Source organism: Peribacillus huizhouensis (assembly GCF_014138605.1).
Taxonomy (GTDB): Bacteria; Bacillota; Bacilli; order Bacillales; family DSM-1321; genus Peribacillus; species Peribacillus huizhouensis.
In genome coordinates this window covers 1-429,358 of record NZ_JACJHX010000004.1, presented here as the reverse complement: position 1 = coordinate 429,358, position 429,358 = coordinate 1, and the positions used below count along the sequence as shown (strand labels likewise).

The following is a 429,358-nucleotide window of genomic DNA, read 5'->3' as shown; positions in this document are numbered from 1 at the left end:
GCCCGCGGAAAGCGAGTACCTGCAACGGAAATCAACCCGGGTTATTAGTGTAAAAATGATTGAAAAGCAACAAAGTATGTGAAAACAGCCTTTACATAAATTCTATAGCGACAAGCTTACTATAGAATGTACGTAGATTGTTGATTCCTTGTTTATATAGTTTGAAATACTAATGAAATCCACCATAGCTAGAAGATAAATAAGTGACTGATTGTTAAATAGGCGATACAATACTAAGGCAATGAAATACTTTTTGAGGATGTGTGAATCATGAGAACAATTAATACATCAGAGATAATAGATGGCAAAGCGATTAAGTATATAGATGTGTTCGGGGTACAGGATAATATTGCGTTGAAAAGTAGTTACGAAGGGAAGACATATTGGATTTATGACTATTATTGCATGCATGCAGCTTGCCATTGTGACGATGTTTACTTGAAATTTGTTGAAGAAGATGAAAATTCGGAGACTACGGGACGACATTTTGGTGTGAGAAAATCATTTAAAAATGATGAAATAGTTATTGAAGATCGAAATCTTCCAGAACAGAAGGCAAATGAGGTTGCAGCTGATGCTCTAAACTATAGTCCAGAAGTTATCGAGCTATTTAAACAACGATATGCGCAAATGAAGTTGGAAGGGCATAATATTTTAGCAAAAGAGTCGAAAAAACCAATTGTAAATGAGAATGTAATTGGAAGAAACGATCCATGTACTTGTGGCAGTGGAAAGAAATATAAAAAATGCTGTGGAAAGTTGCATAGGTAGAAGATTCTTCAAATGATAGACATGCTAAGAATCTATCTCTCAGAAGAATTTATCATGCTTATTAATCCTTTTCAAGTTGATGGCGATTTAAGCTTTCTTAATAAATACAAATAAGAAGTTGTCACAAAAGGGTCTGACCTCGCACTCAAAATCCGTATGTAGTGTTTCATACACCTATCTTATACTGTATTAGTTGTGGGGGGCTGATCTTTGCTTTAGGCCCCCCTTTTTTGAAGTGTGCTATTCGTCGTGTTCTTGATTGTCAGCAGGTTTGTTTTTGAAATGAAGTGTTTGTCTTTTCTCTTTAATCTGCTGAACGAGTGGTTTTAAATATGGGTTAGCCTTTAAAAAGTCAACTAGTTGGTTATGGTCATCTTTGGACGAGGATGCATCTTTTTGGTCCACTACCTCTTCAACCTGTGTTTCTGTTTTGTCCAATCGTTTCCTTATCATTTCCTCTCACCTCACTTCATATAGCCTATGATGGTTTGTAAAATTATGTCCTTTCATTTGAAAAAATGGGTATTGTAGCCTTGAACATACAAGGAATATTAGCTAAAGCAAAAGTGGAATGGATATGCGGGGATTAAGTGAAATTGTGATGGGCTTTGGTGTTGAATTAAAAATGAGGCGTTACTACTCTATCGGTCCTTTACATGAATGAGTGTTTGGTTTACTTACTAAGTGAGAAGTATTCAAAGAACCAATCTTGTCTTTTTACCAAATCGAGTCGTCTATTACTTAACAGTACGAATTGACTTAAGAGCTGTACCTTCAGACCTTGTTTTAAACGACAAGTACTGACAAAATAGAATTAATTAATCGATTAATTAAATGCCTCTTAAATCACCGTCTGATTATGAAAAAGGCAGTATTATGACGTGAAAATATTGTAAGGGATTTCTCTACAAGTAATTAAGGATTTCGACATGAATGTGACGAGGAATTATGTAGAGGTGGAAGTTAGTTGTATCTGGAAAATGCATTTTGGTAAGCAAAGCACTGGCCCATTAGCCAGTGCTTTGTTGTGAATGACAATTAATTGGTAAACTTAGGAGCACTTCAGTACCTCTACCAAGCGTACTATCAAAGGAAATATTTCCACGATGGGTTTCGATGATCCTCGAACTAACTGTCAATCCGAGTCCCGTTCCTTTTTCCTTCGAAGAATAAAACGGCTCTCCAAGATGTTGGATTCTTGCTTTTCCTACCCCGTGTCCATTATCCTTGATTTTCACAGTAACTTGATCACGTTTCGTAGAAAATTCGATGGAAACTGACGTTGCAGACGCTTCAATTGAGTTCTTAATAATATTAATGAATACTTGCTTTAATTGGTTTGCTTCGCAACGTATTGCCGGAATGGGTTCATGTTCTTTTATCGAAATGGAAGCTCCGTTCAAGTTCGCTTCAGGCTTAAGTAACGTCACGACATCATTCATCAGCATCACGATATTGTGATCGCTAAAATTTATTTTCTGTGGCTTGGCAAGGACGAGTAATTCACTGACAATTAAGTTAATTCGATCCAACTCACTTAACATAATGGAGTAGTAATGCTGATATTCTATCTCATTGGATTTCAGGAGTTGTACGAATCCTGTTAAAGAAGTAAGTGGATTTCTGACTTCGTGAGCTACACTTGCAGCCAACTCCCCAACAACCGATAATTTTTCTGTTTTTCGCAGCATTTCTTCAGTTTCACGCATAAGTGTAACGTCTTGTGCATAGCCAATGACTCCGACTATCTGGTCATTTATTAGCATTGGAACGAGTGTGAAATAAAGAATTACGGTCTCTTCATGTTTGGTGAGAATGCTAATGTCTCCATGTGTAATACCTGTTCTAGTCTCAATGACATCAGTGAATGACTTTTGAAATGATTCTTTATCATTCGAATTTGCTAATATATCCATGATTGAAACACCGATAATATCGTCAAAGCCCCAACAAGTTATGCCCTTAAAGCGCGGATTAGTATTTGAAATGATCCCATGAATATCCATCATAAGCAAAGGATCTGGATTATAATCGAAGAGCGATTTATATTGTTGCTGGCTTTGTAATAAATGCTGCTCAGCTTTCACTCGTTCTGTTATATCTCTCCCAATTACAACAAATGCTCTTCTGGAACCATCTTCATGAAAAAGAGGAACTTTTATCGTATCAAATGTTTTGTGATCCCCATCAGGCATTGGAATAATTTCTTCACACCGAGTAACTTGCCGACTTACCCATGTTTCTTCATCTGAAGTCTCGCAATACTCTAGTGCTTCTTTATAAAAATCAGTATATTGAGCTAGTTCACTATCCTTTTTCCCTTTATAATTTACTTGCTCCAGCTGAAATAGTTCAAGGCCAAATTTATTAACTTCGGTCCAACGACCTTGGCCATCTTTGAAATTAACGAAGTCTGCCATGGAATGAATCAAGGTTTGCAGCCGTTCTTGCTCTTCTTTTAACAATGTATAGCTTTTTCTCTTTTTTAGAAAAAAATAGAGAATAACAGTTGTAATAATAATGAAAAGAATCCCTTCGATTCTTTGGATGATCATCAACTTATGAAAAGGTAAATTAGTAATCGTAAGATACCACTCTATCAAAAGCAGAATGGATAAACAGCAGATAACGTGTATGTATACAAATAATTTTGGCATGGGCGCACTCCTTTTTTTAGGTGCTCAGCTTAGGAAGGGTGTTCTTAACTATAAATTTTACCATATGAGAATTGAGATGGGGAAAAGAAAGAAATAAAAATGATAATATTACCAAAGAAGGGAGATAAAAGTAAAAAGGGCCACCCAGTTGATTGGAGGCCCTTTTAGAATTATAACAACTTATTAAAATGCACACGTTTGTGAATCGCATAAATCACAGGAATTCCAACGAGCATGACTGCGAATTCACCTACAGCTGTTGTGAACCATGTGAATAGGAATGGGAAGTCTAATGCAAGATTTAGCTCAAGAGCAATCATGAACATTGTGAACGTAAACACAAGTGAATTCACCATCATTAACGCCAGTTTGTTTTTGATATAACGTCCAGCAAATATGGTAATCAATAACGAAAGCACTGATTGTCCGACTCCGAAAACTAAATCATACGGCACCATCGGTGAAAACAGTAAATTCGTTAAAAAGACTCCTAGTACAATTCCGTAAAAATACTTCTTATTGAATACGATTAAATGATTAAACATTTCTGAAACCCGAAATTGAATATTGGTAAATCCAAATGGTTGAATCAAAAAAGACACTGCAATATACAAAGCAGCTAAAATCGCATTAACTACTAATGTTTTTGTTTTCATACATATCTCTCCCTAGTTTTTTATCGTGGGATGGTTGCGAACCACGTATAACGAAAGTCTAATAAGTGTACCATAGTGAAATACTTTCGTATATGTTAAAAAAATGAATTCAATTATGATGAATTTTCACAATTATATATCGATTATATTCTTTTAGTTTTGAAATGAACAATCGGGATGGATTGAAAGATTGCATTTTAATTATGCGGGGAGTAACACTTTTACTTTAAACAAAAAAGGTGGAAAAACGATAAGGTTCCTCCACCCAACATACTTGTTTTCGATGATTTAGTAAAAGTAAATTCCAAGACAAACAACAAATGAGACTAGAGCCAAACCTACATAAATCCATGTTAATGATTTAATGTTTACACGCAGTGAACTAGTTTCATATTCATGAGATCTCTTTAGTTCGTTTTTAATAGTATCCTCTTTTTCTTCATAATCTTTTAGTTGAGTACTAATACCTTTCCCGATTAATAACGTTCCAACAAGTGCTAAGATACTTACCAAAATAACAGTGATGATCATGAATGTAATCATTAATATTCACTCCTAAAGTAAAAGATAAGTAGATTTTGGGGCCAACTATTTTATGGCTTTATTCTTACTTTTGAAAAAAGTATATGAAAAATATACATCTGAATGGGAGGACCAGGACGCTTGATTCTCGATAAATTATTGAGGAAGTTGATCTACTCTTCCATCATAATATAATTTTGAACTTTTTGACCATCCACTCGATTGGTTTTTTCACTCATCCACTTCTATTTTTATTGGAAAAAGTGGATGATTAAAAGTATAGTTGCATATCTGAAAGTATCCGAGGGACAATTTTTGATGCGCATCTTTCCATGCTTAGATGCGAACTGAAAAACTTCGTGATGAAATTGAAGTTTAGACGAGTATTTCCATGGTGAAGTAGAATTTAATTCAACTGAAGGCTGGATACATAAATGGTGCAGGCTTATACAAGAGTTTAATAGAAAAATTAAAGTTGTTCAATCTTTCTCAATATTAATCGCGGGATGATTTCGAACCACGTAGCTCGGGTTTTGCACTCATTTATATAATAGTTGGATACGCTAATAGGAGTATTAGGAATAATACGATAGGTATAGAATGCCATTCATTCATGTTGCTATACTAGGGTAAGGAGTGTATCCTAATAATTGAATTCCCCCCAGACATTCTACTTTGTCTGGTTATCGCTATTTCGAAAGACGTGGGACGCTTAGAACGTTGAAGATTTTTATATGAGAGATGTTTTTTTGTCACAACCTTATATCTTCAGCTTTCAAAGAACAACTTACAGGAACGTTCTATCATAAGAGCAAGTGTTTCGCTACACAAAAAGGCGAACATCTCCCACTTATTTTTTTGTTATGGCCTGCACAAAATTGAAGTGAGGGTCTTCGCGCCTAAAATGATAAATTAGAAGCAGAAAGGATGATTTTGGTTGGCAATTGAAAAGGTAAGAGCTCATTTTAAAAAGTATGATCGTGAAGATGATGTGATGGAATTCGCAACTTCAAGCGCAACAGTAGATGAGGCAGCGGCAACGATTCAGGTTATTCCGGCTCGCATTGCTAAAACGATATCGTTTCGAGGAGAAGGGGAAAATGCGCTTTTAATTGTAGCGGCAGGTGATGCAAAGATTGATAATAAGAAATTCAAGAACCTATTTGGATTCAAAGCAAGAATGCTCCCTCCAGAAGAAGTATATTTGCAAACTGGTCACGAAATCGGTGGTGTCTGTCCTTTTGGACTAGTGCGTGACCTAGACGTTTTTCTTGATATCTCGATGCAACGATTTGACACGGTGTTCCCGGCTTGTGGAAGCACAAATTCAGCAATCGAACTTACATGTGATGAATTATTTCAATATTCAAATGCATTGGAGTGGGTTGATGTTTGTAAAGGGTGGGAGGAAGGATAAGTTGATAGGTTTATTCACATTGAATAAGCCATTGCAAAAATAGAAAAGACATAATTAATGAGCCATTGATCTTTTATTGTGATTATATGAAATTCGCCATCAGTTGTTAAAAGGAGGACCATAACAAAAGAGTCAGAGCCCGTACCACAATATACTCAAATTACTTGTTTAATGAACTGTGTATAAGTGTTCAGACTCTTTTGGATCGCTTTATTTATCCTGCTACTTTTCAGAAGCCTTAAAAATGAGAAGCGTAAAGAAAGAATCGTCCATGCACCAAGGATAATCATATAAATTATGGTTAAGTGAATTTTGTATAGATCTACTTGGAGACTAGAAATACACAATCGTTTAAATGTAAGGAACCATAAGTGGATAAATACTTAAAACGGATAGGACGGACAAAAAACTGATAAATGTAGTAACAACTTAAATAATAATTTTGTATGGTGAAATCATTTGGGATAGAATAAGGAGATTATTGTATATTATCAGTAGTTTCTATCGGATAGAAAAGAACTATGGATGTGTTAGGAATTTAATAGAGAGAAATTTTTGCTATATAATTATTTAATAATGAAAGCGTTTTATTATATGATCTATACGTATGATATAATCAAGCCAAAAAAGGAGGGAGTTTTTTGAAAAAGTTAATAGAACAATTGCGATCTTTAACGATGAAAGAAAAAGTCGAGTATTTAATTGAGTATTATTCATTTCATATAATTGGTATAATTGTTGTCCTTTCTGTCTTAGTGATGGGATTCAATAACTTTACTAATCAACCAAATGAATTGTTATCTATTCGTATTGTTAAAAATGATATTAGCGATAAACAAGCAAAGGAGTTACACAGAAGTCTAGAAAAAGTATTTATTGATAATAAAAAAGAGACTCTTTCTGTCCAGACTATAAATATGAAGGATATTAGAGAGAATTCAGAAGCACTTATAAAACTCCAAAAGCTAGGCGCTGAAATAACAGCAAAAGAGGTGGACGTTCTTTTGGTAGATAAAGATGTGTTTCATCAATTTAATAAAGAGGGTAATTTATATAATTTGAATAACTTTCATGCGTTCGATAATTGGGAAACAATAAAGTATGCTACAGATAACGATTCTACCACAATAACCGGTATTGATGTTTCAGAAGTCCCTATTCTATCCTCAATAGTTACAAAAGGCGAACCGCTTATATTTGTTGTTATGGCAAATACAGAACGAATGGATGGTGTAGAGAATTTCGTTCATCTTCTTACTGAGTGAAAAGAAGAAGCATTTAATAAAGAAGTGTAGATTATAATTACGGAATATTCCTTCAATTATAGGGTGAAAGAAAATGTTCTACATATAGATACTACAGATGTATCTACAGAGTCATCTTATTAAAGAGCCATTTCTAAATTGAACAAAGCTATGATAATTGAATGAGATCAATTAAAAATGGCCGTTACATATGCTCAATCCACCGTTCAATACTACAAAAAAACGATAAAGCAAACCTAGTTGTGAAGGTAAATGAAAATATATCACACCTTTATTAAACAGAATTCCGTCGCTATACGAATGGTCTGCTTTTGGAAGAAGGAGAAATTGCCAATGTTAACGTTCAATGAAAAATCATTTTTAATGGATGGAAAAGAAATTTTATTATTAAGTGGTGCGATGCATTATTTTAGAACAGTACCTGAATATTGGGAAGATCGGCTTATCAAATTGAGAGAGTGTGGATTTAATACAGTAGAAACGTATGTTGCATGGAATTTACATGAACCAGAGGAAGGGAAATTTGTTTTTGAAGGCATTGCAGACATTGAGCGTTTTATTAAAACGGCCGAGAAGGTTGGCCTCCATGTTATCGTAAGACCTGGTCCTTATATATGTGCAGAGTGGGAATTTGGTGGTTTTCCATACTGGCTCATGACTGTTCCGAACATAAAATTACGGTGCTACAATGAGCCATATTTAGAAAAAGTAGGGGCATACTTCGATGAGTTATTTAAGCGCTTGCAGCCACTCCTACGTTCAAATGGCGGACCAATTATTGCTATACAGGTTGAAAATGAGTATGGGAGCTTTGGTAATGATCAAAAATATTTACAGCATATGCAAGACGAGATCAAAAAAAGAATAGGTGATGAACTGATCTTCACATCTGATGGTCCTGACCACAGTATGTTAAATGGCGGAATGATTGAAGATGTGCTCGAAACAGTGAATTTTGGATCGAGAGCGGAATCGGCATTTGAACAATTAAAGCTTTATCAGCCGAAAGCTCCTTTAATGTGTATGGAATTCTGGCATGGCTGGTTTGATCATTGGGGGGAGGAGCACCATACAAGGTCCTCGGATAATGTTGTGGAGGCGTTAGAGGAAATATTGCAACTAAATGGCTCTGTTAATTTCTATATGGCACATGGTGGGACGAATTTTGGCTTTTATAATGGAGCAAACCATAATGAGGAAATCTATCAGCCTACGATAACTAGCTATGATTATGATGGTTTATTGACGGAATCAGGAGATGTTACCGACAAATTCTTTGCTGTACGGAAGGTTTTTGAAAAATATGTTGAACTGCCAGAGATGAAATTACCGATAATCATACCGAAGAAACAATACGGTGAAGTCCAATTTATGGAGCGTGTTGCATTGTTAGATTCATTGAATCACCTTTCTACTCCACAGCATAGCCAAGCTCCTTTAACGATGGAGTATTATGGTCAGGACTATGGATTTATTGTGTATGAAACAGTCATAAAAGGAGCTTACGGCAAACAAACGATGACCGTTCAAAATGTCCATGATCGTGGGCAAGTCTATTTGAATGGCAAGTATGTTGGCTTAGTCGACCGAATTAGTGGTGATTCCCGGATAGATGTTGATATCACTGAGGAAGAGACAACGTTGCAAATTATTGTGGAGAATATGGGACGCATCAATTATGGTCCATTCCTTGTCGATTTTAAAGGGATAACAGAAGGGGTAAGAATGGGGAACCAATTTTTATTTGATTGGACAGTTTACCCAATCCCATTAAATGAAATCAATCATTTACAGTTTTCCAATTGTGAAACGAAAGAAAACCATCCTTATTTTCACCGTGGAATCTTGACCATAAATGAGGTGGCAGATACTTTCATAGATGTGTCGAACTGGACAAAAGGAGTCGTGTTTGTAAATGGTCATAATCTTGGTCGATATTGGGAGATTGGACCGCAACAAACACTTTATGTACCAGCGCCTTTCTTACGTGAAGGAGAAAATGAGATAATTTTATTAGAATTACACAAACATAAACAAGGAGTTACATTTGTTGATACGCCTATTTTAGGGTAATCGTTCTGAGTGCACTGTAAGAGAAATGATATAATGCTTGTTTTATATTTAGCTTGTTATTCCAACAAGATTTCAGTTCAAGGATGAAGTATGCAGACAATATGAAGCGTTAGGTGGGGTTACTAAATGGTTGAAGAAAAGATTGCCGTACCGACAAAGCAGCAAATTGCATGGCAAAACCTTGAAATGGGGATGTTTGTTCATTTCGGAACTAATACTTTTTGCGATCAAGAATGGGGAGAAGGGACGGATTCACCAGACGTATTTAATCCGACAGAACTGGATGCAAAACAATGGGTAAGGATTGCCAAAAAGACAGGATTGAAATACTTTATTCTCACTGCTAAGCATCATGATGGATTTTGCCTTTGGCCAACTGAAACGACGGACTATTCAGTGAAGTATAGTCCATGGAAAAATGGTCAGGGTGACATTGTTCGAGAGTGTGCAGAAGCGTGTCAGGAAGAAGGCATCCTTTTTGGAATCTATTTGTCACCTTGGGATCGTCATGAACCATGTTATTCGGACAAGAAAGCGTACGATGATTTTTATTGTACTCAATTAACTGAACTTTTGACAGGGTATGGACCTATTGTTGAGGTCTGGTTCGATGGTGCTGGCTCTGAAGGGAGAGAGTACGATTGGGCGCGAATTACAGGAGTTGTGAAAAAATATCAACCAGATGCGATGATATTTAACATGGGGCAGCCGACTATTCGATGGGTAGGGAATGAAGATGGTGTGGCACCTTATCCATGTTGGAATTCAAAAGGAAAAGCGAGAACCAGTATGTTTACAAATGAAGAAGTAAATTGGCTACCTGGAACACCTGAATGGCTACCGGCTGAGTGTGATGTTCCTATCAGGAAAAATCATTGGTTTTGGCATCCTAACGACGAAGATAGTCTTCTCTCCATCGACGAAATACTTAATATCTACTATAATTCAGTTGGACATGGGACAAATTTATTATTAAATGCTGCGCCTGATACTAGAGGATTAATTCCTAAACTTGATGTAGATAGATTACTGGAATTCGGTAATGAAGTAAAAAATAGATTTTCAAATCCGCTTGCCATTTGTTCTGGAGAAGGAACTGAACTGATTTTGGAATTACCATCTGAAATGGATATAGATCATGTTATCTTAAAGGAAGATATCCAATTTGGTGAAAGAATAAGAAAGTATGAGGTCCAAGCTTGGCAAAGTGGCACTTGGCATAACGTGGCTAATGGAACAGCAATTGGGCATAAAAAAATTGATAAATTAGACTCGATTCGTACGAATGCTTTAAGGTTAATAGTAGTAGAATCAATAAAAACGCCTAAAATATTGGAGTTTGCCTGTTATAATACGGGGAGGTAGCCTTTAATAGGAGTAGAAGATAAATTACTTATGGTTCTTAATCTGAGCTGCCAGTTTCCATTACTTATACGACATCTAAGATCAAGCAATGCCCTTTGGCCCAAGTGAGCTGAAGGGCATTGCTTGTTTTTGATAATAATTAGAAGCTAGGTGAAGGGAAGGAAAAAATATTAATCTGGCACGCATCTCAAATCTCGCTCAAAAAGTGTAGATTCCCGCACGAAACCCCTTCTTCATACTGGCACGGAAATATCCAAATTTGGCGCGCAAATTCGATTTCTGGCTCGTAATGGTTTTAACAAATATAAAGCTAGATAAATATAAGGTTCTTTCATCACTTCACATGAATCTATAAAATCCGTGATAGATTGCGATATTTACTTGGCGATATGCCTTCATATTTTCGGAAGAGGCGACTAAAGTAATGAATGTCGGCATAACCGATTTCTCTCCCAACTTCTTCAATTGAAAGATTCGTTTCACGCAATAGTAATCTTGCTTTACGAAGCCGAATCATTTGAACATATTCACCAGGAGGCATGCCCGCAATTCTTTTAAAAATTTTACTCATATGGTCATCATTCATATTTAAGTGTTTAGCGAGTTTTTGATTGGTCCACATTTCGGCAGGTTTTTCTTCAATGAGTACCATTAATTCAAGGATTCGATCACCGTGCATTGGAAAATGAGCTGGATTATATTCGGTTTGTGTACGCAGCAAAAGACCAAGGATATTTAATAAAAGTGCTTTGCAAATTAAAGTATACCCGAGAGGGCGCATCGTAAATTCATGGACTAGCTGTTTCATCAATTGAACACAAGATAATGAGGGCGTGTATAACGGATTCATTGAAAGGGGAGCAAATGATTCAGCAATCGCTTCAACCCCGAACTTATCAAACTGTACAGCTGACTCATTCACCACTATATCCGCTTCTGTCTGAATATCTAAATCTCCAAAGAAGTCAAAATGAATTCCGATGAATTGAGCAAATGGAGATGAAACGACTTCATTTTGATGGTAGATGCCAGCAGGGATGAATATCATTTGTCCAGCAGATAAACTATAGTGTTTGCCATCCAGTATCGTTGCTGCTTCGCCTTGTTGGACATATAGTAATTCGAAATCGTAAATCCGCCTTTTAGGTAATTTGCAAGGAGGCAGTTTTTGAGATTGTGCATAATGAATGTTTGGCGACCACTCACTGAATGCCGCTTGCTTTTTTTTAGGTGGAAAAAACTCGGGATTATGCAAAAAGGACTCTCCTTCCTCTAAATTCTTTCTGTGAAAAATTGTTATAATTGTTGTAGTTATTTAATTAATAGCATAATTAAACCCTAATAACAATCAAGTAGGTATTGTACAAAAAATAGGTGGTACAGCTATATCTTAATCTTGGAAAGTGCAACTAGAAATGTAAGCGTAATCAAACGCGGACCGAATCGGGATATTTCGTTTATGTATGGTAAGTACGATAAAAAGGGAGGCATTTCAAATGAAAAAAGGGATAAATATTTGGTCTTTTCCCGAACAGATGGCAATCGCGGAATGTATGCGCATTGCGAAAGATGCAGGCTTTGATGGAATCGAACTGGCTTTAACAGAAACAGGGGAATTAGGTCTGGAAATTCAAGATGGAAAAATAAAAGAAATTCGATCTATGGCGGATGAGCATGGTATTGAAATTAGCGGACTTGCGACTGGGTTATATTGGTCTTATTCGATGACAAGTGGAGATGTGGCAATTCGTCAAAAGGCGATCGATATTTGTAAAAGGCAGTTAGAGCTTGCAGCGGCTTTTGAAGTCGATACGATTTTAGTGATCCCAGGCTGTGTCGGCGTAGATTTCCAACCGAATTTCCCAACTGTCAATTATGAAAGAGCTTATGAGTATGCACTTAATGCCATGCAGGAATTGTCACAATCTGCAAAAGCAGCTGGTGTCAATATTGGGATTGAGAATGTTTGGAATAAGTTTTTATTGTCACCATTAGAAATGAGAAGTTTTATCGACACGATTGATTCGCCATTTGTTGGTTCGTATTTCGATGTGGGCAATGTTGTGTACTCAGGCTATCCAGAACATTGGATTCAAATTTTAGGAGAGCGCATCAAAAAGGTACATTTTAAAGATTATCGCCGTGAAGTAGGTGGACTTGCTGGTTTCGTAGATTTACTTGCGGGGGATGTGAATTATCCAGCAGTCGTTAAAGCGCTTCATGAGATTGGCTATAACAATTATGTGATTGCTGAAATGATTCCGAGTTATACACATCATTCTACACAAATTATCTATAATACTTCTAAATCGATGGATGCTATTTTAAAAGGTTCTGTGGAGTAAGTAAAGGAAAGGGGTAGAACGTATGTTAAAAGTAGGGATTATCGGTTTCGGATTTATGGGGCATATGCATTTTGAAAACTATCTCCGTTTGGCAAAAGAAGGAGTTCCTGTACAGTTAACCGCAATCTGTGATATTCGGATTGAAGAGTTGAAAAATGAACAAGTGGCCGGCAATATTTCAACAGATCAATCATCATATGATTTATCGTCATTTAACTTATATTCGGATATAGAAGAAATGCTCAAAAATGAACAGTTGGATATTGTCGATATTGCCTTGCCAACTTATTTACATGCAGATGTTTCATGTGATTTATTGGAACGCGGCTATCATGTATTTTGTGAAAAACCAATGGCATTAAACTCGATTGAGGCAACTCGCATGGTTGAAACAGCAAAGGAAGCAGGGAAAAAACTAATGATTGGTCATTGTCTCCGTTTTTGGCCAGCATATGAATATTTGAAAAGCTGTGTAGACGATGAACGTTATGGAAAAGTAACAGGGGGATATTTTTTTAGAGGCGGTGCGACTCCAAATGGCTGGTTTAGAGAAAAAGAAAAGAGCGGCGGCTGTTTAGTTGATATGCATATTCATGATACGGATATGATTCATTGGCTATTTGGTAAACCAGAAAAAGTATCTTCACTAGGAAGCAACGTTATACAGGGGAGCGGTTATGATATCGTTTCGACGAATTATATATATGGAGATAAAGTATTAAACGCTCAGTCGGATTGGACATTACAAGGAGATTTTGGATTTTCGATGACATATCGTGTCAATTTTGAACGTGGAAATATCATTTTTGAAAACGATCAAGTGAAAGTTAATCCAAATGATGCACCAGGATTTATCGCTGAGCTATCAGCAGATCGAGGGTATTATCGAGAACTTTCTTATTTTATTGATGCGATTATTAATAATACACAAATTACAGTGGCGCCACCTGAAAGTACTTTAGGTTCTCTTGAAATCATTGAAGCTGAAATACGTTCGGCTGACCATCATGGTGAACTTGTTGAGGTATCTAAAAAGGCGACAACAGCGATCTAGCACTATCATTGACATAGCTTTCACGATTTGCGAGTAGCTTGGCATGTCGAGTTATCGGAAAAATGAATATTTTGTTAGTTTAAAAGTCATGTAGATTGCGATTGCTTGGATTACTGTATATATGACCTATATAACATATCGATTTAAGCAATGATTGTTTTTATTTTACTAGAAAGATTATAAAGACATAAACAATCTAGGGGAGATGTGAATATGGCAAATGTAAATGTGGCATTTATCGGAGTTGGTGGGATTGCTGCGGAACACTTAAAACATATTAATCAAAATGAACATGCAAAGATCGTAGCGGTGTGTGATATTTCAGCAGATAGAGTGAAACAAGTGGGCGAGCAGTATGGTGCCAAAAGTTATACGGATGTAGATGAAATGCTCGGAAACGAAATAATCGATGCATTATTCGTTTGTGTGCCACCTTTTGCGCATGGTGAAATAGAAGAAAAAGCGGCGCAGCGTGGTATTCATTTACTTGTGGAAAAACCATTGGGACTTGAAATGGGAAAAGTCCTAGCAAAACAGAAGGCAATCGAGGCTGCGGGCATTATCTGTGGCTCAGGCTATTGCTTGCGCTATTTAGATACGGTAAAAAAAGCAAAAGACTATTTACAAGATAAGCAAATCGCGATGATACGCGGCCATTATATTACATCGTTTGTTCAAACACCTTGGTATCGAGAAATGGATAAGTCTGGTGGGCAAATAGTGGAACAATCAACCCATACGCTTGATTTAATTCGTTATTTAGCAGGAGATGTGGATACTGTATATGCGAATATGGCATTACAGGTGATGGAGGATATTCCTAGTATTGATATACCAGATGTTACTTCTGTAAACCTCAAATTAGCATCAGGTGCGATTGGCCATCTTGCTTCATCTTTCACACAAGCAGACCATTATTCAGGTATTGAAATTTTAGGCCGGGATTTTAGATTACTACTTGAAAATACGACGTTACACATCATTGAAAAAGAGCGTACGACTACCTTTAAATCGAAAGTAGATTTTTATAAAGAGCAAGATGATGCGTTTATTGAAGCAGTACGTCTTAATAGAAGGGACCTTCTGCTAGCTCCTTATGAAGAAGCAGTGAAGACTTTAGCCGCAACATTAGCAGCGAATACTTCAAGTGAGACAGGTCAAGCGATTCAGATGTCCCAATTTACCCCGCATTAACAGGCAGTAAGCCCCCCACCTCAAGGCTTAGAGGAATCGAAGAAGAGGAGGTGGGGGACAACTGCCCGTAAAAGCCCGATTGGTTCAACTAACAATCAGTGGGGGATGAAGAAAAACCCCCACTGATTGAAGTTTCACTTTATCTCAGCTTCTGCCGTTAGGTAATGTCAAGAAAATGAAAAAATGAGGTGGGAAAGATGACGAGGATTGCTGTTGTCGGTACAGGTACAATGGCAGCTTTACATGTAGAAGAATGGCTGCATGTAAAAGGATGCGAAGTAGTCGCTTTAGTTGGTCGAACGGAACAACATTTGAGCAATCTAGCAGCAAAATATCATGTGAAGGGCTTCTTTGATTTAGAAGAAGCTCTTAGACAAGTAGAGATTGATGTTGTGGACATTTGTGTTCCGACGCATCTTCATGAAGAAGTAGTTGGGATCGCTTGTATGGCGAAAAAAGCAATCATCTGTGAAAAACCATTAGCAATTAGCTCAGCTTTGGCAAAAAAAATGGTTGAACAATGTGCCGAATATCAAGTTCCACTTTATGTTGGGCATGTATTGCGATTTTCTCCTGAATATGTTGAAGCAAGAGAGCAAGTATTAAGTGGTGCAATTGGTAAACCAGGTATTATGAGATTGTCGAGAAAGGGGCCATATCCTAAAGGGCGGGATGATTGGTATAAAGATGAGGCGAAAAGCGGTGGCGTCGTATTAGATTTAGCAATCCATGATATTGATTGGCTTCGTTGGACTTTTGGTGAAGTGGAGCGTGTAATGGCAAAACAAATCAAACGAGAGAATCTTGATTATGCGCTCATTACGTTACGTTTCCAATCAGGTGTTATTTGTCATCTAGACGTATCATGGGGGGCTAAAAGCTTCGTAAGTTCCTTCGAACTAGCAGGGAGCAACGGAATGATTACATACCAAAGCAATGATCATGTACCGATTGTGATAGAAATGTTCAACGAGGAAAAGGAAGACCAGGAAAGAGTTGCAGTCCCAAGCTATATCGTACGGGATACGCCGCTAAAAAAACAACTGCAACATTTTATGGACTGTATTGAAAATAATGAATCCCCTATTGTCACGGCTATGGATGCGGTTTCAGCTATTTATGTAGCAGAATGTATCATCGAATCGATGAAGTCGGGCAAGCCTGTGGAATTTTACAAAGGGGGTATCTTAAATTGAAGATTGGGATTATTAGTTTTGCCCATATGCATGCAGTGAGTTATGCCGAGCATTTATCTCATCATCCCGATGTAGAGCTAACGGCTATTTGGGATGAAGATATTGAGAGAGGGAGTAAAATGGCCGAGCGTTTTCACTGTAAGTATTATTCTAATCTGACTAGCTTTCTCGAAACAAATATTGATGCGGTTGTTATTTGTTCTGAAAATGTAAACCATAAGCAGCATGTTATCGAAGCGGCAAAGATGAAAAAACATATTTTATGTGAAAAACCGATTTCAACTGAAGTAAATGATGCTAAGGAAATGATTCGAGTTTGCGAAGAAGAAGGAGTCATATTGCAAGTAGCTTTTCCTGTCAGATTTGTCCCAGCGGTAGAAAAGGTAAGGGAAGTGGTTCAATCAGGTGCATTGGGAGAAATTGTTGCAATTCAGGCAACCAATCATGGTCAAATGCCTGGAGGTTGGTTTATAGAGAAAGAAAAATCTGGTGGAGGAGCTGCAGTTGATCATATTGTTCATGTGATGGATTTAATCCGTTGGATCAAAAAGGATGAAGTGAAACAAGTGTATGCAGAGCTGGATACAAGATTTTATGATATCGCTGTTGAAGATTGTGGGATTGTCACATTGGAACTAGAGTCAGGTACGATCGTAACGATTGATCCTAGTTGGTCCAGACCGAGTACATTTCCGACATGGGGGGATGTAAAAATGGAGATAGTGGGGACTAACGGTACGATCTCGCTAGATGCTTTTAAACAGCATCTCGTCTTATTTAATGATCGTGAGAAGCGAGTGCAGCATATTGGTTGGGGCGATGATATGGATCTGGGGCTCATTAATGACTTCGTTGATTGTGTCAAACATAAGCGTGAGCCATCAATTACAGGAGAAGATGGACTTCGTACATTGGAAGTAGTGCAGGCCGCTTATGAATCAAACAAATTAAAACAAGCTGTTACTCTTACTAGAATATAAGTGTCCGTTTGCAGGTTACAATCTCGCGTGTTTTTATTCATGTACCGAAACTAAGTACTGGGGTGAACAGGCATGAAACTCGGTTTAAGCTCTTATAGTTTATTAGCGGCCTTACAGTCGAAAGAGATGGATATTTTGCAAGTGATTCAATGGATCAAAGACCATGGTGGCGAACATATTGAAATTGTACCACTGGGGTTTAGTTTGGATGATAACCCGCAATTGATTCAGTCAATTCGTCAACGTGCAGAAGATGTAGGAATTGAGATATCGAATTATGCGATTAGCGCTAATTTCATTGCAGCGACTAATGAAGAATATGAGCAGGAAATTGAACGAGTCAAAAAACAAGTTGACATCACTAATCTTCTTGGTGTGAAACTCATGCGTCATGATGTCGCATTACGGCCGATTCATGAGGCTTCGATTGCTCAGTTTGAGGCAGATTTGCCTAAGATCGTTCATGCGTGTAGACAAGTTGCCGATTATGCTGCAATGTTTGGAATAACAACAAGTATAGAAAACCATGGCTATTTTATTCAAGCAAGTGATCGCGTGCAAACCGTGATCAACCATGTAAATAGGGCAAATTTTAAAACGACTCTAGACATTGGCAATTTTATGTGCGTTGACGAGGATCCTGTTTCAGCTGTGAAAAAGAATATTTCAATAGCATCCATGATTCATATTAAAGATTTCTATCATAGACCATCCTATAAAAATCCTGGGGAAGGTTGGTTTCCGACTGCTTCAGGTAATTATTTACGAGGTGCAATCGTTGGTCATGGAGATGTTGATATGCGAGAAATTGTGAAGACCATTAAACAATCAGGCTATGATGGGTATATTTCGGTCGAATTTGAAGGGCTGGAAGAATGTAAACAAGGATCAAGAATAGGAATGGACAATTTACGCCGTCTTTGGGAAGAATTATAAACAGTCCAGAATAGTTTTTTATGTGAACATTGTGGATTTTAAAAGAGATAGCATTGATTTTATCTGTATAATCAGCTTGCAAAGCCATAATAAGCTTTTGCGGGCTGTTTATGTTTCAGAGTTTCCATTATGTTATGGGGAGTGGGCTCAGTTTCATTTTCGGATAAAGATTGATAATTATATAGTTTGATCTTTTTCGCTTTAGCATGTGTTGTGATTGGAAAAAACTGTTATGTTACTCCGTTACAGGACGATTAAATGGAATAAGGTAAATTGAGCGAACTGGAGGTAGTAAAAATAAAAGTAATTACAAGTTAATTAAGGGAGATTAATAATGAATATTAGGAAACTGAATATAGGTGAAAAACTTCCAATGGAATTGTTGTTATTGGCTGATCCTTCAAAAGATATTGTTGAAGAATATGTCAATAGAGGCGATTGTTTTGTAGCTGAAAGTGAACAGCAAATTGTTGGAGTTTATGTATTACTTCCAACAAGACCTGAGACAGTAGAGTTGGTGAATGTTGCAGTTGTAAAAGAACAACATGGTAGAGGTATGGGGAAACAGTTAGTAATGGATGCAATACAGGTAGCCAAGATAAAAGGTTATAAAACGATGGAAATTGGTACTGGAAATTCAAGTATAGAACAATTAGCTCTTTATCAAAAATGTGGTTTTAGAATTATTGGTGTTGATATGGACTTTTTTATTAAGCATTATCCAGAAGAGATTTTTGAGAACGGTATACAGTGTAGAGATATGATTCGCTTATCTCAAGATTTATAAACTGAACAGAGTGACCTAATAATCCGAAATGGCGCTATCCTATAACAAAGGATTAGCGTTAATTTTATTTTAGGGCCAAATAATTGAACAAGAAAAATGTATATTCATGTATATAGATGAGATTGTGAAATAGAAACAAAAATAACAGCCAATTGGCCCCTCCTTTACCATAATTCGCTCTCTTTCAACAATTTTCCCCCTATACTTAACCGTTTTCTTATACAATAAGAATAAGGTACCAATTGTCAGAAAGGGTAGGGCAGAAAGTCGTTATAGATCTTCAATTATTAACATACTTCAGCAATAAACTAATTTAGTGATACAAATAGGGGTTCTTCTAAAAGGAGTTGAATGTTTTTGTATAAAGCAATAGTAGTCGATGATGAAAAAAGCATAAGAGAAAGATTAACTCATTTTTTTCCATGGTCTGATGTTGGATTTGAAGTAGTTGGCTCAGCAGAAAATGGGTGTGAAGCACTTGAACTTATTAAACAGGAACTTCCCAATGTTGTATTGACTGACGTCCTTATGCCTGAAATGACAGGGTTAGAGCTTGCTAAAGAAATAAAATTATTATATCCCGAAATAAAAGTGATCATTCTTAGTGCTTATGATGACTTTAAATATGCACAAGATGCCATTCAGCATGGTGTGAAAGGCTATATGTTGGAACCGTTAACAAAAGGGGATTTTTACACTGTTTTTAACCAACTTGCGGGTGAATTAGATGAAGATACAGAATTGAGAAAAGAAAATGAAACAAATGAGAAATGGGATGCGCAAGAATTAATGCTTTTGGATTTAATAAAAGGTGAAAATTTACAAAAGTATTCTGAAGAATGGCATGAACAGAACCAAAATTTTAGGGTAGCAATTTTTTCATTTGAAAAAGTATTTAAAGAGACATCTACTTTCTCAATTAGACAGAAAATTAAAGAATTGGCGGTTGATTTTTGGGAGCGTTATCGTGTTCCGGTATTATTTTACGGCAATAGTTTAATTTTAATAATTACCGACCAAAAGCTGATGACAAGAAATGTTCTAAAACCGAAAATTTTAATGTTTGCAGACTCATTGCAACATAATCTAGGTGAAATTTTTAAAGGGGAATCAAATATTGTTGTCGGTGTTGGCAATGAAGCTCAATCGCTTCAAGAGATTAGCCGCTCTTATCATGAAGCGGTTCATGCTAGTAGTTATAAATATTTTAGTGAATATGAGACGGTCATCTTTCTTGAAGATTTAGCTCTTAACGAAGGATTCAACAATGACAAGGTAATCCAGTCTAATATACTAGACTATGTGAACGATTTTGAGGGGAAATTGATGGATTCTGTCCTTAAGGGAGAGATGGCGGAAATTTCAATGGATGTCCAATATTTCTTTGGAGCATTAGAACGATCAAAGGGACAGAATATTTCAGAAGTCCGTGCTTCCTGTTCCGAGTTTGTCATAATGCTAATCTTCAAGTTTAAAGAGAAGGGATTCACACTCCCATCTATCGATAATCAGCAAGTACTTGGAAAAATCTATGAAATTGATTCTTTAAAGGAATTAAAGAGATGGCTTCAACAAATTTTAGGCAATATTTCTTTAGATTTAACGAAAAATGATGATCAGAATGTTAATCGCTATGTGCTAATTGCGAAAGAATATGTGAAATCAAATTATCAGGAGAAGATTACACTAATAGAAATGTCGAATATCCTCTTCCTTCATCAAGCATACTTTAGTGGGATTTTTAAAAAAGAGACAGGTCAAAATTTTATCGATTATGTAAATGAGGTAAGAATTGAGAGAGCGGTGCAGCTACTAAGAGAGACGGATCATAAAGTGAAACTAATCTCTGATATGGTTGGATTTCATAGTCATTCATATTTTATTAAAGTATTTAAAAATGAAAAGGGTGTCACGCCAGTTACGTTCAGAAGACAGCAAAAAAGGTAACTCTGTTGGAGGTCAAGCATGAGGAAAAAAATAGGGATAGTGGGAAAGTACCCTTTTCAAAACTTTTTACTAATGTTTTCATTGATTGCAGTGTCGATTTTCCTTTTGCTAATAAGTTCTATTTATTATGTGGAAATAAAGAAATTTATTGAAGAAAAAAAAGAAGAGACTACCCAATTAAGAATGGATCAGATATCTAACGAAGTACAAATCAAGTTTAATAATATGTACGAGACAATGAACAATTTGAAGGCAAATGAAATTGTGATTCGATATATTGACGAATTGACTAGTTCTGAACTTAGTCCTTCCGAAAAATATTATCAGTTGAAAAGCCTTGAAGAATACTTGTATTCCATTAGAAAGAGCAACGAACTTGTTGATAGTATTCTGATTATTACACCAGAATCTCAATTTAGCTCAGACAGCAAATATGTAGATTACAAGTTTAATGGAATGAAATTTATAAATGAAGTAGAAAGTAATTATCATTTTGTATCGATCGGTGAGACAGACAAAATGATTGTGCATCCTTCATCAAGTGATGTGAACTGGAAAGAGGGAACTTACTCGAATAACTTGAATAATCAAATGTATTTTGGATCGAATATTGTCTCGGCAGACGGTCAACATAAAGGGGTCATATTACTTTTTATTAATATGAGTAGTTTAGATGACCATATTTTTTATGCAGATCAAATTGCTTTATTTGACAGAAAAGGAGAGATGCTTTTCAAAGGAAGTCAAGTAGATGGAAATATACCTAACGAGATAGATCGATTGGAACATCGTAAAAAAGGATTGTCATTAAAGCGAGATGATGTGGAACTCCATTATTCCAGCATTCCTTTTTATAAATTCCAACTCATTTATGCGGAACAATTAGGCTATTATTCAAAACAAATTCAAACAACATTGATAGTGATTGCTCTTATTTTTATTTTTACTGTATTAATTGCTTTTATATTTTCAAGAATAGTCGGTAGAAAAGTACTTCAACCTTTATATCAATTGTTATCATCATTAAAAGAATATGAGGAAAGCAGAAATTATCGCAGTCTTTTTCAAAAGCATCATAATAGGCGTATTAAAATGAGTTTACGAGAACGTTTCTTTTTTTATTTTTTAATGACCATTTTGCTGCCTCTTGTTATATTTATGGTGATCTTTTATTGGCAAACATCTAAAATCGTTACGGAGGATTTACAGGAAAGTTATCACACGGTACATGAAAAGATGGCACGGATTATGAGTAACGAGATTAAACAGCGAGAACTCATTATGGCGCGGATCGCACTTAATAATACGCTCCAGTATAAAATACAGAATAAGAAAAAGGATGAAATAGGACAAGAATTATTAGATAAAAAGAAATATTCCGAATTAATGAAACAGAATATTTGGATTTATAATCAAAATGGTGAATTTTTGTATACGAACAACTATAGTCATCCGAAACGATTAAATGATGAATTTTATCAAACTTTATTAAATTCTGACCGAAAAATAAGCTATACATTGGAAAGAAACCATTTTAATAATGTGACAATAATTATAGGGATGCCAATATTTTCACCTGACAATTATTCAAAAGCGATAGGTTACATTACGGCTGATATTGATAGTAATCAACTAGCAAACTTTTATTCAAACTGGCGTAAATCAGGTCTGGAATTGCAGTTAGTAGATCAAAATAATAAAATTATCTCTCATCAAAATCCACTCAAAATTGGTGGGGGTTTAAAACAGAAGGAAGATTTATCGGAAAATGACCATATTTATAGTACAAGAATAACAGAACAAGGTTGGAAATTTATTTCGAAATATAATTATACTGATATTCAAAAGCAGGTCAATCAATTGTTTATTAGTAATCTTTATTTGTTATTCATGATATTTCTATTGTTACTTGTTTTTTCCTACTGGATTTCTAAACGAATATTGAGACCGTTTAGCCAGTTGAACAAGTTATTCAATACGTTCGATTTAAAAGGGTCGCATCATGTAATTGCTGAACAATTTTCTGGAATTGATGAGGTAGATACACTAACTAGAAACTTCAATACTATGATTCAGCGGATGGAAGAGTTATTGCATGAATCGCTAGAGGCGAATAAAGAACGAATTCAACTGAAATATGAGAAGCGAGAGATTCAAATTAATGCTCTACAGTCACAGATTAACCCTCATTTTCTCTACAATACTTTGGATAATTTGATTTATCTCGTTGAGGCGAATGAAACGGATAAATCGGTAGATATGATCATTTCATTAAGTAGATTGTTCCGCTATATTACGAATAAAGAACAGGTAATGATCGCTATTCGAGATGAGCTAGCCTATACAAAGTCGTATATTAAAATTATGTCATACCGTTTTGATAATTTTGAGTGTATTTGGGATATTGATGAAGAAATATTGGAGTATAAGACCGTTAAGTTAATTATACAACCGGTTATTGAAAACTCGATACACCATGGTGCTAGAAAAACCAAGAATATGGTAACGATTCATATTTCCTGCAAACGCATAGGTGATACTGTGTGTATTGTCGTAAAAGATAATGCTCTTGGTATCAAGGAAGAGGAACTTTCTATAGTAAAAAAACAACTCATCTCAGAGGTGTTGAATAAATCAGGTATTTACAATGTTAATGGAAGGATCAAGCTTCATTTCGGTAGTACATATGGCCTTGATATAGAAAGTAAGTTCGGAGAAGGTACACAAGTTTCAATCGTTATTCCAATTGTTAAATAAGTTTTACGTAAAAGGTGTCCCAAAAGTCATGGAGTCAGCTCTCCCCACAATACTATCTTAGTTTAATTTGTGTATTAAATTATCTGGATATAGTACTGTGAGTGCGAGCTAGAACTTCAAATGGGACACTTTTTTGAATAATAAATAATATTTTTTAAATAGAAGTAGGAGATTTCATCTGGCAGCTTATTTTTTTAGGTAAAACGAAATATTCTTTACACTATTTTTACTAATGCTTAAAATAGTGATATTTTTTCTAAATATAGTAGAACTATTTTAAGTGGTTTTATATTATTCTGAAAACAGTAAACGCTTTCAAAAAAGAGAGAGGAGGAAATATAATGCAAACAGCAATTGAGAGGGCGGTTGAAGCAAAGCCCAAGCGTAAAGAAAATATTAATTGGGTTAGAATGAAGAAAATGAAGATGCTTTATTTTATGATGGCTATTCCGATGGTCATGTTATTTATCTTTCATTACATTCCAATGTATGGCGTTTTGATCGCATTTAAAAACTTTTCTCCTGGCTTAGGTATTTGGGATAGTCCATGGAATAACTTTGAACATTTTAAAAGATTGTTTTCCGATTTCTTATTTATTAGGGCATTGCAAAATACAATCGTGATTAGTCTATTAAAGTTATTAATTGTTTTCCCAGCACCGATTATTTTTGCGATTTTATTAAATGAAATTAAAAGCGAAAAATTTAAAAAGGTGAGTCAATCAATCTCGTACTTACCGCACTTTATGTCATGGGTTATTTTATCAGCGATGGTAATCGAAGTATTTTCTCCACAACGAGGCATTATCAACTATATTATTACATTCTTCGGTGGCGATGCTATTAACTTTATGTCTGATAAAGCTTCTTTTATCCCGATTTTAATCCTTACTGATATGTGGAAAGAGCTTGGGTGGGGAGCGATTATTTACTTAGCGACGATTACATCAATTGATCCTCAGCTATATGAAGCAGCAGAAATCGATGGAGCAGGAAGATTCCGTAAAATGATTCATGTTACACTTCCATCGATTATGCCAATGGTTATCATTATGTTTATTCTTCGACTAGGGGCTGTTTTAAATGCTGGTTTTGATCAAATTCTTAACTTGTACAACCCGTTAGTATATGAAGTTGCCGATATTATCGATACGTATGTGTATCGAAGTGGATTAGAGCAATTCCAATTTGATTATGCAACAGCTGTAGGCTTATTTAAAAACGTTGTAGGTATAGCGTTAATCCTTACTGCGAATGCGATTATTCGAAGAAAGAGCGAACACGGAATTTGGTAGGAAGGAGGATATAAAGATGGCGGTAAAAAAACGTAAAATATCTTTATTTGATATTCTAAATGTAACTGGGTTTACCTTATTTTCACTTATTGTACTATACCCTTTTTGGCAGACAGTTGTTTTATCCTTCTCAGATGCCGAAGCAGCATCTAGTCTCGGAGTCAATTTATGGCCGGACAGGTGGATACCAGACGCCTATGCATTTGTATTTTCATACCAAAATATTATGATCGCGTATTTAAATACAATTATTAGGACCGTTGTAGGAACGGTATTAATTGTTTCATTTACAGTATTAGCTGCGTATCCGCTTTCAAAAAAAGATTTACCATACCGAAACTTTTTTACAATCTTTTTCTTGATTGCAATGTTCTTTTCAGGTGGGATGATTCCTGATTATTTGCTTATTAAAAATCTTGGTTTAATTGACAGCCGCTTCGCATTAATTTTGCCTTCAGCAGTTAATGTATTCTTTATCATCATCATGCGAAACTATTTTATGACGATTGATAAAGGGCTTGAAGAATCAGCGATTGTTGATGGTGCCAATTATTTTCAAATCTTAATAAAAATCATTATTCCAATATCGAAACCTGTTATCGCAACTGTAGCATTATGGGCAGCGGTATATCATTGGAATGAGTGGTTCCATGCTTTAATATATATCCAAGACGATGCATTAGATGTTTTACAAACCGTCGTAAGGGATATGCTCGTTGCGATGGATCTTACACAAGCGGGCAGCCAAATGGGTGGAGGCGGCATGTCTAATGCTGATCTGATGTTGAGTAATGTGAGAGCTGCTACTGTAATCATCTCTATCGGTCCAATCGTTTTAATCTATCCATTTGTACAGAAATACTTTGTTAAAGGCATTATGATTGGTTCATTAAAAGGATAATGGGGGAATATACAATGAAGAAATATGCAAAGGTTCTTTCAACTGCAGCTTTAGCAAGTGCTTTATTTTTAACAGCTTGCTCTAATAATGAAGCAACTTCAGGGAAAAAGGTTGATATTGCTAGTTTGCCGGATGCTGGGGATTATTCAGATATCATTGAATTAAACTTATCTGGATCAGTGACAAAAGGAAAAGCGGAAGATGGTAACTATGTGCAAAAGAGATTAGAAGAGCAATTTAACGTTAAAATTATCAACACAAAAGTAGATACTTGGAATAAAGACCAAGTGAACTTAATGGTTGCTTCTGGTGATTTACCTGATACATTTGCTTTTAATGGAGAACCAAAGACAGCGAAAGAGTTGTTTGATGCAGGTCTAATTCGAACAATCCCGAAAGAAATGCTTGAAAAGTATGCACCACGTTATATGAAAATGTTAGAGGAAAACCCACCTGGACTTGATATGAACAAATCAGCAGGCTCCGATAATGAATATTTGAGTTTAATAGGTTTATATTCACATGTTGATGGATTAACTTGGACACCAACATTCCGTCTAGACTGGTTAGAAAAACTAGGGATTGACCCACCAGGGGAAATTAAACAAGTTGGCCCAAGCGGTGCACGTGAGAAAATTTACTATACGGATAAAGCTTATACACTTGAAGAAGTAGAAGAAATTTTTAAAGCGTTTACATTTGATGATCCAGATGGAAACGGCAAAAATGATACGTATGCGATTTCTCCATATAATGATCAAATGCACTGGGCAGTTTCATTAATGGGGGCATTTGGATTAGCTCCGGATTATAACTTTATCGAAGATGATCAATTAGTCGTTACAGAGATTTCTAAGAAATATAAAGAGTATTTGAAGTTATTAGCTAAATGGTATGATATGGGCTTAATTGACCCTGAATTTACAACACTTGATATTAAAAAGAGCTGGGAAAAATACAAACAAGGTAAAATCGGTTACTATACTGCACAATCTTCATATCTTGCAAATGATGACTGGACTAAAGGACGAGCTCCACAAAACCTTGTGGAAAATCCAAATTCTACTGCAAAAATTTTAGCTACTGCTCCGGAAATTGGTAAAGATGGAAAGCAGGGTGTTGCCTCATTTATACCAGTTGGTAATTTAGCAGATGCATTCTATGTTTCTAAAGATGTAACAGATGAGGAATTAGCAAGAATTCTCCAAATCTTTGATTATATCAACTTAGATAATGATGCAAGATGGACGCTTTATGGCGAAGTTGGCGTACATTCAGATTGGGAAGGAGAGCCTGAAAAATCTGCCTTAATAGTTCGCCCTGAATATGCAGCTGAAGAAGGAAATTCTGGCTTCTGGGCTTATAACTTCCGTACGTATGATAAAGAAAGAGTACAGTGGTTTACATCAGAATATACGATGAATCTGAGAAAAGAATTCTTTGCTCGTGATGATGTAAAAGAAAATATGTTAATTCGTCCATATAAATGGGATGTTTTAAATAAAACAAAAATGAAAGAAATGCAGTTGCGCTACAAAGGAAACCTAAAAACAATCGTCGATGAATTTAGAATGAAAGCGATTGTAGGGGAGATTGACATCGATAAAGAATGGGATAAATATGTTGAAAACTGGTTGAATAATGGCGGAAAAGATGTTCTTGCTGAGATGGATAAAGCAGACAAAGTATCAGATTTAATGAAGTAATAAGGAAATAAGCAGTTTTCTATGGAAGGGTCTACCTGTACACGCTTTATAGTAGATGACTAGGTACGACCCTTTCATAATAAGCAGTCTTCTTGGGATTTGTCATTTTGTTAAAGATAACCTGATATGGTTGATAAAGATATGTCCATTATCAGGAAAATAGCGTAGAAAAGGGTATTAAGCATTCTTTTTTTATTACATATTCCAGCTTGAATGTAGAACATAATGAAATTAGAGTATCTATTATTAAAATAAAAGGAGCTATTCACATGTCTAATATCCATTCAGAAGCGATCTTTTATCCAGGTTTTGCAGATTCTAAATCATATCGAATACCATCTATGATTACAACATCGAAAGGAACTGTCATTGCAGGAATCGATGCAAGGCTTGTTGATCAAAGAGACAACCCTAATAAAATTGACGTGACGATTCGCCGTAGTGTGGATAACGGAGAAACATGGGGATCTGCGCAAAAATTAGTTGCCTATCCAGGGGAAGGGTTAGATGGAGCAGCGGCAATTGATACATCACTTTTAGAAGATGAAGAAACTGGCACGATATTTATGATTTTCTGCCATAGTCCAGGCGGAGTTGGTCTTTGGAATAGTGAATCAGGAATTGGCTTTGATTCAGATGGGCGTCGGAAATTGTATGATCAAAACGGTCATATTTATTTCCTTGCAAAAGATGGGCAAGTCTATGATTCAGACAACAATTTAACAGACTATACAGTAGACGATCAAGGAACTGTAAATAAAGAGAATCAGCTACATGGAAATATCTATTTGAAAAAAGGAATCGATGCAAATGAAAGTTTACTAGAAGCGAGAACTTGCTTTTTACAAATCATTCAGAGTGAAGATGATGGCTGTACTTGGTCAAAACCAAGAGAATTGAATGTCATGGTGAAAGAAGAATGGATGAAGTTTATTGGCTCAGGTCCAGGGCGTGGGATTCAATTAAAGCAAGGGAAACATGCAGGCAGATTAGTTTTCCCAATTTACTTCTCTAACGAAGCAGGTCACCTGTCCTGTGCTTGTATTTATAGTGATGATTATGGATTAACATGGCAGCGTGGGGAATCGCCAAATGATGGAAGAGAATTGGACGGTGAAATTCTATCCGCTGAAACAATCTCAGAAGGTAAACAATATTTGACAGAATCGCAAGTAATTGAATTGCCTACAGGTGAATTGAAATATTATTTACGTAATCATTATGAAATTAAAAGGACTGCTGTAACAACTAGTAAAGATGGTGGGGAAACATGGGAGGAAGTAACCTTTGACATGGCTTTGGTCGATCCAATTTGTCAGTCAAGTGTAGCGCTCTATCCTGATCTAGGAGATGGAAAAGTAAGGGTATTATTCTCAAATCCAAATGATGAGGAGACTAGGATCAAAGGAACCGTTCGCTTAAGTGAAGATGGTGGGAAAACATGGCCATACAGTAAAGTAATTGAAGAAGGTTTTTATGGATATTCTTGCTTAACTGTCCTTCAAAATGGGGAGATTGGAGTCCTATACGAACGAGTTCACGATTATAACGATTGGAATAAAATGGATATACAATTTAGTAAATTTTCTTTAGAATGGCTGAAGTCATAATTTTTTATCTATATGAACGAAGAATTAAGTTCACCATGTAAAGGTTTCTGGAGAAGTTTAGATATTTTCCGAAAAACAGAACTAATAATCAGTAGGGGATAAAGTATCTCCTACTGATTGAAGTACTACATAAAAAGTATGGAGTGATAACCGTGCAACAGCTTCCGTTAATTGAAAAGATGATTCATGGTGCTGTATCCATTGAAAAAACAGAAACATATATGAAACCGTGGCGGTTACCTTATAGTCAAGCTGAATTATTTTTACCGAATGGTATTGGTGGTCAGGCTGAATTGCCAGCCGGTGTAAGAATTGTATTGCGCAGTAATACAAGGCAGATAAGAATTGGACTACTAGCTGTATCTGAAATGATGCAAATGGATTGTTTAGTCAATGGTATCTTGAACAAAGCTTTGCTTATTCATTCAGGAGAAACCTATGCCAATTTTAATGATCTTTCAGATGGATCAAAGCTAATTGAAATTTATTTATCGCAAAAAACAGCTGTCTCGATTACAGACATTTGGATCGATGAAGGTGCAGAGTGGGAACTTGTAGAAGATTCACGATTGCATTGGATTACGTACGGCAGTTCTATAACGCATTGTTATTACTCTGAAAGTCCATCAAAAACTTGGCCAGCATTAGTTTCTAATAAACTAGATTTTAATTTAACTTGTCTTGGCTATAGCGGAAATTGCTTTTTAGAACCGATGGTAGCTCGAATGATTCGTGATATGCCGGCAGATTTCATTTCTATTTGTGCAGGAATTAATATAATAAGAGGTAATGCACTCTCAGATCGAACGTTTCAAGCTGCCTTACTAGGTTTTATTCAAATTATTCGAGATAAACAAAAAGATGTGCCGATTGCTATTATTTCTCCAATCTTTAATCGAGAATTTGAAAAAGTAGAAAATAAAGTCGGTTTATCGATAGAGAAGACAAGGAAGGAAATACTTCAAGTGATTGAAATCTTGAAGAATGCTGGCGATCAACATTTATATTATTTTGATGGGCTGGAATTGTTTGGTGAAGATTTTGAGATGTATATGCCTGACGGACTTCATCCTAATGCTGAAGGCGACAAAATAATGGCTGCTCGCTTTCAACAAATGGTCGAAGCAAATGTGCCGGTCCAGGGCAAAGAAAAAATGAAAAAGTAATCATTAAAATATTCATATAATGATAGGTACCAAGAAAAGAGGGTGGGATGATGTTCTTAACAGGTGGCTATATGGGTAAATTAAATACGGTCATGGAATGGATTGCTAGGTTCTTTATTGTTCAATTAATATGGATCCTTTTTTGTATTATAGGGTTATTTGTAGGAGGAGTTTTCCCTGCCACTTTTACGATGTTTGCGATTTGCAGGAAATGGATTAATAAGCAAACGGAATTTCCTCTATTTCGTACGTTTTGGAAATTGTACCGTGCTTCTTTTTTTAAGGCAAATATATTGGGATGGGTTATGGTTGCGACAGGCTTTAGTCTTTTTTATTATTTTCAATTATTTAGAGGAGCAAATGATACAATCCAACTGGTATTATTTTTTGTCGTTTCAGCAATGTCTATCGTATATTTGATGACAATCATGTTTGTTATTCCGGTATTTGTCCACTTTGATATTAAACTAGCTAATGTCATGAAGTATGCCGTCATTACGGCCATTTCCAATCCAATTCAAGTGATCAGTATGGCTGCTGTCATCGCTATCTTCAGTATGATCATGATCCAGTTTCCAGGACTCTTTCCATTCTTTAGTTTCAGCTTGTTGGCCTATTCCCTTATGTGGCTCGCTAACACTGCATTTGTCAGCATGGAAAGGAGGGTTTCTAAATTAAATGGGACAACTCGTGTAGCTGAAATTGCCTCAAATGAATCAAGATAATTGCAGTCTAGGATGCGAAAAATTAAAAATATAGTAAATGCCTGAACGATAAAAGCTGAACACATTACTAAATGGTTTAGCTTTTTACATTTTTGCAAGTTTTAAATAACACACTTTTGATTAGTTCTTCTATTCGAACTGTAAGTGAATGTTAGGGCAGAGTAATGGGGCGAAGAGTTCTAGATATCATCAAGGGAAACAAGTAAGTGAATTTTTCCGTGACCACCGATCCGAGGAACAGGATGCGCAGCTTATTGGCTTCAGTTCCTATTTCCTAGAATAATTTAGTATAGAACTAATTTCCCTTGATTTAAAAGAATGATTTCAAAGTGGTGGAAATAATGTTTGAAGTGGAGCTGTGTTGTGAAATGGATTATTCATTTAATATTTTGTGCAAAACAAAAGTTGGCAGCGGTGAATAATATGTTTAAACTTTGAATATATGGCACAACTTCTGGGTTTTGGCTAACTCTTAATGATGATATCGATTAGTAATTGGGGGATTGTGCAAAAATAAATCTTCCTCCTTCCAACTGGGGAAAGTGCAAAAAAACAAGCCACTTTGCTATTTTACGTCATTGATTGGAAAAAATATCTTTAAAACAAAAGTGAAAACGCTTTTATTTCCAGATAATAAAGTGTAGAATGGTGGAGAATAAAATGCAATGTGAATAGATAGATTGATAGGGGAGTCGTTTAAGAGAAACGAATCTACATATTTATTCATTTGTGCAAACGATTTCACAAAATGCTTCTTGTGAGAAATAATAAAAAAGGGGATGGGTTCATTGAAATTGAAAAAAGTATCAGGTATTGCCTCAGCAGTATTAGCATCATCGTTATTCTTAGCAGGATGCTCTTCATCCGATAAAGCCTCTGGGGATCAGATTACATTAGACGTTTTCCAATTTAAAGTAGAATTCAAGAATCAATTTGAAGAATTGGCGAAAGCTTACGAAGAAGAGAACCCTGATGTGAAGATAAAAATATCTACAGTTGGGGGCGGAAATGATTATAAGCAATCTTTAATTACGAAGTTTACATCTAAAGAAGAGCCGGCCATCTTCAATGTCGGTGGACCTACAGATGTTGAACAGTTTGGTGATCGTTTGACAGATTTAAGTGACACAAAGGCAGCAAAAGCAGCTTTGGATGGCACACTTGATGGCGTTACTATAGACGGTAAAGTACTTGGCTTACCATTTAACCAAGAGGGGTACGGATTTATTTATAACAAACGTATTTTTAAAGAAGCTGGCATTAACGCTGAAGAGCTTACCTCTTATGAAGCGTTGAAAGAAGCGGTTGAAAAATTGGATGCTAAAAAGAAAGATTTGAAAATCAAAGCAGTATTTGCATTCCCTGTTAAGGAAAAGTGGGTAACAGGTAACCATCTTTCCAATGTTTTCTTAGCTTCTGAATTTGATGGAAACGTAATGACTGCCTATGAATCTCCAACTGTTGCCTTTACAAAAGGAGATCAGTTGAAACAAATGATTGATCTACAAAATGAGTTTTCTGTACAACCGACAACAAGCCTTGATTATTCCCAACAAGTGGAGGAACTTTTCTCCCTTGAGCAAGTTGCCATCATACAGCAAGGTAACTGGGTGTATAACACCGTCAATGATATGGATCCAGAGCTAGCAGAAAAGAATATTGGGATCATTCCAATTCCAGTAGATGGTGAAGCAAAAATGCCGGTTGGCGTACCGAATTATTGGGCGGTTAACAATAAGGTAGATGATGAGGTAGCTAAAGAAGCCAAGAAATTCCTTGATTGGATGTACACTTCTGATACTGGTAAAGAAGCAGTGTTAAAAGACTTTAAATTTATTCCTGCTTATGAAGGATATGATTCTTCGAAAATCGCAGACCCGTTATCAAAAGAAATCTATGAGTATTCTGCAGATGGAAAGACAATTGGCTGGACATTTCAAGGTTCACCGGTTGGTTGGAATGAGGACCAATTCGGAGCAAGCGTACAAGCTTATGTATTGGGAGAAATGACGTGGGACGAATTGATTCAAAAGAATATCAAAGCTTGGGAAGATATTCGAAGTGGTAACTGATTAAGCAGTTTGCTAGTAAATCATTCAGTGGTGGAGTGGGTATCTGACCTGTTATATACGGATGAGCTGCTCCATCATAAAAAAATCTAATATTATATGTTTTTTATCAGCTTTTGTATCTAGCGTAAGCAGCCTAGCTTCCTTGAGGTCACAAGTAATCCGGGGCAAGAGAATTACAGGGAAATTTTTCTGTGTATCTCGGCTTGCGCTTTTCAAAAAGGAGGCGTCTCAAATGAAAAACCGAGATTTATCATTTTGGCTATTTTTAGCTCCTGTGCTCGTCGCCATCTTCATTGTCGTGATTTACCCATTACTTACCGGTCTATATTATTCATTTACGAATTGGGACGGTCTCCGGATCTCAAAGTTTGTTGGATTCGATAATTATATCAAATTATTTCACGATAAAGAGTTTGGGGATGCATTCTGGTTTACTATTAAATTTTCCATTGCGGCCATTATTGTTATCAACATTATTGGGTTAGGGCTTGCGTTAATTGTGACTCAGCATATTAAGTCAAGCAGCTTTCTGCGAACAGTTTTCTTTATGCCAAACTTAATAGGCGGCTTGATTTTAGGATTCATCTGGCAGTTCATTTTTACAAAGGCATTTGCTTCAATAGGCGAGTCAATGGGGATTGAAGGTTTGCAAGGCTGGCTTTCAACAACGGAAACTGGTTTTTGGGGATTGGTCATTTTGACATCCTGGCAAATGGCTGGATATGTCATGATTATTTACATTGCTTATCTGCAATCGGTACCAGAAGAATTGATTGAGGCAGCACAAATTGATGGAGCGAACAGGCTCCAGCGCTTTCGAAACATTACGGTTCCTATGATTGCGCCGGCATTCACGGTAAGCTTATTTCTTACATTGTCAAACTCGTTTAAAATGTATGACCAAAACTTGTCACTAACAAACGGTGGGCCATTTAATTCAACGCAAATGGTTGCGATGGACATTGTAAAAACGGCCTTTACAGAAAATTCAATGGCGTATGCACAGTCTAAAGCGATGATCTTCTTTGTCACAGTCGCTGCCATTTCCTTATTGCAAGTGTACTACAACAAGAAAAAGGAGGTTGAATTATAATGTTCAAAAACCAAAAATCCCTCCTTCTGGAAATCATCGGAATCCTTTTAGCAATTGTATGGCTTGTGCCATTTTATTTAATGGTAGTCAATGCATTTAAAACAAAGCGTGATATCTTCGCAGATACACTTGGTCTACCTGAAGAATGGACATGGGATAACTTTGTGCAAGCGTTTGTACAACTTGGATTTATTAAAGCTTTCGGTAATTCATTGTTCATTACGGCTATTAGCACATTAATCATCATCATTTGTTCAGCGATGGCAGCATATGCATTATCAAGAAATAAGAGCAAGCTTAGCACGGTAATTTTCTTTATGTTTGTAGCTGCAATGCTGATTCCATTCCAAGCGGTTATGATTCCGCTCGTATCACAGTTTGGTCAACTTGATATGCTGAACCGCAGTAGCTTGATTTTCATGTATTTAGGATTTGGGGCGAGTTTATCCATTTTTCTTTATCATGGGGCATTAAAAGGGATTCCGGAATCGTTAGATGATGCAGCCAAAATTGATGGTTGTAATAAATTTCAAACATTTTGGTACATTATTTTCCCACTATTAAAACCGATGTCGGTAACGGTCGGAGTATTGAATGTTATCTGGATTTGGAATGATTATCTATTACCATCCCTTGTCATTGGAGGAAATGGGACGGAAACGATTCCGCTTCAATTATTCTTCTTCTTTGGGCAATATACGAAACAATGGCATCTTGCGCTGGCAGGATTATCAATTTCGATACTACCTGTCATCATTGGGTATTTCTTTGCTCAAAAGCAAATCATTAAAGGAATTGCTGATGGAGCTGTGAAATAATTGCAGTTCTCTATTTATTCTTAATGGAAGGAGTAGATGAAAATGAAAGTAGTTGTTTGGAACGAATATCGTCACGAAAAAACCAACCCGAACGTTGCTGATGTGTATCCTGATGGGATCCATCAAGCTATTGCATCTTTTTTAGAGAGTGAGACTCGGCATGTTACGACCGCAACACTTGATGAAGAGGAACATGGATTACCCGAACACGTTCTTCAGGAAACGGATATATTAATTTGGTGGGGTCATATAGCGCATGATGAGGTATCCGATGATATCGTAGAAAAGGTGTACGAGCGCGTACTTAATGGAATGGGATTAATCGTATTACATTCTGGACATTTTTCGAAAGTATTTAAAAAACTTATGGGGACCTCGTGCGATTTAAAATGGCGTGTGGCGGATGAGAAGGAACGTTTATGGGTCCTTGATCCAAGCCACCCAATTACACAAGGTATCGGAGAGTATATTGAGCTTGAAAAAGAAGAGATGTATGGGGAGCATTTCGATATTCCCGCACCAGATGAACTGCTGTTTATGAGCTGGTTCGAAGGTGGAGAAGTATTCCGAAGTGGATGTACATACCGTCGTGGAAACGGGAAGATTTTTTACTTCCGACCTGGTCATGAAACATATCCTACCTATCATCACCCTGATATTCAACGAGTGATTTCGAATGCTGTTGAGTGGGTTAAGCCGGTAGAAAACGCTAGACCTGTTTATGGAAATGCACAAGCGTTGGAAGCCATATCAGGAAAAAAATAAGAGAAGACAGATTGAAAGGGAGATAGAATGATGAGTCTATTAAATATCGGTGTAATCGGTTGTGGGAGTATCGCAAAGAACCGCCATCTTCCGGAATATAAAATGAATAAATCTGCAGAAATCATAGCAGTTTGCGACATTGTAGAGGAACGGGCTCTGGAGTTAGCGGAATTGTATGGAGCAAAGGCATATACTGATTATATGGAACTACTGAATAATCCTACTATTGATGCTGTTAGTATTTGTACGCCAAATTATTTTCATGCTCCAATGACCATTGCTGCTTTAGAAGCTGGGAAGCATGTTCTTTGTGAAAAACCGATGGCGACATCACGTGAAGAAGCAGAGAAGATGATTGCTGCAGCGAACAAAGCCGGTAAGAAATTAATGATTGCCCATAATCAGCGTTTTGTAGATTCCCATCAAATAGCGAAGGAGCTCATCGCAAGTGGGGAGATAGGGAAAGTCTATAGCTTTCGTTCAGCATTTGGTCATGCTGGTCCAGAGTCATGGAGTGCTGACGGTAAAGACAGCTGGTTTTTTAAGAAAGAACAAGCATTTATCGGGGCAATGGGTGATTTAGGGGTTCATAAAACAGATTTGCTTCGCTATTTATTGGGTGAAGAATTCGTAGAAGTGGCAGCATTTGTTAAAAGTAGTTCGAAGGAAAATAGCGATGTAGACGATAATGCTACCTTTATTTTGCAAACAGAAAGCGGAATTATTGGAACGCTAGCGGCGAGTTGGGCTTATGTAAAAGAAGATAACTCGACAATTATTTATGGTGAAAAAGCAATATTGAGGCTAGAGGATGACCCAGAGTTTTCGTTGGTTATTCAACGGGCTAATGGGCAAGTTGAAAATCTCAGATTAGGGAAAATTCAATCGAATGAATCAGGTGGTCAGCATGATACACAGGTGATTAGCCAATTTATCATCAGTATTAATGAAGATAAGGAACCACTCATTAATGGATTGGAAGGGATGAAATCGTTAAACGTCATCCTTGGCGCTTTGGAATCGAATGAATCGAAGAAAATAGTCCGATTATAAGCGAGCAGTCTAGATGAATTCAAGGGAAATGAGGAGAGGTTTACTTGGCTCCTTATTATTGCAAGATTGACAGGTTTTTTCGATTGGACGTAATGGCATTTTTTTGTAAACAAATTTGAAGGAGCCAAAAACAATATGAATAGATTGAAGATGGGGATTATTGGAGTAGGTGGAATTACCCAGAGCAGACATATTCCTTCTTTTCAAAAGCTGCAAGATAAAGTTCAAATATATGCAGTTCAAGATCTAGATGAGTTGAAAGCTCATGATGTAGCACGTACTTATCATATTGAAAAAGTATTTCCGAACTATCAAGACATGTTTGCGGAGGTAGATGCGGTGACGATCGCTACTCCGAACAAATTTCATGCGGAAATCGCGATTGCAGCATTGGATGCAGGTGTTCATGTTTTATGTGAGAAACCCATGGCGATTTCTGTGGCTGATTGTAGAGCGATGGTAGAGGCAGCGAATCGTTCTGGGAAGATTTTAGCGACAGCCTATCATTATCGGTTCATGAAGGAAGCGCAGGCCGCAAAAAAAATAATCGAAGCCGGTGAAATTGGCGAGCCGTATGTTGCGCGTGTTCAAGCATTACGTCGGCGTAAGGTGCCTGGTTGGGGTGTTTTTACAAATCAGGATCTGCAGGGTGGAGGCAGTTTGATCGATTATGGGTGTCATTTGCTCGATTTAAGCTTATGGCTGATGAATGATCCCGAACCGACGGAGGTAATTGGTTCTACTTATAACTATGTAAGTAAAGGGATGGATCAGGTTAATCTCTGGGGGAACTTCGATGCATCAGCTTTCGAGGTGGATGATCATGCGACGGCATATATTAAGTTTGCCAATGGAGCGTCTTTAATTTTTGAAACATCATGGGCTGCGAATATTCGTGAAGAGGCAAATACATTAAGTTTATCAGGAACTAGAGGCGGTTTGGATGTGTTTCCATTGTTAGTAAATCAAGCGAAATTCGGAATGCTAATGAATAATGAAGCCGTCTGGATGCCAGGTCAGGATACTCCTGACGTAGAACAGGCAGAGAATTTTGTTGATAGCTGCTTAGGATTGGCAGAACCATTAGTGAAAATGGGAGAGGCATTGAAGGTTACAAAAATTATTGAAGCGATATATCAAAGTTCTGCCAGTGGTAAATTGATCAGTATTTAATAGTGTTGAGGCGACAATATGAATAGAGGGTGGATAAAATGAAACTAGGTGTGTTCGCTGTATTATTTTCACAAAAAACGTTCGAAGAGATGCTGGATTATGTGGCAGAGGCTGGACTGAAAGCGGTTGAAATTGGAACAGGGGGCTATCCAGGTAATGCTCATTGTCCGTTGGATGAGCTTTTAGAAAATGGAGAAAAGCGTCAGCAATATTTAGAAGCCGTACAATCACGAGGTTTAATGATCAGTGCTTTCAGCTGTCATGGAAACCCAATTTCACCAGATCAGAGTTTAGCAAAGGAAAGTCATGAAACGTTAGTGAAGACGATTAAATTAGCTTCTCTGCTGCAGGTACCTGTCGTGAATGCATTCTCGGGAACTGCCGGTGACCATGAAGGGGCTAAATATCCGAACTGGCCCGTTGCGCCTTGGCCGATGGAGTATAGTGACGTGCTTGCATGGCAGTGGGAGAAGAAACTAATTCCATATTGGAAAGAAATCGGCAGGCTTGCAGAAGAATCGAATGTAAAGATTGGTCTTGAGCTTCATGGGGGATTCCTTGTCCATACACCTTACACGTTATTAAAGCTTCGCGAGGAAACATGCAATGCAATCGGGGCAAACTTGGATCCGAGCCATTTATGGTGGCAGGGCATTGATCCAGTTGGCGCAATCAAGATTCTTGGTAAAGCCGGCGCGATTCACCATTTTCATGCAAAAGATACGTATCTGGATCAGGATAATATCAATATGTACGGGCTAACTGATATGCAGCCTTACGGAAACATCCAATCACGCGCGTGGAATTTTCGTTCAGTCGGCTGTGGACATAGCATTCAGGAATGGTCGGATATGATGAGTGCACTTCGTACTTTTGGTTATGACTATGTCGTTAGTATCGAACACGAAGACCCGCTTATGTCCATCGAAGAAGGTTTCGCCCGCGCAGTCAAAAACCTCGACTCCGTCCTAATTAAAGAAACTCAAACAGACATGTGGTGGGCATAAATTTTTAAAGATATTCCAATAGTAGGTAGTCAATCTAATGGCTACCTTTTTATGTTGCATTTGAGTCAGAAATTAATTCCGAAATGATAGAAGGATACCACGTTTTCGAGTGGTATCCTTTTATGGTTTTATTCATGCGTTATGCCATGGAGTATCTATGATCACTTAAAAATTTGCCCGATTTTCTCTATTTCATCTTTTGTAAGAACAACTTTTAAAGTGTTGAGATTTCGACTTACTTGCTCTGGTTTCTTCGCACCTGGAATCAACACATCAATCGCTGGTTGCTGTAAATACCATGCAAGGACAATATCGGCCACTTCTACTCCTTTATTGTTCGCGATTTCCCGGACTTGTTCGACCTTTTCTAGATTACTGATAAATGTGTCACCTTGGAAAAGGGGGTTTTGAGCCCGTCCGTCGTTAAAGGTGCTGTTACTATTATATTTACCACCGAGTAAACCGGATGCAAGTGGGAAATAAGGAATAAAGGAAATATTGTTCTTTTCTGCAAACGGGAGTAAGTCTCTTTCTGCTTCGCGTTTGAAAAGATTATACCATCCCTGATATACATCCACATAACCGTCTTTATTCGCCTCGATTAATTGCTCCGATGAAAAGTTAGAAACGCCGATGGCACGAATTTTCCCTTGATCTCTTAACTCTTTTAATGCGCCTACTGCTTCATCTTTCGGAGTAGCTTCATCGGGAAAATGAATATAGAACAAATCAATATAATCCGTTTGCAACCGTTCTAAGCTACTTTCCACTGAGTCCCTTAAGAAAGCGGGGGAATTATCGAAAACCACTTTCCCATCGACAAATTTATGTGCACCCTTTGTGGCAATCACGATATCTGAACGATTTCCTCTTTCTTTAATCACTTCACCAATCAATTCTTCAGAACGTTTTGGTCCATAAATATAAGCAGTATCTAGAAAATTAATCCCGCTTTCAAAAGCTGCTCTGACTACATCTTTTCCTGTTTCGTCATTTAAATTAGGGTAAATATTGTGACCGCCAACTGCATTCGTTCCAAGTCCAATTGGGTTGACATATAAATCTGTTTTTCCTATTCTCACTTGCTGTACCAATACGACTCATCTCCTTTTTTTACACATGTATATCATAGCAAAAATTGGATTCATACATAAAATGGAATGAATTAAAATCAGATTATTCTTAAAAAAGCTCGGACTTGGAGCATGGTAATCATTATACAAGAAGGCTGTTTTCACATACTTTGTTGCTTTTCAATTATATCTACACGAACAACCTGGGGTGATTTCCGTGGGCGGTTTTAGAAGCCTCCTCAGACGGAGTCTCGCTCAACACGCTTCTCTAAGCGGGAGTCCCTCATATCCGCTCTAATTAACATCTGCTCGAATTGGTTTCTTGCTAAAAACAACAATCTTTACGAAAAGAGCTTCTGGCATGCAATCCCTAATTCTAGATTGGAAATAAGTGCCGAATGGGAGACTTATCCATCGTTTTCATTGGCAAAAACCCTATAAAATGTTAAAATAACCAATTAAATGGATGTTTTATTAAAATTTTTACACGCGTGGATAATATTGTTCTACAATTGTAAGTAGAAAGAAATTTATAATACGTGGATTTTTGTTAAAATAGTATGTTAGTAGTTATAAAGTGAAACTTCCATCAGTGGGGATTTTTTTCATCCCCACTGATGGTTAGTTGAACCAATCGGGGATTTACAGGCTGTTTATCCCCCGCCTATTTTTTCCTTGATTCTCTAAACAAAAGTTGAGGTGGGGGTCATACAGCCTGTTAAACCGGGATAAAAAAATTCTCATTTGAGTTTGATAAAATATGAGGTAACGGGGGACTAAAATGGTTTCGGATACTCTTTTAATTCACAAAAAATTTTATGAGACATTCGTGAACGATGTTCAAGATGGAGAACCGATTCAACTGCTTGGAGAGGCGTATTTAGAAGAACAAAAGAAAGAGGTTCCTGAGTTGTCAACGATCCGCTATGCGCAAGGAGAATTATATTTTCATTATAAGGACTTTGAAGCAGCGATCTTTAAATGGGAGAACATCGGGTCAGAACTTGAACCTTGGGCAAAGAAGAATGTTGCTGATGCCTATTATGAGCTTGGGATGCTTTCTACAGCTGAAGAACTATATAAATCAATTGCTTCTGAGATTCTAGTACTAAGAGCTGAAGTAGCGTTGCAATTGTTTACACTATACATAGAAGAAGAGCGGTTTGATCTTGCGTCCGCAACAATTAAAAATTTAGTATCCTTTCATCCGGATTATCCGAATGTTACGGAACTTGCCCGATCATTTTTTGATAGTCAAAAAGATTGGGAGAGTGCAATTGAACTTGTTGTAAATGAAAGTCTCAGAACAGGTGTAATAAAATGGTTTGATGTTCTTCAAGGATATGTAGACCTTGGGTATACGAAAAACTTATTACCTGTGTATTTCACACAAGTGTTGGAATTGTTATCGCTAACCGATCAGAAACGGTTCGAGAAGTTAGTAACCTCACTTTGGCAGGAATATCGCAAGCAAGAGGTGTATTTCGAGTGGCTAACTACGATCAATACTTTCTTTTACACGTTTGAAGTTGACGGGGCCCATTCATGGCATGATTTAGCGAATACTTTTAAAGATACCTACTTAGAATTAATAGATGGACAATACTTAGTTCATGAACTACAACCTATTGTTCCAGAACTCCTCAGTAATTGGTTAAGACTAGCGGATTCCTCTCAAGTCATGTTTGCCGCAGCAGCTGTATTGTCATGGAATGAAATCTTTAATGAACAAATGAATCCACTAGTCGTTGGGGATGCAGAAAATCTTTTAGCACAAAGCCATGTAAGTGAATCATCATTCCAAGCAAGTTCTGAACTTTATGAAGATGTGATTCAATGGTCCAACAAGCATGATGTTGATTCAGGAGAAAAAACAAAATGGCTCGTTGAAGTGTTAATGGATTTGGAAACTCAACATCTATTAATTACAGGAACTGATAAGTCAGAGAAGTCTTCGTTTGTTAACAGCTTACTTGGCGCTGAACTTAGCGAAGAAGAAACACCTGCATATTTAATCATTCGGGATAGTGAAGAACCTAATATCCTTGAGGTTACTGGAACAGAGCGTATTTCATTGTTGGATTTAGGTGATATTTCACCGAATTCGTTCATAGAGATGAACTATCCATCGCCTTTTTTGCAAGATCATTCACTCACTCTTATTGATACACCTCCTATGGATCGACATACAGTGATGAGTCCCGAATTTCTAAGCATTAGTCATGCGGCCGACACCATGGTATTTGTATTGGATGCGGTGTCGCCATTCACGGATTATGAGCGTGATATGTTGCTACAGGTGAAGAAACGGGCATCACATCTGTCTATTCATTTTGTGATGAATAGAATGGATAAGATTTCTAGTGAAAGTGATGCCATGCGGATCCTTGATGAAACGGCTGAGCGTATTGCAACGGATTTCCCTTCAGCCAATGTTTTTGCTTATTCTTCTGAGTATAATAATCGTAAACAAATGGAGGAAGCTTCTGAATTCGTCGCGGCAAGTCAGACAGGATTATTTATTGAACAGCTAAGAACGGATACTCTTCTATATTTTATCCGCCAAACATTAACATCTCTTTTAAATAAAAGGGTTGAAATGGAAAGTGAACGAGTAGATTCCATTGCTTGGAATGAAGAGATGGTCGTGAAGGTAAACGGTGCTATCAACCAGCTGATGGATCTGGAAAAAGATAAAATAAATACCATTTCTAAGAGTTATCGCTTGATTAAAGAAGAAGTGAAAAATGATTTGAAAGTGACGATCCCTAAACTTCTCCGTGAATGCTCAGAGTTGGTGAAGGAAGATAGTGATTTCAGTCAAATTCATCTCACTTTGAATGACGAAATGAATGTCCGAATTCAAGATTATATAAATCGCCGAGTAATGCCAAGATTTTATAATTCACTTCAACATTGGATAATGGAATCTAAACTAGATTTTACTCAATGTCAGTATGAGTTGAACGAAATGGCTGACGGATTTAATGCCTTGTATCGGGATAATCGCATGGATTTACAATGTGACTTTAAAGTACTGGATGATTGGGGTCGCGATGCAGATCGGATGACAAGTGGAGTTCGTATCGAACATGTGAATATTCTACTCCGTCATACACCTTCTCAATTGTTGCTAAAGGGAGCAGGTAAACTATTCGGTTCAATTGGGCAAAACAAAGCAGGGATGTATGCGCGCTACAAAAAATTCCTGGAAACGATGGATTATGATGATGTAGCTGAAATGATTGCTCGAAAATTCCTATCCCAATTCGAATTGTTCGAGAAATCATTAGATCGCGACATTACGATGTTTTTCCGCGGCGCAAAAGGGAATCTTCATGCAGCGGTTGAACAATCAGAATATGAAATTAAAGAAAATCAAGCAACACTTGATAAAATGCGTGAACGTCCAGAGCAATACCGTGATCCAATTACGCTTTTTGAAATCCGACTACGTCAGTATGAATGGATGCAGAAAGCGAGTAGATAAGACAAGAAGCCTGCAGGAGAACCTGCAGGCTTTCTTAAATGATAAAGTAAAAGTATTTTCAATCGTTTTGTTGTCTTCGAACTCAAGTAGCAAAATGGATCTACGCGTCGAATCTAGGGTTTATGCGTCAAAGCAGAAAAGTATGCTTCGAATTAGAAATAATACATCTACACAAATACAGAGGCTAGCTAAGTAAAATCAACATACTTAGTCTGCCTCTGTTTATCATTCAATTTGAACATGAGAAAAAGGAACAGCGAAATACTTTCTCTATGTACACGTTTTAAATCTTTGCTGTAATCTTTCCACCCGAATGAGCATTAATAAAGTGAATATCACCATTAAGTTTTGGAAATGAAACACGATAGATGAGTTCGTGATATTCATGCTGATTTTCTTCGTAATTTTTATTCCATATTAATTCAAAATCGAGGTCCTCAAGATAAAGGGACTTTGCCTCTTTTTCAGACAACATGGGCTGTACGTCGATATCTTCTAAACGATCCACATCAATGTCAGGGGCTGAATAATGCGTGATGAACCCTGTCGTTTTATTGACAGTGATGTGACAGAGACCAAAATGTGTTGAAATCCCTCTATGAAAGATGGAAAAATGGAACCCGTACTGAGTCGTTTCTTCCTCCTCATCTTCATTGGAGCTAGCAATACGGAAGTACTGATCTGCGTTTGGATACAATGTGTATAGAAATTTTAGAGCGATTGTTTTGCATTCTTCGTCCGATAATGACATTGGCCCTTCAGTATCCATAAAATTAAACAATCCTGTTATCTTGCCAGTTTGTTTATCGGTTCTAATTTTCAATGTATTTTCTGTTTTTCTTTGAAAATAGCTGTCAAGGCTAAGGTCATTGTTTACAGAATGAGGGGGGGCTGGATGCCATACGGTCACAATTTCATCCCCTATCTCTACTTCTCGGAGCTTCGTTAATGCATGTTTATCGAATCCAATAGCCTTATTAATATCAGAATAACCCGGTAACCTTTCAGGAAGGGGAAGATAGCTAATTTCGTAATCTTCTTCGTTTTCATTCTCAATGTTTCTTTCTGCTATTTGATCTGCAGAATGGGTGTAGAAGGGACAATTTGGTTGATAGACAAGACGAGGTGAAGGACTGACATTTTCATATACGTCAGAACTTAGATTTGTAATAAGCAGGTTCATTTTTACCTCAGCCAAAAACGATTGCTTTACCCATTCCTTGTCCAAAATTTCTCCAGGGAGCCTAATATCCTTCGCTTCACCATAATAACGGAATGCAAGAATATCTCCGCTAAAAGCCACATCTACATAAAAACCAGTCATTTCAAGCGGCAATCCAAGCTCCATTTGAACAGATGAAAACCGCATTCCATTGGAAAGTGTTTTACTTTTTTTCGGGACAAACGTTTTTAGAGCATCCTGATAATACTGGGAGACAAACTGAAGGGACTTTTCTAAAAGTTCTTCTTCTTGTAGAAGTAAATGGTGTAACACTGCCTCGTATTGATTGTAATGGAGTAAATGACCCTCACTGTCTAATTCAATCCATATTCCTTGTTCCGCGTCGTGAATGGATTTCCAGACAAACAGTGCCACTTGATGTTCTTCGCTAAAATCCTCAATCTCAAGCTCGAAGTCATTTGAAACCTTCCCTATTTGTAGAGCACGTAACTTGAGTCTTTCTTTATTCACAATTAATCCCCCCGATCCTAAATGGTCTATCTGCTGTAGTCTTATATCCTATTATAAGGTAATAGAAAGACATGGTTAAACTAAATATATCCAGTTTAAATGTCAAATATATGGAATTGCCTCTTAATTCTATAAAGTGAAAGTAGAGTAAGATATAAAAGATGAACAGATTTTGGTGCCCCGAGCAGTTTTTTTTGTCCTTTTTTGTAAAGAGAATAACTATTGCGTAAAATTATGTAAATCCTTTTAAAGTAAAATCTATTCATAATGTACTACCACTTCTCAAAAACTAGATGTTGTTAAATAAATAAAGTGGCTTTTTGTAGGTATAATGTCTCGTTTTTATATTAGTTACAGTAAAAAATTCCCTTTGATTTGGATCTATTTACTTAATTAGTGGGATTTACAATATCATTACAAACCTATGATAAGGAATTAAGGTTATTAATTTACAATACGCTTATAACATAAAATCAGGAGGAATGATCCCTTGTTTAGTAAAAATTTTAAGAAGAAGCTACTCCCTTTAGCCGTTATGTCCACTGTTGCTTTTAGTAGTTTAGGAATACCCTTTTCTGACGCTGAAGCAAAAGAAACAGAGAAGAACAATGCTGAAATTAAAAATGTCATCTTCCTTATTGGCGATGGGATGGGTGTTTCGTATACATCAGCTTATCGTTATTTAAAGGACAGTTCTACATCAAAATTTGTAGATCGTACGGAGCTTGATAAATATCTTGTTGGCCAGCAAATGACGTATCCAGAAGATCCCGAACAAAATGTAACGGACTCTGCTTCTGCTGCAACAGCTATGTCTGCTGGTATTAAAACATATAACAATGCTATAGCAGTAGATAATGATAAAACTGAAGTGAAAACGGTTCTTGAGGCTGCAAAAGAAAGTGGGAAAGCGACTGGACTTGTTGCTACATCAGAAATTACTCATGCTACTCCAGCAGCATTTGGTTCACATGATCCTAGCCGTCAAAACATGAATGGGATTGCGGATGATTACTTTGATGAATTAGTAAATGGGAAACATAAGATAGACGTTCTTCTTGGTGGAGGAACAGATTTATTTATCCGCAAAGATCGTAATCTTGTCGATGAATTCAAAAAAGATGGATTTAGCTATGTAACAAATACAGACGAGCTTTCAAAAGACAAAAATCAACAGGTTCTTGGATTATTTGCAGAACGTGGACTACCAAAAATGCTTGATCGTACGAAAGACGTACCTTCTTTAGAAAAAATGACAACTTCTGCAATAGACCGTTTAAAACAAGATAAAGATGGTTTCTTCTTAATGATTGAAGGAAGCCAAATTGATTGGGCTGGTCATGATAATGATATCGTTGGTGCAATGAGTGAAATGGAAGACTTTGAAAAAGCATTTAAAGCAGCGATTGATTTTGCGAAAAAGGATAAGCATACATTAGTTGTTGCGACGGCCGATCACTCTACTGGCGGTTATTCAATTGGCGCAAATGGCATTTACAACTGGTTTGGTGAACCAATTAAAGCAGCAAAACGTACACCTGATTTCATGGCGAATCAAATCGCAAATGGTGCTGGTGTAGAAGAAACATTGAAAAAATATATAGATCTTGATTTAACAGCTAAAGAAATTCAGTCTGTAAAAGATGCAGCTACTAAAAAAGAAGTCGATATTGATAATGCAATCGAAAAAATCTTTGACACGCGTTCTAACACGGGATGGACTACTGGTGGACATACGGGTGAAGATGTACCTGTATATGCTTATGGACCTTCATCTGAACGATTTGCAGGACAAATTGATAACACAGATAATGCGAAAATCATCTTTGACATTCTAGAAAAAGGGAATAAGAAAACGGTTATTAACGATAAATAAATTTGGCTTTACAAAAGGGGGCTGACACGTATCTTTAAGTCAGCTCTTCTTTTTTGAATGATAAAGTGAAACCGGGATAAATTGGAGGTTTTTTTTTGAAAAAATATTTGGGTCTTCTAACCTTTATAACGCTCTTCTTATTTGGCTGTTCGAATGATGTAAGTAACAGCGAACCTCTTCTAAAAGAAAAGCAATCGGCAAGTGAGTATTTGAGTGATTACTCTTCAAACCCACAGGTAACAGATGACCGAACATTACTTGAAGTTGGTCAATCCGTTTCAGATGAAAAAGGTGAAGCGACTTTAAAAGCAATCAATCCCGTCAATGAAACTTACGAAGTTGGTCCAATCCGACTAAATGTAAAAGATATGAAACTCATTCATTTAAGACCAGATTATAGTCTAATTGATTATTTTCATGTGTTGACACATGATGAAGAATTTGATTTTGTAAAGGTCTTTGTAGAAATCGAAAACACTTCCAATGAAAAAATAAACTTTGCACCAATAGCCCTGATTGAAACGAGCACAGGTGAGAAGTTAGATTGGGGGAAAGATATATATCTAGAAGAATTAAATGGTGAAATAGAAGGGAACTCAACAAAAAAGGGGAATTTAGGTTTTATTATTGACTCATCAAAAGACCTTGAATGGATTGAACTAACAACAAGCGATGTATTCGATAAAGATGAAAATAAAATAAATGACTCTCAAATAATAAAAATTAAGTTTTAACCAATAAAAGGTATAGAGATTTCTCTCTATACTTTTTGGGGCTTAACGATAAAACCTTTGGCCGCTGTTTATCATTCAATTTGAATATAAGAATAAGTTTCTTTAAACACATCATTCAAATTTTTTCTGTAATCTTTCCACCTAAATGAGCATCAATTAAGCGAATATCATCATTAAGCTTCGAAAATGAAACACGATAGAGAAGTTCGAAATATTCATGCTGATTTTCTTAGTAATTTCTGTTCCATGTTAATTCAAAATTAAGGTCCTCGATAAAGGGATTTTGCCTTTCCTCAGACAACGTGGGCTGTACGTCCATATCATCTAAACGACTCACATTAATCTCAGGTGCTAAATAATGAGTGAGGGACTCCGTCATTTTACTTATGAAAAAAAACCACTGTTCATGGCAATGAAATTCCTGACTACTATAGAATGTTCACTTCGTCTAATCAACGATCTCCCAAAATTGGGTGGCCGCCTTTGAGTTTGGTTCATCCCTTAATCTTAAAAAAACGGGCTCCATACTAAAATCAAATTGTTTCAGTTCAAAAAGCGTTGTATGTTCTAAAAAAGGCGAGTCATAATCCATTTTCGGAATAATTGATAAACCTAATCCTCTGTTTACAAGTGCTACAACCATTGTGACATCTTTGCACTCGATTATGATATTAGGCTTCAGATTACGTTCATTAAATGTTTGCAATATCCTTTCATGTAAAAAATGGCCTTCCATCGCCCCCAACATAATGAAAGGGAATGAGGCTATTTTTTCCAAAGTCACATCCTGCGATGAAAACAATGGTAACCAATTAGTTGGAATAATCACGACGAATGGCTGTTTTTTTAATATTTTCATCTGATATTGTTCACTATTGCCCGGACGTAAAAGTAATGCAACATCAATTTCTCTTTGTTCTAGTCTTTTTAATAATTCTTCTGAGTTGCCTTTTATAATATTGATTTTAATATTTGGATATTGTGTTCTAAACATACTGACAAAGTCAATGAGCATATTCGAACATGCAGAGGATACACCAATGCTTACTGTTCCTGCTATACCCTGTTCAATCTCTCGAATTCGCTGCTTTACATCTTGCATTTGCATGAGCATTTGCTCGGCATATTGATATATTAGTTCACCAGTTTCTGTAAGCTCCCATTTTTTACGATATCGATGAATTAAAGTTGTACCAAGATCATTTTCAAGCTTTTTTAACAGCTGGCTAAGCGGTGGCTGGGCGATATGGAGCACTTCTGCTGCTTTAGAAATACTTCCTTGTCTTACTATTTCTCTAAAGTAATGTAATTGTCGAAAATCCATTTCATATCTCCATTATATGTTTTTTAGTATGATTATATTATAATATATATATTTTTTATATGTTAAATTTGATGTTATATTTAATCGTATACTATTTACAGAAAGCGAAGGATGTTATGAATCATATGAGTAAAATAATGAAGCGACTCGTCTTTTACGTGCTTGGCTTATTTCTCTTGTCGCTTGGCGTTAGCCTCTCGATTCAAGCAGGACTTGGGGTATCGCCTGTGTCATCACTGGCTTATGCATTTGCGCTAACGACTGGCTTATCGATTGGTTTTACAACGGTGATTGCAAATGTTTTGTTTATTGTTATTCAAGTATTAATAAATAAACGAATTGCGTTAAATGAATTTGTAGGTCAATTAATTATTTCGTTTTTATTCGGTTTCTTCATGGATGCTACGCTCCTCTTTGTACAACTACTCCCTACACCTGAAACCATCTTTACTCGAATTGTATTTTTAATCGTTAGTTTATTTGTTGTAGCTACTGGTTTAATTGGTTATTTTACAGCGAAACTTCCATTAATGCCATATGATGCGTTAACTCATGTATTTAGCGAAAAATTTAATTTGAAATTTAGTAAAACGAAAATTTCAAGCGATTTAATTAATGTGTGTGTTGCAGGTGCAATATGTTTAATTTTTATTCAATCTTTAGGCTCAATCGGAATCGGTACACTAGTCGCCGCCTATTTCATCGGCAAAATATTAGGTTGGATGATCAAGCATTACCAACAACCTCTTCAATATTGGGTATATAAAACTGAGGGGCTATCTAAAGAATCTTAATAAAGATGTCTTTGATTCTGTATATATAATAAAATAAATTATTTTATAAATCAGTTGATGATTTTTTAGTAGAAGTATAATACTTCTGCTATTTTTTATATTTCGCCAAAATTGCTTAATAATATTTGATAGTTAATTTTTGCATAGAATAAAGATTGTTAATGATGATACTGCGAAAGCTTGCTATATAATAAAGATCTAGAGATCGTTTGAAACACGCTGAAAATCATTTAGAGTGAGTGGCGATTTTACTCTATAAAAATAGGAGAATACGAACTTTTTCCCGGTTTAACAGGCTGTAAGACCCCCACCTCAATTTTTACGAAAGATTCAAGGAATAAATAGATGGGGGATAAACAGCCTGTAGATCCCCGATTGGTGAGATACAGTGAAACTTACCATCAGTGGAGATGCTCCCCCGCTGATTGAAGTTTCACTTTATTTCACTCAACTATTAAAATTGAATAAATATCAAGTATTACTATTTTCTTGACTGACCAATATAATCAGGAATGGGAGATGAGACAAATGAATAAAAAAGACATCGCTAATATTCGAAAGCAATTTAAATTAGATAATCAGTTTATGAAAATTCGCGAAATCTTTACTGTTTATGTAAAGAAAGAATCAGGTGAGATTTACCATCAAGTCAGTCAACCGTTTGAATTGTTAGAACAGGAAGCACAAGAATTGTTTTTAGCAAACTTTAAAAAGGTGTTGACAGGTTATCTTGATGCCAAACTGTTTGAGCTGAAATTTAAACATGATGTGGAAGACAGCACGCAAATGATCCTCTACGAAGGATTACGAGCAGGATCAACGGAAAATTGGAAAGAAAACATGCTCAAAATCGTCGGGAAAATGTTTGCTCATGCTGCTTATGATTTTGATACTGTGGTGACATTTATCCGAGGAGAATATCTAAAGGCGGCTGGGAAACGAGATCAGGAATCGGAAGAAGGAGGGAATGATAAGGCTTATTCCAGTGAGTTTATCCTTTGCAGTCTCAATAAAACCGATCAGCCGAAAAAAGCCTTGCTGTTTGATTATATTGAGAAAGAATTCAAATCGAATAACGCAGTTGATCCCATTATTAATTTGACTACTCCGTTAACAGGTTTTCTGTTTCCTGCCTTCAATGAAAATTCAGCAGATGTGAATCATATTCTCTATTGTGGAGGGAAAGTGAATCAACCAGATGATTCATTTATAGAAGAAGTTCTCAACTGTGAAGAGATTATTACCGCTATGGAAGATAAGGACAGCTTCGAGCAAATCTTAAAAATTGTGATGGGAGACGAAGTGGATTCCAACGTCATTTCTAATGTCTATGAGGAAATCGATAAAATGGTGCAGGAAAATGAAGAAGATGAAGAAAGTGAATCTCCTATGTTGGATTATCGGGACATCGAACGCATCTTAGAGGTAAGCGGCGTCGAAAATGTGGATACCGCCAAAGTGGAACATGCTTTCAAAAGTGTCGTAGATGACGAAAAACATGAAATTAAAGCAAGCAGTATCATCCCTAAAACTATTAAAATCAATACGAAGGTGGCAGATGTATCCGTCAGCCCGAAAGACCTAAAAAATGTAAAATATATTACTTACAATGGAAAACGGTGCCTATTAGTTGAGATTGATGAGGATGTAGTCGTCGAAGGATTTCGACTGGAAACGAAGACACTCTAGTGGTTTTTCAGGATCAGATTCCTTGATACATTGCAATCAATAAATGAATTTAGTTGGATTTCTAGAAATTGTAGGAACCAACTTTTTTTAGGATTGGATCCAGACAACATGATCATACAGCAAATCAGGTTAGAGAAGTGAATCGCTGGATTTAATGTTTGTGAATGATGATGTATTCGATTAGGCGCAATGCTGCCTATTGAGCTTATAAAATGTGAAGAATTATACGTAAACTAACGGATTGCGATCGAGCAATAATTAAAGATAAATTTTTGAAGCTCTTTTACATTTTTCGATCTTCCAATCAAGCTGAATTATGGAGCAACACTGATAGAAAATGATCAAACTTTATTCAAAGCAACCATAATTCATGAACGTAAATAAAGAGGTGATAAACGAAACCGCCTGTTATAATGACAGACGGTTTCGAGAGTTATCAAAATGTATTGTTTCAAAAGATTACCAGATTATAAAGATAGCAAAGAGTTATTGTTGCACAAGAATAAGATTCTTTAACTCATCCATTATTTTATTAGTGGCATAAATTGTGTGATTTCCTGCTAGGCTTTGTGTTCCACCAGCTTCAGTAATTAGTAACTGGCCAGCTGCAACGTCATACCAGTTAGGGTTTAAGTAAATGGCTGCGTCTAATCGACCAGCTGCGATATAGGCTAGCGTAACAGCAGCAGTACCGATTATCCGAATTCTGTATACATCATTTACGATATTATCTAACAATAGCAATCGTTCTCTATTGCTTTCTTTGTTTCCATCCTTTGCGAAGTCTCCTACTGATACAAAGGCTTCGGCAATAGAAGCATCTCTAACTTGAATCGGTTGTCCGTTTAAAAAAGTACCTTCTCCTTTTGCTGCCCAAAATAATTCACCTAAACCAGGAAGTGAAATAACAGCAACAACAGGATCCCCTTTGTGCGTAAGCGCAATAGAAACGCCGTACAACGGAATTCCGACACTGTAATTCACCGTACCGTCAATTGGGTCGATTACCCATTCAAAATCTTCAGTTCCTTCAATATTCCCCGCTTCTTCACTGAAAACTTGATGAGTAGGATATTGTTCTTTGATACGGCGAATGATAAGGTTTTCAACCTGAATATCCATTTCTGTTACAAAATCTTTTGCTGATTTCACAGTTTGTTGACCAGCTTTCCCTGCGTGTGGAACAATGAATTGTCCTGCTTCTTTACCAAGTTCAATAGCAAAATCTAAATATGATTTATACATGTCTTTTTCTCCTTTTTCAAATAATTCTTCTGACACTTTTTATCCCGCATTAACGGGCAGTAACCCCACTGATTTTATTTAGAATTTTACATATGTCGACTATCCCCATTACTAATTCGACAAATCTCTGTATTGAATCCTGCAAAATAAAGTGGAAAAATGAGAAATGGTTAAGATAACTTGTAATTCAATAGAAAGAAAAGGAAGACGAGTTTAGAAAAGTAATATAAACGAGCGTCCATATTAGATTGAAGCAATACATTTAAGATCCGATCTTATTTGATGTATGATTCATCCTAGTTCAAATTAAAGTGTCCGTATGATTGTCTATTTTCACTAATGTAACGAAGCAGTTGATAGTAGTTGAAAATATGAGGAATTAGACGTAACGTAAAAGGTAGATAGACTAAGGAGTGTGTATACGTGAATATTTTAGTCGTAGAAGATAATGAAGCGGTTTGTTCAATGCTAGAAATGTTTTTCGCGAAAGAAGGATTGCGCGGTGAGTTCGTGATGAATGGACTTGATGGCTACAATCGCTACAAAACGGGTGATTGGGATATAATAATCTTGGATTGGATGCTTCCAGGGATGGATGGGGTCAGTATTTGTCGGAAAATCAGGGAAGAAGATCGTACAATACCAATCATTATGTTAACGGCAAAGGATAGTGAGTCTGATCAAGTCCTTGGGCTTGAACTGGGAGCGGATGATTATGTGACTAAGCCTTTTAGTCCACTGGCATTGATGGCAAGAATTAAGGCAGTGATGCGAAGGTCGCAGAAGGATAATCAGTCAGAGCTATCAGAGGGGCATATTATTGAAACAACCCATTTTACAATAAATCGTGATACACGGGAAGTATTTCTAGATGGTGCATTGGTCCCGAACTTAACACCAAAAGAATTTGATTTACTTCTCTATTTTATCCAATCTCCACGCCAGGTCTTCACACGTGAGCAACTGCTTGAAAGGGTATGGGGCTATCAGTTTTACGGGGATGAGCGAACGGTTGATGTGCATATTAAACGTTTGCGGGGCAAAATCGGATTAAACGCTCAGCCGATGCTTCATACTGTTTGGGGAGTCGGCTATAAGTTTGATGAAACGGTGATGGTTGATGAGAATTAAGTATGTGTATCAATTGCTTGTGAGCCACATTAGCATTTTCCTGTTGGCGTTTGTGATCTTAAGTTTACTATTCGCTAATTATGTCGAAAATCTAGTTTATAAAAATAAAACCGATGAATTGATTGAATATGGACAAACCATTTTAGCGAAGTTTGAAGCCGATCCGAGAGGGCAGATTGCAACTTTAAATCAATATGCAAACGTGTTAGATGCACGACAAATTTACTTTAGTGTGTTTGATCAACGTTTGAACTTGCTAACGCCTAATATTGGTCCACTAGAAAGTTTCGAGCTGACTGCTAAAGAGTATTCACGACTATCAAACGGTGAAACGGTAATTATTCGTCATGAAGGCAAACGATTTGTACAAGAAATGTCGGTTGTGTTGTTACCATATATTCAACGTGGGAATTTGCTCGGAGTCATTGTACTTTATGCCCCCGTAAGTGGTACAAAAGAAATGATTAGAGAAGTGAACAATTATCTATTCATTACCGTAGTTATCGCTTTAACGATCTCCTTATTATTAAGCTGGTTTTTATCTAAACTTCATGTGAATCGAATTCAACGTATCCGCGAAGCAACTTCGATGATTTCTTCTGGGAACTATGATGTCCACGTCCCATCCTCCAGTTTTGATGAAATCGGTGATCTTGGCAATGATTTCAACGAGATGGCAAGGAAGTTAAAGAACTCCAATGAGGAAATTGAAAGTCTTGAAAACCGTAGGCGTCAATTCATGGCGGATGTATCTCATGAAATGCGAACGCCATTAACGACGATAAGCGGAATGATAGAAGGGCTACGTGATGACTTAATTCCTGAAGAAGAAAAAATGAAGGGCATTAATCTAATGAATCAGGAGACGAAGCGATTAATCCGGTTAGTAAATGAAAATCTAGATTATGAAAAAATTCGATCTAATCAGGTTGTGTTAACGAAAGAAACGATCCAGCTTCAAGAAGTGCTGGAAGTTATTCGAGACCAGCTCTCGATTCAGGCGGAAGGTAAGGATAACAGGATTCTGCTTGATGTTACTAGAGATTTGCTCGTTTTTGCAGATTACGACAGACTGATGCAAATTTTAATTAATATCACAAAGAACAGTATTCAATTTACCGAGAATGGAACGATATGGCTCCGTGGTAAAGCGGGAAAAGATAGGACAATCATTGAAATTGAAGACACAGGTTCTGGAATTAATCCAGCAGATATTGAGGCAATCTGGCATCGCTTTTATAAAGCTGATTTGTCTCGAACTAGTAATCCATATGGAGAATTCGGTCTCGGTTTATCTATCGTTAAAAAGCTTGTTCAGCTTCATGATGGTGAAATCGAAGTGGAAAGTGAGGAAGGCAAGGGAACGATCTTTACGATTCAATTGCCAGAAAAAAAATAGATGCATAGAAGAATTATTACTAGTTATCGATACTTTTTGTGAAGAAGGATCTAAAAGAAAGCAGCTAAAGTGCCTTTATAGTAGGAAGTACGATGCGCTGTGACCTATAATATGAATGGTGTTAGAATTGAGTCTGTGGAGACCTTCTCCAAAGAGCTAGTGTCAAATGAGAAAGAGGAGTGGAAAATAGTGTATAAAATAATTGCCATCGACATGGATGGGACCTTATTAAATGACCATCATGAAGTAACAGAAGAAGTACGAAACGCGCTACATAAAGCAAAAGAGCAAGGTGTGAAAATCGTACTCTGTTCCGGCCGTCCCATAGGTGGTATGCGTAGATATTTAAAAGATCTTAAGTTAGATGAGGAAGAAGATTACGTCATTGCCTATAACGGTGCACTCGTTCAAAATACTCATACGAATGAGATCGTATCTGAACTATCCCTTGGTTATGAGGATTTAAAATTGGTTCATGAACTTAGTGTTGAGCTAAGTACATCTATGCATTTTTTTGATGCAGATAATCTCTATACACCTAATCCTAATATAAGTAAATACACAGTGTATGAATCATATATTAATCAAATCCCACTACATTATCGTCAAGTTAAAGAAATCCCAGCAAATATATTGCTACCGAAAATAATGTTTATTGATGAACCAGATCGTTTAAGTAAAGTGATTGCACAAATTCCTGCATCACTAAAAGAACAATACATGATGGTTCAGAGTACACCTTTTTTCTTGGAAATTTTACATCCAGAAGTAAGTAAAGGAAATGCTGTGAAACAATTAGCTGAAAAGTTGGGAATTAGACAACAAGAGGTAATGTGTATAGGTGATAATGGTAATGACTTGTCAATGATCGAGTACGCAGGCTGTGGTGTGGCTATGGGGAATGCAATTCCGGAGGTTAAGAAATCTGCTAATTTTCAAACTCTCTCTAACAATGAGAACGGGGTTGCACACGCTATTCAAGAGCTTGTACTGACATGATAAGCACTAACTAGGAGATATTTTACGTTTGATTATGAGGCTTGACATTTTATGACAAGGGACTGACCTCGTACTCTAATTCAACACGTAGTGTTTCATACACTAATCTTATACTATGTTTAGTTATGAGGGGTTGACCCTTTGGTTTAGAAACTTCTGAAGAGATGGGGATTTTAGATGATGGTTGAAATTGAAAATAATTGGTTAAAGGTGAGTATTTCACAAAATGGGGCAGAAGTACGGGAAGTACAGCATAAGAAAAATGGGCTGAACTATATGTGGACAGGGGATAGTGCCTACTGGGGACGTGTTTCTCCAGTCTTGTTTCCGATTGTCGGAAGTTTAAAAGAAAACCAGTATCAACTTGATGGCAACATATACAAACTGTCACAGCATGGTTTCTTACGCGATAATGTTTTCGAAGTGGACAAACTGGAAGCAGACTATGTTTCTTTTGTAATTGAGTCTGCTGGACAGTTCACACATGTATATCCATATGAATTTAAGGCATATATTCATTATACTCTTAAAGAAGATTCGTTAATTGTTCGCTGGGAAATCTTGAATGAAAATAAAGAAGCAATGTATTTTTCCATTGGGGCACACCCAGCGTTTAAGCTTCCGCTTTTAGAAAATGAGAAGATTGAGGATTATATATTGAAGCTTACCCCTGGTTCGAAGGAAGTCATTGAATATGAGCTAAAAGATTCTTTAATTTATGAGAAAGGACCGGCTCATGATTTTCAAGAAATTCCGATCACTCCGTCATTATTTGCAAAGGACGCTCTCGTATATAGCCATATCGATCACGTGACATTGACATCTAAAACATCAAGTCATGGCGTAGAACTAACATTTAATGATTTTCCATTCGTTGGAATTTGGTCGAAATATAACGAAACAGATCGCACAATGGCACCGTTTGTTTGCGTTGAACCATGGTATGGTATTGCTGATACTCATGATGCATCAGGAGACTTGAAAGAGAAATTTGGAGTGAATAGGCTTGAAGCTGGAGAAACGTTCTCTGCAGAGTATGGAATGAAGTTTAATTAGAGGAATTAAGACTAGTTTCTTACTTACATCCTGTTAAACTGGGGGAACCATGTCTTTAATTATGGCTCTTTTCGTAAAGATTGTTGTTTTTAGCAAGAAACCAATTCGAACAGATGTTGATTGTAGTGGAAGGTGCGAGACTCCTGCGGGAAAAGCGTGTTGAGGGAGACCCCGCAAGTGCAAAGCACTGAGGAGGCTTCTGAGACCGCCCGCGGAAAGCGAGTACCTGCAACGGAAATCAACCCGGGTTATTAGTGTAAAAATGATTGAAAAGCAACAAAGTATGTGAAAACAGCCTTAATTATAGAGAATTGAAGAGCGTAATATTTCACCCTTGTTTCATTCTTTGTTAATAAATTTGTCATATTTGTTGGGTATGATGAATGTAACAAATAAATTGAAAGAAACAAGGAGGATGGTCCGTATGGAGGAACATCAAATTGAAACAAATACATCTTCACAAAGAGAACAGCATAAAAAAGGAAAAGCGGGCTGGGGGCAGACGATTGTTTCCGGATTAATCGGTTCCGTTTTAACAGCAACGATATTTATAACAACGGGAGATCAGTTTTTCACAGACACTACCACCCCCACTGAAAATCCAGCTTCTACAGCCGCAGAAAAAGATCTAACAAAGGATAATGGTGTAAACGTTCAACCAACTTCATATACAGGCACAACAAGCCTTGCAGATATGGTAGAATCGGCTTCGAAGGCAATTGTCGGAGTTGTCAATTATCAACAATCAGCTAACCGATTTGCACAAAATTCACAGGAAGTAGAAAGTGGAACCGGTTCAGGTGTCATGTATAAAATAGATGGAAAGAACGCCTATATTGTTACGAATAACCATGTCATTGAAGGAGCCTCAAAAGTAGAAATATCGTTATATAATGGCAAGACCACAACGGCAGAAATCGTTGGTTCCGATGCTTTAACCGATTTGGCTGTTTTGAAAATTGATGCTTCATTAGCCCCAGGAGAAATTAAATTTGGTGATTCAAGTGCGGTCCGTGCTGGTGAGCAGGTTGTAGCAATTGGGAATCCACTTGGTCTTGATTTTTCTAGAACCGTTACCCAAGGAATTATTAGTGCTGCTGAAAGAACCATTGATGTAGATACATCAAGCGGGACATGGGGATTGAACGTCATTCAAACAGACGCTGCCATCAATCCAGGTAATAGCGGAGGAGCACTGATTAATTCTAAAGGAGAAGTAATCGGAATTAATAGCTTAAAAATATCCGTAAATGGGGTTGAAGGCCTAGGATTTGCTATTCCAAGTAATGATGTGATTCCAATTGTCGACGAAATGATTAAAACAGGGAAAGTAACACGGCCATATTTAGGTGTAGGTCTTGCTGACATAGCGCAACTTCCACAAGCCTATGTACAAAACATTTCTCAAAATGTGAAGGCAGGAGTCATGGTCACAGATGTAGCAAATGGATCTGCTGCAGAAAAGGGCGGCATACAACAGGAAGATATCATTACAGCGATGAATGGAAAAGAGATAAAGAGCGCTTTGGAACTTAGAAAATATCTCTATACAGAAGCAAAAGTGAATGAAAAAGTAAGTGTGGAAGTGTATCGTGGGAATCAGAAATTAACATTACAGGTTACATTAGGACAATCACAAAAACAGGTTCCCGAATAAGTATTTTGGCATAGAGGTTCCTAGCTATAATTTCGTAGCTAGGAACCCTTTTTTTAGCAAATGAAAGAAGTTCTTTCGTCTATCGACTAATATTATTTAAACGTAATACTGGTGAACAGATATTTAGATGTTGAGTTTTATATCAGATATGCATATAAACGGATTATGTGTCAGATAAATGGCTGGTTTTAAGTGAAGGCTCTTTTCGTAAAGATTGTTGTTTTTAGCAAGAAACCAATTCGAACAGATGTTGATCTTCGTTACAGGTGCGAGACTCCTGCGGGAAAAGCGTGTTTAGGGAGACCCCGCAAGTGCAAAGCACTGAGGAGGCCTCTGAGACCGCCCGCGGAAAGCGAGGACCTGCAACGGAAATCAACCCGGGTTATTAGTGTAAAAATGATTGAAAAGCAACAAAGAATGTGAAAACAGCCTAAGTAAAAGCATGAAAGTTTACATGAGGATAATGGTTTGAACGAATAATAATAGGCAATGATAAACAATATTATTGTTAAAAAGATTTTTGGCTTAATCGTTTAAAACCAAGATTTTACACGACTCTTAACAAGGCTTGAAAGATAGCCCTAATACCATGAAACGAGAGAGAAAGCTCGTTTAATCTCATCGTTTCATGATATTAGGGCTAAAATGAGCTAAAAATCAACAGGTTATATAACACAGCCTAATAGTAAGAACTTGCTATTATACTGCAATAGGTCCATAGCCAATAAAAAATGCTATTCACATATAATTGTCAATAAAATTGTTTCAAAAATATAAAAATAGTTTGACAATTCTGTGAACGGGATGAATAATATATATAAGGAGGATGATTAAAATGGAATCTAGATTGAAATTGTTAAACGCTACGAAGTATGTAGGGGCAATCCTACTTACAATGGGAATTGCAATTTTTTTATACGGTTCTTTTGTAAGCGATTTCAGACCTGTGATGGGGATAGGGATTGGTACAGTGATGGGCGCTGTTTTTATCTTCTTGATGGGAATGTTTCTAGTAGCTTCTGAAGAAATGGTGACAAATTGTAAGCAGGGGAAAAAGATACTGCCTTGATAATGGATTGGTTTAATAAGAATAATAAGAACGTGAATAATAAATGGTCACCTAGATGTTGAATAGGCGTAGTTGACTATGATGAAACAAATGGCTGCGCCTTTTAAAAAAAAGAGAGCGTAATACGCCCTCTTTTAAGTGGATCTTTTTGGATTACATATCCCAGAGAAAGATTAACAATGTCCCAAAAATGGTAACTAAAGCAACCAATATACCGAAATAAACGTTTGAATAAATGGCGCCTTTATCTTCTGTTTCACCAGCATGCATGAATACAACGAGTTGAAGGCCTGCTTGTACGAATGCAGTTAGAAGAAGTATAGTTATGCCTGCTGTAAATGACATATCTAAAAAGTAAACCAATAGAGCCACTGCTGTAAGGATTAACGAGAATACAAAGCCCATTACTTGTTTTATTGGGAATAATTCCTTCATATTACATCATTCCTTTCAAGTAGATGAAGCTAAAGATAAAGATCCAAACTACATCTAGGAAATGCCAGTAAAGAGAGAAAATGAATGATTTATTGGCTGTTTCAGGTGTCAATCCACGTTTTTTCACTTGTAGGAGAATAGCTAATCCCCAGAAGAAACCAAATGTTACGTGCAGTCCATGTGTTCCTAACGTTGTTAATAACATGGATGTGAATCCACTAGTGGTTATTCCAGCACCTTCGTGTATATACGTTGTGAATTCGAAAATTTCAAATCCTAAGAACCCTAAACCTAGAACAAGGGTTACCGCAAAGAAGGCCATCATGGCTTTTTGTTTGCCTAAGCGCATGGCGTGAATACCAAGACCAATAGTAAAACTACTTGCTAAAAGCAAGATTGTTTCCATTAATACTGGTGATAGTTCAAAGATTTCTGCACCGGAAGGACCATTGCCCGAACGGTGCTCATACACGAAGTAAGACGTGAAAAGAGTTGCAAAAAGCATAATTTCGGCACCTAGGAAGATCCAAAAACCAAAGATTTTTAACCGGTTTTCTTCCGTGCTATATTCAAGTGGAAGCGAGTGATCAATTTTCATTATTTAGCACCTCGCAATTTTGTTTCTGTATCTTCAATTTCTTCTACAGGGATGTAATGTCCATGATCTTTTTCGAACGAACGGTATACAAGACAACCTAGGATACCGAGTAACGAAATAATGGCAAGTGGCCAGATACTGAAGATCATACTAAATCCAAAGACAAAGAAGATACAACTCATAATAAATGGTAAACCGCTAGAATTCGGCATATGAATTTTTTCGATTTTACCTTTAAATATTTCGTGGCCATGTTTCTTAGCATCCCAGAATGCTTCAGTTGATTTAACTTGCGGCATAACCGCAAAGTTGTATTCCGGTACTGGAGTATGAGTAGCCCACTCAAGAGTACGTGCATTCCATGGATCGTTACCGATATTCCGTGGTGAGTAACGAACGCTATAATAGATATTGTAGACAAGTAACGCAAAACTAATGGCCATAATACCTGCTCCGATAAATGCAACCATATTCAATGGAGCAAATCCAGTTGCTTCAGAGTACGTGTACATCCGGCGTGCTTGACCGTCTAAACCAGTAATATACATTGGGATGAAAGCTAAAATGAATCCAGTAGACATTAACCATACTGTCCATTTACCGATTCTCTCATTTAACATGAATCCGAACATTTTTGGCCAGTAGTACGTAAGACCAGCAAGCATTGCATATACAACACCAGGGATAATCACGTTATGGAAATGAGCAACTAAGAACATTGTATTATGATATTGATAATCCGCAGCTGACATCGCAAGCATAACCCCTGTTACCCCACCAAGTGTGAACAGCGGAAGGAAATGCATCGCGTAAAGCATTGGAGTAGTAAATTCAATTTTTCCTTTCCAAAGGGTGAACAACCAGTTGAAGATTTTAACCCCAGTTGGAACAGCAATCGCCATCGTTGTAATGGAGAAAAAGCTGTTTGCAAGTGCCCCTTGCCCCATCGTAAAGAAATGGTGAGCCCACACAAAGAATGAAAAGGCAGAGATAACAACCATTGAAGCAACCATGGATTTATACCCATAAAGATTGCGACGTGCAAAGGTCGAGATAATCTCACTAAATAAACCGAATGCCGGCAAGATCAAGATATATACTTCAGGATGTCCCCAAACCCAGAATAGGTTGGCCCAAAGCATATCTGAACCACCGTCACCAATTGTAAAGAATTTTGTATCGAATAAACGATCCATTGTACCCATTGCAAGTAATACGGTTAATACTGGGAAAGCAAAAACAATGATTAAGTTAGAGATTAGAGCAGACCATGTGAACATTGGCATTTGCATTAATTTCATGCCTGGTGCTCTCATCTTAAAAATAGTCGTGATGAAGTTGATACCCGTCATTAAAGTACCGATACCAGCTATCTGAATTGCAATCATGTAATAATTCGAACCTACGGAAGTACTAAAATCATTCCCTGCAAGTGGGAAATAAGAAGTCCAACCTGCATCAGGTGAACCACCAATTACGAATGAGATGTTGAATAGCATCGCACCCATAAAGAATAACCAGAAGCTTATGGCGTTTAGACGTGGGAAGGCTACGTCACGGGCACCAATTTGTAATGGTACGACGAAGTTGAAAAAGAACATAATAAATGGCATAGCCATAAAGAGAATCATAACAACACCGTGAGTTGTGAATACTTCGTTATAATGTTGAGATTCTAAGAATTTATTATCAGGAATGGCAAGTTGAGCACGTAACATAATAGCATCAACGCCACCGCGGAATAGCATAAGTAAAGCAGAAATTAGATACATTATACCGATCCGTTTATGGTCTACTGTTGTTAACCATTCACGCCATAGATAACCCCATTTTTTAAAATAGGTTATACCTAAGATTACCGCAATACCAGTAAGACCAATGGCAACCATTGATGCGTATATCAAAAAGCTTGGATGCGGTATGGCAAAGCGATTAAAGAAATCCATACTTTTTTGACTCCTTTCAAGATTATATTGCTTTTCATATAAAACGAGTGGTTAGTATATGTGTAACCTATTAATGATGATGACTGTGATCTGCTTCCTTCCCAGAATCACTTGATTCATGATGGTGTTCGCCTTCTGAAACCTTATCAGAATCGGCTGAATCATGATGATGTTCTGGAGCTGGTGAGAATTCTAAATGCGTTCCAGTATATGTGGATCGTCCAAGATGTCCAGGTTTTAATAACTCATTAAATTTCTCTTCAGTAAGAGGTTTAGCTGTATCTTGCACTTCTTTTACCCATTTATCAAAGTCAGTTTGGGACATTGCCTCAACATCAAACGTATTTTCAGCAAATCCTGCTCCACTGAAGTTTGCGTTTCGACCCATTAATTCACCAGGTTCGTCTGCGGCTAAATGTAATGTTGTAACCATGTCACCCATTGCGTATTTTTGTCCACCAAGTTGTGGAATCCAGAAACTAGTGATTGGCCCGTATGAATAAAGTTTGAATTCAAGTGGGCGGCCTGCTGGAATATTTACATAGTTAACAGTTTCAATACCTTCTTCAGGATAACTGAAATGCCATTTCCAGTCAGAAGATGAAGCGTATATGACTAATGGTTCTTGACCTTCGTATCCTTTCGGTGTGGCCTCTACTTCATAGTTACTCTTAACAGACATAACAGAAAGGAAAATAACAATAATAATTGGAACACCAATACAAATTGCTTCAACAAACATATTACCTTCAATGTGTGGAGGTTCATAATCTGCACTCTGCTTAGAAGCGCGGTATTTAACTAACACGAATACTAAAATTGCAAAAACAACAATAACAATACCAGACATGATCCAGATCGATAACATAATATCATCGGCTTGCACTTTAGCTTGCGGCCCTTTAGGGTCCAAGACCAATAGTGGCTCACAACCAGATAGCACAGCAGCAACCGTGAAAATCATGGCTAATAGAGTCCATTTTAACTTCATAGTAGTACCCCTTTCCCTTATATTTCTTAGTTATTTAGATAAAGTGTTAACTGTTTCACAAACTGACGATTCTATCTTATTATTAACCTTATAAAAATACAATCAAAACATAAATATGTCACAAAAAGTTCATGAAGATATTGAGAAAAAGTGGCAGTCGAGGAGATATATTGGATTAATTGAATATGATGACATATGATGATAGAGTTCAGGATTATTTTATCGAAATATATTAGATCTCATGAATAAATTCTATTAAATTATATTACTATAATTGTTTGGAAGCAGGAACCATAAGTGAACTGCACCCTAATTGTTAGCAACCACTAACAATTAGAGGTGCAGTTTTTTTTTGATTACATATTATTTAGTCCTGAGTTTACACCTGGGAAGAATCTACAATTTTTGAGGGGATTAAGAAAATAAAACGAATATGGCGTTAAAACGCAGTATTTACGATAAAGAAACTATCCTGTAGCACGCTACGCTCGCTTAATCACAATGGTGGCGGTGCGGAGCTGGTTTTTGAAGCATATTCATAATAAGTTCGTATATCTGCAAAGTAGATTATCTAAAGTAGTAACTCATGAAGCCCAACATGTCCTTCATTCAAAATAAGTATTTTTATCGGATATGAATAAATCTCAAAGAAAAGAAAAAAATAACATGTACAGTCTTGGAAGTGAAAAAATTGCAATGAGAAAGGACTAGAAAAATACTTCTACTCTAATTGCTTTTTTTATTATGAAGTAAAGGAGGATTCACAATGGTTGAGTATGATCCCGTTTTATATAGCCGAATACTAACCGGTACCACGTTAGGTTTTCATACGATTTTTGCCACTCTAGGGGCTGGTATTCCGCTTCTGATTGCGTTAGCAGAATGGATCGGAATTAAACGGAATGACCTGCATTATCATGTGCTTGCAAGGCGTTGGACTAAGGGGTATATCATCTCTGTTGCTGTTGGGGTGGTTACCGGCACTGCGATTTCCTTACAACTCAGCTTATTGTGGCCGAATTTTATGGAAGCAGCTGGACATACCATTGCCCTTCCTTTATTCTTGGAGACATTTGCCTTTTTTTTTGAAGCCATTTTCCTAGGGATCTATCTCTATACATGGAATCGATTTAAGAGCAAGTATGCTCATTTTCTCTTATTACTCCCTGTTTTTATAGGTGGTGGCGCATCAGCCTTTTTCATATCGACAGTGAATGCTTTCATGAATTCACCTATCGGTTTTAATTATGAAAATGGCATTTTAACGAATGTAAATCCCATAATGGCGATGTTTAATCCAGCCACCCCAACAAAGGTAACGCATGTTATGGCATCTTCTTATTTAACGGCTGCCTTCATTTTCGCGTCAATAGCGGCCTTTTCAATTTATAGAGGCAGAAACCATGTTTATCATAAAAAAGCGTTGAAATTATCAATGACAGTCGCACTAGCCTTTGCTATCAGTACCGCTTTGATTGGGGATTTATCAGGAAAATTCTTAGCTCAATACCAACCTGAAAAGCTAGCTGCAGCTGAATGGCACTTTGAAACGGAGAAAGGTGCGACGTTAATTTTTGCTGGTTCTTTAGATGAAAACAATAAAATTAGTCAGGCTATAGAAATTCCATATGCATTAAGTATACTGGCGCATGGGATTCCAGGGGCAGAAGTAATTGGCTTGGAGGAATTTCCAGAAGAGGATTGGCCTCCTTTGATTGTCCACTATTACTTTGATTGGATGGTTACTATCGGCATGTTTCTCGCTCTTGTTTCTTTTGTCTATTTTTGTATGCAGTACAGGGGAAAATGGAATGAATGTAATAAGCCGTTATTAAGCGCTATTATAGCGGGAGGGCCACTTGCCATGCTTGCGATTGAAGCTGGTTGGTTCATGGCAGAACAAGGTCGTCAACCATGGATTATTAGAGGGGTGATGCGCACCGCCGAGGCAGCGACAACATCAAACCATGTTGACACGATGTTAATACTGTTTATCTTGCTCTATGTCATATTGGCCATTTCTATTGTTATTGTACTCAAAAGGGTGTTTAAAGCGAGCCCGCTTGAAAAGGATTTAAAAAAACAAGGGATCGAATAAGGAGGAACCGTTGATATGAGCTATGAACTACTCGGCATTACGGTGCTATGGACATTTTTATACGGCTATGTCATTGTGGCTTCGATTGATTTTGGTGCTGGTTTTTTTAACTATTACACATCGATAACAGGAAAAGGGCCTATTGTTCATAAAGTTATTGATCGTTATCTTTCACCAGTTTGGGAAGTGACAAATGTATTCCTGATCTTCTTTTATGTAGGCTTAATTGGCTTTTTTCCATCGATTGCCTATTATTATGGGACAACCTTACTTATACCAGGTAGCATTGCGACGATCTTGATTGCTATTCGCGGCTCATACTATGCCTTTCATCATTATGGTCCAAAAAAGGCAAGATGGACGCAATTTTTGTACGGAGCAACTGGTCTACTAATACCGGCCTCCTTATCGACTGTCCTTACGGTTTCAGAGGGTAAATATATATTTGTGAACAATGGCAATGTGTCTTTGGATTACAGGGAGTTATTTACGAGCTTCTATTCATGGACGGTTATTATCTTGGCGATTGTAAGTGTGCTGTATATTTCAGCGTGTTTTTTAACCTATTATGCTCACAAAGCTGGGGATATGGAGGCTTTTCATATTTTGCGAAAGTATGCCCTTTCTTGGAGTCTACCGACCATTCTAGCAAGTTTTCTTGTATTTTTATCAATCAGTCATCACAATTGGGAGCATTTCAGCGGTATGCTTGATCTTTCCTGGATGTTCATTCTGTCGAGTCTTTTCTTCCTCGGTGCGGTCTTTCTCATTTTGAAAAAGCAGAGGTTGGGCCTTTCATTTATATTTGTCATGCTTCAATACGCATTTGCCTTTTATGGATATGGGGCTGCTCACTTACCTTATCTGCTTTACCCGTACCTCTCAATTTATGATGGATTTACGAATGAAGCCATGGCCATCGCTTTAATCATTACCTTTGTTGCCGGTCTATTATTGCTTATTCCATCGCTCTATCTTCTCATGCGTTTGTTTGTGTTTAGCAATCAGTATGTTCAAGGAAAGAAATAGGAGGTGTATTCTTGACTACATTCTTGATTATGGTAGCACCATGGATCATTATCGCAATCGCAATCATTCTTTTATTTGTATGGGGAGCGAAAGGGAAAGACCCATACCACTGATGGTTCGTTTAACCAGGATAAAGTTGGGAGATTGACAATGTTATGAATCAACTGAAAAAAATGGCGTTTGCAGAGAGAAGAACCATGTTGTTACTGGTTCTTTTCGCTTGTTTGTCAGGTGTAGTGATCGTTTTCCAAGCTTATTATTTTGTGAAAATTGTTGACTTGGTCTTTCTTAAGAACGCTTCCTTTGGCGTTATTGAGCATCCGTTGTGGATTTTACTAGCTTTACTTTTCGCCAGAGTACTATTCATGTATGCGGCAAGAAGAACAGGAATTAGGCTTGCTTCAAAGGTAAAAGGAGATATAAGACGATTATTGTTTGTGAAATATGCCAAAAATCCGATACAGGCTTCCTTGAGCGGCCAAACGGGGCGGAAGGTAAGTACGGCTATGGATGCGGTAGATGAAATCGACAGCTATTTCAGTAGTTACATTCCTCAAATTATCCAAACGGCAATTGTTCCCGTTCTTATTTTGCTTGCCGTTTTTACCCAACCTGCCTTTTCGGGTCTTCTTATGCTGATTACGGCACCTTTTATCCCAATTTTTATGGCCATAATCGGAATAAAAACGCAAAAAAAGGCAGAAAACCAGATGGAAAAGATGGCCGCCTTTTCGGGACATTTTCTAGATACTCTACAAGGTCTAACCACACTTAAGCTTTTTGGCCGAGCCAGACAACAAAGAGAAACAATTAGAAAAAGCAGCTTTGATTTTCGCGATGCTACCATGGAGGTCCTCAAAATCGCCTTTATATCGTCACTTACATTAGAATTCATTTCTACGCTTAGTATTGGTTTGATTGCATTTGAGTTATGTCTCCGCCTTGTTGTTTTCAAGAATATCAGCTTTTTCTCCGCCTTCTTCATATTAATACTAGCACCTGATTTTTATTTATCTTTAAAAGATTTGGGAAATGCCTTTCATTCTGGACGTGGGAGTAAAGGGGCTTTTCAGAAGGTAGCAGATGAATTAGCACAAGAAGAGCGGTCCATCCTATGGGGGACCGTACATTTACTTAAAGATAGTTCCCCGCCTGCTCTAGAAATCCAAGATCTAACGTTTACTTATGATGAAGGGGATTTTGCCATAAAGAATCTAAATGTCACAATCCCACCATATGAAAAGATAGCCATAGTCGGACCTAATGGGTCTGGGAAAACCACTCTTTTACATATCATAGCTGGATTGTTGGAACCGACTGCTGGGGTGATCCGAGTGAATAATAAGTCACGCACCGAGTATGAGGAGGAGAGTTGGTTTAATCAAATTAGTTACATCTCGCAAAATCCCTATCTTTTCTCCGGAACCATTGCAGAAAATATCTGCTTGGGCGGGGACCCGCAAGCCTCGATGAAGGATGTAGAGTTAGCTGCCCAAAAAGCGGGACTATCAAAGATGATTCAGTCGCTGGAACACGGGATTGATACTACAATTGGGGAAGCAGGAAGAGGTCTTTCTGGCGGTGAGAAGCAAAGAGTAGCACTCGCAAGAGCGTTTTTAAAGCAACCATCGCTTATACTTTTCGACGAGCCGACGACAGGTCTTGATCTTTATACAGAACAAATATTGCAAGCTTCGATGTGCGAACTTAGCAAAAAATCAACCGTGATCACTGTCGCTCACCGTCTTTATACGATTCAAGATGCCGATCAAATTTTATTTTTGAAAAACGGCAGATTGGTTGCGGCTGGAAGACATGATGACCTTATCGAAAGAGTCACAGAATATCGTAATATGGTGCACGTGCAACAAGGAGGGGGCGTAAAATGAGGGATTTATTTCAAGTGATTCGGTTAGTTACGATGGAGAAGAAAGACATTTTGTATACCATTTTGTTTGGATTTCTTAGTGGAATTGTTGCAATTAGTTTATTTGCTGCAAGCGGATATTTGATTTCGAAAGCTGCCCTTGTACCGCCTTTGTATACGTTGACAGTTTTGCTGGCATTGTTGAAACTGTGTTCAATTGCACGTGCCCTCAGTCGCTATGCAGAGCGGTTTTTTTCACATCGAGCAACTTTTTCCATTTTAGGAAATGTACGAGTTTCATTTTTTGAGAAATTGGAACCACTGGCATCAGGCATTTTCCAAAAATATCGAAGTGGTGACCTTCTTTCTCGCATTGTCGGAGATGTGGAGAGTTTGCAAAACTTTTTTCTGCGTGTATTCTACCCACCAATTGTTTTCGTACTTGTGTTTTTAAGTACGATTTTCTTTACTTCTTTTTATTCGGTTTATGTAGCGTTGTCATTACTAGCTGGCATGATTTTAACCGGTTTTATCATCCCCATATTATTTGCAATAAGGCAAAGGGATATTGAGCAGGGAATTCAAAGTGAACGCGGTGAATTGTCTACGGAGGTAACCGAGTTTTTTTATGGATTCCGTGATTTGAAAATCTATCAGAAGTTGGAAGAAAAAGAACGAAGGCTGCTACAGCTTTCCAATCTGTACATAAGAGAGCAAGAGCGAAAAGAGGGTTTAACTAATTTCAGTCAAACGCTAAATACGTTAGTCGCGAATTGTGTGTCCTGGGCTATAGTTACACTGGGGGCTTATCAAGTTGTAACCGGTAAATTGGATGGGTTATACCTCGCAATGCTTGTGATGATTTCCCTAAATGTGTTTGAATACTCAATTCCATTGGCTGCCTTTCCTGTTCATTTTGAAGATAGTCGAAGAGCTGCAACCCGCCTCTTTTCAGTGGTGGAAAAGAATCCTCCTCTGAAATTGGAGTTAGATAGTGGGATGTGTAACTTGGGGCAAGGTGCGATCGCCATTGATATAGACAAGGTATCATTCTCTTTTTCTGATCATACCCGGCTGGTACTGAATCAGGTGTCGCTAACCTTGTCGGCTGGGTCAAAGACTGCTATCGTTGGCCCATCCGGTTCAGGGAAATCGACATTGCTACAGCTGGTTATGAAAATGCAGAATACTGATGAGGGAAGGATATTACTTAATGGTACGTCTATTGATATGATTGAGGAAGAAAGTATTTGGAAAAGCATGAATGTGATTCTCCAAGAAAATCATTTTTTTTACGGAACCATTAAAGAAAATTTGCTTCTGGCAAAAGAAAATGCGACAGATGATGAATTAAAAGAAGTGTTAGTAAAAGTAGAGCTTGACGGATACTCGTTAGACCAGCCTGTTTTTGAAAAAGGAGAAAATCTATCCGGGGGAGAAAAACAAAAGTTGGCAATTGCCCGTACTCTATTAAAGAGAAGCCGTTTATGGTTATTGGATGAACCGACTTCGTCAATGGATGCGTTGACGGAACAAAACGTATATAGGCACCTATTTAAACAAGCAAAAGACGATACGATTGTACTCATAAGTCACCGCTTAACCGGTTTGGAACAGATGGATCAGATTATCGTAATGGACCAAGGCATGGTCGTTGAATCTGGCTCATTCACAGAACTTATGGAGAGAAGAGGTTACTTTTACGGTATGAAGCAAATAGAGAAGAGTGTTCTTTTTTAATGAGTGGGATCGGAGCTGTATAATCTTTCGCATATGCAGCTTCTTTGGGGAATCCTCTAATAATCCTATAGGGTAACAGAGAGGGATTGCTTTTCTGCTGAAAAGGAGAGAAGATGGTATATGTTACCTTTTTGTTTATATTTTGGAATTAAGTCTCGTGTTCCAAAGGGAATATGTAGTTGTTTAATTTCTTTGGCCAAGTGATGACAATTGTTTTTCAGTGGTTGGTATAAGGGAAACTGGAGTGGACTAAATAGAAGAAGTACTGGGAGGGAGATTCTCATGAAGGTTAGTATGATTCTAGTCATTATTATTAGCCTATTTGCTGCAATATCTACAATTAAGCTAGCTGGTAAAAGTGATCAAGATTATAGAGCAGCTACAAAAGGTAATTTACTGAATTTAACACTAATCTATGTAGGATTAGGTGTTATTTCAGTAATCGCTATTGCGTACATTCTTATTGAATTGGCTTGAAGTCTGCATTGTTAACAAATTACTAAAATAGAAGAAACTCGTTAAAAAAGTAGTCTTTGCTCAAGGTAGCTAAGGTTACTTTACCGGCGAATAATTTAAAACATTTCCCAAAACAAACTTATATATATTTTGTGGAATCACTTTCTGGTATCGTCAGGAAAGTGAGGGTGGAGAACGATGAGAATTTGGTACAGATCAAATTAGAACCTAAATCAAAAATTTAGATGTAGAGACTTACAAAAAGAGGAATAGTGTTGCGTAGCTAAATACATATGTGTAACAATATAAGTACAAATGTGCATATGAAAGGCTGAATATAATGAATTCCGAAAAAATTGAAAAAATGGTTGAAGCAGCAAAGCTCTATCATTTAATGGATTTTAGTCAAATGGAAGTTGCCAAGAAACTTGGTGTCTCCAGACCAACTGTATCAAAGATTCTGCAACAGGCGAGAGAAGAGGGAATTGTTGAGATTAAGATTATGGATCCATCAGAAAACTGTCGAATGTTGGAAGAGGAACTTGAAGAGAAATTTGGTCTGAAAAAGGCAATTGTCGTATCAGTTCCGCTATACGAAGAGAATGTTGTAAAACAGGCGATCGGCAAGGGTGCTGCCGACTATGTTAGCAGTATTGTCAATGATGGTGATACTATTGGTATCACTTGGGGAACAACTATGTACCAAGTAGCGTTGCATCTTAAGCATAAATCAGTACGGGATGTGAAAATTATTCAGTTGAAGGGTGGAGTCAGCCATTCTCAAAATAAAACCTATGCTTCAGAAGCATTGAATTTATTCGAGAAAGCGTTCGATGCCAAGCTCTATCAACTTCCTTTACCGGCAATTGTTGATCATATCGTTGTTAAACAAGCCATAGATGCGGACCGTCATATTCGTAAATTGCTTACACTTGGAAAAGAAGCGAATATTGCCATTTATACGGTTGGAGTACCACAAAACGATTCACTGCTCTTTCAATTAGGTTATTTTTCAGAAGAAGATGAAAAGGTCATTTCAGAGCATGCTGTCGGTGATATTGCTTCCCGTTTTTTCGATAAAGATGGTCATATTTGTAATCCAGATTTAAATGCTAGAACAATTGGCGTTGAATTGGATGATTTGAAGAACAAAGAACACTCCATTCTTGTAGCCGGCGGTTTAAAGAAGATCGACGGGATTAGAGGAGCAATTAAGTCGAAAATGAGCAATGTATTGATTACAGATGCCAACACGGCAAAAATACTTTTAAATAAAGAAACATAAGATTGGAAAAACGCGGTAGCCCTTTGGTTACCGTGTTTTTTTAGGAGTCATCTAATATGTTAAAAATGGAAGACTACTAAGGATTTTTGGCCTAATAGACAGAGAAGGAAATATGAGGACATAATGGTAATTTTACATAAGTTAATTTTATGTTTTACAAATGTTTGATGATTTGTTATAGTGAAATCAAATGAATTTGATAACGCTTTCTCTGTTGAGAGTAACGTTCTTACAATTGTTTAGCTAATCGAGAGAGAAAGGTGAAGGAAGTGAAACGAAAATTATAGATTAACTATATGTTTTCAATCATTTAATTCTGTGTGAAATGTAAAATGCATGGGTTACAGATGTTCGTACTGAATTTTAGTTGTCTGACCTCCGACCTTAAAAATCGCTATTTTTATGCGGATGTTGAAATATTACAACCTTTCCTATAAAACCTGAATGGCGTTAATACGCCACCAGTTACCTTGAAGTATGAATCTTTAAGCGCGCTTACACTCGCCTAATCACAATGGTTGCGATACCAGTCATTGTCTGAAGTGCAGAAAATTATAAAAGTAGAAATGGAGAAATTAAAATGGACAAATTTGCATTAGTGAATATGGCAATTAAAGCTAGAGAAAGTGCGTATACACCCTATTCTAAATTTAATGTAGGGGCAGCGGTTTTGTCAGGAAATGATCAGGTTTTTCTTGGATGCAATATTGAAAACGCTTCGTACGGACTTACGAATTGCGCTGAACGTACGGCTATTTTTAAAGCGGTTTCAGAGAAAGAATCAGAAATGAAAGCAATTGCGATTGTGGCTGATACGGAGGGGCCAGTATCTCCATGCGGAGCCTGTCGGCAAGTGATCGCAGAGTTTGCAAATAAAGATACAAAAATCTATCTTGCAAACCTAAATGGTGATATTCATGAAACGACAATTGAACAATTGTTGCCTGGTTATTTTACATCAAATGATATGCAAAAAAACTAATCACAATATCAAAAAAAGTGATTTACTAGAAGGCTTTTACCATTCATTGAAAGACTGCACTTATAAAGTGTATCGCTAGAAACCTGCGTTTTTCTAACAGTACACGATAACATTTGGAGGGACTTATGGGATACCTAATATCATTTTGTGGATTATTACTAGTTTTCGGTTTGGCTTTCTTAGTAAGCAAAAATAAAAAAGAAATTAAATATAAGAACATCATTCTTATGGTGATCATTCAGTTTTTAATGGCTGCTTTACTCTTGAATACACGCTTCGGTTATATCTTAATTAAAGGTGTATCGACTGTATTCGATCGTTTATTGGAATATGCCAGTGCCGGGGTTTCATTTGTATTCGGAGGATTGGCTAATAAAAGTGAATATTCATTCTTTCTTAATGTGCTTTTGCCGATTGTTTTTATTTCTGTACTAATTGGTATTCTGCAACACTTTAAAATCCTGCCTTTATTCATGAAAGGGATAGGCTGGCTGTTAAGTAAGGTCAATGGTATGGGAAAAATGGAATCTTATAACGCTGTTGCGTCAGTAATGGTAGGCCAATCTGAAGTGTTTATCACACTCAAGAAACAATTGGATAAAATTTCGCCTCAACGGATGTACACACTTTGTGCATCTGCCATGTCGACTGTTTCCATGTCCATTGTCGGTGCTTACATGACCATGATTGAACCGAAATATGTCGTAACAGCGATTGTGCTGAATCTATTCGGGGGCTTCATTATTTCGTCCATTATCAACCCGTATAAAGTAGATGAAAATGAAGATATTCTTACTATTGAGGATGAAGAGAAGCAGTCCTTCTTCCAAATGCTTGGGGAGTATATCTTGGATGGGTTCAAAGTGGCTGTTATTGTTGGCGCTATGCTCATTGGATTCGTTGCATTGATGGCTATGATTAATTCATTGTTCGATATGATCTTCGGTATTTCTTTCCAGGAAATCTTAGGATACCTGTTTGCGCCGATTGCATTCTTAATGGGTGTTCCTTGGGCAGAGGCTATTTCTGCTGGCGGTGTTATGGCGACGAAGCTTGTAACGAATGAGTTTGTTGCTATGATAAGTCTGGGAGATGTTGCTAACACCTTAAGTGCTCATACGATTGGAATCATTTCTGTATTTCTTGTATCGTTCGCTAACTTCTCTTCAATCGGTATTATCGCCGGTGCGGTAAAAAGCTTGAATGAAAAACAAGGGAATGTAGTTGCGCGGTTCGGATTGAAACTTCTCTACGGAGCTACACTTGTAAGTATCTTAACAGCTACAATCGTCGGAATAATCATCTAAATATACAATAGAAAAAAGTAACTCCCGAATAATGGGTATACGTTACTTTTTTCTTCATTCGTCTCTCTGCAAGAGAACGATGCACCAATAGGAGGTACTTGTTCATGATAAATGTAGGGATACTGCTTTCAGGCGCTGTATTATTCCTTAATGGATTGATGCTAAAAGGAAAGGCAGAAGCTAAGAGTGTAGCTATCTTAAATTTTTTTGTGGGGATTCTGCAAATTGTCATCCCTTTCTATCTAATTATGGTTTCGGATCAGAGTAATTGGACAATCTATGGACTTGCGGCTACCTTCTTATTTGGCCTAACATTTCTATATGTATCCTTCACATTCTATAAAGGAATAGACGGTAGTGGACTAGGATGGTTCTCTGCTTGGGTGTCAATGATCGCTATCTTCTATGCTCTTGTTTCTGTTGTTCATTTTCAAGATTATGTGACAGCGCTGACCTGGCTGATGTGGGCATTTTTATGGTATCTATTCTATGCTCTTAATATTTTAAAGAAACCGATTGAAGAGTTTGTTGGTAAAGTGGCTCTTGTTCAGTCTTTTGTGACTTTGACTTTCCCAGCACTTCTTTCTTTTATCGGAGTGTGGGAAGAATTGGTGATTCAGCGTATATGGCTGGTAGTTTTGTCAGCATCCATTCTGTATTTCATTAAGGGAGCTGTCAATCTTAGAGCACTTCAGCAAAAACAAGCAGTTTCTTTATAAGGAAAGGTTCTCAAAGAGGAATGCCTAAGAATCACGTGGTGATGATTCTCACATAAGTTCAAGTAAGATTTTACGTTTGCTCGAAACTGATTAAGCAAAGTTCAAAGGATTTTATCATCCCATATTAAAGCTAGTTTTACGAAATATACCTTCTTCCACTCCTGAAGGCGGAAACATTAATGTTCGGCATATGGACGAAAGACGTTTTCGGAACAGACAAAAGGGCAGGTTTTTTAATAAATCAAACAATCTATGAAGAGCGAAATAACATCTACAAGAGGAGTTGGAATATATGAGAATGGTAGATTTAATCGAGAAAAAACGTGATGGTAGCGAATTAACAAAAGAAGAAATCAATTTTATAATTGAAGGTTATACAAGTGGTTCTATTCCTGATTATCAAATGTCTTCTTTCTTAATGTCTGTATTCTTTAGGGGGATGACGGCTGAAGAAACAGCAAATATGACAATGGCAATGGTTCATTCAGGTGACCAAATTGATCTGTCAGCTATTGACGGCGTTAAAGTCGACAAGCATAGCACAGGTGGTGTCGGCGATACAACGACAATTGTCCTTGCTCCACTAGTTGCTGCAGTTGGTGTTCCAGTTGCGAAACTTTCTGGGCGTGGGCTTGGTCATACTGGCGGAACAGTGGATAAATTCGAATCCATTCCTGGCTTCCGCTCAGAAATAGAAGCCGACCAGTTCATCAATCAAGTAAATGAAGTGAAAGTCGCTGTTACAGGGCCAACAGGAAATTTGACTCCAGCTGATAAGAAGATATATGGTCTTCGTGATGTTACAGCTACTGTTAATTCCATCCCCTTAATGGCAAGCTCTATTATGAGTAAGAAAATTGCATCAGGTTCAGATGCTATTGTGCTTGATGTAAAAGTGGGTGCAGGTGCCTTCATGAAAGATGTAGATAGTGCTAAAAAGCTGGCTTATGCGATGGTTGAAATTGGTAAAAATGTCAGTCGTGATACAATGGCTGTTATTTCTGACATGGATCAACCTCTTGGATTAGCGATTGGTAATGTTCTTGAAGTGAAAGAAGCAATTGCTACACTTCGTGGTGAAGGTCCTAAAGATTTGGAAGAACTTTGCTTAACATTAGGTAGCAAGATGGTTGTATTGGCAAAGCATGCAAAAACGGTTGAAGAAGCACGTAAAATGCTTGAAGAAGTTATTGCGAATGGTAAAGCGCTTGAAAAATTCAAGGAGTTCGTTATTGCACAAGGTGGAGATGCTTCTGTTATTGACGATCCATTAAAATTGGCGGCAGCTAAATATGAAATTCCAGTATTGGCAAAAGGAGATGGATATGTAGCTAAAATCGAAGCAGACAGCATTGGTACAGCAGCTATGATTCTTGGAGCGGGTCGCGCTACAAAAGACTCAGTTGTGGATTTGGCTGTTGGATTAATGTTGCATAAGAAAATCGGCGATGAAGTGAAAAAAGGCGATACAATCGTTACCATCTACAGCAATCGCGAAAATGTTGATGATGTTATGGAACGCATTTATGAATCATACAGCTTCTCCCTTACAAAAGTAGCGGAACCTGTCCTTGTACATGCAGAAATCCATTGATATTAAGCATTGCGGGACATACTGTAACGGCTATTTCTAATCTTATATTAACGGAGGAACGAATATGAATAAAGAACAAATTGCTCGTTTAATTGACCATACATTATTAAAGGCAGATGCTAGCCATGAAGCTGTCATTCAATTGGCGAAAGAAGCGAAGGAGTATCGTTTTGCATCTGTGTGTGTGAATCCAGTACAGATTGAAACTGCCTTCGAAGTATTGAAGGATACACCGGATGTAAAAGTGTGCACAGTCATTGGTTTTCCATTAGGGGCATCTACTTCTGAAACAAAAGCGTTCGAAACGAAAGATGCTATTGAAAAAGGTGCAACAGAAGTGGATATGGTTATTAACATTGGTGCTCTGAAAGATAGAAACGATGAATTGGTTTTGAAAGATATCAAAGCGGTGGTTGATGCGGCACAAGGAAAAGCAGTAACAAAAGTCATTATCGAAACATGCTTATTGACAGACGAAGAAAAAGTACGTGCATGTGAGCTTTCTGTAAAAGCAGGCGCAGACTTTGTAAAAACATCTACTGGTTTCTCTACTGGAGGAGCAACAGTAGCTGATATTGCTTTAATGCGTAAAACAGTTGGACCAGATGTAGGTGTTAAAGCTTCAGGTGGAATCCGTAACCTCGCTGATGTGGAAGCCTTGGTTGAAGCGGGAGCAACTCGTATCGGTGCGAGCTCCGGTATTGCGATAGTAAATGGCCAACAAGCCAGCTCAGCTTATTGATCAGTAAAAAGAGACCGGTAAACGTAAAACTGAGTGCATTGGAAAACACATTTTATTGTTTGAATTTAACAAAAAGAGTTTAATAAACAAACTAAAAAAGCTAGCTATATTAAGCTAGCTTTTTTAGTTCATGCCGTTTTTCAATTCGTATCTCAATTTTTTCTAGTGCTTTTTTATCATTGAGCAATTCTTGTTTATTCTCATGTAATAACTCTTTGAATGATTTCTTAATGAATTTCATAATAACGATACTCCTTTCTATTCTATTTCGATTCTAAGGGAGAGTAAAGGAATAACTAATTAACGATTACTTATCTTAATAATATAACAATTCTGTCTTTTAATCTAATAACATTTCGACAATTCTGTGAATTGTTAGGGTCAGACCCCATTTCCCAAGTTTGATATAACAGGATCATCCCTTGGTATATAAGGGATTTTTCGTTATTTAAAGGGGTCAGACCCTATTTCCCGAGAGTAGCCAGTAGGAAACAATCGAAGAAGTCTTCTAAAAGAAATAGAACAAACGAAATGAGACTGTCTCAATTAATGGTCAGACCATGTATTCTTATAACAGTTTAGATACTGAATATGTATCACAATTTACTGTATATAATACGAGGTCTTAACTTATTGACACAGCCTCATTTCGTTATAATTTAGTTAATATAATACCGAGAAAAGCTACCATTACACCAGCCACTTGGTACAATTTCAACTTTTCTTTATACAAGTAACAGCCAGCCAATACGACTATTAAGCAATTGAGACTAACAATCGGAAAGATAATACTAGCGATTCCGGTATTCAACGCGTAAAAATACGACGCATAGCCAACAATACTTAAACAACCAACTAAGCTACCAATTTTCACTTCCAGTGGTTGAATCTTTTGCTTTAATACAAACATGGTAACGAAAAGGTAAACAGAACCGCCAAAATACATCGATGTCAACACATCAAGAGGTTGAATATGCAGTTTGGAAGTTGTTTGCATTAAAATCCCTATTATACCGAATGAAAGAATCGCAAGTATAATATGAAAAATCCAAGAACCATATTGAATATCTGTTTTTGCATGGGGGGCATATTGAATCACGACAGCAGCAACAAGCATACAACATACACCGATTCCTTGAAGAAAGGATAACTGCTCCCCGAAAATTAAAGCAGCAGCTATTACAGGAAAAATAGCATTAGCTGCAATTAAAGGTGACGTGAGACTTGCAGGCCCTTTTTCAAAAGCCCTGGACATTTGGATATTGCCATTTGCATTCAGGACTCCAATCGCTGAACCAAGAATGAGCGAAAGCCAATTCGGATGAAAACGATCATTTAGCAGTCCGAAACTAGCTGTCATAATAAATGCGATTAAATAAAAGAAAAACTGAATATGAACTTTCGAAATGCCTCTTCCGTTACTAACCTTAAAAATCGCGTTATTAATTCCAAAGCATAAACTCGTGAGAATGGCCAATAATACCCACATCAATAGCGCCTGCTTTCTAAATAAATGTATAAAAACTTTCATAATTATAAGATAATCAGATAGCTAAATCAATGATATAAATTAACGAATATCCTCTATAAAAACACAAATGTACACAGGGGAAAGAATTCCCTTGCTTATTTAGTCGATTAGCGTAATAATAAGATAATATTAACTGATAATTCTATCTATAGGGGTTGTATGATTTGAAAGTAGTAAAATTTGGTGGTTCTTCACTTGCGTCGGGTGAACAATTAAAAAAGGTATTTGATATCGTAATTTCAGACTCGGAACGAAAAATTGTGGTTGTATCGGCCCCAGGAAAACGAAATTTTGAAGATATAAAAGTGACCGATTTGTTGATTGCTTGTGCAGAGGCTCGGCTTTCTGGCGAGGATGCAATGGATTTATTAGAGATGGTCGTGAATCGATATGCTGAGATAGCTAAAGAATTAGAGTTAGAAGAAGAAGTAATGATGGAAATTCGTGGAAATTTCATCAGTCTGCTTCATGGTGACAAAAGCAAGCCAACAAGATATATCGACGCACTTAAAGCGAGTGGAGAAGATAATAACGCAAAGTTGGTTGCCGCTTATTTTCGTAAACAGGGTATCGATGCCCATTATATTAATCCACAATCAGCTGGACTCATTGTTACGGACGAAGAAGGTTATACGCAAGTCCTCCCAGAGTCGTATGATCAGCTCTCAAAGCTTCGTGACCAATCAGGGATTCTTGTCTTTCCAGGCTTCTTTGGGTTTAACGAAGCCGGTGAAGTTGTAACCTTTTCCAGAAGTGGTTCAGATATAACAGGTTCGATTCTCGCTAATGGAACGAAAGCGGATTTGTATGAGAATTTCACGGATGTGGATGCTGTGTATTCAGTTAATCCATCTGTTGTTGAAAATCCGAAGCCAATCAAAGAATTGACCTATCGTGAAATGCGAGAGCTTTCTTATGCAGGATTCTCCGTTTTCCATGATGAAGCGCTCTTCCCGGCTTTTCGTGCAGGAATCCCGGTGCAAATAAAAAATACGAATAATCCATCTGCACAAGGTACAAAAGTGGTCAATACTCGTGAAAATGAGAATGGTCCTGTTGTTGGAATTGCTAGTGACAAAGGGTTTTGTAGCATTTATGTAAGAAAATACTTAATGAACCGTGAAATCGGTTTTGGTCGTAAGTTATTACAGATTTTAGAAGACTTTCATGTTTCCTATGAACATATTCCATCCGGAATTGATGATACGACGATTATATTAAGAGAGTATCGATTGAATAAAGAAATCGAGACCAATATTGTGAAACGAATTATGGATGAGCTTCATGCCGATGAAGTGAAGGTAGAGCATGACCTTGCTTTACTTATGGTTGTCGGGGAAGGAATGAAGCATAATGTAGGTACGACAGCACGGGCTTCTAAGGCTCTTGCTGATGCAAAAGTAAATATTGAAATGATTAACCAAGGATCTTCGGAAGTAAGCATGATGTTTGGTATTAAAGCCCGAGATGAAGCGAAAGCCGTTCGTGCACTATATCAGGAGTTTTTCGCAAATGTAGCGGTGAACGTATAACAACAAGGCTGTTCCATAAGGGGAATAAAATTATATTAAAATAGAAAAAGATGACTCGAACGACAGATTTTAATCGTGAGTCATCTTTTTTTACTTAATTCATCACCCATTTATCTTTCATGAACATAATTCTTCCGATGATAAAGAAGAGGATCATGCAAATTAGGTTGCTGCAGATTGTAAGCATAATATGTTCATAGTTGATTATGCCAAAGATTAATTCCTTTAGCAGGCTGAATATGTTTAGGATTGGAATAGCAAAGTGCTGGTATGTGAGTTCATTGATCCCAATAGTTGAAGTAAATAAAGTTGGGAAGACTGCAACCATTAGGATCGGTGTGCTATAGCTTTGTGATTCCTTGACAGTTTTTCCGATAATGCTTGTCACCATAAGAAGGGACGCAATGAACATGGCATAGATGATCGAAACTAAAATAGCTAGACTAATGACTAGATAGGCGTTATCACCAAATGAAACGGCCTTTTTTAGGTTTTCTGTTAAAAAGGTAATTTCTAATGCTACAACGACTAACGTGATGATTCCAGTTAAGGCACCAATGGTTGAGATGGTTAACCATTTTGAGAAAAGCAAGGTGGAACGTTTTACTGGTGTCATTAATAAAGCTTCCATCGTTTTCTTTTCTTTTTCACCAGCGAATAAATCGGAAGCGGCCGGACCTGCACCTATGCCAATTGCAAGAGCTAACATCATTGGAATTAACATCGCAATTAAATTGATACTGGGGTTTTCTTTTGACATTTCTTTTTGATGAATCGTAAATGGCTCGATTAATGCTGAATCTATTTCTTGGGCATGCAAACGTTCTGAAATAATAGACATTTCGTAGTTGGATAAAGCATTCGTAACAATGTTCATTAAATTAGCTGAGTTTTGGCTGAAAGAATCACCGATAAGTGTTACCGAGGCTTCTTCAGAGTGTTCAATATTGTGAATAAAACCAGGTGTTAATAAAAGGGCGGCTTGTGCGTCGCCATCCTGCACGGTTTTTTCGGGATTTATAGACTTAACAAGTTCAATATTCTTATAGGCCTGAAAAATATCCGCTTCATCTGTCCCGAATGAGGTATCAACGGCAAGTTTGTACGTATCATCGCCACTATCGGAGACTAATTTTTCATAAAATAGTGTTAAAAGGGTCATCATGACAATTGGCAGAAGAACAGTCAGCAATAAAGTCCTTTGATCTCGGAAGCAGTCTTTTATTTCTTTTAAATAGATATTAAGAAGCATAGTTTTCATTCCCCCTAACAAGTTTACTCATGAAAATATAGTTTAAATCGCGGCTGCCTTCAGATTTGTAAAGTTCCTCTAAATCACCGTGATAGACAAGTTCTCCTTTATGCATCATTGCAACGGTGTCGCAAAGCATAGAAACTTCTTCCATAATGTGGCTTGAGAAGATTATTGTCTTTCCATCGCGCTTTAGCTGATGGACGAGTTGGCGAAAGACATTGGAAGATGTAATATCGAGACCAGTTGTCGGTTCGTCAAATAGGATAATATCAGGATTATGAATCAGTGTTCTTGCGATGGCTACCTTTTGACGCATCCCTTTGGAAAAACTACCGACTTTCCTGTTTAAGTAATCTTTCATCCCAAACATTTTTGCCAAGTCGTCAATACGTACCTTCGTTTCATGCTTGCTTAATCCATATAACATGGCAAAATACTCTAAGTTTTCACGGGCGGTAAGACGGTCGTATAGCCCAGTTTCGCCACCGAACAATACCCCAATCCTCTTTTTAATCTCATCTGCATGTTTTAATGTGTTAAATCCCGCTACCGATACTTGCCCATCTGTAGGCGTAAGCAGGGTTGCAATCGTTCGAAGCAAGGTCGTTTTTCCAGCCCCATTTTCACCGAGTAAACCTACGACCTGGCCTTTTTTTACTGAAAATGAAACATGCTTTAATGCGGTAATGTATATTTTTTTATCTTGGAACTTTTTGGTCACTTCATGAATTTCAATCATTTTCATTCCTCCTGACTCGTTTGTTTTCTTGTTCTTATCATACAAAGAATCGTGGAGGGAATCTGCAACTATGTCGCGAAAATACCATTTATTGTCGCGAAAAGGTCATTTTTCCATGTTGAGATGGTAAAATAGAAGAAGCAACAGGCAAATGAGGGTGATTGTATGAAGATTGGTCTTGTAGATGATCGTAGGATCGATTTAGATAAATTGCTTGCCATTGTGCAAGGAATTTCGGGTGTTGAGGTTGTTTTCTCAACTGTTTCGGCGGAAGAAGCGTATGAACAGATCAAGAAGGAATCGATTGATTTATTGATTGCGGATATTGAGATGCCAAATTTATCTGGCTATGAGCTGGCGGATATTATTCATTCTCATGCCTTAGACATCTCGGTCATTTTCGTTACAGGTACGAGCGGATATGCAGTGCACGCCTTTGAATTGAATGTACACGACTATATTATGAAGCCTTATTCGAAGGACAGGCTAATCAAATCGATTGAGCGGTTAATGGAAAAATCTAAATCGGCTGAAATTGCGGGTAGGCTGTACTTAAAGCAAAAAAATGATATACATATTATTCAAAAGAAAGATATTGTCTTTATCGAGAGATCAGGGCGTTCCACGACGATTCACACGAAGTCAGGTCCGATAAAAACGTATCAAACTCTTAATGAATTAGAAGGTGAATTAAGAGAGCGTGATTTCCTTCGCTCCCACCGGTCATTTATCATTAATATTCACTATGTGAAGAACTTCTCGCTCTATGCGAAAAATTCCTATATTGTCATCTTTGAAGGTATGGAAGAGCAGGCGATGATTACGAAGGAAAAGGTCGATTTTTTACAAAATCATTATTTTTAAAGGATGGAGAAGACTTGAAATCGTTTCTGGTGTATTGGGGACTCGTATCGATGCTTGGGATTGTTCATGTGCATGCGCTTTTGAAGTTATCTTCTTGGGAAATTCCGATTTATATATCTTGTTTACTCGTAATAGTCATCATGTATTTCTTCTATAAAAAGACGTTCATTCAAGTATCAAATTTAGGAATACGTATGAATGGGTTGTTGCTGGTTATGCAGCTGTTGTTGCTTCCTATTTATATAATTATAAAGCCTTCGTTCATTTATCTAATTCCGTTTCTATTATTTATCGTCATTGAAATAGTAAGACAAGAACACACGAAGAAAGTTGCTGAATTGTTAGAAGAGGCAAAGCGATTTGAAGAAGAACGTGCTCACTTTAATGAAACGTTTCGTGTGGTCCGCAGTGAACGGCATGATTTCCTTAAGCATGTTTCGGCGATTCACTTTATGCTGGAGAAAGAACAGAATCGAGAAGCTAAGGCTTATTTAGATGATTTAGTCGATGGATATAAAGAAACGAATCTGTCGATTAAAGGAGAGAAAGGAATGGTTGCGGGAATACTGCATCAAATGTATCGACGAGCACAGGAGGCTGGAATCTCGGTCGTCTATGATTTGGATTTGCCGTTGTCAACATTGCCATTGTCAGATAAAGAGATCGTCACACTAATTGGCAATCTTTTATCCAACAGTCTTGATGCTTGTGTAGAATGGCAAAATGAACATAACGAACAAGCTTTGCTTAGTCTACAATTTTATAAAAGAAGTGGGTTATATCTCTTAATTTGCAAGAATCATAGTAATCCGATTCCTACGTCCATTTTAGATTCGCTGTTTGAAACGTTTGGAAAAACGACAAAAACAGGTGAGCATGAAGGGCTAGGAACTAAATTGATTCATGATGTTATTAAGGAACATCATGGCTTCCTGGACTTTGTATATAAAGAAGAAGAGTTTACGGTGAAAATCAAAATCCCGGCAATCCGTTAAGGTGTTTTGTCGTTCAAAAAAGGGTAAGCGCGTGTTAGCGTTTACCCTTTTTAAACTATAAAATAGTAAAAATCTCTTCAATTGATTTGCGCTCACGAGGGTTTGGAATCACGTCCGGATAGCCAAGGTGAATGCTACCAACTATTTTCTCTCCAGGCTGTACACCACAAGCCTCCCGGAATTGCTTAGCAAAAATCGTGGCATAAGTTGCCCAAAATGTTCCGAGTCCTTGTTCCCATGCTAATAATGTGAAATTATGTATCACACAACTTATGGCAGCAAAATCTTCTTCACGGGTAACAGGGTTAGGATCTTCCTTCATAACTGCAAGCAGAATGGAAGGAGGGGTACTGATTTTATTATACTCACGCTGCCCTGCAGCTTCTTTTTTTGCAGGATCTTTTTCCTTAGCAATGGCTGCGTCACGAGCTGCTTCAGCTAAAGTGGCGAGGCTGTCTCCTTGCACTAAGATGAACCGCCAAGGCTGCGTCATCTTGTGGTTTGGCGCCCAAATGGCCGTATCTAGCAAATCTTGAATCAATTCCACAGAAACCGGTGTATCTTTATAGCGTTTCACTGTACGTCTCTCTTTAATAATGGTCGATAAGCTCATTTTTAATAGGCTCCTTCATCTAAATGGTGATTGAAAATTTGTGTTTGATTGCTCTAGAAAGCACTTCTATTTATATGTATATTACTTGTAGTATATATAGAATTTGATAAATATTCAAAAAAAACGCTGATCCCATATGTGCTTATAAGTAGGGGGTAAAAAAACATCTGGAATAAAGAGGGGGCAATATTCTAGTTATTTTTAGCATGAAAACACATATGGGAATCAGCAACTCATCTATAGTGGCTACTAATAAGTAGGCTCACCATATAAGCAATCTATTATGCTAAATGCATAATTTTTCGAGATTCAGAAGTTAATAATGATATTGAAAATCATTATCAATTAAATCTTCTCTTATTTTATTAAATAAGTCAAGGGTTTTATAGAAAATTTATTCGTTTTTTGAAGTTAAAAGAAGGATGATGAAGTATAGTTCAGACTATTTAAAAATATTCAATATAATTGTATGATAAAAGAATCTATCTTTCGTTTTACTAAATAGTTATTTACTACAAGCTTGTATAATGCAATTCAGATCAGTTTTTTCCATAGCTCTGGTTTACTTCTACATAGAAATTTTAAGAAAGGAAAGCATGGTGAAGTGTATGAAGATTTATTCGTATTTAAAGCCTTATCGAATGATGGCGACGCTCGCTCTTTTCCTTATGCTGGCTGAATTAGGTGTGGAGTTGCTGCAACCACTGTTAATGGCAAAAATTATTGATGATGGCATTATGAAAGAGAATCTATCCGTTGTCATCAAATGGGGAAGTGTAATGGTGGGGATTTCTATCTTCTCCTTTATTGGTGGAATCATTAACTCATTTGCTGCGTCACATGTGAGCCAAAGTTTTGGCTATGACATTCGAAGTCATTTGTTTAAGAAAGTACAAGCGTTTTCTTTCACCAACTTAACGAAATATCCAACGTCTTCATTGATTACTAGGATGACGAATGATGTTACAGTATTGCAGAATACTGTGTTTATGGCAATGAGAATCATGCTCCGTGCCCCGTTACTCATCATTCTCGGCACCGTAATGGCTCTGCTTATTAACTGGAAATTGGCACTAGTCCTCTTAATTACAATTCCCGTGCTCATCTTTTTCTTAGCCTTGGTAATGAAGCGGGCATCTGTCATGTTTCGATTCGTTCAAGAGAAGCTGGATGACGTAAATGGTGTCATGCAAGAGAATTTAACCGGAATCCGCCTTATTAAAGCTTTTTTACGTAGAGAACATGAAGCAAGTCGATTTAATGAGGCAAGTTTTGCATTAAAAAAGAAAACAGCATCTTCACTACGATTTATCGAAACATCGACACCGATTCTTTTACTTGTCATGAATCTGGGACTTATCATAATTCTGTGGTTCGGGCAAAAGATGATTGCCACTGGTAATGTTCAAGTTGGAGAAGTGGTTGCTATTGTTAACTATGCGACAAGAATCACAGCATCGTTATCTGTCTTATCTTGGCTGATTATGTCCATTTCCCGTGCTCAAGCATCCGCAAGTCGAATTAACGATGTATTGGACACAGAAGTAGATTTACTTGATTCAAAAGAAGAAAGCAGAGGAAATGAGATTCATAGCGGAGAGATCACATTTAAGGGTGTTTCATTCCGATATCCAACAGCGGAAACAGATGCTTTAAGGGATATTACCTTTACGGCCAGAGCAGGAGAAACGATTGCCATTATGGGGGCTACTGGTTCGGGAAAAACATCGCTATTTCAATTGATTCCACGGCTATTTGATGTTGACCAAGGACAAATTACAATCGATGGTGAGGATATTACAACCGTGAAGCTAGATATATTGCGGAAAAATATCGGCTTTGTCCCACAGGAGGCTCTGCTCTTTTCAGGATCGATTAAAGATAATATCGCATGGGGAAAAGATGATGCGAGTTTATCGGAAATCATTGCTGCTGCCAAAGATGCGCAAATTCATGAAACGGTTTCGAAACTTACGAATCAATATGACACGCCACTTGGTCAAAAAGGGGTCAATCTTTCCGGCGGGCAAAAGCAGCGCTTAGCCATTGCCCGTGCGTTAGTTAGAAAGCCCAAAATACTGCTTTTAGATGATAGTACAAGTGCGTTGGATTTAAAAACAGAAGCTAGGCTCTTGAATGCGCTGAAAACCTATACATGCACGACATTGATCATAACACAAAAGGTGAGTACCGCTAAGGAAGCAAATCAAATCTTACTGCTTGAAGAAGGAGAACTGATTGCAAAAGGCTCACACGAACAACTTGTCGCGAGTCATTCATTATATCAGCAGATAGTGCTGTCTCAAATGGGAAAGGAGGGGCTGAACGATGAAAAGAGTGCCTCCCGCTCATCATAATGATATGAAATCAAAAGTAAAGCTGAAAGATTGGCTAGGAACGATTAAACGAATTTGGGTCTTTCTGGCAAAGAATAAAACAATGCTGTTTCTCGTCCTATTTATGGTCGTAGTTAGCTCTGGGTTGGGACTGCTTGGTCCTTATTTAGTAGGCGTCTCGATTGACGAATTTATTGTAAAGAAAAAGTTTAGTGGACTAACGATGATGCTTGTAGGTTTACTATTGGTATACGTGTTTTACTCGTTATCCATCTGGCTGCAAAACTACTGGATGATCGGTATTGCCCAAGAAACCGTTTATCAAATGAGAAAACAGCTTTTCTGGCACTTGCATAAACTGTCGATTCCATTTTTCGATCGCCGTAAGCATGGCGAACTAATGAGTCGAGTGACCAATGATATCGAAAATGTCAGTTCGACATTGAACAGCTCGGTCGTTCAGATCTTTTCAAGTGTACTTACGTTGAGTGGGACAATAGCGGTCATGCTGTGGCTTAGTCCATTATTAACATTGTTAACGCTCATTATTGTTCCCATCATGTTTTATGGAATGAGATGGATTACAGGACGGACAGGGAAATTATTTAAAGAACAACAACAAAATCTAGGCTCCTTAAATGGATTTATTGAGGAAACGATTTCCGGACAGCGAATCGTGAAAACTTTTTCACAGGAAGATAAAGTGATTGAGAACTTTATTGAACGAAGTAAAAAACTGAAGCAATCAGGTTTTCTGGCTCAAGCCTATTCAGGGTTTATTCCGAAACTAATGAATATGCTTAATAACTTAAGCTTCGCAATTGTTGCTGGAATTGGCGGGTATTTGGCATTAAAAGGTCAAATTTCCATTGGGACTATCGTGATTTTTACCGAGTATTCTAGGCAATTTACCCGTCCATTAAATGATTTAGCTAACCAATTCAATACGTTGTTATCTGCTGTTGCAGGAGCTGAACGTGTATTTGAAATTTTAGATGAAGAGACAGAAGAACGGGACGAGATTGATGCAGAAGAGCTGAAAGATGTAGAAGGCCATATTTCCTTTCAGTCTGTTTCTTTTTCTTATGGAAAGTCAGAGAATACTGTACGTAATGTTAGTTTTCGCGTATCCACAGGCGAAACGATTGCACTTGTAGGTCCAACTGGTGCAGGGAAAACAACACTTATTCAATTATTATCGCGCTTCTATGATCCAGACAATGGCAGCATACTTGTTGATGGACATGATATTCAACATGTAACACGGTCGAGCCTACGCCGGCATATGGGTTTTGTTTTACAAGACTCTTTCTTGTTCCAAGGAACGATCATAGAAAATATCCGCTACGGTAGACTGGATGCAACAGACGAGGAAGTGATGAACGCAGCTAAACAGGCGAATGCCCATTCGTTCATCATGAAGCTCCCGAATCAATATAATACACAGCTTTTGCAAAACGGAAGCGGAATCAGCCAAGGACAACGGCAGCTCCTTTCTATTGCCCGAGCTATTTTGGCTGATCCCATCATTTTGATCTTAGACGAAGCTACTAGCAGTATTGATACGATTACGGAAGTGAAAATCCAAGAAGCCCTGCAACAATTGATGAAGGGAAGAACTAGTATCGTTATTGCGCATCGTTTGAATACGATTCAAAAAGCAAACCAAATCCTTGTATTAAAAGACGGTGCAATTATTGAAAAAGGCTCACATAGCTCACTGCTTCTGGAAAAAGGATTTTACTATGGACTCTACAACCGACAACTGGAAGACACGGCAAACTAATTTGTGAATAGGGTATCCGAGAAAGGTCAGACCTCGCAAACTAAATCAGTAAGAAGTGTTTAATACACTTTTTACTGATTTAGTTGTTGTAGGGTCTGACTTTTTGCTTTGGGACACTCCTTTTTTATACGTTTCATGCTTCTAACTCCAATAAAAAGCATGCATGTTAAGTAAATGAATCGTTTATTCATGGGGGATGTGGGTAATGAGGAATAGGAATGATTAGAGGGCTGAAAGGATGTCACGGTGACGTAGTACTTGTAGAAAGTTCGGGAGAAAACCTAATTTAGAATACCCAATTGAATTTTTGGTTCTGATTTTTCGGGGAATAGTAATAAGAGTGTGAGGAAAGGAGAGAGTTTCATTGAAACAATATGATGTAGTTATAATCGGATTCGGTAAAGGCGGGAAGACATTGGCTTCCTTTCTTGGTAAACGAGGGAAGAAAATTGCGGTAGTTGAAAAATCGAAAAAAATGTATGGAGGGACATGCATTAATGTAGCTTGTATCCCGACCAAATATTTGATTCATGAGGCGAAAAAATTACAATCTCGAAAAAATCAAGAGTGGGGCGAAAAAGCAAAGGCATACGCTTCGGTAATGGCAAGAAAGAAGGAGTTTATTGATAAATTGCGTCTTGGTAGCTTTAAAAAAGTGAATCAACCGGAAGTGGTAGAAGTTATCGATGGATTTGCTTCATTTGTTGATGAACATACTCTTTCTGTTGAACAAGAAAATGGAATGATTCAACTAAAAGCGGAAACGATTATTATTAATACAGGTGCAACGCCAGTTCTTCCTGATATTGCTGGTATAAAGAATAATCCGGTTGTATATACGAGCGACACACTTCTTAATGAAGAAAGATTGCCGAAAACTTTATCCATTATTGGCGGTGGATATATTAGCTTAGAATTTGCATCAATGTATGCTGACTTTGGCTCCAAAGTCTGTATTTTTGATCGCGGGGACACTTTTCTGCCAAAAGAAGATGAAAATGTAGCTAAAGTTGTTCGAGAGGCTTTAGAAAAGAAAGGGATCGAAATCTATCTACAAGCACAAAGTAAAAAAGTAGAAGGAGATCAATTGGTTATAGAGTTTACGAATGAAAACTCTGAAAAAATTTTTCAATCTGATGCTATATTACTGGCTACAGGTCGAAAACCATACACCGAGGGTTTACAGTTAGATAAAGCAGGCGTAAAAACGGGTGAACGACAAGAAATTGTTGTCAATCATCAGTTGCGAACATCTACACCTCATGTCTTTGCGATCGGTGATGTGAAGGGAGGACCGCAATTTACGTATGTTTCCTTAGATGATTACCGAATCGTAGCAGATCAATTAACTGGGGGAAAAGAATATGACAAAGAGAAAAGAGGACATCTACCTTATTCGGTATTTATTGACCCGCCTCTATCAAGAATTGGTTTGACTGAAAAAGAAGCAAAAGAGAAAAGTTTGAACTTCGATCTGTTTACTTTGGCAGCTGCTGATATTCCTAGAGCGAAATTAATAGGTGAAACTGAAGGAATGTTACAAGTAATTGTTGAGAAAGACTCAGATAAAATTTTGGGTGCAGCACTTTTTTGTGCAGAATCGTATGAAATCATTAATTTAATCAAATACAATATGGATACGAAAGATACTTATTATACATTGAAAAATCAAATCTATACGCATCCATCCATGTCCGAAAGCCTTAATTACTTGTTTGATGAACTTGTATAGTTAATTAAAAGAAGCGGTAAGCTCCGATTTGCCATCTTCTCTATATAGGCAAAGAATACAACTTTTATTAAACGGGTATTGCCTCATTTGTATATTTTTTAATAAGACCTCCCTCACCATGATATTGATACTGTAAAACCCATTTTTTTATTGTATTGAGTGGTTCCATAGATTTCACCAAGGATTCTATTACCACCGTCATTATTTAAATATTTTTGAACGACTTCTAATTTCTTTTCCACTGTAAATTTAGCCATAAAGAACACCCCGTAAATGTTAGTTGTAATGTCTAACATTTACGGGGCAGTTCAATTCGAACGTTGCTTTTTACAATTTATCTACTTCGGAATTTTGTACGTTAGGAGAACCTCAACTAAAAAAAAAGTCGAATTCCATACTAAGAGGGCTCTTAATATTTATAGGCTCTTTACGTAAAGATTGTTGTTTTAGCAAGAAACCAATTCGAACAGATGTTGATTGTAGTGGAAGGTGCGAGACTCCTGCGGGAAAAGCGTGTTGAGGGAGACCCCGCAAGTGCAAAGCACTGAGGAGGCTTCTGAGACCGCCCGCGGAAAGCGAGTACCTGCAACGGAAATCAACCCGGGTTATTAGTGAAAAATGATTGAAAAGCAACAAAGTATGTGAAAACAGCCTATTTATAAAAATTGACTAGTATCTATCCTAGTAGAATTTTTTCCCTTAACCTGCTTTAACGTCGCTACAATAAGAAAGCTAACAATCACTAATAAGAGCCATGAACTGACCTTTCCTAGATGAACGAGACTCCATGCATCGGTTTGGTTTGGATATTCCCAAGCCCCAAAGAACGTTGCGATATTTTCGGCTATCCAAATAAAAAATCCGATGAGTACAAAAGAAAGTGCAAGTGGCATACGGTAACGAGTTCCATCGACCTCGTATGTGACCCATGATTGCCAAAAGATGATAATTACAAGTCCTGATAACCAAAATCGGACGTCAATCCAATAATGGTGGGTGAAAAAATTCAAATAAATCGCAGCTGCAAGAGGTACAACTACCAAAAATGGAGGCCACTTAACCAGTTCAACCTTCAACCTCCTCCACGCCTGGCAAAGATAACTCGCTACACTTGCGTACATGAATCCGCTATATAAAGGCACTCCAAAAATTTTGAAATATCCTTCCTCTGGATAAGACCAGGAACCCATATGTACCTTGAAAAGTTCAAGAGCAAGTCCAATAAGGTGGAACAATGTGATAACCTTTAGTTCATCCCGTGTTTCAAGTCCAGAACGCACCATCCACCACTGCATCAGAAGGCAGATGATAAGCATCCAGTCATAACGTGGTAGGAAGGGAAGTGGCATGAATTTTGTAAAAGCCAAAGAGGCAAAAATAACGACAGGAAACAAACATGATAGGGCCTGCTCCCATCCGAAACGAACGAGTTGTTTTAGTGATCTCACGATTTGTTCCTCCATTTTTGAATGGTTATATACATGCGTAGCTCCCCTTTTTTGAATTTGATTTATATAAATAATGGAAAAAGAAACCTTTCCTTTGAATGTTGGCTATATTAATCTTGGGCGTCTTCATCACTTCGGTATTCTAAAATATCTCCGGGTTGACATTCTAATGCTTTGCAAATTGCCTCTAAAGTTGAAAGCCTAATCGCTTTTGCCTTCCCGTTTTTCAATATAGAAAGATTAGCCATCGTTATTCCAACCCTCTCAGAAAGTTCTGTAACACTCATTTTCCTTTTAGCCAGCATCACATCAATATTGATTATAATTGCCATTGTTTTCACCTCAGACTATTAAGTCATTTTCCGATTTTATATCAATTGCTTCTTGTAAAAGTCTTTGAAGAACAGCAGCAAAGACTGCGATCACCATTGAAGCAAAGATAGGAACCATTCCGATTATGATGAGACCTGGTGCATCGTCTAGCTCTGCTACGAGATAAACAAATGGCATAATTACGACATATAAACCACTGATTGTCAGTGCACAGAATTTGATATTCTTTAGAGATTTAACAGACAATTCAGAGAAAGATTGGTTCTTGTCAATATAGCTTAAAAGGTTAAAAGCCTGATACAATGCAACGAAAAACGGTATCACTGATACATAAATACCTATTAAAATGGGATATAGTATATGGGCATAATCTGGATTTACTGGATTCTTAGCTAACCAAGGCAACCCAAATATACACAAAGCAAGAACTGGAGTTCCAATAAGAAAAACAGCCACCTTTAAAAATAGTGTTGACCCTCGTTTCATAAAAAGCACCTCACTTATTTATTATCGATATGACTTTATCATATGTTTTATCGTTTTACAATAAAATATTGTTGTTTTATATTGTATTCTTATTGTTATATAAATATCCTTTTCATTTTAAAAAAGGCTCTGTTAAACTTACTTGTTGATTTCCGCTTCAGGCGTTCGCTTTCCGCGGGCGGTCCGGGTGCCTCCTCGGCGCAGTGCGCCTGCGGGGTCTCCCTTTGACTCGGTTTTCTAAGCAGGAGTCTCACACCTTCAGCTCCAATCTACAAAGTTCTTAAATCAACAATGAGCTTTAACATAGCCCTAAAAAAAGATAAAAAAGCATTTCTCATTACAAAGAAATGCTCGATAACTTTAACCATTCAATTTATAACTTGATTATTCATCTTATTCATCCTCACACTTATTATCATTCGTTGAAATAAGTCCAGTGTCGAGGAATTCAATAATAATACAGATAGGTTATGGAGCTTAATAAAAATGTATTGATGATGAAAAAAGGCTGATCACTAGAGGTTAGGGGAATTATTAGGAAATTATAGAATGAATTATTGTAAAATTGGCAAAACTAAAACATAATGATGCCTAATTAGTGTAAGAGAGGACATGTTTAAATGAAAAAAAGAATTTGGTTCAATCGCTGGTTTTCGACAGCGTATCATTTTATTGAAGCAATAAAAAATAATCCTGATGGGATGGAGTTCGAGATTTTTGGGACGCATTCTAATCCAAATACGGTGTATTTTCACGTGTGTGACCATTCAGAAACGGAGCCTGAAATAGATGGTGAAGCGTATGTTCAATATTGTGTTGATTTTTGTAAAAAGAATCAAATCAATGTATTCATACCGTATCAGCACGCATTGGAAATTTCGAAACAGCTCAATCGATTCGATGAAGTAGGGACGCGTGTCTTAGTAATTGATGATTATTTGTTGATGGAGACAATGTCGGATAAGGGCAAGCTCTATGAATCCTTTAAGAAAAACGGATTAGCAAAATTTATACCGGACTATCATATTGTAACAACCGCTGAGCAATTTGCAAAAGCGTATCAACAATTACATAGCATTGGGAAAACAGTCTGCGTAAAACCTGTTGACGGTAGGGGTGGCGAAGGGTTCAGAGTAATTAAAAATGAAGAGGATGGATTGAAAGAATTATTTGGTAATCTATCACATAAAATTTCATTTACTGAAGCATATAAAATTTTGGCATCAGAACCTTCTTTTCAATCATTAATGGTATTGGAGTATTTGGCTGATTTTGAATATAGTATTGATTGTCTGGCTCATGGAGGAGAACTTCTTGCAGCGGTGCCTCGCAAAAAAGCAGGGGGAAGAATACGCGAGTTAGAGGAAGTACCTGAGCTTCTTCAACTAGCCCAGTCAATTCATGATATATACAACATTCCGTACGTGTACAATGTACAAGTAAAATATAATCAAGGCGTTCCGAAGCTTTTAGAAATTAACCCACGTATGTCAGGCGGTTTACATATTTCAACGCTTTCAGGTGTAAACTTCCCTTATCTTGCCGTGAAATTGTTATTAACAGGTGAGGTACAAGTAGAGAAGCCGGTATTCGATATAAGAGCTACCCATATTGAGAATGCAGTTATTCTGGCAGAGGGGCAGATCAAAAAAGCTATCTAATATAATAAAGCTCTTTTCGTAAAGATTGTTGTTTTTAGCAAGAAACCAATTCGAACAGATGTTGATTGTAGTGGAAGGTGCGAGACTCCTGCGGGAAAAGCGTGTTGAGGGAGACCCCGCAAGTGCAAAGCACTGAGGAGGCTTCTGAGACCGCCCGCGGAAAGCGAGTACCTGCAACGGAAATCAACCCGGGTTATTAGTGTAAAAATGATTGAAAAGCAACAAAGTATGTGAAAACAGCCTTTCGTAAAGAGTGTTGTTTTTACCAGAAACCAATTCGAGCAGATGTTTATTGTAGTTGATACGCAAGGCCCCTGACACCGCCCGCGGAAAGCAAGTACCTATAACGAAAAGCAAACCAGGGTAGTGGTGTAAATATAAGTTAAAAGCAACAAAGTATACGAAACCAGTCTTTTATTAAGAAGAGGAGGGTATCCCAAAACGAAAGGTCAGAACCTTTAGGGACACCCTCTTCATGTTGCTTCAACAAGAGAGGACGATTCATCATTTACTGTAGGGAGTCAGTAAATACTATCCACTTTGTTTATTTGATATCCAAATAGCAAGCTGTAAAGTGATGGCATCCTTGAAGTGTTTAGGATTATAACCGGTTTCCTCTTCGATTTTCTTCAAGCGATAAATCAAGGTGTTTCTATGGATAAATAGTTCATCGGCAGTTTGTTGGATGTTAAAGTTATTTTTAAAAAAGCTTTCAAGTGTGTCGGTATATTTTATGAGTGTTTTCGTCATAACTCTTTGGTAAAACCGTTCAGAATCATAGCGATTAAGATGATGAATTAAAACTTTGAGCTCAACGTCAGCAAAAGCGATCATATCTTTAGAAGGATGACTGATCGCAAGTGCTAAATCACAATCTTGATAAGATTGATTAAACATATTTAGAGAATCAAACGGGATGCTGAAGGCTAGGCGAAATGTTAGCTGCAGTTTTTTTAGTGTGTGATAAATTTTCTTCAGCTTTTTATCGACCTGCGTTTGTTCTTGGTTGGAAAAAGCCAAAAGGATACGATTGGTGTTAATAAAACCAACAATTCCGTTTTTCTCACCTAGTATTTCTTCGATCTTTTCTACAACAATATGATTTGTAATCGTACCTTCAGCCATTTGAATGACAACGGTATTATATGGAGGATGAAATGTATTGCCGAGTAAATTAAGTCCACGACGAATATGATCAAAGGATGGATTGAGTTTCAATAATTCTTCAATTACCATTTCTTTCGTTCGTTTCTTCCATTCCATCTGGGAAGCCATGTATTCAGCTTTTATCATTAACTCCGTTGTCATCTTTACTAATTCCCCTAAATCAGCCATGTCATCGGGATTACCTGTAATACCGATGACGCCAACGATCTTGTCGTGAAAAACAATAGGGAGGTTGATACCAGGGTGAGAACCTTTCCAAGTGACACTTTGATTAGTAGGAATTATTAGTGTCTGGCCGCTTTTTAAAACCTGAAGTGCTCCTTCGTGAATATCATCAATTCTTTCAACATCTCGGGAAGCGATGATAATACCAGAATCATTCATAATATTAATATTCCGGTTAAGTCGTATTGAAGTTTCTTTAACAATTGTCTGAGCTATACTCCTTGTTAACATAATTCCTCCGTTTTTAGTTACTCCTTACAAAATATTCGGAAAATAAGCCTTGTATTTTATACGTTAAACATGAAGCTTTCAAGAGTCAAGTTCAGGTATAATTTATTTAGAAAAAAATGAAAACGTTTTCTATTTAAGGGAGGAGGGGTATTATGAAAATCGTTATAGCACCAGATTCATTTAAAGGTAGTTTAAGTGCAGTAGAAGCATCTATCTCTATCAAAAAAGGCATTAAAAGGGCTTTTCCTGCTGCAGAAACTGTTTTGCTACCTATAGGTGATGGTGGTGAAGGGACGATGGAGACATTGGTTGTAGCTACAGGCGGTAGCAAAAGGAGTGTATCTGTTACAGGACCACTTGGTGAAAGTGTGGAAGCTGAATACGGAATATTAGGGAATGGTGAAACATGTGTCATTGAAATGGCGTCCGCATCAGGGCTTGCACACATCACCTCTGACAAGCTTAATCCAAGACTTGCAACTACTTATGGAACTGGAGAATTAATTAAGCAAGCATTAGATGATGGGTTTCAATCTTTCATTTTGGCAATAGGCGGCTCTGCTACGAATGATGGAGGGGCTGGGATGCTACAGGCTCTAGGGCTGAAGCTTTTAGATGAAGAAGGGAAGGAGATTTCCTTTGGTGGAGCTGAATTAGCCCGGATAAACTCTATCGACATTAGTGGATTTGATAAAAGAATTAAAGGTATGAAATTCCTCATAGCTTCTGATGTACAAAATCCTTTAATCGGACCAGATGGAGCTTCTTCTGTTTTTGGCCCACAAAAGGGTGCGACGATAGAAGATGTGAAAATATTGGATCAATGTTTAACGCATTGGGCAAATGAAGTTGAAAAAGTGACAGGTATCCATCTGCATGATTTACAAGGAGCTGGTGCAGCTGGAGGTCTTGGAGGCGCATACCAAGCATTTTTCCCTGCTGAAATGAGACGTGGGATTGACATTGTCATTGAATATACAAAATTAGAGCAAGCTCTTGTTGGTGCAGATCTTGTCATTACAGGAGAGGGTCAAGTTGACTATCAAACTGCATCAGGAAAGACACCAATGGGAGTAGCTCAAGCTGCTAAAGGACTAGGGATTCCCACTATTATTCTAGCAGGTTCTATTGGGCAAGGTGTTGAAACTTTATATCAATTTGGAGTAGTGAGTGTGAACAGTATTATTAATAAACCGATGAAGCTAAATGAAGCAATGGAACGTGCAGATGAATTAGTAGAACATTGTTCAGAGCAAGTTGCTCGCACCTTTTTTAATCATCAATTACAGAATTAAAGGGAGGTTTGGCATATGAAAATCAAAAAAGCGATAGAAAAAGTTCCGGGTGGGTTAATGGTTGTTCCTCTATTATTTGGAGCGCTATTAAACACAGTTGATCAAATGCATATTCCTTTTGTCATGAATTTCTTGAAGAAGCTCGGGGTTGCTCAAACACCAGAGGGGTTTTATGAATTTCTAAGAATCGGTGGGTTTTCGGAGGCATTATTTAAAAATGGTTCTCTTGTATTAATTGCACTTTTCCTTTTCTGTGCTGGAAGCCAGATGAACTTGAAAGTAGGGGGACGAGCACTTAAGAAAGGCGTCTTGCTCACTTCTTCAAAATATTTAACTGGACTTGCAATAGGACTACTATTTGGAATCTTTTTCGATCCAATGGATGGAATTCTTGGGTTGTCTACATTGGCTATTATTGCCGCTATGACAAATGGAAACGGTGGAATGTATGTAGCCTTGACGGGTCAGTATGGAAATCGTTCGGATGTTGGCGCAGTGTCGGTTCTATCTTTAAACGATGGTCCATTCCTCACTCTTATGTCTTTAGGTTTATTAGGCTCTAGTTTCCCAATCATTGCATTTATCGCAGTTTTACTACCAATTGGTTTAGGAATGTTACTTGGTAATTTAGATCCTGAAATCCGAGCCTTTTTAAAGCCGGGAGAAATCCTGCCTGTTCCATTCTTCGCTTTTGCTTTAGGGGCGGGGATGAACCTTGCTAATTTCTTCAACCCATCCGTTGTAGCTGCGGGTCTTACAATCGGTATTTTAACAACTGTACTTACAGCTACGACTGGTATTCTTGTATTCAAGTTATTCAAAGAAAAAAGTTATATTGGTCCTGTTGCTGAAGCATCGACAGCAGGAAATGCAGCAGCTACACCGGCAGCGATAGCTGCTGCATCAGCAGTTGCAGCAAGTTCTGGCATGATGAGTGATGTGGAGGCTGCTGGCTATGCAAGTATAGTAAACGTTGCTACCGCGCAAATCTCAATCGCTACTTTAACGACAGCTATTTTATGTCCAATCGCTGTTATTTTAGTAGATAAATATCAAAAGAAACGTGGTATCGATGGTACGATTGAAGATATAAACCCAAATAATGACATCGACCCAGCAACACCTTCATCTATCAATTAAGAGGCTATTTAAAAGGGGCAGACCTCGCATTCTATACACGATATATATGGATATATAGTAGTTGTGAGGTCTGATTCTTTGGTTCGGGTACTTCGAATCCCTATTACATAGATCCATTCGTCATTCGAATCTGTTCTGCTACGCTCACATTACCTTATTCGATTCGGCTTAGGCGTTTCAACTATTAATGGTTGAGTGTTAACACCCTGTATCTATTAATCTTTATTGGAAAGGAAATGGATATGAAAACAAATATATTGTATGGAAAAGAAGGATTGTTACTTGATTTACCTGATGATGTATTCTTGGTTGAGCCAAACCATCTACCTGGAATTGAGGAAGAAAAAGAGGCGGTTACACATGCTCTTAGAAATCCAATAGGCGCTTGTTCCCTTAAGGAAACTGTTAAAGCGACGGATACTATTGCAATCGTTATCAGTGATATTACAAGACCTACACCTAATCATAAACTAGTTCCTTGGCTGATTGAGGAATTGAACCATGTTCCATTAGAGAATTTTGTTATCATAAACGGCACTGGTACTCATCGGGATCAAACGAGGGAAGAGTTTGTTTCGATGCTTGGCGAATGGGTCGTAGATAATATTCGCATCATCAATAATAATTGCCATGATAAAGCAACTTTAGTTAATTTGGGTCAGAGTAAGTTTGGGTGTGATGTTTATTTAAACAAAGAGTATGTCGAAGCTGATTTTCGGATTGTAACTGGTTTTATTGAACCCCATTTTTTTGCTGGGTTTTCTGGGGGGCCTAAAGGCATCATGCCGGGGATTGCTGGGATAGAGACAATCATGACATTTCATAATGCAAGGATGATCGGGGATCCCCTTTCTACATGGGGGAATATGGAGAACAATCCTGTCCAAGAAATGACGCGTGAAATAAATCAAATGTGCAAACCAGACTTCATGTTGAACGTCACATTAAATAAAGATAAAGAAATAACAGCTGTATTTGCTGGTGAATTGTATGAAGCGCATGACAAAGGGTGCGCGTTTGTTAAGGAACATGCGATGATACAGTGTGCTGAGCGATTTGATGTAGTTATTACATCAAATTCAGGCTACCCTCTTGATCAGAATCTTTATCAAGCGGTAAAGGGGATGAGCGCCGCGCAAAAAATCGTGAAAAAAGGGGGAGCTATTATTATTGCTTCCGAATGTTCCGATGGGCTTCCAAGCCATGGTAACTATGCGAAGATTTTTGACATGGCAAAAAGTCCTCAAGAGCTATTAGATTTAATAAGCAGTCCTGATTTTAAGATGTTTGATCAATGGCAAGTTCAAAAACAGGCGGTTATACAAGTGTGGGCAGATGTATATGTTTATTCAAAACTTACGGATGAGCAAGTGAAGGGTGCCATGCTAAAAAGCACGGATAATATTGAACAAACGCTAGAGGAATTAAAACAGCTTTATGGTGAGGATATGTCGATAGCTGTCTTGCCTTTGGGTCCATTAACGATACCTTATGTAGAAGAGTAAAGTGAGTCGGGGAGAGGAATAAAGGGGATGTCCTATAACATCCCCAGTAATTACTACATATAATATGTTTTTATCGTAAGGCTCTTTTCGTAAAGATTGTTGTTTTTAGCAAGAAACCAATTCGAACAGATGTTGATTGTAGTGGAAGGTGCGAGACTCCTGCGGGAAAAGCGTGTTGAGGGAGACCCCGCAAGTGCAAAGCACTGAGGAGGCTTCTGAGACCGCCCGCGGAAAGCGAGTACCTGCAACGGAAATCAACCCGGGTTATTAGTGTAAAAATGATTGAAAAGCAACAAAGTATGTGAAAACAGCCTATCGGAAAGACAACAAAAGTGGTTCATGCGCCCAAAACTTAAATCTCGCTTGAAAAGTGGTTGAAGCACATATCAAGACCAGTGTTTCTCTCTAAACTCCTCTATCTCTTTATTGCACTTAATGAATTACACGCTTGCTTTTTGCTTCTTTCATCCAAAACGGGAATTCATTGAGTAATTTATTATATAGCTCCTCATCACTTTCATTTTCGATGTCAACAATTTGAAAGAAGTTTGCGTTATCGATGAACCTTCCTTCTAATTCATCAAGTTTCTTAAGGACGTCAAAATTTCCGTTTCCAATTCCGACGAATTGCCAGAACAATGGCTGATGAGCGGATTCGATTAGTACTCTTGGAACATTGTCATGTTTACGACTTGCCTTTTTCACGCCACCGTCATTAATGAAAATTAAATAAACTGGTAGTTTACTTTTTTCCTCAACAAAGTATTTTTGTAATACATCTCTCATAACAGGCGGTTCATTGTTGGCACCGAATTTTTTTACAGATGGATTACCGAGGATTTCGCGCTCGATATAATCGGTGAAGTCGATTTCGGTAATCGAAGGCATTCGTGTAAATTCATTGTCGTATATCCACACGTCTAAAATGCCGTTATCATCAAAGCGTGTTGCCAGTGCAAGCAGCCTCTCTAAAACACTTTGAACGGTTCCGCTTTGATAAAGCCTGCGCATAGACCCTGATATATCAAGGACTACCCCTACACGTGCAATTCCTTTCTGCAGTGCCTTTTTCTCTAACACAATATCGACCTTTTTCTTAAGCAGGTCGAAACTTGTTAGCTTGATGGGTTCGATTATTTGAACCGGTTCGGGAGTGGCTTCCGGTGCTTCTACTGTTTCTTCATAATAAAGATCTAAGAATTCCTGAAGCCCGGCATTATATCCTCTACCTACTGGATTAAAACGCCATGCTCCATCCTTCTTGTAAATTTTTCCTAGTTCAAAGGCTGTTTCGCCATAAAACTGCTTTTCAGTAAAGGTAAAGAGTGTTTTATTTGTGTTAAAGTCTTCAATAGTCATATGGATGGAACGAAACTGCTGGAAACTCTGATTCTTTTCAACAGCATCATGTATGGTCACGACAAATAGAATTTCATGAATATCATCCTTTATGTAGGGAAGATGAATTGTAATTTGTTGTTCGGCATTGTTTGGCATCTGGCTGGCCATGATTAGGGACTTGTCCGGAGATTCTAGCTGGTTATAAAAGATAAAGTATTCTTCGAGCGGGATTTTCCGCTGTTCATTTAACATAAATACGGATACATCTACATCATATTGGTTACGATCATAAGGATCGGAAATATCCCAAGCGACGGTAATGCGCCATTTTTTCGTGAGAGGGTATTGTTTGCTCAAATTCAACCTCTGACCTTTAACTAAAGTAAGCAATCAAACACATCCTTCAATATCTATATTTTAATCCCGCATTAACAGGCAGTAAGATCCCAGGTGATTAAAGTTTCACGTTATTGTACCCGAAACAGGTATTTTGTTGATACAAATATGTCCAAAAGTCTGAAACTTCAATGAAACCTTTTGCTGGCAAATACGTTATAATAGATACAAGAGTTTTTATGGAATTTTTGACAGCCTAGACCCCTTAAGTCGTGCCATCCGATAGACAGGCATGCGTAGGTTGAACAAAGAGCTTAGCGCTTTTCTTTGAAAGGAGATTTGTCAGTGGGTGCATTTGGTCAATACGCAAAGATCAATCCGGTATTGATCGATTTTACAGAGGATGAATGGAAACAATTAATCGAAAAGAAACGCTCAGAAAGAGATAATCACCAAAGCGGTGAACACTTCATTAGCTTTGGGCAAGTAGCGGCTCGTTTCTTAGGTATTCCCCGAGATGAGGATGACTATTATCTTACATTATTTACATTATCCGAAAACCCTCATGTATACGTCTGGAATGGTCGTTTAAACAAAGAAAATGATCCCGATAAATTTCACGCACTACAAGATGTGCTACAAATAAACCAAAGTGAACAGCTTTCCGTTAATCGATTTATCGCTTTTCTTGAAGGGAGACAGCTTATTCCGTCTCATGAAGATACTTCGATCCATCGACATATACGTGAAAGTTTTAATAAAACATTAGCCCAATTTGTCGAACAACATGATTTTGGGTTGCGACATCCTGACTTTCGCAGGGTAATAAGTGATTTAATTAAATGGCTTTGGAACCATGTTGATGTAATCCTTAGTAAACTGGATGGAGGAGAGGTTCCGGTTGTTTTATGGTATGGCGACGCAACGAAAAGTGAACTTTATTTCTTATCATTTATTCAAAAGTTAGGCTTTGATTTATTAATATTCCATCCACTCGGATCTGATATTTTCAAACAATTAGATCCAGAGCGAAAGCACATGATTGTTCAGGAATTTTCCGTAAAAAAAGAGCCAAGACCTTTTCCGACACAGCGGCCGGTACGCAAGGCAACGGTTGCGTATCAGGCTTCTAAGGAAATTGAGAGGATTTTACACACTGAAGAGACACCTATATTCAAGCCTTGGCAGTATCGTTCCCATTTCCCTGTATCCATCACACTTAAAACAACGTATGATGAATTATTTTTAATGAGCAGGGAAAGAGCGTTCATTAGACCGAATTTTAAAATCGAAGGAAATGAAATGCATATACCTTCCCTATTTGCGAAGGTATCCGGGGTGACAGCGAATAGAAGTGAATATTGGGGGAAAGTCGAGGAGTTAAAGGGTGGCGACTTATCGCTATTTATCCGTTACTTTCCTTTTACAAACAGCATCAACGGCAATTTCCTCTATCATTATCAACATGCACTTTTAGATAATGGTGTATTGGATTCTAAAAAAATGATCAATAGTGTATGGTGGAAATTAAAGCAATTGCCACTTGGTGTTCAAGAGGCGCTTGCTGCTGGAATTTCAAGAGTTTGTGCGAATCCTAAGCTTCTTCGTGAGCCCCATGAGTCGACGGAGGATCTCAAATTATATTTATTTACACAGCTGACTGTCTTACCTGAGTCAATTGTTAATTTATTACTTAAATTTGATTATCCACAGTTCGTTCCGAGAATCGTTTTATATAATAGTAGTTCTGGGAATGGACTAGCACGGTCCGATGCTGCGTTATTGCTTTTGTTAAATGAGTTGGGGTTTGATATTATTCTCCTCAATCCATCAGGACTTAGAGATATAGAGCTATATATTGATGATCAACACTATGATGTCCATTTAATGGACCAGTTTGAGTTCAATTACGAATATAAAGAACCGAAAATACCGATATGGCGCCGTTTTTTTAAAAAAGATCCATAAGCGCCTGTTCTAAAACTAAAACGTTAATAAGGTTTAGGTTCTATAAACTGTATCACCTAATGAAGGTGGCGGTGCTGAGTTGATTTTGCGAACCCCGGCCCCTTTTCCATATAAAATACATAAGAAAGAGGGATAAAGCATGCAAGTTAATAGTACAGAAATACTTGATGAGAACACGAATCAGCTGTCACTTAATAAAACAGAAGAAATTAAGCTCAAGCTTCGTCAGGAACCCGAAGTGCAGAAGTTGGTTCAGCAGATTGATGTAAAAAATCAAATTTCAGTGTTGGAATTTGGGAAAGAGCCGGCTGTTGAGATTTCGAAGTTCTCAGACCGTATTTTAGGGACGATGAAGGCTAGTTCAATGGAAGATTCCAGTGAGCTATTAAAGCAGCTTGGTAAGGTTATGGATCAGTTTGATCGGAAGGATTTTGCCGAAGAGAAAAAAGGTCTGTTTAGCAAATTGTTCAATAAAGGCGAGAAAATGATTGAAAAGATTTTTGGAAAATATCAAACAATGGGCGGCGAAATTGATAAGATTTACGTTGAAATTTCCAAGTATCAAAATGAAATGGTGACATCAACAAACACGTTGGAACAAATGTATGAACAAAACTTCAATTATTATTTAGCGCTTGAAAAATACAGTGTTGCGGGTGCGATGAAGGCAGAGGAATTGAAAGCAACATTACTGCCACAATACGAGGAAAGGGCAGCACAAGGAGACCAGATTGCAGCGATGGAATTAGAAACACTGCGAAATGGTATTGAAACGCTTGAACAACGGGTATATGACTTAGAAATGGCAAAGATGGTTGCGTTGCAGACAGCACCACAAATCCGATTGCTTCAAAGAGGAAATACGAAGCTAATTGGGAAAATCAATTCTGCCTTCGTTACAACCATCCCAATCTTCAAAAACGGATTAATCCAGGCAGTATCTGCAAAACGTCAAAAGCTAGTTGCTGATTCAATGAGCGAGCTAGATCGCAGGACAAATGAAATGCTTGTGAGAAATGCACAAAATATTTCTTCACAAAGCGCAGAGATTGCACGACTTGCTGGAGCACCAAGCATTAAAATTGAGACGATTGAAGAATCGTGGAACATTATTATTAATGGATTAGAAGAAACAAAGAAAATTGAAGATGAAAACAAACGGACGCGTGAAGAAGGAACAAAACGTTTAATTGAACTTAGGGAAAACTTTCAAGCAAGACAATTAAAAAGTTAAGAGTATTATTATTTGTTCGATTGGAAGAATGATGATAGAATTATATTAAATAAAACACGCTGGCGTGAGTAAAGGGAAGGAAGTGTTTCGGTTGGCTATTTCGTTACAAAAAGGGCAAAAGGTAGACCTTACAAAAGGCAGAGCCGGTTTATCATCCATTACAGTAGGTTTAGGATGGGACCCAGTAAGCTCAGGCAAGCCAAAAGGCCTTTTAGGAGGATTGTTTGGTGGTGGAAGTGCTCCAAACATAGACTGTGATGCTTCTGTCATTCTTTTGGACAAGAACGACAAATTAACGAGTAAAAACAACTTGATCTACTTCGGTAATAAGACAAGTGGGGATGGAAGTGTAAAGCATACAGGTGATAACGTAACAGGTGATGGAGATGGTGATGATGAGCAAATCATCGTTGACTTAAACCGTATTTCTCCTAGTGTAGAAAAGATTGTATTCGTCGTGAATATTTATGCTTGTGTACAACGAAAACAAGATTTTGGCATGATTCAAAATGCCTTTATCCGTTTGGTCGATAATTCAAATGGACAAGAATTAATCCATTTTAACCTGACTGATAACTACTCAGGATTAACGTCATTATTTGTTGGTGAAATCTATCGCCACAATGGTGAGTGGAAATTTAATGCAATCGGCAATGGTACAAAAGACACATCTATTTCTGAGATTGCGAATAAGTATGCGTAATTTTCTTACAAAACGAATAAGGCATTAAAAAGCACCATTTACCATGAAGGATATATCATTAAGCACGTTACACTCGCTTAATCACAATGGTGGCGGTGCGGAGCCGAATTTTGGAGTACCTTCTTAATGAATGAAGTATATCTCCAAAGTAGATTGGCTATATTAGTAAGCTGCGAAGCCCCGTCCCCATGTCTTCATACAAAATAAATCTAATAAAGTGAGGGAAAATTATTATGGCTATTTCATTAAGCAAAGGACAAAAAGTTGATTTAACAAAAGGAAATCCAGGTCTTAAAAATTTAGTAATTGGTTTAGGATGGGATACAAACAAATATGATGGTGGACATGATTTTGACTTGGATTCATCGGTATTTTTACTAAACGCTTCAGGAAAAGTAGGTTCTGAAAAAGATTTTGTGTTCTTTAACAATCTTCAAGGTGGGAATGGTTCTGTTATACATACAGGAGATAACCTGACAGGTGAAGGTGATGGAGACGATGAGCAAATTAAAATCGACTTAAGCCTTGTACCAGCAGAGGTTGAAAAGATTGCTTTTACGATTACAATCCACGATGCAGAAGCTCGTAATCAGAACTTCGGTCAAGTATCGAATGCGTTTGTACGTGTTGTAAACGAACAAGGCAATACAGAACTCATTCGTTATGACCTTGGCGAAGATTTCTCCATTGAAACAGCTGTTGTTGTTGCGGAATTGTACCGTCACAATGGCGAGTGGAAGTTCAATGCAATTGGCAGTGGCTACCAAGGTGGATTGGCTGCACTTGTAACTGACTATGGTTTATCTGTATAACCTTTAAATATCTTTCAAAATAAGATCGGAGAAGATAGAGTTTCTTCTGATGACCCCTTCAACTGTATTCAATAATGCTGAAGGGGGATTATCTTTATCCTGGTTTAAGAAGCTGTAATCCTCCACCTTAATATTTACATAGAGAATCAGGAAAAATAGGTAGGGAGGAACTTCCAAATGATGAAGTTTCACTTTATGTGAAATAGAAAGGATGATGTAGATGTCCATTTCATTATCAAAAGGGCAACGAATTGATTTAACTAAAACAAATCCAGGTTTGACACTTGCTGTTATTGGTTTAGGCTGGGATACGAATAAATATACTGGCGGCTATGATTTTGATCTTGATGCTTCAGCATTTTTAGTTGATCAGAATGATAAGTGCACCAACGACCTTGATTTTATTTTTTATAATAATTTGCAAGATCCAAGTGGTTCTGTCATGCATACAGGTGATAACCGTACTGGTGAAGGTGATGGGGATGACGAGCAGATCAAAATAGATTTTAATAAAGTTCCTGCAAATATCCATAAAATTGCAATCACCGTTACAATCCATGATGCGAATCAGCGTAACCAAAACTTTGGTCAAGTGTCTAACGCATTTGTGCGTGTTGTAAATGAAGAAACAAATGCTGAAGTTTTACGTTATGACCTTGGCGAAGATTTTTCGATTGAAACAGCAGTCGTGATTTGTGAGTTATATCGTCATGGTTCTGATTGGAAATTTAATGCAATCGGCAGTGGCTTTTCGGGCGGATTGGCTGCGTTGTGTCAAAACTACGGGTTGTCTGTTTAATCGAGTTACAGATAACGTTGTAAGGTAATTGCAATCAAAAGTAATAATACATTTATAATCGTTCCAATTGCAAAAGGGTGAACACAGTTGTGTTTCCCTTTTCGTTATTTTCATAGTATTTTATCCTGGCTTAACGGATAATATGACCCAGCTCAAGGCTTAGAGGAATTAAAGAAGCGTAGGTGGGGACAACTTTGTCCGTCATAGCTCGATTGATTGGTTCAACTTCTATTCTCTCTGGTTGAAAGAGTGTGTCATGTTCATGAAGGCCAAAGGATGTGCAAATCTTAGTTTTGCTTGAGAAACTTCCGGTTTAAGATAAACAAGAAATATGGAGAAGTTATAATCCCACTCTCGATATTTCTTGTTTATCTTATGCAAGACCTAGATTGAGCAAGAGGTTTGTATTTCCTGAGTGAAAAAGAAAGTATTTGTTTGTATCTCACATTAACGGGCAGTATAGCCCCGATTGGTGAGACTCAGTGAAACTTGCTGAGAGTTGCAGAGGAAAAATTTGCGCCGCGCGGGAGATATTAGCGATTTTAGAACGGGAAGAGCCAGTAGAGGATGAAGAAATCACTACTGATTAAAGTTTCACTTTATGATTAGTTTACGCTATCGATGTGTCTATTTAGCAAATATACTCTTTGTTGATATCTAGTCTTTGATAGCTGGACGTTGTGTGGTTAGAGTCTTGTCGCATTCGGGTCTTATGCATTTTTTGGGAAATCGATAAAGGGTTACTAGACATATCCAAATTGGCTAGTAGCCAATTTGGACAGGTGATAGTTTTTCGTGATTGGAGGTAGCAGTTTGAAGCATTTTAATTATCTAACAAAGGACCGTGAGGAGAAAATCTTTTATCGGATGCCGATAGAATTTTCTAAAGACAGTGAAAAAGAATTGTTGGCACTATCGCTTGGAGCTTGCTTGTATATGCCAGGCACTCGTCCGAGTATTTGCGCTGATATAGTGAAACAGAAGCATGATGGTTTAGTATCCATGGTCCTTTGTCTTGAAGATGCTGTTAGTGATAATGAAGTATATCAGGCAGAATTGAATGTCATTGCTCAGCTACAGCAGCTTCATATGCAGCTTGAATCGGGAGCCATTATGATAGATGAACTTCCTATCATTTTTATTCGAGTGAGAAGTGAAAAACAAATGAGGTATGTAGCAGAGCATCTAGGTAGCTCCATACATGTACTAGCTGGCTTTGTTTTTCCGAAATTCACAGCTGAAAATGGGCAGGGTTATATTGCGGCTCTTCGTGATTTAAATGAACAATATGGCATTCGCTTATACGGCATGCCAATTCTTGAATCGGCTGAAGTGATATATAAGGAATCGAGAATAGCTTCATTGTTAAGCATAAAGCAACTGTTAGATGAACATTATGATTGCATTTTAAATGTACGGATGGGAGCAACTGACTTTTGTGGATTATATGGCATAAGAAGAAGTAGTGATTCTACGATTTATGATATTTCAGTCGTCAGAGATTGTATTGCAGATATCGTAAATGTATTTGGCCGAAGTGAAAAGGAGTATGTAGTGTCGGGTCCTGTATGGGAGTATTTTTATCGAGAAGAGCGAGTGCTTAAGCCGCAGCTTCGTCAAACTCCTTTTATGAACAGCCTAGGTAAAGAAGGCTTATCGATTCGTAAAGAATTCTTAAATGAATATTTGGACGGCTTAATTCAGGAAGTTTTGTTGGACAAAAACAATGGACTTACAGGGAAAACGGTCATTCATCCAACTCATATAAAGCCTGTTCATGCGTTTTCTGTTGTTTCCTACGAAGAATATATGGACGCCATTAGTATATTAGAGGGAATAGGTGGAGAATCAGGTGTACTGAAAAGTCAATTTTCTAATAAAATGAATGAAATGAAGCCTCATTATAATTGGGCAATAAAAATCGTTAGTAAAGCGAAAATATACGGGGTGTATCATGAACAATGCTCATACATTGACTTACTCACAGAGCAAGAACAGATCTGTATTTAATATATTAGATTCTTTAGTCGTATCAGTAGAAGTGACAGAAAATCCTTATAACCTGCCTTTAGACTTTTTATTCGAAATGGCAGCCCGCAAGAATAAGAAACGTGGGTTTCTGTTTGTTAGTAAAATTCTTGGCAAACATATTCCAGTAAACCCGATTACATCTTTGTTAAGTGGTGCATTATTAGCGATGCGTTATTTAGAAACGGTGCATAACCATTCAATAAAAGGTAAAAAATCCGTGATAGAAGCGTTGATCTCAGGAAGTAGAAAAGAAGAAGTCTACCATTCTCTTATGGAGAATCCTTTTGATTTACCTGAAGAAACACTTTTTATCGGTTTTGCTGAGACTGCGACAGCACTTGGACATAGTGTGTTTGATTTATTTAATAATGCCCATTATCTCCATACTACAAGAGAACGGATTGTTGGGTTACAGTCGAGCATAGAATTTGAAGAAGAACACTCTCATGCGACTGAGCAAGCGTGCTATGGAAATAAAGCATTATTGCAAAAAGACGGTCCGATCGTTCTTGTTGATGATGAAATTACGACGGGGAAAACAGCGTTAAATATTATTGAATCCATTCATGCCGTATATCCTCGAAGAGAGTATATCGTCCTATCTCTTTTAGATTGGCGTTCAGAAGCTAATAAAGAAGCGTATGCGAAACTAGAAGAAAAGCTTGGAATCCGTATTCAAACTGCAACATTATTGGCAGGTAGAATCAAGGTGGACGGCGAGCCTGTTGATACCGAAGGCTACTATGAATATGCCCAGTCTGGTGCTGCGGTTGAAACAGAAATCCATGCTATCAATCTATCAGAATATGAGAATTGTAAACGGATTGATGATGTTGCGTATGCATCTATTAGTAGTGAAGGATATGTGAATGAAGTTCCATATTCTGGAATGACAGGACGTTTTAACGGAATTTCGTCAAGTGATCGTCTGAGTATTGATGATTATGCTTATCGTGTAGGAACTGGGCTTAAGCAAACTCGCTCTGGAGGAAAGGCGCTCTGTCTAGGAACAACTGAATTTATGTATCTGCCAATGAAAATCGCTTCATATATGGGCGATGATGTCTACTATCAATCAACCACAAGAAGTCCGATTCATCGTATTGATAAAGCAGGGTATGCTGTGACCAGTGGGTTTGATTTTGCGAACCCGGATGATATGGCGATTACAAATTATTTTTATAATATCCCGTACAAAAGCTACCGGGATATCTATCTATTTCTTGAGCGCGAAGTAGAAGAGGTTCGCCTGGAATCGTTAGTAGAAAAAATCAAACAAGTTGGTGCCCAGAGGCTCTTTGTTGTCACAGTGAATTCTAATGCAGAAAGGAGATAGCTATGCCTATTAAACAAAACTTTACGATAGCGCCAATGGGCAGTTATCCACCTGAAGATGTGACATTTTTGTTAAAAGATCTAAGTGGAGTTATGCAAGAGCAGGGAACGGAGGACCGAGAAGAAGCGATTCAATCTGGTGTTCATTACTCTGAGATGTTGCCGATTGAATACAAGCCAACATCTGAATACATGGCAGTGTATCAAAAAGCATTGCAAGAATATGCAGAAAAAGTGGCGGTAGCAATAGGGGTTGTCGCACAAGAGATTCTTTTGAAGAAAGGAAAGAATTTGATTCTTGTTTCGTTAGCGAGAGCGGGTACTCCGATTGGCATCTTAATTAAACGTTATTTGTTATTGGCTCATAACTTGGATGTTCCTCATTATAGTGTTTCTATTATCCGTGGCAAAGGAATAGATGAGCAGGCGATTCACTATATCAAACAGAATCATCCAGATCGTCATATTCAATTTATTGATGGGTGGACGGGTAAAGGAGCGATTAGTCGTGAATTAACAAAAGCCTGTCAAAAAATGAATGATCAATATGGCTACGATCTTGACGATAGTCTTGCTGTTTTAGCGGATCCAGGTTATTGTTCTGAAATTTACGGGACAAGAGAGGATTACTTAATACCGAGTGCTTGCCTAAATTCAACTGTGTCAGGTCTTGTCAGCCGAACAGTTCATAATAAAGCATATATTTCTGAACAAGATTTTCATGGCGCAAAATATTATCGTCACCTTGAAGAAGAAGATGTATCAAATGAATTTATTGCAACAATCGTTAAAGAGTTTCCGGCAGTTGAGCGGAATATTCAAACGCATCTTGAACAAATTCGCTCGCAGCACACAGCACCGAATTGGTCAGGTTTAGCTTGTGTGAAAAAGATCCAAATTGACTTTTCAATCGACGATATGAATCATATAAAACCTGGTGTTGGGGAAACAACTCGTGTTTTATTGCGAAGAGTTCCATGGAAGATTCTTGTAAAAAATCGAAATGATAAGCGATTAAAACATATTATTCTGCTCGCTGAAGATCGTGGTGTTCCGATTGAAGAGTATCAAGAAATGTCATATACGTGTTGCGGACTAATTAAGTCGATGAAGGAGAAATTATGATTTTTGCAAGTGATTTAGATCAAACGTTAATTTACTCTATTCGATCAATGAGGCTTAGAGAAGATCGTCCTAAACCGGCGATGCGCGTTGTTGAGAAGCGCGGCGAACGAGAGATCTCTTATATGACCTTGCATGCTATTGAAATATTAAAAAAAGTTGCTGATAAGATGATGTTTCTTCCGGTTACCACAAGGACCGTAGAGCAGTTTCGATATATTAATCTGTTCCAAGACGAAATTGTGCCGCCTCTTGCTGTAACTAGTAATGGTGGAAATATTCTAGTGAACGGTAAAATCGATGAAGAGTGGCAAAGAAAAATAAAAGTAAAGTTAGAAAATGAGGCGTTGAGTGGAGAAGAGATACTTAAACATTTCAGTGAGTTAGCTAATAATAATTGGGTTAACTCTCAGCATACGGCAGATGAGTTGTTTCATTATTGTTTGATCGAGCGTGAAATGGCTCCGTTGGATGAATTAATGCATTTCAAAGAAATGATCGATCAGCAAGGCTGGAAAATGTCTCTGCAAGGCCGCAAACTTTATTTTGTACCCAAAGCGGTGAATAAATGGGATGCAGTCGCTTATATTAAAGAAAAAAGCAATCGAGAATTTGTGGCTGCGGCTGGAGATTCATTGCTTGATCTGTCGATGCTCGAAGTTGCGGACTATGCAATCTCCCCCATCCATGGAGAACTGAGTGAAATGGGAAATTCTGTAGTGAACAAAACGATTCACCGAACAGATCAAAAAGGAATCCTCGCAGCTGAGGATATATTAAATCAAGTCTTGCATATTTATGAAGAACGTTTATAGTTGCTTTTACTCCCCTTATTTTATTAAAGAGGGTTGCTGCTCGTTAAACCTGGATAAAATGCCAATCAAGAAGGTGTTTTCAAATGATCAACCTATTTAAAAAACAACCTAATCTAGATAGTCGAAACATATTAAGCTCAAGTGAAGCTTGCAAAGAATGGGGTATCGACTCATCAACATTAAGAAGGAGAATACATGATTTTCCAAATGGAACTATTCGTAAGTTCGGAACATCATGGGTGGTCACTCGTGAAGGAATGTATGCAGTATTTGGTGAAAAGAAAACTCAAGCAAGTTTCGAAGGTTGGAAATCTAAATATTAGAAGAAAATGAGTGGATGCCCTAAAAAGGTCAGACTAAAGCACTTCTACACAGTTTAAGGTGTGTGTAGTTGTTGGTTGGTCTGACCTTTTTTATGGGGCATCCACTTTTTGTTGTCTCACTTAATCAGCCTAGTTCCTTATCAGGGTCTGTTAAGAAAGGAATTCGGCTGGATCAAGACCTAGTTCTCGACAAATTTCACTGACAATTCGCTGCTCATTTGCGTCAAAGTTACCGTCAGCATAACCGATCGCTATGCTGTATCTTGCGATTAGACGAGCAATTTCCGGTTTTGTACGGACACGTCCTAGTGCTTTGAAGGCTTCGGCACGACCGACAATCATATCACGTTCGATTCTTTGAGTAAAGTTATTGAATTGTGCAATCACTTTGTTTGTATCGAAGACTCGTAATTCCTCGCTTTGGTTGACGAAATCAATCATTTGCTGGCGCTCGGCTGGATCTAGGTGTCCGTCTGCCATTGAAACAAGAGCACATCCGGCAACGATAGCGTCTAGTACATCCTGACTTTTATATCGAGCGAATAAATCCTGTGCTTTCCGCTTTTGTTGTACGGCCCATTCGGAATAGTCAGTTTGATTTGGAGACCATGAATTGCCGCAGCTGTTACAAGTAAGTTTCAATTGGTTTTTTCCGATAAATCCTCCCAATAAGCCAATTGGTCCGAGGATTAATCCACCAACTGCTGCTTTACCAAGTCCAAATCCCTTTTGACCAGTTCTGACATTGTTTGAATAGCAACGTGGACATTGCAGCTCCTCGCCGCCGTATTGCTGGTTGGCCCCACCTCTTTGGGCTTGATTTTGCATAGGAGGTTGGTAGGTTTGTTGTTGTTGGTATGGAGGTTGATTCCCATATGTATTCGTATTACCAAACCCTTGTTGTTGATATTGTGGTGATGGTGGGATCGGTTGTTGTTGATAAGGTTGTTGAACAATTGGAGTAGGTGTTGGAGCATCATCTACATTTACGCCGAAGTTTCTACATAAAGCTGATAACCCGCCTTGGAAGCCGCTTGCAATGGCATTGAATTTCCATTCCCCGTTATGACGATATAATTCTGCTGCAACGATGGCAGTTTCGACTGTAAAGTCTCTTCCAAGCTCAAACCTGATTAATTCCTCGAATGTCTGTGTGTTAAAAATCCTTACATAGGCATTGGAAACTTGTCCGAAATTTTGCTGCTTAATATGGGCATCGTGGATTGTGATTGTAAATGCGATCCGATGAATCGCCTGCGGTACAAGGTTTAAATCAATTTGAATTTGTTCATCATCTTGATGACCTGATCCTGTCCGGTTATCTCCGCTATACAGAATGGATCCATTTCCCCCAGAAGGGTTATTGTAGAATACAAAATCTGCATCACTTGCAACTTTTCCATTTGCACCAGTTAAAAAGGCTGATGCATCTAAATCATAGCTAGCTCCGAAATTGCCGACATCCCATCCTAGTCCTACAACAACGTGCTGCAGACCTGGATGGGTTTTTGTTAAGTCAACCTTTTGACCTTTACTTAGAGTTACACCCATCAATTACACGCTCCTTAAATGTTAATCAGTTTGAAAATATTACTATTATCGTACCACAAAAGGGAAAGGGTGTAATGTATTCGTAACCTGATACGTTAAAGTTCTTTAATGTTAGATTTTCTAACATTAATTTTAAATTTTTATAAAATTCAGTTGATTTTTAGAAGGGTATTTAATATGATATCAAATATAACATAATATGTTAGATAATCTAACATTATTTGAAAGGGGAGGAAAAAATGGAATTAGCAGACTCAGTCTTTATGTTTGTGGCAACTATGCTTGTTTGGATTATGACTCCAGGGATTGCACTTTTTTACGGAGGAATGGTAAAAAGCAAAAACGTCTTGAACACTGCGATGCATAGTTATATGCCGTTAGCTGTCATTTCAATCTTATGGGTTACGATCGGATACTCGATATCTTTTTCAGAGGGAAATGCTTTCTTCGGAGGCTTAGATTGGATTGGTTTGAATGGGGTAGGATTTGAGCCGGGACCTTACAGTGATACGATTCCACACAGTTTGTTCATGTTGTTCCAAATGACATTCGCTGTTTTAACGGTTTCAATCATTGCTGGAGGGGTCGCTGAGCGTATGAAATTTTCTGCATTCTTACTGTTCACAATTATATGGTCGTTATTCGTATACGCTCCACTAGCTCACTGGGTATGGGGCGGTGGCTGGTTAGCTCAACTTGGAACATTGGATTTTGCAGGTGGTAATGTGGTTCATGTTTCTTCTGGTGTGACAGGTCTAGTGTTAGCGATTATGCTCGGGAAACGTAAATTGTCAGGTGAAAATACACCGCATAATCTTCCGTTAACATTCTTAGGTGCGACATTAATATGGTTCGGTTGGTATGGGTTTAACGTTGGAAGCGCGTTGACGATTAATGAAGTAGCCATGGTCGTTTTTGTAAACACGGCAGTTGCAGCAGCAGCAGGCATACTTGGCTGGCTTGTCATTGAGTATATATGTAGTCGAAAGCCTACGATGCTAGGTGCATTATCTGGAGCTATCTCCGGATTAGTTGCGATTACACCTGCCTGTGGTTTCGTTACTGTGCCTGCCGCGATAATTATTGGATTGATTGGTGGAGCTGTCTGTTTCTGGGGTGTTTCTTATTTGAAAGGAAAGCTTGGCTACGATGATGCACTTGACGCGTTTGGTCTACATGGAGTAGGTGGAACATGGGGTGGTATTGCAACCGGATTATTCGCTACAACCTCTGTTAATCCAGGAGGGGCGAACGGATTACTGTATGGGGGCTTCGATTTATTTTGGAAACAGCTTGTTGCGATTGTCGCAACCTATATTTTCGTAGCGGTTCTTACATTTATCATTGCAAAAGTGATTAGTTACCTAGTACCGTTACGCGTGAATGAAGAGGATGAATCGCTCGGACTTGATATAACTTTACACGGAGAAAAGGCATATCACGAATCCATTTAAAGGGGGCTTTATTATGGAAGAGGTGTTAACGAAGATAGAAATCGTCACAAGACCAGAGAAATTCGACGTGTTCAAACAGGAGTTAGCCAAAATCGGAGTCAGTGGGATTACGGTCGCAGAAGTAAAAGGAACCGGGTTGCAAAAAGGCTATAAGGAAACCTATCGTGGTGTGACCCGTGAAATCAGCCTCCATGACCGAATCAAAATTGAAATCGTTGTCTGTGAGGTACCAGTACAGCAAGTAATCGATCTTGCAAGAAAATACTTCAATACAGGTAAACCGGGAGATGGAAAAATTTTTATCTATGAACTGGCTAATGTAATTAAAATCCGCACTGGTGAAGAAGGTCGTGCTGCACTGAAAAATGAGCAATAAAACCAGTAAAGGGAACTTCACTTAGGTTAACCCTTCGTTCAACCAGGATGAAACATACTATGAAACGTATTCAGCAGATCGGATGAGATGTAACGCATAGATAGGAAGGAATACCTTGAAGGCTTTTTAAAAGCATCAATGCAAGTAACAGGAAAATCATTAATACCCTTATTTTGGAAAGTGTTTATCAACCTGCTGACCGTTCTTAGTTAACTTTGAAAAAATTTTAGAAGACTTTTTGTTTCATTTAAAGTAAGTATGCCAAATATCCGAGAATAATTAAGTCAAACTAGTTTTTCATCCTTATCCATAGATAGGGATGTTTTTTTGATCGGTTTATTTGTGTTTTTTCAATTTTATTTTCGAAATCTGAAATTTATATCGATAGCAATTCAAAATTACTAATCAAATTCGAGTTTTCCTTTCAGAGCGTAGTCGTGGGTCGCATAAATGAGGGGAATTCTCAAATTCAACTCGTAAAATCCAAAAAAATGTGGATTGGGTCAAACGTCTAATTGTCGCATAGCCTTTTTTTAGAATATATTGACAATCAATTATGAGTTAGATAAACTTTTAATTAACCAGTGGTCAATTAAAGGAGAAAACTATGTCACCAAGAAAATCAGTGGATCATGAATTAACGAAAGAAATGATTATGGACACAGCGAGGGAATTATTTGCAGAGCAGGGGTTTCAGCATGTTTCGATGAGAAAAATTGCACAAAGCCTCGGATATTCACATGGGGCTCTTTATTATCATTTTAAAAATAAAGCGGAAATCTTCTACAGTCTTGTATTTTTAGACTTTTCCTCGCTGAATCACGAGATTGTGAAAGTGATGAATAGCGAAGCCGATAACGATCAAAAAATACGAGATTTACTTCTAAGGTTTATTAAATTTGGTCTCGATCATCCTAATCATTATGAAATTATGTTTTTAACGAGAGATGAAGAGGTGCAAAGCTTTTTGCAGCAGGAACCAAGTGAAAGCTATCGGCAATTTTCAGAAGCACTTCATCAATTGAGTAATAGGACCATACCGATTAAAGAGACATGGTCTGTTTTTCTATCACTTCATGGATTTGTTTCGGTCTATTTAAGGAATAGGCAATCTTATTCTGAGGTGGAAATCATGGCTGAAACACATGTAGATGTCATTTTACGGGCAATTGTGCAGCCCTAATTTTTTTAATATTTAATTGACCGATGGTTAATTAAAAGGGGGATGAGTATGAAGGCGTTAGTATTGGGAGCAACAGGGGGCATGGGTAGTGCAATTGTATATGAATTGTTAGTACGGGGAGTGGAAGTTACGGCTTTTGCCAGAAACATTGAGAAGTTAAATAAATTGTTCAAAGATCAAAAGGTAAAACTTGTTCAAGGTGATGTTTTTAACAAGGAACAAGTAAATCGAGCTGTGAAAAATGCAGACATTGTTTTTCATTCAATTAATATCCCATATGAGCAGTGGGAGGGACAGCAGCCTATTCTTATGGGAAATATTCTTGATGCGGTCCAAAAGTCTGGCGCTAAGCTCGCAATTGTCGATAACATATATGCGTACGGAAGAAACCCTGGTACTTTGGTGACGGAAACGACTAGAATGTCCCCTCATACGAAAAAAGGGAAAATTCGTCTAGAATTAAATTCGATGGTAAAGGAATCTGGTGTGCCAATGTTGATTGCACATTTTCCAGATTTTTATGGCCCTCATGCCGAAAACACGTTATTAGATTATACGTTTCAAGCAATAGCTAATGGGAAAAAGGCTCGATTTGTCGGCAATCAGATGTTGCCCCGAGAATTTATTTATACACCGGATGGCGCGAAAGCTATTTGTGAATTGGCAATGCAAGACCGCTTTGAAGGAGGGCATTGGAATATTCCGGGCACGAGTACGATTACTGGGAAAGAGATCATTGAACTTGTTAGAGAGTTGACGGGGTATGAGAAAAAGGTTTCCACCGTTTCTAAAAATATGATTCGACTACTCGGAGTGTTTGATCCTGGTATGAGGGAAATGGTTGAGATGTTTTATTTAAATGAAGATCCGGTCGTATTAGACGGCGGAAAATATGAGAGAGAAATAGGGCTGATTCCGATGACGCCATATGAGGAAGGGTTTCAAAAAACATTAGAAAGTATTGCTCAATAAAATAAATCGAGATACTTTGGGGTCTAGAGATAAATTTTAAAAATAGAAAATGTTAAGTGTTCTAGCTCAAACCCTAGAATAAAAGCACAAAGCTCAAGCTATGACCAATTTAGCTTGAGCCAATCTCTTATAACCCTAACGAAATATACTTCACTTCTAAATATTCTTCAATTCCATGATGTCCGCCTTCGCGACCTAATCCACTTTGTTTGAAACCGCCAAATGGAGCTTGAGGAGTTGACGGCAGCCCGTCATTCAAGCCGACGATGCCAAATTCAAGAGCTTCAGTAATTCGAATACCTCTGCTAATGTTTTCGGTGAAAACGTAAGCTGCCAGCCCATATATAGATTGGTTCGCCCGCTTAATAGCTTCTTCATCGGTTTTGAAGGAAGCAATCGGTGCAAGCGGTCCAAATGTTTCTTCTTGCATACAAAGCATAGAATCATCGATATTACTTAAAACGGTTGGCTCTAGGAAAAGTCCATTTTGTACCATTCCGCCTGATTCTAATTTGGCACCTTGACTGATGGCATTTTCAATATGGGCCAATACTTTATCAACCGCACTTTGATTAATAAGTGGTCCAATATCCGTGCCTTCTTCGAGCCCGTTACCAACTTTAAGAGTTCCAACTTTTGCGACTAATTTTTCAATAAAAGCTTCATAAATGGATTCATGTACATAGACTCTGTTTGCACAGACGCAAGTTTGCCCTGCGTTTCGGAATTTAGAGTTCAAGACACCTGCCACAGCCTTGTCCAAATCAGCATCCGCAACAACGATAACTGGAGCATGTCCACCGAGTTCAAGGGAGATTTTCTTGACTGTATCAGCTGCGCCTTTCATTAAGAGTTTGCCAACTTTTGTTGATCCAGTAAAGGTCAGCTTACGAACCCGATTATCCTCAATCCAGGCACTTCCAATTGCCTTAGCATCTCCTGTTACAACATTAATGACGCCTTTTGGAATTCCAGCTTGCTCAGCTAGTTCAACTAATTTAATAGCGGTGAGAGGTGTTAATTCTGATGGTTTAATGACAACTGTACAGCCAACTGCAAGTGCTGGTGCAACCTTTCTGGTAATCATAGCTGCAGGGAAGTTCCAAGGAGTGATGACTGCAACGACACCAACTGGCTGTTTGGAAACGAATAATCGCTTATTAGCTTGAGTTGCCGGGATGGTTTCCCCGTACACTCGTTTCCCTTCTTCTGCGTACCAAGATAAAAAACCATTTGCATAGGAGATTTCTCCAATCGCTTCTTTCAGTGGCTTGCCTTGTTCCACCGTCATGATGTTTCCAAGTTCTTCTTTTTTTTCTTCGATTAAACGATGCCATTTCCAGATCAATTCAGACCTATCATAAACCGATAGCCCAGCCCATCCTTTAAAGGCGTCGTATGCTGCATCTGTTGCTTTCTTTGCTTCATCAGCGCCTCCATTAGGAACAGTGGCAATTACTTCATTCGTCGCTGGATTCCTTACTTCAATTTTAGCTAATCCATAATCTGACCATTCTCCGTTCACAAATATTCCATAATGTTTCATACGTACAACCTCCATTCCGAAAGTAAATATCGTTCTTCTTAAGTATATATAACAATATATCTATGGTTAAGTTTCTTGCTTGATGGAACAAATACTTCAGTAATTTCAGATTTACTTGGGTGAAAGAGAAGGTGTACTTTCTATCATTTAATCTTTATTAAGAATTCATATCTAATGACCTTTGTAGATAGATAATTCGACATCAGTATGAGTTATCCTTTTGCATAAGATACTAATAAAAGGATAGGGTGATGTGATCATTCGAGTTATTGGTGCATCCTTTATTCGACATTTGCTATAATAATGTAAGATTTGTATAAAATGGAGTTGGGTAAATGGTAACGATTGCTGATATTGCAAAAATGGCGGGTGTGGCTAAGAGTACAGTTTCACGGTATTTAAACGGAGGATCTGTGAGTGAAGAAACGATAAGAAAAATTGAAAAAGTCGTTCAAGAAACGGGATATTCGCCCAATAAATTTGCCCAAAGCTTGAAAGCGAAGAAGACGAATATCATTGGGACGATAGTACCCCGTTTAGATTCGTATGCTACTTCACAAACTTTGATTGGCATTGATGAGCAGCTTAGAGATTTGGAATATCAGCTAATTATTTCTAACACGAGTCAGAGTTTAGAGCGTGAAATTGAAAATATTTATATATTGGCACAGCAGAAAGTGGCAGGCATTATTTTGTTGGCAACTATGGTAACGGAGAAACATATTAAAGCATTGCATGAAATAAAGGTGCCGATTTTATTAGTTGGCCAAGAAAATGAAGAATTTCATAGCTTGATTCATAATGATTATCAAGCTGCTCATTCATTAGGAGAGTACGTTCTTGCACAAAGGCATACTAGAATCGCATATTTAGGAGTTACAAAGGAAGATATAGCAGTAGGGGTCAAACGTAGAGAAGGTTTTATGTCTGCTGTAGCCGATAAGGTAGATACTGAAGTGAAGTATTTTGAGACAAGCTTTAAGAGTGAAGATGCGATCCATAAAACGCTTGAAATTATTGAGCAGTACAAGCCAAGTATTATTGTTTGTGCGACTGATAATATTGCCCTTGGCGCTTTAAAAGCTGCCTATTTGAGTGGGTTACAAGTTCCAAAAGATCTATCTATTACTGGCTTTGGGGGGTATGAAGTAACGGATTTGATCCATCCTAGCATTACAACAGTTAAGTTTTTCTATAAAGAAGCGGGTAACTTTGCTGCAAAAAGTATTGTAAAAATGGTGAACAAAGAAGAAATTGACCAAATGACATTCTCAAAATATGAAATACTCAAAAGAGAAAGCGTTGACAAAAAAAATAATTAAACTTATACTTTATTCGGAACCGGTTCCAAAAAAGATGTTTTTTGGAACCAGTTCTAAATACTTGTATTTTTTTTTAGATTTTAGGAACCGGTTCCACAATTCGCGCAAAAGTGATGATAAATATGGATTATAAAAGTACCGCAAAGGATATTTTAGAAGCACTTGGTGGAAAAGATAACGTAGCAGCGGCAGCCCATTGTGCGACAAGGTTAAGATTAGTCGTGAACGATGAAAGCCAAATTGATCAAAAGCAGCTAGATGAAATGGAGATTGTTAAAGGAACATTCTCAACTGGTGGTCAATATCAGATTATTTTAGGTCCTGGAATTGTCAATGAAGTTTACAAAGATTTCGCTAAAATAACAGAGCTTTCTGATATGTCAACTAGTGAAGTAAGCAGTGCGGGATCGAAGAAAATGAACCCTATACAACGATTTGTGAAAATGCTTTCAGATATTTTTGTACCTATTATTCCGGCAATCGTAGCTGGGGGCTTGTTAATGGGGTTGAATAATTTATTAACAGCTCCTGATTTCTTTATTGAAGGAAAATCATTAATCGAAGCATATCCAAACATGGCGGACCTTGCTGCACTTATTAATACATTTGCAAATGCTGCTTTCGTCTTTTTACCTATATTAATCGGCTTCTCTGCGACGAAACGGTTTGGGGGAAATCCGTATTTAGGTGCAACTTTAGGAATGTTAATGGTTCATCCAGATTTACTTAATGGTTATGGTTATGCGAACGCTGTAGCAAATGGTGAAGTGCCGATTTGGAAAATATTAGGATTTGAGATTGAGAAGGTTGGTTACCAAGGAACAGTATTGCCTGTACTCGTTTCATCTTTTATCTTGGCTAAAATTGAAACGTTTCTAAGAAGACGAGTTCCGTCGGTAGTTGATAATTTGGTCACACCATTGCTCTCGATTTTTATTACAGGAATTCTTACCTTTATCTTAGTTGGACCATTAACAAGAAGTGCTGGTAATGCAGTGACGGATGGACTTGTATGGTTATATGATTCTGCAGGCTTTATTGGTGGAGGGTTATTCGGTCTATTATACGCCCCAATTGTTATTACTGGTATGCATCACAGTTTTATCGCGGTTGAAACACAGTTACTCGCTGATATCGCTAAAACAGGCGGCTCGTTTATTTTCCCGATTGCTGCCATGTCTAATGTGGCACAAGGAGCTGCTACATTGGCGGTATTGCTACTAACGACGAATGCAAAGCTAAAAGGAGTTGCATCTGCGGCAGGTATTTCGGCTTTACTAGGAATTACAGAACCGGCAATGTTCGGGGTGAACTTGAAATTGAGATATCCCTTTTTTGGAGCAATCGTTGGTGCGGCAGTAGGATCTGCCTTTATAGCGTTGTTTAAAGTAAAGGCGATTGCGTTAGGAGCAGCTGGTCTTCCTGGGATTATTTCGATTAAGCCTGGAACGATTACCTTCTATATTATTGGAATGGCCATTACTTTTGCGGTTGCCTTTGCGATAACAATTATACTAGGCAAACGTGATACAAAGAAAAATGGGGGGACTACATCGTAATACAATACTGGGAATAAGGGGAGCTATCATGGTTTTCTCACTATTTCATAAAAAGGAGAGAACAATTATGTGGACGAGAGAACAACGCTATCGCCGACTAGAGGAGGCAGCACCAGAAGAGATAGCTAGTCTATTAGAAACAGTTCATGCTTGCCCATTTAGACAGACATTCCACATTCAACCTCCAATGGGGTTAATGAATGATCCAAATGGCTTGGCATATTTTGACGGATATTATCATGTCTTTTACCAATGGTTTCCTCTAGGTCCTGTTCATGGGGTGAAGTATTGGTATCATATGAAATCTATTGACCTTATTACTTGGATTGATGAAGGACCTGGGATACGTCCGGATCTGGATTTTGATTCTCATGGTGCATACTCTGGGAGTGCATTAGAGCAGGATGGTAAGCTTTATCTGATGTATACAGGTAACAAACGTGATGAAAACTGGCGACGGTATCCTTCGCAGTGCATCGCCGTGATGAACCAAAATGGGGAAATTTCAAAGTGGCAAGATCCAGTAATTCCAGAACCGCCTAATGGATATACGGAGCATTTTCGTGACCCAAGGGTATGGAAGGAAGATGGGGGTTTTTGGGCAATTATCGGCGCGCAACGGGAAGATTTGACTGGGACCGTCCTTCTGTATAGCAGCCCGGATATGAAAACTTGGAGGCTTGAAGGGGAACTGAAAACAAATCTGCCAAACTTCGGTTATATGTGGGAGTGTCCAGATTATTTTGAGCTAGATAATTCTGGTGTACTCATCTTCTCCCCGCAAGGAATTGAAGCAAAGGGTGACGAATTCCAAAATATTTATCAGTCAGGATATCTGATTGGTGAATCATTGAATTTGCTAAGTCGGGAGTTTCATCATGGAGCATTTAAAGAGCTTGATCGGGGATTTGATTTCTATGCCCCGCAAACGATGGTCGATCCAAATGGCCGAAGAATTCTCATTGGTTGGATGGGGTTACCGGAAATTGTTTATCCGACTGATAAAAATGGCTGGGCGCATTGTCTGACGATTCCTAGAGAATTGTCGATTCAAAATGGAAAACTGATTCAAACGCCGGTTAAAGAACTTGAAGCATTGAGAAAACAAAAGGTAGAGATTCAGGCGTGCATTGAGAATGAAAGCAAATCCTTTCTGGGGTTGACTGGAACTACTTTTGAAATGAAAATAAAGATAGAGAATCTTGATGCTGTAGAATGTGGCATTGAATTTCGCGCAAATAATACAAAGAAAACAGTGTTGAAGTACGAAGCGAAGCGTAAAAGGCTAATCTTAGATAGAAGCCTTTCTGGAGAGAGCGTTGGAATAGATTACGGAACAATACGAGCTTGTTCATTGGAATCTGAATTACTAACTGTGCATCTTTTCGTTGATGTTTCTTCCGTAGAAATATTTATCAATGACGGTGAGGAAGTCTTTACAGCTCGAATTTTCCCAGAAGAAGATGGTCAAGACATCCGATTCTTTGCCAATCATGGAAGTATGGATATGACTGTGGAAAAATGGGCGATATCCCGCTATAACGGGCAGTAAAACCCCCACCTCAAGGAATCGAGGAAGCGTAGGTAGGGGATGATTGCCCGTAAAAGCCCGATTGGTGAGATACAGTGAAACTTACCGATGCGAGAGCAGAGGTTTAGTTGAACTAATCGGGTTCGTACTGTCGCTTTATCGAAGATTTAGCGACAGTAGAACGGGACTAACAATCAGTGGGGATGAAAGACCCCCCACTGATTGAAGTTTCACTTTATAAGGAGAAAGAGAGGGCGTTAAAATGGGATCACTTTATTCAATAGGTGAAGTATTAATTGATTTCATTCCACTTCAAAAAGGGTTGGCGTTAAAGGATGTAGTTTCATTTGAACGTGCTCCTGGAGGGGCTCCTGCTAATGTTGCTGCAACTGTAGCGAAGCTTGGCGGTGTTGCCCATATGATTAGTAAAGTGGGTGAGGATGCCTTTGGTGATTTTTTGAGGAATCAGTTGGAAGAAGCAGGTGTTAAAACAGACAAATTACTAACAACAAAAGAAGCACATACTGCATTAGCATTTGTCTCGTTACGTGAAGATGGCGAGAGAGACTTTTCTTTTTATCGTAATCCTTCCGCTGATTTATTATTCTCAGAAAATGAAATTGAAGAAGATTGGTTCTCTGAAGGAGATATTTTACATTTTTGCTCTGTTGATTTAGTAGAAAGTCCAATGAAAAATGCTCATAAAAAAGCCATCAAACAGGCACAGATAAAAGGAAGTCTAATCAGCTTTGATCCGAATGTCAGGCTACCATTATGGGATCGTCCAGAAGCTTGCAGAGAAGCTATTCTAGAATTTATCCCCAAGGCTGATATTATCAAAATATCTGATGAAGAATTATTGTTCATTACCGGGTTTGAAGATGAAAAAGCAGCTATTTCCTCACTTTTTACCGGCCGTGTGAAAGTGGTCATCTATACGAAAGGTGCCATGGGTGCTACTCTTTATGGCAGGGACTTTTCTTATACATCAAAGGGGTATTCTGTAAAGGTTCAAGATACGACTGGAGCAGGTGATGCTTTTATAGGAGCATTCCTACATCTTTTGTTAGAAAATGGAATAGATCCATCTCAGCTTGAAGAATTCTCTAGAAAGCATCACGAAAAGCTTCTTACATATTCAAATGCCTGCGGTGCACTTACGACGATGGGAAAAGGAGCCATAGGTTCACTGCCTACAAAAGAACAAATCATTAAACTTGTGACTAAAGGAAGAATAAGAGATTAATAATTCGAGTAGATACCAAGAAGAACGGAGTGCATGTTTCGAACTAATGCACCTCGTTCTTCTTATATATAATGGTTGATTAATTCTCGAACGGTTTAATTTGCCGATACAGTTGCTCGATTACGGGTAATTGGATTCCCGCTTTTTCCGCAAGCCGGAGTGCCCCGCCTTGTAGGTGTTCAACTTCTAGAGTGTTCTCTTTTCGACGATCTTGATGCATGGATGAGGTGGAATCCTCTGGAAGTCTCTCGAATTGTTTCATGAATTGAGCGACGTGTTCCTCAGTAATAGCTACTCCGTTTAAATTAGCGAGCCCTTTCATTTCTAAAAGTACTTGGTGTAGCAGTTCGAATGTATCTGGATATTTCCGTATCGTTCCAATTGAAAAATTGGTTGCTGTCGTTACCCCTGAAAAGGCGGTAATAAATATATATTTTTTCCATAATTCTAGCATAATGTCTTTAGAGTAGCGTGCATTCATAATGGCATTGTCAGAAATTTTTTCAAGTTCTCTACAAATATTTTGCTGAGAGGGATGGAGAGGCCCAAATAAAAAATCATGGCTGCTGCTCGTATGGACAACATGCCCTTTTTCATCCAGTGTTGTAATAATATACGCACTACCGCCGATTACAGCTTCTTCACCCAATTCTTTCTGAAGAATGGCAATATGTTCAAGTCCGTTTAATAGAGGGATTACCTTAGCGCCCCTATCGACTAACGCTTTAAGGGCAGGAATGGTTCCTTGTAAATGATAGCCTTTAACAGCAAGGACAACGAGGTCGGGATCTGTCAAACCAGCTAGGTTATCTGTAAAATGAAGGTCATTAAACACATAATTTCCGTGTGAACTAGTAATATATAAACCGTTTTCATTTAAAAGCCTGGCTCGGTTTTCACGAACGAGAAACTGTACATGCTGACCTGCTTCTTGCCACCTTGCACCATAATAAGCTCCTATTGCGCCTGCACCAATAATTACGATATTCAAAGATAAGCACCCCGCTTTTAATATTTCAAGCTTGAAACGCTCCAAGCTTCTTCATCTTATCACTTATTAGATTATTAAAGTGTTAAATTGTTAAAAAAAGCTAATTTTCAAATATACAAAACGAATATGGTGTTGAAGCGCCGCCATTTACTGTGAAGGATCAATCCTATAGCAACAGACACCCTCATCAGCAAAGTAGAACGGCTGTCACGAAGCCTCATCCCTATGTTCATCATACAAAAAAGAGGATGCCTGTATAGTCATCCTCTTTCCATTAATTATAAATACGTACATTTACAGTTTTTACACCCCAATTGAGTGCATGTTTTTTGGATGGCATAAATACGTCGATTTTTTTCCCTTTAATGGCGCTGCCTTTATCTGCTGCGATGGCGTATCCGTATCCATCGACATATACCTTTGTACCAAGTGGAATGACTTTGGGGTCAACGGAAATCACTTTAAGTGATGGGTTTTTCTTCAAATTCAATCCAGTTGATGTAATTCCACTGCAGCCTTTGCAATCTGCACTATAGGCAGTCGCTTTAATGGTAATGGTTTTATAGGCTTTTTGTGTGGCTGCTTTTACTTGAGTATTTTTTGCTTGTGTTTGTGCCGCTGATACTTTTAAAACTTGTTTTGGTTTGATCGTAGTGCTTTTTAGTTTATTCCAAGTCTTTATTTGCTGAACTGTTACTTTATGTTTTTTAGCTATGCTATAGAGTGAATCGCCTTTTTTGACTTCATATGTATTCGCCGATGCAACGCCGGAAAACCCAAATACTAGAAAAAACGTAGCTGTTAGATAGACTAGATATTTTTTCAAAATGATAGTCTCCTTTGTCATAATTTAATAGATTTAGAATAACAGGAGAGTATGACAACTACATTTCATTCTAATAGTAATTATGTTACAAAATGGAGACAAATTTAGCGTCCGTGTAATATTACAAGTTATTTTGAAATGGATTTAGGTAGAAAAAGGGCGATAAAGCAGGTATCTTTCCGAATTAATAAGAGTTTAGAGGGAAATAATTAAAGTTTTTGTGAAAATAAACTAAAAATTCTGAAAAATAAACTCGCAAATTAGAATAATTATTATACTTTGATAGAAATATATAAGATATCCCAAGATTTGTTTAACCTTACCTCTATAATAGCAGTCTAAATAATGTACCTTCCAATATAGTAAAACTTGTTTTGATCTCTGGTTGTCAATTCCAGCTAAAATAATGTCCATTTTGGCTCACAAATCTTAAAACTGGCTCGAAACCCCCTTATTCTGGCACTCAAATTCCGATTCTGGCTCGAAAACCTCATATTCTGGCACGCAAATTTCGATTCTGGCTCGAAACCCCCTTATTCTGGCACGCAAATTCCGATTCTGGCTCGAAAACCTCTTATCTGGCACACAAATTTCGATTCTGGCTCGAAACCCCCTTATTCTGGCGCGCAAATTTCGATTTTGGCTCGAAACCCCCTTATTATGGCAGGCAAATTTCGATTCTGGCTCGAAAATCCCTTATTATGGCAGGCAAATTACGATTCTGGCTCGAAAATCCTTATTCTGGCGCGCAAATTTCAAATCTTGCTTGAAAACCCTTCATTCCCGCGTGATAATCTTAATCCCTAATGGCAAAGTGCTTTTTATCATATCTTACTTTTTTAATTTTGCTACGAATTTTTCAGTAAATGAAAACGGTTTTAAAAATGTTGACAAAGATGTATATACAAGTTAGAATGAAAGCGTAATCAAAATATGTATATACAAGTTAAAGAGAATAAGTGGGTTTATATTAGAATGTTAGGGGGAGAAAAAATTGAGCAAATATAAAGATCCAGCACAAGAACTTCTGGACCATATAGGAGGCAGTGATAACATTTCTGTTGTAACACATTGCTCGACAAGAATGAGATTTGTGTTAAATGATCCGGAAAAAGCAGATATTGATCAGATTGAGGAGATTAAGCTTGTAAAAGGAACATTTACTCAGGGAGGTCAATTTCAAGTCATTATCGGCAATGAGGTTTCATCATTTTATAATGAATTTATCAAAATGGCAGGTGTCAGTGATACATCGAAAGAAGAAGCAAAAGTCGCTGCCAAGCAAAATATGAATGTTTTGCAAAGATTGATTTCGCATCTTGCAGATATTTTTACTCCATTAATTCCAGCCCTTGTTGTGGGAGGGTTAATTCTTGGCTTTCGAAATGTGATTGGGGATATTGAGTTATTAGAAGGGGGGACCAAAACGTTAGTTGAGGTATCGCAGTTTTGGTCGGGGGTACATGCTTTTCTTTGGTTGATTGGTGAAGCGATATTTCATTTCCTACCGGTCGGTATTACGTGGGCTGTTGCAAGAAAAATGGGAGCTTCACAAATTCTTGGAATCGTTCTAGGGATTACGCTAGTCTCTCCACAGCTTTTGAATGCATATGGAGTTGCAGGAGGTTCAGAAATTCCATTTTGGGACTTTGGCTTTGCGCAAATCGAGATGATCGGATATCAAGCGCAAGTTATTCCAGCTATTTTAGCAGGTCTAGTTTTTTCATTCTTAGAATTGAAATTACGTAAAGTAGTTCCAAATGCAATTTCCATGATTGTCGTCCCATTCTTATCATTAGTACCAACTGTTTTATTAGCTCATATCGTTCTTGGTCCAATTGGCTGGAAAATCGGCTCTTTTGTATCTGAAATTGTTTATTCTGGTTTAACTTCAGCGTTTGGCTGGTTGTTTGCAGCTGTATTTGGATTTGTCTATGCACCACTCGTTATTACAGGCTTACACCATATGACGAATGCAATCGATCTGCAACTTATGAGTGAACTCGGCGGAACAAACCTTTGGCCGATGATTGCATTATCTAATATTGCGCAAGGATCAGCTGTACTTGCGATGATTTATATTAATCGAAAAGATGAAGAAGAAAAGCAAGTATCTATTCCAGCTGCTATTTCCTGTTATTTAGGCGTAACGGAACCAGCGATGTTTGGAATTAACTTGAAATATGGTTTTCCGTTTTTAGCGGCGATGATCGGTTCTTTAGTTGCTGGGGTTATTTCAGTAGGCAGCAATGTCATGGCTAACTCGATCGGGGTTGGCGGAATTCCTGGAATTCTTTCGATTCAAGCTAAATTTATGCCAGTATTTGCTATAGCAATGGTTGTTGCAATTGTCATTCCTTTTGTATTAACGATCATTTTTGCTAAAACAAATACCGGAAAAATATCTTTTAAAAAATCTCGTTCCATAAAAGCATAAAAACAAAATAAGAATGTCCTAGATAAGGGTCAGCCCCCAGCTCGAAAAACACAATAACTGTGTATAGAGTGTGAGGCCAGACCCTTTCTGAGACAATCTTTTTAGTGTTTAAAGAAATAATGACTAACCTAGAAATGGCGGTGTTCAAGATGAATGAATGGTGGAGAAAGTCTACTGTTTATCAAATATATCCGAAGAGTTTTAATGATACGACCGGTAGTGGAGTTGGCGATATTCAAGGAATTATTGAGAAGCTTGATTACCTTAAAAAGCTTGGTATTGATGTGATTTGGCTGACACCTATTTATCAATCTCCACAGCGTGATAATGGCTATGATATTAGCGATTATTACTCTATTCACGAAGAATACGGAACGATGGAGGATTTTCAGGAGCTTCTAGCTAAAGCGCATGATCTAGACATTAAAGTAATCATGGATCTTGTTGTCAACCATACGTCTACCGAGCATAAGTGGTTTAAGGAAGCCGCCGCATCGCTTGATAGTCCATATCGTGATTATTATATTTGGAAAGACCCGAAAGAGAACGGTGAGCCCAATAATTGGTTGTCCAAATTCGGTGGACCGGCTTGGAAGTATGATGAAAAAACGAACCAATACTTTCTCCATCTCTTCGATGAGACACAAGCAGATTTAAACTGGGAAAATCCAAAGCTTCGTCAAGATGTTTATCGAATGATGAATTTTTGGTTTGAAAAAGGAATTGACGGTTTCCGACTTGATGTCATTAATTTGATTTCAAAAGATCAAAGTTTTACAGATGATGACGGCTCCATTCTTCCGGGGGATGGTCGGAAATTTTATACAGATGGACCTCGGGTTCATGAGTTTTTACAGGAAATGAATCGCGAAGTATTGTCTCGTTATGATAGTATGACAGTCGGTGAAATGTCCTCGACTTCAATTGAAGACTGTATCCATTATTCCAAACCCGACCGTAAAGAGTTAAGTATGACCTTTAATTTCCATCATTTAAAAGTTGATTATCCGAATGGTGAGAAGTGGGCAATTGATGATTTTGACTTTTTTGCATTGAAAAAAATCCTCTCAACCTGGCAAACTGAAATGCAGCGCGGGGGAGGTTGGAATGCATTGTTTTGGTGCAATCATGATCAACCCCGAATCGTTTCCCGTTATGGCGATGATGGGAAGTATCACAACCAATCGGCGAAAATGCTTGCAACAACGATTCATATGATGCAAGGTACCCCATATATTTATCAAGGTGAAGAGTTTGGTATGACGAATCCGAAGTTTAATCATATTGAGCAATATCGTGATGTTGAAACCCTTAATCATTATCGAATCATGAAAGAGGCAGGACGGACAGAAGAAGAGATCCTTACGATCTTTCAAGAAAAATCACGTGATAATTCACGGACACCTGTACAATGGAACAATCAACTTCAAGCAGGTTTTACAACAGGAACACCTTGGATACCTGTCGCTGATAATTATTCTGATATTAATGCAGAAAAGGCGATGGAGGATCAGGATTCAATTTTCTACCATTATCAAAAACTAATTGCGCTGCGTAAACAATACCCGATTATTACGGATGGGGAATACCGTTTACTAGAGGGAAATCATCCTAAACTTTTTGTATACGAACGAGTGTTAGAAAATGAACGATTACTTGTGATCAATAATTTTTATGGAGAAGCGGCCGAGCTATCAATCTCTTCGGTACAATTGAGTGATTATCAAAATGAGATTTTGCTTTCGAATGTGGATGCTCCTGAACTGGCTGTGAATATGGAAATTGGACCTTACGAATCTTTTGTTTATCATTTGAAAAAGAAATGATAAGATTCAATGGTAGAGCTGTCTTTCTAGAACATATTTGAATTAGTTACTGATGTAAAGCCTATCTCTTTTTCTCGTAATTCAGGGGAACGGAGCATTACAGTTTGTTAAAGCGGCATCAAATGAGAATGGTGATAAGAGATGAAATATAATAAATTTATGAAAATTTATGAAGATATAGCTAGTCAAATTAGAGATGGTCGAATTGAAGGAGGGGCATTGCTACCTTCTGAAAATGAGTTAGCTGATTCATACTCCGCATCAAGAGAAACCATCCGAAAAGCATTAAAAATGCTTTCTGAAGACGGCTACATTCATAAAGTACAGGGAAAAGGTTCGATCGTTCTCGATGTGACCAAGTTTGATTTTCCGATTTCAGGACTCGTCAGCTTTAAAGAACTTTCGAAAAAAATGGGTCAACGTGCAAAAACCTATGTCGAAGAGCTTGAAAAAATCAAACCAAGTTATGACTATAACGACAAAATGAAGCTTGGGAAAGATGAGTTAGTCTGGAAAATCAGCCGTGTTAGAGAAATAGATGGTGAGCGAATTATCTTAGATAAGGACTTACTCATTGAAAGATATGTCCCATCACTTACGAAAGAAATTTGCCAAGACTCTATATACGAGTATCTTGAAGGAGAGTTAGGACTCACCATTTCTTTTGCAAAAAAGGAAATCACGATTGAAGAACCGTCCATGGAAGATCGCCGCTATTTAGACTTGGAAGGTTTTCATAATATTGTAGTCGTTAAAAACTATGTATACTTGGATGATGCTAGTATGTTTCAATATACTGAATCACGCCATCGACCAGATAAATTTCGATTTGTCGATTTTGCGAGAAGGAAATAAGGAAAAGATGTATGGTTAGCAACAACCTTACTTCAGAGATATAATCAGTAAATCTTATACTTAAACACGAGGGTGTCTCATAAGGGTCTGACTTCGCACTCTAAATCAGTATGTAGTGTTTTATACACGTAGCATAACACTGTATTTAGTTGTTGGGAGGTCAGACCTTTTGCATTGGGGCACCCATGTTTTTTTTGCTTTACCAATATTTACTTACAATAACTCCCTCCACATATCCAGTTTGAATGATGGAATACTACATTAGATTACATCTACTTGAAAGTTAACTATGGAAGATTTTCAAATGATGAAAATATGGTGGTGGGGATGATTGTGAAAAATATAGTCGTGTTTGTTCTGTTATTATACGTATTTACTTTGGTTCAATATGTTGAGAAGGCTGATGGTTCTATGTTGGCTACGAATGGTAGTTCATTTGATCAGCAACTTCTTCATCTGCTAGCAAATAAAAAATTATCTGGAGCCATTTCGGGCATTAGTATTCGAAAAGCAGTGACTGGTGAAGTTATTTATGAGCGTGGTGGAGATATTAGGTTGCGCCCTGCTTCGAATATGAAACTACTAACGGCTGCAGCAGCACTGGAAACGCTTGGTCAAAATTATGTATTTACAACAGAACTGTATATAGATGGAGTAATCAATGGAGATGTTTTGACTGGTAATTTGTACATAAAAGGTAAAGGGGATCCAACGTTACTGCAATCAGATCTAGATACACTTGCTACAATGATCAAAAATAAAGGAATTAAAACGATTGTCGGTGACGTGATTGGCGATGACTCTTGGTATGATCATGAACGATATTCAGCCGATATGATTTGGAGCGATGAAAGCGAATATTACGGTGCAGCCATTTCAGCATTAACGATTGCGCCGAATCAAGATTATGATTCTGCTACAGTCATTGTCGATGTAGCTCCAGGAATGAATGTTGGCGAGGGTACGACTGTGGAAGTCAAGCCGCACACAGATTATCTCAAAATCGTGAATTTAGCGAAAACGGTATCGGCAGATGGGAAGAAAGAGCTTAAAATCATACGCGAGCATCGTAGTAATACCATTACAATCACTGGCACGATCCCTGTTAAATCAAGCCGGATGAGACAATGGGTGGCATTATGGGAACCAACTGTTTATACGACTCATGTGTTCAAAAATGCTCTTTTAGCCCAAGGAATTCAACAAGTTGGTATCGTAAAAGCAGGAAAAGTACCAAATCAGGCAAAACGACTTGCAACGCATGATTCAATGCCATTAGCTCAGCTGCTCATCCCTTTTATGAAACTCAGCAACAATGCACATGCTGAACATTTGGTAAAAGAAATGGGCAAAGTCATTTATGATGAGGGGAGCTGGGGAACAGGGCTTAAAGTGATAGAAAGCACCGCTCAATCGCTCGGAATGAACACCGCATCTCTCAAACTTCGTGACGGCTCGGGTATATCACAAATAAATTTAATTTCGGCCAATGAACTGACGAAATTATTATATGCCGTTCAAGACAAAGGATGGTATCCTGCTTTTGTACATTCATTGCCTGTGGCAGGAGCTAGTGACCGGTTTGTTGGTGGTACACTGAGGAATCGGATGAAAAATACTTTTGCATCAGGAAATGTTCAGGCAAAAACGGGTACACTGACAGCAACAAGTGCTCTTTCCGGCTACGTGACAACAAAAAGCGGTGAACGTTTCATTTTCTCAATCCTATTCAATAATTTCGTCGATGGGGATTCCATTACAAAAATACAAGATGATATTGTAATCTTATTGGCAGATCAAGAATAAATTGGACCCGACACAAAAGGGCAGTGCCGGGTTATTTTGGTGTGAGGAACAGGGGGATAGAAAAATTCGATTCTTTCACACGATAAATTAGAAACCCTTTCTAGATTTAACCGTAAATAATAGATAGAAGGGGGAGCTAGAATGGATAATCAAACTTTGTACTTTAATGATAATTTTTTCTCTTCAGGAAAAACCATTATTTATAATGAAAATAAAATCCAAGTGGGAGAATTGGATTTAAAGAGCGCATTTTCTTCAAGTGTAGATGTGTTGAATCAGACAGGAGATGTCGCTGTTAGTGGAAAATTTCGAACACTTCGAAATAGATGGGTCGTGACAGATTATCATCAAAATGAGCTCGGAGAATTACGCCAAAGATTTGCTTTCCTCTCCAAAAAATATGAATATGACGCAGGTAAACGGGGAGTGTATGAGATTAAGTCTGAAGCTTTTTCCCGTCAATACGATATCTATGATAGTAAATCCAAGCTTATTGCAAAGTTTGAGAAAGTGAGCGGATTCTTCTCATCAGCGGCGTATCGCTTAAGCTCATTCGAGGAATCCATACCTGCTTTGGAATGGATTGCGGTCGTGATGGGAGTGAACGCGATAATTAAACGGAATAACAGCGCAGCGGCGAATAGTGGCGGTTCTTCGTAATCGTCCAATGTTTTTGAGAGGATTGAAAAGATCATGTAGATCCTTCAGACCTCTCTTTAAATTTGCTAAAAATATTCTATTCTGCAATATTAATAGCTAATAGTAGGAAAAAGATGTGAAAATAAATTAGATCTTTGTAGAAGGGATGATCAGTATGTTTCAAACATTAGAACAATTAATTGAAAATCCGGTCTTTTATTTTTTTAAGGAGATTTCCAACATTCCGAGAGGTTCTGGAAATGAAAAGCAAATTAGCGATTATTTAATTGGTTTTGCACGGGAGCGGGGTCTTGACGTTGTTCAAGATGAAGCACTTAATATCATTATAAAAAAACCAGCATCAAAAGGATATGAAAATGCACCGATAGTCATTATTCAAGGACATATGGATATGGTATGCGAGCTGAATAAAGGAACTGTCCATGATTTTGAAAAAGATCCAATCGAATTACGAATCGAGAACGATATGTTGTATGCGAGCGGGACAACATTAGGAGCAGACAATGGCATTGCGGTTGCCTATGCACTTGCTTTACTTGATGCCGATCATATTGCACATCCTGCTCTAGAAGTAGTTATTACTACTGAAGAAGAGACGACAATGAAAGGGGCACTTTCTGTTGACCCAACGCACTTCAAAGGGAAAGTATTCATGAACCTTGATTCTGAAGAAGAAGGCAAACTGCTTGTTAGTAGTGCCGGCGGGATTTGTGGGAAGCTAAGTCTTCCAATCAACTGGGAAGTCGCCCCTAAAGATGGCGATTCATACCATCTAACCATTGGGGGACTGCGCGGCGGACACTCTGGCATGGAAATTGATAAGGAAAGAGGAAATGCCAATAAATTGCTGGGTCGCATTTTATATGACATATCCAATGAAGTTGCGTATACATTAAGTGGAATTGATGGCGGTTTGAAGCCCAATGCTATTCCTCGGGAAGCAGAGGCCACTCTTGTAATTGAACGAGACGCTATTGAAAAGTTAACAAAGAAAATAGCTGAGTGGAATGAAGTGTTGAAAAATGAATTACAAGCTGCTGACCCAGGTGTATATGTAAAGCTTGAAAAATCCGCCTTGGCAGAAAACGTATTTTCGAAAGAAACGAGCGAACGAGTTGTACAAGCAATTATGTTAACACCATCTGGTATCCAAAGTATGAGCATGGATATTAAAGGGTTAGTTGTGGCTTCAACCAATTTAGGTGTTATCACGGCAACTGATTCGGAAATATATTTTCTTAATGAAATTCGCAGTTCGGTAAGAAGCTTAAAAGAACATATTTTAAATCAAGTAAAGGTCATTACACAGACTATAGGCGGCAAGGTTGAAACGAGTGGGGACTATCCTGAGTGGGCATATCAATCAGAATCGGCCATTCGTGAACTGTGTAAAAAAGTATATGAAAAGAAATATGGAAAAGAAGCAGAAATCATTGCTATCCATGCCGGTATTGAATGCGGCGTGTTTACTGAGAAGATTCCAGGCCTAGACGCCATTTCTTTCGGTCCTGATATGTTCGATGTCCATACGCCAAATGAGCATCTCAGCATTCCATCCACAATCCGTACGTGGGAATACTTGCTCACCGTACTCAAAGAAATGAACACACTGAGTTAAAGGTAGATAGGTGTCAATATATAATTGAGCGAGAATAGCACTTTATTTTTTGATAAATGAATCTTGCCATATCTAGTAATAGGGGCGGACCTCACACACTATACATCATGTTTCGTGTCAATTACACGTCAAATAAACGATATATAGTAGGTGTGAGGTCTGCCTTTTCGTTTGGGATAGTCTGTTAAAACAAGCCAATCGAATATTTATTTAAGATGGATTCAATGTATGTCGGGGTAAGTAACTTGAATTTTAGACATGTAATCCCCCTGTGCTATATACCTAATTTATGAACGAATGGTTTACGAACTGCCTAAAAAAGATACTTTGTTTAACGTCAAAACAAGGAAACAATTAGAATGATTTTTTTGTACACAAAGGGAGTGAGATAAAGTCAAAAAAAGTTTGAGCAAAAAACTATAAAATCGGAATATTCGATAAGTTAATGTTGACAATTCGGGTATGAATTAATATAATTGTGGCAATATGAATTGAATGCTGATGGAAAGCGAGTGAGAGAAATGGCGAATCAAATTGAGAATGCACAATTAAGCTTTGGACAGAAAGAAGCACCTGTAAAGGTTGAAGTGTTTTTAAATTTAACATGCCCTTACTGTGCTACATTTTTTGGGATTGCGGAAGAGGTTTTGAAAGACTACTTAGATAATGGGCAAGTTGAATTTATTGTCAAACATTATGACAAGCCTAGAGAGATGCTGTTAAATGGAACTTTAATTAACCTCTTCCTAGATTATGAAAAACCTTCACGCGTGAAAGAAATTTTAAAGGAATTATTTGCAACACAAGGACAGTGGGATCAATTGAACAATCAAGATATCAAAAATCTATTAGCAGAAAAATATCAATTAAAAGAAGAACCACAAAATACCGAAATTAGCTTGAATGTAACTGCAGAGGCTATTCGTAGAAACGTGAAAATGGTGCCTACTGTATTTATCAATGATAAAGAATATCAATATCCTACGGAATTATCGGCAGATGAATTGAAATCGACAATTGAGGCGGAATTAGAAACTAGCGTATTCACTAGCTAAATCCCGCGAATTTAACTCCTAACAAAATAAGAAAAGAGACAAGCAGACAAGAAATTTTGTCTGTTTTTTTATTTTACCTCTATACTCAATCCCATATTGAACATAGCATGGCACCTTCACTTGATTAGTTTTGGTTTGGAAAGTCTAAGGAAATGTCAACAACTGAGTGTGATGAAAATAAAAGAGACTAGTACACTCACTCCGAGGTTAATATGTCTAGCTATTAAGTGAATTTGTTAATCAATTGTTGATTATTGTTATGGATTAACAAATTGTACCGTTATTTACAATCACTAATAAATGAAATCAATTAATATGGGATTTAAACAGGTCGCATCTCAAAGACTACTTTGATAATGCTACTTTATTACACTCACGGATGTCTTAGATTAATTTAGGAAATAAATCGAATAAGTCTGGAGGTGTTTAATCATAACGAGAGAACAATAATAACAAATTTTAACACAGTTCAAACAAGAAGATTTGCGTATTTCAGAACACAGTAACAAGTAATATGCTTTTAAAATGGACCGTCTATCGTTACATAAAGTCATGAATTAGGCAGGTCAGGATGGTAAACAGGGAAGTAGAAAGAGCTCTTATAACTAATATACGAGGAGAAAAGCCATGGAAGCATTAAAACTTAATGAAGTACCTGAAAAGCATAAAGAAAAGGAAGGTAAAAGTGACAAGGCGTCTATTTATCGAATTGTTTGGAGATGGCACTTTTACGCAGGACTTATATTTTCTCCATTTTTAATTATTTTGGCTTTTAGTGGGGCTGTATACTTATTCAAGCCACAAATCGAATCATTTTTATATCAGGATCTCTACTATGTGAAAGAGAGTCATTCATCTGTGATTCCTCCCTCAGAGCAGATAAATCGGGTAAAAGAAGAGTACCCTGAAGGGATTGTGAATTCGTATAAGACATATGATGATCCATTACGAACATCAGAAATAAGTATTTCTAGTGAAGGGCAATCACTTTCGGTCTTTGTAGATCCATACACAGGTTCCATAAATGGTTCACTACAATCAGAAAAGAAATTTACAGAGATATTTAAAAAGCTGCATAGCGAATTAATAATAGGTGGTACATTCGCCAACCGCTTGGTGGAACTTGCGGCATGTTGGTGTGTGATCTTGCTTATAACTGGTTTATATATATGGTGGCCTCGTAATAAGGCATCTATTTGGGGGACTGTTCTACCTAGATTCAACAAGAAGGGCCGGATATTCTGGAGGGATATGCATGCTGTTCCTGCCTTTTGGTTATCTATCTTCGTTTTGATTTTAATAGCGACAGGGCTTCCCTGGTCTGGAGTAATGGGTGAACAAATAAACCGTTTCGCTACTGCAACTAATACTGGAACGCCTCCTTTTGCTTACAGCTGGGATGCAAAACCAGAGTCTATTATTAGAACGAGAGATGTCGCACAAGATGGACCATGGGCAACTGAAAATTTAGCCGTGCCTTCATCTAAAACAAATAGTAATTCGACTATTTCACTAGAAGACGTTACTTATATAGCTGGAAATAACAAGGTGGAAAAACCATATACCATATCTATGCCACAGTCTGAAAAAGGCGTATATACTATTACAACTTCCCATACAAAACCAGGTGATAATGCGACATTAAACATTGATCAATACAGTGGAGCTGTATTAACAGATGTTCGCTTTAATGATTATGGGATTACCGCAAAGGCCATAACAGTCGGCATTGCTTTGCATGAAGGAAGATTATTTGGATTAGCCAATCAAATCATCGGCCTCATTGTCTGTATGGGATTAATCGGGGTTGTCATTAGTTCATATATCATGTGGAAAAAACGAAAACCTTCTGGTAAATTAGGTGCCCCTTCTAAAGTTCATGATAAGAAACTAACTAGAACGGTATTTTTTATCATGCTAGCATTAGGAATTGTCATGCCCTTAGTTGGTATTTCTATCATTTTGGTGTTTTTATTAGATCGTTTCGTTATACCCAAATTTAAGCCGTTAAGAGGGTGGATGAATTAATACAAGAAGAGAGGGTATCAAGTGCCATGAGAAAATGTTTTTTCATACTATCAGCATTTATACTTATTTGTATCATTAGTGGATGTAATATTACTAGCAGTACCTCTCAAGAAAAAATGAAAGTGATTGAAGCTGACATCCTACTTCCTGATGTTGTTTCGCTGAATCAAGAATGTATATTCAAAGTTCATGTAACGCAGGGTTCGAGCAATGTAGATGATGCACAAGATGTTCAATTTGAAATTTGGAATTCTACCAGCACTCAAGATAGTGAAATGCTTCAAGCTAAGTTGATAGGTAATGGAACATATACTGTTTCTAAACAGTTTAGTCAAGATGGAATCTATTATGTTCAAACTCATGTTACTGCTCGGGGACTTCATGTCATGCCTAAAAAACAATTTATGGTTGGGGAAGTCTCAAAAGAGGAAATAAAAGCTTTAATAGAAGAGCCTGTTAAGAAAAGTAATCATCAAGGTCATCATCATTGAAAGATTGATTTTGATAGAGCGATGTATGACAACACCGGTATATTTTCCATATTATTATCGGTTATCCGGTAACATTGGTAGGAGAAATTATTGCCTTTTTATTCAATTGTGTAATAATATCACCAAATTCACCAATTTTTCACATATTTCATCCTGCATCTACTTGTTATATCTTCTAAACTTAAATAATCTTAAAGGGAATCTAGATGAGAGCGAGGACACTAAGCTATGAAAATAATGAATTACATAATGCTTCTCCTCGTTTTATCATTTTTCCTGCCAGCTGTATCTGAAGCAGAAGGCACTATACAATCCAAAATCAACGAGGCACAAAAGGGTGCAGTGATTGAAATAGAAGAGGGAGAGTATGAGGAGACATTGGTTATTACCAAGCCAATAACTCTAAAAGGAAAGGGTGAAATTCTTCTTCGATCTTGTCTATCGGAGCCGGTAGTTACCATTAGCGGTGAGTCAGTTACTCTAAAAAATATTAAAGTGGAACACTGTGGAGATGAAAAAGAAGCTACCGCCATTTATGTTACTGGTTCCAATCATAAACTGGAGGGAATTGCTATTGAGACGAAGCGTTTCGGTATTAGACTTGATAATGCGAATGGCGTAACGATCAAAGATAGCGAGATTGTTGGAAGGAAGCAAGGCAATGGGATTGATTTATGGAAATCCAATCAGAATAAGTTTGAAAACCTTAAAATTAACAATGTTCTGGATGGAATTTATTTAGAGAAAAGCGACGGGAATACTATACATAGAAATGATATCCAAAGATCTCGTTACGGTTTGCATCTTATGTTCTCAAATGAAAATGTACTTGAAGAAAATGCCTCTAGAGCAAATATAACAGGGACAATGTTAATGGAATCAAAGCGGACAGTCGTTCGTAATAATAAATTTTTGTCTAATAACAAAAGTGTGAATGCACAAGGACTGTTAATTTATTTGTCTACTGACACTGAAGTGACTGGAAATGAGTTTATTTCCAATCGTGTAGGCATTTTTATTGAAGAAGCTGAAAACAACCGAATAGATACCAATAAAATCATGGACAATTTTATCGGGGTACAATTTAAAAAATCGAATGAAAATAAGGTAATACGTAATACATTCGTTGGAAATGTCAATGATGCACAGGCAATAGAAAGTGCAAATAATCAAGTTAATGGGAACTATTGGGATGCAGCAAGCAAGATTGATGTAAATGGAGATGGAAAGAGTGAAATTGTCTATAGCGCTGATCCGTATTTTCTTACTTTGACAAACGCAGTTCCCGAATATCAGCTATTTTTTCAAACACCAGGACTTATTCTGTTACAAAATATATTGAAAAGCCCGGCTGACCAGTTGCTTACAGACTCAGCCCCTTTAATGAACATGACGCTTGAAGTCGAAAAAGAAAAATCAACGAGTTTTAGTTTATGGGTTATAAGTGTAGTAATGATTTTATCCAGTTTTAGTTTATTTATATTTGGGAGGAAAAGAAGATGAAGAAAAAACTGCTTAGTTTTATTGTATTGGCAGGATTAATAATGATTCTTGCAGCGTGTGGAAATGATAAAGCACAACCAGTTTCAATTAATGAAGCAACGGACACATGTGAAACATGTAATATGGCTGTTATTGACAACCAACATGCTACCCAGATCATTTTAGAAAACGGAAAATCTATGGTCTTTGATGATGTAGGTTGTATGTACGAATGGGTAACAAAACATGAAAATGAAAAAATTGATGCTCAATTTGTCCGTGATTATCATGATGAAGAGTGGATTCTAGTGGACGATGCAACTTATGTATACAATCAATCAGTTAAAACGCCAATGGCTTATAATGTAATATCATTTAAAGATAAAGCTACTGCAGAAGAGTTTGCTGCAGAAAATGAAGGTAGCACGATAATGACTGCCAACGATTTAGCTGAACATGATTGGAAGCAAAAGGATGACAAAGCGAACCATTCACATTCACACTCAGACGATGAAAAAGATGATCATAGCCATTCTCATTAAAAAATAGAGGGCCGGATCCGTTTTCGGAAGGTCCTTTTTGTATGAGGATATGGGGCGGGGCTGCGCGACTTATTAATATAGCCAATCTTTTTATTAAGTATACTAATTTCACCTTAGAAATTCCGGCTTCGCACCGCCACCATTATGATCAGGTGAGTGTAGCGTACTACTTGATTAATCCTTCATAGTAAATGGTGGTGTAATAACGCCATATTCGTTTTGTATGAGGGACATGGGCAAGATATTTATGGGTAGAATTTTCGAAAAGAGGAATTAAGATGTGGAATATTTGGCACTCTGAACTGCGCATGACGATACGACAGCGATCTTTTTATTCTTTTTTAGTCTTATGGGTTGCTGTACTTTCTCTCTTATTTTTAGTACAAAGTAGCGCTCCATCCTTATCTGGATATACAAATATGACTGGAACTGTGGTCAATGTTGCCTTATATATCATTCCGCTTTTCATGTTGATCATTGGTTCTTTTTCTATCGCCAATGAAATGGAAAATGGCCAATGGAGATTGTTGAATACCTATCCTTTATTTTCTATGTCGTACATATCAGGGAAAATAGGGGGGCAATTTACTGCTCAAGCAATCGTGTTCACGTTTAGTTATGGAGTTAGCTTAGCAATAGGACTAGTAAGTGGCAATGGTTTTTCGAGTGAATGGCTTTTGTCGATTTACTTTTTTTCTATGAGTCTAATTTTTTTCTTTCTCGTCCTTGGTATAACACTCGGATGTATTGTATCGACAAGGTGGCAGGCGTTATCAATATCAGTCATTATTTGGTTTTTCCTAATCATGATTTGGCCGACTGCGTTAATTGGTGTTTTAGGTTTGGTCCCTTATCCATGGATTGCTCCGTTAATGAAATTGGCTCTAGTTGCTAATCCAGCTGAATTTATTCGGGTGTCCTTAGTCATAAACCTTGATGGAGGAGCCGTTTTTGGGCAAGCATATGATTCTCTTGTGCCCTTCTTAGACCCACCATATGGCATCCTTAATTATATTTTATATTTTATTGGATTTATGGCTATTATGTTATTGTTTTCGATGCTCATGCTGGAATGGAGGAAAAGGCGATGACAGGTTTAAAAGTGGAAGATGTCTCGAAAGTTTATAAGAAAAAAACAGCGTTATATCCATGTTCCTTTGAAGCAACGGAGGGGATTTGTGTTGTTTTATGCGGTGGAAATGGCGCCGGTAAAAGTACATTACTACAAATCATTGCCGGCATCCATTCTCCATCAAGTGGCACAACCTCTATTAACGGGAAAGGAATTACCTTAAACCGTGAGAATTATTTAACCGAAATTGGCTTTATGCCTGATGATTTCCATGCCCAGGAAATGATGACGATTGAAGAGTTCCTTAATTTTTATGGATCATTCCGGAAAGTAAAAAAAGATCGAGTAAACGAAGTAATCGATTTGATCGGTCTAGTTGACAAAAAACGTGAGTTAGTAAAAAGCTTATCTAAGGGAATGAGGCAGCGGCTAATATTCGGACAATCTATATTAGCCAAACCAAATGTTTTGTTATTAGATGAGCCGACAAACGGATTGGATCCCTACTGGGTAAATCGGTTTGTTGAAATTCTTAATCAGATTAAAAAAGAGGGTACAATTATTGTTTTTTCTACTCATATGATGGATGTAGCAGCTGAGACGGGGGACATCATTCTATTTATGAAACAGGGAGAAGTCATTGAGACAATCCAGAATGAAAACAAAATAGAAGAGACGACGATGAAATTGATGAAGCTACATCGCCAATGAGATTCCCGAAGGATAATGCAATTTAAATAAAGTATGATAATTGAGAACAAATTTTCATCATTTGTAAAGGATCAATAAGATTCCTGTTAAACAAATCATGATTTTATATGTCACTAGTGGGAGGGTAGTTCTATAATTCATTCATATGTAGAGTTATATCCTACCGACCTTAATAACTTTCTAAGAAATAGGTTGTATCTACTGCCATTTACTTTCATAAGAGCAGATAACACTTTATGACTCTAGTAAAAAGCAGAAGTCGATTAGTTTTGTACTAGGAAATGCGTTTATCATTACCCTTACTTTTGGCTGCCACACACGAAGTTTGTTTATGAGGGGCAACATAAAGGAGTTAACTTTATAGGTAGAGCAATGTTGAAGTGGTACTAGAATTTATAAAAAAGGTTGAATAAGAAGCGTTAAAAATTTAGGATGAGGAGTAGTCAATGCCTTGCAATATACCCCTATTCTATTTATTAAATGGAAAAATACAAAGAGACAATCTTTATAAATAACTGAAGTCAACATACAATGGATTGTTGGCTTCTTTGCTATGCATCCAGTTATTCTACGAATCAAAGTTATCAGGGTAAGAAAATGGTAATATAGGTTAATGTAGTGAGATTTAGTTTAATGAATTCCGTATTAAGGGAGGGGGTGAATGGAAGTCGAAAGTCTGATTAAGAGAAAATTAACAGTCACATTTGTCACGACAATGATTCCTTCTATGATCTTAGCGTATTTTTATATATCAGATAGGATTAAATCGGCACATCCTCATGGTTTAGGAGTGGATTTTTTAGGCTGGTTATCTATGTATAGCATGTATATAGGTTTAATTGTCTTAATTTATGGAAATCTGGTTTCAGTTGGTTTAGAACATCTGCAAAAAAAGTGGTTTTTGAACCACATATGGCTTTACGTTTTGCTTCATGGCATTTTTGGTTTAGCGAATGGTTTGCTTTTTCAGGAATTTACATTGGCGTTATCTGGAATGATCGTTGCTTTGTTCTATGCTTTAATCGATAGATGGCTATTTGTTAGAGCTAGGGTTCAAAAGAGTTATAAGATGTTTTTTCTTTTTCCAGTCGTACTATGCGGTTTGCTTTGGGGGTATTTTCAGATCATGTCTGAACCTTTACCACCCTTTACAATGGAAGACGCTGTTGAATTTGCCACCGTTGATAATGGGACCGTTACAGATGTTTTCCCTAAGTATATTGGCAAATGGGAAGAGCAAATTGATGGTTACCAGGTTGAGAGAGAAACAGCTGTGCAAGAAATAGGAAATGAAAAATATCTGATTACATTTACTGAAAGATGGAATAAAGGAGAGGTAGAGGGTTTCTCGTCTTTTTCGTATGAGGTAGAACGTGGATCTTTAACCGCATCTGGTCGTGAATGGGAGGAACCGCCGTACAATAAATAAATGGATCTTTGTTTAGCAATTTGGTCGGTTAAGCAGAAGACAATGTGCTTCCGATATGTCTAGTACTTGCTACAGAAATTCACTTCGATAATTGGAATTATATTATTAATGCTCTTTCGAACAATACGGAAGCATTGTAAGAATATTATACTCAACTAGTTAAATCATAAAAAATCAGAAGGGTTACAAATTCGGTTGTTCCGATTTGTAACCCTTCTTCTATTAATAAGCTAGCAGAATTTCCGCATTAACAGGTAGCGAAACATGAAGCAAGTGTCACTAAAAATTATGAAAATAGTTATTTTTATGGGAGTAAACCTCCACTGATTGAAGCTTGAACTTTATTTGTACACAGGTTAAATAAATCAGTCTATACCATGTACTTAAACAAGTATTGAATGTTCGATTTTGAAATGAAGTAATTGGCATTGCAAATTTCGACAAAAAATCAATATTGTGAAGATTATTACAATACTATCATGCTATAATAAGAAGCTATTATTTATAGAATATTAAGAAAGAGGGAATTTTATGAATCAAGAACAATATTTGAAGAAGAGAATGGGGTTTTGGTCTCTAACTGCCCTGTCTCTTGGAGGAATTATTGGATCAAGTTGGCTTTTTGGTCCGTGGGCAGCGGCAAAATTGGCTGGTCCTGCAGCTATCATGTCGTGGGTACTCGGTGCAATTGCGATTACACTCATAGCTCTTATTTATGCTGAGTTAGGAAGAGTTAAGCCTGAAACTGGTGGTTTAGGTCGTTATCCTCTATATTCTAATGGGAAAATGCTTGCTACAGTGACTAGTTATTCCATCTGGTTTGGCTATTGTGCAACTGCACCTGTTGAATCAGCAGGAGTTATTCAATATGCTAATCAGTTCTGGCCAGGACTGTATGATATGACAAAAGAGCAACTGACTACTTCAGGTATTCTAGCTTCAACCTTTCTGATGGTATTCTTTGTTGTTTTTAACTATTTTGGCGTAAAATTATTTGCGATTACGAATACAGTTATTACGACTATTAAATTTTTAGTACCAGTTCTAACGATCATCGCTTTCTTTATGACAGGTTTTCACGCAGAGAACTTTACGAGTCAAGGCTTTGCCCCGAATGGGTATGGGGCTGGATTAAGTGCGATATTAACGAGTGGAATATTTTTTGCTTATACAGGATTTGGGAATGTGGTCATGATGAGTGGTGAAGTTGTAAATCCTAGACGTAATATTCCATTGGCTTTGATCACGTCTCTAGTAGCTGCAGCAATCTTATATACATTACTGCAAATTGTTTTTATCGGAGCAGTTCCGCCAGAAATGCTTGCGAACGGTTGGAGCGGAATTAAGTTCGATTCTCCATTTGCTAATCTAGCGCTTATGGCAAATATGGTTTGGTTATCATGGATTATTACAGCTGACGCAATGGTTTCGCCAACAGGTTCAGCGCTGACTTATACAGCTGGAACTTCAAGACATGTGTTTGGAATGGCGAAAAGTGGGTTCATCCCATCATTCTTTGGAACGATCAATAAACGATTTGGTGTTCCAACTCGTGCACTTGCGCTCAATTTCGTTATCGGACTACTGTTCTTATTCCCATTAAAAAGTTGGACTGCCATTGTTGCGATTGTTGGAGCAATTGGTATTTTTAAGTATGCATCAGCATGTGTGACTGTAATGGTTTTCCGTAAGGTTGGTTTGACACAAGACAAAGGTCTCCCAGGTATGCACATTATTGCCCCATCAGCTTTTGTCTTTGCTACATTGCTTATTTATTGGACAAACTGGAGCAGGGTCCAACTTGCAATTACCGGGTTAATTTTAGGAATTGGCGCTTATTTAGTCGTCCATTTTATAAATAAGCATAAATCTATTGAAATCTTAGGTGGCATATATCTTGTTATTTATATATTATTGCTAGTATTGTTGTCCTATTTAGGGAATTTTGGTGGTAATAGTATTGTTCCTGAGCCATTTATGTCTATTGTTGCGGCAATACTTGGATTTATTTTTTACAATTTTGCTGTTTATAACGGCGTTTGGTATATGCGTAAAAAAGGGAATATTGAAGAATTACAAGAAAGTATATCTAATTTAAAGTAATATTTTTTTAAAAGGAGAACTTGTTATGAAGCTTTGGGGTGGACGTTTTAGAAAAGAAGAAAATAAATTGATGGAAGACTTTAATAGCTCACTTAAGGTTGATAAAAGGCTTTATGCTGAAGATATTAAGGGAAGCATCGCCCACGTCAATATGTTAGTGCAATGTGATTTACTCACAAAGAAAGAAGGAGAAGATATTGTAAAAACTCTTCTTTCAATTTTAGAAGATATTGAAAGCGGAACTTTACTTATCGAAGGAAGTTTTGAAGATATCCACAGTTTTGTTGAAGCGCATTTGACTGATCGAATTGGTGAAACAGGAAAAAAACTTCACACGGCACGTAGTAGAAATGACCAAGTGGCTACAGATATGAGACTTTACGCTAAAAATAAGGCGTTAGAAGTGATTGAGTATATTAAGGATCTACAAAATAGCCTCGAACAAAAAGCAAAAGAAAATAATGTGATTATGCCAGGCTACACTCATCTTCAACGGGCTCAAGTGATCACGTTTCAACACCATTTAATGGCATACTATAACATGTTGGATCGCGATAGAAAAAGAGTTCTTAAAGCAATTGATATTATGAATGAAAGTCCATTAGGTTGCGGTGCTCTGGCTGGAACTACTCATACGATAAACCGCGAAATGACAGCAGAAGAATTAGGATTCTCTAAACCGGTAGATAATTTCTTGGACGGTGTAAGTGATCGAGATTATCTTTTAGAATTAATGTCTGATTTTTCGATTATCATGATGCATTTAAGTAGATTAAGTGAAGAATTGATTTTATGGAGTAGTCAAGAGTTTAAATTTATTACGATCGATGACGCTTACTCTACAGGTAGCAGTATCATGCCACAGAAGAAGAACCCTGATGCTGCTGAACTAATAAGAGGAAAAACAGGGCGAGTATATGGCTCACTCACTTCGTTATTAACGACTATGAAAGGTTTACCTTTGGCATACAATAAAGATATGCAGGAAGACAAAGAACCATTTTTTGATTCATTGGATACGGTATTGTCTTGTTTAAACATCATGTCTCATATGATTTCTACGATGAAAGTGAATAGTGAAAACATGAAAAAAGCCGTGAAAGATGGCTTCCTCAATGCAACAGAAGTTGCTGACTATTTAGTTAGCAAAGGAGTTGCTTTCAGAGATGCGCATAGTATTGTTGGTTCAATTGTTATTTATTGTGAAGACCATCATAAAGCCATTGAAGATTTAACGTTAGAAGAATTGAAAAGCTTATCTCCAATGATTGAAGATGATCTATATGAATACATTGATTATCAAAATATATTAAATAAAGGGATTAAAGTAGCTTTATTAAAATAAAGGGAAACTTCCACTATTTGTAGTTCTCTTTATACAAGTAATCAAAATCAGGACAAATTTCTCCATTTGGAGAGTTTGTCTTTTTTCTTGGCTGTTTTCGCATACTTTGTTGCTTTTCAATTTGATTTCCGTTGCAGTACTCGCTTTCCGCTTGCGGGGTCTCCCTCAACATGCTTTTTTCTAAGCAGGAGTCTCGCATATCCGCTCCAATCAACATCTGTTCGAATTTGTTTTTGCGAATAACAACAAACTTTACGAATAGAGCTAAACGGCCTATTCCCATTTGAGTTTAGGAACAGGCCGTTTAATTTGAGCTTTTTTGAAGAGTAGTAGGTCATCTTAAATTAAAAAAATTCTTTTGGCTATTCATTGTAGTGTTAAAATCACTTATGTGAGTGATCGTCTGTAATCATTAGTTAAGCAGCAGATTTCGTTTGCCTATTCGTTGTGAAAAACCACTTCATCATCGGTGGCGTAACGATGGTTGTGACAAGAATGACAACAACGATTACGGCGAATAAATCATTGCTAAGTAGTTTAGATTCTAAACCGATCGCTGCTAAGATTAAGGCCACCTCTCCACGAGACACCATTGCCGCCCCAATTCCTAACGAGCTATTCCAACCAAATCCGGCCAATTTAGCACCCGTTGCCGCCCCAACTAATTTTGTTAGAATAGCTACAATACTTAATAGAACAATCAGACCTAAATGATTCATAATCCCAGAAAATTGTGCAGTGATCCCAATTGAAGTGAAGAATACGGGAACAAATATTGAATAACCGATTGTTTCAACCTTTTCGAAAATTTCATGTTTATAGTCTGTTACACTAATAGCCACACCAGCTATATAAGCGCCGATTATCGCTGCAACACCTGTATATTCAGCTAAGTAGGCATAAACAAAACAAATAATTAAAGCAGCAGAAATAACAGTTTCAGTCACTTTTAAGGAAGCGAATTTTTCTAAGAACCAAGGAACTACTTTCCAAGCAACAAGAATGGCCCCTGCAAAAAATAATACTTTCTTCAAAATAACGATAGTTAGATCCACTTCTCCGCCAGCAAAACTCATTAAGAAAGCCAAAGCGATAATGACGACAACATCATCGATCACGGCTGCTCCTAAGATGGCAGTTCCTTCAGGCGATTTTAATTGATTCATTTCTTTTAATGCTTGAACGGAGATACTCACACTTGTGGCAGAAAGCAAGAGTCCTAAAAACAATGATTGAAAAGAAGTTAGATCCATCATAATTCCTGCAAAATACCCTACAACAAGCGGAACGATGATTCCACCAAAACCTACAAAAGTGGACGCCTTTCCAGTACGTTTAAATTCGTCAAGATCGGTTTCTAAACCAGCTATAAACATTAACAAGATAACACCGATTTGACTAAATGCTGCTAGTGCTTCAGTCTCAGTCACTAATCCTAACACAGATGGCCCTAGTACAATACCGATTAGGAGTTTACCTAAAACGGAAGGTTGCCCCAATCTTACACTGATACTCCCTGCAATCTTAGCTGCAACTAAAATAATCGCTAATTGAAGTATTAACATCTTTATCCCCCTTTTTTTCTGTGGAAAAGGGGCGGGACTACGTAAAATCAGCACCGCCACTTTCATAAAGTGATACAATTTTTAGGACCCGAACTTTTTTCATCACCTGAGTTGTGAAAAGGCTCTCATGAATGTTTTGCGTGAAAAATACAAAAAGAGCCTGTTACCAAAGGACATACTAATCCCTTGGTGACAGGCTCCTCCAAGTACTAATCTTGTATTTTATTAAAACTATCATATCATTTTAAGTAGTGGAATTACAATATTAATATTTTTCCGATTTTCAGGCACTCTTTGTCTTTACAACGATTCTTTTTTTATAATATCGATCGACAAATCGGCCATAACTGGAAGCAAGCACTTGCTGAAAAAGCATGCCTATGACGACAGGCACTGCAACTTGAGCGGGAAAATAGGAAATGGCGATAACAGCACCAGTACTAATATTGCGCATACCACCTAAGAATGTAAGTGACACAACATCTTCTCTGTCCATTTTAAAAAGCCTGCCAATAAGAAAGGAAAACAGGTAGCCAGAAAAAGAAATAAGAAATACGACAATTGTGATGAAGACCAATTTTGCGTCGACATGACGTAAATACGGAGCGATGACCGAACTATTTAACAACACAACGATTCCTAAAAAGATTTTTGAAATTGGTGAAAGGCGTGGACCTAATACAGTTTTTACCTTTCCTTTTGTAACTTGATTAAGCATCATCCCAGCCAATGAAGGCACAACAACCATCCACAATAAACCGCCCATCATGCCGAGAATATCCATTTCTACTTTTTCACCAACCATAACAGACATCGTATATGGAACAATGAATGGTGATAAAAATGTATCAATTAAAATCACGGCAAGTGTAAGTGGGATGTTCCCCCGATAGATGGATACCCAAAGAACACTCGTAATGCCGGTCGGAATAATCATACCAAGAATTAATCCGGTAATCGTATAAACATCCCCGTGAAACACAACATGACCTACACCAAAAGCCCAAATCGGCATAATCACATGTAGAATACACATTGTAATAATGATAGGTAAAGGATGGATCATTACTTCTTTAAAAGACTTAATATTCGATCCCAAACTACCTGAAAACGTCATAAATGCAAACAACCACGGAACTAAAAAAGAAAAGCTATCGACGTAGCTTGCAAACATCACACCAAGCAACACACTTATCGGTGTAATGAACGGCATTTTATTTTCTAAAAAAGCATTTAATTTTTGCAACATCTTCTCGCGCTCCTAAAAAATAAACTATGAAATTATGTAACTACTTAAGCCTATGCAGTATTGTGAAAAATAAGCAACTTCATTATTATGAAAGGCTGTTTTCCAACAGATTGTTGCTTTTAACAATTTTGCAAGCATAGAGTGGATTGTAGCGGAAGGCACTTGACTCCTGCGGGAAATAGAGGAAAGTTCGAGACCCCGGAGACGCGAAGCGTTGAGGAGGCTCGACTTCCTCCCCGCGGAAAGCAAGTGCCTGCAGCGGAAAGGAACGGTTCATTAATTAAAAAAACAACAAACTATGCGAAAACAGCCTTATGAAAAAATGATGATAAAAATCTTGAAAATAGTCAATAAACTTAAGTAGTTACAAAATGATTATACTTAATATAACATATCTCAGCATTCGTATTTGGGACACAATTCCTGATCGTAAAAGTGAAAGAGGGGTACACCCAAAAAAGAAAATTCCATAACAGCTTATAAAGGCATTACCATTAGCATGTCCCAAAAAGGATGATGCTAATGGTAATGCCTTTATTGAAGCTTTTCACTTTTTGCTAAGATCTGAAGGATTCCAATTTTTAAGCGTACCATATTGTATAAAGGTGATGGATGCAATTTTAGGTATCTAATTCCTCTTTTTTTACCCACACTTGAGACCAATTTTCTATTTCTTTCAAAATCGGTTCTAATGAGAAACCTTTTTCTGTTAATGAGTATTCAATTCTAACAGGTGTTTCTGGTATGACATCTCGCTTTACTATGCCCTGGTGTTCGAGTTCTTTTAAGCGTTCAGACAAAACCCTACCGCTAATTGCTATAGAAGATTGGATGGTGCCAAATCGTTGTGGACCATTCAATAATTGATAAATAAGCAAAGTTGTCCAGCGCTGACTTAATAGGGAGACGGCTTTTTCAAATCGCGGACAAATAATGGATTGATTCATGCTCTTTCACTCCTTTAGTTACAATATACCATATTACAATTTAATATCATATGATTTAAATATATAAAGTTACTTGACAAGACCTTATTATAAAAATATAATAACTTACATAAAGTAACTAAAAATAAAGGAGAATAAAAAACATGAATAAAAATGAAGCAGGTGCAGTTATATTACGTATTGTTTTAGGTCTTACTTTTTTCATTCACGGGTTTGTTAAATTTCAAGGAGGAATAAATAACACGGTTGGCTTTTTCGATAGTATTGGGATTCCTGGTTTTTTAGCTTATCTCGTTGCAGGTATAGAGTTAATTGGTGGGATTGCGTTGATACTAGGTATTGGAACACGAATTGTTTCCGTATTGTTTGCTGTAATAATGTTGGGGGCTATATTTACAGTAAAGTTTCCTCTCGGATTTCTTGGTAATGGTCAAATGGCGGGGTATGAAATGGAATTAGCGTTGCTTGCTATGGCTATTTTTCTCGCATTTGCAAATCAATCTCGTTTCTCATTAGACAATAAAGTTTTTAATAAAGAAGAAGGGAAGTAATAACATGGAAAAATTTCATCAGAAGCCAATTACGTTTGTTGGAGAAGTTAGTATTAATGTAATGGAATTGGAACGTGCCATTACGTTTTATCAAGAAATTATCGGTTTGCAAGTATTGGAACGAACTGACCGGAAAGCAGTTTTAACAACAGACGGTAAAACCCCTTTGCTTACGCTTGAACAGCCAACTGATGTGATTCCAAAAGAAGGACGTACATCTGGTTTGTATCATTTTGCCCTTTTGTTACCTACTCGTGCTGATTTGTCGGTCTTTTTACGTCATTTACTTCAAACGGGCTATCGTTTTGGAGCGTCTGATCATTATGTAAGTGAAGCATTGTACATTTCTGATCCAGATGGGAACGGCATTGAAATATACTGGGATCGTCCATCTTCTGAATGGACATGGGCAGATGGAGAAGTAGCAATGGCAACAGAACCGTTAGATGGGGAAAGCTTACTTGCCGAGAGTAATGCCGAGTGGAGTGGATTGCCGGCTGATACATTGATGGGACATATTCATTTACATGTAGCGGATCTTCAAAAAACGGATGAGTTTTATGTGAAAGGGCTTGGATTTACAGTTGTGAATCGATTTGGAGGGGCTCTCTTTACGTCAACTGGAGGATATCATCATCATATCGGATTAAATACATGGAATGGTGTTGGTGTTCCAGCTCCTAAGAAAAACAGTGTCGGACTTAACTGGTATACGCTAGTTTTCGCAGATGAAGAAGCACGAAATAAAGTGATTGAACAGTTACAACAAATTGGTGCTATAGTAACACAAGTAAATGGTGTATTTGTGACAGCTGATCCATCAGGGAATGAAATTCATTTAGTTATTTAAGCTGTTTTGGAGGAACGTGTGATGAAAGAAGATAATGCATTAAATCAGTCTAATTTTGAAATAGGGATCTATACGCTAGGTGATATCGTACCAGACCCCCATACTGGCAAAGTAATCAACGCCCAACAGCGTTTGACAGAAATAGTAGAAGCAGCAAAACTTGCTGATGAAGCTGGACTTGACATTTTTGGATTGGGTGAACATCATCGTTTAGACTATGCGGTCTCAGCTACGCCGATTGTTCTTGCTGCGATTGCCCAAGTTACGAAAAAGATTAAATTGACCAGTGCAACTACCGTATTAAGCACAGTCGATCCTGTTCGCTTATTTGAAGACTTTTCGACATTGGATCTGCTATCAAACGGACGCGCTGAGGTTATCGCGGGACGTGGAGCGTTTATAGAATCTTTTCCACTTTTTGGGTATGATGTCAACGAGTATGATGACCTATTCGAAGAGAATATTGATTTGTTTTTAAAGTTGAACGAACAAGAGAAAATCTCATGGACTGGCCGATTCCGTTCAGCACTTCGCGATGCTGAGATTGCACCACGACCTGTTCAAAAGCAGCTACCACTTTGGGTTGGTGTTGGTGGATCTCCTGAGAGTGCAGAGAGAGCAGGCAGGTTTGGTGTTGGAATGGCTTTAGCCGTTCTCGGTGGCGACCCAAATCGATTCAAACCGCTCGTTGATATTTACCGTAAAGTGGGCGTCGAAGCAGGTCATAATTTGGCTGACTTAAAGGTAGGTGTTACTGGGCACACATTTATGGCTGAAACAACTGAGCAAGCCAAGGATGAGTACTATCCTTATTATTCAAATTATTGGGAGTATGTTAATAGTCAACGAGGGATGAATACACGAATGTCCCGCGCTGATTTTGAACAATTGTCAAGTCCAGACACGGCATTATTTGTTGGTAGCTCGCAGCAAATTATTGAAAAAATTCTCTATCAGCATGAGTTATTCGGGCATCAACGATTTATCGCCCAAATGGATATCGGCGGGATCCCATATGCTAAAGTTGCCAAAAATATTGAACGATTAGCAACGGAAGTAGCCCCAGTCATCCGACGTGAATTAAGTAAATAATCATTAAATCCTTTAACGGCTAGTAACCCCCCACCTCAAGGATTAGAGGAATTAAAGAAGCGTAGCGGGAAACTTGTCGTTGGTGCACAAACAATCAGTAGGGGATGAGATACCCCTTACTGATTGAAGTTTTACTTTCTCTAATTAAAAGAGTATTCAGTTATGATGTTCATCCCACTCTTCTAATGACATCATTTTAGAGCCTTCCCCAACATCCAATCTTAAAGGGGCCATTAATTCAAGTAAGTTGCCATCCGGATCTTCAAAATAAATGGCGGCGTGAGCGTTCAGTTTATGTGACAAGACAAGTGGTTGTTTCTCTTTAGGAAATCCAAAAGTGGTGGTAATTGGTATTCCTTTTGATTCGAGCCACTCTTTCGCATTTCTGATATCGTTTAGATCAACATGCCATGCAATATGTCTTAAAGAGGGATGATAAGGTGTGTCAACTTTATCTGTTTCCCACAAACCTAACCAGCTATGCCCTTTATCAATCCAGAAGAAAGCTAATTTTTCATGTTGATAGGCAAGTTCTAAATCTAACTTTTTATAAAATTCTATTGAGTTCAAAAGATTACTTACAGGTAGATGTGCTTCATAAAGACCTTTGATCATCATATTCACTCCTTTTTGTTATTGACCCATTTCGTAAAGAGTGTTGTTTTTAGCAAGTAACAAATTCGAGCGAGGTGGATCGTAGTGGATGCTCTGGAGAAGCTCTTGAGCCGCCCGCAGTGTGCAATTTGAAATTATTTCTAAAAAAAGAAACCATTAAGGCTCCCTACGATCATCATTACTCATAAAACGCTCGTTTTTTGCAATGCTTCATCACTATATTCTGATGATAATGGTAGAGGTTTGCTGTGTTAAAGTGCCACTTTCAAATCGATATCAATTTTCTAATCTAAATGATTAAAATAGAAAGTTAAGTGTGCAATAAAAACATCTTGCGAAACATGAATAATTATTTTCTGAATAAACTGAATTATATAATTATATACTGTTTCTTTCCTTTTATAAATGAATTTACATTATTATTTTGATAGCAAGGTTAACTTTCTAGTCAGATAGAAGCGAGCGCATGCTATTTCATGGTGAGGGCGTAAATGGATTAGAACTATATATTTTTTAGCGATTTGTATAAGAACAACACGTTTTTGATCAGTTATTTTCTAGAAAAGTCTGATTACTTATGGTACACTAATACATCGTAAAGCCCTCGTGTTTAACAACTTGAGGGCCTTTTGTTTTGTTCTTAAAAGTAATGGGAACTCTAAATAGGGAAATCATACACGTATGACATGTATAAAGGGGTATAAAATGAATCAAGTTCAAAAATTTGCTTTGATGGTTTCGTTGATATATGTCCTAATTGGTATTCTGTGGATAATTAGTACTGATTCGATATCTTTAATAATAGCAGCTGAAAACTTTCACTCCTATGCAACCTTTCAACGAGCAAAGGGCTGGGGGTATATTTTCCTGACTGGTACTGTTTTATATGTATCGCTCATTTATTGGGGAAAGAAATTACTACATTCGGAAACTGAGTTGAAACGAAAAGATGTTCAATATCGTTCGCTTTTTAAACATAATCCGGATGCTGTTATCGAGTTGGATTTAGAAGGAAATATTAATTCTATCAATCCAGAGGGGGAAAAAATACTCGGTGTTACGGAAAGAGAAGTAAGGGGTAAGTCCCCGGCCTCTGCTATTTTTATTGAAGATGTTGAAAAGATTCAAGAGTATTTTCTGTTAACTTTAAAAGGAGTAAAATCCTACTTTGAAGCAATTATCCATACAGATGGAAAGAAGAAAATTCTAAGATGCTCCTTCTTTCCTATAATAATCACGGAAGAAATTGTAGGTGTATACGCTCTTGCTAGAGATGTTACGTCCCAGCGTCATGATGAGGAGATGCTTATTGCCTCAGAAAAAATGACGGTGATAGGTCATTTGGCAGCAGCAGTAGCTCATGAAATACGCAATCCTTTAACTTCATTAAAGGGATTTGTACAATTGATGCAAGCGGATAAGGAAGTTGCTCCTTACTATCTGAAGATTATGGAGGAAGAACTTGAACATATTAATATCATTTCAAGTGAGTTGTTAATACTTGGAAAAAAACAAGAGATTTCACTGCGGCTCCATAATGTTCGTGAATGTGTATCGAAAGTTGTGTGGTTAATGAAAGCCCAGGCGAATCTAGACAATCTCGAATTGGATTTAATTGAGGTTTCAGATGAGCCAATCTACATTATTGCAGATGATGTACAATTGAAACAGGTATTTATTAACCTGATAAAGAATAGCATCGAAGCTGTAGGTAAGGATGGAAAAATTAAAATTGAAATCAAAAAAACAGAAAGAGATGCAATCATCGTGGTATCGGATAATGGAAAGGGAATTGATGAAGATCGATTGAAATACCTTGCCCAGCCTTTTTATTCGACAAAAGAAAAAGGAACAGGACTCGGTCTTGCCATTTCGCACAAAATTATTCACCGCCACAACGGAGAAATGACCTTTGAAAGTAAAAAAGGACAAGGAACAATTGTAACTGTTAGGATTCCATTAGCAAACGAAGAAGAACAAATGATACTATAAAGAGAAACTTCAATCATTGGGCTTTCTTCACTCTACTGATTGTTAGTCCCGTTCTACTGTTGCTAAGATCGCAGCGACAGCTTCAACAGTACGAACTAAGGTTCAACTAAATCGCTGAAGATCCTAGCGGTAAGTTTCACTGTATCTCACCAATCGTACATTTACGGGCTTACGATTCCTCTAAGCCTTGAAGTGGGCGTACTGCCCGTTAATGCGGGATTAAGATAGCTTGAATATTAAAGGAGAGTATTATGACTGACACACCTGAATTTATTAAAACAATGAAACCATTCATCCAAACTGCTTGGGAGAAATCTGGATTTTCCCGGTCGACTCCCATTCAAAGTAAAGCGGTGCCTGTGATAATCGCAGGAAAGGATATCCTTGCTGAATCACCAACTGGTACAGGAAAGACCCTTGCTTATCTACTGCCTGTTCTTGAAAAAATAAATCCTGAGAATAAAACACCGCAAGCCCTCATCATGGCTTCTTCTCGAGAGCTTGTGATGCAAATAGCCGAAGAAGTTCGAATTTGGGCAGAAGGAAGCGGAATTACGGGAGCTTCATTCATCGGTGGTGCAAATGTAAAGCGCCAACTCGAAAAATTAAAAAAACGGCCGCAAGTCATCGTTGGAACTCCAGGACGCGTATATGAGTTAATTATGCAAAAAAAACTGAAAATGCATGAAGTTAAAACGATCGTCCTTGATGAAGGTGATCAGTTAATAGTTCCTGAGCATATGGCGACGATTCAAAATATTATCAAGACAACAATGAAAGATCGCCAAGTGCTGATGTTTTCTGCCACTCTTCCAGAACAGACTGAGAAGTTGGCCCGTGATCTAACGAACGAACCTGAAGTCGTTAGAGTCGATAAAAGCGAAAAAATGGAGTCTAAGGTAGATCATATTTATTTTGTTGTTGAACGACGCGAAAAAGCTAAAATACTTGAAAAAATCTATCGTCTAGAAGGATTAAAAGGGCTCGCTTTTTTAAATGATATCGCCGAGATTACCGTTTTAAAAGAGAAACTAGATTATAAAGGTATCAAGCTCGCTGTACTTCACGGCGAGTCAAATAAAGTCGATCGAGAAAAAGCGCTAAGGCATTTACGCTCAGGGAAAATGCCCTTGCTATTAGCAACAGATGTTGCAGCAAGAGGCTTAGATATTAAAGGTCTTACTACAGTTGTTCATGCAGACATGGCAGAAAGCGTGGAACAATACGTTCACCGTTCTGGTCGTACAGGAAGAGCTGGAGCAGATGGTACAGTCATTTCAATAGTCACAGAGCGAGAAGAGCGAGAGTTAAAGAAAATAGCTCGCGAGCTTGACATTACATTAAGCAAGAAAACATTTTACGGTGGAGAAATTGTGGACGCACAACGATAAAGTGAAACTTCAGTAGGAAGGCTTCATCCCTTACTGATTGTTAGATACACCCTCTTACAATCTTAATCCCGTGAAGGGGGAAAAAGCAGCGGAATCAAGAATTCTCGCTGCTTTTTTACTAAAAAAATCTCACGTTTTAAAAACCATCTTCGGAAGCTGCAAATGGAATGTTTAATCTAGTTTCTACTGCACGAAGTCTTTGGTTTAATCTGTTCAGGCGGCGTGTGTGCAGTTGGTCGTTTTGATTTAGTCGAATGATTTCTTGGTTAATGCGTAATATTTCTCTGTTCAAGCGAGTGATTTCTTGGCTTAGTCTGTTTATTTCTTGGACTTGCTGTTCATTTTGTCTTTCAAGTTGTCTAACTCTTCTTTCCAGTGGAGTCTGTCTATCAATGTCCTCTTGTTCATATTGTTGATATTCGGAATTAATCGGATCCTGTGAATAATAAGCATTTTGTTGTGGAACATAGTTATACTCCTCTGGAGCATATTCAAACTGTCGTTGTGGAATATACCCTGGATAGTAACCATATGGATTCATCTTTCGCAACTCTCCTTTTGAAATCTGGGTTAATCCCTAATACATTATGTGGAAGTTCAAGAAGGAACAGGGCTAATGCCTAAGAATAGATAATATATTTATTTTTTTGAGACAAGTGCGACGCAAATTCTATTGCATACGTTTAATCATTAGCCAAACATGAAATATAATAACGTTAGTTGTTGACAAAAAGTAAGTGATGGTATATATTTTTAATCAGAGATATTTTTAACCGAGATATTGTTGTGTGAGGTTTTTTAAGTCGACTAGAAGAAATTAGGTAATTTTCTGCAGATAAGTGGTACAAAAAAGACTTCAAAAATTGTTACGACAAAAGCAAGAAACTATAACACATACTTCTAATTTCGGATGGGCTTAATGAAAAGTCATATATGTTGACAATATATCGGGATATTATCTTGAATTAAATATGTTGCGGATCGAGATTTATAAGTCATAGAATAAGAAATCAGATCAAGGTGTAAATTAATTAAGATTAATTAAGATTGCCTAGATTGAAGTGTTTTTGAAAATATTTTCAGGCGGTGAAAGAAGTGGGTTTTTTCGATAAATTATTTGGGAAATCAAATAATAATACAAACGAAACAGGAGGAAATGACATGTTAAAAATAGGGATTGTTTTAGGTAGCACTCGTGAAGGACGCGTTAGTCCACAAGTAGGAGAATGGGTAAAAGGAATTGCTGATAAACGTGGCGATGCAGAATATGAAATCGTGGATATTGCTGATTTCCAATTGCCGTTTTTAGGAACAACTGATGGAACAGAACCAGGTATTGCAGCTTGGAATGAAAAACTTGCTAACCTAGATGGATTCGTATTCATTGTTCAAGAATACAATCACAGTATTACAGGAGCATTAAAAAATGCCCTTGATTTTGCTCGTGAAGCTTGGAACAACAAAGCTGCAGGAATTGTAAGTTATGGTTCAACTGGTGGAGCTCGTGCAGCCGAACATTTACGTGGAATCATGGGTGAATTAATGATTGCTGACGTTCGTGTACATCCGACATTATCGTTATTTACAGATTTTGAAAACGGCAGTGTTTTCAAACCAGCTGAACTACATCTTGATAATGTTAATGCTATGCTTGATCAAGTTAACGCATGGAGCGGTGCATTAAAAACTTTACGTAAATAAGAAGGGTTAACAACGAGGAGGGGATGACAAATCCCCTCCTTTTCTGCGTTTGCATAATTTAAGACTAGAGGAGTTGTAAGTTTCATTTTCAATTGATGACGCTTACAATTATGAAGAAAATAACATATGATAGAAGTAAGGAGGAGGAGAGTTATGGGGAGAGAGTATAAGCATATTGAGACAATGGTAATCCATGAGGGGTACGAGCCGAAGCAGCATATGGGAAGTCTCGCAGCTCCTATTTTTCAAACATCAACGTTCGTTTTTGAAAGTGCTGAACAAGGTGAGAGACGATTTGCAGGTGAAGAAGAAGGGTATATTTATTCTCGGCTTGGCAATCCGACTGTAAAAATTCTGGAAGAACGCATCGCCATGTTAGAAGGTGGAGAAGCGGGACTTGCATTCAGTTCAGGGATGGCAGCTGTTTCAGCCGTATTACTTGCGCTAACGAAAGCGGGTGACCATATTATCTGCTCGCAAGGCTTGTATGGCTGTACATTCGGCTTACTACATTTAATGAAAGAAAAATATCATATCACACACGACTTTTCAGAAATGCTGACAGAGGAACAAATAGAGACATTAATCAGACCAGAAACAACGTGCATATATGTTGAAACGCCGATAAATCCAACGATGAAAATGATTGATTTAGAGATGGTTGCAAAAGTCGCTAAAAAACACCATATTCAAGTCGTTGTAGATAATACCTTTTCGTCGCCTTATTTGCAGACGCCGCTAGCTTTAGGCTGTAATATCGTGCTTCATAGTGCAACGAAGTATATTTGCGGCCATGGAGATGTAGTGGCAGGTCTTGTCGTGGGGGCACAAGAATTTATTAGTAAGCTAGCAATGACAACGCAAAAGGATATCGGTGGTATCATCTCCCCTTTTGATGCATGGCTTTTACTGCGGGGGTTGAAGACCCTGCCTGTCAGAATGGATCGACACTCATTTAATGCTGAAAAGCTTTTCAAAAAACTGAAGCAACATCCAAGTGTTGCAGCGGTCTATTATCCTGGGGATACGGAGCATCCTGACTACAATATTTCCAAAAAGCAAATGAAAGCCGGTGGCGGCCTTATTTCGTTTGAAATCAAAGGTGACAAGCAGGCAGCACAAAAAGTGTTAAACTCATTGCAATTAATTAAGATTGCAGTTAGCCTAGGTGATGCAGAAACACTTATTCAACATCCAGCCACAATGACTCATTCGGCTGTTCCTGTTGAGTCCCGTTTGAAAATGGGGATTACAGATCAACTAATTCGCCTATCTGTAGGTTTAGAGAATTGGGAAGACTTATGGGAAGATTTGAATGAAGCGTTGAACAGGATATGAGCTTAATAGAAGAAAGAGGATGTCTCTCCTCTTTCTTCGGGTGATGACTAAGAATAACTCCTATAAAAAATATATTAATCTAACGTATTCCTGTAGGGCCTCGAACAATGCCCTGCATAACACTCAGTAAGTTTCACTGTATCTCACGAATCGGGCTTTTACTGCCTGTTAAGAGTGTGATAAATTTTTTTCACTCTTTTCAACTGTGGCGGAGTTAAAAATTCTTCTCTTTCAGATAATACCCCTATGAAATCTTTCTTATTTTCGGCTGTCACAGCTAATAATGTACTTTCTGCATGCTGGGGGATTTGCTTGGGCAAACATGTTTGCAAATGCTGCAGGAGAAAAGGAAAGATTTTTTCACTACAGATTGGATCCGTTGCAGCAAGCTTTGATAAAGTCAAAATGCCCTTGTCTATCGTAATGACTGATCCATTTTTTATCGTTTGGAAAATAGTTTCAATATGATCCATGATCATATCAGTAGAAATTTCTGCAATGGTAGATAATGCAGTCATGCCACCCCATACTAACCGATTGTTCCTGCTTTTTAATAATTGGACAAAGTTTAGTGCATATGGACTGATTAACTCAGGTTTACACACGCCTATTTCATATGCGACCTTTATACAATCATTTTGGATCTTTTTATCTTTGTTGGACAGGTTTTTAATCACCTCTTTAATTCCATCTAGGTTATTATTTTCAACTAATTCATGGGCTAATTCTATATTTGGAACTTCGTCATTTCTGTTCATTGTGGATGATAGTTTGTCAATAATACTCATATATTCCCCTCTCTCACTGTTTACTTACTATTTAAGATACCAAAAGGAGTCAGATACTACCATCTGTTCAAGCTATAAATTGCTAATACAGTGTAATATTCCACAAGTGTGGAATACATTATCCTATCAATTCATATGATTGGTGGATCTTTCTATGGATATAGCTAAACAAGGCGAAGATCTAATTATTACTGGAGCGGGTTTTTTTGTGACGGGGACAGTCATAACCGCTATTGGATCTGCAAAAGTGTTTATCACAAGTACTGATACTGGACTGGAACTCATAGCCAGTCTGTATGATTTGACCTCACTAAGAGAAGAAAACATAACTGAAACGGAAGAAAAGCGTTATTAATTTCCTAAAATGACAATATGATTGCAAAAAATAGGGAATCATAGATGGGATAGGAAAATGCAAAAAATCACAAATTATGAGCAAAAATTTACACAAATCTATGTTTAGCTAGTATAATGTAATGAAAGTGTGTTATCACACTTTTTAAATGAAGCGGAACTATTCCGCTAAATATGTTTGTCCTTCGGGGTCGGGTGTAAATCCCAACCGGCGGTGATGAAGAAATTCTAAGCCCGCGAGCCTGTAAAAAGGCAGGACTTGGTGAAATTCCAAGGCCGACAGTAAAGTCTGGATGGGAGAAGGACATATGGAACTCATTAAATGGCAATAGTGAACCCTTTATTTTGAAAAATTCAAAATGAAAGGCTTATTTGGCTATATAATAAATCCATAATCTCCCTTTAGCTCCTTAGGTCGTCCCTAGGGGGCTATTTGTACATTTTTTTGTCGAAACATCAAAATGAGAAAGAGGGTGAAAACATGTTTACTGGAATTATCGAAGATGTCGGAACGGTCCAATCTTTAAAAAGAGGGATCCAAAGTATGGCCATTACGATTGAATCTCCGAAAATTGTTGAAGATGTTCAATTAGGAGATAGCATTTCAGTCAATGGCGTTTGTCTGACTGTCACTGAGTTTACGAATCATCTGTTTACAGTGGATGTAATGCCAGAAACCGTGAAGGCGTCAACAATCAAGCTGTTGAAACCGGGGGCAAAGGTCAATCTAGAGCGGGCGATGAGTGCGCAGGGGAGATTTGGCGGTCATTTTGTCTCAGGCCATATTGACGGCACAGGTACGATTATGAAAAAAGAACAGAAAGAAAATGCGGTTTACTACACGATAAAATTGGCAGAAGGATTAGCGCAATATTGTATTCCTAAGGGCTCTATAGCTATTGACGGGACGAGCCTAACTATATTTAGGATTGAGAAGAATGAGATCACAATTTCGCTAATACCGTTAACATATAAAGACACGATTCTAGGACAAAAAAACGTTGGAGAAGCCGTGAATATTGAAAATGATATGATTGGGAAATATATTGTTCAACAAATTAAAAATACTGGACAAACTACTGGATTAACAGCAAGTTTTCTTTTAGAAAATGGATTCTGATAAAGGCGGTGTATAGGATGTTTCAAACAATTGAAGAAGCAATCGAGGATTTGAAAGCTGGGAAAATCATTATTGTTGTCGATGATGAAGACCGGGAGAACGAAGGTGATTTTGTCGTATTGGCAGAAAAGGCAACGCCTGACGCCATTAACTTTATGGCGAAATATGGTCGTGGTTTAATTTGCACGACGATTACGAATGAGCTCGCAAAGAAATTAGACCTGCACCCAATGGTTGAGAACAATACAGATTACCATGGAACAGCCTTTACAGTTAGTATTGATCACAAAAGTACTACTACGGGGATCAGCGCGTTTGAACGTTCAACAACGATGCTTGCCCTTTTGGATCATGATTCTACCGCTAATGACTTTAAACGCCCTGGACATGTTTTTCCAATTATCGCTAAAGACGGCGGGGTGCTCGAACGATCAGGACACACAGAAGCTTCCGTTGATCTTGCCCGTTTATGCGGTGCTGAGCCAGCTGGAGTTATATGTGAAATTATGAATGAAGATGGTTCAATGGCGCGTGTTCCAGAACTTCAAATCATTGCCGAAGAACATCAGCTTACATTTATTACGATTGCCGAATTAATTCGCTATCGCAACCAACTTGAATCAAAACATAAAGAAACACCAGAACATGCTTAATTAAATAACATTTTTAGGAGGAATTATAATGGGGAAAAATTTTGAAGCACAAGTAATCGGAACAGGGTTAAAAGTAGGGATTGTTGTCGGCAGGTTCAATGAATTCATCACAGGAAAATTACTTTCCGGTGCAGTGGATGGACTTAAACGCCATGGGGTTAGTGAGGATGATATTGACATCGCTTGGGTACCAGGGGCATTTGAAATTCCGTTGATTACAAAAAAATTAGTGCAAACCAAACAATATGACGCTGTAATTGGGCTAGGTACGGTCATTCGCGGTGCAACCTCACATTATGATTATGTATGTAATGAAGCAGCGAAAGGCATGGCGGCTGTCGGACTTGAATCTGGAACGCCTGTGATTTTCGGTCTACTTACTACAGAAAATATTGAGCAAGCGATTGAACGTGCTGGTACAAAAGCAGGAAACAAAGGTTATGAATCAGCTGTTTCAGCGATTGAAATGGCGAACTTATCTACTTTAATCGGCAAATAAGGAATACGTATAATTGATTGACGGATTGTTCTGTGTACATATCGGCTAATTTGCTGATTTAAATATGTATTTGAATCCGAGGGAAAAAGGAGCCTATGTGCTCCTTTTTTCGTGCTTTGAACTAAAGTGACATATAAATTCCGATTCCAACGCAATTATGAGTTTTGCAATTTACATGTCGGGATAATATTTTGTGGAAAAGTGATGCTGCTAGAAGCAGGATTACACTGAAAAAAATAGTTTACCAATGCACCAAGGTTGGTGCAAAAAACCTCCTTATCGAGCATTGCGATCCGAAAATCAAATTTGTGAGCCAGATTGTCCTGATTGCGTGCCAGTATCGATAGTTTTCGCGCGGGAATGATCCCTTTTCGTGCGAGATTTGCGATTTGCGAGCCGGAGCTGATTGATGACTGGGCATTACGCACATTTTGATAGTTAGTCAAGCGTCGATCTAATTTATGTGATTAGCTTAGACTTTTGGGATATGTACAATATTTACAAAATATTCATCTCATTTAATAAGATGAAATGGTATATTAAGGGTATGGAAATATCATTAGTGGGGGGAATCCATATTAAACATTATCTATTTGATCTTCCAGGGAAAAACGGATGGAAAAGATACTTGCTATCATCGCTTATTATTTTGGTTTCTCTTATTGCAGGTAGTCTTCTATATGGCATATTGAGTGTGGTCACAGGCCTTCTAAACGAAGATGGCATCGTTTTTGATAATACATCGGGCGAGTTTGTTGGTATGGACCCAACGCTGGATTTATTGTTTATGAATCTAACGTACGTCATTTGGATGCTAGGGATTTGGCTTTCAATCCGGTTTGTACATAAACGGAAACTGAAGACGCTGATTACTGCCAATGATCGAATCAATTGGAAGCAAATCTTCGGTAGCTTTACAATCTATTTTGGTTTAATGATGCTATTAGAGCTCGTTTATCTCTTAATTTTCCCTGAACATTTTGCATGGAATGAATTTGAATTAGGGAAATTTTTATTCCTATTTTTTGTTGTTTTATTGTTAACTCCTATTCAAACGACAGTTGAGGAGTTAATCTTTAGGGGATTTCTCTTGCAGTGGATTGGAAAGATTGTGATCAACCCTATTGTACTAGGAGTCATCATGGCAATCGTTTTCGGATCGTTGCATTTTTTTAATCCGGAAATGGAGCGTTCAGCTATTTGGGTAGGACTTGATTATCTATTAGTCGGGTTTATGCTGACGTTTCTTGCTGTGAAAATGGGAAGCTCCGAGCTGTCCATTGGTGCACATGCAGCCAATAATATGTTTCTTTTCTGGTTTATCGGTGATCCACAATCTGTAGGTGGGAGTGTTCCTTCACTTACCACTGTGGTGCACAATGAACCGGCCATTTCCTTAGTATTGGATGGCCTTCTGTTTCTTGTTTTTTATATAATAGTAGTGAAGAGATTCAAGCCAAACGCAATTTAAACGATGGGCGAGAAAAGTCTAGATAAATGGTCTTTTTTTGCCCCTATTGTTTACGTCAGTCAAAATACTTTCAAGGCATTATGTAATAACTGAAAGCGCGATTGGGATGAATAAATTGAATTATCATAAAATTTGGTATAGAATAACAATGTTAACGTTAACATTTATGGATCAAAAAAACTGAAAGCTGGTGAAGATATGAAACTTTTTATGGGTGAAGATTTTTTATTAAACAACAAGACAGCGCTTACATTGTATAATGACTATGCGAAGAATATGCCAATTATTGATTATCATTGCCATTTGAATCCTAAAGAAATCTTTGAAAATAAGAAATTTAAAAACATAACTGAAGCTTGGCTATACGGCGATCATTATAAATGGCGGGTTATGCGGGCGAATGGAATCGATGAAGAATTTGTGACTGGAAATGCAAGTGATTATGATAAATTCATAGCTTGGGCGAAAACTGTTCCGATGACGATTGGCAACCCTCTATACAATTGGACGCATCTTGAACTTCAACGATTCTTCGGGATATATGATATTTTAGATGAAAAAACGGCTCCAAAAATTTGGGAAGAAGTAAATGCTCAATTAAACAGTGAGAACTTTGGCGCTAGGGATCTAATTCTAAAATCAAATGTTCAAGTGATCTGTACGACAGATGACCCAACGGACTCATTGGAATATCATGTACAGTTAGCTGAGGAGAATGAATTTAACGTAAGCGTTTTACCTAGCTTTCGTCCTGATAAAGGGCTTGAAATCAATCGGGAAACTTTCTTGCCATGGGTGGAGAAATTGGCAGAGGTTGCAAACCTTTCAATTGAAACATACGAAGATTTTCTTCAAGCTTTGGAGTCTCGTGTCCGCTACTTTCACTCGATTGGTGGCCGAGTTTCCGACCATGCGATTGACGTCATGATGTATGAAGAAACGACGCAAGAAGAAGCAGCGGAAATTTTTGCATCCAAACGATCAGGAAAGGAAATCACATCTGAAGAAGAAGGCAAGTATAAAACGTATACATTAAGTTTCCTTGGGAATTTGTACGCAGAATTAGGCTGGGCAATGCAGCTGCACATCAATGCCTTGCGAAATAATAATACGAAAATGTTTGAGAGACTTGGACCAGATACAGGATACGATTCGATGAATGATGGGAAAATTGCTAAACCACTCGTACGCTTATTGGATGGTCTTGATAAAATGAATGCTTTGCCAAAAACAATCCTATATTCATTAAATCCTAATGATAATTACGTGATTGCCAGCATGATCAATAGTTTTCAAGACGGTGTAACTCCTGGAAAAATCCAATTTGGAACGGCTTGGTGGTTTAATGATCATAAGGATGGAATGATGGATCAAATGAAAACATTGGCAAATGTAGGACTGCTTAGCCGTTTTCTTGGGATGCTGACAGATTCCCGTAGTTTCCTCTCTTATCCAAGACATGAATATTTCAGAAGACTTGTTTGTAATTTGATTGGCGAATGGGTCGAAAATGGGGAAGTTCCCTATGACAAAGAGTTATTAGAAAAAATCATCAAAGGAATTGTCTATGAAAATGCTCAAGAATACTTTGGTTTTGATAATCCGTCAGAATAGCAGAGTGTTGAATGAATCTGCGTATCAGTTATTCTTATGCTAAATAAATTATACGGTCTTAAAGGATGAATGAAATGGTAACGATTAAAGATATTGCAAAACTAGCAAATGTATCTCATACAACGGTTTCGCGCGCCTTAAATAACAGTCCTTTAATTAAAGAGGATACAAAGAAGAAAATTATTGACCTTGCCAATCAATTAAACTATTCACCGAATTATAATGCGAAAAGTCTCGTCTTACAAAAGTCACATACGATTGGCCTTTTTTTCACAAGTATCGAAAAGGGAACTTCTCCTAGTTTTTTCTCAGATACAGTAAGAGGAGTAAACCGTGTGATTAGTGGAGAATATAACTTGTTTGTTCGAGGGATTGACGACTATAAAGACTTTTCTTCTATAACGAACCATCGTTTTGACGGCGTTATCCTCATGAGTCAATCTGATGAAGACCATATATTCATCTATCATATCTTGAATCAAAAAATTCCATTAGTCGTCTTAAACCGAGAAATGAATGAAACGTTGATTCATAACATCTTATCAGATGATCGGATCGGTGCTTATGAAGCCGTTACCTATTTAATTAATGAGGGCCATCGCGATATTGCAATCATTGAAGGAATAGAGGGCTTTAAATCGACTAAAGAAAGAAAAGAAGGATATATTCAGGCAATGATCGATGGCCAGATTTCTATCAAGAATGAGTATATCTGTAAAGGGAAGTACGATATGGCGAGTGGATATGAAGCGATGGAGTCCCTACTTTCTTTAGAAAAACCGCCTAGTGCCGTGTTTTGTTCCAATGACGATATGGCAATTGGAGCGATGAATGCGGCGTTTGCTCATAGATTATCTATTCCAGTGGATATTTCAGTAGTTGGCTTCGACGATATTGGATTTTCACAGTATACAAATCCAAGATTAACGACGGTCAAAAGGCCAATTGAAAAAATCAGTATGCAAGGTGCAGAGAAACTATTACTGCTAATGGAGAGGCCCGATTTGCCAGTCGAGCGCATACTAGTGGAAACGGAATTGAAAATCCGGGATTCCGCACAAAAGCTAATTTATTAAAGAACTCATCCCCGAACAAGATTATCGGGATGCGAGTTCTTTAAATAAAAATGTTAACGTGTGCAAATAAAGGGGGAAAATAGAATGAAGAGATTGAGTAGTGAGATATGCCCGCAATCTAAGAAGTATCCTGAAAAGGTGCTCCAATTCGGTGAAGGGAACTTCTTGCGTGCATTTGTAGATTGGCAAATTGCTGTTTTAAATAAGGAAACAGATTTTAATGGCAGCGTTGTTGTCGTTCAGCCGCGTGGGTCGGAAAAAATTAAACGGCTAAACGATCAAGACGGACTTTTTACCCTTTACTTACAAGGCATGAAAGATGGCAAAGAAGTAGAAGAGCATACGATCGTGAATAGTATTAGTAGAGGAATTGATCTTTTTAATCACTATGAGAAATATCTAGAATTAGCCGAAAGCGAAGAGCTCCGGTTTATCATTTCTAACACAACTGAAGCTGGAATTTATTATGAACCAACTGATAAGCTTTGTGATGCACCGCAAAAAAGCTTTCCTGGAAAATTAACGTCTTTTCTCTATCATCGTTACCGTGCATGGCAAGGTGATTCCACAAAAGGCTGCATTATCATTCCTTGTGAGCTCATTGAAGACAATGGCCAACGTCTTAAGGAGATCGTCTTGCAACTAGCTGATTTATGGAATCTAGAGAAAGGATTTCACACATGGATTCATGAATCCAATATATTCTGCAATAGCTTAGTTGATCGAATTGTTCCAGGTTTTCCTAAGGATACAGTGGCGAAAAAAACAGAGGAACTGGGATATACCGATGAATTAATGGTTGTTTCAGAGCATTATCATTTATGGGCAATTGAAGGACCAGAATCAATCAAAGAAGAATTGCCAATTGACCAATCGTCCATCCATGCATTTATCGTGGATGACTTGTCTTCTTACCGAACTAGAAAAGTCCGTCTTCTTAACGGTGTTCATTCAGCGATGACGCCAATTGCCTATTTATATGGCGTAGACACAGTAAAAGAAGCGGTAGATCATGAAATCATCGGGGCATTCATAAAAGGTTTGATGTCAGATGAAATCATTCCAGCTACGAATTTATCCAAAGAAGAATTGACGGCCTATTCCCATGAAATATTAGCGAGATTTGCTAATCCTTATATTCAGCATTATTTACTTAGTATTGCTATGAATTCCATCTCAAAATTCAAAGCAAGAAATGTTCCAATTCTACTTGATTATGTAAGGCGAACAAATTCATTACCAGAAAAACTTGTCTTTTCACTAAGTTCCTTATTGTATTTTTACAAAGGGAAGCGGGGAGAAGAGAGCATTCCATTAGATGATGATCCGTCTCTTTTGGAGTTTTTCAGAAATGAATGGGGGGCGGCATCTTCGATAGATCAATATGAGAAAGTGGTTTATGCTGCTCTTGGGTTACAGGACGTATGGGGTCTTGATCTAAATGACATTCCAGGATTGACGGAAAAAGTGACGAGAAATCTGATCGAAATAGAAAAGAACGGAATGAAGAAAGCGCTTAAATGTATTGTGGAAGGGGGATGAATGGAAAGGAGATCAGTAAGAGATTTACTTCAAGAAGGGGGGGGGAGTACAGGTAAGGGAATCCGAATTAAAGGATATTAACAGTAGTGATTTAGGATCTAAAAAAGTCAAAAATAAAGAGGGAAGCAGATATTAGTACCAAGTAATAAAACTTAGTGATAAAATGGATGTATCTATCCATATAGGAGTGAAAGTGAATGTATACACCTGTCGCTAAGTTAGTGAGATTCCTGTTAAAGTTACGTGGCAAATTGATTGTGAAAAATATCGAGAATCTGCCTGTAGAGTCTGGCTATGTCATTGCTTGTACACATCGAGGGTGGGTTGACATTCTGGCGCTCGGCGTCTCGATTTTACCTGCGGAAATTCATTTTATGGCTAAGAAAGAATTATTCCAGAATAAAGCAATCGGTTGGTTTCTAAGGAAAATCAATGCATTTCCTGTTGATCGTGATAACCCTGGTACGAGCACGGTGAAGATTCCGATTCAATTATTAAAGCAAGGTGAGAATGTGGGGATTTTTCCTTCTGGCACGAGAACATCTGATGAGGTTCCGTTAAAGCGGGGAGCGGTTACGATAGCGAAATTAGCTCGTGTGCCAATCGTGCCAGCTGCTTACTCTGGTCCAACCGGTTTTAAGGATTTATTTAAAAAGCAGCCGATTACGATTATTCTTGGTGAACCGATTTATCTAGATTCAGCTAAGAAAGGGAAGGATGAGCTGGACCTTGTAACAACGGAATTATCGGATGTCTTTAAAGCATTGGAACAGCGTATAAGCTCTTAATTGTTTGAAAGTTGTTGTTGTAATGGTAAAATATCCTAGACTGTTTTTGGTGTAAACGCCTTCGCTCATGCGCACTTATTAAAGTCGTTTTTTCTTTTTACTAAGGCCTTTAATTATGAAGGAAAATGCCAAATTAGGGTAAGCTATAAAATATCTGTTTTTAGGAGGGGTTATATGTACCATCTCTTTTCACATAATGATTTAGATGGAGTCGGCTGTGGAATTGTCGCTAAGCTTGCTTGGGGGAATGAAGTTAAGGTGAGCTATAATTCGATTGCTCGATTGAATCATCAAGTGGCTGAATTTCTTGAAAATGCTACGGGAATGGACACACTCATTATTACTGATTTATCTGTGAACGAAGAGAATGAAAAGAAAATTAATGAATATGTTGCTGCTGGCGGAAAGGCATTGTTAATTGATCATCATAAATCGGCGCTGCATCTGAATGAACATGCTTGGGCGTCTGTAACGGTTGAGCAGGAAGATGGCAAGTTAACATCAGCTACATCACTTTTATACGATTACTTAGCTACAAACGACTTGCTTACAAAAACAAAAAGTGCAGATGAGTTCGTTGAATTAGTGAGGCAGTATGATACATGGGAGTGGGATGTAAATCAAAATTTCACTGCAAAGAAATTAAACGATCTTTTCTTCATGATATCAATTGATGAGTTTGAAGGGAAAATTTTGACGAAACTCAATAGGAGCGAACCGTTTCAATTTGATGAGATTGAAAGTAAGTTACTTGATGTTGAAGAAAGCAGAGTAACACGTTACATAAATCGAAAAAAGCGTGAAGTGTATCAAGTGGTTATAGGAGAACATTTAGCAGGCATTGTTCATGGGGAAAACTATCATTCAGAGCTTGGGAATGAGCTTTCCAAAGAGTTTACCCACCTTGACTATATTGCGATAGTAATGGTCGGTAGTAAACGAATTAGTTTACGAACGATTCACGAAGCTGTGGATGTTTCTGAAATTGCGGCGCTTTATGACGGTGGTGGACATCGCAAAGCTTCAGGATGTAACTTAACTGAGAAGGCATTTAAACAATTCGTTGAACAAACATTCTATTTGGAGCCGCTAAAGCGTGATGCCTATAACAATCATTATAATTTGAAAGGTGCTCCAAGCGGTTCTCTTTATAAAGGGAAAACTGACGAATCAATTTTTGTGTATCAAAAAGGTAAGGGAGATTGGGTGATTGAGGTAAATCAGAAACCACTTACAACAACCTTCCCTTCATTTGAAGCAGCGGAAAAGCATGTGAAGAAGGAATTCTTTGCAGCGTTAGTTAGAGATGCGGATTGGATTGGCCATTTACTAAAATTCTCACCTTATTATAAAAAATAAGATGGTGTCCCAAAGGGTCAGACCTCACATTCTATGTACCGTTTATCGTGTCATTTACACGTCCTAAACGATATATTAGATGTGAGATCTGGCCTTTTTGTTATAGGGCATCCTCTTTTTTTTGACTACTTTTCAGCAAAATTGCGGATAATAAAGTAGGTCATTATAGGAATATATAATGGTACTAGAAGAACCTGCAACGTTAAATCTACCTTGCTTTGACAAGGCTTGTTAGGAGCTAGATCGTTATGTCATGGAAATTTATTTTTTCATATGAATTTATAAATCATGTAGCAATTTCAATAGGAATCTTTTTACTATTCCTTATTTTTCGGAAGATATTTGCAAAGTATGTTATTGCGCTTCTTTTAAAAGTAAGCCAAAAAGCACCACACACTTTTTTTTATCACATTTTTTTATCATTTGAAAAACCGATTCAGTGGTTGTTCATTCTATTAGGTATTTATGTTTCTGTTTGGTATTTCCCATATTTGGATCATGCGCATGTGTTATTTATTAAATTAGTAAAATCCACGATTATCTTTATTGTCGGTTGGGGATTGTATAACTTAACATCTTCATCTAGACTTGTTTTTGCAAGGCTTAACGAAAGATTCAATTTTGAAATCGATAAGATACTCATCCCGTTTTTGTCTAAAGTATTACGAGTTATCATCGTAGTCATCAGTTTTAGTGCGATAGCAGAGGAATTTGATTATAATGTTATTGGTTTTGTTGGAGGGTTAGGTTTAGGCGGACTTGCAATTGCCCTAGCAGCAAAGGATGCAATTGGTAATTTATTTGGAGGAATCGTTATTATTACCGAAAAACCTTTTACAATTGGGGATTGGGTTTTGACACCTAGCGTGGAAGGAACCGTTGAGACGATTACTTTCAGAAGTACGAAAATACGCACATTCGCTCAAGCACTCGTAACAGTACCTAATGCAAAATTAGCAAATGAAACAATCACGAACTGGAGTGAAATGGGGAAAAGGCGAATTGTGTTCAACATAAGTGTCACGTATGAAACGCCTAAAGATAAATTAGAAGATGTGATTAAACAGATTGAGTACATGTTAAAAAATCACGTTGACGTCCACCAAGACACAATCGTTGTTAAGTTTGATAAATACGGGATAGATGGGCTAGACATTTACTTATACTTTTTTACGAAAACAACCGTCTGGATAGAATTCTTAAAAATAAAAGAAGAAATTAATTTTGAAATAATGGATATTCTTGATAATGAAGGGGTTTCTCTTGCGATACCGAATAGAAGATTGTATGTAGATTCAAAATTAGAAGCAAATAGTAAAGTTGAGTATGAAGGATCTTGAAGTGAGGATACTGATAGTGCATTAAACTGCTGAACTTGGCGACATGATCTGAAAAATTTGCTATCGAAAAAACGATAATTGATAAAAACACACGTCTAAACCATTCAAATTATTTAAATGGTTTAGACGTGTGTTTTTTAGTATGGAAGTTAAATGGAGAAAGTTATGACTATACCTACGGGCACGACAAATATGAATCATTTGATGATTCAAAAACCTAGAGGCCTCAACTAGCTTATCTGTTTAAAAAGAGGTAACTACTATCATTCTCCACTTTAACGTTTTCAGAAATTATGTCCTATATTTTTCATTCAATCACCAACCTGATGTGCTGTTGAGATTGAATATTATACAAATATTGTAATGGTTCACCTAAAAATGAGCGAATATGTTTTAAATTACCTGGGGCAGAGACAGTATAATATCGTGAACTTCAGGTAATTTTTTCAATAAACTGCTAAATAAAGCACTTTCATTTCTGGGTTTTTATTTTAATTAACCTAAAAATCGAAATTATCTTTCAATTTACATAATCCTGTGTTAATATTTTAAAATATTAAAATATTAACACATTATATGAAAGTGAAGTGAATCTTATGCCACAGATGTTAGCTTTAGTTATTCTTGTATTAATTTTATATATAGGTGACGTAGTAGCTGTTCGTACAAAAGCCTGGGTACCGTCTGTATTCGTTTGTGCTGTACTATTTCTGATTGGATATTGGACATTTTTCCCTACAGACATCGTAGCGGTGGCTGGAGTACCACCAGTGGTTGCGACGATGATGATGTTCTTATTAATTACAAATATGGGGACTTTGCTTTCTCTTCAAGAATTGAAGAATCAATGGAGGACCATTGTCATTGCCCTTTCTGGTGTTTTAGGAATTATCGCGATACTATTTACGATTGGAACATTAATTTTCGACTTTAAAACAGTCGTTGTTGCCATTCCTCCATTAGTAGGTGGAATTGTATCAGCGTTAATTATGTCTGAAGGAGCCAAAGAAGCAGGACTTGCGTCTTTATCTGTATTTGCAATCGTCATCTACGTTATGCAAGGATTTGCAGGATATCCCATTACTTCAATTGTATTAAAAAAGGAAGGGAAAAGATTACTTGAGAAATACCGTAGTGGAGAGCTGACAATCAAAGATGCGAAAAATGGTGTGGAAGTAGAAAAAGAGCAGGAACTTAAACTTTTCAAATATTTGCCGGAAAAATATAATACGGAATATTTCAAATTTTTTAGACTAGCCTTAGTTGGTTACCTTGCCTATCTTGTCTCTACTTTACTTGCGCCGTTCGTAACGGTAAATGCACTTGTCCTATGTTTATTGTTTGGGATTATCGCAAAAAGTGTCGGATTTTTGGAAAAACAACCTTTACAAAAAGCGAATGGGTTCGGTTTCTCCATTATGGCTCTTATGCTTTTCATTTTCGACGGTTTGCAAAAGGCGACACCAAGTATGATGCTTGAGATCTTATATCCTCTTATTGTTTGTATTATTTTAGCAGTCATCGGAATGTATATATTCTCATTTATTATCGGTAAGGTTTTAAAAGTGAGTAAAGAAATGGCGTTTGCTGTATCGTTAACAGCCTTATATGGGTTTCCAGCAGACTATATCATCACGAATGAAGTCATCAAGTCTTTAACGAATGACGAGAAAGAAAAAGAAGTGCTAACGAGTCATATGCTGCCACCAATGCTCGTCGGCGGTTTCATCACTGTTACAATCGTGTCTGTAATATTAGCAGGTATTTTCGTAGGGTTTTTGTAAACAAGGAGGGATATTATGGAAGAGTCTCAACATCGAATTGAAAGCCATATAAACGCTTTGAGTGCATTTACATCAACACCTGAAAAAGGGGTTACTCGCCTTACGTACAGCAAAGAAGATTTGCAAGCAAGAAATTATATCAAGGAAAAAATGAAGGAATATGGCCTAACCGTTTCGGAAGATGGTCTCGGTAATATTTTCGGAAAGCTTGAAGGTAGTTTAAAAGGTGGACCGAGTGTTCTCATCGGTTCCCATTTTGATTCTGTCCCGAATGGTGGGGCGTATGACGGGACTGCCGGAGTTGTTGCAGGTTTGGAAGTTGCCGCTCTCTTTTCTGAAAATCATTTAAAACCGAAATATCCCTTGGAAGTCATCGCGATGGTCGAAGAAGAAGGATCAAGATTTGGTGGCGGACTGATGGGATCACGAGGAATTATCGGTTCACTGAGTGCGGATGATTTTAAAAATCTAAAAGACAAAGACGGCATCTCGACGGAAGAGGCAATGTCAAAAATCGGACTAGATTCTTCATTAGCCAAAGAGAGAAAGCCAAATACAATAAAGGCATTTTTGGAAATGCATATCGAACAAGGTCCGATTCTAGAAGAAAAGAATATTCCAATCGGTGTTGTTGAAGCTATTGTTGGGTTGGCTCAATTGGAAGTGACGATAGAAGGGCGAGCAGGACATGCCGGTACAACTCCCATGGATCGCCGCTCAGATGCATTAGTTGCCGCAGCGAAGATCATTGCCCAATTGCCGGATCTTGCAATCGATGAAGGAGAAGGGGCAGTCATCACAACAGGTCGTCTAGAAGTATTTCCAAATGGAGCCAATGTCATTCCAGACAAAGTTGTATTTTCTGTGGACATCAGATCTGGTAAGGAAGAAAACGTACGAAATATGATTCAAAAAACAATAGAATTGATACAGTCTCACAGTGAAAATGGAATCCGAACATCTGTTGAAGAGCTTTTGTTTATTCAACCAAAAGAGTTGAATACAGACATTCGCTCCTTATTGAAACAAGAGAGTAGTAGATTAGAAATCCCGTATTGCTCAATTAATAGTGGTGCCGGTCATGATGCGATGATTTTTTCTGATGTTACAAATGTAGGGATGATTTTCGTTCCAAGTAAAGAGGGTCTTAGCCATTGTCCAGAAGAATGGTCAGATGCACGTCATTTGGCCGAAGGCGTCCAAATTCTTTTTGAAGCTGCGAAGCACTTAACGGAGGTTGAATAAAAAGTGATTCATCAAAAAATTAAAGAAGCAATTCAGACATATAGCGAAGAACTAACAGAGTTACGCAGAAAATTCCATAGTGAACCTGAGTTATCATGGGAAGAAGAAAACACAACCGCATTCATCTGTGAATATCTAGAAAATCTAGGAATTCCTTATCGTAGAACAAATCCTACTGGTGTCATTGCAAATATTGTAGGGGCTCAGGCAGGAAAAACTGTGGCTTTAAGAGCTGATATGGATGCATTACCTGTTGAAGAATTGAACAAAGATCTTCCTTATGCTTCAAAAGAAGATGGCAAAATGCATGCTTGTGGTCATGATTCACATACAGCCATGTTGCTTATTGCAGCCAAAGCTCTAAATGAAAGAAAAGCAGAATTGCCTGGAACTGTCCGATTAATATTTCAGCCTGCTGAAGAAGCAGCAACAGGTGCACGAGAAATGGTGAAGCAAGGAGCAATGGAAGGCGTTGATAATGTATTCGGTATTCATATATGGTCACAAATGCCGACTCATAAAGTTTCATGTACACCGGGACCATCTTTTGCTTCAGCAGATATTGTCAGAGTGACATTTAAAGGAAAAGGCGGTCATGGCGCTATGCCACAAGATTGCATCGATGCAGCAATTGTCGCCTCTTCTTTCGTCATGAATGTTCAATCAGTTGTATCAAGAACGATTGACCCGCAAAAACCTGCCGTTCTAACGATAGGCAAAATGGATGTAGGCACACGGTTCAACGTCATTGCCGAAAATGCTGTCATCGAAGGGACTGTCCGTTGTTTTGACAATGAAACGCGAGCTCATATTGAACAACAAATCGAGCAATACGCTGAAAATGTCGCCAACATTTACGGTGCAAGCGCCAAAGTTGAATATATCCGCGGAACCCAACCGGTTATTAATGATGAACACAGTGCTAAGTTCGTACAAAAGGTCGCTTCAGAAGCATTTGGTGAGGATGTTTTATATTCTGAAAAACCGACAATGGGTGGCGAAGACTTCAGCTTCTATCTAGATGAAGCCCCTGGTAGCTTTGCATTAGTGGGGAGTGGAAATCCTGAAAAAGATACGGAATGGGCACATCACCATGGCAAATTCAATATTGACGAAGACGCTCTTGGTACTGGAGCAGAACTATACGCACAATATGCATGGGCATATTTGAACGAATAACAGAGTAAACAAAAGAAGGTGCAAAACCAATGGGTTTAGACATTATACACTTCACGCAGACTAAATTTCTTGTACAAAGTGTAATGTCAAGCTCTTTTGGACACCTTCTTTGTCTTGTTTCTCGGATGCGTTACATGGTTTTTGTTTCTGAAAGAGAATTGCGAGCGGGAACGGGCAAACTTTACGAGTCAGAAAAGAGAATTGCGAGCGGGAACGGGCCCTTTACGTGCCAGAAAAGAGAATTGCGAGCGGGAACGGGCCCTTTACGCGCCAGAAAAGAGATTTGCGAGCCGGAACAGGCCCTTTACGCGCTGGAATCGAAATTTACACACCAGACTAAAATGAACAGATTGTATGGAGCCCCATTTTGTCAGAGTACACTCTTTTAAAATTTAATATTTTCCCGATCAGTTCCATCTACTCGCTTTGTCGCCACTAATAAAACTGTGATTGCTTCTTAATTAAGCTGCATGCATATTATCTCACCTCTCGCACTTTGTAGACGCTTACAATAAAACTCACCATTCTTGTAGACAAAGAATGATGAGATAGATATAGGTATATGCAACATCGTTTGAACACCTTGTTTTTGCTGTATCACCTTAAGGCATAAAACAGTATGATCACACTTCTCACAACAACAGCGAATCAACTACTATAATGAATCTTACGGTGATGACAGGCTTTATCGATCGAAAACTTTTGTCCCAAATTTACAAAGTTACTTCATTGGCAGTAACAAGATGAATTCCGTTCTCTTTTGCAAATTCTTGATATGTTTCATCTGGTAGGGTGTCGGTAATCAGATAATCAATCTGATCTAATGTGCAATAAGTCATTACAGCAGATTTATCAAATTTAAAATGATCAACCAATAAATATACTTCTGAACTTCTTTCCACAACTGTTTGTTTTATTTCGTTTTCAAGAGGTGATGAATTAGTTACACCATTAGTTATGGAAATACCTGTTGACGCCATGAACGCTTTGTTAATATTATATGCCTTTAATAAATCCATTTTCTTTAAAATCGCAAACGATTTCGTTTTACGGTCCAACATTCCGCCCGTTGAAATGACATTTAAATTTTCATATGGGAGAGAATTAATAATAAAGTCAAGATTATTCGTAATAATTGTCAATTCTTTAGTCTTTAAAAACTCGAACATTTCTAAAGTCGTTGTCCCTGAATCAATAAATATAATATCCCCATCCTCCACATATTGTGCGGCTGATTGAGCAATTAATATTTTTAGTTGTTGATTACGTGAGATTCTTTCCGTAAAGGATACAAGTGTTGAATGATTCACAGCGACTCCACCATATACCTTTTTAATTTCTCCGCTTTCGACTAACAACTGAATATCACGTCTAATTGTATTTTTGGATACATTAAACACTTTCACAAGTTCATCAAAAGATACAGTTTGATGTTCAAAAATATAATCTCGAATTAGGTTAATTCGCTTTACTTTTATCATAGTTACCCATCCTTATTTACTTATATATTAGTGTTTCGTTACATTGTCATAGAGTCATTAGATGATAACATGTAAATATGTCTCCATAATATAATACATTTTAACAAAATCGACTATCAAGATAATTGGTTATAGTATGTCATATTAGATAGACTATATCAATACTTAACCAAAACTTAATCATTATATTTAATGACATTAAAAAATATAGATGAATAAGAATACTTTTAAATTAAGTAACCCCTTTGATTGGCTGATTTTTGAATATGAATTTGCTTAATTAACAAAAAATAACTGAATTAAGAGAAAATGTTTGACTGAAAACGCTTTTATTTATATACTCTAATCATAAAGTGATCAAAAGATATCCAAAAGATAATAAAATTCAACAACTTTGAATCTTTTGATGGAATACAGTTTTGATAATCAATTAGATAAGTTAGTAAGAAGGTATCAGTGTATCCAAAATTTAAAGTATTCTCAAAGGAGGAACTGACATGTCAACAGTAGCAGTAGAAAAACTAAAAAATTATATAAATGGGGAATGGGTTGAAAGCAAAACAGCTCAATATGAAGATGTTTATAATCCAGCAACTAAAGAAGTCATTGCTCAAGTACCACTTTCAACAAAAGAAGATATCGAATATGCGGCACAGATCGCTAAACAGGCATTTGAAAAATGGAGCAAAGTTGCCGTACCACGACGTGCGAGAATCTTGTTCAATTTTCATCAATTATTAATAAAACATCAAGAGGAACTAGCTCGCCTGATTACGATTGAAAATGGGAAAAATCTGACTGAAGCATTAGGTGAAGTGCAACGTGGAATTGAAAATGTCGAATTTGCAGCGGGTGCACCATCCTTAATGATGGGAGATTCACTATCTTCCATTGCTACAGATGTTGAGGCAACAACATATCGCTATCCAATCGGAGTTATTGGCGGGATTACACCATTTAACTTTCCGATGATGGTGCCATGTTGGATGTTCCCAATGGCCATTGCGTTAGGGAATACGTTTATTTTGAAACCATCGGAAAGAACTCCGCTTTTAACTCAAAGATTAGTAGAATTATTTACAGAAGCAGGTCTTCCAAAGGGCGTATTTAATGTGGTTCATGGTGCCCACGATGTCGTAAATGGTATTCTAGATCATCCTGATATTAAGGCTATTTCATTTGTAGGCTCTAAACCAGTTGGAGAATATGTATACAAACGAGGAAGCGAGAATTTAAAACGTGTTCAAGCGTTAACAGGCGCTAAAAACCACACAATTGTTCTAAATGATGCTGATTTAGAAGAAACGGTGACAAATATTATCGGGGCAGCATTTGGTTCGGCAGGTGAACGTTGTATGGCGTGTGCTGTCGTAACAGTCGAAGAAGGAATTGCCGATGCATTTATGGCGAAGCTAAAAGAGAAAACAGCATCTATTAAAATTGGCAACGGCCTTGATGATGGTGTATTTTTAGGTCCTGTTATTAGAGAAGAGAATCATAAACGTACGATCAACTATATTGAAAAAGGGATTGAAGAAGGCGCTAATCTTGTATGTGATGGTCGTACTAACTCACCTGAAGATGGCTATTTCGTTGGACCAACTATTTTCGATGGTGTTACAACGGAAATGACAATTTGGAAAGATGAAATTTTTGCTCCGGTTTTATCAATCATTCGTGTGAAAAATTTAAAAGAAGCGGTTGAAATAGCGAATCAATCGGAATTTGCTAATGGAGCTTGTCTATTTACAACCAATGCTCATTCAGTACGTTACTTCCGTGAAAATATTGACGCAGGGATGTTAGGAATTAATTTAGGTGTACCAGCTCCAATGGCACTTTTCCCATTCTCTGGATGGAAATCATCATTCTTTGGTACTTTACACGCAAATGGAAAAGACAGCGTTGATTTCTATACTCGAAAAAAAGTTGTCACAGCACGCTATGTAGAACCAACATTTGAATAAGAGGGTTATTTGATGAAGGTAGGCTTGTGAAATTTATGAATTCCTGAAAGATTAAGACAGAGAGAGTTTCCTAGTTTGCTAATAGAAGTAGGGTTGAATAAACAACTCTTCTCTGTCTTGATTGAATTTATATCATGTACATAATATTTTACCTGATTCAGATCCATCTGCTGGCCTCAGGATCTAAAAACTGTACCATATAATGAAGGTGGCGGTGCGGAGCTGTTTTTGCTAAGCCCGCCCCTTTTCTACAGAAAAGGAGCTGTTATCCGAGATGAAATATGAATTTAATACAGAGAGAAAATACGACATCATCGCGATTGGTCGTGCTTGCATTGATTTAAACGCAGTCGAGTATAACCGTCCGATGGAAGAAACGATGACATTTTCAAAATACGTAGGTGGTTCACCAGCAAATATTGCGATTGGCGGTTCTAAGCTAGGGTTAAAAGCGGGATTTATCGGTAAACTTTCTGATGATCAACATGGCCGTTTTATCGAACAATATATACGTGGTGTTGGGATTGATACATCTAATATGGTAATAGATCAAGAGGGACATAAAACTGGATTAACGTTTACAGAGATCAAAAGTCCAGAAGAATGTAGCATTTTAATGTACCGAGAAGATGTAGCCGACCTCTATATAAAACCATCTGAGGTTCATGAGGATTACATAAAACAATCAAAGATTTTACTCGTTTCAGGTACAGCGCTTTCGAAAAGTCCATCCCGTGAAGCGGTATTAAAAGCAGTAAACCTTGCTAAGAAAAATGATGTGAAAGTAATTTTTGAATTGGATTACCGACCTTATACTTGGGAATCTGCTGAGGCAACGTCTGTGTATTATTCATTAGTAGCAAAGCAAGCTGATGTTGTTATTGGTACGCGTGATGAATTTGATGTAATGGAAAATAGTGCAGAAGGAAAAAACGAGAATACCGTCAATCATTTGTTTAAACATTCTCCAGAGTTAATCGTGATTAAACACGGTGTAGATGGTTCCTATGCCTACACAAAATCAGGGCAAACATTCAGAGGTCAAGCTTATTTAACAAAAGTATTAAAAACGTTCGGTGCTGGTGATTCCTATGCTTCAGCTTTCTTATATGCTTTAATCTCAGGGATGGAAATTGAAACCGCTTTAAAATATGGCAGTGCATCAGCGGCTATTGTAGTAAGCAAACATAGTTCATCAGAAGCGATGCCGACAGTAGAAGAAATCGAACAATTAATTTCCGGAAAAACTGGGCAAGTAACAATATAGGTGGAGTTTACAGTATTAGAAAAAACAGCGGCTAATGGATCTAGTCAATAATTAATAATCTGTTTAGAATTGAGGTGATTATTAGTGACGTTAGTTTCTAGGAAGTTAGTATCTATGAAAGAGATGCTAATAGAAGCTAAAGAAGGCAAATATGCTGTTGGGCAATATAATATGAATAACTTCCAGTGGGTAGAAGCTATTTTACAAGCTGCACAAGAAGAGCAAGCGCCTGTCATTGTAGCTGCATCCGATCGACTCGTAGATTATTTAGGCGGCTTTAAAATTATTGCGACAATGGTTCATACTCTTGTAGAAGAAATGGCCATAACTGTGCCAGTGGCCTTGCATTTAGATCATGGTATGAGTGTTGATCGGTGTAAACAAGCGATTGATGCTGGCTTTAGTTCTGTTATGTTTGACGGCTCTCATTATCCTATTGCTGAAAATATCACGATGACAAAACAAGTTGTTGCTTATGCACGTCCCCATGAAGTTTCCGTAGAAGCGGAAGTTGGAACAGTTGGTGGTATGGAAGATGGGCTTGTAGGTGGAATCAAATATGCAGATCCCAAAGAATGTGTACGTCTTGTAAAAGAAGCAGGGGTAGATGCATTAGCAGCAGCGCTCGGCTCTGTTCATGGACCCTATCAAGGGGAACCTATACTAGGTTTTGCTGAGATGAAACTAATTTCAGATATGACGGACGTACCGCTTGTACTTCATGGTGGTTCGGGTATACCTGATTATCAAATACAAAAAGCGATAGAACTCGGTCATGCCAAAATTAATGTGAATACAGACTGTCTACAAGCATGGGCAAAAGCTGTTCGTGAAGTGTTAGCGTCTGACACGAAGGTGTATGATGCTCGTACAATACTCACACCAGGTAAAGAAGCAATCATTGCAACAATTAAGGCTAAAATGAAAGAGTACAAAACAAGTAATAAAGCATAAGCGTACGAATGCCCTTATTTTCACTACACGTGTTTACTTCAAAAAAATTGAAGTACTGAGAAAAAAAGAAACTTTACTTTTATTAATAAATAAATCTTCAAATCCTCACACAAAAAAACATGTCCCAAATAAACTGAACCATTAGAGTGGGACAAAGGAAAAAACACCTCTTATGTTGTATAGATATAACTATATTACATAAGGGTAACCAGGCCCCATTAAATATCGAGAACTGGTTACGGCATAAATGTGTTTTTTCTGAATCCCATTTATGGGGTTCAGACTAAAGACGGGCATGTTTTTTTGTTTTAATCATTGTCTTGGCTTAAACGTACTTTAGCTTGCTTTTGTATTACATCGTCGCTATTATCAACTTTCAGTTCTACTGTTGAGCTAGTACCGCCTTCTTCCTGGCGTTTTTGTTTTAATTCGAAATATGTATCCATGGCAAATACTGCTAAATCTTTATTTAAAGTGAGTTCAGGCTTCCCTTGATTAGCCCAAGGGACAACTACGGCAAAGGCCACTTCAGGATTCGCCGCTGGGGCATATCCGACTATACTTAAATTGGTCGTTTTCTGGAGGCCGTTATATTTATCCTTGGTTGGTCCATCATAGAATGCCTCTGCTGTACCGGTTTTTGCAGCAACGGTATATGGCAGTTTCTTTTTTGCGAAATATTTATAGGCAGTACCACCGGGCTCCATTGCAACTTTCTCAAAGCCTTCATGAATCCGATTGATCCATGAATCCTTCATATCAAGTTTATTTAATACAGTAGGCCTAATTTCCTCTAGAATGACCCCGAGTTCGTCATTACTATTTTCTGAATTTCGGATTTCTTTTACTAGATGTGGCTTCATCCTATATCCTCCATTTGCAATCGTTGACACATATTGAGCCAATTGCATGGGAGTATATGTATCATACTGTCCAATAGCCAAGTCCATTAATTTTCCCGGATTTGTTTCTACACCCTTAAATCCTACCATTTCATTTGGTAAATCAATACCAGTTCGTACACCAAGACCAAAATTAGCGAATGAATTTCGGATGGTCAAAAATGCATTAGGGTTTTTCAAATTTAACGGTTGATTCGGGACATAATTACCTTTTCCTATGGCGATAGCGGTCTTGAACATGTATACGTTTGATGAACGCTTCAAAGCAGTTAAGTCATTGATAGGGCCCATGTTGGTATAGGAACCTTTTGGCGGTGTATTTTTAATTCGCATCGTAGTATCGTTAATAATTTGGCCAGGCTGAATGGCTTTTGTTTGGTAGCCCGTTAAGACGGTAGCTCCTTTTACGCTTGAACCGACTGTATAGGATGTAGTAATATTCCCGAGTGCAAAATCGGTAATGGAGTGTTTCCTTGTTTCCTTGTTCCTCGTATATTGCTTTCCAGCCATTGTTAAAATTTCTCCAGTTCTAGGATCTATTAAAACAACAAATGCTCGGTCGAGAAATTTGGTATTTCCTAAGGCTTTAGATTGAATCAATTTTCTTTCAATCTCTTCTTCAATTGCAAGCTGTAGATCCATATCAAGCGTTAAAACTAAATCATTTCCTCGTTGGCCTTCTGAAACGACTTCTGACAACACAACATTTCCGGCCTTATCTGTAACATTTTTCATTTTTGCTTTCTTTCCTTGCAAAACATTTTCATATTGTGCTTCAATATAGCTTTTTCCTACTCTGTCATTTCTGCTGTAGCCAAGTGAAAGATAGTAATCAAGCTTTTCACTAGGAAGTCCTTCTTCCGATGATGATACTACTCCTAACACTGATTTAAGCGTATTACCATATGAATAAGTTCGGTCCCAATCCGTTGTAATTCCTACTCCCGGCAGTTCATCAAGATGTTCACTGACCGTTGCAAACTCATGTTCAGTCACATTTCTATTTTTTACTATTTGAGGGGTTAGTGCATACCCACTTGAAAATTCACGGTAAATCGCTAGTACTTCAAGCTCGTCCTTTGTAAAGGAATTTATTTCTTCGTCTGTAATTCTTTCAATCTGTAATTTGTATAGATCTTTTTCTTCAAGTTCACCTTCTGTAACCTTCTTTCGATCGGCATTCGTGATTTTTGCCTCTGCTTCTTCCGGATTTTTGAGAATCCAGAAATCCTTACGATCACGCTCTCTTATCTTATCGGGTTCTTTAGTGATAAACTGTGCCAGTTTTTCTGCTGTTTCCAGCATTTCTCTTGCCCTTGTAGTTTGGCTTCTTGTATAGGTGATTGCATTCAACGGTTCATTATCTACTATTACCTTTATATTACGATCATACATTTTTCCTCGCGGAACGGGATTGTTCACAATTACATCTTCGGTTCTTTCGATTTCTCTTTTATAATCTTCTCCAAAAACGATCTGCAAAAGGCCAAGCCGAAGAATCAATAGTGAAAATAAAAGAAAAACAATTAAGAAAAGCATATTTAATCTAAAAGGAATATGAGTCTTTTTCTTTTTTTCTCTTTTCATTACAAGTCATACACTTCCTTTTAAAATAGTCAACTACATAAGTATATATAATATGGTGTTATTTTACTAGTGTGTTAATAGATGGATATTGAATCGCTGTATTAAAATTAATCGGAACATTATTGAAGAATCTTGGTTGTCTTTATAATAGATTTTCTTCAATTGAGTCTTTGAAACGTTCTTCCGTAATAAGGTACAATGTTTGAATAATCGGAGGATCACTTACGTTGTTCGACTAACGGAGGTGCTTTCTATTATGGTTTGAGTATTATTAAAAATATTGTTCGGTAACATTTTTTCTTGATTATATTTGCGGTTGGTTTTTGGACATAGAGCTAATGGGGGCATAAACAATGAATTTTGACGCTGATTATAAAATAGAAAAGAAGAAAACTCACAAAAAAATACTTAAAGTATTTTTTATTTTGGGACTGTTATTTGCAGGAATTATAGCTTATGGAGTGAATTGGGTTTTCTTTGATTGGAGCCGATTTAAAGATGAATTAATCAACAAATCTACTTCTCCAAATGGCACATATACGGTAAATGCTTATCTATCTAATGGTGGTGCAACAGTTTCGTACGCAGTTTTGGGAGAAATAGTTTTTAATAAAGAAAATAAAAGGTCAAAGAAAATATATTGGCAATACAGAGAGGAAATTGCAGAAATAGAATGGATAGATGACAATACAGTAATTATAAATAACGTGCAATTGAAGCTACCAAATGAAACTTATGATTATAGAAGTGGGATAAAATAATTAATAAACTAATACACAATATTACTCTACTAAAGGGATCGATTGTGGAGTAATATTTGCAGAAAATGATTACACTTTTTTATTAAACCAAAACTCAAATTTGATAGATAAGGATAAGAATCCATTTTGAACAATCTTTTTAAAAAAATGGATTCTGTTTACTTATCATAAAATGCCGATTTATGGAGGTGTTTTAGATCAAACTCTATTTTAAAGCAACAATGGTGGGGTTTAGACTTCCTCTATAAATGGATTTGAAGGATATGTACCATATGAACAATTGTGCTTAAGTCAACAATGTAGATTTGCATCTACGCATCATGGCAACAAGCTAACTGAAGAACACAAATAATAAAAATTAGAATTTATCATTGATGTTCCAAATAAATGAAATAACCGATCAATGCATACAAAGATAAGCTTTGACCGGTTATTCGTTGTTAAGAAATTGTACCATCAAAATAAGATGGATTTTTATTAGGAGGAGTAGCTTTGTGTTTGCCGACAGTAGTCGTAGACGGAAGTAACAATACAAATCTGCTCTTTTTGATGAAATGAGTGGAAAGTCAACATTGTCAAACAACTTAGCGTTCGTATTAAGTCGTCAATTTCCGATCCCTTGAATTCACTGGTTTCACACGAGTTACTTCCTTTGATGAAGAAAATCTGTTATGGAAAATGGCATTGATTTCTCCACCAATCACAAGAATAAGGCCAGTTGCATATAGCCATAGCATCAACACGATGATCCCACCTAGACTTCCATATGTGGAAGAATAATTGCCAAAGTTACTTATATAAAAAGAGAAGGCAATAGAAATGATTAGCCAAGTGATTGTGGCAACGATAGCACCGGGAAGTACATGTTTAAATAAGTATTTCTTATTAGGAGCAAATTTGTATAAAAGAGTAAGTACAATCACGATGACAACGAAAGCAATGCCCCAGCGTAGTAGATTGAAGATGTTTTTGAATTCAATGGTAACTGGAACAACTTGATTAGTTATATTTAGAATAACATTACCGAATATCGGCAGTACGAGTACAATAATAAAGGCAACGATCAAACCTAAAGTTAAGGCAATGGAAATCAGTCGAGCCATAATGAAATTTCTTGTTTCTTTAACATCAAAAGCAACATTCATGGCATGCATAAAGGCGTTCATTCCTTTGGAAGCTGACCAAATCGTTCCTATGATTCCGATTGTAAAAAGTCCTCCATTTGACTTTGTTACAACTTCGATAATCGTATCGGCTAACACGCCCGTAGTTTCGGACGGTAAGAAATGATTCATAAAGTTGATTGCTTGTTGTGGCTCAATATTTAGATAGGGAAGAATTGAAAGCAATAAAATGAGTAAGGGAAAGAGAGAAAGCAAGTAATAATACGCCTGTTCAGCAGCTAACCCTGTTGCCCGATCCTCCTTAACCTTGTTCTTAAGCTCTTTTCCGAACGCTAGTAGATGTTTCATTAGACTTCACTCCCGAATTTTTACTGGATAGAAGTCTATTCCCTAGAAATACGAACATAATCCTTGGTTATTCTAAAACTTATCGTTTACCAATAGAAAGAAGTCCAGATTGGCTTGTAGAGTGATAGATGTTGGGTCCCATAAGAAAAGGGTCAGTCCCCGCAACAACTAAAAACAGTATACGATACGTGTATGAAACACGACATACTGATTTAGAGTGCGAGGTCTGACCCTTATGAGACTCCTCTTTTTTCTTTACTTGATAGCTTTTTGAAGTCTACTTATCAAATGTACTGAACGTCCAGTTCCAATTGCGACCGATTCAAGCGGGTTTTGCGCTAGATGAACAGGAACGACAATTTCTTGACTCAACCAATCTTGAATACCGTTAAGCATCGCGCCACCGCCGGTAAGAACTACACCTTGGTCGACGATATCACCACTCAACTCAGGTGGACAATCTTCAAGTGTAGCACGAATGGCTTCTAGAATATGAAGTAGAGATTCACGAATCGCTTCTTGGATTTCTTCTGAATGTATCGTTACGGTTTTCGGAAGACCTGAGACAAGATCACGACCTCTTATATCCATCGTTTTACGTTCATGCTTAATGAGAGCATGGCCGATTTCTATTTTTATTTGTTCGGCAGTACGCTCTCCAATAAGAAGATTATATTGTTTTCTAATATGTTGAACAATATCTTCATCTAACTGATCCCCACCAATTCGTATGGAGTGGCAGGAAACGACGCCACCAAAGGAGATAATCGCTACTTCTGTCGTGCCACCGCCAATATCAACGACGACATTTGCGGTCGGTTCATCAACGGGCAAATCTGCACCAATTGCGGCAGCAACTGGTTCTTCAATTAAATGCACCTGCTTTGCTCCGAAGCTCTTCACCGCATCTTCAATGGCTCTTCGCTCTACTGTCGTAGAACCAGATGGTGTACACACCACAACAACAGGCTTTCTGATTGAAAGTCCAAGTTTCTTCCCTGCTACCTTCATAATTTGCTTAAGCATTTGTGATGTAATATCGAAATCAGCGATAACCCCATCTTTCAATGGCCGAATCGCCACTATATTTCCTGGTGTTTTTCCGATCATCTCTTTTGCGTCACTACCAACAGCTACCACTTTGTTGGTGTTGGTATCGATAGCTACAACGGATGGTTCATTAAAAATAATTCCTTTGGTTTTACTATAAATTAATGTATTGGCTGTTCCTAAATCGATGCCAATTTCTGTATTTGATAACATTTAGTCACCCCTATTGATTAGAGTTTGACCCCTATATAGCATTTTACATAAAAGTTGCAGATTTTGGGGATAATAATTTGTGGTAATTGTTAACATTTTATAGATGCTCTGTCGAACGAGTGAATATTTCCTGGAAAATACTCGACTATTAACATATCATTCTCGAAAATAAAACACCATGCCAATTAAAGGCACTATTCATAAAAGGTACCATAAGAAAACTGGCTATCTTAAAATGTGCGATATCTAGAAAACAGTCAGATATATTATCGTGCTAAGAAATTAGTTGTTGTGATTAACGATATTAAGTATAAAACTGTTTTTGACAATTCAGAAACTTAGTCCTAATGTTAGTTTTTTTGAAAAAAATAAAAAGGTACTCATTTTTTCTAGTTTTCTACCGATATAAAAGAAAGAGAGTAGAAGAATAAATGAATGGGTGAAAATGATGGATAAAACGTCGACAATTGGTATTATTTTAGGAGTTATAGCAGTCGGAGTCGGGATGTATTTAAAAGGTGTAGCTATGTCTGCCCTGTTGAATCCTGCTGCAATCTTAGTTATTTTAGGTGGAACAGCTGCAGCCGTCATTACGGCTTTCCCTTCATCTGAATTAAAGAAACTACCAAAGCTATTTAAGATTTTATTTACCGAACAAGAGCTTACGAAGCCACAGGAATTAATCCAAACATTTTCTGAATGGGCAGTCATTGCAAGAAAAGAAGGATTACTTGCATTAGAAACTATTGCAGATCAAGTGGATAATCAATTTTTAAAAAATGGGCTGAATCTTGCTGTAGAAGGGCAAAGTGCTGATTATATTCGTGATGTACTATCTGAAGAAATCGATGCAATGGAAGAGCGTCACCTTGGAGGAGCGGCCATTTTCACACAGGCTGGTACATATGCACCTACACTAGGCGTATTAGGAGCGGTACTCGGGTTAATTGCGGCACTTGGAAGCATGGACAATACGGACGAACTTGGGCATGCCATTTCAGCAGCATTTGTTGCAACTATGCTCGGAATTTTTACTGGGTACTTACTGTGGCACCCATTTGCAAATAAACTGAAACGTAAATCATTGGCGGAAGTACGGATTAAAGAAATGATGATTGAAGGAATTCTATCGATTATTGAAGGTGAAGCTCCAAGAACGATCGAACAGAAGCTCACGTCTTATTTGACGGCTGATGAACGGAGAAAATGGCTGGAAGGCGTGAGGCAAGATGGCTAGGAAGAGAAGAAAAATACGTAAGGAAGAACATATGGATGAATCATGGCTTGTTCCTTATGCGGATATTATGACCTTGCTCTTGGCATTATTCATTGTGCTATTTTCCTCAAGTTCGGTCGATGCTAATAAATTCCAACAACTTTCCGGTGTATTTAACCAAATCTTCACGGGTGGAACAGGCGTGATGGATTATCCATCTCCTGTTCCAGGCTCACCAGACAATAAAACCCCTTCTGCCGATGGGGATGGAAAGAATGAGCAAGAAAATCTTGGCCAGGTTGAACAAAAGGAGCTCTCAGAAATACAAGAAAAAGTAAATGTATTTATTAGGAACAATCAATTAAACGATAAATTAGACACCTCGTTAACGAGCGGGGGGTTACTCCTCACAATTCGCGATAATGTATTATTTGATTCAGGAAGTGCCGAGATCAGAACAGAAAATCAGGGAATTGCAAGGGAAATTTCTAATTTGTTGATCATGGATCCACCTCGCAGTATCGTAATAAGTGGACATACCGACAATGTCCCAATCAAAACTGCTAGATATGATTCTAACTGGGACTTAAGTGTCATGCGTTCAGTGAACTTTATGAAAATTCTTCTTGAAAACGATGGCCTAAATCCTAAATGGTTTAGCGCCAAAGGATACGGCGAGTTTATGCCGATTGCTTCAAATGAAACAGCGGTTGGACGAGCCAAGAATCGGCGTGTGGAAATTCTAATTGTACCGCGCAATCCTATAAAGTGAAACTTCAATCAGTGGGGGTTACTGCCCGTTAATGCGGGATAAAGAAATGAAGAAAATGAACTTGGCTACTTGAATGGCATCGGAGATACTTGCTGTTTAATGGAAGTCAGGTTTTTCATATTTCCACATTAGATCCTGCTTATACAAGGGATGCTTACTTGAAACAGTGTTTTGGTTGTAAAATCCGACCCGAATGAGATATACTTTTTGTCTTTGAAGAAAAATGCATTGTTATTCATATCTTTGCTTTTTTGCAGTAGAATAGAGTTAACCGTTATTTTAAAAGGAAGTGTCCAGAGTGATTGTATTAAAATCAGAACGAGAAATTCAGGCGATGCATGAATCAGGAAAGATTCTGGCCGCATGCCATCGGGAAATCGCCAAGCTCATTAAACCGGGTGTAACAACTTGGGAGATAGAAGAATTTGTAGAAGGCTTTTTAAAAGAGCATGGAGCAAAACCAGAACAGAAGGGTTACAAAGGGTATCAATATGCCACTTGCGCAAGTATAAATGAAGAAATCTGTCATGGATATCCTAGAAAAACGCCATTGAAAAATGGGGATATTGTTACGATAGATATGGTAGTTAATTACAATGGAGCGCTATCTGATTCAGCGTGGACGTACAAAGTAGGAAATGTATCCAAGGAGACAGAACGCCTTCTTCAAGTAACTGAAGAATCCTTATATCGAGCAATTGAAGTATGTGTTCCTGGTAACCGTATCGGGGATATTGGTCACGCAATCCAATCTTATGTAGAGGGAGAAGGCTTTTCAGTTGTTCGTGATTTCATCGGACATGGTATTGGAAATGTCATTCACGAAAGTCCTGAAGTCCCTCATTACGGATTACCGAATAAAGGACCTCGCTTAAAGGAAGGCATGGTATTCACAATCGAACCGATGGTGAATGTTGGTACATACAAATCAGTGCGTGATCCAAATGGCTGGACAGCATCAACGGCTGATGGGAAATATTCCGCGCAATATGAACATACAATTGCCATTACGAAAGATGGCGCATTAATATTAACGAAACAGTAAAATGGATGGAAATAGAAAGTCTCATAAGGGTCAGACCACGCACTCTAAAACAGTATGTCGTGTTTCATACACGTATCATATACTGTATTTAGTTGCTGCGAGGTCAGACCCTTCTTCGTTCTAAAAAAAGTTGAGGGGTTTCGATGACCCTTATCTAATGGTGAATGATGATTCGGAAATTGAGAATGCATGCGTGCATTTACTGGTTCGTTAAATAGGATTACTCGTCAGTTTCGCTCATTTGCTGCCGATTGAAAGACAATCTCTCACTCCGCCAAATGATTTGTCTTGTTCTTGGCAAATATAAAAAGGGCCTGACCTCACATTCTATACACCGTTTATTATGTCATTTAAACGGTATATAGGAGATGTTTGGTCGATGACCCTTTAAGAGGATGTTCAAAAAGTCCGGGAAAAATAGCTGTCGAATTTCTTCGTCGCTCATTAATGACCCTCTGTTAAGATCGCGCACGTCCTGTGCAAGTCCGGTCCTCACGTATTACTGCATACGCGCAGGTCTAGAGACTATCGCTCCTCGAACTTCTCGGCTCTTTTTATCCTCCTTTTTGAACACGCACTTTAAAATTAGCTGCGTAATTTGCCTAGTTCTTCAACAATGGCTTGCATTTCACTTGGGCTGAAATTGGATTTGCGCATGACCATTTCGTAAATGTCTCGCAGTTCCTCATACATTTCCGCATTGAAATGTGTGGATTTTACAGCTCCAATATTCATCATTTTCAACTTTTCTTTTATCTTTTCGACCATGTAATCAACTGTTTCTGCTGTGTTGTGGGACACATCCATGATATCATTCCTTTCGTTCCGTTCATTTAGTTAATCTTGTCACTATTATGGGGAGAAGTCAATGAAAAGTACAGGTGTTTCAATGAGTGAAAAAGCTTGATAATGGTAAAAATAACAGATATTTTTTACAAAGATTTCCCGGTTGGTATATGATGGGAACATGGGATGGAAATAATGAATTACATACACACATATATAAATTATGAAGGGAGAGAAAAATTATGAATGAAAAGCATGGATTAAAAAAAAGCATTTTCTTGAAGTCGATTTTAGTAGGGGCTGCGGCTGGAGCAGTGATTAGTTTATTTGATAAAACAACGAGAACATCAGTGATTAGTTCTGGGAAAGGATGCATTCGAGAAATGAAGTCCTTTGTGAAGAATCCAAGCTCTGTATTCACTCAAGTTCGTGAAACAACAGAACAAATACGAACGACAATTGAACAAATTACTGAGGATGCTGTGTTCATTTCACAAAAGGTGGAGGAATTGAAAGAAATTCCGCCGCAATTGGCACAAACAGTCATTGAAACGAAAGAAGCGATCACTGCAGAAATGACGAATAATAAGAACGAATAATTTGTTGGGTAGAAGTTGTATACTGAAAAAACTCATGATAAAGGAAAGATATTTTATCTCATTAGTGGGCAGCCAAGCATGAAGCAAGCTTCACCAAAAATAATGAAAATGGCTATTTTCATGGGAGTGGGAAATCGGTATCCTCCACTGATTGAAGTTTCACTTTATCGGGCAAAGTAATCTTATTGGGGTGGCTGAATGAAGGCAATCGCTTATGTTAAAAAAATGATATTGAGAATGGACCAAGATGATGTAGGAGGATTGGCCGCACAGTTGGCTTATTTTTTCCTGCTTTCACTTTTTCCATTGCTACTTGTTCTCATTAGCTTATTACCGTATCTCCCTATTTCACAAGATGACTTATTAACGTTATTTGAAAGCTTTGCCCCTGCTAGTTCAATGGCATTAATTGAGGAAAATATCAACCAAGTGATGCAAGCAAATACGAAACTGTTATCGTTTGGAATCATTGCGACCATTTGGTCAGCGTCGAATGGTTTAAATGCCATCGTTCGTGCATTTAACCGTGCTTATAATGTCGAAGAAACGAGAAACTTTTTTGTTGCCAGAGGGATGTCAATCCTTCTTACTATTGCAATGATATTTGTCTTTATGATTGCACTCTTGCTTCCTGTGTTTGGAAAACAGCTTGGGATGTTTTTATTTTCCTCGTTTGGCTTATCAGATGAGTTTCTGCAAATTTGGAATGCATTCCGTTGGCTGGTCAGTGGAGTTGTGCTTGTCATTGTTTTTATTATGTTATATTGGCTTGCTCCGAATAAAAGGCAGAAATGCTTACATGTGATACCTGGCGCTTTTTTTGCAACAGGAGGCTGGATTGTTGTGTCGCTTGCGTTTTCCTATTATGTTGATCATTTCGGAGGGTTTACGACTACATATGGAAGCCTTGGAGGAATCATCGTGCTTATGATTTGGTTTTACTTGACCGGTATCATCATTATTATCGGTGGGGAAATCAACGCTCTTTTAAGTGAACTAAAACATCCAACTTGTTAAACTGAATGCCGAAAATTACCTTCATGAACGAGTAGAATGAGGCCATACTATAACAGAAGCAAGTAGTAGCTTCAAAACAGGTAGGGAGGCGTTTGTGTGCCAAAAGGTCAGCAAAAAAACGGTAGCACGAAGCAAAAAGGAAAAAATAAGCCGAAGCAAAAAACATCCGGTTCTGCTAATGGGCAGAATGGATATCATTAGTAAGTAACCGATAAGAGTCAACCTCGCATCTAAACCAGTTGTTGCGAGGTCTGACTCTTTTTGTCTTGTTATTACGTTATTGTGCGTTCAAAGGGTTCATCAAGCTTTTTGCTTTCATTAAAAAAGGTAATAGAAAAGAAAATGATTAGGAGCATGATGCTTAATGCGAAGAAAAATCCTCCATCGATATACTCAATCACAAGCCCACTAATAAATGGTCCAGTAATACTACCAAAGCTGAAGAATATGCCACATAATAAATTTCCGGTCGGCAGCAAGCTGTTCGGCAGTAAATCAGCCATATAACTAATGCCTAATGAAAAAGTAGAACCGACCATGAACCCTGCAAACAAGAAGCAAAGTAACATGCCAATTGCCGACTGCGATAAAAAGCCTGCAGTAGTAAAAATAACAAATCCAGAGAAAAGCACGATCATTAAAATGTTTCGTCTTCCAAATTTGTCACTCATGATCCCAAGCGGAATCTGAGTAACTAAGCTGCCCGCAGCGAACGCTGGAATGATAAAGGATAGGCTGTTTACATTAATTCCCTCGCGTAAAGCATACACTGGAAAACTCGCATTCAGTGTTGCTTCAAGAAAGCCAAAACCAAAGGGCGGTAAGAAGGCAACCCAAGCATAGCGGCTGACTTTTGAAAACCGTTTTAGTGTTCCAAGCAGTGAGGCCGTTTCAATATGATGATCCTGTTCTGGGTACTCATTTTTTAAAAGAAAAACAGTGAGCCAAACGAATAAACTCATTATAGAAGAAATGATAAACGGAAGGCTTTCGTTCACGGTTAGAAGCTTGACCATCAATGGACCGAACGTAAAGCCCAAGCTGAAAAATAAACCGTAAACGGCAATGTTTCGACCTCGGCTTTGAGTAGGTGAAATCGCAGTAATCCACGTCTGGGTCGCAAAATGAAGCGTATGATCGCCAATTCCGATTAGAAATCTTAAGAGAAACCAAAACCAAAATGATTTCCACATTGGAAATAAGGCCAACGAAAGCACGACTGTAAGCCCGCCGAACATGATTAAAGGTTTATAACCAAATTTACGCAATGGTTCTTCCACAATCGGTGAAATTAATAAAATGCCGATATACAAAGAAGCGGCATGAAAACCATTTAACGAAGAACTCACACCGTCACTTTCGAAAATGACCGCAATAACGGGTAGAAGCATCCCTTGAGAAAATCCTGAAATGCCGACTGTGCAAACTAAAATACTGAAAAGTAATTTCTTATCCCGGTTTAACATGCTGTAATATCCCCACCTCATTTTTTGTGGGAGAATAAAAAAATAAATAGGTAGGGGATAAGTAGCTTGTAAATCCCCGATCGGTTCAACTCCCCCCACTGATGAAAGTTTCACTTTATTCATTTTATTCTCCTAAAATAATAGATTGCCTCTATTGATCGTACATGCTCATTGATTCATTATGCAAGCTTTAAAATGTCCCGCATTAACGGGCAGTAAGACCCCCACCTCAAGCTTATGAGATACAAAGAAGATAGGTGGGGGACAAACTGCCCGTAAAAGCCCGATTGGTTCAACTAACCATCAGTAGGGGATGAAGAAAACCCCTACTGATGGAAGTTTCACTTTATCCCGCATCAATTGTTTATTGAATTAATAAAATGGGAAAAGCAGGAGATAGTAAAGAGGAATGGAGGGTGAAAGGAATGGGTAATAAAATATTTTTGGTGCTTCTAGCAGCCGGTGTCCCGTTGTCGATCATCGGTTCCATTCTGCATTGGTCAACCATCTTTATGTTCGTTGTTTACTGTCTGACGATTATTGCACTTGCAAGTTTTATGGGCCGAGCCACAGAGAGCCTTGCGATTGTGATGGGACCTAGAATCGGCGGACTATTGAATGCAACGTTTGGTAACGCCGTTGAATTAATTATATCGATATTTTCTTTGAAAGCTGGATTGCTTGGGGTTGTCCTCGCGTCATTGACGGGCTCTGTACTAGGAAATTTATTATTAGTCGGAGGGTTGTCCTTTTTTGTAGGTGGAACAAAATTTAAACGACAAAAATTTAATGTATTTGATGCAAGGCATAATGCTGGATTATTAATTTTTGCGATAGGCTTGGCATTTGTAATTCCAGAGGTGTTTACGGAAAATATGAATGAAAGTAAGACGATGTCATTAAGTGTCGGCATCTCAATCATTTTAATTATCTTGTATCTTGCTGCGTTGTTCTTTAAACTTGTCACACATCGAGGCGTGTACCAGCCTACTGAAAAAGCAAAACAGGTAGAACATGAAGAGGAAGTGCCAGAATGGAGTAAGAAAACAGCAATTGCTGTCCTATTTGGGGCAACGCTTGTGGTGGCCTATGTTTCTGAGAGATTGGTTCATACGTTCAGCGTTGTCGGTGAGACATTTGGCTGGTCAGAGCTGTTTATCGGGGTTATTATCGTCGCTATTGTTGGAAATGCAGCGGAACATGCATCAGCTATCCTTATGGCTTATAAAAATAAAATGGACGTGGCCGTTGAAATCGCTGTTGGATCAACATTGCAAGTCGCCATGTTCGTAGCGCCTGTCCTCGTCTTAATTTCTTTATTCTTTCCGGTTACCATGCCACTCATCTTCACTTTGCCAGAATTAATCGCCATGGTAACAGCGGTATTATTAATCATCATGATTTCAAATGATGGAGAATCCAACTGGTTTGAAGGTCTAACCCTTATAGCTGCGTATGTAATCATGGGAATAGGATTTTATTTATTATAAGTAAACAAAAAAATGGCTCACCCCGACTTGATTAGGAGAGCCATTTTTATTCAATTACAGTTTGTAAGTACATATAATCATCCAAAATTATTTTCACGCAACTTTATGTGTCATGGAACCAATAATTCTAGAAGTAGTCACCATCCTTTATGTTTCGTTTTAGTTAAATAATCGTGTAATAAAGTAAAGGTTATGGAATCGTCTTTATAGGCATACCTCCTTGACGTGATGTGGACTGAACGATTTCCCCTCCTTTATTTAAATGTAAATTTATTATATACTTTGTAAATAAATTTGTAAATATTCAGAATATTACAATTGTGTTACAAAACAACAAAATCTCAACTTTTTTACCGAAAGGCTGTTTTCACATACTTTGTTGCTCTTCAATCATTTTTACACTAATAACCCGGGTTGATTCCGTTGCAGGTACTCGCTTTCCGCGGGCGGTCTCAGAAGCCTTCTCAGTGCTTTGCACTTGCGGGGTCTCCCTCAACACGCTTTTCCCGCAGGAGTCTCGCACCTGTAACGAAGATCAACATCTGTTCGAATTGGTTTCTTGCTAAAAACAACAATCTTTACGAAAAGAGCCTACCGAAAAAACACAAATCTTTTTATTCAACGTCTGTATATAAACGCTAGGTCTTACAAACGATATTAACAAAACCTAAAGGAGTGCGTCATGATGAAGCGACTTAGAGTATGGGTGATTGTTAGCGTTTTACTAGTAGGACTTCCTTATTTAGCAGACGAAGCTTTGGCTACTCAGAAGGAGAATACGCCGGTAGAGAAGAAGGGTAACACTCCCGCAGTGAGTAAAACGGTCGTTCCTCCATCTGTTTTAAATATTGCAAAGGAAAACACGTATCCGAACTCGACTCAAGACTTACCCTTTTTACAACCTAGTGAATTCGCCCAATCCTTAATTGATACTTCCAAAATAAAAATTGAAAATCCTGAATTAATTCATTTGCTGAATGAATCAGCTGTTGGCAAAGCACCGTTTTCATTTGGGTACAGAGCGACAATTTATTTAGGACATTGGGCGCTGAATTATCAATCGACTGAAACAGCACCAAATTGGGAATATCAAAAAATCAATACGAATTTCTTTGATAACCGTGCTAATTTGACACCACATCCGATTCATTATGTTCAAGAGATGCAAAAAATTGTGCGCGGTGGCTTAACGGCTAAAATACCGGCTTCACCAGACGTGCAAAAAATGATGCTAATTAAAGCGGCTGAAAAAACCAAATTACCGTTGGCGTTTGAAACGATTATTGGTGGAGCAACTAAGAAAGATCAAGTGTATAATATACCGGCAAGACGATTAGGCTACTTGAATGCCTTTGCTTCAGCCATTAACGAAAAAGGAAAAGTCACGTATGGCGAGGTGTATGTCATTTTAAAAGGTAGCAAGCGTTCCTTGTTGATCAAAAATATTACCTCCCAAGGAATTGGTGCATGGATTCCGGTTCAAGACCATCTTTCGTTCAACTTTATTGCTAGTGAGCAGCCAAGATAAAGTGGTTGGTCTAATTTAAATCAAAAGGTCAAACCTCATATTGTATGAAGTTTGACCCTAATCCTTAAATTATAGACTTTCTTGTTTGGAAGTCCATTTTGGGATAATATGCGTTTTTGACGAGTACATTTGGACCTAAGCATTTAACTGCTGGGCAATGACAATTTAATTCTCTAGCAAGCTTGGAGTTCATCCATGTTTCATACGATTGTGATAGCGGCTGATCGATAATATTGCCGAGTGATGGGGCATCGCCAAAATCTGTGACAATCACATCCCCCGTAAAAATATTCACGTTTAAGCGAGAGCGGCCATCAGGATCATTTCGAACCGTTACCTTCTTCGTGTCATATAAGCGTTTCAATAACTTCACATCTTCCTCGTTATTGCTGCACGAATAGAATGGAAGGGTGCCGAACAGCATCCATACGTCCTTATTTCGGAAATCGAGCAGTTGATGAATCGCTTCCCGCATTTGATCAAGCGTCAATGTTTCTAGTGCAGAAGCGAAATCGCTAGGATACATCGGATGGATCTCATGTCGCTGGCAGCCCATATCCTCAACAATTTGCTTATGAATATGCTCTAGATGAGGGAGCGTCCGTTTATTCAACATCGTTTCTGCAGAAACTAAGACGCCAGCTTTTGTTAAGGCTTGTGAATTAAGAATAATATTATCAAATAGTTTCGCGCGCTGTTCGCGAGTTGGCTTTCTGTCCATCATTGCGAACCCTGTATCAATGAATTCATCAGTCGTTCCCCAGTTATGCGAAATATGTAACACATCTAGGTATGGAATGATCTCTTCGTACCGAGCAAGATCAAGGGTTAAATTCGAATTCATTTGCGTTCGTACTCCGCGTTCATATGCATATTTTAACAGCGGAAGGACGTAATTTTTCACTGATTTTCTGGAAAGCATCGGTTCGCCACCAGTAATGCTAAGCGAGCGTAATGTTGGTATTTCGTCAAGACGACGAAGAATGAGGTCCAGTGGAAGGGCGTTCGGATCTTTAGGCTGAAGGGTATAGCCGACAGCACAATGTTCACATCGCATATTGCACAGTGTCGTCGTTGTGAACTCAATATTGGTAAGCGTCATTTTTCCATATTGTTCAACGTCCATATATGCTTCCCATGGATCATAGTCAGGTGAAATCGGTTGTATTGCTGGAATATTGGTTAAACTGGTCATTATGATAACTCCTTCAGTATGATTACATTCCTAATAGTGCGTGTTCGAAAAGGAGGATAAAAAGAGCCGAGAAGTTCGAGGAGCGATAGTCTCTAGACCTGCGCGTATGCAGTAATACGTGAGGACCGGACTTACACAGGATGTGCTGACTTCTGTGTTGCGCACAGGACGTGCGCAATCTTAACAGAGTGTCATTAATGAGCGACGAAGAAATTCGCAAGCTTTTTACCGGACTTTTTGAACATCCTCTATTATGGGCAATCAAAAAATAATGTCAATGGCACAGATCATGTTAACATTGCACTTTCACATTATGTTCGATACGATTAGAAGGCGAAAGGAGCGTGCGTTATGGGAAAGCAAATTACCGATAAAGATGATCAATTAGTGTACTTGAAAGGGCGGCTAACGATGTTTATCGAGGTCTTGGAAAACATTGATCCAGAACACACTGAGCTTGAAGACATTGATCGCTTAATCAGCATGATTGATGAACTGGAAACGAAAATTGAACAATTCAAACGCTAATATATATGATACAAAAACCCTGAATATTTCAGAAGAACCACTCCGTCGCCCAAGAGGAAATGGTTCTTCTTCTAATTCTGAAATGATTAGGTTTGTGACCAACCATTCTTGCTAGAGCAGTTGCCCTCACGTTCGCATTGACTTGTAGCACAGCATCTTACAGAGAGAAATCCTTCAACGATTCGTCGATTTTCTCTTGCGTAATCCCGATATATCGTTTAGTGATCGATGGGGCGGAATGGTTAAAAATATTCTGCAGGAATGCCAGATCCTTCGTTCTCCGATAATACGCATAGCCAAATGTCTTCCGCATCGTATGCGTGCTGATGTCATCCCGTCCAAGTACGTCTCCGGCCTTCACAAGCGCTCTGTAGGCTTGTGTGGGAATAATCGGACTTTTTTACCCTTCCGACTTGTAAACAAGTACTCTCCGTCGCTCATATGAGCCGTATAAACTGCGATTTCTTTCGCCGTTCGCAACGGCTGCACGTTCTTTTCTTTCATGATGTCCCTCCGATATCGTACATTCAATGTGTGATGGCGTTATCTTAACAATGAGATCCAGTGATATCAACGAAATGAATGTACGAAAATATGTAATATCATACATTCATAAAAACACATTATTCAACTACGGGGCAGTTTAGTTGAATAAGAGTGTTTACATTCTAAAAATTTATTATAATCAAAAAGATTGCTTTGAAACGGGGGTTTTACCAATGATGATAATCGAACAAAAATAAATAGGAATAAAGTTAGACAGAATCTATTTGTTCAAGCGAATTCCTATTTCTTAAACAAAATCAATAAATGAATAATAGTTAATTATCGGGAGGAATAGCTATGAACAAAAATTTACAAGAGAAGATTACGGATATTCAGAATAAGGTTGATTTTTCAGGTTCAGTATTTGTTGAAGAAAAAGATAAGGTGTTAGCAGAACAAAACTTTGGTTATGCAAATCGTTCTGATCAAATAGAAAATAACTCTGCGACCCGTTTTGGAATAGCATCTGGATGTAAATTGTTTACTGCAATAGCGGTCTGTCAACTTGTTGAAAAGGGGAAAATCTCTTTTGACTCTAAATTGACCGATTGTCTTGATATTGAATTAAAACACTTTGATGAAAAAGTGACTGTCCATCATTTACTGACACACACTTCGGGAATACCAGATTATTTCGATGAAGATGTAATGGATGACTTTGAGGAACTTTGGGTTGCAAACCCTATGTATCACATAAGAAAGTTAAAAGATTTCTTACCATTGTTTCAAGATGAGCCTATGAAAGCAAAAGTAGGAGAATCGTTTCACTATAATAATGCTGGTTACATTTTATTAGGATTAATTGTTGAACAGACAAGTGGACTTGAATTCTCTGACTACATTCAAGCACACATCTTCAATAAGGCTAATATGACGAATTCTGGGTATTTTGCATTTGATTCTCTACCGCCAAATACAGCATTAGGCTATATCGATAAAACTGATGGAACTTGGAAAACTAACATCTATTCTTTACCTGTAAAAGGTGGTTCAGATGGTGGTGCATTTGTAACTGCTAATGATATGGCTAAGCTGTGGACAGCACTTATGAATTATCAACTTTTAAATGAAACGTACACAAATAAGCTTTTATCCACTCATACACAAGTCAATGAGAGTGGCTATTATGGTTATGGTATTTGGATTAAGAAAACCACAGAAAACAGTATTTTTAAATACCACATAATGGGTTATGATCCAGGGGTTAACTTTAATTCTGCTCATTATCCTGACATATCCATTAATGTAGTTGTTTGTTCTAATAAGTCGGATGGGGCGTTTGATATAATGAGTGGAATAGAAGAAGAATTGGTAAAAATAAAAGACTTAAAATAGAGATGCATTAAAAGAACCCTACTTTCTGGGTTCTTCTTTTTAAATACCTAAAAAATTGTGAAAAGATGTACTTAAAGTAACGGAGTGCTTTAGTGGAAGAATAATTTGCATAAAATACCCCTTTTTTATGCAGCTACCAGGCTTCTTCAGAAGCTGAAAATGTGGATTCATCAACACTGTATAAAATCATGTATAAACGATAAAAATGGACCATTCGGAACCCCTTGAGCACCAAGGGGTTTTATGTTTCGGAACTTCCGATAGTTGACTTTATATAAACTAGATTTGTATAGAGTATTCATGTGTTCTTTAGAAACCTTATTCAGCAAACGGGTAATTTAATTGAAGAAGAAAAGGAATTTTTATATAAATAATAGAATGCGTTAGGTGTACCAAATACCTAGATACATAATAAATTAATAATTAAATTTAGGGAGCGATATAGAATGGGTGCTTGGGGAGTAGCGATATTATCCGATGATATAGCCGAAGATGTTAGGTTTAGATATAAAGATTTATTGGGCAATGATTATTCAAATGAAGAAGCAAGTAGAATTGTTATTGAGGAATATCTGAATGAGTTAGATGATGAAGAAGTTACATCTTTTTGGTTATCATTTGCATTAATACAATGGAAATTAGGGAGACTTCAAGAGAAAGTTAAAAATAAAGCACTTCAAATTATAGATAGTGGTGCTGACCTTGAACGTTGGGAAGAAGACCCTAAATTAAAGAAAAAGCGTGAAGCTGTTCTTTATAAACTAAAAGAACAATTAAATTCTCCACAACCACAAGCTAAAAAAGTACCGAAGAGATTTGTATCTGATACTACTTTAAAAGCAGGGGATGCCATTAGTTATCAGTTAATGTCAGGCGAATATATTATCCTTAAGGTCATTGGCATTATTGAACAATGGACTGGAGATAGATACCCTCTATTTGAAATTTGTGATTGGCAAGGCAAAGTAATTCCTTCTAAAGAACAAATCAGTAAATTACCACTTAAAGAATTGACTTGGGAAAATGGAAATAAAGAAATGGGGAAATTGGCAATTTTCCCAGCAGGAAAAAGAGATGACCCAACAAAACGGGTTGAAGTAGTAGCTAAAGATGTAAAAACAATATTGGATATGGAAGCACCATATATTTTATTTACTTGGAAAGAGTTTGATGAAAAATTAAAGCAATTTTATCATTTAAAGTAGCACAATTTAGAGTAAGTAAGAAAAGATCGCATGTTCGTGAGCTTACAAACAGGTTAGCATAGTTTGACAGTCCAGAAAATTATATGTTAGGATCCTAATTCAACAAGCTTTGGATTTAATCGAAGTTTCTTTTTGAATTATTGGTGTTCATTTACTCATAATGATCTTCCGCAATCGGGAGCTTTAATTGAACAAGTAGCTAAAAGGATCTTCACTGGGAGATCCTTTTTCAATGCCTATAAGGGTGATTATGTAAACTCCTCTTGAAATAAAATAAGAGGAGCTTTTTTATCTAGCTTATTAGGCTAATGGGAGACATCGGTTCAAGAAAAAGCCCCTTATTCAATTAACGATGCAGGTTACATGAATAAAATGTGTTAAAATAATGGAAATGTTTAACTGGTGAGGTGTTATAAAATGAACGGTTGGCTATATGGCTTATATGCCTTAATAATAGCGATAGTCTCTATATTTACAGGGGAATTAGTAACATTTGTAATGCTTGGATTTATTTTAATAAGCCTTCAAAATATCCATTCTACCTTAAAAGAGATATTAAAGGTCAATAAGGAGAAAATTGATTAACGGGAGCTTTAATTCAGTAAAAAGACCACCAATTTGGTGGTCTTTTGAATGTACGAAAATAACTAAAATCATACATTTGTTTTAAAGAAAAAAGTGCCCTAAACGATCAAATTAATTTAAGACAACCTGAATTTTAGATTGGTAAGAAAAAAAACAAAAAATTCGTTTTCGATAGCGATTTAGATAATTAGACTATTCTAATTAATGATTAATGCTTGGGTTGATATCTATACATAATGAACCTACTCCTTTAACAGCTTATTCAGAAGAACAACGACAAGTAATGAAGAAACCCAGCTGATCTTCTAGTGTGAAGGTAGCTGGATTTTAAAGTTAAATGAGAAAACAGCACTTAATAAGAGGTGATAATTTCCTGAAATATCATATAGTGTAAATTCTATCAGGTCAACTTACAATCCCTTTATATGTCCATTTGTTGAATCCGTTTAATTAACTCTTCAAGCCAAGAAATTGTGTGCTCTGTTCTAGTTGAAATATAGCCACCAAGAAATTCTTTAAGATTTTCTTTATCTTTGTCTACCTGAATCTGCTTGTCAAAATCCATAATATGCTCCCAATGAGCAATAAATATTTTTAATTTTTTTTCTAGTATTTCTACTACTTTATCACGATCCACATACTTGATGTTTAATAACCCTACCACCATTTCACTAATAGTATCCGCATTTTCAAACACTTTGTAGATTTTTTTCGGTAGTTCTTCACGACCTTTAGTCATAATCCCAAATACTTGTTTATCAGGTCGATGTTCTTCTTTTATGATTTCGACTATCTCAATTAAACCCTGTTTTACTAATGAATCAAAATGGTAGTACAGTTTACTTTCTGTCACCCCACCTAGTTGATCTAATGGAACGGGATCTGAAAGCTGTTTTTTTATTTTATAAGGATAAGTGTTACCCTCCATCAGTTTGCTCAATATAAAAATTTGTGTGTCCATTCTCTATGCTCCCTCAAGAATAATTGTCCTTAATTTAGCAAAACTAAGCTGTGATTTCAGTAGTATTCTTAGCGTCTGTGGCCGGAACATATACTGACATTGGTTTGTGGAAAATAGCGACGATAATAATATTAATTAACATCGCAACCGCGCCAACAGCAACCATCGACCAAATATATGGACTTGGACTAATGCTTCCATATAAGTTTGCAAAGTACGCTTGTACCGAGTAATACATTGGTGAAATGTGGCTCATCCATTCATATGGTAAGTACATCATTTCACGTGTAATTGTGGCACCATTTGCTAATGTTTGTGTAAATAAAATTGGTAAGTTTAAAATCATTCCGCCTTCACCTAATAAGAAGATTGAAATCGCTGTGAAGTTGAAGCATACCATATAATTTAAAGTTTGTTGCCCTACTAAACTGAAGAACAGGTCACCACCACTTGGCTCATTGATTAAATATGCTACGCCTGTAGCAACTAGTGACGATACAACTGCAATCACTAACGCAATTAATTGTACATAAATGAATAAACGTGTTTTGCTCGCTTTTTTACGGCTTGCTTTAAATGCGCCTACTAATTGCATCGACCCGATCATCGCACCAACATAGCCGGCCATTGTTAAGAACATTGGTAGCATATTATTATGCATACCGTCTGGTATTTCGTTAATTGTAACTACATTTCCTACATAAGCTGTTTCTATATTTTCCGCTACTTCCGCAGCTTGCTTCTCTGGTACATTGAAGTTCATTAACACGTCTTGTGCTGTTTGTTGTGAGAATTGTGCGCTTAACTGGTTGTTAATTTCCGTAACGATTGAATTCATAGTGGAAGAAACAACTGTTGCCCCAGCTTCATTAATTGTAAAGTCGATACTGGATGAAGTCTCGCCATTTTTCATATCTGCAGAGAATGTTTCTGGAATGTGCACGACCAATCCTAAATCATTTTTCTCTAAATCTTTTAAGGCTTTTTTATTCGTTAAACCCGTCTCGATTTCTTTAAACGGTAAATTCACTTGTAACTGGCTGGCAATCTTTGCCCCGTATTCACCAGCATCCTCGTTGACAATAGCAATCGGTAATTTATCGATGTTTCCTGGAATTGCTGTATAACCAGGTAAGAAGATGCCTAGCATTGCGATTGCGTAGAAAATCCCCATGAAAATTGCAGCATTCGCACCTTTTGTTTTTAAGAACTGAGTAAATTTCATATGTTGCATCCTTCCTGAAGATAAAATAAATAATATTCAAAGCACTCTATTCTTTTTATAAAGTCAATTGTATGTATGGTTAATTCAATAAGAGATTCCTAACTAAAAACCCCGAATAAGTCTGATCTTATCCAGGGGATAGTTTGTTATATGAATGTCCACACGATTATTTCGACTGTTTAGTTACATAATCATTAAAGTCAGAAATGCTTGGGTTGGCCATGTAATGACCGCCTTCCACTTGGATCGTCTGACCTGTAATGAATTTGGACTCATCAGATGCAAGGAATAGAACGGTATATCCGATATCATCCGCTTCACCATGGTATGGTAATGCATTAAATTTCGCAAAAATATCGAGTACAGCAGGAGGCATATTATTTTTCGCTGCAGGAGTTAATATAAGACCTGGAGCCACTCCGTTACAACGAATATGATCTTTACCATACTGAGCAGCGATATAACGAGTCAAATTCACTACAGCAGCTTTGGACGCCCCATATGCAGATCGTACAGCGTCACCTGTAAATCCAGCCATAGAGGCTGTATTGATAATGGAACCGCCTCCAGCTTTAATCATGTGAGGAATTGCAAATCTGCTTCCCAATAGCACACTTTTTAAATTCACATCCATCAGTCTGTCCCATTCTTCCAAATCTAAATTCACGACATCCAGATCTTTTTGTAAGTTAGTCAAACCCACATTATTAACAAGTACCGTAATCGTTCCATATTGTTCAATTGTGAAGTCGACAGCTACCTGGATTGAGTCTGCTTTTCCAGCATCCAAGAAAATTCCAACTGCTTCCCCACCTTGTTTTTTTATGTTTTCAGCCGCTTCTTTTGCTCCTGCTTCGTTAAAATCGGCAATCACGACTTTTGCGCCTTCCTTCGCCATCAATGTGGATATCGATAACCCTATACCTGATGCCCCACCTGTCACTAATGCTACTTTCCCTTGCACTCTTCCCATAATAATCCACCTTCTTATTAAAATATGTTGCATCTTTCCTTAAGTTAAAATACATTTTAATCAAACCACTTTAATTAAGCTACTTTGAACAAAGTGGTTTGGTTAAAGTACATTTAGCAATGTACTCTATTCTTTTTATAAAGTCAATTGTATGTATGGTAATTTTAGCTACTTAACTAAAATTACCAAATAGGTTAATTTTATACGGATTATAGTTTAAGAAAATATGAGAAGAAAAAGCGATATTGTAAACGATATGAATAAAGCAATACATCGCGTATCGCCAAGCGATACCGCACTATCAATACGGGAAAAGAAACAGATATCGCATTTTTAGAAACGCAATATGATCAACTTTTGATAGCATTTAAAGATATGGCAGTAGAGTATGCAGCCATCAGAGAGAAAGTTGAATCTATGGAAGAATACACAAGAGAAATTGCTTCTTCAGTTGGGGAATTGATGAAGAAATATGAAGAAGAAAAACGGTTGTTTAAAGAAAAGTTAGATCTAGCAGTGGATTATATACAGAAGCAAGAGGAAATCCCGAAAAAGAAGAGAAAAAGGACATTTGGAAATAGATTAAACAGTAAGGTGCTTTGGTGAAAGAAGAATTAATTGATTATAAGATTGATTATAAGGACTCGCTTGTTGAACAAGAAGTAAAGGAGTGATACATATTAGTCATGTATCACTCCTTATTTTTTATGGCTTCTTTAATTTAAGTCACGATAAGGTTATAAATAATCAATCTTTTTTATAAAACTACATCTTACTAAAAACAGCTATAAGTCGATTATATGACATAAGTGAGGTCTGCCTCTTAACTAATTAGCTCATAGTGACTGTTCCACGTACTGCTTTTTTTCCATGTAAGAAATAATATAAGAAGATGCAAGCAAAAATTACGATAGCCATCGTCATATACAATCCGCGAAAGCCCATGACAGGAATTAAAGATCCTAGAATAAATGGTCCAATCCCTACTCCTAAATCAGTAAAGATAAAGTAAGTAGACGTTGCCAACCCCATTCGATGTTTTGGAGACACCTTAATCGAAATCGCTTGAGCACTAGACATAAATGTTCCATAGCCAAGTCCAACAAATACTCCAGCTACTAAAAGGGAATAGCCAAGATGTACTTGACTAAGAATGAGCAAACCGATAGCAAAAAATAAAAAGGCTGGATACATCACAAAATTTTCACCCTTGGTATCAAACCACCGGCCAGTAAACGGTCTAGATACTAAAATTGCCACAGCATACACAACAAAGAAGAAACTAGCGACATCAACTAAATGAATTTCCTGTGAATAAGATGTAATGAAGGTAAGAATACTTGAGTAACACAATCCAACAAAGACAGCAATGATTGAAATGGGAAAAGCTTTCGTTTCAAAGAAGTTGCTAAGCTTAAATTCTTTCATGTTTGCTAATTGTTCTTTTGTAAATTCCACTTTGGCCACTTTTAAGAAGAAAGCAGCAATAAAGCTAACAAGTAACAGAATTGTACATAAAATGAAATTCATATTAAAGCCGACATGTTGATTGATAAAGATGCCTAAAAATGGTCCGATTGCAGCAGCAAGAGTCACGCTCAATGCATAATAACCGGTACCTTCCCCGCGTCGTTCATTCGGGATAACACTTGCGACAATGGTTCCTGTCGCTGTTGAAGCCATCCCAAAAGCAGCACCGTGTAAGAAACGAACCACTAAAAGGGTGGTCATGCTGTTCACGACAAAATAGAGAAGTGTGACAATTAAAATCGAAATAAAGCCAATATACAACATCTTTTTTCTACCCACTTGTTCAATGGATTTCCCTGAGAAAAGACGTGCAACGAGTGCCCCTAATACGAAAATACCAGATGCAAGACCTGCCATACTTGGTGAAGCGTGAAATTTCTCAATCGCATACACGGATATCGTTGCGATTAATAAGTAAAAAGTGAAATATAGGAAAAAGTTTGCGGTAGAAACGATTAGAAAATCCTTCGTCCATAATTTCGGTTTATTCATTTTATTTCCCCTCTTTATTATTTAGATTTTCTCGTATCAATGGAAAAACCTGAAAAGCAGCCTCCAGCATATTTTCAGGAATGTCTTTCATAATCATGTGTTCCAACTCCGTAATCTTTGCACGGCATGTTTGATAAATTTCTTCACCAGAATCGGTAAGCTCAATAATTTTTTCACGGCGATCTTTTCCTGGAATTTGTTTAACAAGTAGCATTTCTTCCAAACGATGAACAGATCTCGTAATAGAAGGTTTTTCGATATTGTAATGGCTAGATATATCCACAAGAGTGGAAGGCCCGTTATTTTTTACGAAAAAAATAACCTGCCACAAAGAGTAGGAAAGGTCATATTCGCCGAGCAGCACATTCAACTTGGTAATGAGCGGTCTGTATACAGATAAATAATGCCGAAAAAAACCTTGCAAGTAGATCTCTCCTTTTAAAATAATGGTTACCTTTATTAACTGTTAACAAGGTTAACTATACTCTTTTTCTCGAAATTGTCAAGTTAGATAGGAATGAAAAGGCGGTTGGCTGATATATTTGCAAATCGGCTGATAAAGGATATTAAGCGGCTGATAAAATAGAAAAACGGGCTGATATTGTCTTTCGCAACTCTCTTTTTTCAATAAACACTTTACTCATACCAAGGCAGTTCTGCTTTCATCTTCTTGCCTTTTTTCTTTTTCTTATTGGTAATTTGCCAATCATCGTCTGTTTTCTGCAAGACATACACATAGTTTGTCCCATCCGCTCTTTTAAATAAAACATAGCCTTGGCTACCGTTTATAAAGGTAACGGGGTCAATGACATTTTTAAACGGCGGTTTAATCTCAGGATTTAGCAAAGTTGTTATAATTTTTTCTGCAATATGAGCAAGAGGTATAAAATCCTTCTGTATTTCAGATTCAAATAAAAGCTGATCATACGTATACATCTGATAATCTTTTAAATGGAGCTCAAATGTTTGTTGGATATCGGCTAGAGCTTCTTGATAAAATTGCCCTATTTTCTTTTCTTCCTCGTCCCCGAGATGAACGAAATCTACCACTTTTACTGCATCTGGTTTTACTTCGAAGGTAATTGTATCCGTGCCATAGGGAGGATTATGGGCATGTTCAAAAGTCATCACTTGCACCTTTACAATACAGTTAAATCCACCTTCTTCTACTCTTTGAATATGGACGATTTTTGCATCATATAATCCGTATTGTTTGCTTGTTTGATAAAATTTTTGAATCTCTTTTGAAATAGCAGGATTTAGTGTCGATAGTAACGTATCGTGTAACTCTTGATAATTTGGGCTTGCCGTAACGATATTCGGTTGCAAAATAAAATTTAAGATAACGAATGTAAAAATATAGGCCCAATTTTTCAACGTAATTTCCTCCCCAAGCATTTACGGTTACTATGTCCTAACACAAAATATATTATGAGCAATCATCTTGAGCGGATTCAAATCATAGAAGGAAATTGGCTTGGACATATGGAATGTAAGTGTATCTACCCTGAGATGTCTTGCGTATATGTGTCTGACTAAACCTAATAAGAGGTGGTTATGAAAATGGCGCAATTTGTGAAGGTTGAAAAGGAAGCCAATCTAGCTATTATTACGATTATGAATCCCCCTTTGAACGTCATCAATAGACAGGTCTTTCGAGATTTAAAAGAAGTCTATACAGATATTAAGCATGATCATGAGACGGTTGCGGTTATTATAACGGGATCCGGCTATACGGCATTTGCAGCAGGAGCAGATATTAAAGAATTTCCAGACATGTTCGGTGATGAGAATATAAGACAGCAAATTAGCGAATGCCATGAGGCGCTGGATCTTATCGCTACATGTCCAAAGCCGACGATCGCTGTCTTAAACGGCATCACACTCGGTGGTGGCTGTGAGCTAGCGCTTGCTTGTGATATTCGCATCGCCGAGGAACAGATTCAAATCGGCCTACCTGAAGTGAAGCTTGGCTTATTCCCAGGTGGGGGTGGTACACAGAGATTACCCCGCCTAATAGGAACAGCAAAGGCGAAGGAGATGATGCTGACGGGTGACCCGATATCCGCACTGCAAGCGGAAAAAATCGGTCTCGTCAATCGGGTCGTTAGAAGAGGACACGGCCTAATCGAAGGGAAAAATCTCGCAGCTAAAATCGCTAAAAACTCCTTGCAATCATTATCGAGGATCAAACAAGCCATTGATGAAGGATATGAAACCTCGATTGACAGAGGACTTCAATTAGAGGCTGAATTGTTTGTCGAGGTTTTTCGAACAGAAGATAGTAAAGAAGGCGTTTTGGCATTCATCGAAAAACGCAAACCGATGTTTCAGCATAAATAAGCGACTGCAAAGCAAAAAGAGCCAAGATTTGTCCCATTAAGGGTCAAACTTGGCTTATTTTATTCTGATTTAAAACCCTCTACTTATGGAAGTTTCACATCAACATCCTTTTCTCCTTCAGTCGTTTCTTCATCAGCATGAAATGTCGGTTCGACTATCTCTTCATTTTTTAGACCGCTTCTAAAGAAATAAATAAAAATCATTCCGATAATGCCTAAAATGATGATAAAGCCAATTGTTACGACCCACCACAAAGTCATATAAACTCCCCCTTTGTACAGGTATATGCCGAAACCTAGATTTTTTTCCAAATTCCACTTCGTATAATTTAAATCTTGGTTCAAACACTAAGTAAAAAAGAGCAGAGGAGCGGAATTATGAAAAGGCTTATAATCGTACCAATGGTGCTGATGTTGTTCTTTGTCACACAGCTGGAAGCTTTCGCAACAAATTCGAATGCACCGAATCATTGGGGCTTTAATAAAGGAAAAAATGAGCAGCCTGCACAAGCGGGTACCAAGCTTGATGAGATGATGAAGAAGCATGGTGCTTTATATAAAGGAAGCTCAGACAAGAAGAATATTTATCTAACCTTTGATAATGGCTATGAAAATGGCTATACAGCTAATATTCTAAATATCCTGCGCCGCCAAAAAGTGCCGGCAACGTTTTTCGTGACAGGGCATTATTTGAAGACAACGCCAGAATTGGTTGTAAGAATGGTAAAGGAAGGTCATATCGTCGGCAATCATTCCTGGAGTCATCCAGATATGACGTCAAAATCGGACGAAGCTATTCGAAATGAATTACAGAAAGTAAAAGAAGAAACGGAGCGAATTACAGGGCAGAAAACGATGAACTATTTACGCCCACCTCGAGGAATCTTTAGTGAGCGAACGATGGCCATCGCTAATCAAGAAGGATATACCCATATCTTCTGGTCGCTAGCCTTTAAAGATTGGGTTGTCGATCAACAAAAAGGAGCAAACTATTCGTATAGTGAAGTGATGAAGCAGATACATCCTGGTGCGATTCTTTTACTGCATACTGTATCAAAAGATAACGCCGAAGCACTTGATTCGATCATTACTGATTTGAAAAAGCGGGGGTATACGTTTAAGAGCTTGGATGATTTAATGATTGAACAGCAACTGGCGAATCCGATGTTGTACTAGGGGTCAGACCTCACACTCTTTATATGTGTCATTTACATGTCGTTTAAACCAGATAGATTAGATGTGGGTAGATTTTATTAGAAGAGCAATCATTTATATGCTATTCTTGTTGGAAAAAGGAAGCAATGAAGGTGATAGGATGGCGACTAAATTTAAAATCGAACAACCAAAGATTCCTTATGATGTAACTCCAACAGACTTTCAATATATGGATGAACCTTATTATGAATTGTGCATCATAAGTGATTGCTCGATCATCGGAGAAGATATCCAGCGAATCAGATTTGAACAAGTGATATTTAAAAATGTGACCTTTATTGATGTATCATTCCGCAATATTGAATTAACAGATGTGATTTTTGAAAAGTGTAACCTATCCAATACAGATTTTAGCGATGCCATTATTCATCGCGTTGAATTTAAGGAATCGAAACTCTTAGGATTGAATCTTTCTGATGCAACATTAGGAAATGTTCGATTCGAAAATTGTCATGCAAACTTAAGTAATTTTGGTTTTGCGAAATTAAAACAGGTTCTGTTTGATTCGTGTTCGCTTTGCAATGTCGATGTATTTGAAGCTAAGTTTAGTAAAGTCGCTTTCAAGCAATGTGATTTAAATGAAGCAAACTTTATCGGAACTTCGCTCAAAGGCGTGGATCTAAGCAGTTGTCAATTTCAAAGTATAAGCGTAGCACTGGAGGACCTTAAAGGCTGTGAGGTTTCATCAGAGCAAGCAATTGGTTTTGCTGCTTTGATGGGATTAAAGATTAAGGAGTAAGAAAAAGCCAATTCTTCTAAACGTTGAGGAATTGGCTTTTTATATTTACTATGACAGAAGGGTATAATGATCCCTTCAATTCTTCACAAAGTTAAATTCAAAGAACAACTAGTAGACATGGAATTGAACCAATTGTGACTCATTAGGAATACAGTGAAAAGGCTAGAAATATTCATGAATTCATAACGAAAAAAGGCTCGAAGAAATTTCTCCAAGCTTCTTTTTAGCTACAATTGTACCGGGATAAGATCATAAAAACTTATTAGGTCAATGAGTTAGAGGTCTTATTATTTTTTATAGTTGCGTAAATTATAAGGACTAAAAGAATGAGTCCCAGAACAAGCGATGATCCAGTAGTCCCTAGATTTAACCCTCCTTTTTCAGTTGGTTTAGTAAGAAGATCTCCAAATGTTGCTCCAAAAGGGCGAGTTAAGACAAAGGCAACCCAAAATAAGAAGACGCGAGAAATTTTTGTAAAATATTTGGCTAGGACGATGAGAGCTAATAGAATTCCGATTAGTACGGCTCCTCCAACATATCCAAGCCCAGAACTATCTGCCAAGAAATCGCCTAAAGCTGTGCCTAAAGTATTGGAGAATAGGATGGCAACCCAATAAAGAATTTCAACTTTACGTGTGTGAATATCATGAATATTCAACGAACGTTCACTAGCATACCAATAGGCAAATATAATTAATAAGATACAAACTAATATCGTGGAACCCATTGCATAGCCTAACCCTAGAGTACGATCCATAAAATCAGACATCGTGGTTCCAGCGACGGCGGTTGACGTAATGACGAGCCAATAGATGATTGGGTAATACCTTTTTGATAGTAGTTGCGCGATAAGAGTAATGATAAAAAGAGCAAATAAAATAATCGTACTGACCCCGTATCCAACCCCCATCGTCATGGACAACAAGTCACCTGCTGTTTCGCCTAATGTAGTGGCATCAATCTTCATGATCCAAAAGAGAAGCGTGACTTGTGGAATTTTATTCATTTGTGATTGATCTCTCCCTTCCATAGTATGTCTTTTCTATTATGTTGAATTGTCCTACTAGCTATTCATAGGTGTTGGTTTAGTAGGGGATATGTTTTTTTCAACTCAAGTGTAGAGGATAGAAGAAGACTATAGGTTTTGCCGCATCTCTATGCTTGATCCGCAGCCGACAATTTTTCCAGGTACCGCACCGTATCACAAATATGCTATAATACGTGGAAAACTGTTAAAGGAAGGTATTATGTGGACGGAAACGATACAGGTAGAAGCTCCTTATAATTTTGATTTAGTTCTTGACCGCTTACGCTTAGATCCTTTACATGTCATTGATTTTGAAGAGCGGACGATTAAGGTGCCGCTATATATAGAAGAAACACCGCTTGTCGTTCACATTCAAAGTATCGGCAATACGGACAATCCGATGTTTATTTTGCAAGGGGAGCGAAATGAATATAAGGAAGAAGCACTTGAGAGAGTAAAGAAAGTATTCCATTTTCATGAACCATTATCAAAAATCGCATCGCATTTTCAAGAGACCGATCTACAGGCATTATTTACCGAGCATCACGGTACACCTATTGTGTTAGACTTCGATTATTATAACTGTCTTGTGAGATGCATCATTCATCAACAACTGAACCTCTCCTTTGCCCATACGCTGACAGAACGCTATGTAAAAACATTCGGCTTTGAAATAGATGGTGTGCCATTTTTCCCGACACCAGAACGTGCATCCCAATTAACGGTGGAAGAATTGCGTGATATTCAATTCAGCACGCGAAAAGCAGAGTATGTGATTGGTTTATCGCAGAAGATAACCACTGGAGAGTTACACTTAAAACAACTAGCAGAACAAACAGACACGGAAATCATCGATACACTCGTAAAGATAAGAGGAATTGGCAATTGGACGGCAGAAAACTTCCTGCTATTTGGCGTAGGAAGACCGAACTTGTTTCCAATCGCTGACATTGGCATCCAAAGGGCTGTGCAGCAATTATACAATTTGCCACAAAAACCGACCAAAGAAGAAATGCTAAAATATAGCGAAAGCTGGTCGCCCTATTTGAGCTATGCCTCCCTCTATTTATGGAGAAGTACGGAAAAACGGAGTGAAAAGAAATGAGCCAAACTCAAGATCAACAACTAGAAGTCAACCAAACTTTCCCATTAACGATAAAACGAATCGGCATTAACGGCGAAGGAGTCGGTTATTTTAAGAAAAAAGTCGTCTTCGTCCCTGGTGCCTTGCCTGGCGAAGAAATCGTCGCGATTGCAACAAAAGTAGATACGAAATTTTCGCAAGCAAAAATTAAACAAATCCGCAAAGCGTCACCACACCGGGTTGCAGCACCTTGCCCGGTTTATGAACAATGCGGTGGCTGCCAGCTGCAGCATCTTAGCTATGACCAACAGCTTGTTGAAAAACGTGACATCGTCGTTCAAGCGATGGAACGCTATCTACGCGTTCCAATCGAATCATTAAATATTAAAGAAACGATTGGCATGGAAGATCCGTGGAATTACCGAAACAAAAGCCAGTTCCAAGTCGGCATGAAAGAAGGCAAAATCATCGCCGGACTATACGGTGTCAACTCACACCAGCTGATCGATATTCCAAACTGTCTGGTTCAGCATAAAGCAACGAATAAAGTCACACGAATTGTGAAGAAAATCTTAAAGAACTTAGATATTTCCATTTATAACGAGCGGAAGAAAAAAGGTGTAATCCGTACCGTCATTACACGCGTCGGTTTCGAAACAGGAGAAGTCCAAGTCGTCTTAGTCACAAGAACAACCGAAATCCCAAGAAAAGACGAGCTCATCAAGCAAATTCGCGATCAACTACCAGAAGTGAAATCACTCGTCCAAAACGTGAATGACCGCAATACATCCGTCATCTTTGGCGACAAAACGATTCACCTAGCAGGAGAACGCATCATCAATGAAACACTTGGAGACTTATCTTACGAACTATCAGCTCGTACCTTCTTCCAGCTGAATCCTGTCCAAACGGTCAAGCTTTACAACGAAGTAAAGCAAGCAGCAGCGCTAACAGGAAAAGAAAAAGTCGTCGACGCCTATTGCGGAGTCGGAACAATTGGCCTCTGGCTATCGGATCAAGCCAAAGAAGTTCGCGGTATGGACATCATCAAAGAATCGATCGATGACGCTAAGAAAAATGCAAAAAAACATAACCGAAGTAACGTTCATTACGAAGTTGGTAAAGCAGAAAATGTCATGCCACGTTGGGTAAAGGAAGGCTTTAGACCAGACGTTATTGTTGTGGATCCACCAAGAACTGGCTGTGACCAAGCATTATTACGCACAATGATGAAAGTAAAACCAAAGAAGATTGTGTATGTGTCTTGTAATCCATCGACATTGGCGAAGGATTTGCAGGAGCTGAGTAAGCTTTATAAGGTGGAGAGCATGCAGCCGGTGGATATGTTTCCGCAGACGAGTCATGTGGAGTGCGTAGCACAACTTATATTAAAGTAAACAATTATTTTAAACATACTAACATTAGTAGCACAAACCACGGCCATGGTTTGTGCTACTATTTTTTTATAGTAGAAGTGAAGGAAGGTCGAACAGCCCCTGGGACCGATGGAGAGTCCGTATCAAAAACCGACCAACTTCACAACCTTATGTGAATCAGTTTAGTATGTTGGATCCGTGAAATCGTGTAAAAGAAAATGGAATCGATAAGGTACTGTGAAGACTTGCTAAAAAGGAGAAGAAAGAAATGAAACATGTAGTTGCTCTTGATGTTAGTATGGGCAAAAGCATAATCGTTATTTATAACACAAATCGGCCATGCGAGTATGAGGGGGAACTTCACCATACACGTCCTTCAGAGGAGGTATTGAAAGAAAACATTACACCAATTATCCGTTTTAGACGGACAAACACCTGAAATAAAAAACTGGAACGTAAAAAAATGAAGAACTCTATTTCAATGGAAATAAGGTAGAAAAGATTCATTATCAGACATTATTCATGTTTTTCTATGTGGAACTGCGAACCCCGAGTGGCGGCGGTTGAGAAAAGTTTTCAGGGGGATAAAGTGGAATTTATAATATACCGAATTAGGGAGATACTTTGGTATCTCTTTTTTTATGATAAGCAGAATATTAAAATAAATGCTAAAATAGAATATATTTACAAAAATAAAATTCAAACTAGATGGGCTATAAATGAAAGATTTAATGCAAAAAGTTATTAAGTTTAGAGATGAGCGTGGATGGGCCCCTTATCACAATGAAAAAGATCTAGCGATATCTATATCTCTAGAAGCAAATGAACTCTTAGAAAATTTTCAGTGGAGAAATAGTGAAGAAGCGGTCGCTGAATCTATACAGAATATTAAAGAAGAGATGGCGGATGTATTTATATATCTTCTTCAGTTAGCAGAAAAAATGAATATAGATTTGGAGGAGGAAGCATTTAAGAAAATAGAGAAGAATGCTCTAAAATATCCAATAAATAAAGTAAAGTAAAGTGATAGGTTTATATTGAATCATTCTTCAATTTGTCAGCAATTATGAGGTAGGTAGAATACAATATGAGTAAAATAGATATAAAATCAATGTCTTTTGACAAGACATCAATAGATAGTATTAATGGTTATTATACCGATTATCCTGTAGTTTACTTTCTAAATAATGATACTACGGTCTATATTGGCGAAACGGTAGCAGTGAGAAATCGTATGAGGGATCATTTAAATAATCGTGAGAGAAAATCATTAAAGAAGATGTCGCTTATTATTCATGAAAAGTTTAATTGATCTGCAACATACAATATTGAAACCAAGTTGATCAATTATTTTTTAGCGGATGAACGGTACAAACTACAAAACAAGAGTCAAACAGTTAATAGTGTGATGCACAATTATTATGAAAAAAAATTCTTTAATGAGGAATTGTTTGAAGATATATGGGATGAGCTTTTAGATAGGGATATAGTAGATAATTCTAGATCTACTATTGAAAATAAGGATATTTTTAAGCTATCCCCATTCAAAGAATTATCGATAGAACAGTTGGAACTTCAACAGAAGATTATTGACGTTTGTAAAAAACACATTAATGATGATGAGCCATATGTTTTCTTAGTTAAAGGAGAAGCAGGTGTAGGAAAAAGTGTTGTACTAAGTTCAGTTATTAACAAAATCCAAGAGCTATCCAAGGAAAAATCATCAGCTTTATATAAAACTAATAATTATTTATTAGTAAATCATACAGAGATGCTAAAAACATATAAGAAAATAGCTGGTAATGTAAAAGCGCTCACTAAAAAGAATTTTGAAAAACCAACATCTTTTATTAATCAACGGAAAAAATTGATAGAAAAGGCTGATATTGTGTTAGTTGATGAAGCTCATTTATTGTTAACAAAGCCTGATCCCTATAATAATTTTGTTGAGGATAATCAGTTACAAGAGATTATTGGGCATAGCAAAATTGTTATTGCAGTGTATGATGATAAGCAAGTGTTAAAGATGAAAAGCTACTGGGATGAAGAAAGGCTTCACTCTATTATAGGGAATTATAATACTGAACCTACTTATAAGCTAACTAACCAATTCCGAATGCATGCAAATAATGAAATGGTGAATTGGATTGACCATTTTGTTGAAAAGAAGATTACAAAAATACCTAAAGACCCTGAATATGATATTAAAATCTTCGAGTCAGCGGCTACAATGTATAACGTAATACAAAAAATGAATAAGGAATATGGTTTAGCGAGAATCGTATCTACATTCGATTATATACATAAGAAAGACAATGAAGAGTATTACGTAGAAGAAGAGGATTTTAAACTCCCTTGGAATGGTGATTACGGAAATATTACATGGGCAGAAAAAGCAGGAACAGTAAGAGAAGTGGGGTCTATATATACAATACAAGGTTTTGATTTAAACTATGTTGGTGTAATTTTGGGCCCATCAATTACATATGATGAAAGCAAAGATGAATTGAAAATTATTACAGAGAATTATAAGGACACGGAAGCTTTTAGAGGAAAAGATGAATTCCAAAATAGTGAGGATATTAAGGAAAAGATCATATTAAATTCAATTAATGTTCTTATGAAGAGAGGAATACATGGGCTGTATATTTATGCTAGTGATCCGAAATTAAGATCTAGATTGTTGGAACTTCAAAGAAATCAATAAAATTGTAGCTGATATGAGAATTCAGCTTTGATGAAATTAGTAGAGTCTATCTTGCTTTCAATTTATAGTACACGGAAATAAAAGACACTCGACTATTCGAGTGTCTAATTTGAATGTGTAAATTAGTCGTAAAAGATAGAACACTTAATCCATCAAAGAGGTTAGTGTAATGTGAATTTGATCAATATTGGACTGCGTTGGATAAGTATGCTTTTAATAAAAAGGAGAAGGACATGGATAGTGTATTTAGAGGTCAATTAATAAAAATAATGAATGAGTATTTAGGTGCTAAAAAAGATGCTTTTGGAGGACATCATCTTGGTAGTTTTGTTAGGAATGAAGTACCAAAGGAAATAAGCGAGTTCTCCTTTATTCCGAATAATCAATTTGTGATAACTGGATCTGTGGGTCAAGGGAACTGGGCAGCTATTCCATGGATTGCAATTATGAATAAAAATGTAACAGTATCAACCCAGCGTGGATATTATATTGTTTACTTATTTAGTGAAGATATGGATTGGCTATATCTCACATTTGCCCAGGGGGTTACTGAAACATCAAAAGAAGAAATGGTGAAGGTCAAAGAAGAGATTCGTGAGTCAATCACCATGGACAATAAGGTTCGTAAAGATGAAAAGATCTTTTTGGGTAATAGTTCTAAAGCTAAACAATATGTATTTTCTACTGCTGCTTACATTGAATATGATATTAAGAATATACCAGCGGAAGAAGTACTAGTAACAGATCTTAAAAATATGGTTAGTTATTATGAGGAGTACATAACTTTCAAAAATAAACAATACGTATTAAATGAACTCGAAGAACCTGTAGTGATAAAAGAGGAAGATAACTCATATTTAACATCTTCAAATCTTGTCGATCAAATTCATTCCTATATAACTAGTAAAGGATTTTACTATTCAAAAGAAGAGGTAATTAATCTTTTTCTATCCTTAAAAACAAAACCATTTGTTATTTTATCAGGAATCTCAGGTACTGGTAAAACAAAGATGGTACAATGGTTTGCGGAAAGTTTGGGAGCGACAGAAGAAAATGGTCAATTTAACCTGATTCCTATTCGGCCAGATTGGAATGATGGTTCTGAATTGTTGGGATATGTCGACATAAAAGGTGATTTTAAAGAAGGCCCTCTAACAAGAATTATTAAAAATGCTAATGAGAGTCCGCGTTTGTTGTACTTTGTACTGCTTGATGAAATGAACTTAGCTCGTGTTGAGTATTATTTTAGTGATATTTTGAGTGTAATGGAAAGTCGACAATGGCAGAATGGCAAAATAGTAACCTCAAATCTTTTATCAAAAGAAATGACTGGGGATTCACTGAAGATACCTTCAAATTTATATATAATTGGTACAGTGAATATGGATGAAACAACACATCCATTTAGTAAAAAAGTTTTGGACCGTGCAAATACGATTGAGTTTAATAGAGTGGAATTAGGCAATCTGAGTTTTCTTGATGATATAGAGGAGGTAACACCTATTGCTGTTTTAAACGAAAGATTGTCTTCAAAGTTTTTGCACCTTAAGGATGTTTATCAAACACATCCAGAGATAGTCATTAAGACAACAGAAGGGCTCGAAAAAATAAATAAATCTCTTCAATTAATGAATGCTCATATTGGCTATAGAGTAAGAGATGAAATCTGTTTTTATCTTGCATATAACGAAGATGATCAGTTAATGAAATATGAGGATGCTCTTGATCATTGTATTCTGCAAAAAATATTACCGAGAATTACAGGCAGTGACTCGCGTGTTGAGCAAATGTTAACGGAGCTTTATAGGATCTTTACAAATAAAGAATTTGTAGAAGGTAGTGACAGCTTTGAGTCCGATCTAGAAACTGCCATATATCCTTATAGTGCTAAGAAAGTATTAGAGATGCTTAGGAGGTTAAAAGAAGATGGTTTCACTTCCTTCTGGATCTCGTGAGGATGTTGAGCTTGTTCGAATTGAAACACATGATCTATCTCTTATCATTAAAGGAAAGCCATACCATCAGCGATATGAGGGGCTTAAACAATACCGTTTGATGGACTTTCACGACACGATGGAATTCTCTATACATGGAAAGGGAATTCAAAAAATAGAAGTATATGATGTCAATCAACAGCAGCTAGTCGATTCTAGAGAACTAAGACCAATTTTTTTTGAGAATGGAATTTATCAAGTTATCATAATGCCGAAAAATGAAGTTGAATTAACTTTTTATCACGAGCATCCTTTACTACGACAAGCAATCTCAAAGGTAAATGTTGCATCTCAGTATATGCTAATGGGAAACTTGCAATTTCAAAATGAAGTTGGGTTATCAACTTTTGAGATTAGGTCTGAAAAAGAGAAATTATTAGAAGTAACGTTGGAGATTTATCCATCAAAGCTGGATTATAAAAATGATTATAAAAAGCTTTTAGAAGAGGTTAATGATGAGATCTATAATCTGGCATATCATTTTATCCGTAAAACCTATTTAGGTGCAACAATTAAATTAGATGGAACTCCTTCAATGGCCGAGTTTTATCGTTTAATTAGTAAACACTTTGATCAATTCTTGCAAGCTGTAAAGAGGATTGAACTGCAGCCTCATCACCTTCTTCAAAATTCATATGTAAAAGTAAGAGGAGATCAGCTAAGTAAGCTTGATTCAAGAGGAAGAGCGTACCTTCGTAAGAGACCCGCGTTGTTTGTAGAAGTTGAAAAAGGCATTAATGTGCAGAATAAAACATTAATGCCCACCGAAGGCTTACGAATAAAAAAAGAATTAACGAATGATACATTAGAAAATCGATTTATTAAATTAATGATGAGTAGACTAATCCATAAGTTATCTGATTTATTGGATAGATTATTAAATCAAAGAAGATGGATGAACGAAAAACCTGACTCAGATTTAATTGAAAAAATTAATAAAATGATTAAACAACTAGAAATCAAACAAAAAAGCCCTTTCTGGAAACAGATTGGCATGCTTGACCGATCGGTGTATAGTTTAGTTTTACAAATGGCACCTGGTTATAGGGATGCGTATCAAATTTTCCTAACCGTTTCAAAAGGGTTAACCCTTCAAGGAAAGTTATATCAAATGTCTTTAAAAGATGTTGCGACCCTATACGAGTATTGGACTTTCCTTAAATTAGGACAAATTCTTAATAAAAAATATGATCTTGTTAGCCAAGATATTATTAAAGTAAATCGAGAAGGATTATTTGTTAATTTAGAATCTAATCGAACTGCTAGACGAATTTTTCAGCACCCTATTACGAAAGAAAAGATTATATTAACATATCAAAAATACGAAGGGAACTTACCTACCATTCCTCAAAAACCTGACACGATGCTGAGTATTGAGAAAAAAGGTAGAGATTACTCCTTTAATTATATCTTTGATGCTAAGTATCGAATTGATTATGCACAAGAGGGTAGTTATTATCAATCACGTTATAAAACACCTGGTCCGATAGAAGATGATATAAATACTATGCATCGTTATAGGGATTCTATTGTTATTGCTAATAATGGCCCGTTTGAACGTACAGCGTTTGGTGCTTATGTCCTTTTTCCATGGTTTGAAGAAGATATATATCAAGAGCATCACTTTTATAAAAGTATAGATAAAGTGAATATAGGTGCATTACCTTTTTTACCTAATGCAACAAACTTGGTAGAACAAATTATTGAAAGGTTAATCGAAAGTAGTCCTGAGGAAATACAAAAAGAGGGTATTCTTCCTAAGGGTACAAAAGAACAGTGGTTTTCAGATCTTGATGAAAAGGTTCTTGTCGGGTTGGTGTCATCAAATGAAGACTATCTCTCCTTTGTGCAAAAGGGTTACTATCAAATACCAATAAATCTTCTTAAAAAAGGATGGCAAGATGCAAAGTATATTGGACTATATGTTAAAAATGGTATTGCAGATGTTAATGGCGTGAACATGTACGGAACAATCACCGACATTAACTTTGTCCAAGGGCACATAAATGGGAAGAATGAAGAGTATGTGAAATTTCAAGTCAATCATTGGAACAATTTAAAACAAATGATTCGTCCAGTTAATTATGGAATTGCTAGTTATATCATTACTTCAATAAACATCTTAAAAGATGCAAAGGAACTTCCTGAACTGTTTATGAAATCAAAAAATGAAATTGTTCTTTGGAGAATGATAAGAAGGATTTCAGACAAAGCTAAGGTAACTCTAAACCGGAAGAATATTGACGAGGCAACTAACATAGATTCCTATTTTATTAAAAATATTTCTATTCACATTGAAAAAGGAACAAGAAATATTGTTTTCAATAAATTAAATCAAAAGATCATTTTAAATTTAAATGATTTAGAACGACAACCCTCATTTGTTTTTAAAACATTATTGAAGTTATTGGAAGAATAGCAGAGTATAGAAATGAATTATATATGAAGTTAAAGCTTTTATTAAATATATCGGATTTGATAGAAGATGATTGGGAACGGTTTGTTTATTTCTGTCCCCCAAGTTGTCCCAAAGTTGTCCCAAAGTTGTTCCAAATACTATAAAAGGTGTTGACATGTTTAAAATGTAACCTGGAGGTAAGGGAAAGGGTTAATTAGAAAGGTATTTAGAATTAATCAAAGTAAACCATATCATAAGTAAATGATATACTGATAATTTAGCAGACCTTATATTTTCATTAAATAGCAATAGATCAATGTCAGCAGTTGCTTATAAAAACATAGACAACCGAGAACTTCAAAAAAATACTCGGTTGTCTGTTGGTTTATTTATTTTTATTTTTATTTTTTTTTCTAATATAGCGGTGAATATGACAGAAAGATTCCAAATATCCAGGGCAATCAAAGCAGCGATCCGTTGCTTACATATCCTCCTAAATCAAGTGCTACTGGTGATAAGAATGGAACAAGCATCGCCTCATTCCAAACAAAGAATGTTAGTGAACTTCCCTAAAACCATTAAAGAAAGTGTGAAGCACACAGGCTCCTTTAACTTCACCCCAATCATTCTAAAGATCGCCGCATAGGCTAATCCTCTAGAGATTTCGGTTAAAATCTGAAATCCATTTATTGAACCAGCTGAAAATTAAATAGGGTTCAATACGGTCCCCAAAAAGGATAAAGGAAGCGCTCCTAGTAAGGAGACCGATAATCCTAGAATAATTATGAAATAAAGTGTTTTTAACTGTGGTTCTGGTTTTGTTAATAATTGACATCTATCGATCCGCAGGCCGAGCAATACGGAAGGAAGAATCGGGAACATAAAGCGAAATAAAATAGGAATAAAAGGAAAGTAAAGCAATCTTATAATCGTGGACTAAGGTAGTGTCTTTGGCTGAAACCTCTGGAGTATATCCATAATCTCTGGTGGTTTGCATGATGAAGCCCCATAATATTGGACTAAATATGATATAGAATAAAGTGATAAAAGTAAAGGTTCGAATCAGTGTTTTGATTTCACGTGTTAATAGTCAGCCAACGAGAAACCCAGCTAACCCGCAGACCATCAGAATATCTTAACCTTCAATGAGAAAGCTAAACAATTCCAAATAGAATCAAATACCGGGAATGTCGACATATAGTCTGTAAGGAATCTTTTTCACTTTTTCCTTTTGAGATTTGACTTTCAAATGCCAGAACAAACCCATGCCCTACTAAAACGGCAAACATCGCTCTTGCTTGGTTATCTATAATAAACATGCCAAAAAGGTTCACGATTTGATCTAAGAAGTTAATACTTTCCACCCTATACATGATCCCAGGTTCAGTGGCGTACAATATAGTGGAGCATGTGCAAGTGCAATTAGTAGTACCATAGAAACTCTAGCTAGATCTAATGAAACGGCAAGTTTTTTTCTTTTTGTTGTTCTAATGTTTAATGGAAAGGTCATACTGATCTTCTCCTTGGTCTATTACAAATACCCCTAGCTTGCACAAATCTTTACGTAAATGCTTCGCTTTTTTCTTATCGCCATTCCTGAAGGGAATTTCGTCTCAATAAAATAAATTAGGAGGTGTTAGTTTCCAAAGGGAACTAGTTCAAGCTGAAAAAGAAGCGAAGTATAAAGGTTTTAGATATACTCGATTGACTGCCTGTAAATAATTATGATGACATTAATACTAGAAAGGGAATATATTGATGTTATTAAAAGTTGAGGATTTAAGGGGGATTTTTCATATTTTGGTTTGTAATATATAGATATGGTATTGGAATTTAACTCAAACACAATAGGTTAGCTTGGAGTAGAGCTAATCATTTTATTATTTTAATATAAAGGAAAATATTTCTCCTTATTAAAACTTTTTGTAGGTAGTAGCGAAAATTAACAAACTCGTATTTCCGAACTCTATCACATTAAGCATTGTCAGTAGAATAATACCATAATGAAAGCTGCCTATCTTAATCAATATGGCAGCTTTTTCAGGTTAAAATATCCGTTTGATAAACTTCTATCGAATGTGGAAAGTAAGTAATACAATCCAATATATGAGATTACATTAAATCACTCTACTAAATTAAAATTATCTTAAAAATTCCCTTTTTACAAATTGCAGAGATTCTTTAACATCGGCATCCAATTTAGCTTCATCTGCTTTTTCAGAAAGATCTCTCCAAATTTTAATATCAGTACCTACAATGCCTCCAGGGCGAACGAATGGTTCCATCACTATATAGCCATCATAATTGATGTCGCGAAGTGCCTGACCCATTTCTGACCATGGCATATGACCCTTGCCAGGAACTTTTCGATTACACTCACCAATGTGAAAATGTCCTAAATATTCACCAGTATAACGAATGGCATCACCAATAAAATCTTCTTCAATGTTCATATGAAAGCTGTCTAACATGACTTTAACATTGTCTTTTCCTATATCTTTTACCAATTCAACCGCTTCTTTCGCATCATTTACTAAAAATTGCTCAAATCTATTTAAAGTCTCTATTAACAAGGTAATATCATATTGAGCAGCATAATCGGCCAATTCCCTCATACTCTTTATACTTTGTTTCCGAGCTTCTGGTTTGTTTATTGGTTTTGTGTAATCTACAGGCCAATAAGAATAGATTGTACCGCCAATCTTATGTATACCTGCTTTATGCAGTGCATCTAAAATCTTTTTCATAAAATAAATTCCATTTTGCCTAATGTTTTCATCTCTGGAGGATACATCGTATTCTATTGGAAGTCCAATTCCTGCCGTTAAAGTAATATTGTATTTCTCGGCTTCAAACCTTAAAGAATATAAATCTTCGTCAGACATATTCACAATTCCTGCAGCTCCTACCTCTAACACATCAAATCCAAGGTCAGAAACTTTTTTTACATATTTAAGATAATTTGTATCCCAATCTTCTTCCCAATAAGCAAAATAGATTCCATACTTCATTCTTAACGCCTCCATTATAATAATTTATATATTGTATAAACTTCCTCTAATAAAGAGAAAGTGCTTACAAAAAATAAGAGGTCAGATGAATATTTCGATTTCTTGTTTATTGAATTCATAATTTAAGTATGTTACTATGTAGTAACAATACGATATAAATATGCTATGTATCAATAATAAGAATCCCTGAAGGAATATGTCAAGGAAAATATAAGATATTGAATTTGAAAATTCAAATAAAATCTAGGTTAATAGAAGAGAATATATAGAAAAAGGAATGAAGTGAGGAATGGTTTTATTGAAAAATGTGCGATTGGATAAATCAGTGCCAATACCATTGTATTTCCAACTAAAAGAACTAATTTTATCAGAAATCAAAGAAGGTAATTATAAGATTGGGAGTCTAATTCCTACAGAAAATGAATTGAGTGAGATGTTTGATATTAGCCGTACAACCGTAAGGCAAGCAATAACGGAACTTGCTCAAGAGGGCTGGTTATATCGTGTGAAAAGTAAAGGAACATTTGTATCCAAGCCAAAGATTGACCAAAGTTTCATTCAGGCTTTAGGTTCTTTTAATGATCAAATTGCAGATTTGGGAAGAACCCCCAGCACAGAGCTTCTTGATTTTGAAGTGATAATAGCTCCTGTTGAAGTGGCAAAAGAGCTTAAATTAAAACCAAATGAAAAGGTAGTTTACATTCATCGTAAACGCTTTGCAGATGAAGATCCTATTGTCATGGTAAAGACGTATCTTCCATTTAACAAGTGCAAGTTTGTTTTGAATCATGATTTAGAAAAAGAGTCATTATATCCTGTTTTAGCATTACATGATGATACGCAGATATATAAAATCCGCCGTCTCATAGAAGCTGTAGAGGCAGACGATTATGATATTGAAAATCTAAATATTAGTAGTGATAAGGCAATACAGCAATTTCTTTCGATTGGTTATAACGTATATGATGAACCGATTGAATACTCATTAGCGAGATATCGGGGAGATAGAAACAGGTTCGAGGTAATAATCTCGGCCAATTCACCAAAATAGTTCATTATCATCTATGGTTCCATCCTTGCGAATGGGAGCATAGATGATAAAAAATATATGATTTTAGAATAGATTTAAGGGGTGCTAAAAAGATGACAAAATATATTTTAGCTCATGACTTAGGAACATCGGGGAACAAGGCTACTGTATTTTCAGAAAATGGTAAATTAATTGGAAGTTCTGTCTATTCTTATTCTACTGATTATTTTAATGACACATGGGTAGAGCAGGATGCAGAGGATTGGTGGGAGGCCGTATGCATCACAAGTAAGAAATTAATTGGATCTTTAGGTATTAATCCGCTAGATATTGCCGTTGTTAGCTTTAGTGGCCAAATGATGGGATGTCTTTGTGTGGACAAATCAGGGAATCCTTTGCGAAGGGCAATTATTTGGGCTGATCAGCGTGCCCAAAAACAAGTAGCCCAAATTGAAGAATATATCACTCAAAAGGACTTTTATCATATTGTCGGTCATCGTAATACGGCCTCATATGGAATTCAAAAGCTTATGTGGGTTCGAGATAATGAACCGGAAATATATGAGCAAACGTATAAAACCTTAAATGCAAAGGATTTCATTGTATCCCGACTTACTGGGAATTTTTATACAGACTTTTCAGATGGGAACAGTAATGGATGTTTTGATTTGGTGAATTTAAAATGGTCCGATGAAATTATCGAGTATGCAGGAATAGACCCAGATAAACTTCCTGAATTAAAGCCCTCAACCTTTGTTGCTGGAGGAGTAACAAAGAAAGCGGCAGAAGCAACAGGTTTAGCTGAAGGAACATCTGTTGTTATTGGTGGCGGTGATGGTGTAACGGCAAGCGTAGGCGCAGGATCCATAAGTCCTGGGAAAACCTATTGCAGTATCGGGACATCCGCATGGATTACGACAGCATCTGAAAAACCAATTTTTGACGAAGAAATGAGAACGGTTACATGGGCGCATGTAGTTCCTGGATTGTATGCTCCAAATGGTACTATGCAAACTGCTGGTGGGTCCTATAATTGGGTGAAAAATACCATCTGCCAATATGAAATCCAAGAAGCAGAGGCCAATGGGAAGTCACCCTATGAATATATGAATACACAAATCGAACAGTCTCCTGTCGGCTCAAACGGTGTTATTTTTCTTCCGTATCTCCTAGGGGAAAGAGCCCCTAGATGGGATGCTCAGGCAAAAGGTGCATTTATTGGTTTGAAATCTGAAAATCAACGAGGAGATTTACTCCGAAGTGTTTTAGAGGGGGTAACGATGAATCTCTCTATCATTTTAGACATTCTCCGCAAACATATGGATATTGATGAAATGCTTGTCGTTGGCGGTGGAGCGAAAGGTGCTGTTTGGCGCCAAATCATCGCGGATGTATATAATGCGAAGATTATTGTCCCAAACCTGTTAGAAGAAGCAGGCAGTATGGGAGCTGCTGTAACAGGTGGTGTAGGGGTAGGAATGTATAAAGATTTTAATATAATTAATCAATTCATTGAAATTAATCATGTACATACACCTAATTCAGAGGCAGTTTTAGACTATCAGCCTATTAAGAAAGTCTTTGATAATTGTTATTTTGCCTTGAAAGATGTTTTTGCAATAGATAAATAGGTAAAGTTGGTATGGTTAATTATTTCATTATTTACTACAAAAAATGTTGATGGAAGCTCAAAAAGAAGGTTATGCAGTAGGTGCATTTATTGAAGTTTCACTTTATGCTCATGTCACTATTTCACACCTATAAATAATGTTAAAGGAGACTATATATATGGATATGTTGAAAAAATTATTCTCACTTGAAGGAAAAGTAGTGCTTATAACTGGGGGGGCACAGGGCATAGGGAAAGCCGTTGCTGAACATATTGCAGCAGTAGGTGCGGATATTGTAATTTTTGACCAACAGGCAGAAAAAGCACAGGCTACGGCGGATGCAATTGGAAGAGAATATCAATGCAGAGCAATGGCAATAGGGGTTGATGTAACAAAGCCAGAGGAGATTGCCGTTGCTATTGAAAAAGCAGATGCTGAAATGGGGAAATTAGATTTATTGTTTAATAATGCAGGAATTGTGATTCAAAAACCAGCTATTGATTTAACCTCGGATGAATGGTTTAAAGTGATTAATGTCAATCTAAATGGGGTTTTCTTTGTAGCTCAGGCTTTTGGACGATATTTAATTGCTCGTGATAAGCAAGGTGCTATCGTTAACACAGCTTCTATGTCAGGTACGATTGTTAATTACCCGCAGCAGCAAGCATCTTACAATACATCAAAGGCCGGTGTGGTTCAATTGACTAAATCCCTAGCAGTCGAATGGGCTGATAAAGGAATAAGAGTAAACTGCATAAGTCCTGGCTATATCTTTACAGAGTTAACATCATTTGTTAGACAGGATTGGCAAGATTTATGGAAGGAGCTAACCCCATATAAACGGATGGGTAAGCCAGAAGAATTAGCTGGTGCTGTAATTTATTTGCTATCTGATTCTTCATCCTTTGCAACTGGAACAGATTTAATTATTGATGGTGGGTTCACTATTGTTTAATATCTCTTATTCATGCCTAAAGAAGCTTCAGAGGGGGACTTTAATATGATTGATAGTATTATATTTGATTTAGATGGGACTCTATGGGATACCACCCATATAGGGGCGCAAATTTGGTCAGATGCTGCTTCAAACTATCGTATTCGTGTTCAAGTGACAGCAGATCAATTAAAGGGCCTGTACGGATTACCAGTTGATATTATTGCAAAGAGATTATTTCCAGATGCCTCAGATGAAGTACTCCAAGCTATTATGCAGGAAAGTTCTAGGAAACAATGTCAGTACCTTGAAGAAGATGGTGGCATACTTTTCCCAAGACTTATAGAGACATTAAATGAACTAAAGAAAAACTATCGGCTTTTTATTGTAAGCAATTGTGAGGAAGGCTATATTCAAAGTTTCATTAAAGGAAATCAACTGGAAGGTTACTTTGAAGATTTTGAATACCCGGGTAGGACGGGGCTGTCAAAGGCAGATAATATCCGTATGATTATTGATCGTAATCATTTAAAGAACCCTATCTATGTAGGCGATACAACGCTAGATGCTACGTCTTCAAAGGAAGCTGGTATACCTTTTGTTTATGCTAAATACGGATTTGGAAATGTTGAAAAGTTCGACGATGTCATTGATTCGTTAAACGAACTAAATCAATTATCACTTCTTAAAATTTAATAGAGTTTCAATTTTTAATAAACTTCTATTAATTATTTTTTAAATATTCATTTTATTGGTAGATATTTATAATTCACGTAAAATTTATCTGATATTGACGGGCGGTAAGATCTCCATCTCAAGGCTTAGAGGAATTGAAGAAGCGTCGGTGGGGGATGAAGGAAACCCCACTGATTGAAGTTTCAATATATCTAAAGCCAAACATAGAATCTTTTTATTTTTCTTAAAATTCTTTTAATAAGAATATTGATAACGCTATCATTTTATTGTATAGTATGGACATGCATATATTGTAATGTAGTAACAATACTATGTATTGAAAAATATGATCTAATCTAGGGGGATATGCACATGAAGAAAAAGTCTTTATTTTCATTACTATTAGGTGTGTTAATGGCAGTGTTACTAGTTGGATGTAATTCTTCAGAGGGATCATCTGGAGACGGAAAATCTGGTAATGAAAAGTTTAAAGTTGGTTTTGCGATCAAGACTCAAGATTCGCCTTACTTTGTGTCATTAGTTGATGCTGTTAAAGAATATGCAGGGGCAAAAGGTTGGGATTTAACGGTCCTAGATGCAAATGGAGATACTACAAAAGAAGCAGAAAACATGGAAACTTTTATTGCTCAAGGTATGGACTTAATTTTCTTAGATAGCATTGAACCAGATGCCGCAGTTCCTAGTATTAATAAAGCTGCAGAAGCTGGAATCGGTGTTATTAACCTCGACAGTGGAGTTGGCGAAGGAGCTAAAGATATTACAACGGTTTATTCAGATAATAAACAAAATGGTAGATTAGTAGGGTTAACTTATGCTGAAAAAATGGCGGATAAAGAAATTAAATCTATTATCCTAAGCGGTGCTAAAGGGAATGTAGCAGGTATGGAAAGAAGAACAGGTCTTTTTGCTGGTATTATTGAAGGAAAGACTGGAATTACAGAAGAAGAAGCTTGGAAGCAAGCAGAAGCGTTTGATAAAGAATTAACATCAAAGGGTAAAGCCACTCATGCTGAAGCGAAATTTACGGTTGCAGGACAAGGTTGGGGGAACTGGACTGAGGAAGAGGGTCTAAAAGCTTCTGAGGATCTGATTACAGCTAATCCAGGTTTAACAACTGTATTAGGTGAAAACGATCATATGTTATTTGGTGCAATGACAGCGCTTAAAAATTCTGGGGCTGAAGGTGTTGATATTGTTGCTGCTGCGGACGGAGCGAAGGCAGCTTATGACTTAATTAAAGAAGACAAATACTATGCTACAGGTGAAAACAGTCCTTATAAAGTTGCAGAGTTAGGCGTTAAGATTGCCGAAGAAATTTTAGTGGATGGCAAAGATATGTGGAGCTACGAAGACATTACATTAACAAAGCCAGCAGCTGTAACGAAGGAAAATGTAGACGAATATTATGAATTCGGTTTCTAGAAAGTAAAATCTACAAACTGTCTATTACTTAAAGGCAATGATAGTAATAGACAGTATCACTTATCTTTAGGGTTTTGGTTTTAATTGCTATCATTTAAAAATTATTATAAGTGAAGTCAGTTGAATTAAAGATCTGCCATTTTACGAAAGAGGAGGATTACTTCTTATCATTACTTCTATAGAAAGGGGAGACAAAAATTATGCAGAAAGAATATGCCGTACAAATGAAAAATATTACAAAACATTTTGGCGGTGTGAAAGCGTTAACGGACGTTTCTCTTAATGTTGAAAAAGGGGAAATCCATGCATTAATAGGTGAAAATGGTGCTGGAAAATCCACCTTGATGAAAATCTTAGCAGGTGCCTATCAAAATGATAAAGGCCAGATATTAATTAACGGTAAAGAAGCAAAAATTACATCACCTAAAGATGTTATTAATTTAGGAGTTTCAGTTATTTATCAAGAATTTATGCTGGCACCTGACCTTACTGTTGCAGAAAATATCTTTATTGATAAACTAGCTGATTCTGGAATGTTAATTAATTGGAAGATGTTGAAAAAGAGGGCAAAGGAAGAATTAAAAAAACTTGGGTTTGATGATATAGACCCAGAAGAAAAAGTAGGGAGTTTGAGTGTTGCATATCAACAAATCGTGGAAATCTGTAAATGTCTTGCAAGAGAATCAAATGTATTAGTTTTTGATGAGCCAACGGCTGTATTAACGTTTTCTGAGACTCAAAAGTTACTATCCATTATCAATAATTTAAAAAATAATGGTGTTAGTATTATCTATATTTCTCATCGTCTCGAAGAATTATTAGAAATCAGTGATCACATTACCGTATTAAAAGATGGAAAATACGTAGATACAGTAGTTACCTCCTCTATTAATAAGGAAGAGTTGGTTTCCATGATGGTTGGAAGAGAGATTACCCAATTGTTCCCTGAACGCAAAACGAAAATAGGAAAAGAAATATTAAAGGTTGATAACTTAAGTGCCGGAAACCTGGTTAAAGATGTCAGCTTCTCAATTAAAAGTGGTGAAGTAGTTGGATTTAGTGGTTTAGTAGGCTCAGGCAGAACTGAAGCAATGCGGGCTATATTTGGAGTAGATAAAAAGAAATCTGGAAAAGTAATTTATTTTGGAGAAGAAGTGAATTTTAAAGATCCAAAAGAGGCAATAAATAAAGGATTTGGACTTCTCCCTGAGGATCGAAAAAAACAAGGCTTATTGTTAGAGCAATCCATTCGGATGAATACGACAATAGCGTCAATGTTTAAAATAAAGAAATTCGGTGTTATTAATCATAATAAAGAAAAAGAGTATGTGGAAGATTTGTTAGCTAGTATAGCTACAAAGTACGGTTCTATGGAGGATAATGTAAATAGTCTAAGTGGAGGAAACCAGCAAAAAGTTGCCCTTGCAAAATGGCTCTCAGCGGATTGTAAATGTCTTGTATTTGATGAGCCTACCCGAGGGGTAGACGTTGGTGCGAAAACAGAAATCTACAAGATTATTAACCAGCTTGCCGAAGAAGGTGTAGGGGTTATCGTTATTTCCTCTGAAATGTCTGAGATTATCGGAATGTGTGACCGTGCCATTGTTATGCGTCAAGGATTAATAGCCGGAGAGGTAGATAAGTCTGAGTTAACTGAAAATAATCTAATAAAACTTGCAATGGGGGTATAAGAGATATGGCTAACATGGAATTGGGATATGACAAAAACCTGCCTAAAGAAAAAAAAAATAAAAAGCTTAATTTCAAACAATTCCTGATCGATAACAATACATATATCATCCTAGTATTATTAATCATTATCAGCAGTATGCTTACCGATACCTTTTTAACATCCATGAACCTGAGGAATATTGCTCTTCAACAGGCAGCGCCAATATTAGTCGCTATTGGAATGTTATTTGTTATCGTAGCAGGTGGTATTGACTTATCAGTCGGTTCAGTTATGGCCGTAGGAGCAACTGTATCTGCCATTTTGATTAGTGATATGGGAATGAATTATCTTCCGGCAATGTTTCTTGCTGTTGTGATCGGAATTATTTTTGGATTATTTACGGGTATTTTAGTAGCCTATGCAGGTATGCAGGGGTTTGTGGCATCCTTAGCTACTATGACTATTGCAAGAGGGGTTTCCTTTGTAATTACGGGAGGAAGACCAGTTAAACTCGAATCTGGAACTCTAGATACGATTGTAAGCAAAGAATTTTTTTACCCTATTATTCTCATAGCTATTGTTTTAATTGTTGTATTCGCGTTTGTACAAAAATATACCAGCTGGGGACGAATCGCTATTGCTATCGGTAGTAACCCAACAGCAGTACAGCTTGCGGGTATCCGGACAAAAAGATACATTATGTCAACATATGCTGTGTCAGCTGCGCTAGCCGCATTAGCAGGTGTTTTTATTGCAGCAAGATCTTCAACCGGAAGTGCTACAGTAGGAATGGGTCAAGAGTTGGATGCCATTGCTGCTTGTGTTATCGGTGGGGCAAGCCTTGCAGGGGGGAAGGGCTTTGTAGTGAAAGCAGTGGCTGGCGGACTTATTTTAGGATTAATTGGAAATATTATGAACTTAATGGCCGTCCCATCTTATCCACAGGACATTATTAAAGGCTTCATAATTATCGCGGCGGTATTATTGGGGATTTTAACTAATAAATCTGAAAAGACAGTTTAATAGTTTAGGAGCTTTTGTATGAGGGGGAGAGATTAGGAATTCAATAAGTAATGAAAGGGCGAAGAAATTTATGAAAACATTAGTAGTAAATTCTGATGGCCAATTAGTGGTTATAGAAGTACCCGTTCCCAAATACAATTCGAAACAAGCTTTGGTAAAAACCATCAGCTGTGGAATTTGTGGTACGGATGCTACTATTATCAAATCTGAATTTAAAGGCTTTCCTAGAGAGAAATATCCCTTAATGCTTGGACATGAAGGTGTAGGCCGAGTAGTTGAGATAGGCTCTGAGGTAACAAGCTTTAAAGTCGGAGATATTGTTTTGCTTCCTTTTAACGATGAGGATGAAGAACAATACGGCTCTTTAGGTTCGGCATGGGGAGCGTTTAGTGAGTATGGTGTTATAAATGATAAATCAGCTTATCAAGAGGATGATATTCCTGAGGCTGCTTATGCACAGCAGGTTGTACCTGTTGATATTGACCCGGTAGATGCAACAATTCTAATTACCTTAAGAGAAGTTTATAGCACGATTAGATATTTTGATATTAATAAAGATGATAGTATTGTTGTTTTCGGCAGCGGACCTGTTGCCGTAACCTTTATCAAATTAATGAGTTTAATGGGATTCCAGTCGATTATTGGAATTGCTAGAAGTGAGGAAAAGCAGAACATTCTTTTGGAGAACGGGGCAAATGCTGCTTTTAATTGCAGAGAAACTGATATTAAGAATGAGATCCGAACATTATACCCTAATGGAGTCAAGTATGTATTAGACGCTGTTGGGACTGCTGAGATTATTAATCAAGCGATGGAATTGATTGAAGATCGAGGAGAAATACTTTGTTATGGTGTACCAAAGTACAATCAAATGCAGCTTGATTGGAGTAAGGCTCCCTACAATTGGAAGCTTAATTTCCAACAAATGCCCTCTAAGCTTGAGGAAGGTGAGTCGTACGGTCAGATTTTATCCTGGATTAGGGAAGGCAAGATTAACTTGAAGGACTTTGTTTCAAATTACTTTACGTTTGAAAATATTTTGGATGCTTTTGAAGAGTATACGAATCATCGAATTTTAAAGAAAGCAATAATTACTTATCCATTTTGATGGGAATTTATTTTTCAAAATATGAGGGGGATGTGCAAATGCTTCAAGCAATTATGGTTGAGCCCGGTAAAATTGAATTTAATGATGTACCAGTTTCAAAAGTAAAGCCTTACCAAATTAAAATTAAAGTGAAGCGAATCGGAGTCTGCGGTTCTGATATCCATGTGAATCACGGCAAACATCCTTATACTAGTTATCCGGTAGTACAAGGTCATGAAGTATCAGCAGAAGTTGTTGAGGTGGGCTCTGAAGTTACGAATGTTAAGATAGGAGATAAAGTTACCATCCAGCCACAAGTAGTCTGCGGCGAGTGTTATCAATGTACTCATGGATTATATAATGACTGTGAAGAACTGAAGGTTATGGGTTTTCAAACAACAGGGATGGCAAGCGAGTATTTTGTCGTCGATGCAAGTAAAGCATTAGCACTACCTGCTGAAATGAGTTTTGAGCATGGAGCAATGATCGAACCTCTTGCTGTTGCCGTGCATGCTGTAAGACGTGCTGGAGATGTAACGAATAAAAAGATCCTAGTGCTTGGCGGGGGGCCAATTGGTAATCTCGTTGCCCAAACAGCTAAAGCAATGGGAGCAGAATCAGTACTCATATCAGAACTAAGTAAATATCGTTTAGAAGTTGCAGAAAAGTGCGGCATTAAGACTATTGATGCTAAAAATGAGGACATATTGAATGGTATCATTGCGAATTTTGGTAATGACCGAGCAGACGTTATATTTGAGTGCATAGGAATCAATGTTACCATTAACCAGGCCATTAATTCTGCCCGAAAAGGAAGTACCATCGTCGTTGTTGGCGTATTTGCAGAGATGGCAAATATTAACATGGGCTATGTGCAAGACCACGAACTATCCTTACTCGGCAGTGCTATGTATCGTGAAGAAGATTATGTAAAAGCAATTGAACTTGTCAATGAAGGTTTAATTGATTTTGATACGTTAATCACGCATCGAGTGAAATTTGAAGATTATGCCAAAGCTTATGCTCTTATTGATGAGCAGAAAGACTATGCGATGAAGGTCATGATCGAAATAGACTAATATTTTTTCAATCGTAATGTTTATGTTTATTTAGAAATAGCTTTGCTTATTCCAAATAAAATTTTAATCAGTTATGTCGTGACATAACTACATAATAACAATTAGTAAACCAGAAACGATTGACTGAAAAATCAAGAACTTACTATAGGGGGATGAGGATGTAATGAAAGAAAAAATCTTAATCACGCCTAAATCATTTAAAAACTACAAAGAAAAGGCTCATAAGCTGCTTCAGGACCATGGCTATGAGATCATCGAAAATAATTTGGGCAGAACGATGACGGAGGAAGAGATCATCGAGCTAGCCAATGATGATGTTGTCGGTATTATCATAGGTGTAGATCCACTTCCAGCTAATGTTCTAGAACAATGCAAGAGCTTACGAGCAATCTCTAAATATGGGGTTGGTATGGATAATATTGACCTTAAAAAAGCAGCCGAACTTGGAATCCTTATAAAAAATGCGGTAGGAACGAATTCGATTTCAGTGGCTGAACATGCGATTGCTCTTATGTTCGCAGGTGCAAGACATTTACCGAGTATTGCCACTGGAGTTAAAGCATATGGGTGGGAACGAAGCATTGGCTTCGAGTTAACTAATAAAAACCTTGGTCTAGTTGGTGGTGGACAAATTGGAAAAGAGGTTGCCAAGAGAGCAGTTGGAATTGGTATGAAAGTCACAATCTATGATCCTTATTTTAATGATTTCGAATTCCTTGAAAAATATAATATCCAAACAGCCGATGAGTTATCAGAACTATTAAAAATGTCCGATATTATTTCCCTTCATTTGCCGGCAACGGAAGAGACAAAAGGGCTAATCAATGTTGAAACATTAAAACTAATGAAGCCAACTACCATCCTTATTAACACATCTCGTGGAGAACTTGTGGATGAAGCAGCGCTTTATCATGCGCTTGTTAATCAGGAGATAGCCGTTGCTGCACAGGATGTGTACTCTTCTGAACCACCAAAACAAGGGGATTTATTAGTGGCACTTCCAAATTTCATTTTAACACCGCATATTGGTGCATTTACCTATGAGGCAGTGGAACGAATGGCAATGGTTTCAACGGAAAATCTCATCAATATGCTTGCTCAAAAGGAAGTTGCAAAATGAATAATGGCTTAGATTATTTAACTAGTGTATCGAATTCATCTAAGGGTTTAATTATTGAGAGTCAAGAGGATGAAAGTGGTAATGAGCAATCTTATCACCAAGTCATTACCACTGTAACTGGACAAATAGCGTCGGAAGAAATCGGCTTTTGTCACAGTCATGAGCATCTTTTTTTAAAAAAAGGTCCAAGTTCTGAAATAGATTCTTCTTTGCAAATAGATGATTTTGATAAAACCACTCAAGAACTGAATTTGTTTAAAGCGGTTGGTGGTACGACCGTAGTGGATGCCCAACCCATTGGAAGCGGCCGCCATAGTCAGTGGTTAATGGCTGCTTCGCAACAAACAGGTATTCAGATCGTTGCTTCCACTGGGTTTCATAAATTAATGTTTTACTCTGAAAATCATTGGATTCGAACGGCAGATGTTGATACACTCACTGAACTATTTATAGATGAACTGGAAAACGGGATGTATGCAGATGGAGAAGATGCATGGCCTGTAGAAAAGATTGTGGCAAGGGCAGGTATTATTAAGACGGCCGCGGATTTTGAAGGTGTGGGAGGTCAATATTATCGGCTTTTCAAAGCTGCTTCCCAGGCAGCGGTTGCTACTGGGACACCCATCATGAGTCACACTGAACTCGGGTATGGAGCTCTTGATCAGATTAAGCTGTTTACAGATTTAGGCGTTGCTCCAAGCCGATTAATCATCTGCCATTTAGACCGAAAAATGGATACCGTTGATTATATGCTTCATGTTGCGAGCACGGGGGTTTATTTAGAACTCGATACCATCGGACGATTTAAATATCATTCGGATGACGAAGAGGTAGAGCTGATTATTAAGCTGATTGAGGCAGGTTATGAAAATCAAATTTTACTCGGACTGGATTCCACCCGCAAGCGATTAAGAAGCTACGGTGGTGAACTCGGTTTGGATTATTTGGTCAAAAGCTTTTTGCCCAGACTTGAGGATAGTGGTGTATCAAAAGCCTTAATCCGAAAATTCATCCACGAAAATCCGGCAAAAGCATTCAGTAAACGTATTTTTACAACATAAAACAGGAAAACAGAGAGGAGATTTCCCATTGAAATTACCAGAAAAAGCAACTCAGCCAACTATGTATTTTATCGGTGTAACTACCACGAAATCCTCCATCATGAAGCTTTTCCCTTTTTGGGCGGAGGCTTTAGGACTTGAAAAAGCGGTCTTAAAAGGGATTGATATCGATATTCATGCGGATCCTCAAGTCTATCGGGATGTGGTGCAGTTTATCAAGGATGATGAATTATCGCTAGGGGCCCTTGTAACTACCCATAAGATTGACCTTTATCATGCTGCTAAGGATCTCTTTGATTACCTTGATCCTTATGCAACCATGTTTGGTGAACTTTCTTCTATTTCCAAAAAGAATGGTAGGCTTGAAGGCTATGCAAAAGACCCTATTTCTAGCGGTTTAGCAATGGAAGCTTTTATTCCAGAAAACTATTGGAATGATCACGGTGGAGAATTGTTCATTATGGGAGCAGGTGGAAGTGCCATAGCGATTTGCTCCTACCTATTAGATCCTAAAAAAAGGAAAAGTATCCCATCGAAAGTGGTAATTGCAAACCGTAGCCAACCGCGTCTTGATGAGATTGCACGAATTGTTCAAGAAATTAATCCTGATGTAGAAGCTGAATACCATTTAACACCAGAACAAGGCCAGAACGATGACCTGCTTGCTCAACTTAAACCGCATTCCCTGATAATAAATTCAACCGGGTTAGGAAAAGATCGACCAGGTTCACCATTAACTGATAGCTGTAGCTTTCCTGAAGAGAGCTTAGTCTGGGAATTGAATTATCGGGGGGGGCTTGATTTCATGCATCAAGCACTAGCTCAAAAAGAAACAAAAGACCTTTATATAGAAGATGGCTGGATTTACTTCATCCACGGCTGGACGCAGGTTGTTGCTGAAGTCTTCCATATTGACATAACCGGATCTGTTTTCGACCGAATTGAACAAATTTCAAATGAAACAAGGTAAGTAATTTTCGAATGAATTCTATTGTTTTTATTAGAATGATAAACCCAATAACCAACTAAGCACATATGTGGTTCAACACTCTGAATGATCTGAATGAATTAATGCTGAACTTTATGACAGATGCAAATTTACAAAAATGAAAGAGTTAATATAAAAACAAACAGAGGTGACTTAAGAATGACTGAAAAAGTTTTAAAACCATTTACTATTGATTTTGATCTTATTACTGGATACTCCCAAGCGAAAAATTCAACTAAGCGTCCGCTTTCGAAAATGAAGGGTATGTATGCAGATGACGTTGCTTTTGATTCAGCAATACAAAACGACGATCCGCTAGTTTATGAGTTTTACGAACTCGACCTACCAGAAACGCCAGGTAATCTATTATTCGGAACAAGTATCGTCTACCCTGGAAAAGTTGGCGATGAGTATTTTATGACGAAAGGTCACTTCCATACCATTTTAGACACAGGTGAAGTGTACTATTGCTTAAGTGGTTATGGAGCCATGTTAATGGAAAATCCGGAAGGGGATTGGGATATACAGTATTTCTCCCCAGGAAAAGCCGTCTATGTTCCACCACGCTATGCACATAGAAGCATCAATCTTGGAAATGAGACGCTTGTGACGTTCTTTACATTCCGCGCAGATGCCGGTCATGACTACGGTACCATCGAAACCAAGGGATACAGAAAACTTGTTGTTGAAAGAGATGGTAAGCCTGAAATAATTGATAATCCAAAATGGAAAGAATAAGAGGCGTATACTATGAGTAATAAATGGGAAGTTATAAAAAAAATTACTGACTCAGGATTAGTTGTAGTTGTCCGGGCAAACGATGCGGATGAAGCGAAAAAAATTACCGAAGCCTGTCTAAAAGGAGGAGCAGCGGCGATTGAAATTACTTACACTGTTCCAGGTGCTACCCAAGTCATCGAAGAGTTGGCTAAAGAATACCAAAACGAGATTATTATTGGGGCCGGAACCGTATTAGATCCTGAAACTGCACGAATTGCTTTGCTTTCAGGTGCAGAATATGTTGTCAGTCCTTATCTTAATGAAGAAACTCTTAAACTGTGCAATCGATATCAAGTCCCATGTATGCCAGGTGTAATGACTGTTGAGGGTGTGGTCAAAGCAATGGAACTTGGTGCTGACATTTTAAAAGTGTTCCCAGGGGAAGCCTTTGGACCAAATATTATCAAAGCAATTAAAGGTCCTCTACCTAAATCCAGTCTTATGCCAACAGGAGGTGTAAGCCTTGATAATGTAGGGCAATGGATAAAAGCAGGAGCTGTTGCTGTAGGTGCCGGAGGAACGCTTACTGCTAGTGCCAAAACTGGTGATTATAAAACCATTTCCTCATTAGCCGAACAGTTTGTCCAAAAAATAAAAGAGGCAAGATTAGAAAAAGCATTCTCGGGAAGATAAATATTAGCCAGTACCAGCATACGAAAACTTGAATAAAGTTAGCTAACAAATGGACACTGGATCATCATTAACCGTGTCCATTTGATTGCCTTCGAATTTGGTTAATTTTTTTGTAAGATAGTTCATATGGAAAACTGGTATTATTCTTAAAAATTTCTTAAACGACCATCTGCTTTAGGTGGTCGTTTAAGGATAGAAATGGTGTATCCAGTATCTCTTAAAAACCTTACTTAGATATACCACGCTAAAGCGTATTTTCAGAAGAGGGCAACTAATGGGACAGGTTACCTGTCCTTATCTCTCATGAAGTAGGAAAAGCTGAAAATGTCATGCCTCGTTGGGTAAAAGAAGGCTTTAGACCAGATGTCATCGTTGTGGATCCACCAAGAAACTGGCTGTGATCAAGCATTATTACGCACGATGATGAAGGTAAAGCCGAAGAAGATTGTGTATGTGTCTTGTAATCCATCGACATTGGCGAAGGAATTGCAGGAGTTGAGTAAGCTTTATAAGGTGGTGAGCATGCAGCCTGTGGATATGTTTCCGCAGACGAGTCATGTGGAGTGTGTCTCACAACTTTTATTAAAGTAAACAAATTATATTATAAGGCTCAGTTTTACTACTGAGCTTTTTGTATGTTTAAATGAAACCATAAAGTCATCAATATCATCAAGGATTCGGCTATCTACATTCTATCGACAAAACCTACTAAACTCCGGGAAGTGATAGGACCTATCTTAAATTCTACGGTTTCAAAGCTTTATCCTTATAACAACTTTATTAGTAATTGATTTCATATGCTTGACGTTTTATGCAAGGTAAAATCTATAAAAGGGGATAACAGTAAGAAGAAGCAGAGAGACATTGCTCTCCACTTCCCTTCACACTATACCGATTAGTCGAGGACATTCGATTTTATGGATCACCCCATATTTTGAATTGGCGCTGAGCGTGATCGACGGCGTTCAAGTTCTACGTCCATTTCTGCCCGTTTATCATCGAGTTTGTAGGGAATCACGGTGATTGCGATTAATACACAGATGATAAGTGGTATCCAGATAAAGCTTGTTTCAATATAATTTAAAGCGGTTTCAGTTTGTTTAACATTCGGAATATAACCGCCCATTTTCAAAATAACGCCTACAATTGCACTTCCAAGGCCTAGGCTTACTTTTACAAAAAATCCTTGGAAAGCGGCAATCATCCCCGCAATGCTTCGATTATTTTTGTACTCTGAATAATCAATTACATCAGGCTGAATTGCAAAAGTGGTGCCGAAGATGCCATAGATTCCAAGCCCGGTAATGGCTAAACCGGCAATCAGCAAGCCAGGTGATGACTTTCCGAAATAAATGACTAAATCGCCAACAATATAAATAGCTGTACTTAAAAGCAATACATGTTTCTTTGGCATTTTCTTCTGTAGCCAAGGCAATATTAGCAGTATTGGCAGACCAGAGAGAATACCGAAAAGTCCTACAAACGTCAGCCAATCCGTACGGCCCAAATTATACGTGAAATAGTAGATAACGGTTGTATTCCTAATGACAAAAAGACCAAAATAGAGAAAATTCAAGATAAAGAAAATAACGGCAGGGCCAGTCAATCCTTTAAAATCCTGTTTAAAAGAGGATTTCCCTGGTTGAACGGTTGGTGGAACCACCTCTTTCGTATTCATAAATGTAAACACAAATACCAACACGGCGACAATGCCATAAATGGTCATCGTAATGAGATAGCCTTTTTGGTTATCTCCTTGTCCGAAGAAATTCACCATTGGCGTCGTAATCGACATAACTAAAGCGGTTCCAATTAACGCGCAAATCATACGAGTCGATACTAACCAGTTTCGCTCGTGGTTATCGGAAGTTAACCTCGGTACAATCGTATTTAATGGGATATTAACCACCGTATAAGCAATATTCAATAAGCAATATGTGATATACGCCCAGAGAATTTTTCCTGACATACTGAAATCCGGAACGATAAAGGTCATGATCGTAAAGGCAGCAAACGGGATGGCTCCGATTATAAAGTAGGGTCTTCCTTGTCCCCATCTAGTCCGAGTTCGGTCAACCAATAATCCCATACCGGCATCGGCAAAAGCATCAATGATTTTGGTTACTAACATTAAGGTACCAGCAACGGTTGCGGTGATTCCAAAGACATCTGTATAAAAAAACAACAGGTAAGACGCCATTGTACTAAATACGAGGTTGCAGGCGAAGTCGCCCGCCCCGTATCCAATTCTTTTTTTCCATTTATTCATTGTTATCACATATCCTTATTTTAGAATGGGTAAAGCATATGCTCAAATCATGTTGTAGAAAGTCTTGTCAACGTTTTCATATTCGACTTTAAATTTTGATAGATTGATTTATAAACTTGGTAATAGTCATTATATTTCCTATGATTCTCTTGATTTGGCATGATTTTCTGATCGAGAACCTGCCATTTCTTCACATCTTCATAAGAAAGAAGACCTGTACCAATTCCAGCAAGCATGACATCGCCCATATTTGCTTCTACATCGTGAATCGGGCAGACCACTGGATAGCCTGTGACATCAGCAAAGATTTGTCGCCACAATTTTGATTTTGTTACACCACCGGCAAGTAAGATATATTCGCCTAGATTTTCTCCGGTTGCTTCAATAGCATCTCGCAGAGAAAAGGCAACCGCTTCCAGAAAGGCACGATAAATATGAGCCTTTGTATGTGCCAATGAAAGTCCCACAATGGTCCCTTTTGCATCAGAATCCCAAATAGGACTTCTTTCTCCCATAAAGTAAGGAAGGACAATCAATCCTTCGCTTCCAACTGGAATGTCTGCGGCCTGTTCATTTAACACAGCATAGGCATTTTTTCCGCCTGCTTTTTCTACTTCCAATTCATATTGACACATCGTCTGACGGAACCATTTTACTATCGCTCCAGCTGTAGCTCCTCCGGCAAAATAATAGGAAAGTCTTTTCGCATCAAATAAATACGGCCAAACAATCAAATCTTTCCCTTTCACTGGTTGATCAGATATTAAGGCTGCGCACATCGAAGTTCCAATGGCAGCTGCATAAATACCAGATTCAAAAACGCCTAGGCCGATATTGGCAGCACCGCTGTCAATCCCACTGGCGATCACAGGCATTCCTTCCAAAAGGCCCAGCTCTGCCGCTGCTTCTTTTGTCAATCCGCCGACAAAATCCGTTGATTCCACGATTTTCTCTGGCATCATTGACAACGGAATTCCCATTGCATCCATCATTTCTTTAGACCAGGTTCGGTTATTCATATCAAAAATCCCGCCGATATTTCCAGCAGAGGAATAATCAATGGCAATTTGTCCGGTCAGTTTATAGATGACATAATCGTTCGGCGGGAGAAAGAGCCTGGTTTTCTGCCAATTTTCCGGTTCGTGATTTTTCATCCATAATATTTTCGTATAGCCGTAATAGGGGTCAGCGCCATTATGGGTCACTTCGCGGAGTTTTTCTTCACCAATATGATCTAAGACCCACTTTGTTTCCGCTTCGGCTCTACGGTCCATCCAAATCATGCACGGCCTAACAGGTTCCATGTTTTCGTCCAATGGAATTCCTGAACCTCCATAAAGCCCGCTAATGGCGATTCCTCGGATTTTTTCCGCAGGTATTCCTGACTTGTGTACCGTGTTTTTAATTGATGTTTTCGTTGCATCCAGCCATACATTCGGCCATTGCTCTGCCCATAATGGTTTTGGGGTTAGCACATCGTATTCTTGTAAATCTTGAGCGATTAAGTTTCCTTCTGTGTCCATTAAGATTGTTTTCGTACCGGATGTTCCGATATCTGTACCTAGTAAGTAATTCATAGATGCATCCTCCCGAATTAGTAATCTATTAAATGCAAGTAAAAGCTCCATCGATGACAAAGTCAGCTCCTGTCGTAAAGCTGCTAGTGTCTCCTGCAAGATAAACACAAATGGACTGAAGTTCTTCTGGTCTACCCATTCGGTGAAGCGGTGCCATTTCATTCCACTGTTCGATCAATGGCTGTAAGTTTGGCGAATTTAAGGTAAGTTCTGTGCCGATATATCCTGGACTGATACAATTTACCCGTACATTTCTTGTTGCCCACTCTACTGCCAGCGATTTGGTTAACTGGATGACACCTGCTTTAGAGGCGTTGTATGAGCTCTGTGGTTGCGGAACATTGACAATATGTCCTGACATCGAAGCCGTATTAATAATCGAACCGCCACCTTGTTTTAACATGACTTTTCCCGCTGCTTGTGCTGTTAAAAATACACCGGTAAGATTAATATCAATGACTTTTTTCCACTGTTCATAGGTCATTTCCTCTGCTGGCACATTCATGCAGATTCCAGCATTACAAAAAGCAACATCTAAACGACCAAATGCTTTTAGGATGGTTTCGATCATGGCATCTACATCTGCTGGGTTGGTGACATCTGCCTTGATGGCAATGGACTTGATCCCATTATTTTTTTCAAGTTCTTGAGCTGTCTTTGTGGCTTCCTCCATATCCAGGTCCACAATCGCTATATCTGCTCCTGCTTCAGCAAAAGCCGTTGCCACACTTTTACCAATCCCTCTTGCTCCGCCTGTTACAAAAATCTTCTTTCCGTCCAACCTCATTTTTTCAATAATCCCCATTTTTCCCCATTCCCTTTTATTAATCTATTTTGTAAAAACATTTTATAAAATACATTTACATAATAAAACGATTTTCTCTGCTAGTCAATATATAGATAATTTATAATTGGCAGATACTTTATGACAAAACTGTGATTGTATCCGGTCTTGTGATATATTTGAAGAGTTAAAGTAAATGTTTTTATAAAATTAGTTTATATAATGGGGTGTTTTTTTCATGGACAATAGCATCACGTTTAAAGATATAAAAAAAAGCAATTATTCATCGATTTACCACCTCATTTTTCAAAATGAGAAGCTTTCGAAACAAGAAATTGCTAATCAACTTCATTTGAGTTTACCAACGGTCACCCAGAATCTCGTTCGTTTGGAAAAGGAAAAATTGATTGAGAAGAGCGGGCAGTTTGAATCTTCTGTGGGAAGGCGTGCAACAGCTTATGCCATTTGCCCTCAGGCTCGGATTAGCATTGGGGTAGAGATTCAGAAGAGGACCGTACAGATTCTGGCCATTGATTTGCGTGGTCATGCTTTTTTGCAAGAGAGACTAGCGATGGATTATTCCGATGAAGATCGTTATTATAAAGAGTTAAGTCAAGCTGTACAATCTTTCATCTCGTCACTCGATGTGATAGATGAGCAGGTTCTAGGTATTGGTTTTGCCGTACAAGGATTAACGTCAAATGACGGGAAAAAAATCACATATGGAAAAATATTAATCGCTACAGGATTAGATATTGAAGTATTTTCAAAGTATCTCCCTTATCCATGTATGTTTTTACATGATGCTAAGTGTGCGGCAACAACAGAGTTGTGGGTAAGAAATGATATTGGCGATGCAGTCTATCTATCAATTGGTCCGCACCTTGGGGGTGCTATTATCATAAATGGTCAAATTTATATGGGGAAAGAAGGGCATAGTGGAACGGTCGAACATATGACGATTATTCCTGATGGTCCTACTTGCTACTGCGGGAAAAAAGGATGCATGGAAACGATTAGCTCTGTTAATGCACTTCTAGATGATGATGAAACATTAGATTTCTTTTTTCTACAAGTCCGTTCCAGAATTCCTTCTTATGTGAAGAGGTGGAATTCTTTTTTAGATCATTTAGCCATTTCAATCAACAATATCCATCTTGTTCTGAACGGTGAATTTATTCTAGGCGGTCATCTATCTCCTTATTTAACGGAAGATGATATCGAAATACTCCATGAAAAAGTCAACGAAAAAACGGCATTTCCTAGCAATGACCCATTTATTTATATTAGCTGTTCACTGGCAAATGGAGTACCCATTGGTGCTGCTATCCCATTTATTCAATCATTTTTGAATGAAATTTAATGGACTATTTCGAAGGCACTTATGTATCTTTCTTGAAGCAAAATGACACGAGGGAACCGTCTCTAAATAGAAATAGCATTCACTAAGTGTTCGAAAAAGCAGAAGTCATAGTTTTAAAAGAGTTGCGATGCAGGGAATCATGCATGAAAGAAGGATACAGGTGATGACATGATACATACCTACTTAGGTGAAACAATACGATATGAAATCAAATACAAAAATCGTACATCTATAGGGATTATAATAGATAGTTATGGAAATATTGAAGTTCGAGCTCCGAAAGGGACATCTAATGATAGAGTACTTCAGTTATTAGAGGATAAGTGGGATCCTATTCAGCAAAAATTAAAGGAAATGAGAGATAGGCTGCAAGGACCACAGAAAAAGGTCTATGAGTATGGTGAGAGTTTTCTATATTTGGGAAAGACCTATCCAATAGAGATCTTTCAAGATATCAATATAACGCAAGACCACGTATTGTTTAAAGAAGATAAGTTACATATTTATGTAAAGCAATCTGACACTGAAAAAATGAAACAAGCTGTAAAACGATTTTATTACCAGCAGTGTAAGGATCTAGTGGAGAAGAGCATATCCTCCTATCAGCGGAATTTCAAAACAAAACCACGTTCTGTTCGTATTACGGATAGCCAAACTACCTGGGGCACCTGTGATTCAAATCGGCAGTTAACGTTTAATTGGAGACTGGCAATGGCACCAGGGGAGGTAATTGACTATGTAGTCGTTCATGAAATGTGCCATATGGTTCATATGAATCACGACCGATCCTTCTGGCGCCTTGTTGGAAAAATGATGCCTGATTATAAGGAGAAGGAAAGCTGGCTGACTTTATCAGGATGGAAAATGACCATCTAGTAGTCCGGTTAGCTAGTTACAAAATGCAAATGTAGATAGGAATTACTCACCAGCATCCTGATGTGTTGCCACATGCACTCTATACACGAAGAGGTTGGATTTGTAAAATTTGTAAAGAAACCTTGTTCAAATCAAGCTTTGCTCTTGTATTATTCAATCGGTTTTTCAATCTTAATATCAAACAAAATTCGGGCTGGACCAATATGGGTTCGGTCTTTTTGTATCCCATATCTTCCTGGATTCCTTGTCTAATAAGGCTTCAATTACTTTTTCCAAAGTTCCCTTTCCGATCTAGTTGTTATTCCAACATTAGTTTATAAAAAAATTTTTTAGCGATGAGTTAAAGCCAGGGTGGTTTTAAAGCGAAAAGGGGCTTCAACCGTTGATATAACAGCTTTTTTTGCAGTGGAATTTTGGAGTGTTACGTTGGTTGATAGAGGCAGGAAATAGCGACTGTAACAATATTTACAAACCAGCAAACCTTTGATTTGACACGTTCCAATGATATTGGTACCCCTATTTTTCCCCCTCAATTTCGACATTTTTTTCAATTTGTAAAACATTTATTAATTTTTATAAAACTCTGTAAACGGTATTGTTTTAAAGAAAATCAGCTTATATAATAACCATGTAAGAAAAAATTGACACGTTCAAAAAAACTAAAGGAGAGATCAGTTTTCATGAAGAAATCGTGGTTATTAATTGTTGTCCTTGTTTTTAGTTTGGTTTTAACAGCTTGTGGAGGAAAGCAAGAATCTTCACAGGGAGCTGGCAAAGATAAATCTCTAGTCGTTTATACAAATTCTGCATCGGATGGTCGTGGCGATTGGTTGAAGGAAAAAGCTGCTGAACAAGGATTTGATATTAAAATCGTTGAAGCTGGTGGGGGAGATATTCGAAATAAATTAATTGCCGAAAAAGCAAATCCAATTGCAGACGTTGTTTACGGATTAAATGAAATGAACTATATCGCCTTAAAAAATGAAGATGTTCTTGAACCGTTCACACCTGTTTGGGCAAACGAAGTAGAAGAGGGAACAAGCGATTCTGAAGGTTACTACCATTCATTAGTGAAACAAGCTATTCTATTGATTTATAATTCTGACTTATATACGCAAGAAACGACTGCATCTGACTGGCCAGAATTATGGGAAAACAAAGCATTTCACGGTTTATATGAAGTACCAACTAATTTAGGTGGGGATACAACTAGAACTGTTATTGCTAGTATTCTAGTACGTTACCAAGATCCAAATGGCAAACTTGGTATTTCAGATAAAGGATGGAAAGAAATTAAGAAGTTCTTTGACAATGGAACTCCTGCAACAGAAGCTACACCTTTCTATGCAAACTTAGCAAATGGGACAACTCCATTCGGTCAAATGTTCTCGAGCGGAATTCAACAAAGAGAACAAGAATATGGAGTGAAAGCCGGTATCGTATCACCTGAAATTGGTGTGCCATATGTTACAGAACAAATTGCGGTTGTGAAAGGAACGAAGAAAAAAGAAGGTGCAGAAGAATTTATTAACTGGTTTGGAAGTGCAAAAGTTCAAGCTGAATGGGCAAAAGCGTTTAACTCAATGCCAACGAATTTAGAGGCAGCTAAATCAGCTAATCCAGAAGTGAAAACGTTACACGAATCCGTGAAGAAACAAGATATGGATTGGGAATTCATCACTGAAAATATTGACGCTTGGATTGAGAAAATTACGTTAGAAATTCAATAAAAATAAGATGACTTGGCCTTGGTTTTTGGTTCGAAAACCAGGGTTTCACTTTTCTAATACTAGCGGAGGGAATAAGATGATTGAATTCAAAAATATTCAAATCAAATTTGATGATTTCACAGCTATTCATAATTTAAATCTTGAAATTAAGGAAGGCGAGTTTTTTACGCTTTTGGGGCCATCAGGATGTGGGAAAACAACGACGCTTAGAAGTTTAGTTGGATTTATTAAACCAACAAATGGCGACATCCTAGTGAATGGAGAAAGAATAAACGATATCCCTGTAGAACGCCGTGAAATAGGGATGGTTTTTCAGAGCTATGCACTTTTTCCAACTATGAATGTATATGAAAATATCGCATTTGGGCTTCAAGTAAAAAAATACAAAAAAGATGAAGTGGATAAACAAGTTAGAGAGATTGCTAGCAAAGTAGATTTAAATGAAGAACAGCTATTTAAAAAAGTATCGGACTTATCAGGTGGCCAGCAACAGCGAGTTGCCATTGCAAGGGCACTCGTATTAAAACCAAAAATTCTTGTGCTTGACGAACCGTTATCCAATTTGGATGCCAAGCTAAGAAAGCAACTTAGAGTAGAATTAAAAAAATTACAGTCGCAATTCGGTATTACATCTATTTATGTTACACATGATCAGGAAGAAGCATTAACAATGTCTGACAGAATCGCAGTATTTAATAAAGGCAATATTGAACAGGTTGGAACACCGAAGGAAATATTTGATCAATCGAAAACAGAATTTGTTTGTAATTTTATTGGCGACAACAACTTCTTACAGCCATCATTTTTACAACGAATAAAAAATGAATGCAATGTTGCAATTGATCCGACGACAACAGCTTATATTAGACCAGGGAAAGTGACAACTAAAGTTCTTGATGCTACACAATATGATGTGGTAGTCGAAGGGGAAATTGTTGAAAAAGAGTATCACGGAATTTCTTCTAAAGTCACTTATGAGATAGGCAATCAACGAATCGCAAATATGGAGATGGAAGATCATTCAAACGATTATGAAGTTGGAAGTAGGAAAAAGATCGCATTTCAAATAGCTGATATTTTAACTTATTAGAAGGTGACATGATGCAAATACAAAATAAGTATAAATTAAAAAACAAACTATATATCTTTGCAATTGGAATTGTATTATCTTGGGCTTGTATCGCCTTTCTAATTTACCCAAATATCAATCTATTAATCACGACGTTTTTTCAGGATGGTGGTTTTACATTAGAGCCATTTGAAAAATTAATGAGTTCCGAGCGGGCAATGAGAAGTTTATGGAACAGCTTTATTTTAGCCGTTGCCTTAGTTATAACAGTGAATCTGGTTGGTCTGTTTCTCGTATTTATCATGGGTTACTTTGAAATCAAGGGAATGAAGTTTCTACGATTTGGCTATTATTCAACGTTAATATATGGAGGAATTGTATTAGTAGCAGGCTATCAATTTATTTATGGTGATGTAGGTATCATCACCAATCTATTGCTATCCATTTTTCCGAATATGAACCCGAATTGGTTCGAGGGATTTTGGGCCGTCTTGTTTGTCATGACGTTCTCTAGTACATCTAATTATGTCATCTTCCTATTAAATGCCTTGCTAAAGGTAGACTATCAAACGATTGAAGCGGCAAGAAATATGGGGGCAACTAATTTTCAAATTATTAGAAAAGTGATTCTTCCTGTTCTAAAACCAACCATTTTTGCTTTAACTATTTTGCAGTTCATCGGCGGATTAGGGGCGTTTGCCGCACCACAGATAGTAGGCGGAGAATTCAAAACGATCACACCGATGATCTTAACATTTTCCGGTATCGTCAGTTCCAGAGATTTAGCTGCTCTATTAGCTATTTTCCTAGGGTTAGCTTCGATGATTCTACTTGCAATTATGACAAAAGTAGAATCTAAGGGGAACTACATGTCCGTATCAAAAGTAAAAACAAATTTGGTGAAACAACAAATCAATAATAGATTCGCTAATATCATTGTTCACATGATGGCATATGTATTATTTGTACTCTATACACTACCGGTTGTTCTCATCTTTTTATTTTCGTTTACGGATTCCAAGGCGATTACCACAGGTAAATTAACATGGGATAGTTTTACTTTAGAAAATTACATGACTGTATTTACAGATGCAAGTGCTTATCAACCATTTCTTGTGAGTATCATTTATTCAGCACTCACTGCTGTCATTGTTGTAGGGCTGATTCTCTATATTGCACGGTTGATTCAGAAATATAACAATAAATGGACGGCCATGCTGGAATATATTCTTCATATACCTTGGATGTTACCTTCTGTTTTACTTGCGATGGGCCTGATTATTACGTATAGCGTTCCAAATACGATGATGTTTCACAAAGTATTAACTGGAACGCTAGGCATATTATTAATCGGTTATATTATTGTTCAGCTTCCTTTTGTATTAAGAATGTTAAAAGCATCCTTTTATTCCATTGACACTTCATTGGAAGAAGCGGCAAAGAATTTAGGAGCTAGCAATCTGAGAACGTTCTTTAAGGTGTTATTGCCCATTATTTTGCCTTCGGCCTTGGCATTAGTAGCCTTAACATTCAATTCGACGTTAGATGAATATAATTTATCGATGTTTTTAAGTCATCCATTTTATCAGCCATTAGGAATTACCATCCAAAACAGTACATCACCAGAATCGTTACAAGATACAAGAGCATTAACCTTTGTCTATACGGTATTATTAATGGTCATTTCGAGTATTGTTCTGTACCTTGTTTATGGCCGAGGCACAAAGGCAGGTAAATAATTAAGATATAGTTCGATAAATTGTAATTAAAGCAAAGGCTGCTTTCTAAAAGATTGTTGCTTTTAACAATTTTGAAAGGAACGGTTCATTATTTAGAAAAAACAACAAACTATGCGAAAACAGCCAAAGCAAAAAATGGAGGTATAACATGATTGAGAACAAAAACAACAATGATACGATAAATCTATTAAATGAGAAAGTAGCTTCGGAGCCTTTTTTAATTGCTGTCCATCGTGGAAGCAGTATGGGAAATATTATTGAAAATACGCTCCCTGCTTTTTATGCAGCGATGCAATCTGGCGCAGATATTTTAGAAATAGATGTAGTTCGCTCAATTGATGGGAAATTTTATGTGTTCCATGATGGGAATGAACGTAGACTTCTAGGACAGGAACAAAACATTAGAGAAATGGATTCTGCATTTATCGAGTCTTTAAACTATCGAAATAATATCGGCCAAGTTGTCAATTATCAAGTGGAAAAATTAGAACATGTTTTAACAAGCTTAAAAGACAGCGGCATGCTTCTTAATTTAGACCGTTCTTGGTCTGATTGGGACACATTGCTACCTTTCCTAGATCAGTTTGACATGGCAGATCAAATTATTTTAAAATCCCCAGTCGAGCAAAGTTATTTAGCTATTTTGGAACAGCACTCTGTAAAGTATTCCTATATGCCAATTGTGAAAAAATTAGATGAAATAGATGAAGTGCTAAACTATCAGAATATGAATTTGACAGGTATGGAATTAATTGCAGAAGATGAGGAAAGTGCATTCTTTCAAGATGATATCATTCGTAGTATTAAAGAAAGGGGATTATTTATTTGGCTAAATGCCATTGTACTAAATCATAAGGACGTATTGTATGCCAAATATGATGATGATCAATCCATAATTAAAGGACCTGCTTACGGTTGGGGGAAACTTGTTGAAAAAGGGTGCGATATTATTCAAACCGATTGGCCAAGTCTATTAGATCAATATAGACAAGAGATTAGGAAGAAGAATGGATAAAGTGAAACTTCAATCAGTGGGGGTTTTCTTCATCCCCCACTGATTGCTAGTCCCGTTCTAGTGTCGCTAATACCTCCACTCCGTTTCGGTAAAGCGACACTACGAACCCGATTAAATGAATCACAGACTAAGTACGCCGCATCCTGCGGCAACGTCTGTGTGACCCACATCCTGTGGGCCTCAACTAAACCTTTGAAGACCACAAAGGTAAGTTTCACTGTATCTCACCAATCGGGCCTTTACGGGCAGTTGTCCCCCACCTATGTTTTCGATTCACTCACCCAAGCCTTGAGGTGGGGGTCTTACTGCCCGTTAATGCGGGATAAATAATACTAAAAAGAGGTTGCGTATGAATAAAACGATCGAAGATATCCATGTTCATGTATTAATGTGGCTTGAGGAAGCGGCACATATGATCCGTGATTCGTTTGCTGGAAAGTTAATGATCGAGACAAAAGCGAATCGTAAAGATTTAGTCACAAATATTGATAAAAACGTTCAAGATTTCTTGATTCGGAAAATCACAGAATACTATCCGACTCATCAAATTTTAGGTGAGGAATCTGCAGAACAATTCACAGCAAAAAATCGGGAACATATATGGATCATTGATCCAATTGATGGGACGGCCAATTTCGTAAAACAACAGGATCATTTTTGCATCTTGATTTCTTATTACGAAAATGATATTGGAAAATTAGGCTATATGTATGATGTAATGAATCGTGATATATATTATGCAATAGCAAATGAAGGAGTTTTTCTAAATGATAGAAAACTGTCTGCCCCACCAGCAATTTCGTTACAAGAAGGGCTTGTCGCTATTGATGTACAAAACTGGTGCGGTAAATCATGTTTAGAGGAGCTTTCCAATGAAGCTTTTGATATCCGCTATTTTGGCTGTGGTGGCATTGACAGCATTCATGTAATAACTGGGAAATTTGCGGCGTTTGCAACATCGAAGGCAGGTCCTTGGGATAAAGCAGCTCAGTTGATTTTCGCAAAGGAATTTGGATTGCGCGTCTCCAGGTTTGATGGAAGTAATGTGAATTATTTAGAAGGTGGCGATTGGATCATTGCCAATCAGTCAGCTTACGAGGAGCTTTTAGCTATTGTAAAAAAATTTTAATAGCAGCAAACGATGTGGAGACAGTCTTTTTAAAAATTAGGCTGTATTATAGGACGCTGTTGATTTTTGGCTCATTTTTGCTCTGTCTTCATGAAACGCTTGGAGAAAGCAAGCTTTCTCCAAGCGTTTCATGAAGACAGAGCAACCTTTCAGCTATGCTGAAAGGCGTGTGAGACAGCGGTCTCACACGAAATGAACCAAATTGTATAATCAATAGTATTGATTAACATAGCCAAAATTAAAAAGGTAGCTAGATTAAAATGAATGCTAGAATTTAAAAGGTGGTGGAAATGATGGCGACCATATTAGATATAGCAAAAGAAGCAGGGGTATCGCATGGAACGGTATCCAATGTTTTAAATGGCAAAGGGAATGTCAGTTCAAAAAAAATGGAACTTGTCTTAAAAGCAGCTGAAAAATTAGGATACAATCTTAATAATAATGCAAAGTTGCTTCGTTCTGGTAAAAGTCAAACGATCATTATGATTTTACCAAGTCTTGGATTAGAGGAATACTCTATTTTTTACGAAAATGCTTTGAAAGAAGCAAACTTCAGAGACTTTCAGTTGAGGTTGTACTGTACCTATGATAATCCAATAAAGGAAAGACAAATTATTAAGGAAATTATTAAAGAGCGTCCATCAGGTATTATCACGGTTTCTGCATTAGAAGATGCTAACGAGTATTATGAGCAAATTCCGATTAATAAAAGTGACATCATATTTATTAATCGAAAGATTGTAAATGCGCAGGAATTTATTACCTTTGATTTTAATCAGGCTGGGATTGAGATTGCAACATTTATCGACCAACATACTACCGGTAAAATAGCCTTGTTTACTGGGGAAGAGAATTTTGCAAATGAGCATGATTTTACAATTTCAATCTTGAAAAGTTTAGAGAATCGGGATGTTACTGTCTATCAGTCCACATTATCTCATGAATATGAAAATGCGTTTAAACTAGTCTTAGAATCTTCCTTCGACTGTATTATCGCAACAAATGTCTCGAAAGCCCAATTATTGGTTAAAGCGTTTCATTATGGTTCAAAACAAAACTTGCCAAAAATAATAACACTTGGCCCATTAAAAAACACGTATAGCAATGAAATGCTGTACTATTATCAGGATTTTGGCTATTTGGGTGAACGAGTCGTCAAAAATATCATTCAAACGATTCATTTAAAAGATAAAAGTCATTCTCATATTTATCCTAATTATGGATTTCTGATGAAGCCAAACCGATATAATCATTTTCAAACAGAGATTAAGATTCTTACCATTGATTCACCAGCAACGCATGCACTAAAAAAAGTCATAACGCATTTCGAAAAGAGTACTAACTGCATCGTACAACTTGATATCAAAGCCTATAATGAGGTTTTTCAAATCCTTGAGGACGACGAAATGTGGAAGACGTATGACATTATTAGGCTCGATATTGCTGGTTACTCTTGGTATGGGCAGAAAATTTACCGTCCATTACAGGGTTTAGAAGTAGAATTAGATGAATTTATTAATGCGTTACCATACTTTCTAAAAGACGCTTACGTCAATATAAACGATACTGCATATGCGGTTCCATTTGATATTAGTATTCAAATGTTATTTTATCGGAAAGATATTTTTGATAATGACATCGTCAAGCGAAAATACTTTGAAAAAACGAAATCAGAACTTAGAACACCTACGACATTTGAAAAATATAACGAGTTAATTACATTTTTCAATGAAAGTGACTTTGACCAAGTAAAGGAATTAGCGGGTGCTTCGATGATTTCAGGCAATATTGAGACCATTGCAGCCGAATATTTGCTTAGGTATTATTCCTTAAACGGTGATATTCTCACTACTTCAGATATTGAATTGGACCGAGAAATAGCGATCGGTGCCATGAAGTTACTTTACGATAATTATCAGAATTCTCTCGTCATTGACTCGAATTGGTGGGGGGAGGAAGTACAAGCCTTTATTGATGGGAAATCGGCAATGGTGATTGGATTTATGAACCATTTATCGGTTGTCTCCCAAAGTAATATTAAAGATTCGATTGGAATTGCTGATGTACCAGGGAACGCACCTTTGCTTGGTGGAGGGATTTTAGGAATAACGAAATCAACGAATAAAGTGGCAGCATCCATTGAATTTCTTACTTGGCTCAACAGTCCAGAAATTTCGGAACAAATTAATTTACTCGGCGGCAATACGGCAAGCTACTTTCTCTCGAATAACTCTGTTGTCAGAACGATGTATCCATGGTTAGCAAAAGCAAAAAAGACAATCATGAATGGAAAGCGGGAAACTGTTTTTGAAAATGGTCAGTGCATCGATTTAAAACATACTGAAGAAATCATCGGAAAACATATACGAAAACTATTAGCAGAAGAGCAACCACAGTTTGAAAAATGCGTCGAAAACATAAATGAAGAATTGCTGGAAAAACAAGAGCTATTAACCATTCAAGTTTAGGTGAGAAGTAGGTCTAGTTATCATATAGATTGAATACAGGTTTCACATGTTAAAACGCTATGAAAATTTTGTTTACAGCAATGAAATGTGTTTGTGGAATTAGGCATATTGGAGTAATTAAACTTGGCTCTTTTCGTAAAGATTGTTGTTTTTAGCAAGAAACCAATTCGAACAGATGTTGATCTTCGTTACAGGTGCGAGACTCCTGCGGGAAAAGCGTGTTGAGGGAGACCCCGCAAGTGCATAGCACTGAGGAGGCTTCTGAGACCGCCTCTACAACGGAAATCAACCCGGGTTATTAGTGTAAAAATGATTGAAAAGCAACAAAGTATGTGAAAACAGCCTTAAACTTTTATATCTTATAAGCAGTCTGAATACATGTAGACTCCTAATAGACAGTCATACTGCCAAAAACTGAACATAAACCACAGTCAATGTAAGCTGTTAACGCTGACAGACCGTGTATTCAGATCAATGGATAGAACCGTAGCAAAAAAATTTTTCCTGCCCTAATTCAAACGCTTGACTATTCGTAATTTACAGAATATAATTCGATTAACTTAAAACTAAATACACTTTTTAAAGCGTTGAAAAGGGAAAGTAAGATTCAAGTATTTTTACACAGAGAGCTTCGGTAGCTGAAAAGAAGCAAAAATATGAATCCGAACAATGGCCTTTGAGCTTCGTGCTGAAACAATCTAACTGAGTATGGTTATTGATTGAAGTAGGTTCCGACGAGATTTGGTACTCGTTATCCATACCACAGTATAAAGAGTTGCATTTATTCTCTTGTACTTGCAGAGGCTGTTTTGTGTGAGCAAACAGTAAATTAAGGTGGTACCACGTGGATATAAACCACGTCCTTATCTATTTTCATTAGATAGGGGCGTGGTTTTTTTATTGTTTTTCAAATTACCGTCTATCAGCACAATAAAGGCAAAGTTAATCCAAACAAGTGGAACTGACCGACTAGCTGTTTACAATCTGATAAAAGAACTTCAAATAAAGTTGGCGTAGTTCCGCTCTTTTTTCCACAAAAAAGTATATAAAAAGAAGGAGGAAAATATAATGAACAATCATCTCGTTTTACAAACTGATTTTGGTACAAGTGACGGTGCAGTTAGCGCTATGTATGGTGTAGCTGTTACAGTAAATCCGGAGATCCGAATCTTTGATTTAACACATGACATTCCTCAATATAACATTTGGGAAGGTTCGTACAGATTATACCAGACAGTTGCTTATTGGCCGGAAGGAACGGTGTTTGTTTCTGTTGTTGACCCAGGTGTTGGCTCGGAGCGCAGAAGCATTGTTGCAAAAACGGCTTTGAATCAATATATTATTACTCCTGATAATGGAACGCTCACCCATATTAAAAATAGTATTGGAATTGTCGAGGTGAGAATGATTGATGAAACTGTCAATCGTCTGCCGCATTCTGGTGAATCTTACACTTTCCATGGGCGTGATGTCTATGCATTTACAGGTGCTCGACTTGCTTCCAAATTGATTACGTTTGAGCAAGTGGGGCCAACAGTGCCTGTTGATTCCGTCGTCGAACTGCCCAAAGGGGATCCGAGCATTACTAATCATGTTCTTACAGGGCATATCGACATTCTTGATATTCGCTTCGGTAATTTATGGACAAATATTGATCGGATACTTTTCAAAAAATTATCTGCTGAATATGGTGATTCTTTTGAAGTGACCATTGAAAATGATACTCGCCAAGTCTATAAAAATATTATGACGTATGGGAGGACATTTGCTGACATTCATTTAGGCGAGCCATTGCTTTATGTTAACTCACTCGACAAAATAGGCGTCGCGATTAATCAAGGGTCCTTTGCCAAGGCATACCATATTGAAACCGGAGCAACGTGGAAAATTTCTATACGCAAAATACCCAAAATTGTATATAATTAATACTTAAAAATTATAATTGGGGGGAGAAAATGAAAAATAATCTTTTATCAATAAAAACAATCGTGGCGATTGGGATTGGGGCAGCTGTTTTTGTGATTTTAGGCAGATTCGCTGTCATTCCAACAGGGGTGCCTAATACGAATTTTGATACATCATATGGATTTTTAGCGTTAATGGCTGTAGTCTTCGGACCGATTGCCGGCGGCTTGATTGGTTTAATCGGTCACGCCTTAAAGGATGCGATCTTTTATGGAACTCCTTGGTGGAGTTGGGTTCTCGTGTCGGGAATCGTTGGTTTCTTAATTGGTCTTGTATCAAAGAAAATCAATATAGAAGCAGGGAATTTTAATGTCAAAAAAATGATTCTGTTCAATGTTGTTCAAATCATTGTCCAAGCGATTGGCTGGTTCCTAATTGCTCCATCGTTGGATGTTTTCATCTATGCTGAACCTGCAAATAAAGTATATTTACAAGGGATGGTTGCTGGAGGATTAAACATGGTGACAGTTGCTGTTCTTGGAACGCTGCTGCTTGGTATCTATGCAAAAAGTCGCAGTCAAAGTGGCAGCTTGATTAAGGAAGATTAATTAGACACAAATGCACTGTTTTATTAGGAGAAGATGTATGAAAAAACCGGTAATTCAATTTGAAAACTATAGCTTTCAATATCGCAGTCAGGCGAAACCAACATTAAATGACATCAACTTAACGATCTATGAAGGGGAAAAGGTTCTCATTGTCGGTCCTTCAGGATCTGGAAAAAGCACACTAGGCCATTGTATCAATGGCCTAGTTCCCTTTTCTTATAAAGGGGAAGTCTCAGGAAGGTTGAAAATCAGTGGCGAGGATGTCAGGGAATTAGACATTTTTTCCTTATCCAAAAAAGTCGGGACGGTTCTCCAGGATCCTGATGGTCAATTTATTGGTCTTACCGTTGCTGAGGATATCGCTTTTGCATTAGAAAATGATTATACACCACAGACACAAATGTTTAATAAGGTTGCAGAAGTGTCAAAAATGGTCGAAATGGAGAATTTTTTGGACTCCTCGCTGCATCATCTTTCCGGAGGGCAAAAACAAAGAGTCTCACTGGCAGGGGTAATGGTGGATGATGTGGAGATTCTTTTATTCGATGAACCATTGGCCAATCTTGATCCCGCAACAGGAAAATATGCGATTGAACTTATTGAACGGATTCAACAAGAAACGAAAAAAACCGTTGTGATTATCGAGCATCGCTTAGAAGATGTCTTGCATTGTCCTGTTGACCGCATCATTGTCGTTGATGACGGGAGGATAATCAGTGATATGACTCCAGATGAATTATTAGCCTCACCCATTTTGGAGGAGTGTTCCATCCGTGAGCCCTTGTATGTGAAAGCCGCAAAATATGCCGGCTGTGCTATTACATCAGACATGTATCCCGCTCGTATCGATTCCTTTCAAGTAGATGACTGTAAAGATAAGTTGGCAGACTGGTTTATTAAAGTGAATGGTCCTCAGCCTAAAGTGAAAACAGAAACGATTTTGGAGTTAAATAACATCGATTTTGGCTACACATCGGGGAAAAGAACCATTTGCGGTGTTTCTTTTTCGATTGAAAAAGGAGAAATGGTCAGTATTGTAGGAAAAAATGGAGCAGGAAAGTCGACGCTTTCTAAATTAATTTGCGGCTTTGAAAAACCGAGCTCAGGGCGCATTTATTATCGGGGGCTAGATATTACTGAAGATACGATAAAAGATCGTGCTTCAAGAATCGGAATAGTGATGCAAAACCCGAATCAAATGATTTCAAAACAGATGATCTATGATGAAGTTGCGCTTGGTCTCATTCTCCGTGGTGTACCGGAAGCGGAAATAAAAGATAGGGTTTTCAAAACGTTGAAAATATGCGGACTGTACCCATTCCGTAACTGGCCGATATCGGCGTTGAGCTTTGGCCAGAAAAAGCGGGTAACTATCGCCTCGATTTTAGTTTTAGAACCAGAGGTAATTATTCTTGACGAGCCTACTGCAGGACAAGATTTTCGCCATTATACTGAAATTATGGAGTTTTTGGTGGAACTCAATCGCCAAGGTGTAACGATTATTATGATTACTCATGATATGCATCTCATGCTTGAGTACACACCGCGGGCAATCGTGATTGCTGGCGGGACAAAACTAGCCGATGATACAGCCGTCAATGTACTGGCCGATTCTAGCATCATCAATGAGGCAAACTTAAAGGAAACTTCCTTATTTGAATTGGCGCTTCGGGCGGGAATAAGCGAACCGAAAGAGTTTGTCGATCGGTTTATCGCTTATGATCGGGAGGTGAGACAGAAATGGCAGTAGAAATGCTTTCCTACATTGATCGGCAATCGCCAATTCATCGGCTTACAGGTGTAACCAAGCTGATTTGCTTTATGATATGGTCATCGATCGCGATGCTCACCTATGATACACGAATTTTGGTCTGCCTCTTCCTATTTAGTATCTTTGTTTTTATCATTTCCAAAGTAAAACTAAAGGAAGTAGCCTTTGTCCTCCTGTTTATTTTGTTCTTTCTCATGATCAATAACGTGGCAATTTATGTTTTTTCGCCGCAAGAAGGGGTAAAAATCTATGGGACAAGCCATGTTCTGTTTGAAATCGGAGGGCGTTATACGATTACAATAGAGCAACTTTTTTATCAAATGAATGTCACGCTAAAATATTTTACAGTTATTCCTGCAGCTATCCTATTTATTGTGACAACCAATCCAAGTGAATTTGCGGCTTCATTAAACCGCATTGGTGTCAGTTACCGCATTTCTTATGCTGTCGCCCTTGCGTTACGATATATTCCCGATATTCAACGGGATTTCCGTAATATCTCGCTTTCCCAGCAAGCTCGCGGAATTGATATGTCACGCAAAGAAAAGCTGACCAAGCGGATTAAGAATGCCGCTTCAATTATCGTCCCTCTCATCTTATCAAGTCTCGATAAGATCGAAGTGATAAGTAATGCGATGGAACTTCGAGGCTTTGGAAAAAATAAAAAGCGGTCCTGGTACCGGGCCCGTCCATTTCAAAAAATCGATGTGATAACTATAATCCTATTTGTTCTCATTCTCTTGGTATCATTTTACGTTACCCTTCATGATGGAAATCGGTTTTATAATCCTTTTTAGGAAATCAAAAAATCATCTGCGCTGACAATTTATACTTTTCTAACGTGCTAAAAGAAGTATCTACCCTCCCTCCCCAAGGATAAAGGGTGGATGCTTCTTTTTGTAATCAACAATCATTAGTTAGCCACTCATTTTGCGTTTGTGGGCCTGATCTTTTTTATTGACTATTTTCGAGTTGAATTTTAATTTGACAGAAGTAGTATTGGAGCAAAGTTTTGATATTACAGATGAAGAAGATAGTTTTAATGCTGGATATGTATGGAATAACAAGCGAAAAACAAACCCACATCTAAAGAAATCAAAATAAGTCCAAAATGAACCTTCCTAAACCTCTAAGTAACCAAAAAATGATTCTTAAAGGCAAAAAAATCAATTCTGGTATCCAAAACAGAACATCAAGAAAGAAATCTAATACGGAGTAATTATCATTACCATTCTTGCCCTTCCTCGTTTTGCTTTTCTTTCTACGCCACCATTCCTTCATTTGGCTCAACCCTTTATCAAAAAATAGTCACTAACTTCTTGAAATTTTCTTTAATGAATTTACGTTCAAGCATTTATTTAAGTTTCATTTTTTTAGAGCCTTAATAAAAAAGCCATAGGTAGCTGTAACTTCACCTATGCTGATATTTTATTCATTCTCCAGATACTCACAAATAAATTCCACAAGGCTTTGTGGAATGAAGTCATAAATAAAAGAAATTAAGATTCTAAAAGGGGAAATTTAATGGAAATTGAAAAGGATGTACAAGAAGATATGAAGAGTACCAAGAGACGAGAAAAATGGGGATGCTTTATATGTGCTTTTATTATGGTCATATTACCGAATGTTTCGGTACATCAACATATTGACCAAATTATTAGTCATGATGGAAAAACGCTTGATTCATCTAATGTATTAGTTTATTGGAAGAAGGACAATAAAGTGACTTCATATGTGGAAGAACAAGAGCCTGAAAGTGTTGAGATTATTTTTTCTAAAAAAAATAGTAAAAATTAAGCTAAAATAGGGGAGTAGAATCTATGATGAATGGAGGGATTTTATTGAATATCAATCAAAAAGCAATTGAATTGCTGGAAGAAAATCAATATGATGAATCGTTAAAACTATTCAAAAAGGCAGTAGAAATATCAAGAGATGTACAATCTTTAACTAATCTCGCATGGATATATTGCAATGAGGAAGATGATGATGAACGTGCTCTCCCTTTATTAAAGGAAGTTATAAATATGAATCCCAAATCACATTTTCCATATAATTTGTTAGGGGAGATTTATTGTAGGCGAGAAAAGTGGGAACATGCAAAAGATATATTGCTTGAATCAATATCCATCCGGCCATCAAAAACAGCTTACAATAATTTAGCGGTTGCCAATTATCATCTTGCAAATATAGAAGATGCTTCAAAATATTTTCTGTTAGCTACAGAGCCTTCTGATTATGCCATGTATAGCCATGTAAAATGTTTAATTGAATTAGGTAATAAAAGTGAGGCAAAACGTGAACTTGATGCATTTTCTGAAAATGATGATGAATTTGTCGGAGAAGTTGAGGTAGCGGATTTATATGTAGAATTGGGCTGTTATGAAGAAGCGATAAAGTGGTTTGAAAAAGGCTGGGATGTATACTCAAAACAGCCTAATTGGATTAGTCGATATATCTATTCATTACTGAAAATGAACAAACCTACTCGGTCTCCAGAACTGTTGAATGAAGCAATCAATGAAAAAGTAGAAGAAATTAAAGATGAATACGAAGAAGAATGCGATGAAGATTGGACAGAGAGCGATAAACAAGCCTATATAAAAAAACTCCTTAATGAAAAGAATGAATATGAACAAATGTTTGAAAAAATCTCTTCTGGCTATATTCCGCCTATGGAATTTGATACATCTTTCCAAAAAGCTTGTTATCTGTTTGGGTGTAACCGCCACAAACATTCTGAATATCAAGAATAAACGCTAGGAGCAAAAAGTGAACTTAGTTTTTTCCTTTTCATCTGTTTACATATTAGAGAATATTGCTTTTCTTAATTGGATTCCTTTGGGCAGGATTCTTTATATATCTTGATAACAGGGAAGTATTAAAAGGAATAAATTAAAAAAACTGAGTAGGGGTAAAATTTACAAACAGGACAAAAGAGGTTTTTTATGATATCGAAATGGGACTATATTGGATATTATTTTGGAGCGATGGTTTTAACTATAATGTTAGTAGGATTCGTTTTATTAGGAGCCAAAACATTGAAAGCCATTTGGAATAAAAAGCTGATTGAGTATTTTAAAGACTTATTGGAATGGAATAAGAGTATTTTCTTCTTTCTGTACGGATTGTTTGGAAGTGGAATATATAAAATAATGAAAACAGTAATTCCTGAAAATTGGTCTATAAGAATAATAAGCTCAGTTTACTCTATATTTTCTTTATTTCTGATTTTCCTGGGAGGAATGGGATTATATATATTGGTGACAGATTTTTATTTCTATCCAACGAAGGTAATTACCGAGATTTATAAGGAGTATAAAATATTTGAAACGGATTTATAAATTCATACTGTATTTTTTGTTCTTTTTCATTAGTAATTTACTTTTCAATCTCGAATTTAATTTACTTGTTTAATTTACTTGGAATTCTAATCATTTATCCATGAACTTTTTATTTGATAATATTAAAGTGTATAGTAATCAAAATTTACTGTACTTTGATAAAAAGTGCTTAGGCATGATATAAGTATAAAAGAAGCAGGGACATTTTTGCTTTTTATTTAGGGGGACAAGGGCTTGTCCTGGTGTCCTATAATGAGAGGATATTGAATATGATAGATAATTTTTGGCGTGATTTACCAAGACCGTTTTTTGTACTAGCACCAATGGAAGAGGTGACGGATGTTGTTTTTCGCCATGTAGTGAGTAAAGCAGCTAGACCTGATGTGTTTTTTACCGAGTTTACAAACACGGAGAGTTATTGTCACCCAGAAGGGAACCAAAGTGTGCGTGGGCGTTTGACTTTTACAGAAGATGAACAACCAATTGTGGCCCATATATGGGGGGATAAGCCCGAACATTTTCGGCAAATGAGTATTGGTATGGCGAATCTAGGGTTTAAAGGTGTGGATATCAATATGGGCTGTCCTGTACCTAATGTGGCATCTAAAGGGAAGGGAAGTGGCCTTATTCTCCGTCCAGAAGTCGCTGCAGAAATAATACAAGCAGCAAAAGCAGGAGGATTGCCTGTAAGTGTGAAGACAAGGCTGGGTTACACGGATGTAGACGAATGGCAGGATTGGCTAACACATATATTGAAACAAGACATTGCTAATCTTTCTATTCATCTGCGGACCAGAAAGGAAATGAGCCAAGTAGATGCACATTGGGAGCTGATTCCGGAGATTAAGAAACTTCGTGATGAAGTGGCACCAGATACACTTTTGACGATCAATGGGGATATTCCTGACCGTCAAACTGGCTTGAAGCTCGCTCATCAATACGGTATTGATGGGATAATGATTGGGCGTGGTATTTTCAAAAATCCATTTGCCTTTGAAAAAGAGCCGAAGGAACATAGCAGTAAGGAATTCCTTGATCTCTTAAGATTGCAGCTTGATCTCCATGATAAATATTCAAAAGAATTAGAGACACGTTCCTTCAAAGCCCTTCATCGCTTTTTTAAGATCTATGTTCGAGGATTCCGAGGGGCAAGTGAATTAAGAAATCAATTGATGAGCACAAATTCAACAGATGAAGTGCGTGCAATGCTCGATAGCTTTGAGTGAAAGATTGTTGATAGGACGGGGGGAGAATTATTTTTTTGGTGTACAGCGTGGGGACGGTTCCCTTGCTTCCTTCATTATGTCGAGTATCAACTCCCTCTCTGATTATGTGAGGTATACAAAAAGGAATTCTTAAAATGTTCCTAATATAGACTTCGTTCACTAAAAGGCAAATTATTATAGCTTGTCTTTTTATCTCTTAACAATATCAATTATAAAGCAGCTTGATTTATTTAGTAGATATTATAAGCCTTGAAAATGAAAGGACTGTATGGATTCGTTTATAGAATCTATACAGTCCTCAGTTAATTAATTAACTCTTTGAATTCTTCCCTCAGACTTATAATCAAAAGGAGAAGGTAGTGTTTTTACAAAATCAACGGTTGCATCTACATCTATCGGGCCAATTTCTAAATCAGTAGAAAGAGCTCCAATACCGTAATTAAGGTTTCCTGTCATATAGTTGTTGATAACAACAGTGTATTCCTTCGTTTTATCAATCTTGCTTCCGTCTGGTAAGAAGATGTCTATAACCTTGCCTGTTTTAGCTGTGCTGTCATAAGTATACGTGTATTTAAAGCCAGCAATATGGAAGTCAAGACCTCTATCTGTAATTTGGTTATTTAAAACTGTCTCTAAATCTGCACCGCTAAGTTTTACTTTATTTAATACATTACCAAATGGCTGAATGGCAAATAAATCACCAAATGTTACTTCACCTTCATCTAATGGAGAGCGGACACCGCCACCATTCATCATGGCGAAGTCTGAGTTCATTGCAGCTTTCATACCATCCGCAATAAGATTTCCAAGAGCAAAATCCCCAAATTCATTAGCTACAGTTGGATAACCTTTTTCAAGGGTAGATAAAGATTGCCCAACAACTTCTGCTTTAATTGGTTCGGCCTTCTCTGAATATTTCTTCATTATCGCTGCAACTTCTGGATCTGGAGTATAGTCCTTTTGATAAACAGTTTTAATCTCTGCTGATTTATTAATGATATCTCCAGTAACGCGGTCAATTTCCACTTCTACATCAGAAAAAGCAGATCCATAAGAATAGGCTTGAACAATTAGTTTGTTGTCCACTTCTCGGTTTACCATTACATGGTTGTGTGCAGCAAAGATGACATCCACTTCATCATCAATTTGTTCTGCAATTCTGCTAGCATCGAATGAATCTGTATAACCTGTTTGGGTAGCAGGATTATGAGCAAGGACGATGATTGCTTCGATTCCTTGTCCTTTTAATTCTTCAGTATACTTGTTAATGGCTTCAACTTCGTCTGTAATCTTTAATGATTCGTTTCCTTTTCTAACAATCATGGAAGGTGTTTCTTGAGTTACAACTCCGATCACACCAATTTTTTGATCTTCAATTGTGAATACGGTGTAAGGATCAGTAATTAAATTTCCATCTCTTGTATCATAGGCGTTTGCTGCAACAAGTGGGAAGTTCATTCCGTCATAACCAACCATTCCGTTTGGATGATCTCCACCGTTCATCATACGGAGTAGTTCGTCAATCCCTTCATCAAATTCATGATTTCCGAATGTGCCTGCATCAAAACCGATATTTTCCAAAACTTCTATGGTAGGCTCATCTTGGAAAAGAGCGGAAATTAGTGGGCTTCCCCCAATCATATCACCTGAATGTAAAAGAAGTGTATTTGGATTTGTTGCTTCTTCTTGTTTTAATGCAGCTGCTAAGTACTCAATATGCCCAGCTGATAAATTTCCAACCTTTGTAACCGTATCTAACTGTCCGTGTAAATCATTTACTCCTAAAAGCTGAACCTTTAATCGGTCGCTATCCGAATGGCTATTCAAGTTAAAATTAAAGATTCCAAAGCCTTTTGAATCGGTTTTGCCAGTATAAGAGAAAGGGCTTTCTTCCATGATATATTGCTCTGCCTTTGGTGAAGTCGTAAAAGTAACATTCACATTTCCTGAGATTGGAGCAATAGACCAGTTTCCATCAGCTGTCGGGGTAATTTCTTTCACCTCAGAAATGTAGTCCATTAAAACTTGACGGTTTTCATCGGCTGCATCGACTACTAATTCACTGCCTTTTAATCCAGGGAAATTACCTCCGCCACCAGCACGGTAATTATTTGTAACTACGATAAATTCTTGCTTAGGATCTAAAGGTTTACCATTATATTTAAGATTCACAACACGGCTTGAGTCTGGGTTTAAAAGTGTCCCATTCACAGCGTATTTGGCAGGCTTTGTAACATCAATTTGATATTCTACGCCATCAATTACATCAAAGTTAAATACTTGAAATGCAGGATTTATTAAAGGTTGTTCAGTTGTTTTTGAAGGATCAATGGTGTTGTATTGACCAGCGGACATTTCAATCCACTCTTTAACAACCGAACCTTTTACTTTAATGGCTTTTAAAGTGTTGTCATACAGATATAAGTCACCTGCACTACGAATCGTCAAATCACCTTTTTTGATTTCTGTGTATTCATCAACACCATTACGACCAGCTTTAAAAGGGGCTCCTACTGATAAAATGGGAAGATCTTTTAATTCTGGCTTGTTTAGTTCAATATATTTTTCGACATACCATTTTTGTGCGTTTGTAACTACTTGAATAGACGGATCATCTTGTACGAGTGCGAAATAGCTATAAATGTCATCCGTTGTAGTACCAATTGGTGTATTAACATATTTTAAGGTCGCTTCATGATCTGCTTCTACAGCATTTACAATTTCTTTGTCTGGTTGAACAGATTCTATTTGTCTTGTGGAGGATTGGGAATTAGAAACAGACCATTTCCCTTTTACTTTTTGTAAGTTAAGATCAATAATTCCTAATGATCCACCTCCAAATCCAGCTTGTACAGCAGCAACACCGTTGATTGTTCCTTTTTCGTTATCTACTCCAGGGAGAGGCTGTCCATCGGCACCTTTGAACAATGTATCTAAACTAGCTACATTGTTTGCTGGGAATGTTTTATGAGTATGTGAAAATGTAATGGCATCAATACCAGGTACTTTACTTAAAGCATATACTGTATCTTCAGTATTTGCTTCATTTCCACTAAAACCTGAGTGAGCTAATGCGATAATTACATCTGCTCCTTCTTCTTTCATAATAGGGATATAGTTTTTAGCTGTTTCTACGATGTTTTTGGTTATGACCTTTCCATCTAGATTAGATTTATCCCACTCATTAATTTGAGGAGGAACAAATCCGATATATCCGATTTTAATGACATTTGTTTTACCAGATTCATCTTTGACTTTTTTATTCACAATTTTATAAGGGGTATATTTATTAATATCATTAGTTGGATCATTATCATGATCATCTACATATACATTTGCATTTACAAAAGAGAAGTTTGCATCATCATATACTTCGTCTAGATACTCCAACCCATAGTTGAACTCATGGTTTCCAAGTGTCGCCATATCATAGCCCATTAAGTTCATGGCACTGATAGCTGGATGTATTTCTCCTTCCTCCAAAGGGTCAATTTTTGCTTTGTATGTACCGAGAGGAGTCCCTTGTATAAGGTCACCATTATCCACGAGTACAGAGTTTTTTACTTCTGCTCGTGCTTCTTTAACAAGAGTTGCGGTTTTAGCTAGTCCCAGTTTAGGGGCTAAACTATTTTTGTAATAGTCAAAGCTTAGTAGATTTGTATGGATATCAGTCGTTTCCATGATGCGAAGTTCAACCTGTGATTGAACCTTGTCTTTAGAGGGGTTTGCAGCCATTGCATTGCCAGACAAGAAAGGAGCTGCTAACACAGTGATTGCAAGTGTACTGGACAAAATTTTCTTGCCCCTGTTTCTTCTTCCTAATTTCATTATGCACTCATCCTTCTATATTTTTTTGTGTTTAATAGGCCTAAAGAATAATATAGCAAAATAAATTTTAAGATAGTGTTAATTTTCAGAATACCAGGTAGATATTACCGGTTATTTTGGTGTTTTAGCCATAATTGGTTAATTATACTCACTTTTTTATTTAATAAATTTATTTGTTTTGAGAATAAATACACAGGAGGTTTGTAGGATATATATGTTAATTGGACTACCATTTATAGTGGAGTAGAAAAATTGTAAATAGTAGTTTACATTTTATTAACTTTTTTTGATTGGCTCTTTTCGTAAAGATTGTTGTTTTTAGCAAGAAACCAATTCGAACAGATGTTGATTGTAGTGGAAGGTGCGAGACTCCTGCGGGAAAAGCGTGTTGAGGGAGACCCCGCAAGTGCAAAGCACTGAGGAGGCTTCTGAGACCGCCCGCGGAAAGCGAGTACCTGCAACGGAAATCAACCCGGGTTATTAGTGTAAAAATGATTGAAAAGCAACAAAGTATGTGAAAACAGCCTTTTGATTTAACGTAAAAAGGAAAACACGTGAAACTAGAATTGCCAGAATTTGAAGTTGTTAATCAAGAAACTTTTCCTACTCATTATGTCGTTCATGTCGAGAAAAAAGCAGAGGAAGAACGTGAGTCCCTTTCTTTCTAACATTGCGCTGGATGAACCAAAGAATTAGAGAAAAGAGGGCATAAATTCGTTCGTTACGCAGATGACTGTGTGCCACGAAGGCAAACAAAGTGTGCTTGAAAAGCACATCTAGTAAGCCGTGCTGCACTTAAGATGAGAGTAGGCCCGCAATCGCTATACAGGTGGAGATTGCAAACCATCCTAAGGTGCTATAGTCAAAAGCTATGGTATTGAGCGTAAGGGAAAAGGCAGAACGAGATTCTGTCAGGTATGTATTAAGGAGACGAAAATCATTGAACCGCCGTATACGGAACCGTATGTAAGGTGGTGTTAGAGGTCGGAGGTTAATGGCCTCCTCCTACTCGATTTTTCCTACTCACTATTAGTTTTATATAGTAATAAAACTAATAATGAGTAGTAAGCTAAAAAATGTTAAAAACAAAAAATTCCTCCCAATACGAATATGATTTGTTTCCATAAACGAATAAGTACCACAACAACGGAGAAATTTAAGTAAATAGTAAGGAAGGGATAGGAACTCAAGTAGAAGTGTTTTTATCTATTAGCAAACATATTTAAGGTTTTCTTTCATCTTTACTTACAACTAAACAAAGAATAATAAAGGATGATAAGCGGTGGGGAATATTACATCATATATCGACCAATTCGGATATATAGTACTATTTATAGCACTACTATTAGAATTGATCGCATTTCCATTACCAGGTGAAGTTCTTATGAGTTATACAGGATTTCTTGTTTTCCAAGGACATTTAAACTGGGTACTAAGTATTTTAATAGCGGGTATTGGATCTTGTATCGGAATGACCATTTCTTATTGGATAGGTTATAAGCTAGGACAACCATTCTTTGAAAAATATGGATCTCGCTTTCATATGGGCCCGGAACAGTTTCGGAAAATATCCTTCTGGTTTAGTAAGTACGGGAATAAGTTGTTGCTGATTGCTTATTTTATCCCTGGAATTAGACATATTACGGGGTACTTTTCAGGAACTACCCGGCTGCCCTTTCGGATATACGCTATTTTTGCCTATACCGGAGCATTCCTGTGGGTGACGGTATTTATTACACTCGGTAAAGTATTGGGCCCACAATGGGAGACGTTTCACAGTTCAATTAAACAATACCTCATTATTGGGGGGATAGCAGCTGCCGTCATTTTTATTGTGATCTACATCTACAAAAAAAATAAAAACGAGATAAAAGAGACAGTCATTAGGTTATTAAATCTAACTTTGACAATTTTTCATACGAGAAGACGAGTTGGAATTCTATTAGCAGCGACTTCCATCCTGACGTTAGGCCTTATGATTCTCATGTTTGGTATGATAGAGGACTTTCTTGGTAACGAATTTACCAATTTTAATAAAATTGTGGTTTTATTGATTTCCTTAGTTTTTAATAAGGACTGGACAGAGACTATGCAAACATTTTCATTACTGGGTTCAAGGCAAGTCCAACTTATCCTTATCAGCCTTACATTCATTTGGATTTTATGGAAAGGTGAGAATAAGTTAATTGAATTAGGTTCTCTTTTAATCGTTATTTTAGGTGGGGAACTCTTTGAAGAAAGTTTAAGGAGAATTTTTCAACGCCTTTCCCCTGTTCCCTATTCGTTCACGGATCATCTCCTCCTCAATTTTCCAAGTGAGCAATCTTTAATGAATTTTGTTATTTATGGTTTTGCGGTATTTATATGTGTACGTTTTATAAAAAATGCTTGGACTCACACCATTGTTCCAATCGCTGGATTAGTGGTATTAATTCTTATTGCCATCAGTCGATTGTTCTTTAAAGTCGAACTTCCAAGTGATATTGCTGCTGGCTACGTCTTTGGGGGAGTCTGGCTAGGTTTAAATATTCTTTTACTGGAAATATTCCGATTACTAAGGAGAATAGATAGACATCGAATACAATAAAGGGTGCATTGCAAAATGATAATCTTCAATACCTTTATTATATCTAAAGTGTGTTTAACATAAATCCGGAGTATGTTCCATATTTAGGACTGGTAAATTTACTGGTTTTTTTGCTTTTTGTTTTCGTAATCTTTTAAAAAGGCTGTATTCACATACTTTGTTGCTTTTCAATCATTTTTACACTAATAACCCGGGTTGATTTCCGTTGCAGGTACTCGCTTTCCGCGGGCGGTCTCAGAAGCCTCCTCAGTGCTTTGCACTTGCGGGGTCTCCCTCAACACGCTTTTCCCGCAGGAGTCTCGCACCTTCCACTACAATCAACATCTGTTCGAATTGGTTTCTTGCTATAAACAACAATCTTTACGAAAAGAGCCTTTAAAAAAGAAATACTTGACCTATCATTAAGGCCGTCCCCTAGGTGTCAGATGCCATATGAAAACTTCATATGGCATCTGACACCTTTTCTTTTGGACCAACTTAAAAATTTCCTTTCCGTTTCATTAAAAATGGATGAAAAAGAAAGGTTTAAAAAAATGTGATGTTAGATTAAAAGGGGAGAAATCAGTTTTAATATTCCTGCTGAACAGGAGATGAAATGAATATGAAAAAGATTCTATTCTTACCTTTTTTACAAATGCGGTCAGGGCATCATCAAGTTGCCGAGGCATTAATGGATATCGTTAAAAAACAAACAGAAGGAATTCTTGTAAGGAAAGTGGACCTAATAAGCTATGCAAACCCATCTCTAGAGAAAATGATTACGAGCTGGTATTTAAAATGGATTCGTTATGCACCGGAAACTTATGACCATGTTTACAAAAAATTTTTCTACTCTTCTTCACCAACTGATCATTCATTTAAATGGTATTATTATTTCTTTTTGAAAAAAATGGATCAGCTGCTAATAGAAGAGAAGCCTGATTTAATCGTGTGTACGCATGGTTTCCCATCCTATCTGCTAAGTCAGTTAAAAAGAAAGAGAAAATGTGATGTTCCAGTCATAAATGTTTATACGGATTTTTTTATCAACAATGTTTGGGGTCGAGAGGAAATAGACTACCATTTCCTCCCTAGCAAAGATGTAAAAAATGAATTTTGTAAAAAGTATCAAATACAGGAACAAAGGATGGTGGTTACTGGAATTCCAGTCCATCAGGAGATTACCCAAAACACAAAGGCTAAAAAAACAGGAGATAGACCCAAAATATTAATTTCTGGAGGAAATAATGGTTTAGGTGGGATTGTGAAATTATTGGGTAAGTCAAAGCAATCTTCCCAATGCGATTTCTATGTGCTATGTGGAAAAAATAATAAATTGTTCAATGAAATCCTCTCTTGGCAAGTCGATCATATCAAACCTCTCCCTTATATTTCATCAAGAGTAGAAATGAACAATTTATATGAAGAAATGGATGCAATCGTCACAAAACCAGGCGGAGTCACCATCAGTGAGGTTCTACAAAAAAGGCTACCTATTTTTGTCCAATCCGTACTTCCAGGCCAGGAAGAAATCAATCTGCAGTATTTAACAAAAAAAGGGCTGGTTTTTAAACTTAAGCAGAAAGAATCGTTTGAACTAGGATTGCTAAGCATCTTACACGATGATATGCAAATGCGTCTATGGGAACAATCCATTCAATCTTTTCAAAACGGAATGGAGATGGAAGGAGCAGAGAAAATAGCGGAATTCCTGAGTGGAATTCTTGAACAAAAATCACTTAAGCCTTCGGGCCAGTTCGAACTATCAAAGGTTTACAGACTTTTCCGAATGAGAAAGCCCACTTCTTCAGAGGTTGGATGGTAGTGAGGTCGAAACAGGCATGTCTTTAGACATGTTAATGTTTCGATTTTTTTGTGCTTTAAGTAAAAGGATTATTCGGAATAGAAACAAAAACACCGGCTACAAAACCGGCGTTTTTGTTATTTGTTCAATGATTTTAAACTACCTTTATTTTCGAACGTTTTCGGAACAAGCGGGATCCGGTTGTAGATGTGAATGATTGCATTTGCAATTGGTTCAAGAAACGGACGGAGCTTATATACGATAGAACTGATGACCAACGAAACGATGAAGCTTCCTAATATATCCAATGGATAATGATGCCCAACATAAATCCGGGAAAAAGCTGTTAAGAAGGCAAACAAAAGCATACCAATTCCAATTCTTCGATGAACGAAAAGAACGGCTAGTGCTAGAGCGAATGCTCCAGTAGTATGGTCACTTGGAAATGAAGCGTCCGCTGTATGTTTAACTAATAAATTGACCGGGTGGGTAACAAACGGACGCGGTTCAAAGTAGATATGACCGATGACGAAGTTTAAGAATAGACCCAGAACACCGGTGATCGCAGCGTAAACAACCGTCTTCTTGTACTGATCTTTTCCAATAAACCAAATGAGAAGCAAAACAATGGCATAGATGATTAATGCGTAGTTCGTCACACCAGCCATCAATCCATCCAAAAAAGGGTAATGACCTGCTAATTGATTAATGGATTTAAAAAGATTGTAATTCATATTAGTCTCCTTCTATTTTGTTAAATTTCAAGTACTTTTGACCCTCAGTGGGTATCTTAACTATAAAAAAGAAAACTAAACAGGCCATGAAAAAAACATTAATAATTGATTAAAAAGAAAAAATCAGTGTTACAAGAAAGTAGTTGAAGGTCATTTATTAAGATGAGGGTAAAATAGGATAACCGATTGTGGAGGCATCTATTTGTCGCATTTTATGATTTTGAACAGAACAGTCATTTGATTTTATATTCTTTTATTGGAACTCCCCGCTATTCCCATTTAAGGTGAGTTAGCTATAAATATGGAATCTTCCAATGTACTTCCACGTGATATTGTAGGAAGATATATATGGTTAATGTGCGTTTTATTGAATAGCTGTTTTTCTAAGAGTTTGTTGCTTTTAACAATATCGAAATCACAGAGTGGATTGGAGCGTAAGGCACTTGACTCCTGCGGGAGATAGAGGAAAAGTCGAGACCCCGCAGGCGCAAAGCGCCGAGGAGGCTCGACTTCCTCCCCGCGGAAAGCAAGTGCCTGTAGCGGAAAGGAACGGTCATTGTTTATTTCCAAAACAATAAACTTTACGAAAAGAGCCTAGGAAGATCATAGAATCTCTAAACTTTACAATATATAGGGGGAAGTGAAGTGAAAACGCATATTTTAGTGGTAGAAGATGAAATTCAAATAGCCCGTGTTCTTAAAGTGGAGCTGGAGTATGAAGGATACAGGGTTACAGTGGAACATAACGGTAAGGACGGATTGGAAACGGCTTTACATACAGATATTGATTTAATCTTATTAGATGTGATGCTTCCAAAATTAAGTGGAATGGATGTGTTAAGAAGATTAAGAAAGGAAAAGGAAAACATACCTGTTATTCTTCTTACAGCTCGAAATACCACGTTTGATAAAGTTGCTGGACTGGACCAAGGCGCGAATGATTACGTAACAAAACCATTTGAAATTGAAGAATTATTAGCAAGAATTCGTTCTTGTCTCCGCCATTATTCCAATCATGAAGATATGATGGACGATTCCATTCTTTCTATAGAGGATCTTGCAATCAACACTGACACACGGGAAGTGAAAAGAGCTGGTACATCTATTACCTTAACGCCAAAGGAATACGATTTATTGGTGTATTTAATTGTAAATAAAAATAAAGTGGTAACTAGAGAAAATATTCTTTTAAACGTTTGGGGCTATGACTATGAAGGAGAAACCAATGTGATTGATGTGTTCATCCGACATTTAAGGAAAAAAACGGAGGAAGATTTCACCACCCCATTAATTACTACTGTTAGAGGGATTGGCTATACCATAAAGGAGAACGCAGATGAGGATCACCTTAAAAATTAATTTATTAACAACCACATGGATGCTGTTCATCTTAATTTTGATTAATATTGTTGTCTTCATTTTGTTTATGACAACGACCGTTAATATGGAAGAGGATAGGGCGTTTCAAAAAGCAGGGGATCTTATAAAAAACATCCGCGCCAATGATAGATCTGATCAAATTGAAAGTGATTTGAAGAATAATTTAACCGAGAATTCCTATATTCGCATCCTGCAGCCCGATGGACGCATCCTTTATGAAATAACAAATGAAAAGGAACTAGCTAAAAAAGTGAAAGGGAAATATGTACATACACGGGAAGCTAAGAGACGTAATATAGAGATAGATGAAAAGGAAAAGCAAGTGATAATTGTTCGTGTTCCAATAGAAAATGTACCCCACCTAAAGGGAAGTATCGAGATTGGAGAAGAACTGGAAGGATTGGAAACAAGGAAAGATATTCTTTTGTTGATTCTTGGAGTTAGCACGATGTTAGCTGTTATTTTATCATTGCTTAGCGGCAAATGGATATCGAATATGATTATGCGGCCAATTTCTAATATGATCAATACTATGGAAGATATTGAGCGAAGCGGTGTACCGAAGAAGATTCGCATTCTAAATGATACGAAGGATGAACTTCAAACATTGGCCAATACTTTTAACCGGATGATTGACAGGTTGGAGGAAAATTTTGAAAAGCAGTCTCAGTTTGTCTCAGATGCTTCCCACGAATTAAAGACGCCATTGACCGTTATAAAGAGCTATGCGAATTTGTTAAGACGGCAGGGTCTTGAAGATAAAGAATTGGCAGATGAAGCTATCCAGGCTATTCACTCTGAAGCAACCAGAATTCAAAAAATGACAGAAACCTTTTTGGATGTGGCTTCATTAGAAAAAGAAGTTGAGTTGGACCTGGAGATAGTCGATCTCGCATTGTTATGTCAAGATATTTTAAAGCAAATGAAAAAGGTTTATAAAAGAGAAATTACCCTGCATTTCGAGCAATCACCTATCTTTGTTGTGGCAGATGAATTAAAAATCAAGCAGGTCATCATTATTTTGCTCGATAATGCTATTAAATATAGCAATGATACAATTGATATTTTTTTAGAGAAAAATGATGTAAATGCCATTGTTCGGGTGAAAGATTATGGTATTGGGATTCCAGAGGAAGAAATTAAGAATATTTTTGAGCGATTTTACCGGGTAGATAAAGCAAGAAGTCGGGAAACTGGAGGTTCTGGTTTGGGCCTTCATATTGCTAAAAAGATTATGACATTACACAAAGGGGAAATAAAAATTAGAAGTAAAGAAAGGGAGGGAACCGAGGTAGAATTGTTTCTACCTGCAAGTTTGGAAATAGTATAAAAAAAACACGGCTTCGCATTATGAAGTCGTGTTTTTTATCATCTAATTTTTATTAGTAGCTATTTTATTTTTAAAATATGCGAACACAATTGGTAGAAGTGAAACGACTACGATGCCAAGAACCACGATGCTGAAGTTATCTTTGACTATCGGAATGTTACCGAAGAAAAAGCCAGCAAACAACGCAATACTGACCCAAAGTAACCCGCCGAGTACATTATATAAAATAAATTTACGATATGGCATCGTGCTAACCCCAGCCACGAAAGGCGCAAAGGTCCGAATAATAGGTACAAACCTGGCTAAGATGATAGTTGCAGAACCGTGCTTTTCAAAAAAATTAGTGGTTCTTTCCAAGTGTTCTTTCTTAATGAACCGAATATTCTCTCGCGCAGAAACCTTATTCCTTAGAGAATGCCCGATGGTATAATTCACTGTATCGCCTGCAATGGCAGCTACACAAAAGATCAGATAAATAGGCAGTAATTTGATAGAACCGGCTGCTGCTAAAGCCCCAGTCGCAAATATGAGCGAATCTCCGGGTAAAAACGGCATAAAGACAAGACCTGTTTCACAAAAAACTATGACAAACAGTATGAAATATATAAACACCCCATATTCATTCATGTAAAGACTTAGGTGTTTATCAATGTGCAAAAAAATATCAATCATATTATTCACAAAAATATCCCCTTATTTTTAATTTCATGTTGTTAGTTCTAATTTAACCCTTTAGATTAAACTATTCATTAAATAAACATTAACATTGAATTAAAATTTTCAGTGGTGGTGTAATAGATTATATAAAAATAGAAAAGCATATGGGAAAAAACGACTCTTTATTTAGAGGGACTTATCAGACAGCCCCTTCTCTTTAAATAGTTTGTTTCTGTTTGTATTGTCGTTCCTTATATCTTTGATAAAACCCAATAGCTAAGATTAACCAAAAGGCACTAATAAAATACCTAGCCACATTATAAGGATAATAGCCTCCTTTAACCTGAATTCTAAATATTTTAACAATTCATTGCGTTAAATTAGTATAATAAAAGTAATTAAACTAATAATGGGTGGTGAATAAAAAAGTTAAAAACAAAAGAATCATCACAAAACGAATGTGAATTTGTCCCTGTCAGGGTTGCTAAACTTGTAGAGAACTGAAAGAAGCATAGTAAATCAGAAAGGATGACAAAATGTCAGAAATAAAAGATGAAATCATTTTAAGAGGGCTTAAAGAACATAATTTAAGAAATGTAGATTTAAACATACCAAAAGAAAAAATCATCGTATTTACTGGTCTTTCAGGCTCTGGAAAAAGCTCAGTCGTTTTTGATACATTAGCAAGAGAAAGCAGAAGACAAATGATTTTAAACTATCCTCACTATGTCAGATATCAAATGCCAAGGTATGAAAGACCCGACGCCGATCTTATGCAAAACTTAAGTCCGGTTGTAGTAGTCGAGCAAAGACTGATAGGAGGCAATTCCCGCTCAACAGTAGGCACCTATATGGATATCAATCCATTAATTAGACTTTTGTTTTCAAGAATTGGAAAACCATCAATAGGAACTGCTAGCGATTTTTTGAGCCAAAGTTCTTTTGGCAGATGTCCAGAATGTAGTGGATTTGGGGAGGTCATTGCGCCAGACCTAAATAAGATGATCGATTACGATAAGTCACTTCGAGATTATGCAGTGAAATTTAAGCCATTATCACCTTCAGGTTGGCAAGGCAACTGGATGATGACCTGCGGATTATTCGACCCAGATAAACCGATAAAGGACTACCCAGAAGAAAAACGCCGTCTATTATTATATGGTCCCCCAGAAGGTGAAAAAGTCAATGCCCCGTTTCATACAAAAAATGGACCTCAAAAGCATGATTGGGATGGGTTATTGCCCCGATTTACACGTCTTTATATCAATAGAGATATCTCAAAGCTAAAAGGAGTAACCCAAGATGACGTCATAGCTGTGTCAACTCGATCCTTATGCCCAACCTGCCAAGGTTCAGGTCTAAATCCAAAGGTATTGGCATGTAGAATAAATGGCTTAAATATCGCAGCATACGATCAATTAGAGCTTACAGAACTACTGGAAGAACTAAAGAAAATAAAAGATCCTTTGGGAGAATATATCGCACTGCAAGCAATCCCACACATAAAACAATTAGTTGAAATGGGATTAGGATATCTGAGCCTATCAAGAAAAATGGGCACCTTGTCTGGTGGAGAAGCTCAAAGGGTAAAAATCGCTCGTCATTTAGGGAGCAGTCTAAACAATATCACATACATTTTCGACGAACCAAGTGCAGGACTCCATCCAGAGGAAGTGGATCTGTTAATCCAGATGCTAAAAAGGATAAAAGCCCAACATAATACTGTCATCGTCATCGAACATAATCTATCCGTCATCAAAGTAGCAGATGAAATCATAGAGATGGGACCTGGGGCAGGTGTAAACGGAGGAGAAGTTGTCTATCAAGGAAAATTACAAGGACTAAAAGACTCTCCCACCGCAACAGCCCTAAACCACAAGCTAAAAATAAATAAAAATCCAAGAGATATAAAAGATTATTTTACAATAAACAGAGTAAGTAACAATAACTTAAAAAATATAAGCGTAAATATTCCTAAAAATGTCTTAGTCTCTATGTGTGGAGTATCAGGTTCAGGTAAAAGCTCCTTAATGTTGGAAGCGTTCACAAAAAGATATCCAGAAACTATAATGGTAGGACAGGGCGGCATAGGAATATCCAACCGTTCGACCCTAGCTACATATATGGGAATAATGGACGATATTCGCGCAATATTTTCAAAAGAAACAGGACAACCAGCAGGTTTGTTCAGCTTTAACACCTCAGGAGCATGTTCGATCTGTAAAGGAAAAGGAGTCCTAACGCCAGACGTAGCATTTGCAGATCCGGTGACAATTCCTTGTGAAGCATGTGGTGGTACGAGATATTCAGACGAAGCATTGTCATATCGATACCAAGATAAAAATATAGTAGAGATTTTAGATTTAACAATAGACGAGGCTATTCATTATTTTAAAATACCTAAGATCATAAAAAGAGTGCAAACGCTAAAAGACGTAGGATTAGGGTATCTGACGTTAGGACAGACGACAAGTTCTCTAAGCGGAGGAGAAACCCAACGTCTAAAACTCGCAAGCCACTTGCAAAAAGAAGGGCAAATCTATCTATTAGACGAGCCATCCTTAGGTCTACACACAGAAGATAATGAAAAACTCTTAGACGTATTTCAAAATCTCGTAAATAGAGGTAATTCGGTCATAATAATTGAACACAATCTAAACTTTATCGCGGCGAGCGACTGGGTAATAGAATTGGGCCCAGGAGGAGGAAAACAAGGTGGACAAATTATATTAGAAGGTACACCAGAAGAAATGTTACATGCAGAGACATTGACAGCGAAATGGTTAAAGGATGGAGTTAGAAAATTAAAATGTGGTACCTTTTATTAGGGTTAAAATTCACGCTAACATGGACTTTAGACAGCTCATTTTCTTACCTCCAGTGAAGAATTTTGAAAGAATTTACTCGAAGAAATGATTAAGCTTATGGTGAAGGGTACTCCTCCCACCAAACATACTAAACTAATTCAAATAAGGGTGTGAAGTGGGTCTGTTTTTGATACGGACTCTTATATGTTCCTAGAGGCTGCTCGACCTTCCTTCACTTCTATAAAAAATATAGTAGCACAAACCAAGACCATGGTTTGTGCTATTAATGTTAGTCTGTTTTTTATTTAGGCTGTTTTCACATACTTTGTTGCTTTTCAATCATTTTTACACTAATAACCCGGGTTGATTTCCGTTGTAGAGGCGGTCTCAGAAGCCTCCTCAGTGCTTTGCACTTGCGGGGTCTCCCTCAACACGCTTTTCCAGCAGGAGTCTCGCACCTGTAACGAAGATCAACATCTGTTCGAATTGGTTTCTTGCAAAAAAACAACAATCTTTACGAAAAGAGCCTTTATTTAATAATACAAATGTTTAAAAATGTATTTGATTTCCAAATTAATGATCTAACTCCACCGTCTTTAGACGGTATACGCTTTTAGCCTTATAATTTGATGCCCATACTAAAGTTGTGAGGTGAAAGTATGGAAGGGTATAAGAAGCATAGTCATGTGGTCTATGACATCAAGTTTTATATAATTTGGGTAACAAAATATAGATACAAGGTGATATGTGGTCCATTTGCTATAAGAACACGAGAAATAATCAGGCAAGGATGTGAAGCAAGAGGAATCACAATCTTACAAGGAAGTGGTGGAAAGATCATATTCATTTTTTTATTTATTTAGTTTATATATTTCACGGGCCATTGATTCTAGAATATAAAGAACAGGTACTTGTGTCGTAATATTAGCGTTTTCCAACCATTCCTCAGTTACGTAATATGGAATGTTTATCTCAGAGATTTTTGCAATGGTTGAGTGTTTATTGTTTGTAATACTAATAATTTTACTGCCTTCCTGTTTAAGTTGATTAAGATGAGTGACGGTAAAATTATTTTCTCCTGAGACGGATAAAGCAATTGTTGCACTATTATGACGGAAGTTGGCGTGAATTGGAAAGAGAGGATCTTTAATATACATCGAGAATTTACCTAAGCTTGAGAAATATCTTGCCCCATATTCAGCAAGGATACCTGAGCTTCCGATACCGATAAAAATGACATTATCTGCTTTGGAAATTAGACTTGCAGCCATCCTAATCTTTTCTTCCATATCTCCTTTTAATGTCCGCTCAAAAAATTCCATGACGGAATGCTGGGAACCTTTTAAAACCGTCTTTTTATTTTCTCCTACATGCATTTTAAGCTTTACTTTAAATTCTGAAAAACCTTCGCAATTTATTTTTCGGCAAAAACGTAAAATCGTAGCTGTTGATACATGGGTTTCATCTGCCAGTTCACGGATTCTCATATAAGCGACTTTCTCACCGTTTTGACAAATATAGTTGTATAAAGAAGTTTCTAATTCATTGAATGAAGCGATAATGTCGTGTGTAAACATTTCTATTCTCCCTCTATAAGAAATCATCTATCTTAACCCCTTTAGCTTGATTTTAACACAACTACTTAATAAGATACATGCTGTTACATTTGTGTAACAAATGACTACCTTTGTTATTAAAAACTAGATGCTCTCAACTTATATACCCTCTTCCTAAATGGAGATACAATTCATTCATAAGTTCTTTTGAAAAAAGTGGTTTTCATATTATCCGGAGGTGTATAGAGTATGACAAAGGGTATTAAAATTGCAACGATTGGTGGGGGATCAAGTTATACCCCTGAATTAGTAGAAGGATTCATAAAACGCTATGATGAATTACCAGTTAGTGAGTTATGGTTAGTAGATATTGAAGCAGGAAAAGAAAAGTTGGAAATCGTCGGAAATCTTGCGAAAAGAATGATTGAAAAAGCAGGGCTTCCAATCGAGGTTCATTTAACATTTGATAGAAGAGCAGCTTTAAAGGATGCTGATTTTGTTACGACTCAATTTCGGGTAGGATTACTAGATGCTCGTGCAAAAGATGAAAGAATTCCATTAAAATATGGTGTTCTTGGTCAGGAGACAAATGGGCCAGGCGGTTTATTTAAAGGATTACGTACAATTCCAGTTATTTTAGATATCTGCAAGGACATAGAAGAGTTATGTCCAAACGCATGGTTAATCAACTTTACGAACCCTGCTGGTATGGTAACAGAAGCCGTGCTGCGCTATTCTAACATCAAAAAAGTCGTCGGATTGTGTAATGTGCCGATCGGAATGGAAATGGGTGTAGCCAAATTATTAGATGTCGATCATTCTCGAATCCGTATTGATTTTGCAGGACTAAATCATATGGTTTATGGGCTAGATGTTTATGTAGATGGCGTGAGTGTAAAAGATAAAGTGATTGATTTATTAACAGATCCAAATAACAGTAGTTTTGTGAAAAATATTGAGGGGCTAGGTTGGGAGCCAGAGTTCATTAAAGCACTTAATGTCCTAACTTGTCCATATCATATGTATTATTACAAAACGAAAGACATGCTCGAAAAGGATGCTGAAAACGCTAAATCAGAAGGCACTCGTGCTGAGGTAGTTCAAAGATTAGAGAAGGAATTATTTGAACTTTATCAAGATCAAAATCTAGCGATCAAACCACCTCAATTAGAAAAACGTGGTGGGGCGTACTACTCTGATGCTGCGGTTCGCTTAATTACTTCTATCTATACTGACAAAGGTGATATTCAACCAGTTAATACTAGAAATAATGGTGCTATTGCAGGCATTCCAGATGATTCAGCAGTAGAAGTTAGTTGTATTATTACAAAAGACGGTCCTAAACCAATTACAATTGGAGAGCTGCCTGTACAAGTTCAAGGACTAGTCCAACAAATCAAATCATTTGAAAGAATTTCAGCAGAAGCTGCCGTGACTGGTGATTACAATAAAGCTGTTCTTGCCTTAACAATTAACCCACTCACTCCTTCTGATACGATCGCGAAAGAAATCGTTAATGAAATGTTAGAGGCACATAAAGAGTATTTACCACAGTTTTTCCAAAAGGTAGAAGCGTAATAGGATGAATTGTTTTAGTGTTAGGTCACTAGAATAGTGTGTAATAATAGTAAGGGAATTTGTATTATAAACATATAATCTGGATTATGGGTCATCACCAAAACATGTACTTGACGACACTAACACATGTATCATCCTTAGTAAATGCCTTTGTTTACAAAAAGGTGAATTGTATGTGCAAAGTTGTTTTTCTGTCAAGAACAGACTTTGGTGTTGATCCATATTTTTACGAGAATTTCCTATACATTGATCAGGAATTTGAAAAGTTCGCCTGAATTTCTTTTAAAAACATCTCAGCAGAAGCGGAAAAAATCTGATGCTTTTTCCAAACAATATTTAAGCCAGATTCAAGTCTTGGCTCTAGCGGTCTAAAACAAAGGTTACGATCATTAGACGTATTCACTATTTTATCAAGGGTTATTGCATAACCAATGCCCTCTTCAACCATAATGGCAGCATTATAGGCAAGATTATATGTGGTCACAATGTTTAATTTATCAAAATCCTCACCAAACCAATCCGCAAATTCATTTTTAGAAAATGTCTGTTTAATAGCCTGTCGTGAACAGATTAGCGGAACATTTAATAAATCCACTGCGTGAATTCTATCTTTGAAAGCAAGAGGACTGTCTTTCCTCATCACAACGCCCCATACGTCTTTGGCTGGGATCTTGATATAATTGTATTTTGATAAATCAGCTGGTTGAATTAAAATACCAAAGTCAAGCAATCCCTTGTCTAGCCGTTCAGTCACATCTTCTTCGTTTCCGCTATAGAGATGACACCGTATATTTGGATAACATAACTGTAAATCTTTTACTACCCGTGCAATCAGTTTCATGGCGTCTGTTTCCCCTCCACCTATGAAAATATCACCACTTATTGTTTCTTCCATGGAATGGAATTCTGCTTCTAATTTATCTACCATCTCAATGATTTCTTCTGCTCTCTTTCGCAGGAGCATCCCTTCATCTGTGAGAATAATACTGTGACTACTGCGAATAAATAATTTTTTACCTAACTCTTGCTCAAGGTCTTTTAATTGTCTTGACAAGGTTGGCTGTGTAACATGCAAAAAATCAGCGGCACGTGTAAAGCTGCCTTCCCTTGCAACAGTAAGAAAATACCGCAAAACTCTAAATTCCAACTTTAACTCCTCCTTTATCCCACCTTAACAGGCAGTAAAACTCCCACCTCAATTTATAGAAGCAAAGAAGAGAAGTGGAAGGAAACTGGCCGTAAAGAACTGATAGGTCTCGCTTTATAATGTTTTAGTATATATATATTAGAAATGCCTTTCAAGTATATCTTGATATAAGATATAGGTATTAGCTATATAAGAAAAACACGCTAGAATAAATAACAAAGGGAGGGAGAGAATACTTGTCTAATAGAAATAATTTGCTTGTATATATATTGGCAGTAGGAGTATTTGGAATCATAAATACTGAAATGGGGGTAATTGGCATATTGCCTTCCATTGCTGATCACTTCCATGTTAGTGTTTCGAAAGCGGGATTGCTTGTAAGTGTTTTTGCTCTAGTTGTGGCGATATCAGCGCCAATTATGCCGTTATTGTTTTCTGGGTTAAACAGAAAGACAGTCATGTTAATTGGTCTAGGTTTTTTCGTTTTGGGTAACATCCTATCCATTATGACAACAAATTTTACATTAGTCTTAATTGCTCGGATCATTCCCGCTATTTTTCATCCAATATACTGTTCATTGGCATTTACTATAGCAGCAGAGTCAGTTAGCAAGGAAGAAGCGCCAAAGGCTGTTTCTAAAGTATTTATCGGAGTATCTGCAGGAATGGTAGTTGGTGTGCCAATCGTAAGTTTTATTGATGGTGCAATTTCACTTGAAATGGCGATGGCCTTTTTTGCTATTGTTAATGCTATTATCTTCGTGGCTACATTGATTTTTATGCCATCTATGCCTGTAGAGAGAGGGCTTTCTTATGGAGCGCAATTATCTGTATTAAAAAAATCAATTACATGGCTTTCCATTGTGGCTGTTATTTTATTAAACTCAGCTGTATTTGGAGTTTACAGTTACCTTGCTGAATATCTTAAGACTGTTACAAATGTGTCTTCAACTATCATTAGTATACTTTTATTCATATACGGTGTAGCTAATATTATTGGCAACATTTTGGCAGGGAAGTTACTTACTAAAAATGCGAACAAATCCGTAGTGGTTTTCCCTTTTGCATTGGGAGCCATTTACATCGTATTATTCTTATTTGGTCAGCTTACTTTCCCTATGGCTATCATTACTTTAATATGGGGAATATTAGCTGGTATAGGGGCTAATATTAATCAACATTGGGTTATGTCTTCAGCTCCCGAGGCTCCTATTTTTTCCAATAGCTTATTTTTAACATCTGCTAACTTAGGAACCATGATTGGTGCTGCTGTAGGTGGAATATTTATTGCAGAGTTAGGGACACCATATGTTGTATTTGTAGGATTTTTATCTTTACTATTAAGTATCGTATTTATTTTTCTAAGAAACTACATGTACAATCCTAAAACAAAACAGCTTGCTAGTTAAGAAAAAAACTGAACTAGCAAGTTATTTGGATGAAGAGTTGAAAAGGAGATGCAGCCCATTCGTTTTTTTCTTTTTAAGAGGAGAACGCCTAATTCATTGTTCTATTGTGGGGAAGTGGACTGGATTAAGATGCATCAGTCATCGAACAACTATTTATTTTTTTTCCAATCGGAATTATTTTAGCTTTTATTTCATTTAAAACAGACAAAAACAGATGGTCAAAAATTGGATTGATATGGAATACAGTATTATTTTTCACGCCTAATATCTGGAGCGGAACTATTCTTTTTGGCGAATGATTGTCTAGGAGTGAATATCCTTTTCTTGAACAAAAGATTAATCTTTTTTCATAAGTGTCGATTAACCAATAAAATCTAAAGAAGGGGTCCTCATGAAGAACCCCCTATTTCACAATTTGTTTCAAAAGAAGAAGTAGCCGTTATTCAGGATGCCATCGGCTACAAGGACACAGCCCGCAAACTCGATGTGTTCACTCTCATTAACTACCTAACCTGCTCCTTTGAGCTCAAAAGTTGCCGAAAAACAATTAATTATGACCAACTATTGGATGCGGTACGTAAGGCTCTTCAAGGAATGCAACTTCTTCAGGTGATAGCTTTACAGATAAAGCGCCAATAGCTTCTTCAAGATGCGCTATCTTCGTAGCACCAATGATAGGAGCTGTTACGGTTTCTTTCTGTAATAACCAAGCAAGTGTGATATGTGTACGAGGGACACCATGCTTTTTTGCTATCGATGCTACTCTATCAACAACTAAGCGGTCGGCGTCCGCATGAGCATCGTACTTCGATTTTTGAATTTGATCGGTTTCGGAGCGATGCGTTGTTATGGACCAGTCACGCGCCAATCTTCCTGATGCAAGAGGGCTGTAAGGAGTGACCCCAATTTTCTCTTCCTTACAAAGGGGCAACATTTCCCGTTCTTCTTCACGATATATAAGGTTTAAATGGTTTTGCATGGACACGAACTTTGTCCAGCCATGTTTTTCTGCCACATATAATGCCTTTTGGAACTGCCAAGCATACATCGCAGAAGCACCAATGTATCTTGCTTTTCCGGCCTTCACCACATCATGCAATGCTTCCATCGTTTCTTCAATAGGGGTGTTGTAATCCCAACGATGGATGATGTAAAGATCTACATAATCAGTTTTCAATCGCTTCAGACTTTTATCGATTTCACTCATAATTGCTTTTCGGGAAAGACCAGACCCGTTTGGACCTTCATGCATTTGGCCGTGTACTTTAGTTGCTATAACAACTTCATCACGATTCGCATAATCCTTAAGGGCCCGTCCAAGATATTCCTCACTTGTACCTAGTGAGTATATATTTGCTGTATCAAAAAAATTAATTCCTAAGTCGAGGGCCTTTTTTATAACGGGACGAGAGTTCTCTTCATTAAGTACCCATTGGTGAAGCCATTTGTTAGCGTCCCCAAACCCCATACATCCAAGGCAAAGTCGAGATACATCTAGGCCTGTATTACCAAGTTTCACATACTCCATTTGATTATTCCTCTCTTTCCTTTATTTTCAAATTAATTATGTCATACATAATAAGAAACTCTTATCCTATTACTATCAAGTTTTTGCCTAATCCTCTCAATCTCTCTTACTCACTCAATGAATATCAGATATAATGAACCGAAGATGAAGAAAAAGGAGGATAAGTTATGTCTGAAAAAAACTGTAAACAGCAAGATGTACTTGCTAATCTTATTGAGTGCTTTTCAAAACAGGATGGTGTTCATCCTACACCTATTCCATCTTTCTTTCTCATCCGTGAATCGATTATTTCTGAACCCATTTCTAGGGTTAACGAGCCGTCTTTTTGCATGATCCTCCAAGGAAAGAAAGAGGTGTTATTGGGAGAGGAACGCTTTTTGTACGGTCCAGGTCATTATATTGTGGCATCCGTTGACTTACCCGTGACAGGGCAAGTGGTCAAAGCCTCACCAGAAACTCCCTATTTAGCTCTAAAACTTGAATTTACATCAAGCCAAGTTTTAGAAGTTTTGAATGAAGCAGATATTCAATTTGGACAGGGAAAGAACACGAAACGAGCTATGTTTGTTGGCGAAGTAGAACTATCCTTGTTGGATGCAGTCCTCAGATTAGCTTGCTTATTAGAGAACCCGGAACATATCCCTGTTCTTGCTCCATTATTTAAAAAGGAAATTATTTATTGGATTTTGCAAGGTCCACATGGCGAAGCGCTTGAACAGATGGCGTTAGAAGGGAGCAATGCCATTAGAATAAGAGAGGTTATAGACTATATTATGAATAATTATGAAGAGCCTTTTCGAATCGAAGAGCTTGCTGAGATAGCGAATATGAGGGTTCCATCGCTACATCGGCAATTTAAAGAGGTAACGGCTATGAGTCCCATTCAGTTTCAAAAACAACTGAGATTGCAGGAAGCTAGGCGCTTGTTATTAGCTGATTCAACAGATGTAGCTGATGTTGCATTCAGGGTAGGGTACGAGAGTCAATCGCAATTTAGTCGAGAATATTCCAGAATGTTTGGCTTTCCACCTAGAGTAGATATAAGTCGATTGAGGGAGAACTATGTTTAAGGAGAAGATGATTATGATGATTTCAGAAATGAGCGTGAAAATTGATAACTCGCTTGTCGTGTCATGTCATTATGAATGGATATATTCACTAAACATTCCCATTAAAAAAAATTGAAATGATACTTGAAAACGCAATCATATTTTTGTATACTAAGCACATAGACAAAAGGATTGTTACTGTTCGGCAGGCAAAACCTGAATTGATTCGAATACTACAGTTATGCTGTAATATTGGAATCAATTCAGGTTTTTTTTATAAAAATAATAGTCGAAAGGTGACGAATTATGCGTGTAAAAAAGATCTTTAACAACAACGTAATCTTAACAGAAGATGACAAACAACAAGAAATTGTTGTCATGGGTCGTGGACTAGCATTTCAGAAGAAAATTGGCGATGAAATTGATGAAACGAAAATTGAAAAGACTTTCACTATTCATTCAAAAGGAGTCTCTGATAAGCTATCACAGTTACTTGAAGAGATTCCACTCGAACACTTTGAACTGTCTAACGACATCATAGAATTAGCGAAAAAGGAATTAGGATGTCAATTAAATGAAAGTATTTACTTATCGCTGACGGATCATCTTCATTTTGTATTAACAAGAATTCAAGAGGGACTGATAATTAAGAATGCTCTTTTATGGGAAGTCAAAAAGTTTTACAAAGATGAATATGAAGTAGCAAAACAAGCGATTGGGATGATTGAGGAGCGGACAGGGATTCGGATTCCGGAGGATGAAAGTGCATCGATTGCTCTCCATCTTTTTAATGCTCGCCAAGATTCAGTCGGTATGGAACAAACGATGGTGATGACGAAAATTGTTAATGACATTATCACGATCGTAAAGTATCATTTTGGCATTACATTTGATGAAGACTCTATGAATTACAGCAGATTTATTACACATTTACGCTATTTTGGTTACCGCATACAAAGAGGAGAGTTATCGCAAGAAGGTGACGATTCGTTATTCGATCAGGTAATCAAGCAGTATCCTGAGGCTTATCAATGTACTTTAAAAGTACAAACCTATTTGCAGTTAAATTATCACGTCAAAATGACGAAGGATGAAATGGTGTATTTCATGATTCATATTCATCGTGTTTCCAATCGTGAGAAAAAAGCATAGCACACTAACGAAGGATTGTTACTGTTTGGCAGGCAAAACCTGAGAAGAAGAGTTGATTGAAATGGGGGACAGGTCCCTATTCTATCCGCACGTCTTACTCAGGTTTTTTTATTTTAAATTTTGATCACAGTGTGAACGTAAACTTAAATTTAGATAGATAGGAAAGACTTTATTTGAACAGGTATTTTATACCCTCATGCACTTCACTCATTATTGTGGCCGATAGGTTGATGAAAAAGAAGCGATCAAGCGCTTCCCTTGATCGTTTCTTTTTCACCAACTGACCACTCTGTGAGATTGAGAAGGAGATTATATTAGCTCATCTTATTCTAACTATGTTATTGCTTGGGATGCTGAGTGAATTAAAATTTATTGAAAAAACTTTGTCATAAGGAGAGTAGATAAAATGGATAATCGACAGCTAGCCGAGAAGATTGTGAAATCGGTAGGGGGAGAAGAGAATATAAACTCTCTAGTACATTGTGCGACTCGTTTACGTTTTAAATTGGACGATCGTAGTAAGGCGAATAAAGAAGAACTCCAAAACATGGAAGGCGTCCTCACTGTAGTAGAAAATGGTGGACAATTTCAAGTTGTTATTGGGAACCATGTACCGAAAGTATATGCAGAAGTAATGAAAGTTGCAAAAATCAGTGGAGAAACGAATAAAGAGTCGGCATCAACAGAAAAGGTTGGGGCAGTTTCAAAGGCTTTTGAATATATTTCAGGAACGTTCTCACCGTTGATTCCTGCACTAGCTGGGGCAGGGATGATTAAAGCCCTTCTTGCCATATTAACATTGTTACATTGGATTGATGTAGAAGGCAGTACGTATGCAGTGCTAAATGCGGCCTCTGGTGGAGTCTTTTTCTTCCTGCCGATCTTTGTAGGGATTACTGCTTCGTTAAAGCTCGGTGCTAATCCATATGTCGGAGGAGCGATTGGAGCTGGTTTATTAGAACCGAGTTTCACGAAGCTGCTTGAACATGGGACTCGTTCAGAATTCTTGAATTTACCGTTAATTTTAACGAATTATTCTTCAACAGTATTTCCATTGTTGATTGCGGTTGTTGTTTATGCGCTATTGGAAAAATGGTTGAGAAAAGTTACGCCAAGTGTACTGCAGCTGTTTTTCCCGCCGATGATTTCTTTACTTATCATGGTGCCGTTAACGGCGTTAGTATTTGGTCCGTTTGCTGTGTATGTAAGTGATGGAATTATGAACGGTGTTTCTTACCTATCATCAGTATCAGCCATTTTAACTGGTGTTATTATTGCCGGTGCATGGCCATTCCTTGTTATTATGGGTGTCCATTGGGGCGTTGTGCCGATCGCGATTAGTGCATTTGCTAAGGGAGGCGATGTAATTCTTCCTATTACAGCTGCTTCTACGTTTGCGCAAATGGGTGTAGCTTTCGGTGTCTTCCTTCGCGCGCGTGATAAGCATCTGAAATCCTTGACCCTAGGTGCGATATTATCAGGTGTCCTTGCTGGTGTAACTGAGCCAATCATTTATGGTGTGATCATGCGCTACCGTCGTCTGATCCCAATGATGGTCATCGCGGGAGTTGTTGGTGGTGCCATCATTGCCATGTTTGATGTTCGTTTATTTACGTTTGCCTTTAATAGCGTCCTAACCATTCCAGCGTATACACCACCAGTCAAATATACAATTGGTGTAGGGGTTGCCTTTTTAGTAGGAACAATCCTTTCTTATCTTTTCGGTTTTGAGAAAAAGAAAGCAAAAGAAGAGACGAGCCTTGAGCAAACAGAACAGGCAGTACAAGCCGCAGCAGCAACGACAGATAAGAAAATGACAGTCTATAGCCCTATAGAGGGTACACTCCTTTCTTTATCAGACGTACCAGATCCTGTTTTCTCAAGTGGGGCAATGGGGAAAGGGGTTGGAATTGAGCCGACAATTGGCCGTGTAGTGGCTCCATTTGATGGAACCGTTACAATGATTTTTCCTACAAGCCATGCGATTGGTTTAACCTCAGAAGACGGGGTAGAAGTGCTTATTCATATCGGTTTAGATACTGTCCAACTGGAAGGAAAGCATTTTACTGCTCATGTGAAAGAGGGACAAGCCGTTAAAAAAGGTGATGTATTAGTGGAGTTTGATATTGCGGCTATAAAAGATGCTGGGTATAAACTAACGACACCAGTGATTGTAACAAATACAGCTAATTATTTAGATGTCATTGCGGATGAGCCACAAGAGATTGTTGGTGGCCAGCCTGTGCTAACGGTTATTAGCTAGATAAACGCACATTATATTCAGCTGATATGAATTAAATGAAACTTTAGTAGCTTTGTTAAATAATAAGAAAAAAGGAGAGAGTTTAATCATGGCACAATTTAAATCGAAATTTCCAAAAAACTTTTATTGGGGTGGTGCAACCGCTGCAAATCAAATTGAAGGTGGATTTGATGCAGATGGAAAAGGGTTATCAGCAGCTGACTTTGTTGAATACATTCCAAAGGCTGAACGAACAAAAGACAATGCAATGGAAATTACGTCAGAACAAATTAGAAAAGCATTAAGCGGTGAATCAACGGCACGTTACCCTAAACGTGAAGGGATTGATTTTTACCACCACTATAAAGAAGATATTGCCTTACTTGCAGAAATGGGCTTTACTGCTTTCCGTTTCTCCATTCACTGGTCAAGAATTTTTCCAAATGGCTATGACGAAACACCAAATGAAGCGGGATTACAATTTTATGATAATGTGTTAGATGAATTGGCCAAACATAACATCGAGCCAGTTGTGACGTTATCTCACTATGAAACACCTTATGGTTTAACAGAGAGATACAATGGCTGGGTTGGCCGTGAAACTGTGGATCATTTTGTGCGCTATGCAGAAACAGTATTCACTCGTTATAAAGATAAAGTAAAGCTGTGGATCTCTTTTAATGAAATTAATATGATTACGATTAGCCCATTTACCGGTGGGGGGATTTTATCAGATAAGGAAGACAATCCTATGCAAGCGAAATATCAAGGATTACATCATCAATTTGTCGCAAGCTCACTTGCTACGAAGAAATTACATGAGATTATTCCAGATGGGAAAATGGGTTGTATGCTAGCTAGAATGACATTTTATCCGAATACACCAAACCCTGAAGATGTATTAAAAGCGCAAAAAGAAAACCAGGACAATCTCTTCTTTACAGATGTACATGCTCGCGGTGAATACCCTAAATATATGGACCGTTTCTTTATTGAAAATGATATTGAAATTGTAAAAGAAACTGGCGACGATGAAATCATCAAACAATACCCTGTCGATTACATTACAATTAGCTATTACATGTCGCTTTTATCTTCCGTTTCACCAGAGGGAGAAATAACAGCAGGAAATTTATTCAACAGTTTGAAAAACCCATATTTACAAGCATCGGACTGGGGATGGCAAATTGACCCAATTGGTTTGCGTGTAACATTAAATGATTTATATGATCGTTACCAATTACCAATCTTTATTGTAGAAAATGGTATGGGTGCTTACGATAAGGTAGAAGAAGATGGCTCCATCCATGATGACTATCGAATCGAATATTTAAGAAAACATATCGAACAAATGAAAGAAGCAATTGGTGATGGCGTTGACTTAATGGGCTACCTAGCTTGGGGACCAATTGACTTAGTGTCTATGTCCACAAGTGAAATGTCTAAGCGCTACGGATTTATTTATGTAGATAAAGATGATGAGGGTAACGGAACATTGGAAAGAAGTCGAAAAGACTCATTCTTCTGGTACAAAAAAGTGATTGAAAGCAATGGTGAAGAGCTATAAGAGAGGCTTATTGGGCATTTACGAGCAGTTATCCCCAACCTTTGCTTCTTTGATTACTCAAGCTTAGAGATGGGGATATTACTGCCTGTTATTGCAGGATAAATGTACAAATCTAAATTTTTATAAAAAGACAAAGGAGGCTAACATTATTATGGTAGAAAAAACATTTACAATTATAGATGAATCAGGAATTCACGCACGTCCAGCAACAACGATCGTACAAGCGGCAAGTCCGTTCGCTGCTGCTGTTAACTTAGAATACAATGGCAAATCCGTTAATTTAAAATCCATTATGGGTGTAATGTCTTTAGGAATTCCGAAAGATGCGACAATCAAAATTACTGCTGAAGGCGCAGATGAAGGGGAAGCATTGGCAGCGATTGAAGAGGCAGTGAAGGGAGCTGGCTTAGCAGAATGATGGCGCAAAGTCTAAAAGGAATCGGAGCATCAGCAGGAATTGCCATTGCAAAGGCATATCGTTTAGAAGAGCCTGAATTAGTCGTAGAAAAATGTGTAATTGATAGCATTGAAGCAGAAGTTCAACGTTTTGATGCTGCCCTTAAGCAGTCATCATCTGAGCTTGAACAAATCAAGGAACATGCATTCAAAGAGCTAGGAGAAGATAAAGCCGCAATTTTCGCTGCTCACCTCCTTGTCTTAAGTGATCCAGAATTGATTAATCCAATCAAATATAATATTAAGAGTGAGCAAGTTAATGCAGAATTTGCTTTAGATGAAGTAGCAAACATGTTTATCGGCATGTTCGAAGCAATGGACAACGAATACATGAAAGAGCGTGCCGCAGATATTCGTGATGTGACAAAACGTGTGCTGGCTCATCTTTTAGGTGTCACCATTCCGAATCCAAGCATGATCTCTGAGGAAGTGATCATTATTGCGGCAGATTTAACACCGTCTGATACAGCTCAATTAAATCGACATTATGTTAAAGGATTTACGACAGATATCGGTGGGCGCACATCCCATTCAGCGATTATGGCTCGTTCATTGGAAATTCCCGCAGTTGTTGGGACGAAAACAGTGACAGCTGAGATCGAAAATGGTGTATTGGTCATCCTAGATGGCCTGACTGGAACGGTGATTGTCGATCCGTCAGCTGATATGGTGAAGGAATATGAAGCGAAAAAAGCAACGTATGAAGCGCAAAAGGCGGAGTGGGCAAAGCTTGTGAATGAGCCGACCGTTTCGAAGGATGGACAACATGTTGAACTGGTTGCCAATATTGGGACGCCTGAGGATATAAAAGGTGTGCTTGAAAACGGTGGCGAGGGTGTTGGTTTATATCGCACCGAATTTTTATACATGGGACGTACTCAGCTTCCGACTGAGGAAGAGCAATTTGATGCGTATAAAACAGTGTTAGAGCGTATGGAAGGAAAGCCGGTTGTTGTTCGTACACTTGATATCGGTGGCGATAAAGAGCTCCCATACTTAGATTTGCCGAAAGAAATGAATCCATTCTTAGGCTTCCGTGCGATTCGTTTATGCTTAGAAATGCAAGATATGTTCCGGACACAGCTCCGTGCCTTGCTTCGGGCAAGTACGTTTGGCAACTTGAAAATTATGTTTCCGATGATCGCAACTCTTGGTGAATTCCGCCAAGCCAAAGCGATTTTACTAGAAGAAAAAGCGAAGTTAAAGGCTGAAGGTATCGCTGTTTCTGAAACAATTGAAATTGGAATCATGGTAGAAATTCCATCTACTGCAGTCATGGCGGATATATTTGCTAAAGAAGTAGATTTCTTTTCTATCGGCACAAATGATTTAATTCAGTATACAATGGCGGCAGATCGTATGAATGAACGAGTTTCTTATTTGTATCAGCCATACAATCCAGCTATTCTTCGCCTAGTGAAAATGGTTATTGATGCCGCGCATAAAGAAGGAAAATGGGCAGGCATGTGTGGAGAAATGGCAGGGGATGAGGTAGCCATTCCAATTTTACTTGGGCTTGGTCTGGATGAATTTAGTATGAGTGCCTCTTCTATTTTACAGGCTCGAAGCCAACTTCTTAATCTTTCAAAAGCAGAGATGAGTTCGATCATCGAACAAGTCTTAAACATGACAACGGCTGAGGAAGTAGAGAGATTAATAAAGGAAATCGAAGTTAAAGAAGTACTTGTGTAATTAATCATGTTCATGGGAACAAAGGCACGGTTATGATGTAGCGTCATCTGCGGGTCTATTTGGCATGCAAATACAAGGAGCCATAGCCATATTCTCAGTAAACCTCAAATGAATTATGACCTTAATGAAGGAAACAGAGTAAACAATATGAAAGAAAAAGGCGACATTTCGTTCAAAGTCGAACGAAATGTCGCCTTTTTAAATTTAATCACACTCACAAATTTTAAAAGCATAAGTTTTTCAGTGCTCTGGATCTACGTCAAATTTTTGGAAACAAAAAAGTTAATTTTTTAATTTACAAATACGTGGTCTAATTCCACCGTCTATAGACGGTATACGCTTTTGGCCTTGAACTTCTGTGTCCATACTTGAAGTGTGAAGTGAAAGTATGGACGCTATAAGAAAAATAGTTATGCAATATATGACATCAAGTACCATGTTATATGGGTGACAAAACATAGGTATAAGGTGTTACGGTTCTATTGAGTTTATAGGGCTATAGAATTGATCAGGCAGGGGTGTGAAGCAAGGGGAATCACCATCCTGCAAGGCCGTTGGAAAAGATCACATTCATTTACTCCTTTCTTGTTCACCAAGTCTAGCGCCAAGAAAAATCTCAGTACTTAAAAGGACAATCATCAATATTGTTACAAGATGAATTTCCAGAAATCAAGAAAAAAATTGGGGGCAGCCCCTATGGTATATATGGAGAGATGAAGAAAACTATTGGGAAGAGTATCGTACCAAGGATTATTAATCCTTTATCAAAATAATTAGCAAGTCCCAGAATGGGTAGCTAATTATTTTGATATCTAAAAAGATAAATTGAATTTAATATTTATTGTTTTGTCTCTTTTGTCTTATGTTACTTAGAAAGGAAAATTAGGATAATAGGCTTAGGGGCGCGTAGTAATAAAGTTCTATTCCTTCCTTGTATTCCCTATTATTCTGTTGTAATATTCACAATATAGGAGAAACACTTAATAAATTTATAGATTAGTAGTTCAAAATTTTTATATAAAATTGAATAGGGGAATGATAAAGGCAAATTCATTGAAAGATGAAAACGCAAAACGATAGGGACTAAAATCGGAAAGATAATGTCAGCCAGTTACCGATTTCTTTTAAAAAGGCGAATCGGGTGATTGGTCTTTTTTTGTAGGGTTAAATGCAGTATTAGAGTAGGGATTTTATGAGTGGCTGGGAAATTTCACTATTTATTCCTCGATAAATGTATATGAATGAAGAGGTAACTCGCTCTGCGGACAGTCTTACTTTGATTACATAAGAAATAGATTAACATTGGAGATTTTAATAATGAAAAAAACTTTGCAATTACCATACCAGTTACAAGGCTTTTTGGAATTGGGAGATGCTGTAATTATTACTGACAGTAATCATATTATTTTAGAAGTAAATGACTCATATCAATCAATAACAGGATTTGAAAGAGCTAAAATAATCGGTTTGAAGGCAGGATTTATTAAATCTAACCTTACAAGTAAATCAACCTATATTTCAATGAAAAACTCGTTAAAAGAACTTATCCCCTGGTCGGGAATTTTAATTAATCGGAAGAAATCTGGGGAGCTTTGGCATTCATCTATTACGATAACTCCTTTCAAGATTGAAAAGGAACTATTTTATATAGGAATATTTCGTGCATTAGAACAATTAAAAGAAGGGTTATACCTACCTGAAAACAAAAAAATAGAAGTACAAAGAGAATTATTGAAGGTGCTGGCAATTTCGTGCGAGATTCGAGACCCTGGAACTGAAGAGCATTTGATAAGAGTACAGGAATTAACTGAGATTCTTATCAAATCACACAATAAGAAAAATAATCTTCAATTAGAGCCAAGATATATCAATAATATTATTCATTCCAGTATATTACATGACATAGGTAAAGCTGGCATGCCAGAAGGTATTCTATATAAACCTGGGGCTTTGACTTCTTCTGAAAGAAAAATAATAGAAATGCACCCCTTAATAGGGGCGGATATTTTAAATAAAATGTCTAAGGAGATTAATTATGATTTTATTAAAAGTATGGAGGTAGCTGAAAATATTATTTTATATCATCATGAAAAATGGGATGGAACTGGATACCCTTTTAATTTAGAAAGCGAAAAAATCCCTTTTGAGGCGAGGATCGTATCAATAGTGGATGTATTTGATGCATTAACCAGCCGTAGACCTTATAAAGATTCGTGGTCAAAACAAAAAGCATTGTCTTATATTGACCAAAATAAAGGAAAACATTTTGACCCATTAATAGCTGAAACTTTTATAAATTTGTTTTAAAACTTTCAGAAAAGTAGTATTAAACCTTCCTTCATACAAACCAATTATGGCGTTATAACGCTACCATTTACATGAAGGATCAATTAAGTAACAACGCTGCACTCAACTAATCACAATGGTGGCGGTGCGGAGTTGAAATTTTGGATGCTTTCTAAAATCAGTATACCTAATTAATCGATTTTGCTATATTAGTAAGTCGCGCAGCCCCGTCCCCATGTTCTTCATAGAAGGCGACTAGTAAAATATCCAAATAGAAGTATAGACAGTAAAATCGAATTATCTAAATATAAAAAATATTATTGACAATGGAATATTATGGTGCTAACATTTTTATAAACCGTAGACGAGGGAGTTAAACTGTTAAACGATCTTTCAGCGAATCCGGGATGGTGTAAGCCGGACAGATGCAGTAACAGCAAGTGGGCCTCAGAGGGCGAAGTGAAAGAATTTTTTTAGTAGCTTAGACGCAGAGCCAGCGTTATAGGGCTAAGGGTGTTTGTATGAGCACTCTGCTGAGAGGGTATGTATGATACATATCAAACAAGGTGGTACCGCAAGTTAACACTTGTCCTTGAATTATTATTTAAGGATAAGTGTTTTTTGTTATTTTATAGACTCAAACAACTGTAAGTAAGCAGGATATAGTTGTTTCAGAGAAACCCTATTCATTATGTATGAAAGTAAAAAATCTCAGAATGAAAAAGAAGAAAAGGAGAATGAAAAAAGAAATGAAAATAGCAGTTTTATTAATTACAAGTGTTGATAGGAGTAAGTGTCATGGATGATAAATTTACGCTATATAACTTAAAAGTAGAAATTGTAGGTACAGATAAACCAATGGTTTGCAAGCATAAGGAAGGTGACTATTTCTTAGTTATAGGAGAAGACGTTATCTTCCCAGAAAATAATTCATTTTCAATGTATGCCTTAAGCGCTATTTTGCCATTATTACCTGCAAAGCAACGGGTATTGCATGCAAATGACTGGATGTTGTCTGATAGTGTAATTGCCTGCCCAGATCCAAACTGTGGTGCTAGATTTAAAATAACTCGTATCGGAACTAAAGAATTTAGTCATGCTGAATGCACAACAGAGCCTATATATAAAGGAGATAAAAACTAATGGCAGAACGATTCGAATTAGCAAAAGATTATACAATTAGTAGAGTGATCAACGGGTGTTGGCAACTGTCGGAAGGTCATAGCTTACAAACTAATTTAGACAAGCAAGATATTATGAAGGCCTTCAATATGCTTGTCGAAAAAGGATTTACGACATTTGATTGTGCTGATATATATACGGGTACGGAAGAATTTCTAGGTGAATTCTTAAAGCAACTTAAGCACGGAAGCACGATTTCACCAAATGACATTCAAATTCATACCAAGTATGTACCTGATATCAATTTACTTAGTGATGTCGATTTTACATACACAGAAAAAATAATTGATAGAAGCCTTAAACGGCAAAATCGAGATGTATTAGATCTAGTGCAGTTTCATTGGTGGGATTACGATGTGCCTGGCTATATCGAGACAGCAGGGGATCTGTTAAGGCTAAAAGAAAAAGGGAAAATACGTAATATCGCCGTTACAAACTTTGATACGAAGCATTTGAAAGAGATCGTTGATGCCGGTATACCGATTGTGTCTTGTCAAAATCAATACTCGGTTTTTGATAGACGACCAGAAAAAGAATTATTAGAATATTGTAAAATAAAAGGTATTTCTTTGCTATGCTACGGCACATTATCAGGCGGTTTGTTAGCGGAAAAATGGCTCGGCAAAACATCTATTCAACCCGATACGCGCTCGCATGTTAAATATTTGCAGGTGATTGAAGAGACTTTGGGTTGGGTTGGCTATCAGGAATTATTGTTATTGCTAGATAAAATCGCTAAAAAGTATTCTGTCAACATCGCTCATGTTGCTACAAAATATATATTAAGTCAACAAGGTGTTGGGGCTTCAATTATTGGCGTTAGAAATAGCAGCCATGTTGAGTCAAATGCTCAAATATTTAGTTTCGAACTCGATTGTTCTGATATTGAAGAAATAAATCACTTCTTACATAACTATTCAATATTAGAAGGTGAACCTTTTGAGTTAGAGCGTACGGCTGGTTCAAAATTCCGAAATATTATGAAGATGAATTTGAATGAAGAATAATTATGGCAAACGCTCTGAACGCAGTTGCTGGGTATTGCGACGAAAAGATAAGAGTACACGTTTAATACATAAAAGGGAGCTTCTATATGGATAAAAAACTTGAATTTAAAGGTGGCTGGGGAGTTGCGTTTATTCCAGTCGTTATTTTTCTGTTTTTCTGTATATTGTATTTTATCGTTTTTAAAGCGTTTGAAATGTATGCACTCGCAATGGGTGCTTTCGTCGCACTGATGGTAGGTGCAATTTTTGTGAAAAAGGGGAACTACGATCGTTTTTGGAATTCAGTTTATGATGGTGTAAAGGAAGCTGTACCGATTGCAATACTGCTGTTCGTCATCGGGATGTTCTCGGAGCTGATCAAAACTACTAACATTTCGGCAGGTTTCGTCTGGCTAGCCGACTTGCTAGGCGTGGATGGAGGATTATTCACCGCGTTCACATTCTTAGCAATTTGTATCATTTCTACTGCTACTGGATCATCGATTGGAACAATGTTTACCTGCTTCCCTATTTTCTTCCCGGCAGGAGTATTGTTGGGATGCGATCCTGCTGTTCTTGCGGGTGCAATCGTCAGTGCTTCTATTTTTGGTGATAACTTAGCACCAATATCAGATACTACGATTATCTCTGCAGGAACTCAAGAATACACAAAAAAGGAAGGTTTCGCAGAAGTGAGCGGCTGTGTTGCCAGTCGACTGAAGTATTCCTTGGTTGCAGGGACGATCTCCTTTTTTCTGTTCTGGATCCTTGGCGGTGGTGGCACGGTAGGTGTGGGCGCTTCAGATATTCTTGCTAAGAACATGAATCCAATCACATTAGTTATGCTCGTTCCGGTAGCTGTTATGTTAATCATAGCAATCAAAACTCGCAATATTTATAAAGCGATTACGGTAGGTATCATATTAGGGATGATAACAGGTCTAGCGTTTAATCTCTTAACTTTCGACAATATTATCTCAGTTGAGGATGGCACTCCGGTAGGATTCCTAACGGACGGCATCAACAGCATGATGGCAATCGTTACACTCGTTATTTCAGTCTACGGTATAATGGGTGTGCTCAACGGTGCGGGAGTGCTTGAAAAAGTGACAAATAGTATACTTAACAGCAAAATGGGCAAGACGGCTCGCGGCGCTGAATTTGCTATGATGTTAGGTATTTCGTTTACAACTTTACTCTTCGGTGGTGTAACTAGTGCATCGATGACGACATTTGGAAAAGTACAAAATGAGATTGGCAAACGTGTTGGTTTGCATCCATACCGTCGTGCCAATCTACTTGATGGTTTTGCTAATTCTATCGTTTTGGTAATCCCTTTTTTAAGTGTTTTTGTATTCCTCGGTGCTTTGCTGACAAAAGGGTATGATTTTGTTGCACCGCTTTTACTAACAGAAGTTAGCAGTGGTATGATTTATTGTATGGTACTGTTCTTGGTTCTATTATTCTCTATAATAACCGGATGGGGCCGCCAATATGAAGGTTTGGAAGGGAAAGCGGTTAGTAATCCTCAAGATTAGCAAACAAAATACCAAGTCTGGCTCTCATGATACGGTGAGAGCCTTTTTTTTGTATCGAATCGTTTATGGTCACAGTGAGAGTGACTGGGCAGGCACCCTGCACTAGTGAATTTTGCGAAAATTGTTTTTACTGCATTGTATGATATTTCCTAATGAATCAATTAAAATTAAAGGACAGTAATAGGAGGGCTGGCTAAAATGAAATGGCAAGAAGCAAGGAGACTATCCCCAAATCAGTTTCTATTGGATTCAATTCTTGATTATCATGAAGAAGGTGACAAGAAAATAGTTGATGAAGTAGCCCTAAAAAGAACCATTTCTGAAAAGGATACAAACAAAGAGTTCCTCCGCGCTAAAGAAGGAACCCTTGTTTATCACACTTCTAATGAAGAATTTGTGATTCACATCCGAAGAGATCCATTACTGAAAGTGTAAACCGAAGGAATCGTTCTCTAGTAATGCTTAAATTGATTCCTCTAAACCACCAGCCCCCCCCCCGATGTGTTTCCACATACACTCTGGATACGTGGAAGTAGTCACGAAGATCGTATTAAAATAAGCAACTAACCTGGTTGACCTTTTAGAATAGGATTTTATTATATAATACCGCAGTTACTAATTTGCGAAGGTGGTTGCGGCAAAGGTTAGGAGCTTTCGTCTGATGATTCGCAAGTATCCTCATCCCGGTAGCGCCGGTAAGCCAGTGTCGCTGGGTTCGTATTGCCAAAAGTCAGATACCATGGCTCCCCTAATGGTCCTCCAGCTGAAGCAGGAGGCACGAACACATCGAATGACTTGTGATGATGATGGATGTTGTAGCGCCGTACCGTACCTGTGTCAGGTCCGTCTCCTGTTATGGGAACAAACAGTTTTCCATCCGGTCCGAACAGAAGTGCCTGCGCAAAGGCGCGCGGCTGTCCGACGACATCGAGTTCAATTTTGTCAAGAAACTTGCCAGTATCGCCGTCGAAGATCAGAATTTTGTCCGTGTCGCTCTCGTCGCTTCTGAAACTAGTGATATAGAGATTGCCATCGGGTCCGAAGACTAAACCTTCAGGACGGTTGAGGTCGTTGACGGTGTTGCTCTCAATGAACACTCCAAGGAATTTCCCTGTTTTCGGGTTAAAGCGCAGTACCGATCCGCCTAACGGTTGTGGAAGGTTGCGTACAGAGACATACAGAAAGCCGTCGGGTCCGATGACCACCCCACGGGGATGGAACTGCCCGTTGAAGCCGGAGTGATTGAGGTTGCCAAGAAACATCCCAGTGGTACCATTATACGTCCGCAGTTCTCCCGGCAGGTCTACGTCGCCCATATCCGCTACAAATAGGATATTTTGTTTCGATAGGACGATGCCGCGGGGGGCGAACGGTGCGCCTGGTGCGCTGGATTGGACAAGTTCGCCTAGAAATGCTCCTGTCTGACTATTATACCTCAACACGTTGCCATTCTGAGGTTGGTCGAGGTTTTGGTTGGTGACAAGGAGATTGCCTCCATGGTCAAAGATAAGCCCTCGAGGACCGTGTATATTGCTGTCTGGTACGACAAAACTGCCAAGGAACCTGCCCGTATCTGCGTCAAAAGTTTTCACAGTGTTGTCGCTGCCGTCACCAATATAGAGAAAGTCTTTTCTTTTATCAAATCTATGCATAAAAATCCCCTCCTTTTTATAAACAATTTTTTAGTAAAAAACTAATTTTTACTTTATTTAATTTATTCGTAGGAGAGCTTTTCTGTAGGGGACAAACTTGCTAAGAAAATAACACAATTTCCGAAATTAAGAGAAATAGATTAAAATCCTTTTTTTACACCAACTAAGAATTTCTTAGCTTTAAGGGGTTTACGATCACCCCTTGAGCATTGGAAGTATGGAAGACTTACAAACGCTGCAGGGGTGTTGCACCTGAACTAATTCGTCCGTCAGTTGGACCAAATGCCATTGAAGATATTTTGAATGATCTAGATTTTGCTCTGAAACCTAGCCATCAATCAACACTTGCCACGAATGTTTAATTTTCATCAGCATAATAAATTTTATTAATTGAATTTTCAAATATATATTGACGTGGTAAAAATAGGTGATTATAATAACTTTAAATTAATAAAAAACATTCAAAATATTATTGACCGGACAACCGGAAATACTTTGCTTTGCATGAAAGGTATTTCTAGTTGTTTTTTTTATTAGTTAGCAACTGAATATTGCGATTATTCTTATCGAGAGAGGTTGAGAGATAAGGCTCCCTGACACCTCAGCAACCGCCGTACTAGACGGAATGGTGCTAAATCCTACAAGTTGTAAAACTTGAAAGATGAGAAGAAACCTCAAGATATATTTGAGTCTTCTTCTAATCGGAGAAGTCTTTTTTTCTAGGAATAATTTCAATAATCACTTACAAATGGAGGAGTTAAAGATGAGTTACAAGCTTGGAATTCTTGATCAAAGTCCCATCTTTCCAGGAACAACGGCTGTGCAAGCCTTTGAACACACTGTTCAATTAGCACAAAAAGCTGAAGAATGGGGATATACTCGCTTTTGGGTTTCGGAACATCATCATATGGAACAGGTGGCAGGGTCCTCACCAGAAGTACTAATTTCTTACCTACTGGCTAAGACAAAATCCATACAGATGTGCAGGGGGAGTAATGATTCAACATTACAGTCCTTATAAGGTTGTTGAGAATTTTCATGTGCTATCAAGCCTTGCACCCGGGAGAGTAGACCTTGGTGTAGGGAAAGCACCTGGAGGGTTTCCACTTTCGACAAGAGCATTGCAGTTTGGAACTGTAAATGATAGAACGGACTTTGTGGAGCGACTATCGTTTTTACAACAATTAATTGAAGATAAGGTTGATCCAGATCATCCACTTGCTGGTATTCAAGCTCTGCCAAAATCACCAAAAAAGCCTGAAATCTTTCTGTTGGGAACTAGTGCAAATAGTGCAGCTTTAGCTGCAAATTATAGAATTAGTTATGTGTTTGCCCAATTCATAAATAGTGATCCTTCTGAATTGGAAAGTGCAGTTAATGTATATAAAGAGAAATACCCAGAAGGTAAGTTCATCGTTTCTTCCGCAGTAATTGCAGCCCCTTCCAAAGAAGAGGCAGAAGAGCTTGCAAAGGAGCATAGGATATTTAAGGTTCATTTCCAGAGCGGTCGAACATTAACGGTACATTCAGCGAAGGCGGCTGAGGCTTTTGAAGAACAAGCAACAGAACCTTATGAAATTGAAGAAAGTCAAGCACATGTCATTGCTGGTACCTCTGAATTTGTAAAGGGAGAATTAGATCATCTACATAAAACATATAGAGTAGATGAATTTATTTTACACACACCATTACTAAAAGAAGCAGAGAGACTACGTTCGTTTGAACTATTAAGTCCACTTCGCTCAAGTGAAAGGAATAGAGAATATATTTTATAAAAAAATAAGGAGGTAGTTTTTATGGAAAAAGATTTATCCGTTATAGTTTGGTCAAAGGAAGGTTGCCATTATTGTGAAGAAGTGAAACAGTATTTAAACAAAAGAGAAATTAAATATCAAACAGTCGATGTTACGAATCATGATGAGAGAAGAGATATTTTGGAAGTGAAGTATGGTGTTCGTCATGTCCCTATTGTTGAGGTTGGCAATGGACCAGTATATATAGGTGTGACAGAGTTGGGTTTAGAGCATCTTGAAATAGTACTTAATAGGGCACAAAGATAAATTCGTCATCATTTAATTCCGACTATTTATATGTGTAAAGTATGTGTAATGATAAATTAAACGTAAGGGAGAAAAAGAAATGAAGAAAATCAGTTGGTTGTTATTAGCTATATTAACAATGGGAGTATTTATTTTAGGAGCCTGCGGGAAAGAGGAGACGGCTGCTTCTACAAAAAATAAGGAAGCTAAAGTAGAACAAAAGGAAGAAATAACTCTGAAAATTGAAGCATCTTCAATTCCACATGCTGAAATTTTAGAATTTATTGCACCTGATCTTGAAAAAGAAGGGATAAAACTCGAGGTGACAAATAGTACAGATGGAATACAGGCAAACCAACGAGTTTTTGATGGAGAATTGGATGCGAACTTCTTCCAACACGTCCCATATTTAGAGCAAATAAATAAAGATAGTGGTTTAAACTTAGTTGTTGTAAAAGGGATACATATTGAGCCATTTGGCCTTTATTCCAAGAAAATTGATTCTATTGAAAAATTATCAGATAGTGCAAAAATCGCTATTCCGAATAATCCAGCAAACTTTTCAAGAGCACTCCAACTATTAGCGAAGCATGGGATTATTGAATTAGATGGAAGCAAATCCGGTGATTACACAATAGAGGATATTACAAAAAATGAGAAAAATTTAGAGTTTATTCCGGTGGATGCACCACTTTTAGTTCGTGCCCTTGACGATGTAGAGGCAGCAACCATAAATACTAACTATGCGTTAGAAGCAAACTTTAAGCCGCTTGAAGATTCATTAATCATTGAAGATGCAGATTCACCATATGTGAATGTTTTAGTTTCACGCCCGGACAATAAAGATAGTGAACCGATTCAAAAGCTTGCGGAAGTTTTAACATCTGAAAAGGTTAAAAAGTTCATTGAAGAAACATATGATGGTGCCGTTGTCCCTGCATTTTAAAACAGTAAAAATAGCTTAAGCGTGAGGAGGTATGATTTTGATTGAATTCAAAAATGTATCAAAGGTGTTTGATAGTAACGATAAGAAAATTCATGCTTTGAATGACATTAATGTAGTAGTAGAAAAAGGCGATGTTTTTGGGGTGATCGGTTTTAGTGGTGCGGGAAAAAGCACGCTCATCCGAACTGTAAATTTATTAGAGTATCCTACATCTGGTGAGGTGATTATAGAAGGAAAAAGTTTAGCAATGCTGTCTGAAAAGGAATTGCGTGAAGAAAAGAAAAACATTGGAATGATCTTTCAGCATTTTAACTTACTTAATTCCAAAACGGTATTTGATAATGTGGCAATGCCATTAATATTAAGTAAGAAAAAGAAAAAAGAAATAGAAGAAAGAGTATATGAAATTCTTCGCTTTGTCGGGTTAGAGGATAAGGCGAAGAATTATCCAAACCAGCTATCGGGTGGACAAAAGCAACGTGTCGGTATAGCACGAGCCCTTGCGACAAATCCTTCTATATTATTATGTGATGAAGCGACGTCGGCTCTAGATCCACAAACAACCAAATCTATTCTAAATTTATTAAAGAAAATTAATGAAGAGTATAAAATTACGATTCTCATCATTACCCATGAGATGGAAGTCATTAAAGAAGTTTGTAACCGGGTGGCAGTCATGGAAGAGGGGCGGGTCATTGAATCGGGCAGTGTATTTGATATTTTTGCTCGTCCAACAACAGAAACAACAAGAAATTTTGTTCGTTCTGTTGTTCGTGATGATGTGCCAGAAAGCGTTTATAAGATGCTAAAAGAAGATGAATATACTAGCCGAATTTTTAAGATTGACTTCTTAGGTGCAAGTTCAGGGCAGCCTCTCATTTCAAGAACTGCAAAAAAATATCAGGTGGACATTAATGTTCTTTTTGGAAATATTACAGAGCTTCAAGGAATGCCAATTGGAAATTTAATTGTTGAATTAATAGGGAATGATGTCGAGTTAGAAAGGGCATTACAATTTATCCGTAATCAAGATGTCGAAGTGAAGGAGGTTTCAGAAAATGGAAGTCACTACGGAACTCATCGTACAAGCGCTGTGGGATACGCTATACATGGTTAGTATTTCACTACTTTTCGGAAGCATTATAGGGATCATTCTAGGAATGTTATTAGTTGTTACTAGAAAAGGTCATATTTTAGAAAACAAATTGATATTTTCAATTGTAAATCCTATTGTCAATACATTCCGATCTATTCCATTTATTATTTTGTTAGTAGCCATAATTCCATTTACAAGGCTAATTGTCGGGACTTCCATTGGGACAACAGCAGCAATTGTACCTCTTGTTCTTCATATTGGTCCTTATATGTCAAGACTTGTGGAGAACTCACTATTAGAAGTTGATGATGGAATTATAGAGGCAGCTAAAGCGATGGGAGCTACACCCCTACAAATTATCTATCGATTCTTGCTCCCAGAAGCATTTCCATCTTTAATTCTGAGTATAACAACCGCAACAATTGGATTAATCGGTGCAACAGCGATGGCAGGAGCCGTTGGTGGTGGAGGACTTGGCGATGTAGCTATTACGTACGGATATCAACGATTTAGTACGATCACGATCTTTGTAACAGTTATTATCTTAGTTATTATTGTCCAAGGAGTTCAGAGCTTAGGAAATATACTAGAACGGAAAATTAGAAGAGTTTAATAAAAGTAAAAAGATGAAACAAAGGAGGGGGAATATAATGAAGAAAAAATGGTTTTTATTCATAGTTTTGGTTATATGTTTTTTATTAACAGCTTGCTCTAGTGATTCTACAAACGGAGAGGAAAAAAAAACGAAAGTAAAAGTGGGTGTTAGAAGCTCTGAACTTAAAACTTGGGAATTCTTAAAGGAAGGGGCTGCAAAAGAAGGAATTGAATTAGAGATTGTTAATTTTACTTCTGCTTATGATCCGAACCAAGCACTTATTGAAGGAGAAATTGATATCAATGCATTTCAGCATGTAGCCTATTTAGATTATTATAATACCAAAAATGGAAGTAATATTGTTCCAATTGCGGCAACCATAATGGCACCCATTGGCCTATATTCAAGTAAATATGAATCGATTGAGGACATTCCAGATGGTTCGCAAATTGCTGTACCGAATGATGCCTCAAACTGGGGACGTGCTTTGTTATTGCTTCAAGAAGCGGATCTTATAACAGTAGTGGATGATTTTGATGGGAATGGTGGAGAAGACAAAATCAAAGACAATCCAAAGAACCTTGAAATTGTCCCTGTAGATAGCTTCAATGCTCCAGTAGTAATGAAAGATACAGCAGGGGCAGTTATCAATAATGGGGTGGCAGTAGAAGCAGGACTTACATTAAAGGATGCTATTATTCATGAAAGTAAAACGGCAAAGCCTTACATTAATACAATCGCGACGAATAGCAAAGATAAGGATAATAAATTATTTAAGCAAATAGTTAAACTTTATCAATCAAATGAAACAGCTAAATTTATAGAAGAAACTTATAAAGGAAATTACATTCCAACCTTTATAAGTTTAGACGAGTTAGCTACTTATAAGGAATCGTATTCTAATAATAAATAAGGAGAATGGTTATGACTCAAAAGAGGCAAATAAAATTAGCACTTTATACCATTGGTTCTGGGATGCATGTCTCCTCCTGGCGTCACCCTCTTGCAAATCCAAAAGCTAGTATTGAAATAAAAGAGTTGCAAAAACTTTCCAAAATAGCAGAAAAGGCAAAATTCGATCTGGTATTTATGCCTGATAGTTTAGCGATTAATCATGAATCACATCCACAAATTCTTAACCGGTTTGATCCGATCGTATATATTACAGCGATTGCTTCGGTGACAGAAAAAATTGGCGTTGGCGCAACATCCTCTACCACATACAGCGAACCATATGTTCTTGCTCGCCAATTTGCTTCTGTTGACCATATTAGCGAAGGACGTGTGGGATGGAATCTCGTAACAACATCTGATGCCACCGGAGAGACAGCCTTGAATTTTAGTCGAGAGAAGCATTGGGATCATGATCTTCGTTATGAAAGAGCAGAAGAATTCATCGATGTTGTTAAAGGATTATGGGATTCATGGGAAGATGATGCATTTATCTATAACAAAGAATCAGGACAATTCTATAATCCTAATAAAGTTCATGAGCAACATTATAAAGGGAAGTATTTCTCTGTAAAAGGTCCATTGAATATAGCTCGCTCAAAACAGGGCCAGCCAGTTATTATTCAAGCCGGTGCATCTATTCCAGGACAACGATTAGCTGCACGAACGGCTGAAGTGGTATTTACTCATTGGGATAATATTGAAGAATCGAAACGCTACTACAAAAAGTTAAAGTCTCAGTTAAGAGATTTTGGAAGAAATGAAGATGAGCTTCAGATCCTTCATGGAATTTCTCCCATTATCGGAGAAACGGAAGAAATTGCAGCACAAAAATATAACGAACTTTTGAGTCTGATAGATCCCTATGAAGGGTTGAAATTTGTTTCTGGTTATATGGGGAATGTAGATTTCTCAAAGTATTCTTTAAATACACCTGCTAAAGAAGTAGTGTTTCCAGAAGTCAATAGCATCCAAAGTAATTTTAATGAAATGAAAGAAATCATTGATAAAGAGGATTTAAAGGTAGGAGATTTATATACAAGGTTTTTTGGAGCAGCAAGAAAGGATGGATTTGTAGGAACACCTACTCAGGTAGCAGATGAGATTGAGAAATGGTTTGTTGAGAAAGCGGCAGACGGATTTATGATTCAATTTCCACTTCTGTCTAGGGATTTAGAGGATTTTGCTAAGCATGTTGTACCTATTTTGCAAGAGAGAGATTTATTCCGAGTTGAATATGAAGGGGAAACTCTTCGGGATCACCTAGGTTTGAAGAAACCAGAAAATCGTTTTATTCGTGAAAAAACAATTTAGAAAGTAAGGGTAAAACGAAATTTAGTTTCTAAGGAGGATGATTTATTATGAAGGAACGTATAGATGAAGAGAAAATTCGGTATATTTTATCAACCTTAAATCAAATGGAGTATGGCAGTGTGAACATAACGGTTCATGATGGAGACATAACGCAAGTCGATATTACACAAAAAAAACGTTTTCCCATTCAAAAAAAGGTTGCACCCAATGGTAACTAGCTGTCAGTAAAAAGCGATTACTACAATATTGTGAGCGTCGCTTTTTCAACCATCATTCTCTATATTTTCTATTTGTTATTTTTGTTGGATTCCTATGGGAAGAATCAAATCTAAAAAATATGAGGAGTGATATGAATGGGGGATATACTTAGAAGGGCTGTGGAAGAAAAACGTCAAAGATTAATAGACCAATTGGTTGCTTTTAAGGTTATTAAGGAAGATGATAAACATCTATTCGAGTTATCATTAACGGAGCTGGAAAATGAATTTAGGAAATTTCAATTAGATAGCCATCCTCATGGCGAATATAGCTCAATAAAATGGATTCACAAAAATTCCAAGTGTTAGCCCCAAAGTTCTTGGGGGAGGCACTTCTGAATTTACTGATTTTCCTTTGACCTGTTCCTCAGTGTAAGTATTAATGTTTAATGGATCAAAATCTCCTCTTTGTAAAAAACAAAAAGGAGATTTTATTTTTCATCAAACTCTTAGTGCAATTAAAGAGCACCTATTTTATGCCAAACGTTATCAAATTGCATCAAAATCTTTACAGGTTGTAAACGGACTTTTGGATTCATAGGAGGATTACAAATTTATGCGTGATAAGGAAACTTTAGGAGTTTATGAGAATGGGAAAGAATTAATGAATATTGATGACCCTGATGAAGAAAACATTAAAAAAACAAATATTTGAGTACTAGCTTAAGTAGGCAATGTAAGTTGTAAGGAGGGATTATATGCTAAAACAAATCGTCATAGAGGAGCTAAAAGAGGAAGATAAAGAAACTGTTCGCCGTGTATTGGTAGAGAGTTATGAACAGTATGAACCAGATTATACAGATCCACAAGTCTGGAAAGATTATCGAGAAAGTATTGTAGCATCAATAGATAATCCCAATGTTGATAAGATATTGGTTGCAAAGAGTGGTCAGGAAGTTCTAGGATCATTACAGCTGTTTTTGTCATCAGAAGATGCTTATCAAAAACCTGAACTGCTGATTTTTTCACCGATTATTCGTTTACTAGGTGTTCATCCTGAGGCAAGAGGCCGAGGTGTTGCACAGGAATTGATTAGAGCCAGTGTCAGCTATGCAAAGATTAAAGGCGCAAGCCAATTGTATTTACATACGAGTGACAAAATGCCAAAAGCGATTAGATTATACGAGTGGTTTGGTTTTAAACGAGATCATACGAAGGAATTCCAAAATCATGATATTCAAGTGAAATGCTATCGGTTGGACTTATAATAGAAGAAAAACAGTAGTATCAAAGAAAAGAAGCATGACTATGAAAAAAGCAGAGTCATGCTCTTTCTATATAATATTAGGAATACTTAGCGAACAAATTTTTCATCTTGTATCAGTGCTGATTGATGAATTCGATAGGCAGCCTCTATAATTTTCTGCACATCTATAAGTAAACGAATACGAATGCATCCGTTAACTTCAATCCTCAGTACCAATGGAATGAGATTGAGGAAGCCTATGGAAGTAATGGCTAAAAATTAGTAGGTAATCTCGTTAAAATGAATAAATACTCGAATAATCAAGAAATTGAAAAAATCATTCCTTGGGAAAAATAATGTTATAGGCATTATCTATATATTGGAATATTAAATAAATAATTAATAGGCAATGAGGGAAACACCTGACGAGCATGGAAAAAGAAGAGCCAAATTTTATCTTCGTTTTCATGTTTGTTGGGGGATACCCCTTTGTACCATTTATAATTCGTAAATTATCCTATCACAGAACTCTACACATGCGTAGTGCATATCACAACAATATTATAGTAATCAATTATTTCAAAGCTCAGTTTACCGACTGAGCTTTTTATGTGTTTAAATGAAACCATAAAATCATCAAGGAAATTGCTATCTAGAAGCTGTCGATGAATTCTACTAAACTTCGGTTAGGACCAGGGCTTTATCTTAAGTCTCTATGCCTAATTTTTACTCATTTCGATATTTTTCGACATAACTTCGATAAATTTTATGGAATAATAGGAAAAAGTACTTAGAATAAAATTTTTAAATAATATTTTTAAAAAGTACATAATACGTCCAAGTGATTAAGTATGATGAACATATAAGTTTGTTCTTAGTTAATTAAAGAGAATTGATTGAAGAAATGTGGAATTTGCTTAAGGGATTATCATTACTAGAAAAAACACAAATCGTTAGAAGTTTTTCCGACACTTTAACATCTGAGGAAAACAGGAAATAAAGAAAGATTTATTCCGGCATTTTAGAAGGAAGCCTATATTTTTGAGTAATCGCTATAAAGAAGGTTTGGATGAAGTATTAGATTTCCTTTAATGATTTTAATAGTCCGTTGAATGATTTGAAGTGCTAGAGATTAACAAATTGTAGTAGGCGCTGTGAACAATTAGTATTATGAAGATGGAGGGAGCGGATTGCTCTCTTTTTTTATAGTACTAGTTGTGTATCTATTATGTGAAACAAGAAATATCGGGGAGTGACAGTGAAGTCGCGAAAAAGGGGGAACACGTATATGATTCCAGTAAATATAGATCCGATTACTACTACAATTAGCGAAAATGGTGGAAAATCCATCTTCGATTGGTTCGATCAACATCAACAATCGTTTTATACACTTGGTTGGTGCTATCTCAGAAATCAGCAGCAAATGGAGGAACTTTTTTACCGGTCGATTTTAAAAATTCAAAAGGAATGGCCTCGATTTAAAAGTAACATACCATTCGAAATATGGGTTACATCTATTTTTATACATATTTGCCGAGAGCTTTCAGGTGATGGAAGTTTGCAAGGTTTGGAGGAAAGTGAGTCACATCAAGGACTATTTACAGCACTTAATCCATTGCAACAGGACGAGAAAGAAGCGATGGTACTTACATATGTACAAGGATTTTCTAAAGAGGATGAGGCATATCTCCTCCAAGTTTCAGCGGAAAAGGTGAACGAGCTTTTGTCTTCTGGAATCCAGTCACTTAGAAATGGAATGTATTCTGAAACAAGCTTTCATGGTTGTATGGATTATCGCAAGGATTACCTAAATTATATAGAAAGAGCTATGGAGCGATCGAAAAAGATTGATTTCGAAGTACATATTTATCATTGTCAACAATGTCAGGAGGATCTAGCTACCTTTCAAGATGCCCGGTTAACTATGTTAAATCTAACTGAAAGGGTTGAGTTACATATTCCAGATAGTTTCATGGAGAATGTCAAAGAAAGGCTACAAGAACAAGAAAAGCATAGAAAACAGAAGAGAAAGAAGCGGCAGCGAAAGGGGCTCACTTTGGCGAGTGTATGCGTGTTAGTGATGGGAATCGGCTTTTTTACAGGAGTGATTCCTTATCTCTATTATTTGTTAACAGAGGAAGATCCGCAATTGCGTACTTTTCTACAACAGGGGAATGGCCAAAGGCTGAACTTGGTAGCAGAAAGCGAAGGGGTGAAAGTGAAGATTAAGAGTGTCATTGCCGATGAGTTGCAGACGCTTGTTTTTTACGAAATAGAAGATAAAAATGCAGACAATCAATATATGTTAAATTTAGGTGATGGGGTTGATGTGGAAAATGATTATGAAATCATGCACTATGATACATTTCCAATTTACTATCCACCTGAACTAGAATCAGATATTAATAGAAAAGAGAAAAACGTGTATCTAGGGAAGATGAGTCTACAACCGCTGAAGGGGGATAGCGGGACAATCAAACTTAAAATTACAAATCTTAAGAAATTGATTCGTGATTCATCAAAGCAAAACACTTCTTGGGATTATATGAATATAGAAAATAAAAGTGGGGAATGGGACTTCGAGATACCTGTAACAAAACAGCCTTCCACCGAATATGCATTGAATAAGGAAATAGAAATAGAGGGAATTCCGGTTCGATTTGATAAACTAATCATGGCTCCAACAGCTACGCTTCTTCAGGTAAGTGTGAATAATGAACAGCCGGAAAAGCGGATAGAAAGTATTAATTTCAACGATCTAGAAGTGAACAATCAAAAAGTGAAAGCGAATATCTATGGCAGCACTTTAATTTTTTCAGAGCATAGTATGAATTGGGATACTTTTCAGATTAGATTTGACCCTTTATTAGGAGAAAAACCAAAAGAAGTGAGTGTTCAGTTTAAATCTGTTTACCTATCATTGAATGAAAATCAAACAATCAAATTGGATGAAATTCAAGAATTTCCGCAAACTTTTAATTACGCTGGCAGTACAATCATTTTAGACAAGCAAGAAGATGAACAGTCTACCAACATTGTTATAAGCAATCGTGAAATGAAGAATCGAGCATATGAGGTGCTTCATTTTGATATCGTTAGTGAGGATGAAAATCAATTTCTTTCTATGGAGATGGAAATTGAAGATGTGCTCGTTGATAAAAACGGGATGGAATACGATCTGAATCAATCCCCATATTCATATAATGAAATAGAGCAGCCTCGTTATTTCCATAATACCTATAATATTCGGCTTCATGATCACAATTTGACTTCTAAAAAGTTGGTTATGAACGGATATAGCAAAACGGAATACGTAGATGATATTGTGAAGTTTTCTTTGGAATAACAACTGTGAGGACTTTCAGCATGTATGATGGTACAAGTAAATCAATGTCGAATCCTAATTAATGAGGAGAACTACGCATAAAGAGATAAAATGTAAATAAAGTTTATATTAAAATAATGATTATTACCAATCAAAAAATCAGAGTTGCAGCTCTGATTTTTTTGTTGGCAAAATTTTGTCTTTTTCAAGTGATTGATAAGACAATTAAACGGAAAGAAACAATAGCACAGAATCACTGATATTTATGAAAAATAATCAAGAAAGACTTTGTGCATTGAGAGATTTTACGGAATTTACAGAAGGAAGGTATATTAAGAAAGTGATTGAATCACATAATTGAACGAAACGGGCGATTTGTAGTCGGCGCTGCATGATAACAGATGTTTACATATGTAATTGTTCGGGATAGAATGACTAGTGAACAAGTAGGTAAACTCGTCATTAAAAATGCGATTATTCTAAAATTTCAGAAAAAGTATTGACTGAATGTTTTCAAGGCTGTATTATCAATTTTAAAGAATTAAATATTGATTTTCTTCTTATCAAGAGAGGTGGAGGGACTGACCCTAAGAAACCTCGGCAACCAGCATTAATAATGCCCGGTGCCAATTTCAGAGGAAGTAAGACGATTCCGAAGATGAGAAGGTGGACGATTGTTTTATTTGTTTATTCACGCCCCCCTTCTATCTTTAATGTTAGAGGGGGGTTTTTGTATTCCATGAAAAAAAGAGGTGCTGTTACATCTCTTTCAAATTAAGATAGTGCGATCTAGCTAAAAGAACGAATCTGTCATCGAAAATACAAATTATCATTGGCGGTGTCGTTCGTCTACAAGATTCAGGATACGCTGATTCGTTTGGAAAAACTTCAACTCAGACCTCAACTTACGGTTGCTTGTGAAAGATAAAATTAAAAATTGTATGTTCAAATGGGAGGGTAAAGTTCAATGAAAAAATGGTTCGGATTATTGACAGCATTATTTTTACTAATAGGTGTCGCAGGGTGTTCAAGTAGTACGACCGCTAAAGATGAAAAGCCTAAAAAAATTGTCCTAGATTATGCATATTATTCCCCGACAAGCCTTGTTTTAAAGAAATTTGGCTGGGCTGAGGAAGCGTTTGAAAAAGACGGAATTAAAGTTGAATTTGTACTTAGCCAAGGCAGCAACAAAGCTCTTGAATTTTTAAATAGCAGTAGTGTAGATTTTGGCTCAACGGCTGGGGCTGCAGCTTTAATAGCTAAATCCAAAGGTGCACCAATTGAGTCTGTTTATATTTTTTCCAAGCCTGAATGGACAGCACTTGTAACGAAGAAAGATTCTTCGATTCAATCGGTCAAAGATTTAAAGGGAAAAAAAATTGCAGCAACGATTGGCACTGATCCTTACATCTTCCTGCTACGAGCGCTTGATGAAGCAGGATTGGCTCCAACCGATGTGGAAATTGTGAACCTTCAGCATGCTGATGGAGGAACTGCATTAACAACTGGCCAAGTTGATGCATGGGCTGGCCTTGATCCGCATATGGCTAAATTGGAATTGGAAGCTGATACAAGAATCTTTTATCGGAATCCTGAATTCAACACTTATGGGACGCTAAATGTAAGAAGCGATTTTGCTAAGAAATATCCTGCAGAAGTTGAAAAGGTCATTGAAGTTTATGAAAAAGCGAGAAAATGGGTACTTGAAAACCCAGAAGAAGCGGCAGAAATCTTAGCAAGTGAAGCGCAAATCAGTTCTAATGTAGCCAATAAGCAAATGGAACGGAATGATTTTTCAAGTCCAATTCCTGGAGATGTGCAAAAAGAGGCATTGATTTCAGCTGGTAGCATTTTGCAAAAGGGTGACATCATCCCAAAAAGTGCAAATGCAGATTCCTTAGTAGATGAATTGATTCATGATGAATTTGCAAAAGCAGTGATTAAATAACAAGTGACTGTTTAAACAGCCACTATTGAAAGGGAGACTATGAATGAGTGGGAAAACGAACGCTGTCTCATCCCGACTTCCGGTAAAAACAAAAAAGGGGTTCCAATTAAATCAAACGGTAAAGACCGTAGCTTTAGGCAGTATAATACCTGTTTTGCTCATAATCATTTGGGAGTATTTAAGTAATATTGGCGTTTTTCCTCAGCATCTTCTGCCTGCGCCAACATCTATTTTTTATATGATTCTCAATATGGCAGGTGAAGGAACATTGTGGAGCCATATGGGGATTACTCTTTATAGACTTTTCCTTGGTTTTATTATTGGGGTGGCAGCTGCACTTATTTTAGGAGCAGCTGTGGGCTATATGAAAATAGTTGAAAGTTTATTTGATCCACTAATCCAAGCCTTTCGATCAATCCCTTCCCTAGCTTGGGTTCCTTTATTCATTTTGTGGATGGGGATTGGCGAGTCATCGAAGGTTGTCTTGATTGCAGTCGGTGTGTTCTTTCCGGTCTATCTCAATATTGTGTCTGGGATCCAGGGAGTGGATCGCAAATTAATTGAAATAGGTAAAATCTATAATTTTAATTCGTTTCAGCTTATCCGAAAAATCATTCTGCCAGCATCCTTGCCATCATTTCTAGTTGGAATTCGCAGTGGACTTGGTCTTGGGTGGATGTTTGTAGTAGCAGCAGAATTAATGGGAGCAAGCAAAGGAATTGGCTATTTACTAGTATATGGACAAAATATTTACTCACCAGATTTAATTATTTCAAGTATCGTCCTGTTTGCTATTTTAGGAAAAATAACGGATGCTTTATTAAAAAATTTAGAGTCAAAGTCGCTACATTGGCGGGATACAATAGAGAAAAAAGCATAAAGGATGGTAGCTATGTTAGCAATTGAGAATGTTTCGAGAACGTTTTCTAATGGAGAAACAGGCTTTAAAAATATTAGTCTATCGATTCAAAAGGGAGAAATTATTGGAATTCTTGGAACAAGTGGCTGCGGAAAAAGCACCCTACTCCGCGTGCTTTCCGGATTGGATGTAGGTTTTAAGGGAAGTGTTTTGATTGATGGGGAAGCTGTTAGTTCAGTTCATGAAAAAATCGGCATGATTTTTCAAGAGCCACGTCTTCTCCCATGGTTAAAAGTAATTGAGAATATCTCCTTTGGTTTAACGAATGACTTAAATAAGCATGAAAAGGCGAGTAAGTATCTTGAATCTGTTGGGCTAAAAGGTTTTGAAAACCATTATCCTAAAGATTTATCCGGGGGAATGGCGCAAAGAGTAGCGATAGCAAGAGCTTTAGTTACTGCACCAGAAATACTCTTATTAGATGAACCTTTTAGTGCTCTAGACGCTTTTACGAAGATGCAACTTCAAGATTTATTGTTCTCGATTTGGAAGCAATATGAATCGACAATCTTACTTGTAACCCATGATATTGACGAAGCTCTTTACCTTTGTGATCGTATCGTTATTCTTCGAGGTCAGCCTGGGATGATTTACTCAGAAATAGTGATTGATCAGCCAAAGCCCCGCGCTAGAGGAGATGCATACCTTGGCCAGCTAAAAGATAAAATCATTCATTTACTTGACTTGTCTACGAGCTTATAATGGAGATTCACTCTACATTTCTCTGTCGAGTAGACAAAAAAATATAGTAAGTTGTAGCCTTTTCCTAGTAAACACCGAGGAGAAGGCTATTATTTTGTTAATAGCAGTCATCTTCATAGAATATATGCGAAACACTAGTTTTGGTGTGTATAATATAGTAGGAATATTTGTAAATATGATTTGCATTAGAGGTGAGCATATGACAACTAAAGAATTGAGTAAAATTGTTATTGTAGATGATGAAATTTTAATAAGACAAGGTATAAAACATTACCTTAATTGGGAGCAAGAAGGTTTTCAAATTGTGGGAGAAGCTTCAAATGGAAAGGAGGCACTTGAAATAATTGAACGAACTCATCCAGAAATTGTTATAACCGATATTGTAATGCCGATTATGGATGGAGAAGAATTAACAAGAATCGTTAAATCAAAATATCCAAATATCGAGATCATTATACTAAGTAGTTTTGGGGAATTTGACTACGTTCGTTCCACCTTTCAAAGTGGAGTTGTTGATTATATATTAAAGCCTAAGCTTGATGCAAATACGCTGCTAGAAGTGCTAAATAAGGCAGTAAGTAGAATTCCAACTTCTGAGACAAATGAGACAAAACAGCAGGAGCAAACGGCTATAAATCATGTAATTGAAAAGTTAATTTCTGGTTTTGAAGTGGATTATGATGCAAAGCAATTATCAAGAGTGTTTCCCTATGACAGCTTCTATTTATTAGGTGTAGCTTTTAGTCAGAATACTCCTAGAGGAGACCTTATTCAAATTCAAGATAGTATCACGCAACAATACCAATCTTATTTAGCTCAAGCAGCATATCATACGATTACCTTTGAAAAAAATGAAATCGTATTAATTATGAACATAAATAAAGATAAGTCCCAGAAGGTTATTGATTTCGCAGAAAGAGTTGCGGGAATCCATACAAATTTAGGTTTTGTTCTAAGTGAACAATTCTCTGATTTATCACAGATAGGGCAAATATATAATGAAAAGGTATCAAAATGGATACAATATCGATTTTACTTTCCAAACATCCCTCTTTTAAGGGAACAGGATTTACAACGAGAAATACCAAATATTGAAGCTTTTAAAATGGAGTGGTTCACAAACGAATGGAAGCATAGTCGCTTTCAGGAAGCTTGCAGCTATTTACAAGAATATGTATCTGAATTTTCTAAATGTTACACGATGGATGTATTCGAATTTAAATCATTCTTTGAAAATATCATCTTTCGCATTACTGTTATTCTAAATAATATGGAATACGATGTAGCCGATATAGGAAGTTCCAAGTATGAGTATTTAAGATCCATTAATGAGGCTAATTCATCCGGTGAGACAGTAGAGCAATTAAATAAATTTATTGAACAAGTGAACAAATGCTTATATTCGGAGAAAAATCAACCTAGTAATTTAAAAATGAAGAAGCTCCTGCAATATATTGAAGACCATTATGCAGATCCACTCAGCCTTACAGATGTAGCAGAGCATTTTCATTTTAATCCTTCCTATTTGTCTAACTATTTTTCTACAAATAATAAAGAAGGGTTTGTTGAGTATTTGAATAAGGTTCGAATTGAAAAGGCTTCACAGCTCCTACTTAAGGATTCAGCCTCCATTTCAGAAATTAGTGGAATCGTAGGTTATTCAGATCATAGCTATTTCTGTAAAGTATTTAAAAAGATAAATGGAATGTCGCCTAGTAAGTTTAGAAGAAAACATACTAAAGGATAAAAGATGGGGGATAAATGAGAATACTAACAAACCGAATTAGACATAATAGTTTATTTTTTAAAATGTTTCTTATTACGATACTTATCATAGTTACAATCTCTTCTCTTATAACCTGGACTACATTTCGCATGTCAGAGAAGTTTTTTATTGATCGGTTTAGTTTTAACAATAGCAAGATGATAGATCAGATAAAGGAAAGTGTAGGTACGTTTCAATACTCGATTGTTATCGCTTCAAATAATCTATTAAACAACAGTACAATTAAGAGTTTTCTTACAGGTAAGCACTCAAACGTACAGTTGGGCTCATATTATTATCAAGTAAAAAAACAGATGAACAATATAAAAACAAGTGTAGAAGCTTATGATGTAGGTATTATGGTCTATGGAATTAATGGGATTAGTTTTGCAACAGAAAGATCTTCATGGGCTGTATCTGATGAAGAACTACAGAATCACTCTATTACTAAAAAAACACTCAAACAACCTAATAAACTGTTATTTCATCTAGAACAACCAAGAAATCAAACAAAGGGAGAGAACGTTATTATTGCTACAAAGGCGTTTATGGAACCAACTTCAAAATATATTTATGGAACGATGTACTTTACAATTCGCGAAAAGGAGTTTCGAAAGTTTTATAGTAGCTATACAAGCTTAGGTAACGATGTGTTAGTGATGGATCCGTCTGGTACTGTTTTATCAAGTAATCGTGATGAGTATATTGGAAATAAAGAAGAGGAACTAAAGGATTATGCGATCCAATTAGAGGAGCAACAAAAAGATTATATGGATGCAGATTTTAAGGGGAAGGACCATCTTATCATGATTGAATATCTCCCTACCTTTGATTTGTATTTAGTCAATTTAATTGATAAGAAAGCTGCTTTTGGAAATATCATTGATAAAAAGTCAATCGTACTGATTTGTATACTATTCATTTTTCTAGCGATTATCATTGTGTTTTTTGCTTCTAGAAAGGTAACGAATTCATTGTCTAATCTAGTAAAACAAATTGAAAATACTCCAAAAAATGATTTTGATCATTATATATCTGTAAAAGGTACATACGAAACGAGACAAATCGGCCAAGCTTTTAACTCAATGCTTGATGAGCTTCATGAGTATGTTGATGAGCTTGTACTTATCCAAAACCAGAAACGTAATGCGGAATTAGCGGCATTGCAACAGCAAATCAATCCACATTTCTTATATAATACGTTAACTTCAATCAAATTCATGGTGCAACAAGGTGGAAAGGAAGAAGCAACGGACACAATTAATGCGTTTATCTCCTTATTACAAAATACAATTGGCAATATTAGTGAAACAATAACTGTTAGGCAAGAAATTAACAATTTAAAAAGCTATGTCTTAATTAATCAGAAACGCTATGGTGAACGAATTAGAGTGAATTATTTCATCGATCCAAATTGTTTTAATAGCCAAATTCCCAAATTAATTTTACAACCTTTTATTGAAAACGCCTTTTTTCATGGTTTCAATAAAAAAAGTGGCGGTACGATTAATGTCCTCATTTGGGAGGAAGAAGCAACCCTTGTATGCGAAGTATTGGATAATGGTGATGGCATGGAAGTATCAGTAAATAATAAACTCCCAGATACGAAGCGTAAACAGGAGATGTTTAGTGGGATTGGTGTCAGAAACGTCCATGAGCGTATTCAACTAATTTATGGTGAGGCCTATGGTGTTTCAATTTCAAGTGAAATTGGCAAGGGAACAAAAGTTCGCATTTCACTTCCGGTACAAAAAAACTAAAAAAAGTCTTAGAACCTAAAAAAAGTACAAACGGAAAAAATAGCTGTATAATCAATTTCTAAAAATATCACAAAATTACAAAAATATCGTCCTAACTTGTCCTCTCTAAGAGATGATAACATTGTAATTGTAAGGTAGATAGCGCTTACAAATTAAATAGACTCTTAGGGGGATACAGATGAAGAAACTATTAGTATTACTAATGATGAGTATGCTTTTGCTTGCTGCATGTTCTTCTGGGGCTTCAAATAGTAATGAATCAGAAGAAGGCTCAGATTCAAATCAAATTACAATTTGGGCATGGGATCCAAAATTTAATATCAAAGCAATAGAATTGGCAAAAGAAGCTTATGCTTCTGTGAATCCTGACCTTAAAATTAATGTTATTGAAAATGGTCAAAGAGACATAGTTCAAAAACTAAATACTAGTTTAAGTTCTGGTACTAGCAAGGGATTACCAAATATCGTGTTAATTGAAGATTATCGTGCAAAAAGTTTCCTAGAAGCATATCCAGATATGTTCCAACCACTAACGGGATCTTTTAAAACAGAAGATTTTGTTCCATATAAAGTGGAAGCAACAAGTGTAAATGGCGAAAACTACGGGCTACCTTTTGATACAGGAGTAACTGGATTATATGTTAGAACAGATTATTTAGCAGAAGCCGGGTTTACAATTGAAGATTTACAAAACATCGACTGGAAAGAATATATTGAAATTGGCAAGAAAGTAAAAGAAGCAACTGGTAAAAGATTGCTTACTCTCGACCCAAATGAATTAGGATTTCTTCGGACAATGATTCAGTCAGCAGGTAAGTGGTATGTGAAGGAAGATGGTACTACGCCTGATTTAGCAAATAATGAAGCTGTTAAGCGATCATTTGAAATTTATAAGGAACTTGTTGACAATGATTTAATGAATTTCCATTCAGACTGGAATCAGTTCTTGGCTACATTTAATGGTGGAGAAGTTGCTACAGTATCCACTGGTAACTGGATTACTCCTTCAATAAAAGCGGAAGCTTCACAATCAGGCAAATGGGCAGTAGTGCCACATCCTAGTCTTCCAGGTATGGAATCCGTAAATGCTTCAAACTTGGGTGGTGCGTCATGGTACGTACTAAATGTTCCAGGCAAAGAGAAAGCAGTTGATTTCCTTACAAAGACTTTTGGTTCGAATGTAGATTTATATCAAAAATTAGTTACTGATATCGGTGTAATTGGTACTTATATCCCAGCAACTAAAGGAGAGGCCTATAAGACAGGGGATGAGTTCTTCGGTGGTCAGGCCATTATCTCAGATTTTTCAAAATGGGCTGAAGAAATTCCACAAGTAAACTATGGGATGCACACATATGCGATTGAGGATATTTTAATTGTTGCAATGCAGAATTACCTTGGTGGTCAAGACCTTGATAAAGTATTAAAAGATGCACAACAACAAGCGGAAATGCAAATTAAATAATTTGTCTTGAATTGAACATCGTATATATTTTTTAAGCAAAAAATATGTAAGAGATCACGCCTCGGAACTCGCCTGCTTTTCCATTACGATACAACGAAGAGATTACAAGTGTTAGGTGAGCTCTTCCGAGGCTATTCTTTTATAGATAAGTTGGGAGTTGAAAAAATTGATACCAGCAACTACGAAGCAGAACATACAGGTGAAACCAAGAAAATATCATAACAAATTTCGATTTAAAAATGGATTAATTGGTTGGGCCTTTATTTCAATAGCAACGGTCATGATCTGTATATTTTATTTCTACCCAATGGTCCAAGCACTCATTCTTTCTTTTAAATCAGGTGCGGGAACAAATCTACAATTTGTCGGTTTGGATAATTACCTACGATTATTTACAGATCCGACATTTATAGCTGCATTGAAAAACACAGTAATCTATCTCATCATCCAAGTACCAATCATGATCATTCTGGCAATGCTTATATCTGTTTTATTAAATAATAAGAAATTGAAACTAAAAGGATTCTTCCGAACGGCAATATTTTTACCGTGTATTACATCACTTGTAGCATATTCCGTAGTATTCAAATATTTATTTGCTACAGACGGAATCATTAATAAAATGCTAATCAATGTTTCACTCATATCAGAACCGATACAATGGCTAACGGATCCTTTTTGGGCAAAAGTAACCATTATTATTGCAATAACATGGCGTTGGACAGGCTACAATATGATTTTCTATTTATCTGCTCTGCAAAACGTGGATCACTCCATTTATGAAGCAGCTAAAATTGATGGGGCAAATGCATTTCAACAATTCTTTAAAATTACGATTCCAATGTTAAAGCCAATCATCCTATTTACTTCTATTACATCAACCATCGGTACTCTTCAATTGTTTGATGAAGTTATGAATATAACAAAGGGTGGTCCAGGAACTGCAACGTTAACCATTTCTCAGTATATCTATAATCTATCATTTAAATATACTCCTGATTTTGGCTATGCAGCGACTGTCTCATATGCAGTTGTTATCATGATCGTTTTCTTTTCTATCCTTCAGTTCAAAGCAGCAGGTGATAAAAATGCATAAAATTAAACGAATGTTCATTTATATGATTCTATCAATCTTTGCGATCATCTCTATCTTTCCATTTATTTGGATGATTGTTAGTACAACGAATAAATCTGTCGATGTTACAAAAGGGAGATTATTACCAGGAACTCATTTGGTAGAGAACCTCCAGAACCTTTTTAGTACGGTAGACCTTGTCCCTGCTTTAATAAACTCAGCAATCATATCCATTGCAACGACCATTTTATCTTTAATCATTGCATCTCTTGCTGGTTATGGCTTTGAAATATATAGAAGTAAGACAAAGGATGTTGTATTTAATATTTTACTTCTGTCGATGATGATTCCTTTTGCTGCACTCATGATACCGCTATTTCGAATGTTTGGGACAATCTCGCAAATTGCACCTGGGATTGGTATTGATACTTTAATATCTGCAATGTTACCAAGCGTTACAACTGCTTTTCTAATCTTTTTCTTTCGACAAAATACAAAGATGTTTCCAAGAGCGCTACTTGAAGCTGGAAGAATAGATGGATTAACAGAGCTTGGTGTTTTCTTCCGTATTTATGTACCTACGATGAAAACAACGTATGCAGCAGCTGCCATTATTACATTCATGGCAAGTTGGAATAATTATTTGTGGCCACTCGTTGTTCTACAGTCTCCTGAAAACCATACGATTCCATTGCTCATATCTAATCTTGGGTCAAGTAATTCACCTGACTTTGGGATTATTATGACAACCATTGTGATCGCAACCTTACCAACAGCACTGATCTTCTTCTTGCTTCAAAGACATTTTGTAGCAGGTATGATGGGATCAGTAAAATAAATAACCAACGTTTAATTTAGTTTCTAAAGAATATTTTTTCATAAGAAAACTGCACCCTACTTGTTAGTTGTGTCTAACAAGTAGGGTGCAGTTCAAATCTTTACGCCTTAATAGGCTTCCTTATTCTAAAAAGGCTACTACCAAGTTCATTCAACGCAATCGCTGCTAATATAATAGCCGTGCCCAACCACTGAAGCGGCATTACCGCTTCTGACAAAATAATGCTGGCGGATAGGATGGCGATCGGTAATTCAATGGATGTTAATATATTGGCGATTCCACCTGAAACCAATGGTGCTCCCACTGCGAAAAATAGTGGGGGAAGGACTGCGCCAAATAGCGAAACACCAACGGCAGTCGTTAATAAGTTTGTCTCCAATGGCAGCACAGTAGAAATGTCACGCATGAATAGGACAAGTACTAAGATGGTTGATCCAGTTGCCATTAAAGAAGTTCGAATCAATGGGTCTACATTTACAGCGACTTTTCCACTGAAAAAAATAAATCCTGCATAAGTGAATGCTGATAGAATACCAAATAGGAAACCTTTAAACGGTAGTCCTTTTATGTCGCCATTTAATATATTGGAAGCAAAAACGACCCCAATCAAAATTAAAATGATGGACAATACGGTTGCAGGAGCAGGTTTTATTTTGCTGAAAATCCATTCTAAAATAATTCCTATCCAAACGAATTGAAACATTAAAATGATGGCTAATGAGGCTGGCAGATATTGCATCGCACCATAATAAAAAATACTTGTTAATCCGATCAAACAACCGGTTATCATAATTTGAGGAAGATTTCTCTTATTTAGCCCTTTAAAGCTGGGGCGTTTAATTAGAGTGAAAGACCATAATAAGAATGAGGAAATCATCATTTGAACGATATTAATTTGGCCAAGTGAGTAGCCGTAACTAAACCCCAATTTAGCAAATATCGGTGTAAAACCAAAACATCCAGCACCTAATAATACAAATAAAATACCTTTATTTAATTTCATTATGAAACCTCCCTGAAGCTCAAAAACTACCGAACTATTATATCAGAAAAATGGCTACCTTGGGTAAATACTTTGTTTCTGTATTTAAACGAGTAGCGGGTGTACATATTGGTGAAACAGAATAAAGATAAAAAATACAAAAAGCGAATTCCTTTTATCAAGGAATTCGCTTTTTAGATTATATTAAAGTAATTTTTTTCTGTGGAAAATTGGCGGGGCTTTACAAAATCAGCGCAGCATCCCACTTTCATTAGGTTATACAATTCTAAAACTTGGACTTTTTCTATCGTAGGGCTTTAGAGTAGCAGCTCATAAGTGTTTTCTATGTATATAGGGAGCGAGAGGTTTTTTCTTATAAAATTTTGTAAGGTGAAAACCCTTAAAGGATGAAATAAATGAAGTTGTTTGAAATGGATGTAAAATTGTTAAATGAAGGTATAGATAAATTTGAATATATATAAAGGGATGGTTATGTGTTAAGTGGGGGAACTTACAGCTAATTTTGTACATAAATCCCATAATTGTTTCATAATATGATCGTTATGAGCATACGTGGGATAGAAACGAGAACCAAGCACTATTTTTAGTTGTTTGAAAAAACCGGGATATTCACTTGAGGTCACTTGCATGATTTCAAGTTTATCGTTTATGAGTTTTCCTGTTGTATTTTGAAATAGATCGGAAGTGCATATTTCAAAATAATTATTTGCCATATAAGAAGTTGGTGGAAAAAATAAATTTTGCACCCATGCGATGGGGCGCCACCAAGGTTTGACTTTATTTATCGTTCGCTTTGCCATTTTTGCACCATTAATTTGTAAGGCGTTTACTTTGATTCCTTCATTTTGATATTCTTCAGCCATTTTAAATGTGAGCATTAATAAGGCCATTTTAGATTGACAGTACATTTTATATACACTATGGGATCTTCTATCTTTGAATTCGCCTTGAAGGTTATCAAAACTGATTTTTGCTTTCAAATCAAAGAAATGCTTAATTATATTGCTACCTGCATGAAGGATTCTAGGATCATCAGAATTTTTTAGATGATCCAATAACAAGTTGGTCATCAAAAAAGGACCGAATACATTTGTAGCAAATGTTAGTTCAATATGATCAGGACTAAGTTGATATTTTTCACCATGGTTAATATAAGCAGCATTATGAATTAAAATGTCCACTTTATCAAATCTGTTTTTGTATTCCGAGCAAAATGTACGAATTGAGTTGAATGAAGACATGTCAACTTTCATTAAATGGACGTTATTATTTTTAGTAGCTTCAATGATTTCTTTTTGGGCTGTTCTACTAATCTCGATATTGCGACAAGCCATGATAACCATGTATCCTTCTTTTGCAAATTTAATTGCGGCGGATTTACCGATCCCAGAATTAGCACCTGTAATAATAACTTTTCGTTCTAGCATATGAATCTAACCCCCTTACGTTTGTCACTCAAATGAACCGTTCTTTCGTAAACGAGCAGCAGTAATTACATCCGCTGCTGCACTGTCCAAAATCTCGATTATTCTCTCTTCATTAAAATCGTTTGGAAATAATTGATACGCTACCATAACAGAAAGACCAGTTTGGAATGTTTGCATTTTGAATAATATCATTTTCATTTCTTCATTTGAAAAGCCAGACAATGTAGGATCCTTTTTCATTTGTTCAATAACAATAGCATTGTTAATGTTGTTATATTTCATATGGGGATTATTTTTCATAATCAAATCTCTATAAAGTACACTATATTCCTTTGCAAACCTAAGACTTGTGATACCTATATCCCTAAAAGGTTGCCCCGTATTCTGGTCCATTAACATCTGTTTTGAAACCTCAAACGCCTTTTTCACAACTTCCTGTATCAACTCATCAACATTATAAAAATTTACGTAAATCGGTGCAATGGAACTACCTAGTTTCTTAGCTACCCTCCTAATCGTAATCGAATCCAATCCTTCGAACTTTGCGATCTCAAATGCTGCGACAATAATATCTTGTTTAGAATACTTTTGCTTTGGGGCCATGAAAAAACTCCTTCAGTGAATTAGATATCTCTTGATATAAATCATATGATTTACAACTATTTATAGGTTCTTTTTCGCTTTTTAGAACTAAATCTTGATATTCCTGTGAAAACCTGTGGATGAAGATGTGAATAAAAAGCAGGAAAAAGAGGATGGAAACAGTCATTCCATCCTCTTTAAACGAGACTTGATGGGTTCAGATACTGCCCCCCTCGTCAGATAGATTTAGAGAACAATATCTTCGTTTCATACATAATTGGCGTTATCGAACAGCCCAAATCGTAGCCTTAACTTTTGCTTCCCCATTAGAAGTAGTGGTATTATTCCATTCCACTGTTTGACCAACAGCAGGATAAGCACTTAGAATTCCCATTTCATCGTCCCCGTCTACACCGTCGGAATCATATACTTCTACGTTAATCTGGCTATTCGCAGGAACGTTTACATAACGATCATTATAGTACTCGCTGTACTGATTGCCGAATGTCGCATCCATCGTGCCCCAGGCCACATTATAGGCCGTATTTGTTGGAACATCGTTTTTCTTCCACAAGCGATCATCGGATACTCCGTTTCCGTTTACGCGTATTTTTACGAAAATATCGCTTTTGCCGCCAAATGGATCGCGGTTTTTAAGGCTTGTCACACTATTTACTTGTATCCGGTGAGAATAATAAGGATGATTTATATATGTGTGGGGAAAATTTCCTAGTCCATTTAGATGTGTATCCACCATATGGGCTGGATCACTCAAGAAATCTCCGGCGAATGTGGCATTGTCATCCAGATCATCCCAAACCCAAGGCATAGCAGCTGAATCCTGCTGATATGTGTCACCATCAAGTTTACCCCAACTGCCAAATGTTTGTCCGTTGCCGATATCATTTCTACGCTTCCAAAATTCATCAAAGGATACAAGGTCATAACTGTATTTGTTTGTGTAGTTACCAGAAGCGTTTGTGACAACATCTGCACGATTACCGTAATAATAAACGATCCCATCTCCTCCTGGTGCACCTGTTCCGTCATAGGCATAATTGCCGTGACCGCCAATAGGGCTTTGGCCGTTCGACTGAATAAATACTTTTGGGTGGGTACCGTTGAATAGTACACCTCCGTCAATGTTGTCAGCACCAGTTGTAATCGATGGATCATTCGTATATTGATAAAATTGATTATGTGCCACTGTTTCCATTAATTGGAATGTCCCGTACGGTGTACCGTCTTTGCGGATGATAACTAAAACACCTTCTAAATCATTCTCATGCTTATCAAATACCGTTGGACCGTCATCACGAGCATGGTAATCATAATAGCCAATGAAATAATGGCTCGAGGTTTCTACGACTGAATAATAGATATAGGACTTCATGGGGTACTTATTTAGATTTTCCCAATTGTTATTACCTACCCAATCCCCATCATAGTCAAAGTTCGTCACAAAGTCAGCACTGTATCCATAAGTATCGTTCACATCCTGATAAAACTCTGGTGCCCAATATTCGGCAATCTCTAGCGTTGAAGCCGCTTGTGCCTTATGCGGGTTAAATGCGCCAAAAGAACTGAAAAGTAACATCCCTGCCAGTACTGTGCCAATCATTTTCTTAAACAAGAATATCCCTCCAATATTAAATAGTGATGTCAGACAGCTATTATTTAGAATATTGGATAAATATAAACGTAGTATAAACTTTATATTAAGATTTAGAAAAGTTGAATTATTCAGATTTTTAATTTCTCATATGGAGAAAATGATAGAGTAACCTTTTAGTGGAGGCCTGATTGATCGTGCAAATAAAGTATAATCTTACCTATGAATAATCTTCTAATTTTGCTTAGTATAAGTGTTAAGTCTATAAATAGATAGTATACTTGGCTCCTTGTTCAATTCTGCATCTCTAATATTTGAATGACGACATACGCACAAGAACATTGTGTTCAAATACCTAAAGAGAGATCCATTATGTCTGTTCGAATTATAGGGAGGCAAGCATCGGTATGAATTTCCGCTTATAATAGGAGGGAGAAAGGCTTGAAATTGTATGTCAAAGTCGATAGTTTTAACAAAAAATTCCTTCCGTATTTTGTAAGAACTTACGAGTAGCTCACTGAGACAACATAAATTTGATTGGAATATATTTTAAAGGGGAATAAAAATATGGCGAAAAAGCTTCGATACATACAAGTCAAAGAAGAGATTGAAAGAAGTATCAAAAACAAGGAGCTATTACCTGGACAAAAGCTAAATTCGGAGCCGATGCTTGCAAAAAAGTTTAATGTCAGCAGATCCACATTACGAGAAGCTATAAAGATGTTACAAAAGGAAGGCTTACTCATCAGTAAAAACGGCGTAGGTACATATGTGAACAATAAACTTAACCATATAGAAAATCCTTTAAATAAATTACAAAGTACTGGCCAGATGATTCGAAATGTTGGGTATGAGGCAGGAGAAACCGATATAAAAATCTATCAAATGAATCCAGAAGAAGAATGGAAAATAAAATTGCGCTTAGAAGAGACGGAACAAGTCACGATACTAGAGCGGACGAGAACGGCAGATGGAAATAAAGTTGCTTTTTATTATAATATTTTTCCACAGAATATGATTGGTGATCTCTTCAATGATGGATTTTCAGGAGCCATATTTGATGTTTTAGAAAAAGAGGCTAACGTTAAAATAACTTCTGCTATAACGGAAATTTACGCAGTGGACCCCTCTATAGAAATGGATCAAAAGGCAATTGAACTTTTGGGAAATAAAATTATCTTATTAAAACAACTTCACTTCGATGATGCCAATCAGCCGATATTCTATTCATTAGATTATATAAATACGAGCATATTTAAATTAACAATTAAACGAGATTAATGTTAGAGATTGTCTCATAGGAGGTGTCTGAAAAATCACTTTTTGGACACCTCCTTTTCCATTTTGTAAAAGTTTACAATAAGTTAATCTGTAATTTATATTCGGCTTACAATTACCTTCTATGCTTTAGATGTCAGACAGCTAAAAAATAGGAGGGAAGTATTTATGAGGAAGAATATTAAATTATTACCGTTTTTATTTATTCTGTTCATGTGTGTATTCATGTTAGCTGCATGTGGAACTGGAGAAGAGAGTGAAACAGTTGCTGGAGAAGGCAGCAAAGAAACAGCTTCAGAAGAAACAAAAAAAACAGAAGAACCAGCTACTGATCGTTTAGTTGTTTATGCTGCATTAAATGAAGAAGATATCGTAGAAATTGAGAAAAAGTTTGAAGCCGATACAGGTATTGATATGGAATATATTCGTCTTGGAGGCGCTGGTGAAGCAAGTACAAGAGTACAAGCTGAAAAGGATCATCCACAAGCAGATATCATGGTAGGTGGATCTGTAGAATTCTATCAACCTCTTGGTGAACAAGGGATTTTAGAGAAATATACATCACCCAATGCTGCTGAAATTGATGACAAGTTTAACGATCCAAATGGGTATTGGCAAGGCTGGTACATGGGGGTACTTGGAATTGTAGTAAACAAAGAAAGATTTGAAGAAGAACTATCACCAAAAGGCTTGGAAATGCCAAAAACTTGGGATGATTTACTAGACGCTAATTATAAAGGATTATTCCTTTCTTCCAATCCTGCTACAGCTGGTGGAGGATATATTTTCGCAGCTACCCAGTTATTCCGACTTGGTGAGGAAAAAGGCTGGGAATATTTACAAGGCCTAAATAACAATGTTCATCATTATACAGCAGGAGCGGTTGACCCGATTAATTTAATTGCAACAGGTGAATTTGCTGCAGGTATGTCTTGGGCACATGATATTGTTAAATCCGCTAAACAAGGCTATCCAATTGAAGTCATTGTTCCAGAAGAAACTGCTTTCGAAATTGGTGGAGCTGGAATTATTAAAGGTGGAGAAAATACAGAAAATGCGAAGAAATTCATCGACTGGCTACTTACAAAAGAAGTAGGAGAAATGAATACGCAACTTTCTAACCGCTACTCTGTAAGATCAGATGTTGCGCCTCCACAAGGGATGATTCCTGTTGATGATGTGAAACTTGTGGATTACGACCGTACAAAAGCGGCTGAAATGAAAGAAGATGTAGTAAAGCAATTTACAGAGATGATTGGTCAATAAAGTGAAACTTCCATTAGTAGGGGAGGAGGCTTCATCCCTCACCTATCTTCATTTGTTTCTGAGAAATCATGAGGTGGGGGTCTTACTGCCCGTTAAGGCGGGATAAAAAAATAGATATGGAGGGGTACTCTTTCGTTAGGGGGTAGTCCCTTCCATTTTTGACTAAAGGGTGTGTGCAGTTTGACTACTACTATCTTAAAAATTGTAACAAGAAATTTACTGTTTTACCTAACGTTTGGATTACTATTATTGATCATCTCTACGTTTGTCATTTGGCCCATTCTAAAAGTCGTTAGTTTTGCTCAATTGGAAAATTTCTCTGAACTATTTACAAATTCACGATGGTCCCAAGCAGCGATTCATTCATTGATGATGACGATGATTTCTACTCTGTCTTGTACATTTGTTGCATTTATTTTTGCCTACACAATTGCTAGATTAGAAATTCCATGTAAAGGGTTGTTCAAATTTATCACGATCCTTCCGATTGTTTCGCCGCCGTTTATTGTGGGAATGTCCTATATTCTGCTGTTTGGAAGACAAGGGATTATCTCCAAACAATTGTTAAATTTGAATGTTGATGTGTATGGCTGGCATGGTCTTTGGCTAGTACAAACGATTACATTTTTTCCATATGCCTATGCAGTGATCTATGGAGTATTAAAGAAGAGTTCGCCAAGTCAGGAATATGCTGCTTACAATATGGGTTCCACACACTGGCAAGTATTTAAAAACATTGTCCTTCCACTAAGCAAACCGGGAATCGCAGGGGGAGCGTTAATTGCAGCAATGAGTATATTAGCGGATTTTGGTAATCCAATGGTTATTGGCGGTAACTCTACCGTTCTTTCAACTGAAGCGTATATGCAAATGATTGGCTGGTTTGATTTATCTTCAGCAGCTATCCTATCGACCACTCTCTTAATCCCTGCATTAGGTTTATTTTTATTAAATAGGCAGTGGGTTGGAAAACAATCATATACGACAGTAACAGGAAAAGAATCATATTCAAGTCATTATCCAATACCATCCTATATAAAATGGACTCTTTTTTCTTTTTGTATGTTTATTACTGTTATTGTTTTGTTGGTATATGGTGTTTTATTTTACGGAGCTTTTACAACAACATGGGGCTATAACTGGTCTTTAACTTTCTCAAATTTAGATTATGTATTTTCAAAAGGGAAAGAGCTGACGAATAGTATTCAATTTGCCGTTCTTTCATCGATTTTGGCTGGAGTATTGGCTTTCCCACTAGCGTTCATTGTGCAAAGAAAGAAGATGGGGATGAATCGCTTTTTAGATTTTCTGTCCGTACTTCCAGGTGCCGTTCCAGGAGTCTTCCTTGGATTAGGGTTTGCGATTGCGTTTAATGCTGAACCACTTATGTTGACAGGAACAGCAATGATTATGGTCATTGCTTTAACGATATGGAATGTACCTACATTTTATAGCACGCTATTAGCTGGGCTGCAACAGATAAGTAGTTCCTTAGAAGAGGCATCACAAAATTTAGGTGCCAATAATCTAAAAACGTTTCGTCATATCTTGCTGCCTCTATTAAAAGGACCATTTATTTCAGGAATGGTTGTGACGTTTTTAAGATCGGTTACATGCTTGAGTGTTATTGTATTCATCTATTCTGCAAAAACATCTGTTGGTACGGTGTCTATTCTTGGTCTTGTTTCAAATGGTGAGTGGGGCAAAGCATCGTCATTTACGGTTGTCCTTATTTCCATTGCTTTTGCTGTCTTAGGAATATCGCAACTATTTTTTAGAAATAAAAGAAATGCTAACGATTATTAAGTGGAGGCTCCTATGAATACGGAAGAAATCATCATAAAAATTGAAAATTTATCTAAAACTTTTGGAAACTATTTAGCAATTGACAATATCTCGTTAGATATACCAAAAGGTAGTTTTCTAACGTTTTTAGGACCGAGTGGTTGTGGAAAAACAACACTCCTGCGTTTAATCGCTGGATTTTATGAGCCGGATGATGGAAACATCTATTTTGAAGAAAAAAAAATAAATGAACTCCCTGCATATAAGCGTGATACACCACTTGTATTTCAAGAGTATGCACTCTTTCCACATTTGAATGTTTTCGAGAATATAGCTTATGGTCTAAAACTGAAAAAAACACCTAAAAAGGAAATCCAAGACCGAGTCGATTCGATGCTGAAAATGTTTGGATTGATCGGGATGGAGAATCGATATCCGAAAGAATTGAGTGGTGGACAACAACAAAGGGTCGCATTTGCCAGAGCGTTAGTGATGGGCAAGAACGTATTATTAATGGATGAGCCTTTGAGTAATTTAGATGCGAAAATGAGGGTTGAAGTCCGGGATGAGTTACGAGCGTTACAGAAGCGGTTTGGGTTTACTGCCATATTCGTAACGCATGATCAGGACGAGGCCTTGTCAATCTCCGATCAAATAGCCGTGTTTAATAAAGGACAGATTTGTCAGGTAGGTACCCCTATGGATATCTACTTTAAGCCAAAAACAAAGTTTGTAGCAGATTTTGTAGGGACTACTAATTTTGTTGAAGGTAAAGTCATCGAATTAAATGATCCATTTATTATGGTGAAATGTAATGATACCATCATCCGTGTTCCCCAGAAAGATTATGCAGTAAAAATGTGTGATGAAGTGACACTTGTTATTCGACCAGAATGTATTTCTATTTCAGCAGAAGTAGACATTCAACGTAATCGATCGAACGGAGTAAAAGGGAATATCGTGAAAAGCAGCTTTCTTGGAAGGACGATTCGGTATTGGGTAGGAGCGGGTTCGATGCAATGGATCGTTGACGATTTTAATCCGAAGATATCTGGGCCTCTTGAAGGGCAAATCACCCTGACGTTGGATCAATCAAAAGTACATCTTATAAAAAAGAGGTTGAAATAACGGTAGAATAGGAGACTGAAAATATGAAGGCAAATGTTCAATTTCTAAATGTGGGATGGGGAGATTCTCATATTATTCAGTTACCGTCTGGTTTGATTACGTTAATTGATGGGGGAGATGGAGCTCTATCAGATGAACAAGATCATCCTTTGAATTGGATGGAAAGAAACGGGATTGATCAGTTGGATTGGATGATTCTTACGCATATTCATGAAGACCATCTTAATGGTTTAGTAGACATTGTGAAATGTAAGAAGGTAGATGCAGTGATTCTTCCTTATCAACCTTTTAACCTGGCTAATCTTGATGAGGTCAAATTTAGCGGAAATGAAACAGCACTACGAGTATTCAATATGTTGAAAAGTTATTTAACATTTATTTCGTTATTAGAAAAGCAAGGGACAAAAATAAAATGGCGAAGTGAATATGGAGCCCAGGAAAAGTCCATCGTCTGGTCCGAAGACGGATTTGTCTTAACTCATATGTATCCTTGGATAGGTGATCCACTGCCTGCATACGATACTCTCCAGGAATTCTTGGAGGGACAAGAATCAATTTCGAATAAAGAAATTGCTGATTTGGAACGTTTATTTAAAGAGTCAAATGATGACAGCTCTGTGTATCGACTATCAGCAGATTCAAATCCAACAGAAAATATTCTATTCGGTGGTGACCAGCTGGAGGAAGGATGGAAACTATTATCTTCACGCACACCATTGAAAAGTTTAATTTGGAAAGTGTCTCACCATGGAATGGAAGATGCTTTTACGAAAGAGGTACTCGAACTTATTCAACCAGAGTGTTGTGTGATTCCGATTAGTGCAGATCGATCTGCCTTTCTACTCCCTCACTGGGATGAACTTCGTTTACTAACGGATGCCCCTTTTTATCTAACTGGAAGTATACAAAATGGAGATTCTTTTCAGCTATTTGAAGGAGAAACATTGAACGTTCAAATAGGTTATTAACTAATCAAATTGTATCACCTAAGAGGTGGCAGTGCGGAGGTCAATATGCGAAGCTCCGCCCATTTTCCACAGAAAAGAGGGAAGTATATGAATCAAATAGATGAAACCGTTCATACATTATTACATTCAGCAATTACACATGTTAAAAATGCTGGAGAATTGTTGATTGATCTTATGAGAAAACCCATTGATATGAAAGAAAAAATAAATCAATCGGATCTTGTAACCGAGGTTGATGTGATAATCGAGGAATACCTGTGTGGATTAATTCGTGAAGACTACCCAGATCACTGGATATTATCTGAGGAAGATAATGCCCAAGGAAATAAAGGGGGATTGAGCCAATCTTCTGAAGGATATGGGTGGATTATTGATCCAATTGATGGAACTACGAATTTTATTCACCGAATTCCTTACTTTGCAATTTCTGTCGGTATTGTGAAGGACGGTTTTCCTGTTTGTGGTGTCGTGTATAATCCTTTGACAAAGGACTTATACTCAGCCCAAATCAATGGTGGCGCCTTTTTGAACGGGGAACGGATACAAGTCGGATCGGAAAAAGAAATAAGCGAATCCTTGCTGGCGACAGGATTTCCTGCTTACGATTGGAAGTCCAATTCTGATGGAATGAAACACATGGAAACTATTGTTGGGAAAGCACGGAGTATCAGAATTATTGGTGCTGCAAGCCTTGATTTATGTATGGTAGCTGCTGGGAAACTTACTGGTTTCTTTCATGATGGACTGCATCCATGGGACGTAGCAGCCGGAATCATTATTCTCAAAGAAGCAGGTGGAACAGTCACGAATCGTGAAGGCAATGCTTTTCGATTAGGTGATCATACATTAGTTGCATCGAATACAAGGATACAAGAAGCGTTAGTGTCATTACTCAACTGAGGAACACATAAAGTTTAAACTCCCATTTAGCAGTTATGGGCTTTTTCAGTGTCCTTCCCCTAATTATTTATTCAGCCATCCTTTAGAAATAAAGTCCTTCTCATTCGAGAGGGGCTTTATCCAATTCCTTCATTAGCTGCGTTATATCCTCGAAATCGACGCCAATAGGTACATCTTGCTTCTGGATATTAATCACCACCGAGTCATTCCCAGTTGCAACCCAAAAGGCGAAAACGTTCGCTTCGATTTATTGCCGAATTTGCGTTCTATATGTGGTCAGAACTAAAAACCCGCTCATTTTCCAAAAAGAAGTAAGCGGGTTTTAAGCGTTCTATAAACTCAGTCCGATGTCGTCAGGGTCGCCTCGACAGCTGGACTAATTTTCGGATAAGGATAGTTAATTTGTTCATCGAATTCTACCCAGTCGAGATTTGCCATCATCAACAGATAGCGTTTACCGGTGGAAGGGTCGCTGATGATGAGGTGGTCACGACCAGCCGTTTCTATCCGTCCGTGGTAAACCATTGCATTCCATTTGCTGTTACCTTGATAAGTAAAGTAGAATGTACCTACCTTACCTTTGTTGAAGCGTAGGATATTTTCGATAAATGATTCTTCAATCGCGCCCCCAGCAAATTGCTGTCCAGTCCCGATAGGAACCACTGGGACACTATACGCGGGTCCAGATGGCATACTCGTTGGGTAGCCGGCAGGTTGTTGTGCGCCACTACCTCGCATAGAATCTGGATAATAACCAGGATAATAATTTATTGGATTATAACTAGAATCTCCACAAGTCATGAGAAGATCAGCTCCTTTTTAATTTATCCATAAAACTCTGGGCAATAGCCCGGTACCGCAACATAGAAGCAATGGTTCTTGTGCGAAAAGTCGAACTTCGTCATGGGTGATCTTGGCATCGTTTCGGTACAAGGAGCTCGGTACTTTTTCCCCGGACTGGGGTTAAAAAACCACAAATTCATTCTTGAACGAGGTTCCCTATGACCTTGTAACAAATTCCTAGCCCTCTGGAGGTCAGCTTCGTCGGGGCGTTGTGTATACAATGATCCATTTAAGACAGGCTCAAAGTGAGGAACGCTAGTTCCGGGTATGGTTTGATAGATCGCATGCCTGATATTGCGCAACCCTTTGAAGTCAGGAGCACAGTCAGCTTCGACTCGATTGGCTACAACCGTTCCCACCATGTTCATCCCTTGAACTCCTTCACCGCTCGCTTCCGCCAGCATGAGCCTTGCTAATTCCTCCACGTCACGTGAAGTATGTTTTATTCGTCTACCCATTTTCTCACTCCTTTGGCTTATACAGATAACTTATTACCTGAAGCTGGTTTTGGTAACTTGCCTATCAGCCCAAATACTTAGATTTCATTCGCTATTCAAACTACAGGAGAAAAGTCTAAATAAAAGTAACTAATAGTGTGTGATAAGGTGAAATTAATAATATACCGAATTAGGGAGATACTTATTGGTATCTCTTTTTTTGATAAGCAGAAGATTAGAACAAATGATAAAATAGAATATATTTACAACTACAAATCAAACTAGGAGGGATATAAATGAAAGATATTATGCAAAAAATTATGGAGTTTAGAGATGAGCGAGGATGGGCCCCTTATCACAATGAAAAGGATTTAGCTATTTCTATATCATTAGAAGCAAATGAACTATTAGAAAATTTCCAATGGAGAAATAGTGAAGAAGCGGTCGCTGAATCTATACAGAATATTAAAGAAGAGATGGCGGATGTATTTATATATCTTCTTCAGTTAGCGGAAAAAATGAATGTAGATTTGGAAGAGGAAGCATTTAAGAAAATGGAGAAGAATGCTCTAAAATATCCAGTAAATAAAGAGTAGTAAGGTAATAGGCAAATGCGTGTTAAAGGGGATTACGAGGAAGTGAAAGGTAAAGATTTTTTACTATCAGGGTTATTTTTTTTTGCCATTAGAAAAAGACCTCCTTCTTTAAAAATTGATACAGATATCGTACCAAGGGGATGCTGTGTGTTTATATACGTTGTTTGACTACGGGCTTACGCTACTAATTTAGAAATGAATGTGTGACTGGCACTTAATAAAAGAAACTGCTCAAAAAGGCGAGAGATTATCGGCCTTGAGCAGTTTTTCCTTCTCTAAGAATGTTATATGTTCTTAAAAAGTCGAACGCAGGTGCTGACTAAATAGTAAATCGTCTTATAAACTGGTACCTTTGTTTATTTCTTTTTTTAATTCTCCTGCTCCCGACTTACTAATTTCAGCAGCACATACTTCTTCAATTTTGTCGGCCGGAACATGGCCGAAATCTTTAATCATCCATTTCATCCATCCAATAATCATGATAATCATGATAAAGATGATTGGAACACCAGTTATAATCGCACTTGTCTTAATCGTATTTAAATCCGCTCCGATAAAAATCATTGTTAATGGAACTAAAGCTAGCATCACACACCAGAATAGACGGTGCATCGGATGCGGATCTTCGTTCTCCTTTAATTTCGGAGTTGCAGTGGAGGCCATTGTAAATGCAGCACCATCCAAAGTAGTTGCAAGGAATAAAACCGAGACAACACAAAATAGAATCATAAAAATACTGCTTAAAGGTAATGTTTGCAGCACTTCAATAATCGCACTATTATCCTGACCAGCTCCTAGCATCCCCACAACATCAACCATTCCAGACAATTGACGATCGATCGTTAAACTACCAATAACACCAAAGAAGAAGAAACATCCAACACTACCGCTAATTAAAGTATTCATTATAACTGAACGGAGTGTTCGACCTTTTGAAACTTTTGCTATAAAAATTCCAGTGAAAGGTGCATATGTGATCCAATATAACCAGTAAAAGATTGTCCATGATTGAGGGAATCCGGTTTTACCGATTGGGTCAGTAAATAAACTCATTTGTACAAAATTCTGTAGCATTAAACCAAAAGCATTCGTACTATTCGCGATGATAAAAAAGGTAGGTCCTGTGATGAGAATGCCAATACATAAAGCAATCGCTAACTTTGTCGTCATATTTGCAATTCGTGCCATTCCTTTTTGTAATCCAATGTAAGAACTCAATGAATATACGATGGAAATTATAAGGATTAATACAATGTTCATCATAAATGATGGTTCAATTCCAAGCACCGTACTTAATACGGTGTTGACCAATGGAACGGAAACTCCTAACGTGATACTTAAACCTCCAAAGCAAATAAAGATAAACATAATATCAACAATGCGACCAACTATCCCATTTTGCTTAATTCCCGTTATGGAACTAATAATCGAACTTAAACTAAGCCCTTGATTTTTCCGAACATAGTAGTGGTAGCAAATTGGTACTCCCACTAATGCATATAGGGTCCATGCGCTGATACCCCAGTGGAACATATTGTAAGGTAATGCCATTTCGTATGCTCTTTGAGAATTGGGCTCAATGCCAAGTCCTGGTGTTCCAATATAATAAGCCCACTCGATAAATGCCCAATAGACAGTAGCTGATCCGAGCCCACAGGAAATCATCATCGAAATCCATTTAAAAGATGAATACTCTGGTTTGGTATTCCCTAAACGAATCCTGCCATATTTACTCATTGCCACAAAGGCAAGAAGTAAGACACCAAAAAATGTGAATAATAGTGCACCAGAACCAAACCATTCTGTCATTTTATTGAAGATATTACTTGCAACAATTTGTGATTGGGTGGGTTGAAAATACAAGATTCCAACGACAACAAGTACGAGCGCAACACTTAAAGAGATTAATAATTTATCGACTTTTTTTGTCATAACTATTCCCCATTCTCTTATAATCATCTACACGCTATTCAATTGATTTAAACTCTATATAATTCTAGTAGGGTTTCATCCAGCTCCACGCCTAGTCCAATTGTATCTGGAACTTTTACGTAACCGCTTTCAATTGGAATTAAATTTTTCACCAGTTTAGTAAATAAGGGGCTTGTACTTTGCGAGTATTCCATTAAATCTCCATTTTTTGTTGCCGCTAGAAATTGAACGGTAGCTGCTAAAAGAATTCCTGTGCTAAATCCGTGTGGGATTAATTTGATTCCATTCATTTCAGCAATATTATTAATGATGCGCATCTCACTTATTCCACCACAACGAGTAATATCTGGTTGAATAATATCTGGTTGAGCTTGTTTAATAAAATCATCAAATTCATATCTTGTAGTCAATGATTCTCCACCAGCAAGTTTCGCTCCGGACAATTGCGCTAATTTGCGATAACCTTTCATATCATCAGCTAATACGGGTTCTTCAATCCAATTTAAATGAAAGGGCTCAACTTTTTTAAACATATGTGCTGAATGACTATAAGATTTCCACTTAGAAGCTAAATCAATTTGCAGTTCGAATTCTTCGCCTAATTCTTCTCTAACCGCTTTAATTATTTCAAAATCGGCACGGGGATCATCACCTAAGATTCCACCACCGAATTTCAAGCTTGTAAAACCTTTTTCTTTTAGTTTGCGAGCAATTATTTTATTTTCCTCGGGAGTATCCGCGGGGATAAACGTACCATATGCACGGATTTTCTCTCGATACTTTCCACCTAATAACATATAGATAGGTACTTGATAATATTGAGAAGCGATATCCCATAATGCAATATCGATCGCACTCATCGCATGGATTCCTGCTCCACGTCTCCCTAAATAATTCGAAGACCAATACATTTTATCCCATAGTTTTTGAATTTCTAACGGGTTTTCACCTAGTAACAGTGTCTTTAATCCCGAGCAGTATAGATTGGAGTTCGGTGCTTCTATGATTGCTTTTGCTACTAATGGAGATGTATCGCTTTCACCAATTCCAACAAAACCATTGTCTGTAATCACTCGAACAATAAACGCATCTTCTCCCCACTCACAAGCTTGATCGATTGGTGGAACCCTCAGTGTAATTACTTCTATATCTGTTATTTTCATCAGTTAACTTCCTTTTATATAAAAATAGTCAGAACTTTATCAGTATCCAAATTTTGCAATATTTGAATCGATTCAATATTTAATGTGCTATAATACATGTTGCAGAGTCCCTTAAAGTATGAATGGTTGCCCCCATCTATTTTAATGTGGATTCTGTTTTTATTCTGACCAACCTGTTCCGTCAAAAGATAACTTTAGTACCGCAGATTTTTCAATCAATTCCCAATCCATTTCAATACCTAATCCATTTCCTTTTGGAGCATGTACAAAACCGTCTTGGTCAGTTCTAATTGTAGTGAGTGCGCCAAATTCTAACGGCTCAACTGGAACGGCTTGCTCAAAATACATACTATTGTTACAGGCTAACATCAAATGTAAATTGGCAGCTTGTGACAAAGTGTACCCCCATGATTGGAGTTCAACTGTCATCGAATTGGCTTCGGCAATCCCCATTATTTTTTTAGTTTGTGTGATTCCTCCGGCCAGAGTGGCATCTACACGTACGCTTGACCAACAACCATTTTGAATTCCTTGTTCAATTTGATTTAAACGAAGCAAAGTATTTCCAGCCGCAATAATTGGAATGTCAGCGCGAGATCTCAGATCTTTATAACCTTCCAAATCCGTGTCAGGTAATGGAGCCTCAAACCAAATATAATCGTACTTTTCCAGAATCCTCGCAGCCTTCAAAGCTTCTTCTCTTGTATAGGCCGATTCCACATCTAGCATAAATTTAAGATCTGAATCCTTAAACACTTCATGAATAGCCTTTACCAAAGCCATATCTTCTTCAAACGTGCACCACGTATGAAATTTAATCACTTTATACCCTTGCTCTTTTAATTCGTGAACGTGTTCGATATAGTCTTTAATACTTGGTAAAAATGGTGTGCTCGCATAGGAAAGAATTTTATCCCTTGCACCACCTAACATCTGATACAGCGGCATTTCCGCATATTTAGAAACCAAATCCCATAGAGCGATATCAATCGGTGACTGAGCTTGCGGTGTCAATTGGACACATCGGCTTGCCATTAATGCATAAATTTCTTCCCTTTGTAATGCTGATTTTCCGATTAAGAATGGGATCAGATGACGGATGGATTCTGCCAGACTTTTATCCATGCCTTCTTCCGTCCAAGATATTGCCCCTCCATATCCTTCATAGCCATCGCTTGTTTGTATTCTTACAATCGTATTTGTGATTGTAAGATCAGAATAATGGGATGATGTTTTGTATTTTGCATCTGCTCCAGCTACAACAAATACTTCTATTTTAGCAATCTGTAGTTTCGTCATTATCAATTCGACACCCCTTTTCATTTTTGGCATGTTAGAGTTAGCGCATTCCCCCTTTCAATAAAATGATTTTCTAGTCTAATAAATAGACCTCTGGAATGTTCGTATCAACAATGTGCTTTCTCAATGTTTTCACAGCTTCTTCTACGGAATTTCCGTTAATGAGAATATCTACCAACTCCTCATGATCGACAAGCCATTTTTCTAAGGTACCCGATTTCCTATTTTGGTATAAAAAATGAAGTCTAATTCTGTGGACAATGCTTTCCCAAATTCGAATCACATTTTCAAGTTGAGAAGACATGACGATCAACTCATGCAATTGGATATCTAACTCGATGAAAGTTGATAAATCTTCATACCGTATTGCTTTTCTCATATTTGCAAGAATCAGTTTAAATTGCTCTTTTATTTCTTCGTCCCAAATTGGAAACCCCTTTTTTAAAGCATAAATTTCGATATGAAGACGCATTGGAATTAACAATTCCAGCACTTCTTCTTGTGAGATGGTCGTTACTCTTGTATCCTTATACGGTTCAGATATAAGCAAACCTTCCAACTCCAAAAGAAGCATTGCTTCTCGCACGGAAGTTCGACTAACTCCTAAATTCTGTGCCACTTGCAACTCCGTAATTTTTTCACCTTGTTCCAATTCACCTTCAAAGATCAACTTTTTAATTTGCTGAGCAATTTGGTGTTTTAACGAGTTTTTTGAAAAGTTAGCACTCATTTATTTGTTTATTCTCCTTTCTATACTTTGTCTGATTGTCGACAATCTAATTTCATAGTCATTATATTTTAACAAATCCGAATTGTAAATACTTTTCTGATAATAAAAGATACCTTACACTATTTATCAGTGTCTTTTGTGTTGCATAAATCTGTTTGTTCACATTGTCTACACTCCAGATGTGAAGTGTGTATCTGAATCGACTACAATATTTAGTTCCACTTATTTAGTCTCTATTCAAGCACCAAAGTACAATTCGTTGTCTTTGGCGCTTTTTTGGTTTTGAAATACCATCAATCATTCATTCAATTGTCCAGTATCTTTTTGGTTAATTATGCTAAAATGAATATAAAGTTATGGGAGGAAAGGATGGTACATCCTTGCGTAAATTAGTCATCATTAATCTTAGCTTCGTTAGTGTCGTCCTTTTTTATTTCACGGTCGTATCTGGAAGTAAAGTGTTTAAATCAGATTGGGAGTTGCCTCGGGCAACAGAACAAGTGAATACGAAGCATCGGCTTGTATTAATCACACAGGAGCTGGAGACTCCTTTTTGGGACAAGGTAGCAAATGCTGCAATGGAACAGGCAAAGAAGGAATCAGCTAGTCTTGAAGTTTGGGGAAGCTATGGTAACAATAGAGAGGACTTTTTAAAGAAAATTGAAATCGCTATCTATTCGCAAGTGGATGGTATTATCGTCCAGGGATTAGACACCGATGAATTTAAAGCCCTTACAAAAATAAAAGCTGCTTCTTATGGAATACCCATTATTACTGTCGCAAACGATGTTCCTATGGGGGATAGTCTTAGAAAGTCATATGTTGGCTCAGATCAATACTTAGCTGGAAAAATGATTGGTGAACAGTTGCTCGCTGATATGGGAACTGCAGGAGAAGTAGCGATCATGATTGACAAACAATATCAATATTTTCAAAAACAGCGAATGGAAGGAATTAAAGATGCACTAAAAGAATATCCGAATATCCAAATCGTTGTTATAGAGATGCAAGATGCGAGGGAACAAGTCATGGCAACAACGAAAGACGTATTAAACCAAAATCCGAATATAGATGCTTTTATTGCCATTAATGCGGATATACTGGCTGCTATGGTACAAGAGATTGAAAGCAGATCACAAATTGAGCGTTATTATATTTATTCATGTGATGATGATTATGAATCGATATCATTACTGAATCAGGGGAAAATTAATGGAATCATTGAGCAGTCCCCAGAAGAGATGGGAACGAAGAGTGTGGAACTGATTTTAAAATGGCTTAATAATGAGAAAGTGCCACTCGATTTAAATGGATATCTAACGGATATTCAAGTTGTAAAGGCGTCGAATGTAAGATGAACAGTATACAGAAAAAAATATTAGTGCTCGTCATCGCTGTTCTGTTTATTATGGTAGCTATTTGGACTTCACTTACCTACTATAATCAAAAAATGCAAAACCAGTACAACGAAATATTAGAACGATATTTAATCATGAACGAAGTGACAAGTGAAAGCCAGCAAATTGTGGCCGCTCTTAATAACTACTTAATTGAACCATCCGAATCTAATTTAAAAGAGCTCAATCTCAATAAGAATCAGATTCTAAGAACAAAAGAAAGAGTTTCAAAATTCAGAAACGTCGACAATGATTATGCGTTGACAAACTATGAAAACTTAATTGACAGTCTTGTTGAAATAACCACTCAATCCGTCTTGGCTCGTACGGGGCAACAAACGGAAGATTACTTGAGTGCCTTTTCTGAAGCGAGTCGTATTTCGAAATATATATCTGAAATGACGCTAACCTTAATTGACATGGAACTCAAAACATATGATCGTTTCTATCGCAGTATCATTGATAGTTCGGGAGAATTGAGAATGCTTGGAATCTGGTTATTACTGCTGATTACGTTTGTGGTCCTGTTATTAGCTCATTGGTTTGCGAAAAGAATTACAAGACCGGTCAATCAGCTGACGCAAGCGGCACATGAGTTATCATTAGGGCGTTTTGATTTAAAAATAGAGGTGGACTCTAATGATGAAATCTCATTTCTCGCTAAAATGTTTGATAAAATGCGTATCAATATCAATAACTATTTATCTGAAATAAAACAGAAGGCCCAACTAGAACATGAGCTTCAAGAAAGTAAGCTATTATTACAAGAAAGTCAGCTTCGTAGTCTGCAAAGTCAGATTAATCCTCATTTCCTTTATAACACACTAGACATATTATCGAAAAAGGCTTATTTAGAAGGATCTGAAGAAACAAGTGATCTCTTAGTGAGTGTTGCGGGACTTTTGCGATATAACCTTAATAATCTGGAAAATTCCGCTGCATTATTTGAAGAAGTACAAGTTCTTAAGAAATATATCGATATTCAACATGCAAGGTTTACAGATCGGCTTCATTTTCACCTAGAGGTGGATGAATCGTGTTTGGACATAAAAATTCCGCGTTTAACCTTGCAGCCTATTGTGGAAAATGCCGTTATTTATGCAGTTGAACCAGATGAGAATGGTGGAAGTATATATTTCCGTGTTAAAAATGAAGTTGATTACGTGAGAATAGAGATAGAAGATAATGGACCAGGGATGACAGAAGAGAAAGTAAAACAAATACTCCATATGAATTCGAAAGAAGTGGGAGGTCATTTCACAGGAATCGGTATAAATAATGTGGTGAAGCGATTAAGTTTGTTTTACAGCTGTAATGACGTATTTGAAATAGAAAGCAAAGTTGGAATTGGCACAAAGGTTATTTTAAAAATACCAAAAAACAACGAGGGGTGAAGGAGATGAAGCGGCTTCTAATTGTCGATGATGAGCAGATTGTAAGGGAAGGCTTAAAAGCAATATTATTAAAGGGCTTTCCAGAAATGGAGATAGAAGAAGCAAATAACGGAAAAAAGGCAATTGAGAAGGCAGAGTCAATTATGCCTGATTTGGTATTAATGGATATTAAGATGCCGGGAATGAGCGGACTTGAAGCCGTACAGAAAATAAATATAAAAAACCCCAATATTAAATTTATCATGATTACTGCATATGCCGAATTCGACTATGCAAAAGCAGCGCTAAAGCTAGGGGTGAAGGACTATCTTCTTAAACCGAGTAAAGCGAGTGAAGTTGTACAAACGGTTCGTAAAGTAATTAGTCAAATTGATGAAGAAAAAAAGTCGCGACAAGAGCGTATCCTTCAGAAAAACGTATTGCAAAAAGCCTTAACCATCGTAGAAACGGATGTGGTTACACAGTTATTATTCGATCACGTGCACGAAGTCCATTTGGATGAGTTAGTGGAGATGTTGCATACTCCGATGACAAGTGAAAAGTTTGTCATGATTATTTTACTGCCGCAGGATTCTGAGAGCTTGTATGCAGAAATTAAACAAAGGGTTAGAAAGACAGGAAGTGCGTGGGTGGGTACATTATATGGACGCCAAATTCCCATTATCGTGTTTAGGCAACATAGTTATTCTTTTCGCTCCCAAGCTATTACTCTAGCAAAGAATATTTTATCTGCATCTAATACGGAGGATAAGGCAGGCTGGTTCATCGGAATTGGAAGCGTTTGCTATTCCTTGGACACAGTACGACAATCCTATCAGGAATCGCTGATTGCTACGAAGGATAGCTCCCTTCCTGTTAAATATCGTTTTTATTCAGATATACCATTGGCTGACTCAAGGATAGATGGTTATCAATCAAAAAAATTAGAAAATATATTATTTGATCAGATTCGCAATGGACAATGGCAGGAAATCATGAAAGAGATATCTGAATTAATCGAGTTTTTTGAGAAAAAGGGAGTTCATCTTTTAGAAACACAGCAACGTGTTTTAGAGCTACTTTGGATTGCCTCTCGGGTATTAAATGAAATAGGAGTTGAACCAGATACTCCTATTTATTCTTATCAAATAAAAGATTTCAGGCAATTACGTACGGAAACCAATCATTTACTCAACCAGATGTGGCAGTCTTATACCGATTATCAAAACCAGGTTGAGGATGACACGATTAAACAGATTAAGCACTACATCATCGAACACTCTCATAAAGAAATTTCGTTAGATGGGATTGCGCAAAAATTTGAATTAAGTCCCATTTATATTAGCAAGCTTTTTAAAGAACAGTTAGGTGTTAATTACATCTCCTTCTTGACGAAATGCCGATTAGAAAAGGCAAAGAAATTGATGTTAAATCATGAAAAAAGTTTAAAAGAAATTACATTTGAAGTTGGATATCAAGATCCCAACTATTTCAGTAAGGTTTTTAAAAAAATGTACGGTGCGTCGCCAACAGAATATAGAAAATCATTGCTTGGATCAAAGGCATAACAAGATAGAAAGGGTGTGAAATGAATGAAACCGACCTTTATGAAGGTACATCTCCTATTGTTTATGTTTGTTTTCATCCTTGTTGTCACTGCCTGCCAACAAAATAAAAGTCGAGTAGATCATCAAGATATGCACGAAGATTCCTTTTTAAATAAAGCATCCAGTCCGAGTGATAGAGAGCCAGACGATAAAATCGTTATTGGCTTTTCCATGGATACGTTAGCTGAGGAAAGATGGTTAAGGGATCGAGAACTATTTAAAGAAGCGGTGGAAGCATTAGGTGCTGAAGTGAAAATATTCGCCTCAAAGGGAGATGATGCCTTACAAATCCTACATGCTGAAAATCTAATAAATGAAGGCATTGATATATTGGTCATCGTCCCCCACAATGCCGAGTCAACAGCCATGATTGTCAAAAAGGCTCACGCAGCAGGGATTAAAGTACTTTCTTATGATCGATTAGTCAGAAATTCTGAAACTGATTTGTATGTATCGTACGACAATGAAATGGTAGGTGAGCTTCAAGCGAAGGCGATCACGAAATTAGTCCCGAAAGGAAAGTATGTGTATATCGGTGGTCCTGAAACAGATTACAATGCTCATTTACTGAAAAAAGGTGTGTTTAACATACTCCAACCGCTGATTGATAAGGGCGATATCACCGTTGTTTATGACCAATGGACAAAGGAGTGGTATCCTGAAAATGCCTATACGAATATGAAAGAGGCTTTAAAAGTAAACCATAACGAAGTGGATGCTGTTATTTCCGCAAATGATGCAACCGCGGGCAAAGTTATTCAAGCTTTGGCTGAACAAGGGCTTGCAGGGAAAATACCTGTTGTTGGTCAGGATGCTGATCTTGCTGCAACACAGAGAATTGTTGAAGGTTTGCAAACGATGACGGTCTATAAGCCATTAAAGGCACTTGCTGACCAGGCGGCTGAACTTGCGGTGAAGCTTGCTAAAGGAGAAGAAATAGAGGTAGAGAGAATTGTTAACAACGGAAAATTAGAGGTGCCAGCCATCCTTCTTTCTCCTATCGCTGTCGACCAAAACAATATCGATGAAACAATTATTGCAGATGGGTTTCATTCTCGAGAAGAAGTATATAAGAATAAAGAAAAGTAACTCTAATTAAACTGCCGAAACTCGCCGGGGATTTGAAAATCTTTTCAGATCGATTAAATGGCAGGATGAATAAAGAAGACCTTCATATCCTTTTAATGGATATGAGGGTCTTCTTTATTTAAGGCTGTTTTCACATACTTTGTTGCTTTTTAATCATTTTTACACTAATAACCCGGGTTGATTTCCGTTGTAGAGGCGGTCTCAGAAGCCTCCTCAGTGCTTTGCACTTGCGGGGTCTCCCTCAACACGCTGTTCCGGCAGGAGTCTCGCACCTTCCACTACAATCAACATCTGTTCGAATTGGTTACTTGCTAAAAACAACAAACTTTACGAAAAGAGCCTTATTTAAAGATCATTTTGGAGTGTAAGTCAATAACCACGTTTGAACATGTTTACTCATTCATACTTTTTTTAACAGCCATGATGGAAATCTTATGAAAATATTAAAAAAAGACAGATGAAACTAAAATATTACTAGAAGAAAGCGCTTTAACAGACTGGTTGAGTTGATATAGTTAAATAGAAGTTAAAAAAACACAGAAAAGAAAGGGGTTTCAATATGAGGAATTTTAAACTTTTTTCTGCTTTACTCGTTGCTATGCTAATGGTATTTCTTGTTGGCTGTAGTAATGACGTTTCAACGAATAGTGGGGATGGAAAAACAAGTGGGAAAAAAGCTAAAGGCGGCAAGATAAATGTTGGGATTGTTTTACCTACTAAAGACGAACCAAGATGGGTACAAGACGAAACACGTTTTCATGATGCGTTAAAAGATTCTGAGTATACAACAGAAATTTTGTTTAGCCAAGGTTCATCTGCTAAAGAAAAAGAAAATGTAGAAACACTTCTTAATAAAGGGATTGATGTTTTAATTATTGCGCCGCATGATGGACCAGCAGCCGGTGCTGCGGTAGAAGCTGCGAAAAAAGATGGCGTGACGGTGATTGCCTATGATCGTCTCATTACAGATACAAAAGGAATCGATTATTATGTAACATTTGACAGTGTTGCTGTAGGAGAAGCACAAGGACAATACCTAATCGATCATGCTGGTGAAGAAAAAGGTATCCCATTATATCTGTATGCTGGGGCCGCTTCTGACAATAATGCCTTCTTATTCTTTGAAGGTGCATGGAATGTATTACAACCAAAAATTGCGGATGGAACTTTTGTCATTGCAAACTCAAGTACAGCAGAAGCTTTAAAAGATAAAGCAGAACTTACACGTGATGAATTAGGTAAAATTCTTGGGCAAGTAACAACAAACTGGGATGCAAATGAAGCGAAAAATAAAGCTCAAACGCACCTAACAGCTGCTAAGGCAGACTTCAAAGGCGAAGTTGTCGTTCTTGCTCCAAATGATGGTACATCCCGTGCGATTGCGGATGTATTTGCCTCAGACCCTGATGTTTCAAAATATGTCATAACTGGTCAAGATGCGGAAAAAGCCTCTATTCAATACATTATTGATGGTAAGCAATCCATGACAGTATTTAAAGATGTTCGTACACTTGTTGCGGATGCGATGGGAATGGCCGTTGACATACTTGATGGTAAAACACCTGAAACAACAGGTTCTTATGATAATGGAAGTATCGAGGTACCAGCAAAACAAACAGATGTTATCGTTATTGAGCAAAAGAATGTGAAGAGTGAACTCATTGACTCCGGTTACTATGAAGAGAGTGAATTCACTGGACTATAAAAACGTAAAGAACTAGAGCAAGGTTTTAGAAATAGTGGTAGACGTTCATCTATCACTATTTCTTAATTGTAATAGTTGTTTTTGTTGAGGAGGAAAAACATGAGCGAATATATTCTGGAAATGAAACAGATTACGAAGGAATTTACAGGAGTCAAGGCGCTCAGTAATGTTAATTTTAAAGTGAAAAAGGGTGAAATTCACTTCCTTGTTGGTGAAAATGGAGCTGGTAAGTCTACACTTATGAAAATACTTAGCGGTGTTTACCCTTATGGTTCGTATGAGGGAGATATCGTTTTTAATGGCAAGGTTCAACAATTCAACAAAATCAGTGACAGTGTTGATACGGGGATCGTTATTATTTATCAAGAGCTTGCCTTATTTCCGGATCTTCCTGTTTATGAAAATATATTTATTGGCAATGAAGTAAACCATAGCGGGGTACTAGACTTTAACAAAACCATTGTTGAATCTAAAAAATTGCTTAATAAGGTGAATCTGAAGATCAACCCGGAAACGTTAATTAAAGATTTAGGAGTAGGTAAACAGCAGCTAGTTGAAATTGCGAAAGCGTTAAGTAAAGATGTAAAGTTGCTTATTTTGGACGAACCGACTGCAGCGCTTAATGAAGACGATAGTGAGAACTTATTACAATTATTACGTGAATTAAAGAAGCAGGGCATCACTTGCATTATGATTTCCCATAAGTTGAAGGAAGTCACATCCATTGCCGATAAGGCAACTGTTATCCGGGATGGAGAAGCGATTTGCACGTTAGACGCCTCCAAGGGTGAAATTAATGAAGCAGCGATTATTAAAAATATGGTTGGCCGAGAAATTGATGATATTTACCCAAAAAGAGAGAGAAAATCTTTTGGTGATAAGATTATCGAGTTAACTAACTGGACTGCCTATGATCCACAATTAGGCCGCAACGTCTCTAAAGATATCGATTTACATGTGCGAAAAGGAGAAATTGTTGGAATCGCTGGATTGATGGGATCAGGTCGAACAGAACTTGCACTCAGTATTTTTGGTAACTCGAAATCGTACAAGATACAGGGTGATCTATTCGTGGACGGACGTCCCGTCAACTTTAAACATACGAGTCAGGCCATTAAAGCAGGGATTGCCTATGTTACCGAAGATCGTAAGGGAGACGGGTTGTTTTTATTACAGGATATAAAGAACAATATCACCGCTTCCAACCTGATGGGAATCTCGTCGAATGGAATGATTAATGAAAATGAAGAAATCAAAGTTGCGGATCATTACAAGAATTCATTAGGTATTAAAGCTTCGTCATTACAACAGCTCGTTGGAAATTTGAGTGGGGGCAACCAACAAAAAGTATCATTAGGTAAATGGCTATTTGTCGGTCCAAAACTACTTATTCTAGATGAACCAACGCGAGGAATCGACGTTGGTGCTAAGTTTGAAATTTATTCCGTTATGAATGAATTAATCGAACAAGGTATGAGTATTATGATGATTTCTTCAGAACTTGGCGAAGTCCTTGGAATGAGTGACCGTATCTATGTGATGGCTGAAGGAAAAATCAAAGGCGAGTTGTCATCTGAGGAAGCTGATCAAGAAAAAATCATGCAGCTTGCTACGCAATAGGAGGTTATTGTATGAAACTATTGAATGAAGCGAAGCATTTAATTAAGGATAATATTCGTGATTACGGTATGTACATTGCTTTAATCGTGATTATGGTGACCTTCTCCATTCTAACAGATGGTCTCTTTATGTCTGCAAGAAATATAAGTAATTTACTAGATTCTGCTGGCTATATTGCCGTTTTAGCAGTGGGTGTCATGCTCGTTATTGTCATTAGGCATATTGACTTATCTATAGGTTTCTTAGCTGGATTTCTTGGTGCGATTGCAGCGATATTACTTATGCAGGTAGGATTGCCGGTCTATATCGTTATCCCAATTATATTAATTCTTGGACTATTTGCTGGATCGATTACAGGTTTTCTAGTAGCCAAAATAGGAATTCCCGCTTTCGTTGCTACTTTAGCTGGATGGCTGATTTATAGGGGGGCCATTCTTCTAGCAACAGAAAAGACAGGGACGATTATCGTTAATAATGATGCATTTAATGCGATAGGTAATGGATATATTCCAGCGCTCATGGTCATTAATGGTGCGCATCTATTAACGTTGATCGTTGGAGCAATGGCGATTATATTCTATATTTACAGCACGATCTCAAACCGAAGAAATAAAGTAAAATACAATTTTGAAGTTGTATCAAAAGAAATTTTTATTCTGCAGTTATTTTTTGTATCCGCTATTATTGGGTATATTTCATGGATTTTAGCTAGTTACAACGGATTATCTTGGACAGTTATCATTATGCTTTTTGTTGTAATGGTTTACCACTTTATTACAACGAAGACAGTGGTAGGACGACATATTTATGCAGTAGGTAGTAACCCAGAGGCAGCACATCTTAGTGGGATAAATGTGAGTAAAATTACATTCCTTGTATTTGGATCCATGGGGATGCTATCCGCATTATCGGGTATTTTGTTTACCTCCCGATTACAATCTGCAACAACCACTGCAGGTACTTTATTCGAACTTGATGCCATTGCAGCAGCATTCGTTGGTGGTGTTTCCGCAGCAGGTGGAGTTGGTAAAGTAACAGGAGCTGTGATTGGGGCACTCGTTATGGCAACGTTAACAAATGGCATGAACTTGATGGGGGTAGGAATTGCGCCTCAATATATCATTCGTGGTGGTGTGTTAGCCCTAGCAGTTATTTTTGACGTATTCACTCGTAAACAAAGAGCGTAAAATCAGGTATCGATAATGAGAGAAATGGGCCAGCTATATGTAGTAGCTGGCATTTTAATTATCAACATAATAAAAAAATGTTAAGCATCCACGAGGTTTCAGACTTGTCGAGGTTGGTAAGCAAAGCGCTGCTTTTACACCCTCAGAAGTAGTAAAAACTGGTGGTGATCAAGTGCCGATTACCATTGAAGAATTGGCCACTGGAGCGAACTCTCAATCTGAAAACACTCTAAACATATCTCAGAATACACAAGGTATTATTGGACCTCACCCTCACAGAACTTGACAAAAAAAGTCGAAACACGTAAAATGATGTAGTTGTTTTTGGGATTCTACTTTAAATCCATCCTCTTTCAATCGTTGATTGCTCTTATTCACTTATTCTTTATTTCCTAGATGAATCCAATATGGATAGTTTTTAGATAATGGACTCCTTTTATCATCCATTTAAGTTACACAAAACCATCGTCGGTAAGCATTACCGCAAAAACATTTCCTCGGTTGTTTTTATACGTCCTACCAATATAAGTTTCTAAAAATTTGAGAAGCTAGGGATATTCGTAACAATTAGTTTAAGGTGTTGGACCTTCATATTTCTACCTTTTCTTCATTTGGATTATTTAAAAAAACTTTTTCACCGTCTTATATTAATGTTAGTAAGACGCGACTATTCAATGTTAGGAAATAAAGAATTTGAGCAGAATAAACTCTATTCTTGATAGACAAATTAAATATATTGCCAGCCGGCATGGAAAAGGAATAAGCAATGGAACGTGTGAACGCGCCATTTTATTTTTTCTAGCAGGTGCGTGGCAAGGGGACATTCTCATTGCTTTTCCTAGCTTCACCATTCAATGAATATTATGGTGAAATGATTTTTGGAAAAGAGGTTGAGTTAATGAATGTAAAAAATATTAATAAAGCTAAAATGGGTATAGGGCTAGGGGCTACTTCAGCTATTGCTTGGGGTGTAGATACAGTAATCATTGGCATTATAATAGCTAGTACACCTTTTAAAGAGGCTGTTGTACTTGCTCCAATTATAGCCGCTTTCTTGCATGACTTTTTCTCTGCTCTATGGGTATCTTTATTTATGATTGTAAAAGGTGAATTTATTAATGTATTAAAGCTGTTGAAAACTAAGAGCGGTGCGATTTTAGTTTTAGGAGCATTGTCGGGTGGACCTTTGGCCATGACCTTTTATTTTCTTGGTATTCAATATGTAGGAGCAACTTATGCTGCCAGTATTGCTTCCATATTCCCTGGAATCGGTGCTGTGCTTGCTTTCACCTTTTTGAAGGAAAAAATGAACAGAAAAACTTGGTTCGGCGTTGTTTTAAGTATCACAGGAGTGATTATATTAGCCTATATGCCATCCAAGTTTGACGTCAATAGTAATTTTTTCATTGGAATATTGTTCTCATTAGGTGCAGCCATATTTTGGGGACTTGAAGGTGTGATCGGTGCTTGGGGAATGAAAGGAAAAGAGGTCGTTCCTTTATATGCAATTAATATAAGACAGTTGACCTCCGCACTCTGTTATGGAATATTAATTGTACCATTTATGCATGGATTTCCTTTAGCATTTCAAGCGGTGTCATCTAATATAGTATGGCTAATTATCGTAGCAGGTTTATTTGGATTTGCCAACTATTCTTTATACTACATGTCAATTAATTTAATTGGTGCTGCTAGGGGTCAATCTCTTAATAATACTTATGTTTTTTGGGCGATAGTAACTGAAATAATATTTATAGGTACTCCTATTAGTTTACAATTTGTTATAGGAACGGTAATCGTACTTTTAGGTTCTATCCTTGTTTCAGGGAACATAAAAGAGCCAAAAAAATTGACGAAAGTACCTGATAAAGAAACGTTAGGGACAACACCCCGGAATTAGGGATGAGAGATAGCATAAATAGAATTAATCTTAAAGATCTATGAGCAGTATCAGTAGTTTGATTTCAAACGTATGGGTTTAAATGAGCATTTGACAATGGTAAAGGGGTAATGGATTTAATAGTTTCCCTACTTCATTGAACTATTCGAAACAATTAAGATTAGTAGATCTTATGTTATTGTGTAGTTTGAAAGCACATGTTAGGTGTATGGAGTATTGCAAAAGTAATTTATAAATGATTTGGTTAATTTTAAAATTTGGAATAAGTTTTAATACGATAAAATGATCCCCTTTAAATAGATCTTTCGTTTCTTGCCTTCATGATTCAGGCTATCAGATTTTATAAATGCCACTGAAAAAGTCTTCTTAAAATAATAAAAGATATGACTCCTCAATATGTGAGGAGACTATGCCTTTTTCTTTAAAATTGATTATCCCGATGTCTATATATCCTTGAAATAGCTGGTTTCTAGTATAATCAAAGACCCTTTGTGAATTTACGCAAAGGGTCTAGTTTGTTTCTATAAAGGTTCTATACTATTTGTTGGGATTCTAACACAATATTAAACATAAAAAAATGCACGTAATCATCCAGTCTTTTATACTTGAGTTGTCGAGAAACAAGTATAGATGGGAGATACGTGCTAATAAATTCTAAAATAAAATTGCCTGGGTTTGAAGAAGTAACGGTGACGATGATGGAGGAAATGGAGGGAAAACTCTGTATTCATGTAGAGAAGCCTGTTGAACCTCACTCTTGTCCAGTCTGTCACACGGTCACACAAAAAATCCACGATTACCGGATACAAAAAATTAAACATTTAAAGATGTTTGAAAGACAAACCTTACTTTTCTATAGAAGAAGACGCTATGTTTGTCCGTGTGGTAAAAGGTTTGCCGAAATGAATACGCTTGTGGAGAGTATTAAGATTCGTAGTATTAAGGTAGTTTTTACGAAGAGGTCGATAGAGAAGGAATTCGCGAATTTACAAGGGCTGTACGAACCATAAAGAATTGGCAAGTGGAGATATTGAATAGTTTTAGTTACAACAATTCCAACGGCTTTTTAGAGGGAATAACAACTTAAGGAAAGTGATGAATTAAACGCGTTTGGCTTTAGAAGTTTTCTACGGTTTCGAGCTAAAATACTATTAACTCATAGGTATAAGAGGGTGGGCTCGCATATTGGATAAGGGTGAAGTAAAATCACTTCACCCCAACATTTGACGTTGAACCTTTATAAAAAGGTAGAATTTCTCACACGTTGGCTAGCTTAAATTATTATCATCCATCTAAAGCTTAAATTGATGAACTAAACCATTCAGTTTTTCAGCTAATTTCGCTAGTTCATCAGAGTTATTAGCTACTTCTTCCATTGAACTGCTTATTTGTTGAGACGAGGCAGAGGTTTGTTCAACGCCTGCAGCGGACTCTTCAGATATAGCAGCAATTTCTGAGATAGATTCATTCATTTTTTCACTGTTTGCAACGATGCTTGATAGGTTTCCAGATACTGTATTAATATTGATTGACATTTCTGTTACTGCGGAGTTTATTTTAGCAAAAGTTTCTCGAGTCGTTTTTATTTGGATTGTACCTTGGTTAACTTCCTTATATCCATCATATAATGATTCCGCTACTAAACTGGATTCGTCTTGTATACCGGCGACAATGTCAGTAATATCCGTAATAGATGTAGACACTTGTTCAGCAAGCTTTCTGACTTCATCTGCAACTACGGCAAAACCTTTGCCATGTTCGCCTGCTCTTGCTGCCTCGATGGCTGCATTTAGAGCTAGAAGATTCGTCTGGTCAGCAATTTCTTGGATAACAGAGACTAATTTTGATATTTCTTGTGACTTAATGTCTAAACCTTGTACTTTTTGAACCGATTCTTGCACGATTAGGTCAATCTTCGCCATTTGCTCGTTAGATAATTCCATTAATTTACTGCCTTCACTCGTCATTTGGAAAACTTCATTGGAGGCTTTTTGAATACCTTCTCCAATTGTATTTACTTCTTGAATAGAAGTTGAAAATAATCCCATAAGGGAGGCCAGATTACTGGCAATTATGGCTTCTGATTCTGAACCAGCGGCTAATTCCTGCATAGTAGTTGCAATTTGTTGGGAACCAGCGTTCACTTCATTAGCTGATTGTGTTAATTCTTCACTTTGACCTGCAATGGATCCAGAGGCGACGTTTATTTCACTTAGTAATTCACGAATATTATGATTCATTTCGTTTGTTGCAACCACAAGCTGACCTACCTCATCTTGTAATTTTGTTTCTAATGGTTCATTGCTTAGATCACCATTTGCAATTAACTTCATTCGCTCCATCACTTTTATTATTGGTTTTGCAATAATGTTGGAAGTAATCAGTGCGGCAGCTAAACTAACTACAATAACCAAAATGGTTACTATCGTGGCTATAAATAGTGTTTTTTTTCCATTTGCAATGATTTTGCTCTCTGTTTCATTAATCGAATCTTGACTTTTACTAGCCAGCTCTTCATATCCAGCCATTATTTCACGTACAGCCTGGTCTTTTTCTGCTAGATTTTGTCGGGCCAATTCTTTATTTCCTTTGTCATACTCTTCGAAAACTTCTTTTGCTACAAACTTTCGCCACTCAACAGTCTTTTTGATAAGATTGTCAAATTCTTCTGTAGCCCCTATCTCTCTAACAATTGCTTCATTACGTTTACCCTCTTCAGTATAATCGTTAAATCGGTCTTTATAGTCGCCACCATATAACACATAACCACGGGCTGTGGATATTCGATTCGCCATTGTTTTAGCCATTTGCTCATTAGCAATTAATAGCGGCAGCTCTTTTTCTACAATATTTTTAGCATCCTCATTACTCTTCTTGATTACCGAATAATTATAAATCCCAAATAAAACGATAAGTAAAATAACTAATGAAAATCCAAGTAACATTTTCATTTTTATACTTTTAAAATTAAATTGTTTTTTCACTTCTTACACTCCAAGTTCTTATAGTTTAAATCCCAAGGTTTCCTAAAATTTATTAATTTAACAGTTTTGTTTTATTTCCCTTTTCTATTATTAAATGATAATGGCTCCCCTTTGTTTGTTTTATGAAAAGTGGCGAATCACTACCTAGACGATTTTCAATGATAACCTGATTGAAAAAAGTTGTCGAAACTGAAAGGGAGATTGCAAGTTGTTCTTAAAAAATAGCTAGGATTCGGGTATAATGGACAAAAATTTCTCACTTCCTCTTCATTCATTAATAAATTTTACATAAAAAAAGCGAACCTAATGAAACTAGGTTCTCTTTTTTGCTAGTATGCTTCGAGTGCTTAGCTAACAGAGCTAAAATACTTTAATTTCGTTGCTTAGCGACCGAAGCTTTCACTAAGTTTGATTTGCCTTTATCGCAAAACTATTGGAACAGGGATATTATAGCAAATTCCGACAATATAACAATGTGTTCGACAAAAATAGACAATTTAATACATCTTTCTTCCTGCATTTTCAGTATTTATTTGATTTATCTATGTTGTTTTGGACAAAAAACAATGATTTAAAATCTATCTATATCATTAAATGAGGAACGGCGGGTTTCGAGTGAATAATCGAGAGAATGTGCGATGGAACACGTAGAATATTTGGTGAATAATATTTCTCCAAGAAGACAAATCCATAGAGGATAAAGAAAAAATGGGAAATGCCGAGAAAAGGGACCCTTCGAAGAAATATTAGATGTATTAAGGTTTATTGGTTTCAAACTGGGAATTGAAACACTCTTGGCTCAATCCCACGTAATTTAATTGAATATTATTTGCAAGAAAATAAATGAAAACTTATTAGCATAGCATTTTTTTTAGTTTGCATAAGATTCATGCATATCAGTTATTATTCAATTTAACATTTTATCTTTTCTAGACAGAATACCCGCTATCTTTAATACAAGATAGCGGATTGGGGAAGAATGGAGCTTTTTTCTATCAAAAATATTTTTGTTCAAATATGGTAAAGTGGATAAAATTTCTGTTATAATAACACTAACGAATGTATGTTCTGTTTAAGAGGAGATGAAAATGCTTATTTATCAAAAAGAATCTACAAAAATACGTTCTGAAAGTATATGTAGATGTCATATCTCATTTCCTCCTTGTAATCGAGCAAGTATTTTGCTATTCAAACATAAGTGGTAGAAAAATGTTCAGGGAAAAGTAAGTGAGATAAATCCCTTCACATAACAGTGAAAAATCGTTTTGAAATGAAAGATTATTACACAAATTCAGTTGTTCAGGAAGCAAATGCTTTAATGAAATCTCAAAGTAAACTTTGAATATATTTCCATCATTGTTACGATAATAGTGGATGGGTTTATATAAAAATTTTAATGAAAAATAGGAGGGAATCATGGGAAGATTAGTTCATTTCGAAATTCATGTTGATGATATGGAGCGGGCGAAGAAGTTTTATGGAGAGGTATTCGGATGGTCTTTTCAAGATTGGAGTGAATATGCTGGAATGCCTTACTTTGGAGCAGTGACTGGCGATGAAAATGAGCTAGGAATCAATGGTGCTTTGATGCAGCGTCAAAGTGCTCCGCCAGAAACAAATCAGGCGTTAAATGGATACGCTTGTACAATGGGAGTGGAAAACTACGATTTAACAGAAACTAAAATTATTGAAAATGGTGGCCAAGTCGCAATGCCAAAGTATGCCCTGCCTGGAATGGCGTGGCAAGGGTACTATAAGGATACTGAAGGGAATATATTTGGCATTCATCAACCAGATGTGAATGCCAAATAGAATCCGACATAGTCAATTAATGTATGAAATCACATTAGGCAGTAGGCATGCTTGAATGCGCACGCGATATCTATCTGTCTTGCATTGCCTGAAGCCGTTGAACAGATCGACGGCTCCGGGCATATCGTTTTAAAAACCAACGGAAAAACCTTCGTGATATGAAATGATCCAATTAGTCGAACAAGTCAAAATAGGAAACTAAAAGAAATATTGCTATAGAAGGGGCATTATTTTAAAACCCAATATATAGGCTCTTAGGGGATTTCCTGCATCTGGTATACTTTTGTCGCAAAGCTCTCTTTGTGTCAGAAACCCTGTCATCGAAGACGATCTTCATGAAAAGATATTTTTTTATTCCTTAAAGTGAGGCTTATTTTCATAGCACTTAGCCCAGTCCTAAATCGGAACGAGGAATCTGATCTCTATATGTTAAAATTTAACAGTTTTTTGTCACTTTACAAAAGGGGCGTGTCTATGCCTAAAAATTATTAAGACACATCCCCATAGTTTTAATATGATATTTAAAGAATTGTCCAGTTTTGATGACAGGTTGCTTGTACAATAGGATTCTTTCGGAAATAGTTAGCAATTAGTTCGGTCATATCAATCTGAATATCTTTAATAATTGGACAATCTGCAAAATAAGAGAAGTTTCCTCCGCCTGATGCGCGATAATTATTCATTACGACCTCGTAGGATGCAGTTAAATCAAGTGGTTGCCCCTGATAGATTACTTCAATAATTCTTTGACCAATCGGACTGTGAATATCCATTACATACTCAATACCTTCCCACATATCATAATTATAAGGTTGATGTTTTGGATAAATAAATGAGTCTGAAACAGCTATGGTTTCATTTTTGATCGTGAAATAAGTAGCACTTTGTTCGAGTGCTTCAACAATATGTCTTCCTGAAACGCATAATACTTTCAATGTATTTGGATAAATATAATTTGTTACAATATCTCTCATTGTAACTTGTGGTGGGAATCCTCCTGGGCCATCGTTAAATAGTGCAGTACAGGATATTTGCGCATTTGTGACTTCCATTTGTACGTGTTGGATAAATTCAATATATGGATGTTTGTTTACACGAACATCAAATGCATCTTCGTACAACATATTTCCTTCAATTTGCCCAATTGGTTCATCTAACCATTTTTCGGTTAATGAATATACGCGCTCTATTTTATTTACAACTCGTTTATTAATGGGTGTATGTTGATCTACGTAATGTAAAGAAGGTTCGTGTTTGATAGAAATGACTTTTCCATTTTCCATTGCAACATCCAATGAAATTGCAGCAACACAAACACCTTTTGTGCCTGGCTGTACAATCGATTTACCAAATGCTTTTGTACAAATATCACGATGTTGATGTCCCGTTATAAATATATCAAAGTCGAGTTCTTTACACATTTGGTAGCCTTCATTTTCTCCAGTATCAGCTTCTAAAAGTTCCCCAGTAGTTAAATTGTGTGAAAAACCTCCATGATAACAAAGTACGGTAACGTCTACATTTTCATGATGGTGCAGATGTTCAAGCCACTTCTTAGCACTTTCAAAAGCCTGTCTAAACTGTATTCCTTCAATGTGGCTTGGATCTTCCCAAATCGGCACGAAATGGGTAGTTACACCAACAATACCAATACGGACACCTTCAATTTCTTTAATCATATAAGGGATTGTAAAAGATGTGCCATCATCAAAAACTATATTTCCTGTTAACCATGGAAAATGAGATTCTTGAATGGATTTATTTAGAAAAGATAAACCGTAATTAAATTCATGATTTCCAAATACAGCAAGATCATAATGGAGAGCATTCGCCACTTCAATAATCGGATTTGGTTCGTGAGCATGAAATTGTTGGTGATAATAAGTTAAAGGACTACCTTGTAATAGATCTCCATTGTCAATTAAAATACTAGGTCTCTCATGTCGCAATTGTTCTATTAAACTTGCAGCTTTTGCTAAACCGAGAGTTTCTTCAGTTCTACGAAATGTGGTGGGCATGATATAGCCATGAACATCACTTGTTACTAGTAATTGTAATTGTTTTATAACCAAGTTATATAACCTCCATTTGTTCTATATAAGGGCTATTAGTATACGATTATTTTAGCTGATAAAAGAGGAAAAAATATTTAGTTTACCTATAATTTACAAAAAATATTAATATATAATTAGGAAATTAATTGTTGAATATATATCCAACAAATTGCGCACTAAGTTAGTGAGGGGAGTATGAAGCGGCATCTAATAATAGTCGACGCGGCATTTAAAACAGTGACTTCAGCTAAAATCGGTTAAAGTTCAGCTTCGAAAAGAAAAGATGAATGAGTGAAAAAATCGCGCAATACTAGTTCAAGAGTGGTTCTCACTTCGTAAAATGTTGTAGGGATGACTACTATTTTACATGAGAATCTCTCTTTTTTATGTAATTTTATCCCGCATAAATGGGCAGTAGACCCCCACCTCAAGAATTAGAAGAAGTAGGTGGAGGAGACAACTGCCCGTAAAAGCCCGATTGGTGAGATACAGTGAAACTTACCTTTGTGGATTTCAAAGGTTTAGTTGAGGCCCACAGGATGTGGGTCACACAGACGTTGCCGCAGGATGCGGCGTACTTAGTCTGTGATTCATTTAATCGGGTTTGTAGAGTCGCTTTATCGAAGCGTAGCGGAGATATTAGCGAATCTAGAACGGGACTAACACTCAGTAGTGGATGAAGAAAACCCCCATTGAATGAAGTTTCACTTTATTGGTAGAAATTAGATGATAAACGCTCGTGATATTATATCGAGAAAATATAAACAATTATTAAAAATATAAACAATTGTTTTTTATTTGTTGACGCGACTTTAAATCGTTGCTATGATAAAAGTGAATTTAATGTAGAATTATGTCGTATAATATTGGGAATATGGCCCAAAAGTTTCTACCAAGCCGCCGTAAAGGGCTTGACTACGAGGTAAGTTTTAAATGAAAGAGGGAGTCTCTTTCTTTTATTTACTCATACCCTAGTCAACGCTCCGGTAGATATCGGAGCGTTTTTTATCGTTTAAGTACTATTTAATTTTAGATTTTATTATGCAAAGTGTTATACCAAGAAAGTTTTGTTCGCTCTTAATGTGTAATAAAGTGTGACCCATTCCAACGCTTAGAAAACAGTTGGATCAATTCGTAAAGCAAAATAAAAATGCAATGTGAAAGGATTGAGAAAGAATGAAAAAGAAAATTTACTTTAATCATGATGGCGGTGTAGATGATCTTGTTTCTCTATTTTTATTACTGCAAATGGATACCATCGAACTAACTGGTGTTTCCGTCATTCCAGCTGATTGTTATTTAGAACCAGCTATGTTTGCAAGCCGAAAAATCATTGATCGCTTTGGAAAAGGCAGTCTAGATGTAGCAGAGTCAAATTCTCGTGGAAAAAATCCTTTTCCTAAAGATTGGCGTTTGCACGCTTTCTTTGTGGATGCCTTGCCAATATTAAATGAATCCGGAAAGATTGTTACACCAGTAGCGGAGAAACCAGCACATCTTCATATGATAGATGCCATTCACGCTTCAGATGAAAAAACTACTCTTTTATTCACCGGTCCACTTACGGATCTTGCTCGTGCACTAGATGAAGACCCTTCTATTGAAGAAAAAATCGATCGACTCGTATGGATGGGCGGCACTTTTCGTGATGTAGGAAATGTGGAAGAGCCTGAACATGATGGGACTGCGGAATGGAATGTGTTTTGGGACCCTGAAGCAGCTGGTCGAGTATGGAAAAGTAGTATAGAAATTGATTTAGTAGCGCTTGAAAGCACTAGCCAGGTACCTCTTACAGTAGATATACGTAATCGTTGGGCATCTGAACGTAAACACCTCGGTGTTGATTTTATTGGCCAATGTTATGCGATGTGCCCGCCGTTGGTTCACTTTACAACAAACTCAACATATTTTTTATGGGATGTCTTAACAACAGCATTTGTTGGTAATAGTGATATTGTAAAAGTGAAAAGAATTAATAGTATCGTGCATACAGATGGGCCGAGTCAGGGGCGTACAGAAGAAACAGACAATGGTCGCCCAGTAAATGTTGTTTATGATGTAAATTCTAATGCTTTCTTCGATTATATTACCGAATTATCTAAAAAAGCTTAATCTATAACATACAGATTTTGAAATAGATGGTTAATTAACATGAGGTTACAGTTTTTGTTAAAGTTAATAACTATCTTGAAAGCTTAAAGACCATTCTTTTTTTGTGAACCATTGATCGTAGTACATTTAGAGAAAAGTTCTTAATGTATTACGATCAATATAGTTGATTGTATTTTTTATAGAAAAAATTATCATGTGAGTAAGTCAAATACCAATATTATAGATACAATTACCGGAACTTTCAGAAAATAAATACATGACTCTATTTAAAATCAAAATTTTAAAAAAGAGTTTAGCACAAAGCATAGTTGGAGGAAAAAATGACTATAAAATCACGACTTAAAATTATGATGTCACTTCAGTTTTTTATTTGGGGATGTTGGCTTGTTACACTTGGCTCATATATGTTCAATACCTTGCATTTTACCGGCACACAAGTTGGAGGTGTTTATAGCACAATAGGGATTGCCTCTCTTCTAATGCCAAGTCTTGTAGGGATTATTGCAGATCGTTGGATAAAAGCAAATAGATTATATGGAATTTGCCATTTCCTTGGAGCGATTTTCTTATTTTTAGCTGCAGGGATTTCAGACCCTAATCTCATGTTTTGGGCTATGCTTTTTAACGCAATGGTTTACATGCCGACGATATCTTTATCTTATACGATTTCGTATTTTTGCCTAGAAAAAGAAGGGCTTGATACAACGAAAGACTTCCCTTCTGTTCGTGTTTTTGGAACAATTAGTTTTATTCTTGCGATGTGGGTAATTAGTCTTGGTGGACTTGAGTTAAGCAATATCCAGCTTTACATGGCTGCGGGGGCTTCCTTCTTACTTGCACTTTATTCATTTACACTGCCTGATAATCCAACATCAAATGTCAAAAAGGATAAGTCGTTAGTAAGTCTTTTAGGTCTAGATGCTTTCGTATTATTTAAGCAAAAGAGAATGGCTATCTTTTTCATTTTTGCTATGCTGTTAGGTGCGGCATTGCAGATTAACCTTGTATTTGCTGACCCATTTTTACATGATTTTGCGTCAATCGCTAACTATAAAGATAGCCTCGTTGTTAAATATCCAGCAATTTTATTATCAATGGGACAAATTGCTGAAGTATTCTTTATTCTTGCCATTCCTTTTTTCTTACGTAAATTTGGGATTAAGACGGTAATGTTGTTGAGCATGGTGGCATGGACATTACGCTTTATCCTTTTTGCCTATGGCAGCCCGTCTAATGTAGGAGTCATCTTATTGCTATTATCAATGATTGTATATGGTGCTGCATTTGACTTCTTTAATATTTCCGGCTCTATTTTTGTAGAAAAGGAAGTGGATCGTCGAATTCGTGGAAGTGCACAAGGCTTATTCATGACAATGGTCAACGGAATCGGTACCTATGTAGGCGCTGTTCTTAGTGGAAAACTGGTGGATTACTTTACGATTAACGGAGTGAAGGATTGGCAAAGTATCTGGTTAGTTTTTGCAGTATACACATTCGTCCTTGCAATCATTTTTGCTGTAAGTTTTAAATACAAGAATGATCTTAATGGAAATAAGAATGTAAATAATGTTGCTTAATAGATATTCTTTATCCTTTTTGTTTCTGCTTTGAAACGGTATTTGGTTTGAAATGTAATAAAGATTATTAGTTAAAATTTCATAAGATCGTTCACTGTTACTATTAAGCGAAACCCAACAATTAGTAAGCATATAGTCAGTATTTATTAAAGAAGTATCATAGAACAACTAAATGTTCTTGATACTTCTTTTTATATTTTTAATAAAGGGAAAACTGTAATTTTACTTAATAATGACCCTATCTTCATTGTCTGAATCGCTTACTGGGCGGAAAAGCATATCAATTAAATAACAAGTCGTGTGAATCGTAATAACTGTTGTTTTTTTACTAGAATCGAAATGTCTTTCACAATTTCCTTCTTGTTAACAGGGCGTTGCAGTTGATGCAGATATAAATAAGGTTATTTTAAACACTTTTGAATTAATTTAAAAGCACTTCTACTAATGAACTGCCCCATAAATGTTAGACATCAATCTAACATTTATAGGGGTTTTTATGGATAATTTCACAGAATACAACAACCGTTAAAGTGCAGTACTCATCTAAGTTTTATTTGTTTTAAAGGTTTCACGGGTTAATTCTATAAAGGCTTCTAATGGAGGAGTCATCCATTTATCTTTATGCCATGCAATCTGGGTAAAAATCGGTGATAAGGTGTTTATCCATGCCAATTCCTTCAGTTTTCCCAATCTAATGTCTGACTCGACTGCCATTTCCGGAAGTACCGCAATTCCCAAACCCGCCATCACACATTGTTTGATGGCTTCTATACTACCGAATTCGAATTTATTTTGTGGGTATACTTCTACTGAGCGAAGGGAATCTTCTAATAGGGTGCGATAGGAGCAGCCTAATTCAGTAAGTAAAAATGTTTCATATTCAAGATCTTTTGGACGAACTTCTGATTTGGCAAGTAAACGATGATTTGGAGCAACGACCATTTTGATTTTTTCTTGTGTAAGGCATTCTATTTTCAATGGATCTCCTGGCTTCGATGTGTCCATTATGAAAGCAATATCCAACAAGCCCTCCTGTAGCTCCTTTCTTGCCATTTCGTCAGAATGTGCCGGTTTAAATATGACCTTAATGTTAGGATATTGTTTCTTAAACTCCATGAGTATTGGTGGAAGTCGGTAAGTGCATTGACTTTCCTGTGCTCCAATTGTTAATGTTCCCGAAAGTCCTTCATCTCCACTTACAGCCATCTTTGCTTCTTCATTCAGTTTAATCATTTTATCTGCGTATAATTGAAACTTTCGCCCGGCTTCTGTCAAAATTAGACGCTTCCCTAGACGTTCAAACAAAGGTGTTCCAAGTTCAGCTTCAAGCGATTTCATTTGGGCCGTTACGCTCGATTGAGCAAAATTCAACATTTTCGCCGTTTGGGTAAAGTTCAGACTTTCAGCAGCTACCTTAAAGGTAATCAGTTGTTTGATCTCCAATTCTCTCACCTTCCTTAAATCGCTTTTATCGATTGATTTAATCGGAATAATCCGTTTTATTGTTTTTCAATATCATTATAAAATATTAATTAGAAATAAAAAATTATCAATTAACAAAAACGTGGAGGTTTTAAAGATGACCATTGCAGTTATTTACGGGGGAAACCGTCCAAACGGGAATACAGAGTCGTTAACAAAGTTGGCTACTCAAGGATTAGTCGTGGAGGAAATATATCTGAAGGATTATTTGATTGAACCTATAATAGATAAGCGTCATGCAGAGGAAGGGTTTCCCGAAATCAATGATGATTATGACTCAATCATTGATCGCATTCTTCTCCATGATATTCTTATTTTTTCTACCCCGATTTATTGGTATAGCATGACGGGAACAATGAAAAATTTTATTGATCGATGGTCCCAAACATTGAAAGACGCAAAGTATCCCGATTTTAAAAATCAAATGTCTCAAAAAAGAGCGTATGTAGTTGCAGTGGGTGGAGATAAGCCATACATGAAAGGTTTACCATTGATTCAGCAATTCCAGCATATCTTTGACTTTGTAGGGACAACCTTTGACGGATACATTATTGGTGAAGGAAACAAACCGGGTGAGATTGTTCAAGACATGAATGCATTATTTGCAGCCGAACAACTTCGAAAAAAATTACAAAACGCTTCGAGTTAGAAGGGATATAAGGAGAATTGAAGTACTTACGCCATCAGACATAAGTTTGGGACAATATCATTTGGCGTTCATTGTTCTATAGTATATTTAACGAACAAAACAGCCTCCCAATTGATAGATGTGTCTACCAATTGGGATGCTGATCATATCTTATGCCCTTTTTTATTAAAAATCAAAGTTGTCAGGATCTGGACCTACTCGAAGATTTTGATTTAGCTTGTTAATTCGCTGCATCTCTTCTTTAGTTAGTTCGAAGTCGAATATAGTTGAGTTCTCAACAATTCGATGTTCCTTCGTGGATTTTGGAATGGTGACAACGCCATTTTGTAAATCCCAGCGTAAAATAACTTGAGCAATAGTCTTGCTATAGTTATTTGCTATTTCTTGTAATACTAGATTATCTAATAATTGCCCTTGCATTAAAGGTGACCAAGCTTCTAACTGAATTCCATGTTCTTGACAAAAGGCTTGAATTTCTTTTTGAGTTAATCGTGGGTGGTATTCTACTTGATTGACCATCGGTTTAATTTCGGCATCATTCATTAAGTCTTCAAGATGGTGGACCTGGAAGTTGCTTACTCCAATAGCCTTTACTCTTCCTTCTTTATAAAGAGTCTCTAATGCACGCCAAGCTTCCTTATATTTACCTTCTACAGGCCAGTGAATAAGATATAGATCTAAATACTCAAGACCAAGTTTTTTTAAGCTTGTTTCATAAGCTGCTATAGTGGATTCGTAACCTAGGTCAGAATTCCAAACTTTCGATGTTATAAATAGTTCTTCTCTAGGGATATTTGTTTCTATTATTCCTTCACGGATAGCTTGACCAACTCCCGCTTCATTTTCATAAATGGCTGCTGTATCAATACTACGGTACCCATGTTTAATTGCCAATTTTACGGCATTAACCAGTTCAGGTCCTTCTTCTACTTTAAACACTCCAATTCCAAACCAAGGCATTTTTACACCATTATGCAAATTAGTTGTATCTTGTATGTTTTTAATCATTATAATTAAACCTCCAATTTTTATTTATGAGAAATGAGATTGTGCTATATTTGTTGATTTCACACTTATATTATTTAGCAAACCACCCCCTTCAATTTATCCCACTCTTAACTGGCAGTAAGACCCCTCCTTGAGATTCTGAGCATGCTAAAAGAAGATCGGTGGGGATCAACTGCCCGTAAAGGTGATACAGTGAAACCTACCTTAGTGGTCTTCAAAGGTGTAGTTGAGGCCCACAGGACGTGGGTCACATAGACGAAGACATGAGGACGCGGCGTACTTAGTCTGTGATTCATTGAATCGGGGTCGTAGAGTCGCTTTACCGAAGCGGAGTGAGGTATTAGCGACTCTAGATCGGGACTAACAATCAGTGGGGGGAAGAACCTCCCACTGATTGAAGTTTCAATTTATCCCCCCTTATGGTCTTTTCTTTCAAGGGATGCACTCCAACCTGCAAGGATGGCAGCTATCAGTACCATAAGTGCTCCTACCCAAGAGGTGTGAATCAGTCCAATAGAGTCTGTGATCATACCACCTAAGTAGGAGCCGATTGCAATTCCTGCGTTAAATGCAGCAATATTGATGGCAGACGCCACATCTACTCCAGTCGGTACAAATCGTTCTGCTAACATAACCACATACACTTGTAAGCCCGGCACATTCATAAAAGCTAGAAGCCCCATTAAGAAAATGGTAATCAATCCTGTTATTTTAAATGGTGCCGTAAACATCAGGAGAAATAATATCACCGCTTGCACAATAAACATGTAAAATAACGACTTAATTGGATTGTGATTCGACAGCTTTCCACCTATCATGTTGCCAATTGCGATTGCAATACCATAAACAAGAAGTATTACAGCAACTGTTCCTTCTTTATATCCTGTTATTTCCTGTAGCATGGGAGATAGATAAGTAAAGACAACGAATGTTCCTCCATAACCTAAGGCTGTAATTATAAATAAAAGCAATAAGCGACCATTTGTCACTAATTTGAATTGATCACGAAGTGTTGTACGAGTCGCTTTTCGTAAGCTAGATGGAATCAGGATACTATTCGCGATTAAGGCAATAATTCCGACGCCAATGATGATGATAAAGGCCATTCTCCAACCAAATTGTTGTCCAATAAATGTTCCCAATGGTACACCTGTTACAGTGGCTACCGTGAGTCCAGAAAACATTATGGATATGGCACTAGCTCTTTTATTTTCTGGTACTAAATCTGCAGCAATGGTAGAGCCAATGGACATAAAAACTCCATGTGAAAAGGCTGAAATGACACGAGCAACAAGTAACACACCAATGCTTGTCGCACTAGCAGCAATACTATTGCCTATAATAAAAATAACCATAATCCAAAGAAGTAATGATTTTCTTGACATACTAGAAGTAAAGGAAGTTAGAATCGGTGCCCCAAATGTTACTCCTAATGCATATAAGGAAACTGTCAAGCCTGCTGTCGTAACAGATATTTGTAAATCATTCGCTATTAATGGTAAAAGACCTACACTGATAAATTCTGTTGTTCCTATTGCAAATGCACTTATAGCTAAGGCTAACAGTGCGAAAGTACTTTGTTTTTTATCTAAAGACATTTTTCTCCTCCTAAAAATTTGGTAATGTATGAACGATCTTGTTTTAAGTAAACTAAAAACTAATTACATTCAAACTCAATCGATAAATGCTATTATGATACATATGAAATCAGTAGAGAAGTACGCACTTAAAAGTACTATAGGAACCAAAAGGTTCTATAGGTACTTTTAAGTTCCTATACATGTGGAGGAATTATATATGAAGAAGAAATACAATATTTCAGTAGAGGCGACGCTTGAAGTGATAGGGGGAAAGTGGAAATGTGTCATTCTATGCCATCTAACACACGGTAAGAAACGAACAAGTGAATTGAAGCGTCTTATGCCGGACATTACACAAAAGATGTTAACACAACAATTACGTGAATTAGAGGTAGATGGAGTCATTAATAGAATTGTTTATAATCAAGTTCCACCAAAAGTGGAGTATGAGCTAAGTGAATATGGATGGAGCTTACAAGGTATCTTAAATTCGCTTTGCACTTGGGGAGAACAACATCTTATCAAAGTGTATGGTGATACATCTGATGTTTTGGAAGAGAACGTTCTAAATGAACATCTAAAATAATGAGTGAAGGATTTTGAAAAGATTTCTTTTAACGTTCTTTTGTTGTTTAGGAATAAAGTTTGGTTATTGAAGTGGTGTTATGCTTGAACAAGGTGGGAAGAAAAACAGCGAAGGTAAGAATGTTTATTGCTATGGCTTTAAGGACATTTAGCCGTTGGAACAGAAAGCCAATATATTATTTAATCCCGTTTTCTTCCCGAAATTTGAATGACGGAAAGATGGCGATTCCTTTATTAAAAGGGCTCCATAAGCGTGTGCGATACGTTACGAAATGATAGACGCAAGATATGATATTGAGCCGATTTAAACACAGACTCACCGAATGGGTCAACAATCATTGATTGCTTATAATAAGCCTGAGCCAGAAGGCTTTGATATACATTTCGTACAGACTTGTTTTCGTGAACACTCGTATCGCTATGATAGTTTAGATCCGAACAAACACTCAAGTACATGCGTCCTAAAGAATGTAGGACTGTCCTTTAGCCAATGAAGGTCTTTGCCAAAATGGATATAAGGCGAACATCCCCTCTGACATTAGAAATAATACTACATCAGTCCGCTGCTCAAAAACTTGGAAACCGATTTTAATCGCCATACCTCTGTGGATGTCCCAAGCTACACTTTCAGCTCAAGACTGTTCGTTATCGTGTAGGAAAACGTACCAAGGTTCAATTGATCTAACCTTGGTTTATCATGCTTCAAAAATTGCTGTCGACCGTATGAATGCAACTTAAACATTCAAAAGCAAGCTGCTTAAAGTTAAAATTTTTAATAGAACTAAATTTTTAAGTCTGTATTTCAAATTAAAATAATGAATCATGAAATTGACTTAAGCATCAATCCTTTTACAAAGATTCCGACTATATCGATGATGGCGGATCTCAACATGAAATAAAAAAATTCATAATACTTAAAATAAATATTGAAAAGTCTAAAAAATTAATTTATAATCCAAATGTAAACGTTTTTACAAAAAGGTGAATTGCCATAATGATACAATTGTAAATATAGTATTTATTTGGTAAAAACGTTTACATATTTACTAAGTTTTATGGAGGATCGTAATGACCTGTGACATAACAATTAAAGATGTCGCTAAACAAGCAAATGTTTCAGTAGCGACAGTTTCAAGAGTCCTAAATGGACTGGATAGGGTTAGTGACCAAACACGTAAAAAGGTATTAAAAGTAGTTAAGGAACTAAATTATGTACCTAATACGATGGCTGCATCCATGATTACTAAACAAACGCAGATGTTGGCAGTGGTCGTTCCTGAAATAGAAAACCCATTTTATACATCAGTTATCAAAGGAACAGTTAATGTGGCTAAAGAAAGGGGTTATAATACCTTTGTATTTTCAACAAATGATAGTGAAAGTGAAGAAGATACATTCTTTGAAAGCTCCCTCCGGAGAAATGTTGATGGAATTGTACTAATTGGCGCACATAAGGATCCAGTATTTTATCAAAAAATGAATAAGCCAGTCATCCTCGTAGATCGTTATATTGATGGTTGCGGTCTTGATGGAGTGATCATTGACAATTTTGGTGGAGCATATGAAGCCACTAAATATTTAATCGAATATGGACATCGAGATATCGCTATTATTACTGGACCTCAAACATTTAATGACGGAACTGAAAGGTACTGGGGATATCAACAAGCACTAAAAGATAATGGTATTGAATTAGTAAGTGATTACCAAAAGCATGGAGATTGGTTTGAAAACAACGGTTACCAATCAACTAAAGAACTGATGAAATTACCCAAACCGCCAACAGCAATATTTGCTGCAAACAATCTGATTTGTCAAGGAACTATAAAGGCATTAAGAGATTTGGATCTCACAATAGGATTAGATGTATCCCTCGTAGGCTTTGATGCAAATGATCTTGCTGAATTTGTTAAGCCGAGAGTGAGTGTTGTAAAACGTCCAACATATGAAATGGGGACTCATGCAGCTGAAATGCTCATTGAAAAGTTAAAGCAAGTTGAAAAAAACGAATCATTTCCTAAGAAAGTTACCTTAGGTGTTGAACTTCAGAAATTTGGGTCGGTGAAATACTTGGGTTAAGGAGCGGGAGGAATGTCCCGAATTTTAGTGATAAGTAGTATGAATATGGATAATGGTGAGACGATACAGGGGATAGAAACTTCCTTTTTCTCAGGAGGAAAGAGTGCACTTCAAGCTGCGCAGCCGCAATAGCAGTTACACTAGAAAGTGCTCAAAATTCAATACCGTATTCAAAGCAAGTTAATACTTTTAATGAGAAAAAGAAATACAGAGAATGTATTACAATCTGAATGTCTGTCTTGATAGAACATTTAGTATGAAACACTGAAAAGTTAATCTAAGGGTATAGCAGCTATTAATTTAATAGTTTAATAGCGAATAGTGTTTTATCAAGGTATCAGACTTCAAATAGCAATAACGACAGTAGGAGTAAAAAGGATCAAAATGTTATTTGAAAGGGGTGATGCAAAAAGTTGATATGGTAAATGATTGTTGAAATGAAGATAGGAGCGATTGGTCAGAGGAAGTCTAGTGAAATAGCTAAGATTGGCATCTTATCAGAAATCAAGTAGATTTTCGCTAGTAATGTAATCGCTTACAAATAAAGGGGGAATTGAAATGAGAATATTATTTATAGGGGAATCATGGACTGTTCATATGATTCATGCAAAAGGATATGACACGTTTGAATCAACTAAATATGAAGAAGGCGCAACTTTTTTAATTGATAGTTTAAGAAATAGAGGTATAGAAATTGATTACATGCCTTCACACGAAGTTCAAGTGAGATTTCCGGATAAGCTTGAAGCTTTGGAGCAGTACGATTCGATTGTGATTAGTGATATAGGAAGTAATACTTTCTTGCTTCAAAATAAAACCTTTTATTATATGGAAAGAATTCCGAATTCCTTAGAACTTATACGTCAATATGTCGAAAATGGCGGAGGGCTATTGATGATAGGAGGCTATCTATCTTTTATGGGGATAGAAGGAAAAGCCAACTATAAAAATACGATTCTTGCTGACGTTCTTCCAGTAGAAATGTTAGACAGGGATGATAGGGTAGAAAAACCAGAAGGGGTTTATCCTGAAACAACTCTTGAGCACTCGATAACAAAAGGTCTCGAACAATGGCCGCCGTTTTTAGGCTATAATCGTTTTTCTGCAAAGGAAAATGCAACAACTTTGGTACAAATCGAAGGAGATCCATTATTAGTTATTGGGGAATATGGAAAAGGGAAAACAGCTGCCTTTGCTAGCGATTGTGCTCCACATTGGGGGCCAATAGAATTCATGGACTGGGAATATTATCAACCATTATGGCAACGAATTTTAGAACACATTAAGAAATAATAATCGTAGGCTGGTGATGTGAATGACTGTAAATGAAATCGTATATTCAAATAAGGAAGAGTATATAAACTTCTTGTCACAATTAGTGCAAACCGATACTCAAGTGCTTGGGCACGGGGTTCTTGGCGGAAAAGAAAAAGCGGGGCAAGAAATCATTAAGCAGAAACTTTTGGATCTTGGCTTTGAAATTGATGAGTTTTTAGTGGAAGATGAAAAAATAAAAAAATTTCCAGGTGCCAATTTAGGTCATGATAATCGCGAGCGTCCCAATATTGTAGGAATTCTAAAAGGAACGGGTGGAGGAAAATCTTTAATACTAAACGGGCATATAGATACCATGCCATTCGGAGACCGAGATAAGTGGTCTAATGATCCTTTCTTAGGACAAGTTCAAGGAGATGTTCTATATGGACTTGGGTCTACCGATATGAAGGCATCTTTAGCTGCCATGATTCTAGCAGCACAAGTCATCAAGACGTCAGGAATACAATTAAAAGGTGATTTAATTATCCAATCCGTAGTTGATGAGGAAGGTGGTGGGAATGGAACTCTTGCTTGTGTAGAAAGAGGTTATACAGCTGATGCAGCGATTGTGGGGGAACCTACTCAATTACACATCCAGCCAGCGCATATGGGGTTTTTATTTCATGAAATAGTGGTTGAAGGGCATAGTCTTCATTCCAGCCAACTTTGGGAGGGTGTCAATGCTATTGACAAGGCGATAAAAATCTATCAATCTCTGAAAGATTTGGAGCATCGCTGGCTTATGACAGAGAAACATCCTCTTTTACCAGGCCCTACTATTAATCTTGGGGAGATAGCAGGAGGTATAGCTGGTTCAGTAGTTCCAGGTTCTTGTACGTTAAAAACATGTCTTCATTATCAGCCAAAACAAAATGAAGCTTATGGACTAACAAGAGAGCGTGTGAACAGCCAAGTGTTAGGGGCTATTGAAAGCGTTGTCAATGGCGATGAGTGGTTGAAGGAACATCCTCCTCAAGTAAATGTTTATCAGGAAGGATATCCTTTTGAAACGCCAATAACTCATTCACTCGTACAAGAAATGAAGAGTGTAATAGAGGATGTATTACAGAAAGAAGCTGTAATTGAGGGGATGCCCGCGGGATGTGATGCTCGTATCCTTTCTGGATTCGGTAAAATTCCTACGATTATTGTAGGCTGTGGAGATCCGAGACAATGTCACTGTGTCGATGAATCAGTGCCTATATCTCAGTTTTTATCATTAATCGAGATTTATGTGAATTTCATTATTTCTTGGTGTGATGTTGAGTCAATAAATTTAAATAATTAAAAATATGGAGGGGAATTTATGAAAAAAGTTTTTTTACTAATCGTTGCAGCTATGGTCATGATTTTGGCAGCTTGTAGTTCGTCTAATGTGGAAAAGTCAGGATCTGACAAAAAGGAAGACGGAAAATTAACAATTGGAGTTACAACAGCTACATTACGTCATCAGTTTTTTATTGATATTGACAATGGGATGAAAAAAGCTGCTGAAGAAGCTGGAGTAGAATTATTAGTTAATGACCCTAACTTGGATTTAGCTAAGCAAGTATCTTCAATTGAAGATTATATGCAAAAAAAGGTAGATGCTTTAGTAGTTTTAGCGGTTGATAATGCTGGAGTTATTCCTGTAATTGAAGAAGCGAAAGATAAAGGAATTCCTATTATTACTGCAGATGCTGTTGTGGAAAGTGAAAGTGTAGATACTTTTATCGGAACTGAAAATTATGAAGCTGGTAAACAATTAGGTGAGTATTTAAAAAACAAAGTTGAAGCAGATGGGAAAGAAGTAGAAGTCGCAGTTGTCACGCACGAGCAATCTTTCGTACAAAAACAAAGATTAGAAGGATTAAAAGAAGCGCTAAAAGGGTTTGATAAGGTTAAAATTCTAAACAGCCAACCAGGATACGATCGTCAAAAATCAATGGCTACAGTTGAAAATATCCTTCAAGCGAATCCGCATGTCGATTATATTTATGCTACTGCAGAAAACAGCGTTTTAGGTGCATTAGCAGCTCTTGAATCAGCTAACAACAAGCATACAAAAATTATTGGTTTTGATGTGACGGATGAGGCAGCAGAAGGAGTCCGTGAAGATTATATACTAGCAATGATACAGCAGCAACCATCTAAAATCGGTGAAGAATCTATTAAAGCAGCTCTTGAAGCAATTAATGGTAAGAAACTAGATAAAAATATTAGTGTTCCTGTCATTCTTATTGATAAAGAAAATGTCGATGAACATTTCAAAAAATAATCAGGGAGGTTTTTCTCCTTGATTTTAACTCCAAAAGAGAGGGGAGTTGTTTAATGAACTCACCAATAATCGAGTTGAAACATATTACAAAATCATTTTCTGGTGTAAAAGCCTTAACGGATGTTTCACTAACTGTTCATCCAGGTAGTGTTCATGCGCTTGTAGGTGAAAATGGTGCAGGAAAGTCCACTTTAATGAAAATATTAACTGGTGCTTATTCGAAATCTAGTGGTGAAATTTTTTATAAAGGTGAAAAAGTTGAGAATATGGATCCGAAGACTTCAAAGAAATTAGGGATTCATTGTATTTATCAAGAATTAAATGTAGCGAACTACTTAACTGTAGCAGAAAATGTGTTTCTAGGCAGTCAACCTGTAAACAAACTGGGTTTAATTGATTGGAAACAAATGAATCAAACCGCAAAAGAAATTTTTGCATCGCTTCAAATAAATTTAGATCCAAAGCAAATGGCTAAAGATATCAGTATTGCCCAAAAGCAAATGATCGAAATTGCACGTGCCATTTCTCAAGATGCAAAAATATTAATCATGGATGAACCAACATCTTCTTTATCAGAAAGAGAAACAGAGATATTGCTTTCATTAGTTACAGAATTAAAAAATAAAGGTGTTAGTATCCTGTACATTTCGCACAGGATGGATGAGATATTTAAAGTATGTGATACTGTAACCGTTTTAAGGGACGGGAAGTATATAAAATCTTTGCCTATGAGTGAAGTTAAGGATGTTGATTCCCTAGTCGAATTAATGGTTAATCGTAAAATGGAAAGTTACTTCAATAAAATTGAAGTTCCAATTGGTGAAACAATTCTTGATGTACAAAACCTTTCAAAAACAGGAGTTCTTAATAATATCAACTTTAATCTGCGTTCTGGCGAAATTCTAGGTATTGCTGGACTGGTAGGTTCAGGACGAACAGAAATTGCCCAGGCATTATTCGGTATGCTTAAAAAGGATGCGGGAGAAATTCTTATTGATAATAAAAAGGTAGAAATTAAAGGGCCGAGTGATGCGATAAAGTTAGGTATCGGCTTTGTGACAGAAAACCGTAAAGAGACAGGGCTAGTTCTCAAACAAACTGTTAGAGATAACATTTCCCTACCGAATCTCAGAAAATATACTACGAATCTATTTATTAATAAGAAGGCAGAAAAGAAAGAATCGGAAGACTATAAGAAGAAATTAAATATTAAAACTAGATCAATAGAACAGACGATATCTACTTTAAGTGGAGGAAATCAACAAAAAGCAATCATCTCAAGGTGGATGATCCAAGAACCACGTATTCTCATTTTAGATGAGCCGTGTCGCGGGGTAGATGTAGGGGCAAAAGCAGAAATCTTTGCACAAATTAGTAAACTTGCTGAGCAAGGAGTTGGGATTATCATGATATCTTCAGAAATAGCTGAGATCGTTGGAATGAGTGACCGGACAATCGTAATGAGGGAAGGTACTCTTGCGGGTGAACTGGAAAAAGATATGATTACCTCTGATAATATATTGAAATTAGCTTTTGGGGGTGGAATAAGTGCTTAAGAATAATTCAAGTAGCATCGAAATGAGTCAAAATAACAAAAATATAAACTGGAAAAATACTCTTTTCGTCATTTTTGACAAAGGGAGTACGACTATTGGACTTGCTCTTCTCTTTATTATTATGTCTATTATCACAACTGATTTTTTAACAGTTGACAACTTAGTCAATGTAATGCGCCAATCTTCAGTTCTATGCATTATGGCTGTAGCCATGACTTTCATTATTATTACAGGTGGGATTGATTTAAGTGCAGGGTCACAGCTGGCTGTTAGTGGAGTTGCTGTAAGTGGACTGATTGTTGCAGGTGTACCAATACCATTGGCAATACTCTTAACGATTATCATTGGTGGGCTAATTGGGTTATTCATGGGCACTGTTATTTCAACACAGAATATTCCGCCATTCATTGTTACTTTAGCAATGTTGACCATTCTTAGCGGAATCGCATTTGTGTACACCGAAGGAACGCCAATCGTTGTTTCTGATGCTGTATTTCGTGAGATAGGACGAGGATTTATCGGTCCCATTCCAACTGCTATTGTGATTATGATTATTGTTGCGATTATTGGCCATTTATTATTATCGCATACACGCTTTGGAAGATACGTTTATACAATTGGGGACAATGAAGAAGCTGCTAGATTATGTGGAATAAATGTAAAACTAGTTAAAACGAGTGTTTATGCTTTTGGTGGGGCTATTATGGCGATTGCAGGTATTGTACTTGCTTCCCGTTTGTCATCAGGTTCTCCAAATGCAGGTACTGGTTCAGAATTAGATGCAATAGCCGCTGTTGTTTTAGGTGGGACAAATCTATTTGGAGGAGAAGGGAAAATTTCTGGAACCTTAATGGGAGTAGCGATTATTTCCATTCTGAACAACGGATTAAATTTATTAAATGTGTCTTCTTATAATCAGCTAATGATTAAAGGAGTAGTTATACTTTTAGCGGTTTGGTTAAATTCAATTAAAGCAAGAAGAAAGGCTAGCGTATAGGTGATGAATATGAGCGGTGGAGTATTTCCTGAAAAGAGATTCGTATTAGAAAATATATTTCATGTGAGTAAGCCAATTATTGGAATGGTTCATTTAAAACCACTCCCTGGAGCACCTCATTATAAAGGTGAAAGCATTGATGAAATGATTGAATTTGCGCTGGAGGATGTACGTCGTTTGGAGGAAGGAGGGATCGATGGATTGCAAATAGAAAATGCATGGGATCTCCCTTTCCCGAAGCCTGAAGATTTTAGCTTCGAAACAGTTGCTGCTATGACTGCTGTCGGGGTAGAAATTGCAAAAGCTACAAAGCTCCCCCTTGGAGTCAATTGTTTAGCAAATGCAGTCATTCCAGCCATTGCCATTGCAAAAGCGTGTAAAGCTAAGTGGGTAAGATCGAACCAATGGGTAAATGCGTACGTTGCGAATGAAGGTATTGTAGAAGGTGCTTCAGCTAACGCAATGAGATATAAAGCAAATCTTTACGGTGATGATATTAAAATTATGGCTGATGTTCATGTGAAACATGGAAGTCATTCCATCGTGGCAGACCGAAGCCTAGCAGAACAAACGAGGGATAATGAGTTTTTCGATGCAGATATATTAATTGCGACAGGAAATAGAACAGGTGACGAAACTTCCTTAGATGAGCTTATAGGGATAAAAGAGAATGCTAGTTTACCGGTGATAATTGGCAGTGGGATGACTGAACAAAATGCAAAAAAAATTCTCTCCATAGCTGATGGAGCTATTGTCGGAAGTTCATTAAAAGAAAACGGAAATTGGTGGGAAAGAGTAGAGGTAGAAAGAGTTAAGAAGTTTATGGATGAAGTTCATTCACTCCGATAGATTAGAGGTCTTAATATGGTAAAGGTTGCTATACATGGTTTTATTAATATAGATATCATAGGCCTTGTAGATAAATTTACAGAAACCGATCAGGAGACCAAACTTAAGAACCTTCAATTAACCCCAGGTGGGTCAGCAGCGAATGTCGCTGTTGGACTCTCCCGTTTGGGGGAGGAGGTTTATTTTTTAGGTGCGATTGGTGATGATATCTATACGTCCTACCTTTTGGATAATTTAGAGAATACTAGACTAGATTATGTCCAAATAATTAGGGGCAAACCGTCAGGAACGGCAATGGCATTAGTAGATGGTTCTGGTTTAAGAACCATGTATACCTATCCAGGTGCGAATGTAAACTATAATCTTAAAAACGTGCCAAAGGAATTTTATGAGGAAATTACACATTTACATTTAAGTAGTCCATATCTAGAAGTGGCTGAATCATTCTTTCAATGGAAAGAGGAGAATATTGATCTGAAGATATCTTTAGATCCTAGTACTTTATTAACTAAGAAGGGCTTGTCTTATTTACTGCCCATACTGTCGAAAACAGATATTTTGTTTCTCAATCATTCTGAACTAAATGATTTGTTTCCAGAACAAGATATTGATTACTCCATTCGGAGGCTACACGAATTAGGTATCAAGCAAGTTTTTATTAAATTAGGTAAAGAGGGAGCTCTTTCAAGTGTTTTATCAGGAGGAACATACAAACGAATACAACTACCCGCTCTACAGGTAGAAGCAATAGATTCAACTGGTTCAGGCGATGCTTTTGCAGTAGGTGCACTATATGGAATCATACGAGAATGGCCACAGGAATTGATTTTACAGACAGGAATTAACTTAGGAGGTAGGGTAGTATCTCAGATTGGTTCTAGAAAAGGGCTGCCATTTACACTTGAATAGGAGGGGAGTTATATTGGAATTAGAAAATGTATTTAAACAAATTGATGAGGATGATGCAATATTATTTTTACAATCATTAATTCAAATAAACACAATAAATCCACCTGGGATGGAAAAAGCACTAGCTGATTTAATAAGCCTTCGTTTAAGTGAATCTGGGTTATTGATCCATTCTGATGTTGTTGAGGAAGATAGAGAAAATTTAATTGTTTCATATTCTAGTGAAGATCAATTAACTAATAACTCAAAAACACTGATTTACAGTGGTCATTTTGACACTGTTCCCGTTGGAAATGTAGAATGGAATTTTCCTGTCTTTGAGGGCAAACAAGTAGAAAATCGAATATTCGGGCGTGGCTCCTCAGATATGAAAAGTGGAGTTGCTGCCATGATTTTAGCAATTGAATGTATACAAAAAGCAGGAATAAAATTGAGTGGAAACCTACAATTCATTGGAACGGTTGGGGAAGAAGTAAATTGTATTGGTGCTAGAGAAGTAGTTAAAAAAGGTCAAATTGACCAAGCTACAGCTATTGTAATTAGTGAACCTACCTCAAATCAGGTGGTTGTTGCACACAAAGGGGCACTTTGGCTTGAGATCTCTATGTTTGGTAAAACAGCTCACGGTTCAATGCCGTCTCATGGGATTAATGCAATATTGGCTATCAATCATTTTATAAATAAATTAAACAATTATGATCTTCGTTATGAACGTCATGATATTTTAGGCGATTCTACATTAAATATAGGAATGATTCAAGGCGGAGTAGGTCCTAACGTAGTGCCTGACCAGTGCAAAATTACCATTGATATTCGAACTGTACCAGGGCAAAATCATCAGGAAATTATTGGGGAAATAAATGAACTCTTACAAAAAGTATCTGAGGAAATGAACGTTTCTTATAAAATTGATGTCATAAACAACTTAGTATCTGTATATACTGCGCCCGATCATCCATTTATTCATTTGGCTTTGGATAAAGCGCAATCATATTTGCAAAACGATCCCAATATAGGGGGAGTTAATTATTATACAGATGGGTCTATCTATAGGAATCATCTTCAAAATGTTCCAATATTAATCTGTGGACCAGGAGAGCCTACAGTGGCTCATCAGCCCGATGAATGGGTTGACATACAAAAATATCTAGACTCCATACGGTTTTATATTTCTCTCGCAATTAATTATTTAAAGTAGAAGAATATAAAACTCGAATTAAAGTGAAGTATATTTTGTACTCAAGAAGTATTAAGCGATATGAAAAAGAGTAATTGGATGGATAAAGATAAAGTTTGGCTGTTTTCACATACTTTGTTGCTTTTCAATCATTTTTACACTAATAACCCGGGTTGATTTCCGTTGCAGGTACTTGCTTTCCGCGGGCGGTCTCAGAAGCCTCCTCAGTGCTTTGCACTTGCGGGGTCTCCCTCTACACGCTTTTCCCGCAGGAGTCTCGCACCTTCCACTACAATCAACATCTGTTCGAATTGGTTTCTTGCAAAAAAACAACAATCTTTACGAAAAGAGCCTAAAGTTTTTAATAAGTGATAAGGAGATTGGATGTTGCCGGTCTCCTTTATTTTCTATAGGTAAGAGATCATTGATGTACTCCTCTAATTACTATTAGGGGAGTTATCTGTTTTGTATTATTGGCAACATAACCTGCTAACAAGGACAATATTCCATCACGAAAGTTTTAATGGGGTATTAGAAAGTAAACCGAAAGTTGCTATTAGTTGGTCGGTTACCATCTGAAAGATCCTTTTTCACAGCAATATTCCATATCTATCCGTGGAACGTCTTGTGAAACGATTGTTCTGGGCGTCAAAGTGACAATAGATTTTGAAAGCGTTTTCGATTTTAGTTGACACGATCGACTTTTGAAATTATTCTATAAATACAGAATATACAGAAAATATAGAAATCATAGATGGATGAAAGTTGCAGGAGAGTGTTTATTATAAGCCACCGAAGGAGCAAACTTCAATAAGACCCTTGAAGCGAATCTCTCAGGTAGAAGAACTGCAGCTGGACACACCTCTGGAGAGAGCGTATGAATCGATACGTCACCAAAGGGGAAAGGCTCTATTGAGCTAAACTCTCAGGTAAAAGGACAGAGAAGGGCAGAGAAACACACTGTTTTTCTCTGTCCTTTTTGTTGTGCCTGCATAATTTACACGTTCATCATCACTGTAGAGACATAGTTAGTTAAATGGATATTTAACCAAAAAGGAGTGGTTCACCATGGAAACAAGCTATAAAGGTAATAACAGAATGATGACGGGGATTGTGTTTGGGGTGCTTACTTATTGGCTTTTCTCACAGTCACTCATAAATGTGATGCCTGAAGTTCAGTTAGATATGGGCATTTCGATGGGACTTTTGAATACAGCAATTAGTTTATCCGGTTTATTTTCAGGCATGTTTATTGTAGCAGCTGGAGGAATATCTGATCGAATTGGACGCAAGAAAATTACAACTATTGGTTTACTATTAAATATAATTGGTTCACTTTGTCTCGTATTTGCACAGGAGACGGTTCTCTTAATTATTGGGCGTGTGATTCAAGGCATCTCGGCAGCGTGTATTATGCCTGCAACGATTGCTTTGGTGAAAACCTATTTTGACGGCCCAGACCGACAAAGAGCCATAAGTTACTGGTCTTTTGGATCTTGGGGCGGCATAGGCATTTGTTCATTAGCTGGAGGTTTAATTGCTACGTATATGGGATGGCGCTGGATCTTTATATTTTCCATTATTTTCACTTTACTATCTATGTTTTTGATTAAAGATGTACCAGAGAGTAAAGCGGAACAAAGCAATTCAGCAAAATTTGATTTTCCTGGCTTTGTTATCTTTCTATTAGTGATGGTCGCTTTGAATGTTGTCATTACACATGGAGATGCCTTCGGATGGACAAGCCCTCTTTCGTTAACGTTAATGGCTACCACTGTCATAGGTGGTTGGATATTTTTAAAACTTGTAAAAGGGAAATCTAACGGATTTATCGATCTATCTTTATTTAAAAATAAATATTTTACTGGGGCTACTGTGTCAAACTTTTTAATAAGTGGTGTAGCGGGAGCACTTATTGTTGCGAATACCTATGTTCAAATGGCAAGAGGATACAGTTCTTTTCAATCTGGGTTATTATCAATTGGCAATTTAGTTGCTACATTAGCGATGATTCGTATTGGTGAAAAAATATTACAACGAAGTGGTCCAAGAAAGCCGATGGTCATAGCTTGTCTTTTAGTGATCGTTGGAATTATCTTAATGACATTAACATTCTTACCAAATGCGATTTATTCCATTGTTGTATTTATTGGTTTTACCGTGTATGGGATTGGACTTGGCCTTTATGCGACACCATCTACGGATACAGCAGTAGACAATGTACCGGCAGCAAAAGCAGGAGAGGCAGCTGGTATTTATAAAATGTCTAGTACACTTGGAAACTCATTCGGATTAGCGATATCTGTTACTGTTTATAGTGTAGTTGAAAAGGCTGGAAATATGGAAGTGGCTGCAAGTATGGGGTTATTGACAAATGCTATTTTTGCTGGACTAGCTTTACTAGCTATAGTAGCTGCGATTCCAAAAAAAGGTGTCAGGGAATCAATGAAAGTGAGGAAAGCTTCTTAAACTACATTGAGTCATGCACCATAAAACAAGATAATGGTGGGGAAAAATGTAGTAATAGTGGTATATTGGAAATAAAGGTAGAAAGTAAATCTCATTTAGGCGTGTTACGATGAACCGTATATAAGTAACTGAGGTTATTAATTCGGGATCTTTTAAGGTGAATAAAGAAAAAGGACCGTTAAAAAGTAATTTCAACGGCCCTTTTATAATAAAATGGTGGTTTAATTTCGGATTAGATAATCGAATGAACCTAAGGCTGCATTCGCACCTGATCCCATCGAAATAATGATCTGCTTATATGGATTATTCGTGCAGTCTCCAGCAGCGAACACTCCAGGTATGTTCGTTGCTCCATGGTTATCTATAACGATCTCACCGATTCTATTACGTTCAACAGTCTCAGCTAACCATTCCGTATTTGGCACAAGTCCGATCTGAACAAATACTCCCGCCAATTCAATATGCTGAGCTTCCCCAGTCTCACGCTCAACGTAGGAAATACCGTTTACTTTATCAGTTCCAGTAATTTCTGTTGTTTGAACGTTCTTTAGGACAGTTACATTTGGCAGACTGTTAAGACGATCTTGCAGTACAGAATCAGCTTTAAGCTCAGGATTAAATTCAAGAACTGTTACATGTTTCACAATCCCAGCGAGATCAATTGCTGCCTCAATACCGGAATTTCCGCCACCAATAACGGCTACGTGTTTTCCTGCAAACAATGGACCATCACAATGTGGACAATATGCTACACCTTTATTCTTAAATTCATTTTCACCCGGAACACCAACATTGCGCCAACGAGCACCTGTTGAAAGGATGACGGTTTTGCTTTTTAGAACAGCTCCGTTTTCCAGTTCAATTTCGATGAGGTCTTTCTTTTCTAAACGTTTGGCACGCTGTAAATTCATCACATCAACGTTGTATTCTTTCACATGCTCCTCAAGACTTGCAGCGAGTTTCGGACCCTCAGTGTGTTTAACACTAATAAAGTTTTCAATCGAAGCAGTGTCTAAAATCTGACCGCCGAAGCGTTCCGCAACAATCCCTGTACGAATTCCTTTACGTGCAGCATAGATTGCCGCACTTGCACCCGCAGGTCCGCCTCCGACAACGAGTACATCGTAAGGATCTTTATCAGCAAACTCTGAGGCATCTGGGGCGTTCCCCATTTTCGCTAGAATTTCTTCTATGGCCATTCGACCGCTTCCGAATGAATCGCCATTTAGGAATACAGTTGGTACGGCCATGATGTTTTTGCTTTCTACTTCCTCTTTGAATGCTGCACCGTCGATCATTGTATGAGTAATATTAGGATTAATAATGCTCATCAAGTTCAGTGCTTGGACAACATCCGGGCAGTTTTGGCAAGTCAGGCTAATGTAAGAATCAAAGTGATGTTCGCCTTTAATGCTTTTTACTTGATTAATGACTTTTTGATCAACTTTCGGCGCTCTACCACTTACTTGTAATAAAGCCAGGACTAATGATGTAAATTCGTGTCCTAAAGGGATACCAGCAAAAGTTACGCCAGTGTCTTCACCGATGCGATTTACACTAAAGCTTGGTGTTCTTTCTAACTGTGTTTTCTCAATTTTAATGTTGGATGACATGGTAGCTAATTCATCAACTAAAGCTAGCATGTCATGTGAAATTTTATCGGAACCCGCACTAACTTTAAGGAGCACATCGCCCTCCATCATTTGCAGATATTGGGCTAATTGTGCTTTGATTTCTGCATCAAGTATCATGGATAATACTCCTTAAATTTTTCCTACAAGATCAAGGCTAGGTTTTAGTGTTGCAGCACCTTCTTGCCATTTTGCAGGACAAACTTCACCTGGGTTGTTGCGAACATATTGTGCGGCTTTGATTTTACTAACAAGAGTGCTTGCATCACGGCCGATACCACCTGCATTGATTTCAAGTGCTTGAACCACACCGTCTGGATCGATGATGAACGTACCGCGATCTGCAAGACCATCTTCCTCAATTAATACATCGAAGTTGCGAGAAATCTGATGTGAAGGGTCGCCAATCATAATGTATTGTAGTTTGTTAATTGTTTCTGATGAGTCGTGCCATGCTTTATGTGTGAAATGAGTGTCTGTTGAAACAGAATATACTTCAACACCAAGATCTTTTAGAGTAGCATATTGGTTTTGAAGATCTTCTAGCTCAGTTGGGCATACGAATGTAAAGTCTGCTGGGTAGAAGCAAACAACACTCCATTGTCCTTTTAAGTTTTGCTCGGTAACATCGATAAACTCGCCGTTACCGCTATTGTAAGCTGATGCGCTGAATGGTAGTATTTCTTTTCCAATTAAAGACATAATTAATCTTCCTCCTAGTATGTTCTTTAGAATTTATTAGTAGTTAGTTTAGACAATTAGTCAAACTTTAATAACCATTAATAATTCTAGTTCATGTTGATTATCATTATTTAACTATAATAATTCTAATTACATATTAATTATTATATAATATTTAATTGTTGTCAACAATAACACTCAACTTTATTATAACTGTATTGTTATAGCCTTTCCGCCTCGATAGCGGTAGCACTTATGGAATGATGGTCTAGACCTATAGGGGAAAATGATTTGGTGGAATAATTTAAATTTTCAATTATTATTATTATTTCTCAATTAACAGACCTGGGTTAAAGGGATAGGGACATTGTCCCTATGCCCCTTTCAAAAAGCAAAACTTTTCTTCGAGGGAAATCCAAAAAGGACCACTTGTTGGTCTATATGTATAGATTCAGCATTAATATATTTGTTCTTTCACTACTACAATACCTATTTTAAAGCTGTTTTAAACACATAACTTACCTTGTTATAGTCCATTTTGTCTTCGTAAAATCGGTGTGCATCAGTCCGCTGCAATCCTGAAGATAAAGCAACGTTTTCGTAGTTATTTTCTTTTGCCCATTCATGTACATATGAAAGTAGTTTTTCACCATATCCATTTGAACGCTTATTAGCTTCTGTAACTAAATCACAGACCCAAATAAATCTGCCATAATAGAGAGTGATCATTGGCTGAAAACCGATAACTGCAACTATATCATTGCCATCGAATAAGGCAAACAGTTTATACTCCTCTTTTTCTTGTGCCTCTAAAACTAATTCAAGATAAGAATTTTCATTCAGATGTGTTCGTAACTGGCTCATTATTGGAAAGGCTTTAAGGAATTCATTCTGTGTTTGAAGTTCTTGAATGGCTAGAGTGCTCATAAAAAAAACCACCTTTTATTATTTTTTGTAAATTGGACCTATCATAGCACAACTAAATGTTTTTTTTGTGAATAATAGATGATTTCGAAGTGCCTAAAGGTGAGATTGTAAGATTATCAATTATCTAAGTAAAATAGTAGAGGGAGGCAATGTATGGAGTATAGCGCCTAAAAATTTGTTGACAACATCTAGTTTTCCTGTGATAATAACTTTAATTAAATACTGGTACCTTTAATTCAGTCCCGTGAGGCTGACAAGGACAGCGGAAATAATGAACATTGCTTTGGTGGCCTTTGTATGTAGGTTACCCATGTTCATTGTGTAAAAAAAGCTTCTTGTCAGAAATGGCAAGAAGCTTTTTTTATTTCCTAATCTCCTAAAATAATCGAAGCTTTCTTCGGTACCAGTTTCTTATCAACTAACATATAGGAGGAATTGGTATGAAAAAAGTAGATACAGAATTCTCGTTTCAGGCAGTGCCACAAGCAAATCGGAATGGGTTTTGGAAAATTCTTGCGGTGATGCTCTCACTTAGCTTTTTCTCAGCGAGCATGTGGTCTGGAGGAACATTAGGAACTGGATTGACATTTATACAGTTTATTTGGATCGTGTTAACAGGTAATTTGGTACTTGGGCTATATACAGGTGCATTGGCTCATATTGCAGCAAAGACGGGCTTATCAACTCATTTATTGACTCGATATGCATTTGGTGAAAAAGGTTCTTATTTATCTTCATTTTTACTAGCTTCAACTCAAGTAGGTTGGTTTGGGGTCGGTCTTGCGATGTTTGCTGTTCCTGTTGCAAAAGCAACAGGGGCCAATGTTTATTTTTTAATTGCGATTTTTGGAATATTAATGACCGTATCAGCTATCTTTGGGATGAAGACTTTGACTATACTAGGATTTGTTGCTGTTCCTGCCATTGCGATTTTCGGTAGTTATTCGATGACAGATGCAGCTGATGTGGCTGGGGGAATTCAAGGATTATTCGATTATGAACCGACACAGGCATTAGGGCTTTCAGCAGCATTAACGATTTGTATCGGCTCTTTTATTAGCGCTGGTACCCTTACGCCTGATTTTGCTCGGTTTTCTAAGACATCCCGCTCTGCTGTTAGTGCGAATGTGATTGCATTCTTTCTAGGGAATTCGCTTATGTTTTTATTTGGTGCAGTCGGAGCTATGGCTTACGGTAAAGCTGACATATCGGACGTGATGTTTTTACAAGGGTTAATGATACCTGCTATTATTGTTCTAGGTTTGAATATTTGGACAACGAATGATAGTGCGTTATATGCTTCAGGATTAGGTTTTTCTAACATTACGAAATTACCAAAACATAAAGTTGTTGTTTTCAATGGAATTGTTGGAACAATGACAGCAATGTGGCTTTATAACAATTTTGTTGGGTTTTTGACGATCTTAGGCTCCACTCTGCCATCGATTGGCGCTATTATATTAGCAGATTATTTTATAGTGAAGCGCAGAACATATCAACCATTCGAACAGATGAAGTTTAAAGCAGTAAATTGGGTTGCAATATTAGCATGGGTAGGCGGAGTAGCAGTCGCTAATTTAGTACCAGGCATTCCACCTATTAATGCGCTATTAGGGTCTGCAGCTATTTATGTAGTAATAATGAAATGTCTACCTCAGCATGGAGAAAAAGTGACGACTAAAATGTATGAAAAGGTGAGTTAATCAGTGATTATTAAAAACGCAAAACTTAGAGGAAAAGATGGACTTTGGCATTTATTTATAGAAGAAAATAAGATTCATAAAATTACGCAAATACTTGGTGATGTTGACGGAAAAGAAATCATCGATGTCGATGGCTCTCTTGTCCTGCCACCTTTTATTGAGCCACATATCCATCTAGATACAACGTTAACGGCGGGAGAACCAGAGTGGAATAAAAGTGGCACCTTATTTGAAGGAATTCAAAGATGGGCACAAAGAAAAGAAACGCTAACGATTGATGATGTAAAAACAAGATCAAAAACGGCTTTAAAATGGCAGATTGCTCAAGGAATTCAGCACGTCCGTACACATGTAGATGTAACAGATCCAGAATTAACGGCTTTAAAAGCGATGTTGGAAGTAAAGGAAGAAATGGCTCCCTATGTAGATCTTCAACTTGTTGCTTTTCCACAAGAAGGCATCCTTTCATATCCTAATGGGGAAGAATTGATGGAGGAAGCATTGAAAATGGGCGCCGATGTTGTAGGCGGCATTCCTCATTTTGAATTTACAAGAGAATACGGAGTAGAGTCGTTAAAAGTCGCTTTTGACCTTGCTGAAAAATATGATCGATTAGTTGACATCCACTGTGATGAAATTGATGATGAACAGTCTCGATTTGTAGAAGTTGTAGCTGCGGAGGCCTACAAACGTGGGATAGGTACTCGCACAACAGCGAGCCATACGACGGCAATGGGCTCTTATAATGATGCATATACGTATAAATTATTCCGCCTATTAAAACTTTCTTCTATTAATTTCGTATCAAATCCACTTGTGAATATTCACCTTCAGGGGAGATTTGATACGTATCCAAAACGAAGAGGTCTAACAAGGGTAAAAGAATTACAGGAAGCGGGACTAAATATATGCTTTGGCCACGATGATATTTTTGACCCATGGTATCCACTTGGAACAGGTAACATGCTTCAAGTATTGCATATGGGGATTCATGCTTCACAACTCATGGGCTATGATCAAATTGTAAATTCAATCGATTTAATCACTAAAAATAGTGCAAAAACGTTGCACATTGAAGAGAATTACGGAATCGAAGAAGGTAAACCAGCTAACTTCATCGTCTTATCTGCAGAAAACGAATATGAGGCGATTCGTAAGCAAGCGACAGTTCGATATTCCTTTAGAAATGGCAAGATGGTTGCTGAAACAAAACCAAGTGAAGCAACGATAACTTTAGATCAATTGGAAGAGAAGGTTACTTTTAATAGATAGAAGTTTTAGACACAACCTTAATAGGGTTGTGTCTTTTTACTGCATTAACCAGTAAATAAAACATAAAGAACCGAGAAATGGGCAGCTATTCGTATAAGTAGGGGACTAGAAAAATTAAATATTAGTTCAGTTAAACTATAAAACACGTTTTTGAAATGTTAAACTATTATTTTATGGTCATTCGCTTAAATCTTTATATAATTGGCGAGTACTTGTGGTACATAGTAAAGACTATTCATGGAGATACTTTGGTTATATTTAAATTTGAACGAAAAATATAGTTTGGAAAATATAATGGAAAACTGTGTAATAGTCAATATTTTAGGAGGGTTACAGATGGATATGACGAATAATGATATCTTAATTCGATTAAGATATGCTCTAGATATAAAAGATACCGACATGGTCAAGATATTTAAACTTGGAGGCGTTGAGATAACAAAAGAAGAAGTGCAAAAGATGCTCATAAAATCAAAAGACAGCTATCATAATGATGTTGATTTTGATGAAGAGAATATACTGTGCGATAATTTCACGCTAGAGTCATTTTTAAATGGCCTGATTATTTTTAAAAGAGGAAAACAAGATCCAAAGCCAGGGCAACCTGAAAGGCCAGCCATGTCTATAACGGATGATAGAAGTGTTAATAATGTATTGTTAAAGAAATTGAAAATAGCATTAGCTTTAACAAGTGAAGATATGCTTGATATATTGGAAGTGGCTGGAGTCATTGTTTCAAAAGGGGAATTAAGCGCTATTCTAAGAAAAGAAGGCCATAAGAATTATAAAGCATGTGGCGATCGATACGCTAGGAATTTCTTAAAAGGACTCGCTTTAAAGTATAGGGACTCAATGGGACAAGGGGATTGAAATGAACCCAAAAGGTTAGACAAATATTTTATGTAGCTATAGAGGATTGTTCTCTGTATTGTACGGGAGCAATCCTTTAAGTTTTACTTGTATACGTTTGTGATTGTCATAGTGAATATATTTCTCTAGTTCCCTCTTAAAATGCTCTATACTTTCAAATTCTTGGAGATACAGTAATTCAGATTTTAATCCATGACTGCATGATCCAAAAAATTCCCCTTACGAGGCATGCTTTGTGTAATATAGTTTTCTTTTAGTAAGTGCTGGTACTTTGACATTCGATAATGTCAGCCATGGTCAGAATGGAGAATGTAAGACTTATAGATTGAAGGGGCCGCTAGTGCCACCGGCATATGATAAACATGGTCTTCTCTCGACTGAGAAGGCTATTTTACTATGATTTGTTTAAGGAGAAATGAGGTAAACATTAGATGTGAACTGGACATTCTACTCACAACAAAGATGAGCAATTTTATCTGATTCATTAATTGAACAAATCAATAATAAAGTAAGTTTCATCAATGCTAAGTAATCCGAAAAACTGTTGGACCATTGTTTTATAGTTGTTAGTATTAATTAATGGTGAGTAGGAGGATAATATATGGCTGATACTTACGCAAATTATAACGAGTTAGCTGCTGCTGAGGTAAAAGGAGTAGACTATGATATTCATTTCCATAGGGTGATTGGATCGAAAACCATCATTTTTACTCCGCATGGCGGCGGTATTGAACCAGGAACATCAGAATTGGTGAAGGCAGTAGCGAGTGGATTGTATAACTGGTATGAGTTTGAAGGGATGAAGCCTAGTAAAAACAGTGTGCTACACATCACTTCGATCCATTTCGACGAACCCTTAGTATTAAAAATGGTGGGTGAAGCGTCAAATGCTATGGTGTTACACGGATATGCTGATCTTTCGGTTAAACACACCCAAGTAGGTGGATTAGATGATCACCTTAGAGACAATGTGATAAGGGAGCTTAAAATGGAAGGATTTTCGGCGGGGATAGCAAGTGGTGTATTATCAGGCATTAACCCTAACAGTATCACTAATCGCATATCTAGAGGTCAAGGTGTTCAATTAGAGATTAGTGCACTACAAAGAGGAGCGTTTTTTAAGAATGGTGATACTAGTCGTGCTAATCGTGTAAACATAACAGACGAATTTATAAAATATGTAAAAGCTTTACAGAAAGCCATGGGTTAACTAGTTTAAATAAATAAATTAACAAGAGTATATGTAATCATAGGATCGGGCTCTTCCTTCGACTTAAACATGCATCTCATTTGAGGTGCTTTTTTTGAAAAATTCGTATTTTAAAGTAAGAAAGTTATATGTTCTTAAGTAGGATGAGGAAAGTATTGCATCAAGCATTGCTAGCTAAAAAAATGTTGAATTTGGGTATAATTCCTTTTGTATCCAATAATAATTGTCGAAATAATGGAGGTGTCATATAAAAGAAGGAGTGAAGGTAATGTCCAAATGGCCGAAAACATGTTTAATTGTAGGAATCTTTTTACTATCGGTTTTCTTTTTTCAACCAGCCTTTGCAAATGCAGAATTAAGTATTTCAGAAACTGCCCAAAAATACCTCGGTGTTCCATACCTAACAGATGGTCAAGCTCCAGATCAGGGATTTAGCACAGGTGGATTTACTCGATATGTCTTTAAAGAAGCGAAGGAGATAGATTTACCTCCGTACCCAAAAGATCAATTCAAGCTCGGAGAAGTTGTAGAGAAGCATGATCTTCAACTTGGTGACCTCATCTTTTTTAAAGGAACAGATACGAATAATATCACAAGTGTGGGAATATTCAATGGAAATGATGAAGTCATTATTAGTTCTGTTTCAAAAGGTGTTATCATCACTAAACTTGCAGAGGGATCTTACTACGGTGATAGGTATATTAGTGCCAAACGAATCAATCCTACTAATCTTTATCAAATCAATCATCCTTTGTTAGTAGAAGCTATGAAATACGTTGGAGTTCATTACTCAAGCAATGGTAAGACGCCAGATAGAGGTTTTAGTTCAGCAGGCTTCGTTCACTATGTTTTTGGAAAATCTTTGAACCTTAAACTTCCTGAAAATGCTAGTGAACAGTGGAGCTTAGGTCAAAACGTATCCAAAGAAAATCTTCAGTCGGGGGACGTCCTTTTCTTCAAAAATAAGTATACAGGTGATATCACAACAACGGCTTTTTATCTAGGAAATGGGCTAATGATTTATAGTTCACCTTCAAAAGGGATTACAACGAGTGATTTTGCGCATTCTTCTTATTGGAATGATCGTTTTTATGGAGCGAAGCGAATAACAGAAATTCCCGATATTGACCGTAACGCCCCCTTAATCTCTGAGGCGTTAAAGTATATGGGAGCTCCTTATCTTGAAGGCGGGAAAACACCAAAAGGATTCGATTGTTCTGGATTTACAAAGTATGTGTATGAAAAAGCGGTGGGGATTTATTTGCCTGAAGCCCCTGAACAGCAATGGGAACTAGGTACACCAGTTGAAAAAGAGAAGATTCAAGTAGGAGATCTCGTATTCTTTAAAGATACTCATCGTCCAGGTATTTCACATGTAGGAATCTATGCTGGAAACAATCAAATGATACACGCTTCAAGAACAGATACAGCAGAAGTGAGAACCAATTATCTGTCCAAAAATTTTTATACGGAAAAATTTGCAGGTATTAGACGAGTAAAAAATCTTAAAATTCCTAAGGATGTCCCAGTTGTTAACATAGCAATAGACCTACTAGCTGTTCCTTATCAATCAGGAGGAACATCACTAGAAGGATTTGATACAGGTGGATTTGTCCAATATGTCTATAAACAAGTTGGTATAGAGTTACCTCGTTATGGAAAAGACATGCTTAAAATAGGAACAGAAGTGAAAGAAGAGAATTTAGAGCCAGGAGACCTTGTGTTCTTTGAATCCAACAGCATTATCCCTTCCATCTATATCGGCAATGGGCAAATTGCAGTAGTATCAAGCCAAGGAGTTCGAATTGTAAATTATAAAGTGAGTTCGTATTGGAGGCCGATTTACCATAGTGCAAAACGGGTTTTATAGCTTCATATTCTTTGGACTGAAGATTTATGTTACTTATTACTATAGCCATAATCTTTCAGGATCTTATTCTTAAGATAGTACTCATACCTTACGCACAAAGTGAAGAGCCATTGATAAGGCTCTTTTTTTACAAGTAGTAAATAGTACTACATATATGTTGTTATAAATGGAAAATAAAGGTGATTACCATGGCGATTGTTCTATTTTAGATGTGTTTCTTCTTATTAATATATACTTTGGTTCTCAACGAACTATCTTACCTTCCAACTAGTGATTTTTAAGGTACCTGCCAATAGCTTTTCCAACTGTATAATTGATTTATTTCCATTGATAAGTTCAAAAATTTTATGATCGAAAACATAAAGAATGGCCGGTTTATCTGCTTTAGTCGTTATTACTTACATATAAAATTAGGTTCAAAGGCTTGGAAAATAAGGCCATATGTTTAATTTAAAGTAGCGTCTGCCCTAGGATATTTTGGTATTCTGGAAAAAGTTAATAATACAAAATTACTATTACTCAGTATACAGTTTGAGAGCAGTGGGCTTAAAGAACCTTCTAGAAAGAAGGTTTTGAGTCTCCCGTTAAAAAGTCTATCCATCTTAAATACCATATTCGGGGATTTCTAGAAATGACTCAACAATCGAAACGTCTATGCGCTGGAATTTACAAATCTATGGCAAGTTATGAGTAACTTAAAGTGCTTAAAGTATGCTATTGGGATTTAATGGTATTAAAGTAATCTATACCTATAGTTAATATCTCCTCAATTTATAAAAATTGTTGAAACAAGTTTATATGTATGTTTAGAATTGTAGATGGTTTGTTAAAAGTGTTGGCCACATCGTGTCAGACAGAAATGAAATAAGCTAGCTAGATAATTGCCTAATAGTGAGGTTAATAGACCTATAGATCATTTCTTGTAGTGCTTGTGATACATCTTTAGATACAAAATAATGATCAAACGAACTAAGATTAGGGTTAGAAACCAGTGTCGACAGTACATTAACGTGTGCTAAATCTTAAGTACGCGCTCTTATATTACAAATATAGTATTTATTACCTGAATTATGTAATGTTGCCAAAATATGTTGAATATTGTTTACTTTTATATGTAGAATTTACGTATGATAGATCTATCGATCAGAAGGAAGAGAAAAAAATTTGCCAAGTTGACTGTGATTACATATAAAAAAATTTGGAGTTAATGTCAGAGAATACCCAATAATAGCTAGTGGAATTTCTATGCATCACATATTTAACAGGCTTGGATTACCAAAACGCTTGTGGGGAAGAAATTTTAGATACATACTCAGCGATGAAAATAGATTTTTTGAATAAGACGAAATTAACCTTTAAGAACACAGGTTAATTTAGAATGAGGTAGCATATCCGTAGTACATTACCATTTGCTAAATCTTAAATAATAATCATGGCTTAAGAATATTAAAAAGATGTAATGTAAATCGAAACGATTACTATTTATCCAGTGGTTAATTCTGAAAAGGATTAAAAAATACTAAATATAGTTGTGATTTACATAATTATACAATTGTATAAAAGTATGTTTTAAATGTGTCTGTACGTATGTATAAATTATGTGAGGTAGGTGATTCACTTAAATTATTGTACACATTGTCATTGAAGATGATGAGTTAGCCAAGATTACAAAGTTGAGGTTAATGAGGTGATTTAGGAAGAATAGCGAAGTTTAAGTTTTTGGAAGTTATTATATTATTTTTCGGGTCTAGGAGGATTTAAATCAGAATGAGTTTAATCATTGGGCTGAGTGTGTTACTTTTAATAATCGGAATTTTTGAAAAAAAAAGGCATAAAAAGCACTTAGATTCACTTCCAATTCGAATAAATGTTAATGGTATTCGTGGTAAATCTACGGTGACACGTTTGATTACTGCTGTTTTAGTGGAAGCAGGCTATAAGACTGTCGGGAAAACTACTGGGACATCGGCTCGAATGATGTATTGGAATACGAAAGAAGAAACGCCAATTAAAAGAAGACTAGAAGGTCCAAACATTCGAGAGCAAAAAATGATTGTCGAACATGCTTCAAAATTAGGTGCTGAAGTACTGGTAAGTGAATGTATGGCTGTTAATCCGGATTATCAAATTATATTTCAGGAACAACTGCTACAGGCTAATATCGGAGTAATTGTAAATATATTAGAAGACCATATGGATGTGATGGGACCAACGTTAGATGAAGTAGCTGAAGCTTTTACAGCAACAATCCCGTATAATGGCCACTTGATTGTCAATGAAAGTCCGTATGTGAGTTATTACAGAGAGATAGCAGAGAAGAGAAATACGAAGGTTATCGTATGTGATGTTTCTAGAATCCCAGAAGATTACCTATTGCAATTTGAATATATGGTGTTTCCAGAGAATGCAGCCTTGGCTTTAGCGGTAGCCGACGCTTTGGAGATTGATGAGCAGACGGCTTTTCGAGGGATGTTGAAAGCAAATCCAGATCCAGGTTCAATGACTATTTTACCGATCGGGGATAAACTTAAGCCTTCGTATTTGGTAAACGGATTTGCAGCGAACGATGCAACATCTACCTTGAATATTTGGGAAAGGGTTGAAGAGTTGAATTATCCAACGACTAACCCAGTTGTGATTATGAATTGCAGAGCAGATAGAGTAGACAGAACGGAACAATTTGCGAAAGATGTATTACCTTATATTAAGATGGACGCCCTTGTCTTAATTGGTGAGACAACTAGTCCAATCTATGATGAATATGAATTAGGAAATATTCAAGCAGAGAGAGTATATGATCTCGAAGGATATACTACTGATAATATCGCAACGATATTAAATGAGTATTTAAGTGATCGTGTGATCTATGGGGTTGGGAATATCCATGGAGCAGCCGAACCTTTGATTGAACACTTAGAAAAGAGCAAAGTTAATTCTATAGAAGATTACCAAGATAATAAAATCAAAGAATATGTAACAACGTAGGAGGAAGAAGAGTGGAAGTATATATAGCACTTGTTGTTGGAGTTATTCTAAGTTTATTTTATGCAGAAAAAACAGGCATAATTCCTGCAGGATTGGTTGTACCTGGTTATCTAGCTCTAGTTTTTACCAGTCCACTATTTCTTTTAGTCACAATATTGATTAGTTTATTGACTTTTTTGATTGTGACAAAAGTTGTGACCAGATTTACCATTTTATATGGAAGACGCAAATTTACGGCAATGTTAACAGTAGGGATATTATTAAAACTTACTTTTGATTATTTTTATTCACTAGCGGTACCAATCGAAGTCGTAGGATTAGCAGCAATTGGTGTTATTGTACCTGGTTTAATTGCAAATACAATTCAAAAGCAAGGTGTTTTTCCTACGCTAAGTAGTACATTGCTACTAACTGCATCGACATTTTGTATTGTATTGACGTATAAAATACTTTTCTAAAAGGAGATTAATTATCCAATGAGAGCAGAAACTAAAAAAATGACTTTTTCGCAATGGGTTTTAAAAACGATTAAATGGCATAAAAAAAGAAGTACGCAACATGCTATTATTTTGCTTATTTTAATTTCTGGAATTTTAATTTTTGTGATGTGATCTTATGAAACGTATTTTCTGGTGGGGGTTCATTGTCCTAGCTGTTTTGTTAACAGTTTGGATAATGAACTTTTCCCGTTTAAATGAAATCAAAAAAGAAGAACCAATATCTGTGGAATTTGATCAAAGCAGCGATGAATTGGCAGAACCAAAAGGAGAAAGCAGTGAAGAAAATCAAGGTTATGGTGTATCTGCTGATAATGACTTAGCGGTGAAGATAGGAATGTTAGTACTTGAAAAGGGAGGAAATGCAGTCGACGCAGCTGTGGCTGTTTCGTATGCATTAGGTGTGGTCGAACCTTATGGTTCAGGACTTGGTGGCGGTGGAGAAATGATTATTCATGAGGGAAAAGGGGAAAAACCAATTGTATATGACTATTATACGCTTTCAACGTCAGATACGCTGCCTTCAAGTGGAACAGGGATCATGGGATTTGTCAAAGGAATGGAAAAAGTTCATAAGCAATTGGGAACGGTTGAAATGGAACGATTAATTGAACCTTCGATACAGCTGGCAGAGAAAGGTTTTCAGGTTTCAAAAACGTTGCATGAAAGATTGAAAGGTGCGTCTTATCGAATTAACAAGGATGAAGTACCTCATTTTTTCCCGAATGGAAAAGCGATACAGACTGGTGAGAGGCTTCGTCAAAAAGAATTAGCAAATACGCTTCGTATCATTCAAAAAGAAGGTGCAAAGGGATTTTATGAGGGGGAAATAGCTGAACATATTCATGATCATGTAAAAACGATTAACTTAAGTGATTTAAAAAGTTATGAGGCAGAAAGGAAAAAACCTATAAAATTCAAATTTGATAAATTTGACATTTATTCAACGGCTCCTCCTTCTGGTAGTGTAATGCTGGCTCAATCATTACAAATGGTAGACGAGATGGAATTTGAGAAAGAAATGAGCCAAGACGAGTATATTTATAAATTGGGGATTATTAATCGTAAGAGTTACCGTGATCGAATCGCCCATGTAGGTGATCCGAATTTCGTGGATATGGACTTGGAAAAATTGATATCAAAAGAGTATAGTGAAAAACTAGTATCCGGCATTTCCGAAGGAGGCTATAAATCGAAACTGGATTCAAAGGCCGAAAAAGAAGAACATTCTGATACGACCCATTTTGTAATCGTCGATAAAAATGGAATGATGGTTTCCGTAACGAATACATTAAGTAACTTTTTTGGATCAGGTAAATATATGGATGGATTCTTTTTGAATAACCAACTGAAAAACTTTAGTGAGCATGAAAAATCTCCAAATCGTATTCAGGAAGGGAAAAGACCTGTTAGCCACATTGCTCCAACAATTATAGTCAAAGATGGAAAACCCGTGATGGGAATTGGAAGTGCAGGCGGTAGCCGTATTCCTTCGGTGATTACACAGGTATTGGTTCAAAATTTAAAATACGATGAAACCATACAAAATGCAATTGATCACCCGCGCTTCTTTATGGAAGTAAATGAAGATGTAATTGTGGTTGAGGGCGAACTTTCGTCTAAAGTAAAGAAAAAATTGCGGAAATTGGGCTTTAAAGTCGTCGAAGAAAAGTCCTCACTCTCCTTTGGAAGTGTTCAAAGTTTAGTTGTTGATGATGGTGTAGTGTATGGGGGAGCAGATTATCGTAGGGAAGGCGCATGGAACGTAAATAATATAATAGATTAATAATATGAGTCATAGGGATAGGTACCTGTCCTGTCCCTATGTCCCTGTTGACCCCTTAAACTAATCTCTGTTATAAGATTTACACTTCAAAATCTTTAATCTTAGCAGTTGGACTTAACACATCTTCTGGTTTAAACGCTTCTAATGACTCCCCGTTTATTACTTTGTTAGGCCAATCATGGTTAGCCAATGCCCCCTTACCCAAGGCAATCAACATCGGCGTCCCCTTTTTCAATAATTTTCCTCGCTCTTTCAGGATCTTCCAATTGTCCATTAGTTATTATAGGCAGTTTCCCGTATTTTTTCGCAAGAGATGCGAGTGATGCTTCGCATGTATCAAATGCAGGCTTCCATGCTTCATATTCCGTAACATGGATATAGTCAAGACCGGCTTTTCCTAGTTGACCAAAGATGATTTCAGCATCTTGTTCTTTTCCTGCCCACTTATGTGTGTAATCATTTACTTTCGCTTGTGAAATTCTTATACCAATGGTGAAGTCCTTTCCAACTGCTTCCCGAACAGCTTTAGAGACTTCCACTAATAAACGAACTCGGTTTTCCGTAGAACCTCCGTATTCATCTGTACGCTGATTTGTATAATCAGTAAGGAACTCATCTAGTAAATAGCCATTTGCTCCATGAATTTCAACCCCATCAAATCCGACCGATTGAGCACGTTTTGCCGCATTAACAAACCCGATTACAACTTCTGAGATTTCTTCTTTTGTCGCTTCTCTTGGTGTTGGGTATGGACCTTCTCCTAAATAAAATGTTAATTGCTCTCCTTTTGGTTGAATAGCTGAAGGTGCAATGGTTTCTTGAGCAAAACGGTTCCCTTGAGAAAGAGAACCTGTATGCTGTAATTGCATAAAGATTTTCGTCCCTGCTTGATGGACGGAGTCTACAACTTTCTTCCATGCTTGGGCTTGTTCATTAAAGGCAATACCCGGTTGATTAAAATATGTTTGGCTATATTTGTCATCAATATAAGTCCCTTCTGTAATGATAAGCCCAAACCCACCTCGGGCAAAAGATGTGTAGTACGATACCATCTGATCGGTGACTAATCCTTCAGATGTTGCACTGATACGTGTCATTGGTGCAACTCCTACACGATTATTTAATGTTGTATAACCTAGTGAAACAGACTCAAATATCAATTTGGTATCTGTCATTATCTAAGCACCTCTTTTGTGTATTTATTATATTTTTCCCTATTTGAAAGATTTGAACCTGTATACTAGCTTAATTGTAAATCCTTATTATAGTTTAGTAAAATAGATAATACAGATCTATTAGTTCGATAAAAATGAACTAAAGGAGGATATCGTTATTTATGGAGCTTCGTCATCTTATAACACTCAAAACAATTGTTGATAAAGGAGGATTTAAAAAAGCTGCTGAACATCTAGGGTATGCCCAGTCTTCTATCACAACTCATATTAAAGAATTAGAGGAAGAAGTAGGTAAACCATTATTTGATCGGCTAGGTAAAAAAGTTATTTTAACCCATTATGGACAGAGGTTTCTTCCATATGCCGTTAAAATCATTGAATTGTATTCTCAAGCGTTAAACATGGATGAAGAACCTGCAGGAGATCTTACTCTTGGTATATCAGAATCGCTAACAATTTGTCGGGTCCCTTCTATGCTTCTGGAATATAAAAAATCTTACCCTAAAGTTAACATAGCACTTAAATCTCTGGATCATTATGATATTACAAGAAGTCTGCAAAACGGAGACATCGACCTGGCATTAGTATTAGAAAAAGATGATTGGTTTCTACCTGAGCTTCATTGCGAAAAGCTGAAAGGAGAAAGAATGGTTTTGATTAGCCCACCAGAAAAAGAAGTTGATACGAGAACAGTTCTTTATACAGAGAGAACATGCAGTTATAAGTCAGTGTTTGAGGAGTATATTCGGTATAAACAGATGGATGTTAAAGAGAGTTTAGACTTTCAAAGCATAGAAGCGATTAAGCAGTGTGTTCGAAGTGGTTTAGGTATTTCACTGGTGCCTTACTTTTCGGTGAAAGAAGAAATAGAAAGCGATAAACTAAAAGGAGAAGAAGTTGAACCGGAACATCCGGCAATTTCTACATTTCTTGCGTATCATAAAGATAAATGGCTTTCTCCATCCATGAATAGCATGATTTCTTTAATTAGAAACCATGCTGAAAATTGGGTCTAACAAAGTTTCTAAATAGTTCAAATATAAAAAGTGAATATCAGGGAACTATATCATTAAATGCCGGTTTAAAAGGGGCAAGTTGATGAAGAAAATAATACTATTGTTCATACTGATATTCGGGATATTAAATCTTTCTCAGATATTTGTTTACGCTGACAGTGAACAAAATAAAGAGTTCATACAAATTGTTAAAGAGTTTATACCATCAAACTCATTACTGGTAAGTCCTGAAAACCCTTTGTCAACACAACCAATTCAACAATATGACTTTAACCAAGATGGCCAGAAAGAAATCATTATTACTTATGAAATAAAAGCAAAAGACCAGCCATCTCCTTCTCAGTACGGGGTCATTTTATTAAAAAAGGAGCAGAAAAGTTGGATAAAAATTTGGGAGACAGAAAGAGAAGCAGTGGGGTTGCACTTTTCAGGTTTCGCAGATATTACTGGTGATGGAATCAATGAATATTTATTCGGTTGGACAATTGGTGCTTCAGCAGGAAACCAACTTGAAATTTTTAAGTGGACTGATCGTTCATTTAAAATGATAGCTAAGGTTCCTTATCATAAATTAGACCTATTGAATGAAAATAAAAAAGTAGCTTTAGCAGTTTGGCAACGGTATATAGCTGATACTTATTTTGTGGATGTACTAACATGGAATGGTGAAAAGTTGATTCTTAATGCAGAATTATATTCTAGATATTATCCTAAAATTAAAAGGTTTTTTGACGCTAAGATTTCAAAAATGGATGCGTGGTTTTATTGGTATTGCCTTGCAGATGCTCAACTAAAAGCAAATTTATTAGACGAAGCCTCAGACTCTATTCAGAAAGGGAGCATGTTAGCAAAAAAATTATCAATGCCTGATGTAATACAAAACTTTAAAGAATTAAGTAAAAGACTTAAAGAAAAGAAAATATCACACCGTTGAACTAAAGAGTGTAATTCTTTAATAGTAAGTTTATTTTTTTCAGTAATAAAGCGTCCTCAAATATTTCCTTCTTAGATGTCCAAAGGGACAGATTCCTGTTTCTATGTCCCCGGCGTGCTAAGCTAACCGGCAAAGTACGTGATGTTGTGGCTGTAGATCTTAATATATGAGACTGTTGCAGATATTCCAATTTTTAATCGTTTTCGTGAGTTGAATAAACGAGATCTGATGGTGGTTTATATCAATGCTTAAGCAAAACAATTAAAGTAAGCAGGCTAGATGTTAGCTAGTGATACAAAACTCATTTGCAATCATAAATCGCAAATGAGTTATTATGCTATTCTGAAGCGGATCTTGTTTGTTTAAAAGAAAATCTTGAACTGGAGTTATTTGAATTATGTTAATATATTATTCTGTTTGTAAACGTTTTTAATAATTTGCTTATTTCTAAGGTTAGTAATGGTAAATTTTTAAATTGACATCGTAATATTTATAATTATATAATAATTTCAGTAAATCAATACACCTCGCTTTTTATGATTGTGAGGTAGAGGCGCGATATTTATTAGTGCTTAGTGGAGTCCGAGAAGACGAAGAAGCTAAGCAGAAGGAAATATCGCCGAAGTATATAATGAGTTCTCGCCATTATGTGCTGGGTCTGTAATGAATAATTACAGGACTGTCTTAATAAGTTTCCCAACTTATTAAGATGTGCTATCTCTCAGATGAGATAAAAGGGTGAGGAATTTGGAATGGCTACATCGATTTCCGGGTTCTTTCTCGGAAGGTATATAGTCTTTTTTTATTGCCTTTAAGAGATTCCTTTAGCATATAGGGGAATCTCTTTTTTTGTGGAAAAGGGCGGGGCTTCAAACATATTTGCTCCGCACCACCACTTTCGTAAGGTAATACAATTTGAGAACCTGAACCTTTTTCATCGTTTAAGTTAGGATCAGAGGCTCACAAATATTTTGTATTGAAAAAAATGAATATAGCTTATGAAGCTATTATGGAGGAAATGATTATGGACAAACACCAAACTCTTTATTACGAATTTATTCCGACTGGCGAAGCTAGAATGAAATTAGACCCAGCAAAAACTGCACTTTTAGTTGTTGATATGCAAAATCAATTTATTAGCCGTGATGGGCTAGATGCTCAAGTTGCACGTGAAAAGGGTATGTTCGATAAGTGGGAATATTTCTATGACCGTATTGATAACGTAGCAATTCCAAACAATAAAAAACTATTAGACTTTTTCCGTGCCAATCAATTAGAAGTAACTTTCGGACGGATTGCTTGTCATCATAAGAATGGACGTGATCGTTCTCCTGTACAACGTCGTCCAGGTTGGAACAATATTTTATTACCAATCGGTGATCCGGGTGCAGAAATGGTAGATGAATTAAAACCATTAGAAGATGAAATCGTGGTAAATAAAACGACAGATAGCGTTTTAAGTGGTACAAACTATGAGTTTTTACTTCGTAACATGGGCATTGAAACAGTTGTCTGTACTGGTGTTGTAACAGACCAATGTGTTGCCTCAACTGTACGTAGCTTAGCAGATGCGGGTTTTGAAGTGATTTTAGTAGAAGATGCTTGTGCAGCAGCGACACAACAATTACATGATGCAGAAATCATGATCATGAATCAAATTTATTGCCAAGTCATGAGCACAGATGAAACGATTCAATTCATTTCAGAAGAAATTGAACAACTTACTGTCGTTCAAAAATAGAGAGGAAGCTTTTTAGATGAGTCAAGGACAAAGTAATGTAAATCAAGACAGTGCTGCTCCTCATTTTAAGCGTGTCCTAACACTGAAGGACTTGGTGATTTATGGCATCGCCTTTATGACGCCAATAGCTCCTGCTTATATATATGGTTATGCAGCACAGTCGACTGGCGGTATGTTGCCGTTAGCTTATTTAATCGCGATGGTTGCGATGATGTTTTCGGCATATAGCTATGGCAGGATGGCCGCAGCGTTTCCAGTTTCCGGGTCAACGTATACGTATACACAACGTGCGATCAATCCGCATTTGGGATTTTTTGCCGGTTGGGCTATGTTTATGGACTATGTATTAGTGCCTTTAATCGTCTTTATGGTTGGTGCTTCCTATGCTAATGCATTAATTCCATCCATTCCATATTGGGTTTGGGTATTCATTATTGCTGTGATTATTACGGTAATAAATATTCTTGGAATTGAAATGGCGGCAAAAACGAACCAAATTCTAGTATTATTTATGGGAATTGTTGTTGTCATCTTCGTTATTTTTTGTGTAAAGTCGATTATGGGAGAAGGCGGTGCAACTGCTTTAGTATCGATCACTCCGTTCTTTAATAACGAAACATTTGTGACGACGGCAATCATTTCAGGTGCAGCGATGGCATGTTTCTCATTTTTAGGATTTGACTCGATTACAACATTATCGGAAGAATCGGTGAATCCCAAAAATGATATTTGGAAAGCAGCCATTCTTTCTTGTTTAATCGGTGGGGTTATATTTATCGTGCAAGCGTATATTGCTCAGCTAGTATGGCCAGATGTGAATAACTTTAGCTCAGCCGATACGGCATTATTTGATATAGCGAATGTAGCAGGTGGTGCAGTGCTTGTAACACTCTATACAGTAGCGATTATCGTATCAACTTTTACAGCTGGTTTAACAGGTCAGGCAAGTGCTTCACGGTTAATGTTTAGTATGGGACGTGATGAAGTCCTGCCGAAAAAATTCTTTACACATTTACATCCTAAATATAAAACACCCATCTACAATATATTATTAATGTGCAGCATTAGTATTGCTGGAGCACTTTTCTTATCAATCGATTTTGTTGCCGAATTAATGAGCTTTGGCGGTTTAACTGGCTTTATGTTTGTTAACTTATCAGTCATTGTGTATTATTATTTCCGTAAAAAAGAGAAGAAATTTGTCCGTTATTTATTAATTCCGGGCCTAGGTTTTTTAATCTGTTTCTACCTATTTATTAATTTGTCACCAATGACGTTAAAAGTAGGCTTTATATGGATGGCCATTGGGGTTGTCTATGCACTTATTACAACAAAAGGATTTAGAAAGCTACCTCCAAGTCTTATCGATTTGTAATTGGTCAGATTAAATACTTTATTTATAGATAGTTTGTAAGGCATGAGCTCGGTATTATTACTTGAGTTCATGCCTTTTCATTTTGTTTTTATCACTAGCATAGGACTTACTGTCCCTATGTTCCATCTAGATAAATAACACTTTGTCCCATTCGAATTTCAATTTATACCATACAAATATAAAAGTAAGATATTTTAATAGAAGACTGGAGGTATGATTTTTCCACGACTGCAAAATACCGGGACATGATCCATACAGAGGTTATGAAATTATGGAATCACGGGAGACATCGTCTTTCCCTAAGCTATGCATAAAGATGATAGGGATCTAAGAATACCTAATATTAGTTTCATAGGTACAGGAGGGGAAAGTAGTGAAATGTATAAAGGAAATTAAAGGTAAATCTTATTTAATCGATACAATTTTGGGGAAACCCGTTAAAGTTGAAATTTCAGCTGATATAGCTGAAGCCTTAAAATCAGTAGGTATACAACTTTGTAACGACTAAAGTATTAGGATAGGGATATTGTTCTGTTAATATTTCATTTCATAGATTTGTCTAATGGGACAGTTCACCTATGTCCCTTTTTTGAATTATTAGTTATTTTCATTATAAAACATTTACTGTATTGGATTGATATGGTAAATTTATTGTAGAATTTACTTATTATTTTAAAAATTTAAAAGATAGATTTTTAAAATATGTAGGTGCAAAGACACGAGTTTAAGTCAGAAATAGTTAAGTCATCTGGGTGCAAAAATCTTTGTTATCTTCTAAAAGTTCTATTGAAGTAAATGTCATTCTAATTGGGTTTTGTGCATTGTTAAAGAAGCTACACCCCATAAAACTTACTCGACATTTAAATAGCTTATAGAAAAATAATTTAAGACTACTCAGTGAATGGTTAGTCTTTTTTTGTGTAAAAAAATATAGTCAGCTTAGTATACTCTAAGCTCTATGAAAATGAATTTGTATATTAAAAATTGGACTTTAAAAACTTGTGAACAGGGTATTGGTTCACTAGATGCAGTTATTTTTATTTAATCTAGAGATAATTTCTGATAAAGGAGAGATATTACTATGCGGATTTTGTTTATCACAACCTCACACAACAGTCTTAGTCAGAGAGCTTTTGTAGAACTCACAGATCGGGGACATGAGGTTTTCGTTCAATTAGCCGGCAGTGAAGATCAAATGATAGAAGCTGTTACTCAATTTAGCCCTCAATTAATTATTGCTCCTTTCTTAAAAACGGCTATTCCGGAATTAATATGGAGAAGTCATGTGTGCATTATTGTTCACCCTGGAATCAAAGGAGATAGAGGGCCATCATCTTTGGATTGGGCGATTATGGACGACGAAACAAAATGGGGAGTTACATTGCTTCAGGCGGATGCGGAAATGGATGCCGGTGACATTTGGTCTAGTCAAAACTTTGTCATGACTAAAGCTACTAAAAGTAACATCTATCGTCATGAAGTCACACAAGCAGCTATTAAAGGGTTATTAGATGTGATAGAAAAGGTTGAACTAGGAACTTTTATCCCGGAACCACTTGATTATAGCAAAAAAGAAGTTAAGGGAACACTTCGTCCGACAATGAAGCAGATGGATAGAAAAATAGATTGGCATGAGACTACAGAGGTAATTGCACGTAAAATTCGTGCAGCAGATAGTAATCCGGGTGTACTTGATACAATCTGTGGCGAAGAATATTACCTTTTTGGCGTACATGAAGAAGATCGATTAACGGGGGAACCAGGTGAAATCTTGGCATATCGTGATGGAGCTATTTGCAGAGCCACTGGGGATGGAGCTGTGTGGATTACTCATCTAAAGAAAAAAGGCGAATTTAAGTTACCCGCTACAATGGTCTTAGAAGATACATTACATAGAATAAAAGAAGCACCACTCACTCCATTCGATTCATACGGAGGACAAACCTTTAGAGAAATCTATTATGAGCAAAAAGGACAAGTTGGGTATTTACATTTCAATTTTTATAATGGAGCTATGAGTACGGATCAATGTATGCGCTTAAAAAATGCGTTAGTTGAAGCGAAAAAAATAGATATCAAGGTAATTGTGTTAATGGGAGGACATGACTTCTGGTCGAATGGTATACATTTGAATACCATTGAAAATGCAGAAAGTCCTGCAGACGAATCTTGGGGAAACATACATGCGATGGATGATTTAGTACGAGAGATTTTACTGACAGACTCTAAATTAATTGTTTCAGCAATGCAAGGGAACGCTGGAGCTGGAGGGGTAATACTAGCTTTGGCAGCAGACTATGTATATGCCAGACAAGGCATCGTACTTAACCCGCATTACAAAAAGATGGGTGGGTTATACGGATCTGAATATTGGACATATCTGCTTCCTAAACGTGTCGGTTATGACAAGGCAATAGAATTAACAGAAGAGTGCTTACCGATCAGTACGACAACAGCTGTATCCATCGGACTCCTAGATGAATCGTTTGGACAATCAGCGCAGGAATTTTGTACTGAGATTGAAAACATCGCCAATCATTTATCTAATAGCTCAGACTTCGACGTATTACTGCTAGAGAAACAGCGAAACCGACAAGCGGATGAAGCATACAAACCCTTAGAAGTGTATCGGCAAGAGGAATTGGAAAAAATGTGGGTGAACTTTTATGGCGACGATCCAAGTTACCATCTTGCGAGAAAAAACTTTGTGTATAAAATCTCTTGTATCGTAGATAGCAGACCACTTATTGGTTCGAAGTAAAACAATAACTCTATCAACCTAGGAATAGTTAAGGGATTCGGGAGGTACAACATGAATGGAGCATATTCACGGAACCCATGATATAAAGGTAGTTGCTCTTTCTTTTATCATTGCCTTTTTGGCTTCACTTACTGCACTAGATCTTGCAAGACGAGTGAATTTTTCAAAAGGATGGAAAAGAAATACATGGCTGTTTAGTGGATCAACCGCAATGGGGTTTGGAATTTGGGCTATGCATTTTATTGCAATGCTAGCATTTAAATTGCCTGTCCCTATTCATTACAATGTACATTTAGTTGTCATATCGATTGTTGTTGCGATTGTCGCATCGCTATGTGGACTGTATTTTATTTGCCATCCGAAAATGAACATGGCGAAATTATGTATAGGTGGTACCTTTATGGGATTAGGGATTAGCGGGATGCACTATATAGGGATGGCGGCCATGGAAGGTATTCATATTATGTATCATCCTTACCCATTTGCGCTTTCCATTTTGATTGCAATAGGTGCTTCCATTATTGCATTGATGCTTGCGTTTCAATTTCGAGAGGCCCAAAAAGGTATAAACAATCTAGCTAAATACATTAGCGGGGGGATTATGGGAGTAGCGATCGCTGGCATGCATTATACAGGAATGGCGGCTGCAACGTTTACTCTAAGCCATCTTAATCCAGGAAATCATACAGTAGCCAATCATGATAGTGATACAATTGTTATTTTTGTTGCGATTAGTGCAGTGATAATTCTAGGAATTGTTCTTGTTAGTTCTTTTATTTTAGACAAGAGATTAGATGAGGAAATCGCTTTTAAAGGAGCGATTCTTGAGTCTGTATTAGATTGTGTGATTATTATCAATCATCAGGGAAACATCATAGAATGCAATCCAGCAGTAGAAAAAATATTTGAATATTCAAGGCAGGAAATAATCGAACAAAACATGGAGAAGAAGCTTTTTTTGCATTCGTCTTTGTCAAATATGTCATTTTCAACGCCGTTCATTCAAACGAATGAAAAATGGATGCTTAATAAACGGTTTGAAGTCACTGGTGTTCGGAAAAGTGGTGAAGAATTTCCAGTTGAGATGACAATAACAAGGATAAAAAAAGATGGACTCCCTGTCTATACTGTTTATGCCCGAGATATAACGGAATTCAAAAATGTAGAGAAAACGATCAAGCAAATGGCCTATCATGACACACTTACGGGTTTACCCAATCGTCGAATGTTTCATAAAAAGCTTGAGCAATCTCTAATTGAGGCAAAAGAACATCATTCCACTGTTGCTGTAGCATTTTTAGATCTTGATCGTTTTAAGATTATTAATGATTCAATGGGACATGCACTAGGAGATTTACTGTTATGTGGTGTAGCTAATCGATTAAGTGGCTGCTTGGATGCCGAGGACGTAGTATCCCGTAATGGCGGGGATGAGTTTACCATTATCCTTAATGATACTTCTGAACAAGATGTTATCGATACAGCAGAGCGAATCATTCATTCTTTATTAGAGCCTTTTAACCTGGAAGATCATGAAGTTTTTGTTACGACTAGTATTGGAATATCGATGTATCCAAGAGATGGGAAAGACAGTGAAACGCTAATAAAAAATGCCGATGCAGCGATGTATAAAACCAAGGAGTCTGGGAAGAATGGTTTTTCATTTTATCAACCGGCTAGCGGTCCGGGAACTCCTCATCAGTTACAGTTAGAGACCGAATTGCGCAGAGCTTTAGAACGAAATGAATTTGAAGTTTATTATCAACCGCAATTTAATACCAATACAAATGAAATTATTGGTGTAGAAGCCTTGGTTCGCTGGAATCATCCAGAACGGGGAATGATTCAACCCGTTCACTTTATTCCGTTAGCAGAAGAAACAGGATTAATCGTCCCTTTAGGCAATTGGGTATTGCGTAGCGCTGTTATTCAGTGTAAAAAATGGCAAAAGAGTGATTCAATCCAGTTGTCTGTAAATTTTTCTGCTCTGCAGTTTCAAAATCCTACTATTATTTCTGTTATAAAAGAAATACTGGACGAGGCGGATTTTAATCCTTCTTTACTAACTCTTGAAATTACAGAAAGCATCGCTATGGATGTAGACTACTCTATTGAAGTATTGCGCAATTTAAAAACGATGGGAATTAAAATCAGTATGGATGATTTTGGTACAAAGTACAGTTCGTTAGGGTTTCTGAAAAAAATGCCTATTGATCATTTGAAAATTGACCGATCATTCATGAGTAATGTCATGTATGACTCTGATGATGCAGCTATAGTGAAGGCAATTATTTCAATGGCACATAGTTTAAATATTAATGTGATAGCGGAAGGGGTCGAAGATGAGAATCAACTTTCGTTTTTAAAGGATTTGAAATGCAATGAGATACAGGGATTTCTTCTAAGTCCTCCCGTTTCAGTAGAGAATTTTGAAGTATTGTTACAGAAGTATACGACTAACATGGAAAATCCATTGTAATAAAGTTTCACTTTATCCCGTATTAACGGGCAGTAAGCCCCCACCTAGGCTATGAGGAATCGAAGAAGCGTAGGTGGGGGCTTACTGCCCATAAGAGCCCGATTGGTGAGATACAGTGAAACTTACCTTTGTGGTTTTCAAAGGTAAGTTTGCGCCCACAGAATGTGAATCATTGAATTGAGTTCGTAGTGTCGCTTTATCAAAGTGGAACAGAGATATAAGTGACACTAGAACGGGACTAAAAATCAGTGGAGGATGAAGAAAAACCCCCACTGATTGAAGTTTCGCTTTATTAATATAGGAGTGAGAAGGTATCTCATAAGGGTCTGTCCTCGCACTCTATACACAGTATATAGTAGTAAAATACTAACTATATACTGTATATAGTCGTTGCGGGATCAGACCCTTTCGTTTGGACTATAAAGAGAAGAGTTACAAGAAAAGATACTTGTGAGAGTATTAAGATCAAGAAGAATTTGATACAAAATTACATGTTTGTTAGGAAATTTTTAGAGAATATACCTTTTGAAGATGGAGGACAAACGAAAAAAATTGACGTTATAACTCTCATATAGATCTGCTTTAATAATCCTCACGATTTCTTTGATGGAAAGCGGATTGTCACAGTTGTTCCCTCACCTTTTGAGCTTTGGAAAACGATAGTCCCATTATATTTTTCGGTAATATGATAGCAAATCATTAAACCTAGTCCTGTACCATTGCTTTTTAACGAGTAAAAAGGAGTACCTAGAGCCATGACCTCCGCTTCTGACATGCCGGAACCATGGTCGGTTACGTTCATCTCGACAAAATGATTTTGTCGTTTTGCCGTAACAAGAACAGTATCGCCAATTTTTGAGGCTTCAATGGCGTTTTTAATAATATTAATCATTAATTGTTTATACTCAATGTTGTTGGCGTAGATGTAGCAATCTTCATCCACACTTAAATCGATCGTATTATCACGTAATAAACCATATGATTGAAGTAAATCCGTTACACTTTGAAGAACACTTTTCACATTCACAATTTCCATTTTCTTATCTTTGTCTGGCTTTGCGATAGTTAAAAAGTGCGAAATGACTTGTTCTGCTGTATTTAATTCATCAATCATCAAAGTAAAATGTTTTTTGCTATCATTACTGAATGGTGTGTCTGTTTCACGGTAAAGCTGTAAAAAACCTTTAACTACAGTCAAAGGATTTCTAACTTCGTGTGCAACAGCAGCTGCTAATTGCCCCGTTGTCTTTAATCGCTCGGAATTTTGCAATTGTTCATAATATAACTGCTGTTTTTTTATCCGTACATACGATGCTTGATAAATAAAATAGACAAGCACTTGACTGCCTATAATATTAATAATATTCCCAACTATATCTTGTTTAATATGTGGATATAGATTTCCCTGATCAATTAGCACAATATAGCAAAACGTAACTGTGATTGATAGTCCATTTAATAGTAATGATAAATAAAATAACTTTGAATCAAAAAATAAAATGGCAACAGCAGGGATTAAACAAAGAAAGATAAAGGTAGACCAAGTTTCTGGATATAAAAAGAAAAGTGTATAGAAATAAGCGGATCCTACGAAAATAATGACAACTCTAAAGATATGACTTTCGTACTTAGGATATAGCAATAAACATGCCGATAGAACGTATATAAGCACAGCTTGTAATATGTAACCTGCCTCAAATTCACGATAGCATAGAATAGATACTAACATCCCTACCATCATTAGGGCTATGATGATGAGCACTACCGTATAATATAATCTTTTATTGATTTGAGTATAAACTTCTTTCATACATACTCCTTTTGTAGTACTTAATTGTGAGTGAAATCTTTTGAATTGCACATTTAGCGTGTTTTTATCCGCCGTATATAAACTTCTCGTTGAAAGAGTACCTCGTGATGTTAAACAGTACTTTAAATATAAAAAATGCTATTTTATTATAATAGCATAAATGAATACAAAATTAGTGGATATTTACCATTTGTCACTAGTAAAATATTGCGTGCGTAGGAAATAATGATAATGGGGATTATATAGTATTGTATCATATGTAAATTAATTTTTGAAATATATTTACTTACGTTAAGTAACAATGAAGTTGTTTAAAAACATTATTCCATTAAAGGACCAAATTGTTGAGAAAGAGCTGCCGATTTTAAAGAAGGTAAATTAGTTTAAGGTTAATAGTGGTGAACCTTTTCATAAGGAAATGAGGTTCTTTTAAGTAAGGGCGTCTCCTAAGACTACATAAAATGGAATACACTATATGGTGAAACATTTTTGGTTAAGATTTCGACAATATGTTAGTTACCTAATCGTTCGCTAATATGTGAAGATCATTTGAGAAAATTCTCTGATGGTTTTCTACTATTATGTAAAGAGTACAAGTGAAGGAATTCCTGTTTAGAAAGTAGTAGGATAAATAATAGGTGAAATACAAGTGCATTCTGTTAAACAGAAAAATGGCAACGGTCGTTTCCTTGAATAAGCATGTTTCTATTTATGAACAAGTATGCTGTAATAGTGATAGAACAATCGTTCATCCTGTTCTAAGTAGTCAAAGAAGTGAGGAATTAATGGTGAAAAAATTTAAGAAGTTTTATTTAGAGATTACAAGTGTATGTAATCTTGCTTGCAGCTTTTGTCCGCCAACAGAACGTCAGAAGCAATTTATTTCTGTGGAGGATTTTTCTAAGAGATTAGACCAAATTAAACCGCATACAGACTACATTTATTTACATGTAAAAGGTGAGCCACTGCTCCATCCTAAAATAGGCCAATTGTTAGACCTAAGTCATGAAAAAGGGTTTAAAGTTAATATCACAACGAATGGAACATTAATTAATAAAAAGAGAGAAAAATTATTAAATAAGCCTGCGCTAAGACAAATGAATTTCTCACTCCATAGCTTTGATGGCCATATTGGTTCTAAAGATAAGGAAGGGTATGTGAAAAGTATCCTTTCTTTTATTAAAGAAGCAACGAGCCAATCAGAAATGATTGTTTCCTTGAGACTATGGAACCTTACACAAGACAATGCGACGAATATTGAAAGAAAACGAAACAGAGAATTACTAGAAATTATTGAGAAAGAATTTGATTTAGACTACAAAATTGAAGAGAAGGTCGTACCAGGAAGCGGCGTGAAAATTGCGGACCGCATCTTCATCAATCAAGATTACGAGTTTCAGTGGCCTGCGTTACATGAAGAAGAAGATGATGGGAAGGGCTTCTGCTATGGCATGCGAAATCAAGCAGGTATTTTAGCAAATGGGACTGTTATTCCTTGTTGCCTAGATGGTGAGGGAGTTATCAACCTTGGAAATATTAATGAAAATTCATTTTCTGATATTATCGAGATGGATAGAGCAAAAAACCTAGTAGATGGTTTTTCACGAAGAGTGGCAGTGGAGGAACTATGCAGAAAATGCGGATATCGCAAAAGGTTTGGAAAATAGATAGGCAAATGGCTAGGATTTAGTAAGTTAGATAGAGTCATTCCAACTCATTACCTCATTTATGATTTAACGCGGTGAACCTTACCACAAATAGGTAGCGATTTACTTTACAATATAACCCTCTAAGGATGATGGGGGAGCTGTTCGTAACCTTATGTAGGAGATGCCCCCTAAAGCTAATATTAAACAGTTTGTGGCTGACAACGAAATGCTAAAAAGCTCTAAAAGATGTGAAAGGGAAATATTCTATTCAGTGTTTATATAAGGTATAAGAGGTATTTAAAAGTGTTGATTATTACAAGTGGTTTATAGGTATCGAACAATACAGATATGGATAGAAAGAACGTACAGAATCCATATAAATTACAAGCGTGTTAAGTATCTAAGGATGAATTATAGCCGTATATCACGATTTTTTTCGAATATACGGCTTAGTTTATCACTTTGCCGTATGTTGCCTATATTGTAAATGCCTTCTAGTACAAGGTCATCAATAACAACATATGCAGCTTCTCTTTTCGGATTAAACATTCCATTCACCATACTAAAAGTACAATTAAATATTAAATAATTTAACGAGGTTAGTGGATAAAGTTAGAAAAAAGAAAAATAAGCGGTAGAGACTTTGAAATGCCCCCTTTTGAGGTCTACCTTTTAGTAAATATATTAGATTAAGGATCAGTTACATTTAATGGTAAAACGAAAAATCGATATTGTGAAGCTTCTACATACTCTTCTACAAGTTCAGATGTAATCCGATATCTTCTTAGTTCCTCAGCATCTTCCCTGTTACACAGCTTCCTCCGAAGGGATCATATACAACATCTCCTGGATCTGTTAGAAACTTAATAAAGAAAGATGGTAGTTCATTTGGAAAACGAGCTGGGTGTGGTTTAATATTCAACCTTTTCCAAACTACCAGTTGGTTTTAATATTCTTTTAAATTCTGTTGCAAATTCAACAAACCAATTAATATAGTCAGCTGCATCTTGATTACCATAATTTTTCTTTCTTAATCATGCAAAAGGGGGAGAAGTAACTATTAAATCAATACTATTATCGGCAATCTTCTTGGCACAATCAGTTCCCCAGGGTTTTTTAGTAAGTATAATTGAACCCGTTCATCCCCATCATGGTCCATACCAATAATCCTATCTAAAGTTCCGGGAACATAGCTGAAAAACGTAATTCCTTTTTGTGCAAAAGAAACTTGAAAAGGCCATCCTTCTCCTGGATTGACCTCCCATACCTGTGGCACCGGTATAATCAGAAATAAAGCTGATATTATTTCCATTTGATCCATATTCAAAGCCTTTTACCGTACGTACATGCAAATAAGGGTCAATACTTATTTCATTCATTACATGCCACCTTCGATTGAATTTCCAAATATCATAGTAATAATGCTTATTTAATAAATAGAAGTTTTTCCATCTTGTTACAGTATATTTAGAATAATGGAGTATGCTGCTCATTTAAATTTATTTATTTTGATTGTTTATTTGGCAAATCATCGCTTGCCACAGTGTTTGAATACTACTTTCAGGACTTAAGAATTATTACTAATTTCGTTGTTTTTTGTTCCAGTTCTGTAATTAATCGTTCATTAGACTAATATACAAATAGGTGGTAATGGAAATATAATGCTTGTATACAAGTATACAGAAGGGAGCTTTAAACGATTCTTTCAATACATAGACAACATAGATAGTAAGGGAGAGATTAAGATGATAAAACGAATTAGTTCAATTTTTTTGACAGCAGCGATCTCCATGTCTACGTTAGTAGTTCCTGCTAATGCGATGAACGGTGGAACGGAAGGGACCAACCCCTGGTTGAACACCAAGCTCTCTGCTGAGGAGCGCACTAAGCTGCTTCTCGATGAGATGACGATGGAACAGAAGATCCAGCAAATCGCCATCTCGCGCTTCAATGAGAACGACACCGGTGAGACGGTCGTCATCAAAAAGAAAGGTACTGACAAGTACCAGAGTGGCGAATTCGCGCCTGAAGGTACACTGCCTGGGTGTGAGTGGCAGGACACTGGACGTCAGATCCGTGGGATTGAGGAACTGGGCATCCCTACAATCCGTATGACTAACGGTGGTACGGGTGTAAAGGGCGGATCATGTGGTAATGACCCGGTGGCAACGGGACTTCCGTCCACTCCGGCGATGGCCGCGACTTTCGACCAGGAGCTGAACTATGAGGCTGGCCGCATTCTCGGCGAAGAGACTCGTGCCTTCGCGCATCACGTGTTGCTCGGACCGGGCATGAACTTAATACGTCACCCGTACGGTGGCCGAAACTATGAATATTTCAGTGAGGACCCGTACTTGACGGGTACACTGGCGACCGAGCAAGTCAAAGGCATCCAGGACCAAGGGGTCCAGGCACAGCTTAAGCACTTGGCCGGCAACGAGCAAGAGACCGAGCGATGGACGATGGGTGTCCAAGTTCCTTCAAAGGCCATGAACGAGCTGTACATGCTGCCTTTCGAGATGACTGTCAAGGATGCTGATCCAGCCTCAGTGATGTGTTCATTCCCGGATGTTAACGGCACTTATGCTTGTGATAGCTCTGAATTACTCCAAGATGCCCTGCGTGTTAAATGGGGCTTCGACGGTTACGTCATGAGTGACCGTCGCGCGATTCACAATACGGTATCTGCTATCAAGGCAGGTACGAATGTAGAGCTCGACTGGGCACCGCAGTACTACACTGAGGAGAAGATCCAGGAGGCGCTAGACTCGGGTCAAGTGACCGAGGACGACATCGACAATCTGCTTCGTCCACGATACGTCAAAATGATTGAGTTCGGCCAAATGGATGAGCCTTACGACAAGTTCCTGCCGGAGATCGTCGATCCGATGGCCAACGGCGACAGCGCACGTGAGATGGCCGAAGAAGGGGCCGTGCTGTTGAAGAACGATGACAGCTTCCTACCACTGGATGGTAAGCAGAAGTCGATCGCGCTGATCGGCCTCGAGTGGTTCGCCGGTGAGGCCAAGATGTCCCCGCGCTCCATTCGGGTAAACAACGAGAACGTCGTGACCCCTTACACGGTCACGCCGAAGCAGGGCCTGGAGAACGTCATCAAAGAGCTGGGCTACGACACCAAAGTGACGTACAACGATGGCCGTGACCCGGAGGCTGCTGCCAAGCTAGCCGCCGAGTCTGACGTCGTGCTACTCATGGTCGGCGACACCCCGGCTGAGACAATAGACCGCGAAACTCTCGGCTTCCCGGCCATTCCCCTCGGCAAGAACGCGGACTGGGTGGAGCAGGAGCCGTTAATCGATGCGGTTCTGGAGGCCAATGCGGAGAACACCGCTGTGGTCCTGAAGACTTCTGGTACGGTGCTTATGCCGTGGCTGAATGAGGTACCAGCAGTGCTTGAGGCTTGGTTCCCAGGCATGGAGGATGGCAATGCCGTTGCCAACTTGCTTTATGGTAAAGTCAATCCTTCCGGTAAGCTGCCTATGACGTTCGGTGCGACCGAGCGTGAAGCTGCCTTCGCGACTGAGGAGCAGTTCCCTGGAACACGTCAAGATACTGGCAAGCCAGGTGGCCCAGGCCCGTACGGTAACGGTTCTCATCAGCTAATCGCCCAGTACACTGAGGGTCTTGAGATGGGCTACCGTTGGTATGAAGCCAACGACGTGAACCCGGTCTTCCCATTCGGGTACGGCTTATCGTATACGACCTTCGCGTATGACGACCTCAAGGTGAAGAAGGTCCAAGGTAAAGGCTCGTTGTCTGGTATTGACGTGTCTTTCACAATCACGAACACTGGTGACGTTGCCGGCAAAGAAGCGGCACAGGTCTACCTGACACTGCCGGACGAGGCGGGGCAGCCGACCAAGCGACTTGTCAACTTCGAGAAGGTTGACCTTGAGCCAGGTGAGAGCAAGCAGGTGACTGTGCGAATTAACCAGGCTGACTCCAACCACCCGTTCTCCTATTTCATTCCGGAAGAACCGGACAACCTAGGGAACTGGGCTGATGGCGAGTGGGCTACTGTTGATGGAAAATACCGCGTGCATGTCGGTGGTTCATCTGCAGACACTCCGCTAGAAAAGGACGTCCCGTTGAACTTCAAACTTAACAAGGACAACGGCAAAGGCAACAACAAAGGCAATAACAAAGGTAACAATGGCAATGGCCAAGGCAACAACAATGGCAATAGCCAATGATAACAGCAATGGCAAGGGGAACTCTAATCGGTAGGTCCCTTGCCATGGGATGAAGTCGGCGACCTGGTAGTGGTCGTCGGGACATCCCGAAGGCGGTGAGCGCGTGAGCTCACCGCTTTTCTCGTCGCTTTCATGGGCGACGAGTGGAACGAAAAGAGTGCAGAAAGGACGTGAGAAGTTCTGATGAAGGAATCTGTTCGGAACAGCCGGCGAGGGCTGGCACATACATGGTGGATGGTCCTTGGCCTGTTGGTCCTCTTGACCGCATGCACCGTCGAGGAATCCGAAGGGCCGTTTGAGAGCGATGAAGCCGTGGGACCCGCCCCGTCCGGGCACGGCGACTGGCAGTCCCCCGGCTTGGTGGATCGGTCCGGCAAGCCGATTGAGGTCCCAAGGCCGGGTCCGGCCACGGGCAGGACCCTTGACGTTACGCACTTTGGGGCAGATCCGGATCCGGACTCACACGACGACGCAGCAGCCATCCGGGCGGCCCTGGACGCGGCCGTACCGGGTGACGAGGTTGTGCTGCCGGCCGGCACGTATGACCTGCGTTCCACTGACCCGGCCGACGAGTCGGCGAACATCGTGTTGCGCAGCGGCGTGGACCTGCGGGGAGAGGGCCAGGAGAGCACCGTGCTGCTGACCTCTCTCGACGGAGAGGATGACAGCCGGGTAATCCGCGGCTCCGGCGTCCACGACGTCATCGTAGCTGACTTCACCATCACCTCCCGTTATGAGGGTCCACTCGGCGACGACCCCGACGACAGCGATGCGAGTGGCGGACCGATGTACGGGATTTACCTTGGAGCCCTTGAAGGGCAGGCTAGCTCCCGGGTCCTGGTGGAGAACCTGGGCATCCGCAGGTTCGAGCGTCACGGCATCTCAGTCAAGGCCAGCCGTGAAGTGACTCTTTCTGGAAACTACATCAGTGAGGCAACTGCCGTCGGTCCCGGCGGACAGGGCTACGGCATTGCTATCGAGGGCTCAAGGGACCAACGCGCCCCGGATGCCGCCAACGATTCCCGGCACAACGTCGTCATCGGCAATACCTTCGATGGCAAGCATCTGCGGCACGCTATTTTGCTGCAGTTCCCCACGCACAACAATCTCGTGGCGGAGAACACCATCGTCGGCAGCCTCCTCGACGCCATCGACCTGCACGGTGAGGGTGAATACCTGAACGAGGTCCGGGACAACACGGTCATCGGCGGGCAACAGGCTGGCATCGCACTGGGCAATTCCGGCGGGTCCAAGAACAAGCACGACGCCTCAGGGCCTGGAAACTGGGTGCACTCCAACGACCTGATTGGAAACCGTCAGGGAATCCTCGTCATCCTGGGAACTCCTGACACCCTCATCGAGGATAACAGGATCACCGCTGGGGAGGATTCGAAGGTAGGCATCGAGGTCCGCAATGCGCCGGGCACGGAGTTGCATGGTAACTACATCACTGGAGGGATTGACGGGTTCTGGGCCATCCGGCTCCGTGAGGACCACGGTACTGAAGGACGGGGCAAAGGCATCCCCTCAGGCATCAGGATAGAGTCCAACATCATTCGACAAGCCGCCAACGGCATCAGGATCGATGCCGGGGAGGAACTCAGCATGGTTGAAAACGTCGTCGACGGCATCGACGGAGCCAAGCTGAGGGCGGCCGACGGGATCGAAGTGAGCCGGTCGGCCCAGCGGAAAATTCAATAGGGATAAATGTGACACCATCTGTCCAACCAAGGGTAAGCATGCGAAATCCCTTATAGAAACGCAAGGGTGCGAAAGTTGAGTAACTAGTAATTCTTATTTTAACTTCTATAATTAACCCAGCCTTCACCAAAATGAGGGCTGGGTTCCATTTAATAAGTTCACTCATTTTTCACGTAAACCATATTTAATATATTCACTTACTACTTATTCAATATTTGCTTCAACATAAAAATAGGCATACTAGATTGTTCCTAATCGACAAAATGTTTAGGAATATTTTAGTCTTCAAAATGGAAAAGCTGACGTGGCTATATGATATTGCCTACGTCAGCTTTTCCATTGTTAAAACGGATAAGATCCAATAAGAAAATGAAAGATACGCTTTTTAGGTAATGTTTCAGAAAATATAGATTATAAATTCTGTCCAAATTTAATGTTATATTAATAAAAAAATAAGATATAAGATAGAGGAGCGGTTATGAAAAAGGAATGGATTCTACGATGGTCTTTTTTTATTTTTGGCTTAATGGTGTTAGCATTTGGCATATCTTTAACAATTGAAGGAAAGCATTTAGGGATTGGACCATGGGATGTGTTTCATTATGGTCTATTTACTAAATTTGGCTTTACTATTGGGACTTGGTCGATAATAAGTGGATTTTTACTTTTGTTGATCAGTTCAATTTTCAATAAGGCATGGCCAAAAATAGGGGCTTTTCTAAATATGTTGTTTCTAGGGTTATTTATTGATCTTTTTAATTCGATTTTACCTAGCATTGATAGTTTAGCAGGAGCAATAATAGCCTTTATCATAGGTGTTGTTTTAATTGGGTACGGTATTGGATTTTATGTTTCTGCTGATTTTGGAGCAGGTCCTAGAGACAGCTTTATGTTATTAATTGTTGAAAGAACGGGTTGGAGTATCCCGTTGGTTAGAAATGGCATTGAAGTTCTCGTTTTTCTTCTTGGTTGGATGTTAGGGGGGCCAGTTGGAATTGGAACAGTGTTTATTGCGTTTGGATTAGGTCCAATGTTAGGATTTTCTATTCCTCAATGTAAGAAACTGATGGCATATTTCCTTGACCAAAAGGATCGCCTGTTAACGCATATGTAGATAATTAAAAATAAATAAACACGATATATGAGGATCCCTTCATGGGGGGAGCCCCTTTCATTTCAAAAGTATTTGCTAGTCCCCGCATTTTTGAGAACCTTATTTAGATATGCTATGGAGAACCGTATCACAAGTTAAATATAGTAATCAAATTGTGCAATACTTGATCTTCAACAATCGGGTGCGATTCTTCAATAAAGAAGATCGCTTTTTTCCGTTATAGGGCCATTTAATGGAGGAATAGTCTCAAGAAAAATTGAGTACTCATGGTAATTAGTGTGGTGTTTGTGAAAGAATGTACTTAAACTATAGTTGCAGTAGTGGAACAAGGAGTAAGTGATAAAATAACAGAAAAGATACTTTATTATAAGGGGGAAAACAATATGGAAATAGTATATTTTGCAGGTGGATGTTTATGGGGAGTACAAGCTTTTGTAAAAACTTTACCTGGTGTTAAGTTTACAGAAGCGGGAAGAGCTAATGGAACAAGTCACACTCTTGAGGGTGATTATGATGGTTACGCCGAATGTGTAAAAACAGGATTTGATCCAGCGGTGGTAACTATCAGGGAATTAATGGGATGTTTTTTTGAAATAATTGATCCATACAGTTTGAATAAACAAGGACAGGATGTTGGTAAGAAATACAGAACAGGAGTATATAGTGAAAAGCAAGAACACTTAAAAGAAGCGAAGGCATTTCTTGATGGGAGAAATGATCATGACCTTATAGTTGTTGAAGTATTACCTCTTTCAAACTATGTGAGAAGTGCAGAAGAACATCAAGATAGGTTAGCTAGATGTCCAAACGATTATTGTCATATTCCAGAAGAAATATTAAGTAGATATAAGTAATGTAGAATATTAAATGATTATCATCTATTGATGTTTAGCCAAAAGAAGTTGCTTTAAAAGTTCAATCCTTATTCAAGTAACGGGGGTTATATTTGTATAACGATCTTCAACAATCGGGCGCGATTCTTCAATAAAGAGGATCGCTTTTTTTCATCATAGGGGCAGATTTTTGAACCCTTAAAAGAAAATAGATATCTATATAAGCTTAGAGGAGATTGTGTAGGTCTGTACTTAAACTACCATGAAAATAAACTTCTGTAATTCAGTGAAAAAGGCAATACTTAATAAGACGCAGCTCATTCATTTTTAAAAAAGGGGAGAGCGCCTGAT

The 429,358-nt window shown here is 37.3% G+C and carries 346 protein-coding genes, 8 pseudogenes, 9 riboswitches and 1 other annotated feature; of the genes and pseudogenes, 266 read left to right on the top strand and 88 right to left on the bottom strand.

Annotated elements, in window-relative coordinates; genetic code table 11:
* The first annotated feature begins 270 nt into the window (after nucleotides 1-270).
* Nucleotides 271-771, top strand: coding sequence for an SEC-C metal-binding domain-containing protein (locus HNP81_RS23815; protein WP_246399292.1), 501 nt, complete (start codon nucleotides 271-273; stop codon nucleotides 769-771).
* 240 nt (nucleotides 772-1,011) lie between these two features.
* Here the strand turns inward: HNP81_RS23815 and HNP81_RS09525 are convergent, their stop codons facing one another.
* From HNP81_RS09525 to HNP81_RS09510, 4 genes are all read right to left on the bottom strand, one after another.
* Complete coding sequence (locus tag HNP81_RS09525; RefSeq protein WP_182502455.1) at nucleotides 1,012-1,224, bottom strand: hypothetical protein; 213 nt, start codon at nucleotides 1,222-1,224, stop codon at nucleotides 1,012-1,014.
* A 557-nt stretch (nucleotides 1,225-1,781) separates the two neighbouring features.
* Nucleotides 1,782-3,428: a PAS domain S-box protein gene (locus HNP81_RS09520; RefSeq protein ID WP_182502454.1), complete on the bottom strand. Its 1,647-nt coding sequence runs from the start codon at nucleotides 3,426-3,428 to the stop codon at nucleotides 1,782-1,784.
* A 170-nt stretch (nucleotides 3,429-3,598) separates the two neighbouring features.
* Nucleotides 3,599-4,084 (bottom strand): QueT transporter family protein, encoded by a 486-nt coding sequence (locus HNP81_RS09515; RefSeq protein WP_028389767.1) that lies wholly within the window; start codon nucleotides 4,082-4,084, stop codon nucleotides 3,599-3,601.
* Between the two features lie 6 nt (nucleotides 4,085-4,090).
* A riboswitch (PreQ1 riboswitch) is annotated at nucleotides 4,091-4,135 on the bottom strand.
* 237 nt (nucleotides 4,136-4,372) lie between these two features.
* Nucleotides 4,373-4,627: a hypothetical protein gene (locus HNP81_RS09510; RefSeq protein WP_182502453.1), complete on the bottom strand. Its 255-nt coding sequence runs from the start codon at nucleotides 4,625-4,627 to the stop codon at nucleotides 4,373-4,375.
* 973 nt (nucleotides 4,628-5,600) lie between these two features.
* Between HNP81_RS09510 and HNP81_RS09505 the strand changes: the two genes are divergently transcribed.
* The 4 genes from HNP81_RS09505 to HNP81_RS09490 all read left to right on the top strand — a co-directional run bounded on the left by HNP81_RS09505 (nucleotide 5,601) and on the right by HNP81_RS09490 (nucleotide 10,726).
* Entirely contained in the window at nucleotides 5,601-6,023 is a 423-nt protein-coding gene (locus HNP81_RS09505; protein ID WP_376766730.1) for a YbaK/EbsC family protein, read from the top strand.
* A 641-nt stretch (nucleotides 6,024-6,664) separates the two neighbouring features.
* Entirely contained in the window at nucleotides 6,665-7,288 is a 624-nt protein-coding gene (locus tag HNP81_RS09500) for a hypothetical protein (protein ID WP_182502451.1), read from the top strand.
* Between the two features lie 333 nt (nucleotides 7,289-7,621).
* Nucleotides 7,622-9,361 carry a glycoside hydrolase family 35 protein gene (locus tag HNP81_RS09495; RefSeq protein ID WP_182502450.1) on the top strand — a complete coding sequence of 580 codons (1,740 nt, stop codon included), beginning with the start codon at nucleotides 7,622-7,624 and terminating at the stop codon, nucleotides 9,359-9,361.
* A gap of 126 nt (nucleotides 9,362-9,487) precedes the next feature.
* The gene (locus HNP81_RS09490) at nucleotides 9,488-10,726 is read left to right on the top strand and encodes an alpha-L-fucosidase (RefSeq protein WP_182502449.1); all 1,239 of its coding nucleotides are present in this window, start codon (nucleotides 9,488-9,490) and stop codon (nucleotides 10,724-10,726) included.
* 349 nt (nucleotides 10,727-11,075) lie between these two features.
* On the opposite strand, the gene HNP81_RS09485 is transcribed toward HNP81_RS09490, so the two are convergent.
* Nucleotides 11,076-11,981: a helix-turn-helix transcriptional regulator gene (locus tag HNP81_RS09485; RefSeq protein WP_028389773.1), complete on the bottom strand. Its 906-nt coding sequence runs from the start codon at nucleotides 11,979-11,981 to the stop codon at nucleotides 11,076-11,078.
* Nucleotides 11,982-12,222: 241 nt separating this feature from the next.
* On the opposite strand from HNP81_RS09485, the gene HNP81_RS09480 reads away from it, so the two are divergent.
* From HNP81_RS09480 to HNP81_RS09375, 22 genes are all read left to right on the top strand, one after another.
* Entirely contained in the window at nucleotides 12,223-13,071 is an 849-nt protein-coding gene (locus HNP81_RS09480) for a sugar phosphate isomerase/epimerase family protein (RefSeq protein ID WP_182502448.1), read from the top strand.
* A gap of 22 nt (nucleotides 13,072-13,093) precedes the next feature.
* Entirely contained in the window at nucleotides 13,094-14,125 is a 1,032-nt protein-coding gene (locus HNP81_RS09475) for a Gfo/Idh/MocA family protein (RefSeq protein ID WP_182502447.1), read from the top strand.
* 213 nt (nucleotides 14,126-14,338) lie between these two features.
* Entirely contained in the window at nucleotides 14,339-15,319 is a 981-nt protein-coding gene (locus tag HNP81_RS09470) for a Gfo/Idh/MocA family protein (protein ID WP_182502446.1), read from the top strand.
* Nucleotides 15,320-15,516: 197 nt separating this feature from the next.
* Entirely contained in the window at nucleotides 15,517-16,515 is a 999-nt protein-coding gene (locus HNP81_RS09465; RefSeq protein WP_182502445.1) for a Gfo/Idh/MocA family protein, read from the top strand.
* Nucleotides 16,512-17,495 carry a Gfo/Idh/MocA family protein gene (locus HNP81_RS09460; protein WP_182502444.1) on the top strand — a complete coding sequence of 328 codons (984 nt, stop codon included), beginning with the start codon at nucleotides 16,512-16,514 and terminating at the stop codon, nucleotides 17,493-17,495. The genes HNP81_RS09465 and HNP81_RS09460 overlap by 4 nt, the downstream gene beginning before the upstream one ends.
* A gap of 72 nt (nucleotides 17,496-17,567) precedes the next feature.
* Entirely contained in the window at nucleotides 17,568-18,431 is an 864-nt protein-coding gene (locus HNP81_RS09455) for a sugar phosphate isomerase/epimerase family protein (protein WP_182502443.1), read from the top strand.
* Between the two features lie 334 nt (nucleotides 18,432-18,765).
* Nucleotides 18,766-19,218 (top strand): GNAT family N-acetyltransferase, encoded by a 453-nt coding sequence (locus HNP81_RS09450; RefSeq protein ID WP_182502442.1) that lies wholly within the window; start codon nucleotides 18,766-18,768, stop codon nucleotides 19,216-19,218.
* Nucleotides 19,219-19,575: 357 nt separating this feature from the next.
* Nucleotides 19,576-21,165: a response regulator gene (locus tag HNP81_RS09445; RefSeq protein WP_182502441.1), complete on the top strand. Its 1,590-nt coding sequence runs from the start codon at nucleotides 19,576-19,578 to the stop codon at nucleotides 21,163-21,165.
* 18 nt (nucleotides 21,166-21,183) lie between these two features.
* A complete protein-coding gene (locus HNP81_RS09440) occupies nucleotides 21,184-23,922 on the top strand; it encodes a sensor histidine kinase (RefSeq protein WP_182502440.1) in 2,739 nt (912 codons plus the stop codon).
* Between the two features lie 341 nt (nucleotides 23,923-24,263).
* Nucleotides 24,264-25,217: an ABC transporter permease gene (locus HNP81_RS09435; protein WP_182502439.1), complete on the top strand. Its 954-nt coding sequence runs from the start codon at nucleotides 24,264-24,266 to the stop codon at nucleotides 25,215-25,217.
* A gap of 16 nt (nucleotides 25,218-25,233) precedes the next feature.
* Complete coding sequence (locus HNP81_RS09430) at nucleotides 25,234-26,118, top strand: carbohydrate ABC transporter permease (protein WP_182502438.1); 885 nt, start codon at nucleotides 25,234-25,236, stop codon at nucleotides 26,116-26,118.
* Nucleotides 26,119-26,132: 14 nt separating this feature from the next.
* Nucleotides 26,133-27,824: a type 2 periplasmic-binding domain-containing protein gene (locus HNP81_RS09425; protein WP_182502437.1), complete on the top strand. Its 1,692-nt coding sequence runs from the start codon at nucleotides 26,133-26,135 to the stop codon at nucleotides 27,822-27,824.
* Nucleotides 27,825-28,093: 269 nt separating this feature from the next.
* Nucleotides 28,094-29,434, top strand: coding sequence for a sialidase family protein (locus HNP81_RS09420; protein ID WP_182502436.1), 1,341 nt, complete (start codon nucleotides 28,094-28,096; stop codon nucleotides 29,432-29,434).
* Between the two features lie 152 nt (nucleotides 29,435-29,586).
* Complete coding sequence (locus HNP81_RS09415) at nucleotides 29,587-30,600, top strand: SGNH/GDSL hydrolase family protein (protein ID WP_182502435.1); 1,014 nt, start codon at nucleotides 29,587-29,589, stop codon at nucleotides 30,598-30,600.
* A 47-nt stretch (nucleotides 30,601-30,647) separates the two neighbouring features.
* Entirely contained in the window at nucleotides 30,648-31,325 is a 678-nt protein-coding gene (locus HNP81_RS09410) for a YesL family protein (protein ID WP_182502434.1), read from the top strand.
* Between the two features lie 779 nt (nucleotides 31,326-32,104).
* Complete coding sequence (locus HNP81_RS09405) at nucleotides 32,105-33,397, top strand: ABC transporter substrate-binding protein (RefSeq protein WP_182502433.1); 1,293 nt, start codon at nucleotides 32,105-32,107, stop codon at nucleotides 33,395-33,397.
* 232 nt (nucleotides 33,398-33,629) lie between these two features.
* A complete protein-coding gene (locus tag HNP81_RS09400; RefSeq protein ID WP_028389789.1) occupies nucleotides 33,630-34,490 on the top strand; it encodes a carbohydrate ABC transporter permease in 861 nt (286 codons plus the stop codon).
* Nucleotides 34,490-35,308 carry a carbohydrate ABC transporter permease gene (locus tag HNP81_RS09395; RefSeq protein ID WP_028389790.1) on the top strand — a complete coding sequence of 273 codons (819 nt, stop codon included), beginning with the start codon at nucleotides 34,490-34,492 and terminating at the stop codon, nucleotides 35,306-35,308. The genes HNP81_RS09400 and HNP81_RS09395 overlap by 1 nt, the downstream gene beginning before the upstream one ends.
* A 42-nt stretch (nucleotides 35,309-35,350) precedes the next feature.
* On the top strand, nucleotides 35,351-36,073 hold the full coding sequence (locus tag HNP81_RS09390) for a ThuA domain-containing protein (RefSeq protein WP_182502432.1): 723 nt from the start codon (nucleotides 35,351-35,353) through the stop codon (nucleotides 36,071-36,073).
* A gap of 30 nt (nucleotides 36,074-36,103) precedes the next feature.
* On the top strand, nucleotides 36,104-37,126 hold the full coding sequence (locus tag HNP81_RS09385) for a Gfo/Idh/MocA family protein (protein WP_182502474.1): 1,023 nt from the start codon (nucleotides 36,104-36,106) through the stop codon (nucleotides 37,124-37,126).
* A 135-nt stretch (nucleotides 37,127-37,261) separates the two neighbouring features.
* Nucleotides 37,262-38,299 (top strand): Gfo/Idh/MocA family protein, encoded by a 1,038-nt coding sequence (locus tag HNP81_RS09380; RefSeq protein ID WP_182502431.1) that lies wholly within the window; start codon nucleotides 37,262-37,264, stop codon nucleotides 38,297-38,299.
* A 38-nt stretch (nucleotides 38,300-38,337) separates the two neighbouring features.
* Nucleotides 38,338-39,306, top strand: a complete 969-nt coding sequence (locus HNP81_RS09375; RefSeq protein WP_182502430.1) for a sugar phosphate isomerase/epimerase family protein — start codon at nucleotides 38,338-38,340, stop codon at nucleotides 39,304-39,306.
* A gap of 161 nt (nucleotides 39,307-39,467) precedes the next feature.
* Here the strand turns inward: HNP81_RS09375 and HNP81_RS09370 are convergent, their stop codons facing one another.
* The gene (locus tag HNP81_RS09370; protein WP_182502429.1) at nucleotides 39,468-40,400 is read right to left on the bottom strand and encodes an aldo/keto reductase; all 933 of its coding nucleotides are present in this window, start codon (nucleotides 40,398-40,400) and stop codon (nucleotides 39,468-39,470) included.
* Nucleotides 40,401-41,160: 760 nt separating this feature from the next.
* Here HNP81_RS09370 and HNP81_RS09365 point away from each other — a divergent pair.
* Nucleotides 41,161-43,869: a GTP-binding protein gene (locus HNP81_RS09365; RefSeq protein WP_182502428.1), complete on the top strand. Its 2,709-nt coding sequence runs from the start codon at nucleotides 41,161-41,163 to the stop codon at nucleotides 43,867-43,869.
* A 283-nt stretch (nucleotides 43,870-44,152) separates the two neighbouring features.
* Here HNP81_RS09365 and HNP81_RS09360 read toward each other — a convergent pair whose 3' ends face one another.
* Nucleotides 44,153-45,562 (bottom strand): YcdB/YcdC domain-containing protein, encoded by a 1,410-nt coding sequence (locus HNP81_RS09360; protein ID WP_182502427.1) that lies wholly within the window; start codon nucleotides 45,560-45,562, stop codon nucleotides 44,153-44,155.
* Between the two features lie 535 nt (nucleotides 45,563-46,097).
* Here HNP81_RS09360 and HNP81_RS09355 point away from each other — a divergent pair.
* Together HNP81_RS09355 and HNP81_RS09350 are read left to right on the top strand one after the other, a co-directional pair.
* The gene (locus tag HNP81_RS09355; protein ID WP_182502473.1) at nucleotides 46,098-47,438 is read left to right on the top strand and encodes an alkaline phosphatase; all 1,341 of its coding nucleotides are present in this window, start codon (nucleotides 46,098-46,100) and stop codon (nucleotides 47,436-47,438) included.
* A gap of 95 nt (nucleotides 47,439-47,533) precedes the next feature.
* A complete protein-coding gene (locus HNP81_RS09350) occupies nucleotides 47,534-48,172 on the top strand; it encodes a hypothetical protein (RefSeq protein WP_028389798.1) in 639 nt (212 codons plus the stop codon).
* Nucleotides 48,173-48,620: 448 nt separating this feature from the next.
* On the opposite strand, the gene HNP81_RS09345 is transcribed toward HNP81_RS09350, so the two are convergent.
* Nucleotides 48,621-49,496, bottom strand: a complete 876-nt coding sequence (locus HNP81_RS09345) for a LysR family transcriptional regulator (RefSeq protein WP_028389800.1) — start codon at nucleotides 49,494-49,496, stop codon at nucleotides 48,621-48,623.
* Nucleotides 49,497-49,633: 137 nt separating this feature from the next.
* Between HNP81_RS09345 and HNP81_RS09340 the strand changes: the two genes are divergently transcribed.
* Nucleotides 49,634-50,290, top strand: coding sequence for a YczE/YyaS/YitT family protein (locus tag HNP81_RS09340; protein WP_028389801.1), 657 nt, complete (start codon nucleotides 49,634-49,636; stop codon nucleotides 50,288-50,290).
* 528 nt (nucleotides 50,291-50,818) lie between these two features.
* The gene (locus HNP81_RS09335; RefSeq protein WP_182502426.1) at nucleotides 50,819-51,979 is read left to right on the top strand and encodes a DUF4317 domain-containing protein; all 1,161 of its coding nucleotides are present in this window, start codon (nucleotides 50,819-50,821) and stop codon (nucleotides 51,977-51,979) included.
* Between the two features lie 486 nt (nucleotides 51,980-52,465).
* Here the strand turns inward: HNP81_RS09335 and HNP81_RS09330 are convergent, their stop codons facing one another.
* On the bottom strand, nucleotides 52,466-53,260 hold the full coding sequence (locus HNP81_RS09330; RefSeq protein ID WP_182502425.1) for an inositol monophosphatase family protein: 795 nt from the start codon (nucleotides 53,258-53,260) through the stop codon (nucleotides 52,466-52,468).
* Between the two features lie 387 nt (nucleotides 53,261-53,647).
* Between HNP81_RS09330 and HNP81_RS09325 the strand changes: the two genes are divergently transcribed.
* The 6 genes from HNP81_RS09325 to HNP81_RS09300 all read left to right on the top strand — a co-directional run bounded on the left by HNP81_RS09325 (nucleotide 53,648) and on the right by HNP81_RS09300 (nucleotide 60,535).
* On the top strand, nucleotides 53,648-54,355 hold the full coding sequence (locus tag HNP81_RS09325; RefSeq protein WP_028389803.1) for a response regulator transcription factor: 708 nt from the start codon (nucleotides 53,648-53,650) through the stop codon (nucleotides 54,353-54,355).
* Nucleotides 54,345-55,754 carry an ATP-binding protein gene (locus tag HNP81_RS09320; protein WP_028389804.1) on the top strand — a complete coding sequence of 470 codons (1,410 nt, stop codon included), beginning with the start codon at nucleotides 54,345-54,347 and terminating at the stop codon, nucleotides 55,752-55,754. The genes HNP81_RS09325 and HNP81_RS09320 overlap by 11 nt, the downstream gene beginning before the upstream one ends.
* Before the next feature lie 189 nt (nucleotides 55,755-55,943).
* Nucleotides 55,944-56,753: a sugar-phosphatase gene (gene yidA, locus HNP81_RS09315; protein WP_182502423.1), complete on the top strand. Its 810-nt coding sequence runs from the start codon at nucleotides 55,944-55,946 to the stop codon at nucleotides 56,751-56,753.
* Nucleotides 56,754-56,930: 177 nt separating this feature from the next.
* Complete coding sequence (locus HNP81_RS09310; RefSeq protein ID WP_246399291.1) at nucleotides 56,931-57,809, top strand: aldose 1-epimerase family protein; 879 nt, start codon at nucleotides 56,931-56,933, stop codon at nucleotides 57,807-57,809.
* Between the two features lie 424 nt (nucleotides 57,810-58,233).
* Nucleotides 58,234-59,466 (top strand): S1C family serine protease, encoded by a 1,233-nt coding sequence (locus tag HNP81_RS09305; protein ID WP_182502422.1) that lies wholly within the window; start codon nucleotides 58,234-58,236, stop codon nucleotides 59,464-59,466.
* A gap of 835 nt (nucleotides 59,467-60,301) precedes the next feature.
* On the top strand, nucleotides 60,302-60,535 hold the full coding sequence (locus HNP81_RS09300; protein WP_028389808.1) for a hypothetical protein: 234 nt from the start codon (nucleotides 60,302-60,304) through the stop codon (nucleotides 60,533-60,535).
* Nucleotides 60,536-60,688: 153 nt separating this feature from the next.
* Here HNP81_RS09300 and qoxD read toward each other — a convergent pair whose 3' ends face one another.
* The 4 genes from qoxD to qoxA all read right to left on the bottom strand — a co-directional run bounded on the left by qoxD (nucleotide 60,689) and on the right by qoxA (nucleotide 64,505).
* Complete coding sequence (gene qoxD, locus HNP81_RS09295; protein ID WP_028389809.1) at nucleotides 60,689-60,970, bottom strand: cytochrome aa3 quinol oxidase subunit IV; 282 nt, start codon at nucleotides 60,968-60,970, stop codon at nucleotides 60,689-60,691.
* Between the two features lies 1 nt (nucleotide 60,971).
* A complete protein-coding gene (qoxC, locus tag HNP81_RS09290; protein WP_028389810.1) occupies nucleotides 60,972-61,568 on the bottom strand; it encodes a cytochrome aa3 quinol oxidase subunit III in 597 nt (198 codons plus the stop codon).
* Entirely contained in the window at nucleotides 61,568-63,514 is a 1,947-nt protein-coding gene (qoxB, locus tag HNP81_RS09285) for a cytochrome aa3 quinol oxidase subunit I (protein ID WP_182502421.1), read from the bottom strand. The genes qoxC and qoxB overlap by 1 nt, the downstream gene beginning before the upstream one ends.
* A 70-nt stretch (nucleotides 63,515-63,584) precedes the next feature.
* Entirely contained in the window at nucleotides 63,585-64,505 is a 921-nt protein-coding gene (qoxA, locus tag HNP81_RS09280) for a cytochrome aa3 quinol oxidase subunit II (RefSeq protein WP_182502420.1), read from the bottom strand.
* 766 nt (nucleotides 64,506-65,271) lie between these two features.
* On the opposite strand from qoxA, the gene HNP81_RS09275 reads away from it, so the two are divergent.
* From HNP81_RS09275 to deoC, 12 genes are all read left to right on the top strand, one after another.
* Complete coding sequence (locus HNP81_RS09275) at nucleotides 65,272-66,603, top strand: cytochrome ubiquinol oxidase subunit I (protein WP_182502419.1); 1,332 nt, start codon at nucleotides 65,272-65,274, stop codon at nucleotides 66,601-66,603.
* A 15-nt stretch (nucleotides 66,604-66,618) separates the two neighbouring features.
* Nucleotides 66,619-67,632, top strand: a complete 1,014-nt coding sequence (locus tag HNP81_RS09270; protein ID WP_182502418.1) for a cytochrome d ubiquinol oxidase subunit II — start codon at nucleotides 66,619-66,621, stop codon at nucleotides 67,630-67,632.
* A gap of 11 nt (nucleotides 67,633-67,643) precedes the next feature.
* Nucleotides 67,644-67,745 carry a cytochrome bd oxidase small subunit CydS family protein gene (gene cydS / locus HNP81_RS24585; RefSeq protein ID WP_376766727.1) on the top strand — a complete coding sequence of 34 codons (102 nt, stop codon included), beginning with the start codon at nucleotides 67,644-67,646 and terminating at the stop codon, nucleotides 67,743-67,745.
* 42 nt (nucleotides 67,746-67,787) lie between these two features.
* The gene (cydD, locus tag HNP81_RS09265) at nucleotides 67,788-69,521 is read left to right on the top strand and encodes a thiol reductant ABC exporter subunit CydD (RefSeq protein ID WP_182502417.1); all 1,734 of its coding nucleotides are present in this window, start codon (nucleotides 67,788-67,790) and stop codon (nucleotides 69,519-69,521) included.
* A complete protein-coding gene (gene cydC, locus HNP81_RS09260; RefSeq protein ID WP_182502416.1) occupies nucleotides 69,518-71,239 on the top strand; it encodes a thiol reductant ABC exporter subunit CydC in 1,722 nt (573 codons plus the stop codon). The genes cydD and cydC overlap by 4 nt, the downstream gene beginning before the upstream one ends.
* A gap of 282 nt (nucleotides 71,240-71,521) precedes the next feature.
* A complete protein-coding gene (locus HNP81_RS09255) occupies nucleotides 71,522-71,716 on the top strand; it encodes a hypothetical protein (RefSeq protein WP_028389817.1) in 195 nt (64 codons plus the stop codon).
* Between the two features lie 319 nt (nucleotides 71,717-72,035).
* Entirely contained in the window at nucleotides 72,036-72,980 is a 945-nt protein-coding gene (gene deoR / locus HNP81_RS09250) for a DNA-binding transcriptional repressor DeoR (protein ID WP_182502415.1), read from the top strand.
* 580 nt (nucleotides 72,981-73,560) lie between these two features.
* Nucleotides 73,561-73,962 carry a cytidine deaminase gene (locus tag HNP81_RS09245; RefSeq protein WP_182502414.1) on the top strand — a complete coding sequence of 134 codons (402 nt, stop codon included), beginning with the start codon at nucleotides 73,561-73,563 and terminating at the stop codon, nucleotides 73,960-73,962.
* 125 nt (nucleotides 73,963-74,087) lie between these two features.
* Nucleotides 74,088-75,269 (top strand): NupC/NupG family nucleoside CNT transporter, encoded by a 1,182-nt coding sequence (locus tag HNP81_RS09240; RefSeq protein ID WP_182502413.1) that lies wholly within the window; start codon nucleotides 74,088-74,090, stop codon nucleotides 75,267-75,269.
* A 104-nt stretch (nucleotides 75,270-75,373) separates the two neighbouring features.
* Entirely contained in the window at nucleotides 75,374-75,988 is a 615-nt protein-coding gene (locus HNP81_RS09235) for an AmiS/UreI family transporter (RefSeq protein ID WP_182502412.1), read from the top strand.
* 292 nt (nucleotides 75,989-76,280) lie between these two features.
* Nucleotides 76,281-77,582 carry a pyrimidine-nucleoside phosphorylase gene (locus HNP81_RS09230; RefSeq protein WP_182502411.1) on the top strand — a complete coding sequence of 434 codons (1,302 nt, stop codon included), beginning with the start codon at nucleotides 76,281-76,283 and terminating at the stop codon, nucleotides 77,580-77,582.
* Nucleotides 77,583-77,646: 64 nt separating this feature from the next.
* Nucleotides 77,647-78,324 carry a deoxyribose-phosphate aldolase gene (gene deoC, locus HNP81_RS09225; protein WP_182502410.1) on the top strand — a complete coding sequence of 226 codons (678 nt, stop codon included), beginning with the start codon at nucleotides 77,647-77,649 and terminating at the stop codon, nucleotides 78,322-78,324.
* A 109-nt stretch (nucleotides 78,325-78,433) separates the two neighbouring features.
* On the opposite strand, the gene HNP81_RS09220 is transcribed toward deoC, so the two are convergent.
* Entirely contained in the window at nucleotides 78,434-78,565 is a 132-nt protein-coding gene (locus HNP81_RS09220; protein ID WP_084552153.1) for an FbpB family small basic protein, read from the bottom strand.
* 411 nt (nucleotides 78,566-78,976) lie between these two features.
* Complete coding sequence (locus HNP81_RS09215) at nucleotides 78,977-79,813, bottom strand: DMT family transporter (RefSeq protein WP_182502409.1); 837 nt, start codon at nucleotides 79,811-79,813, stop codon at nucleotides 78,977-78,979.
* Nucleotides 79,814-80,019: 206 nt separating this feature from the next.
* Between HNP81_RS09215 and HNP81_RS09210 the strand changes: the two genes are divergently transcribed.
* Nucleotides 80,020-81,387, top strand: coding sequence for an aspartate kinase (locus HNP81_RS09210; protein ID WP_182502408.1), 1,368 nt, complete (start codon nucleotides 80,020-80,022; stop codon nucleotides 81,385-81,387).
* Nucleotides 81,388-81,481: 94 nt separating this feature from the next.
* Here the strand turns inward: HNP81_RS09210 and HNP81_RS09205 are convergent, their stop codons facing one another.
* Together HNP81_RS09205 and HNP81_RS09200 are read right to left on the bottom strand one after the other, a co-directional pair.
* Nucleotides 81,482-82,639, bottom strand: a complete 1,158-nt coding sequence (locus HNP81_RS09205; RefSeq protein ID WP_028389825.1) for an ABC transporter permease — start codon at nucleotides 82,637-82,639, stop codon at nucleotides 81,482-81,484.
* Entirely contained in the window at nucleotides 82,629-83,381 is a 753-nt protein-coding gene (locus tag HNP81_RS09200; protein ID WP_182502407.1) for an ABC transporter ATP-binding protein, read from the bottom strand. The genes HNP81_RS09205 and HNP81_RS09200 overlap by 11 nt, the downstream gene beginning before the upstream one ends.
* 165 nt (nucleotides 83,382-83,546) lie before the next feature.
* Between HNP81_RS09200 and HNP81_RS09195 the strand changes: the two genes are divergently transcribed.
* Nucleotides 83,547-84,245 carry a LytR/AlgR family response regulator transcription factor gene (locus tag HNP81_RS09195; protein ID WP_028389827.1) on the top strand — a complete coding sequence of 233 codons (699 nt, stop codon included), beginning with the start codon at nucleotides 83,547-83,549 and terminating at the stop codon, nucleotides 84,243-84,245.
* A gap of 14 nt (nucleotides 84,246-84,259) precedes the next feature.
* On the top strand, nucleotides 84,260-85,240 hold the full coding sequence (locus tag HNP81_RS09190; RefSeq protein WP_246399290.1) for a sensor histidine kinase: 981 nt from the start codon (nucleotides 84,260-84,262) through the stop codon (nucleotides 85,238-85,240).
* A gap of 55 nt (nucleotides 85,241-85,295) precedes the next feature.
* Here the strand turns inward: HNP81_RS09190 and HNP81_RS09185 are convergent, their stop codons facing one another.
* Entirely contained in the window at nucleotides 85,296-85,853 is a 558-nt protein-coding gene (locus HNP81_RS09185) for a nitroreductase family protein (protein ID WP_028389829.1), read from the bottom strand.
* Between the two features lie 608 nt (nucleotides 85,854-86,461).
* Here HNP81_RS09185 and HNP81_RS09180 point away from each other — a divergent pair.
* The 3 genes from HNP81_RS09180 to HNP81_RS09170 all read left to right on the top strand — a co-directional run bounded on the left by HNP81_RS09180 (nucleotide 86,462) and on the right by HNP81_RS09170 (nucleotide 91,707).
* Entirely contained in the window at nucleotides 86,462-88,210 is a 1,749-nt protein-coding gene (locus HNP81_RS09180) for an ABC transporter ATP-binding protein (RefSeq protein WP_182502406.1), read from the top strand.
* Nucleotides 88,182-89,975 carry an ABC transporter ATP-binding protein gene (locus HNP81_RS09175; RefSeq protein ID WP_182502405.1) on the top strand — a complete coding sequence of 598 codons (1,794 nt, stop codon included), beginning with the start codon at nucleotides 88,182-88,184 and terminating at the stop codon, nucleotides 89,973-89,975. Before HNP81_RS09180 ends, HNP81_RS09175 begins: the two co-directional genes overlap by 29 nt.
* A 364-nt stretch (nucleotides 89,976-90,339) precedes the next feature.
* Nucleotides 90,340-91,707 carry an FAD-dependent oxidoreductase gene (locus HNP81_RS09170; protein ID WP_182502404.1) on the top strand — a complete coding sequence of 456 codons (1,368 nt, stop codon included), beginning with the start codon at nucleotides 90,340-90,342 and terminating at the stop codon, nucleotides 91,705-91,707.
* A gap of 113 nt (nucleotides 91,708-91,820) precedes the next feature.
* Here the strand turns inward: HNP81_RS09170 and HNP81_RS09165 are convergent, their stop codons facing one another.
* From HNP81_RS09165 to HNP81_RS09150, 4 genes are all read right to left on the bottom strand, one after another.
* Nucleotides 91,821-91,964, bottom strand: coding sequence for a hypothetical protein (locus HNP81_RS09165; protein WP_182502403.1), 144 nt, complete (start codon nucleotides 91,962-91,964; stop codon nucleotides 91,821-91,823).
* A gap of 399 nt (nucleotides 91,965-92,363) precedes the next feature.
* A complete protein-coding gene (locus tag HNP81_RS09160) occupies nucleotides 92,364-93,155 on the bottom strand; it encodes a DUF817 domain-containing protein (protein WP_182502402.1) in 792 nt (263 codons plus the stop codon).
* Between the two features lie 110 nt (nucleotides 93,156-93,265).
* Entirely contained in the window at nucleotides 93,266-93,487 is a 222-nt protein-coding gene (locus HNP81_RS09155) for a helix-turn-helix domain-containing protein (RefSeq protein ID WP_182502401.1), read from the bottom strand.
* A gap of 10 nt (nucleotides 93,488-93,497) precedes the next feature.
* Nucleotides 93,498-93,974, bottom strand: a complete 477-nt coding sequence (locus HNP81_RS09150) for a DUF2975 domain-containing protein (protein WP_182502400.1) — start codon at nucleotides 93,972-93,974, stop codon at nucleotides 93,498-93,500.
* Nucleotides 93,975-94,594: 620 nt separating this feature from the next.
* Here HNP81_RS09150 and HNP81_RS09145 point away from each other — a divergent pair.
* Nucleotides 94,595-95,635: an ATP-grasp domain-containing protein gene (locus HNP81_RS09145; protein ID WP_182502399.1), complete on the top strand. Its 1,041-nt coding sequence runs from the start codon at nucleotides 94,595-94,597 to the stop codon at nucleotides 95,633-95,635.
* 531 nt (nucleotides 95,636-96,166) lie between these two features.
* Here HNP81_RS09145 and HNP81_RS09140 read toward each other — a convergent pair.
* On the bottom strand, nucleotides 96,167-97,258 hold the full coding sequence (locus tag HNP81_RS09140; RefSeq protein WP_034300169.1) for a CdaR family transcriptional regulator: 1,092 nt from the start codon (nucleotides 97,256-97,258) through the stop codon (nucleotides 96,167-96,169).
* A 152-nt stretch (nucleotides 97,259-97,410) separates the two neighbouring features.
* On the opposite strand from HNP81_RS09140, the gene HNP81_RS09135 reads away from it, so the two are divergent.
* The 3 genes from HNP81_RS09135 to larA all read left to right on the top strand — a co-directional run bounded on the left by HNP81_RS09135 (nucleotide 97,411) and on the right by larA (nucleotide 101,198).
* Nucleotides 97,411-98,553, top strand: a complete 1,143-nt coding sequence (locus tag HNP81_RS09135) for a glycerate kinase (protein WP_182502398.1) — start codon at nucleotides 97,411-97,413, stop codon at nucleotides 98,551-98,553.
* A gap of 15 nt (nucleotides 98,554-98,568) precedes the next feature.
* The gene (locus HNP81_RS09130; protein ID WP_182502397.1) at nucleotides 98,569-99,693 is read left to right on the top strand and encodes a 2-keto-3-deoxygluconate permease; all 1,125 of its coding nucleotides are present in this window, start codon (nucleotides 98,569-98,571) and stop codon (nucleotides 99,691-99,693) included.
* 242 nt (nucleotides 99,694-99,935) lie between these two features.
* Nucleotides 99,936-101,198, top strand: coding sequence for a nickel-dependent lactate racemase (larA, locus tag HNP81_RS09125; RefSeq protein ID WP_182502396.1), 1,263 nt, complete (start codon nucleotides 99,936-99,938; stop codon nucleotides 101,196-101,198).
* Nucleotides 101,199-101,630: 432 nt separating this feature from the next.
* On the opposite strand, the gene HNP81_RS09120 is transcribed toward larA, so the two are convergent.
* Nucleotides 101,631-102,929, bottom strand: a complete 1,299-nt coding sequence (locus HNP81_RS09120; RefSeq protein WP_281384494.1) for a VWA domain-containing protein — start codon at nucleotides 102,927-102,929, stop codon at nucleotides 101,631-101,633.
* Between the two features lie 291 nt (nucleotides 102,930-103,220).
* Here HNP81_RS09120 and HNP81_RS09115 point away from each other — a divergent pair, with 291 nt between their 5' ends.
* The 10 genes from HNP81_RS09115 (at nucleotide 103,221) to HNP81_RS09070 (ending at nucleotide 114,017) form a co-directional block, all read left to right on the top strand.
* On the top strand, nucleotides 103,221-104,843 hold the full coding sequence (locus HNP81_RS09115; RefSeq protein WP_182502394.1) for a YceG family protein: 1,623 nt from the start codon (nucleotides 103,221-103,223) through the stop codon (nucleotides 104,841-104,843).
* 139 nt (nucleotides 104,844-104,982) lie between these two features.
* The gene (locus HNP81_RS09110) at nucleotides 104,983-106,077 is read left to right on the top strand and encodes a toxic anion resistance protein (protein ID WP_182502393.1); all 1,095 of its coding nucleotides are present in this window, start codon (nucleotides 104,983-104,985) and stop codon (nucleotides 106,075-106,077) included.
* Between the two features lie 91 nt (nucleotides 106,078-106,168).
* Nucleotides 106,169-106,780: a TerD family protein gene (locus HNP81_RS09105; RefSeq protein WP_182502392.1), complete on the top strand. Its 612-nt coding sequence runs from the start codon at nucleotides 106,169-106,171 to the stop codon at nucleotides 106,778-106,780.
* 233 nt (nucleotides 106,781-107,013) lie between these two features.
* Nucleotides 107,014-107,592 carry a TerD family protein gene (locus tag HNP81_RS09100; RefSeq protein ID WP_182502391.1) on the top strand — a complete coding sequence of 193 codons (579 nt, stop codon included), beginning with the start codon at nucleotides 107,014-107,016 and terminating at the stop codon, nucleotides 107,590-107,592.
* Between the two features lie 220 nt (nucleotides 107,593-107,812).
* On the top strand, nucleotides 107,813-108,391 hold the full coding sequence (locus HNP81_RS09095; RefSeq protein ID WP_182502390.1) for a TerD family protein: 579 nt from the start codon (nucleotides 107,813-107,815) through the stop codon (nucleotides 108,389-108,391).
* 813 nt (nucleotides 108,392-109,204) lie between these two features.
* Nucleotides 109,205-110,401, top strand: coding sequence for an HpcH/HpaI aldolase/citrate lyase family protein (locus tag HNP81_RS09090; RefSeq protein ID WP_182502389.1), 1,197 nt, complete (start codon nucleotides 109,205-109,207; stop codon nucleotides 110,399-110,401).
* The gene (locus HNP81_RS09085; protein ID WP_182502388.1) at nucleotides 110,346-111,758 is read left to right on the top strand and encodes a phosphoribosyltransferase family protein; all 1,413 of its coding nucleotides are present in this window, start codon (nucleotides 110,346-110,348) and stop codon (nucleotides 111,756-111,758) included. Before HNP81_RS09090 ends, HNP81_RS09085 begins: the two co-directional genes overlap by 56 nt.
* A 2-nt stretch (nucleotides 111,759-111,760) precedes the next feature.
* Entirely contained in the window at nucleotides 111,761-112,882 is a 1,122-nt protein-coding gene (locus HNP81_RS09080) for a cysteine protease StiP family protein (protein ID WP_246399289.1), read from the top strand.
* Nucleotides 112,879-113,694: an HAD family hydrolase gene (locus HNP81_RS09075; RefSeq protein ID WP_182502387.1), complete on the top strand. Its 816-nt coding sequence runs from the start codon at nucleotides 112,879-112,881 to the stop codon at nucleotides 113,692-113,694. The genes HNP81_RS09080 and HNP81_RS09075 overlap by 4 nt, the downstream gene beginning before the upstream one ends.
* Nucleotides 113,695-113,777: 83 nt before the next feature.
* Complete coding sequence (locus tag HNP81_RS09070; RefSeq protein ID WP_182502386.1) at nucleotides 113,778-114,017, top strand: helix-turn-helix domain-containing protein; 240 nt, start codon at nucleotides 113,778-113,780, stop codon at nucleotides 114,015-114,017.
* A 150-nt stretch (nucleotides 114,018-114,167) separates the two neighbouring features.
* Here the strand turns inward: HNP81_RS09070 and HNP81_RS24245 are convergent, their stop codons facing one another.
* Nucleotides 114,168-115,568, bottom strand: a complete 1,401-nt coding sequence (locus tag HNP81_RS24245; protein WP_028389850.1) for a TerD family protein — start codon at nucleotides 115,566-115,568, stop codon at nucleotides 114,168-114,170.
* 239 nt (nucleotides 115,569-115,807) lie between these two features.
* On the opposite strand from HNP81_RS24245, the gene HNP81_RS09060 reads away from it, so the two are divergent.
* The 4 genes from HNP81_RS09060 to HNP81_RS09045 all read left to right on the top strand — a co-directional run bounded on the left by HNP81_RS09060 (nucleotide 115,808) and on the right by HNP81_RS09045 (nucleotide 119,553).
* Nucleotides 115,808-117,022 (top strand): ammonium transporter, encoded by a 1,215-nt coding sequence (locus HNP81_RS09060; protein ID WP_182502385.1) that lies wholly within the window; start codon nucleotides 115,808-115,810, stop codon nucleotides 117,020-117,022.
* A 13-nt stretch (nucleotides 117,023-117,035) separates the two neighbouring features.
* A complete protein-coding gene (locus HNP81_RS09055) occupies nucleotides 117,036-117,398 on the top strand; it encodes a P-II family nitrogen regulator (protein ID WP_028389852.1) in 363 nt (120 codons plus the stop codon).
* 607 nt (nucleotides 117,399-118,005) lie between these two features.
* The gene (locus HNP81_RS09050; RefSeq protein ID WP_182502384.1) at nucleotides 118,006-118,581 is read left to right on the top strand and encodes a TetR/AcrR family transcriptional regulator; all 576 of its coding nucleotides are present in this window, start codon (nucleotides 118,006-118,008) and stop codon (nucleotides 118,579-118,581) included.
* A gap of 42 nt (nucleotides 118,582-118,623) precedes the next feature.
* Entirely contained in the window at nucleotides 118,624-119,553 is a 930-nt protein-coding gene (locus HNP81_RS09045) for an SDR family NAD(P)-dependent oxidoreductase (protein WP_182502383.1), read from the top strand.
* A gap of 127 nt (nucleotides 119,554-119,680) precedes the next feature.
* On the opposite strand, the gene HNP81_RS09040 is transcribed toward HNP81_RS09045, so the two are convergent.
* Complete coding sequence (locus tag HNP81_RS09040; RefSeq protein WP_182502382.1) at nucleotides 119,681-121,099, bottom strand: NAD-dependent succinate-semialdehyde dehydrogenase; 1,419 nt, start codon at nucleotides 121,097-121,099, stop codon at nucleotides 119,681-119,683.
* Nucleotides 121,100-121,434: 335 nt separating this feature from the next.
* Between HNP81_RS09040 and HNP81_RS09035 the strand changes: the two genes are divergently transcribed.
* The 4 genes from HNP81_RS09035 (at nucleotide 121,435) to HNP81_RS09020 (ending at nucleotide 126,757) form a co-directional block, all read left to right on the top strand.
* Nucleotides 121,435-122,421, top strand: coding sequence for a LacI family DNA-binding transcriptional regulator (locus HNP81_RS09035; protein ID WP_182502381.1), 987 nt, complete (start codon nucleotides 121,435-121,437; stop codon nucleotides 122,419-122,421).
* A 122-nt stretch (nucleotides 122,422-122,543) separates the two neighbouring features.
* Entirely contained in the window at nucleotides 122,544-123,980 is a 1,437-nt protein-coding gene (locus tag HNP81_RS09030; protein WP_182502380.1) for a sucrose-specific PTS transporter subunit IIBC, read from the top strand.
* A gap of 64 nt (nucleotides 123,981-124,044) precedes the next feature.
* Nucleotides 124,045-125,532 (top strand): glycoside hydrolase family 32 protein, encoded by a 1,488-nt coding sequence (locus HNP81_RS09025; protein ID WP_182502468.1) that lies wholly within the window; start codon nucleotides 124,045-124,047, stop codon nucleotides 125,530-125,532.
* Between the two features lie 241 nt (nucleotides 125,533-125,773).
* Nucleotides 125,774-126,757 (top strand): PfkB family carbohydrate kinase, encoded by a 984-nt coding sequence (locus tag HNP81_RS09020; RefSeq protein WP_182502379.1) that lies wholly within the window; start codon nucleotides 125,774-125,776, stop codon nucleotides 126,755-126,757.
* Nucleotides 126,758-126,836: 79 nt separating this feature from the next.
* Here the strand turns inward: HNP81_RS09020 and HNP81_RS09015 are convergent, their stop codons facing one another.
* Together HNP81_RS09015 and HNP81_RS09010 are read right to left on the bottom strand one after the other, a co-directional pair.
* Nucleotides 126,837-127,748 (bottom strand): ketopantoate reductase family protein, encoded by a 912-nt coding sequence (locus tag HNP81_RS09015; protein WP_028389860.1) that lies wholly within the window; start codon nucleotides 127,746-127,748, stop codon nucleotides 126,837-126,839.
* 274 nt (nucleotides 127,749-128,022) lie between these two features.
* Nucleotides 128,023-128,574 (bottom strand): 3D domain-containing protein, encoded by a 552-nt coding sequence (locus tag HNP81_RS09010; protein WP_182502378.1) that lies wholly within the window; start codon nucleotides 128,572-128,574, stop codon nucleotides 128,023-128,025.
* Between the two features lie 994 nt (nucleotides 128,575-129,568).
* Here HNP81_RS09010 and treP point away from each other — a divergent pair.
* The 16 genes from treP (at nucleotide 129,569) to argH (ending at nucleotide 150,034) form a co-directional block, all read left to right on the top strand.
* Complete coding sequence (gene treP, locus HNP81_RS09005; RefSeq protein WP_182502377.1) at nucleotides 129,569-131,011, top strand: PTS system trehalose-specific EIIBC component; 1,443 nt, start codon at nucleotides 129,569-129,571, stop codon at nucleotides 131,009-131,011.
* Between the two features lie 149 nt (nucleotides 131,012-131,160).
* Nucleotides 131,161-132,837: an alpha,alpha-phosphotrehalase gene (gene treC, locus HNP81_RS09000; protein WP_182502376.1), complete on the top strand. Its 1,677-nt coding sequence runs from the start codon at nucleotides 131,161-131,163 to the stop codon at nucleotides 132,835-132,837.
* Between the two features lie 141 nt (nucleotides 132,838-132,978).
* Nucleotides 132,979-133,692, top strand: a complete 714-nt coding sequence (gene treR / locus HNP81_RS08995) for a trehalose operon repressor (protein WP_028389864.1) — start codon at nucleotides 132,979-132,981, stop codon at nucleotides 133,690-133,692.
* 327 nt (nucleotides 133,693-134,019) lie between these two features.
* A complete protein-coding gene (gene dacB / locus HNP81_RS08990) occupies nucleotides 134,020-135,498 on the top strand; it encodes a D-alanyl-D-alanine carboxypeptidase/D-alanyl-D-alanine endopeptidase (protein ID WP_220478534.1) in 1,479 nt (492 codons plus the stop codon).
* A gap of 141 nt (nucleotides 135,499-135,639) precedes the next feature.
* Nucleotides 135,640-136,158, top strand: a complete 519-nt coding sequence (locus tag HNP81_RS08985) for an LURP-one-related family protein (protein WP_034300177.1) — start codon at nucleotides 135,640-135,642, stop codon at nucleotides 136,156-136,158.
* 154 nt (nucleotides 136,159-136,312) lie between these two features.
* Nucleotides 136,313-137,776 carry an aminoacyl-histidine dipeptidase gene (locus HNP81_RS08980; protein WP_182502375.1) on the top strand — a complete coding sequence of 488 codons (1,464 nt, stop codon included), beginning with the start codon at nucleotides 136,313-136,315 and terminating at the stop codon, nucleotides 137,774-137,776.
* Between the two features lie 521 nt (nucleotides 137,777-138,297).
* Nucleotides 138,298-138,831 carry a thioredoxin domain-containing protein gene (locus tag HNP81_RS08975; RefSeq protein ID WP_028389868.1) on the top strand — a complete coding sequence of 178 codons (534 nt, stop codon included), beginning with the start codon at nucleotides 138,298-138,300 and terminating at the stop codon, nucleotides 138,829-138,831.
* A 627-nt stretch (nucleotides 138,832-139,458) separates the two neighbouring features.
* The gene (locus HNP81_RS08970) at nucleotides 139,459-140,859 is read left to right on the top strand and encodes a PepSY-associated TM helix domain-containing protein (protein WP_182502374.1); all 1,401 of its coding nucleotides are present in this window, start codon (nucleotides 139,459-139,461) and stop codon (nucleotides 140,857-140,859) included.
* The gene (locus HNP81_RS08965) at nucleotides 140,847-141,350 is read left to right on the top strand and encodes a FixH family protein (protein ID WP_182502373.1); all 504 of its coding nucleotides are present in this window, start codon (nucleotides 140,847-140,849) and stop codon (nucleotides 141,348-141,350) included. The genes HNP81_RS08970 and HNP81_RS08965 overlap by 13 nt, the downstream gene beginning before the upstream one ends.
* 228 nt (nucleotides 141,351-141,578) lie before the next feature.
* Nucleotides 141,579-142,853 (top strand): right-handed parallel beta-helix repeat-containing protein, encoded by a 1,275-nt coding sequence (locus HNP81_RS08960; RefSeq protein ID WP_182502372.1) that lies wholly within the window; start codon nucleotides 141,579-141,581, stop codon nucleotides 142,851-142,853.
* On the top strand, nucleotides 142,850-143,374 hold the full coding sequence (locus HNP81_RS08955) for a nitrous oxide reductase accessory protein NosL (protein ID WP_182502371.1): 525 nt from the start codon (nucleotides 142,850-142,852) through the stop codon (nucleotides 143,372-143,374). The genes HNP81_RS08960 and HNP81_RS08955 overlap by 4 nt, the downstream gene beginning before the upstream one ends.
* Nucleotides 143,375-143,652: 278 nt before the next feature.
* A complete protein-coding gene (locus HNP81_RS08950) occupies nucleotides 143,653-144,465 on the top strand; it encodes an ABC transporter permease (RefSeq protein WP_182502370.1) in 813 nt (270 codons plus the stop codon).
* Complete coding sequence (locus tag HNP81_RS08945; RefSeq protein ID WP_028389874.1) at nucleotides 144,462-145,157, top strand: ABC transporter ATP-binding protein; 696 nt, start codon at nucleotides 144,462-144,464, stop codon at nucleotides 145,155-145,157. Before HNP81_RS08950 ends, HNP81_RS08945 begins: the two co-directional genes overlap by 4 nt.
* A gap of 661 nt (nucleotides 145,158-145,818) precedes the next feature.
* Nucleotides 145,819-146,586: a hypothetical protein gene (locus HNP81_RS08940; RefSeq protein ID WP_182502369.1), complete on the top strand. Its 768-nt coding sequence runs from the start codon at nucleotides 145,819-145,821 to the stop codon at nucleotides 146,584-146,586.
* A 531-nt stretch (nucleotides 146,587-147,117) separates the two neighbouring features.
* Complete coding sequence (locus tag HNP81_RS08935) at nucleotides 147,118-148,689, top strand: APC family permease (protein ID WP_182502368.1); 1,572 nt, start codon at nucleotides 147,118-147,120, stop codon at nucleotides 148,687-148,689.
* A gap of 25 nt (nucleotides 148,690-148,714) precedes the next feature.
* Nucleotides 148,715-150,034 carry an argininosuccinate lyase gene (argH, locus tag HNP81_RS08930; RefSeq protein ID WP_182502367.1) on the top strand — a complete coding sequence of 440 codons (1,320 nt, stop codon included), beginning with the start codon at nucleotides 148,715-148,717 and terminating at the stop codon, nucleotides 150,032-150,034.
* 416 nt (nucleotides 150,035-150,450) lie between these two features.
* Here the strand turns inward: argH and HNP81_RS08925 are convergent, their stop codons facing one another.
* The 3 genes from HNP81_RS08925 to HNP81_RS08915 all read right to left on the bottom strand — a co-directional run bounded on the left by HNP81_RS08925 (nucleotide 150,451) and on the right by HNP81_RS08915 (nucleotide 153,795).
* Nucleotides 150,451-151,599 carry a cation:proton antiporter gene (locus HNP81_RS08925; protein WP_182502366.1) on the bottom strand — a complete coding sequence of 383 codons (1,149 nt, stop codon included), beginning with the start codon at nucleotides 151,597-151,599 and terminating at the stop codon, nucleotides 150,451-150,453.
* 283 nt (nucleotides 151,600-151,882) lie between these two features.
* Complete coding sequence (locus HNP81_RS08920; protein WP_182502365.1) at nucleotides 151,883-152,848, bottom strand: bile acid:sodium symporter family protein; 966 nt, start codon at nucleotides 152,846-152,848, stop codon at nucleotides 151,883-151,885.
* 620 nt (nucleotides 152,849-153,468) lie between these two features.
* Nucleotides 153,469-153,795: a winged helix-turn-helix transcriptional regulator gene (locus tag HNP81_RS08915; protein WP_028389880.1), complete on the bottom strand. Its 327-nt coding sequence runs from the start codon at nucleotides 153,793-153,795 to the stop codon at nucleotides 153,469-153,471.
* Between the two features lie 143 nt (nucleotides 153,796-153,938).
* On the opposite strand from HNP81_RS08915, the gene HNP81_RS08910 reads away from it, so the two are divergent.
* Genes HNP81_RS08910 through HNP81_RS08900 form a run of 3 tightly spaced genes read left to right on the top strand, consistent with a single transcriptional unit; the run spans nucleotide 153,939 to nucleotide 156,288 of the window.
* A complete protein-coding gene (locus tag HNP81_RS08910) occupies nucleotides 153,939-154,346 on the top strand; it encodes a DoxX family protein (protein ID WP_028389881.1) in 408 nt (135 codons plus the stop codon).
* 4 nt (nucleotides 154,347-154,350) lie between these two features.
* Nucleotides 154,351-155,196 carry a VOC family protein gene (locus HNP81_RS08905; RefSeq protein WP_028389882.1) on the top strand — a complete coding sequence of 282 codons (846 nt, stop codon included), beginning with the start codon at nucleotides 154,351-154,353 and terminating at the stop codon, nucleotides 155,194-155,196.
* A gap of 21 nt (nucleotides 155,197-155,217) precedes the next feature.
* The gene (locus HNP81_RS08900) at nucleotides 155,218-156,288 is read left to right on the top strand and encodes an LLM class flavin-dependent oxidoreductase (RefSeq protein ID WP_182502364.1); all 1,071 of its coding nucleotides are present in this window, start codon (nucleotides 155,218-155,220) and stop codon (nucleotides 156,286-156,288) included.
* A 156-nt stretch (nucleotides 156,289-156,444) separates the two neighbouring features.
* Here HNP81_RS08900 and HNP81_RS08895 read toward each other — a convergent pair whose 3' ends face one another.
* Nucleotides 156,445-156,903, bottom strand: a complete 459-nt coding sequence (locus HNP81_RS08895) for a VOC family protein (RefSeq protein ID WP_182502466.1) — start codon at nucleotides 156,901-156,903, stop codon at nucleotides 156,445-156,447.
* 705 nt (nucleotides 156,904-157,608) lie between these two features.
* Between HNP81_RS08895 and HNP81_RS08890 the strand changes: the two genes are divergently transcribed.
* Nucleotides 157,609-158,895: an ATP-binding protein gene (locus HNP81_RS08890; protein ID WP_182502363.1), complete on the top strand. Its 1,287-nt coding sequence runs from the start codon at nucleotides 157,609-157,611 to the stop codon at nucleotides 158,893-158,895.
* A 251-nt stretch (nucleotides 158,896-159,146) separates the two neighbouring features.
* Nucleotides 159,147-160,286, top strand: coding sequence for a DEAD/DEAH box helicase (locus HNP81_RS08885; RefSeq protein WP_182502362.1), 1,140 nt, complete (start codon nucleotides 159,147-159,149; stop codon nucleotides 160,284-160,286).
* A gap of 136 nt (nucleotides 160,287-160,422) precedes the next feature.
* On the opposite strand, the gene HNP81_RS08880 is transcribed toward HNP81_RS08885, so the two are convergent.
* A complete protein-coding gene (locus HNP81_RS08880; protein ID WP_028389887.1) occupies nucleotides 160,423-160,827 on the bottom strand; it encodes a hypothetical protein in 405 nt (134 codons plus the stop codon).
* Nucleotides 160,828-161,381: 554 nt separating this feature from the next.
* Here HNP81_RS08880 and HNP81_RS08875 point away from each other — a divergent pair.
* Nucleotides 161,382-161,987: an NADPH-dependent FMN reductase gene (locus HNP81_RS08875; RefSeq protein ID WP_182502361.1), complete on the top strand. Its 606-nt coding sequence runs from the start codon at nucleotides 161,382-161,384 to the stop codon at nucleotides 161,985-161,987.
* A 153-nt stretch (nucleotides 161,988-162,140) separates the two neighbouring features.
* Nucleotides 162,141-163,325, top strand: a complete 1,185-nt coding sequence (gene megL / locus HNP81_RS08870) for a methionine gamma-lyase (RefSeq protein WP_182502360.1) — start codon at nucleotides 162,141-162,143, stop codon at nucleotides 163,323-163,325.
* A gap of 158 nt (nucleotides 163,326-163,483) precedes the next feature.
* Here the strand turns inward: megL and HNP81_RS08865 are convergent, their stop codons facing one another.
* Nucleotides 163,484-164,113, bottom strand: coding sequence for a hypothetical protein (locus HNP81_RS08865; RefSeq protein WP_182502359.1), 630 nt, complete (start codon nucleotides 164,111-164,113; stop codon nucleotides 163,484-163,486).
* A 154-nt stretch (nucleotides 164,114-164,267) separates the two neighbouring features.
* On the opposite strand from HNP81_RS08865, the gene HNP81_RS08860 reads away from it, so the two are divergent.
* The 14 genes and pseudogenes from HNP81_RS08860 (at nucleotide 164,268) to HNP81_RS08795 (ending at nucleotide 180,137) form a co-directional block, all read left to right on the top strand.
* Nucleotides 164,268-164,468 carry a hypothetical protein gene (locus tag HNP81_RS08860; protein WP_182502358.1) on the top strand — a complete coding sequence of 67 codons (201 nt, stop codon included), beginning with the start codon at nucleotides 164,268-164,270 and terminating at the stop codon, nucleotides 164,466-164,468.
* 176 nt (nucleotides 164,469-164,644) lie between these two features.
* Nucleotides 164,645-164,776, top strand: a riboswitch (FMN riboswitch).
* Nucleotides 164,777-164,948: 172 nt separating this feature from the next.
* A complete protein-coding gene (gene ribE / locus HNP81_RS08855) occupies nucleotides 164,949-165,587 on the top strand; it encodes a riboflavin synthase (RefSeq protein WP_028389891.1) in 639 nt (212 codons plus the stop codon).
* Nucleotides 165,588-165,604: 17 nt separating this feature from the next.
* Nucleotides 165,605-166,231, top strand: a pseudogene (gene ribB / locus HNP81_RS08850) (3,4-dihydroxy-2-butanone-4-phosphate synthase); the annotation flags it as partial.
* A gap of 37 nt (nucleotides 166,232-166,268) precedes the next feature.
* Nucleotides 166,269-166,739, top strand: coding sequence for a 6,7-dimethyl-8-ribityllumazine synthase (gene ribH / locus HNP81_RS08845; protein ID WP_028389892.1), 471 nt, complete (start codon nucleotides 166,269-166,271; stop codon nucleotides 166,737-166,739).
* A 547-nt stretch (nucleotides 166,740-167,286) separates the two neighbouring features.
* Complete coding sequence (locus tag HNP81_RS08840) at nucleotides 167,287-168,210, top strand: CPBP family intramembrane glutamic endopeptidase (RefSeq protein WP_182502356.1); 924 nt, start codon at nucleotides 167,287-167,289, stop codon at nucleotides 168,208-168,210.
* A gap of 198 nt (nucleotides 168,211-168,408) precedes the next feature.
* Nucleotides 168,409-169,824 carry a glucuronate isomerase gene (gene uxaC, locus HNP81_RS08835; RefSeq protein WP_182502355.1) on the top strand — a complete coding sequence of 472 codons (1,416 nt, stop codon included), beginning with the start codon at nucleotides 168,409-168,411 and terminating at the stop codon, nucleotides 169,822-169,824.
* A 74-nt stretch (nucleotides 169,825-169,898) separates the two neighbouring features.
* The gene (locus HNP81_RS08830) at nucleotides 169,899-170,900 is read left to right on the top strand and encodes a LacI family DNA-binding transcriptional regulator (RefSeq protein ID WP_182502354.1); all 1,002 of its coding nucleotides are present in this window, start codon (nucleotides 169,899-169,901) and stop codon (nucleotides 170,898-170,900) included.
* Between the two features lie 84 nt (nucleotides 170,901-170,984).
* On the top strand, nucleotides 170,985-172,442 hold the full coding sequence (locus HNP81_RS08825) for a tagaturonate reductase (protein WP_182502353.1): 1,458 nt from the start codon (nucleotides 170,985-170,987) through the stop codon (nucleotides 172,440-172,442).
* 197 nt (nucleotides 172,443-172,639) lie between these two features.
* The gene (locus HNP81_RS08820) at nucleotides 172,640-173,230 is read left to right on the top strand and encodes a lysophospholipid acyltransferase family protein (protein WP_182502352.1); all 591 of its coding nucleotides are present in this window, start codon (nucleotides 172,640-172,642) and stop codon (nucleotides 173,228-173,230) included.
* Nucleotides 173,231-173,404: 174 nt separating this feature from the next.
* Nucleotides 173,405-174,589, top strand: coding sequence for a DHH family phosphoesterase (locus tag HNP81_RS08815; protein WP_028389898.1), 1,185 nt, complete (start codon nucleotides 173,405-173,407; stop codon nucleotides 174,587-174,589).
* A gap of 248 nt (nucleotides 174,590-174,837) precedes the next feature.
* Nucleotides 174,838-175,929 carry a mechanosensitive ion channel family protein gene (locus tag HNP81_RS08810; RefSeq protein ID WP_028389899.1) on the top strand — a complete coding sequence of 364 codons (1,092 nt, stop codon included), beginning with the start codon at nucleotides 174,838-174,840 and terminating at the stop codon, nucleotides 175,927-175,929.
* Between the two features lie 596 nt (nucleotides 175,930-176,525).
* Nucleotides 176,526-177,713, top strand: a complete 1,188-nt coding sequence (locus tag HNP81_RS08805; RefSeq protein ID WP_182502351.1) for a hypothetical protein — start codon at nucleotides 176,526-176,528, stop codon at nucleotides 177,711-177,713.
* A gap of 15 nt (nucleotides 177,714-177,728) precedes the next feature.
* Entirely contained in the window at nucleotides 177,729-178,958 is a 1,230-nt protein-coding gene (locus tag HNP81_RS08800; protein WP_182502350.1) for a Zn-dependent hydrolase, read from the top strand.
* Between the two features lie 3 nt (nucleotides 178,959-178,961).
* Nucleotides 178,962-180,137, top strand: a complete 1,176-nt coding sequence (locus HNP81_RS08795) for a M20 family metallopeptidase (protein ID WP_182502349.1) — start codon at nucleotides 178,962-178,964, stop codon at nucleotides 180,135-180,137.
* Nucleotides 180,138-180,850: 713 nt separating this feature from the next.
* On the opposite strand, the gene HNP81_RS08790 is transcribed toward HNP81_RS08795, so the two are convergent.
* Nucleotides 180,851-181,618, bottom strand: coding sequence for a DeoR/GlpR family DNA-binding transcription regulator (locus HNP81_RS08790; protein WP_028389904.1), 768 nt, complete (start codon nucleotides 181,616-181,618; stop codon nucleotides 180,851-180,853).
* Nucleotides 181,619-182,115: 497 nt separating this feature from the next.
* Here HNP81_RS08790 and iolA point away from each other — a divergent pair, with 497 nt between their 5' ends.
* The 3 genes from iolA (at nucleotide 182,116) to fba (ending at nucleotide 185,806) form a co-directional block, all read left to right on the top strand.
* Nucleotides 182,116-183,585 (top strand): methylmalonate-semialdehyde dehydrogenase, encoded by a 1,470-nt coding sequence (iolA, locus tag HNP81_RS08785; RefSeq protein WP_182502348.1) that lies wholly within the window; start codon nucleotides 182,116-182,118, stop codon nucleotides 183,583-183,585.
* A 274-nt stretch (nucleotides 183,586-183,859) separates the two neighbouring features.
* Entirely contained in the window at nucleotides 183,860-184,852 is a 993-nt protein-coding gene (iolC, locus tag HNP81_RS08780) for a 5-dehydro-2-deoxygluconokinase (protein WP_182502347.1), read from the top strand.
* A 114-nt stretch (nucleotides 184,853-184,966) separates the two neighbouring features.
* The gene (fba, locus tag HNP81_RS08775) at nucleotides 184,967-185,806 is read left to right on the top strand and encodes a class II fructose-1,6-bisphosphate aldolase (RefSeq protein WP_182502346.1); all 840 of its coding nucleotides are present in this window, start codon (nucleotides 184,967-184,969) and stop codon (nucleotides 185,804-185,806) included.
* 308 nt (nucleotides 185,807-186,114) lie between these two features.
* Here fba and HNP81_RS08770 read toward each other — a convergent pair whose 3' ends face one another.
* On the bottom strand, nucleotides 186,115-188,295 hold the full coding sequence (locus tag HNP81_RS08770) for a peptidoglycan D,D-transpeptidase FtsI family protein (RefSeq protein WP_182502345.1): 2,181 nt from the start codon (nucleotides 188,293-188,295) through the stop codon (nucleotides 186,115-186,117).
* Between the two features lie 353 nt (nucleotides 188,296-188,648).
* Here HNP81_RS08770 and HNP81_RS08765 point away from each other — a divergent pair, with 353 nt between their 5' ends.
* Nucleotides 188,649-189,056 carry a DUF5412 domain-containing protein gene (locus HNP81_RS08765; protein ID WP_182502344.1) on the top strand — a complete coding sequence of 136 codons (408 nt, stop codon included), beginning with the start codon at nucleotides 188,649-188,651 and terminating at the stop codon, nucleotides 189,054-189,056.
* 596 nt (nucleotides 189,057-189,652) lie between these two features.
* Here the strand turns inward: HNP81_RS08765 and HNP81_RS08760 are convergent.
* Together HNP81_RS08760 and mreBH are read right to left on the bottom strand one after the other, a co-directional pair.
* Nucleotides 189,653-190,528, bottom strand: a complete 876-nt coding sequence (locus tag HNP81_RS08760) for a YihY/virulence factor BrkB family protein (RefSeq protein ID WP_182502343.1) — start codon at nucleotides 190,526-190,528, stop codon at nucleotides 189,653-189,655.
* A 255-nt stretch (nucleotides 190,529-190,783) separates the two neighbouring features.
* Nucleotides 190,784-191,791, bottom strand: a complete 1,008-nt coding sequence (gene mreBH, locus HNP81_RS08755) for a rod-share determining protein MreBH (RefSeq protein ID WP_028389910.1) — start codon at nucleotides 191,789-191,791, stop codon at nucleotides 190,784-190,786.
* Nucleotides 191,792-192,239: 448 nt separating this feature from the next.
* Between mreBH and motA the strand changes: the two genes are divergently transcribed.
* The 3 genes from motA (at nucleotide 192,240) to map (ending at nucleotide 194,824) form a co-directional block, all read left to right on the top strand.
* Nucleotides 192,240-193,028, top strand: a complete 789-nt coding sequence (gene motA, locus HNP81_RS08750) for a flagellar motor stator protein MotA (protein WP_182502465.1) — start codon at nucleotides 192,240-192,242, stop codon at nucleotides 193,026-193,028.
* A complete protein-coding gene (gene motB, locus HNP81_RS08745; protein ID WP_028389912.1) occupies nucleotides 193,021-193,779 on the top strand; it encodes a flagellar motor protein MotB in 759 nt (252 codons plus the stop codon). Before motA ends, motB begins: the two co-directional genes overlap by 8 nt.
* A gap of 298 nt (nucleotides 193,780-194,077) precedes the next feature.
* Nucleotides 194,078-194,824: a type I methionyl aminopeptidase gene (gene map / locus HNP81_RS08740; RefSeq protein WP_028389913.1), complete on the top strand. Its 747-nt coding sequence runs from the start codon at nucleotides 194,078-194,080 to the stop codon at nucleotides 194,822-194,824.
* 585 nt (nucleotides 194,825-195,409) lie between these two features.
* Here the strand turns inward: map and HNP81_RS08735 are convergent.
* Nucleotides 195,410-195,631 (bottom strand): DUF1128 domain-containing protein, encoded by a 222-nt coding sequence (locus tag HNP81_RS08735; RefSeq protein ID WP_028389914.1) that lies wholly within the window; start codon nucleotides 195,629-195,631, stop codon nucleotides 195,410-195,412.
* Between the two features lie 221 nt (nucleotides 195,632-195,852).
* On the opposite strand from HNP81_RS08735, the gene HNP81_RS08730 reads away from it, so the two are divergent.
* A complete protein-coding gene (locus HNP81_RS08730) occupies nucleotides 195,853-196,209 on the top strand; it encodes a hypothetical protein (RefSeq protein WP_034300192.1) in 357 nt (118 codons plus the stop codon).
* A gap of 198 nt (nucleotides 196,210-196,407) precedes the next feature.
* Nucleotides 196,408-197,226, top strand: a complete 819-nt coding sequence (locus HNP81_RS08725) for a YihY/virulence factor BrkB family protein (protein ID WP_182502342.1) — start codon at nucleotides 196,408-196,410, stop codon at nucleotides 197,224-197,226.
* Nucleotides 197,227-197,498: 272 nt separating this feature from the next.
* Here the strand turns inward: HNP81_RS08725 and HNP81_RS08720 are convergent, their stop codons facing one another.
* Nucleotides 197,499-198,692 (bottom strand): MFS transporter, encoded by a 1,194-nt coding sequence (locus HNP81_RS08720; RefSeq protein WP_182502464.1) that lies wholly within the window; start codon nucleotides 198,690-198,692, stop codon nucleotides 197,499-197,501.
* A 425-nt stretch (nucleotides 198,693-199,117) separates the two neighbouring features.
* On the opposite strand from HNP81_RS08720, the gene cax reads away from it, so the two are divergent.
* Both cax and HNP81_RS08710 read left to right on the top strand, forming a co-directional pair.
* The gene (gene cax / locus HNP81_RS08715) at nucleotides 199,118-200,182 is read left to right on the top strand and encodes a calcium/proton exchanger (RefSeq protein ID WP_182502341.1); all 1,065 of its coding nucleotides are present in this window, start codon (nucleotides 199,118-199,120) and stop codon (nucleotides 200,180-200,182) included.
* A gap of 685 nt (nucleotides 200,183-200,867) precedes the next feature.
* On the top strand, nucleotides 200,868-201,710 hold the full coding sequence (locus tag HNP81_RS08710; protein WP_376766728.1) for a YfkD family protein: 843 nt from the start codon (nucleotides 200,868-200,870) through the stop codon (nucleotides 201,708-201,710).
* Between the two features lie 64 nt (nucleotides 201,711-201,774).
* Here HNP81_RS08710 and yfkAB read toward each other — a convergent pair whose 3' ends face one another.
* Nucleotides 201,775-202,905: a radical SAM/CxCxxxxC motif protein YfkAB gene (gene yfkAB / locus HNP81_RS08705; RefSeq protein WP_182502339.1), complete on the bottom strand. Its 1,131-nt coding sequence runs from the start codon at nucleotides 202,903-202,905 to the stop codon at nucleotides 201,775-201,777.
* A 351-nt stretch (nucleotides 202,906-203,256) separates the two neighbouring features.
* On the opposite strand from yfkAB, the gene HNP81_RS08700 reads away from it, so the two are divergent.
* Nucleotides 203,257-203,433, top strand: a complete 177-nt coding sequence (locus tag HNP81_RS08700; protein ID WP_182502338.1) for an SE1561 family protein — start codon at nucleotides 203,257-203,259, stop codon at nucleotides 203,431-203,433.
* A gap of 157 nt (nucleotides 203,434-203,590) precedes the next feature.
* On the opposite strand, the gene HNP81_RS23800 is transcribed toward HNP81_RS08700, so the two are convergent.
* Nucleotides 203,591-203,794 carry a tyrosine-type recombinase/integrase gene (locus HNP81_RS23800; RefSeq protein WP_312859663.1) on the bottom strand — a complete coding sequence of 68 codons (204 nt, stop codon included), beginning with the start codon at nucleotides 203,792-203,794 and terminating at the stop codon, nucleotides 203,591-203,593.
* A 482-nt stretch (nucleotides 203,795-204,276) separates the two neighbouring features.
* Between HNP81_RS23800 and HNP81_RS08690 the strand changes: the two genes are divergently transcribed.
* The 3 genes from HNP81_RS08690 (at nucleotide 204,277) to HNP81_RS08680 (ending at nucleotide 207,104) form a co-directional block, all read left to right on the top strand.
* Nucleotides 204,277-205,314, top strand: a complete 1,038-nt coding sequence (locus HNP81_RS08690) for a serine hydrolase domain-containing protein (protein WP_028389920.1) — start codon at nucleotides 204,277-204,279, stop codon at nucleotides 205,312-205,314.
* A 446-nt stretch (nucleotides 205,315-205,760) separates the two neighbouring features.
* On the top strand, nucleotides 205,761-206,519 hold the full coding sequence (locus HNP81_RS08685; RefSeq protein ID WP_182502337.1) for a hypothetical protein: 759 nt from the start codon (nucleotides 205,761-205,763) through the stop codon (nucleotides 206,517-206,519).
* Between the two features lie 417 nt (nucleotides 206,520-206,936).
* Nucleotides 206,937-207,104 carry a hypothetical protein gene (locus tag HNP81_RS08680; protein WP_182502336.1) on the top strand — a complete coding sequence of 56 codons (168 nt, stop codon included), beginning with the start codon at nucleotides 206,937-206,939 and terminating at the stop codon, nucleotides 207,102-207,104.
* Between the two features lie 421 nt (nucleotides 207,105-207,525).
* Here the strand turns inward: HNP81_RS08680 and HNP81_RS08675 are convergent, their stop codons facing one another.
* The 3 genes from HNP81_RS08675 to HNP81_RS08665 form a co-directional block, all read right to left on the bottom strand.
* Nucleotides 207,526-208,065 carry a helix-turn-helix domain-containing protein gene (locus HNP81_RS08675; RefSeq protein WP_182502335.1) on the bottom strand — a complete coding sequence of 180 codons (540 nt, stop codon included), beginning with the start codon at nucleotides 208,063-208,065 and terminating at the stop codon, nucleotides 207,526-207,528.
* Nucleotides 208,066-208,108: 43 nt separating this feature from the next.
* On the bottom strand, nucleotides 208,109-209,290 hold the full coding sequence (locus tag HNP81_RS08670; RefSeq protein ID WP_182502334.1) for a YhgE/Pip domain-containing protein: 1,182 nt from the start codon (nucleotides 209,288-209,290) through the stop codon (nucleotides 208,109-208,111).
* 166 nt (nucleotides 209,291-209,456) lie between these two features.
* The gene (locus HNP81_RS08665) at nucleotides 209,457-210,263 is read right to left on the bottom strand and encodes an SDR family NAD(P)-dependent oxidoreductase (RefSeq protein WP_182502333.1); all 807 of its coding nucleotides are present in this window, start codon (nucleotides 210,261-210,263) and stop codon (nucleotides 209,457-209,459) included.
* Between the two features lie 375 nt (nucleotides 210,264-210,638).
* Here HNP81_RS08665 and HNP81_RS08660 point away from each other — a divergent pair, with 375 nt between their 5' ends.
* On the top strand, nucleotides 210,639-210,869 hold the full coding sequence (locus HNP81_RS08660; protein WP_182502332.1) for a hypothetical protein: 231 nt from the start codon (nucleotides 210,639-210,641) through the stop codon (nucleotides 210,867-210,869).
* 225 nt (nucleotides 210,870-211,094) lie between these two features.
* On the opposite strand, the gene HNP81_RS08655 is transcribed toward HNP81_RS08660, so the two are convergent.
* The 3 genes from HNP81_RS08655 to HNP81_RS08645 all read right to left on the bottom strand — a co-directional run bounded on the left by HNP81_RS08655 (nucleotide 211,095) and on the right by HNP81_RS08645 (nucleotide 213,662).
* The gene (locus HNP81_RS08655; RefSeq protein WP_182502331.1) at nucleotides 211,095-212,285 is read right to left on the bottom strand and encodes an MFS transporter; all 1,191 of its coding nucleotides are present in this window, start codon (nucleotides 212,283-212,285) and stop codon (nucleotides 211,095-211,097) included.
* A gap of 1 nt (nucleotide 212,286) precedes the next feature.
* On the bottom strand, nucleotides 212,287-212,709 hold the full coding sequence (locus HNP81_RS08650) for a MarR family winged helix-turn-helix transcriptional regulator (RefSeq protein ID WP_028389926.1): 423 nt from the start codon (nucleotides 212,707-212,709) through the stop codon (nucleotides 212,287-212,289).
* 212 nt (nucleotides 212,710-212,921) lie between these two features.
* The gene (locus tag HNP81_RS08645) at nucleotides 212,922-213,662 is read right to left on the bottom strand and encodes a DUF3888 domain-containing protein (RefSeq protein ID WP_182502330.1); all 741 of its coding nucleotides are present in this window, start codon (nucleotides 213,660-213,662) and stop codon (nucleotides 212,922-212,924) included.
* Between the two features lie 180 nt (nucleotides 213,663-213,842).
* Here HNP81_RS08645 and HNP81_RS08640 point away from each other — a divergent pair, with 180 nt between their 5' ends.
* Nucleotides 213,843-214,628: an enoyl-CoA hydratase/isomerase family protein gene (locus HNP81_RS08640; RefSeq protein WP_182502329.1), complete on the top strand. Its 786-nt coding sequence runs from the start codon at nucleotides 213,843-213,845 to the stop codon at nucleotides 214,626-214,628.
* A gap of 83 nt (nucleotides 214,629-214,711) precedes the next feature.
* On the opposite strand, the gene HNP81_RS08635 is transcribed toward HNP81_RS08640, so the two are convergent.
* Entirely contained in the window at nucleotides 214,712-214,888 is a 177-nt protein-coding gene (locus HNP81_RS08635; protein WP_182502328.1) for a hypothetical protein, read from the bottom strand.
* A gap of 117 nt (nucleotides 214,889-215,005) precedes the next feature.
* Here HNP81_RS08635 and pdaA point away from each other — a divergent pair, with 117 nt between their 5' ends.
* Together pdaA and HNP81_RS08625 are read left to right on the top strand one after the other, a co-directional pair.
* Entirely contained in the window at nucleotides 215,006-215,803 is a 798-nt protein-coding gene (pdaA, locus tag HNP81_RS08630; RefSeq protein ID WP_182502327.1) for a delta-lactam-biosynthetic de-N-acetylase, read from the top strand.
* A 139-nt stretch (nucleotides 215,804-215,942) separates the two neighbouring features.
* Nucleotides 215,943-216,581, top strand: a complete 639-nt coding sequence (locus HNP81_RS08625; protein ID WP_182502326.1) for a pentapeptide repeat-containing protein — start codon at nucleotides 215,943-215,945, stop codon at nucleotides 216,579-216,581.
* A gap of 262 nt (nucleotides 216,582-216,843) precedes the next feature.
* On the opposite strand, the gene HNP81_RS08620 is transcribed toward HNP81_RS08625, so the two are convergent.
* The gene (locus tag HNP81_RS08620) at nucleotides 216,844-217,587 is read right to left on the bottom strand and encodes a COG4705 family protein (protein WP_182502325.1); all 744 of its coding nucleotides are present in this window, start codon (nucleotides 217,585-217,587) and stop codon (nucleotides 216,844-216,846) included.
* 241 nt (nucleotides 217,588-217,828) lie between these two features.
* Between HNP81_RS08620 and HNP81_RS08615 the strand changes: the two genes are divergently transcribed.
* From HNP81_RS08615 to HNP81_RS08585, 8 genes are all read left to right on the top strand, one after another.
* Complete coding sequence (locus HNP81_RS08615; RefSeq protein WP_182502324.1) at nucleotides 217,829-218,713, top strand: DNA-3-methyladenine glycosylase family protein; 885 nt, start codon at nucleotides 217,829-217,831, stop codon at nucleotides 218,711-218,713.
* A complete protein-coding gene (gene rlmD / locus HNP81_RS08610) occupies nucleotides 218,710-220,089 on the top strand; it encodes a 23S rRNA (uracil(1939)-C(5))-methyltransferase RlmD (protein ID WP_182502323.1) in 1,380 nt (459 codons plus the stop codon). The genes HNP81_RS08615 and rlmD overlap by 4 nt, the downstream gene beginning before the upstream one ends.
* Nucleotides 220,090-220,336: 247 nt before the next feature.
* The gene (locus HNP81_RS08605) at nucleotides 220,337-220,507 is read left to right on the top strand and encodes a hypothetical protein (protein WP_182502322.1); all 171 of its coding nucleotides are present in this window, start codon (nucleotides 220,337-220,339) and stop codon (nucleotides 220,505-220,507) included.
* 280 nt (nucleotides 220,508-220,787) lie between these two features.
* Complete coding sequence (locus HNP81_RS08600) at nucleotides 220,788-221,090, top strand: nucleotide pyrophosphohydrolase (RefSeq protein WP_182502321.1); 303 nt, start codon at nucleotides 220,788-220,790, stop codon at nucleotides 221,088-221,090.
* A gap of 65 nt (nucleotides 221,091-221,155) precedes the next feature.
* Complete coding sequence (locus HNP81_RS24435) at nucleotides 221,156-221,380, top strand: GIY-YIG nuclease family protein (protein ID WP_312859662.1); 225 nt, start codon at nucleotides 221,156-221,158, stop codon at nucleotides 221,378-221,380.
* Between the two features lie 135 nt (nucleotides 221,381-221,515).
* The gene (locus tag HNP81_RS08595) at nucleotides 221,516-222,775 is read left to right on the top strand and encodes a DUF2075 domain-containing protein (RefSeq protein WP_312859661.1); all 1,260 of its coding nucleotides are present in this window, start codon (nucleotides 221,516-221,518) and stop codon (nucleotides 222,773-222,775) included.
* A 233-nt stretch (nucleotides 222,776-223,008) separates the two neighbouring features.
* Nucleotides 223,009-224,730, top strand: coding sequence for an MrcB family domain-containing protein (locus HNP81_RS08590; RefSeq protein WP_182502320.1), 1,722 nt, complete (start codon nucleotides 223,009-223,011; stop codon nucleotides 224,728-224,730).
* Nucleotides 224,702-227,188 carry a restriction endonuclease-like protein gene (locus tag HNP81_RS08585; RefSeq protein ID WP_182502319.1) on the top strand — a complete coding sequence of 829 codons (2,487 nt, stop codon included), beginning with the start codon at nucleotides 224,702-224,704 and terminating at the stop codon, nucleotides 227,186-227,188. Before HNP81_RS08590 ends, HNP81_RS08585 begins: the two co-directional genes overlap by 29 nt.
* A gap of 336 nt (nucleotides 227,189-227,524) precedes the next feature.
* Here HNP81_RS08585 and HNP81_RS23795 read toward each other — a convergent pair.
* The 3 genes and pseudogenes from HNP81_RS23795 to HNP81_RS08580 form a co-directional block, all read right to left on the bottom strand.
* Nucleotides 227,525-228,677 (bottom strand): annotated as a pseudogene (locus HNP81_RS23795) (DUF418 domain-containing protein).
* The gene (locus HNP81_RS24875) at nucleotides 228,655-228,723 is read right to left on the bottom strand and encodes a hypothetical protein (protein WP_446686513.1); all 69 of its coding nucleotides are present in this window, start codon (nucleotides 228,721-228,723) and stop codon (nucleotides 228,655-228,657) included. Before HNP81_RS24875 ends, HNP81_RS23795 begins: the two are co-directional and overlap by 23 nt.
* A gap of 585 nt (nucleotides 228,724-229,308) precedes the next feature.
* Nucleotides 229,309-230,178, bottom strand: a complete 870-nt coding sequence (locus HNP81_RS08580) for a D-psicose 3-epimerase (protein ID WP_182502318.1) — start codon at nucleotides 230,176-230,178, stop codon at nucleotides 229,309-229,311.
* 289 nt (nucleotides 230,179-230,467) lie between these two features.
* On the opposite strand from HNP81_RS08580, the gene HNP81_RS08575 reads away from it, so the two are divergent.
* The 15 genes and pseudogenes from HNP81_RS08575 to HNP81_RS08505 form a co-directional block, all read left to right on the top strand.
* A complete protein-coding gene (locus tag HNP81_RS08575; protein WP_028389936.1) occupies nucleotides 230,468-231,229 on the top strand; it encodes a GntR family transcriptional regulator in 762 nt (253 codons plus the stop codon).
* Between the two features lie 92 nt (nucleotides 231,230-231,321).
* On the top strand, nucleotides 231,322-232,839 hold the full coding sequence (gene xylB / locus HNP81_RS08570; RefSeq protein WP_182502317.1) for a xylulokinase: 1,518 nt from the start codon (nucleotides 231,322-231,324) through the stop codon (nucleotides 232,837-232,839).
* A gap of 157 nt (nucleotides 232,840-232,996) precedes the next feature.
* Nucleotides 232,997-233,773, top strand: coding sequence for a glucose 1-dehydrogenase (locus HNP81_RS08565; protein ID WP_182502316.1), 777 nt, complete (start codon nucleotides 232,997-232,999; stop codon nucleotides 233,771-233,773).
* 45 nt (nucleotides 233,774-233,818) lie between these two features.
* Entirely contained in the window at nucleotides 233,819-234,448 is a 630-nt protein-coding gene (locus HNP81_RS08560; RefSeq protein ID WP_028389939.1) for an HAD family hydrolase, read from the top strand.
* Between the two features lie 351 nt (nucleotides 234,449-234,799).
* The gene (locus HNP81_RS08555) at nucleotides 234,800-235,870 is read left to right on the top strand and encodes a substrate-binding domain-containing protein (RefSeq protein WP_182502315.1); all 1,071 of its coding nucleotides are present in this window, start codon (nucleotides 234,800-234,802) and stop codon (nucleotides 235,868-235,870) included.
* 200 nt (nucleotides 235,871-236,070) lie between these two features.
* Nucleotides 236,071-237,561, top strand: a complete 1,491-nt coding sequence (locus HNP81_RS08550) for a sugar ABC transporter ATP-binding protein (RefSeq protein WP_182502314.1) — start codon at nucleotides 236,071-236,073, stop codon at nucleotides 237,559-237,561.
* Between the two features lie 5 nt (nucleotides 237,562-237,566).
* Nucleotides 237,567-238,565: an ABC transporter permease gene (locus HNP81_RS08545; protein ID WP_235178918.1), complete on the top strand. Its 999-nt coding sequence runs from the start codon at nucleotides 237,567-237,569 to the stop codon at nucleotides 238,563-238,565.
* A gap of 70 nt (nucleotides 238,566-238,635) precedes the next feature.
* Nucleotides 238,636-239,673: a zinc-dependent alcohol dehydrogenase gene (locus HNP81_RS08540; protein WP_182502313.1), complete on the top strand. Its 1,038-nt coding sequence runs from the start codon at nucleotides 238,636-238,638 to the stop codon at nucleotides 239,671-239,673.
* 38 nt (nucleotides 239,674-239,711) lie between these two features.
* Nucleotides 239,712-240,731 (top strand): zinc-dependent alcohol dehydrogenase, encoded by a 1,020-nt coding sequence (locus tag HNP81_RS08535; RefSeq protein ID WP_182502312.1) that lies wholly within the window; start codon nucleotides 239,712-239,714, stop codon nucleotides 240,729-240,731.
* A gap of 163 nt (nucleotides 240,732-240,894) precedes the next feature.
* Nucleotides 240,895-241,851, top strand: coding sequence for a phosphoglycerate dehydrogenase (locus tag HNP81_RS08530; protein ID WP_182502311.1), 957 nt, complete (start codon nucleotides 240,895-240,897; stop codon nucleotides 241,849-241,851).
* Nucleotides 241,848-242,912 (top strand): phosphotriesterase family protein, encoded by a 1,065-nt coding sequence (locus HNP81_RS08525; protein ID WP_182502310.1) that lies wholly within the window; start codon nucleotides 241,848-241,850, stop codon nucleotides 242,910-242,912. The genes HNP81_RS08530 and HNP81_RS08525 overlap by 4 nt, the downstream gene beginning before the upstream one ends.
* Before the next feature lie 28 nt (nucleotides 242,913-242,940).
* Nucleotides 242,941-243,882 (top strand): shikimate dehydrogenase family protein, encoded by a 942-nt coding sequence (locus HNP81_RS08520; protein ID WP_182502309.1) that lies wholly within the window; start codon nucleotides 242,941-242,943, stop codon nucleotides 243,880-243,882.
* Nucleotides 243,883-244,059: 177 nt separating this feature from the next.
* Nucleotides 244,060-244,638, top strand: coding sequence for a glucose-6-phosphate isomerase (locus tag HNP81_RS08515; RefSeq protein WP_028389948.1), 579 nt, complete (start codon nucleotides 244,060-244,062; stop codon nucleotides 244,636-244,638).
* Nucleotides 244,639-244,650: 12 nt separating this feature from the next.
* Nucleotides 244,651-245,313, top strand: coding sequence for a bifunctional 2-keto-4-hydroxyglutarate aldolase/2-keto-3-deoxy-6-phosphogluconate aldolase (locus tag HNP81_RS08510; RefSeq protein ID WP_182502308.1), 663 nt, complete (start codon nucleotides 244,651-244,653; stop codon nucleotides 245,311-245,313).
* Between the two features lie 296 nt (nucleotides 245,314-245,609).
* Nucleotides 245,610-245,904 (top strand): annotated as a pseudogene (locus HNP81_RS08505) (23S rRNA (uracil(1939)-C(5))-methyltransferase RlmD); the annotation flags it as partial.
* Nucleotides 245,905-246,235: 331 nt separating this feature from the next.
* On the opposite strand, the gene HNP81_RS08500 reads toward HNP81_RS08505, so the two are convergent.
* Genes HNP81_RS08500 through HNP81_RS08490 form a run of 3 tightly spaced genes read right to left on the bottom strand, consistent with a single transcriptional unit; the run spans nucleotide 246,236 to nucleotide 249,964 of the window.
* Nucleotides 246,236-247,582, bottom strand: a complete 1,347-nt coding sequence (locus HNP81_RS08500) for an MFS transporter (RefSeq protein ID WP_182502307.1) — start codon at nucleotides 247,580-247,582, stop codon at nucleotides 246,236-246,238.
* A 47-nt stretch (nucleotides 247,583-247,629) separates the two neighbouring features.
* The gene (locus HNP81_RS08495; RefSeq protein WP_182502306.1) at nucleotides 247,630-249,159 is read right to left on the bottom strand and encodes an FGGY-family carbohydrate kinase; all 1,530 of its coding nucleotides are present in this window, start codon (nucleotides 249,157-249,159) and stop codon (nucleotides 247,630-247,632) included.
* 28 nt (nucleotides 249,160-249,187) lie between these two features.
* Nucleotides 249,188-249,964 (bottom strand): SDR family oxidoreductase, encoded by a 777-nt coding sequence (locus HNP81_RS08490; RefSeq protein WP_182502305.1) that lies wholly within the window; start codon nucleotides 249,962-249,964, stop codon nucleotides 249,188-249,190.
* A gap of 217 nt (nucleotides 249,965-250,181) precedes the next feature.
* Between HNP81_RS08490 and HNP81_RS08485 the strand changes: the two genes are divergently transcribed.
* From HNP81_RS08485 to HNP81_RS08460, 6 genes are all read left to right on the top strand, one after another.
* The gene (locus HNP81_RS08485; RefSeq protein WP_182502304.1) at nucleotides 250,182-251,306 is read left to right on the top strand and encodes an ROK family transcriptional regulator; all 1,125 of its coding nucleotides are present in this window, start codon (nucleotides 250,182-250,184) and stop codon (nucleotides 251,304-251,306) included.
* 168 nt (nucleotides 251,307-251,474) lie between these two features.
* Nucleotides 251,475-252,182, top strand: coding sequence for a M48 family metallopeptidase (locus HNP81_RS08480; protein ID WP_182502303.1), 708 nt, complete (start codon nucleotides 251,475-251,477; stop codon nucleotides 252,180-252,182).
* 680 nt (nucleotides 252,183-252,862) lie between these two features.
* The gene (locus HNP81_RS08475; protein WP_182502302.1) at nucleotides 252,863-253,912 is read left to right on the top strand and encodes an extracellular solute-binding protein; all 1,050 of its coding nucleotides are present in this window, start codon (nucleotides 252,863-252,865) and stop codon (nucleotides 253,910-253,912) included.
* 76 nt (nucleotides 253,913-253,988) lie between these two features.
* Nucleotides 253,989-255,002, top strand: a complete 1,014-nt coding sequence (locus HNP81_RS08470) for an ABC transporter ATP-binding protein (RefSeq protein ID WP_182502301.1) — start codon at nucleotides 253,989-253,991, stop codon at nucleotides 255,000-255,002.
* An 11-nt stretch (nucleotides 255,003-255,013) separates the two neighbouring features.
* Nucleotides 255,014-256,720: an ABC transporter permease gene (locus HNP81_RS08465; RefSeq protein ID WP_182502463.1), complete on the top strand. Its 1,707-nt coding sequence runs from the start codon at nucleotides 255,014-255,016 to the stop codon at nucleotides 256,718-256,720.
* 148 nt (nucleotides 256,721-256,868) lie between these two features.
* Nucleotides 256,869-257,735, top strand: a complete 867-nt coding sequence (locus tag HNP81_RS08460) for a glycerophosphodiester phosphodiesterase family protein (protein WP_182502300.1) — start codon at nucleotides 256,869-256,871, stop codon at nucleotides 257,733-257,735.
* Between the two features lie 29 nt (nucleotides 257,736-257,764).
* Here the strand turns inward: HNP81_RS08460 and HNP81_RS08455 are convergent, their stop codons facing one another.
* Nucleotides 257,765-257,905 (bottom strand): hypothetical protein, encoded by a 141-nt coding sequence (locus tag HNP81_RS08455; protein WP_182502299.1) that lies wholly within the window; start codon nucleotides 257,903-257,905, stop codon nucleotides 257,765-257,767.
* 179 nt (nucleotides 257,906-258,084) lie between these two features.
* On the opposite strand from HNP81_RS08455, the gene HNP81_RS08450 reads away from it, so the two are divergent.
* From HNP81_RS08450 to HNP81_RS08405, 10 genes are all read left to right on the top strand, one after another.
* Complete coding sequence (locus HNP81_RS08450) at nucleotides 258,085-258,864, top strand: inositol monophosphatase family protein (protein ID WP_182502298.1); 780 nt, start codon at nucleotides 258,085-258,087, stop codon at nucleotides 258,862-258,864.
* A gap of 290 nt (nucleotides 258,865-259,154) precedes the next feature.
* Nucleotides 259,155-261,332, top strand: coding sequence for an extracellular solute-binding protein (locus tag HNP81_RS08445; protein ID WP_182502297.1), 2,178 nt, complete (start codon nucleotides 259,155-259,157; stop codon nucleotides 261,330-261,332).
* A gap of 578 nt (nucleotides 261,333-261,910) precedes the next feature.
* Nucleotides 261,911-262,200, top strand: a binding site (T-box leader).
* A gap of 200 nt (nucleotides 262,201-262,400) precedes the next feature.
* The gene (locus HNP81_RS08440) at nucleotides 262,401-263,258 is read left to right on the top strand and encodes an SAM hydrolase/SAM-dependent halogenase family protein (protein ID WP_028389961.1); all 858 of its coding nucleotides are present in this window, start codon (nucleotides 262,401-262,403) and stop codon (nucleotides 263,256-263,258) included.
* A 29-nt stretch (nucleotides 263,259-263,287) separates the two neighbouring features.
* Nucleotides 263,288-263,845: an ECF-type riboflavin transporter substrate-binding protein gene (locus HNP81_RS08435; RefSeq protein WP_028389962.1), complete on the top strand. Its 558-nt coding sequence runs from the start codon at nucleotides 263,288-263,290 to the stop codon at nucleotides 263,843-263,845.
* A 37-nt stretch (nucleotides 263,846-263,882) separates the two neighbouring features.
* Complete coding sequence (locus HNP81_RS08430) at nucleotides 263,883-265,595, top strand: ABC transporter ATP-binding protein (RefSeq protein WP_182502296.1); 1,713 nt, start codon at nucleotides 263,883-263,885, stop codon at nucleotides 265,593-265,595.
* Nucleotides 265,586-266,413, top strand: coding sequence for an energy-coupling factor transporter transmembrane component T family protein (locus HNP81_RS08425; protein WP_182502295.1), 828 nt, complete (start codon nucleotides 265,586-265,588; stop codon nucleotides 266,411-266,413). Before HNP81_RS08430 ends, HNP81_RS08425 begins: the two co-directional genes overlap by 10 nt.
* 727 nt (nucleotides 266,414-267,140) lie before the next feature.
* Nucleotides 267,141-267,413 carry a hypothetical protein gene (locus tag HNP81_RS08420; protein WP_182502294.1) on the top strand — a complete coding sequence of 91 codons (273 nt, stop codon included), beginning with the start codon at nucleotides 267,141-267,143 and terminating at the stop codon, nucleotides 267,411-267,413.
* Between the two features lie 44 nt (nucleotides 267,414-267,457).
* Nucleotides 267,458-268,372, top strand: a complete 915-nt coding sequence (locus tag HNP81_RS08415) for a tetratricopeptide repeat protein (RefSeq protein ID WP_182502462.1) — start codon at nucleotides 267,458-267,460, stop codon at nucleotides 268,370-268,372.
* Nucleotides 268,373-268,564: 192 nt separating this feature from the next.
* A complete protein-coding gene (locus HNP81_RS08410) occupies nucleotides 268,565-268,960 on the top strand; it encodes a hypothetical protein (protein WP_182502293.1) in 396 nt (131 codons plus the stop codon).
* A 269-nt stretch (nucleotides 268,961-269,229) separates the two neighbouring features.
* Entirely contained in the window at nucleotides 269,230-270,186 is a 957-nt protein-coding gene (locus tag HNP81_RS08405; protein ID WP_182502292.1) for a tRNA dihydrouridine synthase, read from the top strand.
* Nucleotides 270,187-270,492: 306 nt separating this feature from the next.
* On the opposite strand, the gene HNP81_RS08400 is transcribed toward HNP81_RS08405, so the two are convergent.
* Nucleotides 270,493-274,014: a bifunctional 2',3'-cyclic-nucleotide 2'-phosphodiesterase/3'-nucleotidase gene (locus HNP81_RS08400; protein ID WP_182502291.1), complete on the bottom strand. Its 3,522-nt coding sequence runs from the start codon at nucleotides 274,012-274,014 to the stop codon at nucleotides 270,493-270,495.
* Nucleotides 274,015-275,296: 1,282 nt separating this feature from the next.
* On the opposite strand from HNP81_RS08400, the gene HNP81_RS08395 reads away from it, so the two are divergent.
* Nucleotides 275,297-276,601 (top strand): VTT domain-containing protein, encoded by a 1,305-nt coding sequence (locus HNP81_RS08395; RefSeq protein ID WP_182502290.1) that lies wholly within the window; start codon nucleotides 275,297-275,299, stop codon nucleotides 276,599-276,601.
* Between the two features lie 601 nt (nucleotides 276,602-277,202).
* On the top strand, nucleotides 277,203-278,405 hold the full coding sequence (locus HNP81_RS08390) for an MGDG synthase family glycosyltransferase (protein ID WP_182502289.1): 1,203 nt from the start codon (nucleotides 277,203-277,205) through the stop codon (nucleotides 278,403-278,405).
* Nucleotides 278,406-278,521: 116 nt separating this feature from the next.
* On the opposite strand, the gene HNP81_RS08385 is transcribed toward HNP81_RS08390, so the two are convergent.
* Nucleotides 278,522-279,118: an undecaprenyl-diphosphatase gene (locus HNP81_RS08385; RefSeq protein ID WP_182502288.1), complete on the bottom strand. Its 597-nt coding sequence runs from the start codon at nucleotides 279,116-279,118 to the stop codon at nucleotides 278,522-278,524.
* Between the two features lie 645 nt (nucleotides 279,119-279,763).
* Here HNP81_RS08385 and HNP81_RS08380 point away from each other — a divergent pair.
* Together HNP81_RS08380 and HNP81_RS08375 are read left to right on the top strand one after the other, a co-directional pair.
* Nucleotides 279,764-280,477, top strand: coding sequence for a response regulator transcription factor (locus HNP81_RS08380; protein ID WP_182502287.1), 714 nt, complete (start codon nucleotides 279,764-279,766; stop codon nucleotides 280,475-280,477).
* Complete coding sequence (locus tag HNP81_RS08375; RefSeq protein ID WP_182502286.1) at nucleotides 280,455-281,828, top strand: sensor histidine kinase; 1,374 nt, start codon at nucleotides 280,455-280,457, stop codon at nucleotides 281,826-281,828. The genes HNP81_RS08380 and HNP81_RS08375 overlap by 23 nt, the downstream gene beginning before the upstream one ends.
* A 42-nt stretch (nucleotides 281,829-281,870) precedes the next feature.
* Here HNP81_RS08375 and HNP81_RS08370 read toward each other — a convergent pair whose 3' ends face one another.
* Entirely contained in the window at nucleotides 281,871-282,500 is a 630-nt protein-coding gene (locus HNP81_RS08370; protein ID WP_182502461.1) for a DedA family protein, read from the bottom strand.
* A gap of 521 nt (nucleotides 282,501-283,021) precedes the next feature.
* Here HNP81_RS08370 and HNP81_RS08365 point away from each other — a divergent pair.
* Both HNP81_RS08365 and HNP81_RS24580 read left to right on the top strand, forming a co-directional pair.
* Complete coding sequence (locus HNP81_RS08365; RefSeq protein WP_182502285.1) at nucleotides 283,022-285,313, top strand: ATP-binding cassette domain-containing protein; 2,292 nt, start codon at nucleotides 283,022-283,024, stop codon at nucleotides 285,311-285,313.
* A 638-nt stretch (nucleotides 285,314-285,951) separates the two neighbouring features.
* Nucleotides 285,952-286,155 (top strand): transposase, encoded by a 204-nt coding sequence (locus tag HNP81_RS24580; protein WP_182502284.1) that lies wholly within the window; start codon nucleotides 285,952-285,954, stop codon nucleotides 286,153-286,155.
* Here the strand turns inward: HNP81_RS24580 and HNP81_RS08355 are convergent.
* Nucleotides 286,144-286,869 (bottom strand): MurR/RpiR family transcriptional regulator, encoded by a 726-nt coding sequence (locus HNP81_RS08355; RefSeq protein WP_182502460.1) that lies wholly within the window; start codon nucleotides 286,867-286,869, stop codon nucleotides 286,144-286,146. The genes HNP81_RS24580 and HNP81_RS08355 overlap by 12 nt on opposite strands.
* A 228-nt stretch (nucleotides 286,870-287,097) precedes the next feature.
* On the opposite strand from HNP81_RS08355, the gene HNP81_RS08350 reads away from it, so the two are divergent.
* A complete protein-coding gene (locus HNP81_RS08350; protein WP_182502283.1) occupies nucleotides 287,098-288,426 on the top strand; it encodes a 6-phospho-beta-glucosidase in 1,329 nt (442 codons plus the stop codon).
* Between the two features lie 250 nt (nucleotides 288,427-288,676).
* Here HNP81_RS08350 and HNP81_RS08345 read toward each other — a convergent pair whose 3' ends face one another.
* The gene (locus HNP81_RS08345; protein ID WP_182502282.1) at nucleotides 288,677-289,573 is read right to left on the bottom strand and encodes a LysR family transcriptional regulator; all 897 of its coding nucleotides are present in this window, start codon (nucleotides 289,571-289,573) and stop codon (nucleotides 288,677-288,679) included.
* A gap of 236 nt (nucleotides 289,574-289,809) precedes the next feature.
* Here HNP81_RS08345 and HNP81_RS08340 point away from each other — a divergent pair, with 236 nt between their 5' ends.
* Nucleotides 289,810-290,982, top strand: coding sequence for an MFS transporter (locus HNP81_RS08340; protein ID WP_182502281.1), 1,173 nt, complete (start codon nucleotides 289,810-289,812; stop codon nucleotides 290,980-290,982).
* Nucleotides 290,983-291,122: 140 nt separating this feature from the next.
* Nucleotides 291,123-291,281: a YnaG family membrane protein gene (locus tag HNP81_RS24905; protein ID WP_512698948.1), complete on the top strand. Its 159-nt coding sequence runs from the start codon at nucleotides 291,123-291,125 to the stop codon at nucleotides 291,279-291,281.
* A gap of 248 nt (nucleotides 291,282-291,529) precedes the next feature.
* Here the strand turns inward: HNP81_RS24905 and HNP81_RS08335 are convergent, their stop codons facing one another.
* Entirely contained in the window at nucleotides 291,530-292,510 is a 981-nt protein-coding gene (locus tag HNP81_RS08335; RefSeq protein ID WP_182502280.1) for an aldo/keto reductase, read from the bottom strand.
* A 167-nt stretch (nucleotides 292,511-292,677) separates the two neighbouring features.
* On the opposite strand from HNP81_RS08335, the gene HNP81_RS08330 reads away from it, so the two are divergent.
* The 11 genes from HNP81_RS08330 to HNP81_RS08280 all read left to right on the top strand — a co-directional run bounded on the left by HNP81_RS08330 (nucleotide 292,678) and on the right by HNP81_RS08280 (nucleotide 307,095).
* On the top strand, nucleotides 292,678-293,580 hold the full coding sequence (locus HNP81_RS08330; RefSeq protein WP_182502279.1) for an AraC family transcriptional regulator: 903 nt from the start codon (nucleotides 292,678-292,680) through the stop codon (nucleotides 293,578-293,580).
* A 285-nt stretch (nucleotides 293,581-293,865) separates the two neighbouring features.
* The gene (licT, locus tag HNP81_RS08325) at nucleotides 293,866-294,711 is read left to right on the top strand and encodes a BglG family transcription antiterminator LicT (protein ID WP_028389981.1); all 846 of its coding nucleotides are present in this window, start codon (nucleotides 293,866-293,868) and stop codon (nucleotides 294,709-294,711) included.
* A gap of 406 nt (nucleotides 294,712-295,117) precedes the next feature.
* The gene (locus HNP81_RS08320) at nucleotides 295,118-296,974 is read left to right on the top strand and encodes a beta-glucoside-specific PTS transporter subunit IIABC (protein ID WP_182502278.1); all 1,857 of its coding nucleotides are present in this window, start codon (nucleotides 295,118-295,120) and stop codon (nucleotides 296,972-296,974) included.
* Nucleotides 296,975-297,062: 88 nt separating this feature from the next.
* On the top strand, nucleotides 297,063-298,520 hold the full coding sequence (locus HNP81_RS08315; protein ID WP_182502277.1) for a glycoside hydrolase family 1 protein: 1,458 nt from the start codon (nucleotides 297,063-297,065) through the stop codon (nucleotides 298,518-298,520).
* 151 nt (nucleotides 298,521-298,671) lie between these two features.
* Complete coding sequence (locus tag HNP81_RS08310; RefSeq protein ID WP_182502276.1) at nucleotides 298,672-298,938, top strand: phosphocarrier protein HPr; 267 nt, start codon at nucleotides 298,672-298,674, stop codon at nucleotides 298,936-298,938.
* On the top strand, nucleotides 298,938-300,668 hold the full coding sequence (ptsP, locus tag HNP81_RS08305; protein WP_182502459.1) for a phosphoenolpyruvate--protein phosphotransferase: 1,731 nt from the start codon (nucleotides 298,938-298,940) through the stop codon (nucleotides 300,666-300,668). Before HNP81_RS08310 ends, ptsP begins: the two co-directional genes overlap by 1 nt.
* Before the next feature lie 1,033 nt (nucleotides 300,669-301,701).
* Nucleotides 301,702-301,787, top strand: a riboswitch (cyclic di-GMP riboswitch).
* Nucleotides 301,788-301,985: 198 nt separating this feature from the next.
* Nucleotides 301,986-302,975: an HD domain-containing phosphohydrolase gene (locus tag HNP81_RS08300; protein ID WP_182502275.1), complete on the top strand. Its 990-nt coding sequence runs from the start codon at nucleotides 301,986-301,988 to the stop codon at nucleotides 302,973-302,975.
* Between the two features lie 777 nt (nucleotides 302,976-303,752).
* Nucleotides 303,753-304,097, top strand: coding sequence for a TIGR04076 family protein (locus tag HNP81_RS08295; protein ID WP_182502274.1), 345 nt, complete (start codon nucleotides 303,753-303,755; stop codon nucleotides 304,095-304,097).
* Complete coding sequence (locus HNP81_RS08290) at nucleotides 304,097-305,143, top strand: aldo/keto reductase (RefSeq protein ID WP_182502273.1); 1,047 nt, start codon at nucleotides 304,097-304,099, stop codon at nucleotides 305,141-305,143. Before HNP81_RS08295 ends, HNP81_RS08290 begins: the two co-directional genes overlap by 1 nt.
* 86 nt (nucleotides 305,144-305,229) lie before the next feature.
* Nucleotides 305,230-306,660: a Na+/H+ antiporter NhaC family protein gene (locus HNP81_RS08285; protein ID WP_182502272.1), complete on the top strand. Its 1,431-nt coding sequence runs from the start codon at nucleotides 305,230-305,232 to the stop codon at nucleotides 306,658-306,660.
* Between the two features lie 198 nt (nucleotides 306,661-306,858).
* On the top strand, nucleotides 306,859-307,095 hold the full coding sequence (locus HNP81_RS08280) for a P-loop NTPase family protein (RefSeq protein ID WP_182502271.1): 237 nt from the start codon (nucleotides 306,859-306,861) through the stop codon (nucleotides 307,093-307,095).
* Between the two features lie 209 nt (nucleotides 307,096-307,304).
* On the opposite strand, the gene HNP81_RS08275 is transcribed toward HNP81_RS08280, so the two are convergent.
* Nucleotides 307,305-308,312 carry a Vgb family protein gene (locus HNP81_RS08275; protein WP_182502270.1) on the bottom strand — a complete coding sequence of 336 codons (1,008 nt, stop codon included), beginning with the start codon at nucleotides 308,310-308,312 and terminating at the stop codon, nucleotides 307,305-307,307.
* A 560-nt stretch (nucleotides 308,313-308,872) separates the two neighbouring features.
* A riboswitch (SAM riboswitch) is annotated at nucleotides 308,873-308,980 on the top strand.
* 95 nt (nucleotides 308,981-309,075) lie between these two features.
* Here HNP81_RS08275 and HNP81_RS08270 point away from each other — a divergent pair.
* The 19 genes and pseudogenes from HNP81_RS08270 (at nucleotide 309,076) to HNP81_RS08180 (ending at nucleotide 330,493) form a co-directional block, all read left to right on the top strand.
* Nucleotides 309,076-310,087: pseudogene (locus tag HNP81_RS08270) on the top strand (MsnO8 family LLM class oxidoreductase).
* A gap of 21 nt (nucleotides 310,088-310,108) precedes the next feature.
* Nucleotides 310,109-310,372, top strand: coding sequence for a glutaredoxin family protein (locus HNP81_RS08265; protein WP_028389993.1), 264 nt, complete (start codon nucleotides 310,109-310,111; stop codon nucleotides 310,370-310,372).
* A gap of 79 nt (nucleotides 310,373-310,451) precedes the next feature.
* The gene (locus tag HNP81_RS08260) at nucleotides 310,452-311,297 is read left to right on the top strand and encodes a MetQ/NlpA family ABC transporter substrate-binding protein (protein ID WP_182502269.1); all 846 of its coding nucleotides are present in this window, start codon (nucleotides 310,452-310,454) and stop codon (nucleotides 311,295-311,297) included.
* Between the two features lie 37 nt (nucleotides 311,298-311,334).
* Nucleotides 311,335-312,414 (top strand): methionine ABC transporter ATP-binding protein, encoded by a 1,080-nt coding sequence (locus tag HNP81_RS08255; protein ID WP_182502268.1) that lies wholly within the window; start codon nucleotides 311,335-311,337, stop codon nucleotides 312,412-312,414.
* Nucleotides 312,356-313,006, top strand: coding sequence for a methionine ABC transporter permease (locus HNP81_RS08250; protein ID WP_028389996.1), 651 nt, complete (start codon nucleotides 312,356-312,358; stop codon nucleotides 313,004-313,006). The genes HNP81_RS08255 and HNP81_RS08250 overlap by 59 nt, the downstream gene beginning before the upstream one ends.
* Nucleotides 313,007-313,043: 37 nt before the next feature.
* On the top strand, nucleotides 313,044-313,901 hold the full coding sequence (locus tag HNP81_RS08245) for a MetQ/NlpA family ABC transporter substrate-binding protein (RefSeq protein ID WP_182502267.1): 858 nt from the start codon (nucleotides 313,044-313,046) through the stop codon (nucleotides 313,899-313,901).
* Between the two features lie 11 nt (nucleotides 313,902-313,912).
* On the top strand, nucleotides 313,913-315,253 hold the full coding sequence (locus tag HNP81_RS08240) for an LLM class flavin-dependent oxidoreductase (protein ID WP_182502266.1): 1,341 nt from the start codon (nucleotides 313,913-313,915) through the stop codon (nucleotides 315,251-315,253).
* A 47-nt stretch (nucleotides 315,254-315,300) separates the two neighbouring features.
* Nucleotides 315,301-315,471: a YezD family protein gene (locus HNP81_RS08235; protein WP_182502265.1), complete on the top strand. Its 171-nt coding sequence runs from the start codon at nucleotides 315,301-315,303 to the stop codon at nucleotides 315,469-315,471.
* Between the two features lie 135 nt (nucleotides 315,472-315,606).
* Nucleotides 315,607-315,819, top strand: a complete 213-nt coding sequence (locus HNP81_RS08230; RefSeq protein ID WP_182502264.1) for a Fur-regulated basic protein FbpA — start codon at nucleotides 315,607-315,609, stop codon at nucleotides 315,817-315,819.
* Nucleotides 315,820-316,208: 389 nt separating this feature from the next.
* Complete coding sequence (locus tag HNP81_RS08225) at nucleotides 316,209-316,718, top strand: GNAT family N-acetyltransferase (RefSeq protein ID WP_028390000.1); 510 nt, start codon at nucleotides 316,209-316,211, stop codon at nucleotides 316,716-316,718.
* Between the two features lie 1,266 nt (nucleotides 316,719-317,984).
* Nucleotides 317,985-320,042 (top strand): DUF4179 domain-containing protein, encoded by a 2,058-nt coding sequence (locus HNP81_RS08220; RefSeq protein ID WP_182502263.1) that lies wholly within the window; start codon nucleotides 317,985-317,987, stop codon nucleotides 320,040-320,042.
* 536 nt (nucleotides 320,043-320,578) lie between these two features.
* Nucleotides 320,579-320,686: riboswitch (SAM riboswitch) on the top strand.
* A gap of 302 nt (nucleotides 320,687-320,988) precedes the next feature.
* On the top strand, nucleotides 320,989-321,969 hold the full coding sequence (locus tag HNP81_RS08215) for an aliphatic sulfonate ABC transporter substrate-binding protein (protein WP_182502262.1): 981 nt from the start codon (nucleotides 320,989-320,991) through the stop codon (nucleotides 321,967-321,969).
* A gap of 43 nt (nucleotides 321,970-322,012) precedes the next feature.
* Entirely contained in the window at nucleotides 322,013-322,849 is an 837-nt protein-coding gene (locus HNP81_RS08210) for an ABC transporter permease (RefSeq protein ID WP_028390003.1), read from the top strand.
* A 12-nt stretch (nucleotides 322,850-322,861) separates the two neighbouring features.
* Complete coding sequence (locus HNP81_RS08205) at nucleotides 322,862-323,590, top strand: ABC transporter ATP-binding protein (RefSeq protein WP_028390004.1); 729 nt, start codon at nucleotides 322,862-322,864, stop codon at nucleotides 323,588-323,590.
* 199 nt (nucleotides 323,591-323,789) lie between these two features.
* Nucleotides 323,790-325,337 (top strand): response regulator transcription factor, encoded by a 1,548-nt coding sequence (locus tag HNP81_RS08200; RefSeq protein WP_182502261.1) that lies wholly within the window; start codon nucleotides 323,790-323,792, stop codon nucleotides 325,335-325,337.
* A 128-nt stretch (nucleotides 325,338-325,465) separates the two neighbouring features.
* Nucleotides 325,466-327,115, top strand: coding sequence for a cache domain-containing sensor histidine kinase (locus HNP81_RS08195; protein ID WP_246399283.1), 1,650 nt, complete (start codon nucleotides 325,466-325,468; stop codon nucleotides 327,113-327,115).
* A gap of 178 nt (nucleotides 327,116-327,293) precedes the next feature.
* Nucleotides 327,294-328,580 (top strand): ABC transporter substrate-binding protein, encoded by a 1,287-nt coding sequence (locus HNP81_RS08190; RefSeq protein WP_182502259.1) that lies wholly within the window; start codon nucleotides 327,294-327,296, stop codon nucleotides 328,578-328,580.
* Between the two features lie 193 nt (nucleotides 328,581-328,773).
* A complete protein-coding gene (locus tag HNP81_RS08185; RefSeq protein ID WP_312859665.1) occupies nucleotides 328,774-329,676 on the top strand; it encodes a carbohydrate ABC transporter permease in 903 nt (300 codons plus the stop codon).
* Complete coding sequence (locus HNP81_RS08180; protein WP_028390012.1) at nucleotides 329,669-330,493, top strand: carbohydrate ABC transporter permease; 825 nt, start codon at nucleotides 329,669-329,671, stop codon at nucleotides 330,491-330,493. The genes HNP81_RS08185 and HNP81_RS08180 overlap by 8 nt, the downstream gene beginning before the upstream one ends.
* Nucleotides 330,494-330,593: 100 nt before the next feature.
* Here the strand turns inward: HNP81_RS08180 and HNP81_RS08175 are convergent, their stop codons facing one another.
* From HNP81_RS08175 to HNP81_RS08160, 4 genes are all read right to left on the bottom strand, one after another.
* Complete coding sequence (locus HNP81_RS08175) at nucleotides 330,594-331,496, bottom strand: EamA family transporter (protein WP_182502258.1); 903 nt, start codon at nucleotides 331,494-331,496, stop codon at nucleotides 330,594-330,596.
* Between the two features lie 476 nt (nucleotides 331,497-331,972).
* Nucleotides 331,973-332,923 (bottom strand): SDR family NAD(P)-dependent oxidoreductase, encoded by a 951-nt coding sequence (locus tag HNP81_RS08170; protein WP_182502257.1) that lies wholly within the window; start codon nucleotides 332,921-332,923, stop codon nucleotides 331,973-331,975.
* A 24-nt stretch (nucleotides 332,924-332,947) separates the two neighbouring features.
* Nucleotides 332,948-333,526, bottom strand: a complete 579-nt coding sequence (locus HNP81_RS08165; RefSeq protein ID WP_182502256.1) for a TetR/AcrR family transcriptional regulator — start codon at nucleotides 333,524-333,526, stop codon at nucleotides 332,948-332,950.
* A 262-nt stretch (nucleotides 333,527-333,788) separates the two neighbouring features.
* Nucleotides 333,789-335,138, bottom strand: coding sequence for a C2 domain-containing protein (locus HNP81_RS08160; protein ID WP_182502255.1), 1,350 nt, complete (start codon nucleotides 335,136-335,138; stop codon nucleotides 333,789-333,791).
* A 546-nt stretch (nucleotides 335,139-335,684) separates the two neighbouring features.
* On the opposite strand from HNP81_RS08160, the gene HNP81_RS08155 reads away from it, so the two are divergent.
* The 6 genes from HNP81_RS08155 (at nucleotide 335,685) to HNP81_RS08130 (ending at nucleotide 342,442) form a co-directional block, all read left to right on the top strand.
* Entirely contained in the window at nucleotides 335,685-336,398 is a 714-nt protein-coding gene (locus tag HNP81_RS08155) for a GntR family transcriptional regulator (RefSeq protein ID WP_051404789.1), read from the top strand.
* Between the two features lie 165 nt (nucleotides 336,399-336,563).
* Nucleotides 336,564-337,661, top strand: coding sequence for an ABC transporter substrate-binding protein (locus HNP81_RS08150; RefSeq protein ID WP_028390017.1), 1,098 nt, complete (start codon nucleotides 336,564-336,566; stop codon nucleotides 337,659-337,661).
* A 180-nt stretch (nucleotides 337,662-337,841) separates the two neighbouring features.
* Nucleotides 337,842-339,467 carry an ABC transporter permease gene (locus HNP81_RS08145; protein ID WP_182502254.1) on the top strand — a complete coding sequence of 542 codons (1,626 nt, stop codon included), beginning with the start codon at nucleotides 337,842-337,844 and terminating at the stop codon, nucleotides 339,465-339,467.
* A 12-nt stretch (nucleotides 339,468-339,479) separates the two neighbouring features.
* On the top strand, nucleotides 339,480-340,574 hold the full coding sequence (locus tag HNP81_RS08140) for an ABC transporter ATP-binding protein (RefSeq protein ID WP_182502253.1): 1,095 nt from the start codon (nucleotides 339,480-339,482) through the stop codon (nucleotides 340,572-340,574).
* A 23-nt stretch (nucleotides 340,575-340,597) separates the two neighbouring features.
* A complete protein-coding gene (locus HNP81_RS08135; RefSeq protein ID WP_182502252.1) occupies nucleotides 340,598-341,542 on the top strand; it encodes a ComEC/Rec2 family competence protein in 945 nt (314 codons plus the stop codon).
* Nucleotides 341,543-341,629: 87 nt separating this feature from the next.
* The gene (locus tag HNP81_RS08130) at nucleotides 341,630-342,442 is read left to right on the top strand and encodes an inositol monophosphatase family protein (RefSeq protein ID WP_182502251.1); all 813 of its coding nucleotides are present in this window, start codon (nucleotides 341,630-341,632) and stop codon (nucleotides 342,440-342,442) included.
* A gap of 339 nt (nucleotides 342,443-342,781) precedes the next feature.
* On the opposite strand, the gene gerQ is transcribed toward HNP81_RS08130, so the two are convergent.
* Together gerQ and HNP81_RS08120 are read right to left on the bottom strand one after the other, a co-directional pair.
* Nucleotides 342,782-343,243 carry a spore coat protein GerQ gene (gene gerQ, locus HNP81_RS08125; protein ID WP_182502250.1) on the bottom strand — a complete coding sequence of 154 codons (462 nt, stop codon included), beginning with the start codon at nucleotides 343,241-343,243 and terminating at the stop codon, nucleotides 342,782-342,784.
* A gap of 23 nt (nucleotides 343,244-343,266) precedes the next feature.
* A complete protein-coding gene (locus HNP81_RS08120; RefSeq protein WP_182502249.1) occupies nucleotides 343,267-343,743 on the bottom strand; it encodes a cell wall hydrolase in 477 nt (158 codons plus the stop codon).
* Between the two features lie 275 nt (nucleotides 343,744-344,018).
* Here HNP81_RS08120 and HNP81_RS08115 point away from each other — a divergent pair, with 275 nt between their 5' ends.
* Entirely contained in the window at nucleotides 344,019-344,318 is a 300-nt protein-coding gene (locus HNP81_RS08115; RefSeq protein WP_028390023.1) for a nucleotide pyrophosphohydrolase, read from the top strand.
* 336 nt (nucleotides 344,319-344,654) lie between these two features.
* Here the strand turns inward: HNP81_RS08115 and HNP81_RS08110 are convergent, their stop codons facing one another.
* The 4 genes from HNP81_RS08110 to HNP81_RS08095 all read right to left on the bottom strand — a co-directional run bounded on the left by HNP81_RS08110 (nucleotide 344,655) and on the right by HNP81_RS08095 (nucleotide 349,442).
* On the bottom strand, nucleotides 344,655-346,250 hold the full coding sequence (locus HNP81_RS08110) for a BCCT family transporter (RefSeq protein ID WP_034300214.1): 1,596 nt from the start codon (nucleotides 346,248-346,250) through the stop codon (nucleotides 344,655-344,657).
* 47 nt (nucleotides 346,251-346,297) lie between these two features.
* Nucleotides 346,298-347,413 carry a mandelate racemase/muconate lactonizing enzyme family protein gene (locus tag HNP81_RS08105; protein WP_182502248.1) on the bottom strand — a complete coding sequence of 372 codons (1,116 nt, stop codon included), beginning with the start codon at nucleotides 347,411-347,413 and terminating at the stop codon, nucleotides 346,298-346,300.
* A gap of 159 nt (nucleotides 347,414-347,572) precedes the next feature.
* Nucleotides 347,573-348,712 carry a mandelate racemase/muconate lactonizing enzyme family protein gene (locus tag HNP81_RS08100; RefSeq protein ID WP_182502247.1) on the bottom strand — a complete coding sequence of 380 codons (1,140 nt, stop codon included), beginning with the start codon at nucleotides 348,710-348,712 and terminating at the stop codon, nucleotides 347,573-347,575.
* 73 nt (nucleotides 348,713-348,785) lie between these two features.
* The gene (locus HNP81_RS08095; RefSeq protein WP_028390026.1) at nucleotides 348,786-349,442 is read right to left on the bottom strand and encodes a GntR family transcriptional regulator; all 657 of its coding nucleotides are present in this window, start codon (nucleotides 349,440-349,442) and stop codon (nucleotides 348,786-348,788) included.
* Between the two features lie 380 nt (nucleotides 349,443-349,822).
* Here HNP81_RS08095 and HNP81_RS08090 point away from each other — a divergent pair, with 380 nt between their 5' ends.
* The 10 genes and pseudogenes from HNP81_RS08090 to HNP81_RS08045 all read left to right on the top strand — a co-directional run bounded on the left by HNP81_RS08090 (nucleotide 349,823) and on the right by HNP81_RS08045 (nucleotide 362,513).
* Nucleotides 349,823-350,800 (top strand): substrate-binding domain-containing protein, encoded by a 978-nt coding sequence (locus tag HNP81_RS08090; RefSeq protein WP_028390027.1) that lies wholly within the window; start codon nucleotides 349,823-349,825, stop codon nucleotides 350,798-350,800.
* Nucleotides 350,797-352,233, top strand: coding sequence for a sensor histidine kinase (locus HNP81_RS08085; RefSeq protein ID WP_028390028.1), 1,437 nt, complete (start codon nucleotides 350,797-350,799; stop codon nucleotides 352,231-352,233). The genes HNP81_RS08090 and HNP81_RS08085 overlap by 4 nt, the downstream gene beginning before the upstream one ends.
* Nucleotides 352,234-352,238: 5 nt before the next feature.
* Nucleotides 352,239-353,780 (top strand): response regulator transcription factor, encoded by a 1,542-nt coding sequence (locus tag HNP81_RS08080; RefSeq protein WP_182502246.1) that lies wholly within the window; start codon nucleotides 352,239-352,241, stop codon nucleotides 353,778-353,780.
* A gap of 24 nt (nucleotides 353,781-353,804) precedes the next feature.
* Entirely contained in the window at nucleotides 353,805-354,908 is a 1,104-nt protein-coding gene (locus HNP81_RS08075; RefSeq protein WP_182502245.1) for a sugar ABC transporter substrate-binding protein, read from the top strand.
* Nucleotides 354,909-355,467: 559 nt separating this feature from the next.
* Nucleotides 355,468-356,613, top strand: coding sequence for a sugar ABC transporter substrate-binding protein (locus HNP81_RS08070; protein WP_028390031.1), 1,146 nt, complete (start codon nucleotides 355,468-355,470; stop codon nucleotides 356,611-356,613).
* A gap of 99 nt (nucleotides 356,614-356,712) precedes the next feature.
* On the top strand, nucleotides 356,713-358,233 hold the full coding sequence (locus HNP81_RS08065) for an ATP-binding cassette domain-containing protein (protein ID WP_182502244.1): 1,521 nt from the start codon (nucleotides 356,713-356,715) through the stop codon (nucleotides 358,231-358,233).
* An 11-nt stretch (nucleotides 358,234-358,244) separates the two neighbouring features.
* Complete coding sequence (locus HNP81_RS08060) at nucleotides 358,245-359,420, top strand: sugar ABC transporter permease (RefSeq protein ID WP_028390033.1); 1,176 nt, start codon at nucleotides 358,245-358,247, stop codon at nucleotides 359,418-359,420.
* Nucleotides 359,421-360,113: 693 nt separating this feature from the next.
* Complete coding sequence (locus HNP81_RS08055; RefSeq protein ID WP_154663986.1) at nucleotides 360,114-360,278, top strand: hypothetical protein; 165 nt, start codon at nucleotides 360,114-360,116, stop codon at nucleotides 360,276-360,278.
* Between the two features lie 40 nt (nucleotides 360,279-360,318).
* On the top strand, nucleotides 360,319-361,320 hold the full coding sequence (locus HNP81_RS08050; RefSeq protein ID WP_182502243.1) for a DMT family transporter: 1,002 nt from the start codon (nucleotides 360,319-360,321) through the stop codon (nucleotides 361,318-361,320).
* A gap of 695 nt (nucleotides 361,321-362,015) precedes the next feature.
* Nucleotides 362,016-362,513, top strand: a pseudogene (locus tag HNP81_RS08045) (transposase family protein).
* Nucleotides 362,514-362,612: 99 nt separating this feature from the next.
* Here HNP81_RS08045 and HNP81_RS08040 read toward each other — a convergent pair.
* On the bottom strand, nucleotides 362,613-364,304 hold the full coding sequence (locus HNP81_RS08040; RefSeq protein ID WP_182502242.1) for a methyl-accepting chemotaxis protein: 1,692 nt from the start codon (nucleotides 364,302-364,304) through the stop codon (nucleotides 362,613-362,615).
* Between the two features lie 1,416 nt (nucleotides 364,305-365,720).
* On the opposite strand from HNP81_RS08040, the gene HNP81_RS08035 reads away from it, so the two are divergent.
* Nucleotides 365,721-366,116 carry a VOC family protein gene (locus tag HNP81_RS08035; protein WP_028390035.1) on the top strand — a complete coding sequence of 132 codons (396 nt, stop codon included), beginning with the start codon at nucleotides 365,721-365,723 and terminating at the stop codon, nucleotides 366,114-366,116.
* 521 nt (nucleotides 366,117-366,637) lie between these two features.
* Here HNP81_RS08035 and HNP81_RS08030 read toward each other — a convergent pair.
* Nucleotides 366,638-368,188, bottom strand: coding sequence for a bifunctional metallophosphatase/5'-nucleotidase (locus HNP81_RS08030; protein WP_246399282.1), 1,551 nt, complete (start codon nucleotides 368,186-368,188; stop codon nucleotides 366,638-366,640).
* 818 nt (nucleotides 368,189-369,006) lie between these two features.
* Nucleotides 369,007-369,108: riboswitch (purine riboswitch) on the top strand.
* Nucleotides 369,109-369,346: 238 nt separating this feature from the next.
* Between HNP81_RS08030 and HNP81_RS08025 the strand changes: the two genes are divergently transcribed.
* Both HNP81_RS08025 and HNP81_RS08020 read left to right on the top strand, forming a co-directional pair.
* A complete protein-coding gene (locus HNP81_RS08025) occupies nucleotides 369,347-370,282 on the top strand; it encodes a nucleoside hydrolase (RefSeq protein WP_182502241.1) in 936 nt (311 codons plus the stop codon).
* 320 nt (nucleotides 370,283-370,602) lie between these two features.
* On the top strand, nucleotides 370,603-371,859 hold the full coding sequence (locus HNP81_RS08020; protein WP_028390038.1) for a nucleoside permease: 1,257 nt from the start codon (nucleotides 370,603-370,605) through the stop codon (nucleotides 371,857-371,859).
* 543 nt (nucleotides 371,860-372,402) lie between these two features.
* Here the strand turns inward: HNP81_RS08020 and HNP81_RS08015 are convergent.
* Nucleotides 372,403-373,302, bottom strand: coding sequence for a LysR family transcriptional regulator (locus HNP81_RS08015; protein ID WP_182502240.1), 900 nt, complete (start codon nucleotides 373,300-373,302; stop codon nucleotides 372,403-372,405).
* Nucleotides 373,303-373,438: 136 nt separating this feature from the next.
* Here HNP81_RS08015 and HNP81_RS08010 point away from each other — a divergent pair, with 136 nt between their 5' ends.
* Nucleotides 373,439-373,990: a flavodoxin family protein gene (locus tag HNP81_RS08010; protein ID WP_028390040.1), complete on the top strand. Its 552-nt coding sequence runs from the start codon at nucleotides 373,439-373,441 to the stop codon at nucleotides 373,988-373,990.
* A gap of 165 nt (nucleotides 373,991-374,155) precedes the next feature.
* On the opposite strand, the gene HNP81_RS08005 is transcribed toward HNP81_RS08010, so the two are convergent.
* Nucleotides 374,156-374,998 (bottom strand): aldo/keto reductase, encoded by an 843-nt coding sequence (locus tag HNP81_RS08005; RefSeq protein WP_182502239.1) that lies wholly within the window; start codon nucleotides 374,996-374,998, stop codon nucleotides 374,156-374,158.
* Between the two features lie 407 nt (nucleotides 374,999-375,405).
* A complete protein-coding gene (locus HNP81_RS08000; protein ID WP_182502238.1) occupies nucleotides 375,406-376,596 on the bottom strand; it encodes an MFS transporter in 1,191 nt (396 codons plus the stop codon).
* Between the two features lie 199 nt (nucleotides 376,597-376,795).
* On the opposite strand from HNP81_RS08000, the gene HNP81_RS07995 reads away from it, so the two are divergent.
* From HNP81_RS07995 to HNP81_RS07945, 12 genes and pseudogenes are all read left to right on the top strand, one after another.
* Nucleotides 376,796-377,164: a winged helix-turn-helix transcriptional regulator gene (locus HNP81_RS07995; RefSeq protein ID WP_182502237.1), complete on the top strand. Its 369-nt coding sequence runs from the start codon at nucleotides 376,796-376,798 to the stop codon at nucleotides 377,162-377,164.
* Nucleotides 377,165-377,255: 91 nt separating this feature from the next.
* Nucleotides 377,256-377,901 (top strand): annotated as a pseudogene (locus HNP81_RS23785) (transposase); the annotation flags it as partial.
* Nucleotides 377,902-378,231: 330 nt separating this feature from the next.
* A complete protein-coding gene (locus HNP81_RS07990; RefSeq protein ID WP_034300222.1) occupies nucleotides 378,232-379,242 on the top strand; it encodes a LacI family DNA-binding transcriptional regulator in 1,011 nt (336 codons plus the stop codon).
* Nucleotides 379,243-379,800: 558 nt separating this feature from the next.
* On the top strand, nucleotides 379,801-380,535 hold the full coding sequence (locus HNP81_RS07985; RefSeq protein ID WP_182502236.1) for a glutamine amidotransferase: 735 nt from the start codon (nucleotides 379,801-379,803) through the stop codon (nucleotides 380,533-380,535).
* Between the two features lie 22 nt (nucleotides 380,536-380,557).
* A complete protein-coding gene (locus tag HNP81_RS07980; protein WP_182502235.1) occupies nucleotides 380,558-381,847 on the top strand; it encodes an ArgE/DapE family deacylase in 1,290 nt (429 codons plus the stop codon).
* 18 nt (nucleotides 381,848-381,865) lie between these two features.
* Nucleotides 381,866-382,816, top strand: a complete 951-nt coding sequence (locus HNP81_RS07975; RefSeq protein ID WP_182502234.1) for a substrate-binding domain-containing protein — start codon at nucleotides 381,866-381,868, stop codon at nucleotides 382,814-382,816.
* Between the two features lie 53 nt (nucleotides 382,817-382,869).
* The gene (locus HNP81_RS07970) at nucleotides 382,870-384,372 is read left to right on the top strand and encodes a sugar ABC transporter ATP-binding protein (RefSeq protein WP_182502233.1); all 1,503 of its coding nucleotides are present in this window, start codon (nucleotides 382,870-382,872) and stop codon (nucleotides 384,370-384,372) included.
* Complete coding sequence (locus HNP81_RS07965; protein ID WP_312859659.1) at nucleotides 384,365-385,369, top strand: ABC transporter permease; 1,005 nt, start codon at nucleotides 384,365-384,367, stop codon at nucleotides 385,367-385,369. The genes HNP81_RS07970 and HNP81_RS07965 overlap by 8 nt, the downstream gene beginning before the upstream one ends.
* 9 nt (nucleotides 385,370-385,378) lie before the next feature.
* Nucleotides 385,379-386,218, top strand: coding sequence for a BtpA/SgcQ family protein (locus HNP81_RS07960; RefSeq protein WP_028390052.1), 840 nt, complete (start codon nucleotides 385,379-385,381; stop codon nucleotides 386,216-386,218).
* Between the two features lie 15 nt (nucleotides 386,219-386,233).
* A complete protein-coding gene (locus HNP81_RS07955) occupies nucleotides 386,234-387,127 on the top strand; it encodes a carbohydrate kinase family protein (protein WP_182502232.1) in 894 nt (297 codons plus the stop codon).
* A gap of 13 nt (nucleotides 387,128-387,140) precedes the next feature.
* A complete protein-coding gene (locus HNP81_RS07950) occupies nucleotides 387,141-388,325 on the top strand; it encodes a M20 family metallopeptidase (protein ID WP_182502231.1) in 1,185 nt (394 codons plus the stop codon).
* Between the two features lie 737 nt (nucleotides 388,326-389,062).
* Nucleotides 389,063-389,163: riboswitch (glycine riboswitch) on the top strand.
* Nucleotides 389,164-389,166: 3 nt separating this feature from the next.
* A riboswitch (glycine riboswitch) is annotated at nucleotides 389,167-389,247 on the top strand.
* Between the two features lie 125 nt (nucleotides 389,248-389,372).
* On the top strand, nucleotides 389,373-390,773 hold the full coding sequence (locus HNP81_RS07945) for an MFS transporter (RefSeq protein WP_028390055.1): 1,401 nt from the start codon (nucleotides 389,373-389,375) through the stop codon (nucleotides 390,771-390,773).
* A 221-nt stretch (nucleotides 390,774-390,994) separates the two neighbouring features.
* Here the strand turns inward: HNP81_RS07945 and ahpF are convergent, their stop codons facing one another.
* From ahpF to HNP81_RS07930, 3 genes are all read right to left on the bottom strand, one after another.
* Entirely contained in the window at nucleotides 390,995-392,524 is a 1,530-nt protein-coding gene (gene ahpF / locus HNP81_RS07940) for an alkyl hydroperoxide reductase subunit F (RefSeq protein ID WP_182502230.1), read from the bottom strand.
* A 12-nt stretch (nucleotides 392,525-392,536) separates the two neighbouring features.
* Complete coding sequence (gene ahpC / locus HNP81_RS07935) at nucleotides 392,537-393,106, bottom strand: alkyl hydroperoxide reductase subunit C (RefSeq protein ID WP_028390057.1); 570 nt, start codon at nucleotides 393,104-393,106, stop codon at nucleotides 392,537-392,539.
* 468 nt (nucleotides 393,107-393,574) lie between these two features.
* A complete protein-coding gene (locus tag HNP81_RS07930; RefSeq protein WP_182502229.1) occupies nucleotides 393,575-394,012 on the bottom strand; it encodes a GNAT family N-acetyltransferase in 438 nt (145 codons plus the stop codon).
* Between the two features lie 440 nt (nucleotides 394,013-394,452).
* Between HNP81_RS07930 and codB the strand changes: the two genes are divergently transcribed.
* From codB to HNP81_RS07915, 3 genes are all read left to right on the top strand, one after another.
* Nucleotides 394,453-395,715 carry a cytosine permease gene (codB, locus tag HNP81_RS07925; protein ID WP_182502228.1) on the top strand — a complete coding sequence of 421 codons (1,263 nt, stop codon included), beginning with the start codon at nucleotides 394,453-394,455 and terminating at the stop codon, nucleotides 395,713-395,715.
* 3 nt (nucleotides 395,716-395,718) lie between these two features.
* Complete coding sequence (locus HNP81_RS07920; RefSeq protein WP_028390060.1) at nucleotides 395,719-396,987, top strand: cytosine deaminase; 1,269 nt, start codon at nucleotides 395,719-395,721, stop codon at nucleotides 396,985-396,987.
* A gap of 336 nt (nucleotides 396,988-397,323) precedes the next feature.
* Nucleotides 397,324-397,857, top strand: coding sequence for a YehS family protein (locus HNP81_RS07915; protein ID WP_028390061.1), 534 nt, complete (start codon nucleotides 397,324-397,326; stop codon nucleotides 397,855-397,857).
* 28 nt (nucleotides 397,858-397,885) lie between these two features.
* On the opposite strand, the pseudogene HNP81_RS23780 reads toward HNP81_RS07915, so the two are convergent.
* Nucleotides 397,886-398,168, bottom strand: a pseudogene (locus HNP81_RS23780) (IS3 family transposase); the annotation flags it as partial.
* Nucleotides 398,169-398,458: 290 nt separating this feature from the next.
* Between HNP81_RS23780 and HNP81_RS07905 the strand changes: the two are divergent.
* From HNP81_RS07905 to ggt, 6 genes are all read left to right on the top strand, one after another.
* The gene (locus HNP81_RS07905) at nucleotides 398,459-399,067 is read left to right on the top strand and encodes a poly-gamma-glutamate hydrolase family protein (protein WP_182502227.1); all 609 of its coding nucleotides are present in this window, start codon (nucleotides 398,459-398,461) and stop codon (nucleotides 399,065-399,067) included.
* Between the two features lie 268 nt (nucleotides 399,068-399,335).
* Nucleotides 399,336-400,937, top strand: coding sequence for a C40 family peptidase (locus tag HNP81_RS07900; RefSeq protein ID WP_182502226.1), 1,602 nt, complete (start codon nucleotides 399,336-399,338; stop codon nucleotides 400,935-400,937).
* Between the two features lie 1,767 nt (nucleotides 400,938-402,704).
* Nucleotides 402,705-403,922: a poly-gamma-glutamate synthase PgsB gene (gene pgsB, locus HNP81_RS07895; protein WP_182502225.1), complete on the top strand. Its 1,218-nt coding sequence runs from the start codon at nucleotides 402,705-402,707 to the stop codon at nucleotides 403,920-403,922.
* 11 nt (nucleotides 403,923-403,933) lie between these two features.
* A complete protein-coding gene (pgsC, locus tag HNP81_RS07890) occupies nucleotides 403,934-404,380 on the top strand; it encodes a poly-gamma-glutamate biosynthesis protein PgsC (protein WP_182502224.1) in 447 nt (148 codons plus the stop codon).
* Nucleotides 404,381-404,398: 18 nt separating this feature from the next.
* Nucleotides 404,399-404,533 carry a hypothetical protein gene (locus tag HNP81_RS24240; RefSeq protein ID WP_281384493.1) on the top strand — a complete coding sequence of 45 codons (135 nt, stop codon included), beginning with the start codon at nucleotides 404,399-404,401 and terminating at the stop codon, nucleotides 404,531-404,533.
* 4 nt (nucleotides 404,534-404,537) lie between these two features.
* Nucleotides 404,538-406,205, top strand: coding sequence for a gamma-glutamyltransferase (gene ggt / locus HNP81_RS07885; RefSeq protein ID WP_182502223.1), 1,668 nt, complete (start codon nucleotides 404,538-404,540; stop codon nucleotides 406,203-406,205).
* Nucleotides 406,206-406,284: 79 nt separating this feature from the next.
* Here ggt and HNP81_RS07880 read toward each other — a convergent pair.
* Nucleotides 406,285-407,380, bottom strand: a pseudogene (locus HNP81_RS07880) (NADH:flavin oxidoreductase).
* Between the two features lie 161 nt (nucleotides 407,381-407,541).
* On the opposite strand from HNP81_RS07880, the gene HNP81_RS07875 reads away from it, so the two are divergent.
* From HNP81_RS07875 to HNP81_RS07850, 7 genes are all read left to right on the top strand, one after another.
* On the top strand, nucleotides 407,542-408,396 hold the full coding sequence (locus HNP81_RS07875) for a LysR family transcriptional regulator (RefSeq protein WP_028390067.1): 855 nt from the start codon (nucleotides 407,542-407,544) through the stop codon (nucleotides 408,394-408,396).
* 82 nt (nucleotides 408,397-408,478) lie between these two features.
* Nucleotides 408,479-409,330 (top strand): hypothetical protein, encoded by an 852-nt coding sequence (locus HNP81_RS07870; protein ID WP_182502222.1) that lies wholly within the window; start codon nucleotides 408,479-408,481, stop codon nucleotides 409,328-409,330.
* A gap of 540 nt (nucleotides 409,331-409,870) precedes the next feature.
* Nucleotides 409,871-410,055: riboswitch (Lysine riboswitch) on the top strand.
* 299 nt (nucleotides 410,056-410,354) lie between these two features.
* Entirely contained in the window at nucleotides 410,355-411,071 is a 717-nt protein-coding gene (locus tag HNP81_RS07865; protein WP_084552167.1) for a cysteine hydrolase family protein, read from the top strand.
* Nucleotides 411,072-411,087: 16 nt separating this feature from the next.
* Nucleotides 411,088-412,446, top strand: a complete 1,359-nt coding sequence (locus tag HNP81_RS07860) for an APC family permease (protein WP_182502221.1) — start codon at nucleotides 411,088-411,090, stop codon at nucleotides 412,444-412,446.
* 373 nt (nucleotides 412,447-412,819) lie between these two features.
* Entirely contained in the window at nucleotides 412,820-412,954 is a 135-nt protein-coding gene (locus tag HNP81_RS24235; protein WP_281384492.1) for a hypothetical protein, read from the top strand.
* A gap of 573 nt (nucleotides 412,955-413,527) precedes the next feature.
* Nucleotides 413,528-415,207 (top strand): hydrogenase maturation protein, encoded by a 1,680-nt coding sequence (locus tag HNP81_RS07855; protein WP_182502220.1) that lies wholly within the window; start codon nucleotides 413,528-413,530, stop codon nucleotides 415,205-415,207.
* A gap of 55 nt (nucleotides 415,208-415,262) precedes the next feature.
* Nucleotides 415,263-417,686 (top strand): bifunctional diguanylate cyclase/phosphodiesterase, encoded by a 2,424-nt coding sequence (locus HNP81_RS07850; protein WP_182502219.1) that lies wholly within the window; start codon nucleotides 415,263-415,265, stop codon nucleotides 417,684-417,686.
* Nucleotides 417,687-418,278: 592 nt separating this feature from the next.
* Here the strand turns inward: HNP81_RS07850 and HNP81_RS07845 are convergent.
* A complete protein-coding gene (locus HNP81_RS07845; RefSeq protein WP_182502218.1) occupies nucleotides 418,279-419,496 on the bottom strand; it encodes an ATP-binding protein in 1,218 nt (405 codons plus the stop codon).
* Nucleotides 419,497-420,284: 788 nt separating this feature from the next.
* On the opposite strand from HNP81_RS07845, the gene HNP81_RS07840 reads away from it, so the two are divergent.
* On the top strand, nucleotides 420,285-421,163 hold the full coding sequence (locus HNP81_RS07840) for a radical SAM/SPASM domain-containing protein (protein WP_028390072.1): 879 nt from the start codon (nucleotides 420,285-420,287) through the stop codon (nucleotides 421,161-421,163).
* A 393-nt stretch (nucleotides 421,164-421,556) separates the two neighbouring features.
* Here HNP81_RS07840 and HNP81_RS07835 read toward each other — a convergent pair whose 3' ends face one another.
* From HNP81_RS07835 to HNP81_RS07825, 3 genes are all read right to left on the bottom strand, one after another.
* Nucleotides 421,557-421,694, bottom strand: a complete 138-nt coding sequence (locus HNP81_RS07835; protein WP_154663987.1) for a hypothetical protein — start codon at nucleotides 421,692-421,694, stop codon at nucleotides 421,557-421,559.
* Nucleotides 421,695-421,929: 235 nt separating this feature from the next.
* Nucleotides 421,930-422,067: a DNA methyltransferase gene (locus HNP81_RS24575; protein WP_220478531.1), complete on the bottom strand. Its 138-nt coding sequence runs from the start codon at nucleotides 422,065-422,067 to the stop codon at nucleotides 421,930-421,932.
* Between the two features lie 138 nt (nucleotides 422,068-422,205).
* Nucleotides 422,206-422,466, bottom strand: a complete 261-nt coding sequence (locus HNP81_RS07825; protein ID WP_182502217.1) for a hypothetical protein — start codon at nucleotides 422,464-422,466, stop codon at nucleotides 422,206-422,208.
* Between the two features lie 424 nt (nucleotides 422,467-422,890).
* Here HNP81_RS07825 and HNP81_RS07820 point away from each other — a divergent pair, with 424 nt between their 5' ends.
* From HNP81_RS07820 to HNP81_RS07805, 4 genes are all read left to right on the top strand, one after another.
* On the top strand, nucleotides 422,891-425,359 hold the full coding sequence (locus HNP81_RS07820; RefSeq protein ID WP_182502216.1) for a beta-glucosidase: 2,469 nt from the start codon (nucleotides 422,891-422,893) through the stop codon (nucleotides 425,357-425,359).
* A gap of 183 nt (nucleotides 425,360-425,542) precedes the next feature.
* A complete protein-coding gene (locus HNP81_RS07815; protein WP_182502215.1) occupies nucleotides 425,543-427,060 on the top strand; it encodes a right-handed parallel beta-helix repeat-containing protein in 1,518 nt (505 codons plus the stop codon).
* Between the two features lie 478 nt (nucleotides 427,061-427,538).
* On the top strand, nucleotides 427,539-428,174 hold the full coding sequence (locus HNP81_RS07810) for a YczE/YyaS/YitT family protein (protein WP_028390075.1): 636 nt from the start codon (nucleotides 427,539-427,541) through the stop codon (nucleotides 428,172-428,174).
* Nucleotides 428,175-428,557: 383 nt separating this feature from the next.
* Nucleotides 428,558-429,028, top strand: coding sequence for a peptide-methionine (S)-S-oxide reductase (locus HNP81_RS07805; protein WP_182502214.1), 471 nt, complete (start codon nucleotides 428,558-428,560; stop codon nucleotides 429,026-429,028).
* The last annotated feature ends 330 nt before the right edge of the window (nucleotides 429,029-429,358 follow it).

Excerpts from the sequence above, each read along its gene's own strand:
- HNP81_RS23815 (WP_246399292.1), top strand. The coding sequence starts at position 271 with ATGAGAACAATTAATACATCAGAGATAATAGATGGCAAAGCGATTAAG.
- HNP81_RS09525 (WP_182502455.1), bottom strand. The coding sequence starts at position 1,224 with ATGATAAGGAAACGATTGGACAAAACAGAAACACAGGTTGAAGAGGTA.
- HNP81_RS09520 (WP_182502454.1), bottom strand. The coding sequence starts at position 3,428 with ATGCCAAAATTATTTGTATACATACACGTTATCTGCTGTTTATCCATT.
- HNP81_RS09515 (WP_028389767.1), bottom strand. The coding sequence starts at position 4,084 with ATGAAAACAAAAACATTAGTAGTTAATGCGATTTTAGCTGCTTTGTAT.
- HNP81_RS09510 (WP_182502453.1), bottom strand. The coding sequence starts at position 4,627 with ATGATTACATTCATGATCATCACTGTTATTTTGGTAAGTATCTTAGCA.
- HNP81_RS09505 (WP_376766730.1), top strand. The coding sequence starts at position 5,601 with ATGGAATTCGCAACTTCAAGCGCAACAGTAGATGAGGCAGCGGCAACG.
- HNP81_RS09495 (WP_182502450.1), top strand. The coding sequence starts at position 7,622 with ATGTTAACGTTCAATGAAAAATCATTTTTAATGGATGGAAAAGAAATT.
- HNP81_RS09490 (WP_182502449.1), top strand. The coding sequence starts at position 9,488 with ATGGTTGAAGAAAAGATTGCCGTACCGACAAAGCAGCAAATTGCATGG.
- HNP81_RS09480 (WP_182502448.1), top strand. The coding sequence starts at position 12,223 with ATGAAAAAAGGGATAAATATTTGGTCTTTTCCCGAACAGATGGCAATC.
- HNP81_RS09475 (WP_182502447.1), top strand. The coding sequence starts at position 13,094 with ATGTTAAAAGTAGGGATTATCGGTTTCGGATTTATGGGGCATATGCAT.
- HNP81_RS09470 (WP_182502446.1), top strand. The coding sequence starts at position 14,339 with ATGGCAAATGTAAATGTGGCATTTATCGGAGTTGGTGGGATTGCTGCG.
- HNP81_RS09465 (WP_182502445.1), top strand. The coding sequence starts at position 15,517 with ATGACGAGGATTGCTGTTGTCGGTACAGGTACAATGGCAGCTTTACAT.
- HNP81_RS09455 (WP_182502443.1), top strand. The coding sequence starts at position 17,568 with ATGAAACTCGGTTTAAGCTCTTATAGTTTATTAGCGGCCTTACAGTCG.
- HNP81_RS09450 (WP_182502442.1), top strand. The coding sequence starts at position 18,766 with ATGAATATTAGGAAACTGAATATAGGTGAAAAACTTCCAATGGAATTG.
- HNP81_RS09440 (WP_182502440.1), top strand. The coding sequence starts at position 21,184 with ATGAGGAAAAAAATAGGGATAGTGGGAAAGTACCCTTTTCAAAACTTT.
- HNP81_RS09435 (WP_182502439.1), top strand. The coding sequence starts at position 24,264 with ATGCAAACAGCAATTGAGAGGGCGGTTGAAGCAAAGCCCAAGCGTAAA.
- HNP81_RS09430 (WP_182502438.1), top strand. The coding sequence starts at position 25,234 with ATGGCGGTAAAAAAACGTAAAATATCTTTATTTGATATTCTAAATGTA.
- HNP81_RS09425 (WP_182502437.1), top strand. The coding sequence starts at position 26,133 with ATGAAGAAATATGCAAAGGTTCTTTCAACTGCAGCTTTAGCAAGTGCT.
- HNP81_RS09420 (WP_182502436.1), top strand. The coding sequence starts at position 28,094 with ATGTCTAATATCCATTCAGAAGCGATCTTTTATCCAGGTTTTGCAGAT.
- HNP81_RS09410 (WP_182502434.1), top strand. The coding sequence starts at position 30,648 with ATGATGTTCTTAACAGGTGGCTATATGGGTAAATTAAATACGGTCATG.
- HNP81_RS09405 (WP_182502433.1), top strand. The coding sequence starts at position 32,105 with ATGGGTTCATTGAAATTGAAAAAAGTATCAGGTATTGCCTCAGCAGTA.
- HNP81_RS09400 (WP_028389789.1), top strand. The coding sequence starts at position 33,630 with ATGAAAAACCGAGATTTATCATTTTGGCTATTTTTAGCTCCTGTGCTC.
- HNP81_RS09395 (WP_028389790.1), top strand. The coding sequence starts at position 34,490 with ATGTTCAAAAACCAAAAATCCCTCCTTCTGGAAATCATCGGAATCCTT.
- HNP81_RS09390 (WP_182502432.1), top strand. The coding sequence starts at position 35,351 with ATGAAAGTAGTTGTTTGGAACGAATATCGTCACGAAAAAACCAACCCG.
- HNP81_RS09385 (WP_182502474.1), top strand. The coding sequence starts at position 36,104 with ATGAGTCTATTAAATATCGGTGTAATCGGTTGTGGGAGTATCGCAAAG.
- HNP81_RS09380 (WP_182502431.1), top strand. The coding sequence starts at position 37,262 with ATGAATAGATTGAAGATGGGGATTATTGGAGTAGGTGGAATTACCCAG.
- HNP81_RS09375 (WP_182502430.1), top strand. The coding sequence starts at position 38,338 with ATGAAACTAGGTGTGTTCGCTGTATTATTTTCACAAAAAACGTTCGAA.
- HNP81_RS09365 (WP_182502428.1), top strand. The coding sequence starts at position 41,161 with ATGGTTTCGGATACTCTTTTAATTCACAAAAAATTTTATGAGACATTC.
- HNP81_RS09355 (WP_182502473.1), top strand. The coding sequence starts at position 46,098 with ATGTCCACTGTTGCTTTTAGTAGTTTAGGAATACCCTTTTCTGACGCT.
- HNP81_RS09345 (WP_028389800.1), bottom strand. The coding sequence starts at position 49,496 with ATGGATTTTCGACAATTACATTACTTTAGAGAAATAGTAAGACAAGGA.
- HNP81_RS09340 (WP_028389801.1), top strand. The coding sequence starts at position 49,634 with ATGAAGCGACTCGTCTTTTACGTGCTTGGCTTATTTCTCTTGTCGCTT.
- HNP81_RS09335 (WP_182502426.1), top strand. The coding sequence starts at position 50,819 with ATGAATAAAAAAGACATCGCTAATATTCGAAAGCAATTTAAATTAGAT.
- HNP81_RS09320 (WP_028389804.1), top strand. The coding sequence starts at position 54,345 with ATGAGAATTAAGTATGTGTATCAATTGCTTGTGAGCCACATTAGCATT.
- HNP81_RS09310 (WP_246399291.1), top strand. The coding sequence starts at position 56,931 with ATGATGGTTGAAATTGAAAATAATTGGTTAAAGGTGAGTATTTCACAA.
- HNP81_RS09305 (WP_182502422.1), top strand. The coding sequence starts at position 58,234 with ATGGAGGAACATCAAATTGAAACAAATACATCTTCACAAAGAGAACAG.
- HNP81_RS09300 (WP_028389808.1), top strand. The coding sequence starts at position 60,302 with ATGGAATCTAGATTGAAATTGTTAAACGCTACGAAGTATGTAGGGGCA.
- qoxD (WP_028389809.1), bottom strand. The coding sequence starts at position 60,970 with ATGAAGGAATTATTCCCAATAAAACAAGTAATGGGCTTTGTATTCTCG.
- qoxC (WP_028389810.1), bottom strand. The coding sequence starts at position 61,568 with ATGAAAATTGATCACTCGCTTCCACTTGAATATAGCACGGAAGAAAAC.
- qoxB (WP_182502421.1), bottom strand. The coding sequence starts at position 63,514 with ATGGATTTCTTTAATCGCTTTGCCATACCGCATCCAAGCTTTTTGATA.
- qoxA (WP_182502420.1), bottom strand. The coding sequence starts at position 64,505 with ATGAAGTTAAAATGGACTCTATTAGCCATGATTTTCACGGTTGCTGCT.
- HNP81_RS09275 (WP_182502419.1), top strand. The coding sequence starts at position 65,272 with ATGGTTGAGTATGATCCCGTTTTATATAGCCGAATACTAACCGGTACC.
- HNP81_RS09270 (WP_182502418.1), top strand. The coding sequence starts at position 66,619 with ATGAGCTATGAACTACTCGGCATTACGGTGCTATGGACATTTTTATAC.
- cydD (WP_182502417.1), top strand. The coding sequence starts at position 67,788 with ATGAATCAACTGAAAAAAATGGCGTTTGCAGAGAGAAGAACCATGTTG.
- cydC (WP_182502416.1), top strand. The coding sequence starts at position 69,518 with ATGAGGGATTTATTTCAAGTGATTCGGTTAGTTACGATGGAGAAGAAA.
- HNP81_RS09255 (WP_028389817.1), top strand. The coding sequence starts at position 71,522 with ATGAAGGTTAGTATGATTCTAGTCATTATTATTAGCCTATTTGCTGCA.
- deoR (WP_182502415.1), top strand. The coding sequence starts at position 72,036 with ATGAATTCCGAAAAAATTGAAAAAATGGTTGAAGCAGCAAAGCTCTAT.
- HNP81_RS09245 (WP_182502414.1), top strand. The coding sequence starts at position 73,561 with ATGGACAAATTTGCATTAGTGAATATGGCAATTAAAGCTAGAGAAAGT.
- HNP81_RS09240 (WP_182502413.1), top strand. The coding sequence starts at position 74,088 with ATGGGATACCTAATATCATTTTGTGGATTATTACTAGTTTTCGGTTTG.
- HNP81_RS09235 (WP_182502412.1), top strand. The coding sequence starts at position 75,374 with ATGATAAATGTAGGGATACTGCTTTCAGGCGCTGTATTATTCCTTAAT.
- HNP81_RS09230 (WP_182502411.1), top strand. The coding sequence starts at position 76,281 with ATGAGAATGGTAGATTTAATCGAGAAAAAACGTGATGGTAGCGAATTA.
- deoC (WP_182502410.1), top strand. The coding sequence starts at position 77,647 with ATGAATAAAGAACAAATTGCTCGTTTAATTGACCATACATTATTAAAG.
- HNP81_RS09220 (WP_084552153.1), bottom strand. The coding sequence starts at position 78,565 with ATGAAATTCATTAAGAAATCATTCAAAGAGTTATTACATGAGAATAAA.
- HNP81_RS09215 (WP_182502409.1), bottom strand. The coding sequence starts at position 79,813 with ATGTGGGTATTATTGGCCATTCTCACGAGTTTATGCTTTGGAATTAAT.
- HNP81_RS09205 (WP_028389825.1), bottom strand. The coding sequence starts at position 82,639 with ATGCTTCTTAATATCTATTTAAAAGAAATAAAAGACTGCTTCCGAGAT.
- HNP81_RS09200 (WP_182502407.1), bottom strand. The coding sequence starts at position 83,381 with ATGATTGAAATTCATGAAGTGACCAAAAAGTTCCAAGATAAAAAAATA.
- HNP81_RS09195 (WP_028389827.1), top strand. The coding sequence starts at position 83,547 with ATGAAGATTGGTCTTGTAGATGATCGTAGGATCGATTTAGATAAATTG.
- HNP81_RS09185 (WP_028389829.1), bottom strand. The coding sequence starts at position 85,853 with ATGAGCTTATCGACCATTATTAAAGAGAGACGTACAGTGAAACGCTAT.
- HNP81_RS09180 (WP_182502406.1), top strand. The coding sequence starts at position 86,462 with ATGAAGATTTATTCGTATTTAAAGCCTTATCGAATGATGGCGACGCTC.
- HNP81_RS09175 (WP_182502405.1), top strand. The coding sequence starts at position 88,182 with ATGAAAAGAGTGCCTCCCGCTCATCATAATGATATGAAATCAAAAGTA.
- HNP81_RS09165 (WP_182502403.1), bottom strand. The coding sequence starts at position 91,964 with ATGGCTAAATTTACAGTGGAAAAGAAATTAGAAGTCGTTCAAAAATAT.
- HNP81_RS09155 (WP_182502401.1), bottom strand. The coding sequence starts at position 93,487 with ATGGCAATTATAATCAATATTGATGTGATGCTGGCTAAAAGGAAAATG.
- HNP81_RS09150 (WP_182502400.1), bottom strand. The coding sequence starts at position 93,974 with ATGAAACGAGGGTCAACACTATTTTTAAAGGTGGCTGTTTTTCTTATT.
- HNP81_RS09145 (WP_182502399.1), top strand. The coding sequence starts at position 94,595 with ATGAAAAAAAGAATTTGGTTCAATCGCTGGTTTTCGACAGCGTATCAT.
- HNP81_RS09140 (WP_034300169.1), bottom strand. The coding sequence starts at position 97,258 with ATGTTAACAAGGAGTATAGCTCAGACAATTGTTAAAGAAACTTCAATA.
- HNP81_RS09135 (WP_182502398.1), top strand. The coding sequence starts at position 97,411 with ATGAAAATCGTTATAGCACCAGATTCATTTAAAGGTAGTTTAAGTGCA.
- HNP81_RS09130 (WP_182502397.1), top strand. The coding sequence starts at position 98,569 with ATGAAAATCAAAAAAGCGATAGAAAAAGTTCCGGGTGGGTTAATGGTT.
- larA (WP_182502396.1), top strand. The coding sequence starts at position 99,936 with ATGAAAACAAATATATTGTATGGAAAAGAAGGATTGTTACTTGATTTA.
- HNP81_RS09110 (WP_182502393.1), top strand. The coding sequence starts at position 104,983 with ATGCAAGTTAATAGTACAGAAATACTTGATGAGAACACGAATCAGCTG.
- HNP81_RS09100 (WP_182502391.1), top strand. The coding sequence starts at position 107,014 with ATGGCTATTTCATTAAGCAAAGGACAAAAAGTTGATTTAACAAAAGGA.
- HNP81_RS09095 (WP_182502390.1), top strand. The coding sequence starts at position 107,813 with ATGTCCATTTCATTATCAAAAGGGCAACGAATTGATTTAACTAAAACA.
- HNP81_RS09085 (WP_182502388.1), top strand. The coding sequence starts at position 110,346 with ATGAACAATGCTCATACATTGACTTACTCACAGAGCAAGAACAGATCT.
- HNP81_RS09080 (WP_246399289.1), top strand. The coding sequence starts at position 111,761 with ATGCCTATTAAACAAAACTTTACGATAGCGCCAATGGGCAGTTATCCA.
- HNP81_RS09075 (WP_182502387.1), top strand. The coding sequence starts at position 112,879 with ATGATTTTTGCAAGTGATTTAGATCAAACGTTAATTTACTCTATTCGA.
- HNP81_RS09070 (WP_182502386.1), top strand. The coding sequence starts at position 113,778 with ATGATCAACCTATTTAAAAAACAACCTAATCTAGATAGTCGAAACATA.
- HNP81_RS24245 (WP_028389850.1), bottom strand. The coding sequence starts at position 115,568 with ATGGGTGTAACTCTAAGTAAAGGTCAAAAGGTTGACTTAACAAAAACC.
- HNP81_RS09060 (WP_182502385.1), top strand. The coding sequence starts at position 115,808 with ATGGAATTAGCAGACTCAGTCTTTATGTTTGTGGCAACTATGCTTGTT.
- HNP81_RS09055 (WP_028389852.1), top strand. The coding sequence starts at position 117,036 with ATGGAAGAGGTGTTAACGAAGATAGAAATCGTCACAAGACCAGAGAAA.
- HNP81_RS09050 (WP_182502384.1), top strand. The coding sequence starts at position 118,006 with ATGTCACCAAGAAAATCAGTGGATCATGAATTAACGAAAGAAATGATT.
- HNP81_RS09045 (WP_182502383.1), top strand. The coding sequence starts at position 118,624 with ATGAGTATGAAGGCGTTAGTATTGGGAGCAACAGGGGGCATGGGTAGT.
- HNP81_RS09040 (WP_182502382.1), bottom strand. The coding sequence starts at position 121,099 with ATGAAACATTATGGAATATTTGTGAACGGAGAATGGTCAGATTATGGA.
- HNP81_RS09035 (WP_182502381.1), top strand. The coding sequence starts at position 121,435 with ATGGTAACGATTGCTGATATTGCAAAAATGGCGGGTGTGGCTAAGAGT.
- HNP81_RS09030 (WP_182502380.1), top strand. The coding sequence starts at position 122,544 with ATGGATTATAAAAGTACCGCAAAGGATATTTTAGAAGCACTTGGTGGA.
- HNP81_RS09020 (WP_182502379.1), top strand. The coding sequence starts at position 125,774 with ATGGGATCACTTTATTCAATAGGTGAAGTATTAATTGATTTCATTCCA.
- treC (WP_182502376.1), top strand. The coding sequence starts at position 131,161 with ATGAATGAATGGTGGAGAAAGTCTACTGTTTATCAAATATATCCGAAG.
- treR (WP_028389864.1), top strand. The coding sequence starts at position 132,979 with ATGAAATATAATAAATTTATGAAAATTTATGAAGATATAGCTAGTCAA.
- dacB (WP_220478534.1), top strand. The coding sequence starts at position 134,020 with ATGATTGTGAAAAATATAGTCGTGTTTGTTCTGTTATTATACGTATTT.
- HNP81_RS08985 (WP_034300177.1), top strand. The coding sequence starts at position 135,640 with ATGGATAATCAAACTTTGTACTTTAATGATAATTTTTTCTCTTCAGGA.
- HNP81_RS08980 (WP_182502375.1), top strand. The coding sequence starts at position 136,313 with ATGTTTCAAACATTAGAACAATTAATTGAAAATCCGGTCTTTTATTTT.
- HNP81_RS08975 (WP_028389868.1), top strand. The coding sequence starts at position 138,298 with ATGGCGAATCAAATTGAGAATGCACAATTAAGCTTTGGACAGAAAGAA.
- HNP81_RS08970 (WP_182502374.1), top strand. The coding sequence starts at position 139,459 with ATGGAAGCATTAAAACTTAATGAAGTACCTGAAAAGCATAAAGAAAAG.
- HNP81_RS08960 (WP_182502372.1), top strand. The coding sequence starts at position 141,579 with ATGAAAATAATGAATTACATAATGCTTCTCCTCGTTTTATCATTTTTC.
- HNP81_RS08955 (WP_182502371.1), top strand. The coding sequence starts at position 142,850 with ATGAAGAAAAAACTGCTTAGTTTTATTGTATTGGCAGGATTAATAATG.
- HNP81_RS08950 (WP_182502370.1), top strand. The coding sequence starts at position 143,653 with ATGTGGAATATTTGGCACTCTGAACTGCGCATGACGATACGACAGCGA.
- HNP81_RS08945 (WP_028389874.1), top strand. The coding sequence starts at position 144,462 with ATGACAGGTTTAAAAGTGGAAGATGTCTCGAAAGTTTATAAGAAAAAA.
- HNP81_RS08940 (WP_182502369.1), top strand. The coding sequence starts at position 145,819 with ATGGAAGTCGAAAGTCTGATTAAGAGAAAATTAACAGTCACATTTGTC.
- HNP81_RS08935 (WP_182502368.1), top strand. The coding sequence starts at position 147,118 with ATGAATCAAGAACAATATTTGAAGAAGAGAATGGGGTTTTGGTCTCTA.
- argH (WP_182502367.1), top strand. The coding sequence starts at position 148,715 with ATGAAGCTTTGGGGTGGACGTTTTAGAAAAGAAGAAAATAAATTGATG.
- HNP81_RS08925 (WP_182502366.1), bottom strand. The coding sequence starts at position 151,599 with ATGTTAATACTTCAATTAGCGATTATTTTAGTTGCAGCTAAGATTGCA.
- HNP81_RS08920 (WP_182502365.1), bottom strand. The coding sequence starts at position 152,848 with ATGTTGCAAAAATTAAATGCTTTTTTAGAAAATAAAATGCCGTTCATT.
- HNP81_RS08915 (WP_028389880.1), bottom strand. The coding sequence starts at position 153,795 with ATGAATCAATCCATTATTTGTCCGCGATTTGAAAAAGCCGTCTCCCTA.
- HNP81_RS08910 (WP_028389881.1), top strand. The coding sequence starts at position 153,939 with ATGAATAAAAATGAAGCAGGTGCAGTTATATTACGTATTGTTTTAGGT.
- HNP81_RS08905 (WP_028389882.1), top strand. The coding sequence starts at position 154,351 with ATGGAAAAATTTCATCAGAAGCCAATTACGTTTGTTGGAGAAGTTAGT.
- HNP81_RS08900 (WP_182502364.1), top strand. The coding sequence starts at position 155,218 with ATGAAAGAAGATAATGCATTAAATCAGTCTAATTTTGAAATAGGGATC.
- HNP81_RS08895 (WP_182502466.1), bottom strand. The coding sequence starts at position 156,903 with ATGATCAAAGGTCTTTATGAAGCACATCTACCTGTAAGTAATCTTTTG.
- HNP81_RS08890 (WP_182502363.1), top strand. The coding sequence starts at position 157,609 with ATGAATCAAGTTCAAAAATTTGCTTTGATGGTTTCGTTGATATATGTC.
- HNP81_RS08885 (WP_182502362.1), top strand. The coding sequence starts at position 159,147 with ATGACTGACACACCTGAATTTATTAAAACAATGAAACCATTCATCCAA.
- HNP81_RS08880 (WP_028389887.1), bottom strand. The coding sequence starts at position 160,827 with ATGAATCCATATGGTTACTATCCAGGGTATATTCCACAACGACAGTTT.
- megL (WP_182502360.1), top strand. The coding sequence starts at position 162,141 with ATGGGGAGAGAGTATAAGCATATTGAGACAATGGTAATCCATGAGGGG.
- HNP81_RS08865 (WP_182502359.1), bottom strand. The coding sequence starts at position 164,113 with ATGAGTATTATTGACAAACTATCATCCACAATGAACAGAAATGACGAA.
- HNP81_RS08860 (WP_182502358.1), top strand. The coding sequence starts at position 164,268 with ATGGATATAGCTAAACAAGGCGAAGATCTAATTATTACTGGAGCGGGT.
- ribE (WP_028389891.1), top strand. The coding sequence starts at position 164,949 with ATGTTTACTGGAATTATCGAAGATGTCGGAACGGTCCAATCTTTAAAA.
- ribH (WP_028389892.1), top strand. The coding sequence starts at position 166,269 with ATGGGGAAAAATTTTGAAGCACAAGTAATCGGAACAGGGTTAAAAGTA.
- HNP81_RS08840 (WP_182502356.1), top strand. The coding sequence starts at position 167,287 with ATGGAAATATCATTAGTGGGGGGAATCCATATTAAACATTATCTATTT.
- uxaC (WP_182502355.1), top strand. The coding sequence starts at position 168,409 with ATGAAACTTTTTATGGGTGAAGATTTTTTATTAAACAACAAGACAGCG.
- HNP81_RS08830 (WP_182502354.1), top strand. The coding sequence starts at position 169,899 with ATGGTAACGATTAAAGATATTGCAAAACTAGCAAATGTATCTCATACA.
- HNP81_RS08825 (WP_182502353.1), top strand. The coding sequence starts at position 170,985 with ATGAAGAGATTGAGTAGTGAGATATGCCCGCAATCTAAGAAGTATCCT.
- HNP81_RS08820 (WP_182502352.1), top strand. The coding sequence starts at position 172,640 with ATGTATACACCTGTCGCTAAGTTAGTGAGATTCCTGTTAAAGTTACGT.
- HNP81_RS08815 (WP_028389898.1), top strand. The coding sequence starts at position 173,405 with ATGTACCATCTCTTTTCACATAATGATTTAGATGGAGTCGGCTGTGGA.
- HNP81_RS08810 (WP_028389899.1), top strand. The coding sequence starts at position 174,838 with ATGTCATGGAAATTTATTTTTTCATATGAATTTATAAATCATGTAGCA.
- HNP81_RS08805 (WP_182502351.1), top strand. The coding sequence starts at position 176,526 with ATGCCACAGATGTTAGCTTTAGTTATTCTTGTATTAATTTTATATATA.
- HNP81_RS08800 (WP_182502350.1), top strand. The coding sequence starts at position 177,729 with ATGGAAGAGTCTCAACATCGAATTGAAAGCCATATAAACGCTTTGAGT.
- HNP81_RS08790 (WP_028389904.1), bottom strand. The coding sequence starts at position 181,618 with ATGATAAAAGTAAAGCGAATTAACCTAATTCGAGATTATATTTTTGAA.
- iolA (WP_182502348.1), top strand. The coding sequence starts at position 182,116 with ATGTCAACAGTAGCAGTAGAAAAACTAAAAAATTATATAAATGGGGAA.
- iolC (WP_182502347.1), top strand. The coding sequence starts at position 183,860 with ATGAAATATGAATTTAATACAGAGAGAAAATACGACATCATCGCGATT.
- fba (WP_182502346.1), top strand. The coding sequence starts at position 184,967 with ATGAAAGAGATGCTAATAGAAGCTAAAGAAGGCAAATATGCTGTTGGG.
- HNP81_RS08770 (WP_182502345.1), bottom strand. The coding sequence starts at position 188,295 with ATGAAAAGAGAAAAAAAGAAAAAGACTCATATTCCTTTTAGATTAAAT.
- HNP81_RS08765 (WP_182502344.1), top strand. The coding sequence starts at position 188,649 with ATGAATTTTGACGCTGATTATAAAATAGAAAAGAAGAAAACTCACAAA.
- HNP81_RS08760 (WP_182502343.1), bottom strand. The coding sequence starts at position 190,528 with ATGAAACATCTACTAGCGTTCGGAAAAGAGCTTAAGAACAAGGTTAAG.
- mreBH (WP_028389910.1), bottom strand. The coding sequence starts at position 191,791 with ATGTTATCAAATACAGAAATTGGCATCGATTTAGGAACAGCCAATACA.
- motA (WP_182502465.1), top strand. The coding sequence starts at position 192,240 with ATGGATAAAACGTCGACAATTGGTATTATTTTAGGAGTTATAGCAGTC.
- motB (WP_028389912.1), top strand. The coding sequence starts at position 193,021 with ATGGCTAGGAAGAGAAGAAAAATACGTAAGGAAGAACATATGGATGAA.
- HNP81_RS08735 (WP_028389914.1), bottom strand. The coding sequence starts at position 195,631 with ATGGATGTGTCCCACAACACAGCAGAAACAGTTGATTACATGGTCGAA.
- HNP81_RS08730 (WP_034300192.1), top strand. The coding sequence starts at position 195,853 with ATGAATGAAAAGCATGGATTAAAAAAAAGCATTTTCTTGAAGTCGATT.
- HNP81_RS08725 (WP_182502342.1), top strand. The coding sequence starts at position 196,408 with ATGAAGGCAATCGCTTATGTTAAAAAAATGATATTGAGAATGGACCAA.
- HNP81_RS08720 (WP_182502464.1), bottom strand. The coding sequence starts at position 198,692 with ATGTTAAACCGGGATAAGAAATTACTTTTCAGTATTTTAGTTTGCACA.
- cax (WP_182502341.1), top strand. The coding sequence starts at position 199,118 with ATGGGTAATAAAATATTTTTGGTGCTTCTAGCAGCCGGTGTCCCGTTG.
- HNP81_RS08710 (WP_376766728.1), top strand. The coding sequence starts at position 200,868 with ATGAAGCGACTTAGAGTATGGGTGATTGTTAGCGTTTTACTAGTAGGA.
- yfkAB (WP_182502339.1), bottom strand. The coding sequence starts at position 202,905 with ATGACCAGTTTAACCAATATTCCAGCAATACAACCGATTTCACCTGAC.
- HNP81_RS08700 (WP_182502338.1), top strand. The coding sequence starts at position 203,257 with ATGGGAAAGCAAATTACCGATAAAGATGATCAATTAGTGTACTTGAAA.
- HNP81_RS08690 (WP_028389920.1), top strand. The coding sequence starts at position 204,277 with ATGAACAAAAATTTACAAGAGAAGATTACGGATATTCAGAATAAGGTT.
- HNP81_RS08685 (WP_182502337.1), top strand. The coding sequence starts at position 205,761 with ATGGGTGCTTGGGGAGTAGCGATATTATCCGATGATATAGCCGAAGAT.
- HNP81_RS08680 (WP_182502336.1), top strand. The coding sequence starts at position 206,937 with ATGAACGGTTGGCTATATGGCTTATATGCCTTAATAATAGCGATAGTC.
- HNP81_RS08675 (WP_182502335.1), bottom strand. The coding sequence starts at position 208,065 with ATGGACACACAAATTTTTATATTGAGCAAACTGATGGAGGGTAACACT.
- HNP81_RS08670 (WP_182502334.1), bottom strand. The coding sequence starts at position 209,290 with ATGAAATTTACTCAGTTCTTAAAAACAAAAGGTGCGAATGCTGCAATT.
- HNP81_RS08665 (WP_182502333.1), bottom strand. The coding sequence starts at position 210,263 with ATGGGAAGAGTGCAAGGGAAAGTAGCATTAGTGACAGGTGGGGCATCA.
- HNP81_RS08660 (WP_182502332.1), top strand. The coding sequence starts at position 210,639 with ATGGCAGTAGAGTATGCAGCCATCAGAGAGAAAGTTGAATCTATGGAA.
- HNP81_RS08655 (WP_182502331.1), bottom strand. The coding sequence starts at position 212,285 with ATGAATAAACCGAAATTATGGACGAAGGATTTTCTAATCGTTTCTACC.
- HNP81_RS08640 (WP_182502329.1), top strand. The coding sequence starts at position 213,843 with ATGAAAATGGCGCAATTTGTGAAGGTTGAAAAGGAAGCCAATCTAGCT.
- HNP81_RS08635 (WP_182502328.1), bottom strand. The coding sequence starts at position 214,888 with ATGACTTTGTGGTGGGTCGTAACAATTGGCTTTATCATCATTTTAGGC.
- pdaA (WP_182502327.1), top strand. The coding sequence starts at position 215,006 with ATGAAAAGGCTTATAATCGTACCAATGGTGCTGATGTTGTTCTTTGTC.
- HNP81_RS08625 (WP_182502326.1), top strand. The coding sequence starts at position 215,943 with ATGGCGACTAAATTTAAAATCGAACAACCAAAGATTCCTTATGATGTA.
- HNP81_RS08620 (WP_182502325.1), bottom strand. The coding sequence starts at position 217,587 with ATGAATAAAATTCCACAAGTCACGCTTCTCTTTTGGATCATGAAGATT.
- HNP81_RS08615 (WP_182502324.1), top strand. The coding sequence starts at position 217,829 with ATGTGGACGGAAACGATACAGGTAGAAGCTCCTTATAATTTTGATTTA.
- rlmD (WP_182502323.1), top strand. The coding sequence starts at position 218,710 with ATGAGCCAAACTCAAGATCAACAACTAGAAGTCAACCAAACTTTCCCA.
- HNP81_RS08605 (WP_182502322.1), top strand. The coding sequence starts at position 220,337 with ATGAAACATGTAGTTGCTCTTGATGTTAGTATGGGCAAAAGCATAATC.
- HNP81_RS08600 (WP_182502321.1), top strand. The coding sequence starts at position 220,788 with ATGAAAGATTTAATGCAAAAAGTTATTAAGTTTAGAGATGAGCGTGGA.
- HNP81_RS24435 (WP_312859662.1), top strand. The coding sequence starts at position 221,156 with ATGAGTAAAATAGATATAAAATCAATGTCTTTTGACAAGACATCAATA.
- HNP81_RS08590 (WP_182502320.1), top strand. The coding sequence starts at position 223,009 with ATGGATAGTGTATTTAGAGGTCAATTAATAAAAATAATGAATGAGTAT.
- HNP81_RS08585 (WP_182502319.1), top strand. The coding sequence starts at position 224,702 with ATGGTTTCACTTCCTTCTGGATCTCGTGAGGATGTTGAGCTTGTTCGA.
- HNP81_RS08580 (WP_182502318.1), bottom strand. The coding sequence starts at position 230,178 with ATGAAGTATGGAATCTATTTTGCTTATTGGGAAGAAGATTGGGATACA.
- HNP81_RS08575 (WP_028389936.1), top strand. The coding sequence starts at position 230,468 with ATGGTTTTATTGAAAAATGTGCGATTGGATAAATCAGTGCCAATACCA.
- xylB (WP_182502317.1), top strand. The coding sequence starts at position 231,322 with ATGACAAAATATATTTTAGCTCATGACTTAGGAACATCGGGGAACAAG.
- HNP81_RS08565 (WP_182502316.1), top strand. The coding sequence starts at position 232,997 with ATGGATATGTTGAAAAAATTATTCTCACTTGAAGGAAAAGTAGTGCTT.
- HNP81_RS08560 (WP_028389939.1), top strand. The coding sequence starts at position 233,819 with ATGATTGATAGTATTATATTTGATTTAGATGGGACTCTATGGGATACC.
- HNP81_RS08555 (WP_182502315.1), top strand. The coding sequence starts at position 234,800 with ATGAAGAAAAAGTCTTTATTTTCATTACTATTAGGTGTGTTAATGGCA.
- HNP81_RS08550 (WP_182502314.1), top strand. The coding sequence starts at position 236,071 with ATGCAGAAAGAATATGCCGTACAAATGAAAAATATTACAAAACATTTT.
- HNP81_RS08545 (WP_235178918.1), top strand. The coding sequence starts at position 237,567 with ATGGCTAACATGGAATTGGGATATGACAAAAACCTGCCTAAAGAAAAA.
- HNP81_RS08540 (WP_182502313.1), top strand. The coding sequence starts at position 238,636 with ATGAAAACATTAGTAGTAAATTCTGATGGCCAATTAGTGGTTATAGAA.
- HNP81_RS08535 (WP_182502312.1), top strand. The coding sequence starts at position 239,712 with ATGCTTCAAGCAATTATGGTTGAGCCCGGTAAAATTGAATTTAATGAT.
- HNP81_RS08530 (WP_182502311.1), top strand. The coding sequence starts at position 240,895 with ATGAAAGAAAAAATCTTAATCACGCCTAAATCATTTAAAAACTACAAA.
- HNP81_RS08525 (WP_182502310.1), top strand. The coding sequence starts at position 241,848 with ATGAATAATGGCTTAGATTATTTAACTAGTGTATCGAATTCATCTAAG.
- HNP81_RS08515 (WP_028389948.1), top strand. The coding sequence starts at position 244,060 with ATGACTGAAAAAGTTTTAAAACCATTTACTATTGATTTTGATCTTATT.
- HNP81_RS08510 (WP_182502308.1), top strand. The coding sequence starts at position 244,651 with ATGAGTAATAAATGGGAAGTTATAAAAAAAATTACTGACTCAGGATTA.
- HNP81_RS08500 (WP_182502307.1), bottom strand. The coding sequence starts at position 247,582 with ATGAATAAATGGAAAAAAAGAATTGGATACGGGGCGGGCGACTTCGCC.
- HNP81_RS08495 (WP_182502306.1), bottom strand. The coding sequence starts at position 249,159 with ATGAATTACTTACTAGGTACAGATATCGGAACATCCGGTACGAAAACA.
- HNP81_RS08490 (WP_182502305.1), bottom strand. The coding sequence starts at position 249,964 with ATGGGGATTATTGAAAAAATGAGGTTGGACGGAAAGAAGATTTTTGTA.
- HNP81_RS08485 (WP_182502304.1), top strand. The coding sequence starts at position 250,182 with ATGGACAATAGCATCACGTTTAAAGATATAAAAAAAAGCAATTATTCA.
- HNP81_RS08480 (WP_182502303.1), top strand. The coding sequence starts at position 251,475 with ATGATACATACCTACTTAGGTGAAACAATACGATATGAAATCAAATAC.
- HNP81_RS08475 (WP_182502302.1), top strand. The coding sequence starts at position 252,863 with ATGAAGAAATCGTGGTTATTAATTGTTGTCCTTGTTTTTAGTTTGGTT.
- HNP81_RS08470 (WP_182502301.1), top strand. The coding sequence starts at position 253,989 with ATGATTGAATTCAAAAATATTCAAATCAAATTTGATGATTTCACAGCT.
- HNP81_RS08465 (WP_182502463.1), top strand. The coding sequence starts at position 255,014 with ATGCAAATACAAAATAAGTATAAATTAAAAAACAAACTATATATCTTT.
- HNP81_RS08460 (WP_182502300.1), top strand. The coding sequence starts at position 256,869 with ATGATTGAGAACAAAAACAACAATGATACGATAAATCTATTAAATGAG.
- HNP81_RS08455 (WP_182502299.1), bottom strand. The coding sequence starts at position 257,905 with ATGTGGGTCACACAGACGTTGCCGCAGGATGCGGCGTACTTAGTCTGT.
- HNP81_RS08450 (WP_182502298.1), top strand. The coding sequence starts at position 258,085 with ATGAATAAAACGATCGAAGATATCCATGTTCATGTATTAATGTGGCTT.
- HNP81_RS08445 (WP_182502297.1), top strand. The coding sequence starts at position 259,155 with ATGATGGCGACCATATTAGATATAGCAAAAGAAGCAGGGGTATCGCAT.
- HNP81_RS08440 (WP_028389961.1), top strand. The coding sequence starts at position 262,401 with ATGAACAATCATCTCGTTTTACAAACTGATTTTGGTACAAGTGACGGT.
- HNP81_RS08435 (WP_028389962.1), top strand. The coding sequence starts at position 263,288 with ATGAAAAATAATCTTTTATCAATAAAAACAATCGTGGCGATTGGGATT.
- HNP81_RS08430 (WP_182502296.1), top strand. The coding sequence starts at position 263,883 with ATGAAAAAACCGGTAATTCAATTTGAAAACTATAGCTTTCAATATCGC.
- HNP81_RS08425 (WP_182502295.1), top strand. The coding sequence starts at position 265,586 with ATGGCAGTAGAAATGCTTTCCTACATTGATCGGCAATCGCCAATTCAT.
- HNP81_RS08420 (WP_182502294.1), top strand. The coding sequence starts at position 267,141 with ATGGAAATTGAAAAGGATGTACAAGAAGATATGAAGAGTACCAAGAGA.
- HNP81_RS08410 (WP_182502293.1), top strand. The coding sequence starts at position 268,565 with ATGATATCGAAATGGGACTATATTGGATATTATTTTGGAGCGATGGTT.
- HNP81_RS08405 (WP_182502292.1), top strand. The coding sequence starts at position 269,230 with ATGATAGATAATTTTTGGCGTGATTTACCAAGACCGTTTTTTGTACTA.
- HNP81_RS08400 (WP_182502291.1), bottom strand. The coding sequence starts at position 274,014 with ATGAAATTAGGAAGAAGAAACAGGGGCAAGAAAATTTTGTCCAGTACA.
- HNP81_RS08390 (WP_182502289.1), top strand. The coding sequence starts at position 277,203 with ATGAAAAAGATTCTATTCTTACCTTTTTTACAAATGCGGTCAGGGCAT.
- HNP81_RS08385 (WP_182502288.1), bottom strand. The coding sequence starts at position 279,118 with ATGAATTACAATCTTTTTAAATCCATTAATCAATTAGCAGGTCATTAC.
- HNP81_RS08375 (WP_182502286.1), top strand. The coding sequence starts at position 280,455 with ATGAGGATCACCTTAAAAATTAATTTATTAACAACCACATGGATGCTG.
- HNP81_RS08370 (WP_182502461.1), bottom strand. The coding sequence starts at position 282,500 with ATGATTGATATTTTTTTGCACATTGATAAACACCTAAGTCTTTACATG.
- HNP81_RS08365 (WP_182502285.1), top strand. The coding sequence starts at position 283,022 with ATGTCAGAAATAAAAGATGAAATCATTTTAAGAGGGCTTAAAGAACAT.
- HNP81_RS24580 (WP_182502284.1), top strand. The coding sequence starts at position 285,952 with ATGGAAGGGTATAAGAAGCATAGTCATGTGGTCTATGACATCAAGTTT.
- HNP81_RS08355 (WP_182502460.1), bottom strand. The coding sequence starts at position 286,869 with ATGTTTACACACGACATTATCGCTTCATTCAATGAATTAGAAACTTCT.
- HNP81_RS08350 (WP_182502283.1), top strand. The coding sequence starts at position 287,098 with ATGACAAAGGGTATTAAAATTGCAACGATTGGTGGGGGATCAAGTTAT.
- HNP81_RS08335 (WP_182502280.1), bottom strand. The coding sequence starts at position 292,510 with ATGGAGTATGTGAAACTTGGTAATACAGGCCTAGATGTATCTCGACTT.
- HNP81_RS08330 (WP_182502279.1), top strand. The coding sequence starts at position 292,678 with ATGTCTGAAAAAAACTGTAAACAGCAAGATGTACTTGCTAATCTTATT.
- licT (WP_028389981.1), top strand. The coding sequence starts at position 293,866 with ATGCGTGTAAAAAAGATCTTTAACAACAACGTAATCTTAACAGAAGAT.
- HNP81_RS08320 (WP_182502278.1), top strand. The coding sequence starts at position 295,118 with ATGGATAATCGACAGCTAGCCGAGAAGATTGTGAAATCGGTAGGGGGA.
- HNP81_RS08315 (WP_182502277.1), top strand. The coding sequence starts at position 297,063 with ATGGCACAATTTAAATCGAAATTTCCAAAAAACTTTTATTGGGGTGGT.
- HNP81_RS08310 (WP_182502276.1), top strand. The coding sequence starts at position 298,672 with ATGGTAGAAAAAACATTTACAATTATAGATGAATCAGGAATTCACGCA.
- ptsP (WP_182502459.1), top strand. The coding sequence starts at position 298,938 with ATGGCGCAAAGTCTAAAAGGAATCGGAGCATCAGCAGGAATTGCCATT.
- HNP81_RS08300 (WP_182502275.1), top strand. The coding sequence starts at position 301,986 with ATGAAAAAAACTTTGCAATTACCATACCAGTTACAAGGCTTTTTGGAA.
- HNP81_RS08295 (WP_182502274.1), top strand. The coding sequence starts at position 303,753 with ATGGATGATAAATTTACGCTATATAACTTAAAAGTAGAAATTGTAGGT.
- HNP81_RS08290 (WP_182502273.1), top strand. The coding sequence starts at position 304,097 with ATGGCAGAACGATTCGAATTAGCAAAAGATTATACAATTAGTAGAGTG.
- HNP81_RS08285 (WP_182502272.1), top strand. The coding sequence starts at position 305,230 with ATGGATAAAAAACTTGAATTTAAAGGTGGCTGGGGAGTTGCGTTTATT.
- HNP81_RS08280 (WP_182502271.1), top strand. The coding sequence starts at position 306,859 with ATGAAATGGCAAGAAGCAAGGAGACTATCCCCAAATCAGTTTCTATTG.
- HNP81_RS08275 (WP_182502270.1), bottom strand. The coding sequence starts at position 308,312 with ATGCATAGATTTGATAAAAGAAAAGACTTTCTCTATATTGGTGACGGC.
- HNP81_RS08265 (WP_028389993.1), top strand. The coding sequence starts at position 310,109 with ATGGAAAAAGATTTATCCGTTATAGTTTGGTCAAAGGAAGGTTGCCAT.
- HNP81_RS08260 (WP_182502269.1), top strand. The coding sequence starts at position 310,452 with ATGAAGAAAATCAGTTGGTTGTTATTAGCTATATTAACAATGGGAGTA.
- HNP81_RS08250 (WP_028389996.1), top strand. The coding sequence starts at position 312,356 with ATGGAAGTCACTACGGAACTCATCGTACAAGCGCTGTGGGATACGCTA.
- HNP81_RS08245 (WP_182502267.1), top strand. The coding sequence starts at position 313,044 with ATGAAGAAAAAATGGTTTTTATTCATAGTTTTGGTTATATGTTTTTTA.
- HNP81_RS08240 (WP_182502266.1), top strand. The coding sequence starts at position 313,913 with ATGACTCAAAAGAGGCAAATAAAATTAGCACTTTATACCATTGGTTCT.
- HNP81_RS08235 (WP_182502265.1), top strand. The coding sequence starts at position 315,301 with ATGAAGGAACGTATAGATGAAGAGAAAATTCGGTATATTTTATCAACC.
- HNP81_RS08230 (WP_182502264.1), top strand. The coding sequence starts at position 315,607 with ATGGGGGATATACTTAGAAGGGCTGTGGAAGAAAAACGTCAAAGATTA.
- HNP81_RS08225 (WP_028390000.1), top strand. The coding sequence starts at position 316,209 with ATGCTAAAACAAATCGTCATAGAGGAGCTAAAAGAGGAAGATAAAGAA.
- HNP81_RS08220 (WP_182502263.1), top strand. The coding sequence starts at position 317,985 with ATGATTCCAGTAAATATAGATCCGATTACTACTACAATTAGCGAAAAT.
- HNP81_RS08215 (WP_182502262.1), top strand. The coding sequence starts at position 320,989 with ATGAAAAAATGGTTCGGATTATTGACAGCATTATTTTTACTAATAGGT.
- HNP81_RS08210 (WP_028390003.1), top strand. The coding sequence starts at position 322,013 with ATGAGTGGGAAAACGAACGCTGTCTCATCCCGACTTCCGGTAAAAACA.
- HNP81_RS08205 (WP_028390004.1), top strand. The coding sequence starts at position 322,862 with ATGTTAGCAATTGAGAATGTTTCGAGAACGTTTTCTAATGGAGAAACA.
- HNP81_RS08200 (WP_182502261.1), top strand. The coding sequence starts at position 323,790 with ATGACAACTAAAGAATTGAGTAAAATTGTTATTGTAGATGATGAAATT.
- HNP81_RS08195 (WP_246399283.1), top strand. The coding sequence starts at position 325,466 with ATGTCAGAGAAGTTTTTTATTGATCGGTTTAGTTTTAACAATAGCAAG.
- HNP81_RS08190 (WP_182502259.1), top strand. The coding sequence starts at position 327,294 with ATGAAGAAACTATTAGTATTACTAATGATGAGTATGCTTTTGCTTGCT.
- HNP81_RS08180 (WP_028390012.1), top strand. The coding sequence starts at position 329,669 with ATGCATAAAATTAAACGAATGTTCATTTATATGATTCTATCAATCTTT.
- HNP81_RS08175 (WP_182502258.1), bottom strand. The coding sequence starts at position 331,496 with ATGAAATTAAATAAAGGTATTTTATTTGTATTATTAGGTGCTGGATGT.
- HNP81_RS08170 (WP_182502257.1), bottom strand. The coding sequence starts at position 332,923 with ATGCTAGAACGAAAAGTTATTATTACAGGTGCTAATTCTGGGATCGGT.
- HNP81_RS08165 (WP_182502256.1), bottom strand. The coding sequence starts at position 333,526 with ATGGCCCCAAAGCAAAAGTATTCTAAACAAGATATTATTGTCGCAGCA.
- HNP81_RS08155 (WP_051404789.1), top strand. The coding sequence starts at position 335,685 with ATGGCGAAAAAGCTTCGATACATACAAGTCAAAGAAGAGATTGAAAGA.
- HNP81_RS08150 (WP_028390017.1), top strand. The coding sequence starts at position 336,564 with ATGAGGAAGAATATTAAATTATTACCGTTTTTATTTATTCTGTTCATG.
- HNP81_RS08140 (WP_182502253.1), top strand. The coding sequence starts at position 339,480 with ATGAATACGGAAGAAATCATCATAAAAATTGAAAATTTATCTAAAACT.
- HNP81_RS08135 (WP_182502252.1), top strand. The coding sequence starts at position 340,598 with ATGAAGGCAAATGTTCAATTTCTAAATGTGGGATGGGGAGATTCTCAT.
- HNP81_RS08130 (WP_182502251.1), top strand. The coding sequence starts at position 341,630 with ATGAATCAAATAGATGAAACCGTTCATACATTATTACATTCAGCAATT.
- gerQ (WP_182502250.1), bottom strand. The coding sequence starts at position 343,243 with ATGACTTGTGGAGATTCTAGTTATAATCCAATAAATTATTATCCTGGT.
- HNP81_RS08120 (WP_182502249.1), bottom strand. The coding sequence starts at position 343,743 with ATGGGTAGACGAATAAAACATACTTCACGTGACGTGGAGGAATTAGCA.
- HNP81_RS08115 (WP_028390023.1), top strand. The coding sequence starts at position 344,019 with ATGAAAGATATTATGCAAAAAATTATGGAGTTTAGAGATGAGCGAGGA.
- HNP81_RS08110 (WP_034300214.1), bottom strand. The coding sequence starts at position 346,250 with ATGACAAAAAAAGTCGATAAATTATTAATCTCTTTAAGTGTTGCGCTC.
- HNP81_RS08105 (WP_182502248.1), bottom strand. The coding sequence starts at position 347,413 with ATGAAAATAACAGATATAGAAGTAATTACACTGAGGGTTCCACCAATC.
- HNP81_RS08100 (WP_182502247.1), bottom strand. The coding sequence starts at position 348,712 with ATGACGAAACTACAGATTGCTAAAATAGAAGTATTTGTTGTAGCTGGA.
- HNP81_RS08095 (WP_028390026.1), bottom strand. The coding sequence starts at position 349,442 with ATGAGTGCTAACTTTTCAAAAAACTCGTTAAAACACCAAATTGCTCAG.
- HNP81_RS08085 (WP_028390028.1), top strand. The coding sequence starts at position 350,797 with ATGAACAGTATACAGAAAAAAATATTAGTGCTCGTCATCGCTGTTCTG.
- HNP81_RS08080 (WP_182502246.1), top strand. The coding sequence starts at position 352,239 with ATGAAGCGGCTTCTAATTGTCGATGATGAGCAGATTGTAAGGGAAGGC.
- HNP81_RS08075 (WP_182502245.1), top strand. The coding sequence starts at position 353,805 with ATGAAACCGACCTTTATGAAGGTACATCTCCTATTGTTTATGTTTGTT.
- HNP81_RS08070 (WP_028390031.1), top strand. The coding sequence starts at position 355,468 with ATGAGGAATTTTAAACTTTTTTCTGCTTTACTCGTTGCTATGCTAATG.
- HNP81_RS08065 (WP_182502244.1), top strand. The coding sequence starts at position 356,713 with ATGAGCGAATATATTCTGGAAATGAAACAGATTACGAAGGAATTTACA.
- HNP81_RS08060 (WP_028390033.1), top strand. The coding sequence starts at position 358,245 with ATGAAACTATTGAATGAAGCGAAGCATTTAATTAAGGATAATATTCGT.
- HNP81_RS08050 (WP_182502243.1), top strand. The coding sequence starts at position 360,319 with ATGAATGTAAAAAATATTAATAAAGCTAAAATGGGTATAGGGCTAGGG.
- HNP81_RS08035 (WP_028390035.1), top strand. The coding sequence starts at position 365,721 with ATGGGAAGATTAGTTCATTTCGAAATTCATGTTGATGATATGGAGCGG.
- HNP81_RS08025 (WP_182502241.1), top strand. The coding sequence starts at position 369,347 with ATGAAAAAGAAAATTTACTTTAATCATGATGGCGGTGTAGATGATCTT.
- HNP81_RS08020 (WP_028390038.1), top strand. The coding sequence starts at position 370,603 with ATGACTATAAAATCACGACTTAAAATTATGATGTCACTTCAGTTTTTT.
- HNP81_RS08010 (WP_028390040.1), top strand. The coding sequence starts at position 373,439 with ATGACCATTGCAGTTATTTACGGGGGAAACCGTCCAAACGGGAATACA.
- HNP81_RS08005 (WP_182502239.1), bottom strand. The coding sequence starts at position 374,998 with ATGATTAAAAACATACAAGATACAACTAATTTGCATAATGGTGTAAAA.
- HNP81_RS08000 (WP_182502238.1), bottom strand. The coding sequence starts at position 376,596 with ATGTCTTTAGATAAAAAACAAAGTACTTTCGCACTGTTAGCCTTAGCT.
- HNP81_RS07995 (WP_182502237.1), top strand. The coding sequence starts at position 376,796 with ATGAAGAAGAAATACAATATTTCAGTAGAGGCGACGCTTGAAGTGATA.
- HNP81_RS07990 (WP_034300222.1), top strand. The coding sequence starts at position 378,232 with ATGACCTGTGACATAACAATTAAAGATGTCGCTAAACAAGCAAATGTT.
- HNP81_RS07985 (WP_182502236.1), top strand. The coding sequence starts at position 379,801 with ATGAGAATATTATTTATAGGGGAATCATGGACTGTTCATATGATTCAT.
- HNP81_RS07980 (WP_182502235.1), top strand. The coding sequence starts at position 380,558 with ATGACTGTAAATGAAATCGTATATTCAAATAAGGAAGAGTATATAAAC.
- HNP81_RS07975 (WP_182502234.1), top strand. The coding sequence starts at position 381,866 with ATGAAAAAAGTTTTTTTACTAATCGTTGCAGCTATGGTCATGATTTTG.
- HNP81_RS07970 (WP_182502233.1), top strand. The coding sequence starts at position 382,870 with ATGAACTCACCAATAATCGAGTTGAAACATATTACAAAATCATTTTCT.
- HNP81_RS07960 (WP_028390052.1), top strand. The coding sequence starts at position 385,379 with ATGAGCGGTGGAGTATTTCCTGAAAAGAGATTCGTATTAGAAAATATA.
- HNP81_RS07955 (WP_182502232.1), top strand. The coding sequence starts at position 386,234 with ATGGTAAAGGTTGCTATACATGGTTTTATTAATATAGATATCATAGGC.
- HNP81_RS07945 (WP_028390055.1), top strand. The coding sequence starts at position 389,373 with ATGGAAACAAGCTATAAAGGTAATAACAGAATGATGACGGGGATTGTG.
- ahpF (WP_182502230.1), bottom strand. The coding sequence starts at position 392,524 with ATGATACTTGATGCAGAAATCAAAGCACAATTAGCCCAATATCTGCAA.
- ahpC (WP_028390057.1), bottom strand. The coding sequence starts at position 393,106 with ATGTCTTTAATTGGAAAAGAAATACTACCATTCAGCGCATCAGCTTAC.
- HNP81_RS07930 (WP_182502229.1), bottom strand. The coding sequence starts at position 394,012 with ATGAGCACTCTAGCCATTCAAGAACTTCAAACACAGAATGAATTCCTT.
- codB (WP_182502228.1), top strand. The coding sequence starts at position 394,453 with ATGAAAAAAGTAGATACAGAATTCTCGTTTCAGGCAGTGCCACAAGCA.
- HNP81_RS07915 (WP_028390061.1), top strand. The coding sequence starts at position 397,324 with ATGGATATGACGAATAATGATATCTTAATTCGATTAAGATATGCTCTA.
- HNP81_RS07905 (WP_182502227.1), top strand. The coding sequence starts at position 398,459 with ATGGCTGATACTTACGCAAATTATAACGAGTTAGCTGCTGCTGAGGTA.
- HNP81_RS07900 (WP_182502226.1), top strand. The coding sequence starts at position 399,336 with ATGTCCAAATGGCCGAAAACATGTTTAATTGTAGGAATCTTTTTACTA.
- pgsB (WP_182502225.1), top strand. The coding sequence starts at position 402,705 with ATGAGTTTAATCATTGGGCTGAGTGTGTTACTTTTAATAATCGGAATT.
- HNP81_RS24240 (WP_281384493.1), top strand. The coding sequence starts at position 404,399 with ATGAGAGCAGAAACTAAAAAAATGACTTTTTCGCAATGGGTTTTAAAA.
- ggt (WP_182502223.1), top strand. The coding sequence starts at position 404,538 with ATGAAACGTATTTTCTGGTGGGGGTTCATTGTCCTAGCTGTTTTGTTA.
- HNP81_RS07875 (WP_028390067.1), top strand. The coding sequence starts at position 407,542 with ATGGAGCTTCGTCATCTTATAACACTCAAAACAATTGTTGATAAAGGA.
- HNP81_RS07870 (WP_182502222.1), top strand. The coding sequence starts at position 408,479 with ATGAAGAAAATAATACTATTGTTCATACTGATATTCGGGATATTAAAT.
- HNP81_RS07865 (WP_084552167.1), top strand. The coding sequence starts at position 410,355 with ATGGACAAACACCAAACTCTTTATTACGAATTTATTCCGACTGGCGAA.
- HNP81_RS07860 (WP_182502221.1), top strand. The coding sequence starts at position 411,088 with ATGAGTCAAGGACAAAGTAATGTAAATCAAGACAGTGCTGCTCCTCAT.
- HNP81_RS07855 (WP_182502220.1), top strand. The coding sequence starts at position 413,528 with ATGCGGATTTTGTTTATCACAACCTCACACAACAGTCTTAGTCAGAGA.
- HNP81_RS07850 (WP_182502219.1), top strand. The coding sequence starts at position 415,263 with ATGGAGCATATTCACGGAACCCATGATATAAAGGTAGTTGCTCTTTCT.
- HNP81_RS07845 (WP_182502218.1), bottom strand. The coding sequence starts at position 419,496 with ATGAAAGAAGTTTATACTCAAATCAATAAAAGATTATATTATACGGTA.
- HNP81_RS07835 (WP_154663987.1), bottom strand. The coding sequence starts at position 421,694 with ATGTTTAATCCGAAAAGAGAAGCTGCATATGTTGTTATTGATGACCTT.
- HNP81_RS07825 (WP_182502217.1), bottom strand. The coding sequence starts at position 422,466 with ATGGATCAAATGGAAATAATATCAGCTTTATTTCTGATTATACCGGTG.
- HNP81_RS07820 (WP_182502216.1), top strand. The coding sequence starts at position 422,891 with ATGATAAAACGAATTAGTTCAATTTTTTTGACAGCAGCGATCTCCATG.
- HNP81_RS07815 (WP_182502215.1), top strand. The coding sequence starts at position 425,543 with ATGAAGGAATCTGTTCGGAACAGCCGGCGAGGGCTGGCACATACATGG.
- HNP81_RS07810 (WP_028390075.1), top strand. The coding sequence starts at position 427,539 with ATGAAAAAGGAATGGATTCTACGATGGTCTTTTTTTATTTTTGGCTTA.
- HNP81_RS07805 (WP_182502214.1), top strand. The coding sequence starts at position 428,558 with ATGGAAATAGTATATTTTGCAGGTGGATGTTTATGGGGAGTACAAGCT.